Annotated in this window: 449 protein-coding genes, 9 tRNA genes, 5 pseudogenes, 1 riboswitch and 1 other annotated feature (1 of these 465 running past the window's edge); of the genes and pseudogenes, 169 read left to right on the forward strand and 294 right to left on the reverse strand. The window is 55.4% G+C overall.

The genetic code is table 11. From position 1 onward, the window contains the following. Positions 1-228: 228 nt before the first annotated feature. Positions 229-1425 (reverse strand): MFS transporter, encoded by a 1197-nt coding sequence (locus M8013_RS13935; protein WP_271268400.1) that lies wholly within the window; start codon positions 1423-1425, stop codon positions 229-231. A gap of 115 nt (positions 1426-1540) precedes the next feature. Here M8013_RS13935 and M8013_RS13940 point away from each other — a divergent pair, with 115 nt between their 5' ends. Continuing rightward, complete coding sequence (locus M8013_RS13940) at positions 1541-2497, forward strand: AraC family transcriptional regulator (RefSeq protein ID WP_271268401.1); 957 nt, start codon at positions 1541-1543, stop codon at positions 2495-2497. Between the two features lie 11 nt (positions 2498-2508). On the opposite strand, the gene M8013_RS13945 is transcribed toward M8013_RS13940, so the two are convergent. Both M8013_RS13945 and M8013_RS13950 read right to left on the reverse strand, forming a co-directional pair. After that, positions 2509-3873: a carbohydrate porin gene (locus M8013_RS13945; protein ID WP_271268402.1), complete on the reverse strand. Its 1365-nt coding sequence runs from the start codon at positions 3871-3873 to the stop codon at positions 2509-2511. A 40-nt stretch (positions 3874-3913) separates the two neighbouring features. Beyond that, positions 3914-5272 (reverse strand): glycoside-pentoside-hexuronide (GPH):cation symporter, encoded by a 1359-nt coding sequence (locus M8013_RS13950; protein ID WP_271268403.1) that lies wholly within the window; start codon positions 5270-5272, stop codon positions 3914-3916. A 335-nt stretch (positions 5273-5607) separates the two neighbouring features. Between M8013_RS13950 and M8013_RS13955 the strand changes: the two genes are divergently transcribed. After that, on the forward strand, positions 5608-7293 hold the full coding sequence (locus M8013_RS13955) for an alpha,alpha-trehalase (protein ID WP_271268404.1): 1686 nt from the start codon (positions 5608-5610) through the stop codon (positions 7291-7293). A 49-nt stretch (positions 7294-7342) separates the two neighbouring features. Here the strand turns inward: M8013_RS13955 and M8013_RS13960 are convergent, their stop codons facing one another. Further along, a complete protein-coding gene (locus tag M8013_RS13960) occupies positions 7343-7597 on the reverse strand; it encodes a GlsB/YeaQ/YmgE family stress response membrane protein (protein WP_271268405.1) in 255 nt (84 codons plus the stop codon). Positions 7598-7768: 171 nt separating this feature from the next. Here M8013_RS13960 and ycgR point away from each other — a divergent pair, with 171 nt between their 5' ends. Continuing rightward, entirely contained in the window at positions 7769-8500 is a 732-nt protein-coding gene (gene ycgR / locus M8013_RS13965; RefSeq protein WP_271268406.1) for a flagellar brake protein YcgR, read from the forward strand. Between the two features lie 36 nt (positions 8501-8536). On the opposite strand, the gene emtA is transcribed toward ycgR, so the two are convergent. After that, positions 8537-9148, reverse strand: a complete 612-nt coding sequence (gene emtA / locus M8013_RS13970) for a membrane-bound lytic murein transglycosylase EmtA (protein ID WP_271268407.1) — start codon at positions 9146-9148, stop codon at positions 8537-8539. A 113-nt stretch (positions 9149-9261) separates the two neighbouring features. Between emtA and ldcA the strand changes: the two genes are divergently transcribed. After that, positions 9262-10176 (forward strand): muramoyltetrapeptide carboxypeptidase, encoded by a 915-nt coding sequence (gene ldcA / locus M8013_RS13975; protein WP_271268408.1) that lies wholly within the window; start codon positions 9262-9264, stop codon positions 10174-10176. A gap of 97 nt (positions 10177-10273) precedes the next feature. After that, positions 10274-11938 (forward strand): annotated as a pseudogene (locus M8013_RS13980) (potassium/proton antiporter); the annotation flags it as partial. Between the two features lie 3 nt (positions 11939-11941). Here M8013_RS13980 and M8013_RS23615 read toward each other — a convergent pair. The 3 genes and pseudogenes from M8013_RS23615 to M8013_RS13990 form a co-directional block, all read right to left on the reverse strand. Then, positions 11942-12028: pseudogene (locus M8013_RS23615) on the reverse strand (hypothetical protein); the annotation flags it as partial. A gap of 67 nt (positions 12029-12095) precedes the next feature. After that, a complete protein-coding gene (dadX, locus tag M8013_RS13985; protein WP_271268410.1) occupies positions 12096-13166 on the reverse strand; it encodes a catabolic alanine racemase DadX in 1071 nt (356 codons plus the stop codon). A 12-nt stretch (positions 13167-13178) separates the two neighbouring features. Beyond that, positions 13179-14477 (reverse strand): D-amino acid dehydrogenase, encoded by a 1299-nt coding sequence (locus tag M8013_RS13990; RefSeq protein WP_271268411.1) that lies wholly within the window; start codon positions 14475-14477, stop codon positions 13179-13181. Between the two features lie 323 nt (positions 14478-14800). Between M8013_RS13990 and M8013_RS13995 the strand changes: the two genes are divergently transcribed. Beyond that, positions 14801-16333 carry a SpoVR family protein gene (locus tag M8013_RS13995; protein WP_271268412.1) on the forward strand — a complete coding sequence of 511 codons (1533 nt, stop codon included), beginning with the start codon at positions 14801-14803 and terminating at the stop codon, positions 16331-16333. Between the two features lie 56 nt (positions 16334-16389). Here M8013_RS13995 and fadR read toward each other — a convergent pair whose 3' ends face one another. Further along, on the reverse strand, positions 16390-17109 hold the full coding sequence (fadR, locus tag M8013_RS14000) for a fatty acid metabolism transcriptional regulator FadR (RefSeq protein ID WP_271268413.1): 720 nt from the start codon (positions 17107-17109) through the stop codon (positions 16390-16392). Between the two features lie 197 nt (positions 17110-17306). Between fadR and nhaB the strand changes: the two genes are divergently transcribed. After that, positions 17307-18845, forward strand: a complete 1539-nt coding sequence (nhaB, locus tag M8013_RS14005; RefSeq protein WP_271268414.1) for a sodium/proton antiporter NhaB — start codon at positions 17307-17309, stop codon at positions 18843-18845. A gap of 143 nt (positions 18846-18988) precedes the next feature. Further along, complete coding sequence (dsbB, locus tag M8013_RS14010) at positions 18989-19519, forward strand: disulfide bond formation protein DsbB (protein ID WP_271268415.1); 531 nt, start codon at positions 18989-18991, stop codon at positions 19517-19519. 125 nt (positions 19520-19644) lie between these two features. On the opposite strand, the gene M8013_RS14015 is transcribed toward dsbB, so the two are convergent. The 3 genes from M8013_RS14015 to M8013_RS14025 all read right to left on the reverse strand — a co-directional run bounded on the left by M8013_RS14015 (position 19645) and on the right by M8013_RS14025 (position 21165). After that, positions 19645-20088, reverse strand: coding sequence for a YcgN family cysteine cluster protein (locus tag M8013_RS14015; RefSeq protein ID WP_271268416.1), 444 nt, complete (start codon positions 20086-20088; stop codon positions 19645-19647). A gap of 93 nt (positions 20089-20181) precedes the next feature. Beyond that, positions 20182-20841 (reverse strand): fumarylacetoacetate hydrolase family protein, encoded by a 660-nt coding sequence (locus M8013_RS14020; RefSeq protein ID WP_271268417.1) that lies wholly within the window; start codon positions 20839-20841, stop codon positions 20182-20184. Positions 20842-20889: 48 nt separating this feature from the next. Further along, positions 20890-21165 carry a YcgL domain-containing protein gene (locus tag M8013_RS14025; protein ID WP_271268418.1) on the reverse strand — a complete coding sequence of 92 codons (276 nt, stop codon included), beginning with the start codon at positions 21163-21165 and terminating at the stop codon, positions 20890-20892. 126 nt (positions 21166-21291) lie between these two features. Here M8013_RS14025 and minC point away from each other — a divergent pair, with 126 nt between their 5' ends. The 3 genes from minC to minE are packed head-to-tail and all read left to right on the forward strand — an operon-like array spanning position 21292 to position 23105. Continuing rightward, on the forward strand, positions 21292-21999 hold the full coding sequence (minC, locus tag M8013_RS14030) for a septum site-determining protein MinC (RefSeq protein WP_271268419.1): 708 nt from the start codon (positions 21292-21294) through the stop codon (positions 21997-21999). A 23-nt stretch (positions 22000-22022) separates the two neighbouring features. Beyond that, on the forward strand, positions 22023-22835 hold the full coding sequence (gene minD, locus M8013_RS14035) for a septum site-determining protein MinD (RefSeq protein ID WP_271268420.1): 813 nt from the start codon (positions 22023-22025) through the stop codon (positions 22833-22835). A 3-nt stretch (positions 22836-22838) separates the two neighbouring features. Beyond that, positions 22839-23105 carry a cell division topological specificity factor MinE gene (gene minE / locus M8013_RS14040; RefSeq protein WP_003859937.1) on the forward strand — a complete coding sequence of 89 codons (267 nt, stop codon included), beginning with the start codon at positions 22839-22841 and terminating at the stop codon, positions 23103-23105. 61 nt (positions 23106-23166) lie between these two features. On the opposite strand, the gene rnd is transcribed toward minE, so the two are convergent. From rnd to M8013_RS14065, 5 genes are all read right to left on the reverse strand, one after another. Further along, positions 23167-24294 (reverse strand): ribonuclease D, encoded by a 1128-nt coding sequence (rnd, locus tag M8013_RS14045; RefSeq protein ID WP_271268421.1) that lies wholly within the window; start codon positions 24292-24294, stop codon positions 23167-23169. A 74-nt stretch (positions 24295-24368) separates the two neighbouring features. Beyond that, entirely contained in the window at positions 24369-26054 is a 1686-nt protein-coding gene (gene fadD / locus M8013_RS14050; protein ID WP_271268422.1) for a long-chain-fatty-acid--CoA ligase FadD, read from the reverse strand. 204 nt (positions 26055-26258) lie between these two features. Continuing rightward, on the reverse strand, positions 26259-26849 hold the full coding sequence (locus M8013_RS14055; protein ID WP_271268423.1) for a Slp family lipoprotein: 591 nt from the start codon (positions 26847-26849) through the stop codon (positions 26259-26261). Between the two features lie 35 nt (positions 26850-26884). Beyond that, positions 26885-27580 carry a tRNA (adenosine(37)-N6)-threonylcarbamoyltransferase complex dimerization subunit type 1 TsaB gene (tsaB, locus tag M8013_RS14060; protein ID WP_271268424.1) on the reverse strand — a complete coding sequence of 232 codons (696 nt, stop codon included), beginning with the start codon at positions 27578-27580 and terminating at the stop codon, positions 26885-26887. A gap of 66 nt (positions 27581-27646) precedes the next feature. Beyond that, positions 27647-29557 (reverse strand): DNA repair helicase YoaA, encoded by a 1911-nt coding sequence (locus tag M8013_RS14065; protein WP_271268425.1) that lies wholly within the window; start codon positions 29555-29557, stop codon positions 27647-27649. A gap of 127 nt (positions 29558-29684) precedes the next feature. On the opposite strand from M8013_RS14065, the gene M8013_RS14070 reads away from it, so the two are divergent. Next, entirely contained in the window at positions 29685-30029 is a 345-nt protein-coding gene (locus M8013_RS14070) for a RidA family protein (protein WP_271268426.1), read from the forward strand. Positions 30030-30035: 6 nt separating this feature from the next. Here M8013_RS14070 and M8013_RS14075 read toward each other — a convergent pair whose 3' ends face one another. Continuing rightward, positions 30036-30218 carry a YoaH family protein gene (locus M8013_RS14075; RefSeq protein ID WP_271268427.1) on the reverse strand — a complete coding sequence of 61 codons (183 nt, stop codon included), beginning with the start codon at positions 30216-30218 and terminating at the stop codon, positions 30036-30038. Between the two features lie 61 nt (positions 30219-30279). Here M8013_RS14075 and pabB point away from each other — a divergent pair, with 61 nt between their 5' ends. From pabB to M8013_RS14095, 4 genes are all read left to right on the forward strand, one after another. Next, positions 30280-31632 (forward strand): aminodeoxychorismate synthase component 1, encoded by a 1353-nt coding sequence (gene pabB / locus M8013_RS14080; RefSeq protein ID WP_271268428.1) that lies wholly within the window; start codon positions 30280-30282, stop codon positions 31630-31632. A gap of 3 nt (positions 31633-31635) precedes the next feature. After that, positions 31636-32214, forward strand: coding sequence for a CoA pyrophosphatase (locus M8013_RS14085; RefSeq protein ID WP_271268429.1), 579 nt, complete (start codon positions 31636-31638; stop codon positions 32212-32214). 183 nt (positions 32215-32397) lie between these two features. After that, on the forward strand, positions 32398-33762 hold the full coding sequence (gene sdaA / locus M8013_RS14090; RefSeq protein ID WP_271268430.1) for an L-serine ammonia-lyase: 1365 nt from the start codon (positions 32398-32400) through the stop codon (positions 33760-33762). A gap of 162 nt (positions 33763-33924) precedes the next feature. Continuing rightward, positions 33925-35517, forward strand: a complete 1593-nt coding sequence (locus tag M8013_RS14095; protein ID WP_271268431.1) for an EAL domain-containing protein — start codon at positions 33925-33927, stop codon at positions 35515-35517. Positions 35518-35528: 11 nt separating this feature from the next. Here M8013_RS14095 and yoaE read toward each other — a convergent pair whose 3' ends face one another. Both yoaE and M8013_RS23620 read right to left on the reverse strand, forming a co-directional pair. Further along, a complete protein-coding gene (gene yoaE, locus M8013_RS14100; protein ID WP_271268432.1) occupies positions 35529-37088 on the reverse strand; it encodes a CNNM family cation transport protein YoaE in 1560 nt (519 codons plus the stop codon). Then, positions 37076-37234: a protein YoaL gene (locus M8013_RS23620; protein WP_418939539.1), complete on the reverse strand. Its 159-nt coding sequence runs from the start codon at positions 37232-37234 to the stop codon at positions 37076-37078. Before M8013_RS23620 ends, yoaE begins: the two co-directional genes overlap by 13 nt. A 316-nt stretch (positions 37235-37550) precedes the next feature. Here M8013_RS23620 and manX point away from each other — a divergent pair, with 316 nt between their 5' ends. The 5 genes from manX (at position 37551) to mntP (ending at position 41705) form a co-directional block, all read left to right on the forward strand. Then, positions 37551-38519, forward strand: coding sequence for a PTS mannose transporter subunit IIAB (manX, locus tag M8013_RS14105; protein WP_271268433.1), 969 nt, complete (start codon positions 37551-37553; stop codon positions 38517-38519). 46 nt (positions 38520-38565) lie between these two features. Continuing rightward, complete coding sequence (locus M8013_RS14110; protein ID WP_271268434.1) at positions 38566-39366, forward strand: PTS mannose/fructose/sorbose transporter subunit IIC; 801 nt, start codon at positions 38566-38568, stop codon at positions 39364-39366. Positions 39367-39378: 12 nt separating this feature from the next. Then, complete coding sequence (locus M8013_RS14115; RefSeq protein ID WP_271268435.1) at positions 39379-40230, forward strand: PTS mannose transporter subunit IID; 852 nt, start codon at positions 39379-39381, stop codon at positions 40228-40230. 59 nt (positions 40231-40289) lie between these two features. Continuing rightward, positions 40290-40748: a DUF986 family protein gene (locus tag M8013_RS14120; RefSeq protein ID WP_271268436.1), complete on the forward strand. Its 459-nt coding sequence runs from the start codon at positions 40290-40292 to the stop codon at positions 40746-40748. 390 nt (positions 40749-41138) lie between these two features. Next, positions 41139-41705 carry a manganese efflux pump MntP gene (mntP, locus tag M8013_RS14125; RefSeq protein WP_271269088.1) on the forward strand — a complete coding sequence of 189 codons (567 nt, stop codon included), beginning with the start codon at positions 41139-41141 and terminating at the stop codon, positions 41703-41705. Here the strand turns inward: mntP and rlmA are convergent. The 7 genes and pseudogenes from rlmA to mgrB all read right to left on the reverse strand — a co-directional run bounded on the left by rlmA (position 41702) and on the right by mgrB (position 46926). After that, the gene (gene rlmA / locus M8013_RS14130; protein ID WP_271268437.1) at positions 41702-42517 is read right to left on the reverse strand and encodes a 23S rRNA (guanine(745)-N(1))-methyltransferase; all 816 of its coding nucleotides are present in this window, start codon (positions 42515-42517) and stop codon (positions 41702-41704) included. The two genes, mntP and rlmA, sit on opposite strands and share 4 nt — an antisense overlap. Before the next feature lie 63 nt (positions 42518-42580). Then, a complete protein-coding gene (gene ftsI / locus M8013_RS14135) occupies positions 42581-44299 on the reverse strand; it encodes a peptidoglycan glycosyltransferase FtsI (RefSeq protein WP_271268438.1) in 1719 nt (572 codons plus the stop codon). Between the two features lie 218 nt (positions 44300-44517). After that, the gene (gene cspE / locus M8013_RS14140) at positions 44518-44727 is read right to left on the reverse strand and encodes a transcription antiterminator/RNA stability regulator CspE (protein ID WP_001062678.1); all 210 of its coding nucleotides are present in this window, start codon (positions 44725-44727) and stop codon (positions 44518-44520) included. Between the two features lie 12 nt (positions 44728-44739). Further along, a pseudogene (locus M8013_RS14145) lies at positions 44740-44884 on the reverse strand (DUF2627 domain-containing protein). 525 nt (positions 44885-45409) lie between these two features. After that, positions 45410-46399, reverse strand: coding sequence for an MBL fold metallo-hydrolase (locus tag M8013_RS14150; protein WP_271268439.1), 990 nt, complete (start codon positions 46397-46399; stop codon positions 45410-45412). An 18-nt stretch (positions 46400-46417) separates the two neighbouring features. Next, positions 46418-46708 carry a YebO family protein gene (locus M8013_RS14155; RefSeq protein ID WP_271268440.1) on the reverse strand — a complete coding sequence of 97 codons (291 nt, stop codon included), beginning with the start codon at positions 46706-46708 and terminating at the stop codon, positions 46418-46420. 74 nt (positions 46709-46782) lie between these two features. Continuing rightward, on the reverse strand, positions 46783-46926 hold the full coding sequence (gene mgrB / locus M8013_RS14160) for a PhoP/PhoQ regulatory lipoprotein MgrB (RefSeq protein WP_271268441.1): 144 nt from the start codon (positions 46924-46926) through the stop codon (positions 46783-46785). Positions 46927-47087: 161 nt separating this feature from the next. On the opposite strand from mgrB, the gene M8013_RS14165 reads away from it, so the two are divergent. Then, complete coding sequence (locus tag M8013_RS14165) at positions 47088-47327, forward strand: YobH family protein (protein WP_271268442.1); 240 nt, start codon at positions 47088-47090, stop codon at positions 47325-47327. A gap of 55 nt (positions 47328-47382) precedes the next feature. On the opposite strand, the gene kdgR is transcribed toward M8013_RS14165, so the two are convergent. Beyond that, positions 47383-48174 carry a DNA-binding transcriptional regulator KdgR gene (kdgR, locus tag M8013_RS14170; RefSeq protein WP_271268443.1) on the reverse strand — a complete coding sequence of 264 codons (792 nt, stop codon included), beginning with the start codon at positions 48172-48174 and terminating at the stop codon, positions 47383-47385. A gap of 374 nt (positions 48175-48548) precedes the next feature. On the opposite strand from kdgR, the gene M8013_RS14175 reads away from it, so the two are divergent. Both M8013_RS14175 and M8013_RS14180 read left to right on the forward strand, forming a co-directional pair. Further along, positions 48549-50423, forward strand: a complete 1875-nt coding sequence (locus M8013_RS14175) for a coiled-coil domain-containing protein (protein WP_271268444.1) — start codon at positions 48549-48551, stop codon at positions 50421-50423. 247 nt (positions 50424-50670) lie between these two features. Continuing rightward, entirely contained in the window at positions 50671-52044 is a 1374-nt protein-coding gene (locus tag M8013_RS14180; protein ID WP_271268445.1) for an MFS transporter, read from the forward strand. Between the two features lie 46 nt (positions 52045-52090). On the opposite strand, the gene htpX is transcribed toward M8013_RS14180, so the two are convergent. From htpX to M8013_RS14200, 4 genes are all read right to left on the reverse strand, one after another. Next, the gene (gene htpX, locus M8013_RS14185) at positions 52091-52972 is read right to left on the reverse strand and encodes a protease HtpX (protein WP_271268446.1); all 882 of its coding nucleotides are present in this window, start codon (positions 52970-52972) and stop codon (positions 52091-52093) included. 193 nt (positions 52973-53165) lie between these two features. Beyond that, positions 53166-55214 (reverse strand): carboxy terminal-processing peptidase, encoded by a 2049-nt coding sequence (gene prc / locus M8013_RS14190; protein ID WP_271268447.1) that lies wholly within the window; start codon positions 55212-55214, stop codon positions 53166-53168. A gap of 19 nt (positions 55215-55233) precedes the next feature. Then, complete coding sequence (proQ, locus tag M8013_RS14195; protein ID WP_271268448.1) at positions 55234-55920, reverse strand: RNA chaperone ProQ; 687 nt, start codon at positions 55918-55920, stop codon at positions 55234-55236. 97 nt (positions 55921-56017) lie between these two features. After that, complete coding sequence (locus tag M8013_RS14200) at positions 56018-56515, reverse strand: GAF domain-containing protein (protein ID WP_271268449.1); 498 nt, start codon at positions 56513-56515, stop codon at positions 56018-56020. Between the two features lie 131 nt (positions 56516-56646). Here M8013_RS14200 and yebS point away from each other — a divergent pair, with 131 nt between their 5' ends. The 5 genes from yebS to M8013_RS14225 all read left to right on the forward strand — a co-directional run bounded on the left by yebS (position 56647) and on the right by M8013_RS14225 (position 62690). After that, complete coding sequence (yebS, locus tag M8013_RS14205; protein ID WP_271268450.1) at positions 56647-57930, forward strand: membrane integrity lipid transport subunit YebS; 1284 nt, start codon at positions 56647-56649, stop codon at positions 57928-57930. After that, positions 57899-60532: a PqiB family protein gene (locus M8013_RS14210; RefSeq protein WP_271268451.1), complete on the forward strand. Its 2634-nt coding sequence runs from the start codon at positions 57899-57901 to the stop codon at positions 60530-60532. The genes yebS and M8013_RS14210 overlap by 32 nt, the downstream gene beginning before the upstream one ends. 76 nt (positions 60533-60608) lie before the next feature. Then, the gene (gene rsmF / locus M8013_RS14215) at positions 60609-62051 is read left to right on the forward strand and encodes a 16S rRNA (cytosine(1407)-C(5))-methyltransferase RsmF (RefSeq protein WP_271268452.1); all 1443 of its coding nucleotides are present in this window, start codon (positions 60609-60611) and stop codon (positions 62049-62051) included. A 103-nt stretch (positions 62052-62154) separates the two neighbouring features. After that, on the forward strand, positions 62155-62394 hold the full coding sequence (locus M8013_RS14220; RefSeq protein ID WP_271268453.1) for a YebV family protein: 240 nt from the start codon (positions 62155-62157) through the stop codon (positions 62392-62394). Between the two features lie 104 nt (positions 62395-62498). After that, positions 62499-62690, forward strand: coding sequence for a YdfD/YebW family protein (locus tag M8013_RS14225; protein ID WP_271269089.1), 192 nt, complete (start codon positions 62499-62501; stop codon positions 62688-62690). Here the strand turns inward: M8013_RS14225 and pphA are convergent, their stop codons facing one another. The 35 genes from pphA to M8013_RS14400 form a co-directional block, all read right to left on the reverse strand. Further along, entirely contained in the window at positions 62691-63335 is a 645-nt protein-coding gene (gene pphA / locus M8013_RS14230; RefSeq protein ID WP_271268454.1) for a protein-serine/threonine phosphatase, read from the reverse strand. It abuts the gene before it with no gap. 556 nt (positions 63336-63891) lie between these two features. Further along, positions 63892-64185, reverse strand: a complete 294-nt coding sequence (locus tag M8013_RS14235) for a hypothetical protein (protein WP_271268455.1) — start codon at positions 64183-64185, stop codon at positions 63892-63894. Positions 64186-64202: 17 nt separating this feature from the next. Beyond that, complete coding sequence (locus tag M8013_RS14240) at positions 64203-66038, reverse strand: pectate lyase family protein (RefSeq protein ID WP_271268456.1); 1836 nt, start codon at positions 66036-66038, stop codon at positions 64203-64205. A gap of 57 nt (positions 66039-66095) precedes the next feature. Further along, on the reverse strand, positions 66096-69179 hold the full coding sequence (locus M8013_RS14245) for a host specificity factor TipJ family phage tail protein (RefSeq protein WP_271268457.1): 3084 nt from the start codon (positions 69177-69179) through the stop codon (positions 66096-66098). After that, positions 69176-69556, reverse strand: a complete 381-nt coding sequence (locus tag M8013_RS14250) for a nitrite transporter (RefSeq protein WP_271268458.1) — start codon at positions 69554-69556, stop codon at positions 69176-69178. The genes M8013_RS14245 and M8013_RS14250 overlap by 4 nt, the downstream gene beginning before the upstream one ends. A 9-nt stretch (positions 69557-69565) precedes the next feature. After that, on the reverse strand, positions 69566-70054 hold the full coding sequence (locus M8013_RS14255; RefSeq protein WP_271268459.1) for a DUF1833 family protein: 489 nt from the start codon (positions 70052-70054) through the stop codon (positions 69566-69568). Then, positions 70051-70521 (reverse strand): hypothetical protein, encoded by a 471-nt coding sequence (locus M8013_RS14260; protein ID WP_271268460.1) that lies wholly within the window; start codon positions 70519-70521, stop codon positions 70051-70053. Before M8013_RS14260 ends, M8013_RS14255 begins: the two co-directional genes overlap by 4 nt. Next, positions 70521-73733, reverse strand: coding sequence for a tape measure protein (locus M8013_RS14265; protein WP_271268461.1), 3213 nt, complete (start codon positions 73731-73733; stop codon positions 70521-70523). The genes M8013_RS14260 and M8013_RS14265 overlap by 1 nt, the downstream gene beginning before the upstream one ends. A 60-nt stretch (positions 73734-73793) precedes the next feature. Further along, complete coding sequence (locus M8013_RS14270; RefSeq protein ID WP_271268462.1) at positions 73794-74108, reverse strand: hypothetical protein; 315 nt, start codon at positions 74106-74108, stop codon at positions 73794-73796. Positions 74109-74122: 14 nt separating this feature from the next. After that, entirely contained in the window at positions 74123-74464 is a 342-nt protein-coding gene (locus M8013_RS14275) for a hypothetical protein (RefSeq protein ID WP_271268463.1), read from the reverse strand. A gap of 113 nt (positions 74465-74577) precedes the next feature. Further along, positions 74578-75252 (reverse strand): DUF6246 family protein, encoded by a 675-nt coding sequence (locus tag M8013_RS14280; RefSeq protein ID WP_271268464.1) that lies wholly within the window; start codon positions 75250-75252, stop codon positions 74578-74580. A gap of 58 nt (positions 75253-75310) precedes the next feature. Then, entirely contained in the window at positions 75311-76084 is a 774-nt protein-coding gene (locus M8013_RS14285) for a phage tail tube protein (RefSeq protein ID WP_271268465.1), read from the reverse strand. 54 nt (positions 76085-76138) lie between these two features. After that, positions 76139-76522 carry a phage tail termination protein gene (locus M8013_RS14290; protein ID WP_271268466.1) on the reverse strand — a complete coding sequence of 128 codons (384 nt, stop codon included), beginning with the start codon at positions 76520-76522 and terminating at the stop codon, positions 76139-76141. Next, on the reverse strand, positions 76519-76887 hold the full coding sequence (locus tag M8013_RS14295) for an HK97 gp10 family phage protein (RefSeq protein ID WP_271268467.1): 369 nt from the start codon (positions 76885-76887) through the stop codon (positions 76519-76521). The genes M8013_RS14290 and M8013_RS14295 overlap by 4 nt, the downstream gene beginning before the upstream one ends. A gap of 2 nt (positions 76888-76889) precedes the next feature. Beyond that, positions 76890-77237 carry a hypothetical protein gene (locus M8013_RS14300; protein ID WP_271268468.1) on the reverse strand — a complete coding sequence of 116 codons (348 nt, stop codon included), beginning with the start codon at positions 77235-77237 and terminating at the stop codon, positions 76890-76892. Further along, on the reverse strand, positions 77237-77410 hold the full coding sequence (locus M8013_RS14305) for a hypothetical protein (RefSeq protein WP_271268469.1): 174 nt from the start codon (positions 77408-77410) through the stop codon (positions 77237-77239). Before M8013_RS14305 ends, M8013_RS14300 begins: the two co-directional genes overlap by 1 nt. Continuing rightward, positions 77410-77790 (reverse strand): DUF7370 family protein, encoded by a 381-nt coding sequence (locus M8013_RS14310; protein WP_271268470.1) that lies wholly within the window; start codon positions 77788-77790, stop codon positions 77410-77412. Before M8013_RS14310 ends, M8013_RS14305 begins: the two co-directional genes overlap by 1 nt. Then, positions 77791-78054 (reverse strand): hypothetical protein, encoded by a 264-nt coding sequence (locus M8013_RS14315; RefSeq protein ID WP_271268471.1) that lies wholly within the window; start codon positions 78052-78054, stop codon positions 77791-77793. Positions 78055-78086: 32 nt separating this feature from the next. Continuing rightward, a complete protein-coding gene (locus M8013_RS14320; protein WP_271268472.1) occupies positions 78087-79136 on the reverse strand; it encodes a major capsid protein in 1050 nt (349 codons plus the stop codon). Then, entirely contained in the window at positions 79133-79594 is a 462-nt protein-coding gene (locus tag M8013_RS14325) for a hypothetical protein (RefSeq protein WP_271268473.1), read from the reverse strand. Before M8013_RS14325 ends, M8013_RS14320 begins: the two co-directional genes overlap by 4 nt. Next, complete coding sequence (locus M8013_RS14330) at positions 79594-80964, reverse strand: DUF2213 domain-containing protein (protein WP_271268474.1); 1371 nt, start codon at positions 80962-80964, stop codon at positions 79594-79596. The genes M8013_RS14325 and M8013_RS14330 overlap by 1 nt, the downstream gene beginning before the upstream one ends. A gap of 11 nt (positions 80965-80975) precedes the next feature. Beyond that, on the reverse strand, positions 80976-81149 hold the full coding sequence (locus M8013_RS14335; RefSeq protein ID WP_271268475.1) for a DUF7279 family protein: 174 nt from the start codon (positions 81147-81149) through the stop codon (positions 80976-80978). Positions 81150-81212: 63 nt separating this feature from the next. Continuing rightward, positions 81213-81337, reverse strand: a tRNA-OTHER gene (locus tag M8013_RS14340). Between the two features lie 6 nt (positions 81338-81343). Next, a complete protein-coding gene (locus tag M8013_RS14345) occupies positions 81344-82342 on the reverse strand; it encodes a phage minor head protein (protein ID WP_418939544.1) in 999 nt (332 codons plus the stop codon). Then, positions 82278-83729, reverse strand: a complete 1452-nt coding sequence (locus M8013_RS14350; RefSeq protein ID WP_271268476.1) for an anti-CBASS protein Acb1 family protein — start codon at positions 83727-83729, stop codon at positions 82278-82280. The genes M8013_RS14345 and M8013_RS14350 overlap by 65 nt, the downstream gene beginning before the upstream one ends. 11 nt (positions 83730-83740) lie before the next feature. Then, positions 83741-85213: a phage terminase large subunit family protein gene (locus M8013_RS14355; RefSeq protein ID WP_271268477.1), complete on the reverse strand. Its 1473-nt coding sequence runs from the start codon at positions 85211-85213 to the stop codon at positions 83741-83743. Further along, positions 85200-85679, reverse strand: coding sequence for a DUF2280 domain-containing protein (locus M8013_RS14360; RefSeq protein ID WP_271268478.1), 480 nt, complete (start codon positions 85677-85679; stop codon positions 85200-85202). Before M8013_RS14360 ends, M8013_RS14355 begins: the two co-directional genes overlap by 14 nt. Positions 85680-85711: 32 nt before the next feature. Beyond that, complete coding sequence (locus tag M8013_RS14365; protein ID WP_271268479.1) at positions 85712-86350, reverse strand: putative metallopeptidase; 639 nt, start codon at positions 86348-86350, stop codon at positions 85712-85714. 91 nt (positions 86351-86441) lie between these two features. Beyond that, the gene (locus M8013_RS14370; RefSeq protein WP_271268480.1) at positions 86442-86666 is read right to left on the reverse strand and encodes a hypothetical protein; all 225 of its coding nucleotides are present in this window, start codon (positions 86664-86666) and stop codon (positions 86442-86444) included. A gap of 60 nt (positions 86667-86726) precedes the next feature. Beyond that, positions 86727-86972, reverse strand: coding sequence for a DUF2560 family protein (locus tag M8013_RS14375; RefSeq protein WP_271268481.1), 246 nt, complete (start codon positions 86970-86972; stop codon positions 86727-86729). Positions 86973-86976: 4 nt separating this feature from the next. Next, a complete protein-coding gene (locus M8013_RS14380) occupies positions 86977-87165 on the reverse strand; it encodes a hypothetical protein (protein ID WP_271268482.1) in 189 nt (62 codons plus the stop codon). After that, the gene (locus M8013_RS14385; protein WP_271268483.1) at positions 87122-87394 is read right to left on the reverse strand and encodes a hypothetical protein; all 273 of its coding nucleotides are present in this window, start codon (positions 87392-87394) and stop codon (positions 87122-87124) included. Before M8013_RS14385 ends, M8013_RS14380 begins: the two co-directional genes overlap by 44 nt. Then, on the reverse strand, positions 87391-87933 hold the full coding sequence (locus M8013_RS14390) for a glycoside hydrolase family 108 protein (protein WP_271268484.1): 543 nt from the start codon (positions 87931-87933) through the stop codon (positions 87391-87393). Before M8013_RS14390 ends, M8013_RS14385 begins: the two co-directional genes overlap by 4 nt. Before the next feature lie 2 nt (positions 87934-87935). Further along, positions 87936-88208, reverse strand: coding sequence for a phage holin family protein (locus M8013_RS14395; protein WP_271268485.1), 273 nt, complete (start codon positions 88206-88208; stop codon positions 87936-87938). Then, on the reverse strand, positions 88205-88582 hold the full coding sequence (locus M8013_RS14400; RefSeq protein ID WP_271268486.1) for a putative holin: 378 nt from the start codon (positions 88580-88582) through the stop codon (positions 88205-88207). Before M8013_RS14400 ends, M8013_RS14395 begins: the two co-directional genes overlap by 4 nt. A 207-nt stretch (positions 88583-88789) precedes the next feature. Between M8013_RS14400 and M8013_RS14405 the strand changes: the two genes are divergently transcribed. Then, the gene (locus M8013_RS14405; protein WP_271268487.1) at positions 88790-89074 is read left to right on the forward strand and encodes a DUF2622 domain-containing protein; all 285 of its coding nucleotides are present in this window, start codon (positions 88790-88792) and stop codon (positions 89072-89074) included. Here M8013_RS14405 and M8013_RS14410 read toward each other — a convergent pair. The 6 genes from M8013_RS14410 to M8013_RS14435 form a co-directional block, all read right to left on the reverse strand. Continuing rightward, positions 89071-89265, reverse strand: a complete 195-nt coding sequence (locus M8013_RS14410; RefSeq protein WP_271268488.1) for a hypothetical protein — start codon at positions 89263-89265, stop codon at positions 89071-89073. The two genes, M8013_RS14405 and M8013_RS14410, sit on opposite strands and share 4 nt — an antisense overlap. A 145-nt stretch (positions 89266-89410) precedes the next feature. After that, the gene (locus M8013_RS14415; protein ID WP_271268489.1) at positions 89411-90241 is read right to left on the reverse strand and encodes an antitermination protein; all 831 of its coding nucleotides are present in this window, start codon (positions 90239-90241) and stop codon (positions 89411-89413) included. Further along, positions 90238-90378, reverse strand: a complete 141-nt coding sequence (locus M8013_RS14420) for a YlcG family protein (protein WP_271268490.1) — start codon at positions 90376-90378, stop codon at positions 90238-90240. The genes M8013_RS14415 and M8013_RS14420 overlap by 4 nt, the downstream gene beginning before the upstream one ends. Further along, entirely contained in the window at positions 90375-90980 is a 606-nt protein-coding gene (locus M8013_RS14425; protein WP_271268491.1) for a recombination protein NinG, read from the reverse strand. Before M8013_RS14425 ends, M8013_RS14420 begins: the two co-directional genes overlap by 4 nt. Before the next feature lie 2 nt (positions 90981-90982). Then, entirely contained in the window at positions 90983-91183 is a 201-nt protein-coding gene (locus M8013_RS14430) for a hypothetical protein (protein WP_271268492.1), read from the reverse strand. Between the two features lie 4 nt (positions 91184-91187). Continuing rightward, a complete protein-coding gene (locus M8013_RS14435) occupies positions 91188-91787 on the reverse strand; it encodes a DUF1367 family protein (protein ID WP_271268493.1) in 600 nt (199 codons plus the stop codon). A gap of 888 nt (positions 91788-92675) precedes the next feature. Here M8013_RS14435 and ymcF point away from each other — a divergent pair. Then, positions 92676-92891: a cold shock small protein YmcF gene (gene ymcF, locus M8013_RS23695; RefSeq protein ID WP_472925664.1), complete on the forward strand. Its 216-nt coding sequence runs from the start codon at positions 92676-92678 to the stop codon at positions 92889-92891. 28 nt (positions 92892-92919) lie between these two features. On the opposite strand, the gene M8013_RS14440 is transcribed toward ymcF, so the two are convergent. The 13 genes from M8013_RS14440 to M8013_RS14500 form a co-directional block, all read right to left on the reverse strand. Next, the gene (locus M8013_RS14440; protein WP_271268494.1) at positions 92920-95004 is read right to left on the reverse strand and encodes a DNA cytosine methyltransferase; all 2085 of its coding nucleotides are present in this window, start codon (positions 95002-95004) and stop codon (positions 92920-92922) included. After that, positions 95001-95258, reverse strand: a complete 258-nt coding sequence (locus tag M8013_RS14445; protein WP_271268495.1) for a hypothetical protein — start codon at positions 95256-95258, stop codon at positions 95001-95003. The genes M8013_RS14440 and M8013_RS14445 overlap by 4 nt, the downstream gene beginning before the upstream one ends. Continuing rightward, positions 95258-96103 carry a DUF551 domain-containing protein gene (locus tag M8013_RS14450; protein WP_271268496.1) on the reverse strand — a complete coding sequence of 282 codons (846 nt, stop codon included), beginning with the start codon at positions 96101-96103 and terminating at the stop codon, positions 95258-95260. Before M8013_RS14450 ends, M8013_RS14445 begins: the two co-directional genes overlap by 1 nt. Beyond that, positions 96100-96519: an HNH endonuclease gene (locus M8013_RS14455; RefSeq protein WP_271268497.1), complete on the reverse strand. Its 420-nt coding sequence runs from the start codon at positions 96517-96519 to the stop codon at positions 96100-96102. The genes M8013_RS14450 and M8013_RS14455 overlap by 4 nt, the downstream gene beginning before the upstream one ends. A gap of 4 nt (positions 96520-96523) precedes the next feature. Further along, the gene (locus M8013_RS14460) at positions 96524-96787 is read right to left on the reverse strand and encodes a hypothetical protein (protein WP_271268498.1); all 264 of its coding nucleotides are present in this window, start codon (positions 96785-96787) and stop codon (positions 96524-96526) included. Beyond that, positions 96784-97350, reverse strand: a complete 567-nt coding sequence (locus M8013_RS14465) for a hypothetical protein (protein WP_271268499.1) — start codon at positions 97348-97350, stop codon at positions 96784-96786. Before M8013_RS14465 ends, M8013_RS14460 begins: the two co-directional genes overlap by 4 nt. Further along, positions 97347-97892 carry a hypothetical protein gene (locus tag M8013_RS14470; RefSeq protein WP_271268500.1) on the reverse strand — a complete coding sequence of 182 codons (546 nt, stop codon included), beginning with the start codon at positions 97890-97892 and terminating at the stop codon, positions 97347-97349. The genes M8013_RS14465 and M8013_RS14470 overlap by 4 nt, the downstream gene beginning before the upstream one ends. Then, a complete protein-coding gene (locus M8013_RS14475) occupies positions 97889-98092 on the reverse strand; it encodes a hypothetical protein (RefSeq protein WP_271268501.1) in 204 nt (67 codons plus the stop codon). Before M8013_RS14475 ends, M8013_RS14470 begins: the two co-directional genes overlap by 4 nt. Continuing rightward, a complete protein-coding gene (locus M8013_RS14480) occupies positions 98089-98349 on the reverse strand; it encodes a DUF977 family protein (protein ID WP_271268502.1) in 261 nt (86 codons plus the stop codon). Before M8013_RS14480 ends, M8013_RS14475 begins: the two co-directional genes overlap by 4 nt. 12 nt (positions 98350-98361) lie before the next feature. After that, positions 98362-99051: a replication protein P gene (locus M8013_RS14485; RefSeq protein WP_271268503.1), complete on the reverse strand. Its 690-nt coding sequence runs from the start codon at positions 99049-99051 to the stop codon at positions 98362-98364. Then, positions 99035-99961, reverse strand: coding sequence for a replication protein (locus M8013_RS14490; RefSeq protein WP_336264264.1), 927 nt, complete (start codon positions 99959-99961; stop codon positions 99035-99037). Before M8013_RS14490 ends, M8013_RS14485 begins: the two co-directional genes overlap by 17 nt. 85 nt (positions 99962-100046) lie before the next feature. Continuing rightward, positions 100047-100613: a toxin YdaT domain-containing protein gene (locus M8013_RS14495; protein ID WP_271268505.1), complete on the reverse strand. Its 567-nt coding sequence runs from the start codon at positions 100611-100613 to the stop codon at positions 100047-100049. 2 nt (positions 100614-100615) lie between these two features. Beyond that, positions 100616-100843, reverse strand: a complete 228-nt coding sequence (locus M8013_RS14500) for a transcriptional regulator (RefSeq protein ID WP_271268506.1) — start codon at positions 100841-100843, stop codon at positions 100616-100618. A 115-nt stretch (positions 100844-100958) separates the two neighbouring features. Between M8013_RS14500 and M8013_RS14505 the strand changes: the two genes are divergently transcribed. The 10 genes from M8013_RS14505 (at position 100959) to M8013_RS14550 (ending at position 108867) form a co-directional block, all read left to right on the forward strand. After that, on the forward strand, positions 100959-101369 hold the full coding sequence (locus M8013_RS14505) for a helix-turn-helix domain-containing protein (RefSeq protein WP_271268507.1): 411 nt from the start codon (positions 100959-100961) through the stop codon (positions 101367-101369). A 154-nt stretch (positions 101370-101523) separates the two neighbouring features. Further along, a complete protein-coding gene (locus M8013_RS14510) occupies positions 101524-101772 on the forward strand; it encodes a cell division inhibitor protein (RefSeq protein ID WP_271268508.1) in 249 nt (82 codons plus the stop codon). A 10-nt stretch (positions 101773-101782) separates the two neighbouring features. Further along, positions 101783-101944, forward strand: a complete 162-nt coding sequence (locus tag M8013_RS14515; RefSeq protein ID WP_271268509.1) for a YdaE family protein — start codon at positions 101783-101785, stop codon at positions 101942-101944. A gap of 139 nt (positions 101945-102083) precedes the next feature. Further along, positions 102084-105047 carry a RecE family exodeoxyribonuclease gene (locus M8013_RS14520; protein ID WP_271268510.1) on the forward strand — a complete coding sequence of 988 codons (2964 nt, stop codon included), beginning with the start codon at positions 102084-102086 and terminating at the stop codon, positions 105045-105047. A gap of 11 nt (positions 105048-105058) precedes the next feature. Beyond that, the gene (locus M8013_RS14525; RefSeq protein ID WP_271268511.1) at positions 105059-106174 is read left to right on the forward strand and encodes a RecT family recombinase; all 1116 of its coding nucleotides are present in this window, start codon (positions 105059-105061) and stop codon (positions 106172-106174) included. A gap of 34 nt (positions 106175-106208) precedes the next feature. Continuing rightward, a complete protein-coding gene (locus M8013_RS14530; protein WP_271268512.1) occupies positions 106209-106547 on the forward strand; it encodes a hypothetical protein in 339 nt (112 codons plus the stop codon). Next, complete coding sequence (locus M8013_RS14535) at positions 106540-107250, forward strand: ASCH domain-containing protein (protein ID WP_271268513.1); 711 nt, start codon at positions 106540-106542, stop codon at positions 107248-107250. Before M8013_RS14530 ends, M8013_RS14535 begins: the two co-directional genes overlap by 8 nt. Beyond that, complete coding sequence (locus M8013_RS14540) at positions 107237-107476, forward strand: DUF4060 family protein (RefSeq protein WP_271268514.1); 240 nt, start codon at positions 107237-107239, stop codon at positions 107474-107476. Before M8013_RS14535 ends, M8013_RS14540 begins: the two co-directional genes overlap by 14 nt. A gap of 64 nt (positions 107477-107540) precedes the next feature. Next, the gene (locus M8013_RS14545; protein ID WP_271268515.1) at positions 107541-107813 is read left to right on the forward strand and encodes an excisionase; all 273 of its coding nucleotides are present in this window, start codon (positions 107541-107543) and stop codon (positions 107811-107813) included. Continuing rightward, positions 107782-108867 carry a tyrosine-type recombinase/integrase gene (locus M8013_RS14550; protein WP_271268516.1) on the forward strand — a complete coding sequence of 362 codons (1086 nt, stop codon included), beginning with the start codon at positions 107782-107784 and terminating at the stop codon, positions 108865-108867. Before M8013_RS14545 ends, M8013_RS14550 begins: the two co-directional genes overlap by 32 nt. A gap of 320 nt (positions 108868-109187) precedes the next feature. Here M8013_RS14550 and M8013_RS14555 read toward each other — a convergent pair whose 3' ends face one another. Beyond that, entirely contained in the window at positions 109188-109526 is a 339-nt protein-coding gene (locus M8013_RS14555; RefSeq protein ID WP_271268517.1) for a YebY family protein, read from the reverse strand. Between the two features lie 170 nt (positions 109527-109696). Between M8013_RS14555 and M8013_RS14560 the strand changes: the two genes are divergently transcribed. The 3 genes from M8013_RS14560 (at position 109697) to exoX (ending at position 111380) form a co-directional block, all read left to right on the forward strand. Continuing rightward, positions 109697-109927: a DNA polymerase III subunit theta gene (locus M8013_RS14560; RefSeq protein ID WP_271268518.1), complete on the forward strand. Its 231-nt coding sequence runs from the start codon at positions 109697-109699 to the stop codon at positions 109925-109927. A 109-nt stretch (positions 109928-110036) separates the two neighbouring features. After that, the gene (locus M8013_RS14565; protein WP_271268519.1) at positions 110037-110693 is read left to right on the forward strand and encodes a nitrilase-related carbon-nitrogen hydrolase; all 657 of its coding nucleotides are present in this window, start codon (positions 110037-110039) and stop codon (positions 110691-110693) included. A 24-nt stretch (positions 110694-110717) separates the two neighbouring features. Beyond that, positions 110718-111380, forward strand: coding sequence for an exodeoxyribonuclease X (gene exoX / locus M8013_RS14570; protein ID WP_271268520.1), 663 nt, complete (start codon positions 110718-110720; stop codon positions 111378-111380). Here exoX and ptrB read toward each other — a convergent pair. The 3 genes from ptrB to yebF form a co-directional block, all read right to left on the reverse strand. Beyond that, complete coding sequence (gene ptrB, locus M8013_RS14575) at positions 111377-113437, reverse strand: oligopeptidase B (protein ID WP_271268521.1); 2061 nt, start codon at positions 113435-113437, stop codon at positions 111377-111379. The genes exoX and ptrB overlap by 4 nt on opposite strands. A gap of 89 nt (positions 113438-113526) precedes the next feature. After that, the gene (locus tag M8013_RS14580; RefSeq protein ID WP_271268522.1) at positions 113527-114177 is read right to left on the reverse strand and encodes a tellurite resistance TerB family protein; all 651 of its coding nucleotides are present in this window, start codon (positions 114175-114177) and stop codon (positions 113527-113529) included. 87 nt (positions 114178-114264) lie between these two features. After that, positions 114265-114618 carry a protein YebF gene (gene yebF / locus M8013_RS14585; RefSeq protein WP_271268523.1) on the reverse strand — a complete coding sequence of 118 codons (354 nt, stop codon included), beginning with the start codon at positions 114616-114618 and terminating at the stop codon, positions 114265-114267. A gap of 151 nt (positions 114619-114769) precedes the next feature. Between yebF and purT the strand changes: the two genes are divergently transcribed. Continuing rightward, positions 114770-115948: a formate-dependent phosphoribosylglycinamide formyltransferase gene (gene purT / locus M8013_RS14590; protein WP_271268524.1), complete on the forward strand. Its 1179-nt coding sequence runs from the start codon at positions 114770-114772 to the stop codon at positions 115946-115948. Positions 115949-115991: 43 nt separating this feature from the next. Here purT and M8013_RS14595 read toward each other — a convergent pair whose 3' ends face one another. From M8013_RS14595 to zwf, 3 genes are all read right to left on the reverse strand, one after another. Beyond that, positions 115992-116633: a bifunctional 4-hydroxy-2-oxoglutarate aldolase/2-dehydro-3-deoxy-phosphogluconate aldolase gene (locus tag M8013_RS14595; protein WP_271268525.1), complete on the reverse strand. Its 642-nt coding sequence runs from the start codon at positions 116631-116633 to the stop codon at positions 115992-115994. 39 nt (positions 116634-116672) lie between these two features. Continuing rightward, positions 116673-118484 (reverse strand): phosphogluconate dehydratase, encoded by a 1812-nt coding sequence (edd, locus tag M8013_RS14600; protein WP_271268526.1) that lies wholly within the window; start codon positions 118482-118484, stop codon positions 116673-116675. A 234-nt stretch (positions 118485-118718) separates the two neighbouring features. After that, the gene (gene zwf, locus M8013_RS14605; protein WP_271268527.1) at positions 118719-120194 is read right to left on the reverse strand and encodes a glucose-6-phosphate dehydrogenase; all 1476 of its coding nucleotides are present in this window, start codon (positions 120192-120194) and stop codon (positions 118719-118721) included. Between the two features lie 323 nt (positions 120195-120517). Between zwf and M8013_RS14610 the strand changes: the two genes are divergently transcribed. Both M8013_RS14610 and pyk read left to right on the forward strand, forming a co-directional pair. Further along, positions 120518-121423, forward strand: a complete 906-nt coding sequence (locus M8013_RS14610) for a MurR/RpiR family transcriptional regulator (protein WP_271268528.1) — start codon at positions 120518-120520, stop codon at positions 121421-121423. Positions 121424-121545: 122 nt separating this feature from the next. Beyond that, positions 121546-122988, forward strand: a complete 1443-nt coding sequence (gene pyk / locus M8013_RS14615; protein ID WP_271268529.1) for a pyruvate kinase — start codon at positions 121546-121548, stop codon at positions 122986-122988. Between the two features lie 37 nt (positions 122989-123025). Here the strand turns inward: pyk and lpxM are convergent, their stop codons facing one another. The 3 genes from lpxM to znuA all read right to left on the reverse strand — a co-directional run bounded on the left by lpxM (position 123026) and on the right by znuA (position 126396). Further along, the gene (gene lpxM / locus M8013_RS14620; protein ID WP_271268530.1) at positions 123026-123997 is read right to left on the reverse strand and encodes a lauroyl-Kdo(2)-lipid IV(A) myristoyltransferase; all 972 of its coding nucleotides are present in this window, start codon (positions 123995-123997) and stop codon (positions 123026-123028) included. Between the two features lie 116 nt (positions 123998-124113). Beyond that, the gene (gene mepM, locus M8013_RS14625; protein ID WP_271268531.1) at positions 124114-125436 is read right to left on the reverse strand and encodes a murein DD-endopeptidase MepM; all 1323 of its coding nucleotides are present in this window, start codon (positions 125434-125436) and stop codon (positions 124114-124116) included. A 15-nt stretch (positions 125437-125451) separates the two neighbouring features. Next, positions 125452-126396 carry a zinc ABC transporter substrate-binding protein ZnuA gene (gene znuA / locus M8013_RS14630; RefSeq protein ID WP_271269091.1) on the reverse strand — a complete coding sequence of 315 codons (945 nt, stop codon included), beginning with the start codon at positions 126394-126396 and terminating at the stop codon, positions 125452-125454. A gap of 77 nt (positions 126397-126473) precedes the next feature. Between znuA and znuC the strand changes: the two genes are divergently transcribed. Together znuC and znuB are read left to right on the forward strand one after the other, a co-directional pair. Next, positions 126474-127229, forward strand: coding sequence for a zinc ABC transporter ATP-binding protein ZnuC (gene znuC, locus M8013_RS14635; protein WP_271268532.1), 756 nt, complete (start codon positions 126474-126476; stop codon positions 127227-127229). Beyond that, positions 127226-128011 (forward strand): zinc ABC transporter permease subunit ZnuB, encoded by a 786-nt coding sequence (znuB, locus tag M8013_RS14640; protein ID WP_271268533.1) that lies wholly within the window; start codon positions 127226-127228, stop codon positions 128009-128011. Before znuC ends, znuB begins: the two co-directional genes overlap by 4 nt. 41 nt (positions 128012-128052) lie before the next feature. On the opposite strand, the gene ruvB is transcribed toward znuB, so the two are convergent. From ruvB to aspS, 6 genes are all read right to left on the reverse strand, one after another. Next, positions 128053-129063 (reverse strand): Holliday junction branch migration DNA helicase RuvB, encoded by a 1011-nt coding sequence (gene ruvB, locus M8013_RS14645; protein ID WP_271268534.1) that lies wholly within the window; start codon positions 129061-129063, stop codon positions 128053-128055. Between the two features lie 8 nt (positions 129064-129071). Next, complete coding sequence (gene ruvA / locus M8013_RS14650; RefSeq protein ID WP_271268535.1) at positions 129072-129683, reverse strand: Holliday junction branch migration protein RuvA; 612 nt, start codon at positions 129681-129683, stop codon at positions 129072-129074. Positions 129684-129766: 83 nt separating this feature from the next. Beyond that, positions 129767-130288: a crossover junction endodeoxyribonuclease RuvC gene (ruvC, locus tag M8013_RS14655; RefSeq protein ID WP_271268536.1), complete on the reverse strand. Its 522-nt coding sequence runs from the start codon at positions 130286-130288 to the stop codon at positions 129767-129769. 34 nt (positions 130289-130322) lie between these two features. After that, entirely contained in the window at positions 130323-131063 is a 741-nt protein-coding gene (locus M8013_RS14660) for a YebC/PmpR family DNA-binding transcriptional regulator (protein WP_271268537.1), read from the reverse strand. A gap of 27 nt (positions 131064-131090) precedes the next feature. Next, positions 131091-131534, reverse strand: a complete 444-nt coding sequence (gene nudB, locus M8013_RS14665; RefSeq protein ID WP_271268538.1) for a dihydroneopterin triphosphate diphosphatase — start codon at positions 131532-131534, stop codon at positions 131091-131093. Between the two features lies 1 nt (position 131535). Beyond that, positions 131536-133308, reverse strand: a complete 1773-nt coding sequence (gene aspS / locus M8013_RS14670) for an aspartate--tRNA ligase (protein WP_271268539.1) — start codon at positions 133306-133308, stop codon at positions 131536-131538. 240 nt (positions 133309-133548) lie between these two features. Between aspS and M8013_RS14675 the strand changes: the two genes are divergently transcribed. From M8013_RS14675 to cmoB, 5 genes are read left to right on the forward strand one after another with little or no spacing between them, the layout of a single operon-like run. Beyond that, positions 133549-134115, forward strand: a complete 567-nt coding sequence (locus M8013_RS14675) for a hydrolase (RefSeq protein WP_271268540.1) — start codon at positions 133549-133551, stop codon at positions 134113-134115. Beyond that, positions 134112-134930: a DUF72 domain-containing protein gene (locus M8013_RS14680; protein WP_271268541.1), complete on the forward strand. Its 819-nt coding sequence runs from the start codon at positions 134112-134114 to the stop codon at positions 134928-134930. The genes M8013_RS14675 and M8013_RS14680 overlap by 4 nt, the downstream gene beginning before the upstream one ends. A 48-nt stretch (positions 134931-134978) precedes the next feature. Continuing rightward, positions 134979-135374: an MAPEG family protein gene (locus M8013_RS14685; protein ID WP_271268542.1), complete on the forward strand. Its 396-nt coding sequence runs from the start codon at positions 134979-134981 to the stop codon at positions 135372-135374. 40 nt (positions 135375-135414) lie between these two features. After that, positions 135415-136155: a carboxy-S-adenosyl-L-methionine synthase CmoA gene (gene cmoA / locus M8013_RS14690; RefSeq protein WP_271268543.1), complete on the forward strand. Its 741-nt coding sequence runs from the start codon at positions 135415-135417 to the stop codon at positions 136153-136155. Further along, positions 136152-137123, forward strand: coding sequence for a tRNA 5-methoxyuridine(34)/uridine 5-oxyacetic acid(34) synthase CmoB (cmoB, locus tag M8013_RS14695; protein ID WP_271268544.1), 972 nt, complete (start codon positions 136152-136154; stop codon positions 137121-137123). The genes cmoA and cmoB overlap by 4 nt, the downstream gene beginning before the upstream one ends. A 152-nt stretch (positions 137124-137275) precedes the next feature. Here the strand turns inward: cmoB and cutC are convergent, their stop codons facing one another. After that, positions 137276-138019, reverse strand: a complete 744-nt coding sequence (gene cutC, locus M8013_RS14700) for a copper homeostasis protein CutC (RefSeq protein ID WP_271268545.1) — start codon at positions 138017-138019, stop codon at positions 137276-137278. Positions 138020-138030: 11 nt separating this feature from the next. Then, positions 138031-138591, reverse strand: coding sequence for a VOC family protein (locus M8013_RS14705; RefSeq protein WP_271269092.1), 561 nt, complete (start codon positions 138589-138591; stop codon positions 138031-138033). A 174-nt stretch (positions 138592-138765) separates the two neighbouring features. Between M8013_RS14705 and argS the strand changes: the two genes are divergently transcribed. After that, on the forward strand, positions 138766-140499 hold the full coding sequence (argS, locus tag M8013_RS14710; RefSeq protein WP_271268546.1) for an arginine--tRNA ligase: 1734 nt from the start codon (positions 138766-138768) through the stop codon (positions 140497-140499). Positions 140500-140577: 78 nt separating this feature from the next. Here the strand turns inward: argS and bglB are convergent, their stop codons facing one another. The 18 genes from bglB to M8013_RS14800 all read right to left on the reverse strand — a co-directional run bounded on the left by bglB (position 140578) and on the right by M8013_RS14800 (position 160082). Further along, positions 140578-141717, reverse strand: coding sequence for a beta-galactosidase BglB (bglB, locus tag M8013_RS14715; protein WP_271268547.1), 1140 nt, complete (start codon positions 141715-141717; stop codon positions 140578-140580). Positions 141718-141721: 4 nt separating this feature from the next. Beyond that, positions 141722-143305, reverse strand: a complete 1584-nt coding sequence (locus M8013_RS14720; protein WP_271268548.1) for an MFS transporter — start codon at positions 143303-143305, stop codon at positions 141722-141724. A gap of 261 nt (positions 143306-143566) precedes the next feature. After that, a complete protein-coding gene (flhE, locus tag M8013_RS14725) occupies positions 143567-143959 on the reverse strand; it encodes a flagellar protein FlhE (RefSeq protein ID WP_271268549.1) in 393 nt (130 codons plus the stop codon). Then, positions 143959-146037, reverse strand: coding sequence for a flagellar biosynthesis protein FlhA (gene flhA / locus M8013_RS14730; protein WP_271268550.1), 2079 nt, complete (start codon positions 146035-146037; stop codon positions 143959-143961). Before flhA ends, flhE begins: the two co-directional genes overlap by 1 nt. Then, positions 146030-147178 (reverse strand): flagellar biosynthesis protein FlhB, encoded by a 1149-nt coding sequence (gene flhB / locus M8013_RS14735; RefSeq protein WP_271268551.1) that lies wholly within the window; start codon positions 147176-147178, stop codon positions 146030-146032. Before flhB ends, flhA begins: the two co-directional genes overlap by 8 nt. Before the next feature lie 152 nt (positions 147179-147330). After that, positions 147331-147894 (reverse strand): helix-turn-helix transcriptional regulator, encoded by a 564-nt coding sequence (locus tag M8013_RS14740; protein ID WP_271268552.1) that lies wholly within the window; start codon positions 147892-147894, stop codon positions 147331-147333. Positions 147895-147964: 70 nt separating this feature from the next. Further along, entirely contained in the window at positions 147965-148189 is a 225-nt protein-coding gene (locus M8013_RS14745; protein ID WP_271268553.1) for a hypothetical protein, read from the reverse strand. 293 nt (positions 148190-148482) lie between these two features. Then, positions 148483-149127: a protein phosphatase CheZ gene (gene cheZ / locus M8013_RS14750; protein WP_271268554.1), complete on the reverse strand. Its 645-nt coding sequence runs from the start codon at positions 149125-149127 to the stop codon at positions 148483-148485. 10 nt (positions 149128-149137) lie between these two features. Then, positions 149138-149527, reverse strand: a complete 390-nt coding sequence (gene cheY / locus M8013_RS14755; RefSeq protein ID WP_271268555.1) for a chemotaxis response regulator CheY — start codon at positions 149525-149527, stop codon at positions 149138-149140. 16 nt (positions 149528-149543) lie between these two features. After that, complete coding sequence (locus M8013_RS14760; protein ID WP_271268556.1) at positions 149544-150593, reverse strand: protein-glutamate methylesterase/protein-glutamine glutaminase; 1050 nt, start codon at positions 150591-150593, stop codon at positions 149544-149546. Further along, complete coding sequence (gene cheR, locus M8013_RS14765; RefSeq protein ID WP_271268557.1) at positions 150590-151456, reverse strand: protein-glutamate O-methyltransferase CheR; 867 nt, start codon at positions 151454-151456, stop codon at positions 150590-150592. Before cheR ends, M8013_RS14760 begins: the two co-directional genes overlap by 4 nt. Positions 151457-151475: 19 nt before the next feature. After that, positions 151476-153077: a methyl-accepting chemotaxis protein IV gene (gene tap, locus M8013_RS14770; RefSeq protein ID WP_271268558.1), complete on the reverse strand. Its 1602-nt coding sequence runs from the start codon at positions 153075-153077 to the stop codon at positions 151476-151478. Positions 153078-153121: 44 nt separating this feature from the next. Further along, positions 153122-154789: a methyl-accepting chemotaxis protein II gene (gene tar / locus M8013_RS14775; protein WP_271268559.1), complete on the reverse strand. Its 1668-nt coding sequence runs from the start codon at positions 154787-154789 to the stop codon at positions 153122-153124. Positions 154790-154872: 83 nt separating this feature from the next. Further along, a complete protein-coding gene (locus M8013_RS14780; RefSeq protein ID WP_271268560.1) occupies positions 154873-155838 on the reverse strand; it encodes a Csu type fimbrial protein in 966 nt (321 codons plus the stop codon). Then, positions 155835-158219 carry a fimbria/pilus outer membrane usher protein gene (locus M8013_RS14785; protein ID WP_271268561.1) on the reverse strand — a complete coding sequence of 795 codons (2385 nt, stop codon included), beginning with the start codon at positions 158217-158219 and terminating at the stop codon, positions 155835-155837. The genes M8013_RS14780 and M8013_RS14785 overlap by 4 nt, the downstream gene beginning before the upstream one ends. Continuing rightward, on the reverse strand, positions 158195-158953 hold the full coding sequence (locus tag M8013_RS14790; RefSeq protein ID WP_271269093.1) for a fimbrial biogenesis chaperone: 759 nt from the start codon (positions 158951-158953) through the stop codon (positions 158195-158197). The genes M8013_RS14785 and M8013_RS14790 overlap by 25 nt, the downstream gene beginning before the upstream one ends. 16 nt (positions 158954-158969) lie before the next feature. Continuing rightward, entirely contained in the window at positions 158970-159515 is a 546-nt protein-coding gene (locus tag M8013_RS14795) for a Csu type fimbrial protein (RefSeq protein WP_271268562.1), read from the reverse strand. 12 nt (positions 159516-159527) lie between these two features. Then, positions 159528-160082, reverse strand: coding sequence for a Csu type fimbrial protein (locus M8013_RS14800; RefSeq protein ID WP_271269094.1), 555 nt, complete (start codon positions 160080-160082; stop codon positions 159528-159530). A 446-nt stretch (positions 160083-160528) separates the two neighbouring features. Here M8013_RS14800 and M8013_RS14805 point away from each other — a divergent pair, with 446 nt between their 5' ends. After that, positions 160529-161788 carry a dicarboxylate/amino acid:cation symporter gene (locus M8013_RS14805; RefSeq protein ID WP_271268563.1) on the forward strand — a complete coding sequence of 420 codons (1260 nt, stop codon included), beginning with the start codon at positions 160529-160531 and terminating at the stop codon, positions 161786-161788. A 673-nt stretch (positions 161789-162461) separates the two neighbouring features. On the opposite strand, the gene cheW is transcribed toward M8013_RS14805, so the two are convergent. From cheW to flhD, 6 genes are all read right to left on the reverse strand, one after another. Beyond that, on the reverse strand, positions 162462-162965 hold the full coding sequence (gene cheW / locus M8013_RS14810; RefSeq protein ID WP_271268564.1) for a chemotaxis protein CheW: 504 nt from the start codon (positions 162963-162965) through the stop codon (positions 162462-162464). A 21-nt stretch (positions 162966-162986) separates the two neighbouring features. Continuing rightward, the gene (gene cheA, locus M8013_RS14815; RefSeq protein ID WP_271268565.1) at positions 162987-165005 is read right to left on the reverse strand and encodes a chemotaxis protein CheA; all 2019 of its coding nucleotides are present in this window, start codon (positions 165003-165005) and stop codon (positions 162987-162989) included. A gap of 4 nt (positions 165006-165009) precedes the next feature. Then, a complete protein-coding gene (gene motB / locus M8013_RS14820; protein ID WP_271268566.1) occupies positions 165010-165939 on the reverse strand; it encodes a flagellar motor protein MotB in 930 nt (309 codons plus the stop codon). Continuing rightward, positions 165936-166823: a flagellar motor stator protein MotA gene (motA, locus tag M8013_RS14825; RefSeq protein WP_271268567.1), complete on the reverse strand. Its 888-nt coding sequence runs from the start codon at positions 166821-166823 to the stop codon at positions 165936-165938. Before motA ends, motB begins: the two co-directional genes overlap by 4 nt. A 123-nt stretch (positions 166824-166946) precedes the next feature. Further along, positions 166947-167525: a flagellar transcriptional regulator FlhC gene (gene flhC, locus M8013_RS14830; protein WP_271268568.1), complete on the reverse strand. Its 579-nt coding sequence runs from the start codon at positions 167523-167525 to the stop codon at positions 166947-166949. 2 nt (positions 167526-167527) lie between these two features. After that, positions 167528-167878 (reverse strand): flagellar transcriptional regulator FlhD, encoded by a 351-nt coding sequence (gene flhD, locus M8013_RS14835; RefSeq protein ID WP_271268569.1) that lies wholly within the window; start codon positions 167876-167878, stop codon positions 167528-167530. 794 nt (positions 167879-168672) lie between these two features. Between flhD and uspC the strand changes: the two genes are divergently transcribed. Next, positions 168673-169101: a universal stress protein UspC gene (gene uspC / locus M8013_RS14840; RefSeq protein WP_271268570.1), complete on the forward strand. Its 429-nt coding sequence runs from the start codon at positions 168673-168675 to the stop codon at positions 169099-169101. Between the two features lie 18 nt (positions 169102-169119). Here uspC and otsA read toward each other — a convergent pair whose 3' ends face one another. The 6 genes from otsA to M8013_RS14870 form a co-directional block, all read right to left on the reverse strand. Further along, a complete protein-coding gene (gene otsA, locus M8013_RS14845; RefSeq protein WP_271268571.1) occupies positions 169120-170544 on the reverse strand; it encodes an alpha,alpha-trehalose-phosphate synthase in 1425 nt (474 codons plus the stop codon). Further along, on the reverse strand, positions 170519-171325 hold the full coding sequence (otsB, locus tag M8013_RS14850; protein ID WP_271268572.1) for a trehalose-phosphatase: 807 nt from the start codon (positions 171323-171325) through the stop codon (positions 170519-170521). The genes otsA and otsB overlap by 26 nt, the downstream gene beginning before the upstream one ends. A 163-nt stretch (positions 171326-171488) precedes the next feature. Then, positions 171489-172469 (reverse strand): L-arabinose ABC transporter permease AraH, encoded by a 981-nt coding sequence (gene araH / locus M8013_RS14855; protein ID WP_271268573.1) that lies wholly within the window; start codon positions 172467-172469, stop codon positions 171489-171491. 14 nt (positions 172470-172483) lie between these two features. Next, positions 172484-173998: an L-arabinose ABC transporter ATP-binding protein AraG gene (gene araG / locus M8013_RS14860; protein WP_271268574.1), complete on the reverse strand. Its 1515-nt coding sequence runs from the start codon at positions 173996-173998 to the stop codon at positions 172484-172486. A 66-nt stretch (positions 173999-174064) separates the two neighbouring features. Continuing rightward, positions 174065-175054 (reverse strand): arabinose ABC transporter substrate-binding protein AraF, encoded by a 990-nt coding sequence (gene araF / locus M8013_RS14865; protein ID WP_271268575.1) that lies wholly within the window; start codon positions 175052-175054, stop codon positions 174065-174067. 316 nt (positions 175055-175370) lie between these two features. Beyond that, positions 175371-175928 carry a DJ-1/PfpI family protein gene (locus M8013_RS14870; RefSeq protein WP_271268576.1) on the reverse strand — a complete coding sequence of 186 codons (558 nt, stop codon included), beginning with the start codon at positions 175926-175928 and terminating at the stop codon, positions 175371-175373. Between the two features lie 541 nt (positions 175929-176469). On the opposite strand from M8013_RS14870, the gene M8013_RS14875 reads away from it, so the two are divergent. Further along, the gene (locus M8013_RS14875; protein ID WP_271268577.1) at positions 176470-176973 is read left to right on the forward strand and encodes a non-heme ferritin-like protein; all 504 of its coding nucleotides are present in this window, start codon (positions 176470-176472) and stop codon (positions 176971-176973) included. A gap of 168 nt (positions 176974-177141) precedes the next feature. After that, positions 177142-178485 (forward strand): anaerobic C4-dicarboxylate transporter, encoded by a 1344-nt coding sequence (locus M8013_RS14880; protein WP_271268578.1) that lies wholly within the window; start codon positions 177142-177144, stop codon positions 178483-178485. 77 nt (positions 178486-178562) lie between these two features. Here the strand turns inward: M8013_RS14880 and M8013_RS14885 are convergent, their stop codons facing one another. Both M8013_RS14885 and azuC read right to left on the reverse strand, forming a co-directional pair. Continuing rightward, the gene (locus M8013_RS14885; RefSeq protein ID WP_271268579.1) at positions 178563-178814 is read right to left on the reverse strand and encodes a DUF2766 family protein; all 252 of its coding nucleotides are present in this window, start codon (positions 178812-178814) and stop codon (positions 178563-178565) included. Between the two features lie 96 nt (positions 178815-178910). Next, positions 178911-178994, reverse strand: a complete 84-nt coding sequence (azuC, locus tag M8013_RS14890) for a stress response protein AzuC (protein WP_098946254.1) — start codon at positions 178992-178994, stop codon at positions 178911-178913. 213 nt (positions 178995-179207) lie between these two features. On the opposite strand from azuC, the gene M8013_RS14895 reads away from it, so the two are divergent. Continuing rightward, a complete protein-coding gene (locus tag M8013_RS14895) occupies positions 179208-180629 on the forward strand; it encodes an MFS transporter (protein WP_271268580.1) in 1422 nt (473 codons plus the stop codon). Between the two features lie 41 nt (positions 180630-180670). Here the strand turns inward: M8013_RS14895 and M8013_RS14900 are convergent, their stop codons facing one another. Beyond that, positions 180671-181309, reverse strand: a complete 639-nt coding sequence (locus M8013_RS14900; RefSeq protein WP_271268581.1) for an RpiB/LacA/LacB family sugar-phosphate isomerase — start codon at positions 181307-181309, stop codon at positions 180671-180673. 294 nt (positions 181310-181603) lie between these two features. On the opposite strand from M8013_RS14900, the gene yecR reads away from it, so the two are divergent. Then, positions 181604-181945: a YecR family lipoprotein gene (yecR, locus tag M8013_RS14905; RefSeq protein WP_271268582.1), complete on the forward strand. Its 342-nt coding sequence runs from the start codon at positions 181604-181606 to the stop codon at positions 181943-181945. A 207-nt stretch (positions 181946-182152) separates the two neighbouring features. After that, the gene (ftnA, locus tag M8013_RS14910; RefSeq protein WP_271268583.1) at positions 182153-182650 is read left to right on the forward strand and encodes a non-heme ferritin; all 498 of its coding nucleotides are present in this window, start codon (positions 182153-182155) and stop codon (positions 182648-182650) included. Positions 182651-182685: 35 nt separating this feature from the next. Here the strand turns inward: ftnA and M8013_RS14915 are convergent, their stop codons facing one another. Both M8013_RS14915 and M8013_RS14920 read right to left on the reverse strand, forming a co-directional pair. Beyond that, the gene (locus M8013_RS14915) at positions 182686-182925 is read right to left on the reverse strand and encodes a YecH family metal-binding protein (RefSeq protein ID WP_271268584.1); all 240 of its coding nucleotides are present in this window, start codon (positions 182923-182925) and stop codon (positions 182686-182688) included. 67 nt (positions 182926-182992) lie between these two features. Further along, a complete protein-coding gene (locus M8013_RS14920) occupies positions 182993-183334 on the reverse strand; it encodes a hypothetical protein (RefSeq protein WP_271268585.1) in 342 nt (113 codons plus the stop codon). Positions 183335-183583: 249 nt separating this feature from the next. On the opposite strand from M8013_RS14920, the gene tyrP reads away from it, so the two are divergent. Further along, positions 183584-184795: a tyrosine transporter TyrP gene (gene tyrP / locus M8013_RS14925; RefSeq protein WP_418939540.1), complete on the forward strand. Its 1212-nt coding sequence runs from the start codon at positions 183584-183586 to the stop codon at positions 184793-184795. A gap of 34 nt (positions 184796-184829) precedes the next feature. Here the strand turns inward: tyrP and M8013_RS14930 are convergent, their stop codons facing one another. Next, complete coding sequence (locus tag M8013_RS14930; RefSeq protein ID WP_271268586.1) at positions 184830-185495, reverse strand: YecA/YgfB family protein; 666 nt, start codon at positions 185493-185495, stop codon at positions 184830-184832. 314 nt (positions 185496-185809) lie between these two features. On the opposite strand from M8013_RS14930, the gene M8013_RS14935 reads away from it, so the two are divergent. The 5 genes from M8013_RS14935 to M8013_RS14955 all read left to right on the forward strand — a co-directional run bounded on the left by M8013_RS14935 (position 185810) and on the right by M8013_RS14955 (position 190829). Further along, positions 185810-186931, forward strand: coding sequence for a branched-chain amino acid ABC transporter substrate-binding protein (locus tag M8013_RS14935; RefSeq protein ID WP_271268587.1), 1122 nt, complete (start codon positions 185810-185812; stop codon positions 186929-186931). A 97-nt stretch (positions 186932-187028) separates the two neighbouring features. Next, complete coding sequence (locus tag M8013_RS14940; protein ID WP_271268588.1) at positions 187029-187943, forward strand: ABC transporter permease subunit; 915 nt, start codon at positions 187029-187031, stop codon at positions 187941-187943. 11 nt (positions 187944-187954) lie between these two features. Then, positions 187955-189244 (forward strand): high-affinity branched-chain amino acid ABC transporter permease LivM, encoded by a 1290-nt coding sequence (gene livM / locus M8013_RS14945; protein WP_271268589.1) that lies wholly within the window; start codon positions 187955-187957, stop codon positions 189242-189244. Continuing rightward, a complete protein-coding gene (locus M8013_RS14950; protein WP_271268590.1) occupies positions 189241-190116 on the forward strand; it encodes an ABC transporter ATP-binding protein in 876 nt (291 codons plus the stop codon). The genes livM and M8013_RS14950 overlap by 4 nt, the downstream gene beginning before the upstream one ends. Further along, positions 190113-190829: an ABC transporter ATP-binding protein gene (locus M8013_RS14955; protein ID WP_271268591.1), complete on the forward strand. Its 717-nt coding sequence runs from the start codon at positions 190113-190115 to the stop codon at positions 190827-190829. Before M8013_RS14950 ends, M8013_RS14955 begins: the two co-directional genes overlap by 4 nt. A gap of 39 nt (positions 190830-190868) precedes the next feature. Here the strand turns inward: M8013_RS14955 and M8013_RS14960 are convergent, their stop codons facing one another. From M8013_RS14960 to M8013_RS14970, 3 genes are read right to left on the reverse strand one after another with little or no spacing between them, the layout of a single operon-like run. Beyond that, positions 190869-191153 (reverse strand): heavy-metal-associated domain-containing protein, encoded by a 285-nt coding sequence (locus M8013_RS14960; protein WP_271268592.1) that lies wholly within the window; start codon positions 191151-191153, stop codon positions 190869-190871. Next, positions 191150-191506 (reverse strand): mercuric transporter MerT family protein, encoded by a 357-nt coding sequence (locus M8013_RS14965; protein ID WP_271268593.1) that lies wholly within the window; start codon positions 191504-191506, stop codon positions 191150-191152. The genes M8013_RS14960 and M8013_RS14965 overlap by 4 nt, the downstream gene beginning before the upstream one ends. Beyond that, positions 191484-192635, reverse strand: a complete 1152-nt coding sequence (locus tag M8013_RS14970; protein ID WP_271268594.1) for a transglutaminase-like domain-containing protein — start codon at positions 192633-192635, stop codon at positions 191484-191486. The genes M8013_RS14965 and M8013_RS14970 overlap by 23 nt, the downstream gene beginning before the upstream one ends. Before the next feature lie 484 nt (positions 192636-193119). On the opposite strand from M8013_RS14970, the gene M8013_RS14975 reads away from it, so the two are divergent. The 5 genes from M8013_RS14975 (at position 193120) to M8013_RS14995 (ending at position 197934) form a co-directional block, all read left to right on the forward strand. Beyond that, positions 193120-194103 carry an autoinducer 2 ABC transporter substrate-binding protein gene (locus M8013_RS14975; protein ID WP_271268595.1) on the forward strand — a complete coding sequence of 328 codons (984 nt, stop codon included), beginning with the start codon at positions 193120-193122 and terminating at the stop codon, positions 194101-194103. Between the two features lie 61 nt (positions 194104-194164). Next, complete coding sequence (locus M8013_RS14980) at positions 194165-195646, forward strand: sugar ABC transporter ATP-binding protein (protein WP_271268596.1); 1482 nt, start codon at positions 194165-194167, stop codon at positions 195644-195646. Then, positions 195639-196619: an ABC transporter permease gene (locus tag M8013_RS14985; RefSeq protein WP_271268597.1), complete on the forward strand. Its 981-nt coding sequence runs from the start codon at positions 195639-195641 to the stop codon at positions 196617-196619. Before M8013_RS14980 ends, M8013_RS14985 begins: the two co-directional genes overlap by 8 nt. Then, on the forward strand, positions 196616-197581 hold the full coding sequence (locus M8013_RS14990) for an ABC transporter permease (RefSeq protein ID WP_271268598.1): 966 nt from the start codon (positions 196616-196618) through the stop codon (positions 197579-197581). Before M8013_RS14985 ends, M8013_RS14990 begins: the two co-directional genes overlap by 4 nt. Before the next feature lie 20 nt (positions 197582-197601). Next, positions 197602-197934 carry a cupin domain-containing protein gene (locus tag M8013_RS14995; protein WP_271268599.1) on the forward strand — a complete coding sequence of 111 codons (333 nt, stop codon included), beginning with the start codon at positions 197602-197604 and terminating at the stop codon, positions 197932-197934. A gap of 30 nt (positions 197935-197964) precedes the next feature. On the opposite strand, the gene M8013_RS15000 is transcribed toward M8013_RS14995, so the two are convergent. The 3 genes from M8013_RS15000 to M8013_RS15010 form a co-directional block, all read right to left on the reverse strand. Beyond that, the gene (locus M8013_RS15000) at positions 197965-199275 is read right to left on the reverse strand and encodes an MFS transporter (protein ID WP_271269096.1); all 1311 of its coding nucleotides are present in this window, start codon (positions 199273-199275) and stop codon (positions 197965-197967) included. Positions 199276-199328: 53 nt separating this feature from the next. After that, entirely contained in the window at positions 199329-200279 is a 951-nt protein-coding gene (locus M8013_RS15005; RefSeq protein WP_271268600.1) for a 2-hydroxyacid dehydrogenase, read from the reverse strand. A gap of 144 nt (positions 200280-200423) precedes the next feature. Continuing rightward, positions 200424-201416 carry a LacI family DNA-binding transcriptional regulator gene (locus M8013_RS15010; protein ID WP_271268601.1) on the reverse strand — a complete coding sequence of 331 codons (993 nt, stop codon included), beginning with the start codon at positions 201414-201416 and terminating at the stop codon, positions 200424-200426. A 253-nt stretch (positions 201417-201669) separates the two neighbouring features. Between M8013_RS15010 and idnO the strand changes: the two genes are divergently transcribed. Genes idnO through M8013_RS15025 form a run of 3 tightly spaced genes read left to right on the forward strand, consistent with a single transcriptional unit; the run spans position 201670 to position 203443 of the window. Further along, positions 201670-202434 carry a gluconate 5-dehydrogenase gene (gene idnO, locus M8013_RS15015; RefSeq protein WP_271268602.1) on the forward strand — a complete coding sequence of 255 codons (765 nt, stop codon included), beginning with the start codon at positions 201670-201672 and terminating at the stop codon, positions 202432-202434. 14 nt (positions 202435-202448) lie between these two features. Next, entirely contained in the window at positions 202449-202979 is a 531-nt protein-coding gene (locus tag M8013_RS15020) for a gluconokinase (protein WP_271268603.1), read from the forward strand. Further along, positions 202976-203443 carry a NanQ anomerase/TabA/YiaL family protein gene (locus M8013_RS15025; protein WP_271268604.1) on the forward strand — a complete coding sequence of 156 codons (468 nt, stop codon included), beginning with the start codon at positions 202976-202978 and terminating at the stop codon, positions 203441-203443. Before M8013_RS15020 ends, M8013_RS15025 begins: the two co-directional genes overlap by 4 nt. Positions 203444-203561: 118 nt before the next feature. On the opposite strand, the gene M8013_RS15030 is transcribed toward M8013_RS15025, so the two are convergent. From M8013_RS15030 to uvrY, 6 genes are all read right to left on the reverse strand, one after another. Next, positions 203562-203647 (reverse strand) — tRNA-Leu (locus M8013_RS15030). Positions 203648-203659: 12 nt separating this feature from the next. Next, positions 203660-203733: transfer RNA gene (locus tag M8013_RS15035), tRNA-Cys, on the reverse strand. 51 nt (positions 203734-203784) lie between these two features. Next, a tRNA-Gly gene (locus tag M8013_RS15040) sits at positions 203785-203860 on the reverse strand. Between the two features lie 143 nt (positions 203861-204003). After that, positions 204004-204552 carry a CDP-diacylglycerol--glycerol-3-phosphate 3-phosphatidyltransferase gene (gene pgsA / locus M8013_RS15045; RefSeq protein WP_271268605.1) on the reverse strand — a complete coding sequence of 183 codons (549 nt, stop codon included), beginning with the start codon at positions 204550-204552 and terminating at the stop codon, positions 204004-204006. Between the two features lie 56 nt (positions 204553-204608). Then, positions 204609-206444, reverse strand: coding sequence for an excinuclease ABC subunit UvrC (gene uvrC, locus M8013_RS15050; RefSeq protein WP_271268606.1), 1836 nt, complete (start codon positions 206442-206444; stop codon positions 204609-204611). After that, complete coding sequence (gene uvrY, locus M8013_RS15055) at positions 206441-207097, reverse strand: UvrY/SirA/GacA family response regulator transcription factor (protein WP_271268607.1); 657 nt, start codon at positions 207095-207097, stop codon at positions 206441-206443. Before uvrY ends, uvrC begins: the two co-directional genes overlap by 4 nt. Before the next feature lie 468 nt (positions 207098-207565). Here uvrY and M8013_RS15060 point away from each other — a divergent pair, with 468 nt between their 5' ends. Further along, positions 207566-207790, forward strand: a complete 225-nt coding sequence (locus M8013_RS15060; protein ID WP_271268608.1) for a DUF2594 family protein — start codon at positions 207566-207568, stop codon at positions 207788-207790. A 65-nt stretch (positions 207791-207855) separates the two neighbouring features. On the opposite strand, the gene sdiA is transcribed toward M8013_RS15060, so the two are convergent. From sdiA to M8013_RS15160, 20 genes are all read right to left on the reverse strand, one after another. Then, positions 207856-208578, reverse strand: coding sequence for a quorum-sensing transcriptional regulator SdiA (gene sdiA, locus M8013_RS15065; RefSeq protein ID WP_271268609.1), 723 nt, complete (start codon positions 208576-208578; stop codon positions 207856-207858). 221 nt (positions 208579-208799) lie between these two features. Continuing rightward, entirely contained in the window at positions 208800-209552 is a 753-nt protein-coding gene (gene tcyN, locus M8013_RS15070) for an L-cystine ABC transporter ATP-binding protein TcyN (RefSeq protein ID WP_271268610.1), read from the reverse strand. Further along, positions 209549-210217 (reverse strand): cystine ABC transporter permease, encoded by a 669-nt coding sequence (gene tcyL, locus M8013_RS15075; protein WP_271268611.1) that lies wholly within the window; start codon positions 210215-210217, stop codon positions 209549-209551. The genes tcyN and tcyL overlap by 4 nt, the downstream gene beginning before the upstream one ends. A 21-nt stretch (positions 210218-210238) precedes the next feature. After that, positions 210239-211225 (reverse strand): D-cysteine desulfhydrase, encoded by a 987-nt coding sequence (dcyD, locus tag M8013_RS15080; RefSeq protein ID WP_271268612.1) that lies wholly within the window; start codon positions 211223-211225, stop codon positions 210239-210241. A 107-nt stretch (positions 211226-211332) separates the two neighbouring features. Continuing rightward, positions 211333-212133, reverse strand: a complete 801-nt coding sequence (gene tcyJ, locus M8013_RS15085; protein ID WP_271268613.1) for a cystine ABC transporter substrate-binding protein — start codon at positions 212131-212133, stop codon at positions 211333-211335. Positions 212134-212413: 280 nt separating this feature from the next. After that, positions 212414-212965, reverse strand: a complete 552-nt coding sequence (gene fliZ, locus M8013_RS15090) for a flagella biosynthesis regulatory protein FliZ (RefSeq protein ID WP_271268614.1) — start codon at positions 212963-212965, stop codon at positions 212414-212416. 54 nt (positions 212966-213019) lie between these two features. Further along, a complete protein-coding gene (locus tag M8013_RS15095; protein WP_271268615.1) occupies positions 213020-213739 on the reverse strand; it encodes an RNA polymerase sigma factor FliA in 720 nt (239 codons plus the stop codon). A 139-nt stretch (positions 213740-213878) separates the two neighbouring features. Beyond that, positions 213879-215072, reverse strand: coding sequence for an acyl-CoA reductase (locus M8013_RS15100; protein ID WP_271268616.1), 1194 nt, complete (start codon positions 215070-215072; stop codon positions 213879-213881). Beyond that, positions 215056-216138 (reverse strand): LuxE/PaaK family acyltransferase, encoded by a 1083-nt coding sequence (locus M8013_RS15105; RefSeq protein WP_271268617.1) that lies wholly within the window; start codon positions 216136-216138, stop codon positions 215056-215058. The genes M8013_RS15100 and M8013_RS15105 overlap by 17 nt, the downstream gene beginning before the upstream one ends. Next, the gene (locus M8013_RS15110; protein ID WP_271268618.1) at positions 216125-217504 is read right to left on the reverse strand and encodes an AMP-binding protein; all 1380 of its coding nucleotides are present in this window, start codon (positions 217502-217504) and stop codon (positions 216125-216127) included. The genes M8013_RS15105 and M8013_RS15110 overlap by 14 nt, the downstream gene beginning before the upstream one ends. Further along, entirely contained in the window at positions 217501-218469 is a 969-nt protein-coding gene (locus tag M8013_RS15115) for a transketolase family protein (RefSeq protein WP_271268619.1), read from the reverse strand. Before M8013_RS15115 ends, M8013_RS15110 begins: the two co-directional genes overlap by 4 nt. Beyond that, positions 218466-219275, reverse strand: a complete 810-nt coding sequence (locus M8013_RS15120) for a transketolase (RefSeq protein WP_271268620.1) — start codon at positions 219273-219275, stop codon at positions 218466-218468. Before M8013_RS15120 ends, M8013_RS15115 begins: the two co-directional genes overlap by 4 nt. Continuing rightward, positions 219272-220012 carry an SDR family NAD(P)-dependent oxidoreductase gene (locus M8013_RS15125; RefSeq protein WP_271268621.1) on the reverse strand — a complete coding sequence of 247 codons (741 nt, stop codon included), beginning with the start codon at positions 220010-220012 and terminating at the stop codon, positions 219272-219274. Before M8013_RS15125 ends, M8013_RS15120 begins: the two co-directional genes overlap by 4 nt. Before the next feature lie 12 nt (positions 220013-220024). After that, the gene (locus M8013_RS15130; RefSeq protein ID WP_271269097.1) at positions 220025-220771 is read right to left on the reverse strand and encodes an SDR family NAD(P)-dependent oxidoreductase; all 747 of its coding nucleotides are present in this window, start codon (positions 220769-220771) and stop codon (positions 220025-220027) included. 17 nt (positions 220772-220788) lie between these two features. Then, entirely contained in the window at positions 220789-221028 is a 240-nt protein-coding gene (locus M8013_RS15135) for an acyl carrier protein (protein WP_271268622.1), read from the reverse strand. A gap of 25 nt (positions 221029-221053) precedes the next feature. Next, entirely contained in the window at positions 221054-221692 is a 639-nt protein-coding gene (locus tag M8013_RS15140; protein ID WP_271268623.1) for an acetyltransferase, read from the reverse strand. Then, the gene (locus M8013_RS15145; protein ID WP_271268624.1) at positions 221689-222849 is read right to left on the reverse strand and encodes a DegT/DnrJ/EryC1/StrS family aminotransferase; all 1161 of its coding nucleotides are present in this window, start codon (positions 222847-222849) and stop codon (positions 221689-221691) included. The genes M8013_RS15140 and M8013_RS15145 overlap by 4 nt, the downstream gene beginning before the upstream one ends. A 352-nt stretch (positions 222850-223201) precedes the next feature. Then, positions 223202-226543, reverse strand: a complete 3342-nt coding sequence (locus M8013_RS15150) for an O-linked N-acetylglucosamine transferase family protein (protein ID WP_271268625.1) — start codon at positions 226541-226543, stop codon at positions 223202-223204. Positions 226544-226588: 45 nt separating this feature from the next. Next, complete coding sequence (locus M8013_RS15155) at positions 226589-227983, reverse strand: hypothetical protein (protein ID WP_271268626.1); 1395 nt, start codon at positions 227981-227983, stop codon at positions 226589-226591. Positions 227984-228185: 202 nt separating this feature from the next. Then, the gene (locus tag M8013_RS15160) at positions 228186-229031 is read right to left on the reverse strand and encodes a flagellin N-terminal helical domain-containing protein (protein ID WP_271268627.1); all 846 of its coding nucleotides are present in this window, start codon (positions 229029-229031) and stop codon (positions 228186-228188) included. A gap of 380 nt (positions 229032-229411) precedes the next feature. On the opposite strand from M8013_RS15160, the gene fliD reads away from it, so the two are divergent. The 4 genes from fliD to amyA are packed head-to-tail and all read left to right on the forward strand — an operon-like array spanning position 229412 to position 233176. Next, positions 229412-230833: a flagellar filament capping protein FliD gene (fliD, locus tag M8013_RS15165; protein WP_271268628.1), complete on the forward strand. Its 1422-nt coding sequence runs from the start codon at positions 229412-229414 to the stop codon at positions 230831-230833. A gap of 16 nt (positions 230834-230849) precedes the next feature. Beyond that, positions 230850-231254, forward strand: a complete 405-nt coding sequence (gene fliS / locus M8013_RS15170) for a flagellar export chaperone FliS (RefSeq protein WP_271268629.1) — start codon at positions 230850-230852, stop codon at positions 231252-231254. Positions 231255-231259: 5 nt separating this feature from the next. Further along, entirely contained in the window at positions 231260-231634 is a 375-nt protein-coding gene (gene fliT / locus M8013_RS15175) for a flagella biosynthesis regulatory protein FliT (protein ID WP_271268630.1), read from the forward strand. 54 nt (positions 231635-231688) lie between these two features. Next, positions 231689-233176 carry an alpha-amylase gene (gene amyA, locus M8013_RS15180; protein ID WP_271268631.1) on the forward strand — a complete coding sequence of 496 codons (1488 nt, stop codon included), beginning with the start codon at positions 231689-231691 and terminating at the stop codon, positions 233174-233176. A 45-nt stretch (positions 233177-233221) separates the two neighbouring features. Here amyA and yedD read toward each other — a convergent pair whose 3' ends face one another. After that, entirely contained in the window at positions 233222-233635 is a 414-nt protein-coding gene (gene yedD / locus M8013_RS15185) for a lipoprotein YedD (protein WP_271268632.1), read from the reverse strand. 183 nt (positions 233636-233818) lie between these two features. Between yedD and M8013_RS15190 the strand changes: the two genes are divergently transcribed. After that, positions 233819-234547 carry an LbetaH domain-containing protein gene (locus tag M8013_RS15190; protein ID WP_271268633.1) on the forward strand — a complete coding sequence of 243 codons (729 nt, stop codon included), beginning with the start codon at positions 233819-233821 and terminating at the stop codon, positions 234545-234547. Positions 234548-234584: 37 nt separating this feature from the next. Here the strand turns inward: M8013_RS15190 and fliE are convergent, their stop codons facing one another. Further along, positions 234585-234899 (reverse strand): flagellar hook-basal body complex protein FliE, encoded by a 315-nt coding sequence (gene fliE, locus M8013_RS15195; RefSeq protein WP_271268634.1) that lies wholly within the window; start codon positions 234897-234899, stop codon positions 234585-234587. A 227-nt stretch (positions 234900-235126) separates the two neighbouring features. On the opposite strand from fliE, the gene fliF reads away from it, so the two are divergent. The 14 genes from fliF to rcsA all read left to right on the forward strand — a co-directional run bounded on the left by fliF (position 235127) and on the right by rcsA (position 246625). Further along, on the forward strand, positions 235127-236818 hold the full coding sequence (gene fliF / locus M8013_RS15200) for a flagellar basal-body MS-ring/collar protein FliF (RefSeq protein ID WP_271268635.1): 1692 nt from the start codon (positions 235127-235129) through the stop codon (positions 236816-236818). After that, positions 236811-237806 (forward strand): flagellar motor switch protein FliG, encoded by a 996-nt coding sequence (gene fliG, locus M8013_RS15205; protein ID WP_271268636.1) that lies wholly within the window; start codon positions 236811-236813, stop codon positions 237804-237806. Before fliF ends, fliG begins: the two co-directional genes overlap by 8 nt. Continuing rightward, complete coding sequence (gene fliH / locus M8013_RS15210) at positions 237799-238506, forward strand: flagellar assembly protein FliH (protein WP_271268637.1); 708 nt, start codon at positions 237799-237801, stop codon at positions 238504-238506. Before fliG ends, fliH begins: the two co-directional genes overlap by 8 nt. Then, the gene (gene fliI, locus M8013_RS15215) at positions 238506-239876 is read left to right on the forward strand and encodes a flagellar protein export ATPase FliI (protein WP_271268638.1); all 1371 of its coding nucleotides are present in this window, start codon (positions 238506-238508) and stop codon (positions 239874-239876) included. The genes fliH and fliI overlap by 1 nt, the downstream gene beginning before the upstream one ends. 21 nt (positions 239877-239897) lie before the next feature. Next, positions 239898-240341 (forward strand): flagellar export protein FliJ, encoded by a 444-nt coding sequence (gene fliJ / locus M8013_RS15220; RefSeq protein ID WP_271268639.1) that lies wholly within the window; start codon positions 239898-239900, stop codon positions 240339-240341. Then, on the forward strand, positions 240338-241531 hold the full coding sequence (fliK, locus tag M8013_RS15225; RefSeq protein WP_271268640.1) for a flagellar hook length control protein FliK: 1194 nt from the start codon (positions 240338-240340) through the stop codon (positions 241529-241531). Before fliJ ends, fliK begins: the two co-directional genes overlap by 4 nt. Positions 241532-241636: 105 nt before the next feature. Next, positions 241637-242104, forward strand: coding sequence for a flagellar basal body-associated protein FliL (gene fliL / locus M8013_RS15230; protein WP_271268641.1), 468 nt, complete (start codon positions 241637-241639; stop codon positions 242102-242104). Between the two features lie 4 nt (positions 242105-242108). Then, positions 242109-243113: a flagellar motor switch protein FliM gene (gene fliM, locus M8013_RS15235; RefSeq protein ID WP_271268642.1), complete on the forward strand. Its 1005-nt coding sequence runs from the start codon at positions 242109-242111 to the stop codon at positions 243111-243113. After that, positions 243110-243523, forward strand: coding sequence for a flagellar motor switch protein FliN (gene fliN, locus M8013_RS15240; protein WP_271268643.1), 414 nt, complete (start codon positions 243110-243112; stop codon positions 243521-243523). The genes fliM and fliN overlap by 4 nt, the downstream gene beginning before the upstream one ends. A gap of 2 nt (positions 243524-243525) precedes the next feature. Then, positions 243526-243900: a flagellar biosynthetic protein FliO gene (gene fliO, locus M8013_RS15245; RefSeq protein ID WP_271268644.1), complete on the forward strand. Its 375-nt coding sequence runs from the start codon at positions 243526-243528 to the stop codon at positions 243898-243900. Then, positions 243900-244637 carry a flagellar type III secretion system pore protein FliP gene (gene fliP / locus M8013_RS15250; protein WP_271268645.1) on the forward strand — a complete coding sequence of 246 codons (738 nt, stop codon included), beginning with the start codon at positions 243900-243902 and terminating at the stop codon, positions 244635-244637. Before fliO ends, fliP begins: the two co-directional genes overlap by 1 nt. Before the next feature lie 10 nt (positions 244638-244647). Further along, positions 244648-244917 (forward strand): flagellar biosynthesis protein FliQ, encoded by a 270-nt coding sequence (gene fliQ / locus M8013_RS15255; RefSeq protein ID WP_271268646.1) that lies wholly within the window; start codon positions 244648-244650, stop codon positions 244915-244917. 7 nt (positions 244918-244924) lie between these two features. Next, the gene (fliR, locus tag M8013_RS15260; RefSeq protein ID WP_271268647.1) at positions 244925-245710 is read left to right on the forward strand and encodes a flagellar biosynthetic protein FliR; all 786 of its coding nucleotides are present in this window, start codon (positions 244925-244927) and stop codon (positions 245708-245710) included. 294 nt (positions 245711-246004) lie between these two features. Further along, the gene (gene rcsA, locus M8013_RS15265) at positions 246005-246625 is read left to right on the forward strand and encodes a transcriptional regulator RcsA (protein WP_271268648.1); all 621 of its coding nucleotides are present in this window, start codon (positions 246005-246007) and stop codon (positions 246623-246625) included. A 102-nt stretch (positions 246626-246727) separates the two neighbouring features. Here rcsA and dsrB read toward each other — a convergent pair whose 3' ends face one another. Beyond that, positions 246728-246916, reverse strand: coding sequence for a protein DsrB (dsrB, locus tag M8013_RS15270; protein WP_271268649.1), 189 nt, complete (start codon positions 246914-246916; stop codon positions 246728-246730). A gap of 129 nt (positions 246917-247045) precedes the next feature. On the opposite strand from dsrB, the gene yodD reads away from it, so the two are divergent. Together yodD and M8013_RS15280 are read left to right on the forward strand one after the other, a co-directional pair. Then, entirely contained in the window at positions 247046-247273 is a 228-nt protein-coding gene (gene yodD / locus M8013_RS15275; protein ID WP_271268650.1) for a YodD family peroxide/acid resistance protein, read from the forward strand. 297 nt (positions 247274-247570) lie between these two features. After that, complete coding sequence (locus M8013_RS15280) at positions 247571-248383, forward strand: mannosyl-3-phosphoglycerate phosphatase-related protein (RefSeq protein WP_271268651.1); 813 nt, start codon at positions 247571-247573, stop codon at positions 248381-248383. On the opposite strand, the gene dgcQ is transcribed toward M8013_RS15280, so the two are convergent. The 3 genes from dgcQ to M8013_RS15295 form a co-directional block, all read right to left on the reverse strand. Continuing rightward, on the reverse strand, positions 248365-250053 hold the full coding sequence (gene dgcQ, locus M8013_RS15285; RefSeq protein WP_271268652.1) for a cellulose biosynthesis regulator diguanylate cyclase DgcQ: 1689 nt from the start codon (positions 250051-250053) through the stop codon (positions 248365-248367). The two genes, M8013_RS15280 and dgcQ, sit on opposite strands and share 19 nt — an antisense overlap. Positions 250054-250163: 110 nt before the next feature. Further along, positions 250164-250346: a YodC family protein gene (locus M8013_RS15290; protein WP_271268653.1), complete on the reverse strand. Its 183-nt coding sequence runs from the start codon at positions 250344-250346 to the stop codon at positions 250164-250166. A gap of 78 nt (positions 250347-250424) precedes the next feature. Continuing rightward, entirely contained in the window at positions 250425-251336 is a 912-nt protein-coding gene (locus M8013_RS15295) for a DUF808 family protein (protein WP_271268654.1), read from the reverse strand. A gap of 178 nt (positions 251337-251514) precedes the next feature. Here M8013_RS15295 and yedA point away from each other — a divergent pair, with 178 nt between their 5' ends. Continuing rightward, positions 251515-252429, forward strand: coding sequence for a drug/metabolite exporter YedA (yedA, locus tag M8013_RS15300; RefSeq protein WP_271268655.1), 915 nt, complete (start codon positions 251515-251517; stop codon positions 252427-252429). Here the strand turns inward: yedA and M8013_RS15305 are convergent. From M8013_RS15305 to drpB, 4 genes are read right to left on the reverse strand one after another with little or no spacing between them, the layout of a single operon-like run. Continuing rightward, positions 252389-252892: a very short patch repair endonuclease gene (locus M8013_RS15305; RefSeq protein WP_271268656.1), complete on the reverse strand. Its 504-nt coding sequence runs from the start codon at positions 252890-252892 to the stop codon at positions 252389-252391. The two genes, yedA and M8013_RS15305, sit on opposite strands and share 41 nt — an antisense overlap. Further along, entirely contained in the window at positions 252873-254306 is a 1434-nt protein-coding gene (locus M8013_RS15310) for a DNA cytosine methyltransferase (RefSeq protein ID WP_418939542.1), read from the reverse strand. The genes M8013_RS15305 and M8013_RS15310 overlap by 20 nt, the downstream gene beginning before the upstream one ends. A gap of 49 nt (positions 254307-254355) precedes the next feature. Further along, positions 254356-255051, reverse strand: a complete 696-nt coding sequence (locus M8013_RS15315) for a phosphohydrolase (protein ID WP_271268658.1) — start codon at positions 255049-255051, stop codon at positions 254356-254358. A gap of 41 nt (positions 255052-255092) precedes the next feature. Next, positions 255093-255365: a cell division protein DrpB gene (drpB, locus tag M8013_RS15320; protein ID WP_271268659.1), complete on the reverse strand. Its 273-nt coding sequence runs from the start codon at positions 255363-255365 to the stop codon at positions 255093-255095. 624 nt (positions 255366-255989) lie between these two features. Between drpB and M8013_RS15325 the strand changes: the two genes are divergently transcribed. The 3 genes from M8013_RS15325 (at position 255990) to dcuR (ending at position 259535) form a co-directional block, all read left to right on the forward strand. Continuing rightward, positions 255990-257066 carry a porin gene (locus M8013_RS15325; protein ID WP_271268660.1) on the forward strand — a complete coding sequence of 359 codons (1077 nt, stop codon included), beginning with the start codon at positions 255990-255992 and terminating at the stop codon, positions 257064-257066. Positions 257067-257211: 145 nt separating this feature from the next. Continuing rightward, positions 257212-258819, forward strand: a complete 1608-nt coding sequence (locus M8013_RS15330) for a sensor histidine kinase (protein ID WP_271268661.1) — start codon at positions 257212-257214, stop codon at positions 258817-258819. Further along, positions 258816-259535 carry a two-component system response regulator DcuR gene (dcuR, locus tag M8013_RS15335; protein ID WP_271268662.1) on the forward strand — a complete coding sequence of 240 codons (720 nt, stop codon included), beginning with the start codon at positions 258816-258818 and terminating at the stop codon, positions 259533-259535. The genes M8013_RS15330 and dcuR overlap by 4 nt, the downstream gene beginning before the upstream one ends. A 168-nt stretch (positions 259536-259703) precedes the next feature. On the opposite strand, the gene M8013_RS15340 is transcribed toward dcuR, so the two are convergent. Next, positions 259704-259793 (reverse strand) — tRNA-Ser (locus tag M8013_RS15340). Positions 259794-259886: 93 nt separating this feature from the next. Here M8013_RS15340 and mtfA point away from each other — a divergent pair. Both mtfA and M8013_RS15350 read left to right on the forward strand, forming a co-directional pair. Then, positions 259887-260684 (forward strand): DgsA anti-repressor MtfA, encoded by a 798-nt coding sequence (gene mtfA, locus M8013_RS15345; protein ID WP_271268663.1) that lies wholly within the window; start codon positions 259887-259889, stop codon positions 260682-260684. A 100-nt stretch (positions 260685-260784) separates the two neighbouring features. After that, positions 260785-260860, forward strand: a tRNA-Asn gene (locus M8013_RS15350). Between the two features lie 122 nt (positions 260861-260982). Here the strand turns inward: M8013_RS15350 and M8013_RS15355 are convergent. Next, on the reverse strand, positions 260983-261228 hold the full coding sequence (locus M8013_RS15355) for a YmjA family protein (RefSeq protein WP_271268664.1): 246 nt from the start codon (positions 261226-261228) through the stop codon (positions 260983-260985). Between the two features lie 547 nt (positions 261229-261775). On the opposite strand from M8013_RS15355, the gene M8013_RS15360 reads away from it, so the two are divergent. After that, complete coding sequence (locus M8013_RS15360; protein WP_271268665.1) at positions 261776-262123, forward strand: DUF4870 family protein; 348 nt, start codon at positions 261776-261778, stop codon at positions 262121-262123. A gap of 82 nt (positions 262124-262205) precedes the next feature. On the opposite strand, the gene cbl is transcribed toward M8013_RS15360, so the two are convergent. Both cbl and nac read right to left on the reverse strand, forming a co-directional pair. After that, the gene (gene cbl / locus M8013_RS15365) at positions 262206-263156 is read right to left on the reverse strand and encodes an HTH-type transcriptional regulator Cbl (RefSeq protein ID WP_271268666.1); all 951 of its coding nucleotides are present in this window, start codon (positions 263154-263156) and stop codon (positions 262206-262208) included. A 96-nt stretch (positions 263157-263252) separates the two neighbouring features. Next, positions 263253-264170 carry a nitrogen assimilation transcriptional regulator NAC gene (nac, locus tag M8013_RS15370; protein WP_271268667.1) on the reverse strand — a complete coding sequence of 306 codons (918 nt, stop codon included), beginning with the start codon at positions 264168-264170 and terminating at the stop codon, positions 263253-263255. 320 nt (positions 264171-264490) lie between these two features. Here nac and M8013_RS15375 point away from each other — a divergent pair. Further along, a tRNA-Asn gene (locus tag M8013_RS15375) sits at positions 264491-264566 on the forward strand. Positions 264567-264640: 74 nt separating this feature from the next. On the opposite strand, the gene M8013_RS15380 is transcribed toward M8013_RS15375, so the two are convergent. The 5 genes from M8013_RS15380 to ldtA form a co-directional block, all read right to left on the reverse strand. Then, positions 264641-265168, reverse strand: a complete 528-nt coding sequence (locus M8013_RS15380; protein ID WP_271268668.1) for a fimbrial protein — start codon at positions 265166-265168, stop codon at positions 264641-264643. Positions 265169-265208: 40 nt separating this feature from the next. Next, positions 265209-266165 (reverse strand): fimbrial protein, encoded by a 957-nt coding sequence (locus M8013_RS15385; RefSeq protein WP_271268669.1) that lies wholly within the window; start codon positions 266163-266165, stop codon positions 265209-265211. After that, a complete protein-coding gene (locus M8013_RS15390; RefSeq protein ID WP_271268670.1) occupies positions 266149-268677 on the reverse strand; it encodes a fimbria/pilus outer membrane usher protein in 2529 nt (842 codons plus the stop codon). The genes M8013_RS15385 and M8013_RS15390 overlap by 17 nt, the downstream gene beginning before the upstream one ends. 38 nt (positions 268678-268715) lie before the next feature. Continuing rightward, complete coding sequence (locus tag M8013_RS15395) at positions 268716-269393, reverse strand: fimbrial biogenesis chaperone (RefSeq protein ID WP_271268671.1); 678 nt, start codon at positions 269391-269393, stop codon at positions 268716-268718. A gap of 172 nt (positions 269394-269565) precedes the next feature. After that, positions 269566-270519 carry a L,D-transpeptidase gene (ldtA, locus tag M8013_RS15400; protein ID WP_271269098.1) on the reverse strand — a complete coding sequence of 318 codons (954 nt, stop codon included), beginning with the start codon at positions 270517-270519 and terminating at the stop codon, positions 269566-269568. Positions 270520-270660: 141 nt separating this feature from the next. On the opposite strand from ldtA, the gene M8013_RS15405 reads away from it, so the two are divergent. Continuing rightward, on the forward strand, positions 270661-272115 hold the full coding sequence (locus M8013_RS15405; RefSeq protein ID WP_271268672.1) for an AMP nucleosidase: 1455 nt from the start codon (positions 270661-270663) through the stop codon (positions 272113-272115). Between the two features lie 18 nt (positions 272116-272133). Next, positions 272134-273906, forward strand: a complete 1773-nt coding sequence (locus tag M8013_RS15410) for an aminopeptidase P family protein (protein WP_271268673.1) — start codon at positions 272134-272136, stop codon at positions 273904-273906. A gap of 89 nt (positions 273907-273995) precedes the next feature. Here the strand turns inward: M8013_RS15410 and M8013_RS15415 are convergent. Both M8013_RS15415 and M8013_RS15420 read right to left on the reverse strand, forming a co-directional pair. Further along, positions 273996-274071 (reverse strand) — tRNA-Asn (locus tag M8013_RS15415). Between the two features lie 80 nt (positions 274072-274151). Next, a complete protein-coding gene (locus tag M8013_RS15420; RefSeq protein ID WP_336264271.1) occupies positions 274152-275666 on the reverse strand; it encodes an EmmdR/YeeO family multidrug/toxin efflux MATE transporter in 1515 nt (504 codons plus the stop codon). 156 nt (positions 275667-275822) lie between these two features. On the opposite strand from M8013_RS15420, the gene M8013_RS15425 reads away from it, so the two are divergent. Next, a tRNA-Asn gene (locus tag M8013_RS15425) sits at positions 275823-275898 on the forward strand. A 121-nt stretch (positions 275899-276019) separates the two neighbouring features. On the opposite strand, the gene M8013_RS15430 is transcribed toward M8013_RS15425, so the two are convergent. From M8013_RS15430 to dacD, 4 genes are all read right to left on the reverse strand, one after another. Beyond that, the gene (locus M8013_RS15430; RefSeq protein ID WP_095282548.1) at positions 276020-276355 is read right to left on the reverse strand and encodes a DUF496 family protein; all 336 of its coding nucleotides are present in this window, start codon (positions 276353-276355) and stop codon (positions 276020-276022) included. Positions 276356-276522: 167 nt separating this feature from the next. Further along, positions 276523-277581: an FUSC family protein gene (locus M8013_RS15435; protein WP_271268674.1), complete on the reverse strand. Its 1059-nt coding sequence runs from the start codon at positions 277579-277581 to the stop codon at positions 276523-276525. Between the two features lie 104 nt (positions 277582-277685). Further along, the gene (gene sbmC / locus M8013_RS15440) at positions 277686-278159 is read right to left on the reverse strand and encodes a DNA gyrase inhibitor SbmC (protein WP_271268675.1); all 474 of its coding nucleotides are present in this window, start codon (positions 278157-278159) and stop codon (positions 277686-277688) included. A gap of 121 nt (positions 278160-278280) precedes the next feature. Continuing rightward, positions 278281-279447 (reverse strand): serine-type D-Ala-D-Ala carboxypeptidase DacD, encoded by a 1167-nt coding sequence (gene dacD / locus M8013_RS15445; RefSeq protein WP_271268676.1) that lies wholly within the window; start codon positions 279445-279447, stop codon positions 278281-278283. A gap of 198 nt (positions 279448-279645) precedes the next feature. On the opposite strand from dacD, the gene sbcB reads away from it, so the two are divergent. Further along, complete coding sequence (sbcB, locus tag M8013_RS15450) at positions 279646-281082, forward strand: exodeoxyribonuclease I (RefSeq protein ID WP_271268677.1); 1437 nt, start codon at positions 279646-279648, stop codon at positions 281080-281082. Positions 281083-281180: 98 nt separating this feature from the next. Here sbcB and M8013_RS15455 read toward each other — a convergent pair whose 3' ends face one another. The 4 genes from M8013_RS15455 to M8013_RS15465 form a co-directional block, all read right to left on the reverse strand. Continuing rightward, positions 281181-282539, reverse strand: coding sequence for an APC family permease (locus M8013_RS15455; RefSeq protein WP_271268678.1), 1359 nt, complete (start codon positions 282537-282539; stop codon positions 281181-281183). Continuing rightward, the gene (gene yoeI / locus M8013_RS23625; protein WP_418939545.1) at positions 282529-282591 is read right to left on the reverse strand and encodes a membrane protein YoeI; all 63 of its coding nucleotides are present in this window, start codon (positions 282589-282591) and stop codon (positions 282529-282531) included. Before yoeI ends, M8013_RS15455 begins: the two co-directional genes overlap by 11 nt. 220 nt (positions 282592-282811) lie before the next feature. Continuing rightward, positions 282812-283741 (reverse strand): LysR family transcriptional regulator, encoded by a 930-nt coding sequence (locus M8013_RS15460; RefSeq protein WP_271268679.1) that lies wholly within the window; start codon positions 283739-283741, stop codon positions 282812-282814. A 39-nt stretch (positions 283742-283780) separates the two neighbouring features. Next, entirely contained in the window at positions 283781-284605 is an 825-nt protein-coding gene (locus M8013_RS15465; protein ID WP_271268680.1) for an SDR family oxidoreductase, read from the reverse strand. Between the two features lie 174 nt (positions 284606-284779). Here M8013_RS15465 and hisL point away from each other — a divergent pair, with 174 nt between their 5' ends. From hisL to hisIE, 9 genes are all read left to right on the forward strand, one after another. After that, complete coding sequence (gene hisL / locus M8013_RS15470; protein ID WP_001364200.1) at positions 284780-284830, forward strand: his operon leader peptide; 51 nt, start codon at positions 284780-284782, stop codon at positions 284828-284830. Next, positions 284806-284929: a sequence feature (His leader region), on the forward strand. It overlaps the preceding gene by 25 nt. A gap of 45 nt (positions 284930-284974) precedes the next feature. Beyond that, positions 284975-285874, forward strand: a complete 900-nt coding sequence (hisG, locus tag M8013_RS15475; RefSeq protein WP_271268681.1) for an ATP phosphoribosyltransferase — start codon at positions 284975-284977, stop codon at positions 285872-285874. Positions 285875-285879: 5 nt separating this feature from the next. After that, complete coding sequence (hisD, locus tag M8013_RS15480; protein WP_271268682.1) at positions 285880-287184, forward strand: histidinol dehydrogenase; 1305 nt, start codon at positions 285880-285882, stop codon at positions 287182-287184. Further along, on the forward strand, positions 287181-288242 hold the full coding sequence (gene hisC / locus M8013_RS15485; protein ID WP_271268683.1) for a histidinol-phosphate transaminase: 1062 nt from the start codon (positions 287181-287183) through the stop codon (positions 288240-288242). The genes hisD and hisC overlap by 4 nt, the downstream gene beginning before the upstream one ends. Next, positions 288239-289306, forward strand: a complete 1068-nt coding sequence (hisB, locus tag M8013_RS15490; protein WP_271268684.1) for a bifunctional histidinol-phosphatase/imidazoleglycerol-phosphate dehydratase HisB — start codon at positions 288239-288241, stop codon at positions 289304-289306. The genes hisC and hisB overlap by 4 nt, the downstream gene beginning before the upstream one ends. Continuing rightward, positions 289306-289896, forward strand: coding sequence for an imidazole glycerol phosphate synthase subunit HisH (gene hisH, locus M8013_RS15495; RefSeq protein ID WP_271268685.1), 591 nt, complete (start codon positions 289306-289308; stop codon positions 289894-289896). The genes hisB and hisH overlap by 1 nt, the downstream gene beginning before the upstream one ends. Further along, a complete protein-coding gene (gene hisA, locus M8013_RS15500; RefSeq protein ID WP_271268686.1) occupies positions 289896-290633 on the forward strand; it encodes a 1-(5-phosphoribosyl)-5-[(5-phosphoribosylamino)methylideneamino]imidazole-4-carboxamide isomerase in 738 nt (245 codons plus the stop codon). The genes hisH and hisA overlap by 1 nt, the downstream gene beginning before the upstream one ends. Continuing rightward, on the forward strand, positions 290615-291391 hold the full coding sequence (gene hisF, locus M8013_RS15505) for an imidazole glycerol phosphate synthase subunit HisF (RefSeq protein ID WP_271268687.1): 777 nt from the start codon (positions 290615-290617) through the stop codon (positions 291389-291391). The genes hisA and hisF overlap by 19 nt, the downstream gene beginning before the upstream one ends. Then, entirely contained in the window at positions 291385-291996 is a 612-nt protein-coding gene (hisIE, locus tag M8013_RS15510; RefSeq protein WP_271268688.1) for a bifunctional phosphoribosyl-AMP cyclohydrolase/phosphoribosyl-ATP diphosphatase HisIE, read from the forward strand. Before hisF ends, hisIE begins: the two co-directional genes overlap by 7 nt. A gap of 45 nt (positions 291997-292041) precedes the next feature. Here the strand turns inward: hisIE and wzzB are convergent, their stop codons facing one another. From wzzB to M8013_RS15675, 33 genes are all read right to left on the reverse strand, one after another. Next, a complete protein-coding gene (gene wzzB, locus M8013_RS15515) occupies positions 292042-293022 on the reverse strand; it encodes an LPS O-antigen chain length determinant protein WzzB (protein WP_271268689.1) in 981 nt (326 codons plus the stop codon). Positions 293023-293247: 225 nt separating this feature from the next. After that, positions 293248-294414 (reverse strand): UDP-glucose 6-dehydrogenase, encoded by a 1167-nt coding sequence (ugd, locus tag M8013_RS15520; protein ID WP_271268690.1) that lies wholly within the window; start codon positions 294412-294414, stop codon positions 293248-293250. A gap of 253 nt (positions 294415-294667) precedes the next feature. After that, positions 294668-296074 carry an NADP-dependent phosphogluconate dehydrogenase gene (gene gndA / locus M8013_RS15525; protein ID WP_271268691.1) on the reverse strand — a complete coding sequence of 469 codons (1407 nt, stop codon included), beginning with the start codon at positions 296072-296074 and terminating at the stop codon, positions 294668-294670. A gap of 144 nt (positions 296075-296218) precedes the next feature. Further along, positions 296219-297841, reverse strand: a complete 1623-nt coding sequence (locus M8013_RS15530; protein WP_271268692.1) for an LTA synthase family protein — start codon at positions 297839-297841, stop codon at positions 296219-296221. A 49-nt stretch (positions 297842-297890) separates the two neighbouring features. Then, positions 297891-298970: a DUF1972 domain-containing protein gene (locus tag M8013_RS15535; protein ID WP_271268693.1), complete on the reverse strand. Its 1080-nt coding sequence runs from the start codon at positions 298968-298970 to the stop codon at positions 297891-297893. Positions 298971-298984: 14 nt separating this feature from the next. Then, a complete protein-coding gene (locus M8013_RS15540) occupies positions 298985-299884 on the reverse strand; it encodes a glycosyltransferase family 2 protein (RefSeq protein ID WP_271268694.1) in 900 nt (299 codons plus the stop codon). Then, the gene (locus tag M8013_RS15545; RefSeq protein WP_271268695.1) at positions 299877-300827 is read right to left on the reverse strand and encodes an EpsG family protein; all 951 of its coding nucleotides are present in this window, start codon (positions 300825-300827) and stop codon (positions 299877-299879) included. Before M8013_RS15545 ends, M8013_RS15540 begins: the two co-directional genes overlap by 8 nt. 45 nt (positions 300828-300872) lie before the next feature. Continuing rightward, a complete protein-coding gene (locus tag M8013_RS15550; RefSeq protein WP_271268696.1) occupies positions 300873-301802 on the reverse strand; it encodes a WavQ in 930 nt (309 codons plus the stop codon). Then, a complete protein-coding gene (locus M8013_RS15555) occupies positions 301802-303328 on the reverse strand; it encodes a lipopolysaccharide biosynthesis protein (protein ID WP_271268697.1) in 1527 nt (508 codons plus the stop codon). Before M8013_RS15555 ends, M8013_RS15550 begins: the two co-directional genes overlap by 1 nt. A gap of 37 nt (positions 303329-303365) precedes the next feature. After that, positions 303366-304490: a dTDP-4-amino-4,6-dideoxygalactose transaminase gene (gene rffA / locus M8013_RS15560; protein ID WP_271268698.1), complete on the reverse strand. Its 1125-nt coding sequence runs from the start codon at positions 304488-304490 to the stop codon at positions 303366-303368. 164 nt (positions 304491-304654) lie between these two features. Continuing rightward, entirely contained in the window at positions 304655-304804 is a 150-nt protein-coding gene (locus M8013_RS15565; protein WP_271268699.1) for a hypothetical protein, read from the reverse strand. Beyond that, positions 304804-305889, reverse strand: a complete 1086-nt coding sequence (gene rfbB / locus M8013_RS15570) for a dTDP-glucose 4,6-dehydratase (protein WP_271268700.1) — start codon at positions 305887-305889, stop codon at positions 304804-304806. The genes M8013_RS15565 and rfbB overlap by 1 nt, the downstream gene beginning before the upstream one ends. A 372-nt stretch (positions 305890-306261) precedes the next feature. Further along, positions 306262-307158: a GalU regulator GalF gene (gene galF / locus M8013_RS15575; protein ID WP_271268701.1), complete on the reverse strand. Its 897-nt coding sequence runs from the start codon at positions 307156-307158 to the stop codon at positions 306262-306264. A 179-nt stretch (positions 307159-307337) separates the two neighbouring features. Next, complete coding sequence (wcaM, locus tag M8013_RS15580) at positions 307338-308723, reverse strand: colanic acid biosynthesis protein WcaM (protein ID WP_271268702.1); 1386 nt, start codon at positions 308721-308723, stop codon at positions 307338-307340. 11 nt (positions 308724-308734) lie between these two features. Beyond that, a complete protein-coding gene (wcaL, locus tag M8013_RS15585) occupies positions 308735-309955 on the reverse strand; it encodes a colanic acid biosynthesis glycosyltransferase WcaL (protein ID WP_271268703.1) in 1221 nt (406 codons plus the stop codon). Next, positions 309952-311232, reverse strand: coding sequence for a colanic acid biosynthesis pyruvyl transferase WcaK (gene wcaK / locus M8013_RS15590; protein WP_271269099.1), 1281 nt, complete (start codon positions 311230-311232; stop codon positions 309952-309954). Before wcaK ends, wcaL begins: the two co-directional genes overlap by 4 nt. Positions 311233-311247: 15 nt before the next feature. Then, positions 311248-312726 (reverse strand): colanic acid undecaprenyl disphosphate flippase WzxC, encoded by a 1479-nt coding sequence (wzxC, locus tag M8013_RS15595; protein WP_271268704.1) that lies wholly within the window; start codon positions 312724-312726, stop codon positions 311248-311250. Position 312727: 1 nt separating this feature from the next. After that, positions 312728-314122 (reverse strand): undecaprenyl-phosphate glucose phosphotransferase, encoded by a 1395-nt coding sequence (gene wcaJ, locus M8013_RS15600; RefSeq protein WP_271268705.1) that lies wholly within the window; start codon positions 314120-314122, stop codon positions 312728-312730. A 49-nt stretch (positions 314123-314171) separates the two neighbouring features. Continuing rightward, positions 314172-315542: a colanic acid biosynthesis phosphomannomutase CpsG gene (cpsG, locus tag M8013_RS15605; protein ID WP_271269100.1), complete on the reverse strand. Its 1371-nt coding sequence runs from the start codon at positions 315540-315542 to the stop codon at positions 314172-314174. A 190-nt stretch (positions 315543-315732) separates the two neighbouring features. After that, positions 315733-317169 (reverse strand): mannose-1-phosphate guanyltransferase, encoded by a 1437-nt coding sequence (gene cpsB / locus M8013_RS15610; RefSeq protein WP_271268706.1) that lies wholly within the window; start codon positions 317167-317169, stop codon positions 315733-315735. 3 nt (positions 317170-317172) lie between these two features. After that, entirely contained in the window at positions 317173-318396 is a 1224-nt protein-coding gene (gene wcaI, locus M8013_RS15615) for a colanic acid biosynthesis fucosyltransferase WcaI (RefSeq protein ID WP_271268707.1), read from the reverse strand. Then, on the reverse strand, positions 318393-318866 hold the full coding sequence (locus M8013_RS15620; protein ID WP_271268708.1) for a GDP-mannose mannosyl hydrolase: 474 nt from the start codon (positions 318864-318866) through the stop codon (positions 318393-318395). Before M8013_RS15620 ends, wcaI begins: the two co-directional genes overlap by 4 nt. A 2-nt stretch (positions 318867-318868) precedes the next feature. Next, positions 318869-319834: a GDP-L-fucose synthase gene (fcl, locus tag M8013_RS15625; RefSeq protein ID WP_271268709.1), complete on the reverse strand. Its 966-nt coding sequence runs from the start codon at positions 319832-319834 to the stop codon at positions 318869-318871. 2 nt (positions 319835-319836) lie between these two features. Beyond that, positions 319837-320958, reverse strand: a complete 1122-nt coding sequence (gene gmd / locus M8013_RS15630) for a GDP-mannose 4,6-dehydratase (protein WP_271268710.1) — start codon at positions 320956-320958, stop codon at positions 319837-319839. A gap of 26 nt (positions 320959-320984) precedes the next feature. Further along, positions 320985-321533 (reverse strand): colanic acid biosynthesis acetyltransferase WcaF, encoded by a 549-nt coding sequence (gene wcaF, locus M8013_RS15635; protein ID WP_271268711.1) that lies wholly within the window; start codon positions 321531-321533, stop codon positions 320985-320987. Positions 321534-321548: 15 nt separating this feature from the next. Further along, complete coding sequence (gene wcaE, locus M8013_RS15640; RefSeq protein ID WP_271268712.1) at positions 321549-322295, reverse strand: colanic acid biosynthesis glycosyltransferase WcaE; 747 nt, start codon at positions 322293-322295, stop codon at positions 321549-321551. Positions 322296-322306: 11 nt separating this feature from the next. Beyond that, positions 322307-323527 (reverse strand): colanic acid polymerase WcaD, encoded by a 1221-nt coding sequence (gene wcaD / locus M8013_RS15645; protein WP_271268713.1) that lies wholly within the window; start codon positions 323525-323527, stop codon positions 322307-322309. Then, positions 323502-324719, reverse strand: coding sequence for a colanic acid biosynthesis glycosyltransferase WcaC (wcaC, locus tag M8013_RS15650; protein WP_271268714.1), 1218 nt, complete (start codon positions 324717-324719; stop codon positions 323502-323504). The genes wcaD and wcaC overlap by 26 nt, the downstream gene beginning before the upstream one ends. Further along, positions 324716-325204, reverse strand: a complete 489-nt coding sequence (wcaB, locus tag M8013_RS15655) for a colanic acid biosynthesis acetyltransferase WcaB (protein WP_271269101.1) — start codon at positions 325202-325204, stop codon at positions 324716-324718. The genes wcaC and wcaB overlap by 4 nt, the downstream gene beginning before the upstream one ends. A 2-nt stretch (positions 325205-325206) precedes the next feature. Next, complete coding sequence (gene wcaA, locus M8013_RS15660; RefSeq protein WP_271268715.1) at positions 325207-326046, reverse strand: colanic acid biosynthesis glycosyltransferase WcaA; 840 nt, start codon at positions 326044-326046, stop codon at positions 325207-325209. Between the two features lie 20 nt (positions 326047-326066). Next, positions 326067-328229, reverse strand: a complete 2163-nt coding sequence (gene wzc / locus M8013_RS15665; RefSeq protein ID WP_271268716.1) for a tyrosine-protein kinase Wzc — start codon at positions 328227-328229, stop codon at positions 326067-326069. 2 nt (positions 328230-328231) lie between these two features. Continuing rightward, positions 328232-328675, reverse strand: coding sequence for a low molecular weight protein-tyrosine-phosphatase Wzb (gene wzb / locus M8013_RS15670; protein ID WP_271268717.1), 444 nt, complete (start codon positions 328673-328675; stop codon positions 328232-328234). Between the two features lie 6 nt (positions 328676-328681). Then, complete coding sequence (locus M8013_RS15675) at positions 328682-329821, reverse strand: polysaccharide export protein (protein ID WP_271268718.1); 1140 nt, start codon at positions 329819-329821, stop codon at positions 328682-328684. Positions 329822-330513: 692 nt separating this feature from the next. Here M8013_RS15675 and M8013_RS15680 point away from each other — a divergent pair. After that, complete coding sequence (locus tag M8013_RS15680) at positions 330514-332097, forward strand: TerC family protein (protein WP_271268719.1); 1584 nt, start codon at positions 330514-330516, stop codon at positions 332095-332097. A gap of 381 nt (positions 332098-332478) precedes the next feature. Here M8013_RS15680 and asmA read toward each other — a convergent pair whose 3' ends face one another. The 3 genes from asmA to udk form a co-directional block, all read right to left on the reverse strand. Next, positions 332479-334332 (reverse strand): outer membrane assembly protein AsmA, encoded by a 1854-nt coding sequence (asmA, locus tag M8013_RS15685; protein ID WP_271268720.1) that lies wholly within the window; start codon positions 334330-334332, stop codon positions 332479-332481. A gap of 23 nt (positions 334333-334355) precedes the next feature. Further along, a complete protein-coding gene (dcd, locus tag M8013_RS15690) occupies positions 334356-334937 on the reverse strand; it encodes a dCTP deaminase (protein ID WP_271268721.1) in 582 nt (193 codons plus the stop codon). A 91-nt stretch (positions 334938-335028) separates the two neighbouring features. Further along, complete coding sequence (udk, locus tag M8013_RS15695) at positions 335029-335670, reverse strand: uridine kinase (protein ID WP_271268722.1); 642 nt, start codon at positions 335668-335670, stop codon at positions 335029-335031. 342 nt (positions 335671-336012) lie between these two features. Here udk and M8013_RS15700 point away from each other — a divergent pair, with 342 nt between their 5' ends. Further along, complete coding sequence (locus M8013_RS15700) at positions 336013-339342, forward strand: diguanylate cyclase (RefSeq protein ID WP_271268723.1); 3330 nt, start codon at positions 336013-336015, stop codon at positions 339340-339342. On the opposite strand, the gene alkA is transcribed toward M8013_RS15700, so the two are convergent. Continuing rightward, positions 339310-340176 (reverse strand): DNA-3-methyladenine glycosylase 2, encoded by an 867-nt coding sequence (gene alkA / locus M8013_RS15705; RefSeq protein WP_271268724.1) that lies wholly within the window; start codon positions 340174-340176, stop codon positions 339310-339312. The genes M8013_RS15700 and alkA overlap by 33 nt on opposite strands. 132 nt (positions 340177-340308) lie before the next feature. Between alkA and yegD the strand changes: the two genes are divergently transcribed. The 7 genes from yegD (at position 340309) to baeR (ending at position 352845) form a co-directional block, all read left to right on the forward strand. Further along, positions 340309-341661, forward strand: coding sequence for a molecular chaperone (gene yegD / locus M8013_RS15710; RefSeq protein ID WP_271268725.1), 1353 nt, complete (start codon positions 340309-340311; stop codon positions 341659-341661). Between the two features lie 213 nt (positions 341662-341874). Further along, complete coding sequence (locus M8013_RS15715; RefSeq protein WP_271268726.1) at positions 341875-343107, forward strand: MdtA/MuxA family multidrug efflux RND transporter periplasmic adaptor subunit; 1233 nt, start codon at positions 341875-341877, stop codon at positions 343105-343107. Then, positions 343107-346229, forward strand: a complete 3123-nt coding sequence (locus M8013_RS15720) for an MdtB/MuxB family multidrug efflux RND transporter permease subunit (protein WP_271268727.1) — start codon at positions 343107-343109, stop codon at positions 346227-346229. Before M8013_RS15715 ends, M8013_RS15720 begins: the two co-directional genes overlap by 1 nt. Continuing rightward, entirely contained in the window at positions 346230-349307 is a 3078-nt protein-coding gene (mdtC, locus tag M8013_RS15725; RefSeq protein ID WP_271268728.1) for a multidrug efflux RND transporter permease subunit MdtC, read from the forward strand. It abuts the gene before it with no gap. Then, the gene (gene mdtD, locus M8013_RS15730; protein ID WP_271268729.1) at positions 349308-350723 is read left to right on the forward strand and encodes an MFS transporter; all 1416 of its coding nucleotides are present in this window, start codon (positions 349308-349310) and stop codon (positions 350721-350723) included. Beyond that, the gene (gene baeS / locus M8013_RS15735) at positions 350720-352123 is read left to right on the forward strand and encodes an envelope stress sensor histidine kinase BaeS (protein ID WP_271268730.1); all 1404 of its coding nucleotides are present in this window, start codon (positions 350720-350722) and stop codon (positions 352121-352123) included. Before mdtD ends, baeS begins: the two co-directional genes overlap by 4 nt. After that, on the forward strand, positions 352120-352845 hold the full coding sequence (gene baeR / locus M8013_RS15740; RefSeq protein ID WP_271268731.1) for an envelope stress response regulator BaeR: 726 nt from the start codon (positions 352120-352122) through the stop codon (positions 352843-352845). The genes baeS and baeR overlap by 4 nt, the downstream gene beginning before the upstream one ends. Before the next feature lie 10 nt (positions 352846-352855). Here baeR and M8013_RS15745 read toward each other — a convergent pair whose 3' ends face one another. Both M8013_RS15745 and M8013_RS15750 read right to left on the reverse strand, forming a co-directional pair. Next, positions 352856-353599 carry a MerR family transcriptional regulator gene (locus tag M8013_RS15745; RefSeq protein ID WP_271268732.1) on the reverse strand — a complete coding sequence of 248 codons (744 nt, stop codon included), beginning with the start codon at positions 353597-353599 and terminating at the stop codon, positions 352856-352858. A 113-nt stretch (positions 353600-353712) separates the two neighbouring features. Beyond that, the gene (locus M8013_RS15750) at positions 353713-354927 is read right to left on the reverse strand and encodes a diguanylate phosphodiesterase (protein WP_271268733.1); all 1215 of its coding nucleotides are present in this window, start codon (positions 354925-354927) and stop codon (positions 353713-353715) included. A gap of 306 nt (positions 354928-355233) precedes the next feature. Here M8013_RS15750 and ycgZ point away from each other — a divergent pair, with 306 nt between their 5' ends. The 5 genes from ycgZ to yegS all read left to right on the forward strand — a co-directional run bounded on the left by ycgZ (position 355234) and on the right by yegS (position 358936). Next, positions 355234-355473, forward strand: a complete 240-nt coding sequence (ycgZ, locus tag M8013_RS15755; protein ID WP_271268734.1) for a regulatory protein YcgZ — start codon at positions 355234-355236, stop codon at positions 355471-355473. A gap of 137 nt (positions 355474-355610) precedes the next feature. Next, positions 355611-355928, forward strand: coding sequence for a hypothetical protein (locus M8013_RS15760; RefSeq protein ID WP_271268735.1), 318 nt, complete (start codon positions 355611-355613; stop codon positions 355926-355928). Between the two features lie 39 nt (positions 355929-355967). Then, positions 355968-356246, forward strand: coding sequence for a biofilm development regulator YmgB/AriR family protein (locus tag M8013_RS15765; RefSeq protein ID WP_271268736.1), 279 nt, complete (start codon positions 355968-355970; stop codon positions 356244-356246). Between the two features lie 178 nt (positions 356247-356424). Continuing rightward, the gene (gene trhP / locus M8013_RS15770; RefSeq protein WP_271268737.1) at positions 356425-357786 is read left to right on the forward strand and encodes a prephenate-dependent tRNA uridine(34) hydroxylase TrhP; all 1362 of its coding nucleotides are present in this window, start codon (positions 356425-356427) and stop codon (positions 357784-357786) included. A gap of 250 nt (positions 357787-358036) precedes the next feature. Next, the gene (gene yegS, locus M8013_RS15775; RefSeq protein ID WP_271268738.1) at positions 358037-358936 is read left to right on the forward strand and encodes a lipid kinase YegS; all 900 of its coding nucleotides are present in this window, start codon (positions 358037-358039) and stop codon (positions 358934-358936) included. Between the two features lie 119 nt (positions 358937-359055). Here yegS and M8013_RS15780 read toward each other — a convergent pair whose 3' ends face one another. From M8013_RS15780 to fbaB, 7 genes are all read right to left on the reverse strand, one after another. Next, positions 359056-359829 carry an ABC transporter ATP-binding protein gene (locus tag M8013_RS15780; RefSeq protein WP_271268739.1) on the reverse strand — a complete coding sequence of 258 codons (774 nt, stop codon included), beginning with the start codon at positions 359827-359829 and terminating at the stop codon, positions 359056-359058. Between the two features lie 9 nt (positions 359830-359838). Then, positions 359839-360702 carry an ABC transporter ATP-binding protein gene (locus M8013_RS15785; protein ID WP_271268740.1) on the reverse strand — a complete coding sequence of 288 codons (864 nt, stop codon included), beginning with the start codon at positions 360700-360702 and terminating at the stop codon, positions 359839-359841. Beyond that, positions 360674-361579 carry an ABC transporter permease gene (locus M8013_RS15790; RefSeq protein ID WP_271268741.1) on the reverse strand — a complete coding sequence of 302 codons (906 nt, stop codon included), beginning with the start codon at positions 361577-361579 and terminating at the stop codon, positions 360674-360676. The genes M8013_RS15785 and M8013_RS15790 overlap by 29 nt, the downstream gene beginning before the upstream one ends. Beyond that, on the reverse strand, positions 361576-362613 hold the full coding sequence (locus tag M8013_RS15795) for an ABC transporter permease (protein WP_271268742.1): 1038 nt from the start codon (positions 362611-362613) through the stop codon (positions 361576-361578). The genes M8013_RS15790 and M8013_RS15795 overlap by 4 nt, the downstream gene beginning before the upstream one ends. Next, a complete protein-coding gene (locus M8013_RS15800) occupies positions 362610-364226 on the reverse strand; it encodes an ABC transporter substrate-binding protein (RefSeq protein ID WP_271268743.1) in 1617 nt (538 codons plus the stop codon). The genes M8013_RS15795 and M8013_RS15800 overlap by 4 nt, the downstream gene beginning before the upstream one ends. Before the next feature lie 33 nt (positions 364227-364259). Then, positions 364260-365414, reverse strand: a complete 1155-nt coding sequence (locus M8013_RS15805; protein WP_271268744.1) for a mandelate racemase family protein — start codon at positions 365412-365414, stop codon at positions 364260-364262. Positions 365415-365743: 329 nt separating this feature from the next. Next, positions 365744-366796 carry a class I fructose-bisphosphate aldolase gene (gene fbaB / locus M8013_RS15810; protein ID WP_271268745.1) on the reverse strand — a complete coding sequence of 351 codons (1053 nt, stop codon included), beginning with the start codon at positions 366794-366796 and terminating at the stop codon, positions 365744-365746. A 252-nt stretch (positions 366797-367048) separates the two neighbouring features. Here fbaB and M8013_RS15815 point away from each other — a divergent pair, with 252 nt between their 5' ends. Genes M8013_RS15815 through M8013_RS15825 form a run of 3 tightly spaced genes read left to right on the forward strand, consistent with a single transcriptional unit; the run spans position 367049 to position 370277 of the window. Continuing rightward, the gene (locus tag M8013_RS15815) at positions 367049-368326 is read left to right on the forward strand and encodes a nucleoside permease (protein WP_271268746.1); all 1278 of its coding nucleotides are present in this window, start codon (positions 367049-367051) and stop codon (positions 368324-368326) included. Continuing rightward, positions 368323-369327: an ADP-ribosylglycohydrolase family protein gene (locus M8013_RS15820; protein ID WP_271268747.1), complete on the forward strand. Its 1005-nt coding sequence runs from the start codon at positions 368323-368325 to the stop codon at positions 369325-369327. The genes M8013_RS15815 and M8013_RS15820 overlap by 4 nt, the downstream gene beginning before the upstream one ends. Further along, positions 369324-370277 (forward strand): PfkB family carbohydrate kinase, encoded by a 954-nt coding sequence (locus M8013_RS15825; RefSeq protein WP_271268748.1) that lies wholly within the window; start codon positions 369324-369326, stop codon positions 370275-370277. The genes M8013_RS15820 and M8013_RS15825 overlap by 4 nt, the downstream gene beginning before the upstream one ends. Here the strand turns inward: M8013_RS15825 and M8013_RS15830 are convergent. From M8013_RS15830 to thiM, 3 genes are read right to left on the reverse strand one after another with little or no spacing between them, the layout of a single operon-like run. Continuing rightward, positions 370251-370997 (reverse strand): GntR family transcriptional regulator, encoded by a 747-nt coding sequence (locus M8013_RS15830; protein ID WP_271268749.1) that lies wholly within the window; start codon positions 370995-370997, stop codon positions 370251-370253. The two genes, M8013_RS15825 and M8013_RS15830, sit on opposite strands and share 27 nt — an antisense overlap. Positions 370998-371039: 42 nt before the next feature. Next, entirely contained in the window at positions 371040-371840 is an 801-nt protein-coding gene (thiD, locus tag M8013_RS15835; RefSeq protein WP_271268750.1) for a bifunctional hydroxymethylpyrimidine kinase/phosphomethylpyrimidine kinase, read from the reverse strand. Further along, positions 371837-372607 carry a hydroxyethylthiazole kinase gene (gene thiM / locus M8013_RS15840; protein WP_271268751.1) on the reverse strand — a complete coding sequence of 257 codons (771 nt, stop codon included), beginning with the start codon at positions 372605-372607 and terminating at the stop codon, positions 371837-371839. The genes thiD and thiM overlap by 4 nt, the downstream gene beginning before the upstream one ends. Positions 372608-372642: 35 nt before the next feature. Beyond that, a riboswitch (TPP riboswitch) is annotated at positions 372643-372739 on the reverse strand. Positions 372740-372961: 222 nt separating this feature from the next. Here thiM and M8013_RS15845 point away from each other — a divergent pair. From M8013_RS15845 to M8013_RS15870, 6 genes and pseudogenes are all read left to right on the forward strand, one after another. Next, positions 372962-373432, forward strand: coding sequence for a PAAR domain-containing protein (locus M8013_RS15845; RefSeq protein WP_271268752.1), 471 nt, complete (start codon positions 372962-372964; stop codon positions 373430-373432). After that, positions 373432-374817 (forward strand): PAAR domain-containing protein, encoded by a 1386-nt coding sequence (locus tag M8013_RS15850; RefSeq protein ID WP_271268753.1) that lies wholly within the window; start codon positions 373432-373434, stop codon positions 374815-374817. The genes M8013_RS15845 and M8013_RS15850 overlap by 1 nt, the downstream gene beginning before the upstream one ends. Further along, entirely contained in the window at positions 374814-375206 is a 393-nt protein-coding gene (locus tag M8013_RS15855) for a hypothetical protein (RefSeq protein ID WP_271268754.1), read from the forward strand. Before M8013_RS15850 ends, M8013_RS15855 begins: the two co-directional genes overlap by 4 nt. Positions 375207-375740: 534 nt before the next feature. Further along, positions 375741-375929, forward strand: a pseudogene (locus M8013_RS15860) (hypothetical protein); the annotation flags it as partial. A gap of 303 nt (positions 375930-376232) precedes the next feature. Beyond that, the gene (locus M8013_RS15865) at positions 376233-377615 is read left to right on the forward strand and encodes a diaminobutyrate--2-oxoglutarate transaminase (RefSeq protein ID WP_271268756.1); all 1383 of its coding nucleotides are present in this window, start codon (positions 376233-376235) and stop codon (positions 377613-377615) included. 23 nt (positions 377616-377638) lie between these two features. Continuing rightward, complete coding sequence (locus M8013_RS15870; protein WP_271268757.1) at positions 377639-379105, forward strand: pyridoxal phosphate-dependent decarboxylase family protein; 1467 nt, start codon at positions 377639-377641, stop codon at positions 379103-379105. Positions 379106-379141: 36 nt separating this feature from the next. Here the strand turns inward: M8013_RS15870 and M8013_RS15875 are convergent, their stop codons facing one another. The 3 genes from M8013_RS15875 to M8013_RS15885 are packed head-to-tail and all read right to left on the reverse strand — an operon-like array spanning position 379142 to position 382925. Then, positions 379142-381340 carry a polysaccharide biosynthesis tyrosine autokinase gene (locus M8013_RS15875; protein WP_271268758.1) on the reverse strand — a complete coding sequence of 733 codons (2199 nt, stop codon included), beginning with the start codon at positions 381338-381340 and terminating at the stop codon, positions 379142-379144. After that, complete coding sequence (locus M8013_RS15880) at positions 381322-381786, reverse strand: arsenate reductase/protein-tyrosine-phosphatase family protein (RefSeq protein ID WP_271268759.1); 465 nt, start codon at positions 381784-381786, stop codon at positions 381322-381324. Before M8013_RS15880 ends, M8013_RS15875 begins: the two co-directional genes overlap by 19 nt. Then, a complete protein-coding gene (locus M8013_RS15885) occupies positions 381786-382925 on the reverse strand; it encodes a polysaccharide export protein (protein ID WP_271268760.1) in 1140 nt (379 codons plus the stop codon). The genes M8013_RS15880 and M8013_RS15885 overlap by 1 nt, the downstream gene beginning before the upstream one ends. Positions 382926-383406: 481 nt before the next feature. Between M8013_RS15885 and M8013_RS15890 the strand changes: the two genes are divergently transcribed. Next, the gene (locus M8013_RS15890) at positions 383407-383739 is read left to right on the forward strand and encodes an RcnB family protein (protein WP_271268761.1); all 333 of its coding nucleotides are present in this window, start codon (positions 383407-383409) and stop codon (positions 383737-383739) included. Positions 383740-383790: 51 nt separating this feature from the next. On the opposite strand, the gene apbC is transcribed toward M8013_RS15890, so the two are convergent. Beyond that, positions 383791-384900, reverse strand: a complete 1110-nt coding sequence (gene apbC, locus M8013_RS15895) for an iron-sulfur cluster carrier protein ApbC (RefSeq protein ID WP_271268762.1) — start codon at positions 384898-384900, stop codon at positions 383791-383793. A 136-nt stretch (positions 384901-385036) separates the two neighbouring features. Between apbC and metG the strand changes: the two genes are divergently transcribed. Continuing rightward, positions 385037-387070, forward strand: coding sequence for a methionine--tRNA ligase (gene metG, locus M8013_RS15900; RefSeq protein ID WP_271268763.1), 2034 nt, complete (start codon positions 385037-385039; stop codon positions 387068-387070). A 99-nt stretch (positions 387071-387169) separates the two neighbouring features. On the opposite strand, the gene M8013_RS15905 is transcribed toward metG, so the two are convergent. Genes M8013_RS15905 through M8013_RS15915 form a run of 3 tightly spaced genes read right to left on the reverse strand, consistent with a single transcriptional unit; the run spans position 387170 to position 390087 of the window. Next, positions 387170-387640, reverse strand: coding sequence for a YehS family protein (locus M8013_RS15905; RefSeq protein ID WP_271268764.1), 471 nt, complete (start codon positions 387638-387640; stop codon positions 387170-387172). Positions 387641-387685: 45 nt separating this feature from the next. Then, positions 387686-388405 (reverse strand): two-component system response regulator BtsR, encoded by a 720-nt coding sequence (gene btsR / locus M8013_RS15910; protein ID WP_271268765.1) that lies wholly within the window; start codon positions 388403-388405, stop codon positions 387686-387688. After that, positions 388399-390087 carry a sensor histidine kinase gene (locus M8013_RS15915; protein WP_271268766.1) on the reverse strand — a complete coding sequence of 563 codons (1689 nt, stop codon included), beginning with the start codon at positions 390085-390087 and terminating at the stop codon, positions 388399-388401. Before M8013_RS15915 ends, btsR begins: the two co-directional genes overlap by 7 nt. Positions 390088-390304: 217 nt before the next feature. Between M8013_RS15915 and mlrA the strand changes: the two genes are divergently transcribed. After that, the gene (gene mlrA, locus M8013_RS15920; protein ID WP_271268767.1) at positions 390305-391039 is read left to right on the forward strand and encodes an HTH-type transcriptional regulator MlrA; all 735 of its coding nucleotides are present in this window, start codon (positions 390305-390307) and stop codon (positions 391037-391039) included. A 59-nt stretch (positions 391040-391098) separates the two neighbouring features. Continuing rightward, complete coding sequence (locus M8013_RS15925; protein ID WP_271268768.1) at positions 391099-391212, forward strand: protein YohO; 114 nt, start codon at positions 391099-391101, stop codon at positions 391210-391212. On the opposite strand, the gene M8013_RS15930 is transcribed toward M8013_RS15925, so the two are convergent. The 8 genes from M8013_RS15930 to bglX all read right to left on the reverse strand — a co-directional run bounded on the left by M8013_RS15930 (position 391187) and on the right by bglX (position 401878). Then, positions 391187-391924 carry an ABC transporter permease gene (locus tag M8013_RS15930; protein ID WP_271268769.1) on the reverse strand — a complete coding sequence of 246 codons (738 nt, stop codon included), beginning with the start codon at positions 391922-391924 and terminating at the stop codon, positions 391187-391189. The genes M8013_RS15925 and M8013_RS15930 overlap by 26 nt on opposite strands. Beyond that, complete coding sequence (locus tag M8013_RS15935; protein WP_271268770.1) at positions 391908-392858, reverse strand: ABC transporter ATP-binding protein; 951 nt, start codon at positions 392856-392858, stop codon at positions 391908-391910. Before M8013_RS15935 ends, M8013_RS15930 begins: the two co-directional genes overlap by 17 nt. Next, complete coding sequence (locus M8013_RS15940; protein ID WP_271268771.1) at positions 392851-394008, reverse strand: ABC transporter permease; 1158 nt, start codon at positions 394006-394008, stop codon at positions 392851-392853. The genes M8013_RS15935 and M8013_RS15940 overlap by 8 nt, the downstream gene beginning before the upstream one ends. A 15-nt stretch (positions 394009-394023) precedes the next feature. Continuing rightward, positions 394024-394941, reverse strand: a complete 918-nt coding sequence (osmF, locus tag M8013_RS15945) for a glycine betaine ABC transporter substrate-binding protein OsmF (RefSeq protein ID WP_271268772.1) — start codon at positions 394939-394941, stop codon at positions 394024-394026. A 70-nt stretch (positions 394942-395011) separates the two neighbouring features. Further along, complete coding sequence (locus M8013_RS15950; protein ID WP_271268773.1) at positions 395012-396247, reverse strand: MFS transporter; 1236 nt, start codon at positions 396245-396247, stop codon at positions 395012-395014. Positions 396248-396299: 52 nt separating this feature from the next. Further along, the gene (locus tag M8013_RS15955) at positions 396300-397859 is read right to left on the reverse strand and encodes an MFS transporter (RefSeq protein ID WP_271268774.1); all 1560 of its coding nucleotides are present in this window, start codon (positions 397857-397859) and stop codon (positions 396300-396302) included. After that, the gene (locus M8013_RS15960; RefSeq protein WP_271268775.1) at positions 397856-399208 is read right to left on the reverse strand and encodes a glycoside hydrolase family 28 protein; all 1353 of its coding nucleotides are present in this window, start codon (positions 399206-399208) and stop codon (positions 397856-397858) included. The genes M8013_RS15955 and M8013_RS15960 overlap by 4 nt, the downstream gene beginning before the upstream one ends. 372 nt (positions 399209-399580) lie before the next feature. Further along, positions 399581-401878 (reverse strand): beta-glucosidase BglX, encoded by a 2298-nt coding sequence (gene bglX / locus M8013_RS15965; RefSeq protein WP_271268776.1) that lies wholly within the window; start codon positions 401876-401878, stop codon positions 399581-399583. A 189-nt stretch (positions 401879-402067) separates the two neighbouring features. On the opposite strand from bglX, the gene dld reads away from it, so the two are divergent. Together dld and M8013_RS15975 are read left to right on the forward strand one after the other, a co-directional pair. After that, positions 402068-403825: a D-lactate dehydrogenase gene (dld, locus tag M8013_RS15970; RefSeq protein ID WP_271268777.1), complete on the forward strand. Its 1758-nt coding sequence runs from the start codon at positions 402068-402070 to the stop codon at positions 403823-403825. A 102-nt stretch (positions 403826-403927) separates the two neighbouring features. After that, positions 403928-404482 carry a GNAT family N-acetyltransferase gene (locus M8013_RS15975; protein ID WP_271268778.1) on the forward strand — a complete coding sequence of 185 codons (555 nt, stop codon included), beginning with the start codon at positions 403928-403930 and terminating at the stop codon, positions 404480-404482. Between the two features lie 48 nt (positions 404483-404530). Here M8013_RS15975 and pbpG read toward each other — a convergent pair whose 3' ends face one another. Continuing rightward, positions 404531-405451 (reverse strand): D-alanyl-D-alanine endopeptidase, encoded by a 921-nt coding sequence (gene pbpG / locus M8013_RS15980; RefSeq protein ID WP_271268779.1) that lies wholly within the window; start codon positions 405449-405451, stop codon positions 404531-404533. A 166-nt stretch (positions 405452-405617) separates the two neighbouring features. Beyond that, entirely contained in the window at positions 405618-406205 is a 588-nt protein-coding gene (locus tag M8013_RS15985; protein WP_271268780.1) for a Yip1 family protein, read from the reverse strand. A 118-nt stretch (positions 406206-406323) separates the two neighbouring features. Between M8013_RS15985 and M8013_RS15990 the strand changes: the two genes are divergently transcribed. Further along, complete coding sequence (locus M8013_RS15990) at positions 406324-406884, forward strand: DedA family protein (RefSeq protein WP_271268781.1); 561 nt, start codon at positions 406324-406326, stop codon at positions 406882-406884. 4 nt (positions 406885-406888) lie between these two features. Here M8013_RS15990 and M8013_RS15995 read toward each other — a convergent pair whose 3' ends face one another. Together M8013_RS15995 and mdtQ are read right to left on the reverse strand one after the other, a co-directional pair. Further along, a complete protein-coding gene (locus M8013_RS15995) occupies positions 406889-407662 on the reverse strand; it encodes an SDR family oxidoreductase (RefSeq protein WP_271268782.1) in 774 nt (257 codons plus the stop codon). A gap of 50 nt (positions 407663-407712) precedes the next feature. Then, on the reverse strand, positions 407713-409131 hold the full coding sequence (mdtQ, locus tag M8013_RS16000) for a multidrug resistance outer membrane protein MdtQ (protein WP_271268783.1): 1419 nt from the start codon (positions 409129-409131) through the stop codon (positions 407713-407715). Between the two features lie 189 nt (positions 409132-409320). Between mdtQ and M8013_RS23700 the strand changes: the two genes are divergently transcribed. After that, positions 409321-409404 (forward strand): small membrane protein YohP, encoded by an 84-nt coding sequence (locus M8013_RS23700; protein ID WP_472924513.1) that lies wholly within the window; start codon positions 409321-409323, stop codon positions 409402-409404. A gap of 39 nt (positions 409405-409443) precedes the next feature. On the opposite strand, the gene M8013_RS16005 is transcribed toward M8013_RS23700, so the two are convergent. From M8013_RS16005 to M8013_RS16035, 7 genes and pseudogenes are all read right to left on the reverse strand, one after another. Continuing rightward, positions 409444-410838 carry a glycoside hydrolase family 1 protein gene (locus M8013_RS16005; RefSeq protein ID WP_271268784.1) on the reverse strand — a complete coding sequence of 465 codons (1395 nt, stop codon included), beginning with the start codon at positions 410836-410838 and terminating at the stop codon, positions 409444-409446. A gap of 12 nt (positions 410839-410850) precedes the next feature. After that, positions 410851-412821, reverse strand: a pseudogene (gene bglF, locus M8013_RS16010) (PTS beta-glucoside transporter subunit IIABC). Positions 412822-412847: 26 nt separating this feature from the next. Then, a complete protein-coding gene (licT, locus tag M8013_RS16015; RefSeq protein WP_271268786.1) occupies positions 412848-413681 on the reverse strand; it encodes a BglG family transcription antiterminator LicT in 834 nt (277 codons plus the stop codon). Between the two features lie 159 nt (positions 413682-413840). Beyond that, the gene (locus M8013_RS16020; protein ID WP_271269102.1) at positions 413841-415130 is read right to left on the reverse strand and encodes a carbohydrate porin; all 1290 of its coding nucleotides are present in this window, start codon (positions 415128-415130) and stop codon (positions 413841-413843) included. 434 nt (positions 415131-415564) lie between these two features. Further along, positions 415565-416497 carry a tRNA dihydrouridine(16) synthase DusC gene (gene dusC / locus M8013_RS16025; RefSeq protein ID WP_271268787.1) on the reverse strand — a complete coding sequence of 311 codons (933 nt, stop codon included), beginning with the start codon at positions 416495-416497 and terminating at the stop codon, positions 415565-415567. A gap of 87 nt (positions 416498-416584) precedes the next feature. Beyond that, the gene (map, locus tag M8013_RS16030) at positions 416585-417364 is read right to left on the reverse strand and encodes a type I methionyl aminopeptidase (RefSeq protein WP_271268788.1); all 780 of its coding nucleotides are present in this window, start codon (positions 417362-417364) and stop codon (positions 416585-416587) included. Beyond that, positions 417345-417563, reverse strand: coding sequence for a ParD-like family protein (locus tag M8013_RS16035; protein ID WP_032612583.1), 219 nt, complete (start codon positions 417561-417563; stop codon positions 417345-417347). The genes map and M8013_RS16035 overlap by 20 nt, the downstream gene beginning before the upstream one ends. A 187-nt stretch (positions 417564-417750) precedes the next feature. Here M8013_RS16035 and M8013_RS16040 point away from each other — a divergent pair, with 187 nt between their 5' ends. The 4 genes from M8013_RS16040 to sanA all read left to right on the forward strand — a co-directional run bounded on the left by M8013_RS16040 (position 417751) and on the right by sanA (position 420689). Further along, complete coding sequence (locus M8013_RS16040; protein WP_271268789.1) at positions 417751-418149, forward strand: CidA/LrgA family protein; 399 nt, start codon at positions 417751-417753, stop codon at positions 418147-418149. After that, positions 418146-418841, forward strand: a complete 696-nt coding sequence (locus M8013_RS16045; protein ID WP_271268790.1) for a CidB/LrgB family autolysis modulator — start codon at positions 418146-418148, stop codon at positions 418839-418841. Before M8013_RS16040 ends, M8013_RS16045 begins: the two co-directional genes overlap by 4 nt. A gap of 128 nt (positions 418842-418969) precedes the next feature. Then, positions 418970-419854, forward strand: coding sequence for a cytidine deaminase (gene cdd / locus M8013_RS16050; protein ID WP_271268791.1), 885 nt, complete (start codon positions 418970-418972; stop codon positions 419852-419854). Between the two features lie 127 nt (positions 419855-419981). Further along, the gene (gene sanA / locus M8013_RS16055; protein WP_271268792.1) at positions 419982-420689 is read left to right on the forward strand and encodes an outer membrane permeability protein SanA; all 708 of its coding nucleotides are present in this window, start codon (positions 419982-419984) and stop codon (positions 420687-420689) included. A gap of 123 nt (positions 420690-420812) precedes the next feature. On the opposite strand, the gene mglC is transcribed toward sanA, so the two are convergent. From mglC to M8013_RS16090, 7 genes are all read right to left on the reverse strand, one after another. Beyond that, positions 420813-421823 carry a galactose/methyl galactoside ABC transporter permease MglC gene (mglC, locus tag M8013_RS16060; protein ID WP_271268793.1) on the reverse strand — a complete coding sequence of 337 codons (1011 nt, stop codon included), beginning with the start codon at positions 421821-421823 and terminating at the stop codon, positions 420813-420815. Between the two features lie 15 nt (positions 421824-421838). After that, the gene (mglA, locus tag M8013_RS16065) at positions 421839-423359 is read right to left on the reverse strand and encodes a galactose/methyl galactoside ABC transporter ATP-binding protein MglA (RefSeq protein ID WP_271268794.1); all 1521 of its coding nucleotides are present in this window, start codon (positions 423357-423359) and stop codon (positions 421839-421841) included. Between the two features lie 72 nt (positions 423360-423431). Next, on the reverse strand, positions 423432-424430 hold the full coding sequence (gene mglB, locus M8013_RS16070) for a galactose/glucose ABC transporter substrate-binding protein MglB (protein ID WP_271268795.1): 999 nt from the start codon (positions 424428-424430) through the stop codon (positions 423432-423434). A 292-nt stretch (positions 424431-424722) separates the two neighbouring features. After that, positions 424723-425745 (reverse strand): HTH-type transcriptional regulator GalS, encoded by a 1023-nt coding sequence (gene galS, locus M8013_RS16075; protein WP_271268796.1) that lies wholly within the window; start codon positions 425743-425745, stop codon positions 424723-424725. Between the two features lie 155 nt (positions 425746-425900). Beyond that, positions 425901-427058 carry a DUF418 domain-containing protein YeiB gene (yeiB, locus tag M8013_RS16080; protein WP_271268797.1) on the reverse strand — a complete coding sequence of 386 codons (1158 nt, stop codon included), beginning with the start codon at positions 427056-427058 and terminating at the stop codon, positions 425901-425903. Positions 427059-427075: 17 nt separating this feature from the next. Further along, on the reverse strand, positions 427076-427744 hold the full coding sequence (gene folE / locus M8013_RS16085) for a GTP cyclohydrolase I FolE (protein WP_271268798.1): 669 nt from the start codon (positions 427742-427744) through the stop codon (positions 427076-427078). A gap of 117 nt (positions 427745-427861) precedes the next feature. Further along, positions 427862-428995, reverse strand: coding sequence for a YbfB/YjiJ family MFS transporter (locus M8013_RS16090; RefSeq protein WP_271268799.1), 1134 nt, complete (start codon positions 428993-428995; stop codon positions 427862-427864). Positions 428996-429136: 141 nt separating this feature from the next. Between M8013_RS16090 and fghA the strand changes: the two genes are divergently transcribed. Continuing rightward, a complete protein-coding gene (gene fghA, locus M8013_RS16095; RefSeq protein ID WP_271268800.1) occupies positions 429137-429973 on the forward strand; it encodes an S-formylglutathione hydrolase in 837 nt (278 codons plus the stop codon). A gap of 94 nt (positions 429974-430067) precedes the next feature. Here fghA and cirA read toward each other — a convergent pair whose 3' ends face one another. The 3 genes from cirA to yieE all read right to left on the reverse strand — a co-directional run bounded on the left by cirA (position 430068) and on the right by yieE (position 434830). Further along, a complete protein-coding gene (gene cirA / locus M8013_RS16100) occupies positions 430068-432038 on the reverse strand; it encodes a catecholate siderophore receptor CirA (protein ID WP_271268801.1) in 1971 nt (656 codons plus the stop codon). Positions 432039-432328: 290 nt separating this feature from the next. Then, complete coding sequence (locus tag M8013_RS16105; protein WP_271268802.1) at positions 432329-433798, reverse strand: amino acid permease; 1470 nt, start codon at positions 433796-433798, stop codon at positions 432329-432331. A 165-nt stretch (positions 433799-433963) separates the two neighbouring features. Continuing rightward, the gene (gene yieE / locus M8013_RS16110) at positions 433964-434830 is read right to left on the reverse strand and encodes a DNA-binding transcriptional regulator YeiE (RefSeq protein ID WP_271268803.1); all 867 of its coding nucleotides are present in this window, start codon (positions 434828-434830) and stop codon (positions 433964-433966) included. Positions 434831-434951: 121 nt separating this feature from the next. Between yieE and M8013_RS16115 the strand changes: the two genes are divergently transcribed. Both M8013_RS16115 and nfo read left to right on the forward strand, forming a co-directional pair. Then, positions 434952-435998, forward strand: a complete 1047-nt coding sequence (locus M8013_RS16115) for a YeiH family protein (RefSeq protein WP_271268804.1) — start codon at positions 434952-434954, stop codon at positions 435996-435998. 64 nt (positions 435999-436062) lie between these two features. Further along, entirely contained in the window at positions 436063-436920 is an 858-nt protein-coding gene (gene nfo, locus M8013_RS16120) for a deoxyribonuclease IV (protein ID WP_271268805.1), read from the forward strand. A gap of 83 nt (positions 436921-437003) precedes the next feature. Here nfo and fruA read toward each other — a convergent pair whose 3' ends face one another. The 3 genes from fruA to fruB are packed head-to-tail and all read right to left on the reverse strand — an operon-like array spanning position 437004 to position 440780. After that, a complete protein-coding gene (gene fruA, locus M8013_RS16125; RefSeq protein ID WP_271268806.1) occupies positions 437004-438695 on the reverse strand; it encodes a PTS fructose transporter subunit IIBC in 1692 nt (563 codons plus the stop codon). A 16-nt stretch (positions 438696-438711) separates the two neighbouring features. Further along, positions 438712-439650 carry a 1-phosphofructokinase gene (fruK, locus tag M8013_RS16130; protein WP_271268807.1) on the reverse strand — a complete coding sequence of 313 codons (939 nt, stop codon included), beginning with the start codon at positions 439648-439650 and terminating at the stop codon, positions 438712-438714. Continuing rightward, the gene (gene fruB / locus M8013_RS16135; protein ID WP_271268808.1) at positions 439650-440780 is read right to left on the reverse strand and encodes a fused PTS fructose transporter subunit IIA/HPr protein; all 1131 of its coding nucleotides are present in this window, start codon (positions 440778-440780) and stop codon (positions 439650-439652) included. Before fruB ends, fruK begins: the two co-directional genes overlap by 1 nt. A gap of 370 nt (positions 440781-441150) precedes the next feature. Between fruB and setB the strand changes: the two genes are divergently transcribed. Continuing rightward, positions 441151-442332: a sugar efflux transporter SetB gene (setB, locus tag M8013_RS16140; protein WP_271268809.1), complete on the forward strand. Its 1182-nt coding sequence runs from the start codon at positions 441151-441153 to the stop codon at positions 442330-442332. On the opposite strand, the gene M8013_RS16145 is transcribed toward setB, so the two are convergent. Beyond that, positions 442329-442583 (reverse strand): YkgJ family cysteine cluster protein, encoded by a 255-nt coding sequence (locus M8013_RS16145; protein WP_271268810.1) that lies wholly within the window; start codon positions 442581-442583, stop codon positions 442329-442331. The two genes, setB and M8013_RS16145, sit on opposite strands and share 4 nt — an antisense overlap. Positions 442584-442747: 164 nt before the next feature. Here M8013_RS16145 and yeiP point away from each other — a divergent pair, with 164 nt between their 5' ends. Further along, positions 442748-443320, forward strand: a complete 573-nt coding sequence (yeiP, locus tag M8013_RS16150; protein ID WP_271268811.1) for an elongation factor P-like protein YeiP — start codon at positions 442748-442750, stop codon at positions 443318-443320. A 126-nt stretch (positions 443321-443446) separates the two neighbouring features. Here yeiP and uxuA read toward each other — a convergent pair whose 3' ends face one another. After that, a complete protein-coding gene (gene uxuA / locus M8013_RS16155; protein ID WP_271268812.1) occupies positions 443447-444637 on the reverse strand; it encodes a mannonate dehydratase in 1191 nt (396 codons plus the stop codon). Positions 444638-444842: 205 nt separating this feature from the next. On the opposite strand from uxuA, the gene M8013_RS16160 reads away from it, so the two are divergent. The 9 genes from M8013_RS16160 to yejF all read left to right on the forward strand — a co-directional run bounded on the left by M8013_RS16160 (position 444843) and on the right by yejF (position 456512). Then, positions 444843-446309: a mannitol dehydrogenase family protein gene (locus M8013_RS16160; protein ID WP_271268813.1), complete on the forward strand. Its 1467-nt coding sequence runs from the start codon at positions 444843-444845 to the stop codon at positions 446307-446309. A 124-nt stretch (positions 446310-446433) separates the two neighbouring features. Beyond that, complete coding sequence (locus M8013_RS16165; RefSeq protein WP_271268814.1) at positions 446434-447420, forward strand: CobW family GTP-binding protein; 987 nt, start codon at positions 446434-446436, stop codon at positions 447418-447420. 34 nt (positions 447421-447454) lie between these two features. After that, positions 447455-448144 carry a phosphatase PAP2 family protein gene (locus M8013_RS16170; RefSeq protein ID WP_418939546.1) on the forward strand — a complete coding sequence of 230 codons (690 nt, stop codon included), beginning with the start codon at positions 447455-447457 and terminating at the stop codon, positions 448142-448144. 441 nt (positions 448145-448585) lie between these two features. Next, on the forward strand, positions 448586-449152 hold the full coding sequence (gene mepS, locus M8013_RS16175; protein WP_271268816.1) for a bifunctional murein DD-endopeptidase/murein LD-carboxypeptidase: 567 nt from the start codon (positions 448586-448588) through the stop codon (positions 449150-449152). A 188-nt stretch (positions 449153-449340) separates the two neighbouring features. Further along, positions 449341-450897, forward strand: coding sequence for a cyclic di-GMP phosphodiesterase (locus M8013_RS16180; RefSeq protein ID WP_271268817.1), 1557 nt, complete (start codon positions 449341-449343; stop codon positions 450895-450897). Positions 450898-450986: 89 nt separating this feature from the next. Next, positions 450987-452792: an extracellular solute-binding protein gene (locus M8013_RS16185; protein ID WP_271268818.1), complete on the forward strand. Its 1806-nt coding sequence runs from the start codon at positions 450987-450989 to the stop codon at positions 452790-452792. A 9-nt stretch (positions 452793-452801) separates the two neighbouring features. Next, positions 452802-453896 (forward strand): microcin C ABC transporter permease YejB, encoded by a 1095-nt coding sequence (locus M8013_RS16190; RefSeq protein ID WP_271268819.1) that lies wholly within the window; start codon positions 452802-452804, stop codon positions 453894-453896. Beyond that, positions 453896-454921, forward strand: a complete 1026-nt coding sequence (locus tag M8013_RS16195) for an ABC transporter permease (RefSeq protein WP_271268820.1) — start codon at positions 453896-453898, stop codon at positions 454919-454921. The genes M8013_RS16190 and M8013_RS16195 overlap by 1 nt, the downstream gene beginning before the upstream one ends. 1 nt (position 454922) lies before the next feature. Further along, complete coding sequence (gene yejF / locus M8013_RS16200) at positions 454923-456512, forward strand: microcin C ABC transporter ATP-binding protein YejF (RefSeq protein ID WP_271268821.1); 1590 nt, start codon at positions 454923-454925, stop codon at positions 456510-456512. A gap of 3 nt (positions 456513-456515) precedes the next feature. Here the strand turns inward: yejF and M8013_RS16205 are convergent, their stop codons facing one another. The 3 genes from M8013_RS16205 to rsuA form a co-directional block, all read right to left on the reverse strand. Continuing rightward, positions 456516-456860 carry a YejG family protein gene (locus M8013_RS16205; protein WP_271268822.1) on the reverse strand — a complete coding sequence of 115 codons (345 nt, stop codon included), beginning with the start codon at positions 456858-456860 and terminating at the stop codon, positions 456516-456518. Positions 456861-457192: 332 nt separating this feature from the next. Then, complete coding sequence (locus M8013_RS16210; RefSeq protein ID WP_271268823.1) at positions 457193-458389, reverse strand: Bcr/CflA family multidrug efflux MFS transporter; 1197 nt, start codon at positions 458387-458389, stop codon at positions 457193-457195. A gap of 15 nt (positions 458390-458404) precedes the next feature. Then, positions 458405-459112 carry a 16S rRNA pseudouridine(516) synthase RsuA gene (gene rsuA, locus M8013_RS16215; protein ID WP_271268824.1) on the reverse strand — a complete coding sequence of 236 codons (708 nt, stop codon included), beginning with the start codon at positions 459110-459112 and terminating at the stop codon, positions 458405-458407. Between the two features lie 148 nt (positions 459113-459260). Between rsuA and radD the strand changes: the two genes are divergently transcribed. Beyond that, a protein-coding gene (gene radD / locus M8013_RS16220; protein ID WP_271268825.1) for a DNA repair helicase RadD crosses the window boundary here: on the forward strand, positions 459261-459701 show its 5' end (the start). Its footprint extends 1320 nt past the window's final position; the window shows 441 of its 1761 coding nt (coding positions 1-441); it begins with the start codon at positions 459261-459263; its stop codon lies off the right edge, out of view.

Genomic DNA, 459701 nt, shown 5'->3' on the forward strand with positions numbered 1-459701 from the left:
CAGGCTATGCCCTCTCGGCGCATCCCTGCGCCTCGCCCCGGCCTTGCGGAAACGCCTCGGCGATTTTCAGCCGGACCTGGGCGCCGCTGTAAGCCATGTATTTATCTTTGATAGATTTATCGCGGGATCTTTAGGGCTGCCGGGTGGCGGCTACGCCTTACCCGGCCTACAACACCGTAGGCCCGGCAAGCGTAGCGCCGCCGGGCAGTCAGACCGCAGAGGATAACCTTATTCCACTGCCTCGGGTTTAACCCGCACACCCGCAAATACCATCACCATCGCCGCCACCAGCAGTACGCCGCTGGCGGTGAATACCCCGCTGGCACCGTTAAGATCGAACACCGCCCCGCCGCCTGCCGCACCGGCACCGATCGCCAGTTGAATCGAAGCGACCATCAAGCCCCCTGCACTTTCGGCTTCGTCAGTGACGGTCGTTGCCAGCCACGTTGACCAGCCCACCGGCACCAGCCCAAAGGCAAAGCCCCACAAGGTGACCAGCAGACCATCGACCAGCGCCAGATGACCAAAGACCACCATCAAGAGCGCGAGGATCCCCATTACCAACGGCACCAGCGCCAGGGTCAGACGCAGATTGCGCGCCAGCAGATGTCCGGCAATCGAGGTACCCACAAAGTTTGCCACGCCAAAGCCCAGCAAAATCAGCGACACCGTCTCGACGTTGGCCTGCCCTACTGTCTCAAGGAACGGACGCAGGTAGGTAAAGAAGGCGAAGTGACCGCTGAAAATCAGGATTGTCGCCAGCAGACCGCCCATCATCCCCGGACGGCGCAACACCCGTACCAGCGTGCGCAGACTGCCGCTGTTCTCAGGGCGCATCGACGGTAAAACCCGCAGCTGCCACAGCAGCGCCAGCAGGCTGGGGATCACGCAGAGCAGAAACACGTTGCGCCAGCCGATCAGACTGCCGAGATAGCTCCCCAGCGGGGCCGCCACTACGGTAGCAATCGATACCCCGGAGAAGATGATCGCCAGCGCTTTTGGCACGTCGCTGGCGGGCACTAACCGCATGGCGGTGGCGGTGGACATCGCCCAGAAACCGCCAATCGCCACGCCCAACAGCAAACGGCCCATCAGCAGCACGTGCAGCGACGGCGCGAAGGCCACCATCAGGCTGGAGATGACCTGCAACACCGAGAAGAACATCAGTACCCAGCGGCGGTCGATACTTTTGGTGGCGGAGGTGATCAGCAGGCCGGTGACCAGCGCCACCAGCGCGGTCGCGGTGACCGATTGCCCGGCGACACCCTCACTGACGCCGAGGCTTTCGGCCATGGGCGTCAGCAGGCTGGCAGGTAAAAACTCGGCGATGATCAGGCCGAACACCCCCAACCCCAGCGACCAGACCGCGCGCCAGGCGGGGATTATTGGGGCGCTGGCCTCGTTTGCGCTGATGGATGAATTCATCTGTTACTCTCCGGTTATTAATATGTGACGTATGTCGCAAATCATAGGAAGTTCCCCGCAGACGATCTATGACATATAATCTTCAATTATTGATTAATCGTCCGGGAATCCAGAAATGTCTCTCCAGCCACCTGATATGATCAGCGAATTACTGCGCGGCATGCGCCTGTCGGGCGTCCGATACCGACGGATTGAAGCCAGCGCGCCGTTTGGCGTGGCCTTTGGTTTTGCCCCCGGTAAAGCGCAGTTTCACTTTGTCAGCCGCGGCCCGGCGGTTCTGCGCATGCGAAGCGGGGCACGCTTTGCGCTCAACAGCGGCGATGCGCTGTTTATCCCCAACGGCGATCCCCATGACCTGCTCTCGGACGACGATACGACGGTCATACCGGTAACCGAGTTTCCCAGCGAGCCGATCTGCAGCACGGTGTGCGATATTCACTGTGAGCCCTGCCCGGACAGCGACAACGTGGTGATATTCAGCGGATGTATGGATTTCGAGCTGGGCGGGATGCAGCCGCTGATCAAAGCGATGCCGGAAGTGATGATGGTCAGCCGACTGATGTCGACCTGGCCGGAGATCCACCCGCTGCTCGCCGCCATGGAGCGGGAGTCAATGGCGCGCCAGGTCGGTTTTGCCGGGATCCTCGCCCGACTTGCCGACGTGGTGGCGGCGCTGATCGTGCGCGGCTGGGTCGAGGCGGGCTGTGGCAAAGCCACCGGCTGGGTACAGGTACTGCGCGACCCGCGCCTGAGCCGGGCGATTTACGCCATGCATCAGCAACCGGGGGTCAACTGGAGCGTGGGGGAGCTGGCAAAAGAGGCCGGTACTTCGCGGTCGGTGTTTGCCGAGCGCTTTCTGTCGGCCACCGGCACCACTCCGGCGAAGTACCTCAGCGAGCTGCGGATGCGGCTGGCGATCCAGTACATCAATCAAGAGAATCAGCCAATCGAAACCGTGGCCCTGCGCCTCGGTTACGGCTCGCTGGCGGCCTTTAGCCGGGCATTTAAGCGGATTGTCGGCCAGTCGCCGGGCGCGCTGCGTGAAGCCAGTCAGATCCCGCAGGAGATCTGACCGGCATTCGGTCAGAAGTAATATTTAAAGCGGACGCGGCCCCCGTAGCGGGCATCGGTGTCGTTGCTGCCGTCCGTCGGATGCGCTTCAACCCAGGAAGCGTAAGCCCCGAGGTAGATATTGAAGTTTTTCATCTTCATGACGTTGGGGATCAGGTACGACGCATGCAGGGTGTGGATGTCGTACTCGCCCGGATCGGTTATCCAGCAGTCGCCGTCGCAGTCGTCATTCAGCCCGGCGGTATTGAATTTATCGACCTCGTTGTGCGCGTAGATATAGCCAAGCTCAAGGTTTTTCCACAGGCCGTTGAACCCGGCGCTGAAGTCGGTTTCGTCGCTGGCATCGAGATACGCCGTGTTGAGGTTCAGCACCATGCCGTTATCCGGATCGTTTTTTTGCCCGTTCCAGGTCATTGTCAGGCCGTAGCCGGTACGATCGGACTGATCGATCCACTGACCTGCGGCATCGCGGTAGCCGTAAGCGTTATTGACCAGGTTGCTCTCCATCGCCAGTGCGCTGGAGAAACGTCCGCTTGACCAGGCGATAACCGGGCGTACGTAGGCCACGTTTTTGTCGTTATCGAGCGTCATGCCGTGATACTGCTTATCGACGAACAGCGAACTGCCGTTTTCCAGCAGGGTGTTGACCTCGAAATACCAATTATCGAGGGTTTTACTCAGCAGGAAGTTGCCGCCGCTGTCGCTACGCCCGCGCCCTTCTTTCATCATGTAGATGTAGCCGTAACCGTCGCTGTAGAGATCGTTGGCGGTGTTGCCGGAGTATTCAACAAAGGTATCCTGGTTGAGCGGGAACATGTCGTAGGCTTCGAAACGCCCGACTTTGATTTTCCAGTCGTTCTCCTGGCCGAAGAAAAAGGCCGCATCATCGAGGTTCATTTTGCCGGTTAAATCCGCCAGCGGCTGTACCGAGAACCCGGCAAACTGCCCGTTGTCCATTCGCCGGTAGCCGTCAAAACCCAGCAGCAGACGGCCATTGATATCCCAGCGCTCGTTATTTGACGGGGCCCAGTCCTTGTTGGCGCTGGTTTTCATCGAGGTCAAACTGCCGCTGCGGCTGGCGGCGTCCATGTTGAATTCCACGTCGCCGTAGAAGCGGATATCGCCGTAGCCAGAGAGCGTCAGCTTTGGTGCCAGGGTGGTGGCCGGTTCGACCGACTCCACGCTCACCGCGTTTGGCCGCTGTATCTGCTGTAAATCGGCAATTTGCGCTTCGGCCTTTGCCGCCCGTGCCTCGGCGTTGGCCAACCGGGCTTCAAGCTGGGCAAATTTCTCATCCACACTGACCGTCGGCGTGGCGGCCAGTAGCGAGGCCGGAAAACAGGCGCTGACCAGCAGCGCAAGGGTATTCATTCGCATAGATTCCATCCCATTTATTATCATTGGTTTCAGTAAATACTTACGAGTTTGCAAATTTCCCGTTGTTTAAATCGCCCACCACGTTATTCATCGCCTGTTCATCCAGGTGGTAGAATTTAATCGCAATGGCGGTGAGCAGATAAAACAGCGACGGGATAAGGGTAAATAGCCAGACAACGCCCTGCACCGCCTGCGCGGATTGCTCGACCGCGCCAGATTGATATTCAAACCCGGCCAGCACCCAGCCGAGAATAGCGCCGCCCACTGCGACCCCTAATTTAATGACGAAGATATTAGCCGCGACGTTCATGCCGGTAATACGGCGCTGGGTTTTCCATTCGCCATAATTATTGGCATCGGTGATCATTGACCATTGCAGAGCACCATTTCCGCCTTGCACCAGCTGGATCAGGAAATGGGCCGCCAGCGGGATCAGCCAGTACTGCACCGGCAGCCAGAAGCAGACGATCCCCAGCCCGGCGTTCAGCAGGTTTATCCAGAACGAGACTTTGATTTTACAAAAGCGGGTGCCCAGCGGCTGGGCCAGCACCGAGCCGAACATCGAGGCGATCATCCCGCCGAGCATAAACAGCGAGATGATATCGGTTCCCTGCTTGAGGACGGTGTTGACGTAATAGACCACCGCCCCGCCGCGGATCACCACCGCCACCAGCATCGTAAAGTTGTAAATCGAGAGAATGCGCCACTGCTCGTTGCGAAACAGGATCTTAACGTCCCGCATGATGTTCAGGTTCTCCTCTTTGATCGGCTGAACGCGCTCTGTGGTGGTGAGGAAGCAGGCCACGAACATCAGGCAGCCAATCACGCCAAAAATCGCCATCGCCACCTGAATGCCGGTGGCGCGATCCTGCGGAAACAGGTAGTCCGCCAGCGGCAGAATGCAGGCGGTACCGAGCGCGCCGCCGAGCGGGGTGATGGCAAAACGCCAGGATTGCAGGGAGAGATTTTCACGCGGGTCGGAGGTAAGCGCCGCCCCCAGCGAGCAGTAAGGGATATTGATGGCGGTGTACATCAGGGTCATAAAGATATAGGCCGCGACGGCATACACCACTTTGCCGCTGTCGGAAAACGACGGGATTGAGTAGACCAGCACGCAACTGACGGCGAACGGCACGCAGATGGCCAGCAGCCACGGGCGGAAGCGTCCCCAGCGCGTGGCGGTGGCATCGGCAATTGCGCCCATAATCGGGTCGGTAATGGCATCCAGCAGTCTCACCAGCAAAAACATGGTGCCCATTACTGCCGGCGGCAGCCCGTAAATATCCGTATAAAAATAGGCGAGGATCGCCACTGAGGAGTCAAATACGATATGGCTGGCGGCATCGCCGAGGCTGTATCCTATTTTCTCTTTTACCGTTAATTTTGCTGTTGTCGACATCTACCTTCTCTCCCTGTTATTTTTCAGCCTGCTTTATTTGTGCAGCGACATAATTCCCACAGGCACAGACAATGAATCCATTATGTTTTCTCGCTAAGAAATTATGTTTTTTGCTTTATGTGATCCACGCAATTGATAGCTATTTATCACAGCAATGAGTTGTGGTTATTCATATATTTAACTGTGCTCGTCAGGGCCTAATAAGCGCAGCGGTAATTAATCTGGATTTACGCAAAATGTCGCATTCAACACGCGAACTGGCGGAGTTTCGTCTAAGGTTTTCAGGAGATTGATGTCAGCGGTCACGCTGATCATTGAATATAAGGAGAATAACCATGACGAATCCTCACCTGCACCCTACACTGCGGCTGGCGATTGGCGGTATGCTGCTTGGCGTTACTGCGTTCAGCTATGCGGATGACCCGGCCAACGGCCAGACGCAGCCGCCGGATATCCTGTTGGGTTCGCTGTTTAATGATGTGCAGCGCGCCAAACTGTTCCCCGATCAGAAGACCTTCGCCGATGCGGTGCCGAAAAACGATCCGCAGACAATCCTCGCCGATTACCAGATGCAGCGTAAACAGACCGGCTTTGACCTGAAGCACTTTGTTGACACCAACTTTACCCTGCCGGGCGAAGGCGATAAGTACGTTCCCCCTGCCGGACAGAGCCTGCGCGCGCACATCGACGGCCTGTGGCCGGTGTTGACCCGCACCACCTCCAGCGCCGGAAAGTGGGACTCACTGCTGCCGCTGCCTAAACCTTACGTGGTGCCGGGTGGGCGTTTTCGCGAGATCTATTACTGGGACAGCTACTTCACCATGCTGGGGCTGGCCGAGAGCGGGCACTGGGACAAAATCAGCGATATGGTGGACAACTTTGCCCACGAGCTGGACGCCTGGGGCCATATCCCTAACGGCAACCGCAGCTACTACCTGAGTCGCTCCCAGCCGCCGTTCTTCTCGTTGATGGTTGAACTGCTGGCAACCCACGACCGCGACGCGCTGAAAAAATACCGCCCGCAGATGGAAAAAGAGCACGCTTACTGGATGGAAGGCGTTGATGCGCTCCAGCCTGGCCAGGCGAACAAGCGGGTGGTGAAACTGGACGATGGGGCGATCCTCAACCGCTACTGGGACGATCGCGACACCCCGCGCCCGGAGTCGTGGATGGATGACATCACCACCGCCCAAAACAGCCCGGATCGCCCGGCTGCGGAGATCTACCGCGATCTGCGCTCCGCCGCAGCCTCTGGCTGGGACTTTAGCTCACGCTGGATGGACGATCCGAAAAAGCTGGGCACCATCCGCACCACCAGCATCGTGCCGGTGGATCTGAATGCCCTGATGTTCAAAATGGAAAAACTGCTGGCGAAGGCCAGTCAGGATGCAGGCGACAGCGCGGCGGCCAGCCGCTATGAGACGCAGGCCACCAAGCGTCAGCAAGCGATGGAAAGCCATCTGTGGAATGACAAGGAAGGCTGGTACGCCGATTACGATCTGAAAACCAAACAGGTGCGCAGTCAGCTGACTGCCGCGGCGCTGTTCCCGCTGTATGTGCATGCGGCAGCGCAGGATCGTGCCGATAAAGTGGCAACGGCCACCGCCGCACAACTGCTGAAACCGGGCGGGATCGCCACCACCAACGTTAACAGCGGGCAGCAGTGGGATGCGCCGAACGGCTGGGCACCGCTGCAGTGGGTCGCCGCAGAAGGGTTACAAAACTATGGCCATAAGAAAGTGGCGATGAACGTGACCTGGCGGTTCCTGACCAACGTGCAGCACACCTACGACCGCGAGCAGAAGCTGGTGGAGAAATATGATGTCTCCAGCACCGGCACGGGCGGCGGCGGAGGTGAATATCCGCTGCAGGATGGCTTTGGCTGGACCAACGGGGTGACGCTGAAGATGCTGGATATGATTTGTGCCAGGGAGAAGCCGTGCGACAAAGTACCGGCGACGCAGCCGGCGGCCAACGATGAACCCGCCGCCGCGCCAACACAGAAAAGCGTTGGGCAATAAGTTATAAAAGCGAAAAAAAACGGCTCTTTTACAAGAGCCGTTTTCACGTTTATGCGCGTCGCACCAGCCTGTAAATAGCAAGCACCACAATGGCACCGACCACGGCGACCAGAAAACTGTGCAGGTTAAATCCGGATACATTGCCGCCGACGCCAAACATCGTTGCCAGCCAACCGCCGACAACTGCGCCTACGACCCCAAGGATACAGGTCACAATAAAGCCGCCGCCGTCGCGTCCCGGCATGATGAATTTCGCGATAACACCAGCAATAAGACCAAATACAATCCAGGCGATGATACCCATAGCGATGCCCTCTTGCAGAGTTAAGCTTGCGCGGAACACCGGTCCGCACAGGTAATATCAGTATAGGCAATGGTTGGAAAATCATAAAAAAATCGCGGATTTGTATTAAGTTCTGCCGAAGGCTGCCGATAACTCAACCACAGTTTGTCCAACATCGAGGAGCCCTGGGGCGTGAGTAATTACAGTGAGCAGTTCCTGAAAACTAATCCGCTGGCTGTATTAGGTGTATTACGCGATCTGCAAAAACATGATGTGCCTGTCCGTATCAACTGGGCAGGGAACCAGTTCATCAGTAAGATCCTCGACGCCACCCCGGAACGGCTGGTGATGGATCTTGGCAGCCAGGAGTACGAAAACCGCGCCGTACTGCGCGCAGAGAATATTTCTGTGACCGCCGATACGCAGGGTGCCAAAGTGGAGTTCGAGCTGCCCCGACTGGAACAGGGAAATTATCAGTCGCTGCCCGCGTTTATTACCCCGCTACCGACAACGGTGTGGTGTATTCAACGACGTGAATATTTCCGCATCAGCGCCCCGCTGCATCCGGCCTACTTCTGTAAGGCTAAAATGCCCGATAAGAGCGTGATCCGTTTTCGCCTCCACGACCTGTCGCTGGGTGGGATGGGCGCGCTGATGGATACCGCGAAGCCAGAAGCGCTGGTGGAGGGGATGCGGTTCTCGCAAATTGAACTGGATATGGGCGGCTGGGGTCGCTTCTTCTTTGATGCCCAGCTAATGACGGTCAGCGAACGCAAGGTGGTGGACAGCAAAAACGAAACCATCACCACCCCGCGACTGAGCTTCCGTTTTCTGAATATCGGCCCGGGACCGGAGCGCGAACTGCAGCGCATTATCTACTCGCTGGAGCGCGAAGCGCGGGAACGTGCAAACAAAGTCCGTTAAATGCTGAGGGGCAGCGTTGCGCTGCCCCTCGGTCAGTTACATGGCGTCCATCGCCTTCTGCACTTTCCAGATATAGCGCGGTGCCTGCGGGGACGGATGGTTGTTCACCACATGGTCAAAGAACTCGTCTTTATCCATGTCGTTGATCTCGCCTATCGCCTTTTTGCGATCGGACGAGAAGGTCCTTAGCAGTGCCCCTGCCCCGTTCACGTACGACACCACCAGCGCATATTGCATCACCTCCGGGTCGTCGATCCCTTTCAGAATGCCATGCTCCAGAATGCTCAGGTAGGCGGTGCCCATCGAGATATTACGTTCCGGGTTTTTCAGCTCGCTGGTGGAGGGTTGCCCGCTCCAGCCCATATGGCGATACACTTCCAGCCCGGCGGTAGAAGCTTTTAACTGCATCAGGCCGACGGCGTTTGATTTGCTGACCAGAGTCGGGTTGCCACCGGACTCAACGGCAATTATGGCGGTAACCAGACGCGGACTGACGCCCCAGGCTTCTCCGGCTTTTTCGCTGATCGGCATCCACTGCATCGCCCGCTTAACGGGAACTTCCGGGTTCCATTCCGGTTTTTTATAATCCTGCTTTGAACTGCAGCCTGCCAGCAGCACAATCAAAAAAGCAAACCATCTCAATTTCACGTCATCTATCCTTATGGCCAATCATCGCTGTCACTCTATCCTCCGCTTGATGAAGGACGCGCTCAGGCGGCATGATATATACATTTGGTTTTATAAGTCAGCAAGGAAATGCCATGTCTCAGTTTCATCTCGTCGCACCATCAGGTTACTGCATTAATCAGGAAGCGGCCCAGCGGGGCGTACAGCGGTTACTGGCCGACGGGCATCAGGTACAAAATCAGACGATTATACCCCGCCGTCAGCAGCGTTTTGCCGGCAGCGAGGCGCAGCGGCTGATGGACATCAACGCCCTGACCCAGCTGGCTGGCGCAAACCAGATTGTGATGGCGGTGCGCGGCGGGTACGGTGCCAGCCGTTTGCTGGAGCAGATTGACTGGCAGGGACTGGCCCGGCGTCAGCGCGAGCAACCCCTGCTGATTTGCGGCCACAGCGACTTTACGGTGATCCAGCTTGGCCTGCTGGCTCTGCATAACGTCATTACCTTTAGCGGCCCGATGCTGGCGGGCAATTTTGGTGCCCCGGAAATGAATGCCTTTACCGTCGACCAATTCTGGCGCGCGCTGAACAACAGCACTTACTACGTCGAATGGCAGGGCGACGGCCCGGATACCGAATGCACGGGCCAGCTGTGGGGCGGCAACCTGGCGATGCTGGTGTCGCTGGTGGGCACCCGCTGGCTTCCGGCCATCGAAAACGGCATCCTGGTGCTCGAAGACATCAACGAGCACCCGTTCCGCGTGGAGCGGATGCTGTTGCAGCTGCATCATGCGGGCATTCTTGACCGGCAGAAAGCGATTGTGCTCGGCAGCTTTAGCGGATCGGCCGCCAACGATTACGACGCCGGGTACGACCTCGCGACCATGATCGATTATCTGCGCGCCAGGGTATCAGTGCCGATTATCAGCGGCCTCGATTTTGGTCATGAACAGCAGACGGTAACCCTGCCGCTCGGCGCACAGGCGACGCTTAAGCACAATGCAAATGGCTCACATTTGACTTTAAGCGGACATCCGGTAATAAACCGTTAAAAAAAGCGGCTTAACCCCCTCAATTACGCGCTGTGAGTGTCGTTAATATGTTAGGGTTTTAATAACAGTCACAGCGTCAGGCGGGAGTAAGCAAACATTGGATGCCGCAGCAATTATCAGTCTTTTTATCCTGGGTTCCGTACTTGTAACCTGTAGTATTTTATTAAGTTCATTTTCTTCTCGTCTTGGCATCCCCATTCTGGTCATTTTCCTCGCTATCGGCATGCTGGCGGGCATCGATGGCGTGGGCGGGATCCCGTTCGATAATTACCCGTTTGCCTATATGGTCAGTAACCTTGCGCTGGCGGTGATTCTGCTGGACGGCGGGATGCGCACCCAGGCCAGCTCCTTTCGCGTGGCGCTGGGTCCTGCCCTGTCGCTGGCGACGGTGGGGGTACTGATCACCTCCGGCCTGACCGGGATGATGGCGGCGTGGCTGTTCAACCTGAATATTATGGAAGGGCTGCTGATTGGCGCGATTGTCGGGTCTACCGATGCCGCTGCGGTGTTTTCGCTGCTGGGCGGCAAAGGGCTGAACGAACGCGTGGGCTCGACGCTGGAGATTGAATCCGGCAGTAACGACCCGATGGCGGTGTTTCTGACCATCACCCTGATTGAGATGATCCAGCAACACGAAACCAGCCTGAGCTGGATATTCGCCTGGCATATCATTCAGCAGTTTGGGCTGGGGATCCTGATTGGCCTCTCCGGCGGCTATCTGCTGCTGCAGATGATTAACCGCATCTCGCTGCCTGCGGGGCTGTACCCGCTGCTGGCCCTGAGCGGCGGGATTTTAATATTTGCCCTGACCACCGCCCTCGACGGCAGCGGCATTCTGGCAGTCTATTTGTGTGGCTTCCTGCTGGGGAATCGCCCGATCCGCAACCGCTTTGGCATTCTGCAAAACTTTGATGGTCTGGCCTGGCTGGCGCAGATTGGCATGTTCCTGGTGCTCGGCCTGCTGGTGACGCCGTCGGATCTGCTGCCGATTGCCGTGCCGGCGCTGCTGCTGTCGCTGTGGATGATCTTCTTTGCCCGTCCGCTGTCGGTGTTTGCCGGGCTGCTGCCGTTTAAAGGCTTTAACCTGCGCGAGCGGGTGTTTATCAGCTGGGTGGGCCTGCGCGGTGCGGTGCCGATCATCCTTGCGGTATTCCCGATGATGGCCGGGCTGGATAACTCGCGGCTGTTCTTCAACGTGGCGTTCTTTGTGGTGCTGGTGTCGCTGCTGTTCCAGGGCACGTCCCTGTCGTGGGCGGCGAAAAAGGCCAAAGTGGTGATCCCACCGGTAGGCTGGCCGGTCTCCCGCGTCGGGCTGGATATTCACCCGGATAATCCGTGGGAACAGTTTGTCTACCAGCTCAGCGCCGATAAATGGTGCGTGGGGGCATCGCTGCGCGATCTGCATATGCCCACTGAAACGCGCATTGCGGCGCTGTTCCGCGATAACGCCCTGCTGCACCCCACCGGGAGCACACGCCTGCGTGAAGGCGATATTCTGTGCGTGATTGGCCGCGAACGCGACCTGCCTGCGCTCGGCAAGCTGTTCAGCCAGTCGCCTCCGGTGGCGTTGGATCAGCGCTTCTTCGGTGACTTTATTCTGGAAGCCAGCGCTAAATTTGCTGACGTAGCCTTGATTTACGGCCTGGACGAAGGGCTGGAGTATCGCGATAAGCAGCAGACGCTGGGTGAGATTGTCCAGCAGCTGTTGGGTGCCGCGCCGGTGGTCGGTGACCAGGTTGAGTTTGCCGGGATGATCTGGACGGTGGCCGAGAAAGCGGACAATTCGGTGCTGAAAGTGGGCGTTCGCGTGGCGGAGGACGTCGAGGAATAGCGTGCGGTCTAATGCCCTCACCCCTTCCCTCTCCCACGGGAGAGGGAGCAAACACTAAAAAGGGCAACTGACGTTGCCCTTTTTGCATTTATACCGTGACCACCGGTACCCGTGGGGCCAGGGCGGTTAACAACTCATACCCAACGGTGCCCGCAGCGGCGGCAACATCATCCACTTTGACCTCGTTGCCCCACAGCTCAACCGGCGAGCCAATCCCGGCCTGCGGGCACGGCGTTAGATCGATCGCCATCATGTCCATGGATACCGTTCCCACGGTGCCGGTGCGCACGCCATCCACCCACACCGGGGTGCCGGACGGTGCCACGCGCGGATAACCGTCGGCATAGCCCCCGGCGACAATGCCGATCCGCTGTTCGCCCGACGCCTGGTAGCGGCTGCCATAGCCAACGGTATCCCCCGCTTTCAGGGTCTGGATGCCGATGATTTCGCTGCGCAGGGTCATCACCGGTTTCAGGCCGCTGTTGGCAACGTCCTGCCACTGCCCGGAAGGTGACGCACCGTACAAAATGATCCCCGGACGCACCCAGTCAAAATGCGCCTCGGGATGCCAGAGCGTGGCTGCCGAATTAGACAGCGAACGCGGGCAATCCAGCCCCTCTGCCGCCTGCTCGATGCGCTGCATCGGTGCGGCAATGCCATCCGGCTGCTCTGCATCGGCAAAATGGGCCATCAGGGTCATCTCACCCACGTTTTTGAGCGCCCGCAGCTGCTGCCAGACGCTGTGTACGCGGTCCGGCTGAAACCCGAGGCGATTCATGCCGCTGTTCACCTTCAGGTAAATATCGAGCGGGGCGTGCAGCTTCGCATTCTGCAGCGCCTTGATCTGCCAGTTGCTGTGCAAGCTGGTAGTCAGGCGGTACTTATCAAACAGCGGCAGCTCATCGCTGTGGAAGAAGCCTTCGAGCATCAGAACCGGGCCTTTCCAGCCACGCTCACGCAGCAGGATCGCCTCTTCCAGGTTGAGCAGCGCAAAACCATCGGTCGCACCCAACGCACTCCAGATACGGTCAAGACCGTGACCGTAGGCGTTGGCCTTGACCACCGACCAGATGCGGGACGCGGGCGCGGCGCGACGAACAATTTGCAGGTTATGTTTCAGGGCCTGCAGATCCAGCTGAGCCTGAACGGGACGGGACATGACGACTCCTTGTTAGTTATGCGCGCCGTGAAAATGTTGCGGTCGTGACGGCGTGAATCCCGGACGGTAGCGCGCGACGCTTAAATCATCGAACGGAATGGCGGGCGTGCGTCCGGAGATCAAATCACTGAGCAGCTGTCCTGAACCGCAGGCCATCGTCCAGCCCAGGGTACCGTGTCCGGTGTTGAGCCACAGGTTTTTGAACGGTGTGCGCCCAACCACCGGCGTACCGTCCGGGGTCATCGGACGAAGCCCGGTCCAGAAGGTCGCCTGTTCGATAAATCCCCCACGCGGGAACAGGTCGCCAACGACCATCTCCAGCGTTTCCCGCCGCGGTTGCAGCAGCTCGGTGTTAAAGCCGACGATTTCCGCCATTCCCCCCACGCGGATCCGATTGTTAAATCGGGTGATCGCGATTTTGTATGTTTCATCAAGGATAGTCGAAACCGGGGCACCGCTGTCCTCTTTCACCGGGATAGTCAACGAGTAACCTTTCAGCGGATAGACCGGGATATCAACAATGCCCTTCAGCATCGCCGTGGAATACGAGCCAAAGGCCATCACGTAGGCGTCGGCTTTCACCACTTCGTCGCCACACTGCACGCCGTAGATGTTATCCCCTTCGTACAGCAGCTTATCGACCGGGGTGTTGTAGCGGAATTTAACTCCGGCCTGGGCGCACATCTGGGCCAGATTCTGAGTAAACAGCTGGCAGTCGCCGGTTTCATCATTGGGCAGGCGCAGGCCACCGGTCAGCGTGTGCGCGACCTCGGCCAGCGCCGGTTCCACCTGCGCCAGCTGGCGGGCTTCCAGCAGTTGATAAGGCACGCCCGCGTCTTCGAGCACGGCGATGTCGCGGGTGGCGTTTTCATACTGCTGCGAGGTGCGGAACAGCTGTAAGGTCCCACCCTGACGGCCTTCATACTGGATGCCGGTCGAGCCACGCAGGGCTTTCAGGCAGTCGCGGCTGTATTCTGCCAGCCGCACCATCCGGCCTTTGTTTTCCATGTAGTGGCGGGTGTCGCAGTTGCGCAGCATCTGCCACATCCACTTCAGCTGGAATTGCGTGCCGTCGAGGCTTATCGCCAGCGGCGCGTGGCGCTGGAACATCCATTTAATCGCCTTCAGCGGCACGCCCGGCGCTGCCCAGGGCGCCGCGTAGCCCGGGGAAATTTGTCCGGCATTGGCAGCGCTGGTCTCCAGCGCCGATCCCGGCTCACGATCGATAACGGTCACCTCATGCCCGGCCTGACTTAAGTACCAGGCGCTGGTTACGCCAACGACGCCACTTCCCAGTATGACAACACGCATAGCCACTCCATATATAAGCAAAAGAACAATCTTCTGATTACATATTGATAACCCAGCTGAAAATATTATTCAACATAGGCCTTTTTTATGGTGACTTATCTCACACCTTCCCCTGCATACGGGGGTAGCGCGTATTTGGGATCTCCTGCTACGCGTCATTTTTAACCAGCAGATTATTCTGCCAGAGTGGCCTTTTTCGCTAACAGGAAAACGGGAAATCGCAAAGAAAAAAATAGCGCGCCAGCACGCTTTTGATTGGCGTGTTCTATGCTTGAAATGAGGTTCTCCAGACAGAGAGAGCTACCCACAAAGAGGGCGCGCTAATGGCTACATTTGACCCCATGGATAAGGACACCACCCGTCTGAGCGATGGACCCGACTGGACGTTTGAGCTGCTGGATACCTATCTGGCCGAAATTGACCGGGTAGCGAAACTCTACCGTCTGGACACCTACCCTCACCAAATCGAAGTCATTACTTCCGAGCAGATGATGGACGCTTACTCCAGCGTCGGGATGCCGATTAACTATCCGCACTGGTCGTTTGGTAAGAAATTCATTGAAACCGAGCGCCTGTACAAGCACGGACAGCAGGGGCTGGCGTATGAAATCGTCATTAACTCTAATCCGTGCATCGCCTACCTGATGGAAGAGAACACCATCACTATGCAGGCGCTGGTGATGGCGCACGCCTGCTACGGGCATAACTCGTTTTTCAAAAATAACTACCTGTTCCGCAGCTGGACCGATGCCAGCTCGATTGTCGATTACCTGATTTTCGCCCGCAACTACATCACCCAGTGCGAAGAGCGCTACGGGATGGATGAGGTCGAGAAGTTGCTCGATTCCTGTCATGCGCTGATGAACTATGGGGTGGATCGCTACAAACGCCCGCAGAAAATCTCGCTGCAGGAGGAGAAAGCCCGGCAGAAAAGCCGCGAAGAGTATTTGCAAAGCCAGGTAAACACCCTGTGGCGCACCCTGCCGAAACGCGAAGAAGAGAAAACGGTGGTCGAAGCACGGCGCTACCCTTCAGAGCCGCAGGAAAACCTGCTCTACTTTATGGAGAAGAACGCCCCGCTGCTGGAGCCGTGGCAGCGTGAAGTGCTGCGCATCGTGCGCAAGGTGAGCCAGTACTTTTATCCGCAAAAACAAACCCAGGTGATGAACGAAGGCTGGGCGACGTTCTGGCACTACACCATCCTCAACCATCTGTATGACGAGGGCAAAGTCAGCGAACGCTTTATGCTGGAGTTCCTGCACAGCCATACCAACGTGGTGTTCCAGCCGCCTTACAACAGCCCGTGGTACAGCGGCATCAACCCGTATGCGCTGGGCTTTGCCATGTTCCAGGACATCAAACGTATTTGCCAGACGCCAACGGAAGAGGATAAATACTGGTTCCCGGATATCGCCGGTTCCGACTGGCTTGAGACGCTGCATTTTGCGATGCGCGATTTCAAAGACGAGAGCTTTATCAGCCAGTTCCTGTCGCCGAAAGTGATGCGTGATTTCCGTCTGTTTACGGTGCTGGATAACGATCACAACAACTATCTGGAGATTTCGGCGATCCATAACGAAGAGGGTTACCGCGAGATCCGCTCCCGCCTCTCCTCCCAGTACAATCTGAGTAATCTGGAACCGAATATTCAGGTGTGGAATGTGGATCTGCGTGGCGATCGCTCGTTGACCCTGCGCTATATTCCGCACAACCGCGCTCCGCTGGATAAAGGGCGTAAAGAGGTGTTGAAGCATGTCCACAGGCTGTGGGGCTTTGACATTCTGCTGGAGCAGCAAAACGAAGACGGCAGCGTAGAGTTACTCGAGCGCTGCCCGACTAAGAGCAATATGTTGTAATCAGGTGCAGTCTGGTCAAGGCAAAAAAAACCTCTCGTTTGAGAGGTTTTTTTATTTTAGCGTCCCTGAATAACCAGGTCGCCCGGCAGATTTTTCTGCATCCGGTGCCAGATCTCGCCGCTGTCGTGGCCGTAGCGACGCACGGTTTCATACACCTGGTCGTGCATCCCTTCGGAACACAGTTCGCTCAGCTTATGGTAGAAACCCAGTGCCAGGCTGCGGGCTTCGGGGTTGGCGAAGTAGTGACGTCCAATGCGGGTGTACAGCCCTTTCATCCCGTTGAGGATCAGGCCGTAGATCGGGTTGCCGGAGGCAAACGCCAGCCCGCGGAAGACGTTGTAATCGAGCATCGCAAACGCATCAGCGTGATCTTCCACTGCCATGGCGCGCGCGAGCACTTCCAGTGCTTTATCCGGGTGCTGGCGAAACGCCGTGCGGATAAAGATGGTGGCGATATTGGTGCGCACGGAGAGCAGATTATCAATCAGCTGCGGCACGCTTTCATGATCGAGACGCGCCAGCGTTTCGAGAATATTCAGACCCGACGTTTCCCAGAAGTTATTCACTTTGGTCGGTTTGCCGTGTTGGATCGTCAACCAGCCATCACGCGCCAGACGCTGTAATACTTCGCGTAAGGTGGTGCGTGTGACGCCAATCAGTTCAGAGAGTTCGCGTTCTGCGGGAAGAATCGAGCCTGGAGCAAAACGGTTATTCCAGATGCTTTCGATAATATACTCTTCAGCGAAACCCGCCGGGCTTTGCGCCTTTATGACCATAGTGAGTTTTCCAGTCCACTGCTTTTTACAGAATTACTCATCATACCAGAGGCAAGCAGAGGCAGGTAGCGCAGCGAGGCGAGAAAAGGGGATCGCTGTTTCATTTTTATTATTTAAAAAATTCCGCTTCTGCCCCCTCGCCGACCTGCTTTGCGTATACTTAGCTCGTAATAAACTGACGGGGAAGGAAATCTGTTGTGGAAATGTCTTACAGTCGCGCCCTGTGGCGCAATTTTCTCGGCCAGTCGCCTGACTGGTACAAAATCACCCTTATTGTTTTTCTGATTGTTAACCCTCTGCTGTTTCTCGTTGATCCCTTTGCTGCGGGCTGGCTGCTGGTGGCGGAATTTATCTTCACCCTGGCGATGGCGCTGAAATGCTACCCACTGCTGCCGGGTGGTCTGCTGGCCTTTGAGGCGGTGGTGATCGGCATGACCCGCGCGGAACATGTAAAAGAAGAGCTGGCGGCTAACCTCGAAGTACTCCTGCTACTGATGTTTATGGTCGCCGGGATCTACTTTATGAAGCAGCTCCTGCTGTTCATCTTTACCCGCCTGCTGTTGAGCATTCCCTCTAAGGCTCTGCTGTCGCTGGCCTTCTGCCTGGCGGCGGCGTTTCTGTCGGCCTTTCTCGATGCCCTGACCGTGGTGGCGGTAGTGATCAGCGTGGCGGTTGGGTTTTACGGGATATATCATCGGGTGGCCTCCTCGCAGCCGGAAAACGCGCTGCAGGATGACAGCCATGTCGATGCCCAGCAGCGCGAGGTGCTGGACCAGTTCCGCGCCTTCTTACGCAGCCTGATGATGCATGCAGGCGTAGGCACCGCGCTGGGCGGGGTGATGACCATGGTTGGCGAGCCGCAAAACCTAATTATCGCCAAGGCCGCCGGATGGGGGTTCGGCGACTTTTTCCTGCGCGTTGCACCCGTGAGCGTGCCGGTGCTGATTTGCGGGTTGTTCACCTGCTGGCTGGTTGAGAAACGCCAGTGGTTTGGCTACGGCGCGCAGCTCCCCGCCCAGGTTCGTGCCGTGCTGCACGAGTATGACGAACAAAGCCGCAGCCAGCGCCCCCGTCAGCAGACACTGGCGCTCGTTTTTCAGGGTCTTATCGGCGCCTGGTTAATCTTCGCGCTGGCGTTTCATCTGGCGGAAGTGGGCTTGATCGGCCTGTCGGTGATTATCCTCGCCACCTCGTTTACCGGCGTGACGGAGGAGCATGCGATCGGTAAAGCCTTTACCGAAGCGCTGCCTTTTACCGCGCTGCTGGCGATCTTTTTCGCCATCGTGGCGGTGATTGTCGATCAACAGCTGTTTGCGCCGATCATCCGCTATGTTCTACAGGCTGAACCCGATGCCCAGCTGTCGCTGTTCTATCTGTTTAACGGCCTGCTGTCGGCAATTTCCGACAACGTGTTTGTCGGCTCGGTGTATATCAATGAAGCCAAAACCGCCCTGCAGAACGGAGCGATCAACCAGCAGCAGTTTGAACTGCTGGCGGTGGCGATCAACACCGGCACCAACCTGCCCTCCGTCGCCACGCCAAACGGCCAGGCGGCATTCCTGTTCCTGCTCACCTCTGCGCTGGCACCACTGATAAGGCTCTCTTATGGGCGGATGGTGTGGATGGCGCTGCCGTATACGGTTGTTTTAACCGGAGTCGGCTTGCTGTGCGTCAAATTTACCCTCATTCCTTTAACGCAATGGATGCTGCAGACGGGTATACTGACGGCGCTTTAAGTGCGTAAACCGGGCGTTTCGCTGCCCGGTGGCACTTTCCGAATGATAAATATGCTATTACGTTATATTTTGCGCGCCGCTGATGGCGCGCGAAATGTTTTCGTTTACACTGCGCTTTCTATGCATGTCCCAGGGAAATGATTATGTTGAGATTTTTGAACCAATGCTCGCGCGGTCGCGGAGCGTGGTTGCTGTTGGCCCTGACCGCTTTTGCCCTCGAAATGGTGGCATTGTGGTTCCAGCATGTAATGTTGCTGAAACCCTGCGTGCTCTGCATCTATGAACGCTGTGCGCTGTTCGGCGTGATGGGCGCAGGCCTGGTGGGTGCCATCGCCCCCAAATCCCCACTGCGCTATGCGGGTATCGCTATCTGGCTGTACAGCGCCTGGAAAGGGATTGAGCTGGCCTGGGAGCACACGATGATGCAGCTGCACCCGTCACCGTTTATGACCTGCGACTTTGCCGCCCGCTTCCCGAGCTGGCTGCCGCTGGACAAATGGCTGCCGCAGGTGTTTGTCGCCTCCGGTGACTGCTCTGTGCGCCAGTGGGAGTTCCTGACGCTCGAGATGCCACAGTGGCTGGTGGGTATTTTTGTTGCCTTCTTCGTGGTGGCCCTGCTGGTGCTGATTGCCCAGCCGTTCAAACCGAAAAGACGCGATCTGTTTGGTCGGTAAACGCAAAACGGCAACCTGGTTGCCGTTTTTTTTGTTTGCGCCCTCTCCCCGTGGGAGAGAGTTGGGGTGAGGACATCAGGCCGCACACTACGCGCATAAAAAAACCCGCCTCGGCGGGTTTTTTATTATGCGCGGGTAGGATGATTCAGTATATGGTCTTCCCAGTCGCGCACCTCGGATTCCTTCACCGCAATATGGCGCACGGAAATGCGCTCGCCGTGCATCGCTGCTTTCGACCCCGTCAGCAACGGGTGCCATTTCGGCAGATCCTTTCCTTCCGCCAACAGGCGATAGGCGCAGGTCGGCGGCAGCCATTCGAAGGTCGGCAGATTATCGCGGGTCAGCTTGATGCAGTCCGGTTCGAACTCGAAGCGGCGCTCGTAGTTACGACACTGGCAGGTTTTGATGTTCAGCTGCTTACAGGCGACGTTAGTGAAGTAGATTTCGTCTGAGTCTTCGTCCATCAGCTTATGCAGGCAGCACTGGCCGCAGCCATCGCACAGTGATTCCCACTCAGCGTCGGTCATGGTCTCAAGTGTCTTGCTTTGCCAGAAAGGGATTTCGCTCATAAGAATGTCCACGCATCAAAAGAAAGCGCACCTTATAACCAGTCTGGCACCTTGATGCAAGTTTTGCCGCCCGAAAGAGGCGGCAATAAGGGATTACAGTACGCGGGTAGTCAATGCCAGTCCGTTAAAGGCCACTTCCAGCTCGTCACCATCAGACAGCGGACCCACACCTTCCGGGGTACCGGTGAGGATCACGTCGCCCGGCTTGAGGGTAAAGAAGCGGCTCATGTAGGCAATCAGCGGCACAATCTTGTGGATCATGTCGGACGTTGAGCCCAGCTGGCGCACTTCACCGTTAATCTTCAGGCTCAGGGTGGTGTTCTGCGGATCGTCTTTAAATTCAGAAACCGGGACAAACCCGGAGATCGGGCAGGAATTATCAAAGCCTTTGGCTTTTTCCCACGGCTGACCGGCTTTTTTCATTTTGCCCTGCAGATCGCGCAGGGTCAGGTCCAGCGCAACCCCATAACCGGCAATCGCCTTCTGTACATGCTCTTCAGAGGCCTGGCGTAGCGTGCCACCAATCAGCACGGCCAGCTCCACCTCGTGGTGAACCGATCCCAGACCCTGTGGCAGTGCCAGCGGCTGGCGCAGATCGCACAGCGCCGTTTCAGGTTTGATGAACAATACCGGCTCATCCGGGACCGCACTTCCCATTTCCTGAATATGCTTAGCATAATTACTGCCTACACAGACGACTTTACTTACTGGAAAATCCAGTAAGGCTCCTTGCCAGTTATGATGTTGATACATGTTAATCCCCTAAAAAGGTTTATGTCATGCTAACAGATAATTCTTAAACTATTTCTTACCCTGCTCTTCAAGATGTTGTTTGAGTAAATTCTCTTGCGGAGGAGGGAGTTGTAAATAATAGCCTTGTTCGGTTAATGCGCTTTTTACTTTTTCCAGATCGGCGTTACGCAATTGTTTACGCCCGTCGAGCGGCATCAACATCACCAGCTGCGCCTTGCCAAAGGACTTCAGCAGGGCCTCAGGCACGCGGGAGAAATCGTCCTTTTTTTCGACATAAAGATAGGTTTGATCGCGCTGGGTACTTCTGTAGATCACACAAAACATATATTTCCTCTGAATAACCGCGGAGGGTGACTTGCCTCAATATAGTTGTGACTATAACATGCCTGGTACTCTTCGGAATATCGTCGCGCTCGCGCGGCGGTTAAAAGCAAATTGAGTAAGGCCAGGATGTCAAACACGCCCATCGAGCTTAAAGGCAGTAGCTTCACCTTATCAGTGGTTCATTTGCATGAAGCAAAACCCGAGGTTATTCGTCAGGCGTTAGAAGACAAAATTGCGCAGGCGCCCGCATTTCTGAAACATGCGCCGGTGGTGATCAACGTCAGTGCGCTCGAAGCGCCGGTTAACTGGCGGCATGTGCAACAGGCAGTCTCCGCTACGGGTCTGCGCATCGTGGGCATTAGCGGCTGTAAAGATGCCGAACTGAAAGCAGAAATTGACCGTGCAGGCCTTCCGCTGCTGAACGAAGGCAAAGAAAAAGCCCCACGGACCGCCCTCCCGGAGAGCGAGCCCTCTGCTCCACCTGAGCCAGCTGTTATCCCTGTCACAAAAACACGATTTATTGATCTGCCGGTTCGTTCCGGTCAGCGCATTTATGCGCCAAACTGCGATTTGGTTGTGACCAATCACGTCAGCGCAGGTGCGGAGCTGATTGCAGACGGCAATATTCATATTTATGGCGCAATGCGCGGCCGCGCGCTGGCAGGTGCCAACGGCGAGCGCGATGCACAAATATTTTGTACCCACCTGGAGGCGGAGCTGGTCTCCATCGCAGGGGTTTACTGGCTGAGCGATAAAATCCCGGCCGAATTTTATGGCAAAGCGGCGCGTCTGCGACTGGCAGATAACGCTTTGGCCGTTCAACCGTTGAATTGATCCCTTTTTCACAAGGAATTTCTATGGCACGCATTATTGTTGTTACTTCTGGTAAAGGAGGCGTTGGCAAGACCACCTCCAGCGCGGCCATCGCAACCGGTTTAGCCCAGAAGGGTAAGAAAACCGTCGTTATCGATTTTGATATCGGTCTGCGTAACCTCGACCTGATTATGGGCTGCGAGCGCCGCGTGGTGTACGATTTCGTTAACGTGATTCAGGGTGATGCCACGCTGAATCAGGCGCTGATTAAAGATAAACGTACGGAAAATCTCTTTGTTCTCCCGGCATCTCAGACGCGCGACAAAGATGCACTGACCCGCGAAGGCGTGGAAAAAGTGCTCGATGAGCTGAAAAAGATGGAGTTCGACTTCGTGGTCTGCGACTCCCCGGCAGGCATCGAAACCGGTGCGCTGATGGCGCTGTACTTCGCCGATGAAGCGATTATCACCACCAACCCAGAAGTGTCGTCCGTACGCGACTCAGACCGTATTTTAGGGATCCTCGCCTCAAAATCCCGCCGTGCGGAAAATGGCCAGGAACCGATCAAAGAGCACCTGCTGCTGACCCGTTACAATCCGGGTCGCGTGAATAAAGGTGATATGTTGAGCATGGAAGACGTGCTGGAGATCCTGCGCATCAAACTGGTTGGCGTCATCCCGGAAGATCAGTCCGTGTTGCGTGCTTCTAACCAGGGCGAGCCGGTTATCCTCGACGTTAACGCTGACGCGGGTAAAGCCTATGCCGATACCGTGGATCGTCTGCTTGGAGACGAACGTCCTTTCCGCTTCATAGAGGAAGAGAAGAAAGGTTTCCTCAAACGCCTGTTCGGAGGATAAGTTATGGCATTACTGGACTTTTTTCTCTCACGAAAGAAAAGCACCGCCAACATCGCGAAAGAGCGACTGCAAATCATTGTCGCGGAACGCCGCCGTAGCGATGCGGAACCGCACTACCTGCCGCAGCTGCGCAAGGACATTCTGGAAGTGATTTGTAAGTACGTGCAGATCGACCCGGAAATGGTCACCGTGCAGCTGGAGCAAAAGGACGGGGATATCTCGATTCTGGAGCTCAACGTGACCCTGCCGGAAGCGGAAGAATCACGTTAGGTTTGTGCGTCCTGTAGAACGCCGGGCGGCATTGCGCTTGCCCGGCCTACAACATCCACGCTTACTGCGGATACTCTTCCAGCAAGGCCTTCAGACGATCGGCCATCAATTCCCCACGCCAGCCTGAAATTAACTCCGGCTGTCCATTTGGCGTTTTGAGCTTCCAGTGTACGTTCAGCAACTGGTTGATCTGACGACGTGACGCCAGCAGTTCGGCGCTGATTTTGCTCTCGGTGGCCACTTCCTGTACCAGCGCTTTAATCGCCTTAAACGCTTTACGATAGCCCGGCATATCCATCAGATTCAGCAGCGGTTCTGGCAGTTCATCTTCCGGTAACGCCTGGGCTTTAGCCACCAGCGCCAGCAAGGTTTTGCCGTGGAAGCGGATCTCGGAGCCTGACAAACCGATGCTGTCCAGTTCACCCAGGCTTGAAGGCATGTAACGCGCCACGCCCCACAGATGCTCCTCACGGACCACGAAATTCACCGCCAGATCGCGCTCCCGCGCCTTACGCAGACGCCAGTCGGCAAGCAACTGCAGGCAGGCCAACTGACGGGTACGCAGCTGCCAGGCGTTGCTGATGTCGCGCCAGGCGTCTTTTGGGTCGGTAATCTCCTTACGACGCTGCTGGGTCATACGGCACTCATCCAGTGCCGCAGGTAACCAACCAGAGGCCTCGGCCTCCTGCATCAGCTGGCCGGCAATCGGCAGCAGATAGAACACATCCGCCGCCGCGTAGTCGAGCTGACGCACGGTCAGCGGGCGCGCCAGCCAGTCGGTGCGGGATTCGCTCTTGTCGATAACCAGTCCCGTATACTCTTCGACCATAGCGGCAAAGCCCCAGGACAGCGGACGACCGGCAAACGCCGCCAGGATCTGGGTGTCGATCAGCGGCTGCGGCATGATGCCGAAGGTATTAAGGAAAACTTCCAGATCTTCACTTCCGGCATGCAGGAATTTGGTGATAGCCGTATTCAGCAGCAGCGCACGCATCGGTTCCCAGTCGGTGATGCCCAGCGGATCGATCAGCGACACATGTTTGCCGTCGTACAGTTGGATCAGTCCCAGTTGCGGATAATAGGTGCGGGTACGAACAAATTCGGTATCCAGAGCGATGGCAGGTGCGTCGCGAGTGACATCGCACAGGGAAGCCAGCTCGTCATTGGTGGTGATCATCTGGTAGTTCAAATCATTTTCTCTTTAGTTTGCACCCATAAAAAAACGCCGGCGTAGCCAGCGTTCTGGAGTGACTAGCACGAAGCTCAGCCTTTATTGTCCACTTTGGCACGCGCTTCGTCACGTAATTCTCGTCGTAATATCTTCCCGACGTTGGATTTGGGCAGTTCATCGCGAAACTCCACCAGCTTCGGTACTTTATAGCCGGTCAGCTGGCGACGGCAGAAGGTGACCAGCGCCTCTTCGGTCAGTGCCGGATCTTTCTTCACGACAAAGATTTTCACCGTTTCGCCACTGCTGCCCGCAGGCACGCCCACTGCCGCCACTTCCTGCACGCCAGTATGCTGCATCACCACGTCTTCAATTTCATTAGGATAGACGTTAAATCCGGAGACCAGGATCATATCTTTCTTACGATCGACAATGCGCAGGAAACCTTCGTCATCCATCACCGCAATGTCGCCGGTATACAGCCAGCCGTCTTTGATGATTTCATCGGTGGCATCCGGGCGCTGCCAGTAGCCCAGCATCACCTGCGGCCCCTTCACACACAGCTCGCCGGGTTCGCCATGGGGCACTTCGTTACCCTCGTCATCCACCAGCTTCGCTTCGGTGGAAGGCACCGGCAGGCCGATGCTGCCACTGTGGTAGTCGATATCATGCGGGTTGACGCTCACCAGCGGAGCACATTCGGTCAGGCCGTAGCCTTCAAGCAGATACTGACCGGTCAGCTTCACCCAACGATCGGCGACCGCCTGCTGAACCGGCATTCCGCCGCCAGCGGAAAGGTGCAGCGTCGAGAAGTCCAACTGCTGAAACTCTTTGTTGTTAAGCAGGGCGTTAAACAGCGTGTTGACCCCGGTCATGGCGGTAAACGGATATTTTGCTAGCTCTTTCACCAGCCCCGGAATATCACGCGGGTTGGTGATCAGCACGTTTTGCCCGCCAAGCTCGATAAACAGCAGGCAGTTCATGGTCAGGGCAAAAATGTGATACAGCGGCAGCGCGGTGATCACCAACTCTTTGCCGCGATGCAGCAGCGGGCCGTAAGTGGCATTGACCTGCTCGAGGTTGGCCAGCATGTTACGGTGGGTCAGCATCGCCCCTTTCGCCACACCTGTCGTGCCGCCGGTATATTGCAGGAACGCCAGATCCTGCGGCACCACTTCCGGCTTCACGTACTGCATCCGGTAGCCATTGTGCAGCGCGCGGCGGAAGGAGATGGCATCCGGCAGGTGGTATTTTGGCACCAGCCGTTTAACGTACTTGACGACGAAGTTGACCAGCGTCCCTTTGGCGGTAGAAAGTTGGTCGCCCATGCGCGTCAGAATGACGTGTTTCACCTGGGTATTGTTAACCACTTTTTCCAGCGTGTGGGCAAAGTTCGAGACAATCACAATGGCCGCCGCACCGCTGTCGTTGAGCTGATGCTCCAGTTCGCGCGGGGTATACAGCGGGTTGACGTTAACCACGATCATGCCCGCACGCAGGATGCCGAACAGCGCGACCGGATACTGCAGCAGGTTAGGCATCATTAATGCCACCCGGTCACCTTTTTGCAGACCCAAACCTTGTTGCAGATAGGCCGCAAAAGCCCGACTACGCTCTTCCAGCTTGCGGAAGGTCATCACCTCGCCCATGTTCACAAAGGCGGGCTGATCGGCGTAACGCGCGACGGAGTGTTCAAACAGTTCAACCAGGGATTGATAACGGTCAGGGTTTATCTCAGCGGGGACATCCGCAGGATAACGGTTAAGCCAAACCTTCTTCACTACTTCACCTCTGAAATGCGTGTTCGTCGTCATCACAACCCCGGTTAATATACAAGTCGTTAACATAATATTAACTCAGCGTACCAGTTTAAAAATTGTCCGGATTTAAGGTTGCGAAGCGCGTCACTATTTATTTTTGTTATAACCGTCGAAAATGCGAAACAGCGGACGCGCCGCTGTTTCGTTTTCATTAATAACAACAGGTTATTCGGTGACTATGGTCCGAACCTCGGCGGGTCCGCCGTATCCTGCCCAGCCGCCATAACCACCGTAGCCGCCATAGCGCCATGGATGCGGTCCCCAATACCAGGGATCAATCGGCTGCGGCGGCATCATGACCTGCTGCGTCACGCGCCAGCGTTTGTAACCGTTGGCCTGCATGGTCATAAATTTATACGGCGTGTTGCCAATTTTGCCCTGCACTGCGCCGGTGATCGGGCCGACAACGGTAACCAAATGCCCGCGGAAATCCACCGGGTCGAGGAAACCGTTCAGATCGGCATAGATCCGCCCGCGTGAGGCTTCACCCAGTACCGGTCGCGCACCGCTATCCAGCGGGACGGTGGCAATTTCCAGACGCGTTTTACCCTGCTGGTTTTCCACCCCAACCACTTTACCGCCGAAGCGCGCTTCCTGGCCGACGTACAGCTCCGGTGCGTTCATCACCCGAACCAGATCCTGCTGCGGCGTTGGGCTGCTGCCCTGGATCGCATCAGGAACCGAAACACACCCGCTCAGGGCCAGGGTTAATGCCCCCACCGCCAGCAGGCGAACTACGCTTTGTTGAACCGCCATATGCGACTCCTTTTCTCAGATTCTATTACTGAGATTCACGCCCGGCCCGGAAGTTTCTTCCACGCTACGGTGTTTCGCAAATAAACCGGCTCGGCGTTCTCGACCGCGACGGTTTGCCCGGCTGCCAGCAGCTGACAGGCAATCGGCAGCATATCTTCTGCGGCAGGCAGTAACATCTTGCCATCGACCAGCGTCAAACCGCTGTCGTTGGCCATCTCTGGCCATGCCACCCAGCCGGTTCCCACCGTCGCCCATTCGCCTGAAAGGTGCTTCATGCGCTCGCCAGCCGCGTCAGGTGTCAGCACTGCTTCGCTCGCTTCGCCGTGCCAGACGCCCTGCTCATCGCGGGTGTACTCAGCCCAGTAGACTTCGCCCATTCGCGCGTCAATGGCTGCCAGCACGCGGGTTGCCCCGGTGCTGCGCCACGCGCCCTGCGCCATGGTAACCAGCGTCGAAACGCCAATCATCGGCAGTTCAGCGCCCAGCGCCAGCCCCTGCGCAATGCCAATACCAATGCGCACGCCGGTAAAGCTACCGGGGCCACGGCCATAGGCCAGAGCATCAAGGTTTTGCAGGGAGGAGTTGCCTTCGGTGAGGATCATCTTCACCAAAGGCAGGATACGTTGGGTATGTTCCCGGGCGCACTCTTCGAAATGAGCACAAATAGCACCGTCGTTCCACAGGGCAACAGAGCAGGCCTCTGTGGCGGTATCAATAGCCAGAATTCGCATTCGTTGTCGCGCTCTCGCAAGGGTCAGTCACAAAATGGCGCATATTTTAGCACACCCCAGGGCAAATTACTCCGTCCGGGTCGCCGCAAGGAAGCGCACGGCGCGATCGATGTCGCGGGTACGTGGCGCAGGCGGCAGGCTGGCGATAAAAGTCGCACCGTAAGGGCGCATCACCAGCCGGTTGTCGCAGATCACCAGCACCCCGCGATCGTCCACGTCACGAATCAGACGTCCAACACCCTGCTTGAGGGTGATGACGGCATCCGGGAGTTGCACTTCGTCGAACGGATCGCCCCCGCGCAGACGGCAATCTTCCATTCGCGCCTTCAGCAGCGGATCATCCGGCGAGGTGAAGGGCAGTTTATCGATGATCACCAGCGACAGCGCATCGCCGCGCACGTCCACCCCTTCCCAGAAGCTGCTGGTCGCCACCAGCAGAGCATTGCCCGCGCTGACAAACTGCTGGAGCAGCTGGCCTTTGCTGGTTTCACCCTGCAGCAGCACTGGCAGGGTCATGGTCGCACGAAATTGTTCGGCCAGATCGCGCATCATGGCGTGCGAGGTGCACAACATAAAGCAGCGGCCATTGTTGGCTTCGATAAGCGGTTTTAGCATTGCGGCCAGGTGACGGGCCGCCCCCGGCTGATTGGGCAGCGGCAGGTTGCGCGGTACGCACAGCAGCGCCTGGGTGGCGTAATCAAACGGGCTGGGCAGCAGCAACGATTCCGCCTGCTCGATACCCAGCCGCTCCGTAAAGTGATGCAGATCGTCGTTTACCGACAGCGTCGCCGAGGTAAAAATCCAGCTACCCGGTTTTTGTGCCATCACCTCTTTGAACTTATCGGCCACGGTCAGCGGCGTCAGGGCGAGGGTGAAATGGCGGGAGTTGCATTCGTACCAATAGCTGTAGCCCGGCTGGTTAAACTCTTTTAAGCGTTTCAGGCGCGTGCGATATAGCGTGGCGCGTTCAAAGGCAGCGTCCAGCAAGGCCGAGCGGCCCAGCGACAGCCTGGCCACGTCGTAACAGAGCTCCAGCGCGTCGTCGAGTAACAGCAGCGCACGCTGGATATGCTTGTCGGCCAGCAGCTCACGCAGATTGCCGCGATAGCCCGGGTCGCCGAGCTGCATGCGAAAATCCTGCGTACTTTGCGCCAGACGGTCGGCGCACTTTTGCAGTTGCTGGGTATCTTTCAGTTCGGTGCGATACGCAATAGTGAAATCTTTGGCCAGGTCCAGCAGCTGGCGGCTGGAGAGCGACTGACCGAAATACTGGCTGGCGATATCGGGGAGCTGATGGGCTTCATCGAAGATTAAGACGTCGGCCTCGGGAATTAACTCACCAAAACCGCTCTCTTTGACCACCATATCGGCCAGAAACAGGTGATGGTTGACCACCACCACGTCGGCGTCCATCGCCGTTTTACGCGCTTTGACCACGAAACAGTCTTTGTACAGCGGGCAGTCGCTGCCCAGACAGTTGTCGTTGGTGCTGGTGACCAGCGGCCAGACGGGGGCATCTTCGGCCACGCTGGCGCAGGTGCTGATATCGCCGTCGAGGGTCTGGTTGGCCCAGCTGCGCAGAATAATGACGTCGCTGAGGGTTTGTACCGGCAGGTCGCCGCCCGCCAGCGCCTGCTGATCAAGGCGTTCGAGACACAGGTAGTTGGAGCGCCCTTTCAGCAGCGCCAGACGGCCTTTGTACTTGAGGGCCTTTGCCACCGTCGGCAGGTCGCGACTGTAGAGCTGATCCTGCAGGGCTTTCGATCCCGTGGAGATGATCACTTTCTTTTTAGCGCGCAGCGCAGGCGCCAGATAGGCGTAGGTTTTACCGGTACCGGTACCCGCTTCCACCACCAGCGGTTGGCCGCTGTTGATGGCTTTGGCGACCGCGTGCGCCATCTGACGCTGCGGCTCGCGCGGCTTAAAACCGGGAATTGCCTGCGCTAATTGCCCATCTGCTAAGAAATCGTCTGCCACTCTGCCCCCTGTATTTTTGCACAGGGGATTATGTCAGGCCACTCGCCCTGGCGCCAGTCGAGAGTGACGCGGGCAAAACAATATGGCAGTCTTGGCCGCTGAAATTTACAAAAACGAGGAATCGTAAATGACAATTGTGCGCATTGATGCTGAAGCCCGCTGGTCCGATGTGGTTATCCACAATCAGACCCTGTACTACACCGGCGTACCGGCGAATCTGGACGCTGACGCGTGTGAGCAGACCGCCAACACCCTGGCACAGATTGACGCAGTGCTGGAGAAACAGGGCAGCGACAAATCCCGCATTCTGGATGCGACGATATTTCTGGCGAATAAAGACGATTTCGCGGCGATGAACAAAGCGTGGGATGCGTGGGTGGTGGCAGGTCACGCGCCTGTACGCTGCACGGTACAGGCGACGCTGATGAAACCGCAGTATAAGGTTGAGATTAAGATTATCGCCGCGGTATAAGGCGCGTTACTCTTCTTCTTCATCCTCAAAACGCGCCACAATCCGTTCACCGGTGTGGGTGGCGCGTAACTCAGCTGCGACCTTAGTAATGGCCTCCCCGCTGCTCATCCCATTGGACATCAGCTCCTGAATGCGCTCGACGGCCTTTTGTTGCTGCTCATGGCTCAGTGAAGGTAAACCTGCAAACATCGTCAACTCCTGCTAAATTATCAACGCTAATTATTTCACGCTGCCCGGTAGTATGCCACCGATGAACCCGTTATCCCCCACTGTTTTGACATTACCGTGGCGCCCCGACGCCGCAGAATTCTGGTTTGCGCCGATAAGCCATCTGCCGTGGGCGATGCTGCTGCATTCTGGCCATGCAGATCACCCCTACAGCCGCTTTGATATCCTGGTGGCTGAGCCGCGCACCACGCTGGTGACGCACGGTGCGCAGACGCTCATCAATGACGTCGCCTCCGACGCCTGTCCGCTGACGTTACTGCAGCAGGCTATTGACGCGATAGGCCAGCCCGTCACACCTAATCCCGATCTGCCCTTCCAGGGTGGGGCACTCGGTTTATTCGGTTACGATCTCGGACGCCGCTTCGAACAGCTGCCGGAACAGGCTGCGCACGATATCACCCTGGCCGATATGGCCGTGGGCTTGTACGACTGGGCGCTGATCGTCGATCACCACAAACAGCAGGTGTCGCTGGTCTGTCATGGCGATGCGGCGGCCCGGCTGGCGTGGTTGGAATCCCGCCGCTCGCCTGAGAATGTCCCCGCATTCCGGCTGACCTCCGGCTGGCAGGCCAATATGACCGAGGCCGAGTACCGGCAGAAATTCGATCAGGTGCAGGCTTTTCTGCACAGCGGCGACTGTTACCAGGTTAACCTCGCTCAGCGTTTTCAGGCCCGCTACGAAGGCGATGAGTGGCAGGCGTTTACCCTTCTGAATGCCAATAATCGTGCGCCGTTCAGCGCCTTTTTGCGCCTTGATGAAGGGGCGATCCTGAGCCTGTCGCCGGAACGCTTTATTCATCTGGCGGAAGGCACTATCCAGACTCGCCCCATTAAAGGCACCCTGCCGCGGCTGGCGGATGCTGAGGCCGACCGCCAGCAGGCACAAAAACTGGCCGCCTCGCCAAAAGATCGCGCCGAAAATCTGATGATTGTCGATCTGATGCGTAACGATATTGGCCGGGTGGCGGAACCCGGCAGCGTGCGGGTGCCGGAACTGTTCGTCGTGGAGCCCTTCCCCGCCGTGCACCATCTGGTGAGCACCATCACCGCCCGATTGCCGCCCACGCGTACCGCCTGCGATCTGCTGCGCGCCGCCTTTCCCGGCGGATCGATTACCGGCGCGCCTAAAGTGCGGGCGATGGCGATCATTGACGAACTGGAACCGCACCGGCGGAATGCCTGGTGCGGCAGCATCGGCTACCTCAGCCTGTGCGGCGGCATGGATACCAGCATTACCATTCGCACGCTGACCGCGTTTAACGGAGAGCTTTACTGCTCAGCGGGTGGTGGGATTGTCGCCGACAGCCAGGCCGCGGCGGAGTACCAGGAAACGTTTGATAAAGTGAACCGCATTTTGCAGCAACTGGAGTCTTAACCAATGGATACCCGCAACCTGACCCTCGACGATTTTTTATCGCGTTTTCAGCTGTTACGCCCGCAGGTTAATAAATCCTCGCTGAACCAGCGCCAGGCCGCGGTGTTGATCCCAGTCGTGCGTCGGGAGCAGCCAGGACTGCTGCTTACCCGCCGCTCGTCGCAGATGCGTAAACACGCTGGTCAGGTGGCGTTTCCCGGCGGAGCGGTGGACAGCACCGATGCCTCGTTAATTGCCGCCGCACTGCGCGAGGCGCAGGAGGAAGTCGCGATCCCACCGGAGAAAGTCGAGGTGATTGGCGTGCTGCCCCCGGTGGACAGCGTCACCGGCTTTCAGGTGACGCCGGTGGTCGGCATTATCCCCCCGGATTTGCACTACCACGCCAGCGTGGACGAAGTGGAATCGGTGTTTGAAATGCCGCTGATCGAAGCCCTGCGTTTGAGCCGTTATCATCCGCTGGATATTCAACGTCGTGGGCACGAACATCGGGTCTGGCTTTCGTGGTATCAGCATTATTTTGTCTGGGGCATGACGGCCGGAATTATTCGTGAGCTGGCGCTACAGATCGGCCTGAAACCTTGACTATACTTTACATTCGTACTTTTTTTACGCCTTTGCGATCGCCCTCTCGCTATTAGTTATTCCGGCCTTAGCCATTAGTTAAATTCATGTGAATAGTTGAGCTGACGGCCGGTATCCCTCATACACTATGCGCAGTTATTACATCGTTACTGGAAACCCGGTAACCCTGTCAGGAGTGTTAAAGTGATTAGTATATTCGACATGTTCAAAGTGGGTATTGGCCCCTCTTCTTCCCACACTGTAGGGCCGATGAAGGCCGGTAAACAGTTCGTCGATGACCTGGTCGAAAAAGGATTACTGGATAGCGTTACCCGCGTGGCCGTGGATGTGTACGGCTCGCTCTCTTTAACGGGTAAAGGCCACCACACCGATATCGCCATTATTATGGGTCTGGCTGGCAATATGCCGGCCACCGTAGATATTGACGCCATTCCGGCGTTTATTCGCGACGTGGAAACACGTGGCCGTCTGCTGCTGGCGAACGGCCAGCATGAAGTCGATTTCCCGCACGATGACGGGATGCGTTTTCGCAGCGACAACCTCTCGCTGCACGAAAACGGTATGCAGATCCATGCCTTCAACGGCGAGAAAGTGGTCTATAGCAAAACCTATTACTCTATCGGCGGTGGTTTTATCGTCGACGAGGAGCATTTCGGCAACGATGCTGCCAGCGATGTCAACGTGCCGTATCCGTTCAAATCAGCGAAAGAGATGCTCGATTACTGCAACGAGACCGGCATGTCGCTCTCCGGCATGGTGATGCAGAACGAACTGGCGCTGCACAGCAAGCAAGAGATTGAAGACTATTTCGCCGATATCTGGAAAACCATGCGGGCCTGTATCGATCGCGGCATGAATACCGAAGGCGTGTTGCCGGGTCCATTGCGCGTACCGCGTCGTGCCTCGGCGCTGCGTCGCATGCTGGTGACCACCGATAAATACTCCAACGATCCAATGAACGTGGTGGACTGGGTCAACATGTTTGCCCTGGCAGTGAACGAAGAGAACGCCGCCGGCGGACGTGTCGTCACCGCCCCAACTAACGGTGCTTGCGGGATCGTGCCAGCCGTGCTGGCCTATTACGACCACTTTATCGAACCGGTTACCCCGGAAAGTTACATTCGTTACTTCCTCGCCTCCGGTGCAGTGGGTGTGCTGTACAAGATGAACGCTTCGATTTCCGGTGCGGAAGTGGGTTGTCAGGGTGAAGTTGGCGTGGCCTGTTCGATGGCGGCTGCAGGCCTGGCAGAACTGCTGGGCGCAAGCCCTGAGCAGGTGTGCGTGGCGGCAGAGATCGGCATGGAACATAACCTCGGTCTGACCTGCGACCCGGTTGCCGGTCAGGTGCAGGTGCCCTGCATCGAACGTAACGCCATCGCCTCGGTAAAAGCGATTAACGCCACCCGCATGGCGATGCGCCGTACCAGCGAGCCGCGCGTATCGCTGGATAAGGTTATCGAAACCATGTACGAAACCGGCAAGGACATGAACGCCAAATACCGCGAAACCTCCCGCGGCGGCCTGGCTATTAAGGTGCAGTGCGACTAACCCTCACGCTTTCGCGGTGGGTTTCGTTTCTCATACTCCCTACGCCCATCTGATACAGATGGGCGAAATTGCCCCCCTTTTCTCGTTAGCCGAAAAATTGCCCACTACACTACCTCTGTTGCCATGGGCATATGCACCCGTGGCTTTTGGGATGGCCGTGGCATGCAAACAGCGCAGACGATCATTAAAAATTATCGCCGCAAGCGTATCATCGTCTGTGCGTCGCTTTCACTTCTCACCCTGCTCACCACGCTGGGTTGCAGTTTTATTTCACAGCGCAATTTAAATCAGCAAACCACCGCCACCTTCGTCAATCACGCCGTCGAAACGCTGGAAAAAATCCTCTTGCCGATTCAGGCCGGGCGGGCCATCGTCGAGCCGTTGCTCGGCAGGCCCTGCCTGGAGGTCAATTTTCTCCTGCGCAAGCAGGCCGCATCCCTGCAATCCGTTCGCTCTATTGGCCTGATCCAGAAGGGTATTCTTTATTGCTCCAGCACCTTTGGCCGCCGTGATATTCCCATTCGCCAGTTTCTGCCCCAGTTGCCCTCCGCCGAGCCGCTGCTGCTGCTGACCACCGACCAGGCGCTGCTGACCGGTAGCCCGGTTCTGATCCAGTGGTATCCGGCACCCGGTAAAAGTGATGACGGCATCATACAGATTGTGAATATCGATTTGATTGCCCGGATGCTGCTGGAGCCGCTGCTACCGATAATCAGTGACGTCAGGCTAAGCGTAGGCGGTAAGCATCTCAGCTATTTCAGCCAGCTCTCAGATACGCTGGAGTTTGACAATCATGACCGTATCTTTCAGCAAACCTCGAAAAAATTCCCTTTCACGATAACCGTCAGCGGCCCTGGCTCAAGCGCGCTGGCGCTGGAATACCTGCCGAAGCAACTTCCGCTGGCCGTGATCTTTAGCATGCTGGTTGGCTATATCGCCTGGCTTGCGACCGCCAGCCGCATGAGCTTTACCTGGGAAATCAACATGGGGCTGGCCGCGGGGGAATTTGAGCTGTTTTGCCAGCCGCTGGTGAATGCGCAAACCCAGCGCTGCGTGGGGGTGGAGATCCTGCTGCGCTGGAACAATCCGCGCCAGGGATGGATTTCGCCAGAAATTTTTATTCCGCTGGCCGAAGAGCATAACCTGATCGTCCCGCTAACCCGCTTTGTGCTGATTGAAACCGTGCGCCACCTTGCCATGTTCCCCACCGCACGGGATTTTCATATCGGCATCAACGTGGCAGCCAGCCATTTTCGCGACGGCGTGCTGTTGCAGGATCTGAATCGTGTCTGGTTCAGCGCGAAACCCACCCAGCAGTTGATGGTTGAACTGACAGAACGCGACTCGCTGCTGGAGGTGGATTATCTCATCGTCGACGAGTTGCACCGCAAGGGTGTGAAGCTGGCAATTGATGATTTTGGCACGGGCACCAACTCGCTCTCCTGGCTGGAAAAACTCAACCCGGAAGTGCTGAAAATCGACAAGTCGTTTACCGCTGCTATCGGGACTGATGCGGTGAACTCAACGGTGACGGACATTATTATTGCGCTGGGTCAGCGGCTGAATATCGAACTGGTGGCTGAGGGGGTTGAGACAAAGGATCAGGCGAGTCATCTTCGCCGTCACGGGGTCAATATTTTGCAGGGGTTCTTGTATGCAGAGCCGATGCCACTGCGCCATTTCCCGAAGTGGCTGGCGGAGAACACGCCTCCGCCAGCCTCACATCATCAGCCGATAATGCAGTTTATACCGTAGTGCCGGCCTGATTACTCTTCATCGTCATGGGCGGATTGCTCTTTAACAATGCGCACCAGATCAACACGGTAATCATTGGCAGTGACGATGGTGATCTTCAGCGGCGGTAATTCAAGCACATCGCCGCTGCGCGGGATCTGGCCGTTGATGGCAATCACTAGCCCTGCAACCGTGGCGATATCGTCATCGTGGTTGGTCAGGTGCTCCAGGCCCAGCGTCTGCTGCAACGCGTGAATATCGGTTGAACCTTTAACTAACCAGCCGCCATCGTCATTGATAATTTCCGGCGTTTCGTCAGCATCCGGGAACTCACCGGCAATGGCTTCCAGCACGTCCAGCGGCGTAACGAGGCCTTGTACCACACCAAACTCGTTGGTCACGATAACAAAGCTGCCTCGGGCACGGCGCAGCACGCCAAGCAGATTGATCGGGTCGAGCGTTTCCGGCACCACGATTGCCGGCGTTGCGGCAGCAATGGATTCGACGTCGCCGCCCTCTTCCAGCGCCACCAGCATCTCTTTCGCACGCACCACACCGATCACTTCGTCCAGCTCACCGCGACATACCGGGAACAGGCTGTGCGGTGACGAGAGCAACTGCTGGCGAATTTCTGCCACGCTGAGGCTGGCATCGACCCAACTGATTTCACCGCGCGGTGTCATGATGCCGCGCAGGGAGCGCGAGGCCAGCGACAGTACGCCGTTAATCATATAACGCTCTTCTTCGACAAACGCGCCTTCCGGCACCGGCACAGGGATATGGTTTTCGCTATCCTGCTGCACCTGAGCCTGACGGCGACCGCCCATCAGACGCAAAATCGCATCGGCGGTACGGGCACGCAGCGGCTGATTCGACTGCTGGCGAATAAAGTTGCGGCTGGCAATCTGGTTAAACATCTCAATAAGGATGGAGAAACCAATAGCAGCGTACAGATAGCCTTTAGGAATATGGAAACCGAAACCTTCTGCGACCAGGCTCAGACCGATCATCAGCAGGAAGCTCAGACAGAGCACAACCACCGTCGGGTGCTGGTTAACGAATCGCGTCAGCGGTTTCGAGGCCAGCAGCATCACCGCCATCGCAATAATGACCGCAGCCATCATCACCGGCAGGTGGCTCACCATCCCCACCGCAGTGATCACCGCGTCGAGGGAGAACACCGCATCCAGCACCACAATCTGCATCACTACTACCCAGAAGCTGGCGTAGCCTTTACCGTGTCCACCGTCATGCTGACGGTTTTCGAGTCGCTCATGGAGTTCTGTTGTGGCCTTGAACAGCAGGAATAGCCCCCCCACCAGCATAATCAGGTCGCGCCCTGAGAAGGTAAAGTTGAAGGCGGTAAACAGCGGCTGCGTGAGCGTGACCATCCACGAGATCACCGACAGCAGCGCAAGACGCATGATCAGTGCCAGCGACAGGCCGATCAGTCGGGCTTTATCACGCTGTTTTGGCGGCAGTTTGTCCGCAAGGATAGCGATAAAGACGAGGTTATCGATGCCGAGTACGATCTCCAGCACGACCAGCGTGAGTAGCCCCACCCAGATCTGCGGGTCCATTAATAATTCCATGACAAGCTCCTGCTAAAGGAATGACTAAACGGCGCCGCTGAAAATTCGGGCGAAGCGTTAAAAGACGTAGAAAGTGAGTGGCGTGAATCGCCGATAAGGCTGGCCAGAGCTGGCCGGATTAATGACTGGCGTCGGTGACGGTCCATACAGTGGGCTACTGCCCTATACTCCTGACAATGAAATGGAGGGTAAACATATCAGAGACATGTGCTTATTGGCAAAGATTTACTTTCCTTTGCAAACAGATGTTTCAGCATTTTTTTGCGCACAGAATTATCTTATAGGCTTAGGCTAAATTACGGATCTTCATCACATAAATTATTTTTTCACTGTCTAAAATAAATCGCGTACGTCTTAGTTAATTAGACTCTAACCCTTATCTGAATCGATTCGCTGTTTCGAAGATGAATTCTGATGCCCTCGTCACACAGGTGCATAAACGATAATAAAAGGAGGTAGCAAGTGACCATTGCTATTGTAATAGGCACACATGGCTGGGCCGCAGAGCAGTTACTTAAAACCGCAGAAATGTTGTTAGGCGAGCAGGAAAACGTCGGCTGGATCGATTTCGTTCCCGGTGAAAACGCCGAGACGCTGATTGAGAAATATACGGCCCAACTCGAAAAACTGGATACCGGCAGTGGCGTGCTGTTCCTCGTCGATACCTGGGGTGGCAGTCCGTTCAACGCCGCCAGCCGTATTGTTGTCGATAAAGAACAGCACGAAGTCGTGGCTGGGGTAAATATCCCGATGTTGGTTGAAACGCTGATGGCGCGTGATGACAACCCGAGCTTTGACGAACTGGTGGCATTAGCCGTCGAAACCGGTCGCGAAGGCGTGAAAGCGCTAAAAGCAAAACCGGTCGAGAAAGCCGCACCGGTTGCCGCCCCTGTGGCCGCTAAAGCTGCAGCGCCCCTCAAGCCCATGGGCCCGAACGATTACATGCAGATTGGCCTTGCACGAATCGATGACCGCCTGATCCATGGCCAGGTAGCAACACGCTGGACCAAAGAGACCAACGTACAGCGCATTATTGTTGTCAGCGACGAAGTTGCCGCCGATACGGTGCGTAAAACCCTTCTGACTCAGGTCGCTCCTCCAGGCGTAACCGCGCACGTGGTGGATGTCGCCAAAATGATCCGCGTCTATAACAACCCGAAATATGCAGGCGAGCGCATCATGCTCCTGTTTACCAACCCAACGGACGTCGAACGCGTTGTCGAAGGCGGCGTTAACATTACTTCCGTCAACATTGGGGGTATGGCGTTCCGGCAGGGCAAAACCCAGGTGAACAACGCGATTTCAGTCGATCAGAATGATATCGAAGCATTTAAAAAACTGAATGCCCGCGGTATTGAACTGGAAGCCCGTAAGGTTTCCACCGATCAGAAACTGAAAATGATGGATTTAATCAGCAAAGTTGGGAACTAACCCTGCGCTGATTTTCACATAAAGCTTAAGTTATAGGAGAAGTACAATGGAGATTACCACTCTTCAGATTGTGCTGGTGTTCGTCGTAGCGTGTATTGCCGGTATGGAATCCGTACTTGATGAATTTCAGTTTCACCGTCCGCTGGTCGCCTGTACGTTAATTGGCGCCGTTCTCGGCGATATGAAAACCGGTATCATCATCGGTGGTACGCTGGAAATGATCGCCCTCGGCTGGATGAACATCGGTGCGGCGGTTGCGCCGGACGCCGCGCTGGCATCCATCATCTCGACCGTTCTGGTTATCGCCGGTCATCAGAACATCGGCGCTGGTATCGCGCTGGCAATCCCACTGGCTGCAGCCGGTCAGGTACTGACCATTATCGTTCGTACCATCACCGTTGCCTTCCAGCATGCGGCGGATAAGGCGGCCGACAACGGAAACCTGACGGCATTGTCCTGGATCCACGTCTCCTCCCTGTTCCTGCAAGCAATGCGTATCGCAATCCCTGCGGTTATCGTAGCAGTGTCCGTTGGCACCAGCGAAGTCCAGGGTCTCCTGAATGCCATTCCTGAAGTGGTCACCAGCGGTCTGAACATTGCCGGTGGCATGATCGTGGTTGTCGGTTACGCAATGGTCATCAACATGATGCGTGCGGGCTACCTGATGCCGTTCTTCTATCTCGGTTTTGTTACCGCGGCGTTTACTAACTTTAACCTCGTGGCGTTGGGTGTGATTGGTGCAGTTATGGCCATCCTCTATATCCAACTGAGCCCGAAATATAACCGCGTCGCGGGTGCACCAGCGCAGGCTGCTGGCAACAACGATCTCGATAACGAACTGGACTAGCAGGTGAGCGAAATGGTTGATATGACAAAAACTACCCCGGAGAAGAAACTCACTCCGAGTGATATTCGTGGCGTATTCATTCGTTCTAACCTGTTCCAGGGTTCATGGAACTTCGAACGTATGCAGGCGCTGGGCTTTTGCTTCTCCATGGTACCGGCGATCAAACGCCTGTATCCGGAAAATAACGAAGCGCGTCGCCAGGCGATTAAACGTCACCTGGAATTCTTTAACACCCATCCGTACGTTGCGGCCCCGGTTCTCGGTGTGACGCTGGCGATGGAAGAGCAGCGTGCCAATGGCGCAGAGATTGACGATGGTGCCATCAACGGGATCAAAGTTGGTTTGATGGGGCCGCTGGCAGGCGTGGGTGACCCGATCTTCTGGGGTACCGTGCGTCCGGTCTTTGCAGCACTGGGAGCGGGTATTGCGATGAGCGGGAGCCTGCTGGGTCCCCTGCTGTTCTTTATCCTGTTTAACGCCGTCCGTCTGGCAACCCGTTACTACGGCGTGGCATACGGCTACCGTAAAGGCATCGACATCGTTAAAGATATGGGCGGCGGCTTCCTGCAGAAACTGACTGAGGGGGCGTCGATTCTGGGCCTGTTTGTCATGGGGGCACTGGTTAACAAGTGGACCCACGTCAACATACCGCTGGTGGTCTCGACGATCACCGGTCAGGATGGTCAGACCCGCGTCACCACCGTACAGACGATCCTCGATCAGCTGATGCCGGGCCTGGTTCCGCTGCTGCTGACCTTCGCCTGTATGTGGCTGCTGCGTAAGAAAGTTAACGCCCTTTGGATTATCGTTGGCTTCTTCGTCATCGGTATTGTTGGCTACGCTATCGGCCTGCTGGGCCTGTAAGTTTTGACCTGATAAACCGGGGGCTTGTCTGCCCCCGGTTTTTTTTATCTGGAGGATGAATGACGATCACGGACATCGTACTGGTACTGTTTATTGTTGCTCTTCTGGCGTATGCCATTTACGACGAATTGATCATGCCCCGCCGCAACGGCAAGACGTTGCTCACTGTCCCTCTTCTGCGCCGTGGCCGCGTTGATGCGGTGATTTTCGCCGGTCTGCTGATGATCCTGATTTATAACAACGTGATGAGCCAGGGTGCTTTATTAACCACATGGTTATTATGTGTGCTGGCATTAATGGCCTTTTATCTGTTCTGGCTTCGCGCGCCGAAAATAATCTTTAAAAGCGCTGGATTCTTTTTCGCCAACGTCTGGATAGAATATAACCGTATTAAAGAGATGAATTTATCTGAAGATGGCGTACTGGTGATGCAATTAGAGCAACGACGCCTGCTTGTTCGGGTACGAAATATAGACGACCTGGAAAGAATATACAAATTACTTGTTAAAGTTCAATGAGTTAAAGAAATAGCAATGGCTATATTATGGTGTGCTTTTCGCAATCGATTATAGCCAAAGCTATATTATTTAACCTTAATGACGATATGTTTTTAACGATATCTTTACCAATTAATCTTAATGAAAATCGTTATCATTTAGTTAATTTAATAATACATCTCTGTTGTTGTTTTACATTCTCATAATATGTTAAGGTTGCGCCCGTCGTTGGGGAGTAACCGATTTCCGCTGTGTCGGAAATGTACGTGTCAACATACTCGTTGAAAAACGTGGTACGTACGGATGGTTTCTGCGTCATGCAGAACGATCAGGTGAGACCATAGATGCATTTACTGCTGTTTACTGGGGGCAGTGATGTGTCATATGGATATTCCCGGTCTGGACACGCTGATGAACCTCTCCGCAACAATTCTTCTGGCCTTTGGTATGTCGATGGACGCATTCGCAGCTTCCATTGGTAAAGGCGCGACGCTCCACAAACCTAGATTCTCTGAAGCCCTGCGTACCGGTCTAATCTTTGGCGCTATCGAAACCCTGACCCCGCTGATCGGCTGGGCGCTGGGCATGCTCGCCAGCCAGTTCGTGCTCGAATGGAACCACTGGATCGCCTTTACTCTGCTGGTCTTCCTCGGGGGCCGTATGGTAATTGAAGGCGTTCGTAACGATATCGACGAGGACGAAACACCGGTCCGCCGTCACGGTTTCTGGCTGCTGGTGACCACCGCCATCGCCACCAGTCTGGATGCGATGGCCGTCGGCGTAGGGCTGGCTTTCCTGCAGGTCAACATCCTGACCACCGCGCTGGCGATTGGCTGCGCGACCTTCATTATGTCGACGCTGGGGATCATGGTTGGCCGCTACATCGGCCCACTGTTAGGCAAGCGCGCCGAGATCCTCGGCGGCGTGGTGCTGATTGGGATTGGCGCTCAAATCATGTGGAATCATTTCGCCGGTTAATTGACTCGCTGCCAGCAATGGATGCTGAAATCCGTCTGGCAGTTGAACGTTTCCTGCGCCGCCAGCGTTTCCCATACCTCAGGCTTCGCCCGCCAGGCAAACGGCGTCATCTGTAGCAGCGCAACCGCCTCTTTCCCCGTCAATGACATTTCGTAGCCCAGGGACAGCTCTTGCCGGAGCTCAAAGCCCGGCAATTGCTCGGAATGCGCAGCATGCAGCATAACCTCACTGTAAATCAGCCCTTTTAGCTCCATTAAGTGACGTGGACCCGGTGTAACGGTGATCACCCAGCACCCCTCTTTCACCACGCGGGCCAGCTCTTCGCCTTTGCAGGGGGCGTAAATACGGATCACCGCGTCCATACTGCTCTGCTCAAACGGCAGACGGTGGCTGGATGCCACGCAGAATGTCACCCCGGAATAGCGTTTGGCTGCCGCACGGATGGCGGATTTAGAGACATCCAGGCCAAACGTGATGGCACCCTGTTCTTCGGCGATGCGCGCAAACGCGGCGGTGTAGTACCCTTCCCCACAGCCAATGTCCAGAATCGACGATGCGCCGACAGGCAGGATCTCTGCCAGCTTGCTGGCCACCGCATCGCGCAGCGGCTGATAGTGCCCGGCATCCAGGAACGCTCTGCGCGCCTGCATCATCTCGGCGCTATCGCCCGGATCGCGGGATCGCTTATGCTGCACCGGCAGCAGATTGACATACCCCTCTTTCGCCATATCGTAGCGATGCCCCTGCGGGCAGGCGTAGCTTTTATCCATGTGCGCCAGCGGCGCGTGGCAAAGAGGACAACAGAATGTCATGGGAACTCCGGGCAATCATAAAGGGCGAAAGTGTACCGCTAATCGCCCCACGATAAAACGGCCTTAGCGCATGACAATGAGATGGCTGGAATCAGCCGGTAAACCATCCGGTTTAATGTTTTCAATGCGCAACACATCGCCCATGATTTGGCTGAACACCGGCGCAGAGACCGCGCCGCCATAATAAGCCCCGTTTTGCGGATCGTTGATTACCACCGCGAGCGCAAACACCGGGCGACTGGCCGGGGCTACGCCTGCGGTATAGGCCACATATTTGTCGACATACTGGCCGCTGTCGTCAATTTTCTTGGCGGTACCGGTTTTGACTGCCACCCGATAATCGCGCACCGCGGCTTTGGTCCCGCCACCGCCAGGTAATGCCACACTTTCCATCATATGTTCGACTTCATGCGCAATCTCCTCCGGCATCACTCGGGTTCCGATGACGGGCGGATCGATTCGGGTTATCGACAATGGCCGTTCGATCCCGTAGCTGCCGATGGTGGCATAGACATGAGCTAGCTGCAGCGGCGTGACCATCAGGCCATAGCCAAACGCGAAGGTCGCGCGATCCAACTGGCTCCAGAATTTTCGCGTCGGCAGCAGGCCGCTGCTTTCGCCGGTTAACCCCAGCCCGGTGCTGCGGCCAAAACCAAACGCCTTATAGGTATCCAGCAGACGCTGGATCGGCATCGCCAGCGACAGTCGAGAGACGCCAGTGTCACTCGATTTTTGCAGGATGCCAGTGAGAGTCAGCTCCGGATAATAGCCCACATCGCGGATGCGGTGCCCGGCCAGGGTATAGGGATGGGTGTCGATCACGCTGTCCGGCTGCACCAGATTTTGCTGCAGGGCCGTCATCAGCACCAGCGGTTTAACGGTGGAACCTGGCTCGAAGGTGTCGCTGATGGCGCGGTTGCGGAAATCATTCAACGTTGCGCCTTCGCGATTGTTGGGGTTGAAGTCCGGGAAGCTCGCCATTGCGAGGATCTCACCGGTCTGGATACTGATCAGCACCGCCGCACCCGATTCTGCTTTATTCCATGCGACAGCGTTATCCAGTGCATCTTCGGTGAGCGTCTGCAGCCGTTTATCAATGCTGAGCTGAATGTCGTGCGCCGGTACCGGCGGGACTTCGGTGATATTCTCCACCACATGACCATAGCGATCCTCACGCACCCGCCGTACACCCGACTTGCCGGTGAGCTGGGAATTGAAGCTTTTTTCGATCCCCTCGATGCCTTGTCCGTCAATGTTGGTAAAGCCAATCAGGTTTGCCGCCACGTGCCCGGCCGGGTAAAAGCGTCGGGATTCATCGCGCAGGCTGATGCCCGGCAAATGCAGCTTTTCGATCCAGTGGGCCTGGGTGGGATCCACCTGACGCGCCAGATAGATAAAGCGGCCATTAGGATTGGCGTTAATGCGTGCGGCCAGGTCCGAAAGCGACAAGTGCAGCGCACTGGCTAAGGCCTGCCAGCGATCGTCGAAACCCACGCCGCCTTTTCCCAGCACCGTTTTCGGATCAGCCCACACTGCCTGCACCGGTACGCTGACGGCCAGGGCTTTCCCCTCCCGGTCGACAATCATCCCCCTGGGAGCATCGATCGCCACTTCACGCAATGAGCGCATATCTTCCTGTTTGACCAGTGGGTCTGGTTTAATGATTTGCAGCCAGGCAACACGCCCCAGCAGAAATACCAGACTGACTAAAATAGCCAGACAGAGAAGTGCAAAACGTAACGGGGTGAAGTTTGCGGCGGGATCGGCAGGTTTCTTTTTCACCAGTGCTCCAGGGCTAGTTAATAACGCACTGATTTAACGGGAAAACGGACCGGCGGGGGCAAAAACAATGCTAATAACCTCGTAGCTTTGCAACAAATTGCTAACGGAGGCAGATGTGGTAACACTTTGAAAAAAAACGCATTAAAAAGCCCCGCATTCGCGAGGCTTTATCTCTGCAACTGAAGCGTCGGAACGATTCAGATTTGGCAGGTGTTCGATCAGATAGCGGTTACGTTAACAGCAGCCGGACCTTTCTGGCCGTCCTGAATTTCGAACTCAACGTTCTGGCCTTCAGCCAGAGTTTTGAAGCCGTTACCCTGGATTGCAGAGAAATGTACGAATACATCTTTGCTGCCGTCAGCAGGAGTAATGAAGCCAAAACCTTTAGACTCGTTGAACCACTTAACTTGACCTTTAATCTTTGCCATTTGCAAAATTCCTTAGAATGTTTTCTTAGCCCGCAGGCATTCACTGAGATAAAACTGAGACATTACTGCATGAGGCACTAATATAAGGTTCGGCAGAGAAGCGGTATTCAACGACAACGTGTTTACTCAGGACTTCTTTACTGAAAATGCCACACATAAACAGAACTGTACCTCGTTTGACCTAAACCGTGTTATCACATACTACTTAAATAATGGCAAGCCATTTTTAAACATGTCTCGATCAGTCGCACAAATTCTGAGACTGATTTGCCACAATCTGCACAAATACACGCTGACGGCGTATTCCATGCTGACAGGCTGCTTGCACCATCCCTGACAGCGTAGGCGCTGTAATCAAAGACTTTTTTACTCTAGCGCACGACATCTAACACGTCCAGCAAGATGAAAATGTTTATCCCTGGGGCTATTTCAGTTAGTCCTTTTCATGACAAGTTATGCTGAATTGATTGCAAGGCTAAGCAATGGTTGTAATGAAAAAACATTGTATATCGTTTCGCTTGTTCAACTTATATACACCGCTGTACTCTTTATCGCCATGCACCAAAATAATGATATTTTTATGAATCTGCATCAAAAAAAGGCAAGCAAAACGTTTCGATTAAAATAATGTATGACTCGCGTCGACTTAATACAGAATATTCAGTAACCCGGTGCAGAATTGTTATAAGGATAAATATTGACCGATCCGCAAAATGTGAAAGCGATCGTTATCCGGTGCGACATCCTTTAACACCTGGCTTAACTCGAAAACCGGCTCGTCGAGTGACTCATCTGCCAGCTCAAATACTCCCCAGTGAACAGGAATGGCCTTTGGCATGCCGAGTTGCTGCCAGAGAGTAACAGCCGACTGCGGATCCATATGGTTAATCGACATGAACCACCGTGGTGCATAAGCGCCCACCGGTAAGGCAACCGTATCGAGCGGCCCAAGACGCTGCGCAATGGTCAGGAGCTCCGGGGAGTAGCCGGTATCGCCGCTAAACCAAAAACGCTGGTGCTTTCCTTCCATCACCCAGCCACACCACAGGGTGCGATTACGATCCCACGGGCGGCGCATACTCCAGTGCTGGGCCGGCACGGCGGTGAACGTCAGACCTTCGAAAACGTAGCTTTGCCACCAGTCCAGTTCAATAACATGCTTAGCGCCACGACGACGACACCACTCCCCGAGCCCCAACGGCACAAAAATGGTCAACTGCGGGAACCGCTTTAATAGCTGACGCACCGTGGCGTTATCCAGATGATCGTAATGATTATGGGAAATAACCAGCGCATCCAGCGTGGGAAGCGTGTCCACCGACATCACTGAAGGGGTTTTGCGTTGTGGACCAGCAAAAGGTAAAGGCGACACGCGAGGGGAAAAAACAGGATCCGTCAGAATATAGCGGCCATTCAGGCGCAACAGCAGACTGGCATGTCCCAGCCACCAGACACCGTCTTCCTCTTCGCTGTTCAGCGCAACAGGTTGCCACCACTGGCGAATAAAATGGTCATAACCTTGAGAAGGCGGTTTGGGCAATCCGGCGGCTTTACGTTCTTTACGCCAGCGTTCGACATCGCCAGGTTGATGAGCAGGAGCATCAACATTGCGAAAACCCTGCGGAGTATGGTGTGCAAGGGAGGAATTATACCAGGGATTACGCCAGGCCATATGTTCCTCCCGGTCTACTTAACGTTCTGCTACCAGACGGATAAAATCATCGTTTTCATTGCTGGACGTTTCTTCTACCGCTTTCGGCGTGTCTTTGACTTCCGGCTCGTTGGCATCACACAGGCGACGCAGCAGCGCATTCTGCCGCTTCTGCAGATCAACCAGCGTTTCCAGCAGTTCAATCTGCTCGCTGGTACGAGAACTGGCACGGTTGACGAAAAACCACGCGACCAGCCCGACCACCAGCAGCACTAACGAGACAACCAGCGATGCAACACTCAACATCCCAGTATTCAGTAACTCACCCATTTAACCCCCTCAATAAAAGCGCTCATCTTACCACTCGCGCCAAGGAAGGAAATCATTTGCGATAAAAATGACGATTACCAGGGGATAAACTTATTGATAGAACAAATACCACTAAAAAACTGTACATCCTGGTCACACATCACGTTAAGGGTCTGTGTCCAGAGCACCACGCAGGCAATCAACACCGCAGCCAGAATTATCCAGCGTATTTTTTTCACTCCACTCTCCGTCCTCTAACATCATGTTCCCAGGTTATCATGGGCAACTTAAACCACGGCTAACCGTAATGTGAACACGTTGCTTTCGGAATCATACACTTGTTTAAGTGCCTGTATCGATTACGCTACGCAGCAGTCATAAAAAAAAAACTGAGGCCATAATGCGCTTTTTTATTCGCACACTGATTGTTATAGCACTCGTCTGGACGGGTTTGCTGCTCGCAGGCTACGGCGTGCTGATTGGCAGTAAAGAGAATGCCGCCGGGCTGGGTATCCAGTGCCAGTATCTCACCGCGCGCGGGATCAGCACGGCGCAGTATATTCATAGTGATAGCGGCATTATCGGACTTTCCCGCTGCCCGCTGCTGCGTAAGAGCGAGATGGTGGTCGATAACGGCTAACCGAATGGATAAAAAACGCCGCCATCAAGGCGGCGTTTTTCATTTCCGGTCGCAATCAGAACGGATAGTCGTTGTAACCCATCTGTTCTGAAATCTTCCGTGCCGCCGTGTGCAGCATTTCCACGTACTCGTGCAGATGCTCTTCAGAGAAGCGCAGCGTCGGGAAGGAGATACTCAGACCGGCGATCACCACGCCAAAGCGGTCGAATACCGGTACGCCAATGCAGCGCAAGCCTTCTTCCTGCTCCTGATTATCTTCGCCATAACCCTGCGTGCGCACCAGATCCAGAACCTCCAGCAGCTCTTCCGTGCTGGTGATGGTACGGTCAGTGCTGCGCTTGTACTCAACGCCTTCGAGGATTTGTTTCACCTCTTCACGGTCACGCCACGCCAGCAATACTTTACCGATAGCGGTACTGTACAGCGGGTTACGACGACCAATGCGGGAGTACATACGCAGGTTATACATGGAGTCGATTTTATGGATGTAGACAATGCTGTCTTCATCCAGCGCGCCCAGGTGAACGGTCTCTTTCGTCAAACGAGAGAGCTCACGCATCTGAATATCCGCGCTACGAATAAGATCGACGTTCTGCAGCGCACGTGCGCCCAGTTCGAACAATTTCAGGGTCAGCGAGTATTTTTCTGACTCACCTTCCTGTGCGACATAGCCCAGTGACTTCATGGTCTGCAAAAAGCGATAAACAGTGCTTTTCGACATCATCACACGCTGTGACAGCTCAGTAATACCAATTTCGCGCTCTTCTCCAAGCGCCTGCAGGATGCCAAACACCTTCAACACAGAAGAAACAGAATCTGGTTGCTTATCCAAATCTGCGATTGCCATTCATCACCTCAACCCAAGTGTTTTATAAAATTCAGAACCGGTTTTTATTATAAATTCGACGCCGCCTTGCTGCAAACAATCCTGGCTAACCTGGTTACAAATCTGCGACATACAACCAAAATAAATGCGGTAATAGCCCAATTATCAAAAATAATGCCCCCAGGGCTTATTAATTGACCTGAAATAACCCTTCGGGGTCCTGCAATTGCCATGGCGCAGGTTTGTTGCAAATCGGATTCCGCCCCCCACTAAAATCAAATTTGCGATGGATATCACACTTTTATTGTCGTAGCGCAAAGTTAGCAATGTCAATTTACGTCAAGTTAGTTCTCTACGAAAAATAATTAACTTAACTACTTTTGATGGCAAAAATAATGAAACTCTCGACAATCGCTGTTCTCGTATTGACTGCTGTGACAACCTCCAGTGCGTATGCAACCGTTGACCACACTCACGGTCAAATCGTCGCACATGCCGCCGACGGCACCTACTCTGTCCTGCAGAACGGATCGGTTTGGTTTGGTGTCAGCGCAGGTGAGTTGACCCAGAATCAGGTGGACACCTTCAACAATCCTAAGACTGCCTCAGCCCTGACTGACGCAAACCAGCACCGCACAAATGATCAGGCCGTCGCACTGGCTGATGCTAAGCAGGCTGCGAAAGACCAGTCTGACAAACAGGGTGCAGCGTTGGTTCTGGCCAACCAGCAGCGCACATCATCACAGGTTACCGCCCAGAATAACGCGGAAGGTACAGCATTGGTTCAAGCTAATCAGCAGCGTACCGCATCACAGGTTACTGCCCTGAACGACGCGCAAGGTGCAGCATTGGCTCAGGCCAACCAGCAGCGTACGTCATCACAGGCTACCGCCCTGAAGGACGCGCAGGGTGCGGCATTGGCTCAGGCCAACCAGCAGCGCACCACATCACAGGTTACTGCCCTGAACAACGCGCAAAAAGGCGCGGCGTTGGTGCAGGCTAACCAACAGCGCACTGCATCGCAGGTTGCGGCCCAGAACGACGCCGAAAAGGGTGCGGCGTTAACCGCCGCTAACCAACATCGTGGTCACGATCAAGCCGTCGCACTGGCTGATGCTAAGCAGGAAGCAAAAGATCGCGCTGATAAGCAGATTGCCAACATGGGCACCAAAAACGATCCGACTGGCACCCCGATGAACAGTAATGCTGATGGCGCTGCATTAACTGCCGCTAATCAGCATCGCGCTAATGATCAAGCGGTCGCACTGGCTGATGCCCAACAGGCTGCAAAAGACCTGGCTGATAAACAAGGAGCAGCATTGGCTCAGGCTAACCAGCAGCGTACCGCATCCGAGGTTACTGCCCTGAACGACGCGCAAGGTGCAGCATTGGCTCAGGCTAATCAGCAGCGTACCGCATCAGAAGTTACTGCCCTGAACGATGCGCAAGGTGCAGCATTGGCTCAGGCTAATCAGCAGCGTACCGCATCACAGGTTGCCGCCCTGAATGACGCGCAAGGTGCAGCGTTGGCTCAAGCTAATCAGCAGCGTACCGCATCAGAGGTTACTGCCCTGAACGACGCGCAAGGTGCAGCATTGGCTCAGGCTAACCAACTGCGCACCGCATCACAGGTTGCCGCCCTGAACGATGCGCAAGGTGCGGCGTTGGCTCAGGCTAACCAGCTGCGCACCGCATCACAGGTTGCCGCCTTGAATGACGCGCAAGGTGCGGCGTTGGCTCAAGCTAACCAGCTGCGCACCGCATCACAGGTTGCCGCCTTGACCACAGCAGAAACGGCGGCGCAGGTCGCTAACCCAACGCCTCACCTTGATACACCTGATATGAGCGCTGAACGCGCAGCCGCGATGAAACAGGCTATTTTAGAACACCAGGAAGTGATTGCTCATGATGCACGCTTCGTGGGTATGGACAGCCAACCCATGGCGACGATCAATGTTGCAGCAACGACCCTGAATCCGAACACACCTGTCAGCGTTACGGTGAATGGTACGGAGCAGACAACGACGGCAGGAGCGGTGGCTCAGTTCGATCCACAGGTTCAGGTTTCTGTTCCAATGCCATCGAGTTATTTCCAGAAAACGCTGGTAAGAAGTGGGCAAAATCACGATCAGCGTTCTACCTCAACGCATGGTGGCACCGGTAACGGCAGTAATAATGCGGCGAATAGCGCGAGCGCACATGGGCTGGGCGGTGGATCCCATATTGGTGGTGGTTCTGCGCAGAGCGGCGGTTTCCACGGTAACTGGTGATCCGCACGTTAATGGGTGATAACGCTAGCCGCCGCTACGTAGTGTGACATAGCGGCGATCGCAAGCATCTATAAAGCGCGTCAAAAGACGCGCTTTATGTAATCCTGAATCGTTTTTTTATCAATTCCACATCGCGTCACGGGCCTGATTACTGGCTAACCTGGTTACAAATCTGCGACATACAACCAAAATAACGGTGCTAAACTCACTATCCTCATAATAATCACCATAATGCTAATTAATCCCCATGACTCTAGCTCCCTCAGATGGCCTGCCGTTGCCGCAGCGGTATGGCGCAATTTTTACGATTATTATCGGTATTTCGATGGCCGTGCTGGATGGCGCGATCGCCAACGTCGCCCTGCCGACCATCGCCAGCGACCTGAACGCCTCCCCTGCCAGTTCGATCTGGGTTGTTAACGCCTACCAGATAGCGATTGTTATCTCGCTGCTCTCGTTTTCGTTTCTCGGTGATATGTTTGGCTATCGTCGGGTCTACCAGTGCGGGTTGGTGGTGTTTACGATCACCTCCTTGTTTTGCGCCCTTTCGGATACGCTACACCTGCTGACGCTGGCGCGTATTGCTCAAGGGTTCGGCGGCGCAGCGCTAATGAGCGTCAACACGGCCTTGATTCGGCTTATCTATCCGCAGCGCCAGCTGGGGCGAGGGATGGGTATTAACTCGTTTATTGTTGCCGTGTCGTCTGCGGCGGGCCCAACGATTGCGGCGGCGATCCTCTCCGTCGCCTCCTGGCAGTGGCTATTTTTGATCAACGTCCCACTGGGTATCATCGCCCTGCTGTTCGCCCTGCGCTATCTCCCGGCTAACGGGACCAAAAGCACTATGCCGAAGTTCGATCTGCCAAGCGCGGTAATGAACGCCCTGACGTTTGGCCTGCTGATCACCGCCCTGAGCGGCTTTGCACAAGGTCAGTCGCTGACGCTGATCGGCGCCGAAATTATCGCTCTGCTGATCGTCGGTTTCTTTTTCGTTCGTCGCCAGCTGGCGCTTCCGGTGCCGCTGCTACCGGTGGATCTGTTGCGCATTCCGCTCTTTTCCCTCTCCATCGGCACCTCGATTTGTTCGTTTTGCGCGCAGATGCTGGCTTTGGTCTCGCTGCCCTTTTTCCTGCAAGGCGTGATTGGCCGATCGGAAGTGGAAACCGGCCTGCTGTTGACTCCCTGGCCGCTGGCGACCATGGTAATGGCACCGCTGGCGGGCTACCTGATTGGTCGGGTGCATGCGGGACTATTGGGGACGCTAGGTATGGGCGTGATGGCCGTGGGTCTGTTTGCACTGGCCCTGCTGCCGGCAGCCCCTCACGATTTGGATATTATCTGGCGGATGGTTCTGTGTGGTGCCGGGTTTGGCCTGTTCCAGTCGCCCAATAACCATACGATTATTACCGCAGCGCCCCGCCATCGCAGCGGGGGTGCCAGCGGGATGCTGGGCACTGCCAGACTGCTGGGTCAAAGCACCGGTGCGGCACTGGTGGCGTTAATGTTCAACCTGTTTGGCCAGGGCGGCACCCACGTGGCGCTGTTTACAGCCGGTGCACTGGCGACCGTCGCGGCGATCATCAGCGGCCTGCGGGTGACACAGCCGCAGACATCGGAGTAAAAAAAAGCGCGTCTTAAGACGCGCTTTCAGTTTTTCACCTGCCGGATTACTTCAGGTATTCCCCGTTTCGCAGCGCTTCAATGCGCTTATCCAACGGCGGGTGAGACATAAACAGCTCGCTCAACGACTTCGATTTACCGTTGATACAGAACGCCATCATCGTGGACGCTTCCTGCGGCTCGTAGCTGGTTTTCAGACGCTGCAGCGCGGCAATCATCTTCTCGCGGCCCACCAGTTTTGCGGAACCTGCATCCGCGTGAAACTCCCGGTGACGAGAGAACCACATGGTGATGATGCTTGCCAGAATACCAAACAGCAGCTCCAGTACCATTGAGACAGCAAAGTAGATCAGCGGATTGCCGTTGTTTGATTCGCCCTCTTCACGGTTACCCCCCATAAATCCGGCCGCGATCTGCGCCAGAATACGCGAGATAAAGATCACAAAGGTGTTCACAACACCCTGAATCAGGGTCATGGTGACCATGTCGCCGTTGGCAATGTGGCTGATCTCATGGGCAATAACGGCTTCGGCTTCGTCACGGCTCATGTTCTGTAACAGCCCGGTGCTGACCGCCACCAGAGAGGCGTCGCGGCGTGCGCCGGTCGCAAACGCGTTAATATCCGGTGCGTGATAAATAGCGACCTGCGGCATCGCAATCCCTGCCTGGCGGGACTGATTCGCCACGGTGGTCATCAGCCAGCGTTCCATGTCGTTACGCGGTTGCTCGATAACCTCGCCACCCACAGATTTTAGCGCCATCCACTTTGACATCAGCAGCGAGATAATGGAGCCGCCAAAACCAAACAGCAGCGCCATAATTAACAGGCCCGTCATGCTGCTTGACTGGATTCCTGTCAGGCTGAGTACCAGCCCGAAAACCACCATAACCGCAAGGTTAGTGAGCAGGAAAAGCCCAATTCGCATCATAATATTCTTTTAACCTCTGTTTAACAAAACGCACTTAACGATTACCCACATCGTAGGGTTATTCCGCGCATTTTCAAGGGTTGTCGGGGCGTAAGTCACCAGAAAGACACAACTTTACACATTCAAATCACTGGCTGACGACGTGATGCGGTTAACAAAAAAACAGGCACAATTTCTTGTGCCTGTTGGGAGACTATTTTGCCGGAGCGGGGTCGCTGGCAGGATGGTCTTTTTCGAGCTTCGCCAGGTCAATGGCGATTTTGACCGTCTCATCAAGATACGGATCGGGCTCCTGGTAATCCTTAGGCAGATCGTCCAGTTTTTTCAGTTCCGGTTTGCCTTCGCGTTTGAAGCGGTCATTGATGCGCGCCAGACGCGTCGCATCATCTTCGTCATTCTCTTTCTGACGCTGAGCGTAGTTCAGAGAGACGATATTGCGCTTCGCTTTCAGGGCATTGAAACGGGCAATGTCCTTCGCGATGTACTGGAACTCAGGATCTTTGGCGATGCGTTCATCGTGCTGCTTGAGTAACGCAGGTCCGAACTGGCTGATATCACCCGACTTAACGTAGGTGGCAGCGTTGACGCTGTCCCACGGCAGGGCGTTATCTTCGAACTTCTCGCCGGTTTCCGTCTCTTCGTTGCCAGTTGGCATGATGATATCCGGGGTCACACCTTTACGTTGGGTACTGCCGCCATTTACGCGATAGAACTTCTGAATGGTGTACTGTACGGAGCCCAGCGCAGGCCATTCCGGGCGCAGCATCTGGTCATAAATACGGTTCAGGGAGCGGTACTGCTGCACCGTGCCTTTACCGAAGGTCGGCTCACCGACCACCAGCGCGCGGCTGTAGTCCTGCATTGCTGCGGCAAAGATCTCAGACGCCGAGGCGCTGAAACGATCGACCAACACCACCAGTGGACCTTTGTAGTACACAACGCCATCGGTATCGGCATCTTCACGCACTTTACCGTTGTTGTCGCGCACCTGCACCACCGGACCGGACGGGATAAACAGACCGGAAAGCGATACCGCTTCGGTCAGTGCGCCGCCGCCGTTAGTGCGCAGATCGATGATCACGCTCTTCACGTTCTGTTTTTCGAGCTTCTGCAGCTGGACTTTGACGTCGTCCGTCAGTCCCACGTAGAAGCCAGGGATATCCAGCACGCCGACCTTATCTTTACCGACGGTTTTCACCGACATTTTCACCGCGCGATCTTCCAGACGGATACGCTCGCGGGTCAGGGTAACGATACGGGTCTTGGTGCCTTTACCGGCAGGCAGCACTTCGAGGCGGACTTTGCTGCCTTTCGGCCCTTTGATCAGCGCCACCACGTCATCCAGTCGCCAACCGATAACATCCACCATGCCCTGCCCGGTCTGACCCACACCGACAATGCGATCGCCTACGCTAATCGCCTTGCTTTTGGCTGCCGGGCCACCGGCGACCATGGAGTTGATCACGGTGTAGTCGTCGTCCATCTGCAACACAGCGCCAATCCCTTCAAGAGACAGACTCATCTCCGTGTTGAATTGTTCGGTGTTGCGTGGGGACAGATAGTTGGTGTGCGGATCGATTTCGTGCGCGAAGGCCGTCATCGCCAGCGAGAACACGTCTTCACTGTTGGTCTGCGCCAGGCGACGAATGGCAAATTTGTAGCGGCGGGTCAGCGTTTCGCGGATCTCTTTCTCATCTTTACCAGTGAGTTTGAGGCTCAGCTCGTCATATTTAACTTTGCTGTCCCACAGCATGTTGAGCTCGGCTTCATCTTTCGGCCACGGCGATTTACTGCGGTCAAGATTAAAGGTGTCGGTACCCGTGAAATTCATCGGGCGCTCGAGCACCTTGAGCGCGTATTGATAGCGCTCAAAACGGCGTTTCTGCGACAGGTTGTACAGGTCGTAGAACAGGTCCAGTTTGCCGCTGCGTAACTCATCGCCGACGACAGATTGTCTTTTGGTAAATTGTTCGACATCGCTCGCCAGCAGGACGTTATGACTGTAGTCCAGCAGGTTCAGATAGCGGTCGAAAATTTTAGCCGAGAAAGCCTGATCGAGGTCGAACTGACGATAGTGCGAACGGGTGAAGCGCGACGAAACGCGCTCACTGACCGTTGCGTGTTGAGTCTCTTCCTTCAAAACAGGAATTTGATCAACACGCGTAATCTCGTCCACAGCGAAGGCGTGACCTGTTATGGCAAACAGGCCCGCCAGCGCGGTGAGCTTAAAAAATGTGTTCATGCCGGGCCTGGCCTCCGTTTCAGAACAACAAGTGTTCTGCGCGTACAATCATTGACATACCAGAAGTCAGCTGTACACGAACGCCATCTTTGGTGATTTCCAGTACGGTGGCGTCCATCGCATTGTTACCCGCTTTTACTTTCAGATTCTGACCGACGCTCAGGGCGTTGATGTCAGAAACCGGAGTATGACGCGGCTCTTCACGAGGCGCGCGCGGGGCTTTAGCCGCTGGTTGATCAGCACGTGGCTTACGCTCGGTATTCTCTTTGCGGCGCGGCGCTGGGCGCGGTTTGCGTTCGCGACGAGGCGCTTCTTCCTCACCATTGGCCGCTGCAGCTTCGCGTTTTTTCGCTTGCTGTTCGGCACGCTGGGTCTGGACGCGCGCTTTGGCTTCTTCAAGCTGTTTGCGAGCATGTTCAACGTGCTGCTCATCCAGCACACCACAAGGGTTGCCGTCGAGATCAACACGCGTCGCACCGGCTTTGATACCGTAAAGGTAACGCCAGCTTGAAGTATAAAGACGCAGGGCAGAACGCAGTTGGGTTTTGCTGAGACTCATCTCACCTTCAACACGTGCTACCAGATCCTGAAAAATACCAATTTTCAGGGGACGAGCTTCGCCTTCGGCACTAAAACACTGTGGAAAACGTTCGGCCAAAAACGCGATCACTTCTTTACTGCTATTCAACTTAGGTTGATTTTCCATGAAATTTCCTGATTACAACGGACGTTGCCGACAAGCCGCAGGCATGAACAGGCGACATTATAATGACGCCATCCGTAAATGCTACGTTATCCGTTGATTATCCTGCGACGTACGCAAAGAATTTTTGATAATCGGTCGCGGCGAGGACGTTTTCAAGATTCGCCACCAGCTCGCGCAGGCCCTGTTCGTCGTCGGCTGTAAAGCGACTGAAGACAGTGCTGTCGATATCCAGTACACCAATAATCTGATTATTAACCACCAGCGGCAGAACGATTTCCGCGTTGCTGGCGCTGTCGCAGGCAATGTGCCCGTCGAATGCGTGGACATCCTCAACACGCTGCACCTGATTGTGTGCCACCGCGGTACCGCACACGCCGCGTCCGACAGGAATACGTACGCAGGCCAGTTTGCCCTGGAAAGGCCCCAGCACTAACGTCTCGCCTTCCAGCAGGTAAAAACCGGCCCAGTTGACATCGGACAGGCGCTCAAAGAGGAGCGCGCTGGTATTGGCCAGTGTCGCCAAAAAACTGGTTTCTCCCGCCATCAATGCCTGAAAGTCGCGATTTAGGTCCGCGTAGAATTCTGTTTTGTTCATTATTCAATCACTTGGTTGTCTTACAGAGTTACAGCATAGCTTATTAAAATACGCATTATTTACGTTCATGCTCAAGATGAATCAATTCATGAGTTAAGATAACTAGTAACTATTCATTTAATGCGCGACTCATGGCTCTTAAAACACCAAAAATAACGCCGGTTAAAAAGATAACCGTCTATACGGTCGGCGATGCGCTTCCTCGTGCACATTATCAGCGTTGCCCCCAATGCGATACGCTTTTTACGTTGCCAAAGATGAAATCACACCAAAGTGCTTTTTGTCCGCGCTGCAACGCGAAAATCCGCGATGGACGTGACTGGTCATTGACCCGACTGGCGGCGATGGCCGTCACCATGATGCTGCTGATGCCGTTTGCCTGGAATGAACCGCTGCTGCGTTTGTACCTGCTGGGCGTACACATCGACGCCAATCTGTTTCAGGGGATCTGGCAGATGACCCGTCAGGGCGATCCCCTTACCGCATCGATGGTGCTGTTTTGTACCGTGGGTGCCCCAGTGGTGCTGGTGGCGGCCATCGCTTACCTGTGGTTTGGCAATATTCTGGGGATGAACTTGCGCCCGGTGCTCCTGATGCTCGAGAAGCTGAAGGAGTGGGTGATGCTGGATATCTATCTGGTGGGGATTGTTGTTGCTTCGATAAAAGTTCAGGATTATGCCTTCTTACAGCCAGGAGGCGGCCTGTTTGCGTTTATTGCACTGGTGATCTTAAGCATCCTGACCCTGATCCATTTGAACGTCGAACAGCTGTGGGAGCGCTTCTACCCTCAGCGCCCCGCGACCCGCTACAACCCAGCGCTGCGGGTCTGTCTGGGCTGCCATTACACCGGGCTGCCCGACGCGCGCGGTCGCTGCCCTCGCTGCCACATTCCTCTGCGGCTGCGGCGCAACAACAGCCTGCAAAAATGCTGGGCGGCACTGATCGCCTCGATGGTGCTACTGTTACCGGCTAACCTGCTGCCTATCTCGGTAATTTACGTCAACGGTGGGCGGCAGGAAGATACGATTATGTCGGGGATTATCTCGCTGGCGGACAGTAATATCGCGGTGGCCGCCGTGGTGTTTATCGCCAGTATCCTGGTTCCCTTTACCAAAGTGGTGGTGATGTTTACCCTGCTGATCAGTATTCACTTCAAATGTGAACAAGGGCTAAAAACCCGCATACAGCTGTTGCGTTTTGTCACCTGGATTGGCCGCTGGTCAATGCTGGATCTGTTTGTTATTTCGTTGATGATGTCGCTGATTAACCGCGATCAGCTGCTTGCTTTTACTATGGGACCCGCCGCGTTGTACTTCGGTACTGCGGTGATATTGACTATTCTTGCAGTGGAATGGCTGGATAGCCGCTTACTTTGGGATGCACATGAGTCAGGAAACGCCCGCTTCGCCGACTGAAGCGCGAATTAAAACAAAACGCCGTATTTCGCCATTCTGGTTGCTGCCGGTCATCGCGTTGATGATCGCCGGCTGGCTGATCTGGACCAGCTACGAGGATCGCGGCAATACCATTACTATCGCCTTCCAGACTGCTGACGGCATCGTACCTGGCCGCACCCCCGTGCGTTTTCAGGGGGTTGAGGTTGGCACCGTTCAGGATATTTCGCTGGATAAAGGCCTGAACAAAATCAACGTCCGCGCCAGCATCAAATCCGATATGGCGGATGCACTGCGTGAAGAGACGCAGTTCTGGCTGGTGACGCCCAAAGCCTCGCTGGCGGGAGTCTCTGGGCTGGATGCGCTGGTGGGGGGCAACTACATCGGCATGATGCCTGGCAAGGGTGAACCGCAGGATCACTTTACCGCCCTTGATACCCAGCCTCGCTACCGGCTCAATAACGGCGATCTGATGATCCATCTGCACGCCCCGGATCTCGGCTCGTTGAACAGTGGCTCGCTGGTCTATTTCCGCAAGATCCCGGTCGGGCGGGTATACGACTACGCCATCACCCCGAACAAGCAGGGGGTGACAATCGACGTGCTGATCGAGCGGCGCTTTACTTCGCTGGTGAAAAAAGGCAGCCGTTTCTGGAATGTCTCCGGCGTCGATGCCGACCTGAGCCTGAGCGGAGCGAAAGTCAAACTCGAAAGCCTGGCGGCGCTGGTCAACGGTGCCATTGCCTTTGATTCACCGGAAAACTCAACGGCCGCCACCCCGGACGATGATTTCGGCCTGTACGAAGATCTGGCCCACAGCCAGCGCGGCGTGATTGTGAAGTTGGCCCTGCCCTCGGCCGATGGTCTGAAAGCGGACACCACGCCGCTGATGTACCAGGGTTTACAGGTTGGACAGCTCACCCGCCTGACGCTCAATCCCGGCGGTTCAGTGACCGGCGAAATGACCGTCGATCCCAGCGTGGTCGATCTGCTGCGGGAAAAAACCCGCATCGAGTTGCGTAACCCTAAACTGTCCCTCAGCGACGCCAACCTCAGCAGCCTGCTCACCGGCAGTACCTTCGAGCTGCTTCCTGGCGGTGGGGAACCGAGCAGCAGCTTTGTGATCGCCCCGGCAGATAAAGCCCTGCTGCAAAAGCCGGGCGTGTTAACCGTGACGCTTAACGCGCCGGAAAGCTACGGCATCGATGCCGGTCAGCCGCTGACCTTACACGGCGTGCAGATTGGGCAAGTGCTGGAACGGACCCTGACCGGCAAGGGCGTAAGCTTTTCCGTCGCCATCGATCCGCAGTACCGCGAGCTGGTGCATGGCGACAGTAAATTCGTGGTCAACAGTCGGGTGGATGTCAAAGTCGGTCTCGACGGCGTTGAGTTTCTGGCGGCCAGTGCCAGCGAATGGATTAGCGGCGGGATCCGTATTTTACCGGGTGAAAAAGGGGCGATGCGCGACAGCTACCCGCTGTTCGCCAATCTCGATAAGGCAATCGAAAACAGCCTGAGCGATCTCCCTACCACCACCCTGACGCTGGTGGCCGAAACTCTGCCGGACGTTCAGGCGGGTTCGGTGGTGCTGTACCGTAAATTCCAGGTGGGAGAAGTGATCACCGTCCGACCGCGCGCCAATGCGTTCGATATCGAACTCCACGTGAAGCCGGAATACCGCAAGCTGCTGACGAGTAACAGCGTCTTCTGGGCCGAAGGCGGCGCGAAAGTGCAGCTCAACGGTAGCGGGCTGACGGTGCAGGCCTCCCCGCTTTCCCGCGCGCTGCGCGGCGCAATCAGCTTCGATAACCTGAGCGGAGCGAGCGCCAGCCAGCGCAAAGGCGATAAGCGGATCCTCTATGCATCAGAAACTGCCGCCCGTGCGGTGGGTGGACAGATCACTCTGCACGCCTTTGACGCGGGTAAACTCGCCGAAGGGATGCCGGTGCGCTATCTGGGAATTGATATCGGGCAAATTCAGACCCTGAAGCTGATCACCTCCCGCAACGAAGTGCAGGCTACGGCGGTGCTGTACCCGGAATATGTCGATAACTTCGCCCGCGCCGGGACGCGTTTTTCGGTGGTGACACCGCAAATCTCTGCCGCTGGCGTGGAGCATCTGGATACCATCTTGCAGCCTTATATCAACGTCGAGCCAGGCCGGGGCAATCCGCGCCGCGACTTTGAGCTGCAGGAGGCCACCATTACCGATTCACGTTATCTCGACGGTCTGAGCATCGTGGTGGAAGTGCCGGAGGCCTCCTCGCTTGCCATTGGTACGCCGGTGCTGTTCCGCGGAATGGAAGTGGGTACGGTAACGGGCCTGACGCTGGGCACGCTTTCCGACCGGGTGATGGTTGGCCTGCGCATCAGCGATCGCTATCAGCACCTGGTGCGCAACAACTCGGTCTTCTGGCTGGCATCCGGCTATACGCTTGATTTTGGTCTGACCGGCGGCGTGGTGAAAACCGGTACCTTTAATCAGTTTATTCGCGGCGGCATTGCATTTGCCACGCCGCCAGGCACACCGCTGGCACCGAAGTCGCAGCCCGGTAAGCACTTCCTGCTGCAGGAAAGCGAGCCGAAAGAGTGGCGCAACTGGGGAACTGCCCTGCCGCGTTAACCCTGACGCTCCGGTGGCAACCCACCGGAGCGTTTATGGTACACTGCGCGCCTCTTTGACTCCCTGTGGTGCGCCCGTGGCTCAACGTTCCGTCTATCTCCCTGAAGAATTTCTGGCGCAAATGCGCCAGGCCTTGCCTGAACATCTCTCCTTTGATGCGTTTATCGACGCCTGTCAGCGCCCGCTGCGCCGCAGCCTGCGCGTTAACACGCTGAAAATTAGCGTCACCGATTTTCTGACCCTGGTGGCACCGTACGACTGGCAGCTGACCCCCATTCCATGGTGTGAAGAGGGATTCTGGATCGAGCGTGACGACGAAGAAGCGCTGCCGCTGGGTAGTACGGCTGAACATCTGAGCGGGCTGTTCTATATCCAGGAAGCCAGTTCCATGCTGCCGGTTGCTGCCCTGTTCGCTGACGGACAGATGCCTGCCAGAGTGATGGATGTTGCCGCCGCGCCAGGTTCTAAAACCACGCAAATCGCCGCCCGCATGGGCAACCAGGGCGCTATCCTGGCGAATGAGTTTTCTGCCAGCCGCGTGAAGGTCCTGCACGCCAACATCAGTCGCTGCGGGATCAGTAACGTGGCGTTGACCCATTTCGATGGTCGCGTCTTTGGTGCCGCACTGCCGGAAGCCTTTGATGCGATCCTGCTTGACGCCCCCTGCTCCGGCGAAGGGGTGGTGCGCAAAGATCCCGATGCCCTGAAAAACTGGTCCGTCGACAGCAATCTGGCGATCGCGGCCACTCAGCGCGAGCTTATCGACAGCGCATTTCACGCCCTGCGCCCCGGCGGCACGCTGGTCTACTCCACCTGCACCCTGAACCGCGATGAGAACGAAGCCGTGTGCCTGTGGCTACAAGCCCAGTATCCCGACGCCGTTGAGATTCTGCCGCTGGACGGGCTGTTTGCCAGCGCCGGTGAAGCCGTCACGCCAGAGGGATTCCTGCACGTATTCCCGCAAATCTTCGACTGCGAAGGCTTCTTCGTGGCCCGTCTACGCAAAACCGCGGCCATCACCCCCCTACCTGCACCTAAATACAAGGTGGGCAATTTCCCCTTTGTGCCGATGAAAACGCGCGAAAGCGCGCAGATCGCCGCAGCCGCCAGTCAGGCTGGGATTGTGTGGGGCGATAATCTGCGCCTGTGGCAGCGTGATAAAGAAGTGTGGTTATTCCCGACGGAGATCGAGCCACTGATCGGTAAAGTACGCTTTTCGCGCATTGGCATCCGGCTGGCCGAGACACACAACAAAGGCTTTCGCTGGCAGCATGAGGCGGTGATCGCACTGGCCGGTGAGGACAACACCTTTGCCTTAACTCAGCAGGAAGCCGAAGAGTGGTATCGCGGGCGCGACGTCTATCCGCATGAAACGCCGTCAGGCGATGATGCGGTTGTAACGTATCAAGGTTTTCCGATTGGTCATGCCAAAAAAGTGGGTTCGCGCCTGAAAAATAGCTATCCGCGCGAGCTGGTGCGCGACGGACGACTGTTTACCGGTAACCGCAACGACAGCTAAAAAAAGCATTTTTTTACTGGCGGATTTGCTCTCCATTGACCAGGCTGAAAAGTGGGCGACTATACTGGTCGTACCAGAATACAGCACCCTACCGGAGAGCATTATGACGAAAACCAATGTGCGCATTGGCGCATTCGAAATCGATGATGCCGAGTTGAACGGCGATAATCAGGGCGAACGAACGTTAACGATCCCCTGTAAATCTGACCCTGACCTGTGCATGCAGCTTGACGCCTGGGATGCAGACACCAGCGTTCCGGCAATCCTCGATGGCGAACATTCCGTTCTGTACCGTGAGCATTACGATCAACGTTCTGATGCCTGGATCATGCGCCTTGCCTGATCCAGAGAGAACCCGCCCGCAGGCGGGTTATTTGTTGCCTTAATTTCCCCTACCTCGCAATCTTCCCCTACAATATCAACTGAGTAGTTTATGTTGAGGGAATGATGTTCGCACTGGTACTGTTTATCTGTTATTTGGACGCTGGCTGCGAGGACATCGTGGTGGATGTGTACAACACCGAACCACAGTGCGTGGCATCGATGGACGCTCAGCGTATTCGCCACGGCGGTTGCTTCCCGGTTGAAGATTTTATCGACGGCTTCTGGCGACCGGCGCAAGAGTACGCGGACATGTAGTTACTGCAGCTGCACCAGGGTTAGCGTGCCGCCAAACACCGCCCCGGTATCGATATAATGCAGGTTGTGGCTGTCGAAACGCTGATTAAGCGGCGTGTGGCCGAACCAGAAGTGATCCGCCCCGGTTATGCCTTCCCCTTCCCCGGCCATTAATCCACGCAAACGATCCCTGTCCCATAAAACACGCTGCTTATCGACAGGTTGGTTCAGCGCGTAGTGCGCGGCAGGATAGTCCGCATGCGCAATGACGTTAACACCATTGGCACAGGTAATTTCGATAATCCACGGCAGGGCTTCACAGCGGGTAAACAGATCCACCGCCTGCTGCTTTTGCGTCCCTTGTAATTCAGCAAACCAGACGCCGCCGTTCATCATCCACAGAGCAAACGTATGGGTGTGCAGCGCATCCAGGGCCATCTGCTCATGGTTTCCGCGCACGGCGCAGAACCACTTTTCGTTGAGAAGCTGCAGGCATTTCACGCTCTGCGGTCCACGATCGATCAGATCGCCGACGCAAATCAGCAGATCCTGATACGGATCGAGACGGTGCTGCTTGATCGCCTCAATCAGCATCGGATAACAACCGTGCAGATCGCTGACCACCCAGACGTGTCGCCAGTTGTGACCATCAAGTTTGAGATACATAGCGCCTCCTCTGTTCAGTATAGTCGCTGCATAGCCCCGACTGATGCCTGCTGGCACGCGGTTTTATCGCTAATGCCTGCTTTCGCCGGTAATAAGCAATAATTTAACAAAACGGCTAAAAAGCGCTGGACTTCCTCATGCGGGAGTGTGGTATGGTTTAACGAAGAACAGAGGATGTTGCCCGCCTGTGAAAGTGCGTAACGGAAAAATACGTTTACTTTCAACAGATAAAAAGAGACCGAATACGATTCCTGTTTACGGTGTAGCCTGAGTTATCCGCTTTAAATCAATAAGTTACGTTACAAAACCCACATAAATAAACGTTACAAAACTTACCATTACCTCCTTTGAAGATCAAACCCTTGCCACGCTATTCGAGTGCGCGACGAGTAAACTTCGTGGTGAGACTACACCTCGGAAAAGCTTCCTCATCAAATCGCTGACGCACTCTACAGACTCTTATCAAAACTATTCGCAGCACCTTCCAAAAGCAAACCCTTACGCTTTACCCGGCACACCTCCCTGTGCAAACTCACCACCGATCCGTTGTAAGGCGCTAAGCGGTTACAGCAAAGTAAACTGCAGAGCATGCCAGCACGGGAACCACCCAGTCGAGCAGGCTGGGCGGATTCCATGCGCGCCAGTCAAACCCACCCCACCACGGCATGTTGGCCCGCTTGCCGTTGCCGAATTGCGCTATCCATCGATACTCAGTCTGGGCGTGCTCGCGGGAAATAAACCAGATGCATCCCAACAAGCCTCCAGTTATCCAATCCCCAGAGATAAAGCCATATGCAGCCTGAGCTGCGACAGCGGCCACAGCATGAAGCAGAGGTGAAATATCACGCATTTATCTCTCCTGTATGCTCATGCTGTGGTGATGCCAAATCTAAAGGTTCCGCCAGTAGTTACTCCATAAACCCTGAAAGTCAGTTTGCTCGCAGTTGACGCTGCGTAGTCATAAACCACCCTTATAGCCTGACCAGGATTATTTACCGGCCGGGCGTCTGCGTAATTCGGCGCGCTTTTGAACCTGTTCGGCGGTAAATCCACTGTGAATGAACTGTCACCTACGGTCAGAGCAACCGTCGGACTAAGGCTGGCAATTGGCGTGTGTAAATTAAAGCTACTGTCGAGATTTGCGTCGAAGGTAATTGCATCAGCGATCTGGTTATAAGCATTAGGGCCGATAACGATATTGGCTGCGCTATTGGTTTGGCCGAGCACATTCTGGAATTTGGTGAAGGTATTACCCAGTATGGACATCAGGAATGTATACGATCCGTTGTAGGCATTCGTGAAGCTAAACGCAACATTACTTGCGTCTGCAAGATTCAGGTTTATCCCTGAGAACGTAGATCCAGAGAAAGTAATCTGTTCGCCGTAATCCAGTGTCACCATTGGGCCAGCCACATACCCCAGCGCGCCGTTATTCCCCTTCCTTAAATCACAATCGGCAAAGCGGGCGTTGGTCAGTGCAGCGCCCTGGAAATTCAGGCATTGTTCGGTTGAATCGATGTGTCCGGTAACGTGCCATGCCGCACACCAGTTTTTAGCCTTGATGCCGTTCTTAACACCGACGATTTCGAAGTCTGAAAGATAATAACTGGTAATGCCACCTGCGGCATTGCTGAACGGCGCGGTTTCAAGCCCGTAATATGCCCGGAGAATATAGAAATTGCTGGCTGTGATAGCTCTGATAACGCTGACTTTGGGATCAGTTGTCTTAAGTCTGAAGCCCGCTGTCGCTGAATTTGTTTGCGCAGCAGTCGTTTTGTTATTGAGCGTAAAGCCATTAATATTCAGGCCACCACAGTCAATAGCTTCAATACCACAATTCCAGTAGTTCCCAGTAGCAATATCACCATACGCATCGACATTACCAATAATCAGCTTGTCGATATCACCCACTACAACCTGCGCGGCAGCCTGACTTGCAGCATCGGTGGATATTGACACCAGCGGTCCGCAGTTAGGGATTGTTGAGTTAAATGTCACATCGCGCAAACAGACCATTGCCTGAGAAGCGTAACCCAGCGATATCTTGAGCAATGGTGTTGATGCATCTCCAGAGAATTTAACTTTTGAAATTCCCCTTCCCGCTCCAAATATTACTGCTGACTTTGCAATGATTAAGCTGCGGTCAATTAAATACTCACCAGGCTGAATGTTGATATAGCCAACTTGATCTAAAGAAGCCTGGAAAGCTGCGGTCGATAACTTCACGCCGGTCGGGTCGGCTCCTCCCGCAAATCCATACCATGTAATCGGTTTTAGAAGTCCGCCAACAAGACCCGCGCCACCTGGAGCGGCTAATTCTTGCCGTAATGCAGCATCTCCAACACTAACAAAATGGACAGAATCAATAATCCAGGATGCAGAGTTATTGCCGGAAGTAGTGAATGGTAAGCTGGTTGCTGCGGTAAGTTTCCAGAACTCATCCTGGTAGCGGATTAGCTGATTATATTCTGTAATTACCAGTGGTCCGGAAGTGTAATCCCCAATAACCTTATAACCTGAATTTTGAATAAACAGGTTAAACCGCTCTTCCATTCCCCAGAAGGTTTGCCTGCCTCTACCAAACCTGTCCTTCCAAATCGCTTGGGTGATATCGTTTGCCGCGAAGTCCAGATTCTGGGAGTTATCAAAAAGATCCTTGGGGTCAGTAGATCCCAGCGGATTATTAGTGGCGTATTTAGTCATGCTCGCTCCGGGCATAAAAAAACCCGCCGAAGCGGGTTAGATAATTTGAAAATGCTGTTAAGAGACGTCACCGGGGTAATTCGCGTCATCGTACTGGTATTTCCCCGGGTGATACTGAATCGCCGTTACCTGACTGATACCGTCACTCCCTGGGGATATTTCACCCACCAGCGCGTCATACGGCACACGCACCGACGAACAGAAAAGCAGGCGCGGCGGCTCAATGTACGCGTCGTTCATCGCCCACAACTCAGGCTCCAGTGCTGCGCTGTACGGCACCGAAACAGTGAAGTCATCGATACGTGTTGGCACCAGCATTTCCGCCGCCCGACCGTCCTGGTGGCGGATGATCACGCGCGGGTTTTCGAAGGACCAGTCAGGCGGCTCGCTAAGCACCATGGTGATTTTGCTGCTGTCATAGGTCATATCAGCAATCAGGCAGCTCAGCGTCTGACCGCCCGGGATGTCGTCGGCCAGCACAATGCGATCCATGAACTGATAACAGAGCGCGTCCATTTCAGTAGAGGTGGTGTGCTGCAGGCGCTGCAGTTGGTAGCCCAGCAACCGGCGCATACCGATACGATAAGCGCGATCGGCGTTCAGCACGCCGTCCAGTTTGAAGTCTTCCACCTTCTGCGGCGTTGCGCTCCCCGGCAGCCGGCATTGCACCGTCTCTTCCGCCCAGGTTGTGCTGCTGATGTACGTAACGTCCACGGCGTCGTAATCGTCCTGACTCGGTGCCTTGAACGCCGTCTGCAGCTCCTCGGTAGTTTCCTGTGGGGTGATCATGCCGACCCAGGGCTTTACCCCTTCCCGTCCAGCAGAAATCAGCCCGTCAGAAAGCAGGAAGTAACCCATGCCGGCAGAGACTATTGTCTGCAGCACCTCGAGTGCTGACTTGCTGTCGCTTGTCGCCCAGTCGAAGGTTTCCCCGCGCGGTGTCCAGTAAGTTGACTCGAGTGCGTCGATCGCCGCGGTGTCAATCTGGCTGGAAGTGAACCCCAGCGATTCCAGAACGTGATAGAGCGCGCCGCTAATGCTGCGTGAAGCGTGACCGTTATACAGCCGGGTTGGCGTGACACTGATGCGGCGGTCAGACATGGCCGCCAGCCGGTTCCCGGTGCGCACCGTCAGCGCCATGGTGGTGACGCCTTCGTATTTTGCCGGGCGCTTGCTAAGCCGTGAACGCAGTGCCTGCCAGAATACCTGGTCGCGCGTGCTGCCACCCTTAACCGGTTCGGTGCGGCGCATCCGGATCTCATATTGCCCCGGCGATACGTTATAGCGATGCGTAAACCCGATCTGATTTTCGGTGCTGCGTGAGTAGAACGGGGACTGCTGCTGCCAGGCGGTGGCGCCAACCTTGCGATACTGGATCACCAGCCGCACCGGCATCGACCGCTTATTGCCCGCGTCCGTGTAACGAACCAGACCGCTCTGGAAGTTAATATTCACCTCGAAAGCGTCCAGCGTTTCGCCATCCGGACAGGCAAGGAACGGCCCCAGCCATTCGTAATCGTCGCTAACTCCCGTTACCGTTGCATCCAGCAGCGTGCGTTCAGTGAATCCTGGCCAGGATGGATCCGCTGTGGTGACTGGCTCACCGCCAGGCCCAATGGTTACCGTAAGGCGCTCAACGGTGACCGTCTGACTGTCGACGTCGGTGATCCGGAACTGATTGCCGAAAAGGCCCAGTGAGAAGCGCTGATTACCCTCCGGCAAGCCGGTGAACGGCGTACCGGCGGCGCTGTTATACGCCAGGGTAATGTGCGCCCTGACCGCTGCCGTTCCGCCGGTTGATTTCACGCCCGGCGTGTTGACGGGCGCTGCGCCAAATACTGCATCGGGCAGCACGCTGTTGGTGATCGCGCCACCCGCAAATGGGCTGCTTTCCTCACCAATTTGCAGCCGCCCGCTGTTATCGCGGGCAACCAGACCGGAGCCGGAGAGTTGGGAGGTGATCGAGGAAACCAGCCCCGACATGGTGACGTAGTTTGTCACCAGCGAAACCGGGTAAGTCGTACCCTGCCAGCTCAGGCTGAATGTCACCGGTGCGCTGCTGAAATCGTAGGTCGTCGGCGCTGCACTCGCGGTAATTGTCGCAGAGCTGCCGCCCACCCCTGGTACCGCCGGTACGCCAGGGGCGTAAGTGGCGACCACCAGATCGTAATCATTGCCGTTGTAGTTCAGCGTCACAGGCAGTCCTACGACTGGAGCCAGCTCTTCAATGCCGCCGTAAATAACGCTGTAGCCGCCGGAAGACACCACCGTGAATGAATCAGGTGCCAGTACGGTGATTACCGTTCCGGCCGTCCATGATGGCGGGATCTCTGCATCACCGCCAGAGGATGACACATCTACCAGCGTGATTGCGTTACCGGACACTACCAGCGCGTCAGCGATGATGCTGACTGTCTCCGGCCCGCTCGACCCGAGGTCTAACCCGGCGGTGCCGGAACCTGTGTTGCCTACTTCCGGACTGTTGAACCAGTTCTCAGTGCGTGCATCACCGGACACCACCGCACCTGGCGGATAAAGGGTGTAACGGATGTCGGTACCGAACGCAGAGATGGGCGTATTGCCGATCCGGATATCAGACTGGTTGATGACCATATTGCCGACGCCGACGCACAGTAACATGCTCGTTTCCATGCTGGTCTCATTCACAAAGCGGCTCACCGGCTGCAATGCGTAATCGGGCCAGACACGGTATCTGCCAAAAATCTCCCTGATTGCCCCTCCCAGCTTTGCCGCATTCGCCTTCGCCGGGTTCAGGTCAATCTGGTCTCCGTTGCCGGGCTGAGCAGCGCTGCCCGGCTGCGACATGGTGCTCATCATGTAGATAGAGTACGCCGCCGACGCGACGGCGATCGCAACGGCAGTCCAGACCAGCCAGGCAGGCGCTGCCGGTCCGAACGGCACGGGATACAGTCGCACGTCATCATCCGGGGTGATAATTTGCGAGCCCCACTCACCAGGAGGGATCGAAACACCATTCAAATCGAGCGCTACCGGGTGGACCATATCAGGCCGCCAGCCCTGCACGTTTCTGGCAAACCAGCCCGCAATGGTGGTGCTGGCGTGCTGATGTGTCTCCAGCGGTTCGCCTTCGAGCCGGGATGGGTAAATTCGGATCGTCACTTATAGAACTCCACTTTGACGTACTGCCGGAGAAAGCGAGCCAGCGGCAAGATGGTCACGTTGCGTTTGGGGTTAGCCTCGAGGACGTGTAACGCCCCATTCACGGTGACTGCAATCCCCAGGTGCGTAACCAGACCCGCGGTGTAACAGGCCGCCACTGCGCCATCTTCGGGCTCGCATTTCTGGACCCTGCTGCGGAAACTGTTGTAGGTGTCATTCATCTGACAGCCTTCGTTGATCACTCCCTCAAACACAGGCCACTGCGGCAGGCCGAGATCGCGCCGCACTTCGTGAATTACGCCATAACAGTCCAGAATCGGGTAAGCGCGGCCGCCCATCCGCCAGATGACGGAGAGGTATTTGTCAGGATTGAACATGGTGATTTCCTACTGCAGGTAGCGAAGGCCCGGGAAGCCAGGCAGCGTGTAGCGGTAGCGCGGCCACGCAGTTTTGAGAATGTTCAGAAAGCCCGCAGTGATCTGGACTTCGGTCGCTTTCCAGTAACCATCTTTAATCTGAAGAACTATCGGTGGTGAAGCCGGTGCGTTCAGCTGTGTTGATATGTACTGCCGCATGATCAGCTTAGCGTCGTTCAGGTTGCTCAGCGCTTTACGGATAGCGGTGGAAACCACCCCGTCGATATTGCTGACCGCAAACTTCAGGTCCTGCGTACCGTCACTATTTCTTGCTGGTAGCGCAACGGCCATGGCAGCCGCCTGGAACGTCACTGACGCACCGCTTTCCGTGACAGCGGTGATATCCTCGAAGTTCTCAACCAGCCAATATTCCTGTCCGCCGACGGTAATCTGGAGTGTGTTGAAGAGGATCTCGCTGCCGCCGCTGGCGTAAAGCCTGTTGAGCGTTGGGATTGTCATGCTTCCGGCCACTCCTTATTGAGCGCGTAATCAATAATGCTCTGCCCGACGATGAACTCAGGGAAATTACCCCAGCCAGGCGGCAGAATTGGACGTTCCCACAGTTCCAGTGTTGCCGTGAATTTCCAGAACCCTAACCCGAACAGCACTGGCCCATCGTAGATATCCTTGAACCGGCAGACGTAGTCCCCGACACCCATCGGCGTACGCATGCGCATGTTGAACCACGCTGCGCCGTCGGTGATTACATCCCGGAACCACACCTCGAACAGTTGAGACTGTGCATCATTAAACACCCATGAAACGCCCGCCTCAGTCGGAACCGAAGTGTATTTGCGTCGCTGGCGCGTGCGGCCGGATGTCATGGTTGAGCGCTGAAGAGGGCTTACCGGAGTGAATCCATGCCCGGAGCGCTGGGGCATTGGCAGGTACTCATGGGGGTAGTTGATGTCGGATTGCTTACCCATTAACCGATCCTCCTTTTAGCGGTCCAGCCGCTTTGCAAGCCTTTAGAAACGTTTCCTTTACCTGAGGCCAGGTCACCACTGATTTGCTGGTAGACCTGCTTGCCACCACGGGCAACGGCTGCCTCCACCAGTGCAATGGTTTTATCGTCGGGGTTACCGTTGATCTGGATAGTCGGGCTGTAATTGAACCCACCGCCACCGCCGCCCATATCGCGGTTACTGATGACGCGACCATTATCGCCCGGGATCATGTACTGGCTGCCATTGCTGGCTTTGAAAATCTCAGGCTTGCCGCCCTCACCAACGCGGTACATGGAGCTGGCTGATACAGGGCCGCCGCGCTCTCGACCGCCGCCATATGAGATGCTCGCAACGTTCGACAGCAGTGACGCCCCGGCAGAGGCGATGGCTGCATAGTTCGCAAGCTTTTGCGCTGGCGTAAGCGCTGTTGGATCGGCCATAGCCTGCATGATTGCGGTATTCAGGCTGAGGGTGGACTGGGCAATGGCAAACGCTTTGCTGGCCGCGAACATGACTTGGTACGCGGCGTTACTCTTGCCAGCAGAGTTTGCGATTATCGATGCCAAGCCATCTAACCCTTGGGACGCAGACCCCAGAATTGAAAGAATGGAGGCTCTTTGTTGTTCCGCCTCTGCTTTTACGATCTGCATGCGGGCATTTGATGCCTGCAATTGAATAGCTGTTTTTGCATCCTCATAAAGCTGGGTGTTTTGCTTATCAATCTCTTGATAATTGGCCAGAGCCTCAAGCTTCTGAGTTTCTTGAAGATTTATCTGCGCAAGCGGGTCATCAGCAAACCCTGTCATGGGATTAACAGAGGTACCTCCAGCAGCTATCTCCTGCTTCGCATACTTCTGGCCCTGCTCAGCCTCCTTTCGTTTCTGAATGGAAATAGCGGCCCGCTCGTTTGCCTCCCCTAGCGCCTTTGCTTCGGACAGTTGTTGCTGTGTTGCTGAACTTCCCAGCGACTGCTCCGCGCGGAGCCCTGCCTCCTGGATGCGGCGTTTTTCAACCGACTCGGTGGTTAAGTCTGATTGAGCGCGAAGTTTGGCAATTTTCTGCGCAATGGATTCAGCAGCAGCGGCGGATTTTTTTGCCTGGCTTTCGCCTTCTTTCTGTTCCTTTTTGTTTTGCTTTTGAGCCTCAAGAGCATCGTATTCAGCCCCAGCCCTTTCCCTAGCCATACGGATATCTGCATCGCTACCGCCAAGGGCGCGAATCTCCTGCTCAGCCTTTAATTGCTCTCTCTTTCTCGCATTTAGCTCACTTTGCAGATCAATTTGCTGCAGCTGCTTATCCAGAAAATCCTGAACCTTTGCTGGCCGATCGACCCGCAGGGACTGGGAGTTAAACCTTTCTTTTGCCGATGAGGCAAAGTTAATGGACTTGCCAAGTTGGTTCATTAAACCTGAAACTACGCCAACCTCTTGGCCATTACGCTGCAGGAGCTCAAGACCCTGCTTTAACTGGCCGTTAAGTTCAGCTTGAGCAATGCCAACGGTGCTATTAACTCGTGATAATCGGTTCTGTGCATTCTGCAGCTCCGCAGCAGCAATGGCCTGATTATCGAGCGCATCGCGCATGGCGTCCTGAGCCTGCTTTCCACGCTTTGTTGAGGTTCCCCAGTTAGCAATCTCTTTCTGGTAGTCTTTTACTTTGTTTGTCGCTTTGTCATACGCGTTCTGCGCGTCGTTTACGGCATCGGTAAGTTCAGGAATAGTTGCGCGCAGTTTAGATATTTCAGCAGAGAGCTGAACCTGCGACATTTCTCGCATTTTCCCAGTGAGAGTGTCTACAGTGTCAGCAAGCTTTATCGCTTCTTCCCTGGCCTCCTTAGCCTGTTGCCAAAAATAGTAAATGGCAGCGCCAGCAATCATGGCCGCACCTACCGGGCCGCCGATTAAGCCAAGAGCGCCACGCAGAAGACCGCCGGCAACAGACGCTCTTGATGCAGCTGCAGCTGCCGCATCCTGAGCAGCGACGTTTGTGGCCAATGCGCGATTATAGTTGTCCGTTAGCGCAGCAGCCTCGACGCGGGCAGCTGAAAGCCTGGTTTCTGCTGCTGCAAGATTCGCGGCGTCAAATGCAGTTGCTTTCATCATCTGCGCCAGCCTGATTTCTTCGATACCTCTTATTTTTGCAGCTTCTGCGCCTCTTAATGTCGCTGCAGCTTGCAATGCTGCCGATTGTGCAGCTTGATTTTCCGCAATGATGAGCTGCCTTGCAGCCGCAATGGCTTTAACCTTTTCAGACGTTGCCATCGCCAGCGCTCCGGCAAACCTTGAACCCATAATCAGGCCAAGACCGGCGAACACAGCACCAAGCGTGTCAAGATTTTCGCTGAGAGTGACTATGGTGCTATTAAACCCAGCGTAAGCCGATTTGATGGTTGTTGATTCGCCGACGAACCTGGTTACATTATTTGATGCAACTTCGAAAGCCTGCCCAAGAGTCATGGCCGTATTGGCAAATTCCTTGGCAATCTGATCGCCCTGAGTTAGCAACCCATTAACCACAACATCCGTAGTAAGCTTGCCCTCCGCAGCCATGCTGCGAAGTTGGCCAACGGTTACACCCAAAGAATCGGCAAGCGCCACAGCTAGACGCGAGCCGTTTTCTGAAATGGCGTTAAATTCCTCACCGCGCAGCACGCCAGACGCCAGTGCCTGAGAAAGCTGAATCATCGTGGAACTCGCCTCTTGCGCGGTAGCACCAGAGACAGCAAGACCTTGGTTGATCGTGGTAACGATGCGCGACAGATCTTCCGTGCTTGTACCGGCGCTGCGCGTGGCACGTTCCAGTCGGCCATAGAGCGCCGCCGTAGCGTCAAGGCTCGACATTGTCTTCTGTGAAATATCGAAGATCCGCTGCGTAACATCAGCCAGTTGCTCATTAGGCCGGACGGCATTAGCGAGTTTGTTGTTCACCGTCACCCAGGCATCCGCATATTGCGCCACCTGCTGCACGGATAGCGCGGCCATCAAGCCCTTGGCGACTCCGCTCAAGCTGGACATTGTCCGCTCCATCGATCCGATTGAACGTTCTGTTCGGTTAACGCTGGCTTCAAGGCGACCCATGCTGCCATTTAATCCGTTCAGTGCTGCATCGATATCCCGACGCCCTTGGAGCAGGCGGGCAGTGTCCATATCCACTTCGTAAACGATTGTTCCTGCGCTAACAGTGCCAGACATTATTTATCTCCGGGCATAAAAAAACCCCGCCGTGACGAGGTTTCGGGAATTGACGGTAATTTAAAAGCCTTGTATTGCGTTTATTGTTTGAGTCTGATTTGACTGCTGAATGATATTATCGGTTGTTTTCATTCTCACCTTGGCATCTTGTTGACCGGTTTGGATGTAGAGATCACAATCAGCCTGGCTAATTGATAAACTACCTCTTCGAGCAAACTCCGCCTGAATTTTTGGCATTATCTCAGTGTTTCCGTACCCCATAGCTTGCCCTTTAAGCGTGCATAACCCCACATCATCATAAGATGTCAATGGGCGATCCTGGGCGCAGCCAGCAAGCGTTAACGCCATACAGCCAACCATAATTAAAGTCTTCATTTTCCCTACTCCCATTATTCTGCCCACCCTTCAGATATTCTCTTCAATTCTAATTTACTAAGTGCCTCAAAATCCTTTTCACGACGAAGTATAATTATGTATTGCCTATATCCGTGATGAGCTGGCGCATAGAACTCCCCTCCGTGGCACATGGTTTGTTTATTTTTTAGGGCAGACATGGACAGTGGGCCAAGAGCTATTTGTTGCTGGCAGAAATGAATGGCTTTTTGGAGATTCCCCCCTACGCTGCGCAGCTTGTAGTGTTTCTTGATTTTATCTTGCAGTTCAAAGTGAATTTTAAGAATTGCTGCATCAGGCAACCCACGCATACCATTTAGCCATTCCTCTTCAGTCATATCCCTATCCCCATTGGTAAAAGTGGAATCATCCTACCCAGGAATAGCACAGGCGCAACGGCAAACGCTGATTTATTGATCTCAGACTGTTGCCGAAGGGAATATACAGGCCGTCAACTGGCTTTCGCCCTTCTCGCCGCCTGCTTGGCCAGGTAATCATCGGCAACCGCGTCGTACTCGTCTTTTGTGAAGCCTTTCTGGTCGGGATATTTGGCGGCGATCAGTAGCGTAAATTCAGTCATCGAAAGCTGCTCAGCCTCTCCCCGACTCATGCCGAAATGATTACGCGCTGCGCTGATATACTCGAAGGCCTTAAAATCTGTTGTCGCCTCCCCGCCCTCATGGCGTTGAAGCTTGCGAACCTTCGCTTTGCCGATGATGCCGTGGGTTATTAACGACTGCGCAATCACCAGCATGTCGAAGTCGTCCATCGAGCCCCGGCGGATTTTAAACGACTTTCCTGATGCTTTTGCCGGTCGAATCTCTCCGATTAACGGCGTCAGGTCATCATCGCAGCAGGCATCCAGCACCGTCATAGCAGCCAGGAACGCCTTGCGCCCGTAACTGGTCGACTTGATGTGTTGGATCAGCCAGCCGGGAATAAGTCCGTACGACGCCAGCGCCGATTGCAGCAGGCCTGACACTTCATCGTGATGCAGATCGTAGAAGGTCTGGACAATCTCTTTCGGCTCGCCGATGCGTGTCATGTTGATAAACGACGGGCGGAAGAAGTACTCCTCATTTCCACAGGTGATCAGGCACTCACCGATCTCTTTGAGTGGGGTCATGGTTAATTCCGTATAGCGGTTATTATCAAGGGCCGCACGCGACCCTTTGGAATAGCCGTTAGTTGACTGTCAGTACCGACGTTACCGAGGTAATCGTCGCGCCGGTTTTGTCGGTCACCACGCAGTGATAACTGCCTGCAGAGGCCGAGGTTACTGCGCGGTTAACCAGCGTCGCCGTGGCGGCTGTTGGGTTAATTGCTGGGTTGATCAGTACGCTGCCGTAGTACCACGCGAATGAGTACGGCACGCGGCCGCCAGTGACTTCAACATCCCAGACGACGTCGTTATCTTCGTCAGCTGTTTTGGTTGCTGGCAGGTTTTTAGTGAACGCCAGCGGCACGGTAACAGGCGCGTCAGTTTCGTTGACTTCGATAGTGCTCGCATCACCCACTTTGAATTCAGTGGAGAACGTGACGATATCGTTGGTGCCGCCATCAGAACTGAGCGCGGTAACGGTCATGTATCCAACAAATTCAACCGGGCCGTAGTCCATGCGGACCCAGATCCCAGGCTGACGCTTGGCCTTCAGCTCATCGGCAAAATACTTGATGAACTTACCGATGCCATACTGGTCCAGCTTGTCCTTTTTGCGCACCTCACCCTCAAAACTGATAGTGAAATCGCTGTTGGTGATGATGGTTTCGACGTAGCCACCACCATCATCAGCATCCGAAGTGACAGAGTTCGGGTTGAAGTCGAAACCTTTAGACGTACCGGCTGCCAGCGACAGCCACTCGTCCTCAAGTGGTTTGACGTCCGGGCAGCCATCGGCTACTTCCAGGACGACCGCGCCACCAAATAGACGCTCATTGCTATTCGGGCAATTAGCCATAGCAAAACTCCTTTAATAAAAAGAAACCCGCCGGAGCGGGATTGGGTGATATGGCTAATTGCCAAAATTGCAGGAAAATTGAAGTCGGAATACTAGCCTCCCTTCTTCAGTGAGCACCGGCGGCGGAATCGCGCCCATGTTTTCGATATAGCCAACGCACTCGTCAGCCATAGGATTGGCCTGAACGTAGTCGACAATGCGCTGCACTGCTGATAAAGCATTCCCCCGCTTGTCCTTCGCTGCGATCACATCGACCAGGACGTAATACTCAGACCCGAGTTCGGTGCGGATATTGGTACCGCCGTTCGGCCTGAAAACCATCACCGCCTCTGTGAGCCTGCCAGGGTCGTCATACATCAGCTGCTGCACGGTGAACCCGGCGGTAAGGCCAGCGCCGACGAACAGGTTACGCACCCGCTCGTGCATCATTGGCGTCATAGCGAAAGCTCCTTAGCAACAACAGCATCAATGGCGCTGCGCTCCTCTTCGAAGCCAAGAGTAAGGAACTCTTTCTTGGCCGTGGAGCGCCGGAATCTCTGGGGGTTTGCAGGGTCGTGGACAAATACTGCGTAATTGGTTGAGTAACCCACCCTCCCGGTCACGACGGCGCCGTTAGTGATGATTTCCCTGAATTGACTGTTCAGCAGAGCTGACGTGTCGATCGGGGTGTACAGTGCCGCCCTCGCGCCGCCAATCAGCATTGCCGACTGCAGCGCCCTGACTACCTTCCGCCCCTGAATGTTGTTAATGATGCGATTCATGTTGCGGGCGGCGCTCTGAATACCTCGAACTTTAACACCCATGATCAGACTCCCGTCAGGATGGCGAAATCGTCCGCCACTCGCTCGAACGTGTCGGCGTAGCGGATAACCTGCCGCACCTCGTCAGCGCCAGCAGCAACCGGATCTGCGTCGGTAGATTCGCCAATCAGCAAGTAATCACCGGAGTTGGCCAGTGAGAACTCCGTCCACACGGTATTCTTCACGACGATTTCAGCGCCCAGGCTGCCGATACGCTTCGAGAGCCCGCCCTCGTAGTCACACATGATGACTTCGGGCGCGGAGTACCCTAGCGGATCTCCATACTCATCTTTGCCAAGATTCCGCCAGATGATGGCCTTAGCGGTATAGGACCAGTTCGCGATAGATGACATCAGCCCTCCTTCCAGCGCAGCACCACCGCGCCGGTAGCCCGGATGCGTGGGCAGTTGATGAACCACTCGCCGTCCGACTTCACGTAGCCGGTGGTCTCTCGCCCGGTATCGGTAAGCACCCAGACGCGGGTGAATGCCCTGGGCAGGCCATGTTTAACGGATTTCCACGTCATCAACAGCCACCAACGACCATGAACAGGCCAACGCTGTTACCGGCGCTGATGGGCAGCTCACCGGTGCAGCCGCTGGCATCCAGTTTGGTCAGCGACTCGCGCAGCCAGGTGATGCTGTCTTCGCCGTAATCAAACGAGCGTGACGCACCAGACGGCGCACCCTGCGATTTGATGCGGCGCGCGCCGGACGACGTCGCCATCAGCGCGGCGGCGTACAGCAGGATCAGCTTAGCGGTGCATTCGTCATATCCCGCACCATCAAGGCACGGGGTGATTTTGTTCACCACGCAAAGGATCGGCGTCAGCAAAGCGTCGGGAATGGTGTACCCCAGCTCGGAGAGGAAGCCTTTCACATCGTCAGCCGTTATTGGGGTCGCCATTTACTTTGCCTTCTTCGATTTAGATGGGGCGTCTGCCTGCTCTGCCTGCTCTGCCTGCTCTGCCTGCTCTGCCTGCTCTGCAGTAGTGCTATCCGGTGTAGCGACTTCAAGCGTTATTTCATCAACTTCTGAAATAACGGTAACGCGGCCAGAAAACGCTGGCGGAACCTTTTCGGCTGCAAATTCATGGCCGACAGGTAGTTCCTGGAAGGAACCATCAATCACGCCATAGCAGCCGCGCTTATCAACTCGTAACTGTTTCATGCTCTCTCCAATTGAAAAGGGGCCTAAGCCCCTTAGCCCTGTGCGTTGAACACTTTTGAGCGACCTTTGAAATCGCGCTTAATCTGCAGACCGACCGCACTCCAGACCAAGGAGTTGTAGTTGTCGAACGGATTCGTGCGCGGGATCATGAAGGTGCCCACCGGCGCGGCGATGCGGGTCTTGATGTACTGGGCATTGCGCACATACGCAATGAAGTGATTACCGGTCAGCTTAAAGGTCTGGTTGAACGACTCAACACGCCCGTAGCGAAGGATGTATTCGAGCACAGTACCTTCTTTAAAACCGGCTGCGTCGGAATATGGTCTGTTCAGGTTACGCATGATGTCCGGACTAGCCCACAGCTTCACTTTTTCCTGGACAAAGTTATCGTCCAGCAGTTTGGCGAACGGGCCAGTGAAGAACGCCACGCTCTGATCTGGGGTGGAGGTGGTCAGGTCAATGTTCAGCCCGGATGCGCCCAAATCAACCTGATTGGTATTGGCGTGGTTGGTGATGCCCGCGCCAACATAGCCCTTCACCTTCACTTTCGCGTCGCCTGACAGCATGTAGTCCGCCATGTCAGCACGAATAGCCGCAACGTGCGCTTCCTGGTCATCGGCCATTGCGTCGAGGTTCTCGGACTGCATACCGTTCCACTCACGCCATTCACGGCCGTAGCCGGTGTTGAAGATCGGAATCGGGTCACCGGTCTCATCGTAGATGACCTTATCCAGTTCTTCCGGCACGTGGCCCGTCAGGGAGCGATGGACCTTGCCAGCGTCACTGGAAACACGGTACAGCGCGGCTGTCTTGCCGATGGAGATCGGCGTACCGAGGCCAAGCAGGTCATCCAGCAACGCGTTGCCTTCATCGTTGCGGAAGACACGGGTGGTGATGTTATCCACTTCACGCCAGTAGTCTTTGGAGATCAGCGCGGCCTGGTTAACTTCCAGCGCGCCATTGTACTGGGCCGTGATGGTGTTCTGGTTGACGTTGAAGGCCTCACGCTGCATCAGCAGTTGATTCCATGCCTTCTTAATCTGGTTATGCTCAGTAACCAGCTTGTTAGTGAAAATAATCATGCGGTAGCTTTCCCTGATTTGCGGACTTTCACCAGTTGGGCTTCGGCACCAACAGTGATTTTCTCGCGTGAGAAGAAGAGGACTTTGTCAGTGGTCGGTGCTGCTGATTTCGCCAGCGTTCCGTCACCATTTGAAATCAGTCCTTCGTTTTCCAGCAGGACATCGCCAGCCTTAACCAGCATGTGGTAGTCAACATCGTCTTCGCACATGATGGCTGCGCCGATATCGCCAGCAGGAACGGAATCGCGGATATCACCGCCGCCGATATAGTTGTGCTGGAGCACCAGCGCGACGCCAGAACCGCCAGCGGTGGAATGCACAGCAATCTTCCCGGTGCTGTCGAGTATGACCAGCGAACCCGGTTTAATTGCAGCCGCCATGATGGCTTCAATGACCTGCGGGTCATTTTTGCGGGCCGGGCCCGCAATTACGGTATGAAAACGAGGTGCAAGAGCCATTATTCAGGTGCCTCCATCGTGAGAATATCGCTTTGACCGCTGTTACCCTGGAATGACGGATTCAGCCCGGTGCTTGTCTGACACTGCGAGAACATGTCGTTCAGCGCATCGCCAGAGAGAGAGTTAATCGCCGCTTCGGTCATGAACGAAAATTTCGCTTTGACTGCCTGGCGTTTAGTAGCGAGGTCTTTTTCGGCATTGGCCTGCAACTGAGTTTTCAGCGTGCCGATCTCGTCAGTCAGCGGCTTGATTGCCAGATTCACAGCTGCGGCAATCGCCTCGGCATTGAACTGAACGCCGCCCGGGTCGCCGCCGCCCTCTTTCTTCTTCATCTGCTGGTTATAGGCATCCCAGACCTGATCGTCGGTCAGCCCCTCGGTTTTAACGCCAGCGGCATTGAGCGCGGCGATCATCTTCTGTTTCATCGGGTTTTGTTCTCCGTTGGTTTTGACTTCGTACTCAGTGGGCTTTCGCACGACTTCGATTGGGTCACCGACAAGCGTTACGACCTTGTCAGAGATGAGGTACTTCTGGTCGAAGAGCTTCGGCTTGGCGTTCTCTCCGTCTTCTTCGTAGACGAAATGGTCAGGCCACACGCTGACGACATAGCGCCACTTTTTGTCGTCCTGTTTGATGGACATGCGCAGCGCCTGGTAAATGTCGTCGAATGACATCTCAGAGGCATTGCTGATGAAAAACTTCACCTTATTCCACCAACCGTCCTTCATGCTGTTGGCGGCATCGATGATGCTGGCGGTTTCGACTTCACCCTCCTGCCCGTCAGCGTTCACGAACATGCCGACGCCCTCTTCCGGCGTCCCAGCGCCTGGCTCGTCGAGCAGGATGGCGACATGGTCGAATTGCATGTTATGTGCGACCCAGGAGTGCTTTTTCCCCTTCGACTCACCAGCCTTTTGCTCTTTGTTCAGCAGCAGCCCAGTGGAGACGTGGATCGGCTCGGCATTGTTGCCGGTGATCATGTCGTCGAGGCGCTGAATCAGTCGCTTGCCGTCAGGCTTGGCATCTGCCACCGCCTTGTTGACGTAAACGTCCATCACCACCTTGTCACTGGACTTGCTGACGTTCTGGGCCCACGCCCCGGCGTAATAATCGTTCACCGCCTGCGGGTCGTTGGCGCTGACGTACTTGCCGTTCACCATCGGATGCCCGAGCGGCATTAACTTGCGCTCCATCGTCTGGTAGCTGTTGTTAATCTCCTCCGCCGGGTAAAGGCCGCCATTCATCACGATGTCATCGACGATCGGAACCGCACCACGAATGACGTAGTGTTCCTGACCGTTGATGGTTGTCGTTGAGATGTTAGAGGCGTTGATGGCGAGGGATTTAACGTGGATGCTGGATAGCTTCACGCTGCGTCCTCTTAATGAAGTTTGTTTTTTCGCGCCTGGCGGAGTTGTTTCTTGGTGGGCTTAACCGGGAACCACCAACAGGTTTCGAATTTAATCATCTCGCCGGATGGGCTGATCTGCTCGATCGGCTTTGAATAAATCCAGCCATGTCCATACAGCGTCGGGTCATGCTTAAGTGTCCACATACGGGCCTCATTGGTGGATTTCAGGCAATAAAAAAGGCCGCCGAAGCGACCTTGTTAAGTGGGTTGAGGTGGCTGGACTCGAACCAGCACTCAGGTTCAGCATTAGCATCATGCCTGCCCTGCCGGGTTACCGGTTAATGCATTACTCTACCCATCTAACCCGCACGCGGGAATTGAGTTACACCTCATTTTCTTTAAGCAGCCTCAGCTTTCGTCCACTGCTTCCGCTCTTTAGCCAGCTTATTCGCCAGTCCCTCATTGAAAATGCTGCCGTCGTCATTCAGCAGCACCGGTATCTGACTGCAGTAGCAGTGGTACCGGTTGCCATTCTCGGCGTAGAAGTCGCGCACCTCTTCGGTGGTGTAGACCTTGCCGTGACGGCTGGCGTGCCAGCTGCGAGTTGTCGGTTTGAGTGCTGACAGCCACATCAGGCCGGTATTTAGCCCCAGCCTTTCGCGCGACCAGTCCGTTTCGTTCCACTGCGCCTGCCGCAGCGCGCCTACCTGTTCGGTCTGGGCCATGTTCTTGGCCCGCGCCATGCTGACATCGAGGCGTTTACTGATGACGTTGGCCGTCTCGCGCGGGTTAACGCCCCGGCCGATAGCATCGGAAATGATGTTCGCCAGATCCCCACGCGCCCGATCGCTCTCCAGAATCCAGTCGCTGTAAGTGCTGATGTAGGCGCTGGCGATCTGGTTCTGGTAAGCAGGGCTACTCAGCAGCTGCTGTAACGTCGTCTGGCTGGCGTACACCTGCGACTGCTGCGAGAGGTTATTGAACGCCTCCAGCGTACCGCGCTGCGCCTGGGCGGCTACATAATCAAACGCCCAGTGCTTCTGTTCGCCCCCCTCCAGCAAGTGATCGTCCAGTATGGTCTGAACTATTACCAACAGGTCCGCCAGCTCCTGCGGCGACATGTCGTATATGAATTTCCCGGCGTTGACCTGATAGAGCGTCAGGTCCTCACCGTTGACGTGGCTCAGGAAGTGCCAGTTACTGCCATTGACCTCACGGTCACGCCCGGTCAGGCGCTGGTCGAACAGGGCTTTCAGCGCGACCTTAATCGCGTAATAGCGGTCCTCAATGTCGTGATCCATCATGCTGACTGGCTTGCGCGACATTGTGGGGTCAACTTTCGACCGTGGTATCACCGGACTTTTCGGTTTCTGATTCTGGGTCGGCCAGTGGATCAGGCTTTGGCTTATTGCCATCTGGCGGCACCTCGTCATCAAGTTCTGGCAGGGCCTGCATCTCGCCTACCGCGCGTATCTCGTTCTCGGTTATAGATGAGCGGCCAAAGGCATTCGTCGACTTAACGGCAACGTCAGCCAGCTTATCCATATTGGCAATCTTCTCCGCCTGGCCGGGTGCCAGCAGATCAGACCATCCGACAGTGATTTCCTCACCCTTCGCCGGAGGAATAAACCCAAGCGTCCAGAAACGGGTGATGATGTCGGTGATGAGATCAGCCAGGAAACCTTTGCGGCGGCTCATACGGGTTTTAGCCCAATCCTTTGCATCTTCGGTGCTGGCTCTCTCTCCGGTCTGCATGCCCACCAGCACTTTCACAGGGATCGGTACAGTCGCACAGAACTCATTGAGCGCCGTTCTCCAGGTGGGTTCGGGATCTGAGGCTGTCACACTTAACACCTCAGCTGTTCCCTCCTGCATAAAGCTGGCGCTGTCGGTGCTGTCGTTCAGGCGTCGCACCTGCTGGTCGAGTGCCTCAGCGAGCTGGTTATCTGCCACGCCAAGCGCTTTAGCAAGTGCGGAGAAGTTCGTTTTCTCCCCGAAGGAGAAGTTTAGCTGGCGGCTCGCGTTCTTAAGAAAGCCCTCTGACGCGCCGCCGGACACTTTCTCGATGTCCATCAGTTTGTTGAAGCCTTCCTCCAGCAGCGACTCGCCGGAATCAAGCCGGCCATCATCTGAGCCCTCAGCCAGGATAATGACGCGATCGGGGTGAACGTTGATGATTCGCCCGGGCTGGCCGCTGCGCTGCTGCTGCACCGGTATCTCGGTAAATGAGTACATGCTGACAGCGCCATAGTTCTCGCTGTTCTCGTCTTGGTCATAACTGATCGGGTCGAGTTGCGCCTCCCAGACCGGAATGAGCCGGACAAGCGCCTTCTCTTGTAGCCTACCGACCGTAACTTTATCGACGGGCGCAGACCATGGCTGGCTATCTTTGACCTGGATCAGCAGCGCAGAGTAGCGGCCCACGAGATTTCGTTTGTCAGCACCTTTAATCTGCTTCCAGCAGCGCTTAAGCAGCTTGTTGACGCGCTTATCCCACACTGACTGCTGCGTGGAATCCTTCGTCTGGTCGCCTTCGTAGATGTCCGGGTAATCCTCCCAGCAGCCATCAACGACACGCGTCACCGCGGCGCCTGCGATGGCATTACGACGATACGCCCGATAGAAGTCATCAAAGCAGAGTTCCTGCGGGTACCCGAATTCCTGATACAGGCGCTGGCGCTTTGTGTTACTGGTTCCGTTAAACAGTGTGCTCAGGTTGCGAATCCGATCGCGTTCGACGCTGGCATTGGTGGCACGTTGTTCTTTCATCTGGCTTTCGTTCACGGTTTCCTCCGTCAGCGCGAGCGCACCAACATGCCGGTTGATTGTGGTTCTGATAATTCGGTGAGCGCGTATACCGCGGCATCAAGCCGGTCAGGTGATTTCTTCGCAGTGGATGGCACGTACTCCATAAACTGATTCTCGACCTCGTAGAGGCTGCCACGGTGAGCGACCCGGCCCTGCGCATACAGCGCGGAGATGGGTTCTGCACGCGCGTACTTACCCTTACTGGCGTGAACACGAATGATGCGTCCGCCGAACCCGGCATTGCGTAGCGTATCCTCCGCCATATCGCCGCCCTGGTTGGTTTCGATGACAATCGCATCAGCTTCGTGCTGCTCATAGGCTTCAATGGCCTTGGTAGCCCAGCCGTTGGGTGAATATTTCCCGCTGTAATCCGCATCGAGGCTGTATTGCCGCTCATCACCGGTACCGTAAACGCTGGCGACGGCAATGCCTGATTCGTCACTCTCTTCGCTGTTGGTGGCCTGCGGGTCGATTGCCACCACCGTTCGGGCAAGCTCCTGGGTGATCCGCATCTCGTGCGCCGCACCGATCATGTTCTCAGTCCACAAAGCCCCCTCCGCATTGAAGCGTTTCGGGTTCTGCATGTACTGGGCCTCGGCGGTGCGCCGGTGAGAGAAAAGCGAAACCCGATGCGATTCGTTGTGCTTAAACGGCCATAGCCAGCCATCAGGCAGGCCGTGGTCAATCGGAATCGCGTGGGTGTTTTCCGGGTACTGGTCGGCGTATGCCTGGCTGTTGTTGATGAGCACCGGCAGATTCAGGTGATGCCATTTCTCACCGCTGCCGCCCCGCAGCAGATAGCCGCTCAGGTCGTGGTAGTGAATGCGCTGCATGATGACAATCATCGGCGTCGTCTCGATCGCCAGTCGTGATTTGATTGTCTCGTTAAAGCGGTTGTTGACGCCGTCGCGGACGATCTCCGAATAAGCATCATCCGGCTTTACCGGGTCATCGATAATCAGCGCGCCCTGCCAGCCTGGTTCCATGTGTCCGGCACGAAAGCCAGTAACCTGCCCCGCAGCTGACGACGCATAAACACCGCCGCCGTGCTCAGTCCACCACATCGCCTTACTGTCAGCGTCATCGCGCAGAGACATCGGCCACATCGACTGATAAGCCTGTGACTTAATCATGCCGCGCGCTGTCGAGGAGTTCAGCAGCGCCAGGTTGTGCGAATAGGACAGGTGCATGAAGCGGGCCCGGCAGTTCAGCGCCAGCCCGCGCCCCATCATGTTGATGGTAGCCAGTTCCGTTTTCGTGTAGCCAGGCGGGACGTTGATGATCAGGCGCTGTATCTCACCATCGATTACGCGGTCCAGCGTCTGCTGAATCACCTTGTGATGAGGCGCGATAATCATCTTGCCGCTTGTTCGCTGCTTGAAGAAGTAGCGCGCGTAATACAGGCCATCCTCTTCACACTCTACCCGGCGGGCAAATGTCTTTTGCTCAGCAGTCGTCATCCTCCATCATCTCCTGCCTTGCTGACCTGTATTCGTCCTTGCTCATGGTGATCGTCTGGATGGCGCCACCATTGGGGCCGGAATGTTCAAACTTATGCTTATTGGTGTACGCGTCGCCGCACTCTTTGGCGGCCTGCTCGATAATCTCGGCGGTTAACGCGAGGTTTTTCATTCCCTCGGCCCGCGTAGCCATGCGGTCGAGAACGCGCAGCCGGTACGCTTTGTTGGCGATCGGGATGTCGGAGATTTCACTCTGGAAGCGCTTACGGGTATCGTTGAAAAGCTCAACCCATTTCTGGGCCAGCCCCCTGCCGTTTGCTTTCGTCGGGTCGTGGGATTCGACCTGCTGACGAGTGATGCTCAGGCCAAATTCTTTTTTGACCAGCTCAACCACCTGGGATGGAGTATCGAAGCAGGCAAGGGACTGAACGATGAAGGCTTTGACCTCACCTTTCAGTGCTGCCATAAATCACCTGCCTGTCATAATCAGTCATAAAGTTAAGCCAGTTTCAGCATGCACGTTCCGCACGATCTGGCGATATCGAGGTGAGCCACTTCCGCTGGCGCATTAGCCGCGTCAACTAGCTCCTGCACATCTTTGCTGGCACCGTAACGGCGCACGACACCAACAAACTCTTCGACGTCGTGGCCACGCAGTGTAAGCACTGGTTGCCCGGTCTCTTTGTTGAACTTCGGCGCACCAAAATCATCGGTGACCTGGCCGATGTGGTAAAGCTCATGCTCCACCAGCGCGCAGAACTCGAGGTCACTGCACTGTGAGCAGTAATCGGCAGCCAGCGTGATGATGTACTTCGGAATGCGCCCGAACCATTCATGCATCTGCTGTTCCATCCGGGCCTTCTGCCATCCACCAGCGCGCAGCATTACCTGCTCAGCCTGACCGAGGACTGACCGCCCCTTTTTCGCGAAGCAGTCAGATGCCCACATGAAGCAGAGATCCGCACCAATCAGGTGGGCATGGTCAGGGTTATGGATATTGCCGTCTTCGCTGAGGACCTGCAGGTTAACCCAGTCGTGAATCTCATTGGCTGGTATCAGGCGGGTGTATGGCTGCCAGTTATCGCCGCTGGTGAAGTTAACCGGCGGATATGGCCTGCGGTCATCGTATTCAGCCATGGTTAACTCCACTTATCCCCTATAGGGTATATTTACGATTTATCCGCTATAGACATTATCAAGCCCACCAGCAGATGAGCTTTGGAATGGCTTATTCAGCTGGCTGAATATCGATGTAATACTCTTTGCCCTGTTCGAACTGGCCATATGCCGCCGGGTTAGAGATGTGCATTTGCAGGAGGCCGCCTGGCGTATAGTGAGACCACATTTTGTTTTCGGAGGTGTCTGCGGTTACAGGGCTCATGTGGATTGTGCGGTGTGAATCGTCTTCGGCTTTCTGAATGAAGTGGCAGCGGAATTTAGCGCGTACGGACATGTTGGATCCTCAGTTAGTAAAGGCCCCGCTATTGCTAGGCCAGTCAGATATCGATAATGATCAACTTCCAGATTCAGCATCAAACAGCAGAAGCGCTTCTTCCGACTCTTTGATGGCCTTCATGGTTCTGGCCACCGTTCCATTTTCAGTTGTTACTCTGGGAAGTTGGTTAGTGAAAATTTGATACTTCAGGGGATCGTCACCAACAAACTTAATAGCCTCTGCGGCTGCAGCAGTGTCATAATTCAAGATTGCAAGCAGGTCTAAGCGGATTTGCTGGGCAGGTGTAACTGTGTTTTCGCTCATTGCATTACCTTCTCGTTTTGTTCTGGCAGTTCGCCTGCCACGATTTGTTATGCGCCAGCACGTCTTTCTTCGTCTGCCGATCCATCACTTCGATATCGTGCTCAGTGAGGCGAATCGCTTTCACCCAGTCACAGCTGGCATCGATGACCTCAACCCTTGCGGGTCCAGTTTCCGCGCAACTCGCGATCAACATCGTCATCAGGCATATGGCTAACCGTCTGCTGTACATTGCTGGCCTCCTTGGTTACTTCTACGCGACGTTCGGCAGCTGCTTTGGTGGCTGCGGCGTTATCATCGGTTCGTTGCTTATCCGCTTTGGCTTCGGCCTTTTCGCGTCCACGCATACTGCCCAGACCGAAGGCACCGAGCACCATCAGGATTGCGAATCCGATTGCAGCCAGAATGGCTTTCAGCTTCGTCATAGGCTCACCCGTTCGCGTACCCAACCGTAGATGAATGCCTCGTTAGCCTGGCGCTGCTCTGCCAGCTCGAGATAACGCTGACCCTGACTGCAGTTCAGTCCGCGGAGCAATACGGCTTCCCCTTCACTGCCGCGTTTCGCCAGGTAGGACTTCAACGCGCTGATGCTACGAGGGCCAATCTGGCCGTCGGCAATCAGGTCGGGATAGAGCTGCTGCTGATTGTTGAACGCGTTCAACCAGCGCTGGAACCATTTCACCTGTACCGATGGCCCCATGTTCACGCCGGTATCGCAGAGCTCGGCGGCGATGGACGGTGATACAGCCGCCACCTGGTCGAAGCGTGGGCCATACCAGTAATCGGCTTCGAGGATGTCGAGAGCCTGCTGGCGGGTCAGGTCGCGCATATCACCGGAATAACCGTGGGCGCGTGCCGTCGCCTGGGTGATGCCCCAGTTAGTCGGGCCGCCTTTGTCGTTCGGGTGATTAACGTAGCCGCCCTCTTTGCCGAGGATGGTGTTGAAGATGTCGTCTCTAGTCACGCCTAACTCCTTTTGCCGGTAATGTTCCCCCGGGAGAGGATCATCACAATCAGAAAACCGATGTTGACCACCAGCTCTGAGCGGTCGATGTAGAGGTAATCGCCAACCCAGATACGAATGGGGATGGAGAAGAACGCCAGCGCCAGCAGGTAGGCCAGCGCTGAATAATGCCTTTTATGCTTGCGACCACCGCGACTGAAGCCAGCAATCAGCAGCCCCGTGCACAGGGCAATTACCGCATGCAGTTGAAGCAGTACGAATGGAGTCAGGATCATTGCTCCTCCTCAGCCGCCTTCTTCTCAGCGCGTTTCTTGAGAGCGAGAACGATGGTGATGGCCGATGCAGCCGAAACCATGGCGCCGAGAGATTCAGGGATTCCCGCACCGTCGATGCCGGGGATAAGGTTGCCGATGACCTTGTTGATTACCCGCGTGGCCGTTGCTGCACCGAGAATGCCGGAGATAAAGGCTGCAATGCCGTACAGGCAGCGCTCAAGAATGCTCAGGTTGTGGGACGTGAGAACGTAGATAAGCGCCCCGGCCAGCGCCCCAAGGATTACGCCAGCCTCAGTATTTGCCCAGAATCCGGCAAAAGTGACAGTCGTAACCGCAGCATGCGCCGTGGCGCTGCCGGATAGTGGTTCGGACATAGGTTTTCCATTTTGAAAGATTCAGGCTCACCGGACGCTTAACGACAAAGCACCTGATGGGGGGGGGGGGCCGGGAGCCTGAAATAGAAAAGCCCCGGCGAATGCCAGGGCTAAAAAAAGTGCCAGATCGTGCTTCTGGCAGAACAACCTTACGTTTGATATTGTTAAATCGCCAAAAGTAACCATATCAAACACAAGGAGTATTACATGGCTAGTTTTACAGTTCGTGTAGAAATGCAAAATGCTGACTGGGATGATTATGAGAGCCTTCATAAAAAGATGGCAGCAAAACAATACCACAGACAAATCGAGGCAACCTCAGGAACAAACTATCAACTTCCTGATGCCGAATATACACACTCAAGCACAACAAAAGATGAGAACGAAGTGGCGAACGAAGTTAAATCGATTGCAGATTCTGTTAAAAAAAGTTCTCGAGTCCTTGTTACAAAATCAGCAGGACGTGCAATTCGAGGCCTGAAAGTAGTTTAAGACCCCGTGCCGTAGTCACATTTTTCTGGGGCGCCATCATAGCGCTCCATGCTGACAAACGCAGCAGCAACAGCCTCGCCCAGCCTTTCATATGCAGCAATTCCTGCGTCGCCATCCATAGAAGCAGCAGCATTTGATAACGCCTCGCGGGCAAGATATTTCGAATCTTCAGGCAATTCAGAAAATTTCATTAGCATCCTCCAGAAACGACAAAGCCCCACGGTGTTAACCGCAGGGCTTGTAACGAAGGCAGTAACCCATCGTTGGGATAAAATTAACACAGATTCCGGAAAAGTAAATAGCTCACGCTTGAAACGTAAGCCATTTTCGTGAGCGTTATCGTGTTATCTGTTTCAGCTGAGCCTCAGCCCATGCTTCCTCGATATCGAATTTGGTGATCAGCTGGTCGTAGAAGTGTTTAACTGATTTTTCCCAGGTAGCGACAGTGATGGCACCAGTAATCTGGCAAACAGCTGCATACGCCTCAGTCGAAGGGATACGCTCATGTCCGCGCCCGCTGCAGCGTTTACAGTTGGCGAATACCGGTACGCCCTGCTTCTTTGTTTCTTCCTGGTCTACGGCTTTCCCGCGCCCCCGGCAGTCATTGCAGGCGCAGCTCACAACCTTCTTCCCCTTACAGGTCGAGCAAAGAACACGGGCAACCTCTTTCACCTGACGCCGATCCTGGTGCTGCGAGGGGATAACCTTCAGCCCCCATTTTTTTGATTTTTGGATGATGTCCTTTGCGCACCCAGACATGCTGGTTTTCATACTAAACACGTCAGCCTCAATGAACCCCTGCCCGGCGCAGCAATCGCATTGCTTCACGCTGGCGGCGCTGCGCGAGTAATCCTCAAAGGCGAACGTAGCCAGCTGACGCATCACCTGGGCCTTAACCTCGTCCCCTAACTTGCGCAGTGCGGCAACCTTGTCGCATTTTGTCAGGGCATACTCCGACAACAGTGCGATCGCTCTTTCCCGGTCGTTCCGGCTGATGCCCATCTTCCCGAGGAAGGCGCTATATCCCATCGCAGCACGCTCCTGCGTCATACCCATTGCCGCCATGATATCGGTGCCAGTCAGTGAATCAGATGCGGTGGCGCGCGGGGAATCGCTAATCAGCGTCGATTTCGCGAAGTGGTATTTCACCGTGTTTTCGAGGTTCATGCAGCAGCTCCTGCTATCTGTTCAATGCGAAGAAAGTTCCGAAGAATGCGGTAGTCCACCAGCACCGTTCCCGGGCGGCGGTAAATGCGAAGGCGCTGCCAGCGCAGGCGAAGCGATTCAATCAGTTCGGGTTTCATGCGTCCACCTGCTGTTTCAGTTCTTTGAGTTTTGTGCGGTACTCATCCCGGACCCGGATGTAGTCGTCGCGTTTCCATTTCGGTAATTCGTGCGGGCCCATTAACACGTCAAAGCGCGCCTGGCCGATTTTGGCGATGAGCGCCGGGCGGTATGCAGTCAGGTTGCCGGAGAGATGGTTATTGCAGGGGGCACACTGGCGATGGCAGTTGTCCTCATTGAAGCGCAACTCAGGGTTAGCGCCGGTGGTGCGGTAATGTCCTGCGTGGTATTGCCCGTCATGGTGGCGAGCGCAGCTGATGCATGGCAGATGTCGATCCCGGTACCGGATAAATTCGTTGAATGCCATCTGGGCCAGCTTGACGAAGTGGCTGAGCGGTTTCACTGCCTGGCGACGTTCGGCCTGCTGCGCCCGCTGCTCTTTCTCCTCTTCGCGCTGACGCTTCACCTTCGCGCGCTGTGCTTCTGCGCGGGTCTTGGCGGTCTGTTCTTTGGCAACTGCGCTGGCGCACTCGTAGCAGCAGACCACCTGGCCGTCACGAGCCGGGTGAAACCATTCACGGCAACTCTGGTTTGCGCACTTACGGCGGGGTTTCTTAGCCATGATCAACCCCAGACCTTTTGGCGGAACGTCCGTGGCGTGGGCACGAGGTGTTTAACCTCCTGCCGCTCTACGCTGACGGTCCAGGTAACGTAATCAGGGTTGAGGCTGCGTGTGACGACTACACCGCGGCGCTGGTACTGGCGTTCAAGCTCGTCGGCCTGCGCCGTGGTGCATTCGGTGTAGTGGAACCATGATTTAGCCATCTGGTTATCCCCCGAAGCTCATCAGCTGCGCAGCGGCGTTCTCCGCCTCGCTCTGGTCCTTGAATGACCGTGACAATATCCAGCGCCACAGAACATCGAGCGCGGCCTTGTAGAGCTGCTGAAACTCGGTCTCGTCCATGTTCGCGAAGGCGATGCTTCGGGGGTGTTTTCGGAGGGTGCCGTCAGGCAGCTGGATGGTGTCGTAGTGGCCGGATTCTATGGTCACCCAAGCGCGGTAGGCGTCGAAGGATTTGCACAGGCTGATGCCATTGGTGATGCGGCGGCTGCCAACCTGCTCGAGGTACTGCTCAGCAGCATCCAGCAGCGTGCCTTCGCTGCCGCCAAACGAGGCGAGGAATTTCGCATAGCCGGTGATCAGCTTGCGTTCGTTCGAGGAGATAGCGCCGCCGGTTGGCTCCCAGTATTCGAAACCGAGATTCAGCAGTGCGAAGAAACGACGGTGAAAGGCCGGGTTACGGACCTGTTTGAAGTCGGCCACCAGCACGGCACCGAGCTTGAATTTTGATTGCAGTAACTCGCTGGTCTCCGGCGTCGCGGGGATCAGGATTCCTGAGGACTGCTTGATGAGTTGTAACTGCGCCATGGACGTTCTCCGTGGCGCATCGTGGTCAGGTTACCGGTTGTTCAGGCCGATACAAACATTATGCTATTCAGATACTAAAAAGGTCAATTGTGGGCTGATAACTCCTTCACAATTTCGACAAGGGTGTCACGGGCAACGATGCGTTCGTCCGCCTGGAGATGTTTATGCCCTATCTCTACGCCGTCGCGGCTTAAAAGCACTCGGTCACCGGGCCGGAGCTTGAACGAACCCGCCGCCCCTCCATCTGAACGCCTCACGAGATCGTAAAACTCCCCTCCATCAGAACACACCTCAGCCACATCAACCCCCTCTCTGGTATCAACAAAATCTATCCAATCGGCCGGAGCATCGCCCCTCTATGAAGCCAAAATAGCAAATGGCTTAAATTTCCAAATAGGTTAGCCGCAGGAAAAATGAAACTTTTTTGAATCAGTGTTTAAACCATACATCAAATTACTGTATGGATAAACAGTGTTTAGTAATTTTGATAAAGTATGCACCTGAACGGCATGTTTAGGCAAGTTCATTTATCTATTTGATTTGAATAATTATTTTCGCTACTTTTGCGTAAAAAATGATCGTTAATTTTAACAGGAGAGGTGCGCTGCATTGGGGTTTGTAAATATATGATTCGGAAACTTTAGGCGCTCTGTCAGGTGGTAGCCGCCTACAACAACTGATATTTCGCAGCCGGGCCCGCGCCTGTCAGGTTGGTAATTTGTTACCAGGCGGTGTCTATTTCATAATCGATTTAGCAGATCAATTTCACTATATCGATCGGTTATATCGATCATGCTTCAGAAGGGGTTCCTTAGGAGGGCATACTGCGAATGCCGGGTGCCCTCTTATAGTAAAAAAGTGTGATTTTTATAAATCCACATACCTGCTATGGTGAATTCCCCATTCAACTTGCAGGAGGGGCCTATCCCCAATCTCACATTTAAGTGTCCGGTTTGTGGCTGCAAGAGGTTCAGATTTACCACTTTTTGCCCCACCGAAAACCGCCCTCATGGTGCAGTCTGTACCGTATGTGGTTCAAGGCTCACCCCTAATGCATGCATTCCCACGCCACGAAAAAGACGATGGCCCAAGCGGGTGATTTAAAATGAGGCCTCACGTGAGGCCTCATTCGTTATGCTGCAATTTCTTTAGGCTGACACATATCAGGTAAATTCGCCCTCACCAGCGCTTCAGCGAACGGCGGTGGGACGGCATTGCCGCAGCGTGCTACCTGCTTGTCCTTCGCGTACTTCACCCCGCGAAAGTCCTGGTCGATGATGTACCACTCCGGGAAGCCCTGGGCGCGGTACAACTCTGCTGGCTGAAGCATGCGCATGCTGATATCGACGATGCGATACACCACACCTTCGACCGTCACCAGCCCGTCGGACTCTTCGCCGCAATACTCTCGCAGGAACGCAAGCGCCTGCGCCGCGCGCTGCTCGTTATACCCATCGGTTGCCAGACTGGTTTCAACATTGCCCACATGCAGGCCACCAGCGGTTAATCCCGGCGCTGGCGCGTCAATCACCCGGCCATCCCGGCAAGTACCGCGCAGCATCACCAGATGCGATGTGACTGCAGCGTGGTGATTGCCCGTTGTGACAGTGTGCGCGGGTTGGTCAACAGCACCACCTGGGTGCCCGGTGTTATTGACCATCAGGTGCGTAGCGACAACCGCATGATGATCCGTAGTAGTGACCGTATGGACCGGTTCATCCAGCGCTACGCCAGCGCCCTGATAGTTCCCGCCGAAGTGCTTGACCAGATTCGCTGCCACCAGCCCGAACTTACCACCGCCAGCGACCACAGTGCCCAGCGGCTTATGCAGGCCAGGCACACGCGGTTCCTGCCCCGGTCGTTCGCCGTACCCCATCTGAATCAGGGTTGTCGATACCAGCTGAGATTTACCCCCACCACCAGCGGTGATTGTGGCGCTCGGCTCGTCAGCGCGGTGACCAATGCTGGCACCGAACTGCCGGGCAATCACCGGCGCAACAACACATGCCCGGGACTCTTTCAGGATGGTATGCATCGGTTTTGTCAGTGGGCGTGGCTTCGCCTGGTACTCGCTACCACCATTGCCTGCCAGGAACGGAGCCAACGCCGCCTCAACGACACCCAGGGCGTGCCCATTCCCGCCCGGGCGCGCCGAAGTGCCAGCGGTAACCGTCGGCACCGGTTCAGTAACAGGCTGTCCGATCGCCCCGGTGCGGAACTTCGTCAGGTGCGGTACCGCGATCGCAGAGCCATGCGTTTTGGTGATGGTCTGCAGCGGTTCTGCCAGCGCCTGCCCCCGGAAGCAGTCGTATTTCCCCTTCGTCGTGGTGTGGTTGCACTTCACGATAAACGGCGAGGCGCTATCAATTACGAAGCGCTGGATGCCGCGGGCTATACGCTTTAGGGTGTTCTCCGCCAGCGGCTTTTTGCGGTCGAAGATGGACGCTGCAGGGATAGACCAGTCGATGCAATCGGCGGCGGTGCGCCACGCTTTCAGCTTACCGCCCTGCACTGCTGGCGTTTTCGGATCGCCGCGGGTCGGCTCCGGCCAGGTCACCGGCACTCCGTCACAGCGCATCACCATGAAGAACCGCTTCCGGATGGTCGGCGCACCAAAGTCGCAGGCGCGCAGCTCGCGGTGATCAACGGCATAACCCAGCCCGGCAACCAGCTGCTGCGCCTGCTCGCCATCGGCGGCAATGCCCAGGAACTCGCAGCACTCCGCCAGCGCCGGATGCCCGGCAGGGATGCCGCCGGACAGCATGCCGCAGAACGCTTCGAAGGTTTCGCCAGCGCGCTGGGTGTCAGGCCGCAGCCCTCCATCCTCGGCAGCGATAAGCGGACCCCACGTTTTGAACTCCTCCACATTCTCCAGCATCATCACGCGAGGTCGCACCGCCAGCGCCCAGCGGATGACGATCCACGCCAGACCGCGAATCTCTTTCTCCACCGGCTTCGAGCCTTTGGCCTTCGAGAAGTGACGGCAATCCGGGGAGAACCACGCCAGCCCCACCGGGCGGCCAGCGGTCGCCACAAGGGGATTAACATCAAACACACTCTCGCAATAGTGCAGCGTATCCGGGTGGTTCGTGGTGTGCATCGCCACGGCGTTCGGGTCATGGTTAATCGCAATATCCACGCTGCGGCCAATCGCCAGCTCAATGCCCGTACTCGCCCCGCCACCGCCGGCAAAGTTATCAACGATAATTTCTCTCACGCGTATTCTCCCATTGCGCTGGCCAGCGACTTAGCCGCCGTGACGATGGCCGGTACCGGCATTTTTTCCAGCCACATGCGGTTGATGTGATGCTTCAGGCGGCGCTGGTGATGCGCCGGGAGATCCCCGGCGTTTTCAATCTGTCCGTAGACCATGCCGACTTCGGCAGGCCAGACGGTTTCTGCCACGTCCACCAGCAGCAGGCTTTCCAGTTCGACGATCCGTTTTGTTGCGTATTGCAGCTGCGGTTCCATCAGTTCGCCTCCTGCTGCGGTGCTGCTGGCATCGGCATCCAGTGGGTCACCTGTTTGAGGTATAGGTCATTTCCATCTCCTTCATCCCAGGATGGATTACCATCTTCGAACCAGTCAGCATAAATACCGACCTGCGTATTTGGCAGGCTTGGCAGGTAATACGCTCCACTGAAATCGGCTGCTAAGACGTAGTCGCGTTCCGGCATCCGCTCACTGCACGGAATCCACCCTTGCTCAGGCTCGTTCAGAGCATCGCGCTCTGCCTGAATCCTCTCAGCGTCGATTGCTATGCCGGAGTTGCGAATGGCTGCCAGCCCATCGCGCAGCGTCGGAATATTTTCAGGAATATTTTGTTGTCGATTTTGTTGTTCGGCACCCTGAAGCATGGCGGCGCGGCAGGCGTATTCATGCAAAGCTTTTCGAATCCGCTCTCTGTCGTGGTGCAAATGCCATTCGATTGGGTATTTTTCTTCATCCAACCCATCAGGGCTTATAGGAATAACGATGCTATCAATTCCCTCATTGGTGATTACCACAGCTGGCCGCGGTAACTGTGGTGCTGCGTAGAGCATCTGCTCCGTATAGCACTCCCCAGCCGGGCCGTCTTCGCCAATTTGCTTGTATAGCCACGGGCCGTCTTTGTAGCGCAGGCGTTTCGCCACCGGCTCCTGCTCCTGCTGCATTCCAGCCGTCAGCACTGCCAGCGCGATTTCATCCACAGCGAGATTCATTGCCACTTCTTTTGCCGTTGCCAGCTCCGGCGGCAGCCGCGCCAGTAGCCACTGGTTAGCTTCCATTCGTGTTTTTGCCTGCTCGATCAACTGCTCTTTGGTGAATTTGGTCATGCTGACACTCCTTCCTGATATTGCTCGAACCAGAACACCACTGGCTTTTTGACTACCTCAACCAGCCCGAAACGCTCCGCTGTGCGAAAATTAACACTGTAAGAGCGGGCGCGATCTGCCTGCGCCGTTATCTCCTGGCGGAACAACTCAATGGTGAATGTCGCTTTAAACAGGTTGCACGGGGCGCAGGCCGGGAACATGTTTTCGATAGCATCATTCTCAGGCCTGAAATGCTCTCCGGTCGCCACGGTTCGGCGGGTGCCATCGCTTCGGCGTTCGCCAAATTCCCATTTACGGAAAACCGCCTCAACGTGGTCAGCATGCCAGCCCTTTTCTGGCAACTCACGGCCGCAGTACGCGCAGCGACCGTCGAATTTCATGCGCAGTTCTGCGCGCTGTTTTTTCGTCAGAGCCATACCCCTACTCCCCCTTGATGCTTATGCCAGCTTCTGCCAGCGCCTCAACCGTATCTTCGTAATCCAGCGCGCTACCGGCATTGCTCGGTACCAGATATCCTTCGCCATAATGGCCGCTTGATGTTGGTTCCTGCCGCTGAGGAAGTGTTACTGTCCGGGTTTCCATTAGCGCCAGCGCAAACTTAGCCAAATCCGAAGCATCGCCAGGCCGAACGATTCCTGTTGAGGCGATCATGGTTAACTCGCCCTTTGTGAAGGTGATGGTCATTGGGAAACCTCCTGGCTATCCGCGAGAACTAAGCGACCATCACACAACGCCGCGATGATTTCCTGGTATTCCCAGCCGTAGCACATGCTTTCGACATAGACGCGAAGTGGCGGGTAGTCATGCTGCTTGCGACGAATGAACGCCTCTGCGGCTTCACGGGTAAGGTGAGCGTTGACGTGCTGCCATTCTTTGCGGGTTCCACTTACGGTGTGATTGTCGAGGTCAGCAAGGAGTAGCCACTGCTCATCCTCTTCGCATTCCAGAAAATCGCTTTCCCACATATCCTGGGCCAGGCTGTTCAATTCATCCCGTTCATCTTCGTCAGCGTCGTCCCAATACTCCTGAGGAGACCCCCACTCGCAATCATCACAATGTACAATCCTGGCTTCGCAGTATTCGTCAGCCAGGCCGTAAATCGTCGCGTTCTTCTGAACCATGAAAATTGGATCAGCGGTGATATGCCGGCTAACACCATCACCGCGATGGTGATATTTCAGGCGCTCAATAAAATCTGCGAATGTTTCCGGCGTTAGCTTCGCGCCATCTGCGATTGAATTGCTCACTCTGCACCTCCCTGGCGAAGTTGGGCGGCGAAAGCTGTTGCACGATACACCATTGATTTAAGAGCTTTGGCTTGTGCGCTTGACGGGCTAAAGGTTTGGTACAACCGTCCGGTATCCGCAGCAAAATCATCCACACCCTGAGCCCGCACTTCAGCCAGGAAGACGTCGGTGGCCGGGGTTTCAGTTTCAGGCTTGGCAAATACCGGCCAGCAATCAGTACCGTCGGAATTTTTGTGTCCTGCCTCATCATGAACATCAAGATATTCACCGCACGGCAGAGGGTCTTCCCATGTTGGTGGAATAGCGTGCCAGGATAGATAGGCTTGAGGCTTATCAAACGCTGCCTTCAGCGCTGCATTCTCCGCAGCCAGTTGATCGCGTTGTGCTTGCGTGCCGCCCAGCGCCGCGGTGGTGCAGTCCAGCCGTTCGGCGAGGCGCGTCACAATCTTCGCCATATCGATGATCGGCGTGTCGCTGCCCATTGTGCGGGCGAACTCATGCCCTACTGCGATCAGCTCTTTGTTATTCAGTGAATCGCTCATTGGGCACCGCCTTCGCTCGGCTTAACGGTCGCCAGCTTCAGGCGGCGAGCTGTCAGCGGCGCGCCACAGCGGCGGCCATCTTCTTTGCGATAGGTTTCGCGTTGACCTACACACCAGGTCGTCGGGGTTTCATGCAGTTTCACGGTCTTCTCACCGTCTTTGGTGATGATGGTGCCGGTATGGGTTTTAACTTTGCTCATGCTGCCGCCTTGCTATGTGTGTAGCGCTTAAGGTCGAAATCGATAATTGCCCGCTGGTCGCGGAATACGCCGCAGCGTCCGTGCCGGATGATCCCGCCCTGCTCCACAGCTGCCCGGATGTACCTCTCAGCGGTGTTGCGATGCAGGCCGAACATGGCGACGACCTCGTTGGTGGTTGCGTGACCATGCTTTTTCACCAGCTCAATAATCCAGGCGATGAACAGGGTGCGCTCGCTATGCGTTTTTGGGCTTGGCATGGGGGTCTCCTGTTAAACCAAACCAGCGGCTTTGCGCTGCGTGTATTGAGCTTTCAGCATTTCTGCTGGCGTGGGGCCGCTGTCTTTCGCTGGCGCGGACAAGGCGCGGCGAACTGGCGGGATGGGCTTGCCCTCGGCGACACGTCGCTCCCACCCGGCCAGAGTGCTGCTGGCGGCCTGGCGCATTTCCTTCTCGGTCATCTGGCGATCTGTACTCTGCCGGCGCAGCTCTATGCAGATGTGATACAGGACTGGTGCTGGCCATGGGTATTGCTCACTGGTCGGGAACCGGAAGACCAGACGGCGCCATTTCCAGTATTCAGTCATGACGTCGTCGACGCTGAACCCCAGCAGGTTATGCCCCTCTTTGCACCAGGCGACGAACTGCCCGGGTGAAGGCAGAAACGGCTTTTCCTGGCGGCGAGCGATGCGCATACCGGCTGATACCTGTGCCATGGTGGTTATCCCGTTCTCCTGGAAGGCCATGGCCCACTGGCGGCGGAGTTCGTTGAAATCGCTCTGCTCACGAAAGCCAGCCATTGCCGCCGGGAACGCAGCGCGCAGCGCACTGAACAGGGCGTTGAAGATTTCAGCCGTCTGCTCTGCCTGTGGGCGTTCTGCTGGAGCCTCAGGCATGCCCTGGGCAATACGGCGGAAGTTATCGCGATCACAGTTCATCAGCTGCTCAGATAGTCTTTCCATCGAACACCTCGTTAATCCAGTCTGTGTTGTTGAAGTCGATGCCGTGGGCGTTTCCGGCGGCTGCACGGCATCCGCCAGCGTCGCGTCGAAGGCTCAGGGTGTCCCACTTTGCGCGGAGCTTTGCGGGCGAGAGGATATTGGCGTGCCAGAACGCGTCTTTGCTGGCCCACTGGAACAGCTCGCAAATATCACGATGGCTATGGCCGTCCAGCTCGCGCATCAGGCGAACGTCATTGGCCCAGGCTGTCAGGTTGGGTTTCTTCGGGAAGGGTTTAACTTTCTCGAGCAGGAGAATGATCCATTCTGCACATTGCTGGTCAGCAACCGTTCCCCACTTGGTGAAGTTGGGGGTGTAAATCACGGCTTCAGGATGAGCTGATAAAAACTTCTTCAGGCGGTCGTCGGAGGATTCGACAGAATTCTCTGACGAAGATCTTTTAATATTGTTTTTGTTATAGTCTTGGGTGTCTACCGTTTCCGGGAAGGTTTTTCCCGATTTCGGGAAGACTTTTCCCGTTTCCGGGAAGACTTTTCCCGTTTTCGGTTTGTCCAAAATCCAGGCAGAAAGGTCAGTATTTATACCGACAATTTTCATCACGCCCTGCTTGTGACTGAAAATAATTCCACGCTCAGCCAGTGCGCTGATCGCATCAGAAACGTGCGAATCTGCCAGGCCAGTGAGCCCCGAAATTACAGTGTTCGTAACCCGGTCCTGTTTTTTGTTCCATCCGTAGGTCAGCCAGATCACCGCTTCCAGGCACTGCCATTCACGCCCTGACATGCGCAGGCGCGGCTTCAGCTTCTGAATTTCGTTTGCGATCCTGGTGTACCCGTTGGACAGGTCGGCCATGGGACCTCCTGTTTGCTCGGTTTTGGTAGGAAATTTGATAACTTCAGCGGTATTTGACATACTCATCTCCGCAATTGACTGACGTTTGTTGCAACTGAAGGCCACTTCTGTTCGTGCAGAGTGGCTTTCGCCTTTTTAGAACCCGTCATGCAGCCCCCAGCATCATCGTGACCTGAGCCATAATCATCGAGAATGACTCGATCCCTACCAGGTGAATCTTGGCAACGATGGACTCACTGATTTCTTTGCAAAGCACCGGTACTGGAGCGCCCAGCGCCGCAGCCTGATGTACATCACTCGACTCTTTGATAGAGTCTGCAATCCTCTGCCCATGCGTCTTACCCGTCACCAGTCCGAACTCGCGCGCAACTCGCTCGTTATCACGCGTCATAACCGCCACGATCACTGGCGTCAGCATTTCCAGGTACTTGTCGTACTTCGGACCCGGCGTGTTGATCATCCGGAAGAAGTTCACCTTGGTACCGTGCACCGAACCGGCCAGCAGCAGGCCACGCCCGCCGGTGGCCATCCACTCTTTCGCAACCAGCTGCGAGATGTAGTTCTGTGCATCACCAGGCGTCGCCCTGTTCCAGGCTTTAACCGCCTCCCGAATATTCGACAGCTTGGCAGATTGGCGGCTAAGCTCCTGATATTTCGATATCACCTGAACTGTTAAAGGGCTGCTAACATTGCTGAAATTGTGTGTTTGCATGGTTATGGCTCCTGCTGAGGTAAACCATCGGTAGGGTTGGGATAGATGTCACTGCGAATCTCGTGAGGAGTAATTTTCCATTCCAGCAATTTGCAGACAGGCAGCACACGGTGAGGAGGCACCCCGTGATTCAACCAGAGGCTCACCACCTGTGATGAGGTGCCTAAATTCTTCGCTATCTCCGTCTGCGTCATGACAGCGCAAACGCGTTGTTTGATTGATTTTGTCATACCAAGCCCTCAGTGAATGAAAATCAAGATTACAATATGAAAATATTTTTTTCAATGAGGAATGAAAATAATCTTTGCAATGCGGAATGAAAGGCTACCTTGTAGAATGGAAGTCATGAAAAAAGCACCTCACGAAGCGTTTGCCCATCGACTTCAGCTCGTTAGAGATGAGTTTGGTTGGAATATGTCCGATATAGCTCGGAGGGCGATGGTGACCCCCCAAGCGGTCCAGCAATGGGCGAAAGGTGAGTCAGCTCCTCGCGGGGAAAGGCTTAAGCGCCTTGCTGCGGCTGCAGGCAAACCTGAGCATTGGTTTTTCATTCCTCCGGGCGCAGAAGATGGCGACGTTCTCGCTCCATCAGCCCCCCGACAACTTGATGAAAAAGAAACAACACTTCTCGCTTTGTTCAACCAAATGCCGGAAGCAGAAAAGTTACGCCTGATAGTCCACGCAAAAACCACCCTCAAAGAGCTCGACCTTCTTAAGGATGATGTTTTGAACATAATTCAAAGCATTCAGAAGTAGCCCTCTCACAGAATTATTTTCAATGCAGCCGTTTAGATGGTTGCATCTTGCCGCCCTTAATTGAAAATATTTTTTTCATTTAGCTTGTCAATTGCAAATCTTATTTGTATTGTTAGCCCATCGACAACAAGCGCACCGTTGTCAGGTTAAAGCAATGTTCCGCCAGCCTGGCGACAAGGGCAAAGAGGGAATCATCATGGTTCATCAGCACTACGGCACCCAAACAGTAAACCGCGGCGCAGTTCTGCCCGGAATGCTCGTAAAGCACAAAGACAGCACCTGGACGGCATCAGCCAATAAGCGTGGAAAGCTCTATCTGCATCGCGGAATTGAGCGCACTTACACCACAGAGTTGCTGGTCGAAGTTTTTCTAAATGGCGTGGGGAATGGCCTGAGCCATTAACGGGGGAGTCATGCAAGAGAAGAAATGCGCGTACTGCCGCAAACCGATCGAGCAAGGGAAAGAAGTTAAAAACGAATTGCTCTTCATCCGCGGAGCCCAGCTGGCGCGCGAACAACACGAATATTGCTCTGTGCGTTGCGCTTCTTACGACCAGATGGCCCACGAAGCATAACGTAAACCCGCGCAAGGCGGGATCTACGTCCGGTGGTACCGACCAAAGTTACACCGGAATTTATACCTAAACCAAAAACACACCCAATGGGCGCTATCAATGGTCCGGGGATTCTAACATCCAAAAATGAGGATCTGACATGGAATTCTTTTATGTGGTCAAGGCCACTCAGAAATCCGGTAAGCAAGATGCAGTGATTTGGTTCACTGCTAAAAGCGAAGCGCGTGCCGCTCTGACGCTCGATGTTGAGCTGGAAGAGGCTGGCATCGAAACTGGCCGCGGCAAAGACTACGCCAAACCTGTCCGTACCGATTACCCGATATTCAATGACCTGCCGGAAGAAAGCACCATCGATTTAACCTGGTGCGATCGCTACGAACTAGCCGACGACCAGCGCACCTGGAACCTGAAAGCCCAGGCAGATGATGCACAAGGTGATGATACCGATGATGAAGGTACTGCTGGTGACGAAGGCTACGTGAGCCACATCGTTGACTCCGCCTACACCATCGCGCCAATGCCATTCCGCACGCAGCTGCTGGCGCAATTCAACGCCGAAGATATTCACGTTTACCACATCAACAAAGAAACTCAGGCCAAGCTGTCCGCGCTGGAAATGGACACGGATAACGCCTATGTCCAGAACCTGCTGCTGGCTGCCGGCAATGTTCCTGACCTCAAAAAATACGACATGAACGGCCTGTGGAAACTGACGAAGGCCATTAAAGAAGTCTTCCCGCAGGACCGTCGCCCTGAGCTGGGCCTGCTCATTCAGTTCATGAACGCATGGATGGTAACTGGCCATGTTGACCGGGGAATCCTCACGTCCGAATGGGCTGCTGGCAATCGCATCTCAGGTGTTGGGATTCCAATAGACCAGAAATCCGAAGAGCCGCAACCTTCCGAACCCTATAAGCGCGCCGTCGCACAGAACATGGCGAACCTGAGCATCGAGATCGCGATTGCCCTGCTGTACCCGGATGCGCAGCCAGGCAAGATTATCCGCCCTCAACTTGTTGCCGCTAAAGAGCTTGCAGACAAAAAGGATCCTGCCCACGTCAAAGCACTGAAAGTTCTGGGCAAGACCACGGACATTCTTGATTACGACGCCAACAGTATTTTCGGCGTTACCCGCGCTATTTCGTGGACTGGCGAAGAAACCTCTTCTGAACTGCGTGGATTGGTTCGCGAGTGGTTCACAGCGAACGGATTTTATGAAAACGGCGACCGGTCAAAAGGATACCCGGAGTGGGATGAAGATTCACGCAATGCCCCCCAGGAAAAAGAGGTACATCCAGCCTCTACCAGTCAGCCACAGGTCGCCAGCCTTGGCGGCGGCGTGTTCTCTATCGAAGGCCTGATGAACGAAAAACAACCACAAACAGATGACCGTTCATCGGTTAATGAGGAGACAACCGGCAATGTGCAGATGGAAACGACTAACCCGCAGGAAGGAGAAGTTGTTGATGCGATTCCACCAGGCGAAGGCTCTGATGCAGCTGCTGCGCAAACAGTTACCCTGAACCCGGCTGATGTGCTGGCCGCCGCCGCGCCGGAACTGGCTAAAGCCACTGCGCCGGAAGATACCATCGAAGCGCCGGAGGAAACCGCCAGCGCGCTTGAAGGCGAGCTGATGCCGCAGGAACCGGCCCCGGAATACCCGGCGTACTTCGAACCGGGCCGCTATGAGGGCCTGCCGAATAACGTGTATCACGCAGCGAACGGGATCAGCAGCACCCAGGTGAAGGATGCCCGCGTCAGCCTGATGTACTTCAACGCGCGCCACGTCGCTAAAACCATCCCGCGCGAAGGCTCGAAAGTGCTGGATATGGGCAACCTGGTACACGGCCTTGCGCTGCAGCCTGAAAACCTCGATGAAGAGTTCAGCGTTGAACCGGTAATCCCGGAAGGGGCCTTCACTACGGCGGCGACTATCCGCGCCTTTATCGACGAGCATAACGCCAGCCTGCCAGCCCTGCTGAGCGCTGACGATATCAAAGTGCTGCTCGAGCAGCACAACGCTACCCTGCCCGCGCCGCTCAGTGCCGATGACATTAAAGCACTGCTGGACGAACATAACGCCACTCTGCCTGCTCAGGTATCACTCGGTGCCGCCCTGGATGAAACAGCGCAAAGCTATATGGCGCTGCCAGCGGAATACCAGCGTATCGAAGCAGACCAGAAACAAACTGCTGCAGCGATGAAGGCTTGCATCAAGGAATACAACGCCACCCTGCCTACTCCCCTTAAAACCAGTGGCAGCCGTGACGCGTTGCTCGAGCAATTGGCGATCGTCAATCCTGACCTGGTCGCGCAGGAAGCTAACAAAGCCGCGCCTGTTAAAACCAGCGGCAGCCGTGACGCTCTGCTCGAGCAGCTGGCAATCATCAACCCTGACCTGGTCGCACAGGAAGCGCAGAAGCCTGCGCCGCTGAAAGTGTCCGGTACCAAAGCGGATCTGATTCAGGCTGTGAAATCCGTTAACCCGAATGCCGTATTCGCTGACGAACTGCTGGATGCGTGGCGTGAGAACCCAGACGACAAAATTCTGGTTACCCACCAGCAGATGGAAACGGCGCTGGCCATTCAGAAGGCACTGCACTCGCACCCGACCGCCGGCAAGCTGCTCCTGCACCCTGATCGCGCTGTTGAAACGAGCTATTTCGGTATCGACGAAGAGACCGGGCTGGAAATCCGCGTTCGCCCGGATCTGGAGATCGACATCGAGGCTGTGCGTATCGGCGCCGACCTGAAAACCATCAGCATGTGGAACGTGAAGCAGACCGGCCTGCGCGCCCGCCTGCACCGCGAAATCATCGACCGCGATTATCACCTCAGCGCGGCCATGTACATGAACACCGCAGCGCTGGACCAGTTCTTCTGGATTTTCGTCAACAAAGACGAGGGCTACCACTGGATCGCCATCGTCGAGGCCAGCGAAGAACTTATTGAGCTGGGCATGCTCGAGTATCGCCAGACGATGAACCGTATCGGCAACGCATTCGACACTGGCGAGTGGCCAGCGCCAATCACCGACGACTACACCGACGAACTGAACGACTACGACCTGCGCCGCCTTGAAGTGCTGCGTACTCAGGCATAAGGGGAATGACGATGGAAAACATGAATATCGTAACCGCGGAGCAGCAGGCTCCAAACACTATCTCTGCCAGCAACGCCATCTTCAACATCCAGGCACTGGGGCAGCTCCAGGCGTTCGCAGGGTTAATGGCGCAGTCTGCCGTCACTGTTCCTGAGCACCTTCGCGGCAACCCCGCCGACTGCATGGCGATCGTCATGCAGGCAATGCAGTGGGGTATGAACCCTTATGCGGTCGCGCAGAAAACGCACCTGGTCAACGGCGTGCTGGGCTACGAAGCGCAGCTGGTTAACGCGGTGATCTCCAGCTCCAACGCCATCGTGGGCCGCTTCCACTATGAGTACGAGGGCGACTGGTCGAAGTGCGCCAGCAGCCGCGAGGAGATCGTTAAGAAGCCGGCCAAAGGTGGCGGGACGTACGACAAGAAAGAAATGGTACGCGGCTGGACCAGCGCTGATGAGCAAGGCCTCTCTGTACGGGTTGGCGCGGTCATTCGCGGCGAAAGTGAAATCACCTGGGGCGAGCCGGTTTATCTCTCAAGCGTCATCACACGCAACTCACCACTCTGGATTTCAAACCCTAAGCAGCAGATCGCGTATCTGGCTCTCAAGTATTGGGCACGCCTGTACTGCCCGGCGGTAATTCTGGGCGTGTATACCCAGGATGAAGTCGAGCAGCGCACCGAGAAGGAAATCAACCCAGCCCCCGCGCAGCGCGTGAGCCTGGCGGATATTGCTGGTGACACTGTAACAACCACCCACAGCGCGCAGGAATCGGCCGCCAATATAAATGCCCTGGCCGATGATTTCCGGGATCGCATTGAAGCGGCTCAGGGCGTGGATAAAGCCAAAGCAGTACGGGCCGACATCGAAAGCGCCAAGAACACGCTGGGTTCATCCCTGTACACCGAACTGAAGAACAAGGCAGTGAAGCGTTATCACCTGGTGGATGCGCGTAACAAGGTAGAGGCGGCGATCAACTCCCTGCCTTCACCGGATGAACCGGGCGCAGCTGAGCAGTTTGCTGAAGCTGAGCGGGTGCTGACGGCGGCAAAACGTCACATGGGCGACGAGCTGCACGATAAGTTCAGCATCACCCTGGCAGATATGAAACCGGAATACGTGGCCTAAGGGAGGCGGGAGGGTTCGCCCTCCCGGTAACGACATGAGCAAATCATTAAAAGCACGCTGCATCCGCCGCTGGGAAGTTGAGTTCAAGGGCCGTTGCGATTCGAAATTCAGTCTTTGTTGGCGCAAGCACCATCTGCGCGGATACATCCGCGAGTGCGCCCTGATAACTGCCGACTGCATGGTTGAGCGCATGGCCGAAGATAATGCCCGCACCGATTTTGGTATTAAGGGTTGGTCGCCTGAGTTCTCCAGCTGGTACGACGAACGCCGGGAGCAATATCGCAAAGAGGCAAAGACCATCCTTGATGCGTTTGCCAGCAATGAAGCTATCGACGAAGAGATTCAGAACGAGCTGGAGGCCTGGAATGATTGAGCGCGGAATGATTTTCAACGGTGAGATGGTGCGGGCCATTCTCGACGGGCGCAAAACCCAGACGCGCCGGGTGATCAAACTGTCGCATGAGCGCGGCATGCTGAATCCGGTAGTTCGCGGGCGCAATGGCGAAATTTCATCCGTCTCTTGCAGGCTTGCCCCGATGCTGTGTCCGTTCGGCCAGCCGGGCGACCGCCTCTGGGTGCGCGAGACGTGGGCGCTTCTGGGTAATGAGGATGGTTGTTGCGTGGACTGGCGCGACAACCTGTGTAAAGGCGATGAAAAGTCAGCAGCACGAATTTATCGCGCCAGCTGTGAGCAGCGCGCTGGAGACTATAGCCTATGGTCGATACCTGACGATGCTGACTGGAAGCCTCACACCGAAAATCAAAAGTTTGAAGGTGCATGGCGTCCGTCCATTCATATGCCGCGTTGGGCATGCCGCATTTTGCTGGAAATCACTAACGTGCGCGTTGAGCGCCTGAACGACATCAGCCGGGCAGATGCCATCGCGGAAGGTATGCCGCCTAGCCACCCGTCAATTGACGCTGTATCGCAGGGTCTGGGGTATCCAGATTTCTCTCGCTCGGCATTCGCTCAGCTATGGCAATCACTCTACGGAGAAGAGTCATGGCAGGCGAACCCCTGGGTGTGGGTGATCGAGTTTAAGCGTATCGAAGGAGATGATCATGCGACTGATTAACCGCAGCAAGCAATCCCCTCTGGCGCGCCAGGCATGCGAGCTCGCGCTGGCTGCCCACCAGGAACGTTACGGCGATTACGGTCGCAGCAAGATGCGGGAAACGTACACAGTGAGAGTTGAAGGGGTGAAGGTCTGGGTTGAGGTGGTCAACCGTAAGGCAAGCTACGTGGCCACGGCGATGACCGGCATGCGCCGCCTGCGATCCCTTCCAGGTCAGGTCGCCTGATATCGAAATATCACATACATAAATCCGGCAACTTTATAATGAGTTGTCGGAAGCAGGAGGTTATATGGCCAAGCTTCTCAATTTACAGGAATGGGCAGAAGAGACTTACTCAAAGCCGCCTTCCCTTTCAACGCTTCGCCGCTGGGCACGACAGGGTCGCATTTACCCTGCACCGGAGCTGCACGGCAAAGAATACAAGGTTCAGCCTGATGCCACTTACGTGGATCCAAGCAAAAAGAACCTGCGTCCTAAACCAAAGCACTTGAAGCTGCCAACGGGTGGCACCTTACTGGAGAGACTGACTCATGGCGAAAAGGCCAGTTCGTTACGACGCTAACCTGCCCCGTAACCTGACCTATCGTAAAAGAGACAGGCTTTATAGCTGGCGTAATCCGACAACCGGTCAAGAGCTCTCTCTTGGCCGGATCGACAGGAAAGACGCTGTCGCCCAGGCACTCGAAGCCAACAACTATATCGACCAGAATTATCTTCCCTCCTCCCTGCTAGACCGCATAAAGGAAGTGCCTACGTTTACGGTGTCGGCATGGCTTGAGCGATACGAGGTAATTCTGGAACGTAGAGAGCTTAAGCCCAATACGATGAAGGTCAGGCGAAACCAGATCGCCACTATAAAGGATGAGTTTGGCCGTACGCCGCTCTCCTCGGTTACAACCAAAGAGATTTCATCTTTTCTTGAGGCATACATTGTCTGCGACAAGAAAAGCATGGCATCCGGCCTGAGGTCTGTGCTGCTGGATATTTTCAGGGAGGCAATTGTTGAGGGGCATATAGAGAGGAACCCTGCGGAACCGACACGAACGCCGACACCAAAGGTTAAACGTGAACGCCTGTTGCTCGAGCACTTTGTGGCGATCAGGGCTGCTGCTGTTGTTCATTCCGAATGGCTGCCCAATGCATGCGATCTCGCGTTGGTTACAGGGCAGCGCCGCGAAGATATTTCACTATTCCGGTTCAGTGATGTGAAAGATGGGCGATTGTTTGTTGCGCAGGAGAAGACGGGTCACAAACTGGCGCTTCCACTCGATCTGAGATTGGAGGTAGTCGGCCTGCAATTGGGGGAAGTGATAGAACGGTGCAGAATGAATAACCCGTCAGATTTTATGCTTTACTCCCCGGTGCGTCGTGGGGGGAGAAAGCCGGGGCCATTAACCCCAGATGGATTAACTCAGGCATTTGCCGACGTTCGGGATGCGACCGCGTTAAAATTTGGGCCTAACCCGCCTCCGTACCATGAGATCAGGAGCTTGGCGAGCAGACTATATGAAAAGGAGCGGGGAGAGGATTTTGCGCAGCGATTACTGGGCCACAAAAATTTAACAATGACGAAAAAATACCTGGACGCACGCGGTGCAGAGTATGTTATGGTTTAGACAGGATATGGATATTTCGAGTAATTTTAGTGGGATTTCGTGATGACACCGAAAAAACCCATATAAAACAAAGACATAAAAAGAGACCGAATACGATTCCTGTATTCGGTCCAGGGAAATGGCTCTTGGGAGAGAGCCGTGCGCTAAAAGTTGGCATTAATGCAGGCTAAGTCGCCTTGCCCTTTAAGAATAGATGACGATGCCAGGTTTTCCAGTCCGCAGTAAAAGTGGCCTGAAAAAAAGCCTCAGTCTGTCCTTAAATACAAAAACCGCAACGCTTCCGAAGAGAAGCCTGCGGTTTTTTTATTGGAACCCAAGTGCTAGCAGAGCGTTTCGGCGCGCGTAATAAACGGTGCCAGGCTCTTCTTCTGTCCTGGGTTTGCCGGGTCGTCAATCTGGATAATACTAATTGGCTTACCGATGCTTTTGCCGCTGTCGACCTGCTGCTGCGCCGCGTCGTTCAGCGGATACTGCACCAGCGTGCTGGGATTGATGGCATACAGCGCATGGCCCGGACGGCAGGTCAACATCACTTCTTCGCGGTTAAACGCCCAATTATCCTTACCCACTTCGAACCGGCTAACCGTAATCACCTGAGGCGCAGCCAGCGCCGCGCCAGAACAGGCCAGCAATAAGAGAGAAAGTACTGCTTTTTTCATCGTTTTTACCTCGTCAAAACGCAATTGCGGCACCAGAACAAACCGATTCACCCGCACAATGAGTGCCAGAGGATAACGCCGTATCATGATCGCGTCGAGGATCATCCTCCCCGGGCTTGTCATCACGCCGCAGTTTGGGTAACGTTGGCCCGCAAATGAAGGAGACGGTAATGAAAACTAATCTCGCCATCCTCCCCCAGGAGGAGATGGACAAAGTGAATGTCGACCTGGCGGCCGCCGGGGTCGCATTTAAAGAGCGCTACAACATGCCGGTGATCGCCGAAGTGGTAGAACGCGAACAACCCACGCACCTGCGCGACTGGTTTCGTCAGCGATTAATTGCGCATCGTTTAGCCTCCGTCAATCTCTCCCGCCTGCCGTGGGAACCCAAAGTTAAGTAAACTTAAAAAGAAGTTACAATTCCTTACACTGTTTATGTCAGGATAATAAAGCCCCAACCTATTCAGGGGCTTTATAAATCACTGCGACTCGGTGCATAAGGAAATCACGATGTCACACTGGAATATTGCGGCGGCTCAATACCGCCCAAAGCATCATTGCGTAGACGCTCATGTTGCGCATCACCTGCGCTTTATCTACGCCGCTGCCCGCCATCACTGCAATCTGCTGCTATTCCCGGAACTGTCTTTAACCGGCCCTGCACAGCCTAATGCCGCGCTACCTGCCCCGCCCGACACCCGCCTGCTCACCCCTTTGCTTGAGGCCGCGCACAGCTGTAATCTGTCGGTTATTGCCGGGATCACCGTAGAAGATAAAGGGCTGCGCCGCCGTGGACTGGCGTACTTTACCCCTGACAACCCGCAGGTGATGATTTACCCGCACGGCACTGGGGCCTGCGTGGAGAGCGGCAAAAGCAGCCTGACCATTGTCGATTTACACGCTGACCAGCCCAACATTACGCCGGATGCTGCGCTGTTTACCCATAACATGGCGGTCAACGAATGCGACTGGTTCTGCTCGCTTGACCAGTTTCAGCAGTTTGCCCATCGTTACGCCATTCCGGTACTGGTCGCGAATGGCGATGGCGGCAGCGCTCTGTGGGACGCTGGCGGACAATTAATTGTGCGGGCTGATGGCGGTGAGCTACTGTTGACAGGACGCTTTGCCGACCAAGGTTGGCAAGGTGAGATCATTCCATTACGCTAGACGTTTTACGGCCAGGAGAGAGCCATGCTGCGCGTCATCGACACTGAAACCTGCGATCTGCAGGGAGGGATTGTGGAAGTGGCATCTGTTGACGTTGTGAACGGACAGATCGTCAATCCACTCAGCCATCTGGTGCGCCCGGATCGTCCGATCAGCCCTCAGGCAATGGAAATCCATCGGATCACCGAAGCCATGGTCGCCGATAAACCCTGGATCGACGAGGTCATCCCGCACTATCACGGGAGCGCCTGGTATGTGGCGCACAACGCCAGTTTCGATCGCCGCGTTCTGCCTGAGATGCCAGGGGAGTGGATCTGTACCATGAAGCTGGCACGTCGCTTATGGCCGGGGATTAAGTACAGCAATATGGCGCTGTATAAATCGCGTAAGCTCAGCGTCAGGACGCCGGAAGGATTACATCATCACCGCGCCCTGTACGATTGCTACATCACCGCCGCGCTACTGATCGATATTATGAATGCCACCGGATGGACCCCGGACGAAATGGCGACCATCACCGGTCGTCCGGCGCTGCTGACCACCTTTACCTTCGGTAAATATCGCGGCAAAGCAGTGTCGGAAGTGGCGGACAACGATCCGGGCTATCTGCGCTGGCTGTACAATAACCTCGACAGAATGAGCCCGGAACTGCGCCTGACCTTGAAGCACTATCTCGGTGAGGCTTAATCTGCCGCCTGGCCTGTGAGCGACTCCTGCGCCAGGCCAACGATAAACGCATACTCCAGCGCCACCCCTTCATACGACTTAAAACGCCCGGACTTACCCCCGTGTCCGGCGTCCATGTCGGTACAGAGCAGCAGCAGATTTTTATCGGTTTTCATTTCGCGTAGTTTCGCGACCCATTTTGCCGGTTCCCAGTACTGCACCTGAGAATCATGCAGCCCGGTGGTGACCAGCATATGCGGATAAGCCTTCGCTTCGATGTTGTCGTACGGACTATAGGCTTTCATATAGCGGTAGTAGGTTTCGTCCTGCGGGTTGCCCCACTCCTCATATTCTCCGACGGTCAGCGGGATGGTCTCATCCAGCATGGTGGTCAGCACGTCGACAAACGGTACCTGCGCCACCACGCCTTTAAACAATCCCGGACGCTGGTTGATCACGGTGCCCATCAGCATACCACCCGCGCTGCCGCCCATCGCGAAGCAGCGGGAGCGATCGCCATAGCCCTGACTGAGCAAGCCGTCGCAAACATCCAGATAGTCGTTGAAGGTGTTTTTTTTCTTCAGAAATTTACCGTTTTCATACCAGTGCTGGCCCAGTTCACCGCCGCCGCGAATGTGCGCGATGGCGTAGACGAACCCCCGGTCCAGCAGGCTTAACCGGCTGCTGCTAAAGTCTGCGTCAATGCTGGAACCATACGAACCGTAGCCGTAGATAAGGATCGGGTTTTTCCCTTTCTGGAAATGATTGATGTGATACACCAGCGAAACCGGTACTTCAGTACCGTCGCGGGCGACAATCCACAGGTGCTCACTGCGATACATCGCGGCATCAAATCCTTTCACCTCAGCCTGCTTCAACACCTTGCGCTGCCCGGTATCCATATCCAGCTCGAACAAAGTGTCCGGGGTGGTCATCGATGAATAGCCGTAACGCAGGCGCGATGATTCCGGTTCAGGGTTGTAGCCAATCCAGGTGACGTAAGCGGGATCGTCGAAGGCGATACCGATCACCTCCCGGGTCTTACGGTTGATCCGACGGATGCTGGTCAGCCCGCGCTGGCGCTCTTCCACCACCAGCCAGTCGGTAAACAGGGTAAAGCCCTCGAGCATCACCTGTTCGCGCGGCGGGATCAGCACTTCCCATTTACGTTCATCGCGCACTTTGGTTTTGTAGAGGCCAAAGTTTTTGCCCTCGCGGTTGGATCGCAAGTAAAAGCTGTGCTGAAAGTGATCGAGGCTGTACTCATGATCTTTGCGACGTGGCAGAAAGCACAGCGGCTGCGCGTCCGGTAGCTCAGCATCCAGCAGCAGCACTTCGCTGGTAGTGGCACTGGCGAGATGAATAATGACGTAGTGCTTCGAGGTGGTTTTATGCAGGCTCACGTAGAACGTTTCGTCTTTCTCTTCATACACCCGTTCATCGCTGGCCCCAGGCGTCCCTACCGTATGCCGCCACACCTGATAAGGGTGCAGCGTGGTGGGGTGTTTTTTGACGTAATAGACCGTTTCGGAATCATTGGCCCAGATAAAGCCGGGCGAGACGTTATCAAGCATTTCCGGATACCAGTTTCCGGTCTCCAGATTGCGAAAGCGTAAACCGTACTGGCGTCGGGAGAGGTAATCCTCAGCCAGCGCCATGACGGCGTTATCCGGTGATACTCCCATTCCCCCAAGGGTATAAAACTCGCTGTGCGCTGCCCGCTGGTTGGCATCCAGCAGGATCTCCCACTCTTCCCACTCGGCACAAAGCACTGACTGGCGCTGATAGATGGCATATTCGTTACCGGGTTCATAAATGTGTCGGTAGCGATAGCCGTTCCTGCTCCAGGGTGCCGAGACGTCGCGCTGCGGCACCCGCTCCACCATTTCGCTGAGCAGGCGATCCTGCAACGCCTGCTGGGTCGCCATGACCTTACGGCCGTAGTCGTTCTCTGCATGCAGATAATCCAGCACTTCTGGCTGCGAGCGGCTGTCGTCCCGCAACCAGTAATAGTTGTCGGTACGTGTATCACCGTGGACGGTGATGGCGTGCGGTATACGTCGGGCTTTAGGTGGCATGTCGGTATGATTCTTTTGCGTTTTACACCCTATAAGGTTGGCAAAACATACGCATGATGCAAGCGAAACGTGACAGCCGCAGGTAAAAACTAGCCTGACAGCGTCTGTTTTTGCTGCTGAATATCCTGCTCAATGCCGTCGCGAACATCCTGCGGAATGTTCAACGCATCGCCCAATGCACTGAGATAGCTGCGCTCCATAAAATGGTCGATATCGATCGCAGCACAGCTCAGAAAATAGAGTTCCAGCGCCTCTTCTTCATTCTGGATCCCCTGCGCCAGACGCGCAGGATCGAGCGGTTGTTCGATAGCCCGCGCGACCAGCGCCCGGCCCTGCTCTTCAATGCCGGCTTCGCGCAGCTGCTGTTCAATGGCGGCACGCTCCTGGTCATCAATGTGGCCATCACTTTTGGCAGCAAATACCAGCGCCAGGATCAGACGCTCGCTGCGCACATCCAGCGCCGAGGCCTGCTGGCCAAACTGCGGATCATCCTGATGGGCGTTGCGCACTTTTTCCTTGTACTTGTTCCACAGCACCGAGCCCGCAATCGCGCCGCCGCCTGCGAGTAACGCACCGGTGCCATATTTGCTCAACAGTTTACGCGATGATTTATTCGCGACCAGCAGTGCGGCGAGGCCGCCAAGTGCGCCCGGTGCCAGTAGCTTGCTCAGCCCTTCGCCGGACCCGGACGATGATTTCTGCCCCAGCAACGACTGCAATTGATTCAACCAGTTTGACATGATTCCCCTCACGTTTCGGTGCATGAATTTCTCAGCGTAGGCGAGGGGATGTCAGGAAATGTCTGCAGTTACAAAAGAAGCGAAAAATCACTTCCCGGGCGTCTGATACTCCGCACTGCCCGCTTTGCAGTCAATTTTCACCTGATAATGGATATCGCTGCTCTTTCCGCGCACCGTCAACGGCACCGTCCAGCGATCGTTCTCACCCTTTACCTGCTGAGGATTGATCCAGGCGACCGGATCGGCCTGTCCCAGCGTCTTTTGATCGTCGGCCCAGCGCACAATCCGGTTTTGCAGATAATCCCGCTTCACGCTGGCGGCGATCCCTTCGGCATTTTGCCCTTCGCAGGCGGGAAATTTAACCGTTTTGGTCTGCGCGGCCTGCGCCGTCAGGCTGCCAGCCAGCAGCACCATCGCTATCACGACCCCTGTTTTCTTCATCACGTGCTCCTTTGGTTTTGGTTCCCCAAAAGCATGGTAGAAAAATGCAGCTATGCAAATAACGACCTGTCTGGCGGGGATATTTTCGCGAGGCAAGACAGACGCAAACGTTTTCGTTTATACTGCGCACAACTTTTTCAGGGGGATTATTATGGCTCGTTTAGGAACTGCGCTGCGACCGGCAGCGACGCGCGTGATGCTGCTGGGATCAGGTGAGCTCGGTAAAGAGGTGGCCATCGAGTGCCAGCGGTTAGGCATTGAAGTCATCGCCGTCGATCGCTATGCAGACGCACCAGCGATGCACGTCGCGCATCGCGCGCACGTCATTAATATGCTGGACGGCGACGCCCTGCGCGCGCTAATCGCGTTGGAGAAACCGGACTTCGTCGTCCCGGAGATCGAAGCCATCGCCACCGACACCCTGCTGGCGCTGGAGGCCGAAGGCCAGCGCGTGGTGCCCTGCGCCCGTGCGGCAAAACTGACCATGAACCGGGAAGGTATTCGCCGGTTGGCCGCAGAAGAGCTGGCGCTGCCGACCTCCCGCTACCAGTTTGCCGACAGTCAGGCCGATTTTTTACAGGCCGTAGCGCAAATTGGCTACCCGTGCATCATTAAGCCGGTGATGAGCTCCTCCGGCAAGGGTCAGAGCTTTGTGCGCAGCGCCGACCAGCTGGATAAAGCGTGGGACTACGCCCAACAAGGCGGTCGTGCAGGTGCCGGACGGGTGATCGTAGAAGGCGTGGTGCAGTTTGATTTCGAAATCACCTTGCTGACCGTCAGCGCCGTTGATGGCGTGCATTTCTGCGATCCGATTGGCCATCGTCAGGAAGATGGCGACTACCGTGAATCCTGGCAGCCGCAGCAGATGAGCCCGCTGGCGCTGGAACGCGCCCAGGCGATTTCTCGCGAAGTGGTGCTGGCGCTGGGGGGTTACGGGCTGTTTGGCGTCGAGCTGTTCGTCTGTGGGGACGAGGTGATTTTCAGTGAGGTCTCCCCTCGCCCGCACGATACCGGCATGGTGACCTTAATTTCGCAGGATCTTTCTGAGTTCGCGCTGCACGTGCGCGCCTTCCTCGGCCTGCCGATTGGCGGCATTCGTCAGTATGGCCCGGCGGCGTCGGCGGTGATCCTGCCGCAGTTGAACAGCCAAAACGTCACCTTTGATAACATCGAGGCGGCGGTCGGCGCAGGACTGCAGCTGCGTCTGTTTGGTAAACCGGAGATTGAAGGATCGCGTCGTTTAGGCGTGGCGCTGGCAGTGGGCGGAACCCCCGACGAGGCGGTTGAGCGGGCCAAAAAGGCCGCCGCGAGCGTCCAGGTCGCAGGATAAAAAAAACGGGCCATTCGGCCCGTTTTTACTGAGTTCGATAACCTTACTGCTGCGCACCTTCAACGGCTTCGCGCGCCAGTTTGGTGATGCGATCCCAGTCGCCTGCTTCCAGCGCATCCGCTGGCACCAGCCAGGATCCGCCGATACACAGCACGCTTTTCAGCGCCAGGTAGTCACGGTAGTTAGCCGGAGTGATACCGCCAGTCGGGCAGAAACGGGCCTGCGCGAACGGACCTGCAATCGCCTGCAGCGCTTTGGTGCCGCCGTTGGCTTCAGCCGGGAAGAATTTGAACTCTTTCAGACCGTAGTCCAGACCCAGCATCAGTTCAGACACAGTGCTGATGCCCGGGATCAGCGGAATAGAGCCTTCGGTCGCGGCTTTCAACAGCGGCTCGGTCAGGCCTGGGCTAATCGCGAACTGCGCGCCAGCTTCAGTCACTTCAGCTAGCTGCTGCGGGTTCAGCACGGTGCCCGCGCCAATGATCGCTTCCGGTACTTCTTTAGCGATGGCGCGAATCGCATCCATTGCACAGGCGGTACGCAGGGTAACTTCCAGCACGCGGACGCCACCGGCAACCAGCGCTTTCGCCATTGGTACAGCATGTTCCAGCTTATTCACCACGATAACAGGCACTACCGGGCCAGTTTTCAGGATTGCTTCTGCACTTGTATTCCAGTTTTTCATCAGAGTTTTTCTCTCACCAGATCGATTATTCTTGTCGTCTTAAAACGTAATACAGGTCGCGCCCTGCTCTGCGCCCGAGAGTTTCTCGCGCAGCGCGCTGAACATTTCGCGCCCCGTCCCCACGCGCGATGCGCTCAGGTCAGGAATATGTGGCTTACGCGCGGCAAGTACCGCTTCGTCGACCAGTAAGGTTAACTCACCGGTCTGGCCGTTAACACGGATCATGTCACCGTCATACACTTTTGCCAGCAATCCCCCGTCGTAGGCTTCCGGGGTAACATGGATTGCCGAAGGCACTTTACCTGATGCGCCGGAGAGGCGTCCATCGGTAACTAACGCAATTTTGAAACGGCGGTCCAATAATACACCAAGCGGCGGCATTAGTTTATGTAATTCTGGCATCCCGTTCGCTTTTGGTCCCTGATGACGGACCACAACCACGCAATCTTTGTCCAGCAGACCCGCTTCAAACGCTGGCAGAACGTCATGCTGGCTTTCAAAAACAATCGCCGGCGCTTCGATGACCTGGTTTTCGACAGGCACTGCAGAGGTCTTCATGACTGCGCGACCCAGGTTGCCGTTCAGCACTTTAGTGCCGCCGTGGTGCGAGAATGGCTTATCGAAGGTGGCGATCACGGCGTCGTCCAGCGACACCGTGGCTCCTTCACGCCAGTCCAGTACACCGTCGTTCAGCCATGGCTCCTGGAGATAACGCGTCAGGCCGAACCCGGCCACGGTGTTGACGTCTTCATGCAGCAGACCCCCTTTCAGCAGCTCGCGCATCAGGACCGGTACGCCGCCCGCCGCCTGGAAGTGATTAATATCCGCCGGGCCGTTCGGGTACAGACGGGTCATTAACGGAACGATCTCCGAGAGATCGGAGAAATCATCCCAGTTAATCTGGATCCCTGCCGCCCGCGCCATCGCCACCATGTGCATGGTGTGGTTGGTAGAACCGCCGGTCGCCAACAGCGCCACGATACCGTTCACCACCACTTTTTCGTCAACCATTTTACCGATCGGCATCCATTCGTTGCCGTTCCCGGTCAGGCGCGTGACCTGCCGCGCGGCGGCTGCCGTCAGCGCTTCACGCAGCGGAGCGTCCGGATGAACAAACGATGACCCCGGCAGCTGCATTCCCATAAATTCCACCACCATCTGGTTGGTGTTGGCTGTGCCATAAAACGTACAAGTGCCTGGGGCGTGATAAGAGGCCGCTTCTGACTCCAGTAGCGCCATACGATCAACCTTGCCTTCAGCATACAGCTGACGAATGCGCACTTTCTCTTTGTTCGCCAGACCGCTGGCCATTGGTCCTGATGGCACGAACAGCGCAGGCAGATGACCAAACGACAGGGCTGCCATCGCCAGGCCCGGGACGATTTTGTCGCACACGCCGAGATACAGCGCGCCGTCAAACATGTTATGCGACAGGCCGACCGCCGCCGACATGGCGATCACTTCACGGCTCAGCAAAGAAAGCTCCATGCCGTCCTGACCCTGGGTGACGCCGTCGCACATCGCCGGCACGCCGCCTGCTACCTGCCCGACCGCATTGGCCTGGTGCAGCGCTTTACGAATGATATCCGGGTAGGTCTCGTACGGCTGATGCGCCGAGAGCATGTCGTTGTAGGAGGTAATGATCGCGATATTGTTACGCAGCATGCTTTTCAGCGAGGCTTTATCTTCAGGCTGGCAAGCGGCAAAGCCGTGCGCCAGATTACCGCAGGCCAGCTGCGAGCGATGTACCGTGTCTGACTTCGCTTGCTGGATGCGCGCGAGGTAGGCTGAACGGGTGTCTTTTGAGCGCTCAACAATGCGTTGTGTTACGCGTAACAATTTCGGATTCATAGAAGCTCCTGTAATTTATCTGTCCTCGCTCTGGAGTTAACAAGTCGTTTGGCGGGCTTTAACATCCCTGAAACGCTTGATGGCCGGAGCTCTGGGGCAAAATCGCTTCAGCCAGTGTAATAAAAAAAGCTCCGGGTGGAAATCCACTCGGAGCTTGAATGATTAATTATTGTGCGCCAGCCTGAGCCAGATCATGTTACCGGTAAAATACCCCGTAGGGATTAGCGATAAACTTTACTCAAACTCATTCCAGGAACGACCATCGCGGGTGATCATGGCCACTGAGGCAACCGGGCCCCAGGTGCCTGCCTGATACGGCTTCGGCGCATCCTGATCGGCCGCCCAGGCTTCGGTGATGGAGTCGACCCACTTCCAGGCTTCTTCCACTTCATCACGTCGCACGAACAGCGCCTGAATGCCGCGCATGGTTTCCAGCAGCAGACGTTCGTACGCATCGGCCAGATGAGTCTGGTTGAAGGTTTCGGAGTAGCTCAGATCCAGCTTGGTGGTCTGCAGGTTATGCTTATGGTCGAGGCCCGGCACTTTGTTCAGAACCTGAATATCCACGCCTTCGTCCGGCTGCAGACGGATAGTCAGTTTGTTCTGCGGTAACTCCTGCCAGGACTCTTTGAACAGATTCAGTTCCGGGTTTTTGAAGTAAACCACCACTTCAGAACACTTGGCCGGCAGACGTTTACCGGTGCGCAGGTAGAACGGCACACTCGCCCAGCGCCAGTTATCAATATCCACACGGATCGCCACGAAGGTTTCGGTGCTGCTGGATTTATTAGCACCTTCTTCTTCCAGATAGCCCGGCACTTTCTGGCCCTGAGCAAAACCGGCGGTGTACTGGCCGCGGACGGTTTTTTCACGCACGTTCGAGCGATCGATGCGGCGCAGGGACTTCAGTACTTTTACTTTCTCATCGCGAATACTGTCCGCAGAGAGATCGGACGGAGGCGCCATGGCGATCATGCACAGAATCTGCAGCAGGTGGTTCTGGATCATGTCACGCATCTGGCCGGCCTGGTCAAAGTAACCCCAGCGCCCTTCGATACCCACCTCTTCCGCCACGGTGATCTCAACGTGGTCGATGGTGCGGTTATCCCAGTTATTCACAAACAGGGAGTTGGCAAAGCGCAGCGCCAGCAGGTTCAGCACCGTCTCTTTACCGAGGTAATGGTCAATACGGTAAACCTGGCACTCTTCGAAATATTCGCCAACCTGGTCATTGATTTCGCGAGAGGTCGCCAGCGACGTTCCCAGCGGTTTCTCCATCACCACGCGAGCCGGCTTAGCGTTCAGTTTCGCTATGCCCAGCCCTTTGCAGATGGCGCCGAAGGTGCTTGGCGGCATGGCGAAATAGTTGATGGTGACGCGATTTTTCTGGTCAAGCATTTTACCCAGTTGGGTAAATGCCTTCGTATCGTTAACGTCCAGGTTACAGAAATCGAGACGTCCGCTAAGCGTATCCCACAAACTTTCATCGATTTTCTCTTTCATGAAAGTTTCCAGCGCTTCGCGCACGATTTTGGTATACGCGTCTTTATCCCAGTCCGCACGGCCCACGCCCAGAATGCGCGTATCCGGGTGGATTTGACCCGCTTTTTCCAGTTGATACAGGGAAGGCAGCAATTTACGGCGTGCAAGATCGCCTTTCGCGCCGAAAATGACCAGGTCACATGCCTGGGCTGTTTGCGTTACCGCCATGTCATTCTCCTCAGTTGGATATCCTGGTGCTTTTGCCAGATTACCGTTGTAATTTTATTACAATGCACTGTACTGCTTTTACGTCATTCCCGAAACCATTAGCACTTATCCTGTCGTGCGAAACGGCGATTTTTGCCCCGCGGATCGCTTCATGCCCGGTAATGACGAAAGAGCTGTTTAAATTCTGTGCTGTCCGAAGGTTGCTAAAATCCGACAGCGATCAAGTAATGAAAAAAAACAACAACATTTTTTTCAGGGCTTGCCCCTTTCGGGCGATCACAGGCGTATATTCTTGCTAATTCGAATCGCGATTTCACCCATTAATGAAATCGTTTCCACCGATGAGTGTCGTGTTAATAATGAACATGCTGGAAAAAATCCAGTTTCAACTGGAACACCTTAGCAAATCCGAACGGAAAGTGGCTGAAGTAATTCTCGCCACTCCCGCTCAGGCCATTCATTCCAGCATCGCCACCCTGGCTCAGGAGTCGGGGGTCAGTGAACCGACCGTCAACCGGTTCTGCCGCAGTATGGAGACGCGTGGCTTTCCTGATTTTAAACTGCATCTGGCGCAAAGTCTGGCTAACGGAACGCCTTACGTAAATCGCAACGTCGATGAAAACGACAGCGTGGAGGCTTACACCGGCAAGATCTTCGAATCGGCGATGGCGACGTTAGATCAGGTTCGCCAGTCGCTGGATATGGCGTCGGTGAATCGTGCCGTCGACCTGCTAACCCAGGCCAAGAAGATTGCTTTTTTTGGGCTGGGTTCATCGGCGGCGGTTGCCCACGATGCAATGAACAAATTTTTCCGCTTTAATGTGCCGGTTATCTATTCCGACGACATCGTCCTGCAACGCATGAGCTGTATGAATTGTAACGATGATGACGTGGTGGTGCTGATTTCGCATACCGGACGCACCAAAAGTCTGGTCGAGCTGGCTCAGCTGGCGCGTGAAAACGATGCCATTGTGATTGCCCTCACCACCACCGGTACGCCGCTGGCGCGTGAAGCGACGCTGGCGATCACCTTAGATGTGCCAGAAGACACCGACATGTACATGCCAATGGTGTCACGCCTGGCGCAGCTGACGGTGATTGACGTGCTGGCAACCGGTTTTACCCTGCGCCGTGGCGCTAAATTCAGAGATAACTTGAAGCGGGTCAAAGAAGCGCTCAAGGAATCGCGTTTTGATAAAGAATTGTTCATCAAGGGTGATGTTCCCTGAGAGTCCATTACACGCTTGTTACCTTTTTCAGGATTCGGTAAGTTTCTTGTTCGCATAGGGTGAACAGAGTGCCGAATTATCGTTCACGCAACACCAGGTTGTTTCAGTCAATGGAGTATTAAATGACCAGAAGGCTTCGCAGAACCAAGATCGTTACCACCTTAGGCCCGGCAACTGACCGCGATAATAACCTCGAGAAAATCATCGCCGCAGGTGCCAACGTGGTACGTATGAACTTCTCTCATGGTTCACCGGAAGATCATAAATTACGAGCGGATAAAGTCCGTGAGATCGCGGCAAAACTGGGACGCCACATCGCCATTCTTGGGGACCTTCAGGGGCCTAAGATCCGCGTCTCAACCTTCAAAGAAGGCAAAGTCTTCCTCAATATCGGGGATAAATTCCTGCTCGACGCCAACATGAGCAAAGGCGAAGGCGATAAAGAGAAAGTGGGGATCGACTACAAAGGCCTGCCGGCTGACGTGGTTCCGGGCGATATCCTGCTGCTCGACGACGGTCGCGTACAGCTTAAAGTGCTCAGCGTCCAGGGCATGAAAGTGTTTACCGAAGTGACCGTTGGCGGCCCGCTCTCCAACAACAAAGGCATTAACAAGCTGGGCGGCGGTCTCTCTGCTGAAGCCCTGACTGAGAAAGATAAAGCCGATATCCTCACTGCCGCCGAAATCGGCGTGGATTATCTGGCGGTTTCTTTCCCGCGCTGTGGCGAAGATCTGAACTACGCCCGCCGTCTGGCGCGTGACGCAGGTTGCGACGCTAAAATCGTGGCCAAAGTAGAACGTGCAGAAGCCGTCTGCAGCCAGGATGCCATGGATGACATCATCCTCGCCTCTGACGTGGTGATGGTTGCCCGTGGCGACCTCGGCGTTGAGATTGGCGACCCGGAACTGGTCGGGATCCAGAAAGCGCTGATCCGTCGCGCCCGTCAGCTGAACCGTTCGGTTATCACCGCCACCCAGATGATGGAGTCGATGATCACCAACCCGATGCCGACCCGTGCAGAAGTGATGGACGTGGCAAACGCCGTGCTCGATGGCACCGATGCCGTGATGCTGTCAGCCGAAACCGCGGCCGGTCAATACCCGGCAGAAACCGTGGCCGCAATGGCACGTGTTTGTCTGGGCGCAGAGAAAATCCCAAGCATTAACGTCTCCAAGCACCGTCTGGACATTCAGTTCGACAACGTGGAAGAAGCGATTGCGATGTCTGCGATGTATGCGGCTAACCACCTGAAAGGCGTCACCGCCATCATCACCATGACCGAATCGGGTCGTACCGCCCTGATGACCTCACGTATCAGCTCCGGTCTGCCGATTTTTGCCATGTCCCGTCATGAGCGCACCCTGAACCTGACCGCTCTGTACCGTGGCGTCACCCCGGTTTACTTCGACAGCACCAGCGACGGTGTTTCGGCGGCAAACGATGCGGTGAACCTGCTGCGCGACAAAGGCTACCTGGTCTCCGGCGATATCGTCATCGTGACTCAGGGTGATGTGATGAGCACCATCGGCTCAACCAACACCACCCGCGTAATGACCGTCGAATAACAGGTCTCTTCCCTCTCCCGTTCGGGAGAGGGTTATTTTACTTCCTCGGATATAACTCTTTGCGCTGATACGGCTCAGTTTCGCCGGGCTTGCGCGTCTTCAGCAGTTTCAGGATCCAGGTGTACTGCTCCAGATGCGGTCCCACCAGATTCTCGACCTCTTCGTTCATCCGGCGCGCGATAGTCACATCGTCAGCAGTCAGCAGATCGTCCATTGGCGGGCGCACTTCAATCGTCAGGCGGTGGGTTTTACCGTCATAAACCGGGAACAGCGGGACCACGCGCGCCCGGCACAGTTTCATCAGGCGGCCAATCGCAGGCAGTGTTGCCTTATAAGTGGAGAAGAAATCGACGAATTCGCTATGCTCTGCGCCGTGATCCTGATCGGGCAGATAATAGCCCCAGTAGCCCTGACGCACCGAATGGATAAACGGCTTAATGCCGTCGTTACGGGCATGCAGACGCCCGCCAAAGCGACGACGTACGGTATTCCACATGTAATCGAAAACTTTATTGCCCTGGTTGTGGAACATCGCTGCCATTTTCTGGCCCTGCGACGCCATCAACATGGCAGGAATATCCACGCCCCAGCCGTGTGGCACGAGGAAAATCACCTTTTCGTCGTTGCGGCGCATCTCCTCGATGATCTCCAGCCCTTTCCAGTCGACGCGGCGGGCAATTTTGTCCGGGCCGCGTAACGCCAGCTCGCCCATCATCGCCATCGCCTGCGGCGCGGTGGTGAACATCTCGTCGATGATCGCTTCACGTTCCGCCTCGCTCTTTTCCGGGAAGCAGTAGAGAAGATTTATCTGTGCGCGACGACGGGCGCTTTTGCCGAATTTACCCGCGAGACGTCCGACCTTTCCCAGTACCGGATCGCGCACGGCGGCAGGCAGCAGAGCAATACCGGCAAAGGCAAAGACCCCGAGCCAGGCACCCCAGAAGCGCGGATGGCGAAACGATTTTTCAAATTCAGGAATGTATTCAATGTTATTTTTTTTAGTTTCCATGCTTTTTCCAGGGCGGGTGATGCGAAAAGAGTCAGGCATTAGTTTAGCGAGGCCATGCGCCAGGCACAAAAGAAAAAGCCGGCGCATTGTCTGCACCGGCTTTGATTGCCCGGAGATTAATCCAGGCCGAGTTGCGGAATGACTTCTTTGACCTGCGCCAGATAATCGCTGCGGTCTTTGCCAGTCAGCCCTTCGGTACGCGGCAGCTTCGCCGTGAGCGGGTTGACGGCCTGCTGGTTAATCCACACTTCATAGTGCAGATGCGGACCGGTAGAGCGTCCGGTATTGCCCGACAGCGCAACGCGATCGCCACGTTTCACCTTCTGCCCAGGCTTCACCAGCAGCTTACGCAGGTGCATATAGCGGGTGGTGTAGGTCCGCCCGTGACGCACGGCAACGTAATAGCCTGCGGCACCGCTGCGTTTCGCCATCACCACCTCGCCATCACCAACGGCCAGCACAGGCGTACCCTGAGGCATCGCAAAATCGACGCCACGGTGTGGCGCAATGCGACCGGTCACCGGGTTCAGACGACGCGGGTTAAAGTTAGAGGAGACGCGGAACTGTTTCGCCGTCGGGAAGCGCAGGAAACCTTTCGCCAGCCCGGTACCGTTACGGTCATAGAACTTACCGTCTTCGGCGCGGATCGCGTAATAGTCTTTGCCGTCCGAGCGCAAACGCACCCCGACCAGCTGACTCTGCTCGCGCTTGCCGTCAAGCATTTCACGGGACATCAGTACCGACCAGGCATCGCCTTTTTTCAGCTTCCGGAAATCCATCTGCCACTGCATAGCTTTGATCACCGAACTGATCTCGCCGCTGGTCAAGCCTGCGTCACGCGCGCTGGCAACAAAGCTGCCGCCGCCAAGCGTGCCTTTCATCGCACTGTTGACCCAATCGCCCTGCTGCAGTTCGCTGGTCATCTTGAAACCGTTTTCAGCACGATCGTAAGTACGGGTTTCACGACGCGACATTTCCCAGGTCAGGCGCTGTAAATCACCGCCATCGGTCAGCGTCCAGGAGAGCTGTTGGCCGATTTTCAGGTTACGCAGCTCTTTATCCGAGGCGGCAAGCTGGCTGATTTCGCCCATTTCAATGCCGTACTGGTTCAGGACGCTGCTGAGCGTATCGCCGGTTGAAACCACATATTCATGGACGCCGACTTCCGCTTCGGTCTTGTCATCAAGCTCATCCTGCGGGATCGCTTCCTCTTCCTGAGGGGCCTGATCGATAGGCTCACTGGCTTCTGGCAATAACGAGCGAACGTCACTTTTCTCAAGCTCTATAGTCTTGACGATAGGCGTGGATATTGGATGGTAAACAAAGGGCCGCCAGACAGCGACCGCTAAGGTAAGGACTGTAAGCGACCCCAGCATGACGCGGTGGGGCCTGGGCAGATTATTAAATGCCAGAGCGACAGAGCGGGCTATCTGTTGCACGTATTCACTTCCTCGTTAATCTCCTTTCAGGCAGCTCGCATACTGGTTCGCCAGTTGGCTGAGAAACTGCGAATAACTCGCTTTGCTCAACTGGATAGAGGTTCCAAGCGGGTCAAGGGTGCCCATACGCACGGACGTTCCCCTTGCCACGGCTTCAACGACGGCTGGCCTGAACTGTGGCTCAGCAAAAACGCAGGTCGCTTTTTGCTCAACCAACTGTGTTCTGATTTCATGTAAACGCTGCGCACCAGGTTGAAGTTCGGGGTTTACGGTGAAGTGGCCAAGCGGCGTCAGACCGTAGTGTCTTTCGTAGTAGCCATAGGCATCATGAAAAACGAAATATCCTTTACCTTTCAATGGTGCGAGCTCGGTACCTACCTGCTTGTCGGTTGCGGCAAGTTGTGCCTCAAAATCCTTCAGGTTGGCGTCTAATTTGGCTCGACTTTGCGGCATAAGTTCCACTAATTTTTGGTGGATTGCAATCGCTGACAGCCGGGCGATCTCTGGCGAAAGCCAAAGATGCATATTGTACTCGCCATGATGGTGATGCTCGTCACCTTTTGCCTCAGCGCCGTGATCGTGGTCGTGCTCATCCCCGTCATCATCGTCGCCTTTCATCAGCAACGGTTTAACACCCGAAAGATTAGCTATGGTAACCTGTTTGGCCTCTGGTAGCTGACCCGCTGACTTTTGCATGAAGGCTTCCATGTCCGGGCCAATCCACACAACTAAGTCCGCGTTTTTTAAACGTTTTACATCTGAAGGGCGCAGCGAATAATCATGTTCTGAAGCCCCGTCCGGCAGCAAAACTTCGGTTTCTGTGACGCCATCAGCAATGGCTGAAGCGATAAACCCGAGCGGCTTAAGCGAAGCGACAACGGCGGCGTTAACATCTTGTGCTGCTGAACCCCAAAGGGCAGCGGATAATGCTGCGAAAAGAAGCGTATTTTTCTGTAACATAATGCGACTATTCATCGTAATGAGTGTGTGGAATGTGATATTATAACATTCGATAACTTCTGCAAGCATAAATTGACATGACGACTTTAGTATCTCTCGAAAACATTTCGGTTTCATATGGTCAGCGCCGCGTCCTCTCTGACGTGTCGCTGGATTTGAAAGCCGGTAGAATTCTGACCCTGCTCGGCCCGAACGGTGCGGGCAAATCAACGCTGGTGCGCGTGGTGCTGGGTCTGGTAGCGCCGGACACCGGTATTATCAAGCGTGACGGTAAGTTACGGATTGGCTATGTCCCGCAGAAGCTGCATTTGGACGCCACGCTGCCGCTGACCGTGAGCCGCTTTCTGCGCCTGCGCCCCGATACCCGTAAGGACGATATCCTCCCTGCCCTCAAGCGGGTTCAGGCCGGGCATTTGATCGACGCGCCGCTGCAAAAGCTCTCCGGCGGTGAAACCCAGCGCGTGTTGCTGGCCCGGGCGCTGCTCAATAAACCGCAGCTGCTGGTACTCGACGAACCGACTCAGGGCGTGGATGTCAATGGCCAGGTCGCACTGTACGACCTGATCGATCAGCTGCGCAAAGAGCTGAATTGCGCCGTACTGATGGTATCGCACGACCTGCATCTGGTGATGGCGAAGACCGACGACGTGCTGTGTCTCAACCAACACATTTGCTGCTCCGGCACGCCGGAAGTGGTCTCCATGCATCCGGAATTTATCTCGATGTTTGGCCCACGCGGTGCGGAACAGCTGGGCATTTATCGCCACCATCACAACCACCGCCATGATTTGCAGGGCCGCATTGTCCTGCGCCGGGGAAACGGTAACTCATGATTGAATTATTACTGCCCGGCTGGCTGGCCGGGATGATGCTCGCCTGTGCGGCGGGTCCGCTGGGCTCGTTCGTCGTCTGGCGCAGAATGTCTTACTTTGGCGATACACTGGCACATGCTTCACTGCTGGGCGTGGCCTTTGGTTTACTGCTGGATGTAAATCCGTTTTACGCGGTGATTGCGGTCACGCTGATGCTGGCGGCAGGTCTGGTCTGGCTGGAAAAGCGCCCGCACCTGGCGGTGGATACGCTGCTCGGGATCATGGCCCATAGCGCCCTGTCGCTGGGGCTGGTCGTGGTCAGCCTGATGCACAATATCCGTGTGGATCTGATGGCCTATCTGTTTGGCGACCTGCTGGCAGTGACGCCGGACGATTTGATTGCTATTGCCATTGGCGTGGTGGTGGTGCTGGCTATCCTGCTGTGGCAGTGGAACAACCTGCTGGCGATGACCATCAGCCCGGATCTGGCCTTTGTTGACGGCGTAAAGCTGCAGCGGGTTAAGCTGCTGCTGATGCTGGTGACTGCGCTGACGATTGGTGTGGCGATGAAGTTTGTCGGGGCGTTAATTATTACCTCACTGCTGATTATCCCCGCTGCCACCGCGCGACGTTTTGCCCGTACGCCGGAGCAAATGGCCAGTGTGGCCGTCGGCGTGGGAATGCTGGCGGTGACCGGTGGATTAACGTTCTCAGCGTTTTACGACACCCCTGCCGGGCCGTCCGTCGTTCTGTGCGCCGCGCTGATGTTTATCTTCAGCATGATGAAAAAGCCTGCCAGCTGAGGTATTGCCCGGTGGCGTTTCGCTGACCGGGCTTACAGTGGCTAAGGCATTGCGGGTGGGGTAATACCGAAATGGTTCCACGCCCGCACGGTTGCCATACGGCCGCGCGGAGTGCGCTGGAGAAAGCCTTGTTGGATCAGATAAGGCTCCAGCACGTCTTCAATGGTGTCACGCTCTTCGCCAATCGCGGCGGCCAGGTTATCCAGCCCCACCGGTCCGCCAAAGAATTTGTCCAGCACCGCCAGCAGCAGCTTGCGGTCCATATAGTCAAAGCCTTCAGCATCAACGTTCAGCATATCCAGCGCCTGAGAAGCAATATCCAGCGAAATGGTGCCATCGTGCTTCACTTCCGCAAAGTCACGAACCCGGCGCAGCAGACGGTTGGCGATACGCGGTGTGCCGCGGGATCGCTTCGCCACCTCAAAGGCCCCCTCGTCGCTCAGCTCCAGTCCCATATAACGCGCGCTGCGACTGACAATGTGCTGCAGATCGGCCACCTGATAAAACTCCAGACGTTGCACAATGCCAAAACGATCGCGCAGCGGCGAGGTTAGCGAGCCCGCACGGGTCGTGGCACCAATCAGGGTAAACGGCGGCAGATCGATTTTAATCGAACGCGCCGCCGGACCTTCGCCAATCATGATATCCAGCTGGTAGTCTTCCATCGCCGGATAGAGCACCTCTTCCACTACCGGTGAAAGACGGTGGATCTCATCGATGAACAGCACGTCATGGGGTTCAAGGTTGGTCAGCATCGCCGCCAGATCGCCGGCTTTTTCCAGCACCGGGCCGGAAGTGGTGCGTAAATTCACCCCCATCTCATTGGCGACAATATTGGCGAGAGTGGTTTTGCCAAGCCCTGGCGGGCCGAAGATCAACAGGTGGTCGAGCGCATCGCCGCGCAGTTTCGCCGCCTGGATAAAGATCTCCATCTGCGAACGCACCTGCGGCTGGCCGATATACTCATCCAGCAGCTTTGGGCGGATCGCCCTGTCGACCAGATCTTCTGTCTGAACACTGCCTGCCGACACCAGACGGTCTGCTTCAATCATCCTTTACCTCACAATGCGGCGCGCAGCGCTTCACGAATCAGGGTTTCACTGGAGGCGTCCGGTTTGGCAATCTTACTGACCATACGGCTCGCTTCCTGTGGTTTATAGCCCAGCGCCACCAGCGCAGCAACCGCTTCCTGTTCCGCATCATCGTCCACCGGACCGGCAGGCGATGTCAGCACCAGATCCGCGGCCGGGGTAAACAGATCGCCATGCAGGCCTTTGAAGCGATCTTTCATTTCGACAATCAGGCGTTCTGCGGTTTTCTTGCCGATACCCGGCAGTTTGATCAGTAGCGCCAGCTCTTCACGCTCGACGGCGTTAACGAACTGCTGGGCTGACATACCGGACAGGATCGCCAGCGCCAGCTTCGGGCCGACGCCGTTGGTTTTAATAAGCTCTTTAAACAGCGTCCGCTCTTGCTTATTGTTGAAGCCAAACAGCAGCTGAGCATCTTCACGCACGATAAAATGGGTAAAGACAATCGCTTCCTTGCCCGCATCCGGGAGTTCATAAAAACAGGTCATCGGCATATGCACTTCATAGCCCACGCCTCCCGCCTCAAGCAGCACTATCGGGGGTTGTTTTTCAAGGATGATGCCTCTGAGTCTGCCTATCACGTGACGCTCCTGCGTTAAGGGCTAAAAGTTACCGCTGCCATCATAAAAAAAGGCTGGATAAACATCCAGCCTGATTTTGATATTTAGCGCAATCGACCTCGCGCCAGATTGAGCCGCGTGTCGCTTATTTGCATCGCGTTCTGGCTGATGTGGCAGTGGGTTATCGCAATGGCCAGCGCATCGGCGGCATCCGCCTGGGGATTGGCTGGCAGCTTTAACAAAGTGCGCACCATGTGCTGCACCTGGCTTTTGTCTGCACCGCCATTTCCCACCACGGTCTGCTTCACCTGTCGCGCGGCGTATTCGAACACCGGCAAATCCTGGTTCGTCGCCGCAACAATCGCCACACCACGCGCCTGACCGAGCTTCAGCGCCGAGTCGGCATTCTTCGCCATGAACACCTGTTCGATAGCGAAATAGTCCGGCTGGAACTGAGTGATGATCTCCGTCACGCCTGCATAGATGAGCTTCAGACGTGACGGCAGATCCTCAACCTTGGTGCGGATACAACCGCTACCAAGGTAGGTCAACTGACGCCCGACCTGGCGGATAACGCCATAACCGGTGATGCGTGAACCCGGGTCAATGCCGAGAATAATGGCCATCACGCCTCTCCGGCTGTCGGTTTACGATGGGCCATTACAGCGTAGCCGCAACCTCGTCGGAGATTTCGCCGTTGTGATAGACTTCCTGCACGTCGTCGCAATCTTCAAGCATGTCGATCAGACGCAGCAGTTTTGGTGCAGTTTCTGCATCCATATCCGCTTTGGTGGACGGGATCATCGACACTTCGGCCGCGTCGGCTTTAAAGCCAGCCGCTTCCAGCGCATCGCGCACTGCGCCCATCTCTTCCCATGCGGTATAGACATCAACTGCGCCGTCGTCATAGGCCACTACGTCTTCAGCACCGGCTTCCAGCGCGGCATCCATGATGGCATCTTCATCGCCCGCTTCGAAAGAGATCACCCCTTTCTTGCTGAACAGATACGCCACAGAGCCGTCGGTACCGAGGTTGCCGCCGGTTTTGGTGAACGCATGACGCACTTCCGCCACCGTACGGTTGCGGTTGTCGGACAGGCACTCAATCATCACCGCCGTGCCGCCAGGACCGTAACCTTCATAGATGATGGTTTCCATGTTCGCGTCGTCATCGCCGCCAACGCCACGGGCGATGGCACGGTTCAGGGTGTCACGCGTCATGTTGTTAGACAGTGCTTTATCGATCGCCGCACGCAGTCGCGGGTTGGACGCAGCATCGCCGCCGCCCAGACGCGCTGCGGTCACCAGCTCACGAATGATTTTGGTAAAGATCTTACCGCGTTTGGCATCCTGTGCCGCTTTGCGGTGTTTGGTGTTGGCCCACTTACTATGACCTGCCATATAAATTTCCTCGAAGATCGCACCTTTTCAGGCAACGTTAATTACAAATTCTTCAATCGCCTGCCGGTTGCTCCACGACTTAGTGAGCGCGGCGGCATCCGTCGCATTCACCCAGCGGTAGGTCAAGTGTTCGGTGAACACGATCTCCCGCTCGTGGGGAAGTGCAAGGCAAAACCAGGATTCGGTATTGCGTGCAATTCCCGGCGCATAGCGATGACGTAAATGGCTAAAAATTTCAAACTCCACCGTGCGCTGACAGTCCGTTAGGGTCAGTTGCTCGTCGGCAACATCAATCAAGACCTCTTCCTTTACTTCACGCGCGGCGGCCTGCGACGCGGTTTCACCCTCTTCCAGGCTGCCGGTTACCGACTGCCAGAAATCAGGATCGTCGCGACGCTGCAACATCAGCACCCGCTTCGTATCGGTTGCAAAAATGATCACGAGCACCGAAACGGGACGCTTAAATGCCATATCAGTTCTTCTCTTCCTTTTTCACCACTTCGATACCCAGCTCGCTTAAGGAGGCAGGGTTAGCGAAGCTTGGCGCTTCGGTCATCAGACACGCAGCAGCGGTGGTTTTCGGGAAGGCGATAACGTCACGAATGTTGTCGGTACCGGTCAGCAGCATGGTCAGACGATCCAGACCAAATGCCAGGCCCGCGTGCGGCGGGGTGCCATATTTCAGGGCATCCAGCAGGAAGCCGAACTTCTCGCGCTGCTCTTGCTCGTTAATGCCCAGAATGCCAAACACGGTCTGCTGCATTTCACTGCTGTGAATACGCACCGAACCGCCACCCACTTCGTAACCGTTGATCACCATATCGTAAGCGTTGGCGATAGCCGTTTCCGGCGCAGCCTGCAGCTCTGTCGCCGTCATCTCTTTTGCAGAGGTGAACGGGTGGTGCATGGCGGTCAGACCACCCTCACCGTTGTCTTCAAACATCGGGAAGTCGATAACCCACAGCGGCGCCCATTTGGTGTCGTCGGTCAGGTTCAGATCTTTACCCACTTTCAGACGCAGGGCGCCCAGCGCATCGGCAACCACTTTCTTGTTGTCAGCGCCGAAGAAGATCATGTCGCCATCCTGCGCGCCAGTGCGCTCAAGAATGGACTCTACAATCTCAGCATTCAGGAATTTTGCCACCGGGCTGGTGATCCCTTCGATGCCTTTCGCACGTTCGGTGACTTTGATGTAAGCCAGGCCTTTCGCGCCGTAAATTTTAATAAAGTTGCCGTAGTCGTCGATCTGCTTACGGCTCAGGCTCGCACCGCCTGGCACGCGCAGGGCAGCCACGCGACCTTTGGCATCGTTAGCCGGGCCGGAGAAGACCGCGAACTCAACCGCCTTCAGCAGGTCCGCCACGTCCACCAGCTCCATCGGGTTACGGAGATCCGGCTTATCGGAGCCGTAACGGCGTTCCGCTTCGGCGAAGGTCATGATCGGGAAATCGCCCAGATCCACACCCTTCACGTCCAGCCACAGACTGCGCACCAGCGCTTCCATCACTTCACGCACCTGTTCGGCGGTCATGAAGGAGGTTTCGACGTCGATCTGGGTAAATTCTGGCTGGCGATCGGCACGCAGGTCTTCGTCACGGAAGCATTTAACGATCTGATAGTAACGGTCGAAGCCGGACATCATCAGCAGCTGTTTGAACAGCTGAGGAGACTGCGGCAGCGCGTAGAATTTGCCTTTATGCACGCGAGAAGGCACGAGGTAATCGCGCGCGCCTTCCGGGGTGGCTTTGGTCAGCATCGGGGTTTCGATATCGAGGAAACCGTGATCGTCCATAAAGCGACGCACCAGGCTGGTCACTTTGGCGCGGGTTTTCAGGCGGTCGGCCATTTCCGGGCGACGCAGATCCAGATAGCGGAATTTCAGACGCGCTTCTTCGGTATTGACGTGGTTGAAGTCAAGCGGCAGCGATTCTGAACGGTTGATGATGGTCAGATCGGAGGCCAGCACTTCGACCGCGCCGGTGGGCATGTCGCTGTTGACGTTTTTTTCGTCACGCGCACGCACGGTGCCGGTGACCTGAATGCAGAACTCATTACGCAGTTCAGAGGCCAGTTTTAACGCATCGGCGCGATCCGGATCGAAAAATACCTGCACGATGCCTTCACGGTCGCGCATGTCGATAAAGATAAGGCTGCCGAGATCACGACGACGGTTGACCCAACCACACAGGGTCACCTGCTGCCCAACGTGGGACTGACGCAGCTGCCCGCAATATTCTGTACGCATGAGATATCCCTTAACTTAGCCGCAGGCTATTAGGTCGCAGCTTTATGAATGTCAAACTGGATGAAAAAAGGGGGCTATTATACTGGAAATTCCGCCAGACGATAAGAGAGAAGCGCGCCAGACGCGCGATTGCTGCGCGCATCTGGCATATTCTCACAAAATTTAACAAAATTATCCGACCCACACCCAGCCTCTGCAGCGTAAGGTGTCACCGACGCTCACTCTTTAACAGGAAAAAACATGTTTACACTCGACGCCGCCAGAACCGCCCTTGTGGTCATTGATTTACAGGAAGGGATCCTGCCGTTCGCCGGGGGACCGCACAGCGCGTCCGACGTTGTCAGCCGCAGCGCGCGTCTGGCAGACAAATGCCGCGCCAGTGGAACGCCTGTGGTGATGGTGCGCGTCGGCTGGTCGGCTGACTTCGCCGAAGCGCTGAAGCAGCCGGTGGATGCCCAAACACCTGCCCATGCCCTGCCGGACAACTGGTGGACTTATCCGGTCTCACTCGGCAAACGTGACAGCGATATCGAAGTCACCAAACGCCAGTGGGGCGCATTTTACGGCACCGATCTCGAGCTTCAGCTGCGCCGTCGTGGAATCGACACCATTATCCTGTGCGGGATTTCCACCAACATTGGCGTCGAGTCCACCGCGCGTAACGCCTGGGAGTTAGGCTTTAACCTGGTGATTGCCGAAGATGCCTGCAGCGCGGCCAGTGCCGATCAGCATCAGGGCAGCATGACGAATATCTTCCCGCGGATTGGCCGGGTGCGCAGCACGGAAGAGATTATCAACGCCCTATGATCTATCTGGGTCTCCCCCAATGGTCGCACCCGAAATGGGTGCGTCTCGGCATTACCAGCCTTGAACAGTATGCCCGCCACTTTAACTGCGTGGAGGGCAATACCACGCTGTACGCCCTGCCAAAGGCCGAGGTGGTGGCGCGCTGGCGGGAGCAGACCCACGATGACTTTCGCTTCTGTTTTAAATTCCCGTCCACCATTTCCCACCAGGCGAAGCTGCGCGACTGTGGCGACCTGACCGCGGAGTTTTTCAGCCGGATGTCGCCGCTCGCCAACCGGATGGGTCAATACTGGTTACAGCTGCCCGCCACCTTTGGCCCGCGCGACCTGCCCGCGCTGTGGACGTTTCTCGATGCCCTGCCCCGTGAGTTTACCTACGGCGTCGAAATCCGGCATCCGGAGTTTTTTGCCAAAGGCGATGCGGAGAAAGCGCTTAACCGTGGGCTCCACCAGCGCGGCGTCAACCGGGTGATCCTCGACAGCCGTCCGGTCCATGCGGCCGTGCCGCACAGCGAGGCCATTATCGATGCCCAGCGCAAAAAGCCGAAGGTGCCGGTGCATGCCGTGCTGACCGCCGACAACCCGATGGTTCGCTTTATCGGCAGCGACAACATGCCGCAAAACCAGGCGCTGTTTGCCGTCTGGCTACAGACCCTGGCGAAGTGGGAACAGACCACCACCCCGTATCTCTTTCTGCATACGCCCGATATTGCCCAAGCCCCGGAACTGGTCGAAGCTCTCTGGCAAGCCTTGCAGGCTGCGGTGCCGTCGGTTGGCGACGCCCCTGCCATCCCTCAGCAATCTTCTCTTTTCTGAATGCAGCCCCTATCATAGAAGTGCCATCTGCAAAAAAAGGGAGTTTGTATGGTCTGCGCGCTGTATGCGGTACTGGGTGCATTACTGTTAATTAAGTTTTCGTTCGACGTTGTGCGCCTGCGGATGCTGTATCGCGTTTCCTACGGAGACGGCGGGTTTTCTGAACTGCAATCTGCGATCCGCGTGCATGGCAATGCGGTGGAATACATCCCCATCGCGCTTATTTTGATGCTGTTTATGGAGATGAACGGTGCCGAGACGTGGATGGTGCATGTCTGTGGCCTGCTGCTGATCGCCGGTCGTCTGATGCACTATTATGGATTTCACCATCGCCTGATCCGCTGGCGACGTTCCGGCATGAGCGCCACCTGGAGTTCGCTTGTGCTGATGGTGCTGGCTAACCTGTGGTATATGCCTTGGGAGTTGGTTTTCTCCCTGCATTAGCGCACAATACGCCACTTTATTTTTCCCGGATTTTTACGTTATGTCAGATCGCGACACGCTTTTTTCTGCGCCTATCGCCAGTCTGGGCGACTGGACCTTTGATGAACGGGTGGCTGAAGTCTTCCCGGATATGATCCAGCGCTCGGTACCCGGCTACTCGAATATCATCTCTATGATTGGCATGCTGGCGGAACGTTTTGTCCAGCCCGGCACGCAGGTTTACGATCTGGGATGTTCGCTGGGCGCAGCCACGCTGTCGGTTCGTCGTAACATTCGTCAGGATGGCTGCAAAATTATCGCTATCGATAACTCCCCGGCGATGGTCGAGCGCTGCCGTCGCCATATCGACGCCTGGAAAGCCCCAACGCCGGTAGAGGTGGTCGAAGGCGATATCCGCCATGTCGAGATCAAAAACGCCTCGCTGGTGGTGCTGAACTTTACCCTGCAGTTCCTTGAACCAGACGATCGGCAACTGCTGCTGAACAACATTTATCAGGGGCTCAATCCCGGCGGCGCACTGGTGTTGTCCGAGAAGTTTAGCTTTGAAGATGCCGCCGTTGGCGAGCTGCTGTTCAACATGCACCACGATTTTAAACGGGCAAACGGCTATAGCGAGCTGGAGATCAGCCAGAAGCGCAGCATGCTGGAGAACGTCATGTTGACCGATTCGGTCGAAGCTCATAAAGCGCGCCTGCAAAAGGCCGGCTTTGAGCACAGCGAGCTGTGGTTCCAGTGCTTTAACTTTGGTTCGCTGGTGGCACTGAAAGGCGGTACAGCATGATTGAATTCGGTAACTTTTATCAGCTGATTGCCAAAAACCATCTGTCACACTGGCTCGAAACCCTGCCCGCCCAGATTGCGACCTGGCAGCGCGATGCCCTGCACGGTCAGTTTAAGCAGTGGAGCAATGCGGTCGAATTTCTACCAGAAATGACCCCGTATAAGCTGGATCTGCTGCACAGCGTCACCGCCGAAAGTGAAACGCCGCTGAGCGAAGGCCAGTTAATTCGTCTCGAAAAACTGCTGCGTAACCTGATGCCGTGGCGCAAGGGGCCGTTTTCCCTGTACGGCATGGATATCGACACTGAATGGCATTCCGACTGGAAATGGGATCGCGTGCTGCCGCACCTGTCCGATTTAACCGGGCGCACCATTCTGGATGTCGGCTGCGGCAGCGGCTATCACCTGTGGCGGATGATCGGTGCCGGAGCACATCTGGCGGTCGGCATCGACCCGATGCAGCTGTTCCTGTGCCAGTTTGAGGCCGTGCGCAAGCTGCTGGGCAACGATCAGCGCGCGCATCTGCTGCCGCTGGGCATTGAGCAGCTTCCGGCGCTGGCCGCGTTTGATACGGTGTTCTCGATGGGCGTGCTCTATCACCGCCGCTCGCCGCTGGAACACCTGTGGCAGCTGAAAGACCAGCTGGTCAGCGGGGGCGAACTGGTCCTGGAGACGCTGGTGATTGAAGGCGACGAAAATGCAGTGCTGGTGCCAGGCGATCGCTACGCCCAGATGCGCAACGTCTACTTTATTCCGTCAGCGCTGGCGCTGAAAAACTGGCTGGCGAAATGCGGGTTTGTCGATATTCGTATCGCCGACGTTTGCGTCACCACCACCGAAGAGCAGCGCCGCACCGAGTGGATGACCACCGAGTCGCTGGCCGAGTTCCTCGATCCACAAGACCCGACGAAAACGATCGAAGGTTATCCGGCACCAGTACGTGCGGTGTTGATTGCCACCAAGCCTTAATATTCTTTATCTACACTATTTCGCGAGGCAGCCAACGTCGCTGCAGCGTGAAATATGACGGATAAAAGGATAAAAAAAGGCCCCTGTTGAAATTGCAGGGGCCTGGTACAAACAAGCATCATATTGGGCGACATGATGCGCGGTAAAAACGGTTAGCGGCGAAACCTTTCGATCATCGCCTTCATCACTGCAACCGACTCGCCGTCAACACCGTAGCGGGAATATTCATCCGCTTCACTCTCCGTCGACATCGACAAGCCTGCATTGCGATAGCGCATGGGTGACGGCAACCATCTGCCTGCCGAGCTGTGTAGCTCTTCTACCCCTGCCTGTAGAAACAATTCCAGGTTGGCGGCGCGAACGCCAGCACCTGCCATTATTATTGGAACACCTGATTGCGCTTTTAGTTCCTTAATTAATGAAATACCTTTTTCGGCGGACGATTGCTGACCGGATGTAAGCACCCGCGCCACCCCCAGTTCTGTCAGATTTTCAAAGGCTTGCTGCGGATTGACGCACATATCGAAGGCGCGATGAAAAGTCACCGCCATCCCCTGTGCGGCGGCCATAATCTGGCGCATCCGCGGCATATCGACATCACCGTCTTCATTCAGCAGGCCAATCACCAGCCCCGGGAAGCCCAGATCGCGCACGACGGCAATATCCTCCAGCATGGCGTTAAACTCATCCCCGCTGTAGCAAAAATCCCCGCCGCGCGGCCGAATGATCGGGTGCACGGGGATCGTCACCGCCTGACGCACCGATTTCAGTACGCCCCAGGACGGGGTCAGCCCGCCCTCTTTCGGTGCCGCGCACAGTTCAACGCGATCGGCGCCCTGCTGCTGTGCGGTCACGGCGCATGCCGCGCTGTAACAACAAATCTCCAGTAATGCCATTGAAACCTCCTTTATTCTTCGCTGGCGACAATCTGTTCGATTGTCCACGGATGGAATTTGATCGTGACGCTGCCGTCGGTCACCGCCAGCGTCGGGTTCGGCAGACGTTCGCGCTCACCCTTTGGCGAACTGGTTTTGACGAAGATCCCCGGCTGGCTGAGTCCGTCGTCGGACAGCAGCGCCAGCGCGCGCGCATTCAGGCTTTCCGGCTCGCCGGGAAGAACGATTTCAATATGCTCCCAGCCTTCGTGGGGATAGCGTTTTTCGCCCGGCCACGGCAGCTCAACCACCTCAAAACGCCAGTGCGCCACGCAAACCGGTTCATGCAGCTTAAACAGACAGATCGGGCGGCCATTGATGATGTTTTCCGACAGCAGTTCGCCGCACTGTTCAAACCCGCGCCGCCAGCGTTCTGCCGTGGCATTCTGGTGACAGCGCAGGGAGATGTGATCTGCTGCGAGAGGGGCGATATCCAGACCGAGGCGAGAAGCCAGGGTGGTGAACGCCTCGGTGAAGCGCGGTAAATCGGCTGTAATGTCCTGCAGGTCGTCAATAGAGAGCCAGTTTGCCATCATCAATACTCTTGTCATGGTGCAAAAGCGTTAATTTACTCTGTTGCTGGCCGCCGACCAACCGCTGATTTGAGCCAGTGCTGACGGCAAGAGGCAATTGCAGTATACTCCTGGCCTAATTTCTTTAACTGGCGCGGCAGCCTCAAAGCCGCGACAAAAATGTAAGGTATCCCGGTGAATATTCAGGCTCTTCTCTCAGAAAAAGTCAGTCAGGCTCTGATTGCTGCAGGTGCACCTGCGGATTGCGAACCGCAGGTTCGTCAGTCAGCAAAAGTACAGTTTGGCGACTATCAGGCTAACGGCGTGATGGCAGTGGCGAAAAAACTGGGCATGGCGCCGCGACAGCTCGCAGAGCAGGTTCTGATGCACCTGGATCTCAAGGGTATCGCCAGCAAAACCGAAATCGCCGGGCCGGGCTTTATCAACATTTTCCTTGAGCCCGCCTTCCTGGCGGAACACGTGGATGCCGCGCTGAAATCCGATCGTCTGGGCGTCGCTCAGCCGCAAGCGCAAACCATCGTGGTCGACTACTCTGCGCCAAACGTAGCGAAAGAGATGCACGTGGGTCACCTGCGTTCCACCATCATCGGTGATGCCGCGGTGCGTACCCTCGAGTTCCTCGGACACAAGGTGATCCGCGCGAACCACGTTGGCGACTGGGGCACCCAGTTCGGGATGCTGATTGCATATCTCGAAAAACAGCAGCAGGAAAATGCCGGTGAAATGGCGCTGGCGGACCTCGAAGGTTTCTACCGCGAAGCGAAAAAACACTACGACGAAGACGACGTCTTTGCCGAGCGCGCACGTAGCTACGTGGTTAAACTGCAGGGCGGCGACGAGTACTTCCGTCAGATGTGGCGCCAGCTGGTTGACATCACTATGTCCCAGAACCAGCTGACCTACGATCGCCTGAACGTCACCCTGACCCGTAAAGACGTGATGGGTGAAAGCCTGTACAACCCGATGCTGGCCGGTATCGTCGCCGATCTGAAAGCCAAAGGTCTGGCGGTTGAGAGCGAAGGCGCTACCGTGGTATTCCTTGATGAGTACAAAAACAAGGAAGGCGAACCGATGGGCGTGATCATCCAGAAGAAGGATGGCGGCTATCTGTACACCACCACCGACATCGCCTGTGCCAAGTATCGTTATGAGACGCTGCATGCGGATCGCGTGCTTTATTACATCGATTCCCGTCAGCACCAGCATCTGATGCAGGCGTGGACTATCGTGCGTAAAGCGGGCTACGTGCCAGACTCCGTACCGCTGGAACACCACATGTTCGGCATGATGCTGGGTAAAGATGGCAAGCCGTTTAAAACCCGTGCAGGCGGTACCGTGAAGCTGGCGGACCTGCTGGACGAGGCGCTGGAACGTGCCCGTCGCCTGGTGGCCGAGAAAAACCCGGACATGCCTGCCGACGAGCTGGAAAAACTGGCCAACGCTGTGGGTATTGGCGCGGTGAAATACGCCGATCTCTCCAAAAACCGTACTACCGACTACGTGTTCGACTGGGACAACATGCTGGCGTTTGAAGGCAACACTGCGCCGTATATGCAGTATGCCTACACCCGCGTGCTGTCCGTGTTCCGTAAAGCGGCGATCGACGAGAGCGTGCTGGTGAATACCAACGTCGTGATTACCGAAGATCGTGAAGCACAGCTGGCGGCACGTCTACTGCAGTTCGAAGAGACGCTGACCGTGGTGGCCCGCGACGGTACACCGCACGTGATGTGTGCTTACCTGTACGATCTGGCTGGCCTGTTCTCGGGCTTCTACGAACACTGCCCTATTCTCTCGGCAGAAAGCGAAGCCGTTCGCAATAGCCGTCTGAAGCTGGCGCAGCTGACCGCGAAGACCCTGAAACAGGGTCTGGATACGCTGGGTATCGACACCGTAGAACGTATGTAAAAAGAAACCCGGCGCAAGCCGGGTTTTTTGTTTTGTCGCCCTGGTAAGCGCTGCGCCACCGGGGAATGCTCACCGTCCTCAGAAGTACTTGCGCAGATACTCCGTCAGACACAATATCGCCATCGCCTGACCGTACGGCATCGAGGTCAGCGGGATCTGGCGATAAAATTCCAGATCGCTGCCCATCCCGGTGCCGAATGAGGTTTGCAGCAGCTCGCCTTCCGGGGAGATGTTTTTCACAATCCCGCGAATGGCTTTTTCGGCCACCTCCGCATACTCCAGCCCCACATAGCGCTTGCGCACCGCTTTGAGTATCCCGTAGCTGAACCCGGCAGTAGCCGAGGCCTCCAGATAAGAGTCGGGATCGTCGAGTAGCGTGTGCCACAGACCGCTATCATCCTGACACTTGGCCAGCGCCGCGATTTGCGCGTTCAGCACCTGCACCAGATAACGGCGCACGGCGTTGTTTTCCGGCAGATCCACCAGTTCGAGGAAGTCCGGGATGACGATGGTCAGCCAGCTGTTGCCGCGTGCCCAACGGGCGTGAGCAAAGTTATGCTGACCGTCGTAGTTCCAGCCGTGGAACCACAGGCCGGTCTCCCGGTCCATCAGGTTTTGCACATGCAGCAGGAACTGATAGACCGCCTCTTCCACGTAGTCCGGGCGATTGAGCAGTTTGCCAATTTTCGCCAACGGCAGCACGGTCATCATCAGGGTGTCATCCCACATCTGCTGATGGTTCTCTTCCGCCAGGGTGATGTGCTGCATCCCGCCGTGATCGGTGCGCGGCATCTCATTCATCGCCCACTCGGCCCAGCTCTCAAGCCACGGCAGCCAGGCTGGGTTGCGCGTCTCTTCATAACGATACGCCAGGGTCAAAAATGGCGACATGGTGTTGACGTTTTTGGTGGTCGCGCCTTCCGCGAAACGTTCAGTAAACCAGTTGTCGATAATATCGCGCATCGCCACGTCACCAGTCTGGCAGTAATACTGCCAGATACCGTAGAGGCCAACGCCGTGCGTCCACTCCCAGCCCGCCCAGCCTTTGGTGTCGATCACGCGACCGTCGTCGAGGCGCAGTAAAAACTCACCGGTTTTATCGTGAATGTTGACCAGGTTATGCGTCACTTTTTGAATCAGTGATTTCAGCTCATCCCGGGCGATAAAACGCTCCGGCTGACGCAGTAACGGACTATGTTTGACAGGCCAAACCTTCATAATATTAACCTCTGTTATATGTCGAATTCAGTGAAGCACGCTCATTCAGGGACGGTGCCGCAGGTTTATTGCGGTTCAGGTAGCCGATGTTGTTATTGCCCCACAGGCACTCGTACGGCAAGCCGGCCAGCATTTCCACGGTAGCACGCGCCTGCGGCGTCGCCGCTTCCGGCATCGCACGACCGGACTCGCGCATTTTGGCCGTCTCTTCACGCAGCGTGCTGTGAGTTTGCAGGTTCAGTTTGAAGCGCAGCGAGACCAGGAAACCGCAGATCAGCACCAGCACCGTGCCCACGCTCAGGATCATCAGAATGGTATGGCTCACTTCTTCAGGCTGCACTTTCTGGCCGCTGACAAAGCCGGACAGCTGCATCACAATCCCCACCAGCATAATGGCACCCGCCTGAGACGCTTTACGGGTCAGGGTCATGATGCCGGCGAAGATACCTTCGCGACGCTGACCGGTGATGACTTCATCCACGTCCGCAATGTAGGTGTAAACGTTCCACGGTACGTAGTTGATACCGCCGCGACCCAGGCCTGCGAGGGCAGACACCAGCAGCAGCAGAGAGTAGACGTCGCTCAGTCCTGCGTAATAGAGCATCGCATACGAAATGGACGCCAGACCAAACAGCACCACCACCATCCGGTAAGACGGCGCCGGGCCAAAGCGGATGCACAGCGGGATCATCGCGATAACGGCGATAAACTGGAAGATAGCCATCGTACCCAGCAGATTCGAGGCCATCGACGCCTCCTGCATCAGCACGAACACCACGTAGTAGGTAAACACAGCGTTGAACACGTCCTGGGCGATGTAGCCGCCAAGGTACATCCCGAGATGCTGGCGGAAAATCTTCACCCGCAGCGTGGAGCTCAGTTCAACAAACAGGCGGTTAAGACTCTGTCTCAGATTAAGTTGTTTCTTCTCTTCTTCGGCACGCAGCGCGGCTTCGGACCACTCTTCGCGCGGACGCTCCCAGGTAAAGAACCAGACGAAGGTCAGCATCAGGGCGCACAGCACCGAGAACACCAGGCTGGCGTAGAAGAAGGAGACGGCGTTGTCTTTACCGAAGTGAGTTAACAGAATGCCTGGCAAGAAAGAGGCGAGGATCGCCGACATCTGCGCCATGGAGATACGCGCGCCGGAGAATTTGGTTTTCTGTTTGAAATCGTCGGTCATTTCCGGCACCAGCGTTTCGTACGGCACCAGAATCATGGTGTAGACGATATCAAACACCAGATAGGTGAGCAGGTAGTACCAGAACCCCATGTCGCCGACCCACATCAGTGAGTAGCTGAAGACGCACGGGATACCGAGCAGGATAAAGAATTTGCGGCGGCCAAAGCGTTTGCCCAACCAGGTAGTACCAAAGTTATCGGTCAGGAACCCCATCAGCGGGCTGACCACGGCATCCAGGACCCTTGCCGCCGCGAAGATAAAGGTGGCTTCAATCGGCGTAAGGCCGCAGAAGGTCGTGTAGAAATATAACAGCCAGGCAGCGGTCAGCGCTGTCGTTCCCGCCCCGAGAAAATCGCCCGAACCGTAGGCCAGATAATTCGCGAGTCCAATTTTACGTGTTTTCATTACCGTCGACCCTGTAAGTTTTAGAAGACTCCCTGTGAACACAGACGTGAACGGGAGTGACTACACGGTTACAGTAAGAGTATCGCTACGGGGATACCTTTCTGTTGCTGCCATCACCTGGCGGCAACTGGCAATAATGCAAAGAGATTTACTACGCGTGTCACTGTTTTATAAAACAGCGTTTCTCTTGCATCAAAAGGAGGTGTCAGATTTGCGAGCCAGCCGCCAGAATATCCTGACGGCTGGTGAAAAAGCGGGCAATTAACGGTAGTTTACAATGACTTCGTTGCGCTGGACCTTAAGCGCGGGGATCAACCGGCCACCGCCGGGGACTTCCCAGATAAAGCGTAACGGCTCGACAGCCGGTACGTTTTCAAACGCCCGCGTGCTGCCGCTGGCACCGTCCAGCTCCGTGCAGCGCGACTGGGAACATAACCGCACCCGCAGCCCGGCCGGGATCGGGCCATTGAGTTCATAGCGCCAGACCACCAGCGTCATCAACCCCGACACCGGCTGCTGCGCCGAAAGCGGGCGCGATGACGCCGCCACGCCGCGATTGTTTAAGGTCAGGCCGATACTGCTGGCCTGCCATGCCCCTTCCCCTGCGGCCTGGGCCATCAGTGGGAGCGCCAACAGCCAGAGCCATTTACGCATTAATGACCTCCGATGCTGGCGGTCATGCGGATGTGACGATTGTCCGACAGTTCCATATTCGACAGCACCACCAGTTGGGTCAGGCTACGACGCAGGAAGCGGGACAGAAGTGGACGCAGAGCATGATTCACCAGTAACACTGGCGGTGCGCCAAGCATCTCCTGGCGCTGCAACGCTTCCTGGGTTTGCGCCAGCAGGCGATCGGCCAGCCCCGGCTCCAGCCCGCCGCCGCCCTGCAACGCTTGCAGCAGCAGACGCTCAAGCGGCGTATCCAGACCAATCACCTGCACTTCACCGGTACCCGGGAACCACTGCTGGGTAATTGCACGTCCCAGCGCCACGCGCACCACGGCGGTAAGCTCGTGCGGATCGCTTTGCAACGGCGCATGCTCGGCCAGGGTTTCCAGAATGGTACGCATATCGCGGATTGGCACTTTCTCGTCGAGCAGGTTTTGCAGCACCTTGTGCAGGGTGGTCAATGTCACCACGCCCGGGACCAGATCTTCGGTCAGCTTCGGCATTTCCTGGGTGACGCGATCCAGCAACTGCTGCGCTTCCTGGCGGCCAAACAGTTCGGCTGAGAACTGGCCAATCAGGTGGTTAAGGTGTGTCGCCACCACGGTACTGGCCTCGACAACGGTATATCCCTGGATTTGCGCCTGCTCTTTCAGGGCGCTTTCGATCCAGATTGCCGCCAGGCCAAACGCCGGGTCGATCGTCTGTTCACCTGGCAGCGTGCCCGCCGCCGTGCCAGGGTTGATGGCCAGCCAGCGTCCTGGATACGCTTCACCACTGCCGATTTCGACCCCTTTCATCAGGATACGGTAGCGCGCAGGCGGCAGATCCATGTTGTCGCGGATATGCACCACCGGCGGCAGGAAGCCCATGTCCTGGGCGAATTTCTTACGGATACTGCGGATACGCCCCAACAGTTCCCCGTCCTGCTGGAAATCAACCATCGGGATCAGGCGATAGCCCACCTCCATCCCCAGCGAGTCTTCCAGCTGCACGTCGTTCCAGGTGGCTTCCACCGCCTGGGTGTTTTCCGGCATTTTGATGGGCGCGGCTTCGGCCTGAGGTTTGTTTTCTCGTCCACGCAGCCACCAGGCCAGCCCCAGCAGCATGCCGGTAAACAGCAGGAAGACAAAGTTAGGCATCCCCGGCACCAGGCCCAGCAGGCCGAGCACCGCCGCTGACAGCAGCATCACATTCGGGTTGCTGAACAGCTGAGTGACCATCTGCTGGCCGACATCCTCATCGGTGGCAACACGGGTTACGATCACGCCCGCCGCCGTGGAGATCACCAGTGCCGGGATCTGAGCGACCAGGCCGTCACCGATGGTCAGCAGCGTATAGGTTTCTGCCGCATGGCCCATGTCCATGCCGTGCTGTAATACGCCGACCAGCAGGCCACCAATCACGTTGATCACCATGATCAAAATGCCCGCGATGGCATCCCCGCGCACGAATTTACTCGCACCGTCCATCGAACCGTAGAAGTCCGCTTCCTGGGTCACATCTGAACGGCGCTTTTTGGCTTCATCTTCGCCAATCAGTCCGGCGTTAAGATCGGCGTCAATCGCCATCTGTTTGCCCGGCATCCCGTCGAGTACGAAACGCGCGCCAACCTCGGCGATACGTCCCGCACCCTTGGTGATAACCATAAAGTTGATGATGACCAGAATCACGAACACCACGATGCCGATGGCAAAGTTGCCGCCGACCAGGAAGTGGCCGAAGGCTTCAACCACCTTACCTGCCGCCGCGCCACCGGTATGGCCATCCATCAGAATAATACGCGTTGAGGCGACGTTCAGCGCCAGCCGCAACAGCGTGGTGAACAGCAGGATGGTCGGGAACGCGGCGAACTCCAGCGTGCGCCGGGTGAACATCGCCACCAGCAGCACCATAATGGAGAGCGCAATGTTGAAGGTGAAAAGCAGGTCAAGGATGAAGGCCGGGAGCGGCAACACCATCATCGACAGGATTAACAGGATGAGGATCGGCCCGGCAAGGATCTGCCATTGAGCCGATTTCAGGTTGCTGGGCAAGCGCAACATTGCCACCAGATTAGCCATCAGTGTCCTTCTCGTTCATAAAATCCAGCGCTGCAGGCACCGGGAGATTCTCAGGTTTGACAGGTCGTTGACCTCCCGCCAGACGCCAGCGTTTCAACTGCCATACCCACGCCAGTACTTCCGCCACAGCGGCATACAACTGGCCCGGGATTTGTTGTCCAATTTCCGCATGCCGGTACAGGGCACGTGCCAGCGGCGGAGCCTCAAGCATCGGAATACGATTTTCATTACCAATTTCGCGGATCCGCAGAGCGATAAGCCCCGCCCCTTTCGCCACCACTTTTGGCGCGCTCATTTTATTTTCGTCGTACTGAAGTGCAACGGAGTAGTGGGTCGGGTTGGTGACGATCACGTCCGCCTTCGGTACATCTTCCATCATGCGCCGCCGCGCCGCGGCGCGCTGCATCTGGCGGATACGCCCCTTCACGTGCGGGTCGCCTTCCATCTGCTTGTATTCATCGCGGATGTCCTGCTGGGACATGCGCAGCTTTTTGATGTGGGTGTAAATCTGGAAGAAGACGTCAAACCCCACCATCGGGATAATACTCAGCGCCACCAGCAGGGAGCACAGCCCGACAAGGTTAAGCGCATTGCGCATCGCACTCATCGGCGGTTCGCTGACTAAGCGCATCATCTCCGGCCAGTGATGCCAGACGAAAAACCCGGCGGCACTGCCCATCAGGGTGGCTTTCATCAACGCTTTCAGCAGTTCTGCCCCGGTCTGGGCCGAGAACATCTTCGCGATACCGGGCAGCGGGTTGAGTTTGGAAAATTTAGGCTGCAGCGACTTGCCGCTAAACACCAGACCGCCCAACATCACCGGCGACACCAGTGCCACCAGCACCACGCCGACAATCAGCGGCAGGAGCGCTATCATTGCGCCTTTGATCAGCAGAATTATCTGGCTGAGGATCAAATTGGGGTCGTTCACCATGCTGTGATCGAAGCGCAGCCCGGCCGAGAGCATGCCTGCCAGTCTGTGGGCAAGGGACTCCCCGCCAAGCCAGATAATGCACACGCCGACCAACATAATGAGCAGCGAGGTGAGTTCTCTGGATCGGGGTATCTGCCCATCCTCACGCGCCTTTTCTAGTCGGTGGGGTGTGGGGGCTTCTGTTTTGTCGTCGCTGTCGTCTGCCACGGCAAGCATCTCGCAGGTAGAGGTTTGGACGCTATGATGCCAAAGCAGGGCGTGAACAATGGGCGAAATAGGCGGGTTAAAAGGGCTGATTTAACCCTTTCGGTATGAGCAGACGCGCGGGTGAACGGGATTTCATCTTCTGAGCCGTTAATTTATGCACATTGAACCTGTTTACGGCGACGTTCCAGAAGTGATGTGGCGATGGACTCAATTTCTGCAAAGTCTCTCGAAGCGCTGTTTCGCAGGATCAGGTTCCACTTGCTCACTATCCGGGCGTTAACGACCCGCTCGCTGCCCTCTTTTAATCTGCCATTTTTGAGCAGCCAGTTAGCCACTTCAGCCCAATCCCAAAGTGGAGACTGACCTTTAATACGCTGGATGGGGCATGGGAAATCGCCGCTTCCGCGCGTGCCATCTTTCAGCATGGCGATGGCCTGACGAGACATCGCCGTCAGGTCAGCAATGTCGCTCAATCCCACCAGAGCAGAATCAACAGATTCTACAATCGCGCCGATCCCGGCGGATTCGATATTGTCGACTGCTGAGGAGATGGCGTCATCCAGGGTTTGTGCTTCACGATCGAACTCAACATACACTGAGTTACCGTATGCGCAGATCAGCGCATCATCACAACCGCTGGCGTGCAGCGCATCTTCCAGGCCTTCCTTGTCATATGTCACGCCTGAGAGCGTCAGCGTAAAGCTAAACAGCGTCATAAAACCTCCTGGTTTAGTCGTTAATATTATCCGGCCAGGCGTGGCGGGAACCACGCCTGGCCGGGCGAAATCATAGGCAGTGTTTGACGTTGCGGATGATTTGCATAGCATGGTGTTGCGCGTTTTTCGGCGTCGACCATACACTCATTTGGTGGTCCCGATGTTCACCTTCTGGATGACCACAACGCAACCTGCAAAAGCAGTGTGCGGAATGGCCTGCAGGAACCCAAACCCAGCCTTTACTCAATGCATAGCCAATGGCTTGCTGGATATGCTTGTCTGGATGTTTCTTCATCAGCCTCCGTTGCTCAAACCTTACGCATTTCGTTGACATCCGTCAACACAATACTCTCTTTGCTTCGTCATTCGCTGCTGTCTACGGCCAGCAACAGACGCCAGGCAGATTATCAGAATGCTCAGTCTCGTAAGAGGGGGATGTCGAAGCAGGGAATGATTCTGGAAGGGGTGCTGCAGATAAAGCAAAAAAAACGCCACCTTCTCAGATGGCGTTTCGGCCGGGTGGCGCTGCGTTTACCCGGCCTACAAAACGATAGCTGTAGGCCCGTGCAAGCGCAGCGCCGCCGGGCATCAGAAGCCGAGGCTGTCCAGCAGGTCGTCCACCTGGTCCTGGCTTGCCACGACGCCGGCTTTGCTGGCATCGAGCTGTGGGCCATTCAGCAGGCTATCGTTTTCGCGCTGAGGGCGCGACGACGGTTCCGGGATGTTCTCCAGCAGCACCATCAACAGCTGACGCTCAATTTCCTGAATAACATCCATCATGCGCTTGATCACCTGACCGGTGAGGTCCTGGAAATCCTGCGCCATCATGATGTCCAGCAACTGGGCATTGGTGAAGCTGGTATGGCCCGGTACGTCGCCAAGATACTGACGGGTATCGGTGACCAGCTCACGCGCGTCGGTCAGTTCGATAGGGTTTTCGAACCATTCGTCCCAGCGTTTGGTCAGCGCTTTCGCGCCCTTTTCCATTTCGTCCTGATGCGGCTGAGACGCTTCTACGCTGTTCAGCGCGCGCTCTGCCGCCTGGGCGGTCATCTGCACTACGTAATCGAGGCGATCGCGGGCATCGGGAATCGCTTCCGCCGCTTCGGCAATCGCCTGATCCAGACCCAGTTCACGCAGGCTGTCGCGCAACATACGCGTCAGGCTACCGATCCGGGCAATTATATCGCCGGCTGAATGATCATCCGTAGGTTTAATCAAAGGCTGCATCATCACCCGTACCTCACATGCCGAGTTTCTCGAAGATCTTCCCGAGCTTCTCTTCCAGTGTTGCTGCAGTGAATGGCTTCACTACATACCCGCTTGCGCCCGCCTGTGCCGCCGCAATAATGTTCTCTTTCTTCGCTTCTGCGGTCACCATCAGCACCGGCAGTGAAGACATGGCACCATTCGCGCGAATGGTTTTCAGCAGTTCCAGACCGTCCATGTTCGGCATGTTCCAGTCGGAAATCACAAAACCAAAACCGCCGCCGTTCAGTTTGTTCAGCGCATCGACACCGTCTTCCGCTTCTTCAACATTATTAAAACCCAGCTCTTTTAGCAGGTTGCGTACGATGCGACGCATGGTGGAAAAGTCATCCACAACCAAAAACTTGAGCTCTTTGTCCGCCATAAAACTACACTCCTCGTTAAATACGTATTGCCTGTCCGGCACTGATTTTTGCCAGCATCTGCTGACTAACCTGACTGAGATCGACCACTTCGCTCACGCCACCCGTATTGATGGCCTCGCGCGGCATGCCGAACACCACACAACTTGCTTCATTCTGCGCGATGGTCCAGGCGCCAGCCTGGTGCATCGCAAGCATTCCGGCAGCGCCGTCGTTGCCCATCCCCGTCAGGATCACCCCAACGGCGTTGCGCCCCGCGTATTTCGCTACCGAATGAAACAGCACATCCACCGACGGCCGGTGCCGGTTAACCGCCGGACCGTCATGAATTCGAATCTGATAGTTAGCCCCGCTGCGCGCCAGCTCCATATGCCTGTCGCCAGGGGCGATATAGGCATGACCCGGCAGGACGCGTTCGCCGTCTTCCGCCTCTTTCACGCTGATCTGACACAGCTTGTTCAGGCGTTCGGCAAACGAACGGGTAAAGCCCGGCGGCATATGCTGGGTAATAAGAATACCGGGGCTCGAGAGCGGCAATGGCTGGAGTACATGGCGAATTGCCTCTGTTCCCCCGGTTGACGCGCCAATCGCCAGCAGCTTTTCCGAGCTCAGCAGCGGGCCGGATTTCAGCAGTACAGGCGCCGCCATCGGCTTGTGCATCGCGATCTGCGCCCGGGACGCAGTGCGAATTTTCTCGGCGATCATCTCGCTGTAGGCCAGCATGCCTTCACGAATGCCCAGCTGCGGTTTGGTGACAAAATCCACCGCCCCCAGCTCCAGCGCCCGCAGGGTGATCTCCGATCCTTTGCCGGTCAGCGATGAGACCATCACCACCGGCATTGGACGCAGGCGCATCAGCTTCTCAAGAAAATCGATACCGTCCATGCGCGGCATTTCAACATCCAGCGTCAGCACGTCGGGGTTAAATTTTTTAATCAAATCCCGGGCAACCAACGGATCGGGGGCGGTTGCCACCATCTCCATGTCACTGTGACTGTTGATAATCTCCGTCATGATCTGGCGCATCAGCGCCGAGTCATCGACTGCCAGGACCCTGATTTTACTCATGCTTTATCCTTACTCAGCGCATAGACCGTCTGGCCACGAAGGCTAAACTCGCGCGCGAGATTGCTGAAATTCTCCGAGTGTCCGGCAAACAGCAAACCGTCCGGTTTGAGCAGCGGCACGAAGCGGCGCAGGATCTCCTGCTGCGTCGTTTTATCAAAATAGATCATCACGTTACGGCAGAAAATGGCGTCAAACGGCCCCGCCACGTTGTACTGCTTTTCGAGCAGGTTCAACGCCGAAAACTCTACCCCGTTCGACAGTTCGCTGCGCACCCGCACCAGCCCGTCGTGCGGGCCTGTGCCGCGCATGAAGTATCGCTGAAGCTGCTGCGGCGACAGGGTTTTCAGCTCTTCCTGACGGTAGATGCCGTTCTGCGCTTTTTGCAGCACTTCGGTGTCAATGTCGCTGGCAATCACTTTCCAGCGACCCGGCGCGGTACCCAACGTATCGGCAAGGGTGATGGCGAGGGAGTACGGCTCCTCGCCGGTCGACGCTGCCGCACTCCAGACGCGATACTCTCCGTTGCGACGGCGCGCGTGATCCGCCAGCACCGGGAAGTGGTGCGCTTCGCGGAAAAAGGCGGTCAGGTTGGTGGTCAGCGAGTTGATAAACGCCTGCCATTCCGCGCTGTTTGGATTCGCTTCCAGCATCCCCAGATAGCGGCCAAAATCATCCAGCTCGAGGGTGCGCAAGCGCCGCACGAGGCGGTTGTAGACCATGTCGCGCTTGTGATCGGCTAAGACGATCCCCGCGCGCTGGTAGATTAACTGACATATCCGACGGAAATGCGTATCGGACAGCGCGAGGCGCTGTGTCATCTGTAACAGTAATGACGATTGCCCTGAGGGCAGAGATGATGTCATAGCGCCTTCTTAATCACTTTCAGGAACCCACTGGAACGGTCTGCGACCGCCCGACTTCTGTTACCGTTTCAACACGCTCATTGACATTAAAAACTGACACCAGCGAGGTCAGATGATCTGCCTGACTGGCCAACTGGTCGGTGGCTGCGGCCGCCTCTTCTACAAGGGAGGCGTTCTGCTGTGTCACCTGATCCATCTGGCTTACCGCCTGGGCAACCTGCTCAATACCGCGACGCTGCTCATCAGAAGCCGACGCGATTTCGCCCATAATGTCGTTCACTCGGGTCACGGAACCGACGATTTCGGTCATGGTTTTCGCTGCGGTATCCACCAGCGCTGAACCTTGCTGCACGCGTGACACCGATTCTTCAATCAGTACTTTGATCTCTTTTGCTGCGTTGGCGCTGCGGCTGGCGAGGTTACGGACTTCCCCGGCCACGACGGCAAATCCGCGCCCTTGCTCACCCGCGCGGGCCGCTTCGACCGCGGCGTTCAGCGCCAGAATGTTAGTCTGGAAGGCAATGCCGTCGATCACGCTGATGATGTCGCCAATCTTTTGCGAGCTGGCGGCAATATCATTCATGGTGCGCGCGACGCGGGTGGTTTGTTCCCCGCCCTGCTTCGCCGTTTGCGCGGCATTTTTCGCCAGACCCGAGGCCTGACGGGCGTTGTCGGCATTCTGCCCAACGGTGGCCGTCAGTTGCTCCATGCTGGCCGCCGTTTGCGCCAGCGAGGCCGCCTGCTGCTCGGTACGCGACGAGAGATCGTTATTGCCTTCGGCGATCTCGGAGATCCCGGTGTGCATCGCGTAGCTACCTTGACGCACCTGGGTCACTGTTTCGCGCAGCGAGCTTTGCATCGTTTTCAGGCTGGCGAAAATGGCCGAAATTTCGTTTTTGCCATACACCGCCACCGGACGCGCGAGGTCACCTTTGGCAATGCTGTCGAAATGGCTGCTAATGATCGCCAGCGGCTGGACAATCATTCTGCGTGACCAGAACAGCGCCGCACTGGTCAGCAGCGCCGCGACTATCACCATGGTGGCGAAGATCACCCCCGACATGTGGTAGCTGTTGCGACTGCTGGCCCCGGCTGCGTCGACAAAGTGGTTAATTTCCTGCTGCCAGTTTTGCGCGCTGGCGTCAAACGCCGCCTGCGATTCCTGCACCGGCGCGGTGAGGAAGTCCGACAGCTGGTTGTTCTCCAGCCACGTCGCCTGATGCTCTAAATCGCCATGCCACTGGGTGTAACCCGCCTGCACGGTTTTTTTCAGTTCATCGCCTTTAGCACTTATCGCCTTATGCTCGATAAAGGCCTTGAACATACCGTCAGCCTGCTTCAGGCTGTCGCGCGCCGTAGTCATCAGCGCCTTGATATCATCCGGCGGATAGCTCAGGGCGGTTAAGGTCCCGGCCTTGTTCAGCGCGGTACTGGCCTGCAGCAGTACGCCACGGGTCTGATCGAGCAACGCGCGTTGCTGATTGCCGACCTCCACTTCCTGCAAATTCTGATAGCCGTCGCGAAACGCCCAAAACGACAAGCCGTTACTGCCAACCTGCAATACCCCACACAGAATCAAAATCAAAAACAGTGTGGTCGAGATACGAATACGATTTAACATCCACGCTCCCATTCAGCGGCCAGCAGCCGCGGGTTAAAGTTCAGTCAAAATATTTCCCAGTTTTCATCCTGTCCGGTTGCCTGCGCGCGCGGTTTAGTCGATGCAGCGGCAGGCGCCGTCATCGAATGTCCAGCGTGCGTTGCCACCGTTTTTGCGGGCGTAGAGGTAAGACGGAATGCCGAAACGGCCATCTTCAGTAAGCTCGCCTGTTCTTCCAGCGCAGCTGCCGCCGTAGCGGACTCCTGCACCAGCGCGGCGTTTTGTTGTGTCACACGATCCATTTCCGAAACCGCCAGCGCCACCTGATCAATGCCGCGGCTTTGCTCGTCGGAGGCTGAGGCGATCTCACCCATGATGTCCGTCACCCGGGTCACGGCGTTAACGATGTCAGCCATGGTTTCGCCTGCGCTTTCTACCAGCACCGAGCCGGTATCCACGCGCGAGACGGAGTCCTGAATCAGGGTTTTGATCTCTTTGGCGGCATTGGCGCTGCGGCTGGCGAGGTTGCGCACTTCCCCGGCGACCACCGCAAATCCACGCCCCTGTTCACCGGCACGGGCGGCTTCAACCGCCGCGTTCAGCGCCAGGATGTTGGTCTGGAAGGCGATACCATCGATCACGCTGATGATGTCGGCGATTTTCTTCGAGCTGTCGGCAATGTCGTGCATGGTTTTCACCACCCCATCCACCACTTTGCCGCCGCGCAGGGCGGTTTCGGAGGCGCTCTCTGCCAGCTGCGAAGCCTGACGCGCATTGTCGGCGTTCTGCTTCACGGTGGCGGTCAACTGCTCCATGCTGGCCGCCGTTTCTTCCAGCGCCGACGCCTGCTGCTCGGTGCGGGATGAGAGGTCATTGTTACCCATCGCGATTTCACTGGTGCCGGTGTAGATGGCATCGGATCCCTGACGCACGTTGGTGACCGTTTCAATCAGCGAGCGCTGCATGTGGTCGACGCTGCTGGCCAGTTCGGTGATTTCATTGCGACCCGAAATCGCCAGGGTATGCATCAGGTTGCCGCTGGCAATCTCGCGGATGTGGGTAATGACACGGCCCAGCGGGTTAAGCAGGATATGGCGAATGCCGTACCAGACGGCGATCAGCACAATCGCCAGCGCCAGAGCGAGGATCGCCATCTGCCACTTGGCAAAACGGTAATCATCCACGCTGGCGGTAAAGGCGGTGCGGTACTGCGCGTCGCTGGCTTTGGCGTATTCACCCAGCGCGGCGGCCAGGGCGTTCTGCATTCCCTGGGTCGGCTGGGCAAAGTAGGCGTCGGTATTGCCGCTCTCGAGGAACTGGATCAGTTCCGCCAGACCGGCGGCGTAGTTATGAAACTTTTCGTCGATGTTCTGACTCGCCTGTTCCATCGACGGCAGCGGGGCAATCTGTTTGAAGGCGGCAAAGTGTTTCCCGGCTTCATCGAGGGTAGTCCGCGCGTTTTTCAGCAGCTCCGTTTTGGCGCTGCTCTGCTGGTTGGCGGCATCCATCATCATCCGCGCCGACGAGCGGCTGAGGTTGATACGGGTTTGCAGCATTAAATCCCAGGTGGTGGTGAGTTCACTTTGTTGAAGGCGTAAATCGTTGGAGGCCGCGAAGCTGGCCTGATTATGTTTGAGAGACGAGAAAAACAGGCTGCCGGAAATAAGTTGCAGAAGTGCGAAGACAACCAGCACCAACATCAGCAATGTGACAACGCGCATACGGTTCAACATACAACACCTTCTAACTGGATTTGTTCCCGGAGTTATCGGCACAACTGGCGGGAACTTTACGCTCCCGAAGGGAAAAGCGTGGTTCAGAAGGCGATGTCGACCACCAGGGTATCGCTGTAGCTGCCTGCGGGCGGGGTGGTCTGGGTGGTCAACACTTTCGCGGTGTAGTTATAGCGGCGCAGCAGGCCATCGGCGCTGACCTGAGATGATACCCCGCTGGACCAGCGTTCTGTGCCGCTGCTGCCCCAGCGATTGCTGGTCGCTTCTTTATAAATTTCGTAGCTCATGCGGTTGGTGCCGCTCGCCATGCGGCGCACGTTGTTGCTGGCATTGGCACCGTTATTGATGCCGATGGTGTAGACACTGCCTTTGGTACAGGTGACCGAAATGGCCTGCGATACGGTGGGGAAATTTTGCACCAGCGGCGCGGTGTTGAAATTGACGGTCGGGGTGCTCATCGCGCTGCAGTCGTTGGTGACGGTCATATTCAGCACGATGCTGGTCGTGGCGGTGCCGATTTGCGGCGTGCCGCACAGACCCAGTATACCCACCGCGCAGACGTTGTAGTTGATGCTGAAATTAAGCGTCACCTGATAGGGCCCGGCGCTGACGTTCTGCCCGGGGACGGTGCGGAAATAGAGCGGGATATTGTACTGTTTGGCACCGAGCAGGCTCAGCAGCGTTGGGCCGCTCCAGGTGTAGCCTTTGCCGATCTGCACTTCGCTGTTGCTCCCGCACCCGGCCAGCCCGCACAGGCGGGTGGGGATCACGTCGGTTATCGCCGCATTATCGGTGCGCTTCAGGGTGGCACGGCTGTTGGCATTGACGGTCGCGCCAATGTAATTGAGGGTAATGGAGTCGTTGGTCAGCAGGTTGAGCGTCGCATCGCAGGTCACCACCAGCGTGCCGGTAGTTGGCACTTCCCCGCTGCCGCTGAGGGCAAACGAGGTGACGCTGCCAAAGTTGGCATTAACGGTGCCGACGGTACAGGCTCCCCAACTCATCGTGGAGACCAGCAGCAACACCAGTATCAGCAGCAGGCGTTTCATTGCCCCTCCCGACAGGTCAGCGGCCCGTAAGTTTGCAGCTTATGCCCAGGATTGGCGTCCAGGGTGAGCGTCACCTGACAGCGTTTACCGTCCGGGGTGCGCACCGTCAGGGCATTGACGTCCGTCAGATCTTCCAGCCACGCGATCCCGTCGTAGCCCACCACCGCCGGGGTTCTGCCCGGACGCGACACCTGGCTGCCGAGCGGGATGTCCAGCCCCTTACCGTCGTGGAGGATCACGCTCGCCACCCGCTCCTGCTCCATCGGAAAATCAACCAGATAGCCGCTGTTGCGCCGCAGCGCCACCCGCCGCTCGGTCTCCTTGAGCCGGGTGTCGGCGGGAAGGTTAAGGGTGTTGATGCTGTAGCTGGCCGGATAGTAAGCCGACACGCCACTGATCAGCAGATAGCCGTTGCGGTTAGTTTTGCCGACCGGCTGGTTCTCGTAGCTGACCGGCACCTCCGGCTGCCCGTCGGTGCTGACCACCACAAAGGCGTCGTTGATTTTATTGGCGGCAAACAGCTCCCCGTCCATCAGCACCAGCGAGCCCAGCGCTTCGCCCCACCAGGTCATCATGTCGCGCTCGCCGTAGCCGCCGCCCTGAAGTTCGATATTACTGTTACGCCAGCCCAGTGAACCCTGCTGATAGTTACTGGAACGCGACTGGCGCGCGAGAGCCATGTTCCAGCTAAAACCGCCGTCGCTGGGCATCGAGTGGTTGTAGTTAAGCCTCTGAGTGCTGCCGGAAGTTGGGGTGTTTTCCACGGTGAGGGCGGCGCTGTCGCGTTCGCCGAGGGGGATCTGCAGCGACATCGCCACCGTCCAGTCGCCCTGCTGCTGATCCCGGCTGGCGGCAAGATAAATACTGCTGCTGCCCCACAAATTGCGGCTCCATGAGAGGTTTAGCAACTCGGTTTTCTGGTTATCAAAGCTCTGGACGCCGATCCACGCCGCGCCAATGTTGCCGTATTCACCCATGTTGAAGGTCAGAGAATACTGGTCGGTATTGCGGCTCAGGCTGGCAATGGGCTGATCATATTCGTCATAGACCGTTGGCTGATCGTACAGCGCCAGGTTGCCGAACCCGCGATCGCGGCGGCTGTGCTGGGTAGCAAGGCTGAAGGTGCTGGTGCTGTACTGATAGCCCCAGTTCAGCTGCCCACCGGTATCGCCGCGCATCTGGCTCTGGCTCCAGGCGGTATTGACCACCCCGAACTGCCCCAGTTTAACCACCGTCCCGGCCCCGCCAAGCGCCAGCTGCTCCGCGCCTTCCACGTGGCTCTCCAGCGTCAGCCAGTCGGTCAAGCCGTAACGATATGAGCCGCTGCCCGCTGCCGGACCGTAGTCAAAACTGTCGATGCCGTAATTGCGCCGCAGGCTGCCCAGCGTGACGGCTCCGTCGCTGAGTCCTTGCTTAAGCAGTTCGCTGGTCACGTAGAACGGCAGCGTGGTGCTGACCTGGCGTCCCAGCGCATCGGTGGTGACCAGCACCGCATCCCCCGCCCCATTGATGTACGGCAGATTGGTGAGGGTGAACGGCCCCGGCTGCAGATTGGTCGAGCCCGCGCGGTAGCCGTTAACGAACAGATCCACGGCAGTGGGCACCGCCGCTTCGCCAGAGAATTCGGGCAGCGGCCAGGTGACCAGATCCGGGCGCAGAGAGAAGTCGCGACCATAGCTTATCCCGCCCATGCGCACGCTGCTGCTCCAGCTCAGGGCATCGCTGATCACATCCCCGGCGGTCCAGGTGGTGGCGTCCTCTTCGTCGGTGACCAACAGGGTGGTGTCGTAGCGCACGTATCCCTCCTGCTGCCCGCTGCCGCCGGTGAAGTTTTGCCGCACATAGCCGGTGGAGGATAACGATCCCCGTTCGTCAAAATAGCGAAACTCATGCCACAGAGAAGCCTGGCCGCCGCTGTGTTCGGTGTGGTTGGTGTAGAAATCGTAGTTGAGCAGCGCCCCTTTGCCGAAGTGCGGCGTGCTTTGCACCATCTGACCGCTGAACGGCGTCGTGCGCGCGCCGACCCACTCCCGTGGGACGCTGAGCAGCAGGCGCTGCCCGCTGCTATCGTACTCGGCGCGCACTTCGTTCAGGCGCGAGACGTTTACCTCTCCCGGCGCAACCTGGTCGGCGGGCAGCCCGGCGCGCAGCAGATCGGCACTGCCCACCCAGTAATCACCCTTTCGCCGGGTGACAGGCACCACCAGCCCGGTGTCGTAATGATTGAGGACCAGCGCCAGCTGAAACAGCGCCTCGTCGTTGACCGGCTGTGGCGCGGGCGGTGGGGGCAACATATCGTCACCGGATTCGGCCCAGCTTGCTGTAGTGACGCAGAGCAGGATACCCATCAACGACTTCAGTTGGCGGGTGCCGACTGCCATTGCGTATCCCTGGCATTAATTTGCGCACGCATCTGGCCCGGCTGACCGACACCTGACGGCAGTGGCCAGCTGCGCGCACTGCCCGGCAGCACATACCCCAGCAGGCCATCCGCCAGGGTACGCGTCTGACCGCCCTGCTGTAAGGTGACCTGGCTGAGCCGGACATGTACATCGCCCTGATTACGGACCTGCAGCGCAGGTTGCCCGTTCTCACGCACCACCCGCCAGCTCAGTTCACGCGGCTCGACCAATGCGTGATGCGCCCCCTCTTTGATGGTTTCAATCCCCTGTCCGTAAACAAACAGCGGAATGGAGTAGCGCATCTGCAGCTTTAACCCCATCTGCGGGGTCTCTTTATCCTGAGGCTGAGGGATTTCATCCACAATGATGCGATAGGCTTGCTCGACCCCCACCGGAACATCCCCCTGCTTGATCAGGCGGATCAACTGCTTGCTGCCCTTGCCGATAGTGACGATCGGCGGGCTGGCGACCACCTCCTGCTGCGCGGTATAGCGCTCAAGACCATTTTCCTGCTTCCAGCGCACAATGCGCACCTGCATGGTGGTGGCGTTGTTGCCCTGATTCTGCACCCACAGTTCAGTGGCTTTGGTATCGGCTGCCAGCCAGGGATCAATCGGCCACAGCAGAATGGTTGCCGCGCCCTGCGCCTGGCCCACCGTACCGCCCAGCGCCAGCATCAGGCCCAACAGGCAACGCCGCGAGAATACCTTCATCATCCTTCTCCCTTTTTCACCACGTTAAGGTCACGGTGAGTTGATCTGCGTAATTTCCGGCCGGGCTAAACCCGGTCAGAAGCGCCACGCCAAATAGCGGCAGCGCAATGTTATTGCTGTTGGTGTAGGTCACGGACACCGACTGGTTGACGCCGATTTCACTGTTGGCCGCCAGTGAACTGCTGCTGTAAAGGCGGTAAGGCACCTGACTGGTGCCCCCTGCCCGCTGCATGTTGCGCACCGAGCTGTAGTGCTGACCGCCGTCGATGCTCATGCTCAGCGCCACCCCTGGCGTACAGGCGATCGACAGCGATCCGTTCGGCACAAAGCTGGTATTCACCGATCCACGTTCCACCCCGGTATGGGTGCCAAAATTAAGCGTACCCAGCAGCCCGCCGCTGCCCGCCACCACCGAACAACCGGGGGTGATGGTGGCATTGACCTGAAAAGACTGGGTCGTTACTGCCCGAACGTTGCCCGTCGCCAGCAGCAGACTCAGGATAAAAAAAGCGCGCAGCTTGCCCTCTCCCTGGCGTTGGAGCGATGGCGAATGGCCGATCATCGGGAGCTGGCGCTAATAGGTGACGCTGACGTTAATGGTGTCGGTGTAAGTGCCTGGCACCACGGTGACGCTGTTGCCGCCGCCGGTTATCCGTCCGTACAGCGTATAGCTGTTTACCCCGCCTGCGGTGGAGGCCACCGGCAGCGGTGCGTTGTTGGCGATGATATTGCTAAATCCACCATCGCTGTACAGGCTGTAGGCCACGCCCTGACTGGCGTCGGCATTGTTCACCAGATAGCGGTTAGGCGTTCCCGGCGTCCCGACCACCGTGCCAGGCGCGGTGGAGTTGGTGTTGCCGGTGATCGCCACCGTATAGCTATCGGTGGTGCACTGAATGGTAAAGGTGTTGCCACCGCTGGCACCGGATAACTGCGTGGTCAGCGTCGAGAACGTAGCGGGATGCGTGCCAAAATCGAGGGTACCGAAGTTGATCCCATTCTGGGTCGGCGAGCCGTTAATCAGGCAGCCGTTGGTCAACGTCAGGGTTGCGCCAATGGTGCCACTACTGGTCACCGCCTGCGCCGGGCCGGATGCAACAATCGCGAGCATCCCGCCGGTAAATAGCATCAGATGTGTTTTATTCATTTTCCACCCTCCAGAAAATGTCGTATCGGGTTACCGCCGTTTTCTGATAACGCTCAATCTGTTAGCACCCATTACGTTTCTGTCGGGTGATTAATCTGAAATTTAGTTTATGGATCACGACTCAACCACTTTTCGCGCGGTGCCTCATACCTTTGCCGTATTGACGTAAATTTACGAACTAAAACAATTAGATAAGAAATGTCTTACGTGGATTCACAAGCAAGATTGGAAAATATATTGGTTAAAACGTGATTTACTTCACAATATATCCACGCGAATTTAGCAACAAAATTAATAATTATTAAAAAAATATTGAAATAGCAATCGATTTACTTCAGTTTAGGTAATGGATTCATTGATGCGCTGAATAATAAAACCAATACAAATCAGCCAATTGAATAATTCATACCTTCAACGAGGATTTTTTGGTGGCAAGTGCAAACAAACTCACGATCTTTATCGTGATTTTTATGCTGGCGGGCATTCTGTCCGGCGCAGTTATTCATCAGTATGCGTCAGCCGACGCGATAGCAACCTGGTCAGACAACATCACGATATTTACCGACATGTTCCTGCGGCTCATCAAGATGGTGATCGCGCCGTTGGTCTTTAGCACTCTGACGGTCGGGATCATGCGCCTTGGCGAAACCGCCACCATTGGCCGCGTGGGCGGCAAAGCGATGGTCTGGTTTATCAGCTCATCGGTGCTCTCTATTCTGGTTGGCCTGTTTATCGTCAGCCTGCTGCACCCGGGTAGCGGCCTGAATCTGGCGGTGCCGACCGGCGCTGTCGAGACTGGGCTGGCCACCGGCGGCATGACCCTGAAGGGTTTTCTGTCCCACACCATTCCGACCAGCATTGCCGGGGCGATGGCCAATAACGAGATCCTGCAGATTGTCGTGTTCTCGATGTTCTTTGGCATTGCCGGCGCGTCGCTGGGTGAGAAATTTAACGCCCCGCTGGTGGCGGCACTGGACGTGGTGTCCCATATCATGCTGAAGGTCACGGGCTATGTGATGTACGTTGCGCCGCTGGCGATCTTCGCGGCCATCTCCTCGGTGATCGCCACCCAGGGGCTGGGCATTTTGCTGAACTACGCCTCGTTTATCGGCGGTTACTATCTGGCGATCGTCCTCACCTGTCTGGTGCTGTTGGCGGTGGGTTACATGGTGCTAAAAAAAGAGGTCTTCCGGCTGGTCAGCATGCTGAAAGATCCGGTGCTGGTGGCGTTCACCACCAGCAGCTCGGAAGCCGCCTACCCGAAAACGCTGGAGCAGCTCACCCGCTTTGGCTGTTCACGCAATATCGTCTCGTTCGTGCTGCCGATTGGGTATTCGTTTAACCTGGTGGGATCGATGGTCTATTGCTCGTTTGCGTCGATGTTTATTGCCCAGGCGTACAATATTCAGCTGAGTTTTTCCGAGATTGTGGTGTTGATGTTAACCCTGATGCTGGCCTCGAAAGGCATCGCCGGGGTACCGCGCTCTGCGTTGGTGGTGCTGGCAGCGACCATTCCGAGCTTTAACATTCCGGTGGCGGGTATTTTGCTGCTGATGGGGATTGATCATTTCCTCGACATGGGGCGTTCGGCGATTAACGTGCTGGGGAATGGCGTGGCGACGGCGATGCTGGCGCAGAATGAGGGGTTACTGGAGGAGGAGGCTGGGCTGGCTCGCCAGGAAGCGTAAGCTCTTATGTATACGTAGTGGAAAGGTTCCGTTCACTTTACGTCCAACAGAATATGACGTTCCAGAATCGGTGAACGTGACAAGGGGGCCACCGCGGCCCCCTTGTCAATCCCGGCTCCCGGCCATGAAAATCGCCGCTTCGCGGTTCCTTCGGCTTATGTCCTTCGGCTATCGGGTCGGGCGTGATCCTACATCCATGTAGGTCACGCCCTCTCGGCGCATCCATGCGCCTCGCCCCGGCCTACGGTCAACGCCTCAGCGATTTTCTGCCGGACTTGCGCTCCCTCCACCTTCTTCATTTTCTTCATTGCCTGAATACGGCACGGTGTTGAGTCCCCGCTGAAATCGGCGAACCGGAGACCGAATGACAAGGGCTGGACGCCAGGGATGGCGGACAGAGGCGAAGCGAGACAGGATGTCGAGTTGAGCCGACCGCAGGCAGTAGGTCGGGAGGTGAGCGTAGTGCGAAGCACCGATTTCATTGCGGGGCCGCGGGGATTGATAAGGGGGCCGCGGTGGCCCCCTTATCACGTTCACGTGCTGTGCAAGTTTCATGGACTCCCGTTCTTAAGGTGAACGGAACAGCCCACTAAAGCTCACAATTGGCGTTCATTTCGCTTCTGCGGCCTGATGCCCTCACCCCGACCCTCTCCCACGGGAGAGGGAGAAAACATCACGCTACGTGATTCGCCGCCACATCCAGCAACGCCATTTCATCGCTGTTCAGCAGTTTCTCAATGTTCACCAGAATCAACATCCGATCCCCAAGCGCACCCAGACCCGTCAGGTATTCGGTGGACAACGTCACGGCAAACTCCGGTGCCGGGCGGATCTGATCGGTGGTCAGGGACAGCACATCTGATACCCCGTCAACCACAATCCCCACCACGCGCTGGCCCAGATTGAGAACAATCACCACGGTGTTCTCGTTGTACTCAACGTCGCCCTGATTGAACTTCACGCGCAGATCAACGATAGGCACGATCACGCCGCGCAGGTTGGTCACGCCTTTGATAAATTCAGGCGTGTTGGCGATACGGGTCACCTGATCATAGCCACGGATTTCCTGCACTTTCAGAATATCGATACCGTATTCTTCATCACCTAAAGTGAAAACCAGGAATTCCTGCCCTGATGGCTCGCCGGCCAGCTTCGTTACATTACTCATACCGGTCATGTTTTTACCTTCTTAACTGAATCAGGCGGCTGTGTGCGCCATACGTTGTTCACGATTTAATCCCTGAAGCGCCGACACGTCGACGATCAGCGCCACGCTGCCATCCCCGAGGATGGTGGCGGCAGAAATTCCCGGCACTTTGCGGTAGTTGCTCTCAAGGTTTTTCACCACCACCTGATGCTGACCAATCAGCTGATCGACCAGCAGCGCATAGCGGCGGCCTGCGCTTTGCAGGATCACCACAATCCCCTGAGTGGCTTCGGTTTTGGCCCCGTCCACGTCGAACACTTTCCACAGCTCCAGCAGCGGCAGGTATTCGCCACGCACTTCCAGCACGCGCTCACCGCCCGCCAGTGGATGCAGATCTTCATCACGCGGCTGCAGTGATTCCATCACCGCATTAAGCGGCAGGATAAACACTTCGTTCGCCACTTTTACCGACATGCCGTCGAGGATGGCCAGCGTCAGCGGCAGCAGGATGCGAATGGTCGTGCCGGTCCCCTGCTTCGACTTGATCTCAACGTGACCCCCCATCTCCTGGATGTTACGTTTCACCACGTCCATGCCTACGCCACGCCCGGAGACGTCAGTCACCTGCTCGGCGGTGGAGAAGCCCGGTGCGAAAATCAGCATCCCGACCTCTTCGTCGGTCATGTTTTCGTTGACCGCCATCCCCTGCGACAGGGCTTTTGCCAGGATGCGCTCGCGGTTCAGGCCTGCACCATCGTCGATCACTTCGATACAGATATTGCCGCCCTGATGCTCGGCGGAGAGGATCAGGTTGCCGACCGGGGATTTCCCTGCCGCCACGCGGTTCTCAGGCAGTTCGATCCCGTGATCGAGACTGTTACGCACCAGGTGCGTTAACGGATCGATAATGCGCTCGATCAAGCTCTTATCCAGCTCGGTTGAGCTGCCCATCAGCGTCAGTTCAATCTGCTTGTTGAGCTTGCTCGCCAGATCGCGCACCAGACGCGGGAAGCGGCTGAAGACGTATTCCATCGGCATCATACGAATCGACATCACCGATTCCTGCAGGTCACGGGCGTTGCGCTGCAGCTGGCTCATGCTGGTGATCAGTTCCCCGTGGTTCACCGGATCCAGCTCGTTAGAGCGCTGGGCCAGCATCGACTGGGTAATCACCAGTTCGCCTACCAGGTTGATCAGCTGATCGACTTTTTCTACCGCCACACGAATGGAGGTCGATTCGCTGGCGCGTGCGGCCGGTTTTTCACGTTCGACACGGCCTGGCGCAGCGGTTTCTGCCGGAACCGCCTTCAGCGCAGGGGCAGCAGCGACAACCGCCGGGGCGGCTGGCGCTTCTGCTTCTACTGCGGCTTCGGCCACCGGTTCATCGATCACCGCTTCAAAATCAATCTGTTCTGGCTCGATCACGAAGCACAGCACCGCAATCACGTCGTCTTTGCCGATCCCACCGCCGAGTGTGGCCGCAAGGGTGTCTTTGCCCTTCACCACGTTACTCAGGGTGGCCAGATTGCTCAGTTCCTCTTCCAGCAGGTTGACTTCGCTCTCTTTCAGGCCGGACAGCACAATTCGCAGACGGTCGTCTGCAACGGGCGCCGCGACGGGAGCGGCATCCACCACGCTCAGTTTTGCCGGGGCGACAGCGGGCGCAGCCGCTTCACCTTTGGCTTCAAGGGCTAACTGACGCAGCGCGTTGCAGATGTATTCAAAGCTGGCAGCATCCTGCTCCTGCGAGCTTTTATAGGCATTGAGCTGTTCCTGCATAATGTCTTTCGTTTCCAAAAACAGGTTAATAATGTCGGTATTGAGCTGCATCTCACCGCGTCTGGCTTCATCAAGCAGGTTTTCCATCAGATGCGTGGTTTCCTGCAGGATGGTAAAGCCAAACGTGCCGGCGCCCCCTTTGATGGAGTGGGCTGCACGAAAAATGGCGTTGAGCTGCTCTGAATCCGGCGCTTCGGGCACCAGATCCAGCAGATGTTGCTCCATATCAGCCAACAACTCGTCGGCTTCATCAAAAAACGTCTGGTAAAAATCGGTAATATCCATGCTCACGCTATCACCTCGGATTGGCTGGTGGCGATGTTGTAACGGCAACCGAAGGCACGGCGCCTGGCTGTTTTAAATCATCCAGTGACTCATTTTGACTTTCGGCGTTTTCGTGCAGGATGGCCTGCTCCGCCTGTTTATTGAGCACTAAAATACTGATACGACGGTTGATGGCATCGTCCGGCCCGCGGTCGGACATGCGCATGGTGGCGGCCATGCCGATAACCCGCAGCACTTTGCCATCATCAAGGCCTCCGCCCACCAGCTCACGGCGGGAGGCGTTGGCGCGATCCGCAGAGAGTTCCCAGTTGCTGTAGCCTTTTTCGCCGCTGGCATAAGGGAAGTCATCGGTGTGACCGGAAAGACTGATTCGGTTAGGGATCCCATTCAACACCGGTGCAATAGCACGCAGGATGTCGTGCATGTAGGGTTCCACATCGGCGCTGCCGGTTTTAAACATCGGGCGGTTCTGACTGTCGATAATCTGAATGCGCAGCCCCTCCTGCACCAGGTCGATCTTCAGGTGCGGACGCAGCGCGCGCAGCTTTGGATCGGCCTCAATCAGCTGATCCAGATCGCCGCGCAGTTTTTGCAGACGGCTCTGCTCCATACGTCTTTTGAGCTCATCAATGTTTGGCTCGCGCTTCACTTCGCCCTGCTTCTGCGTGTAATCATCGCCACCGCCGGGGATCAGGCTGTCGCTGTTAGCCATTCGCGGCCCGCTCGACACCGCCGTCGCCAGCGGGGTACGGAAATATTCGGCGATCTGAATCAGCTCTTTCGGGCTAGAGATTGAGATCAACCACATCACCAGGAAGAAGGCCATCATGGCGGTCATAAAGTCGGCATAGGCAATTTTCCACGAGCCGCCATGATGGCCCCCATGGCCTTTGTGCTTACGCTTTTTGACTATGACGATAGGATGGGCCTGGTTTTTCATGCGTCTTCAGTGCTCGTCTGCTGGTTTGGGTTCTTCACCGCGCGCACGTGCTCTTCGAGCTCGTTAAACGATGGACGCTCGCTGGAGTACAGGGTTTTACGCCCAAACTCGACCGCAATCGGCGGGGCATACCCGTTCAGGTTGGAAAGCAGGGTAATCTTGACGCACTGCATCATTTTGCTGGTTTCAGCGCTTTTCTGGCGCAGTACGGTCGCCAGCGGGGAGATAAAGCCATACGCCAGCAAGATGCCGAGGAAGGTCCCCACCATCGCGTGGGCAATCAGCGCGCCCAACTCTGCCGCCGGGCGATCCGCCGAGGCCAGGGCGTGAACCACCCCCATTACCGCCGCAACGATCCCGAAGGCAGGCAAGGAGTCCCCCACCATCGCCAGGCTGTTGGCCGGAACTTCGGTTTCGCTTTCGTGGGTTTCGATCTCTTCGTCCATCAGGGCTTCGATTTCGAAGGTGTTCATGTTGCCGCTGATGATCAGGCGCAGATAATCGACGATGAATTCCAGCATCGCCTTATCGGCGAGGATGCGCGGATAGCTGGCAAAAATCTCGCTCTCCTGTGGATTCTCGATATCACGCTCCAGCGAGAACATCCCCTGCTGGCGCGATTTGGCCATCAGGCGATACAGCAGCGCCAGCAGATCCATGTACATGCTTTTGGTGTACTTCGAACGACGGAACAGTAACGGCAACGCCTTTAAAGTTGCCTTGATCGCCTTGCCGTTGTTACCAACGATAAAAGCACCCACCCCTGCACCGCCGATGATGACCAACTCAGCGGGTTGATAGAGTGCCCCAAGGTGCCCGCCGGTCATCATATAACCGCCGAAAACTGTACCGATAACTACCAGGTAACCTAATAAGATAAGCACGACATCATCCTTCCGCTAGTGACTTTAGCTGGATGCGCAGTTCGGGGTTTTACCCGCCCTTTGGGCATAAAAAAAGCAGCGGTAATGGCTTACCGCTGCTGGAATCTTGCCCCTGGGATCGGGTTAAACAGCTTGTACGATCTGTTCATCCAGCAGTTGTGGATTACTATCGGCAGGATCCCGGGAAAGTTTACGTCTTTTTACCGCGCGAGACGGCGGTTGGCACAAACTGCAGGCAAAGCTGCCAGCAGGCTGATGCGCATGGGTAATAAAGTTACCGCTACAGCTGTTGCAGCGAGAAAGTTGGAGCAGTCCGCTCTCAACAAAACGCACCAGCGTCCATGCGCGAGTCAACGCCAGCAGCGGTCCTTCTTCAGGCTGCGGGCACTGCTCCAGGTACAGTTTGTAGGCTTTAATGACCGCATCGACGCCGCTGCATAAGCCGGTCTTGAGGAGATACTGCCAGGCATTGCAGAACATAGAAGCATGAATATTTTGCTCCCATGTCATAAACCAGTCGGTGGAAAACGGCAGCATGCCTTTTGGCGGCGGGCTTCCGCGTAATTCTTTATACAATTTGATAAGACGACCACGGCTCAGCTGCGTCTCGCTTTCCAGCATTTGCAAACGAGCACCCAGGGTAATCAATTCCATCGCTAGCTGAATGTCACGCGCTTCCTGAACAATGCTCTTCTCGCTCATGGTTATGCCCTTTTCTTACGGGCTGCGTCATCAGGCTGGCTGATTTCGTTGAGCAGACGGGTAGAAAGTAAAATGCCGGTGTGAACCTGCTGCAGATCATCCACACGGGAATCCTGCGTCAGCTGAGTGATGGTCTGGTGACTATCGAAACGGAACTGACAAACCAGTTGATTGGTTTCGGCCAGTTTCACCATTTGCGGCAGCGTTAACGCACCCAGCGTGGTAGCCATCTCTTCATGGATACCCAGACGGAACATCGCCGAAGCTTTGTCCTGGCTAATTAAGCGTTGCGCAAGCAGTAAATATGACAGGTTGATGTCATAAATGTGTTTTAGCAATTCGGATGTATGCATCGGTTCCTTCCCGAATAACCTACAATCATTTTTTGTGCGGTCATCCCGCACCCCGTGATGTCGCCGGGAAAACCCCGGTAAAAAAAATAAGCAAAGGCTAAAACACATAGTCGAATTAAGTTGTGTAGAGATGAATCACGTAAAGAAGAATAGTCGTCCTCTCTTACACATTTATCATTTCTTACAATTAACTAAGATTTTTCCTAATTCGCCGCAACTCTACCCGTCCGGTTTACCACATACAATGCAGCCCCGCGTGAAATTTGGAATAAATGTGATCTACATCACATAATTTGCCTGAATCTGATCCAAAAATCCATCAGTACCGCTTCTAAATTGTCTTTTTATTGAGCGATTAACCGTTGGATATATTCTCTGCATGCGAATATTCATGCAGAAGCATGAACTGAGGCGGCATGTTACTTGCCGAGGGTTGACAGCGAGCGAATGCCCGTCCGGCCTCGCTATATCTATGATAGAAACGCTGAATCGAACCTGTTCTAAAACAGCCAGTTAACCCTACAAAATGCGTAACCAATTCCCTTCCGTTACTTCTTTTTAGAGGTTGATGCAAGGTTAAAAAGTATGTATTACAGGTAATTAAAATTGTATGGTTTACGTTAAGTGTTGGTTTGCTGCCGACTTGTGCATGGCCATGCTATTCATTGCATAAGAATTATTAATGAATAATTATGATGAGCATCACACTAATGTCATTTTCGCCTCTTGCGCAAAGAAACGAAGCTCGTTAATGCTGATGGATAGACGGTTTACTGAACCCGCAGGAGGACGCCATGAGTTACTCCCATCTACTTGTTTGTGTTGCTCTTTCCCCTGAAAGCGAACAATTACTGTGCAAAGCGGTTGCCATCGCCCGCCCGTCGCAGGCGCGCATCACGCTGGTTACGTTGTCAACAGAACCTGAAATGTACAACCAACTGGCCGCCCCCATGCTGGAAGATATTCGCGGCGTACTGCTCGAGGAAACACAGCAATTTCTGGATACGCTGATTGCGCACGCGGAATATCCGATTGCGCAAACCGTTATTGCGACCGGCGAAATAAGTCAGTGTATTTTTGATATATGTCAAAAGCAGCAGGTGGATTTGGTGATATGCGGCAATCACAACCGCAGCTTTTTTTCACGCGCGGCGTGCAGTGCAAAAACCATTGTCGGCAGCAGCAAAGTCGATGTGCTGTTAATTGCACTCAGCGCTGTCTGAGCCGCTGAGTGGCAAACATCAGGCCAGTTTAGGGAAGGTTGCGACCTTTTTTTGCAGATTGCTCTCCGCACTGTGGGGAGCAATGTCATTCAGATCCTTGATAAAGCGCGCCTGCCAGCGATCGATATCGTTATCACGGATCACTTTCATCATCTCAGCATGACGCGATATGCGCTCCGTTAGCGGCATGTTCAACGCACGATGCAGCGCATTAGCCACATCATCCCGGTCGTAAGGATTGACAATCAGTGCCGAGGTCAACTCATTGGCGGCACCGGCAAATTGCGAAAGCACCAGCACGCCGGGGTCCTTCGGGTCCTGCGCCGCAACATACTCTTTCGCCACCAGGTTCATCCCGTCACGCAGCGGTGTGACCAGCCCAACGTCAGCGTAACGGAACACCTTCATCAGGATTTTGCGTTCAAAATGCTGGTTGAGATAGAACAGGGGCGTCCAGCCGAGCTGCCCGTAACGGCCATTGATGCGTCCCGCTTCGGTTTCCAGCTGATGACGAATGTCCTGATAGGCCTGCACCTCCCCGCGCGAAGTGGGTGCAATCTGCGTGTAGCGAATTTTGCCGTGGTGTTCAGGGAATCTTTCCAGCAGGGTTTCATAGGCCTGGAAACGTTCCGGCAGCCCTTTGGAGTAATCCAGTCGCTCGACGGAGAAGATGTTTTTAACGTGTTTCAACTCGTTTTTGAGCTGCGCCAGCTTAGGCGGCAACGGCCCGGAGGCCTGCTCGGCAATATCGTCAGGCTCAATGCCAATCGGGTAGACTTCGGTGTAAAAGCGCTTGCCCCAGGCAGTATGCGACCGGTCATCGTGGGCAATCAGCCGCGTTTTGCTGGCGACGCAGTCCAGAAAGGCCAGCCGGTCGTTATCCGTCTGGAAGCCCAGCAGATCGTAATCACACAGCTGCTCGAGCAGTTCCTCGCCAGGCGGCAGTGCGTTAAAGATCTCCGGCGTCGGGAACGGGATATGCAGGAAGAAGCCGATGCGGTTATTGATCTCACGCTTGCGCAACTCGCTGGCAAACGGCAGCAAATGGTAGTCATGAACCCACAGCACATCATCCTGTTTGACCAGCGGCTGCAGTTTATCGGCCAGCAGGCGGTTAACCCGCATGTACCCTTCCCAGGCTTCACGTTTAAACTTCACCAGATCCAGGCGATAGTGAAAGGCTGGCCACAGCACCGCATTGGAAAACTGGCTGTAATATTCATCGTAATCCTGCTCGTTGAGGTTAAACGAGGCCCAGGTGATGTTCCCGCGCGTCACCTTTTTTAGCGGTTTGTCATCCTGACCAATGTCCCCGCTCCAGCCAAACCAGAGTCCCCCGGTGCTTTTTAAGGCACCCAGCACCCCTACCGCCAGGCCACCCGCGCTGGATTTTTTGTCATCCGGGGGAGCGATTCGGTTAGAGACTACGATCAAGCGACCCATAAGGTGTTCTCCTGTTAGTTTGCGCTATTTTTTTTTGTTGTTGATGGTTAGCGGCTTTTATTATCCATTCCCAGACATCAGGCACCGTTGCCAGCCGCCAGCGGGCTTTGGTATCGCCTGTGCCGACTTTCACTGACACACCCTTGAGCTGGTTAACCACCTCAAAGCCATGTTCATCCGTCAGGTCATCGCCAAAAAACACCGGCGTTCTGCCCGCAAAAGGCGCTTCATGCATAAAGGCCGAGATAGCCTCGCCTTTGTGGATCCCGCGCGGTTTGATTTCGACCACGCATTTGCCCGGCTGTAGCGACAGCTGGGGATTGTCATGCACCACTTGTTCCGCCAGCGCCTGAACGTCCTGCTGATACTGGGGAGCCTGACGATAGTGCAGCGCAAAGGCCATGCCTTTGGCTTCCAGTTCAGTGCCCGGCAGCCACGCAAGCGCCGTCGCCAGCTGTGCATGCAGCGTCTGAACCAGTTCCTGGGGAAGAGTGACGATTTGCGCATGGCCATGGATGTCGCGGCGCTCCGCTCCGTGTACACCGGCAAGCGGGAAACGGTAAGGTTCGGCAAGCTTGTCCAGCTCAGCCATTGAACGCCCTGATATCAATGCCAACGCTCCCTGATTCAGCAGCGACAGCTGATTCAGTGCATGCAACACATCGTCGGGTACAGCCACCTCATCGGGATGAGGCCTGATGGTGGCAAGGGTCCCGTCGAGGTCAAAAAACCAGGCAAAATCTTCAGATAATAAAGGCGGTGAAGTTAACGTATCGGCCACCCTGATCCTCCTTACGGTTGGCGAGATGAAAACAGTTAACATCTCAGTAGCCATGTAAGTATAGACAGTGTGACGCTGCTCGCCATTTGACGCCCCCCTTCCGCTACGTCTGGAAAGGGGGGCTACACTTAAAAGTTGGGGTCGAGAAAGGGAGGGAAAGCGGTTAAACGGTGCGCCTGGATTTTTGTTTGTAACGGTCGAAGATCACCGCCGCCAGTAGGATGAGGCCACGAACCACATACTGCGAGAACGGCGAGATGTTCAGCAGGTTCATCGCGTTCTCCACGGTGCCCAGGATCAGGATACCGGCGATCACATATGAGATTTTTCCGATGCCGCCTTTCAGTGAAACCCCGCCCAGCACGCAGGCAGAAATCACGATCAGTTCATAACCGATAGAGGTCATTGGCTGGCCGCTGGTCATGCGTGAGGCAAGGATAATCCCTGCCGCCGCCGACACCAGACCGGAGAGCATAAAGATGATGATCTTGGTGCGCACCACCGGCACCCCGGCCAGACGAGACGCCTCTTCATTACCGCCAATCGCCAGCGTGTTGCGGCCAAAGGTGGTTCGGTTAAGCAGAAAACCAAACAGGATCAGGCAGGCGACCGTCAGCCAGATAGGTGCTGGCAGACCTAACCAGTTGGCGTAGCCAAGGGCGAAGAAGCGCTCGTCTTCAATCCCCACCGCTTTACCGTCGGAGATGATATAGGCCAGGCCGCGCACAATCTGCATGGTCGCGAGCGTCGTGATCAGGGCGTTAATCTTCAAGCGGGCGATGACGAAACCGTTCACCAGCCCGCAGAGCGCACCGAGCAGCAGACCGGCCGCGACGCCAATCCACAGGCTTTCGGTCATATTGATGACTACCGCAGTGGTGACCCCGGCGCAGGCAATCACCGACGCTACTGACAGGTCGAAGTCGCCCGAGGCCAGACAGAACAGCATCCCGCAGGCGACCATCCCGGACATCGAAATCGCCAGTCCCAGTCCCTTCATATTAATGAAGGTGGCAAAGTTAGGGACAAAGATCGCACAGCCCAGGAATAGCACGGCGAAAACCACCAGCATGCCGTATTGATCCCAGATGCGCCCAAGGCTGAAGGCCGATTTCGGCGCTCCGGATGTAGTAACAGAAGACATCTTATTCTCCTTACTCAGGCGACGGCCTGGCTGACTTTAGGCATCGCGAGGCTTAACGCCTGCTTTTCATTCGCCTGTTCATGTAGCAATTCACCGGCGATCTCACCTTCCCGCATCACCACGATCCGGTCGGCCACGCCCAGCACTTCCGGCAGGTCGCTGGAGGCGAACAGCACCGCCACCCCGCGTTTGGCCAGTGCGTAAATCACGTTATAGATTTCGTGCTTGGCACCCACGTCAATGCCGCGGGTCGGTTCATCCAGCAGGATTACCTTCATCTCTTCCGACAGCCAGCGGCCCAGAATCGCCTTTTGCTGGTTACCGCCGGAAAGATTCATAATCAGCTGCTCGGCCCCTGGCGTTTTAATATTCAGAGAACGAATGTGGTGATCGGCATTGCTGGTCTCCCACGCGTCGTTGATCAGGCATCCGGCATGAATAGACTTCCGTCGCGCCGAGATATTGATGTTGTCCCGCACGGAGTGCACCGGAATAATCCCCTCGGCTTTACGGTCTTCCGGGCACAGCATCATCCCCGCACGAATGGCGTGCGCGGGCTTCTGGATATCGACAGGCTGACCGTCAATAAACACCTGCCCGTCCGTAATCCGGGTACCGCCAAACAGCCCTTTCATCAGTTCGCTGCGCCCGGCACCCACCAGCCCAAACAGGCCGACAATCTCACCGCTGCGCACCGTCAGGCTGACAGGCTTGCGCACGCCTGGGGCTTTGACCTGCTCAAGACGCAGCAGCTCGCCGCCATACTGGCGTGATTCCCAGTGATAGATATCGCCCAGCTCGCGGCCCACCATCGCCTGCACCAGCAGATCGTGATTGACCTGCTGCATATCGGCGAAGGTGCGTACGTAACGCCCATCTTTAAAGACGGTAATGGCATCGCTCAGGGCGAAAATTTCTTCCATACGGTGCGATACGTACAGAATGATGCGCCCTTCTTTGCGCAGCTCGCGGATCACGCGGAACAGATTGTCTATTTCACGCGCCGACAGCGAACTGGTCGGTTCATCGAAGGCAATGACTTTGGCATTGCGCGCCAGCGCTTTGGCGATTTCGACCATCTGCCACTGGCCGATGGAGAGATACTTGAGCGGAGTCTGCGGGTCGATATCCAGCCCGAGGTGCTTGAGCTGTAACCCGGCTTCATAGTTGAGCAACGAACGGTTAACGAAACCGCCCTTATGCGGAAGCTGCCCGAGGTAAATGTTTTCCGCGACGGTCATCTCAGGAACCAGATGCAGCTCCTGATAAATAATGGCCACACCGGCGTTCAGCGCGGCAGTGGTGTCGGCAAAGGCGACCTCTTTGCCCTGCAGGGCAAGCGTACCGGTCGTGGGGGCGTAGTTACCGCTGAGGATTTTCAACAGCGTGGATTTTCCGGCGCCGTTCTCCCCCATCAGGGCATGGACCTGGCCGGCATAGCAGTCAAAGCTGATATCGGTCAGCGCATTGACGCCAGGGAAGGTTTTGCCGATACCGCGAAAAGAGAGATACGGTTCTGACTGGTGCATAACGTCTCCGAGGATCGAGTAGTGAACGTCTGGCCCCCCAGAGCAGGGGGGCGCAATCACAGTAAATTACTTACCGCCCAGTCCTTTTTTCTCAAGCTCGGCTTTGAAGTTGTCGCGGGTGATCAGCACCACGTCGGTCACTTCGGTAAATTTCGCGGGCTCTGCCCCTTTGGTCACCCAGTTGTAGAGCATTTCGCTGGATTTATAGCCGTGGACGTCCGGGCTTGGCAGCAGGGAGCCGTAGAAGCCGGTGCCCTGTGCTTTGGACAGTTCGCTGACCGCATCCACACCGTTGATACCGATCCCGATGACGTCAGCCGCTTTAAAGCCCTGCCCTTCAGTGGCACGTACGCCGCCGAGCACGGTGTTATCGTTCATGCCGACCACCAGCCAGTGTTTCACTTCGGAATGCTGAACCAGCATCGAGTTGGCCGCATCAAAGGCACCCGGGATGTCGTTCGATTTGGTTGGCACTTTGTAGATCTGTTTTTCCGGGAAGCCGGCTGCTTTCAGCGCGTCCATCGAACCGCTGGTGCGACGACGCGCGGTATCCAGTTCATCGGCAGTAATGGCCATCACGGCGGTGTCTTTCACATCCCAGCCGCGTTTTTGCATCTCTTTATACAGCTCCTGACCCTGGCGCTCGCCGATTTTGGTCGCCGCCATCATCACCAAAGGGACGGTATCCATCGGCACGCCTTTGGCGTTGACGAACTGGTCATCCACGGCGATCACTTTCATGTCGTAGCCGCGGGCTTTGGCAACAATTGCCGCGCCCAGCTTCGGATCCGGAGTACAGATGACAAAGCCTTTCGCGCCGCTGGCTGCCAGGCTGTCGATGGCGTTCAGCGTTTTTTCACCGTCGGGCACGGCGATTTTGATCACTTCAAAGCCTAAATCTTTCCCGGCTTTGTCGGCGAATTTCCACTCGGTCTGGAACCAGGGCTCTTCCGGTTGTTTCACCAGAAAGCCAAGCTTTAAGTTCTCCGCCATAGCGGATTGTGACATAACGGCAGCCAGACCAATGGCCGCCAGCGCTTTAGTAAATTTGTGCATGGTAAACTCCAGCTTTAGCGTTCTAATATGTAGGGGGAAAACATCTCAAATTTATTTTATTGGACTTAAAACAAGGCATTAGCGCAACAAACGGTTAAAGCGCATTTGCTTAAGATAGTTTTAGCGGGAAATTGATCATCCATAAGAGAGCGCCATCACACCGCAGAATTACAGTAATTGCGTACATACATTCAGCGATAAATGACATAAAAAAGCGGTTATTTGTCAGACAAATAGAAATGAATAAAGCAGATTAGTCCATAAGACCAGCTAAGTCATCCTTGTCATCCGGGCGCCTTCACGCCCGGACTACGACTTACCAGGGGTAGTAGATGTGATCGGCGTGGTCACGCACTGGGGCTTCATCACCCAGCAGGCGGGCAGAAATGGTCAGGGCAAAATCAAACGCATGGCCCAGGCCTTTACCGCTGATCAGATTGCCGTCCTCCACCACTGGCGCATCAACGTAGACACCGTCCTGCACGTCCTGCCAGAGATCGCCGGAACACACGTAACGACGACCTTTCAACAAGCCATTACCGCCCAGCACGCGCGCTGCCGCCGAGCAGATGGGGCAGATATACCTGCCCGCTTCGTCGTGTGCCGCGACAAAGCGCAGCACCTCGGCACTGGCCGCCAGGTTCACGCTGCCCTGTGGGCCGCCCGGCAGAACGACAGCATCGTAGTAAGTGTCGATTTTCTCGGTCAGGGTGCTGTCGGCAACCATCGGGATGTTGTGGTAACTCACTACCGCGCGCGACTCGGCGCAGGCCAGTGTCTCGACTTCAATATTCAAACGACGCAGGATATCAATGGTGATGATCGCTTCCGCCTCTTCAAACCCGGGTGCCAGCAGCACCGCCACTTTTGCCATGATGAACTCCGTTAGCTATAAACATAAAACAATGTTTCATTTTACAGAGGGCGGGACGGTAAACTTTCTGTTGGATCACATCTCGCACTATTTCCCACAAAAATGATCCTGCGCAATTTTCATCTGCTGTAAAAATCTATTAATTGCAGGAATTATCTCTATCCCGGCTGGTGAATATATTGATGAATTAACTTGCTAAGGGCATATTTTATATGTTACCCAGTAAAACATTACAGTCTGTAATCAATTCAACTGTATTAAATTCGTACGAACCCTTAAAATACAGAACCTTACGAATTTACAACTCCGATTTAATCTCTCTAAATCCTACTCTATTTTTAATTCCTGCTGGAAAGTAAGGTTTCGTAAGAATATATTTATAAGCATTTTCTTATAATCCATCCGCTGTTATTATGATTTTAAGAGATTCCTGAAATGAATAAGGGATCACAAACAGGGAAAACAGAATGCAATTATTCTGTCGTGAACTATCGTTAATGATGATTTTTTTAGGTTACATAAACGAAGAAAGGGAATGGATATGGCTGTCTCGGATATGATTAACAAACTCAATACGCAGATGAACCTTGAGTTTCACGCTTCAAATCTCTCTTTGCACCTCAGTGAATGGTGTTCTGAACATCAACTCAATGGCTCCGCGACATTTTTGCGCATTCAGGCACAGAGCAACGTCACGCAGATGATGCGCGTTTTCGATTATCTGAAAAAGTCAGGCGCCATGCCGGTTCTGAAGCCCCTGGACATATTTGATGAAGACTGTAGTTGCCTGGAAGCCGTTTTCCAGCGCACGCTGGAAGAGTATGAGCAACGTTGCCTGACGCTCAATCAATTAACCGATGAAGCACGAGAAGCGAAAGATATTTCCACGCTCAACTTCCTGCATGATATTGAAAAAGAACAGCAGCAGGACGGAATATTATTGAAAACGGTCCTTGATGAAGTCCGTCAGGCTCGTCAGGCTGGCATATGTCCTGAACAGACCGATCGTCACCTACTTAACGTCGTCAACTGTCAGCATCATTAATCCTGCCTTCTGAGCAAATACCCGGCCTGCGCCGGGTAACTTGTTGCAATAAAGTTACCAACCCTTTGCTTTTATTAACTTTTAACAAATCCGATCTGGCTCCCACCACATACCCTTACAACGTGTAATGATTTGACGAATTTTCGCTATCGTTGACAAGGGAGTCTCATGATCACTGTTGAATTTATTGTCATTATCCTCTGCTTACTAATCGGAACCCGGTTCGGCGGCATGGGGCTGGGCCTGATAAGCGGTATTGGCCTGTTTATTCTGACCTTTGTTTTTGGCCTCCAGCCCGGCAAGCCGCCTGTCGATGTGATGCTGACCATCCTCGCGGTGATAGGCTGCGCCGCCACCCTGCAAACCGCCGGCGGTCTGAACGTGATGATGCAGTTTGCCGAGCGCCTGCTGAGACGGCATCCGCAACATATCACCCTGCTCGCCCCCTTCACCACCTGGACGCTGACCTTCCTGTGCGGCACCGGACACGTGGTCTATACCATGTTCCCAATCATTGCCGACATCGCCCTGAAAAAAGGGATCCGCCCGGAGCGCCCGATGGCGGTGGCATCTATCGCTTCGCAGATGGCGATCACCGCCTCGCCGGTGTCGGTGGCCGTGGTGTCGCTGGTGTCGATCCTCGCCGCCCGGCACGGAATTGGCCACGCGTTTGGCATTCTGGAGATCCTGGCAGTCTCGGTTCCCGCTTCGCTGACCGGGGTAGCCATTGCCGCACTCTGGAGCTTACGTCGCGGTAAAGACCTGGCCGATGATGAGGAATTTCAGGCCCGGCTTCAGGATCCCGAGCAGCGTAAATTCATCTACGGCAGCACCGAGACCTTGATGGATCAGCGCTTCCCGAAACAGGCCTACTGGTCAACGTGGATCTTCTTCGCCGGTATTGCGGTTGTGGTTCTGTTAGGTGCCCTGCCCGACCTGCGTCCGGCGTTCGAGGTGAAAGGCAAAATGACGGCGCTGTCGATGAATCTGGTGATCCAGATGATGATGCTGATTGCCGGAGCCGTGATGCTGATGGTCTGCAAAGTCAATGCGGCGGCGATTTCAAACGGAGCGGTGTTTAAGGCCGGGATGGTGGCGATTTTCTCGGTCTTTGGCGTGGCGTGGATGAGCGACACCTTTTTCCAGGCCCATCTGGACGAGCTGAAGATGGCCCTTGAAGGCGTGGTGAAAAGCCATCCCTGGACCTATGCGATTGTGCTGTTTCTGGTGTCGAAGCTGGTGAACAGCCAGGCCGCCGCGCTGACGGCAGTGGCACCGATGGGGCTGATGCTGGGGATCGATCCGAAAATGCTGATTGCCTTTTTCCCGGCGTCGTATGGCTACTTTGTCCTGCCGACCTACCCCAGCGATCTGGCCTGCATTGGCTTTGACCGTTCGGGCACCACGCGCATCGGCAAATTCATCATCAACCACAGCTTTATTATACCGGGGCTGATCGGCGTCAGCTGCGCCTGCGCCATGAGCTATCTGCTGGTGCAAACCTTTATGTAGTTAATCCGGGCGGCCGTCGGCCGCCCGTTCACATTTTTTTCACAAACCCATTTCTAAACTCGAAACATCGGTTTATTTTAGTGAGATTCGCCCTGTGGGGTGAACTTAAGCTCGATCAGCGCAATGGCTTTTTGCACCGCGCGCAGCGTGACCGGGTCAGCCGAGGCAGGATTGCTGGCGAAATCGATGCTTTTCAACTGGCTGGACATCTTCTCACGCACTTCGGCTGGCGCAATAATTTCGATCACATCAAGGATCTGTTTGATAACCAACTGGCAGGCAACGACGTCAGAGACCAGTTCCTGATCGGCACTCAGGTTTTGAGACATAAGCTTCTCCTGTATTGAAAGGCCGCCATAGTAGCAAAACGCTCGCACCGATGCCGTTTACAGGCATAAAAAAACCTGCCGAAGCAGGTTTTTTTATCAGAACATCGCGCCAGGCGGTACGTCCTTAAAGGTTTTGCAGTAGCTTTCAAACATGCTTTTCAGGATTTTGCGCAATTTCATCGGTGTACTCCAGATTATGTGTTATGCAGGTGTTTTCTTTTGATACGCACATAATATGACCTTCATCACAAATTTCAATCATTTTGTGACATTCATCACGCAGGTTTATTTATAATAAAACCACGTTCCGATTAAAAAATATTATAAATCAGATAATTGAATAACACCGTGTTCCAGTAAAAATTTCAAATATTTTTTAGGTGGCAGAGGAAAATGGCAGACAATATCTCCCAAAAAGCGTCCAGCGGGATGTCCCCCGCCGCGTTGCTGGTGGCAGGTGCGTTCTTTATGGAGTTTCTCGACGGCACCGTGATCGCCACGGCACTGCCCGATATGGCGAGAAGCTTTGGCGTGCAGGCCGTCGATCTGAATATCGGCATCAGTGCGTATCTGATCACCCTGGCGGTGCTGATCCCCGCCAGCGGCTGGATCGCCGATCGCTTTGGCGCACGCAAAGTCTTCACCCTCGCGCTGGCGATCTTTACCCTCGCCTCGGTGCTGTGCGGCCTGGCAAACACCGTCGATCAGTTTGTCGCCATGCGTGTGCTGCAGGGCATGGGAGGCGCGCTGATGGTGCCGGTCGGTCGGCTGGCGGTATTACGCACCACGCCAAAACATCAGTTAATCACCGCCATCGCCACCCTGACCTGGCCTGCGCTGGTGGCACCAATAATCGGCCCGCCGCTGGGCGGGTTTATTACCAGCTACGCCGACTGGCGCTGGATCTTCTTTATTAACGTGCCGCTGGGGCTGATTGCCATTGTGCTGGCGCTGCGTATTATTCCCGACATCTATGAAGAGACGCGCCGTCCCTTTGATATACCGGGCTTTATTGCTACCTCGGTGGCGATGGTCAGCCTGGTTTACGCCATGGAATCGATGGGCGCGCAGCAGGTTAATACCGGCCTGACCGTGGCGCTGCTGGCACTCGGGGGCGTGACGCTGACCTATGCACTGCGCCATTTCCGCCGCGCGCCGTGGCCGATGATCCGCCTCGATGCCCTGCAGGTACCGACGTTTCGGGTGACCATGTACGGCGGCTCGCTGTTTCGGGCCTCGATCAGCGCCGTGCCTTTCCTGCTGCCGCTTATGTTTCAGGTGGGATTCGGGATGGACGCGTTTCATTCCGGGCTGCTGGTGCTGGCGGTATTTGTCGGCAACCTGACCATTAAGCCCGCCACCACGCCGCTGATCCGCACCCTCGGCTTTAAAAAATTGCTGCTGATTAACGGCGCGCTGAACGTGCTGGCCCTGTTGGCCTGTGCGTTCCTGACGCCGAGCACGCCGGTATGGGTGATTATGCTGGTGCTGTATCTCGGCGGGGTGTTCCGCTCAATTCAGTTTACCGCCATCAGCACCCTCGCCTTCTCCGACGTGCCTTCCCCGCAGATGAGCTATGCGAATACCCTGTTCTCAACGGCCACGCAGCTGGCGGTGGGACTCGGGATCACGCTCGGTGCTATCGGGATCCGCATTGGAGAAGTGTTCAGCGAGATGCTGGGGATGGCTGCGCTGCCGGGGATCAGCTTCCGGCTGGCGTTTGTGGCCATCGCGCTGGTCTGTCTGCTGGGAATGTTTGATACCCTGCGGCTGGTCAAAAACGCCGGCAGTGCGGTGTCGAAAAAGCAGGCATAAAAAAAGCCAGCAAATGCTGGCTTTAACCGGGTGTTGGCTACTTAGCCAGTAATGCCGCGGACAAAAGCTTCGATCTCTTTATCCTGGCAGTTCTCATAGAAGCACTGCTGGAAACGTTGACCGGAAACCGCGGTTTTGATCAGTTCCGGGTCAATAGCGCGCAGGGTATCGAGATAGTTCTCTTTCACCACCGCCGCTTTAACCTGGTTCAGGATGCCGGCGTTACGAACCTGTGGCTCTTTACGCTCTGGCGGATAGCCTTCGCCTTTACGGCCGGTGAAGGCTTTTTCAAAGATAAAGCGCACGTTCAGCTCTGCACCCCAGCCGAAGCCTTTGGCAAATGGCAGTGAAAGCGCGTTACCGTTGTTAATCTGGGCAAACAGGAACGCATCAGCAGGATCGATGCAGTAGCCGCACACCACACCCGGATGGATGTTCAGGGACATCAGTGCGCCCTGACCGGTGCCGCAGCCAGTGACCACGAAATCGACCGCTTTTGAATTCAGCAGAATGCTCGCCATGATCCCCAGGTGGATGTAGGTCAGGTGATGATCGTTTTCATCGCTCATCCCTACGTTATAAACCGGGAAGCCTTTGTCATCGGCAACAGCTTTTAACTCATTGAGGATGGTGGCGTTTTTGTTCGCCTGACTGTTTTCCATCATCAGTGCAATTTTCATTCTTCGTCTCCTGAATACGATGCGGACGTCCCGCTGTGAAGTGCTAACCAGACCAACCTTACTACTAAGCAAACGCACTTTCAAATTAAGTGAAAAATAGTTTCAAAAAACAAAGATGCGCTCACAATTTTGCAATCAGAGGGGATTTGACGCCAATACCTGAACGGATGACATATCATTGAAGGAGTCCGTCGCTCGTCGCGACGTGTAGGGATAAAAAACGTGGTTAATCCTGGCATTGCGACGCGCGCGTGGCAGTAGTATAGGTTATTTCAACTCTATCCAGAGCGTTCTATGAAGAGATTATGCACGGTTGGACTGGTCCTGCTGCTGGCGGGTTGCGGGATTACCCGCAAGGCAGAAGTCAGCAGCGTCGATGTAACGTCGGGTATCGTCCGGCTCGATTATGGTCAGCCCATCTTTCAGACTTCACACGATGACGCCTATATCACAAATGCCACCGCGACCCGCGAATGTCAGGCAATAGGCTACAGCGCCGCCACAGCTTACGGCCAGCCGGTGGAAACCTGCAGCGTCATCAGCGGCTCGCTGTGTCTGAATTCTACCCTCACCGTCCAGTATCAGTGTCATGGCTATGCGCCGCGCCCAGCCGTGACGACATCAGCATATTATTAAGTATATTGCCAGCGAGCCTGCTGGCAATAATAACCTGAAACACGAAACAGAATAATTCTCATTAATAATATTTAATTCAGCGCAATGCGTGTTATTCCCATTCCTGTTATCATCATTTAAATAATTATTTTACCTTTTGCAAATAATTAAATAACAAATTATAGTGGCGCTCACGTTGACCTGTTAATAATAAAACGGAGCTACACCATGCTTAAACCCGAAATGATCGAAAAGCTCAATGAGCAAATGAATCTGGAACTGTTCTCCTCCCTGCTGTATCAGCAGATGAGTGCCTGGTGTAGCTATCACAGCTTTGAAGGTGCGGCGGCATTCTTGCGTCGTCACGCGCAGGAAGAGATGACCCACATGCAGCGTCTCTTTGATTATCTTACCGATACCGGTAGCCTGCCGCGCATTAACCCAGTGGCGTCTCCGGTTGCAGAATATGCCTCCCTCGACGAATTGTTCCGCGCCACCTACGAGCATGAGCAGCTGATCACCCAGCAGATTAATGCCCTGACCCATGCCGCGATGACCAACCAGGATTATCCAACCTTTAATTTCCTGCAGTGGTATGTGGCTGAGCAGCACGAAGAAGAGAAGCTGTTTAAATCCGTTCTCGATAAACTGTCGCTGGCGGGTAAATCGGGTGAAGGTCTGTACTTTATTGATAAAGAGCTGTCGACACTCGACGCTCAGAAATAATCAATGCACGGCGCCGAAAGGGCGCCGTCTTATTATTAATGGCGGCAGATTTTACTTTCGTGCGTTGAAAATCCCGCTTCCAGCGGAATAAACTTACCGCGTGCCGCCAGAAACGCCACCAGCTCGGCTGCCGTCAGCTCCGACGCCGAACAGGTGTGAAACCGCGCCTCCTCCCCGAAGCGGGCGATAATCGCCGCCACTAACCGCTGTTCCGTATACTGCTCGCCAGAATCAATCATCATTGTTAGCACGTCGTGCCCATGAACAGATGCCATAACCCCTCCATAAAGAAAGGCGCAGCGTAAACCCTTCCCTTCCTGTCCGCCTTGCGCTGGCTCAGGTTTACATGCAGCCCGCACAGCTGGTGCAGCGCCAGTCGTCGCGGTTGACCGCGTGGTAAAACTGGCGATAGTTGTCTGTTTCGAGCGGGATGCCGTGATCATAAAAGAGATCGGTTAGCCATTCTACGTTCTCAATAATCCACTCATCCTCCGGCAACCCCTGAGCGAAGGTGTCATCTTCGGGATCGATAATCGAGTAGATGGCCCAGGTCCCCATATCCTTCTCCTGCCGGGATTCGGGCAGTGTCAGCGGTTGTCCCTGCCAGTGCAGGATCCAGTGCCCATGACACAATAAATTGCCTGACCGACTCCATTTTGCGCTGAAGGGATTACTCTGGGGCATCGATGCCTCACTTTTTTTGATTATTTATTAGAATTGTTTACGTTACGCCTGATTATCAGCCGAAAACATTCTCCTTATGAACCAGGCACCTACCCACAATTTGCCGGGCATACGCCCAGCTCAGGACTTAACCCAAATCATGTAAACTTTCAGTTACACCCTTTGTAACGCCGGTTTGACGAATCTGCGCTTTTCCCTTACGCTGCGCGGCAGATTTGGTCGCGATGACGTGTGGTTTTAGAGGAAAGCGTGAAAAACAGAACTCTCGGTAGTATTTTTATCGTCGCCGGAACGACGATTGGTGCAGGGATGCTGGCGATGCCGCTGGCGGCGGCAGGCGTCGGGTTTGGCGTTACGCTGGTGTTATTGGGTACGTTATGGGCGCTAATGTGTTACACCGCCCTGCTGCTGCTCGAGGTGTATCAGCACGTTCCCGCCGATACCGGGTTGGGGTCGCTGGCCGGTCGCTATCTGGGCCGTTTTGGTCAGTGGGTAACCGGCTTTAGCATGATGTTCCTGATGTACGCCCTGACTGCAGCGTATATGAGCGGCGCAGGGGAGCTGATCGCTTCCAGCATCAACGACTGGTTCAATGCCGATATCTCCCCATCAACCGGGGTGATCTTCTTTACGCTGATTGGCGGCGGCGTGGTTTGCGTGGGAACGTCGCTGGTCGATCTGTTCAACCGCTTCCTGTTCTCGGCGAAAATCGTGTTCCTGGTGGTGATGCTGGCGCTGCTGGCACCGCATATCCATAAGGTCAACCTGCTGACGCTGCCGCTGGAAAAAGGGCTGGCGCTGTCGGCGATCCCGGTGATTTTCACCTCGTTTGGCTTCCACGGCAGCGTGCCGAGCATTGTCAGCTATATGAACGGCAACGTGCGCAAGCTGCGCTGGATCTTTATTACCGGCAGCGCCATTCCGCTGGTAGCGTATATTTTCTGGCAGTTAGTCACGCTCGGCAGCATCGATTCATCCACCTTTATGGGGATGCTGGCCAGCCATTCCGGGCTCAATGGATTACTGCAGGCGCTGCGTGAAGTGGTGGCATCACCGCACGTGGAGCTGGCGGTGCATCTGTTTGCCGATCTGGCGCTGGCAACCTCGTTCCTCGGGGTGGCGCTGGGGCTGTTTGATTATCTTGCTGACCTGTTCCAGCGCCGTCGGACTGTCGCTGGGCGTCTGCAGACCGGGGCGATCACCTTCCTGCCGCCGCTGGCGTTTGCCCTGTTCTATCCGCGCGGGTTTGTGATGGCACTGGGCTATGCTGGCGTTGCGCTGGCGGTGCTGGCCCTGCTGATACCGTCGCTGCTGGTGTGGCAAAGCCGTAAGCAGCATCCGAACGGCGAGTACCGCGTACCGGGTGGGAAACCGGCCCTGTGCCTGGTGTTTGCCTGCGGGGTGATGATTATTCTGGTGCAGTTTGGCATTGCGGCGGGGATATTGCCGGCAGTGGGATAAAAAAAAGGGCTCATTTCGATGAGCCCTTCTTCTATTAATGCAAGCAGCAGTTCTTGAACTTTTTGCCGCTGCCGCACGGACAAGGATCGTTGCGGCCGACTTTGGTACCGTTGATCACCGGCTGCAGCGTGGTTGGCTGCTGAGGATTGGCGCTCCAGTAGTTATACAGACGCAACGCCGCCGGGCGAATATTCTCGATGTTCGCCTCGAACTCCTCTTCACTTAAGGTATCCAGACGCTCAAAGTTCTCTTCAGAACCGTGCAGGGCGATAAGGTCCAGATCGCCACGCAGCGACTCCGGCAGGAATGACCAGTCGGTCAACGCCGCGCCGCGCATATAGCCGAAGCACCACTCTTCCACCACGGTATAGCTCTTGCCGTCGATGTCATTCTCGCCAAACACCGGCTCAAACTGATCCGGGTAGTCGCTCAGGCGCTCGGCGATATCGTTCATATGCTTAAAGCACAGGTTGAGGAAACGGTTCATCTCGCGATCGTTCTTCCAGCGCGGAATGTGTTTCTCGCCGCCCCAGACCGCCACCAGCCAGCGATCGGGCTCAACCACCACCGGGCCCGAGAGGATCGCCGTCAGCATGCCGTCGAGCTCTGACACGTCCATCACAGACTCGTCATGGCCGTACGTCATCAGCGTCTCTTCCAGCCACTCCAGCTCACTTTCATTTAACGGACCTTCGCTCATGGTCATTCTCCAGCAGAATAGAAATTTGGCTGCAGGGTAGCACAGAACGCCCCTGAACACGCGCTGTTGCACCCAACGGTCAGTGATGGTGCAACAGCGTCCGAATCGTGACCCTCGCACCACTTATGTGCCTTGTTGTTAATGAGATGTGATCCCCGCTGTAATTTCACTTCACCGCGCCAGGGGCCGTAAAACGGCGCTCTATACTGAAAATTGTCGAAACCCAGCGGCGCGCAGTCAATTCTGGCAACCCTTTTGCTTAATGTTGCAGGCTTAGAACGCCGTTATATAAACCTCCTGAAAGGTACGTACACATGTCGCTGAAATTTATCAGAAGTCCGCTTTCTCTTATGTTGGCAGGTTGCCTGGTGACGGCATTTTCCGCCCAGGCTGATATCGTCATTGGCGTTGCCGGGCCGTTTACCGGACCCAACGCCACCTACGGGGATCAATACTGGCACGGTGCGACGCAGGCCGCAGAAGACATCAACGCCGCCGGGGGGATCAACGGCGAAAAAATCAAGCTGGTGCAGGGGGATGATGCCTGTGAACCCAAACAGGCGGTGTCGGTCGCCAACCGGCTGGTAGACCAGGATAAAGTCAAAGCCGTGGTCGGCCATTTCTGTTCGTCTTCAACGATGCCCGCCTCGGAGGTCTATAACGACGCAGGCGTACTGGCGATCACCCCGGGCTCAACTAACCCGCTGATCACCGAACGCGGCATGAGCGATATGTTCCGCATGTGCGGGCGCGATGACCAACAGGGCAAGGTCGCCAGTGACTTTATTATCGATAAGCTGAAAGCCAAACGGGTGGTTATCATTCACGACAAGGACACCTACGGCCAGGGGCTGGCGGATGCCACCCGGGCGGCGCTGGCCAAACGCGGCGTCAAGGATGTGATGTACGAAGGCCTGTCGCGCGGTGAAAAAGACTTTAACGCGCTGGTGACCAAAATTGGTGCCCAGAAGCCGGACGTGGTGTTCTTCGGCGGCTGCCACCCTGAAGCCGGGCCGCTGGTACGCCAGATGCGTGAGCAAGGGGTGCAGGCCAAATTCTTCTCCGGCGACTGCATCGTTAACGAAGAGATGGTCACCGCCGCCGGGGGCGCGAAATACACCAACGGTATCTACATGACCTTCGGTAAAGATCCGCGCCTGATCCCGGAAGGTAAAGCCGTTATCGATAAATTCCGCGCCAGTAAATTTGAGCCGGAAGGCTATACCCTCTACTCCTACGCCTCTGTGCAGGCCATTGCTGCGGCGTTCAAAGCCACCGGCGGATCCGATCCGGCCAAGGCCAGCGCCTGGCTGAAAGCCAACCCGGTGGAGACGGTAATGGGCAAAAAATCCTGGGACAGCAAAGGCGACCTGAAAGTCTCCGACTACGTGGTGTATGAGTGGGACGACCAGGGAAAATATAAGGAAGTGCAGTAACGGGACGGAGTCACGCTCAACGTCGGCATGTGCGCATGCCGACGCACGATAATCCTCAGGCCGTTCGCAAGGCGGCCTATTACACGAGCGCGCGACGATGGAAACATTCTTTCTGCAGCAGTTGATAAATGGCTTAACGCTGGGGTCCGTGTACGGGTTGATTGCCATCGGCTACACCATGGTATACGGCATTATTGGCATGATTAACTTCGCGCACGGCGAAGTGTATATGATTTCCGCCTATCTCTGCGCCATCGGCCTGGCGCTGCTGTCGTTCTTCGGGCTGGAGTCGTTTCCGCTGCTGATCCTCGGCACACTGGTGTTCACCATCGTGGTGACCGGGGTTTACGGCTGGACCATCGAACGCATCGCCTACAAACCGCTGCGCAACTCCACGCGCCTGGCACCGCTGATCTCCGCGATTGGCATGTCGTTGATCCTGCAAAACTACGCCCAGATTAGCCAGGGCCCGCGCCAGCAAGGGGTTCCGACCCTGCTCGACGGCGTGCTGCGTTTTCATATTGGCGAGGGTTTTGTCCAGATCACCTACACCAAAGTGTTCATTCTGATCGCCTCGTTTGCCGGGATGTTGCTGTTAACCTGGATAATCAGCCACACCCGTTTAGGACGGATGTGCCGCGCCGTGCAGCAGGATCGCAAGATGGCGTCGATTCTGGGCATCAATACCGACCGGATTATTTCGCTGGTGTTCGTGATTGGCGCCGCGATGGCCGGGCTGGCCGGGGTGCTGATCACCATGAACTACGGCACCTTTGATTTTTATGCCGGTTTTATTATCGGCATTAAAGCTTTTACCGCCGCCGTCCTCGGTGGGATCGGCTCGCTGCCCGGCGCGATGCTGGGGGGCTTAATCCTCGGGATTGCCGAAGCGCAGTTCTCAGGGATGGTGAACTCCGATTATAAAGACGTGTTCTCCTTTGGATTGCTGGTGGTGATCCTTATTTTCCGTCCTCAGGGACTGCTTGGCCGCCCTGTCGTGGCCAAGGTGTGAGGGAATAAACAATGACTTCGCAGACCGTTTCTCACGACAGTTTTTCGCTTAAACGCTGCGTCCTTGATGCCATTTTTGCGGGCATGGTCGCGTTAATCATTTTTGGCCCGGTCGTGGGCGTAGTGCTGGACGGCTACAGCTTTAACTTTGAAGGCCAGCGGCTGGTGTGGATCATTGCCACGGTGATGATCGGACGCTTTATCCTCAGCGCCTTTCTGATGACCGCGCCAGGCAGACGGGTGGCCTCGCGCTTTGATAATGATAATTCGGGGGTATACGTGCGCCCGCCGGAATACAAAAGCCGGATGCGTTGGATTATTCCGCTGATTGTCGCCCTGGCGATCTGCTTTCCGTTTGTCGCCACCAAATACGTACTGACGGTGGCGATCCTCGGGCTGATTTACGTCCTGCTAGGCCTCGGGCTGAATATCGTGGTCGGACTCGCGGGGTTGCTGGACCTCGGCTATGTCGCTTTCTATGCAATTGGCGCTTACGGTCTGGCGCTCGGCTATCAGTATCTGGGGCTCGGGTTCTGGAGCATGCTGCCGCTGGCGGCGCTAATGGCCGCCGCCGCGGGAGCCCTGCTCGGCTTCCCGGTGCTGCGTATGCACGGGGATTATCTGGCGATCGTGACTCTCGGATTCGGGGAGATTATCCGCCTGGTGCTGAACAACTGGCTGACCTTCACCGGCGGTCCGAACGGCATTTCTGCCCCGCCCCCGACCCTGTTCGGCCTTGAGTTTGGCCGACGGGCCAAGGACGGCGGCGTGCCGTTCCATGAGTTTTTCAATACCACGTTCAACCCCAACCTGAAGTTCATCTTTATCTACGCCATTCTGCTGGTGGTGGTGCTGCTGGTGCTGTACATCAAGCACCGCCTGACCCGGATGCCGATTGGCCGGGCCTGGGAAGCACTGCGCGAAGACGAAATCGCCTGCCGCTCAATGGGGCTTAACCACGTGCTGGTCAAACTGTCGGCCTTTACGCTGGGGGCCTCCACCGCAGGCATTGCCGGGGTGTTCTTCGCCACCTATCAGGGGTTCGTCAACCCGACCTCGTTCACCTTCTTTGAATCAGCCCTGATCCTCGCCATTGTGGTGCTCGGTGGGATGGGCTCCACCCTCGGGGTGGTACTGGCAGCCTTTGTGCTCACCGTCACCCCGGAACTGCTGCGTACCTTTGCAGAGTACCGCGTGCTGCTATTTGGCGTGCTGATGGTGGTGATGATGATATGGCGGCCGCGCGGCCTGATCCGCATCAACCGCAGCGGCTTTGCGGTGCGTAAGGGAGTGGCACCATGAGCGATATGATCCTGAGCGTGGAGCATCTGATGATGCACTTTGGCGGCATCAAGGCGCTGAACGACGTGAATCTGGCGGTGCGGCGCGGGTCTATCACCGCGCTTATCGGCCCGAACGGCGCGGGTAAAACCACGGTGTTTAACTGCCTGACCGGGTTTTATAAAGCCTCCGGGGGCAACATTCTGTTCAATACCCGCAGCAAAACCACCAACGTGATTCAGATCCTCGGGCAGAAATTCCAGCCCGGCGACTGGGTCAACCCGGCGCAGCTGGGGCAGCGCCTGTTCTACAAAATGTTCGGCGGCACCCATCTGGTGAACCGGGCCGGGCTGGCGCGCACCTTCCAGAACATCCGCCTGTTCCGTGAAATGTCGGTAGTGGAAAACCTGCTGGTGGCCCAGCACATGCAGGTTAACCGCAATCTGCTGGCCGGGGTGCTGAACACCCCCGCCTATCGACGGGCAGAAAGCGACGCCCTCGACCGGGCCTTTTACTGGCTGGAGGTGGTGGATTTGGTGGACTGCGCCAACCGGCTGGCGGGGGAGATGTCTTACGGCCAGCAGCGGCGACTGGAGATCGCCCGCGCCATGTGTACCCGACCCGAGATGATCTGCCTGGATGAACCGGCCGCCGGGCTGAACCCGGTGGAAACGCGCACGTTGAGTAAAATTATCCGTTTTCTGCGCGATCATCACGACATCACGGTGCTGCTGATTGAACATGACATGGGGATGGTGATGGAGATATCGGATCACATTATTGTTCTCGACCACGGAGACGTGATTGCCGAGGGCAAACCGGAGCAGATCCAGCACGACGACAAAGTGATTGCCGCGTACCTCGGCACCGATGAGAGCGAGGTCAGCCTATGAGTGAGCCGATGCTGGAATTCCGGCAGGTGGATGTGTTTTACGGGGTGATCCAGGCGCTCAAACAGGTTTCCCTGCAGGTCAACCCGGGAGAGACGGTGGCGCTGATCGGTGCCAACGGCGCGGGAAAATCGACCCTGCTGATGTCGATATTCGGCCAGCCGCGGGCGCGCAGCGGGGAGATCCTGTTTTGCGGCGAGGACATCAGCCATAAATCCACGCACTACGTGGCCTCGGGCGGGATTGCTCAGGCCCCGGAAGGCCGACGCATTTTCCCGGATATGACCGTCGAAGAGAATCTGCTGATGGGCACTATCCCCATCGGCAACACCTATGCGGCGCAGGATCTACAAAGCATGTTCGATCTGTTCCCGCGCTTAAAAGAGCGGCGCAAACAGCGGGCCATGACCATGTCCGGCGGCGAGCAGCAGATGCTGGCGATCGCCCGGGCGTTAATGAGCCGGCCTAAATTGTTATTGCTGGATGAGCCAAGCCTGGGGTTAGCGCCGATTGTGGTGAAGCAGATTTTCCAGACGCTGCGCGAGCTGGCCCGCAACGGGATGACGATTTTCCTTGTCGAACAGAATGCGCACCACGCGCTGAAGCTTTCGGATCGCGGTTACGTGATGGTCAATGGCCAAATCCGCCTGAGCGGCAGCGGCGAGGAGCTGCTGGGCAATCAGGACGTGCGCAAAGCCTATCTCGGCGGCGTGTAAACCCCGACTGCGCCCGGCGCTGCCGGGCGCGGCAGGGAGTTAAGGCAATTTATCAATACGGTTGACTGACGCCGTGTACCCCGTTTTCGCCACCGCCTTTAGCAAAGTGTCGGTGGGGAATCCCTCCGCCACGATCACTTCGGTCTGCCGGGTCTTTAAAGACGCTTTTGCTTTGATCACCCCCTGCGTTTCTCGCAGCACCTGATTCACCGAAATCACACACAGCGAGCAGGTCATGCCCTGCACATCAAGCACCACTTTTTGATTCGCCGCCTGGGCGAACAGCGGAAGGAATACGCACGCGATCAGCGCCAGTCGTTTCATTCAAATACCTCGTAAAACCAGGCGACCGCTGTCGGGTAGAACAGGATCAGCAGCATGAAAGGCAGTATCAGCCAAAAAAGAAAACGCGTCTGCCCAAGCGTTAATCGCCCGGTACACCACAGCCGTTTTGAAAAATAGAGCCGCCAGAATACCCGCAGCATCAGCCCCAGCGACAGGACGATCATCGGCACACGCAGAAACTCCAGCTGGCTGAGCCCGGCGAAACCGGCCGCCGAAATGCCAAACAGCAGATACAGCAGCGGCCCGACGCAGCACAGGCCGGCAGTGACGGCCGCCACCGCCGCCGTCAGCAGAGTGACGCCCGCGCTTTTAGCGTTGTTCTGTCGAGACATAGTGATAGGTGAACACTTTCGGATCGTAAAAATTAAGCGGGTCGCCGTCCACTTCGGCATACGGGTAGCCAAAGTTGTTCATCGCCCCCTGCTCCGTCGCCGGATACAGTTCAAAATCGCGCCCGTAGTTGAAACCCACCCAGTTCATCTCCCAGTTGCCAAACAGGTAGGTATTCACCGCCTGCACGTCAGGATCCTGATGGGATTTTTTCTCCGCCAGCCGCATTTTGGTGACATCCGCCGGATCGCACGGCAGCCAGCCGTAACCCGCCAGATAAAACTCTGCCCGGCAGTGCTGACCGCCGCTGACGTCGGCCACTCCGGCGCTGTCGGCTTTACCGAAGGCGCTGGCAGAGTAACGCTCGAGCTTGTTGGCTTTGCCGAGGCGAATACCAAACAGCTCGCGCGCCGGGATCCCGCTGGCCCGCGCCAGTGCCACAAATACCGAGCTCATGTCGGTGCATTTACCGCTGAGCTTGCCGCTTTGCAGAATGGTCGCCACGTCCCCGGTCCCGCAGCCGATCACGTCATTATCACGTTCCATATGGCTGCTGACCCATTCATAAATCAGACGCGCTTTTTTAAGCGGATCCTGCTCGTCGCCGGTAATTTTTTGCGCCGTTTCACGCACCACGCCATCAACCGGGGTATGGGTGGTCGGCAGCAGATACGGTTTGACGTCCAGCGGATAGACGAGGGTCTCCGGAGCACGCCAGTTTTTCAGCGCATCGTGTTTTAGCGGCTCCCAGTCGGCGGTTTCGATCTCCAGATCGAGCTGAAGCAGCAATTCGCCCGCGGACTCCGGCCAGCTGGCAAACAGCGTTTTGGCACCGTAGGCGTTATTGGTGGTGATGTACGCCTGCTGATAGTTACCGCTGAACGACAGCCCGAGCAACTGCTGAAACGCGGTATCCACCGGCAGCGGGATCCACAGTTTGACCACCCCGCTGGAGCCCTGCGGGGCCGCCAGTTTATAGGTTTGGGAAAGCACAAAACGGCGACGCATCACCGGTGCGGCGGACGCGGCGAGCGACTTCAGGCTCATTGCCGTTGGGCTTGCAACGGCCGGGCCGACGATACCTGCGGCAGAAAGAAGAACGCTATTTTTAAGAAATTGTCGACGCAGCATGGTGTCCTGTCCTTTGAAGGTGAAGGTTCATCACAGCGGACAGCGTCGGGCGCAACAAGGCGAAGAGATGGGGTTTATTCATCAATAACAGACCTGTTAACTGTGAATGAAAAATCGAAGCGCGGTTATTAGGCGGGATCCCGGCCCCGAAGTACAGGCGCGAAGTCAAAAAACAGGGGAATAACCGCAATTAAAGCAGGGGCTGTCGCTCAGATGGTTAAGATGTGACCTGACGCGCAAACCTGCGCATTCGCATAATCGTCCATGGCATAAGCTAATAGTTCCATAACATTATAAATATGAAAACCCTACTGTTTATTCTTATCCAGTGAGATTGACCTTATTATTACCCACTGAATAAACGGGGATATTGAATGGGAGGGAATCACGTTCATCGCCTAATATTTAAATGCGCATCGCAATATCAAACAGCCAAACAACGTTATCACTCTTTTTTATTTTCACCACCATTCAGAGGTATGAAATGAGTAAAATGTGCGTAACAAAATTATTGTCCGCTGGCTTGCTGGGACTGATGGTTTTTTCCACCGCTGCAATGGCGAAAGAAATTGAAGTGGTTAATATTTCCAAAATTGACGGTATGCCCTGGTTTAATCGCATGGGCGAAGGCGTGACGAAAGCGGGCAGCGACCTCGGCATTAAAGCCACGCAGGTCGGGCCTTCCAGTACCGATGCTCCGCAGCAGGTCAAAATTATTGAAGACCTGATTGCGAAAAAGGTATCCGCAATTTCTATTGTGCCCAATGATGCCGACGTGCTGGAACCGGTATTCAAAAAAGCCCGTGCAGCGGGCATTGTGGTATTAACCAATGAATCGCCGGGGCAACCCAGCGCCAACTGGGATGTCGAAATTATCGATAACCAAAAATTTGCCGCCGATAACGTCGAAGAGATGGCGAAAGCGATGGGCGGGAAAGGCGGGTATGTCATTTATGTCGGCAGCCTGACCGTACCTCAACATAATTTGTGGGCCGATTTATTCGTTAAATATCAGAAAGAGCACTACCCGGAGATGTTTGAAGTCACCAACCGAATGCCGGTGGCCGAGAATATCGACGATGCTCGCCGCACCACCATTGACCTGATGAAAGCTCACCCGGATATGAAAGGGATAGTGTCGTTTGGTTCCCAGGGACCAATTGGTGCAGGCCGTGCGGTGAAAGAGAAACGCGCTAAAGGGAAAGTGTTTGTCTACGGCATGATGATCCCCTCCCAGGCCGCCTCGCTGATTAAAAGCGGCGATATTACTATGGGGATCACCTACGACCCGGCCTCTGCAGGCTATGCCTTAACCGCCGTGGCGGACAAAATCCTCAAAGGGGAAGAGATCGGTAAAGAGCTGGATATCCCGAACCTCGGCAAAGCCGAAGTGGATACCGAAAAACGCATCATCAAATTCCACAAAGTGCTCCGCGTAACTAAAGAGAATATCGACAGCCTGTATTAATCAGCCGCATCAGCACGCCCTTCTGACAAGGGCGTGTTTTCTGAACCCCTGCGAGGTAGGAATGAAGCCGTTTATTTCACTGGGTAACATCAGCAAAACCTTCTACGGTGTGAAAGCGCTGGATAACATCGCCCTGACGCTATTTCCCGGCGAGGTTCACTGTCTGGCCGGGCAGAATGGCTGCGGCAAATCCACGTTGATTAAAATCATCTCTGGCGTCTATAAACCCGACCCCGGTTTTGAAATTACGATCGAAGGAAAACGCTATTCCCACCTCTCCCCCATCGACTCGGTCAAAGCCGGGATCCAGGTTATCTATCAGGATCTCTCTTTATTCCCCAACTTAACCGTCGCTGAAAATATCGGTATCCACCAGCATCACCATAATTTGCTGGTAAATAAGCGCGAAATTCGTCGGATTGCGGCCCTGACCATTAATAGCATTGAAGCAGAATTAGACCTCGACGCCAGCGTGGAGTCCCTGCCGATTGCCCAGCGTCAGATTGTGGCTATTTGTCGGGCGCTGGCCCAGGAAGCCAGGCTGATTATTATGGATGAGCCCACCGCCTCGCTCACTATGCAGGAGGTTAAGGGGCTGCTGCGGGTGATCGGCGACCTGAAGAAGCGCAATATTTGCGTGGTGTTCGTCAGCCACCGGCTGGATGAGGTCATGGAAATCTCCGACCGCATCAGCGTGCTCAAAAATGGCACCCTGATCGGCACGTACCCTGCCCGCGACATCGACAATAAAAAACTCGCCTTCCTGATGACCGGAAAAGAGTTTTCATATGCGCTACTGCCGCCGGTAGAAAAAATCGGCGAGGTGGCATTACGCGTAAAAAACCTGACTAAACAGGGCCAGTATCGCGACATCTCGTTTCAGATCCATCAGGGCGAGATCCTGGCCATCACCGGCTTATTGGGTGCCGGACGCACGGAGCTTTGCCTGAGTTTATTCGGGCTTACCCGACCCGATTCTGGTGAGATCCTGTTGGAAAACAGAGTGGTGCATTTCACCAGCAACCGGGATGCGGTAAACGCCGGGATTGGCTATGTCTCGGAAGATCGGATGAGCACCGGCCTGGTGATGGATCAGTCAATCAATGACAATATTATATCGACGGTCCTGCAGCGGCTGAAAACCCCTTTCCGCTTATTAGACACCGCAAAATCCGACCGTATTGTCGCCGACCTTATTGCCCAACTGAGTATTAAAATTGGCAGCGTTAATCTGCCGGTGAATACCCTTTCAGGGGGCAACGCCCAACGAGTGGCAATTGCCAAATGGCTGGCCATTAATCCCAGGGTGTTGATTCTTGATTCGCCCACCGTCGGCGTCGACATCGCCAATAAAGCGGGGATTTATCAGATTATCTCCGCCCTGTCGCGCGAGGGGATCGCCGTGTTGATGATCACCGATGAAATCGATGAAGCGTTCTTTAACAGCCATCGGATTTTAGTGATGCGTAAAGGCGAAATCATCGCCGACATTCTCCCCGAACAAACCACGGAAGCCGCGCTGGCAGAGGTCGTCAATGGGTAAGCACCTCGGGGTTAAAACCCACGAACTTTTCTTAGGGCTGACGATCCTGGTGATTGGCGGCTATCTGTCGTTTGCCAGCAACGAGTTTATGACGTTGGGCAATATCTATGACCTGATCAACAACTACGCCATGCTGACCATTCTCGCCTGCGGCCTGTTTATCGTGCTGATTTCCGGCGGGATCGACATTTCGTTTCCGGCGATGACCATCATTGCGCAATACGTGATGATCACCTTGATTCAGGGAACCAGCGGCAACTTTGCGCTGGCCTTTGCCCTGTCTGGCGGGCTGGGATTGCTGCTGGGGCTGGTCAACGCCGTGCTGGTTAACCGCCTCAACGTGCCGTCGATCATCATTACTATTTCCACCCTCAATATCTTTTACGGCCTGCTGCTGTACCTGACCAAAGGGGTCTGGCTGTACAGTTATCCGGAGTGGTTTGAACAGGGGGTGATGCTGTTTAAATTCACCGCCGCCGATGGTTACGACTATGGCCTGAGCCTGCCGATCCTGACCCTGATCGCGGTCGTGGCGTTGACCGGTTTTATCATGAATAAGACCAGCGTGGGGCGCATGATTTACGCCATGGGTGGCAACCGCGAGGCGGCGTCGCGAATGGGCTTTGGCATCTTAAAACTGCAGCTGTTTGTGTACGGCTATATGGGGCTGATGTCCGGCGTTGCGGGGGTGGTGCAGTCGGCAACCGTGTTAACCGTCGCCCCGGATTCCTTGCTGGGCTATGAGCTGACGGTTCTCGCCGCGGTGGTGTTAGGCGGCACCAGCATTGTCGGCGGGCGCGGCACGCTGCTGGGCACCTTGCTGGGGGTCATTTTACTGGCGGTGTTACAAAACGGTCTTAACCTGTTAGGGATTTCCTCTTACTGGCATACGGTGGTCACCGGGGTGGTTATCGTCACCAGCATCAGCATGACCGCGTGGAGCCAGCGCAAAGGCCAGGGAGTACGAGTATGAGCAGCAGAAAACCGCACGATCGCGTTGAGATTTACCTCAGCCTGCTGATCGCCGCTGTCGTTATCGCGTTTAGTTTCCTGATCCCGTCCGTGTTCTGGTCTTCCGCCAACTTCCAGTCTATCGCCTCCCAGATGCCGATCCTCGGCGTGCTGGCCTTAGCAATGGCGGTGACGATCCTCACCGGCGGGATCAACCTGTCCATCATTGCCACCATGAACGCCTGCGGGCTGGTAATGGCCTGGGTCGCCACCCACTATCCCCCTTCCCCCGCCAGTATGCTGCTGGTGATTGCGGCGGGTCTGGCGATGGCCGTGGTGATTGGGTCAATCAATGGCTTTCTGATTGCCGTGGTGCGCGTCTCGCCTATTCTGGCGACGCTTGGGATCATGACCCTGCTGAAAGGCATTAATATTCTGATCTCCAAAGGTTCGGCGATCTCCAACTTCCCGGACTATATCCTGGTGATTAACAGCGCCAGTATTTTCGGCATCCCACTGCCGCTGCTGGTGTTTCTGGCGGTGGTCGGCGTGCTGTGGGTGATCCTCGAAAAAACGGCCTTTGGCCGTAGCCTGTATCTGATTGGCTCCAACGAACAGGCGACCCATTATTCCGGGATCAATACCCGCAAAACCCTTATCTGGGTCTATATTCTCTCTTCGGTACTGTGCGTGATTGCCGCGCTGCTGATGATGTCGAAGCTCAACTCGGCCAAAGCCTCTTACGGTGAGTCTTACCTGCTGGTGTCAATTCTGGCGGCAGTGCTCGGCGGCGTGAATCCCGACGGCGGTTTTGGCAAAGTTTTCGGCATGGTGATGGCGCTGGTTCTGCTGCAAATGCTGGAAAGCGGGCTCAACATTCTGGGCGTAAGTAGCTACATCACCATGGCGCTGTGGGGCGGCCTGCTGCTGGCGTTTATTTTCCTGAAAGGCGCTCATCTCTCACAGCTATTTCGCCGGTCGTAAACATCAGTGGAGGTATTCGGATGGGGTTAAATCTGTTCTCTAATCTTCCCGATAACGGGTTACGCAGCGAGGCGGAAATCTTTGACGTCCTGCTGTCTGCGCCTGGGATTATAATTGAGCGCATCCTCTCCACCGGCCAGGCCAGCCCGCCAGGCTTCTGGTATTGCCAGAGCCAAAGCGAATGGGTGGTGGTGATCCGAGGCTCGGCGGGAGTGAAGTTCGAACAGGACGATACGGTGCGAGTCCTGCGCGCGGGGGATTCACTGCATATTCCCGCCCAGTGTCGCCATCGAGTGGAATGGACCGATCCGCAGGAGCCGACGTTATGGCTGGCGGTGCATTACACACCCTAAGCAAGGGCGCGCAGCGCGCGCCCTTAGCCATTACTGCGCCTGACGCAGCCCGCTGTCCGCGGCTGGCGGCACGTCGGGGGTCGGGCTCAGGTCACATTGTTTCGGCAGGAAGAAGGTAATCGAACCGGCAATGATCAACGAGCCGGCCAGCGCGCAAACCGCCACGTTTTGCCCGTAGAAGTAGATCATCACCCCCACCAGATACGGCCCGCAGAACCCGCCTAAATTCCCCAGACCGTTGATCACCCCACGCGCGCTCCCTGCCACCTCCGGCATGGCGATGCGCCCCGGAATCGACCAGAACGGGCTGGTCGCCGATTTGAGGAAGAAGCCGCATACCACCAGCGCGATGTACGCCGCCACCACATGATCGCGCAGGATCACCGATGCCAACAGCGCGGCCGCGAAGCTGTAGAGTGAAAAACGCACCCACAGTCGACGTTTACCGCTGCGGTCGCTGAACAGCGAGATGACGTAAATCCCGGCGAGGGTGGCGATAAACGGCAGGACTGCCAGCACGCCGACGCTGGCCATACTGGCGCCGGTCAGGTTTTTGAGGATCGTCGGCAGCCACAAGGTGTAGCCGTAATCCCCGGTCTGGTAGAAGAAGTTCAGCGCCACCAGCTTCATCAGGCCAGGGTTGCGAAAGACATCTTTCAGCGGTGCATTGCTGACCGGCGCTTCCGTGCGGCGCGCTTCCCGTTCGGCACGCAGCGTGGTCAGCAAGTAGTCACGCTCACGTTCGGGTAGCCAGCGAGCCTCTTCCGGACGGTCGCTGATCATCAGCCACCACACCAGCAGCACCCCCAGCGAGAGCAAACCTTCGATGATAAACAGCCAGCGCCAGTCATAAGCGGCGATAATCGCCCCAGACAGCGGAGCCGTTAACATGCCGCCCAACGGGGCAAACATCATCACGAAGGCATTGGCCCGACCGATCTCTTTTTCCGGGAACCAGTTACTGACCATTGTCAGCACCACCGGCAGCATCCCGCCCTCCGAGACACCCAGAATAAAGCGCAGCGCCAGCAGTTGGTATTCATGGGTCACAAAGCCGGTGGCCACCGACACAATCGCCCAGGCCAGCAGCGACCAGGCGATAAAGCGTTTGCCGCTGCCATTAACGGCAATGCGCCCGCCCGGTATTTGCAAAAATAAATAACCGATAAAAAATATACCGCTGGCGACCCCAGCCATCTGGCTGGTAATACCTAAATCGGCCTCCATGCCGCCCGGTAGGGCAAAACTAATATTAACCCTGTCCATAAAAGAAATAATGCAGGCGATCAGAACCGGCGCAATGATGCGCAACCAGCGAGTGCCAGGTATTTTCTCATTCATCATTCATACTCTCTCGAGGGAAATAACGTTATCGTGAGGGCAATACTGTCCTGTTAATCAATCGCATTCGGCAGTGGCGCAGCCGCAAAATACGCGGTGACATTGTTAAACACCACCTCACTCATGCGTTGCCGGGTTTCATGCGTGGCGCTGGCCACATGCGGCTGCAGCACCACGTTGTCCAGCGCGATCAGCGCAGCAGGCACGTGCGGCTCGTCTTCATACACGTCTAGCCCCGCCCCGGCAATCACGCCGTTTTGTAACGCGCGAATTAAGGCCGGTTCATCCACCAGGCTGCCGCGCGCAACATTAATCAGCCAGGCATGTTTTGGCATGGTATTAAACACACTGGCATCAATGAGCCCCCGGTTCGCCGCCCCACCCGAAGCCGCAATCACCAGGAAATCGCTTTCGTGCGCCAGGGTATGCAGGTCTGCGCACCACTGATAATCGACGTGCTGGAGTTTTTTACGATCGGTATAGAGGATTTCCATATCGAAGCCCGTCGCGCGACGGGCGATGGCCTGGCCGATATTCCCCATGCCAAAAATCCCGATCCGCTTGCCGCTGACCTGGGTTGCCAGCGCAGGCCCCTGTGTGAGCCAGCGCCCTTCGCGGACGAACTTATCGCCCTGGCAGAGCTGACGGGCACCGGTCAGCAGTAAGCCCATCGCCAGATCCGCCACATCGTTGGTCAGCACACCAGAAGTAATGGTGACGGCAATGTGATGGGCACGGGTATAGTCGAGATCGACGGCATCGGTGCCCACACCAAAGATCGCCACCAGCCCGACGTTCGGCAGCTGCGCCAGCACGTCACCGGTGACGCCCACATCGCCGCGCGTCACTACAGCCTGGACCTGCGCCCCCACCTGCTGAAGAAACGCGTGGGGATCGGGCTGATCATAGAGGCGAAAAACCTCGAAGGCGGAGGAGAGTTTATCCAGCAAGTCGTTCACTACCGGAGCAATCAACAATACAGTTTTTGGGTTTGCAATCGTCATTGGCGTACCTGTTTGAGAGTTTCAACATTTGCGTTGTCCTATCAAACGGCTTTTCCGGGTAGCGTTTTGCGATCTGCATCACGCTGAATCGTGTTAGAAATCCGTGTTACGGATGACGTGATCTGGAGACTAAAAACCGGCGGCTCAGATTGTTTCGCCCAGAGACAGACGATAGTGGAGGTCCACTTTTTCGATGGTCGGTAAGCCTTTTATCTTTTTGATCAGGATCTCAGTCGCCACTTTGCCCATTTCCAGACGCGGGGTCAGTACGCTCGCCAGCCGCGGCGTGATGATCTGCCCGATTTCCAGACCGTGAAAACCGGCAATCGCCATCTCTTGTGGCACATTGATACCGGAGGCAATGCACTCCTGTAACACGCCGACGGCGAGGTCATCGTTGGTACAGAGAATGCCATCCATTTGTTTATACATCTGACGCGCGAGGGTCATCATCCCGGTGCCAATCATTACCGACGAGACTTTATTCGGCGCAATCCGCCCCACTTCCCGCCCGGCCTCGCTCATCGCCTGGCAATATCCGGCATAGCGCTGTTCATCGCGGATATCAGACATCGACCCAAAATAGATAATCTGCTTTTTGCCGCTCGCCAGCAGCATATTGGTCATATCAAATCCGGCGCGGTAATTATCAAAGCCGACGTTAATGCGGTCAGGGTTAGTGGATAACCCCATCACTTCCGCTACCGGTATTTTTGCCGCTTTAAGGTATTTCTCAGCCCGCAGGGTATGCACCGATTCGGTTAATAGCAGCGCCTTGACGTTCAGCGCCAGCACCGTTGCAATCTGCTCCTCTTCACGCTGGCTATCATAATCATAATTAACCACCAGCGTCTGGTATCCGTGGGCGGTTGTTACTGACTCAATGCCCGCCAGAACATCGGCAAAGATCTGGTTATTAAAGGAGGGAATTAACACGCCTATGCGTGGCGTCGCCTGGCTGCTGACGGCCGGATTATCAGGATCGGGCTGATAGCCGACTTCGGCAATAACGCTGGCAATACGTTCTGCAGTTTCGGGTTTTACTTTTTCTGGGGTGCGTAAATAGCGGCTGACGGTCATTTTGGTCACCCCAGCCAGGGTGGCGACATCATCTAAAGTGATACGTTGTACTTTCATTGCTGTTGCCCGTCATAACCGAAACCGTATCCCGCCATTATGCCTGCTGACGGCGCAAAAGAGAATTGCCTCTCCCTCGCCAGAGCCCGTGTGGCGCGGATTATCCGGCAAATGCCCACCCCGGATCACAGATGCTGTAACCCCTTTTCGTAACATAATGGCCAGTGATCTTCATCACAGTTTATCCGGCATAAAAACCGTGAGATAGACAGCGTCTGCTAGATGCAATTCCGTCGTAATACAGGAAACAGTGATGAAAAATTTATTCAGTTTACAAGGCAAGCGTATTTTAATTACCGGTTCCGGACAGGGTATCGGTTTTGTCATGGCGCAGGGTCTGGCGCAATATGGCGCAGAAATTATCATCAATGATATTTCCCCCGAACGCGCCGAACAGGCGGCAATGACATTACGTGATGAAGGCGCAACGGCCCATACCGCGGTATTTAATGTCACCGACCCGGATTCCGTTGAAACGGCCATTCACCAGATAGAACAGAATATCGGGCCGATTGATGTCTTATTTAATAATGCCGGTATTCAGCGGCGTCATCCTTTTACCGAATTCCCGGTTCAGGAGTGGAATGACGTTATTGCGGTCAACCAGACTGCCGTATTCCTGGTCTCCCAGGCGGTTGCTAAACGGATGGTAACGCGCAACGCGGGGAAAATCGTCAATATCTGCTCAATGCAGAGCGAACTGGGGCGCGACACGATTACGCCGTATGCCGCCGCCAAAGGTGCGGTCAAAATGCTGACCCGCGGCATGTGCGTGGAGCTGGCCCGACATAACATCCAGGTGAATGGCATTGCTCCCGGCTATTTCAAAACCGCGATGACCCAGACGCTGGTCGACGATCGCGACTTTACCGACTGGCTATGCAAACGCACGCCTGCTGCGCGCTGGGGCGACCCACAAGAGCTGGTTGGCGCGGCGGTATTCCTGTCATCCGGTGCATCTAACTTCGTTAACGGGCATCTGCTGTTTGTCGACGGCGGGATGCTGGTTGCCGTCTGATGAAGGAGCGCACCATGGCAGAACATTGCATTATTTTAATGGGTGTCTCCGGCACCGGAAAAACCACCGTCGGGCTGGCACTCTCGCAGGCCATCGGCGCTAAATTCATTGACGGCGACGATCTTCATCCCCGACAGAATATCGTCAAAATGGCCTCCGGCCAGCCGCTGGAAGACAGCGACCGGCTACCGTGGCTGGATCGCATCGGCGATGTGATTTTCAGCCTCGGGCAAAAAAACGAGTCGGGTATTCTGGTCTGTTCAGCGTTGAAAAAGCGCTATCGCGACCAGCTTCGTCAGGGGAATCCGGCCCTGCGCTTTGTGTGGCTCACCGGAGATTACGACTGCATTTTGCAGCGGATGCAGCAGCGTAAAGGTCACTTTATGCCAGAAGCGCTGCTGCGCAGCCAGTTTGCCGCCCTGGAAGCCCCGGACGAAAGCGAGTCGGATATTCTGGCTGTCGATATTGCCCCAGACGTCGCCCATATTGTCGACCACGCGTTAGCCTTACTTAACCATCACTCCCTCCAGAGGATCCCGGCATGATCATTGATACCCTGACTGGCGCCGAGCCAAACCCGTTTTACCCTGCCGCCATCCGCAAAGCGCTGCGCGCCATTATCCATCAGGAGCCGCATACGCTGCCAGCCGGTAAATATACGGTCGATGGCGATACTATTTTCTTTAACGTCGTCGAAGGTGAAACCCGTCTCCTCGCCGGACTGCGCCCGGAATATCATCGGCAGTATATTGATATTCACATTGTGCTGGCGGGCGAAGAGATTATCGGTGCCGGAAACCGGGGGCTGGAGATCGTTGAGGACGGGGCATTTAACACCGCGCAGGACATTGGATTCTGCACACAGATCAGCAGCGAAACGCTGATCCATTTGCACCCTGGCGAGCTGGCGGTACTGTTCCCCGGCGAGCTGCACCGCCCGATGGGCAGCCTGGGAGCAGGCGCGCCACTGCGCAAGATTATTGTTAAGGTTGATGTGGGGTTGGTGTAGGGTTGTCGCCCCGCGGCGCGCGTTGCGGGGCCTGTAGACAAATTTCAGGCACAAAAAAACCACCTTTCGGTGGTTTCACGACACTGCTTATTGCTTTGATTATTCTGCTTATTTCCCATGGTACCCGGAACGAGACTTGAACTCGTACAGCCTAAGGCCGAGGGATTTTAAATCCCTTGTGTCTACCGATTCCACCATCCGGGCTCGGGAAGAAATTGGAGGCGCGTTCCGGAGTCGAACCGGACTAGACGGATTTGCAATCCGCTACATAACCGCTTTGCTAACGCGCCTTAAATCTTCTGTCTTACGACTCGCATCCGCAATTGCCGATGCTTTAAATTTGGAGCGGGAAACGAGACTCGAACTCGCGACCCCGACCTTGGCAAGGTCGTGCTCTACCAACTGAGCTATTCCCGCATTATCAAGCTAATCACTTGATTTTGCTATCGACTGGCGAAACGTGCCGCCGTTCGATGCGTTGCATTCTACTTACCTGACGTTTTGAGTCAACGTTATTTTTCGCAACCACAGATCGTTTGCTGAAAATTACGGCGAAACGATCACTGATCAAGCAAATCCCCGCGCGCGGCATTCAAATATTGCAGCATCGACCACAACGTCAGCACCGCTGAGACCATAAACAGGCAGATACCGGCCAACTCAACCCACTCGTTTGGACGCCACAGCATCCACACCAGCGCGGCCATCTGCGAGGTGGTTTTGACCTTCCCTATCCAGGAAACTGCCACGCTGCTGCGTTTGCCCAACTCAGCCATCCACTCGCGCAGCGCCGAGATAATGATTTCGCGGGCAATCATGGTGGCGGCAGGCAGCGTCACCCACCAGGTGTGATAATGCTCAACCACCAGCACCATCGCGATGGCGACCATCACCTTGTCCGCTACCGGGTCGAGGAACGCACCAAAACGGGTGCTCTGGTTCCAGCGACGCGCCAGGTATCCATCAAACCAGTCTGTCACTGCCGCGACAAAAAAGATCAGTGCACATGCGAAGGGAGCCCAGACGAACGGCAGATAAAAAGCCAGTACAAAGAACGGGATAAGGACAACGCGAAAAAGCGTTAACAACGTAGGGATATTTAATCGCATAGTGACGGTAACTGTTTGTTGTCAGTAATTATTAGCCCTATGTTGCTACAGAGCCCTCAATGTTTCAACGAGTAGTAGATCTTTTCTGCCAGTGCTTGCGAAATACCCGGCACTTTTGCAATTTCCTCGACGCTGGCGTTGAGTAATCCTTGCAAACCGCCCATGTATTTTAACAGCATCTGGCGACGTTTTGGTCCAACGCCTTCGATCGTCTCCAGCGTGCTGGTGTTTTTAACTTTTGCCCGTTTTTTACGGTGACCACCAATCGCATGATCGTGTGACTCATCGCGAATATGCTGAATCACATGCAGCGCAGGCGAGTCCGGTGGCAGGTTAAAGCCCTCCCCTTCGGGTTCAAGGAACAGCGTTTCCAGTCCGGCTTTACGGTCAGTACCTTTTGCCACGCCCAGTAACAGCGGGTGATGCTTATCCCAGGGCACCTCCAGTTCGGCAAATACCGCTTTGGCCTGACCAAGCTGGCCTTTACCGCCGTCGATGACAATCACGTCCGGGATCTTACTTTCTTCAATTGCTTTACCGTAGCGACGGCGCAGAACCTGATTCATGGCTGCATAATCATCACCGGGCGTGATGCCAGTAATATTATAGCGGCGATATTCAGCCCGCAGAGGGCCGTTGGCATCGAACACCACGCAGGAGGCAACCGTCTGTTCCCCCATAGTGTGGCTGATATCGAAACATTCCATCCGCTTTACTTCCGGCATTTTCAGCACCACAGCCAGCGCATTCAGGCGCTGATGGACGGTTGACTGCTGGGACAGCTTCGTCGTTAACGCCGTAGCCGCGTTGGTGCGTGCCAGCTTCAGATAGCGGGCGCGATCGCCACGGGGTTTGGTCTGAACATTCACCCGTCGCCCGGCCAGCTCCGATAACGAGTCCGACAACAACGTTTTATCGCTGAGGTTAAAGTCGAGCAGGATTTCTGACGGCAGGGTACGCATCTGGCTGCCCTGCAAATAGAACTGGCCAACAAAGGTTTCGACCACTTCACCAAGCTCCGTGCCGCCTGGCACTTTCGGGAAGTAGCTGCGGCTACCCAGCACTTTACCCTGACGAATAAACAGCACGTGCACGCAGGCCATACCCGCGTCAAACGACACGCCAATTACGTCAAGATCGTCGCCGGTGTTGGAGACAAACTGTTTTTCGGTAACCCGACGCACCGCCTGGATCTGATCGCGAATGCGCGCGGCCTCTTCAAAGGCCAGCGCCTGGCTGGCCTTTTCCATGCGCGCAATCAGCTGCGTCAGCACCTGATCGTCTTTTCCGGCGAGGAACAGGCGGACATAGTCTACCTGCTGGGCATACTCCTCTTCGCTAACCAACCCTTCCACGCATGGCCCCAGACAGCGGCCAATCTGATACTGCAGGCAGGGGCGGGAGCGGTTGCGATAGACGCTGTTTTCGCACTGACGGATCGGGAAGATTTTTTGCAGCAGGGCCAGCGTTTCCCGCACGGCATAGCCATTAGGAAACGGGCCGAAATATTCACCTTTCGCATGCTTCGCACCGCGATGCATCGCCAGTCGCGGATGAGTATCGCCGCTGAGAAAGATAAAGGGATAGGATTTGTCATCACGCAGCAGCACGTTGTAACGCGGCTGGTACAGCTTGATGTAGTTATGCTCCAGCAGCAGCGCCTCGGTCTCCGTATGGGTGACGGTCACATCGATTTGCTGGATTTGCGCGACCAGCGCCTCCGTCTTGCGGGAGGCGAGATTGCTGCGGAAATAGCTGGCAAGGCGTTTTTTCAGGTCTTTTGCTTTTCCGACATAGATAACCGTGCCGCCCGCGTCGTACATCCGGTAGACGCCTGGCTGGCTGGTTACAGTTTTAAGAAAAGCACTGGATTCAAACACGTTACTACTCACGGGCTGATTAGAGTCTCGGCATTGCAAAGACCGTGGCGAATGGCCAGGTGAGTCAGTTCGACATCGCCATGTATGTTCAGTTTACTGAACATACGGTAGCGATAACTATTCACCGTTTTCGGGCTGAGATTCAGCTGCTCAGAAATCTCGTTCACCTTCTGACCTTTGGTGATCATCAGCATAATCTGCAATTCGCGCTCAGACAAACTGGCAAACGGCGTTTCAGTTTTTTCTGGCTCAATCTGGCTCAACGCCATCTGCTGGGCGATATCAGAGGCGATGTAGCGCTGCCCGGAAAACACGGAACGAATGGCGTTGACCATCTCCTGCGGGGCGGCACCTTTACTTAAATAGCCCGCCGCGCCCGCCTGCATTACTTTTGCAGGCAGCGGATTTTCAGTGTGAACCGTCAGCATGATGACTTTAGTATCCACAAAGGATCGGGCGATCTTGCGGGTCGCTTCCAGCCCGCCAATACCGGGCATATTCATGTCCATCAGAACAACATCTGCGGTATTTGAGCGGCACCATTTTACGGCATCTTCACCGCAGCAGGCCTCACCGGCAACTTTAATACCTTTTATATCTTCAAGAATGCGTCGTATCCCTGCGCGCACCAGTTCGTGGTCATCAACAAGAAGGACGTTGATCAAAGGACATTCTCCAGAATAGGGATAACGCTATGGACAGCTAAATTCTGCATATATTAACGGTTTTTAACTCAACTTAAAAACGTTAAAACGGGACGCCCGCGCGGGTGTTCTCATTTCTGGAAATTAACTTGTACATCAACTGGAAACGAAAGGCTTGCGTAAGGCGCGGCATGCAGGTTTGCAGCCTGTTGTTTTCGGAAACAACATCTTTTGATCGCTATTTTAGCATTGTTAAAATATCTAATATCTTTTTGTAACAATAATTAACGCTGCACAAACCTTAGCCAAACAATTAATTACGGCTAAACACGCAGAAAGCGTAAACTTATTGACTGTTCAGTTAAATAAACAAAATACGGAAAAGTACAAAAAACAACCACTGCGTTTTTCCAGACAGCTTGTGGTATACTCCGCCGCCATAACTTTGATCTAAGCGCTCAAGCGCCGTTTTTATAATGAGGAAAATAAATGAGCACACCTGATTTCGCCACCGCTGAGAATAATCAAGAACTGGCACAGGAAGTCTCTTGTCTGAAATCACTGCTGACTCTGATGCTGCAGGCGATGGGCCAGGCAGACGCGGGTCGGGTGATCATTAAGATGGAACGCCAAATCGCGCAGATGGAAGACCAGGCACAGGCCGAGGTATTTTCCGGCACCGTTAAGCAAATCAAACAAGCTTACCGTCAATAAAATAAAAACGGCTGAAAGCATCGCATTCAGCCGTTTACTCGCCTGCCACGCAGAACAAAGTATTGTCAGATAATCCCCGTCGCGGCCGCATAACACGCGATCTGCGTCTTATTGGGCGCATTGAATTTCTTCTGCATATTCTTCTGGTGGAAGTTCACCGTGTTTTCAGAAATAGACAGAATGATGGCTATTTCTGCTGAAGTTTTACCTTCCGCCGTCCATTTCAAAATTTCCTTTTCGCGCTTGCTGAATTTCATCTCCGGCGGCATCACCATTTCATGCTCTAAACGCAGCAGCGTGGTCATTGCCATCTGCACCAGCATTTGCAGTCGCAATTCAACCACTTCGCCGGCTATTACCTGCCCTGACAGACTGGTACTGGAAACAGATAGAAAACCGAGCGCATGATTCGGCAACATCAGACATTGGGTTATTCCCTTGCGCAGACCATGGTCACGCGCACCGTCCCACAGGGGTTGTGCCTCCGCGAATAATTCATCATTCCACGGCAAATGGCCGTGCACGAAATTCTCGGGTTTGAGCACCGGATCGATCGCAAAGTAGTTTTCTGCCTGATACTGAGACATCCACTGCTGCGGGTAGGTCGAATGCAGCGAGAGTTTAGGCCGGGTGAAAGGCACCGGATGACGCACGCAGAGGGCATAAAAATCGTAACCCAGCTTCTGGGTTTGTCGTTGTAGTTCGGAATATAGCTCGTCGGCAGAAGTCATCTCCTGAAACCGCACAAAGCATTCCCGTCGCCATGTGAAAAAGTCTAAATCCTTCATACTTACGGAATAAAACCCCTGTAAAAGATAATCATTATTATGTATTCATAAACTAACACATAAATCTTATTTATATATATAAAATATCGGCCAGCAGAGAAATATCTACAGAATTTATGGAGTTAGCACCATACTGACAGGATTTAATCACGCTCAGATGCATTCATGGGAACAATAATTTGCTCCGGAGATTAATTCCGGAGCAAAAGAGGGCAAACATGCTACTGCATCAGAAATTTTTCAAGAAATTGCCTGGTACGCGGCTGCTGCGGGTGGGTAAACAGTTCTTTTGCCGGGCCCTGCTCAACAATACGCCCCTGATCCATAAAGATGGCCCGGTCCGCCACGTCGCGGGCAAAGCTCATTTCGTGGGTCACAATGACCAGGGTACGTTTCTCCTGCGCCAGCTGACGAATGGTGTTTAACACCTCCCCCACCAGCTCGGGATCCAGCGCCGAGGTCGGTTCATCAAACAGAATCACGTCAGGGCGCATCGCCAGCGCGCGGGCAATGGCCACGCGCTGCTGCTGACCGCCAGAGAGGCGACGCGGGTAGCTGGTCTCTTTACCCGACAACCCCACCTTCGCCAGCAGCTCGCGGGCGCGGGCGATGGCGTCCTCTTTCGGCTCGCCTTTGACGATCACCGGCCCCTCAATAATGTTTTCCAGCACCGTGCGATGCGGAAACAGATTAAAGCTCTGGAACACAAACCCCACCTGCTGACGCAGGCGGCGGATCAGCCCTTTCTGCTGGTTAAGCGATTTCCCCGTATCAATGGTGATATCGCCCACGCGGATAGTGCCGCCTTCAGGGTGTTCCAGCAGATTGATGCTGCGCAACAGCGTGGTTTTGCCCGAGCCGCTCGGCCCGATGATCGCCACCACCTCCCCTTCCTGCACGTCGAGGTCGATCCCGTGCAGAACGGTCTGTCCGTGAAATTTCTTCACCAGGTTTTTGACGTCGATAGCACTCATTTCGGATCACGCTCCTGGCGATTAAGCTGGTTTTCAAAATGGTTCTGCAGCGCCGAAAGCACCGTTGCCATCACCCAGTAGATCAGCGAGGCCGCGAGGTACATGGTAAAGACCTCCAGCGTGCGCGAGGTGATGAGCTGCGCCTGACGGAACAGCTCCGGCACCTGAATGGTGGCCGCCAGCGAGGTGTCTTTCACCAGGCTGATAAAGCTGTTGCTGAGCGGCGGCAGAGCCACGCGCGCCGCCTGCGGCAGGATAGCGCGACGCAGGGTTTGCCACGGCGTCATGCCGATACTGGCCGCCGCTTCCCACTGCCCTTTTTCGATGGAGGAGATCGCCGCGCGCAGGGTTTCCGAAGTATAGGCTGCGGTATTCAGCGACAGGCCAATCATCGCCGCCGGGATCGGATCGAGCTCGATACCAAACTGCGGCAGGCCGTAATAGATCATAAACAGCTGGGCAATCAGCGGCGTACCGCGAAATACCGAGATGTAAAACCGCGCCAGCCAGCGGACGGGCAGGATGGGCGACATGCGCATCAACGCCAGCACAAAGCCCAGCACCAGTCCAAAGAACATCCCGCCGAGACTCAGCTGCAGCGTAAACACCGCACCTTTCAGCAGGAAGGGCAATGAATCAATCACCAGTTGGATACTTTCTTGCATTATGATTTTTCTGCCTGTGCTTTAGACATGAGGATGATAGGCAAACAGCGCCGGTGCGCCGCCCGTATGAATAAACAGAATCGGCCCTTCATCCTTAAAGCGCTTCTGGCTAATACCGTCGATCAGGCCCGCCATCGCTTTACCGGTATACACCGGATCCAGCAGGATCCCTTCCAGACGCGCCAGCAGTTTTACCGCCTCCGTCCCCTCTTCATTCGGGGTGCCGTAGCCTGGCGCGAAGTAGTCATCCCATAGAATAATATCGTGACTGGCGCTCACCTCCAGCTGCTGTGCCACCTCCTGCTGCAGGGTGACGACTTTCGGCTTTTGCATCGCGATACTGCGCGAGACGGTAATGCCAATCAGCTCAACTTCCGGCATCAGCTGCTCCAGCCCAACCGCCAGTCCGGCGTGGGTGCCCGCACTGCCAGAGGCCACCACCACCGAGGAGATCCCTACTGCGCCTTCACACTGCTGGGCAATTTCCAGTGCGCTTTCGACATAGCCCAGCGCACCCAGCGCGTTCGAGCCGCCCACAGGAATAACGTACGGACGAAAACCCTGCGCTTCGACGCGGGTCGCCAGCTCATGAAGCTGCGCCTGCGGATCGGTCAGTGCATCGCACATTTCGATTTGCACATTAAACAGATCCAGCAGCAGGCGGTTGCCGTTGCTGAGGTAGTTTTCCGCCCGGGTACCCATTGGGTTTTCCAGCAGCGCGACGCAGTTCAGGCCCAGTTTGGCCGCCACGGCGGCGGTCTGACGAACATGGTTGGACTGAATGGCACCGGCGGTAATCAACGTATCGGCCCCTTCGCGCAGGGCATCCGCCGCCAGAAACTCCAGTTTGCGCAGCTTATTGCCGCCCATTGCCATCGGCGTCACGTCATCACGCTTGATCAGAATGTCGCGCCCGAGGTAGTCCGATAAGCGGGGTAAATACTCCAGCGGCGTCGGTGCGCCGATAAATTCCAGGCGTGGAAAACGCGTTAAGTTCTGTAGTGACATGAAAACCTCCGTAACCCTGTCTAAGTCTGATGCTTTTTATTATGCACGCTGATCGCGAGGAAATAAAAAAGGCGCTTTGATAAGCGCCTTTTTTGTTAGCTAATAGCTTACTTTGTGATATCTGCCCCGAACCACTTCTCGGAGAGCGCCTTCAGGCTACCGTCTTTTTGCATCTCAGCGATGGCAGCATCGACAGCTTTGACCAGGTCTTCATTATCCTTACGGATCGCCACACCGGCTTCCTGACGGGAGAACGCGTCACCGGCAACGGCCAGCGTGTCTTTGGTTTTCTTCACCAGATCCAACGCCGCCAGACGGTCAACCAGAATGGCGTCGATACGGCCTACGCGCAGATCCTGGTATTTAGTCGGGTCATCATCATAGGTACGAATGTCCACGCCCTGTACGTTCTGGCGCAGCCACTCTTCGTAGTTGGTCCCCAGACCGACTCCGACTTTTTTCCCTTTCAGGTCTGCAGCCGATTTAATGGTGCCTTCGTTGCCTTTTTTCACCAGTGCCTGGATACCAGAGACAGTATACGGCGTGGAGAAATCGTACTTTTTCTTACGTTCGTCAGAAATAGTGACCTGGTTAATCACCACATCAATACGTTTTGAGTCCAGCGAGGCCAGCATGCCGTCCCATTTGGTCGGTTTCAACGACGCTTTCACGCCGAGGTGCTTCGCCAGCTCTTCCGCGAACTCGACTTCAAAACCGGTCAGTTTGCCGTCATCGCCCTGGAAGCTGAACGGAGGATAGGTCCCTTCCAGCCCCACCAGCAGCGTGCCGCGCTCTTTAACTTTGTTTAACAGACCTTCTGCCGCGAATGTTTTGACGCTCATACCGGCAACCAGCGCAACGGCCATAACACCCATCAGCGCCTGACGACCCAGAAGTGCTAATTTCATACTTACCCCGATATCATTGAAAATTTTGAGTGTAGTGTAGGGTGTTCAACCGCAAGGTCAAACACGACTGCGCTATATGTTATACCCAAAATAATTCGAGTTGCAGGACAAAGCGCATGCGCTTTGAACAACGCAAAGCGTTGGCCCTGAAAGGGCGAGGCCTTGCGCCGAGTAACGCGGCGACGCAGTGAGTCCCCAAGAGCTTACTCCAGTAAGTGACTGGGGTGAACGAGGAAAGCCAACGCGCATGCAACGTGAAGTATGACGGGTATATTCATTTTTAATATATATCAGATGTTGTCTCGAGGCTGACTTTCTGCCTGGTCGCCATCGGCATTTGCGTTTTAAATTGCGCGTATTTGCGCAGTGCAATCCGATAGTTATTGGTGCTGGTAGCAGGCAGCCAGGGTTCCAGATTTTCATCCAGATAGCCGGAGGTCAGCAGATCGCGGGAGATACGCTGCGTGGTCAGATGCTGGCCAAGGCGACGCAGACGCACGACATACTCGCGCACCGTGCCGTGGCTCATCTCTGTTTGTTCAAACAAGAACTGCTTAAAGCCGATGATGTCGAAGTAGTCGCTCTGCTCTTTGCAATGCAGATCGCCACAGAAACGACATAATGCCACCCACTCCTGCTGCTCTTCCTGCCAGCCAGCTTCATCGAGCAAGGTATCGAGGCGTGAAATCGCAATTTTATTGACGATTTCGCCGCGACGAACCAGCGTGATGCGGTCAAGTAACTTCTGGCAGTGGGCGCAATGCGTCTGGCTGTGTTTAAAGTCTTTAAGGTAGCGGCTTAATGGCCGTCTTTTAGATTGCTGCACCGTCATGATAACTCCTGGTTTCAATACGTTGTGCGGCACTTATCGGGTGATATACATCACCTATAACTTACCCAGTTTGGTACGTAAGCGTTTAATGGCCTGGCTGTGCAGCTGGCTAACCCGTGACTCCCCCACTTCCAGCACCGCACCAATCTCCTTGAGATTGAGCTCTTCCTGGTAATAGAGCGTCAGCACCAGCTGTTCACGTTCTGGTAAAGCTTCAATCGCTTCCATTACGCGCTGGCGCACGTTGCCTTCCATTAACTGGTGCAACGGGTTTTCCTGCTTGTGATCGTCAGTCACCAGTTCGATGCTATCGCCATGCTCTTCGCGCCACTCGTCATAGGAGAAGAGTTGGCTGTTATTGGTATCGAGCAACATCTGACGATATTCGACAATCGCGATACCCAGACGCTCCGCCACTTCGGTTTCGGTTGCGTTACGTCCAAGTTCCTGTTCCAGCTGTCCCATCGCCTGCGCCACTTCGCGTGCATTGCGGCGGACGCTGCGCGGCACCCAGTCACGGCTGCGCAGTTCATCCAGCATCGCACCACGAATACGCTGTACTGCATAAGTCGTAAATGCCGTTCCTTGCAGGGCGTCATACCGGTCTACTGCATTCAATAACCCGATCCCGCCCGCCTGTAGCAGATCGTCCAGTTCCACACTCGCCGGCAGTCGCACCTGCAGGCGCAATGCTTCGTGACGCACCAGCGGGACATAACGCTGCCACAGCGAGTGTTTATCCATTACACCATCAGCGGTATAGAGTGAATTCACGATAAACAGCCCTGCGTTAATTGAGTTATCGGCATGATTATCCGTTTCTGGAGGGGTTTTAATCGTGTGAATAGTGGGTGAAATGGGGGGTTATTTGGGGGTTATCCTGCTAATGCAGCCAACCCCATAATTAGTTAGTCTACAAACTCAATGTTCTGGTTAATGTTTTTAGCAGATCGTAACCATCCCAATGCAGGGAGAAATTCATCGTTTGACCAACAGCAACCACGCGGTCTATGCCCTTCGGGGCATGTCTGAGAATAAACTGCTCGACGACATTATTTGATACACCCAGGGTAGCAAATGTTTGACATTTCTCACCACAAACAGGAAGAATTTCATCAATCTTATCCACTGACCATTCATAAAAAAGACCATCGCCTTGATGATTTCCCAACATCTCCTGGGTAACATTTTTTACCTCAACACGGAAGATATGCCTGGTCGCAGAAGGTACATATTTCAACATCGGATCTTCGGCCACTCGCTGACAATATGCCACAAGCGCGTTGATGACCGAGGTAGCCTCCGGTGCAGGTTTGCGCCTCAACCACTCTTCAAAATGCTGCCAGAATACTTTCCTCGCAAGTTCCTTATTTTCACCAAGCCACACGACTAACTTAGGAGAGGTACATGCTTTTTGATTAGTTAAGAGTGTGTCATTAAAGAAATCTTCAGCAATACGTTGTTTATTAACGGCTGTCAGATAAAAATCCGCATCAATAATTGCAAGCGAATAGCGGTCAGCAAATGCAATATCAATCGCACCAGGGGTAAGCGGAATCTGGCGCATTAATGAAATCGTCTGATCTCCGCCCCAAATTAAACGAGACTGGCACATTGCAGACAAGGCATTGTTAATCTCTCGTTCGTGACCATACTCAACCAGACAAATAAAATCACGTATTACGTCATGCTCATCCAACGCCAAATTTATCAACTGACAAATAATATCAACCTGGGCAAAGGATCTGGAAGGTAAACGTACAATGTTTGCATTTCCTGTGAGTAACCCCGCAATCAAAGAGTAAGCGAAATTGACTGCAACATTTGATGGCGCAATATGAAATGCAACGCCCCGACCAAGCAGAAAGTCATTCGTACTATGCGTTTTCTTTAATTGCTCCAGAGAGGCTTTACGACACCAGAAACCCAGGGAAATGATATCGCTATAGGCACGTGCAGCCGGGAACGCTAGCAGTTTTTTGGACAATGTTTGAAGAAAACCCATCACCTCAGGATCGAAAGGTACACGTGGTTTTACAACATGCATCTTTTGCATGACGCCTGCATCACCCACACGATAACGCAATTGCTCAATATTCTGACGCATAGGTATCACTGCATCCTCTGATTTCAGCATTTTTCAGGCGCCCTAAAATATGGAAATACTTACCTGATCTACCGCACAAACAATCATCTTCACCCAACAGCACACCCTCGTCTTCAGTGAGCAGCGAATGACCCGGATAGGATTCCGGAATGGTAGACAATACCTGAATAATACCCGGCGTCCCCTGTGGGCAGACGGACAACGTCAGCGGGTCGCGAATAATTACATCGGAGAAAATACTGGCATGTAAATGACCATGCTCACACTGCATATAGATGCAACCGGTCTGTTCCACCATGCCATAGTAATCATATATTTTTGTCAGCCCGCTGACGCTATATAGCGCTTCGGCAAAAGCATTGGCGGATACTGCCTGTGCATGTAATTTTTTCCAGCCGCCACCATGAATCAGAATGCCATTTGAGAGATTAACTCTGCGGCCGCTTGTTTTTAGGGCCTGGTAAAAATGCTGCCAAACCATAAATGTAAAACCAAAAAGCAAGACAGGTTTACCTTCATGTCGCATCAGGAATGCGTCGACAGCTTCAATGTCCAACTCCATTGATTCTGTCAATGCCCAGCAGCGTTCAGAACCAAACATGGAAAACCCGAGAATCCCCGCCCCGCGCGCTGAAAACATATTTCGATCTTTCATCACCGCGGGAGTGTCAATAATCAGCATAGGCAAACGCCCTGCACCGGTAAAATGGCTGACAATCCGCACGAGTATTTTTTGCTGGTGAGTTGCAGTCGTTTTATCCAAAAATATACGCGACACTGCCTGCCCAGTGGTACCTGATGAAGTCATGGTTTTTACCACTGATTCCTCAGGAACACTTTTTAGCTTTAAGGTTTTAAAAAGCGCAACAGGTAGAAAAGGGACATCTTCAGGTTGTGCCATTTCTGAACTGTCGTAACCGAGTCCTTGTAAAATGTTACGGTAGGGTTCGCAATTCTCTCTATGCAGTTCGGTGAGCGCATTCAGACGTTTAATTAGATGCTGACGCTTCACTTCACGAGTAAAAGCGTAAGGCGGATGTGCCAACCAGGCTTCAAATTCCTTCACTTTGTACCTCTAACTGATGATAAAGCGTTTTACCCGCAGCATTTTTTTGAATTGCATCAATACTGTTCACTGTGAAAGCTGAATGATGAAGATGGCAGGTTTGCGCCAGATATTGTTTGACAGCAGAGGTTGCCGAAGCGTCGGTAATAAAGATTCTAATATTGTCGTCACTGCCAATAGCGGCACACTCCAGCGACGGAAACTCATTCAATACCAGATGTTCAAGTTCATCCAGTCCTACACGATTACCGAATACTTTCAGGAATCGCGCTTTACGGCCCACAATAGTATAAAACCCATCGCTGTCCCTTACAGCCAGATCCCCGGTTGCCAGCCTTCCTTGTCGCTCATCACCTTTTGCCAGATCGCTGCGACGAATCGCATAACCCAGAGAGACATTTGGACCATAATAAACAAGTTCACCACATTTACCTGAATCGGAAATTTCATTTCCTTCATCATCTTCAAGCGCAAAAGATCCACCCGGGATCGCTATTCCCATCGCTCCGGGTTTTTCTACTGTATTTTCGACGGGCAGATACCCCATGCGCGACGTTGCTTCTGCAGCACCATACATTATGAAGAAGCGCAGCCCTTTGTCTGACGCCCACTTCGCCATCTGGCTGTGCAATTCCGGACGCAACTTACCTCCAGCCTGAGTAAGCGTTGTTAGCGAAGGGAGTTCCATGCGGGTAAACCGTAATTTATGCAGTATTTCCCAGCTGTAAGGCACACCTGAAAGTGATGTCGCCTTATTCTCCTTGAGAAAGCGCCAGAATGTCGGTTGTACAGGACTGCTATTGGTAAGCAGCAAGGTTGCACCTTGCGCCAGGTGAGTATTGATGATCGATAAACCATAGACATAATTCATCGGTAGCCAAGCGAGGGGACGCTCACAACTGTCAATGTCGAGATAATCGACAATGCTGCGCGTATTGGCCATCAAATTTTGATAGCTCTGACGCACCACTTTTGGGCTACCGGTAGAACCCGAAGTCGCGATCAGCAATGCGAGCTGATTGTCCATTTCGGGAGCGTTTTGATTCAAATCTTGCAGCGCATAGCCTGTCTCTGTTTGCCGCCAAAGATACCCCGGCTGGTAACATCCAATGAGTTGCTTGAGCAACTCAGGGGCAATATCGTTATCCAGCAACAGTGTAACTGCGCGCGCATTCAAGCAGGCGAGATATCCAACAAGGGAATCGACGCTGTTATTGCATAGACAAAATACCAGCGAACGAGCCGGGATCCGTGCCGCTAATGACGTGACCAAATCTGCCAACTGGCGGTAACTTAGTTCAACATTTTGATCGTCGATAATCGCGATGTTATCGCCGTAGCGCTCAAGCTGCCAGAATGCGGTCATAATTCCTGTTCCAAAATTGCTCCCGCAATTTGCGGCGCGGTGAGACCGTTTTGTTCAAGCATCCACTGATATTCTCCCGCGTGGCCGTATCCCTGCGGGATCCCCAGCGTTAACAAACGCGGTGCATTCTGCTGCGTAACAAGAAACTCCGCGATAGCGCTACCCAGACCCCCAATCACGCTGTGCTCTTCCACGCTTACGATGAGTTTGCAACCAAGTTGATTCTTCAGCGTCTCGATATCAAGCGGCTTGATGGAATACATATCGACCACGCTGCATTGGATCCCACGTTCACTGAGTAGTTCTGCGGCCTTAAGCGAAGCCGATACCATGCTGCCGGTCGCGATAAGCGACACATCGGCACCTTCACGTAGCAGGTTTGATTTGCCAGGAATAAATTCGCAGAACTCACGATAAACAATCGGTGTTCGCATCCCCCCCGTCAGACGAAGATACACAGGCCCGTCATATTTGGCGGCAGTCAACGTCATTAACGCTGTAGCGGTGGCATCTGCTGGGGAAAGGATCGTCAAATTCGCGATGGCACGTAATGCGGCAATATCTTCGATACCGTAATGCGTCGTACCAAACATCCCCATCGCAAAGCCGGAAGCTAACCCGACGACCTTAATGTTACCCTGCAGATAGCCCAGATAATGTCGCATCTGTTCGCAGGCTCGCAGTGCCGCAAAGTTGGCAAACGTCGTTGCAAATGGAATGCTTCCCTGGGAAGCAATTCCTGCGGCGACGCCAATCAGGTTTTGCTCGGCTATACCAACATTAAGATAACGCTCAGGAAATGCGAGACTAAAACGCTCCATACCTGAAGTGATCCCAAGATCGGCGGTCAATCCTACGATATTCGGGTTTTGTTGAGCCAGGTTCAACAGCGTGATACCAAATGCTCCACGCGTTCCCATCATCGACCAGGCACGGACGTCAGCTGGCGAGACGGAAATCTTCATTTCAGTTCCTCCAGCGCTGCCTGGTACTGTTCTTTCGAGAGTTTTGCTCGGTGAAAAGCATTGTTATTTTCCATAAAGGAGATCCCCTTTCCTTTAATTGTGCTGGCAATAATGGCTTTAGGCTTGCCATTCGACATTGCTGCAAACGCGTGTTGCAATGCATCGATATCATGTCCGTCGCATGTTTCTACGTGCCAGCCACAAGCCTGCCAGAGCGCAGGGAAATTCATCTTTAGTGTTTGCTCACAGGAAATATCCGACTGAAAGCCATTCAAATCCACGATCGCCGTGAGATTGTTTAATCCATGATGTGCGGCAAACAGTGCACTTTCCCAGATAGATCCTTCGTTACACTCACCATCACCAATCACGACATAGCTGTGCCAGGGTTGCTGCTTGAGGTGCTGATGCCAGGCAATGCCACTGGCATAGCCAATCCCATGTCCGAGTGAACCACCAGCAAAATCAATACCCAGCGCTGGATTCATCGGTGTTAACGCGGGGAATAAGGATCCATTGTGATCAAATGTCATCAACTGTTCGCTGCTTATTACGCCGTAGTGATGCAACGTCGTGTATAGCGCCAAAGCCGCATGCCCTTTGCTTAGTAGAAAGCGGTCACGTTCCAGCGACGCCATGTCATTCGGCTGAAAGTGCATGACTGATCCATACAGCACCGTCGCGATATCGACCATCGACAATGCCGATCCCAGATGCACGCCATCCACAGGGGCATGAAAAGCCACATCAATAATGGAGCGACGAATTTGACGCGCCGCCTGTTGCAACGGGCTGTATGAAGTCATCGTAATCCACCATCCACACGGAGGGTTTGCCCGGTGACATAACTTGAAAGTTCGGAAACTAAAAATACCGCAGCATCCGCGATGTTTGTCGGGTTGCCAAGACGGCGTAAATCAGTTTGGTTACGGGTCAATTCGATCACAGCCGCTGGCATTGTTTCCAACATATCCGTATCCGTGATTCCCGGTGCAATGCAGTTCGCACGAATCCCTGAATCACCCAATTCTGCAGCAATTGATTGAGTCAAAGCGATAACAGCTGCTTTCGACGCTCCATAAGCGGATTTGCCCGCATTACCATCCTGAGCGGCGGTTGAGGCTATATTCACAATACTGCCCTGTCTCTGCCGAACCATCAGTTTGGATACCGCTTGTGTAAAATTGAATAATGCAAAAAAATTCACTTCGAATTGCTGGCGCAAAGCTTGTTCTGTGGTCATCTGAAACAACGCATTGAGCGTGATTCCCGCGTTATTTACCAGCCCATGCAGCGGACGTTTCTCGCTCATCAATTTCTTCACCGCGAGCTTCATTGCTATTGTGTCCGTGAGCTCAAAACAGAGCGGCCAAATTTCCACACCATGACGCATGGCAGTTGATGCCATATCGGTTAAAAAATCATCGTCAGCGCTGCGGGCGTGCGCATAAATATTTGCACCGTTTGCCGCGAAGACCTCAATCATTGCGCGCCCAATTCCGCGTTTACAGCCGGTGATAATGACATTTTTATCTTTTAGCATCTTAAAAGCTCCTTAATGACCCATCCCACCATCAACGCGAATGACCTGACCCGTAACGTAATTTGCTGCATCGGAAGCGAGCCAACATAAGGTATTAGCCACCTCTTCCGCTAACCCAAGGCGCGGAATCGCCGCAGTCGATAGTTTTCCTGACAATACCGATTCCGGCAGGTTTTCTGTCATCGCTGTCTGGATAACACCAGGTGCAACTGCATTAACGCGAATACCCTGCGGCGCAAGCTCGGCAGAGAGTGTTTTGGTGGCGGCTATCATTGCCGCTTTCGATGCGGAATAGGCCAATTGCCCAACATTACCGTCAAGCCCTGAAATACTCGCGATGTTGAGAACACAGCCACTTTTATTACGCAGCATCAAACGTGTGATGTATTGAGTGAAGATCATCTGCGAAAAGAAATTGATGCTAAACGTTTTTTGCAATTGATCCATCGTCATCATGGGGAATAGCGCATCCATTGCCACACCTGCCACGTTCACTAAGATATCGACAGGCTGTTTGGCTTTTTGAATCGTTATAGCCGCCTGTTTAATAGAAGCATCATCCAGCATATCGAAGCAGACAGGGGTTATCGTCACATTATGCTCTTCGCCTAATTTTTCGATAAATGTTAAAAAATCGGCATCTTCATGCTGGATGCAGGCAAACAGGTTGGCCCCCTGGCGGGCAAAGGTAGTCAACGTCGATTTACCTATCCCCTGCAAGCATCCTGTAATAACCGCAGTTTTCCCAGCCAGCAACATATTTGCCTCTCTTTTCATCAGGCTACTTCAACATCATATTTTTTAAGGATCTCTTTACCTTTTTCCCAGGAAGAAAAATCGATAATGTCTTCGGTATCCATCATAATATCGAAGGTTTCTTCCAACGCAGCAATCATGCTCATATGGCCGACAGAATCCCATGACGGTGTATCCTGATATTTATATCCGGACAAAACATCCTCAGAAACCTCAAAGGTTTCAACGAAAATCGTGTTGTATTTTACTAAATTAGTCATTGCATTTAACTCCATATAAAACAAATTATTTAAAAACTTTTCGCTGCTCATTTTTACGCATCGCACGAGCAGGATTCCCCAAAGCAATCGTTGCTTCAGGAATATCGTTAAAGACCGCGCTTCCCAGCCCAATAATGGCATCAGAGCCAATGGTGGTATTCTCTTTTACTGCGCAGTTCATGCCAATAAATACACGATCCCCTACCTGACAATGTCCGGCCAACGTAACATTACTGGAGACAACACTGTGCGCCCCCAGGCGGGTGTCATGACCAAGACAACAATGCGGTTGAACCAGCGTGTTATCCCCAACAGAGACATCACAGGAGATAAATGCGCGATCGCAAATAATTGCACCAACGCCAATATCACTTCCCGGCGGAATGAATACTGAAGGATGGATAAGCGTGGCAAGGCATGTTTTGCTGAGAATCTTTTCTGCTAATTTCTGCCGCGCGACAGGTTCACCCACCGCGATACTTATTTCGGTAATGCCATAATCAATCTGTGCAAAACGATAGACTGGGACACCAGAAACCTCAGCATCGTCAATGACGTCATCGATAAAAAAAATCTCATCCCACCGGGAGGAACGATTAATTTGTTGGGCGAGCATGAGTATTTCGCGGCCTAATCCACCTGCGCCAAAAATACCAAGTTTCATGCCAGTTCCTCGACAATCAACGAAGATGGCGATTGGTTTTCCGATATCGCCCCATACTGACGAATCAATCGCACAATGCGATCCTGATCCTCATGCGTTAAGTCAGGGAAAATGGGCAGGCACAGGATTTTTTGGGAAGTCGTTTCCGCCACTGGCAGTTTATCTGGACTGGCAGAAGGCAAATGTCGGTACATAGAAAATGAACTGATCAACGGATAGAAATAGCGACGAGTGTAAATATTATCTTCTTTCAGCTTCTCATAAAGCGCGTCGCGGCTAACAGGATAAGACTCATCCACAATGACTGGAAAATAAGCGTGATTCCATTCTACATTCTCCGGTGCATTGAAGTATGAAATACCCTCAACATCATTCAGCAATTCACAATAGCGTTCGTAAATGGCTTTACGCGCTGCCAGAGCCGCATCAATATGCTTCATTTGTACCAGCCCAAAAGCAGCCTGGACTTCGTTCATTTTTGCATTAATGCCCGGTGCGACTACCGTTGTTTCCCCGGCAAAACCAAAGTTTTTCAAGTAATCAATGCGCTGTTTCATTTTGATGTCAGGGCAGATAATAGCCCCCCCTTCAATAGTATTAAAAACTTTGGTCGCATGGAAACTGAGAATAGAAAGGTCGCCGCAGTTAAGTATACTCTGCCCGCTTTTTTTGACCCCAAAGGCATGAGCCGCATCGTAAATGACTTTCAAACCATAAATATCAGCAATTTTCTGAATCTTATCAACGTCGCAGGGAATGCCGTAGCAATGAACGGGCATAATTGCCGTTGTCTGTGGAGTAATGAGCTCCTCAATGCGCTGAGGATCGATATTAAAGGTGTGCGGATCGATATCGGCAAACACCGGCGTTAAGCCATTCCACAACAACGTATGTGATGTCGCAACAAATGAATACGGTGTGGTGATCACTTCACCTGTTACGCGTAGTGCCTGCAACGCGGTCAACAGCGCAAGCGTCCCATTTGCAAACAGACATACGTGCTTCACGCCAAGGTAACGCGCCAGAGCTTCTTCCAGTTCCTGGTGGAATTCACCGCCATTAGTGAGGATCCGGTTCTGCCAGATTTTCTCAAGATACGGCATGAACTCCTCAAGAGGAGGCAGTAAGGGACTGGTGACAAAAATATTATCGCCCATGGGCAAACCTGCGAGTAATGAGAAATTGTCTCATCATAGCGAAAGGCAGCATCTGTTCATCGGCAAAATAACCTACATTTTACAGCCTATTTGAACTGACCAGATGCACCGTTTCTCAGGCCCCGCCATCACCGAGTTAAGCGATGAAAAAGGCATCTGTTTTGCACCTTCGGCGGAGAATTTCCCACAAAGTTTGCTGCCAGTTCAATATTACCCGTCCCCGCCCTACGCCCAACAGGCATTGATATTACTTCAAATAGAGACTGACAGGTATTCAGGCAAACAGATAGCATTGATGCGCTGCCTGCCTTATTTCCGGGCGAGTCGTCAGGCGATGCCAGTCCGGCAGTCTCTAATTCGCAATGACCAACTCACGTGGCGCTTCTCCAGAACAATATATTTGCCATGCCTCACGAAGCGCTTTTTCAAAAGTGGCGGCAACATTAAAGCCTGCTTCATTTTCAACAGGAATTTTGGCGCGCATTCCCCGACGAATCGCCGCAAGTTCAGGGATCTTATCTCCCCAGCTAACAGCATTATTGATGTAATCCTGTTCGTCAGTGGCGATAAACTGCTCAAGTTTGTAAGCGCTCATAATATCGACTCCCTGCAGGCAAGGAAGGGTTGGGCCACTCAACGTAAGGGTCGGCACCCCCATCCAGGCGCCGTGATGCGTCGTGGTCCCACCGGTGTAGGGGAACGTATCCAATAAAATATCGATTTCATGATGATAGGAAAGGTATTCATCCAGTCCAACCCGTTCTCTGAATATCAACCTGTCTTCAGTAATACCCAGACTCTGCATGCGTTTTGACATGGCAGCGACCATGTTTGCATCTGCCATAAACCCCATGAGCAGTTTTGACTGCGGATACGCCCGCATAATTTTTGCCCATACGCCAAGCACATGGTCATTGAGCTTTTTGGCCCGGTTAAAGCTCCCAAACGTAATATATCCATTGCGCAGTGCAGGTAGCTCATAAATTTCCGGGCAGCGTGGATGCGGTTCAAAGCACTTACGCGTTTCGACAAACATGATGTTCTCAGATAACTGTTCTCTGAGAACCCGGGAGTGCATCAGGGTCGTCGGCAGTAAAAAATAATCCATTTGATCAAGACCCGTCGTGCCGGGATAACCTATCCAGGTTATTTGTATCGGAGCCGGGCGCAGAGCGAAAACGGGCAAGCGGTTATAAGCGGTATGTCCTGACAGGTCGAATAGGATATCTATTTCATCTTCCGCGATGAGATTTGCCAGTTCAATATCGCTGAGAGCATCGACCTGACGCCATAAAGTCGATGTATCGCGGAAATGCTGATACATACTGTCATTACTTATGAAAAACGTACTATAAGCGATCAGTTCAAACTTATCGCGATCCACCGCATTCCAGCAAGGAAGTAAAAAATTAGCCACCGGATGATGGCGCAAATCTCCTGAGACAAACCCTATCCGCAGTTTACGACCGGGTTCTTTGGTATTTTTTAAAGTAGGTTTTAACTCGCACCCTTTAGCCCACTCATTAGCACGGCGACCAAATTCTCGATGTTTCTCCAGGAGATTCTGAGGATCTACCGTCGCATCGTGGCTCATGATAAATAATAAATTACTGAAATGACCGAAATTAAACTCACTCATTTCAACGGCTTTTTCCATGAAGTAACGCGCTTCAGCCATTTTATGGATGTCGCTCAACACAATCCCCGTCCATCCGAGAGAACTGGCCGTTGGATGTTGGAACCGCATAATTTCACGACAGCATTTTTCCGCCAGGGTCATATCCCCGTAGGCATGATGCAGTGACGCAAGAATTAGCCAGTAATCGATATTTTTCTTATTCAGGCGAAGCAATGCGCGAGCAATTTGTCTCGCCGCATAAAACTCACGCTTTCGCTGAAGAGTCATAGCGAGATCATAGAAAATATCCATGCTGGAGAAATAGTGGCTCATTAATCGGCAGAGAGAAGTGAGAGCATCATCCCAGGCAAAGGTTAAAACGCAAGCCCTGGAATGACAGCGGAGCACATGAATATTTTCAGGGTCTTTATCCATTAATTCGCGCGCATAATCCCTGGCGCCTTTAAAATTCCCTTTATTAATGAAAGCATTAACATGGTCATAAGTATCATTAACACCGGTATCGGCCATGACCGTTCCCAACATGTCATCGCCGATCAGTCCACCTTGTTTGTCGCTGACACTTAATAACAGTAAGAACATTATCTGAGGTTTTAGGACATCGAGCATTCCTGCACGAAGATAACATTGCACCTGTTTTTTCCACGCTTCTGGCGAACCAATCAGTAAGCCTTTCATTTTCAACGTTGAAAAATGGGTCCAGCCGTCTTGATTCGGAGTATGCATTTCGTGGCGAAGATAATTCCATTCTTCAGGCGTTAATGAAACCGACTCTCCCCAGAGATTCATCATCGATATATCTGCAACGGGACGAGCGTCGGGTAACCCCCCTATAGGTTCCAGAGAAACATTCTGCGCAGCATTGTATGGACCCGGAGAAACACTCCAGAATAGCCCCTCTGTACTGGTCATAAAGAGCGTCTTCAATGTTTCCAGCACGCTCTCCTGAATATCATCCTGTGTTTCAGGTGCACGACAATTAAACACTAACTGCTCGAAACTTAACGACATCGGCCAGGCACTGCCCAGCAATTCCATAATTCGGATGATTAATCCATTATCGCTGCGGATAAGCTTGCCGTTGCTGGTCCTGAAGAGATGAGGGGCTTTTTCTGCATGGTACTCTGCAGGGATAAAACATCCAGCCCAATGCAATTTTTTCAGATGACTAAAGTTCGGCGCTACCGGCGTCGTGATGATGTGTTGCTGACAAAGCAGGGTAAAACGCTCACGCCGTTGAACAGCGTAATCGAGATACTGTTGCGCCATCGCGCGGCTGGCACCGGTGCTCACTGCACTGAGCATTTGTTCAATATCAGGCCCGTAATAGCTCCCCGCCTCATACTGCGGCAGGAGATCCCCTAAATACTGCAAACCAGCTGCTTCAGCCTGTGTAGTGAAGTCATCCAGCGTGCAGACGCCATCCGCAGGAGTCAGGTAAGCCAACGTCAGCGTGGTATCATCCATTTTCTCAGCGGCAAGTGCTTCGTCTTTCAACGCCCCTTCTTCCAGCGTAATCAGCATAAAACTCAGCATGGCCCGGGCCGTCTCGAGCGGATCGCTCTCCTCACCGGCACGCGCAAGATGGAAGCGTAACGCCTCACCTAACGACACGCAGGGCGCGCTTCCTGGCAGTAACATCCACCTGATCGCAATCACGCCATGGGAGGATAAATGCGCTTTACTCCATTGAAGCAGCGCTTCCCGTTCGATTTTTCCAAGGAATGAAAATTTCTGATGAATGATGATGTAATCAAATTCACCGGGATCCGCGGCGATCAGGTCGCCCAATCCGGCGGCAAACAACTCTACGTTAGTGCAACCGGCCTCTGCTACATGCTGTTGTCCCTGCAAAATATCCTGCTCATCAATATCGATACCGATGGCAATGCTCTGAGGGTAGGCATGGGCCTGCATAATAAGCCGGGACGCCGAACCACAGCCGATCTCCAGGATGCGGGCGGTTGCAGGGAGTGGCGTCGCAAGCTCATTAAGCGCGGCAGCGGCATGAATGGCTTCGGGGCTAACCCGGTAGCTCGGATAGAGAGTCGTCACGGTTGGTTCCAGGTCCTGGTTGTTCTGATAGCGGTATATGAATAATTAGCGTTTAAACTTTTGTATCAGCGACGCTTTATAATCTTTTGCCGGTCCGTCGAGCGTCTCAGCGAGCCAACAGAAGGCTTCCACCGTGTATTCGCTATCAAGTATTGATGTTCGTTCAGGTCGGGAGACAGCCAGTTGATCCATCGCGGCGAGGGTGTCCAGACTTGCAGAGAGAGCAACTTGTTCGAGACCCGCTGCAGAGTTCCCGCCGCTCAGGTTGGCGTCGATAAAACGCGCAACCCGCTCAAAGTAGCGTTGGGCAACCCCACCAGGTGCTGCATAGATAAAGCCAGCAAAAACGTCTTCCCAGAACGGGGAGGATTCGCTGTGTAGTAACATCAGCGGGCTCTCTGAAGGTGACCAGCGCTGACGAATAAGCACGTTACAATTGACTGCAATAACAGGCGTGCCGAATGTCTGCAGCGCATGACGCAGGAAAATGAGACGGCGCGATGCGGCGTAAATGGCCATGTCATCATTCACGGCTATTTTTTCAAGGCTGGCAGAAATATGGAGTTCAGGCAGTCGATCACGAAGCGACGTGATGCTCTGTTTAACTTCATCATCACAATTGTAGAGATGCAGGTGGACGTCAAGAACATCACGGTTGGTTTCATAAGCCGAGTAGATCAGCGGTAGTGCGTGTTCGAAATATTCTTCTTTATTACAGGTCACCAGCACCGTTGTTTTGTCGCTTGAGGTTTTTTCAAACCACGCGTCGTAGCCAGCGTCAGCAATCACATACTTGTCATCATTCAGCGATCTGAAATCAATGTAGGAATCCGGTACACCACCGAGCTTATAGATGCCGCAGGTGATCATTAACAGCGCGATAGGATCTTCGCCGATCAGCGCGGCATCTTCGGTCAATGCTTGAATCACGACCATCGCCTGATTGTAGTCATCCTCCATTAAGCAGATAAGCAGGAGGATTTTCAGCACCGGCGCTGAATGACTGACTAACGACAGGTTGTTGTTGATTAAAAACAGTGCAGACGCGATCTCATTGACGCGGAACAGAATCTGAATCGCGGCGACAAGATAGTTAACGTTATTATCATCTTTTAAGGCTGCGACAACGTACTCGATGATTTGGGTGGCTGTTTCTGCAGAAATCCGTAACTGCTCTTCTGATTTGGCCTCGTCAAGCGCATGGTTTGCCAGAATGATTGCACAAAGGAGATTTTTTAAGGCCTCGTCTTTTTCGGGTGCCAGACCGGTTTTTACGTCACGTATCTGCGGTCCAAGAATATCGAGTTTGGCGCTCTTAAACGTAAAGATCTCAGCGACAAGATGCACAGGCATAACATCGGCTTCAATGAGCTCAATATGCCTGGTAAATACATTGCGATAAAACTGACGCATAGCCCGGCTACGTGCAAATTCACTCATCGTAATTACTCATCGGTAATATGTCGTCAGACGACCTGAAAGGGGATTTTACGCAGATTAGCATTGCACGATGAGGGGCTATGGAAGGAAAACACCGCTAATTGCTAGCTTAATTTGAACATTACGAAATGGGATATTCCGACTTAATGCAATAAAAAAAGGCTGCTGTTTCCAGCAACCTTTTTTGAAATCATAGCGTCTATTAACGCAGCAGGGACAGCATCGCCTGTGGAACCTGGTTTGCCTGAGACAGTACAGAAGTACCAGCCTGCTGCAGGATCTGCGCGCGAGACATGTTGGAAACTTCGGTCGCGTAGTCAGCATCCTGGATACGGGACTGTGCAGCAGACAGGTTAGAGATAGAGTTGTTCAGGTTGTTGATGGTAGATTCGAAACGGTTCTGAATCGCACCCATGTTTGAACGCGCGGTATCAATTTTGGTGATAGCGTTGTCAGCAGCGGTGATGAATGCTTTAGCGGTGGAGTTGTTGGTGATAGTACCGGTCAGGCCAGTATCCAGGCTCGTCGCTTTAGCATCGATCAGTGCACCAGTTGAACCAGTGGTGATAGAGATGGTATCAGTTGTACCAGTACCTGCGCCAACCTGGATGCTCAGGGATGCAGTCAGGCTACCGTCCAGCAGTTTTTTGCCGTTGAAGTTAGCTGCGCCAGCGATACGGTCGATCTCACTCAGACGCTGAGTAATTTCAGTGCTGACTGAAGCGTAGTCGGTAGTACCGTTAGTGTCGTTCGCAGCCTGAACAGCCAGCTCACGGATACGCTGTAAGTTGGTGTTGATTTCGTTCAGGTTACCTTCAGCGGTCTGAACCAGGGAGATACCGTCGTTGGCGTTACGCGCCGCCTGGGTCATACCTTTAACCTGAGCGGTCATACGGTTAGCAATTGCCTGACCAGCAGCATCGTCTTTAGAGCTGTTGATACGCAGACCGGAGGACAGACGCTCGATAGCAGTGCCCAGGGAAGACTGAGATTTGTTCAGGTTGTTCTGAGTGGTCAGGGACAACAGGTTAGTATTGATAACAGCCATAATTTTAATTCCTTCAAAATGGGTTCTAGGTCGGTGCCTAACACTCACGGCGTCTCTCACCGTCTTCAAGGTTATCGACGCTCAGGCAATAGACTTTAGAAAATATCTCATAAAAAATTTATCTTTATGTTTTTTAAGGTGTTTTTATGAGTTTGGTTCTCAATGTATTTTGTCACTATCTAAAATTGCCGTGGAATATCAACGCGGTTCTCACCTTAAGAGGGTGCGAGCAGGAGACAGACTGCAAAGAAAACCTCAACCGATGTATAAGCACCCAATCAAAGGACGTTTATTGCGCGATTTATTTTTTCGGCATGGCGTAAACTTTTCAGCGTTTTGGCCGATATAGGACTGAAACAACCCTTGGAAAGGAATTATTTATGGCGACTATCAGCAACCTCGGAGTGGGGATGCCAGGCTTGTCAGATCTGTACGATAAGTTACAGGCTGCAGAAGAGATAAAGCTCACGGCTATCGCCACGCAAAAAACCAAGTATGACGCGCAGATCACCGGTTATGGCAAATTACAGAGCGCCCTCACCACTCTGCAAACCGCTGCGGCTAAACTGGGGAATGCCGATACCTGGAACTCAACCTCAGTTACCAGTACCAATACTGCTTTCTCGGCGACCACCACCACAGGGGCAAACGTCGGCGAATTCACGATTAATGTCAGCAAAATTGCCAAAGGTCAGGTTCTGACGACCAAACCTGGCACCATTGACAGCAACACCAAACAGCTGGGCGGAACCACAGGTACTGACAGCCGTACTATCACCATCACCCAGGCCGGTGCCGACAGCAAACCGATGACGGTCACGCTCGCCGACGGTGACACCTCCCTGAACGGGATTGCTAAAGCCATCAACGCAGCCAATGGCGGCGTATCAGCCAGTATTGTGAGAGCAGATAACGGTGATTACCGTCTGATGCTGTCTTCAAAAACTACCGGTACGGACTCGGATATGACCGTGACGGTAACCGGCGATGATACGCTGAAAGCGGTGATCGGCAGCGATGCGCTTGATAAACAGGTTCCTTCGCAAAACGCCGTCATTAATGTTAACGGCATTGATATCATCCGCCAGAGCAATACTGTGACGGACGCGTTGCCTGGGGTCACATTAACCCTGAAAGCGAAAAGCACAGCGGATGAAACCCTGTCAGTTACGCGTTCAACTGCTGATAACAAAAAAGCCGTTACCGACTGGGTTACTGCTTATAACTCCCTGCAATCGACCATTGCTTCTCTGACCAAATACGAACCGCCTGCTGTGGGTGCGACCGCCCAGAATTCAAGCAACGGCGTATTGATGGGCGACAGCACTATCAGGGGAGTACAGTCAGATCTGCGTGCTTTATTGACCAATGTGCAGGAAGGCTCCTATGCCATTATGGCGCAACTGGGTATTACTCAGGATCCGTTAAAAGGCGCTGACGGCGCGTTAGGCAATCTGAAAATCGACGACAAGAAGTTGACTCAGGTGTTAACGGATGACCCGGCAGGCGTACAGGCTTACTTTACCGGCGACGGTAAAACCACCGGTTTCGCCACCCAAATGAATAACAAGCTGACCGATATGCTGAGCACTTCTACAGGTAAAGAAGGCGTTATTCAGAGTGCGAAAGACGGTATTAACATTACGCTGAAATCCATCGGCAAGCGCTATGAAGCGATGGAACTGACCATTGAAGCCACCATGGCGCGTTATAAAAAGCAATTTAGTGACTTAGATTCACTGGTCACCAAATTCAATGGAACGGCCAACTACCTGACGCAACAGTTTAAAACAAGCAGCTGATAATAAAGGAATTAATATGTATAACAATTCTGGTGTTCAGGCCTATCAGAAGGTAGGTCTTGAATCTGCCGTCTTGAGTGCCAGCCCACACCAGTTGGTTGTCATGCTGTTTGACGGTGCTTACAGCGCGCTCGTGCGAGCGCGCCTTTTTCTTGAACAGGGTGATATTCCTGCGAAAGGCGAGGCCCTGTCTAAAGCCATCAACATCATCGACAACGGTTTAAAAGCTGGCCTGAACATGGATGTCGAAAGCGACTTACCCGGTAATCTCGCGGCACTTTATGACTATATGGTTCGCCGTCTGTTGCATGCGAATTTACGTAATGATGTTGAGGCGATCGTTGAGGTTGAGGGCTTATTGAATAACATTGCGGATGCGTGGAAACAAATCGGTCCCAATGCTTCCTCTATTTCAGGATAATTTTGATGAACAATCCCGGTACTGTTCTCAATAACTGGCATGCTTTGCATGCCCTTAGTATCGCCATGCTGAAACTCGCGCATTCCGGTCAATGGGATGAGCTGATCGAAAAAGAGATGGAGTATGTTCAGCTCGTCGAGGGCATCGCACAAAATCCCATCTCGGCCTGCCCGCCCGCGCAGATTGAACAGGCGCGCTTTATCCTGGAAAAAGTCCTGCAGAATGAGACTGAGTTGAAAGGGTTGTTGAAGACAAGGATGGATGATCTGCGTAATTTAATTACCCAGACCGGCAAACAACAGTCAGTCACCTCAACCTACGGCAAGCTGTCAGGCAATATTCTTTATCCGGAAAATTTAACTCGCGACCCACAGTTATGATTTTGATGATCCATACTCCAGAAGTCCGCCTAAATGGCTTCTGGAGCAAGGAAGATGAAAAACCCCACCCTCTTACAGTTTTTCCATTGGTATTACCCTGACGGCAGCCAGCTCTGGCCGGAAGTGGCCGATCGCGCTGACGGTTTAAACGATATCGGCATTAACATGGTCTGGCTTCCCCCGGCATATAAAGGGGCTTCTGGCGGTTACTCGGTTGGCTACGACTCCTACGATCTGTTCGATCTCGGCGAGTTCGATCAAAAAGGCTCCACCCCTACCAAATACGGCGACAAAACCCAGCTGCTCACCGCCATCGAGGCGCTCAAGCGCAACGACATCGCGGTGCTAATGGACGTGGTGGTAAACCACAAAATGGGCGCTGACGAGAAAGAGCATATCCGCGTCCAGCGGGTCAATGCCGACGATCGGACCCAGATCGACGAAGAGGTTATCGAGTGCGAAGCCTGGACCCGCTACACCTTCCCGGTGCGGGCCGGTCAGTACTCGCAGTTTATCTGGGATTACAAATGCTTCAGCGGCATCGACCACATCGAAAATCCCGATGAAGACAGCATCTTCAAGATCGTCAACGACTACACCGGCGACGGCTGGAACGATCAGGTCGATACCGAGATGGGTAACTTTGACTATCTGATGGGCGAGAATATCGACTTTCGCAATCATGCGGTCACCGAAGAGCTCAAATACTGGGCGCGCTGGGTGATGGAGCAAACCCAGTGCGACGGTTTTCGTCTCGATGCGGTAAAACATATCCCGGCATGGTTCTATAAAGAGTGGATAGAGCATGTGCAGGAAGTGGCACCGAAGCCGCTGTTTATCGTGGCGGAATACTGGTCGCCGGATGTCGATAAATTGCAGCACTATATCGACCAGGTGGACGGCAAGACGATGCTGTTTGACGCCCCGCTGCACATGAAATTCCACGAAGCCTCTCTCCAGGGCCGCGATTATGACATGAGCCAGATTTTTACCGGCACGCTGGTAGAAGCCGATCCGTTCCACGCGGTGACGCTGGTCGCTAACCACGACACCCAGCCACTCCAGGCGCTGGAGGCCCCGGTCGAACCCTGGTTTAAACCGCTGGCCTATGCGCTGATCCTGCTGCGCGAAAACGGCGTACCGAGCGTCTTCTATCCGGATCTGTACGGCGCCAGCTATGACGATACCGGCGGTGACGGCGAGACGTACCACATCGATATGCCGGTGATTGAGCACCTCGACCAGCTGATCCTTGCCCGCCAGCGCTTTGCCCACGGCATCCAGACCCTGTGGTTCGATCACCCCAACTGCATTGCTTTCAGCCGCAGCGGTACCGACGAGGATCCCGGCTGCGTGGTGGTGCTCTCCAACGGTGACGAGGGTGAAAAGACCATCGCGCTGGGCGAGAACTACGGCAACCGGAGCTGGAAAGACTTTCTCGGCAACCGGGAAGAAGTGGTCACCACCGACGAAAACGGTGAAGGCGTGTTTACCTGCAATGGCGGTAGCGTCAGCGTGTGGGTGATGGAGGCGGTGTTGTAATGAAGGGATAGCCGGGCGGCGATGCCTGCCCGGCTTTCACAAATCTTATGGCAGCTTGCTGAGCAGCGGATTTTTGCTCAGATACGCCGCACACTCTACGGTCGGACGATCAACGCGCTGCAGGGTCATGCCGTCATACTCGATAGCACTGCCGTCACGTTCCAGCGGGTAGACATCCCGCTTGATGGTCACGTTGTAAAAATCATCTGAACGCAGCATGATTTTACCCGGCACGGCAACCACTCGCACCCATTGACGACAATCGAGGGTATCGCCCTCTTGCGTCACCACCAGCGTCGCGATCGCTTCCGGGCTGACCATCGCGCTTTGCGGCCCTTTCGACTGCCAGTAGCCCGCCATCTCTGCCGGGACGGGATGTTTAATCACATCCTCATATTTTTCGACCTGCACACAGCCCGTTAGCGCCAGCAGCCCTGCCATCATTGCTATTTTTTTCATCATTTATCCGTCTACGGAGAAAAAAAAGAGTGTGGCATTAAAGGCATCTCGTCGCCAGCGTCATAAACACTAAAGTGTTCAATCAGGCTCACACAGGCAATAAATATTAAACCCCTGAAAATCTGTGCCGATATATAGATAAAAATTGCAGAACCTCTTTCGCTTTAATAAAAAGGACATTCAGTGAACATTGAAACAGATAGCGATTGCACGGGCATCGATCCCAACCATCACCTGGCCTCCTTTTTTGACGTTATTAGCTACAGCGATGGTTTACATAGCTTTATACCAAAGCAGTTTTTTCAGAACTGGTTAGGCGAGCCTTCTGACACAGGTTCAATGCATCTTGGGAAATGTTCGGGATTTGGTATTGGTTCAATCGTTAAATATGATGCGGGTCGGCAAAATCTCAAGGTGGGAAGATTTGTCTCTGGGGGGTTGAGGGTAAAACTCTTACTCAATGGCCAACACGAGATGAGGACCATGTCCACGTCCATGCTGATGTTTCATCATCCTGACCTGCAACACCCTGCACAGCCGCAGTATGGCGATTCAGTCATTAAAAATGATGTCTGGATAGGCGATGAGGTGATGATGCTTGGCGGTGGTGTCATTGAAAATGGCTGCGTGATTGGCGCGCGCTCACTGCTTCCACCCAATTTCAAATCAGAGCCGTTCGGGATTTATGCCGGGACGCCAGCACGTTTAATTCGTTTCCGTTTTTCTGACAACATCATTGAATCACTGCTGGAGCTGGAGTGGTGGGCACAGCCAGACTTGCTGAATTGGCTGAAGGTCATTAATCCCTACTTCCTGACTGATTTTACTGTCGATGAGGCGAAGACAATTGCGTTGCTTGAAGAACTGAAAGCCATTAAAGCGAGCTGGTTACACGTTCACCAGCCCCAATAAAATGTTGGCGCGTTGCCAGTATCAGGGCGCGCCAGACCTAAACCTGCATGCTCATTACGTCCTGATACGCCTGCATCAGTTTATTACGCACCTGAATGCCCATCTGCATCGATACCGACGCTTTTTGCATATCGGCCATCACATCGTTCAGCGCGATACCCGGCTCGCCGAGCGTGAATTTCTCAGCCTGCGTGCGGGCAGCGCCCTGGGTCTCACTGATCCGGTCCAGCGCAGCGTGCAGCTGGCCGGCGAAACTGACGGTAGGCTGCACGTCAGCAACGCTCTGATTGCGGGCGGTCATTGCCGTCGCCTGCAACTGGCTGATGACGCTTTCAATACCCTGTATTGCCATGACTTTCCCCTGATGGATTTTTACGCGCTCAAGAGTACCAGTCTGTCAATGAGATAAAGGCGTTAAATAGCGTGAAAAAACCAGGTTATTTGGCCCATAGAATTTCCTGATTCAACAAATAATGGCACGGCCATGATTATGGAATTTTTGTTGTGTTTGCCGACCCGGGAGTCTGTTTTGTTTCTCAACACGATTAATGTCATTCACGAAGAGCTACGAGGTGCGCGATGAGTGCGACAGCAACGACCGGCCCTCAAACTAAATCTCTCGAATGGATGAGCCGCCTGCGCGCGAACCCTAAAGTACCGTTGATCGTGGCAGGTGCTGCCGCTATCGCCATTCTTGTCGCCATGGTCTTATGGGCAAAACAGCCCGACTATCGCACGCTGTTCAGCAATCTCTCCGATCAGGATGGCGGCGCCATCGTCACCCAGCTCACCCAGATGAATGTCCCCTACCGCTTCGCGGATAACGGCGGCGCACTGGAAGTCCCTGCCGATAAAGTTCACGAACTCCGCCTGCGCCTTGCGCAACAAGGTCTGCCAAAAGGCGGCGCGGTCGGCTTTGAATTACTGGATCAGGAAAAATTCGGCATCAGCCAGTTCAGCGAGCAGGTTAACTACCAGCGCGCGCTGGAAGGCGAATTGGCCCGCACCATCGAAACGCTGGGGCCGTTGAAAAGCGCCCGCGTTCACCTGGCGATGCCAAAACCGTCACTGTTCGTTCGCGAACAAAAAGCCCCTTCCGCTTCCGTCACCGTCAATCTGCAGCCTGGTCGTGCGCTGGATGAAGGACAAATCAGCGCCGTCGTACATCTGGTTTCCAGCGCCGTAGCAGGTTTGCCACCGGGTAACGTGACGCTGGTGGACCAGGGCGGGCACCTGCTCACCCAGTCCAACACCGCCGGGCGCGATCTGAATGACGCGCAGCTGAAATACGCCACCGACGTGGAAGGCCGCGTGCAGCGCCGCATCGAAGCCATTCTTGGCCCGATTGTCGGCAACAGTAACGTCCACGCCCAGGTCAACGCGCAGATTGATTTTGCCAATAAAGAGCAGACCGAAGAGCAGTACAGCCCGAATGGCGATGCCTCCCGGGCGGTGATGCGTTCGCGTCAGCTGAACGAAAATGAACAGGTTGGCGGCAATAATCCTGGCGGCGTGCCGGGTGCGCTCTCTAACCAGCCTGCCCCGGCCAACGCGGGCCCGATTACTACGCCGCCGCAAAACCCGCAGAACGGCCAACAGGCAAATGCGCAGCAACAGCAGCAAACCACTACCACGGCGGCCAACAGCGGGCCACGTACCAGCAGCCGCAACGAAACCACCAACTACGAAGTCGACCGCACCATCCGTCACACCAAAATGAACGTCGGCGATGTTGAGCGTCTCTCGGTAGCCGTAGTGGTCAACTATAAAACCCTGCCGGACGGTAAACCGCTGCCGCTGACCACCGAGCAGATGAAGCAGATTGAAGACCTGACCCGTGAAGCAATGGGTTACTCAGAAAAACGCGGCGACACCCTTAACGTGGTGAACTCACCGTTCAGCGCGGTTGACGATGCCAGCGGTGAGCTGCCGTTCTGGCAACAGCAGGCGTTTATCGATCAGCTGATCGAAGCCGGTCGCTGGCTGCTGGTGCTGATTGTCGCCTGGATCCTGTGGCGTAAAGCGGTGCGTCCGCAGCTGGTTCGCCGTGCAGAAGAAGTTAAGGCTCTTAAAGAGCAATCCCTGCAACGTCAGGAAACCCACGAAGCCGTGGAAGTTCGCCTCAGCAAAGACGAACAGGTGCAACAGCGTCGGGCAAATCAGCGCCTGGGCGCTGAAGTGATGAGCCAGCGTATTCGCGAAATGTCAGATAACGATCCGCGCGTCGTGGCGCTGGTCATTCGCCAGTGGATGAGCAACGAAAATGAGTAACCTTTCCGGAATAGATAAAAGCGCCATTCTGCTGATGACCATTGGCGAGGATCGGGCGGCAGAGGTGTTCAAACACCTCTCCCAGCGCGAAGTACAGATGCTCAGTGCGGCGATGGCCAACGTGCGGCAGATCTCCAACAAACAGCTCACCGACGTGCTGGCCGAGTTTGAGCAGGAAGCGGAACAGTTCACCGCGCTCAACGTCAACGCCAACGAATACCTGCGTACCGTGCTGGTCAAGGCGCTCGGCGAAGAGCGTGCCGCCAGCCTGCTGGAAGATATTCTCGAAACCCGCGACACCGCCAGCGGCATCGAAACGCTCAACTTTATGGAGCCGCAGAGCGCTGCCGACCTGATTCGCGACGAACACCCGCAGATCATCGCCACCATCCTGGTTCACCTCAAGCGGGGCCAGGCGGCGGATATTCTGGCGCTGTTCGACGAACGTCTGCGTCACGATGTGATGCTGCGTATCGCCACCTTCGGCGGCGTGCAGCCAGCGGCGTTGGCGGAACTGACCGAAGTGCTGAATGGCCTGCTCGACGGCCAGAACCTCAAGCGCAGCAAAATGGGCGGCGTGAGAACCGCGGCCGAGATCATCAACCTGATGAAAACGCAGCAGGAAGAGGCGGTTATTACCGCTGTGCGCGAATTCGACGGCGAGCTGGCGCAGAAAATTATCGACGAGATGTTCCTGTTCGAAAACCTGGTCGACGTGGACGATCGCAGTGTCCAGCGCCTGCTTCAGGAAGTGGACTCCGAATCGCTGCTTATCGCCCTCAAAGGTGCCGAACAACCGCTGCGCGAGAAGTTCCTGCGCAACATGTCCCAGCGTGCGGCAGATATCCTGCGCGACGATCTGGCTAACCGTGGCCCGGTACGTCTGTCTCAGGTAGAGAACGAACAGAAAGCCATCCTGCTTATTGTGCGTCGTCTGGCCGAAACCGGCGAAATGGTAGTTGGCAGCGGCGAGGATACCTATGTCTGATGAACTGCCGTGGAAAATCTGGAAGCCGGATGACCTCGCCCCTCCTCTCGCCGAATTTGTTCCCGCCACCGTCGCTCCGGTGCTGGCCGGGGACGAAGAAGGCGAGCCTGAACTCAGTGAAGAGGAGCAGCGCGCCCAACAGCTGGCGCAGATCCAACTTCAGGCCCACGAGCAGGGTTACACCGCCGGCATGAACGAAGGCCGACAAAAAGGTCAGGAGCAGGGTTATCAGGAAGGGCTGGCCCAGGGGCTTGAGCAAGGGCTGGCGCAGGCGCGTTCCCAGCAGGCACCGATCCACGCCCGCATGCAGCAGCTGGTCAGCGAATTCCAGAATACGCTTGATGCACTGGACAGCGTGATCGCCTCGCGTCTGATGCAGATGGCGCTGGAGGCTGCTCGTCAGGTGATCGGCCACACGCCGCCGGTCGATAACTCGTCATTGATCAAACAGATTCAGGGCCTGCTGCAGCAGGAGCCGCTGTTCAGCGGCAAACCGCAGCTGCGCGTCCACCCGGACGATCTGCAGCGGGTGGAAGAGATGCTCGGCGCGACCCTCAGCCTGCACGGCTGGCGTCTGCGCGGCGATCCGACCCTGCATCACGGCGGCTGCAAAGTGTCTGCCGATGAAGGGGATCTGGATGCCAGCGTGGCGACGCGCTGGCAGGAACTGTGCCGCCTGGCGGCACCGGGAGTCATCTGATGACCGCGCGCCTCACCCGCTGGCTGAACAGCCTCGACAACTTTGAAAACAAGATGACGCAACTGCCGTCCGTGCGTCGCTACGGCCGTCTGACCCGCGCCACCGGTCTGGTACTGGAAGCCACCGGCCTGCAGCTGCCGCTGGGTGCGACCTGCATTATCGAGCGCCAGGACGGAAACGAGATCCGCGAAGTCGAGAGCGAAGTGGTCGGCTTTAACGGCCAACGGCTGTTCCTGATGCCGCTGGAAGAGGTCGAAGGGGTACTGCCGGGTGCCCGCGTGTATGCCAAAAATTTCTCCGCCGACGGACTGCACAGCGGCAAACAACTGCCGCTCGGTCCGGCGCTGCTCGGCCGGGTGCTGGACGGTGGCGGCAAACCGCTGGATGGCCTGCCCTCCCCGGATACCACCGAAACCGGGGCGCTGATCACTCAGCCTTTTAACCCCCTGCAACGTACCGCAATTGAACATGTCCTGGATACCGGCGTACGCCCAATCAACGCCCTGCTGACCGTCGGTCGCGGCCAGCGTATGGGCCTGTTTGCCGGTTCCGGCGTCGGTAAATCGGTGCTGCTCGGGATGATGGCGCGCTACACCCAGGCCGACGTGATCGTGGTGGGGCTGATTGGCGAACGTGGCCGTGAAGTCAAAGATTTTATCGAGAACATTCTCGGCACCGAGGGGCGCGCCCGTTCGGTGGTGATTGCCGCACCAGCGGATGTCTCTCCCCTGCTGCGTATGCAGGGTGCCGCGTATGCCACGCGCATCGCGGAAGATTTTCGTGACCGCGGTCAGCACGTGCTGCTGATCATGGACTCCCTCACCCGCTATGCGATGGCGCAGCGTGAAATTGCGCTGGCGATCGGCGAGCCACCGGCCACCAAAGGCTATCCGCCGTCGGTGTTTGCCAAACTCCCGGCGCTGGTTGAACGCGCGGGCAACGGCATTTCCGGTGGTGGCTCGATCACCGCCTTTTACACGGTGCTGACCGAGGGCGATGACCAGCAGGATCCGATTGCCGACTCGGCGCGTGCGATCCTCGACGGACACATCGTCCTGTCGCGTCGTCTGGCCGAAGCCGGCCACTATCCGGCGATTGATATCGAAGCGTCGATCAGCCGTGCGATGACCTCACTTATCAGCGAGAAGCACTACGCCCGGGTGCGTAACTTCAAACAACTGCTCTCCAGCTTCCAGCGCAACCGCGATCTGGTCAGCGTCGGCGCCTATGCAAAAGGCAGCGACCCGATGCTCGACAAAGCCATCACGCTGTGGCCGCAGCTGGAAGCCTATCTGCAACAGGGTATTTTTGAAAAAGCCGACTGGGAAAGTTCGATCCAGATGCTGGAGTATATTTTCCCGCAGGCGTAATCAGGATAGAGGGCGAACGTTATGGCGCAACACGGCGCATTAGCCACGCTAAAAGATCTGGCCGAGAAGGAAGTGGATACTGCCGCCCAGCAGCTTGGCGCCATGCGCCGCGGGCATCAGCAGGCTGAAGAGCAGCTGAAGATGTTGATTGACTATCAGCATGAGTATCGCACTAACCTCAACAGCGATATGACCCAGGGCATCGGCAGCCAGCGCTGGATCAACTATCAGCAGTTTATCCAGACCCTGGAGAAAGCGATCGATCAGCATCGTCATCAGCTGGATCAGTGGCACAACAAAGTCGACAAGGCGCTGAATTTCTGGCGCGAAAAGAAGCAGCGTTTACAGGCCTGGCAGACGTTACAGGATCGCCAGCTTACCGCCGCCGCCCTTGCCGAAAACCGTCTCGATCAGAAAAAAATGGATGAGTTCGCCCAGCGCGCATCAATGAGGAAACCGGAATGATCACAGTGCAACAACTGCTTTCGAGCGATACCGAGCTTGCTGGCAGCGCCCGCGGCGGGAAAGCCGCCGATGGCGCGCAGGACTTTCTTGCCCTGCTGACGGGGGCATTAACCGATGCGCCGGGGCTGGGCAAAGAAGCAGGACTGACGCTCAATGATTTGCACGCCGCAGGCGCTAAGCTGCCGAAAGTGGGCCTGACCGCGGACGCAGAAGGCAAAGAAACCGGCAAACTGGCAGAGCTGCTGGCGCGGTCTGAGATCGTCACCGGCGACGACAGCGCACCACTGGCCGCCCTGCCAGGGCTAACCAGCGGTCTGCTGCCTACCTCCAAAGGCGAGGTGCTGAAAACGCTGGTTCAGGCCGTCAAAGAAGCCGACAGCAAAACCGACCTCAGCGACGAAGAGCTGGCCGGATTAAGCGCCTTAATGGCGATGCTGCCGCACCAGCAGACGGCAACCACCGCCGCGCCTAAACCGGTGAAGGCTGATGCGCTCGGGATCCAGACCACGCCTGCGAGCAACAGCCGCCAGCCGGCACTGGATACCGATGCATTGCGCAGTGCAAAAACCGTCGCCCAGGATAAAGATGCAGCGTTAGTCTCGAATACGCAGCTGAACCCAGCGATGGCGGCCACCGTCAACAAACAGGACGCAGAGAGCACGCCATCACCGAGCGGCCCAACCGCCACGATGGCCCCGATCCTCAGCAGCCAGTCGTCTGCCGCGCCAGCGCCTGCCGCAGTCCCGGTGGTGAGCGCGCCGCTCGGCAGCGGTGAGTGGCAGCAGACTGTCAGCCAGCACATCACTTTGTTTACCCGTCAGGGCCAGCAGAGCGCCGAACTGCGCCTGCACCCGGAAGATCTGGGTCAGATCCAAATTTCGCTTAAACTGGATGATAACCAGGCGCAGCTGCAGATGGTGTCAGGTCATAGCCATGTGCGTGCTGCACTGGAGGCGGCTCTGCCGATGCTGCGTACCCAGCTGGCGGAAAACGGTATCCAGCTGACGCAAAGCAACATCAGCAGCGAAAACTTCAGCGGCCAGCAGCACGCTGCGTCTCAGCAACAGCAGCATGCGTCCCGCTCCGGTAATCAGGGCGGATTTGACGAAGAGAGCGATGAACTGCTGGCCACCCCGGCCTCGCTGCAGTCCGTGGCGCGTGGAAACGGCGCCGTGGATATCTTCGCGTAAACGCCAGAGGTAGCGTGATTATCCCCGTCTTTTCCACCCTTTGACGGTGACAGGACACGGGATAATCATCTTATTAGCAGTCCCGAAACAGGAAGCACGCATCAGATGACTGACTCCGTTATCACCAAAAAAAGTAAGCGTTCCATCTGGATCCCGCTGCTGGTGTTAATTACGCTCGCCGCCTGCGCTACTGCGGGCTACAGCTACTGGCGTATGAACAAAGCGCCTTCTGCCGAAGCCAAAGTCGAGCCGCTACCACCTGCCGCACCGGTCTTTTTCGCGCTGGATACGTTTACCGTTAACCTGGGTGACGCGGAACGCGTGCTGTACGTGGGGATTACGCTGCGTCTGAAAGACGACGCGACCCGTGCGCGCCTGAGTGAGTACCTGCCGGAAGTGCGCAGCCGTCTGCTGCTGCTGTTCGCACGCCAGGATGCTTCCCAGCTCTCGACCGATGAAGGTAAGCAGAAGCTGGTAGACGCCATTAAGCAAACGCTGGCCGCCCCTCTGGTGAGTGGTCAACCTAAGCAGGAAGTCACTGACGTTCTGTATACAGCCTTTATTTTGCGGTAACGACATGGGCGACAGTATTCTTTCACAGGCGGAAATCGATGCGCTGCTCAACGGCGACAGCGATAAGAGCGATGAACCCGCACCGGGTTCGGCGGGCGAAAGCAATATTCGCCCCTACGATCCTAATACGCAGCGCCGCGTGGTACGCGAACGGCTTCAGGCGCTGGAGATCATCAACGAACGTTTTGCCCGTCAGTTCCGTATGGGGCTGTTTAACCTGCTGCGCCGTAGCCCGGATATCACCGTCGGGGCGATCCGCATTCAGCCGTATCATGAGTTTGCCCGCAACCTGCCGGTGCCAACTAACCTGAACTTGATCCACCTGAAACCGCTGCGCGGCACCGGCCTGTTCGTGTTTTCGCCGAGCCTGGTGTTTATCGCGGTGGATAACCTGTTCGGCGGCGACGGACGTTTCCCGACCAAAGTTGAAGGCCGCGAGTTCACCCATACCGAACAGCGGGTCATCAACCGGATGCTGAAGCTGGCACTGGAATCCTACAGCGACGCGTGGAAAGCCATTAACCCGCTGGAAGTGGAGTATGTCCGTTCCGAGATGCAGGTGAAGTTCACGAACATCACCACCTCGCCAAACGACATCGTGGTCAACACCCCGTTCCACGTGGAGATCGGCAACCTGACCGGCGAGTTCAACATCTGCCTGCCGTTCAGCATGATTGAGCCGCTGCGCGAAGTGCTGGTGAACCCGCCGCTGGAAAACTCCCGTAATGAAGACCAGAACTGGCGTGAGAACCTGGTCCGCCAGGTACAGCACTCTCAGCTGGAGCTGGTGGCGAATTTTGCCGATGTGCCGCTGCGCCTGTCACAGATCTTAAAATTAAAACCCGGCGACGTGCTGCCGATCGATAAACCCGATCGCATCATTGCCCATGTGGATGGCGTGCCTGTCCTGACCAGCCAGTACGGCACCGTGAACAATCAATACGCGCTACGCGTTGAGCACTTGATCAACCCGATTTTGAATTCTCTGAATGAGGAACAGCCCAAATGAGTGATATGAACAATCCGTCCGATGACAATAACGGAGCAATGGACGATCTGTGGGCTGAGGCATTAAACGAGCAAAAAGCACCGGCCAGCAAAAGCGTGGCCGATGCGGTGTTCCAGCAGCTGGGCGGCGGCGACGTCAGCGGCACGCTGCAGGATATCGATCTGATTATGGATATCCCGGTCAAGCTGACCGTGGAGCTGGGCCGCACCCGGATGACCATTAAAGAGCTGCTGCGCCTGACCCAAGGTTCGGTGGTGGCGCTCGATGGCCTCGCCGGTGAGCCGCTGGACATCCTGATCAACGGCTACCTGATTGCCCAGGGTGAAGTGGTGGTGGTTGCCGATAAATACGGCGTGCGTATCACCGACATCATCACCCCATCCGAACGTATGCGTCGTCTGAGCCGTTAAGCATGAACACCCAGGCCACCGTCTCTCAACCCTCTGCGGTACCCGGTTCGCCGCTGCTGCAGGTCAGCGGTGCGCTGCTGGGGATTATTGCCTTTATTTTGATTGCTGCGTGGCTGGCAAAACGCGTCGGGCTGGCGGGAAAAACCGCCGGAGCACGCGGTCTGAAACTGTGCGCCAGCACTTCGTTAGGTCCACGCGAGCGGGTGGTGATTGTTGAAGTTGACGACGCCCGGCTGGTGTTGGGTGTGACGGCCTCTCAGATTAACCTGCTACACACCTTGCCCCCTGCGCCCGTCGTTGACGACAGCCGCACCGATGTTGCACCGGATTTTCAGTCGGTGATGAAGAGTTTGCTTAAGCGTTCCGGGAGATCGTGATGCGCCCTGTGTTGTCCCTTACGCTTGCAGGTCTTGCCCTGTTTGCCCCTGCCGTGTCTGCCCAACTGCCGGGCCTGATTTCTACGCCGATGGCCGGTGGCGGCCAAAGCTGGTCTCTGCCGATCCAGACGCTGGTGTTCATCACCTCGTTGACCTTTATCCCGGCCATCCTGCTGATGATGACCAGCTTCACCCGCATCATTATCGTGTTTGGCTTGCTGCGTAACGCGCTGGGTACGCCCTCCGCGCCGCCGAATCAGGTGCTGCTGGGTCTGGCGCTGTTTTTGACCTTTTTCATTATGTCCCCGGTGATCGACAAGATTTATGTCGATGCCTACCAGCCGTTCAGCGAAGAGAAGATCTCGATGCAGGAAGCGATGGAGAAAGGGGCGCAACCGCTGCGTGAATTTATGCTGCGTCAGACCCGTGAAGCGGATCTGGCCCTGTTTGCCCGCCTCGCCAATGCCGGGCCGATGCAAGGACCGGAAGCAGTGCCGCTGCGCATCCTGCTGCCGGCTTACGTCACCAGCGAGCTTAAAACCGCTTTCCAGATCGGCTTTACCATTTTTATTCCGTTTTTGATTATCGACCTGGTGATCGCCAGCGTCCTGATGGCGCTGGGGATGATGATGGTGCCCCCGGCAACCATTGCCCTGCCCTTTAAGCTGATGCTGTTTGTACTGGTGGATGGCTGGCAGTTGCTGGTCGGTTCGCTGGCGCAAAGTTTCTACAGTTAAGGAGCGCGCAATGACCCCTGAATCGGTAATGATGATGGGCACGGAAGCGATGAAAGTTGCGATTGCCGTTGCCGCTCCTCTGTTGATGGTGGCGCTGGTCACCGGCCTGATTATCAGTATTTTGCAGGCCGCCACGCAGATAAACGAAATGACCCTTTCGTTTATCCCGAAAATTATCGCCGTGTTTGTGGCGATCATTATCGCCGGGCCGTGGATGCTGAACCTGCTGCTGGATTACATGCGTAATCTGTTCACCAACCTGCCTTACATCATCGGCTGACTGACGGATGCTGCACTTTACCAGCGACCAATGGATGCACTGGCTGAGCCTCTATTTCTGGCCTTTGCTGCGCGTGCTGGCATTGATCTCTACTGCGCCTATCTTCAGCGAACGCATGGTGCCAAAGCGGGTGAAAATCGCCCTCGGGATCGTCATCACCATTCTCATCGCCCCGACGCTGCCGCCGGTTAACGTGCCAATATTTTCCCCTGCCGCCCTGTGGCTGGGGCTGCAGCAGATCCTGATTGGCGTGGCGCTCGGTTTTACCATGCAGTTCGCCTTTGCGGCTATCCGTACGGCGGGGGAACTGATCGGGTTACAGATGGGCCTGTCGTTTGCGACCTTCTTTGATCCTGCCAGCCATCTCAACATGCCGGTGCTGGCGCGTATCATCGATATGCTGGCTCTGCTGCTGTTCCTGACGTTCGACGGGCATCTGTGGTTGCTGTCGATGCTGGCGGACACCTTCCATACGCTGCCCATTGGCGGCGACCCGGTGAACAGTAACGCATTTATGTCCCTGACCCGCGCGGCGGGGCTGATCTTCCTCAACGGCCTGATGCTGGCGCTGCCGGTCATCACCCTGCTGCTGACCATCAACCTGGCGCTCGGTTTGCTGAACCGTATGGCGCCGCAGCTCTCAGTGTTTGTGATTGGCTTCCCTGTCACGCTGACCGTCGGCATGCTGCTTATTTCTCTGCTGATGCCGATGATTGCCCCATTCTGTGAGCGACTATTCAGTGAATTATTTAATTTGCTGGCCGATATTATTAAAGAGCTCCCGGCGAAATAAATACCCCTGCACTTTATCCTGCTTCTCTGAGGATATTCCTAAAATAAATTATGAGAATCATCCGGCAGGATATATCTGGCGCGGGTTAATTGTTTCCACGCGCCTCACAATACTCAACATTTACTTTACTTTAAGATGATTCCTGGCAAATTATACGTAACTTTACGGGATAGTGAGTTCGCCTGAAAGTCCTTGTTATGCGCGCAGGTAATTTAATTATTTTATCCCGTTTGGTTGTTTAAGAATTATCGGGCAGTGGGTGAATTATCGTTATACATTGAGTGAGGGTATGCCATGTCAACGATCATTATGGATTTATGCAGTTACACCCGGTTAGGGTTAACCGGGTATCTGAACAGCAGGGGGGTAAAAAAACGAGACATCAACGATGTACACACCGTTGACGAACTCGCCGCCGCATGCGACCAGTTCACGCCTGGTGTGGTGTTTATTAATGAGGACTGTTTCATTCACGACCCCGCCAACAGTCAGCAAATAAAGCAGATCATTAATCAACATCCCGCAACCTTGTTTATTGTGTTTATGGCTATTGCCAATCTCCATTTCGATGAATATTTACGGGTACGTCAGAATCTTCTTATTAGTTCGAAGTCCATTACGCCCGAGTCACTGGATGATTTGTTGGGCGATTATTTAAGTAAAGAAATAAACAATCACGCTGAGAAATTTCCGACATTATCATTGAGCCGTACCGAATCGAGTATGCTGCGGATGTGGATGGCGGGTCAGGGTACGATCCAGATTTCCGACCAGATGAATATCAAGGCGAAGACCGTTTCGTCACATAAGGGAAATATTAAAAGGAAAATAAAAACGCATAATAAGCAGGTGATCTACCATGTGGTGCGCCTGACCGACAATGTGACCAACGGTATTTTTGTTAATCTGCGCTGATTCGCGCCCTGAGGTTGTTCCCTAATCTCTGGCTACGCCAGAGATTCTTCTATTACGGCCGTACGCGTCGGGTCAGCCAGATGCCGCCCGACACGCCAGCGACTACTCGACGCTTTCGACAAAAATACCGTCAGGATGGCCAACCTCGTTAAAGAACCAGATACCGAGCGGATAGTCTTCCAGCGAGACCAGGTACATAACCCCTTCACTAAACTGCTCAATAGCCAGCACAACACCCGAACGGCGTGGCCCGCCGTCTGTTTTAACGGTAACCCGATCGTTGACCTTCATAGATTCCTCCTGTGGTTTTGAGCCAGTGTAGAACAAAACGCGAAAACTGGCAGCGCCTTCTCCGCGCGACTGACGCTTTAATCAGCGGTCTATACTTATAGCTGAATTCGGTGAAGAGAGGAATGCACGATGAAGACTGCTAAAGAGTACAGCGAAACGGCAAAACGTGAGGTCAATGTGGATGTCGATGCCCTGCTCGCGGCCATTAATGAGATTAGCGAAAGCGAGGTGCGCCGCGTTGAGGATGACCCTTATCACGTGCGGGTCAACGACCGAGATTACCACACCTGGCGGGAGCTGGCAGAGGCGTTTGAACTTGATATCCACGATTTTAGCGTGTCAGAAGTGAATCGCTGAGGCGAAAAAAATCCCGGTCATGGGGTGACCGGGATGAAACTTGCTTAAGCAAGAAGCACTTGTAAATTCGTTACATCAGGAAATCTGATGTCGGACAAACCTTATCCGCAAAAAATTTGTAAGACAAGGATATATTTACAATATGAATAGGAAAAACTCAGATATGCGATTTAGGTTATGGTTACGGATAGGGGCCGGGCCGGTAGCTGAGCGGTAACGGTCCCAGTTTGTATACTTAGCCGCCTCTCTTTTTTTAAGAATATTCCTAATCAACCCTCATCATACACGGGAGATAACATGCCATCACTTCAGGATCCCCTGCTTGTTTACAGCGATCTGGACGGCACCCTGCTGGATATTCATACCTACAGCTGGGAACCCGCTGCCGGCTGGCTGGAAACCCTGCAGGATAATCAAATCCCGGTCATTTTATGCAGCAGTAAAACGGCGGCAGAGATGCTGGCGATCCAGAGCGACCTCGGGCTCGACGGTCTGCCCTTTATTGCCGAAAACGGCGCGGTGATCCAGCTTGACGTCCGCTGGGACGATCATCCCGACGCGCCCCGGTTAATCAACGGCACTCCGCACACAGAGATTGTTAACATCATCAATCAGCTGCGCAGCCGCGACGGCTACAAGTTCACCAGCTTTGACGATGTGGACGTGCGGGTGATTGGCGAGTGGACCGGGCTGAATAATGAAAGAGCGGCGCTGGCGCAGCTGCACGAAGCCTCAGCCACGCTCATCTGGCGCGACAGCGACGAAAAAATGGCGGAGTTTGAGGCGGCGCTGGTGCAGCTGGGTCTGAAGTTTGTGCAGGGGGCCCGCTTCTGGCACATCCTCGACGCGCGCGGCGGTAAGGATCAGGCGATTAACTGGCTCAACGCCCAGTACCTTCAGCGCGAGGGCACACTGCCTACAACCCTCGGGCTGGGGGACGGGCCAAACGACGCGCCGCTGCTGGACAGCGTAGACTTTGCCGTGGTGGTCAAAGGCATTAACCGCCACGGCATCCAGCTAAAAAAAGAGAGCCCGGAACGGGTTTACCATACCCAACAACCCGGCCCGGCGGGCTGGCGTGAAGGCCTGGATCACTTTATCGGCTCCTGAGACACCACCTGATTACGTCCACGCTGTTTCGCCTGGTACAGACGGGCGTCAGCGATGGACTGCAGTTGTTCAAAATCGTAATTCCCGCTTTCCTGCGCGCTGCTGACGCCAATCGAGACGCTAATGCGCGTTGTCCGGCTCTTTTTTACCAGAATTTCGCGACGGTAGATGCGCGCGCGAATGCGCTCCGCAATCTGTGCGGCCTCTTCCAGAGAGGTGTCCGGGAGCACAATGCAAAACTCTTCGCCCCCCACGCGCCCGGCGACATCGCCCTCGCGGATGGTGCTGGTAATTAGCCCGGCCGCGTGGGTCAGCACTTTATCCCCCGCCTGGTGGCCAAACTTGTCATTCACATTTTTGAAATAGTCCAGATCCAGCTGCATTACCGAATAGGGTTGCTTCAACTGCTGGCATTTGAGCGCCAGCGCCTGCGCACGCTCAAACAGTGCGCCGCGGTTATTCATGCGCGTCAGGGGATCGTGCCACGCCTGCCACTGCAGCGACTGCTGCATCGTCGACATATTGCCGACCGTACGACGGATCACCAGCCACGAGCCGATCAGCATGCTGGTAAACAGCAGCCACAGCAGGGCCAACGCAATACTGATGCTGCCAAAATCACCCCGAGCCCCTTCGCTGAGCGTATGCATGCGCAGCAGCACCCCCTCAAAGTGGTCGAGATTCTGCCAGTTGACGTAGCGGCTGCCCACGCGCATGACGCCGTGAGTATTTTCCTCACGCGCATGGGCAATTTGCGCCATTTCACGCGCGTCGAAGCGGTAGACGTTGCTGGCATCACTCACCGACGTCGCAAGCAGGTTAAAACGGTTATCGTAAAGCTGATACTCCCCTTCCCCGCGCCCGTTCACCGCATCCTGTAATAGATGCTTGAGGGTGGAGAAGGAAAAATCGATCGCCAGCACGCCGTACCAGTAGCGCTTAAAATCGACCGGCACGCTGACGGTGACGGTCTGCCCGTTTTCGGCTTCGGCCTGCGCGGGTTGCGTAAACCAGCGCACGCTGCGCGACGGGTTGTCACGTTCCGTCTGCCCGACATACCACGGGCGGGTCACCAGTTGATAGTAGCGGGCGGTAATGTCATCCCGCCAGTCGGTGGGATCGGTGGAAACGTAAAAACCGGCACGCGAGACGTAGGTGACTTTCTTCACCAGCCGTTCCGGGGACGAGATCCGCAGCAGATAGCCCACTTCGAAGGCCGCGCTCAACTCATTAACAATCTGCGTGTCGTCGCGCTGCAAGGCCGTGGATTGTTCAACAAAGGCATCGGACACGCCATTGACCGGCAGGGTGCGCCGCTCATCGAACGTGAGTTGCCAGAAGGGTTTATCGCGCAGGCTGTTGAAGCGGGATACGGTGTCGCGCAGCACGGTAGAAGCCAGCGGCGCCTCAAGCGCGTCATACATACCGTTGCGAAAAAAAAGCAGTTTTTCGACGCTGAATTCCAGTTGACGATCCAGCGAGTTGACCACGTTCTCCAGATGATTGCGCTGGCTGGCGGCGTAGGCATCTTCCAGCACCACTACCTCACGCCAGGTCAGCAACGTGGAGAAAATGAGGACAGAGATGAAGCAAATATTAACAATCCGGCCCGGCTGAATACGGTGACGCGCCAGAAAAGATTCTTTTCTCACAACGTTGTCGTGCTGCACAAACACTCCATGAAAGCCACCAGCGCCATCCGCGCGACATGAACAAGATATTACACTCTGTAGCGATTATAGCGCACAAAAACGCCCGGCAATGCCGGGCGTAGCGTGACTTAAGCCTGATCGTGGCGTCGGGAATGGTCACCAGGCTGAAGCTCATCTTCATGAAACGCTTCGCGCTTGATACCGTAACCCTCATACCAGCGACACTCCACCATTCCACTGGCAAAGCCGGTCACCACCATATTTGGGCCGCCGTTTTTTGGCTTAACTTCATCGCTGACCAGAAAGACCATAACCGCCTCCTTTATCAGTGTGAAACTGTATCAATTTAGACGAGGATTAACCGTTATGCCTGGTATCAGCGCTGTTTTTTAATGTGACTTACCCCGCATTTTTGCCACGAGTTTCACCGCCGCAACGACAACGGCCCCGACGATGAAACCGATCACCAGGTGCAATAGGGTCGGCAGGATTGCGCCGACAAACGCGCCCTGCTGCGCAGCCATCTGCTCGATCGCATGGTGCAGCGAGGCAATACCGTGAACGATAATCCCGCCGCCGACCAGGAACATGGCCACCGTGCCAATCACCGACAGCGATTTCATCAGCCAGGGGGCCACCACCAGTAGCCCTTTACCGATCATCTTCGCCAGCGTGCTGGTTTTTTCGCTGAGCCAGTAGCCAACATCATCCAGCTTGACGATGATCCCCACCAGGCCGTAAACCCCCACGGTGACCACGAGCGCGATGCCAGAAAGCACCAGCACCTGATTCAGCAGCGGTGCATCCGCCACAATCCCCAGCGTAATGGCGACAATTTCTGCCGAGAGGATAAAATCGGTGCGGATTGCGCCCTTAATTTTATCGCGCTCAAAGCTCACGGGATCCTGGGAGGCCAACGCTTCCAGACGCTGCTGGCGTGCGGCCGGGCTCTCTTTTTCTTTACGCGATTCGAAGGTGTGCAGCACTTTCTCCACCCCTTCAAAACAGAGAAACGCGCCGCCAATCATCAACAGCGGCGTAATGGCCCACGGGATAAAGGCGCTGATTAACAGCGCCAGCGGCACGAGGATCACTTTATTGATCATCGACCCTTTGGCTACCGCCCATACCACGGGCAGCTCACGGTTGGCGCGCACGCCAGAAACCTGCTGCGCATTCAGGGACAGGTCATCCCCCAGCACCCCAGCGGTCTTCTTGGCCGCCAGTTTCCCCATGACCGAAATATCGTCCAGCAGCGTGGCGATATCATCCAGCAATGTTAATAAACTACTTCCCGCCAAAATGAGATTCCTTCTTTTTTGTTAGTAACCTGAACAGTATGGAGTAAAAGCTGGCGACCCGAAACCACCCAGCTTAAGTCAACAATTAATTCACATCATCGATACAATTAAAGGACTCGCCAGCGTGATAGTTTTCACGTTAACTATATGCGACCTTTTTAATTCGCCGTGAGGGAGTATGCGTTTCAGGCACTTATTACCATTAATGAGCGCGCTATTTGCGCTGTATATCATCTGGGGTTCCACCTACTTTGTGATTCGTATTGGCGTGCAGAGCTGGCCACCGCTGATGATGGCCGGGGTGCGATTTCTCTCGGCGGGCGTGCTGCTACTGGCGTTCCTGTTGCTGCGCGGGCATAAGCTGCCGCCACTGCGGCCGCTGCTCAACGCCGCTCTGATTGGCGTTCTGCTGCTGGCTGTCGGTAACGGCTTTGTCACCGTCGCTGAACATCAGGACGTGCCGTCCGGCATCGCCGCGGTGGTTGTGGCTACGGTGCCGCTGTTTACACTGTGCTTCAGCCGCCTGTTTGGCATCAAAACGCGCAAACTGGAGTGGCTCGGGATCGCCATCGGGATGGTGGGCATTATTTTGCTCAACAGCGGCGGCAACCTCAGCGGCAATCCGTGGGGCGCCCTGCTGATCCTGATTGGCTCCATGAGCTGGGCGTTTGGCTCGGTGTACGGTTCACGTATTGAGTTGCCGACCGGCATGATGGCCGGGGCCATTGAGATGGTGACCGCCGGGATTGTCCTGCTGGCGGCCTCGCTGCTGGCGGGCGAGAAACTGACGGCGATGCCTGACCTGTCGGGCTTCCTGGCAGTGGGTTATCTGGCGATTTTCGGCTCGGTGATAGCGATTAACGCCTATATGTTCCTGATCCGCAACGTCTCTCCGGCGGTCGCCACCAGCTATGCCTATGTCAACCCGGTGGTGGCAGTGCTGCTCGGAACCGGACTCGGCGGGGAATCGCTCTCATCCGTGGAGTGGATGGCGCTGGGGATTATTATTATGGCGGTGGTGCTGGTAACGTTAGGCAAGTATCTGCTCCCGGCTAAACCGGTGGTGACGCCGTGCCAGGCGGAGAAACCCTAAGCGGGCGAATGCCCAGCGTGTCGATCTGCGCGGTGGCACCGCCGCTGCAGATCCACTCTTCCAGCCGCTCCATTAGCGCCGTGTCATCCAGCTTCAGCCTGCCGCGCAGCGCGCACTCCCACACCACCAGCACCCGCCAGCCTTGCTGATGCAGCAAGTCGATATCGCGCCGATCGCGGAGCACATTTTTGCCAATCTTCTCGAGCCAGAAATCGGTACGGGTTGCCGGGACTTTAAACAGATAGCAGTCGTGGTGATGCCAGAAGCAGCCGTGGGTGAAGATCACACCCTGGCCGCTATCGATGACGAAATCAGGACGCCCGGGCAGGCTGGCATCCTGCACCCGAAACGCAATACCGAGCTGGGTTAACAGCGCCGCCAGCCGTTTCTCAATGGCGGTATCACGCGTGCCAATGGCGCGCATGTTCTTGCTGCGGGTAGCTTTACTGTGCACATCCGTCATTGACGGCCTCGTCCTGGCGCTGCTGCACGGCCTGCAGGATCCGCGACTCCAGCAGTCGGGCCACCGCCGCAAAGGCCGGAACCACAACCGAGTTACCAAACTGGCGATAGGCCTGGGTGTCCGACACCGGGATGCGGAACTGATAGCCCTGCGGCGTTTCAAAGCCCATCAGGCGCGCGCACTCCCGGGGCGTCAGGCGACGCGGACGGTGACGCTGGTTGTGCGGATCGTCAAAATCACGCTCGCCGAGCGCTTTATCCCAGCCTCTGTCGACCAGGATCTCGGCGCCATCTTTGTAGTAGCGTGCCGACAGTGTGCGGGCGACGCTATTGGGATTGGTGGGGTCCACCATCCCGAAGCCAAAGCCGTTGCCTTTCGCCTGATGCTTTTTCGCATAGCGATACAGGTACTTCCACAGCACCGGCGTGAGAATAAATTTGGCGTCCACCGCCGGCTCGAGTAGATCGGCGATGGTGGGTCGGCGGACGGGCCACAGCGCCGGAAGATCGCGCAGGCTGAAACCGTTGCTCAGTTCGAGATCGCGGCGGAAACCCACCAGGATAATGCGCTCGCGGTGCTGAGGCAGAAAATGTTTGCCGTCGACAATTTTCGGATCGTCGGGTCCGCTCTCCCCGGCATCGGCCACGTCATAGCCCAAATCGTCCAGCGTCTGCATGATGATACGGAATGTTTTCCCACCGTCATGGCTCTTCAAATTTTTAACGTTTTCGAGAACAAAGACAGCCGGACGGCGGGCATCGATGATGCGCGCTACGTCGAAGAACAGCGTGCCCTGGGTGTCGCAAGCAAAGCCGTGCGCGCGGCCCAGCGCGTTCTTTTTCGACACGCCCGCCAGCGAAAAGGGCTGACACGGAAAGCCCGCCAGCAGCACATCGTGCGCCGGAATGGCGCTGCGGATGTGCCCTGCCGCCTCGGCATCGGTCACGCCGCTCTGATGACTGAGCGTCACCTCACGAATATCTTCGTTGAACTGATGGGCCTGCGGATCGCAGTACCAGTTGGCTTTGTAAGTCCGCACCGCATGTTTGTTCCACTCGCTGGTAAACACGCACTGGCCGCCAATCGCCTCAAAGCCATGACGGATCCCGCCAATCCCGGCGAACAGATCGACAAAGCGAAAGGCATACTGCGGATGATGGGCCGGAGGACGGGGCAGCAGGTTTTGCAAGAAGCTAAACTCGCCGTCACTGAGGCGCTGGCCTGCGCGATCGCTGGTGACCAGCCGCTTAATAATCGCCGGGCTCCAGTGGCTCTCGCCCTGCGCATTGAGTTGATTTGCCAGCGACCTGGCATCGTAAATTTCCAGCAGTTGACACAACAACGCCTGAACCGACGCCGTTGATTTCTCTGCCAGCGCAAGCGTGGACTCCGTCACTGATACATTTTCCTGCATACATTTAACCGGCCAAAAGGGACTCAAAACAGAGTAACACAGAAAGGCACTACAGACTGCCGCCGAAACGCCGCAACACCGCGCTGTCGATACCCTGACAATCACCGCCCAGCTCGGCGCTGAGCTTGGCCATAAACTGGATCAGAAAGTCGGCATTATGCTGCGCAAGCGCCTTTCCGGCAGCGGTTTGCATGGTATCGGGCAGGCGTAACAACTTGGTCTGGAAATGGTCGAGCGCAAATGCCCGATCATCCAGCTCGCGCCTGTCAGCAAAGGGATCGTTCGCATCGAATAGCGCAACGCCCAGCGCACCGGACACGGCAAATACGCGCGCCAGGCCAATCGCCCCGAGCGCTTCAAGCCTGTCGGCATCCTGCACAATTTTGGCTTCCAGCGTTTGCGGAGCAATCCCGGCACTGAAGCTGTGCGCTTCGATGGCGTGCAGAGTGGCGGCATAATGCTGGTCCGGGAAGTCAGGGAAATGCTCACGGAGGATAGCGCGCGTCTTTTCTGCCGCCAGCTGCGAGGAACGACCGCGCTGAGGGTGGTTTTTTGGCAGGCTGACGATATCGTGAAAATAACAGGCCGCCAAAATTGCCAGCCCGTCGACCGGCTGGTTCACCATTAACTGCTGTGACGTCTGCCAGACGCGGCGGAAATGCGAAACATCATGAGCCGCATCCTCCGCGGGATGATGCGCCGCCAGCCAGGTTTCAAAGCGTTGCTGCCACTGAACGAGGTCCATAGTACTTTCCACAAAAAGGAAAACCGTACAATAGCAATTATTTAGTTTTCTGCCACATCGCGGGGTCGGGTATACCAGGCAATCGCCCCGAGGATCAGCCCCACCGCCCCCAGCAGCAGAAATCCGAGCAGCGCCCCCAGCCATTTGCCCGCTGTCGATCCCACCTCACCGTCTATAATTGGGCCCGATACCGCGTTAACTTTACTGATCACCCAAAAATAATGGCCCATCGCCCAGATGAAATACCCGCAAAAAGCGTAGAACACCCACAGGGCAAGTTTGCCCCCCAGGCTGCGATTGTGCTTTTTTTCCATGATGTTCGTCCTTGCCACTCTCACATCGCTATTTTAAACCGTGAAATAAATCACATTTTTCAATCTTGCGCACCTTTTGCTGACGATCCCCACCGGTCAGTTTGCGTTAAGTTGATCTTCGGCAAGTTTTGATTGATGGTGATTATTGTTTCGCCACATTTATTCATCTGAACAGAATTCCTGATAAGAAAAGGATAAAGAGGATTATTTCGCTCTCGTTTAACGGCTAAAGCGTTTTAATTCACCGGGTCGCTGTGTAATGATAAATCGGTTACGTGCTTTTTTAACTTCGCTCATTTAATGCTGTTTTATGCGCTATTATCCTTCGCCCGATTTTAATCGGGATTTTTTTCGCCCGTCTGACGACGAAAATACATAATCAATGAAAATGCTTTTAAGGTATTGATAAATATTCAATATAAATATCAATACACATGAAATACGCCTGAAATTAATCTATCAAAAAAACATATAAAGACATCATTGTTCATATTTAGAAATAATCTAAATGATATCGTTACATTTATTATTGAACGATCAAAACCCCGACTGAAATAGTATCTACCCGTAACCCGGAGGGGGTTATTTATATTCATAAAGTTAATATATAAAAGGGAATATATAATGAAAAGAAAAGTTTTGGCCGTCCTCGTACCTGTTTTATTAAGCGCTGGCGCAGCAAATGCTGCTGAGATCTACAACAAAAACAGCAACAAGTTAGACCTCTATGGGAAAATGGTCGGTAAGCATATCTGGAACAGCAGCGGTGATAACAACAGCGATAACGTTGATGACTCCTATGCCCGTTTCGGCATCAAAGGCGAAACACAGATTAGCAACGAACTGACCGGTTTTGGTCAGTTTGAGCACAACCTGAACGCCAGCGCCCCGGAAGGCCAACAGGATGAAAGCACCCGTCTGTCTTTCGCTGGCCTGAAGTTTGGTGATTTTGGCTCCTTCGATTACGGTCGCAACTACGGCGTGGCCTATGACGCCGGCGTATACACCGATATGTTCGTGGAATGGGGTGCAGATTCTTGGGTCACCACCGACAACTTTATGACCGGCCGTACCACGGGCGTGGCAACCTACCGTAATTCTGACTTCTTCGGCGAAGTTGAAGGTCTGGACTTTGCGCTGCAATACCAGGGCAAAAACCACGACGATCAGGTGAAGAAAGCCAACGGCGATGGCTACAGCACTTCCCTGAGCTACACCTTCGACGGCTTCAGCGTGGTCGGCGTATACGGCAAATCTGACCGTACTGATATGCAGTCCGCAGATGGCTACGGCGATACGGCAGAAATCTGGTCACTGGCGGCAAAATACGATGCCAATGACATCTATGCCGCCGTGCTGTACGGTGAATCCCGCAATATGACATGGACTGGCAACACGATTGGTTTTGCCAACAAAACCCAGAACGTTGAAGCGGTTGTCCAGTATCAGTTTGATTTCGGCCTGCGCCCTTCCCTCGGCTATGTCTATTCCAAAGGCAAAGATCTGGGTGCCAAAAATGGCGTCGGCGGCGTGGATGCCGATCGTGTCAACTATATCGAAGCGGGTGCCTGGTACTACTTCAACAAAAACATGAACGTCTACAGTGCGTATAAGTTCAACCTGCTGGACGACGAAGACGCGGCGATCACCGGTTCCGACACCGACGACCAGTTCGTGATGGGTATTGTCTACCAGTTCTGATTGGCTAAAATCCCCTTCAAGCCCGCTGCAACGCGGGCTTTTTTCGTTATTCCTCTGCCCCATCCCCTTGTACAACCTTTACATAGCTTTAACAAATTCCCTGCATCAGCGATAATGCCCCCTTTCCGCCCTGCCTGGAGTTTCAATGCGCGATTTGCCGCCCGTCACCACCCCGCACAAGCGCCCAATGAAACTGAACACCCTGGTCACCCTGATGGTGTACGGTGTGACCGGCTGTATATTGCTGGTGATCTTCGCGCTCTATTTTGCGCAAATCACCAAAGCCACCCGCGATGGGGTACGGGATACCGCGCTGGCCGTCGCCAGAACTCTGGCCGACAGCCCGGCAGTGATCCACGGCTTGTCCCTCCCTCCGCAGAGCAACGTTATCCAGCCTGTCGCCCTCGCGGTTATGCAGCGTAATAACCTGCTGTTTGCCGTGGTCACCGATATGCAGGGGATCCGCTATTCCCATCCTGACAGCACACTGCTCGGCAAAGCCTTTATTGGTGAGGATCTGCGGCCCGCGCTCGAGGATAAAGAGAATGTCGCCATTAACCACGGGGTACTCGGCGAGGCACTGCGTGTCTTTACGCCGGTGTATAACGCTCAACGTCAGCAGATTGGGGTTGTTGCCGTGGGCATCTCCCTGCAAAAGGTGGAGCAACAAATCGCCCGCAACCGATGGGACGCCATCTGGCTGGTCCTGTTCAGCGCACTGCTTGGGGCGCTGGGCGCGTGGGGGCTGGTGCGGATGTTAAAGCGGGTGTTGTTTGGCCTCGAGCCATATCAAATTTCAGCCCTGTTTGAACAGCGGCAGGCGATGCTGCAGTCGCTGCGGGAGGGCGTCATCGCGGTCGATCGGCAGGGACATGTAACGATGGTAAACCACGCAGCCCGTCAGATCCTGAATATCAGCGGCGACGCATTCCACGATGCGCCACTGCTGGCAAACTTGCGCGAGGTGTTACGCTCTGGCCAGCCGCGCCAGGATCAGGAGCTCAACTGCCACGGCCGACTCCTGCTTTGTAACACCCTGCCGGTGCGAAGTGATCAGCAGTTGATCGGTGCCATCACCACCTTTCGCGACAAAACGGAAATCAGCCAGCTGATGCAGCGTATGGATGGAATGGTGAATTACCTCGATGCGCTGCGAACCCATTCCCATGAATTTATGAATAAGCTGCATGTGATCCTCGGTCTGCTGAACATGAAGCACTATGAGCAACTGGAGCGGTACGTCCTGCTCACCGCCAACAGTTGGCAGAACGATATCGGTGCCATCCAGCGTACTGTCAAATCGCCGGTGGTCGCCGGGTTCCTGCTCGCTAAAATCAACCGCGCCAGAGAGTCCGGTTGCCGCCTGACGCTGGCCACAGAGAGTGACGTTCCGGATAACCCGAATGAAAAGCAGGTTGCCGGGCTGGTCACCATTGTGGGGAATATAATAGAAAACGCGTTGGATGCGATGGCCGCGCAGCCCGAAGGCGAAATTAACCTGCTACTGCATTATCAGAGCGGCTGGCTCAGCGTCGAGGTGAGCGATGACGGGCCCGGCATCGACCCGCAGCAACTGAGTGTTATTTTTAATAAAGGCTTCTCCACCAAGGGAGAAAACCGCGGGGTTGGCCTGTTCCTCGCCCGTCAGCAAACCGTAAACCTGGGCGGCGAGATAGCCGTCGAATCCGAACCGGGCATGTTTACCCAATTTTTTGTGCAGATCCCGTGGGAATGTGAAAGGAAGATCGCGTGATAGATGTTTTGATTGTCGATGATGATGCCATGGTAGCCGACCTCAACCGCCAGTACGTGAGCCGGATGGAGGGTTTTCGCTGTTGTGGAATGGCAGCAACGCTCGCTGAAGCCGCCGCGGTGATTAACGATCCTGCCCGGTCGCTGGATCTGATCCTGCTCGACGTCTACATGCAAAAAGACAATGGCCTGCAGCTGCTGCCAATTGTCCGCGCCTCAGGGCGCAAAATAGATGTGATTATGATCTCGTCGGCATCCGATGCGGCAACCATTCAGACAGCCATGCACTACGGGGTGGTGGATTACTTGATCAAACCGTTTCAGTTTCCGCGTTTTGAAGAAGCGCTGATCGGCTGGTGCGAGAAGAAAAACCTGATGGATTCGCACCAGTATTATGAACAGGCTGACGTTGATCGGCTGCTGCGCGGCGGTGCGCCGGGACTGGCGGACAGTAGACGCCTGCCGAAGGGACTTACGCCGCAGACGTTGCGCACCCTGTGCCTGTGGATCGACGCGCATCAGGGGATCGAGTTTTCCACTGACGATCTGGCGAATGCGGTCAATATTTCCCGGGTCTCTTGCCGCAAATACCTGATTTGGCTGGCGCAGGTCAATATCCTGTTTACCAGCATTCACTATGGCGCAACCGGACGCCCGGTGTATCGCTATCGTCTGCAGCCCGCACAGGTAGCATTGCTCAGACAGTACTGTCACTAAGCTGATGAAAGCAATGCAACTCATTCAGGCAAACACCCTGAGTCAGTTCACATATATTGTTACGAAGCGGTAAAGCGCTGTGCCTTCTCATAATCAGAATGATAAGGTACACCACGTCCGGGAGGTCTGAGAAAAACGCGTTCGGGAAGCGTGACTGGCGAGGAAAAGTGGCGGAGAGAGGGGGATTTGAACCCCCGGTAGAGTTGCCCCTACTCTAGTTTTCGAGACTAGTCCGTTCAGCCGCTCCGGCATCTCTCCGTATTGATGGTTGCCATCATGCCAGGTAATTTGGCATTTTAACAGACCAAACCCTTTCAATTTTGTTCATGTGACGAGTTTGCGAGCAAAGCGATGATTAAATGGCCCTGGAAATCGAATGAATCCGCCCGAAGTACGGCGCTGCCGTGGGATGAGGCTCTGGCAATCCCCGTGCTCTCTACACTGTCGGATGAGGACAAGCTTCGCCTGGTCCATCTGGCCCAGCGTTTCTTACAGCAAAAACGGCTCGTTCCACTACAGGGTTTTGAACTCGACGATCGCCGAAGCACGCGCATCGCCCTGCTCTTTTGCCTGCCGGTGCTGGAACTGGGTATCGAGTGGCTGGACGGTTTCCATGAAGTGTTGATCTACCCGGCACCCTTCGTGGTGGATGACGAATGGGAAGACGACTTCGGGCTGGTTCACAATCAGCGGGTGGTCCAGTCCGGACAAAGCTGGCAGCAAGGGCCCATTATCCTCAACTGGCTGGATATTCAGGACTCGTTCGACGCCTCGGGCTTTAACCTGATCGTGCATGAAGTGGCGCACAAGCTGGATACCCGTAACGGCGATCGCGCCAGCGGTGTGCCGTTTATCGCGCTACGGGAAGTGGCAGGCTGGGAGCATGATTTACACGCGGCGATGAACAACATCCAGGATGAAATCGACCTGGTGGGGGAAAGCGCAGCCAGCATCGATGCCTACGCGGCCACCGATCCGGCCGAGTGTTTTGCCGTGCTGTCGGAATATTTCTTTAGCGCACCGGAGCTTTTCGCCCCGCGCTTCCCGGCACTGTGGCAACGTTTTTGCTATTTTTACCAGCAGGATCCGATGCAGCGTTTACGTGACAATAGCGAAGATGGCGACGATCCCGCCAATCAAGTACATTAAACCCGCATTTTGCACCTTAATTAATCAACTGAATCAGTGCGTTGAAATTAGGGTTGACACAAAATAGCGAGGCCATTAACATGCGCCTCGTTCAAACGATTCCTCTGTAGTTCAGTCGGTAGAACGGCGGACTGTTAATCCGTATGTCACTGGTTCGAGTCCAGTCAGAGGAGCCATATTAGAGAAGCCCGCTTAAGGAAACTTAAGCGGGCTTTTTGCTTTCGGGCGATACATAAAAAAATCCGGAAACGCAGCGCATTTCCGGATCCTTCACCAGGCGGCATAACATCGAGAGAAGCTACTCATTGCCCCATTGATTGAGGAACGTCGCTATCTCATCTATACGCTGCGCATTGATACCCGCTTCAGTGGCCATCTCCTGCTGCGCTTCTTCACTGATTTCTTCATTGTTCATTAAGCGGGTGAGCAGCAGCTGGAAGTAGCATGCCAGGGAATCACGCTCTGACTCGCTCACTGGCGTTGCGGATTCCGTCGCGTACTCGTCCGCGATGTCATAATATTTAATCGGTACTTCATTATTCATAAGTCGCCCCCAAGGGTTAATGTCTGTATCAGTGCTGCTTGCAGCATCCAGGGCAACAGCAGTCTGACCATGGGAGTGTACTGCGTAATGGCCTCAGATCTGACACCTTTTTGCATTTTAGCCGCTCGATGCTCGCTAAAATCGCAATGGGCAAGATTTGAGCTTTGACCATTCTGAACACGTTCTGCTTACATCAAATATCATCATCGCGCGTCTTGCCGTCCATTTAACCCGGTTATTGTTCCTTATTTTAAATTATCCTTTTGCCTGGATGAATTGAATATAACCTTCAATTTAAAAGGTTTATCTTGCCAGAAACTACCAGAATTGGATATTGACTGCACGGGCTCACGTGCTAGATTCTTCAGGCTTTTTTGGGGCTAGCCCTTTACCTGCGCGTGACAGTGAATAACGATAATAATTTTTTTCATCACCCTGTCACAACAATCCATTCCAATGGGGTAATTCAAGTCACGATCGTCAGAATAATGCAAAAAATGTATTCCCAGCACTACTTTCACCTTAACTAAAATCACGAGAATATTCTATGTCTGAACAATTGCAGAACCCAGCGATCGCCGCACAATCGAAAGTCACTACCATCAGAATTATTTATATTCTGTTCATCGTCAGCTATTTTACCGGCGGGTTGGCCGCGCTTGTTGGCGTAATTATGGCCTACGTCAATCGCTCCAGCGCAACAGAGTTTGAAAAAGAGCACCTTAACTATCTTATCAAACTGTTCTGGATAAGCCTGGTGTGGGTTATTGCTGCCTTACTGACCTGGGTATTTATCATTGGTATGATTGCCGGGATTGCCTGGTTTATCTGGTCATTAATCAAAGTGATTAAAGGTATGACCCGTCTTGGCGAAGGCAAACTGCCTAAAGCATAACGCACACGTAGGTCTGTCCCGCAAAAGTTATCGTTGGCGACATCGATAACTTTTGCGTTAATAAGGACATTAATCAAAACGACTAAATCTGATAATCCAGCACCACTTCTTCTGACTCCATCACCTGACGTTTAATCTCATCCACCGACAGCCCGGCGTTGCACAGTTCGATAAAGCGCCAGACATAGTTGCGCTGAAGCTGTCCACGCTTGAGGCCAAGCCACACGGTATTGGCATCAAACAGATGGCGGGTATCGAGTCGCACCAGGCTGCCCTGCTCGCTCTCGCCACCGGACTGTTCTGCCACCAGCCCAATGCCCAGCCCCAGCTCGACGTAAGTGCGGATCACGTCGGAATCCTGCGCACTCAGCACAATATCCGGCGTCAGCCCTTTGCGATTAAACGCTTCATCGATGCGCGAACGTCCAGTGATCCCCTGTCGATAGGTGATCAGCGGCCATCTGGCGATATCGTCCAGCGTCAAAGGGGAAATCTGTGTCAGCGGGTGGTCAACCGGCAGCAGCAGGTTGTGATGCCAGCGAAACCACGGGAAGGCCGCCAGTAGCGGGTCATTGCTCAAGCGCTCACTGGCGATCCCGATATCCGCCCCACCGTTTTGCAGCAGGACTTCGATCTCTTGCGGCGTACCCTGGATAAGCTCCAGGCGTACTTCGGGGAACAATTCCCGGAAGGCCTTGATCACCGGCGGCAGGCTGTAGCGCGCCTGAGTGTGGGTGGTCGCGATGGTCAACACGCCGGAGGCATCATTGGTGAAAAGATCCGCCAGACGACGGACATTGCTGGCTTCGTTGAGAATTCGCTCGGCAATGGTCAACAGCGCTTTACCGGGTTCGGTCATCCCGAGCAGACGCTTGCCACGCCGAATGAAAATCTCAATGCCCAACTCTTCTTCCAGCTCGCGGATATGGCGGCTGACGCCCGATTGAGAGGTATAAAGCATATTGGCGACCTCGGTCAGGTTGTAATCCCGACGGGCCGCCTCACGGATAATTTTAAGTTGCTGGAAATTCACGGTTCACTCCGGCGTATCTGACATAACGCTATTGTTAGAGTGTGCCCGCCGTGAGAACAAATAATAAAAACCAGCATCTTATGCTTTTATGGAATATCAGCTCACCAACTGCAGCTCGCGATTTTCCAGCGACGGTCGGCTAACCAGTGACATTAAGATCTCTTTTACCGCCTGCGCCTGCGGCGACAGTGAGCCGCGTGCCGACACGTTCAGGGAGAGCGGCAGGCTCATGGACGGGGTGGTGATCCGCGCCATCCAGCCGTTAGCGGCGCTTGAGAGCGACCTGGCCGCAGATTCCGGCAGTACCGTCACGCCCATTCCGCTGGCAATTGCGGCGGTCAGCGTCGAGATAGAGTCGATTTCACCGATGATTTTCGCCGTCAGGCGACGCAACGAGAAGGCCTCGTCCACGCGTAAACGCACGGCGCTGTAATCACGCGGTAAGAACAGATTCATCTCAGCGACGGCGGTTAAATCCACGCTCTGCCCCGGGCAGTCGCGCGTTCCAACCAGGAAAAGATCTTCTTTCAACACCGGCTGGCTGGTGATCCCCGCCACGGGTGAACGATCGTACAGCACCGCCATATCCAACTGCCCACTGAGCAGTTTATCGTTCAATGCTGAGCCACTGTTCTCGTGCAGATAGACCAGCACCTCGGGTAATTCACTGCGCACCGCCTGCAGTAGCGGCATGGTAATCGACGACGCCGCCGTGCCCGGTGCCAGCCCAATCGAAACCTGGCCGCTGAGAGTCTGCCCGACGTTGCAAACGGCCAGCTGCGCCTGTTCGCACTGACGCAGAATGGTACGCGCATGGGTATAGAGGATCTTGCCCGCTTCGGTAGGTGTGACGCCGCGCTTGGTGCGAATCAACAGCTGCTGATCCAGTTCACCTTCCAGAGTGGCCACCTGCTGGCTCAGTGCCGGCTGTGCGATATGCAACACTTCAGCAGCCTGGGTCAGGCTACCGATATCGACGATTTTTACGAAGTATTTCAGTCGTCTTAAGTTCATTTTGCCCCCTGTACGAAATGCGTTGCCGGTTCCGGCGCGAATGTACAAGGGGTTTTGCAAGATGCTTGCCAGTTTTTAAAAGAGGTCCGATATGTTCGCTAAACGGCTGAAAATAAGAGAATCTAATCAATGAGGCCGCTTTTGAAAGTGAAACAACGGTTTATGATCTGCCCCATAAGGGGTATACCTGCACCAAAAGTGTGCGGATTCGTTGGCGAAACAGCCACTTTGCTGGTTTTGTCAGCAAACGATCCAAACATGGAGGAACACCCTTTGACAACCGCCAGCGGCATCGCTAATATTCGCCCCGTTCACACGATTCCTCTGTAGTTCAGTCGGTAGAACGGCGGACTGTTAATCCGTATGTCACTGGTTCGAGTCCAGTCAGAGGAGCCATATTAGAGAAGCCCGCTTAAGGAAACTTAAGCGGGCTTTTTGTTTGGGTGTCGGCTCAGCCGACACCACAAGGGTTATTGATATTCGAAAGCGGCAACGATAGCGGAAGAAACGTCGCCAGGCAGGACTTTGCCTGCCTTAGAATAGACGCGGGCCTGGAGCTTAAAGGTGGTAGCCCCCCCTTCCACCTTACCGGTTAATGAGCTGTTGTTGCTCAGAATGGTTCCTGAGGTTTGTTGGGATAACTCAACGGCCGTGTTGGCTGCAGCTTGCGCGGCTTCGTTTTTCCACTTATCAGTATCTGTTTCGTCCGGGTTGCCAGTAAACGTCACTTTGACATTCGTGGTACTGGCCGGGCAGCCGGTCACCGGTAAATCAAAGGTCGTCATTGGCGTACCCGATCCGGCTACCGATAAAGTATCCGCCTGAATGCTTTGCCCTAAGTCCACGTTTAACGCATCGGAACCTCCGTTAAGCGTGGTACACGGAGAAGCAATTACTTTGCCGGTGACATTGAGATTAACAGTGTCCGCCGCGTAAATATTGCCAGCAAACAGAACAGCAGAAATGGATGCGGTCAAATAACATAAACATTTTTTCATTTTAGCCCACCTTGGCATGATATTAAGACATTACATAATGTCATTGATATGTCAGCGTTAGCGTCGCGGTTGTATTCGCTTCACCAACGGTTACTGAATTTCGTGTTTGGTAATAACGCGCGGTCACAGGAAAAGCCTCTTTTCCCCCGCTGGACGTTTTTAACGCCAGGCTGCTGTTAATAACCAATGGGTTACCCCCGTATAATAATTGCACCCCAACGCCCTGCGCGGTATTCGCCCCGCCCGGGTTATTTAATGCCAGTACGCTGGGATCGCTGACGTCGGGATTTTGCTGTCCGTTTAAGGTCACATTAATATTGGTCCATCGATCACAGTCTAATAACAAATTCTGGGTGCTGGTTTTTTCAGGTGTAAACCCGATGCTGCTACCAAAATCGGCTTTCGATACATCGCCTATCGGGAAGGTTAAATTGGGCGTGCTAACTGAACAGGCTACCTGCGTCACCCCGCCGCCCGACATGTTAACCGTTAATGGCGTAATCCCGGTGACCGTCCAGGTGCCAATTTGCCCGACACTGAATTGCCCGGACTGAATTTCACCCGTTTTATACAATTTATAGCTAACCGGCGGCAACGGTACCGAGCCCGCTCTGGTATTATCCGTTGACGGCGGGTTGTCCAGATATCCCCACACAACATTCACCTCAATCGCTACGCCGGGAATATTCGTCGCATAAGCATGGGGAATGGATGTCGCCACCCCACCCAGATAACTCATTTTATAATAGTTAGTGTTCGTATCAGTTTCACAAGCGACGGGAGTCTGATTTAACTGGGTGGTACTTGAATATATCACTGCGCCAACGGGCACATCTTTTTGCACGGTAATAATGTTAGGGCTAAAGTTCAACGTTACCGGACCATAACCGTCAATGAATTTACAATCTGCAAATACATAAAAACTGGTACACCAACCTATCACCAGCAATAGCGCACCGATAACTTTTTTAGGCGTAATTTTATTTGCATATTTCATTGTTTAACACCACTCCGGCATCCGCTTCAGGAAGCCTGTAATTAATCCGGCACTGTTCATCATTATCCATGCCCCATCTCGCAATAAGCACGCCACTGTTTTCCAGTCCGGTGAGGTACACTTGCCCCTGATCCCCGACAATAAACCCGGCAGAGTTTCTATCCGTGGCAATCGTCACGGTGGCGCCGAAGGGCACCGGCTTTCCGTTTATCCGTGACAGGGTCATTAATACGCGGGCGCCCACGCTGGTAATATATTCAGTGCGTACCACCGCCCCACGCGTAGGGATCGCCGTCTGAGTGGTTAATTGCAGTTCAACATCATCAGGTAGCGTTTCAGTGTCCAGGCTCAGGCTATTTTTGCGATATGGCGATACATTGCTGGCAACGGTGTAACCCCGGAAATCGGTTCTCACGCCGGTCTGGCCTTTAACGCCGACACCCGCTGCGCCAGGGGCTTTAATCAAGGCGATGGTTTCACCAAAAGGTTGCCCCAGCGTCACCCCGTTGGCATGAACCAAAATCCCCCCGTTCAGGCCGTAGTTCATGCGCTGCATATTTTTGTCGGTGCTATAGCCGCCGGTGACTTCGCCATAGGTTCCGTGATAATCCGCGCTGAGGTTACTGCTATGACCGACGCCGTCATTGCCATACCCTTGCTGCACACTCCAGTTGAGGGCATTTTCCTGCAGCGCCATGCCGCTCAGGCTCACCGTATGGGTGGTGTCGCCTTTCTTGCTGGTATTCAGGCTGTAGCTGGCCCAGGTATTACTCAGGAAACGATCTAACGGAATGCTGATATTTAACGCCAGGATTTGATCCTTATTGTAGGTTTTATCCCCGTCGCTGCCGCCTGCACCCGTATTATTGTTGTAGGTATAACTTAATCCCCAGGTGATACCGTTCCACGCGTTGTTATAGCTGACGCTATACGAACTCATCGTCTTGTCAGCATTCCAGTAATCTTCCCGAACTGCGCTGCCGGTAAGGGAGCCAAAGGCGGGTCCCAGGTTCTGACTCAGGGTCAATTCAGCACGGTTACGCCGACGATCCTGTAATGCATTGCTGTCACCGTCGCTGTCCATCACCTCCTGCATACCGTAATAGCCAGCGGTAGAGTAGCGATAGCTGGTCGCCGAGAAATTGGTTCCGGTATCGGTAAAGTTTTTGCTGTAGCGTAAGCGCAAGGCTTGCCCGCTCGTTTTGCTCATCTTTTCGGGACTCGACCACGCCTGGGTGACATCCGCCGATATCGCGCCGAGATCCCCCATATTTTTACCCACGCCGAGCGCGTATGACTGATACGGACGGGATTGCTGTACACCGCCATACAGCGTAAAGCCCTGCGGCAGACCATAAATAGCCGTTCCCTGCATCAGCGGACGATTTTCAACATTGCTGTCACTGGGACGATACTGACCCGCCGTCAGGCTGTACTTCAGGCGACCCTCTCGCTGCAGAACAGGCACAGAGGCATAGGGCACGACAAAATCCTGCTCGCTGCCGTCCGCTTCTTTAACGGAAACACTTAAATCCCCGGCGCCACCGGTGGGGTACATGTCGGTGATTTCAAATGCGCCTGGCGCAACATAACTCTGATAGATGATGTAGCCGTTCTGACGGATAACCACCTGGGCGTTGGTGCGCGCAATACCGCGCACCACAGGGGCATAACCTTTCTGGCTGTCCGGCAGCATCTCATCGTCGGACGCCAACTGCCCCCCACGAAAGGGAATGCTGTCAAAAACGTCTGAAGGTGATGAACTGTCGCCGAGCGTCATCTGGCTTTTTAAGGGCACAATGTTGCGCTGAGCATAGGTATAAACCGAATCCCACTGCGCTTTGCCGTCGGTATCGCGACGCCAGGTGGAATAGTTACGCAGACGCCAGGGTCCAATATTGATACCCGGACGCAGGTTAGCGTATTGGCTTTGACTGTTATTGGTGGCGCTATTTCGGCCCCAGGTGTTATCCCCGCTGATACTGTAATTCAGCAGCAAGGCGTTGATCCCTTCATCCCACATTTCCGGCGCGACATAGCCGCGAGCCTGGGCATTGAGCGATGCCTGCGGAAAACTTAACAACAGTTTTTGCGCGCCAAAGATAAAATCGGCCGACGCATCCGGGATCGCGGCAAAATTGACGCATTCGCCTTCTTGACCGAGATCGGGAAACTGTTCGGTTTTTACACCGTAACTTTGCAATAAACCTGTCGACAGGCAAGGCTGGAGGAGAGGCTCGCCCTGCGGTGAGGCAACCGATTTAAATTCGATCTCTCGGGTATACATCGACTGATCGTTAACAACGACCTCCACGCGATATTTACCCGGCTTCTGCGTGCCACGCGCAAAAGAAGAGAGATCAACCCCCTTCATGGCAGGGTTATCCACTTCCAGCAGTGCCGGATTGAAATACTCCTCTGCGCTGGCGCTCTGCATGACACCGGCCAATGCCAGGGCGATCAACCAGGCCAGACGAGCCGGTGGAAACCAGGGATCTACACTCTTGCACATAATCAGTTTTTATTTCCTTTCCCTGGAGAATAAACCCGTTAAATTGCGACGTGATGGGTCACTCCGACGCCACCAAAATCATTGATAAGTTTGAACGTTACCGGACCGGAACTGACGCCCGCAGGCAGGGAAAATGTCGCCAACGCCCCTGGTGCCACATAGGTAGGTTCAGGGACATTTTTTCCCGCGACGGTAATCTCATTAAAATTCATATAAAGATTGCCAGGATTACGCACAGATATATGATTTCCCGAGATTGTCCAGACCAGTTTCTCAGCAAAATCTTCTGGAGATTCTCTTTTTAAGGAGGCCGGGCGGTAAATTAATTTAATACGCGTCTTTACTGCAATTTGCAGTGAATTTGCTTTTTTCTCAGCCGCAGGAATGGCTTTAATATTTAACCAGTACATCGACTCTTTATTATCAGGCACATTTCCCGCCCGGACGATGCGCATGACGTTCTCCTGACCGCGATCCAGTCGGTACAAGGGAGGCGTAATGATAAAGGGGATTTTCCCGGCACTGTTGTCCAGGTTGTCAAACCATGACTGAATAAGATAAGGCACGCTATCCGGATTTGAAACGCCGATCGCCGCTTCCTTTTTTCCACCGTCGTAAATCACGCGCGTTCCGCCGATATTCACGCCCGCGTGGACTGACGACGCGCATAATAGCGCCAGCAAACCTGGCAAGAGGTTATTCAGGAAACGTTTCATAACAAACCTGTGGCTTTAATACGCTTAAAAAGGCCTGTTCAACCGCAGCAGGCTTATAAATAATCTGCAGAGAGTATTTATCTTTCGAGCACAGCCAACAATAAAAACGCCGCGTAATATTACGCGCAAAAAAATTTCCCCTGCTGTGGCAGGGGGTTACTCTGTTTCCTGCTTATTGAGCTGGGGTTGCCACCAGCGGGGTATCGAGGGCCCCATAGCCAATATTCACCGGCATCCCGGACCGCCGCTCCAGCGCCCCGTCAACCCGCACGCTATCCATCCCCGCCCCTTTCAGATGGGTACGTAGCGCTGGGGTGATCGGCAACGGTACTTTATTACTGGACTCAAATTCCGTTCGGTTGCGTGACAGCGGCTCGTGAACTTCCACCCAACGGCTGCCATCGGGTTCGGTGGTCACTTTCACCGGCTGATCGATTAGCTGAACGCGGGTGCCAACCGGAACATTATCGAACAGGTATTTGATGTCGTCGTCACGCAGACGAATGCACCCCTGGCTCACGCGCAGGCCGATACCAAAATTCGCATTGGTGCCGTGAATAGCATACAGCCTGCCGATGTAAATGGCGTACAGCCCCATTGGGTTATCCGGGCCGGCAGGGACAAAGGCGGGCAGGGTTTTCCCTTCTTTAGCATAGGCGCGACGCGTGTTCGCCGTCGGTGACCAGGTCGGCCCTTCCTGCTTGCGCTGAACCGTTGTCACCCAGTTGCGCGGCGTTTCGCGTCCGGCCTCACCAATGCCGATCGGCAGGATCTCAACGGTGTTGCTGCCTTGTGGATAATAGTAGAGGCGCATTTCCGCCACATTCACCACAATGCCCTCGCGCACCGTGTCAGGCAGAATGACCTGCTGCGGGACGATCAGCTGCGAGCCGGATTGCGGTAAAAACAGATCGACCCCAGGATTGGCCTCCAGCATGTTGCTCAGGCCCTGGCTGTACTGCGCCGCAAAGGCCTCGAGCGGCAGGGTATTGCCCTGCGGAACGGTGATAACCAGCGGGTTCCCCACCAGGCGACTCCCTTCAGGCGGCAAGGGGTAACTTACCGCCAGCGCACTCTGACTGATCAATAAAGCAGCTAAATAACCCAACAAGTTTATACGACGCATCATTCCCTTCCTCTGTCGCTCCGCGCGTTCGATAAGCATAGCCCCGATGAAAGAGGCCGCGCCCCGATCTCCTGACTTTTGTTTCACATACAGGTGACATACTATCGGATAACGCCGCACACCTGTATTAAGGAGACAGAGATGAATAATAAGGGCTCCAGCCTGACCCCAACTCAGGCACTGGACACGCTGAATACGATGTATGAGCAGGCGGTTACCGCGCTGCGCGGCGCAATCAGTCATTATATTGAAGACGGGACGCTTCCCGATGCAGAGGCCCGACTGAAAGGCCTCTTTGTCTATCCCTCGCTCTCCGTGACCTGGGATGGTAACGCCACTAATCTGCCGAAGACCCGCGCCTATGCGCGCTTTACCCATCCCGGCTGCTACTCCACCACCATCACCCGCCCGCAGCTGTTTCGCCCGTATCTCGAAGAACAGCTGACGCTGCTGTATCAGGATTACAATGCCCATATTACCGTGGAGCCGTCGCGCCACGAGATCCCCTATCCGTACGTTATCGACGGATCGGAGCTGACGCTCGACCGCTCCATGAGCGCCGGGCTGACGCGTCACTTCCCGACCACCGAGCTGTCGCAAATTGGCGATGAAACTGCCGACGGGATCTATCATCCGGCAGAGTTTTCCCCTCTGTCGCACTTCGACGCCCGCCGTGTTGATTTTTCGCTGGCGCGCCTGCGTCACTACACCGGCACCCCAGCGGAACATTTCCAGCCGTTTGTGCTGTTCACTAACTACACCCGCTACGTGGATGAGTTTGTCCGCTGGGGCTGCAGCCAGATCCTCGATCCCGACAGCCCTTACATCGCGCTGTCCTGCGCGGGCGGGGTCTGGATCACCGCAGAAACCGAGGCGCCGGAGCAGGCGGTTTCCGATCTGGCATGGAAAAAACACCAGATGCCGGCCTGGCACCTGATCACCGCCGATGGCCAGGGCATTACGCTGATTAACATTGGTGTCGGCCCGTCGAACGCCAAAACCATTTGCGATCACCTCGCGGTGCTGCGCCCGGATGTCTGGCTGATGATTGGCCACTGCGGCGGCCTGCGTGAAAGCCAGCTGATTGGCGATTACGTGCTGGCGCATGCCTATCTGCGCGACGACCACGTGCTGGATGCGGTGCTGCCGCCAGACATTCCGATCCCGAGCATTGCCGAAGTCCAACGCGCGCTGTACGACGCCACCAAAGAGGTGAGCGGGATGCCGGGTGAAGAGGTCAAACAGCGTCTGCGTACCGGTACGGTGGTCACCACCGACGACCGCAACTGGGAGCTGCGTTACTCGGCCTCGGCGCTGCGCTTTAACCTGAGCCGCGCAGTGGCGATCGATATGGAGAGCGCCACTATTGCCGCCCAGGGCTATCGCTTCCGTGTGCCTTACGGCACCCTGCTGTGCGTCTCGGATAAGCCACTGCACGGTGAGATTAAGCTCCCCGGCCAGGCGAACCGTTTTTACGAAGGGGCGATCTCCGAGCACCTGCAAATTGGCATTCGTGCCATCGACCTGCTGCGGGCCGAGGGCGATAAATTACACTCGCGTAAACTGCGCACCTTTAACGAGCCGCCGTTCCGCTAATCATAAAAAAGGAAAGTTATGCACACCACAACCCCGCTCGCGGCACTGCGCCAGTGGCTGGCGTCACAGGGACTGGACGGTATTATCGTCCCGCGTGCCGATGCCTTTCAGAGCGAATATTGTCACCCCCATGCCGATATTCTGGCCTGGCTGACCGGTTTTGACGGTTCGGCAGGCCACGCGCTGATCCTGCGCGATCGCGCCGTGCTGTTTGTTGACGGTCGTTATCAGGTTCAGGCCCGCCAGCAGGTTGATCTGGCAGACGTTGAGATCCAGCATCTGCACAACGATCCCCTGCCGGCATGGCTGACGCAGCACGTCGCAGCAGGCGCCCGTATCGCTTTCGAAGCCCTACTGATGACCAACACCCAGTACGAGGCGCTGAATGCCAGCCATTGCGACCTTGTCCCGCTCAACGAATCACCGTTTGATGTCCTCTGGCAGGATCGTCCCGCGCCCCCGACCGGTGCGATCCGTGAAATGCCCGTTGAGGTCAGCGGAGAAAGCAGTACGGATAAACGCCAGCGCGTAGCCGCCCTGCTTGCCGAACAGCACGTTGATTATCTGGCCATTACCCAGCCGGACAATATTGCATGGCTGCTTAACGTGCGCGGCAGCGATATCCCGACGAGCCCGGTCCCGAATTCGTTTGCCCTGCTGGGCGGCGATGGTGCAGTGGAGTGGTTTGTCACGCCCGAGAAAACGCAGGCGCTTTCAGCCACGCTGCTGGAGAGCCTGACCCTGTCGCCAGAGTCGGCATTTCTGGCACGTAGCCAGCAGCTGTGCGCCGGGAAGCGGGTGATGGTGGATGCCGATTGCGCCCCCGTCGCCCTGCGCTTTGCCGTCGAGCCACAGGGCGAGATCGTCTGGCAGGTCGAGCCCATTACCCTGCTGAAAGCGCACAAAAACCCGACCGAACTGGCGGGCTATCGCGACAGTCATCACCAGGACGGCGCGGCGTGGGTTAACTTCCTCGCTTGGCTGGCGCACGAAGTGCCCCGTCGCGAAGCCGCGGGCAATCCGCTGACGGAGCTGGAAGCACAGGCTAAGCAACTGACGTTTCGTCAGCAGCAACCGGGTTTTATCGAGCAGAGCTTTGCCACCATTTCGGCATCTGCCAGCAATGCAGCGATGTGCCATTACCACTCCAGCGAGCAAAGCAATAAAGCGATTACCCGTCACCATTTTTACCTGAATGATTCCGGCGGCCAGTACCACAATGGCACCACCGACGCCACGCGCACGCTGGCGTTTGGCACGCTGAGCGCGCAGTGTCGCCTGCATTACACCGCAGTCCTGAAAGGCTTTTTATCACTGATTACTCTGCAGTTCCCATCCGGGACCTGCGGGCATCACATTGATGCTTTCGCGCGGCGTGGGCTGTGGGAACTGGGACTGGATTTTGACCACGGCACCGGGCACGGCGTGGGCCATCAGCTGCTTATCCATGAGAATCCGCAGCGGATCGCGAAGAAGGTCAATCCGTGGCCACTGGTGGCGGGGAATATCATGACGATCGAGCCGGGCTATTATCTGGCGGATCAGTACGGGATCCGTATTGAAAATCAGGTGGAGATTGTCGAAAGCGTTGCGGGGTTCTGCCGCTTTGCCTCGCTGACGCTCGCGCCGATCGACCTGAGCCAGGTGGAGCTGCATCTGCTGAGCGACAAAGAGAAGCAGTGGCTGGACGACTATCACCAACAGGTTCGCGAGGCACTCTCCTCACGTATCGACAGCGCGGCACGTCCGTGGCTGATTGCGGCAACGGCGCCGATTCGCGTTAGTCGATAACGACAGGACGGTAACCTTCGGGTTATCGTCTTGCTTTTACCCGGCGCAGAAAAGCAAAAAGCCTGCTTTAAAAGCAGGCTTTTCTAATTTGGCTCCTCTGACTGGACTCGAACCAGTGACATACGGATTAACAGTCCGCCGTTCTACCGACTGAACTACAGAGGAATCGTGTGAACGGGGCGAATATTAGCGACGCCACCTGGTGTTGTCAAAGGCAGAATGCACATTTTGCATCGTTTGCCGATTTATTCTCCACTTTGTCCATCTGGTAACCGTTCTGCGGGAATCGTCGGGGGTAATTCACGCGTCGGGCGGGGGTATTTCCATAACCAGCGCCCGCTGACCATTCTCCAGTAGAACAGCACGCCGCGTACCGCCCAGTCGAGGAACATCCCCAGCCAGACGCCAACCACGCCCATTCCGAGCATGATCCCCAGCGTATAACCCGCCACCACGCGACAGCCCCACATCCCCAGCATCGAAACCCACATGGCAAAACGGGCATCACGTGCCCCTTTCAGCCCGGCAGGTAGCACCCACGAGGCGGCCCAGATCGGCATAAAGGCGGCGTTCAGCCAGACGAGGATCACCACCACGTCTTTAACGTCCTGCTCCTGGGTATAGAACGACGCCAGCAGACTCGCGAACGGCGCGGTTCCCCATGCAATGGCGGTCAGGCCAATGGTCGAGAGCCAGAATACATGACGCAGCTGGCGCTCGGCCTGCCCTATCTGTCCTTTCCCCAGCCGTTTGCCGGTAATAATGGTAGATGCTGAACCGAGGGCGTTACCCGGCAGGTTGATCAGCGCGGCGATGGAGAAGGCGATAAAGTTGCCAGCGATAACATCGGTACCCATTCCGGCGACAAACATCTGGGTTAGCAGCTTGCCGCTGTTAAACAGGACCGACTCAATGCTGGCGGGTACGCCGATGCCCATCACTTCCCAAATAATGGCGAAGTTAAGCGGTTTGAAATAGCTCTTTAAGCTGATCCGCAGCGCCGGATTAAAGCCCACCGCCAGCACCGCAATGATGGCGACGGCACCCACATAGCGAGAGATGGTCAGCCCCAGGCCAGCACCGATAAAGCCAAGCCCTTCCCAGGAAAAGATGCCATAAATCAGCACGCTGCTGATCATGATATTCAGGATGTTCATCCCGCCGTTAATCAGCAGCGGAATTTTAGTATTCCCTGCCCCACGCAGCGCCCCGCTGCCAATCAGCGCAATTGCCGCAGCCGGATAGCTGAGAACCGTCATTTCGAGATACGACAGGGCCATCGCTTTGACTTCTGCGTTGGCCTCTCCGGCGACGATGTTAATGATCTCTTCGCCAAAGTAGTGGATCACCGCCGCCAGCACGATGGAAAACAGAGTCATAATCACCAGCGACTGCCTGGCCGCCGCCCTTGCGCGCCGTGGATCGCGTTTGCCCAGGCTAAAGGCCACCACCACCGTCGTGCCGAGATCGATAGCAGCGAAAAACGAAATGATCACCATGTTGAAGCTGTCGGCCAGTCCCACGCCCGCCATCGCCTCTTTACCGAGCCAGCTCACCAGGAAGGTACTGAGCACCCCCATCATCAGGACGCAGGTATTTTCCAGAAAGATAGGCACGGCAAGGGGGGTGATTTCACGCCAGAAAAGAACTTTGTAACTCTTACGTTTGGCATACCAGGGCGTGCGTTTCACAGCCCGGTGTAAAGCGGAGGTGACGTTCAAAATGGACCTTAGCGAGAGAAAGTTGAAACTCCTTTTCAAATAATGAGGGAGAATAGACGATCCTGCAAAGTATTTCCCACAAAAATATGTTGGGATTGACGTCAAACTGTCGACAGAATCAGCACTTGATACAGATTAGGTAAGATCAGGTTTGACAAAACTTTTTTCGCCGATAAGATAGCACTCCACACCGATTCCTCTGTAGTTCAGTCGGTAGAACGGCGGACTGTTAATCCGTATGTCACTGGTTCGAGTCCAGTCAGAGGAGCCAAATTTAAGAAGCCTGCTCACGAGCAGGCTTTTTGCTTTTCTGCGTAAGCTAAACGCCGCGAACCAGGCAACAAAAAAGGCTCTGTGCCTGAGCAGAGAGCCTTTTGTCCAGCCAGCAGCGATTACTCGCTTTTGGCTTCGCCGTTTTTGATTTCGCCAATCACTTTCAGCTTTTTGGAGATGTCGCGACGTTCTTTCGACAGCTCTGCATTCTTGATGATGTAGTCGTCTACGCGGTCTTCGTAGTCGGTTTTCATGCTGGCAATGATGCCCTGAATCGCTTCTACGCTCATGCCTGGCTTGATGTAGTCGCTCAGGTTGTCCAGCAGCAGCACGCGCTTCTGGTTGTCACGGATCTTTTTCTCAACGTCCTGAATTTCACGTTGCAGTTTGTTCTTGCGGCGGAACAGACGGACAAATTCCAGAACGTCCTGGAACGAAGGCTTAGTAGTTTCCATTTTTACACCCCTGATAATGTGAGATTCGGATTCGTTTAAACAACCGCGATGGCGTTAACCTTACTGACAGCGATTGCTGATGACAATAATTTTTCCTTTGTCCCTATCATAACCTCAATTTCTGCTGAATCGAAGCAGCAGGCATCATAACTGCGCATGTCCGCTTTTTATTTGCGCAATGCCCGGCAGATAAGATGCGACAGCAGCTCAAGCTGGCGAGCCAGCTCCATGCTCAACCATACATAGCCGTGAATGGGCGTTTCCGCCACGTTTTCACCGCGCTGATCGTTAATCAACTGACGCAGCTCGGCAACGATTTCGTTCAGCCGCTCGGTATTGGCCAGAATCGGCTGTGGATTGCCTTCGTACAGCGCATGCGCGATGGTGAGCAGCGTTTGCTGTGTCATCTGCTGCGTCTCTTTCAGCGTCCGGGCGTTCAGCATCACAAAATGGCTGGCTCGGGAGGCCCAATGGGCATTAATTTGCAGTTCCAGAATGCAGACCAGGTTACGGCTGACGGTCTGGATCGCTTCGAAGATGGACTTCTGAATATGGGTCTCTTTGCTGGCCGGGGTGATCAGGCTGCGCATTTTGACCACGTCGTTGAGGATGGATTGCAGGTGCTTCTCAAGCCGCGGGCGCTCGACCAGATTCGGGGAAAAACCGGCCTGATAAACCCGGTTAAAGGCGGTGACGTAGTTCGCCATCTGAATCCGCCAGTGCAAAAACGCCCGCTGCGGCCAGATACCGGTAAACAGCATCGCCAGCAGGGAACCCAGAATGACGTCGCCGCTGCGCCACAGGGCGGTATGCATATCCCCTGTCGGTGCACCGATCACTACCGCAAGAGTAATGCCAATCAGCAGCGCCTGATAGGGCCGTTTGCCCAGCGCCAGCCAGCCGCACAGGAACATGGCAACCGCGCACCACAGCAACATCAGCGGCAGAGAGAACAGCTCCAGCTTCAGGGCTATCAGCCCCAGTACCGAGCCAAAAATCGTGCCGCCAATACGCTCAAACGCGCGCGGGACGACATTACCCCAAAAGGAGATCGGCCCCATGATCACCACCAGCGTGATCAGCGGCCACGTTCCTTCCGGCACGTGCAGCAAACGCACCAGCAAAAAGGTGAGGATAAAGGCCAGCGCAATACGGCATCCATGAACCGTGCGGTAATGGCGATACAGGCGAATTTCAAAAGGGGTTAATGATTTGTCGGGGCGCACTCACGCTCTCCAGCATTACGGCAAACCCTGATTATACTGTGTTTTCTGCCGAAGGCGCGGCCCCCGGCAGAAAAGCCCGACAAAGTGTGGGTATTGGCAACCGCTTAGCTCATCTTGCTTTGGACAGGAATATACATCTCGATATCCCAGTAGCCGTCGGCATTGCCGTCATTCAGGTAACGTTCGAAGCAGGGTTTCGCTGCAATCTGGTATTTGCCGTCTTCAAGCAGGCTGTCGAAGAAATGATTCCAGGGGGTGGCGAAGTCATGATTTTCGACCCGGGCAGTCGCTGCGGCGTAGTCGCCTTCTGCCACTTCGGTGAGGATCACCCCTTCACTGTTGGCGGGGATCGTAAAATCGTCCGGCACGGTGATGACCGTGTCACAGCGTAGCTTTTCAGCCGGTACTTCATCAGGGTTGTCGTAATAGACCGCGATCCACTCCAGCGGCTGGATCTGCTGACCCTTCACCCACATCATCAGTTGCTCAAAACCCTGTTGAACGGTCTGCTCCCAGGGGCCAACCAGGTGAAAACCGGCGATTTTGCGTTTGTTCTGGTGCGTGATGCTGTAGTCCATGCTGCCTCCGTTTGATTACTGTATATGCATACACTATAAAGCAGAGAAAACCTGTTTAACAATTACGCTGTGTTTATTATGTGAGCAGACTCGCAGCGTCGCCAGCCTGCTCACTGCCGGATCAGGCTTTGTGATGCAGATAGTCGCTCAGACGGGAGAACATTCCCCCTTTGCCAACGCTTTCGAGCGTCACCAGCGGCCAGTGAGCCACCACTTTATCGCGATCGTAAAGCTCAATCTCCCCAACCCGCTGGTGCGCCGCGATGGGCGCTTCGAGCTCTTTTTTATCCAGTACGTATTTGGCTTTGATATTCGGCACTTCTGACTTAGGCAGCGCCAGCCAGAAGTCCTGGTCGGTACCCAGCGAGATCTTCTCTTTGTCGCCGTACCAGATGCGCTCACTGCCCACCTGCTTGCCGTTATTCAGGATCTGCACGGTATCGAAATTCTGCTGCCCCCAGTGCAGTAGCTTGCGCGCCTGATCCTCACGGCCTTTCGGGCTCTCCGCCCCCATAATTACGGCAATCAGGCGGCGCTGGCCGTCCACAGCTGAGGCAATCAGGTTGAAACCGGCCCCGGAAGTATGCCCGGTTTTCAGACCGTCGACGCTGAGTGATTTGTCCCACAGCAGGCCGTTGCGGTTCTGCTGGGTAATCCCGTTCCAGGTCAGGCTTTTCTCGCTGTACATATGATAGAAGTCAGGCTCACCGTGAATAATCGCGCGGGAGAGCACCGCCAGGTCGAAGGCAGAACTGTGCTGGCCCGGGGCATCCAGACCGTGAACCGTTTCAAAATGGGTATCGCGTAAATTCAGCTTTTGCACGTAGTCGTTCATCATCTTAACGAACTGCGGCTGCCCGCCCGCCACATAGTCTGCCAGCGCCACGCAAGCGTCGTTGCCGGAGTCGACAATCAGGCCACGGCTGAGATCATGCACCGATACCCGCTCGCCGGCTTTCAAAAACATCAGCGAGGAACCGTCAAACACCGGATTGCCCTTCGCCCAGGCATCCTGACCGACGGTGACCATATCGTCCGGGGTGATGCGATGGCTGTCGATCGCGCGATCGACAACATAGCCCGTCATCAGCTTGGTCAGGCTGGCCGGATTACGCTGCTGATGTTCATTGTCCGCCGTTAAAATCTGCCCCGTCGTGTAATCCATTAGCACCCACGACCCCGCCTGGATAGCAGGCGGCTGCGGCGCATAGTTAATGGGATCGGCAGCCAGCGCGGATGAGATGCTCAAAGTGAGTAAAGAAACAGCAATAAACAGACGGCGTTTCAACGGTGTATCCTCAGGTCATTTAAAATCGTTGCCCTTTTTACGGAACTTCTGTTGTCGATACCTGGAATAATTGCAAAAAAATGTGACAGCACTCAGGTTTTTCCCGGAAATAAGGTCGCAAATTTCACGGTTGAAGGCGCTTTTTCTTCGGCGTGCCTGGCCGGATGGTTTACCATAGCGCCGTCACTCATAAACAGGATGGTATTACTGGTGTCTGACTCCGCCGCGCTGCCCACATTTTTATTCCACGACTACGAAACCTTTGGCACCAGCCCCTCGTTGGATCGCCCTTCTCAGTTTGCCGCGATCCGCACCGATGCCGATTTCAACATCATCGGCGAGCCCGAGGTGTTCTACTGCAAACCTGCTGATGACTATTTACCGCAGCCCGGAGCGGTGATGGTTACCGGCATCACGCCGCAGGAAGCCCGCGAGAAAGGCGTTAACGAAGCCGAGTTTGCCCGCCGCATCCACGACCTGTTTACGGTCCCGAATACCTGCGTGGTGGGCTACAACAACGTGCGATTCGATGACGAGGTGACTCGCCACATTTTTTACCGTAACTTCTACGATCCTTACGCCTGGAGCTGGCAAAATCGCAATTCCCGCTGGGATCTGCTGGATGTCATGCGCGCCTGCTATGCGCTGCGCCCCGAGGGAATTAACTGGCCAGAAAATGACGAAGGGCTGACCAGCTTCCGTCTCGAGCACCTGACCCGTGCCAACGGTATTGAACATAGCAATGCTCATGACGCGATGGCAGATGTCTACGCGACTATCGCGATGGCGAAGTTGGTAAAGACCCATCAGCCCAAACTGTTTGAATACCTGCTCAGCCATCGCAGCAAGCAAAAATTAACCACCCTGATTGACGTGCCGCAGATGAAACCGCTGGTGCATATCTCCGGCATGTTCGGTGCCTGGCGCGGTAATACCAGCTGGGTTGCCCCGCTGGCCTGGCACCCGGAAAACCGCAATGCGGTGATTATGGTGGATCTGGCGGGCGATATGTCTCCCCTGCTGACGCTTGACAGCGACACGCTGCGTGAACGGCTCTATACCCCGAAAGAGGCGCTTGGTGATAATGCTGCCGTCCCGGTGAAGCTGGTGCACATTAATAAGTGCCCGGTGTTGGCGCCCGCCAGCACCCTGCGCCCGGAAGACGCTGAACGGTTAGGTATCGACAGACTACGCTGTCTGGACAACCTGAAGCTGCTGCGCGACAACCCGCAGGTCCGTGAGAAACTGGTGGCGATCTTTGCCGAAGCGGAGCCGTTTACGCCGTCGGAAAACGTCGATGCCCAGCTCTACAACGGCTTTTTCAGCGATGCCGACCGTGCGGCCATGAATATCGTTTTACGCACCGAGCCGCGCAACCTGCCCGCGCTGGATATCACTTTTGTAGATAAGCGTATTGAGAAGCTGCTCTTTAACTACCGCGCGCGCAATTTCCCCGGCACGCTGGATGAAGTGGAGCAAGAGCGCTGGCTGCAGCATCGCCGCAACGTATTTACTCCGGAGATCCTGCAGGCCTACGCGCAGGAGCTTTCGATGCTGTATAGCCAGTATGAAGGGAACAGTGAGAAGCAGGCGCTGTTAAAAGCGCTGTATCAGTATGTGCAGGAAATTGTCTGACGGGATGCAGACATAAAAAAACCGGAGATTAATCTCCGGTTTTTTTTTGCCCGCCGGCGCTACGCGTGCGCGGGCCGACGGGGAATGAGGTCAATCAATTACGCGATATCTTCGTGCTGAGGAACCGGGTTGCGGAAGCTTTTGGTCACGCAGGCCAGGTAAATCAGGCCGATACCACCCCAGATCAGACCCAGAATCATCGAGCTCTCTTCCAGGTTGATCCACAGCGCACCGACAGTCAGCGCACCACACACTGGCATTAGCAGGTAGTTGAAGTGGTCTTTCAGGGTTTTGTTGCGCTTCTCACGGATCCAGAACTGGGAGATCACCGAGAGGTTAACAAAGGTAAACGCCACCAGCGCACCAAAGTTAATCAGGGCGGTCGCCGTCACCAGGTCGAATTTAATCGCCATCAGGGCAATCACGCCAACCAGCAGTACGTTCCATGCCGGGGTACGCCATTTCGGGTGAATGTAACCGAAGAAGCGGCTCGGGAAGACGCCATCGCGACCCATTACGTACATCAGACGAGAAACGCCTGCGTGCGCGGCCATGCCGGAGGCCAGAACGGTGACGCTGGAGAAGACCAGTACGCCCCACTGGAAGGTTTGACCGGCAACGTACAGCATGATTTCTGGCTGCGACGCATCCGGCTCTTTAAAGCGAGAGATATCCGGGAAGTACAGCTGCAGGAAGTAAGAGGCACCGATAAAGATTACGCCGCCAATCAGTGCAGTCAGGAAGATCGCTTTCGGGATCACGCGCTCAGCGTCTTTAGTCTCTTCCGACAGAGAAGAGATGCCGTCGAAGCCCAGGAACGAGAAGCACAGGATGGTTGCACCGGTAATCATCGGCACCACGTTAGCATTCTCAGACCAGAACGGACGGGAGCTCATCAGCGTGCCTGCCCCTTCACCGTGGGCAACACCGTAGATGATAAGACCGACAATAACCGACACAATACCCATCTGCAGTACCACAATCAGGGTGTTGAAGTTAGCCACGGTCTTGATGCTGCGCAGATTCGAGATGGTCATAAAGGCCACCAGCGCGACAACGAAAATCCACGAAGGTACGGATGGCACCAGCGCTTCGAAATAAATTTTCGCCAGCAGAATGTTGATCATCGGCATGAACAGGTAGTCCAGCAGCGATGACCAGCCCACCATAAAGCCGACAGCCGGGCTGATGGATTTCTGAGCGTAGGTATACGCAGAGCCTGCAGAAGGGAAACGACGAACCAGTTTACCGTAGCTCAACGCAGTAAAGAGAATAGCGACCAGCGCAAAGGCGTAAGCCGTTGCAACGTGACCGTCAGTGAGGCCTGAAACGATACCAAACGTATCGAACAGCGTCATCGGTTGCATATAGGCAAGGCCCATCATTACAACCGGAATCAACGTAAGCGTTTTACGTAATTCCACGCGAGAGGTTTTTGGAGTAGCGTTATGCGACATGGTGATTCTCCATTACGGTAAATACCGCCGCGTAAGCAAAAGATTGCCCCATTTTCTGTATTCCTCAGCGACAACAACTGTCGGATTTTAGTAAGTATCTATCCGGTACGAAGCCCGGCCTCTTGATTTAAATGATTTTCGTACATGCAAAAAAAAATAATCGACGCCTTTTATATCGTCGATTATTCCAATGCTTTTGCAGCGGCGGCATTTTCCTTAATTTGGTGCAAAAAGGCAAGCCTTCGGCACGCCCATCAGGTGTAAATTTTTTACTAATCGCCTGTTTTATCGGCCTCATGCTGCGCGTACACCGCAGCAATAGCACTATTTGCTAAAATCTCTTGTCGCCACCATGCGCTTGCAAGCCCGGCAGTCTGTTCATTCCAGCCTATCCATACTGAATCATAACTGGATTGTGCCATCACTTCCTTCTCGATAAGCGCCCCGCTTTCGATAAACCGTTGCGCTAAATATCGCGGCAAAAATCCGCATCCTAAGCCGCTAATTTGCAGCTCGAGCTTGGTTTTGAAATCGAAAACGGTGATCGCTTCCTGATCGTCCAGCAGTTGCGAAGAGGCGATACAACCGGGTAATGCGCTGTCACCCACCACAATGGCGCGATGATTTTTGATCGTCCGCCGGTTCACAGGCTCCGGCTCCTGGGCCAAAGGATGATGCGGTGCGATAACGAAGACCTGTTCCAGTTTCCCCAGTGGGGCAAAACCAAAATCGCTTAACTGGGGCGGCTCATGCAGCGCACCGACCACAATATCTGCCCGCCCCTGTACCAGCGCCTCCCATGAACCTGCCAGTACCCCGTTGATAAACTTCAGACGGGTCACGCTGTGGCGCTCATAAAACGCCTCAATCAGCGGCGCAAGCAGGGAAAAGGGAAACGTATCGTCCACGCCAATCACCAGTTCGTTTTCCCAGCCCTGATGCAGCTTGACGGCCTGCTTTTCCAGCTCCCTGACGGAATGCAGCACTTCCCGTCCTTTTTCCAGCAGCATTTGCCCGGTGCGGGTAAATCGCGCCCGGTGGCCGGTACGGTCGAGGATTTGGATATTGAGATCGCTTTCAAGCTTGTGGACGGTGTAGCTGAGGGCGGAGGGCGTCTTGAAGAGCTTTGCCGACGCAGCAGCAAAGCTCCCCTCTTTTTCGAGCGCATCAAGGATTATCAGGACATCCAGCAGCGGTTTCATGCTCACCCCCTTGTGGTGCGCGACGCTCCGCCAGCGGCATTACTCCATCGGCATAACCAGCGGATCGGGAAAGAGATACTCAAATCCCAGTTCGTGACAGATGCGATTCCCGTCAATCAATTTACCCGTCCCCTCACCCGGGGTATCGTGAAATTGCGGCGGGGCCAGATCAAGCTGGCGTGACATCACCGGATAGAACGTACTGCGTGTAGGATGAGAGGGTGCACATATATTATAGATGTGACCGCCCTTCGGAGCCTGTAAAAGCAAGGTAATTGCGCCGATCACGTCTTCAAGATGCACGAGATTGACGACATGTTGCCCGTCAGGCGCTGATTTTCCGGCAAAAAACCGGCCGGGATGACGCCCGGGCCCCACCAGCCCCGCCAGACGCAAAATATCCACCTGCGTGCCGGGTAAATTATGCAGCCAGTCTTCCAGCTCTTTCAGCACCCGTCCGCTGGCGGTCACCGGTTGGCGTGGCATATTTTCTTTAACCGTACCTTCCACAGCGCCATACACCGAGGTGGAGCTGGTAAAAATAATCCGCGGAATGTGGTGCGCCAGCGCGCTATCGACGATTTCCTGCATCGCCTGCAGATAATAGTTCTCACCGGCACCGGTACGCCGTGCCGGAAGAGTAATCACCAGCGCGTCCACGTTCATCAGCGCGTCCAGATCCTCAGCGTCGCAGATAAGCTCTGGCTCAAGGCGCAGTTCAACGCTCTCGATACCGCACATGCGCGCCGCTTCGACGCCGTCAGGGGTAGTTTTGCTGCCCGTGACCTGCCAGCCCTGTGCCGTAAGCGACATCGCCAGCGGCATTCCGAGCCATCCTAAACCGACAATTGCGACCTTTTTCATCCGTTTTCTCCTGACATGTATGCCTCTGCTTTAAGGCTACGCCAGCCATATGGAACTGACAATTGATAGCGCCAATATGAAATCATTTAATGATAAAAAAAAGCCCTTGCTTTCGGTAGCGTAAGTGGTTTAGGTTAAACGACATCACATGAATAAGCATTCATCGAGAATTTTATGACACGCGTTCAATTTAAACACCACCATCATCACCATCATCCTGACTAGTCTTTCAGGCGATGTGTGCTGGAAGACAGTTAGATCTTCCAGTGGTGCATGAACGCAAGCGAGAGCCCCCGGAAGAACACCTTCCGGGGGCTTTTTTTTGGACCGTATTCAGGCAAGTTACAACAGGATCACAAGGAAACCATCATGTTAGATAATTCACGTTTGCGCATAGCTATGCAGAAATCCGGACGACTGAGCGATGATTCACGCGAACTGCTGGCGCGCTGTGGCATTAAAATCAACCTGCACACCCAGCGCCTGATTGCGCTGGCCGAGAATATGCCGATTGATATTCTGCGCGTACGTGATGACGACATCCCGGGTCTGGTGATGGACGGCGTGGTGGATCTGGGCATTATTGGCGAAAACGTGCTGGAAGAAGAGCTGCTGACCCGCCGTGCTCAGGGAGAAGATCCGCGCTATTTCACGCTGCGTCGTCTGGACTTTGGCGGCTGCCGCCTGTCGCTGGCAACCCCGGCTGACGAAGCCTGGGACGGCCCGGCTTCCCTGAACGGCAAGCGCATTGCCACCTCCTACCCGCACCTGCTGAAGCGTTATCTCGACCAGAAAGGCGTGCAGTTCAAATCCTGCCTGCTGAACGGTTCCGTTGAAGTGGCCCCACGTGCCGGACTGGCTGATGCCATCTGTGACCTGGTGTCCACCGGTGCGACCCTCGAGGCTAACGGCCTGCGTGAAGTGGAAGTGATGTTCCGCTCAAAAGCCTGTCTGATTCAGCGCGACGGCGAGATGCCTGCCGCCAAACAGCAGTTGATTGACCGTCTGCTGACCCGTATTCAGGGTGTGATTCAGGCGCGCGAATCGAAATACATCATGATGCATGCCCCGACCGAACGTCTGGATGAAGTGATCGCCCTGCTGCCAGGCGCGGAACGTCCTACCATTCTGCCGCTGGCTGGCGATCAGCAGCGCGTGGCGATGCATATGGTCAGCAGCGAAACCCTGTTCTGGGAAACCATGGAAAAACTGAAAGCGCTGGGCGCCAGCTCAATCCTGGTATTACCGATTGAGAAGATGATGGAGTAACCACCATGACCTTTAACACCGTTATCGACTGGAACACCTGTAACGCAGAACAGCAGCGCGCGCTGCTGATGCGCCCGGCGATCTCTGCCTCAGACAGCATTACCCGCACCGTGGCGGAGATTCTGGACAACGTAAAAGCCCGCGGCGACGATGCCCTGCGGGAATACAGCGCGAAGTTTGATAAGACAGAGGTCGGCGCGCTGAAAGTCAGCGAGCAGGAAATTGCCGACGCCTGTAGCCGACTGGGCGACGACATTAAGCAGGCGATGGCGGTGGCGGTCAAAAACATCGACACCTTCCACCAGGCTCAAGCCCTGCCGATCATCGACGTGGAGACCCTGCCTGGCGTGCGTTGCCAGCAGGTGACCCGCCCGGTCGACTCCGTCGGGCTGTATATTCCCGGCGGCTCGGCACCGCTGTTCTCGACGGTATTAATGCTGGCCACCCCGGCGCGCATCGCCGGATGCCGCAAAGTGGTGCTCTGCTCCCCGCCGCCGATTGCCGACGAAATTCTGTATGCTGCGCAGCTGTGCGGCGTGCAGGCCATCTTCAAAGTGGGCGGCGCGCAGGCCATCGCCGCGCTGGCGCTGGGCACCGAGTCGATTGCCAAAGTGGATAAAATCTTTGGTCCGGGCAATGCCTTCGTCACCGAAGCTAAACGCCAGGTCAGCCAGCGTCTGGACGGTGCCGCCATCGACATGCCGGCCGGGCCGTCGGAAGTGCTGGTGATTGCCGACAGCGGCGCAACCCCGGATTTCGTTGCCTCCGATCTGCTGTCGCAGGCCGAGCACGGCCCGGATTCGCAGGTGATCCTGCTGACCCCGGATGCCGATATGGCAAAACGGGTGGGTGCCGCGGTTGAGCGTCAGCTGGCGGATCTTCCGCGCGCCGATACGGCTCGCCAGGCGCTCGCGGCCAGCCGCCTGATTGTGGCAACAGACCTTGAGCAGTGCATCGCTATCTCCAACCAGTACGGCCCTGAGCACCTGATCATTCAGACCCGAAACGCCCGTGAGCTGGTAGACAGCATCACCAGCGCCGGCTCGGTGTTTCTCGGTGACTGGTCACCGGAATCTGCGGGTGATTACGCCTCCGGTACTAACCACGTGCTGCCGACCTACGGTTATACCTCCACCTGCTCAAGCCTGGGGCTGGCGGACTTCCAGAAACGGATGACCGTGCAGGAGCTCTCCCGCGAGGGCTTTGCCGCCCTTGCCAGCACCATCGAAATTCTGGCTGCCGCCGAACGCCTGACGGCCCACAAAAATGCCGTGACGCTGCGCGTTGCCGCCCTGAAGGAGCAAGCATGAGTATTGAAGAGTTAGCCCGCGCAAACGTTCGCGCCCTGACCCCGTATCAATCTGCCCGTCGTCTGGGCGGAAATGGCGACGTGTGGCTGAATGCCAATGAATTCCCGACCGCCGTGCCTTTTGGCCTGACCCAGCAGACGCTGAACCGCTACCCGGAGTGCCAGCCAAAAGCGGTTATCGACAACTATGCAGCCTATGCCGGAGTTAAACCCGAGCAGGTGCTGGTCAGCCGTGGCGCGGATGAAGGCATCGAACTGCTGATCCGCGCCTTCTGCGAGCCTGGCCAGGACGCGGTGCTGTACTGCCCGCCGACTTACGGAATGTATACCGTCAGCGCCGAGACCTTCGGCGTGGAACTGCGCAAAGTGCCGGTGCGCGATGACTGGCAGCTCGATCTGCAGGGCATTGCTGATAATCTCGATGGCGTGAAGGTGGTCTTCGTCTGCAGCCCGAACAACCCAACCGGGCAGTTGATCAATCCGCAGGATCTCCGCGCGCTGCTGGAGATGACCCAGGGCAAAGCGCTGGTAGTTGCCGATGAAGCCTACATTGAGTTTTGCCCGCAGGCGTCGCTGGCCGGTTGGTTAACCGATTACCCGCACCTGGTGGTGCTGCGCACGCTGTCGAAAGCCTTCGCCCTCGCCGGGCTGCGCTGCGGCTTTACGCTGGCGAATAAAGAGGTGATCGACCTGCTGATGAAAGTGATTGCCCCGTACCCACTCTCGACGCCGGTTGCCGATATCGCGGCGCAGGCGCTGAGCCCGCAGGGTATCACCGCCATGCGTGAGCGGGTGGCGCAAATTCTTGATGAGCGTCAGTATCTTGTCAGCCAGTTGCGGAACATCGCCTGCGTTGAGCAGGTTTTCGACTCAGAAACCAATTACATTCTGGCGCGCTTCACCGCCTCAAGTGCAGTATTTAAATCTTTGTGGGATCAGGGCATTATCTTACGAGACCAGAACAAACAACCCTCTTTAAGTGGCTGCTTACGCATTACCGTAGGTACCCGTGAAGAGAGCCAGCGCGTTATCGACGCCCTGAATGCGGAGAAAGTATGAGCCAGAAGTACCTCTTTATCGATCGTGACGGCACCATCATTTCAGAACCACCCAGTGATTATCAGGTCGATCGCTTCGACAAACTGGCGTTTGAAGCCGACGTCATTCCGGTGCTGCTTAAACTGCAGAAAGCCGGTTTTAAACTGGTGATGATCACCAATCAGGACGGTCTGGGGACGGACAGCTTCCCGCAGGTCGATTTTGACGGCCCGCACAATCTGATGATGCAGATCCTGACCTCACAAGGCGTGGCCTTTGATGACGTGTTGATTTGCCCGCACTTACCGGCGGACAACTGCGACTGCCGCAAACCGAAAGTGAAGCTGGTTGAGCAGTATCTGGCCGAAGACGCGCTGGATAAAGCCAACAGCTACGTGATTGGCGATCGCGCCACCGATCTTGAGCTGGCCAGCAATATGGGTATCGTGGGTCTTCGCTATCACAGCGACACCCTGAACTGGGCGATGATCGGCGAACAGCTGACCAAACGGGATCGTTATTCGCACGTTGAGCGCAATACCAAAGAGACGCAGATCGACGTGAAGGTCTGGCTGGATCGCGAAGGCAGCAGCAAGATCCACACCGGCGTCGGCTTTTTCGATCACATGCTGGATCAGATCGCGACCCACGGCGGCTTCCGCATGGAGATTGGCGTGAAAGGCGATCTTTACATCGACGATCACCATACGGTGGAAGATACCGGCCTGGCGCTGGGCGAAGCCCTGAAGCTGGCGTTGGGTGACAAGCGCGGCATTAACCGCTTTGGCTTTGTGCTGCCGATGGACGAGTGCCTGGCGCGCTGCGCGCTGGATATTTCCGGCCGCCCGCACCTGGAATATAAAGCCGATTTTGCTTATCAGCGCGTGGGCGACCTGAGCACCGAGATGGTTGAGCACTTCTTCCGCTCCCTCTCCTACACCATGGGCCTGACGCTGCACCTGAAAACCAAAGGCAAGAACGATCACCACCGCGTTGAGAGCCTGTTCAAGGCCTTTGGCCGCACCCTGCGCCAGGCCATTCGCGTGGAAGGCGATACGCTGCCGTCGTCGAAAGGAGTGCTGTGATGAACGTGGTGATCCTCGATACCGGCTGCGCCAACCTTAATTCGGTGAAGTCAGCCATTGCCCGCCACGGCTATGAGCCGCTGGTAAGCCGTGACCCGGATGTGGTGCTGCGCGCCAGTAAGCTCTTTTTGCCGGGCGTCGGTACCGCGCAAGCCGCGATGGATCAGATCCAGCAGCGCGAACTGGTCGAACTGATTAAAGCCTGTACCCAGCCGGTGCTGGGTATTTGTCTGGGAATGCAGCTGCTGGGCCGCCGCAGTGAAGAGTCCAACGGTGTGGATCTGCTGGGTATCATCGATGAGGACGTGCCAAAGATGACCGACCACGGCCTGCCGCTACCGCACATGGGCTGGAACCGCGTCTACCCGAAAGCGGGCAACTGCTTGTTTCAGGGGATTGAAGACGGGGCATATTTCTATTTTGTCCACAGCTACGCGATGCCGGTAAATGCCAGTACCATCGCCCAGTGCCATTATGGTGAACCCTTCACCGCCGCCGTGCAGAAAGACAATTTCTACGGCGTGCAGTTTCACCCGGAGCGTTCCGGCGCTGCGGGCGCGCAGCTGCTGAAAAACTTCCTGGAGATGTGATGATTATTCCTGCTTTAGATTTAATTGACGGTACGGTTGTCCGTCTGCACCAGGGCGATTACGGCCAGCAGCGCGACTACGGTAACGATCCGCTGCCCCGGCTGCAGGATTATGCCGCCCAGGGTGCCGAAGTGCTGCACCTGGTGGACCTGACTGGCGCGAAAGATCCGGCCAAACGCCAGATCCCGCTGCTGAAAACGCTGGTTGCGGGTGTGAATGTTCCGGTGCAGGTCGGCGGCGGCGTGCGCACCGAAGATGACGTGGCGGCTCTGCTGGACGCGGGTGTGGCGCGCGTGGTGGTGGGATCGACGGCGGTGAAAGAGCCCGAGACGGTGAAAGGCTGGTTCCGTCGCTTTGGCGCCGACGCGCTGGTGCTGGCGCTGGACGTACGCATCGATGAGCAGGGGCAGAAGCAGGTCGCGGTCAGCGGCTGGCAGGAGAACTCAGGCGTAACGCTGGAAGCGCTGGTGGAGACCTATCTGCCGGTCGGCCTTAAGCACGTGTTGTGCACCGATATTTCCCGCGATGGGACCCTGGCGGGCTCCAACGTGTCATTGTATGAAGAAGTCTGCGCCCGCTATCCGCAGGTGGCGTTTCAGTCCTCCGGCGGCATTGGCGATCTGAATGACATCGCCGCCCTGCGCGGGACCGGCGTACGGGGTGTGATCGTTGGACGCGCCCTGCTGGAAGACAAATTTACGGTAACGGAGGCGATTCAATGCTGGCAAAACGGATAATTCCTTGTCTCGACGTGCGTGATGGCCAGGTCGTTAAAGGCGTGCAGTTCCGCAATCACGAGATCATTGGCGATATCGTCCCGTTGGCAAAACGCTACGCGGAAGAAGGCGCCGATGAGCTGGTCTTTTACGATATCACCGCCTCCAGCGACGGACGCGTGGTGGATAAAAGCTGGGTCGCACGCGTCGCGGAAGTGATTGATATCCCCTTTTGCGTGGCGGGCGGCATTAAGTCTGCTGACGATGCGGCAAAAATCCTCACGTTTGGCGCGGATAAAATCTCCATTAACTCCCCGGCGCTGGCCGACCCGTCGCTGATCACCCGTCTGGCCGATCGTTTTGGCGTGCAGTGCATTGTGGTGGGGATTGATACCTGGTTTGATGAGGCCACCGGCAAATATCACGTGAATCAATATACCGGCGATGAGAGCCGCACCCGCGTCACCCAATGGGAAACGCAGGACTGGGTGCAGGAAGTGCAGAAGCGTGGCGCTGGCGAGATCGTCCTGAACATGATGAACCAGGACGGCGTGCGTAACGGCTATGACCTGGTGCAGCTACAAAAAGTACGCGACGTATGTCATGTACCGCTGATTGCCTCTGGCGGAGCGGGGACAATGGAACATTTCCTCGAAGCCTTCCGCGACAGCGACGTCGACGGCGCGCTGGCGGCATCGGTGTTCCACAAGCAGATCATTAATATTGGTGAGTTAAAAACGTTCCTGAAGAATCAGGGCGTGGAGATCAGGGTATGTTAACAGAGCAACAACGCGCGCAGCTGGACTGGGAAAAAACCGACGGATTAATGCCGGTGGTGGTGCAGCACGCGGTATCCGGCGAAATGCTGATGCTGGGGTATATGAATCAGGATGCGCTGGCGAAGACTCTCGACAGCGGTAAAGTGACCTTTTTCTCCCGCACCAAACAGCGTCTGTGGACCAAAGGCGAGACCTCCGGTCACTTTTTGAATGTCGTCAGCATCACCCCGGATTGCGATAACGATACCTTGCTGGTGCTGGTTAACCCTGTCGGTCCAACCTGCCATCTGGGCACCAGCAGCTGCTTTGGTGACGCCAGCCACCAGTGGCTGTTCCTGTATCAGCTGGAGCAACTGCTGGCTGAACGTAAGAACGCCGACCCGGAAAGCTCCTACACAGCAAAACTGTACGCCAGCGGCACCAAGCGTATCGCGCAGAAAGTGGGGGAAGAAGGCGTAGAGACGGCACTGGCGGCGACAGTCAACGACCGTCATGAGCTGACCAATGAAGCCTCGGATCTGATGTATCACCTGCTGGTGTTGCTGCAGGATCAGGAGCTGGACTTAACGGCGGTTATAGAAAATCTCCGCCAGCGCCACAAATAAAAAAAACCGGGGAAACCCGGTTTTTTTTCAGCTTGTAGACCGGTATCAGGCCTTGCTGTGGTAGTTACGCAGTGCGCTACGACCTAACACCACGCCGGAGCCAATAATGCCTCCCAGCAGTACCGCCAGAATAAGCACCAGCGAACGCTTAGGACTATCGCGATATACAGGAAGATCCGGTTTCATCACATAACGATAAGCATGGATGGTGGCCGGGTCGATTTTCAGCTTCTCGATATCCAGCAATTTCTGTTTATTCTGGTAATAGCTTTCTGAAAAGGTCAGCGGACGCGATGACTCACGCGCGATCATCGATTGCAACGCTTCGGTACCTAACAGGAACATTGTTTCCTGGGTAACGTCCTGAGTCTGCTGAATTTTCGGCGTGGTGATATTTGCCGCCTCGGCATACTTCAGGGCTTCGGCAACCTGCTTGATACGCAGATCTTTCTGCTCCTGCGCGATCGTCTGCTGGTTAGTCAGCGCATCATTCAGGGTGACGACCTGCTGCTTAATGTTGTCGTTAAGATCAACTTCAAGTTCTTTCTGAATCTGCTCGTCAACCTGCTGGATATACTGTGCAACCTGCTTCTGCGCCGCTTCGGCTGAACCATTCACATAGCTCACGCTTAGTGGCAAAGGCTGGCCTTTCACGGCAGGTTCAATGGTCAGTTTTTCCGGTTCTGCCTTGTTTGCCAGCGTTTGCGACAATGCCGAGAAAGAGGCGTTATAACGGGTAATGACACTCTCCTGAACATCATTTAACTTCGGTGCCGCGCTACCATAAAGAATGTTCAGCGCATTGCTATAGCTACCGATTTGCGCCGCATCAGGCTGGGTAATAATCGCTGTGGAGGTCCACTTTTCTTTAGCGAATGCGAGATAGGCTACGGCAATGACAATAGCAACGGCGACAAATGCAGCAATTAGCCATTTTCCGCGCCAAAGTTGCAGCAATAGATCAATCAAATCAATCTGCTCAGGGTCATTGCTTCGCGTGACCGCGTTATTGTTGTTGTGCGTCATATAATCCTTACAAATGCAAAAAGCATAAAAAGCGCAAAAAGTTACGACATAGTGTATCGATTGTTGCCAGATTATCTATAGGAAATCGATAAACTATAATCTTAAGGTAATATAAATGAATTCCCTGTGCTGTGGAGCCGCATTGTCGACAACCAGTACCGCTGTTAACAAGCGCAAAAAATGCCCGACAACCTTGCCGGACATTTTCTAAACAGATAAAGATATTCAGTCGCTGCCAAAAAGATCGCGGGTATACACTTTATCCGCCACATCTGACAACTCTTCCGCCATACGATTAGACATAATCACGTCAGCTTCTTTCTTAAAAGCATCCAAATCGCGAACCACCCGTGAATGGAAGAAGTGATCTTCTTGCATAACCGGTTCATAAACAATGACCTGGATCCCTTTCGCTTTGATTCTCTTCATAATCCCCTGAATGGACGAGGCGCGGAAGTTATCGGAACCACTCTTCATAATCAGACGATAGACACCGACCACTTTAGGGTGGCGCGCCAGAATGGAATCTGCAATAAAGTCTTTACGCGTGCGGTTGGCATCCACAATCGCTGAGATAATATTGTTTGGTACGGATTGATAGTTAGCCAGTAGCTGCTTGGTATCTTTCGGCAGGCAATACCCCCCGTAACCAAAGGAAGGATTGTTGTAGTGGTTACCGATACGCGGATCCAGGCATACGCCTTCGATAATCTGTCGGGAGTTCAACCCCAGACTCTCAGCATAGCTGTCCAGCTCGTTAAAATAGGCCACACGCATTGCCAGATAGGTATTGGCAAAGAGCTTGATCGCCTCAGCTTCTGTTGCATCGGTGAACAGCACATCGATATCTTTCTTGATCGCACCTTCCTGTAACAGAGCCGCAAAGCGTTCTGCACGTTCCGAGCGCTCGCCAATGACAATCCGCGATGGATGCAGGTTATCGTACAAGGCCCTCCCCTCACGCAGGAACTCTGGTGAGAAAATGACATTATCGATACCCAGCTCTGCTTTGATCGATTGGGTGAAGCCGACTGGAATGGTTGATTTGATGATCATCACGGCGTTTGGGTTAATTGCCGTCACATCCTTAATCACCGCCTCTACGCTTGAGGTATTAAAATAGTTCGTTTTTGGATCGTAATCCGTCGGAGTGGCAATGATCACGAAATCGGCATCGCGATAGGCATCCGCTTTATCGGTGGTTGCACGGAAATTCAGCGGCTTGTGGGTAAGGTATTCCTGGATCTCTTTATCAACAATCGGAGAGATTTTCTGGTTTAGCATATCTACTTTAGCCTTTACGATATCCAGTGCCACCACCTCATGGTGTTGCGCAATCAGGATCCCGTTTGAGAGACCAACATAACCCGTTCCGGAGATTGTTATTTTCATTCATTCAACTTCTATATGAGTGAGTATCAGGAAGCGACTACCGCTCCACCGTAATAAGCAACTGATGAGGTTTTTAGCGCGTATGCTAAGTTGATGTCAAGCAGCTGAAATGACTGTGTAAAAGCAGGAATGCGGTATTTTGTACCGGCGAACATTGCAGTGTGTTGGTTAACCGAGAAAACATGGGGATCGGAGACGTAAAAAAACCCGGCTAATATCACCGGGTTTCGCTATATGACTGAGTTAAATCAGATTAATCCAGCCACTCGGTGTGGAACACACCTTCTTTATCAGTACGCTTATAAGTGTGCGCACCAAAGTAGTCACGCTGCGCCTGAATCAGGTTTGCAGGCAGAACGGCAGCACGATAGCTGTCGTAGTAGGCCACTGCTGCAGAGAAGGTTGGAACCGGAATACCGTTCTGCACTGCATAGGCAACCACGTCACGCAGCGCTTGCTGATAATCGTCAGCAATTTGCTTGAAGTATGGCGCCAGCATCAGGTTCGCAATGCCCGCGTTTTCTGCGTAAGCATCGGTGATTTTCTGCAGGAACTGGGCGCGAATGATGCAACCTGCGCGGAAGATCTTCGCGATTTCACCGTAGTTCAGATCCCAGTTGTTCTCGTCAGATGCGGCACGCAGCTGAGAGAAGCCCTGAGCATAAGAAACAAGTTTGCCCAGGTACAGTGCACGACGCACTTTCTCGATAAATTCGGCTTTGTCGCCTGCAGGCTTGGCCTGCGGACCGCTCAGCACTTTAGAGGCCGCGACACGCTGCTCTTTCAGAGAAGAGATGTAACGCGCAAAGACAGACTCGGTAATCAGAGACAGCGGCTCGCCCAGATCCAGAGAGCTCTGGCTGGTCCATTTGCCGGTACCTTTGTTGGCTGCTTCATCCAAAATCACGTCGACCAGGTATTTACCGTCTTCATCTTTTTTGGTGAAGATGTCTTTAGTGATGTCGATCAGGTAGCTGCTCAGCTCGCCATTGTTCCAGTCGGTGAAGGTCTGCGCCAGCTCTTCATTAGACAGGTTCAAACCGCCTTTCAACAGGGAATAGGCTTCTGCGATAAGCTGCATGTCACCGTATTCAATACCGTTGTGGACCATCTTCACATAGTGACCCGCGCCGTCTGGACCGACGTAGGTTACACACGGCTCACCGTCTTCTGCAACGGCAGCAATCTTGGTCAGGATCGGCGCAACCAGCTCGTAGGCATCTTTCTGACCACCAGGCATGATGGATGGGCCTTTCAGAGCACCTTCTTCGCCACCGGAAACACCGGTACCAATGAAGTTGAAGCCTTCAGCAGACAGCTCACGGTTACGACGAATGGTGTCATGGTAGAAAGTATTGCCGCCATCAATGATGATGTCGCCTTTTTCCAGATATGGCTTCAGGGAGTCGATGGCAGCATCTGTACCAGCACCGGCTTTCACCATTAACAGGATACGACGAGGCGTTTCCAGGGATTCAACAAACTCCTGAACCGTATAGAAAGGAACCAGTTTCTTGCCCGGGTTCTCTGCAACCACTTCTTCGGTTTTATCACGAGAGCGGTTGAACACGGAGACGGTATAACCACGGCTTTCGATATTGAGCGCCAGGTTGCGCCCCATCACTGCCATACCGACGACGCCGATCTGTTGCTTGGACATTACATACTCCTGTCAGGTGTGGTCACCGCGACGTGTGCGCGGTTTGAAAAGTGACTTAGATGTTAACTCAGTTTAAGGTCTGGCAGATAGCTAAAGGTGCACTAAAGCGCATAGCTCAACCCAGCACATCCATTATTTCAGGCGTTAACCGCTGATGTTATAAAATTGTCTGATAAGGCGTTTTGTCTCACTGCTGTCGTTATATGGTAACAACGTGACCGTTCCGTCTTCATTGGTAATAAAAAAGTCATCGCCAATAGCGGTCGAATGAGAAAATGGCGACTTGCAGCTCACATCAAATAATGAACATCCCAGAAAATAGTTCATTGAATATTGAATACCTAACATATGAAGTAATGTAGGCGCCAGACTTAATGAGTTTTGAGCATGAGCATTAATAACTTGCGGCTTCACATCCTTGCCAATAATAATCAATGGCATGTCATTCACAAAAAACTGTGCATTGCTGTTAAAACTTTTTTTGTAATCAGTTGATGGGAATGTCGCATGATCTGCAGTAATAATCAGTAAGGTATTATCATAAAGAGCACTGTTTTTAAAGGACTCAACAAACTTGCCTAGTTGAAAATCAAAATTATAAAATTTATTGTATAGCGCATTCGTTCCATCAGCGAATTTTTCATTGGGGCTATCCTGCCCGTGATGCGTACCTGATGGATAAACACCTACAAAAAAACGCTCGTTATTTTTTTCTTTGCCGCGCAGGAAATCACGTAATGCGTTAAATGTTTGTTTATCCGTCATCCTGTCATGTTGATAACCAACAAAATTACCCATCCCCAAAACCTGATCAAACTTTAATGTTTTGAGCATAGTGTTAAGCGCACTGTTCTTTTCGGTAGAGGCAATAAAGTAATTGTGATAACCAGATTTAGTTAAAATTTCAGGCAGGGTTATCTGGCGTTGAAGATAAATATTATTTATCTCATTAGTTGATAATTGATTGATACCAGTGCCTTCATTCGTCACGCCATCGCGATACTGGTATCCGGATGTTAACTGTCCGCGTAATCCGCGAAAAGTAGCAGCAGTATGGTTATAGTAATTTGTTACATTGATCCCTTCGTGCGTCAGGCGATCCAGATTCGGTGTAATTGAAAATGTTCTTCCATTTGTTTTACCGATAACTTCTGATGAAATACCTTCCGTAAAGATCACAATGACATTGTAATCCTTAAAACTCATTTTCCTGTCAATTGGATCATTGTAGAAATGAGTTTTCAGGAATAATTTACCCTCATCACCGACTTTTGCATTTGGAGTAAAAGTAACTTGTAAGTAGTAAAATTTGAAGGTGTTATACAATGACTGTATGGGGCCCTGAACAACGCAAGAGAGAGCCAGGGCGGAAATAACAACAACAATATTTACATATCTACTTTTCGTTGGCCTGCCGCGGCAGACCATCACTTGTGAAAACAAAACAAATAATACAAACACACCTATAATTTTAATAAAAGCTGAAATGCCCAGCGAACCAAACTCTGCGCTGTTGGACAGCGCCAGTGGCATGAGATACTGTCCAGAAGAAAACAAAGAGGCAGCCTGAACACCTAAAATGATGAAATAAGCACCCCAGAGAATTCTACGAACAATATCGCTTCTGATAAAATTGTTGGCGAAGCAAAGAAACACAAACTCGATGACAAAAGAAGAAAGGAGGTCTAATCGGCCAACATAGGCAAGCATGGCTGCAAAGGGTAGCGCAAAACAAAAAGAAAAAAATAATGGGTTTTTTAATTTCATTGCAGCTCAATATTATTCAATTTAAACATAGTAAGCCCGATCACATACGCTAAAATAAACTTTCATATGCCGAAGCGATACTTTCCCAGCAATATTTATCATTAGCAACATTCTTTAACTCTTGTCCCATGTTCGGAACAGATCCACTTATAACCTCATGCACCGCAAGTTGAAGGGCATCACAATCAGAAAAAAACAGCGCCACGTTGTTTGTAGAGTAACGGTTAAATGTACAGTCAAACGCAATTACAGGAACGCTGAAATGCATAGCTTCAACCAACGATGGATTGGTACCACCTGCTGAATGCCCGTGAATGTATGCAATGCAATTTTTGCGCAGGCGATACAAATTATCGATATTGTAATCAGGGTCAAGGATCTCAATATTCGAGTAAGCACTGTATTTTCTCTTCAGGGCTTGACCATATTCGCTGTTATTCCAGTTACCCATAAATTTGAGCTTTTCATTTGATGCTACGAATGATTCAAGGATCATATCCACGTTATTTTCAGGCTCAATTCGACACAGCGAGAGAAAATAACCTTTCACTACCGCCTCGGTAGGCTCTCCTGTGGCAGTAACCGCGACAGCATGATCACCACCATAAGCGATGACTTCACTCTTACGTCCATACTCGCTTTCGACATATTCTGCGATTGCCTGATTATCCGAGATGACAATGTCCGAGTATTTCACCGCCAACTTTTCTGATTTTTTCAGGAACCACTTTACTTTAGGGCTCCATTTGTTCCGACGCCATTCCAGACCATCAATATTCGTTATCACTCGTGATTTAGATAATAATCGATACACAGGTAAGAAAATACATCCAGACACACCCAGAATCAATACAACATCCGGCCTTTTAATCAAACAAACTAACAGGCATAAAATATCGTATAAAATACTGGATGGCCCATTAGCGCTTACCGGCAAATAAATGAGTTCCGCATCACGATATTTTTTTATTTTATCTTTGTATTTTTTTGACGAACAAAAAACTTGATAAGTGATATTCCCTGATTGATAGTCAACCAGGTTTTGGACTAAAGACTCAAATCCGCCATAGCATGCTGGAACCCCAACAGTTCCAACCACAGCTATTTTTTTTCGAGAAGAACTACACATGTTGCACCTTTGAATTAATTGCCTTTATTCATTTTCTTTTGAAATGCATCTGCGATAGCCTTCCACACAACACCCACTGACTTCAGTTTATGTTTAGAATAAATGATTTCAAATACGATATTTTTGGCTGAGTGGAAGAAAAGATGATATCTGTATTTAAATGAATAATTAGAGTACACCATCAAGTATAAGGCATTTCTAATTTTATAATAATTTCTGAACGAATTATGTATAGTGACATTTCTACCAGCAAAATTCTTCTGACCATAACCTAATTCATGAGAAATCATTACCGACGGCGTTTGCACAACGAGATATCCTTTAGAATGCGCTCGCCAGCACCACTCGGTATCGACCCAATCGATGAACAGGTCTTCACGAAATGGACCTACAGCTTCCCAGGCATGTTTAGAAATTAGCATCCCGGAGGCGATGACATGTGAAGGAAACAGATCATCTGAGTCGCTGGTAGCAATCACTTTGCGGCTTGTGAAAGTGTCCAGTGTAACCGAAGGGTGAATATGGCCTGTACGATGGTCTTTAAAAAATGGTGAGCAGCAACCAATTTTATTTCCAGACTCAAGATTATGCTTTTCATAGTGCGTAATCAAAGTACCTACAGAATTTTCAGGGAAAATCGTATCCTGATCTGAGAAAAAGAGATAATTAAGCTGTGGATTTTGAAGCGCTATTTCAGCACCATGGTTTTGTGCAAAAGCAATACCTTTGTTGTCATTCAACAACACAATGTCTACGTTCGGTTCTGCTATCTCATTTAAAACATCACAGTCGGTTGAACCATTATCTATAACAAGGACATTATCGACCTGTTTGATTAAGGACATAATGCAATTTAGAATTTTATTTTTATCAGGATTGTATGTAATTACAATTGCTGTGACGCCATTACTCATTCAAAACTCCAAACATTACATGATAATAAAATGCCATATAAGATATTATAACTATTTTCATCAAAAATATTAGAATAGTTCTTTTTTCTCTAGCAGAAATTACGCTGGCCGTAACCATTAAGAAGAAATAGGCTTCAAGCACTCTAAATGCGGTTACCGGTAAAGAATACATAACAAAAATCATATATTGCAAAAATGCGAACGCGAAAAAATTAATGAAATATTTTCTCGTCGGAACTTTAAATTCCGGAATAGAAATCAAAAACCATGTGATAAACGTTAGTGATAATGAATTCAGAAGGTTTACATCACCATCATTACCAATTTTTTGACCAATCCCGTAATTACGAATTATTGAAATAAGCGTATCTGCATTACCCGATAGATAAATGAGAACAAAAACACCCGCAATCGCATTCCCTATAATCCGTGCTTTCCTCCAATGAACATAAGGGTACAATAAGAGAAAAGGTAGTGCTGACCAGTGCGCTGTTATTGCAATAAAGACAGAGATATAGAATGGTGTTAATCTTTTATTAAAAAGATAATAAATTGAAAACATCAGAATAGAAATACACAATCCATTTCTGATTTGTGTGTAATCTAAGATCCAACATGATACAAAGGCATAATACAGTAAAAATATTATTAGCCCTTGCTTACTTTTTGTATTCTTTACAAAGAACGAAGTCTTGATAACCAGTGAAATAAGTAAAACGGTGAAAATAATCAATTGATAACTGTTCGTCAGTGCTAGTAGAATACGATAGAACAATTCAAGTTGAACTTCATCAGCCGCGCTACCAGAAAAAATAGCTTTATAGTTTTCATAATCTCGACTCAAGCCAAAAAATTGAGTGTTAGACATGAAGAAACTCAAAACTAACGTTCCAAGCACTGCGAAAAAAACCAGATTAACAATGTTTTCTTTATTTTCTTTCATGAATTCGCATCAGTTGTGATAACTCATTGATACAATAATCCAGAGTTATAGAGTCTTATTGTTATCGAGTGTTTTACTGAAGAATAATTTCATTTCTTCAAGACACCTTCTAACACGCTCAACGCTTAACTCATGCTCTTTGATCAGATGTTGTTCTACCCTATCCTTAGTGCTATTTGCCCACAGTTGCTGGGCATCACTAAATCCATAAGAAAGCCCATATCGATCTTCAACATTTGGGTACCACTGCTCGATCGTTACATCGTCACCCGGGACAACGTAGGATGCACAGCCGCTTAATACTGCAAATAGTGAATAGGCAGTATAATCATCATAGCAAATGAACTTTTGAGATCGCTTAAATATATCAGCTGTTTCTTTATGATTAAGCCCATCTACACAAACTGAATTTTCTGGATGAACTTTCTTCTTATAACCACCTTTTCGAATCATGTGACAACACTCAATATCTCTAATGACTTCATCATCTTTCTTATAAATATCTAGCGGATAAAAGATAATTTTCATTTCATTAGTAGAAAGAGTGGAGCCTTCATTTTCGAAATCATCGATTGCCGTATTGAATTTAAAGTACAGTTCATTACGTCCGTAATCAAATTTACCAGTATGGAAACCTGGCTGATGAAGGAACCATCGCACGACATTATTTGCACCTAAAGGATTACCCAATACAATTTCTGGATAAATGACAATATAATCGTCTGCAATCTGCTGCCTGGTGATTATTGGTGTATTCCAGCTACTATTAACACGATACTCACGCTGTAGTTTTAACAACCACTTCGCCTGGCTAAATAACTTCCTCAGGCCTCCAGCAACAAGATACTCCGGTAATAAAGGCGTGATAAAAGCTGAGCCCAATTTATTCTCATTAATAATATCACAGAGCCGATGTAACACTATAGCTCCACCGCTATTTTCATCGAAAGTGGGAGCGCAGATAACAATTTTCATTAATTTACTCGTAAAACACCAGGTTTAATTATCTTATTGATAAGCATTAAATAACAGAAAGATATAATCACTGCTGCCATACCAATGCCTAATAAAGAAAAGAAAAGCAAAACAGGTTCATTCATCATTGGGCTCACATCAACCCGGTCAAAACACATAAAGTACAGTGTATTTATCACTATCAACGGAGCCATTTTAAATGCAATCGGGTAAAGTCCTTTATGGAAGAACTTATTAAAGACATACCCTCCCCACATCACGAATAGAAAAATGGAGTTTACTAAGTAGAATCGGGAGGTACCTTCTCCCAAATAATATTTGGCCATATAGAAATTTACAGGGACGATAACAATACTAAAAGCCGCATAGACAATGGTATGTAACTTTAACTTCCCTATACTGTATAGGATTAAGAATATAAAGTTAGAATAGACCGCAAACACCCCTCCCATGAATAACCACGGAAGATAATTTGATATGCTTACAGCCAAATCATTGTCACGCGTCCACAAGTAGACTAATTCTCTGGAATGGAAAAACAAAAATATCGCTAAAGGCAGCGTTAATAACAATATAAAGTCAAAGCTCTTATTAAACATATTGCTATAAGATTGATAGTTCTTTCTATAAAATAGCCCAGTCAATCTTGGTTGTAGGAACTGGTTTAGCGGATCACTCAGTACCGCCAACATACTCACAAATGATATAGCCACGGTGTAATGAGCATATTCAGCAAGAGGTAAATATTTAGCTAACGCAAGTTTATCTGACTGATTGACTAAAACCCACAGAATAGAAAGAACTGAAAGTTGAAGAGCAAACAACAGAATCGTTCTAAAACTATCAGAGACTATTTCACCATCATTCAAGTTAGACTCTTTACTTTGCGCTTTAATAGTCGTTAAGGTTCTTAAGCCAAAATAAATAATCATAATGCTATTAACAACTGCAAATAAAAGTTGCAACTTGAAATAAAGCACTATCCCATCATTACTAATGATTAAGAAGTAATATACCGCGACTTGTGACAATGTCATATAAATGACATTAATCGTTGTTAACAACACCTGTCTTTCATTAGCCAGCAATATACTTCGAAACGGGCCCTGTATATATTTAACAGAGAATATCATCAGCATTAATGCTATTGATTGTGAAATTGTTGAAGTCGGTAGTTTCGAGTTTAACATTCCGACCAACGAGTCTGAAAAGAAATGTCCGTATAACCAGATCACCGCCGAGATACATAAAAAAAACAATATTGCTTTATAAAAAATCTTGACGAAATTCTCGAATTCTTTTTTATTGTTTTTGCTTAGTATGGCTTGTCTTGTTAGGACACCACCGATTCCAGCATCAAAGATGCTCAGGCAGGCCTGCACCACAACGAAATAACCAATGAGACCATATGACTCGTTGCCTAAAAAATTGATAAGGAACGGAATCATCACAACTGCTATTACTGCGGTGTATATCCGAGCGATGTAGATATAACTAAGTACCCATATATCTTTATTTATTTTCATTTTATATCTTTAAATGGAGGGCAACCCTCCATTTTTGTTATGCAAAACAGGCAGCAATACTTTCGCAAATATAATCCACTTGCTCCAGAGTTAACTCGTAGAACATAGGCAAACGAAGTAATGTATCCTGGAATTTATCACTATTAGGCAGATCGATCAGATCATTGTTTTGCAAGAAATAATCGCTTTTATGAAGAGATAAATAATGGAAAACAGAGTATATACCGCGTTTTTTAAGTTCTTCGATTAAACCTGAGCGATCTTCAACGCTGTTGCAAATAATGTAAAACATATGTGCATTATTCGTTGCGTAATCGAAGAGGACTGGAAGTTCTATTTTCCCCTGTTGCTGGAGAGTTTTAAGATTCGATTCATAACGCTGCCAGATTTCTTTTCTTCGGGCTTGAATATCATCCAGATTCTCAAGTTGTCCATACAAATAAGCAGCATTCAACTCAGATGGAAGAAATGACGAGCCAATATCCACCCATCCGTATTTATTCACTTCGCCGCGGAAAAATGATGCCCGGTTAGTGCCTTTTTCACGAATAACTTCCGCTCTGGCGATAAGATTTTCATCATTAATCACCAGCATCCCGCCTTCTCCTGAAATGATATTTTTGGTTTCATGGAAGGAAAAAGCTGATAGTGCACCAAAGGATCCAAGCGGCTTTCCTTTATAGAAGGAATCAACCGCCTGCGCAGCATCCTCAACCAAAGGAATATTATGCTTTTTGGAAATTGCTGTGATCTTGTCCATGTCACATGCTACACCCGCATAGTGCACGACGATGATCGCCTTGGTTTTACTGGTGATATTGTTTTCAATTTCTTGATAATCAATATTAGGATGTTCTTCAGCGCTATCCACAAAACGAATATTAGCCCCGCGTAATACAAACGCATTGACTGTGGATACGAATGTATATGAAGGAGAGATAACCTCATCGCCAGGCTTGATATCTAACAGAATTGCTGCCATTTCCAGGGCATCTGTACATGATGTGGTCAGTAAAACTTTTTTAAAACCATATCGTTGTTCAAAATACTCACTACACTTTTTGGTGTAGTATCCATCCCCAGACAATTTTCCTTTTTTGATAGCATCGGCAATATAATCTAACTCAACGCCTGCAAGGTAGGGTTTATTAAACGGGATCATTGTATTTCCTTAACATAATTTTCAAACGTTCAGTTGTATTATTTTTGCCAATAACAAATTAACGAACTTAGAAGAGTGACTTATTTGTTCCTGTACACGCTTTCATTTCATCATCTCTTTAATGTGAAAATGCCCGCAAACGGGCATTTAAATGCGTTTCACACTCAGCCTTGTCGTGCCGCAGCAATCCCTTCGAAATCACCGCACTTTTCTGTTGAGTGAATACCAACAGCAACATAATTACGCGAGGTGCCCAGTGAACAGAGGAGTTCCCGCTCTGCCTGTTCTGTTTCACCAGACAGGAAGATACTCATTACTGACGTTCCCCGTAATTCTGCTCAATCCACGACTGATAATTGCCGCTTTTCACATTCTCAACCCACTGGGAGTTAGCCAGATACCATTCCACCGTTTTACGAATCCCGCTTTCAAATGTCTCCTGCGGTTTCCAGCCCAGCGCCTGGTTAATCTTCTCAGCATCAATGGCGTAACGGCGGTCATGCCCCGGGCGGTCAGTCACATAGGTGATCTGATCGCGATAAGAACCCTCTTTCGGCACAATTTCATCAAGCAGATCGCAAATGGTATGCACCACTTCAAGGTTTTGCTTCTCATTATGGCCGCCAATGTTGTAGGTCTCACCCACAACGCCAGTCGTCACCACGGTATATAACGCACGCGCATGATCCTCAACGTACAGCCAGTCGCGAATCTGATCGCCCTTACCGTAAATCGGCAACGCTTTGCCGTCCAGCGCGTTCAGGATCACCAGCGGGATCAATTTTTCCGGGAAGTGATAAGGGCCGTAGTTATTGGAGCAATTAGTGACAATGGTCGGGAATCCGTAGGTACGTAACCATGCCCGCACCAGGTGGTCGCTCGATGCTTTAGACGCTGAATACGGGCTGCTCGGCGCATAAGCCGTTTCTTCAGTAAACAGCGGCAGTACCGTACCGGCAGAATGCTCATCAGGATGCGGCAGATCGCCATACACTTCGTCAGTGGATATGTGATGGAAGCGAAACGCCTGTTTCACCTCTGCAGTCAACGTAGACCAATAGGCTCTGGCGGCTTCGAGCAGCACATAGGTTCCGACAATATTGGTCTCGATAAACGCAGCCGGCCCGGTAATAGAGCGGTCAACGTGGCTTTCTGCTGCCAGGTGCATAACCGCATCCGGTTTGTGCGTCGCAAAAATACGTTCCATCGCCGCTTTATCGCAGATATCAGCATGTTCGAAAACGTAACGCTGGCTGCTGTTCACTTCTGCCAGTGATTCCAGATTACCGGCGTAGGTCAATTTATCGACATTAACCACTTCATCCTGAGTGTTTTGAATAATATGTCGTACAACCGCAGAGCCAATAAAACCAGCACCACCCGTAACAAGAATTTTCACGCGTTAATTTCCGTTAAATAAAGAGATCGGATAATGAATTCAGGAACGGTATTTGAGCACCATGCCAGAAAACAACCACGCTACCGCCCCTGGCTTAACAGCTACCAGAGCACTGAGCAGGGTCAGAATGTGGACTTTTTGCAGTAAAATGCCAGCAAAGAGCCGGCAGGTACATCTGCAAGTCAGCCAATAATTGTCGTATTAAATGCCTGTAGAAACAAGGGAAAAAAGCAGGCTTACAATACAAAAAAGTAGCAGTTAACTGGCTGAAATTTAAGAATATATTTAGAAACAAAAAACGGCAGTGGCATTCACGCAGACTATCAAAGTCTCTGAATGCCCCCTGCCGTTTCGTATACAACCAAGCGGATATTACTCGCTGGTTAATAATTTCTTCATACTTTCCCGGAACTTCTGCCCTTCTTTCAGGTTACGCAGGCCGTACTGCACAAAAGCTTGCATATAGCCGATTTTCTTACCGCAGTCGTAGCTGTCGCCGGTCATCAGCATCGCATCTACAGACTGCTTCTTCGCCATTTCCGCGATAGCATCTGTCAACTGAATACGATCCCAGGCGCCTGGCTCGGTTTTTTCCAGTTCTGCCCAGATCTCAGCATTCAGGACGTAACGGCCCACGGCCATCAGATCGGAATCGAGGGTCTGCGGCTGATCCGGTTTCTCGATAAACTCAACGATGCGGCTGACTTTACCTTCGGAATCGAGCGGCTCTTTGGTCTGAATAACGGAGTATTCGGACAGATCGCCGTGCATGCGCTTCGCGAGTACCTGGCTGCGGCCAGTTTCGTTGAAACGCGCTACCATTGCCGCAAGGTTATAACGCAGCGGATCGGCTGTGGCGTTATCCAGAATAATGTCCGGCAGCACAACCACAAACGGGTTATCACCCACAACCGGACGTGCACACAGAATAGAGTGACCCAGACCCAGCGGTTGCGCCTGGCGTACGTTCATAATAGTGACGCCTGGCGGGCAGATCGATTGCACTTCCGCCAGCAGCTGACGCTTAACGCGCTGCTCCAGAAGGGCTTCAAGTTCGTAGGAGGTGTCGAAGTGGTTTTCTACCGCATTCTTTGAGGAATGGGTGACCAGAACGATTTCTTTGATCCCTGCAGCAACAATCTCGTCGACGATGTACTGAATCATCGGCTTGTCAACGATCGGCAGCATCTCTTTAGGAATGGCTTTTGTGGCCGGGAGCAAATGCATGCCCAGACCCGCTACCGGAATGACCGCTTTCAAATTAATCATGTTTCTTCCACCTTAAAAATGGTTGCCGAATTATAGCTCTTAAAGCTGTTTTCGCCAGCACGATTTGCTACAACGCTTAAATGGATAGTACGCAGCTATTGCGCATATTACAGTAGTAGCAATCCGAATCGCCCGGCATTAATTCCAGGAATCTTCGCAAAGTGCCGTTGGCAAGATATTCAGCGCTTCGGTAGCGCAAAATTCAACCGTTCCGCCTTCACCGTATGCTGATCAATGCGGTCAATATCGACCGAACTTTGACCGTTCTCATTAACCGCTTTAATGTTCGCCAGTGACAGCAGCGTCTCGTCCTTGGCCATAAACTTACCGCGTACATCTTTGCGCAGATCAAAATTCAGCGCCAGCGCGGGCCCGAGGCTCGCATCCTGCATCACCTTGATATTGCGCATAAAAAGATGCTGAGGCTTATTATGCAGTTCCAGAGAGGCGCGCTTCAATTCCAGATTGGTAATCGACACAAACGAGGTCGCATTGCCGGAGGAGATCTGGATCCCGCGTAATTTCCGCGTGAGATTTTGGTTATCCAGATGCATATCGTTGAGGCGGAAATTCTGCGGTATCGACAGGTAATTCCCTTTGATCACGCCGTAGCCAATTAACATCCCCGCGCTGTCGGTCATCTCCACATTATCGATAACAAAGTTATCACAGCCATATATCGCTACCGTTGCGTTATCGATCCCCGCTTTTTTGCTGAAATCCGGGGTGATATTTCGCGCTTTCACATTACGAATAATGAAGTGTTTACCGTTCTCGACATGCACCAGCTGGCGGCAATTGCTGCCGGTGATATTGGCCACCACAAAGTTCTTTACCGCCTGGTCTTCCGGGTAAGTGTTGTCATAGGTACTCCCCGCCAGACCGATGCCGATTCCCCAGTTAATTTTGCCGTTGGTGCAGTCGATATGATCGATAACATGGTCTGAGATCAGGATATTGCGGTCGTTAATCGCCACGTTCCACTCAATGGCGTCGCCCTGTAGATAGCTAAAATTGCAGTTAGTGATGGTGACGCCATCCATCTGGGTATGAAATCCCTGGCGCAAAATCGCATAGTTGGCTTTCGTGACGGTGAGCCTGTCGATCAGCAGGTTACGCATGACTTTCGGTTTTTTGCCGCCGATGTAGATCTGGGTCACCGGACCATAGCCGCTCATCGCCAGGCCCTGGATCACGCAGTCGGAGCCGCGTACGTCCAGCGTGATATTTTCACTGCGCCCCCCTCCTTCACCGATAACCTTGCAGCCATCCTGCAGCACCAGCCGCCCTCTTCCGTTACCGGTCAGCGCGCCACGAATGCGCAGCGTTTTGCCTTCGGGGATGAAAATGGCGGTATTAATGTTGTCGCAGGTCAACCCGGCCGGTACCACCACCGTGTCGCCTTCGCTAAAAGCCTGCTTAAAGGCCGCGATCCAGTCACGACGGTTATACTGGCGAATGTCCACCGTACCGCCCGCCGTCGCGGCCCGCACGCCCACCATAGGGGCTGCCGCCAGCACGCTGCAGGTGGTGACAAATGCGCGGCGTGTCATTTCTTTCGGCATACAGCCTCCGTTTAAAGCGTTTGCAGCAGAGTGGCTAACTGCCGGTTGATCAGCTGTTGATTGAAATCGGTCTCCACCTTGCGGCGCGCGTTGTGCACCACTGGCGAGAGCGCTTCGTGCGCGATGTCGCCAAAGGCCGCCAGCCGATCGGCCAGCGCCTCAGCGTTATTCTCGGCCACCAGCCAGCCGGAACGATCGGTTTCAATCAGCTCCGGGATACCGCTGTGCAGCGTGGAGACCACCGGGATCCCCACCGCCATCGCCTCCATCAGCGCCACCGGAATGCCTTCCATATCGCCATCCGCGCCGGTAATCGACGGCAGCAAAAACACGTCCGCTTCATCGAGCATGGCCTTCACTTCGTGGCTGGGCTTAAACCCCGGCATCTCAACGCAGGATTCTAACTGGTACTGTTCGATCAGGGTGCGCAGCCGGCGCTCCCAGGGGCCAATCCCGAGAATGCGATAGTGGAAATCCACCCCGCGCGCTTTCAGCTGACGGCAGGCTTCAATCGCCACGTGCAACCCCTTTTTCTCGGTCAGACGCGCCACAGAAATGATCTGTAGCGGCTTGCCCGGCACTTTAACTGCGCGCGGGGAAAAACGCTGCATGTCCACGCCCATCCGCGATACGGCGATCTTCTCCGGCGGGCAGCCCATCGTTTGCAGGCGTCCGGCCCACAGGTCGCTGATCGGCAGCATCATGTCGCCGCGCTGGAACAGCTGCTGATATTCAGGGGTGTAATGGTTCAGCACTTCACGGCTGGAGATATCGATCCCGTGAAACACCGTCGCGATTTTGCCCTCGATAACGCCCAACTCGCGCAGCTTGGCTGCGGTGACCCCTGCCGGGCCAAAGTGGGCGATAAACACGTCCGCCCGCCAGGTCTGCGCCGTTTGGCCGCAGATAGAAGAGAGGATCAGGTTGCGCGACTCGGCGCCATAGCGGGAGACATTCAGTGCCCGCCAGGTACCCGGCCGGTGCAGCCCGCGCAAGGTCTGGCGGGCACGATAGCGCAGCTTTGCCAACTTGCCCTGGGGTTCATCCTGAAGCCAGCGGGTTTTACTGGCCAGATCGTACTGGGTCCAGGCCGCGTGGGTATTTTGGGTATCGCCCTTTTGCAGGGCAATAATCTCCACGTCATAACCCATATCAATAAATGCGGTGATCTGGTTCAGAACAAAGGTTTCGGAAGAGAGCGGAAATTTCAGTAAGAAGAAACCAACCTTCATTTATCCCCCCCGACCCGATCCAGCACCGATTTCACCATCCGGATACCGTTCTCACGCTCGGCTTTCACCGCCACCGCCAGCCGTTCGTTAATGGCAGGCAGTTGTCCCAGGGTATCGGCCACCGTGGCGCTCAGCGAGCCATCCAGCAGATGACGGATATCCACCGCCATTTCCGGCATGCCCAACTGCTGCATGATCCCGGCAGATTTGTGCTCGTAGTTGATGGCGATCGCCGGGGTGCCAAAGTTCATTGAGATAATCGCTGAATGCAGTCGCGTGCCCACCGTCAGCTCGCAAGCGCCCAGCAGTTTGCCCATCTCCAGATCGTTAAGTTCATCCATCACCACGTGGTAGCGAGAGGGATCGCTGACGTGCTCGCGCAGGTTCAGCGCCACCATCCGGTCATCTTTGTTGTAGCTGTCGATCCCGGTACAGGTTGAGAGCGCCAGCACCTGATAGCCGCTCGCCAGCACCCGGTTGACCACCTCGGCAAAGGCTTTTTCATACGCGGCCTGGGTGGTGCCCAGCCGCTTATCAAACGGTGCCAGTTCGCGCAGGGTGATGGCGACGGTTTTCTGCTGCGCCGCGACGTTCAGCCAGTGCTGCACCGCATAGCTCGGGGTAAAACTGGCATCCTGATGATCGACCAGCCAGGCGGTGTCGACCCCCTGCTCCACTTTACGGGTGTCGATTTCGCTGCGCTGCATCAGGTTCAGGCTCACCGATTCACGCAGGATCAGCGCATCACAGTGGCCAAAAACATGGTTCGCCAGCTGGTTAAACTGCGGATCCTGGAACGGCCCGACGCTGTGCCCGACCATAAACAGCGGTTTCTTCGCCATAAAGGTGCATAGCGCGTGCTCAAACTGCGGCACGCCGTACAGGTCGACAAAGAACGACCCGCCGACCTGAATAATGGCGTCATAGCCGGAGAGCAAACGGACAAAATCGGTAAAGCCCTGGGCGATGGCGATATTGCGCAGCTTGCCGGTGTCGGTCACCCTGGAGAGCAGAACCTGGTGCTGATAGCGACGGCGCAGCACTTTTTTGACCCGCCCCACCACGCCCGCAGCGCTATTGTGCTGTTTCATCTGGCTGTACAGCGGATCGCCCATCACCGGACGGTTCAGCAGCCAGGAGGAGCTCACCGGGTAGCGGCTCATCACATCGACCTCGGTCTCAGGCGCAAGGGTGTGGATCGCATCCAGTAAGCCGCGCAGGATCGCACTGTCACCGCGGTTGCCGCAGGTATGGTTGCCCAGAATCAATAATTTCATCATGACCTCTTAAAATTAGCCTGCGCGAAGCAGTGTTTTCATCTTCTCGCCGCGACAAAACTGGCGCTTCATCTCCACCACCAGCGCATTGCGTGACAGCACAATCATCACCGCAAAAGCCAGCACCCCGGCCGCTACCTGCACGGCAAGCAGCGCCGCCAGCGGCAAATGGCCGTTAAGCACCACGCCCAGGGCGTAGCTCAGCACAAGCGTGGGTAAGGAGAGGTAAAACGGCAGCCACAGGCTCAAAATGTACTGGCGATAGCTGGAACCCAGCACCGGTTTAATCATCACGAAGTAGCTCAACACGGTGTTGATCACCTGCACCAGCAGGAAGCCCAGCGTCACCCCCATCGCGCCCGCCATCAGGCCGCCGATGACGATCGCCGGAATAAACAGAAAGGTTTTAAAGACGTTGAATTTGAAGCTGATATCAACCCGGGCTTTCGCCATCAGCAGCGAGCCAATCGGGTTGCCGACCGAGCGCAGCAGCCCCACCACACACAGCAGCTGCAGGACCGGGACAATACTGACCCACTTCTCACCAAACACCAGCGGCACCAGGTTGCCGGAAACCACCATCAGCCCCAGCAGCGTCGGGAAGTTAATAATCCCCACCACCGACAGCAGCTTGTAGAAGTTGACCCGCAGCTTTTCGGTATCGTCCTGAATTTTGGCGAACGCCGGGAACAGCACCCGGGTAATAATCGGGTTAAGTTTCATCGGCGGCACCACCGCCACGTTCCAGGCCAGGTTAAAGCCACCGGCCACGCTGGCGCCGAGCATACGCGCCAGCACCAGCGTCGAGAGGTTGGTATTCACATAATTGATGATACTGTCGGCGGTCAGCCACGCGCCAAAGCGCAGGTTGGAGGCCACCGACGCCAGCGAGAAGTGCAAGCCTGGACGGTAAATCTTGCGGCCAAAGTAGCCGAACAGCAGGGTGCGCACCGCGCTGTTGACCAGATAGCCCAGGATTGCGGTCATTGCCAGCGGCCAGAAGTGGGCGCTCACCACGGTAAACGTAAATCCAGCCAGCACCGAGGTGGTTTCAATTATGCCGATTTTGCTGAACTCCAGCTCCTTCTGCATCAGGGCGCGGAACTGCTGTCCGTGGGGGATCACGATAAAGGCAAATGACAGGGCCCGCATCAGCGGTGCCAGTTCCGGATTATTCAGCGCATCAGCAATTGCATCGCTCAGCAGGTACAGCGCCACACACACCACCACCCCGAGGCCGACGTTCAGCCAGTAGAGGGTGGTCAGTTCCAGCTGGCTGATCTCTTTGCGCTGAATAATCGAGTTGGCAATGCCAAAGTCCGACAGGGTATCGGCGAGGGCGATAATCACCAGCGAAATGGTCAGGAGACCAAACTGGTGGCTGTCGATAATCCGCGCCAGCACGGTCATCTGCGCCAGGCCAAGACCGATGATGATCACCGTGGCAATCGCCGACCACTTGGCACCGCTGAGGGTTTTTTCACGTAAGCTCATGTTAGTACGCCGCTTTGTTGACAAAGCCCTTAAAGACGGTCAGAAAAACGATTTTGATATCGAACCAGACGCTCCACTCGCGGATGTACTCCAGGTCGAACTCAACGCGTTTTTCCATTTTTTCGAGGGTGTCGGTCTCGCCGCGCCAGCCGTTGATCTGCGCCCAGCCGGTAATGCCCGGTTTCACTTTGTGGCGCAGCATGTAGCCTTCAATCAGGGCTCGGTACTGCTCGTTATGCGCCACCGCGTGCGGACGCGGGCCAACAATCGACATTCCCCCGGTCAGTACGTTGATAAACTGCGGCAGTTCGTCGAGAGAGGTGCGGCGCAGGAAGTTACCCACTCGGGTAACGCGGGGATCGTTTTGCGTCGCCTGAGTCACCACCTGGGCATTTTCCATTACCTTCATCGAGCGGAATTTCCACACCATGATCGGCTTACCGTCCATGCCGTAGCGGGTCTGGCGAAAAATCACCGGCCCTTTAGAGGTGAGCTTCACCGCCAGCGCAATGGCGCACAGCACCGGCGAAATCAGCAGCAGGATCAGAGACGACAGGATGATGTCCTCGACGCGCTTCAGTACCCGGTTGATACCGGACAGCGGCGTGTCGTACAGCGGCACCACCGGAACGCCATTCACCTCTTCAATACGCGAGTGCAGAATGTTAAAAGTGAAGACATCAGGAATGAGGATCACCGAGCAGGTGGTATCCGCCAGTTTGCGCATCAGGGTTCTGATGCGGGCTTCGTCACTCATCGGCATGGCGATATAGACGTTGTGGATCTTTCCGGCTTTCGCGTCATCAACCAGCTGCGAATAGTTACCGGCCCACTCAGCAGGCACACCGCCGGGTTGCGCGTCGTGATACACCCCGACCACATCAAACCCCAGCCACGGCTCTTTGCGAAAGCTGTCCAGTAGCGTCAGCCCCACCGGCAAACTGCCCGCCACCGCCACCCGGCGAGTATTGTAACCCCGGTTACGCAGCCAGCCCGCGCCGTAGCGGATCAGCGACCGGCACACCACCATCCCGACGCTGGTCAGCAGATACCAGGCAAAATAGGTGGCAAAGCGGTTATCAAAGTCGTTATTAAAGGCCACCAGCCCGAAGCTAAACACCAGGCTTAAGGTCCAGTTTTGCAGCAGCAGCTGCAGCTCGGTGGCAATCTTGACGCCACGCCACGAACGGTAGAAATCGGTCATGCCGCCGATCATCTGGAAGACCACCAGCGCAATCAGCCCCATCAGCAGATGCATATAGAGGAAGGGCAGCCCGCTGAGTTTACACACCATCCACAATCCGCCGAACATGATGGTGATATCAGAAAAACGCTGCACCATAGAGATTAACGATGCATTCGTTTTGGCTCGCTCGCGCTTTTTTAGATTTGTCATCGTTGTTCCTGTTTCAGGGTCTCCCCTCCCGTCGGGAGAGGAGAAAGGATTACTGATTCAACAGCGCCATAATGTCCTGCGTTCGCGCCTGCATTAGCGCGGTATCCGCACGGGATTCCACGTTCAGGCGCACCACCGGCTCGGTGTTGGATGAGCGCAGATTGAAGCGCCACTGTGGGAACGCCATGCTGATACCGTCGGTGCGATCGATTTCCAGCGCGTGCAGGGCAAAGTGGTGCTCGACGCGGGCAATCGCCTCGGCGGGCGCGGCCAGCGTGCTGTTGATCTCCCCGCTGGCCGGGAAGGCCGCCATCCGGTCACGCACCAGTTCACCCAATGACTGGCCCTTCTGGCACAGCAGCTCGGTGACCAGCAGCCACGGGATCATCCCGCTGTCGCAGTAGGCAAAATCACGGAAATAGTGATGGGCGCTCATCTCGCCGCCGTAGATGGCGTCTTCAGCGCGCATCCGCTCTTTGATAAACGCATGCCCGGTTTTCGACATCACCGGCGTACCACCCGCAGCAGCGACCACATCCACCGTGTTCCAGGCCAGGCGTGGGTCGTGGATGATCCGTGAGCCAGGGTGTTTTTCGAGGAACGCTTCTGCCAGCAGGCCGACAATGTAGTAACCCTCGATAAACTGCCCTTTCTCGTCGAACAGGAAGCAGCGGTCGAAATCACCGTCAAAGGCAATGCCCATATCGGCACCGTGTTCGATCACCGCATTACGCGTATCGGCACGACACTCCGGCAGCAGCGGATTCGGAATACCGTTCGGGAAGGTGCCATCGGGGGTGTTGTGTACCTTGATAAAGGTCACTGGCAGGTTGAGCGCCTTAAAGCGGGCCTCCAGCGCATCCACCACCGGGCCTGCCGCGCCATTACCGGAGTTAATCACCAGTTTGAGCGGCGTGAGGTTGGCTGGATTGATGTAGCCCAGCAGGTGGTCAATGTACGCCTGCTGCAGGTTGATCTGTTGATAGCTGCCGCGTTTCGCTGCGTCGACCGGCGGGAAGTCGTTCGCTTCCGCCAGACGCTGCACGTCGCGCAGGCCGGTATCGCCGCTGATCGGCCGCGCGCCTTCGCGCACCAGCTTCATGCCGTTGTAATCCATTGGATTATGGCTGGCCGTCACTTCGATTCCGCCGTCCACGCCAAGGTGGAAAGTGGCGAAGTAGATCTCTTCGGTGCCGGAAAGACCGATGTCCAGCACGTCGACGCCGGCATCCTGCAGCCCTTTCGCCAGCGCCAGCTTTAAGGCTTCACTTGTCAGGCGCACGTCGCCACCCAGCACGATGGTTTTCGGCTTTAGATATTCGCCGTACGCGCGGCCAATGCGCCACGCGATATCTTCATTCAGCTCTTCGCCCAGCTTGCCGCGAATGTCATAGGCTTTAAAACAGGTTAATTTTTGCATCATTACCCCTTTTTCAGGCAACAGTTGGCCCTCTCCCGGCAGGAGATATTTTTTATAAATTCAAGAACCATTAGATTTCGCGTTGCAGGAAGGCGGCGACGTTGTGTATCCCCGGTCGCTTAGTTAACTAAGTGACCGGGGCGCGCAACGGAAGCCAACGCATCTGCAACGTGAAAGATGATGGTTAGCGCTATACCCGGCCGTAGCGGTCTTCGAAGCGGACTATATCGTCCTCTTCCAGATACGAGCCGGAGCGCACTTCAATCAGATCGAGAGGGATTTTCCCCGGGTTTTCCAGGCAGTGAGTGGCACCCAGCGGGATGTAGATCGATTCGTTTTCACCCAGCAGCGTCACCACGTCGTCGATGGTGACTTTGGCGGTACCCGCCACTACCACCCAGTGTTCGGCCCGGTGATGGTGCATCTGCACCGACAGTCCCTCGCCCGGCTTCACGGTAATGCGCTTCACCTGGTAGCGTTCGCCTTCGTCGATAGAGTCATATTTGCCCCACGGACGGTAAACTTCCCGGTGAATGTGGTGCTCATGGCGGCCTTCGGCCTTGATTTGCTCAACGATTTTTTTGACGTCCTGCACCGCGTTGCGATCGGCGATCAGCACCGCGTCTTTGGTCTGCACCACCACCAGATCCTTTACCCCAACGGTGGTCACCAGCCCCGATTCGGCGTACACGTAGCTGTTTTCCGTTTTATGGCTGATCACATCCCCGTGATGGACGTTGCCTTCCGGCGTCTGGGCGCTGATTTCCCACAGGGAAGACCAGGAGCCGACGTCGCTCCAGCCCGCGTCCATCGGTACCACCACCGCATCGGCAGTGCGCTCCATTACCGCGTAATCCACCGACTCTTCCGGGCAGGCGAGGAAGGACTGTTCATCAACGCGGATAAAGTCCAGATCCGGGTCGACGGTCGCCATCGCCTTTTCGCAGGCGGTCAGAATGTCCGGGCGATACTTTTGCAGCTCTTCCAGATAGCGTCCGGCGCGGAACAGGAACATACCGCTGTTCCAGTAATACTCCCCGCTGCCAACGTAGGCCTGCGCGGTTTCAAGATTCGGTTTTTCGACAAACTGCGCCACGTCAAAGGCGATGTTGTCGCCCTCGCCCGGGGTCACTTCACCGCGACGAATGTAGCCGTAGCCGGTTTCCGGCATATCCGGCACGATGCCAAAGGTCACCAGTTTGCCGCTTTCGGCATACGGGATCGCTGCACGTACCGCCTCGCGGAAGGTATCTTCCTGCTGAATAACGTGGTCAGCGGCCAGCACCAGCATCAGCGGATCGCAATCCGGGCTGCTGCGTTGGGCCGCCAGCGCCGCGAGGGCAATCGCCGGGGCGGTGTTGCGCCCGGCAGGCTCCAGAATGATGTTTTCGGTCAGTTTGTTCAGCTGACGCAGCTGCTCGGCGACGATAAAGCGGTGCTGCTCATTGCAGATCACCACCGGGCTTTCGCACAGCACACCGTTCAGGCGAGAGACCGTGGTCTGCAGCATCGTGAGTTCCCCTTTCAGGCAGAGGAACTGTTTTGGATAAAGCACGCGGGACAGCGGCCATAAACGGCTACCGGAGCCACCCGCCATCACTACCGGGTACAACGTATTTTGACTCATGACTTATTCCCGTATATCTGCAATAAACTGGCTCAGCACGTTCTCTTTCTCGAGCGTGCGTTCGGCGTACTCACGCGCCACGGCGTTTTGCGCGGGCATCGTGAGGGCATGTTCTATACCGGCGACCAGCGCGGGTACCGATTCCGGCTCCACGCATACCGCGATCCCCGGCAGGTCGCTACACAGCTGGCCCAGCTCGGTGTGGGCTTCAGCAGTGATCACCGCATTACCGCCCACCGCCAGAATGTTGGTCAGCTTGGAGGGCAATACCGCATCCGCCGCGCCGCGCTTTTGCACCACCAGATGGCAGTCGGCCATCTTCAGCAGCGCCGGTAAGGCGTCGTAAGACTGCAGCGGGAAAAACTGAATGTTGTGCAGGCCGCACTCGCGGGCCATTTTTTCCAGCCGCGCTTTGCCGCCGCCCTGGCCGACAATCACAAACTGCCAGGGCTTATCACGGAGCTGTGCGGCGGCTTCAATCACGTTCTCCAGGCCCTGCTTCTCGCCGATGTTGCCGGAGTAGAGAATGATTTTTTGCGCGTCGGTAAGCCCCAACTGCGCGCGCAGCACTGCCGCATCGGCAGGCGTGACGTCGCGAAAACGCGCCACTTCGGACCAGTTGGGGAAGAAGATCACTTTTTCCGCCGCCACGCCCTTCTCCTGCGCTTTGTTCATCATCGAGCGCGAGATGGTCGAAACGTAGTCGACGTTGTGCAGGCCGCTGCGCTCAAAGGCGCTGGCCAGTTTCGCCACCTTGCCGCCCTTGCCTTTGCCCGCCATCCCCAGTCCGAGCATGGCGTCCACTTCATAATCCTGAATATGCAGCAGGGTGCGCGCGCCGGTGAGCTTGCCCAGCAGGCGCATGCCTGGGGTGCAAAACAGCGTCGGCACCACGCCGATAATGCGATCGGGCTTCCAGCGGCGCTGGGCCATCAGCGGGAAGAAGCTGCTCAGGGCAAAGCTGCCCAGGTGGATCAGCCGTTTCAGCGTTGAAGGTTGCTTTGGCACGTACAGCGGGCAGCGCCAGACGGTGGCGGCCCCCTGCTCACGGCGATAGCGCCAGCTGGAGTAACGCTCACCCACTTTCCACTCGGGGTAGTAAGGTGGGGCGGTAATGACCCGCACCTCATGACCCTGGCTCGCCATCCACTCCACCATTTCGCCGGTGTACTTACCGATCCCGGTTAACTCCGGCGAGTAGTTGATGCCGTAAATTAGGATTTTCATAATCCCGGCACCCCAGTCTGATCCAGGAAATAGGCCCGGCTGTTATCGTGAACGTGGTCGCTGGCAAGCAACGCCTCAGGCGTCAGCCAGCGGTACGCGTCGTGCTGGGCATCGGGCAGGTGCAGGTCTGCCTGATTGACCCGCAGGCGATACCCGAGCACCACGTAGTGGGTGGAGAAATCGCTGCCGGAGAAGTTGTCGTCATAGAAGTGCTGCCAGACGCCGTAAAACTGGCCCGCAGCCATTGGCAAGCGCAGCCCCAGCTCCGCCAGCGTCAGGCGTTCAAACGCCGCTTCCAGCGTCTCGTCTTTCTGCACCCGTCCGCCGGGGACGAACCAGTAGCCCTGCGCCGGACGGTTGGTGCGCTGCCCGAACAGGCACTCGCCGCGTTCATTCTCCACAATCAAATCGATGGAGATAAGCGGCGTGGCGCGTACTACCGTGGCAAAATCTTCCTGACTTAAAAACATGTCTACCCCCGGTAGCGGTGCTGATTTTCGAGGAACCACTGCCAGGTGCTGGCCAGACCCTGTTCAAGGGAGACCTCGTGGAACCAGCCCAGCTGATGCAGACGGGTTACGTCCAGCAGCTTGCGCGGCGTGCCGTCGGGCTTGCTGGCATCGAACACCACCCGGCCGCGATACCCCACTACCTTGGCGATAGTCTGGGCCAGCTCGCGGATCGTGCAGTCCACCCCGGTGCCGACGTTGATGTGCGACAGCATCGGCTGGGTGTTCTCCTGCCACACCTCGCGGGCCAGCTCCATCACGTGAATGCTGGCGGCAGCCATATCGTCGACGTGCAGGAACTCGCGCATCGGCGTGCCGCTGCCCCACACCACCACATCCGGCGCGTTGTTGAGGGTCGCTTCATGGAACCGGCGCAGCAGCGCCGGGATCACATGGGAGTTGCTTGGGTGGAAATTATCAAACGGCCCGTACAGGTTAGTCGGCATCACCGAGCGATAATCCCGGCCATACTGGCGGTTATAGGATTCGCACAGTTTGATGCCGGCGATTTTGGCAATCGCATACGGCTCGTTGGTCTCTTCCAGCGTGCCCTGCAGCAGTTCGCTCTCAGCGATTGGCTGTTTCGCCAGCTTCGGGTAGATGCAGGAGGATCCGAGGAACAACAGCTTATTCACGTTGTGCAGATGCGCGGCGTGAATGATGTTGCTCTCGATCATCATGTTTTCGTAGATGAAATCTGCCGGGTAGGTATTGTTGGCGACAATACCGCCCACTTTTGCCGCCGCCAGATACACCTGATCGATGCGCTGTTCAGCGAAAAAAGCCTGTACCGCGCTGGCATCCAGCAGGTTCAGTTCGTCGCGGGTGCACAGCACCAGCTCGGCGTCACCGCGGGCCTGGAGCTGGCGAACAATCGCCGACCCCACCATCCCGCGATGCCCGGCGACAAAAATACGTTGTTTGCTCATTCTCAGGACTCCAGCGCGATGGCAACCTCGTAGCCGTGGGACTTGAGCAGGGAATGCTTTTTGGCTGCTTCAAGATCGTTGGCAACCATCTCGGATACCATCTGCTGCAGGGTGATCTCCGGTTTCCAGCCCAGCTTTTCGTGCGCTTTGGTCGGATCGCCGAGCAGGGTTTCTACTTCTGCAGGACGGAAGTAGCGCGGGTCGACTTCGATAATCACATCACCCGGCTTCACGCCCGGTGCATCGTGACCGGTGACCGACACCACAATGCCTTTTTCGTCCACGCCGGTGCCTTCAAAACGCAGTTTGATGCCCAGCTGCGCGGCGGCCATCTCGACAAACTGACGCACGGAGTACTGCACGCCGGTGGCGATAACGAAGTCGTCCGGGGTCTCCTGCTGCAGCATCATCCACTGCATCTTCACGTAGTCTTTGGCATGGCCCCAGTCGCGCAGGGAATCCATGTTGCCGAGGTGCAGTTTCTTCTCCAGACCCTGGGCGATGTTGGCGATCGCACGGGTGATTTTGCGGGTCACGAAGGTTTCGCCACGGCGCGGGGATTCGTGGTTAAACAGAATGCCGTTGCAAGCGTACATACCGTAGGATTCACGGTAGTTAACGGTGATCCAGTAGGCGTACAGTTTGGCGACCGCATACGGCGAGCGCGGGTAGAATGGGGTGGTCTCTTTCTGCGGCGTTTCCTGCACCAGACCGTACAGCTCTGACGTCGATGCCTGATAGAAACGGGTTTTCTTCTCCAGACCGAGGAAGCGGATTGCCTCCAGCAGACGCAGGGTACCCATCGCATCCACATCGGCGGTGTATTCCGGCGATTCGAAGGAGACCGCAACGTGGCTCATGGCGCCCAGGTTGTAGACCTCATCCGGCTGCACTTCCTGCAGAATACGGGTCAGGTTGGAGCTGTCGGTCAGATCGCCATAGTGCAGGTGGAATTTCGGGTTTGCTGCGTGTGGATCCTGATAGATATGATCCACGCGCTCGGTATTGAAGGAAGAGGCACGACGTTTGATTCCGTGCACTTCATAGCCTTTTTCCAGCAGGAGTTCCGCCAGGTAAGAACCATCCTGTCCGGTTACGCCGGTGATGAGAGCGACTTTAGACATGTTTATTTTCTCCAGACTTATCGAAGTTATTCAGTTTCAACGCGTTCGCGTATCACCACTGCGGGATTGCCACGGCAAAGCGTATTTGCCGGTAGCGATTTAAAAACACTGCTGCGCGCACCGATAACGGTACCCTCGCCAATTGCGACGCCGGGGGCAACAAATACATCCGTTGCCAGCCAGCATTTTTCGCCAATTACGATCGGCTGCGCATTAATATCAAAATGTTGACTCATATAATCGTGGCTGCCGGTGCAGAGGTAGCATTTCTGCGACACCACCGCATTGGCACCAATCGTAATCTCACCCAGCGTATACAGCACCGCGTCATCGCCCACCCAGGCGTAATCACCAAGGGTTAATTTCCACGGATAGGTAATTTTGACTGACGGTCGTATTACTGCGTTTTTTCCTATTTTTGCGCCAAACAGACGTAATAAAAAAGCGCGCCAGCGATAGGCTATTTGCGGCGACCAGGCGAATAACGTTGCCTGCACCGCCCACCAGATTTGAACTTTAATCCCACCTGCCCCGCGAAATCCTTTCGGTACCGCGAAGCCGTTTAATTCCTGCATCGTCTTTCCTTATATTCAGACTTTGTTATATAAGGTTTTCGTTTTGCCTGTCGTTCTCAGACGTAATAAATAAGACAATTCCGCCCAGAAGCCCGGCACGCGTAATATTTCACGCTGCACTTTTTTTGCATCCTGGCACAATTCAAGATTATTCGAGGTTGACACCCCGCCCATTGAGAATTCGGACACCAGTCCGTCAATGCGCTTAAACGGATAACCGGCTTTATACAGCCTGGCCGCCAGGGCGTAATCCGATGACACTTTATATTGCAGGTCGTACGGCCACGCTTTTAAACCGCTAACCGGGAAGAAAATCGCCTGATGGCTGGCCGGCAGGCTGTGATAAATATACCAACCGGGTTTGGCGGCGCGGCGGACTTTATTCCCGTCGCCAAAATCGAGCAGCGCATCGCCAATGTACATGGCGTTATCCGGCTTTCTGGCGAGCTGGCGAACCGTCTGTGCCACGTCGTCGTGAAAGATATCACCGGAGTTAAGGAAGATGGCGTAGCGCCCCTGCGCCATCGCCACCCCTTTGTTCATTGCATCGTAAATGCCGCGGTCTTTCTCGCTGACGTAGCGTAAGTTGAACTCACCGTTCAGTTTTTCGAGAAACTCAGCGGTGCCGTCGTCAGAGCCGCCATCGACCACAATCCATTCAAAACGGAGGCTGGGATCGCGTGCCAGATTGCGCAGTGACCGCCAGGTATTGACCACTCCTTCGTAGTTACGAAAGGCAACCGTAATGACGCTAAGTAACATAAACCACCTCGTTATGAATGCGTAATATTCAGCGCCTTGCGCAAAATAAACGGGCATACGATTAAAAATGCATATTCCGGGCTAAATATTGAGCCGGTAAAAAACAGTGACACCGGCGTAAAAAGATAAAGCTGCACGCGAAAATTCTGATTATCGCCAAAGGCACTAATGGTCATTTTAAATACTTTCGTCAGATACCAGCCGGTTAATAACACCGCAAACCACGAGAAATAAATAATCAGCAGATACAGGCCATTGTCTATTGTTTTCCCGACGTCCGCACCGTTAAAGATTCCGAATGATGCAACATATTCATAAAGTGAGCCGAATCTGACTACGCCATCAATATGGGTCAAGGAATAACCGACCATCACTAACGGACCAATTATACGATAATACGATGACGATCCTTCCGTACCCAAATCACCCAGACGTTCGGATATATACGGGAACGCAAACACTATCCCTACCAAAAATACGGATAATGAAATAATTGCCAGCGGTAACTTTTTCTTGATGGCCTCTTTATTGAGATACTGAAACGCCCACTCCAGAAGGTAAAACAGAATAAAGGTCATTACCCCGGAGAACGAACCTGACAGCACTATGCCTGCGAGAATCATACCATCGGTTTTGGGGGTTTTGATACCAAACTGTTTGATGCTGAGCCAAATTGAGATTAACGCCAGAGCGAAGAACGCCGGTTCAAAATAGAGCGCCGTGGTACGCTTGCCACCAAACTTAATAAAGTTCAGAACATAGCTATTACTGTAAATAAGATATTTCGAAATTATTTCCATCAGGCTACTGCCGCCGGTCAAAATAATTTGCGCCATCTCCAGTGCGGCCAGGGTGACAATTATTCCGACGACAAGATAAAAGAACCTGAGGATCTTCCGATAATTGTGCGGCGAGATGGTTTTAAAGCGAATACTCCACACCATGCCAATAATGATCACGATATAGACAAACAGCATCGTCGAGGTGACGTACTTGCTGGCATCCAGCGACTGACCAAAGATGTAGTTAAAGGCGGTCAGCCCAACGCCGAGCCCCAGCGCAATCATCAGCTTCTTGACGCTTATCTTGTCGACAAACAGCAGCAATAACAGCGGCAGGAAGGTGACGATGGTGATGGGGAAGCTTTCGCCGAGCTGGGCGATTTTGACGTTGACCAGCAGATAGATGAGCGGCAGCAGCAGATAGCTACAGACTCTGATAGAACGAGACATACTCCTCCAGCATCTGTTGTCCACTGTAGGCCTGGCGGCTGCGGGCGCAGAAGGCTTCAAGCGTCGTGCCAAAAACCGCCTGCGCGATGTCGGCTTTCGCCTGCTGCACCAGCGGCAGCACCTCGCTTTCCGCAAAGGTTTTTCCGCCCGACTTTTCCAGCACTTCCCGCGCGGCATCGCTGTGGGTGGCGATCACCGGCACACCAATCGACAGCGCTTCGCATAAAATCAGCGGATAGTTATCCACCCTCGAGCTGAACACCAGCGCGTCCATCCCGTTGAGGGCGCTCATCAGTTTGCGCTTATCGGTTTCGAAGCCGTGATTGACCACGTTCGCCCCCTCAAACGGCGAGAACTTGCCGAAGGTATGCAGCTCAATCTTGTCGCCGAGCGCCATCATCTGGCGCACCAGCTGCTGATTGGTTTTGCCGTCGTAGCGCAGGTCGTGCGCCACCACTGCAATTTTCGGTTTACCCGGCGTGACGGCAACCGGGGTCAGTTCTGCCAGAATTTCTTCCGTCGCCACGTCGATGCCGTTGTTGATAATTCGACAGCGCCCTGCCCCGTACAGGCTGTTAAACGCGTCGGCCACGTGCTGGCTGGGGGAGATAAACTGACACCCGAGCGCCAGCATCTGGCGAAACAGCGCCCGCTTACCGGCCACCAGCTGGTGGGCGCGGTCCACTTTCACCGGCGGATAGTTGCCGAGCGTCGGGCATTTCTGGCAATTGTTTTTCCAGCCTTCGCAGCCGTCGGTAAAGGCGCAGCGCCCGGTGACGCTCCAGTGATCGTGCAGGGTCCAGACGAACGTGGTGTCCGGCTTATGGGCGTTCACCTTTTCGCAAAACGCCACCACCTCTTCAAGCCGCAGCCAGTAGCTGTGCAGGACATGAAAGTGCAGCACCACCGGGCCCGACGTGCGGGTGACGGTGCGGTACAGACCGTTAAGGTTGCCGAACAGATCGCGGTTAAACAGGCGAAACAAGGCAATGTTGGCCACCGAGGTCAGGCGCGGCGTGTGTTTCTCCACCTGCGGGTAACGATCGTGGCTGACGCTTTTTTTGCCGCCCTTGCCGTAGCCGTAGACAAAGCGCGACGCCAGCCCCTGCTGCAGCGCACGCTGGTGCAGATCCAGCGCCACGCCTGCTGCCCCGCCTTCCGCGAGGCGCACGTTAAATTGCAGAATGTTCATTTGATCACCTTCACCCGGGCCTTTTCCCCCACCACCAGCGCATTGTCCGGTACGCTGTCGAGCACCACGCTGCCTGCGCCAATCGTGACGTTATTGCCAATGGTGATATCGCCCAGCATCACCACGTTAGCGCCCAGCTCGACGTTATTGCCGATCTGCGGGCAGGCCAGGCTGTTGGCGCCGCGATTGCCGAGGGTCACCGCATGGCGGATGACAAAATCATCCCCGGCGACCACGAATTTGTTGATCACCACGGCATAGCCGTGGTGAATGGTGAAGCGCCGTCCAATGGTAGCGGCGGCCTGGATTTCGTAGCCGAAAAAGCACTCGGTGATGATGCGGTACAGCACCAGTACCGGGGCCGCCCACAGATTGTTGAGCACGTTTTTTTTGCGCCACACCGAGCAGAAGTGGGCGATGCGGTAGCTCAGAACCATGCAACACGGGCGCAGGCTCCAGCTGTTGGCACGACAATCTTCCAGCAGCATTATTTCCCCCGCAGTCCGTCAGCCAGACGTTTACCGTTTCGCACTGAAAGCAGCGTTAACAAGGTGCGCCAGTTCATCCGCTTGTTGCGGATTTGATACAGCGTAAACAGCTGATACTTGCGGCTGGCACGGTCAAACTTGTCTTTATGTTTGCGATAAAAATGGAAGTAGCCGGAAAACTTCTTCGGCGAAGAGGTGATCTGCATCTCGCCGTGGTTGATGTGCAGGATCTGCGTTGCCTCGTCCACTTTCCACGGCTCGCCGTTCTCCATCACCATCCGCAGGAAAATGTCGTAATCCTGGGCGGCCTTCAGTTCGGTATCGAACAGGCTCTCTTTAAAGCGCCATGCCCAGCTGAACACCTGGTTGCCAATGATGTTGCGCTTGTAGAACAGACGGCGCGAGTAAGGCGACTTGGGGTACAGCGGCAGGCTGGCGGGCTGGGAATAGACTTCGCCCTCGCAGACATAGTCGTTGGCATACAGGAACGCGTGGGTCACCAGCTGGTGCTGATTCGCGAGGAAAATCGACAGTCGGTTCGGCGTCCACTCGTCGTCGTCGTCAATGCCGGTCAGATACTGGCCGCTGGCCTGCATGATGGCCTGATTGCGCACCGCACAGGCCCCGGAATTGATCGGGTTGTGGGTGTATTTAACGCGCGGATCGTTCAGCCCCTCGACGAACTGCTGCAGTTGCTCATACGAGGCCGAGCAGTCGTCAACGATGATCAATTCCCAGTGGTCGTAGTCCTGGCGCAAAACCGATTTTATCGCGCGGATCGCCAGCTGCTGACGGTTCCATGTCGGCATATAAATAGAAATCAAAGGACGTGTTGTCATGGTGTTCCCCGAATGGCTCATTACTTGCTGTCCGATTTGTATTCGTACTCGTAATACCCGTAGTCCTGATACCCGCTGGCGCGGCGGAAGATGGAGTTGAGGATCACCCCTTTCACCGCGATGCCGTTTTGTTCAAAGCGGCTCAGGCTGGTTTCCACCTCTTTCAGGGTGTTGACCGCATAGCGCGCCACCATCAGGGTGGTGCCGGCGTGGCGACCGACAATCGCCGCGTCGGTAACGGCCAGAATTGGCGGGGTATCGATCAGCACCAGGTCGTAGTGTTTACTCGCCCACTCCACCAGCTGGCTGAAACGCTCGCTCATCAGCAGCTCCGACGGGTTCGGCGGCACCTGGCCACGCGACACGAGGTCGAAATTGGTGATCGAGGTCGGTTTGGCGCACTGGCTGATGTCACCTTTACCGAGCAGGATGTCCGACAGACCGTTAACGTTATTGGTGCCGAGCAGTTCGTGGGTATAGCCCTTACGCATATCGCAGTCGATCAGCAGCACCCGCTTTTGGGTCTGGCTGACCACCGCCGCCAGGTTGGCGCAGACAAAGGTCTTACCAATTGACGGGCTGACCCCGGTCAGCATCAGGACGTTGTTGTTGGCCTGCATCATCGCGAAGTGCAGGCTGGTGCGCAGGCTACGAATGGCTTCGATGGCCAGATCCGTCGGGTTACCCACCGCCAGCAGCTGGCTCTGCTTGTAGCGCTTCACGCCATGGACGGTTTTGACGCTATCGCGCGACTTCTGCCATTCGGATAACGGGATGCTGGCGTAGACGTTGATCCCGTGCTCTTCCAGCACCTGCGGGCTTTCGATTCCCCGGTTAAACAGCGAACGCAGCAGCACGCCGACGATGGAGAGCATCAGGCCAAGAATAATGCTGCCCAGGATAATCAGCGCTTTCTTCGGCTTCAGCACGCCGGGCTGGGTGATGGCCGGGTCGACGATACGCACGTCGCCCACGGTGCTGGCTTCGGTGATCTTCAGCTCCTGCTGTTTGTTCAGCAGCTGCATATAGACCTGCTGACCGGACTCCACGTCGCGGGTCAGACGCACAATTTCCTGCTGGGTTTTTGGCATCGCGGTGACGCGGCCATTGAGCTTCGACTTCTCGTCTTCGAGGGTCTGGCGTTTTTCCAGCAGGGTGCGGTACGCCGGGTGACGTTTGGTGTAAAGCTTGGAGATCTCGGCTTCTTTAAAGGTCAGCTCGTTCAGCTGGGCGTCGATATTAACCATCGAATCCAGCACTGACTTGGCTTCCAGCGGCAGGTCGACAGAGTCTTTGTCCTGGCGATAGGCGTTAAGCTTGTTCTCTGCTTCATCCAGGTGGGCACGGACTTCCGGAAGCTGCTTCGCGAGGAAGGCGAGGCTTTTTGACGCCTCTTCCGACTTGCGCTGCACGTTCTGCTCGAGGTAGTTGCGGGTAATGCTGTTGAGGATGGCGCGGATCCGGTCTTTATCCTCCCCGGTGAAGTTCATGCTCAGCACCCCGGTGTCCTTGCCGTTTTCGGTGACCGTCAGGTTGCCTTGCAGATTGTTGATCATCCCCAGCATCGAGAATTTACTGACCGTAAACTCGCTGCCCGTCCCGGCCTGAATAGCGCTGACCATCATGCTGACGCCGTCTTTCTCCAGCATCGTCCCGACCTCGCCTTTGGCGCTAAAGCCGGCATCGCTGGTGAGTTGATACTGCTTAGGCCCCAGCACCTCGAGGGTGAAGATCTGCCCCCCTGCCCCAGCGGGTAGGGTGAAGGTGGTCACTTTCACCGTGTCGTTCGCCCGGCCCATCAGTCGATCCCAGCCAGCACCAAACACCGGGAAGCTGTTTTTGCTGACGCCGATATCCAGATCCAGCTCGTCCACCGTTTTACCCAGCACCAGACGGGACTGGATCAGCTGAATTTCTGCCTGTGAAGCCGGTGGCTTGTTCGACAGCGCGGAACCAATGTCCTGCACCAATGAATTACCGCTGTTTTGTTCAATCTGTACCAGCGCATCGGCGCTGTAGATCGGGGTAGCAAAGAGGGTGTAAATCACTGCCGCGGCGGCAAATACCGCGGTGATCCCCAGTACCCACCAGCGCGCCTCTACGACGGTCCCGACCAGGCGACCAATATCAATTTCATCGCTGCCCGTAGAGGAGGCGGCAGAAGGTTTTACGTTTGCTGTCATTGTTATCCCTGCTGAACGTTCAGTGCCTGCGCCCACTGGCGAGCAGACTGGTCGAGTAAGGTGTAAACCGCCTCAAACGCTTCACGGCTTTTGCGATACGGATCGGGGATCTCGCGCTCATTGTCCCAGTGACCAAACAGCATCACCTTGCCGCGCATTTCCGGTGCGATGTCGCACAGGGCATGAATGTGGCGTTTTTCCATCGTGAGGATCAGGTCATAGTCCCGACACAGGCGGGCAGAAACCTGACGAGCACAGTGCCCGTCCAGCGAAAGCTGATTGTCTGCCGCCACGCGGCTGGCCTGGGCATCAGCCCCTTTGCCGACCAACGCCCCGAGCCCGGCCGACGCCACGGTCAGCCTCGGTTGATACTGCTGCAACAGCCGCTCAGCCGTAGGGGAACGGCAGATGTTCCCCACGCATACCACCAGAATTTTGTTAAACATCGCGGATCACCAGGTATGGACGTCGCGTGCCGTGTCCGTCATGTAGCGGACGCCATTGATGGTTGGCAGCAACTGGTTAATCAGGCGGTTCCAGCGAGAAACCGGTGCGGTGGTGACATACACCACGTCATACGGCTGGAGGCGGAATTCGGTCGCCATCACCAGCGAAGTGGCATCGGACATATCCAGCTGGTAGATGTTGGCAATCTTGCCTTTCGCACTGCCCTCGCCTTTCAGCGGACGGATCACGAAGATACCGCTGGCGTTGGAGGTGTTCATATCCAGCCCTTCCGCCGTGCCCAGCGCTTCGGTCAGCGTCATGCCGCTGAAGTCCATCTTGAGGGTGCTCTGTTTTTTCACTTCACCCATCACGAACACTTTCAGATCGTCATTGCGTGGGACAAACAGGATGTCGCCCGGATAGAGCAGTCGGTTCTGGCTCAGATCGCCGTTCTGCATCAGCGCCTGCAGCGAGATGCGCTGCTCTTTGCCTTCATGGGTCAGCACCACGTTGCGCCAGTCCGCCGTATCGGTCAGACCGCCCGCGGCGTTGACGGCGTCAAGCACGGTCAGCGGCACGTTGGTGATAGGTTGCTGGCCGGATTTATTCACCTGGCCGGAAACGTAGGCTTTTTGCGAGCGGAAGGCGGCGATGTTCACGTCCACCTGCGGATCGGCGATGTACTGCGCCAGACGCCCGGTGATATCACTGCGGATTTCGGAGAGGCTTTTGCCGACGACGCGCACTTTGCCGACGTAGGGATAGAACATGGTGCCGTCCGGCTGCACCCAGTTACCGGCATCGCTGGAGCTACGATATTGACCGGCGGGGGTGGTCAACTCGGGGTGATCCCAGACGGTGACGTTAATCACATCACCCGGCCCGACGCGGTACTGATAGGCAGCAATCTCCTGGTCGAGGCTGACGTTTGGCTGCGCCACATTCGGGCGCGGGCGTAATTGTTCGACCAGTCGAGGGGTCAGGGGATAAACATTCACCATGCGGTCAATATCGAAATCAGCGTCCTGCTGTTTAATCACATCCTTGCCCATCGTCGACATATTGCTGCCGGGTAAGATCGTGCAACCACTCATCAAGGTCACAGACACCAATAATGGCATCAATTTCAGTTTGGATTTCATCATTGATTATTTATCACTTTGGCAGAGTAATTACCCTGTACAATTAAATAAGCGAGGTGCGGGATTACTTTTAGCATGCAGTTAATAAAACAGAAATATAACTGGTATCAGTCCTAAAAGCGTTTAATGCACCACCAGGCTATTGACAGAATAATCGAGGCTGATTAACACGCCTTCAGGCACGCTACCGCCCTTGGCTTTCAGTTACCAATCCACTGCATAAACAGTAAGTTATGGATAAACACCCTCATTGGCATGGCTTAATGAAAAAATATGTCAGGCAGGATAAATCCGAACCTAATATTATTTTTCAGGCGATTAAACCGACACAAAAAATAGCAGCAAGATACAGAGGTATGTGATGCTGGAAGAATTGTTGCAGCTAACGGAATAGCAGGCAAGGAAACATCCGCAAGGAAATGCCTTTTAAGATTAATATTAACGGTATCATTCCCATGCTTTTAGGAATTACTTTATATTGACATTATTAAAGGGATAAATTCAGCATGCGATATTTCTTATTTTAACGTATTCCAGACAATTTACGCTATTAACGCACAGAGTGCAGGGAGAATAACTGTCGTTTTTTCCGCCAGACAGTCGCGAGAAATTGCCGACCGGGTTGCATTTTCTCGCCCTGGTATCCATGATCGGAATGTGACAATTGTCATCTCACATGAGGTATTACTCCCACTATGGAATGGATAGCAGATCCATCAATATGGGCCGGTCTGGTGACCCTGGTGTTGCTGGAACTTGTGCTCGGTATCGATAACCTGGTCTTTATTGCCATTCTCGCCGAAAAACTGCCTCCCGCGCAGCGCGACCGCGCCCGTATCACCGGCCTGCTGCTGGCGATGGTGATGCGCCTGCTGCTGCTGGCCTCTATCTCCTGGCTGGTGACGCTCACCCGCCCGCTGTTTACGGTGTACCACCACGGCTTTAGCGCCCGGGATCTGATCATGCTCTTCGGCGGGCTGTTCCTTATTTTCAAGGCCACGGTCGAACTCAACGAAAGGCTGGAAGGGAAAGACAGCGACAATCCCACCCAGCGGCGCGGTGCCAGATTCTGGCCAGTGGTGGCGCAGATCGTGGTGCTGGATGCCGTCTTCTCACTGGATTCGGTGATCACCGCTGTAGGGATGGTCGACCATCTGCCGGTAATGATGGCCGCGGTGATTATCGCCATTATCCTGATGCTGATGGCCAGCAAGGCGTTGACGCGCTTTGTGAATAACCACCCGACGATTGTGATCCTCTGTCTGAGCTTCCTGCTGATGATTGGCTTCAGCCTGGTGGCCGACGGGTTTGGCTTCCATATTCCGAAAGGGTATCTGTACGCCGCAATTGGCTTCTCGGTCATTATTGAGGCGCTGAACCAGCTGGCGATCTTCAACCGCCGTCGGTTCCTGTGGGCTAACCAGACGCTGCGCCAGCGTACGGCAGAAACAGTCGTACGCCTGCTGAGCGGCCGAAAAGAGGATGCTGAACTGGACGCGCAGTCGTCCTCGCTGCTGGCGGATCACGATAACAACCCGATCTTTGATCCGCAGGAGCGGCGGATGATTGAGCGAGTATTGAACCTCAATCAGCGTTCCGTTAGCAGCATCATGACCTCGCGCCATGATATCGAGCATATCGACCTGAATGCGCCGGAGATGAGTATTCGCGCCCTGCTGGAGAAGAACCAGCACACCCGCATCGTGGTGACTGGCGGCGAACAGGAAGAGGAGCTGTTGGGGGTGGTGCATGTTATCGACCTGCTCAATCAACAGCTGCACGGCGAGGCGCTGAACCTGCGCGCGCTGATACGCCAGCCGCTGGTCTTCCCGGAAGGATTGCCGTTGCTGCAGGCGCTGGAACAGTTCCGCAATGCCCGTACCCACTTCGCCTTTGTGGTGGATGAGTTTGGTTCTGTGGAAGGGCTGGTGACACTCAGCGACGTGATGGAGACCATCGCCGGGAATCTGCCTAACGAAGTGGAAGAGCTCGACGCCCGGCATGATATTCAGAAGAACGCCGACGGCAGCTGGACCGCCAACGGCCATATGCCGCTGGAGGATCTGGTGCAGTACGTGCCGCTGCCGCTGGACGAGAAGCGCGAATACCACACGATAGCCGGTCTGCTGATGGAGAATCTACAGCGTATTCCGCAGCCAGGAGAAGAAGTTCAGGTGGGGGATTATGCGTTGAAAACGCTGGAGGTGGAGAACCACCGGGTGCAGAAGGTGCAGCTGATCCCGCTAAGCATCGATGAGGATGGGGATTACGAGCTGTAAGTTATAGTTTTCTAACGCCATAACACTCTGACAAGAGAATAAACAGGTTACAGCGGCACCCTGGTCCGGCTGAAAATCGCCGAAGCGTTTCCGTAAGGCCGGGGCGAGGCGCAGGGACGCGCCGAGAGGGCATAGCCTGCATGGATGCAGGCTGGTGCCCGACCCGAAAGCCTGGAGGAATAAGCTGAGGGAACCGCGCAGCGACGATTTTCTTGCCGGTAGCCCGGGTTGCCAGGGCGGCGGCGATTGAGCCGCCATGGCACGTTCACCGGTTCGGTGATTTCAGAGTAGCAAGGAACGTAAAGTGAACGGAACCTCCACCAGAGCATCATGTTCCCCTCATCCTAACCTTCACACCACAAGCATGAGCGTTATTCACGGCTAAAGCTTATCCAGCAACTTCTTCACATCTTTGCTGTTTTTCGAATCTTTGTTTTTCTCGGCCCAGTCTCCCAGCCGCCGCTTCGCTTCATCCTGCAGATGTTTACGCAGCAGCTGATCCACTTGGAGGCTGTAGTTCAGCGCCTGCCAGTTGCCGTAGACGTTCAGCGGGATTGGCGTCTCTTTCAGGAAATCGATCAGCTTCCCTTCGCCCAGCCAACCTTCCAGCACCCGGATTTTAAAGCGAGTGTTGGCCGTCTCTTTCACCAGGTCGAGCTTACCGTCGCCTTCGAGGGTCAGCATCGGTGAGTTGCCCTGCATGTTATCCAGCGCCAGCTGACCGTTGTTGAGCGACAGGTCGGTCACGAAACTGTCCAGACGGGTAGCGTTGTCAAAGTTATCCTGCACTTTGACGTTACTGCTGCGCTCGACCGCCTGCTGGACTAACTGCTGGAAGTTAAGGCCTTCCATCCGGGTGTTGCGCATGTCGATGTGCGCATCGCCCTGCCAGCTGCGACGGAACGCTTCGGCATCGATCTTGCTGCCCGCAAAATCCCCCGCCATCGTCAGGCTGCCGGTCAGCGAGATCGGATAGTCGAACGCCTTCAGAATGGTACCGATCTCAATATTGTCGAGACGCGGCTGGAAGGCCGCCTGGGCGTTGGCTTTACGCACGTCCAGCGTACCGGGCAGCGACAGATGCCCCTGCCCCATCTTACCGCTCAGTTCAGTGATAGTCAGAAGCCCGTTGGCGTTGCTCATCTGGCTGCTTACCTGGGTGAAATCCATTCCCCGCCAGCGCACGCTGTTCGCCTTCAGCAGAATGTCAGCATCAAAGCCGCGCAGACCGTTGTAGTCCGGCTGGTCGAGGTTAGAGGAGATCACCGGGCGCGTCTGCTTCGGTTGCTTTTGCCCCTGCTGGGTCGCCTCGCGATCGGCCGCTGAGACCGCCGCCTGCGCCGGGAGCAAGGTTTCCAGATTGAGCTTGTCGAACTGCAGGTCAATGTTCCACTGCGGTTCGTTGCTCAGGATCACGCTGGCCTGGCCGGTCAGTGCACTGTCATTGGCCTGCAGATTGAGCTTATTGAGTTCGAGCTTTTTATGCTCCTCCTGCCACTGCGCCTGCAGATCGCCCTTGCCGGTGATGCCCTGGGTCGGCAGATCGGCACCGGTCAACTGCCAGCTAAGCTGCTGGATATCTGTGCTCAGCAGATGCGGGTAATCAGAGGCATCGACGTTGGCATGGAACGCGATCGTCAGATCGCGCTGATTGCGGTTCACGCGGGCGCTGAATTCGAGCGTGCCCTTGTGGTGTTCGTCCTGCTCCATTTGCAGGTTGAGATTGCGCACCGTGACCTGCTCGTCGTCTTCATGCTGGAACACCAGCACGCTGTCCGCCACTTTCAGGCGGCCAATATCAAACGACCAGCCGGTATCTTCGGCTTTGTCAGGCAAGGTGTTTTCGCGCGGTGCTACCGGCGCATCAACATTGCGCACCGCCTCGGTTTGCGGGGTGAGCTGGATCACCGCCCCTTTCAGCATCACCTGGTTGACCTGCAACTGGTGCGACAACAGCGGGAGCAGCGCCACATCCAGACGCATATTATCTGCGGCAATCACCGCCGCAGAAGCGCCCGGCGCAGTCAACGACATGCGCCCGGAAAGAATGCTGAGCTGCGGCCAGACGTGCCAGCGCAGCGGCCCGTCCAGTTTCAGCGTGTAGCCACTACGCGCCTCAACCTGACGCACCATGTAGGCACGAAAGTCGTTGGGATTAACCAGCAGAACCAACGCTGACAGGCCAGCAACCAGCACAACCAGCAAGATCATCAGCGTGGTCAGAACTCTTCTCATGGCTTCCTCTGTGCGCCGGGGGGTCAGTCTTTATCGATACGACTGGCGACTGCACCTTGCTGGTCGCGGTATTTGGCATCCTGACGGCGGTTGTACGGACGCACCGCCGGATTGCTTAATGGCTCGAAACTCAATGCGCCAATCATCATGCCGGGACGCAGGGCCAGAGGCAGTTTACCGGCGTTGAAAAATTCCAGCACGATGCGGCCGGACCAGCCGGGATCGATACGGTGTGCGGTGACGTGGACCATCAGTCCAAGACGCGCCAGCGACGAGCGCCCGTCAAGCCAGCCCACCAGATCCGCAGGCAGGGTGATCGACTCAAAGGTCACTGCTAAGGCCAGTTCACCCGGATGCAGGTAAAAAGCCTCGCCATCAGCCAGCACAATTTCGTCGCTCATCACGCGTTCAAGCGCAGCGCTAACTTCGTCTTTTGGCCCGCTCAAGTCAATAAAGGGGGCGGTATGGCCGCTAAAGGTACGAAACTTATTGCCCAGACGCACATCGACGGTCACGCCGTTAATCCGCTCTACCGGCGGGCGCGGGGTGATTACCAGACGGCCTTCGTCCAGCCAGGCTTCAATATCTTGGTCACAAAGACGCATGCCACTTTCTCCTTTCGTGCACTGCGCCCTCGGGCAAACCCTGCCAGAGGGCGAACGCGGTTATCGTTGAACGGTACACAATTTGCGCGTGTTATTCAAAAAACTGGCTGATTTTCGCTTTCAGAATATCAATCGCGATGCGGTTTTTACCCCCGCGCGGCACGATAATGTCGGCATACTGTTTGGATGGATCAATAAACTGCAGGAACATTGGACGGACGGTTTTCTGATACTGCGCCATCACCGAATCCATTGAGCGGCCGCGCTCGTTGACGTCGCGCTTGATGCGGCGCATCAGGCAGATATCCAGCGGGGTGTCGACAAAAATCGAGAAATTCATGGATTCGCGCAGGCGAGCGTCGGTCAGCAGCAGGATCCCTTCGAGGATAATGACCTTTTTCGGCTCAATGCGGACGGTGTCCTGAAGACGGGTGTGTTCCACATAGCTATACACCGGCAGCTCAATGGCGATGCCGTTCTTCAGAGCCTGAAGATGCTGGAACAGCAGACTGTGATCCATCGCACTTGGATGGTCGTAGTTGGTTTTAACACGCTCTTCCATCGACAGATGGCTTTGATCTTTGTAATAGCTGTCTTCTGGAATGACGCCGATGTGCTCATCACCGACCTGTTCACGTAATTCACGGTAAAGCGTACTGGCAATGAGACTTTTACCTGAAGCCGATGCGCCGGCGATGCCTATAATGACGCACTGATGAGACTTATCAGTCATAAATTTTGCGACCTGAGTAACCTGGATGTAAGGAAGGACGACGCCTGAGCGTCAAACCCGTCAATTATAGGGATTTCGCGGGCCCGATACCAGTCGAATAGGCAGGTATTGCGAGACGCGTTCAAAGTGCGCGCGAATTCCCCCTGACGCAAATTTAAACGTTCAGTTTTAACGCGTTAAAGATGAATTTTTTGCAGGATAAGTATTTAATAACCCTGCGATGTCAAATTATGAGCGGTCGCCATATTAATTGTAAATTGTTTGTACTAGCATGATCGAAATTAAAAAATGAACGCGTCCGGAGTTGACTCCTGGCGGCACGGCGTCTTCGGATAAGCGGTAATGAATAAAAAATACCAGCGCGTTTTGGTCACTACGCCCCATCCTTTACTACGGCTTGTCAGTCTTGGTTTACTTACCTTTATCTTTGCCCTTTTCTCACTCGAATTAACGCGTTTCGGAACATTTCTCGCACCTTTGTGGTTCCCGACCGCCATTATGATGGTGGCGTTTTATCGCCACGCCGGGAAAATGTGGCCGGGCATTGCCCTGGCGTGCACCTTAGGTAATCTGGCGGCCTCATGGATGCTCTTCTCCTGGGAGATGATCAATCTGTGGTATGGGTTGATCAACGTTCTCGAAGCCTGCGCTGGCGCCCTGTTACTGCGCAAACTGCTGCCCTGGTATAATCCGCTGCAAAATCTCGGGGACTGGATCCGCCTGGCAATCGGTAGCGCCCTGATCCCGCCGGTATTGGGTGGCGTGCTGGTTTATTTACTGGCGCCGGGCGATGCGCCGCTGCGCAACTTTTTTGTGTGGGTGCTTTCAGAGTCCGTCGGTTCGCTGGCGCTGGTGCCGCTGGGCCTGCTGTTCAAACCGCACTATCTGCTGCGTCATCGCAACCCCAAATTGCTGTTAGAAACGCTGGTCACTATGGTCATCACTATGGTGCTGAGCTGGATCTCGCTGCGTTTTCTGCCGTGGCCTTTTACCGCCATTATCGTGCTGCTAATGTGGAGTGCGGTGCGCCTGCCGCGCCTTGAAGCGTTTCTGGTGTTCCTGGTGACGGTGATGATGGTCTCGCTGATGATCGCCACCAACCCGATCCCGCTGGTGACGCAAAATGCCAGCGCGATGGTCAATGCCCCGTGGCTGCCGTTCCTGATGATGCTGCTCCCCGCCAACGTGATGACCATGGTGATGTATGCCTTCCGCGCCGAGCGCAAGCACATCACCGAGAGCGAAGAACGCTTCCGCAATGCGATGGAGTATTCCGTTATCGGCATGGCGCTGGTCGGTATCGAAGGCCAGTGGCTACAAGCCAACAAAGCCTTGTGCCAGTTCCTCGGCTACAGCCAGTCCGAACTCCAGTCACTCTCCTTCCAGCAGATGACCTGGCCGGAAGATCTGCATAACGACATGACGCAGCTGGACCGGCTGCTCAGAGGCGAGATAAACAGCTATTCACTGGAGAAACGCTACTACACCCGCAACGGCGAAGTGGTCTGGGCGCTGCTGGCCGTGTCGCTGGTGCGCCACGCCGACGGCACGCCGCTCTACTTTATCGCCCAGATCGAAGACATTAACGATCTTAAGCATACCGAGTGGGTCAACAAACGTCTGATGGAGCGGATTACGCTGGCCAACGAAGCCGGTGGCATTGGCATCTGGGAGTGGGATGTTAAGCCGGACGTGATCAGCTGGGATAAGCGCATGTTCGAGTTGTACGAGGTGCCTGCGCACATCAAACCGACCTGGCAACTGTGGCACGAATGCATGTTGCCTGAAGATCGCGCCCAGGCCGAACAGGTGGTACGCGACTCGCTGGCGGCCCGCACTCCGTTCAAGATTGAGTTCCGCATCCGGGTGAAAGACGGCGTGCGCCACATCCGTGCGCTGGCAAACCGGGTACTGAATAAGCAGGGTGAAGTGGAGCGCCTGCTCGGCATCAACATGGACATGACCGAGGTCAAAGAGCTGAACGAGGCGCTGTTCCAGGAAAAAGAGCGTCTGCACATTACCCTCGACTCCATCGGCGAAGCGGTGCTCTGTACCGATATCAATATGAACGTCACCTTTATGAACCCGGTGGCAGAAAAAATGAGCGGCTGGCTGCAGCATGAAGCGCTGTCCCAGCCGATCCTCTCGGTGCTGCACATCACCTTCGGCGATAACGGCCCGCTGATGGAGAATATTCACAGCGGCGATATGTCGCGTACTGACATGGAACAGGACGTGGTGCTGCACAGCCGCAGCGGCGGCAGCTACGACATCCACTACAGCATTACGCCACTGAGCACCCTCGACGGGCAGAATATCGGCTCGGTGCTGGTGATCCAGGACGTCACCGAATCGCGCAAGATGCTGCGCGAGCTGAGCTACAACGCCTCTCATGACGCCCTCACCCACCTGGCAAACCGCGTCAGTTTCGAAAGCTATCTCAAGCGAATGCTGCAGACCGTGCAGGAGACGCGTCAGCGCCATGCGCTGGTGTTTATCGATCTGGATCGCTTTAAAGCCGTCAACGATACCGCAGGTCACGCGGCGGGCGATGCCCTGCTGCGGGAGCTCTCCTCGCTGATGCTGAGCATGTTGCGCTCCAGCGACATGCTGGCGCGTCTGGGCGGAGATGAATTTGGCCTGCTGCTGCCGGACTGCAACACCGAAAGCGCACGCTATATCGTCGGTCGCCTGATTACGGCGATCAACGAGTATCACTTTATGTGGGAAGGCCGGCTGCACCGGATTGGTGCCAGCGCCGGGATCACTCAGATAGACGATCGTAACCACCAGGCGGCCGAAGTGATGTCGCAGGCCGATATTGCCTGTTACTCCTCCAAAAATAGCGGTCGCGGAGTGGTGACGGTCTATGAGCCGCAGCAGGAACGGATGCAGAACGCGCAGGACGCGATTTCGCTCGATGAGCAGTGGCACATGATCAAAGACAACCATTTGTTGATGATCGCCCGCAGCGTCGCCTCCCCGCGGATTCCGGAAAGCAGCAACTTCTGGATACTGTCCCTGCGTCTGTGGACCAGTGAAGGAAAGATGCTTGAAGAGCAGGCCTTCCGCGCCGGGCTGGCCGAACCTGAACTGATCCACGCTCTCGACAGACGTATTTTGCAGGAATTTTTCCGTAATTTTGCCGCGCCGCTGACCCATAAAGGCATGGGCGTGGCCCTGCCGCTGTCGATGGCCGGACTGGCCAGCATCACGCTGGTGGATGAGCTGCTGGAGATGCTCGACAAAAGTCTGCTCCCGTCGCGTCTGCTGCACCTGGTGGTGCACGTCAGCGTGCTGACTCAGGCGGATGACAAACTCCGCATGAATCTGCAGAAGCTGCGCCATGCCGGGTGCCGGATTGTGCTCAGCCACGTCGGGCGCGATATGGAGGTGTTTAACCACCTGAATAGCCACATGGCCGACTACCTGCTGATCGACCCGGAACTGGTGATCAACGTCCACGGCAATTTGATGGATGAGATGCTGGTGACCATTATTCAAGGCCACGCCGTGCGGCTGGGGATGAAAACCATCGCCGGGCCAAGCAATCAGCCCATCATGATGGATACCCTCTCCGGGATTGGCATCGACTATATCTTTGGCGACACCATTGGCGAACCGCAGCCGCTGGAACTGCTACTCAATACCAGCTATTTCGCCATCAACTGACGGCGTCCAGCCCTCGGTGTACCAGATGTGCAGCAGGGCATAAGAGCGCCACGGCTGCCAGCGCGTAGCATAGCGGCGGATTTGCGCGGGGGTCATCCCGGCAAAGCGCTGTTTAATCAGATAATCGTCCGGTAAGAAGACATCTTTCGCCTGCCAGCCGCGCAGAGCAAAATAGTTTGCCGTCCAGCGACCAATCCCCGGCCGGGTTTGCAGGGCTTTCATTGCGCTTTCAATATCACTCGGCGTCTGCGCCGGAAACTGCCCCGCTACCGCCGACTGTGCCAGATGGATCAGCGATTCCGCCCGCTTGACCGGCATTCCCAGCGCTTTCAGCGCCATAGGGTCGGCCTGCGCCAGTGCCGCCGGGGTCGGAAAACAGACGTAGTCGGTCTGCGCAAGGGGTTCGTCATACTGCGCCGCCACCCGACCCGCCAGCTTCGCCGCCATCGACACGCTGACCAGTTGTCCAAGAATGGCGCGCACGCCCTGTTCGAACGCATCCATTGAGCCCGGCAGGCGCAGACCGGGCCGCGCCTCACCGAGATCCCCGAGGGTCTCTAACACCTGCTGTGGATCGCAATCCAGATCGAACAGGCGGCTAATACGCTCCAGACACAAATCGGCGACCGGCAGCAGGCCTTCGCTCAACGTCACCTGTAACGCGCAGGCCTGCAAATCCGGCGTCACGCGGATCAGCCCGCGGTGCCCTTCGCAGGCAAAACTGCGCGTGTAGTCCGTGGCGGTGACGGTTTCCACACCGGCAACAGCACGGGCGGCGAGAAAATCTAACATCCATTGCCAGTCATAGGGTGGCTGCCAGCTGAGGGTAAACATGGTTGCTCCTTTTAGGTGTTATCACAGCATAAACGGACTTAGGCGGTTGTGCCTTGCTTTCATATTCCTGTTGTCGCCAGCCTGACATTTCGCTAAAGTCTCGCCCCTTCTCAATGGCATGGGGATCCTGCAGTGTTTATTGGATTTGACTATGGCACCGCCAACTGTTCCGTTGCGGTGATGCAAAACGGGCAGCCACAGCTGCTCAAAATGGAAAACAACAGCACGCTGCTGCCGTCGATGATCTGTGCGCCGACCCGCGAAGCGGTGAGCGAGTGGCTGTTCCGCCATCATCAGGTTCCGGCCACCGGCGCGGAAACCCAGGCGTTGCTGCGCCGCGCGGTGAATTTCAACCGCGACGAAGATATCGACGTGACGCCGGCCAGCGTGCAGTTTGGCCTGTCGTCGCTGGGTCACTATATTGAGGATCCGGAAGAGGTGTACTTCGTTAAGTCACCGAAATCGTTCCTCGGTGCCAGCGGTCTGAAGCCGCAGCAGGTGGCGCTGTTTGAAGATCTGGTCTGCGCCATGATGCTGCATATTCGCCAGCAGGCGCAGTCGCAGCTGACGGAAGAGATAACCCAGGCCGTGATTGGTCGCCCGATCAACTTCCAGGGGCTGGGTGGCGATGAGGCCAACCAGCAGGCGCAGGGTATTCTTGAACGCGCCGCCCAGCGGGCCGGTTTCCGCGATGTGGTGTTCCAGTACGAACCTGTTGCCGCCGGTCTGGATTTTGAAGCCACCCTCAGCGAAGAGAAGCGCGTGCTGGTTGTCGATATCGGCGGCGGGACCACCGACTGTTCATTACTGCTGATGGGCCCGCAGTGGCGTCAGCGTCGCGATCGCGAAACCAGCCTGCTGGGACACAGCGGCTGCCGTATCGGCGGTAACGACCTGGATATCGCGCTGGCCTTTAAGAGCCTGATGCCGCTGCTGGGTATGGGCGGACAGACTGAAAAAGGCACCGCGCTGCCGATCCTGCCGTGGTGGAACGCCGTCGCAATCAACGACGTCCCTGCGCAAAGCGATTTTTACAGCGTTGCCAATGGCCGTTTCCTCAACGATCTGGTGCGCGATGCGCAGGACGGCGACAAAGTGGCGCTGCTGCATAAAGTGTGGCGTCAGCGCCTGAGCTACCGCATGGTGCGCAGCGCCGAAGAGAGCAAAATCGCGCTGTCAGACGCCACGGAACACGCGGTCACTCTGCCGTTTATAAGCGATGAACTGGCCACCGCCATCAGCCAGCAAGGGCTGGAGGCAGCGCTTGCACAGCCGCTGCAGCGCATTCTGGAGCAGGTTCAGCTGGCGCTGGATAACGGCAACCAAAAGCCGGATGTGATCTACCTGACCGGCGGTAGCGCTCGTTCACCGCTGATCAAGAAAGCGCTGGCGCAACAACTGCCGGGCATTCCGATTGCCGGGGGCGATGACTTCGGCTCCGTCACCGCCGGACTGGCCCGTTGGGCGCAGGTGGTTTTTAGCTAGTGTGCACATGCCGGGCGGCGCTGCGCTTGCCCGGCCTACAAAACCCGCATCGTAGGCCGGGTAAGGCGCAGCCGCCACCCGGCACACAAACTGCACTATCCCCCTAATCAGACAATTCCAGACAGTCTTCCATATTTCCTCCATTTTTCTGCTCCCCTGCCTGACTAAACTAGTATCATTTCCCGCATTGATTCAGGAAGAGTACGTATAACGATGAAAGGCCGACAAAAATCCCGCTGGGCAATCGCCGCTGGCATCATTGTGGTGGTCGTTGCCGCCGCCTGGTACTGGCATCAACACACCTCGGCCCCGGCCGGTGCTACCAGCCAGCCGTCGCGCGCTGCGGGCGGTGGACGCCACGGGATGCGTGGCGCTGCGCTGGCACCGGTGCAGGCCGCGACGGCGGTCAGCAAGTCCGTGCCGCGCTATCTCTCCGGCCTTGGCACCATTACTGCCGCCAATACCGCCACCGTCCGCAGCCGCGTCGACGGTCAACTGCTGGCCCTGCACTTCCAGGAAGGACAGCAGGTGAAAGCCGGCGATTTGCTGGCCGAAGTCGACCCCAGCCAGTTCAAAGTGGCGCTGGCCCAGGCCCAGGGACAACTGGCGAAAGATAACGCTACCCTTGCCAATGCCCGCCGCGATCTGGCGCGCTACCAGCAGCTGGTGAAGACCAACCTCGTCTCCCGCCAGGAGCTTGACGCCCAGCAGGCGCTGGTCAGTGAAAGCCTCGGTACGATTAAAGCCGACCAGGCCGCCGTCGCCAGCGCCCAGCTGCAGCTGGACTGGAGCCGCATCACCGCCCCCATCGACGGGCGCGTGGGCTTAAAACAGGTGGATATCGGCAATCAAATCTCCAGCGGCGATACCACCGGGATCGTGGTGATCACCCAGACTCATCCTATCGACCTGATCTTCACCCTGCCGGAAAGCGATATCGCCACCGTGATGCAGGCGCAGAAAGCGGGCCAGTCGCTGACGGTAGAAGCCTGGGATCGGGCCAACAAGCAGAAGCTGAGCGACGGCACCCTGCTGAGCCTCGACAACCAGATCGACACCACCACCGGCACCATCAAGCTGAAAGCGCGCTTTAGCAATCAGGATGACGCCCTGTTCCCCAACCAGTTTGTTAACGCCCGCATGCTGGTCGCCACCGAAGAGAACGCGGTGGTGATCCCTACCGCCGCGCTGCAGATGGGTAACGAAGGTAACTTCGTCTGGGTACTGAACAGCGAAAACAAGGTCAGTAAGCATCTGGTGAAACCGGGCATTCAGGACAGCCTGACCGTGGTGATCGCCGCCGGGCTGTCAGCGGGCGATCGCGTGGTCACCGACGGCATCGACCGTCTGACCGAAGGCGCGACCGTCGAAGTGGTGGACGCCCACAGCGCCACCCCGGCCCAACCGGCTAAGCGTGAACATAAAACCCAGGGAGCACACTCCTGATGCAGGTGTTACCACCCAGCTCCACGGGCGGGCCGTCACGCCTGTTTATCCTGCGTCCGGTTGCCACCACCTTGATGATGGTCGCGATCCTGCTGGCGGGGATCATCGGCTACCGCTTCCTGCCGGTCTCTGCCCTGCCTGAAGTAGATTACCCCACCATCCAGGTGGTGACGCTCTACCCTGGCGCCAGCCCGGATGTGGTGACCTCGGCCATTACCGCCCCGCTGGAACGTCAGTTCGGCCAGATGTCGGGCTTGAAACAGATGTCCTCGCAAAGCTCCGGCGGTGCCTCGGTGGTGACGCTGCAGTTCCAGCTGACCCTGCCGCTGGACGTGGCCGAGCAGGAGGTACAGGCCGCGATTAATGCCGCCACTAACCTGCTGCCGTCTGACCTGCCCAACCCGCCGGTGTACAGCAAAGTTAACCCGGCGGATCCGCCGATCATGACCCTCGCCGTCACCTCATCCGCCATGCCGATGACCCAGGTCGAAGACATGGTCGAAACCCGCGTCGCGCAGAAGATCTCTCAGGTCTCCGGCGTCGGGCTGGTAACACTCTCCGGCGGCCAGCGCCCGGCGGTGCGCGTTAAGCTGAACGCCCAGGCGATTGCCGCCCTGGGGCTGACCAGCGAAACCATCCGCACCGCTATCAGCAGCGCCAACGTCAACTCGGCGAAAGGCTCGCTCGATGGCCCGACTCGCGCAGTCACCCTCTCCGCCAACGACCAGATGCAGTCTGCCGACGAGTATCGCCAGCTGATTGTCGCTTACCAGAACGGGGCGGCGATCCGATTGGGCGATGTGGCAACCGTGGAACAAGGGGCTGAAAACAGCTGGCTCGGGGCATGGGCGAACCAGCAGCAGGCGATTGTGATGAACGTCCAGCGCCAGCCAGGGGCCAATATTATTGATACCGCCGACAGCATTCGCACCATGCTTCCTGCACTGATTGATAGCCTGCCGAAGTCGGTCAGCGTTAAGGTGCTGTCGGACCGCACCACCAACATTCGCGCCTCGGTCAACGATACCCAGTTTGAGTTGATGCTGGCGATGGCGCTGGTGGTGATGATCATCTACCTGTTTCTGCGTAACGTACCGGCGACCCTTATTCCCGCCGTGGCGGTGCCGCTGTCGCTGGTGGGCACCTTTGCGGTGATGGTGTTTCTCGATTTTTCGATCAACAACCTGACGCTGATGGCCCTGACCATCGCCACCGGCTTTGTGGTGGATGATGCCATCGTGGTCATCGAGAACATCTCGCGCTATATCGAGAAGGGTGAAAAGCCGCTGGCGGCGGCGCTGAAAGGCGCGGGCGAAATCGGCTTTACCATTATCTCGCTGACCTTCTCGCTGATTGCGGTGCTGATCCCGCTGCTGTTTATGGGGGATATCGTCGGGCGTCTGTTCCGCGAGTTTGCGGTCACGCTGGCGGTGGCGATCCTGATCTCCGCCGTGGTGTCGCTGACGCTCACCCCGATGATGTGCGCCCGCATGCTCAGCGCCGAATCCCTGCGCAAGCAGAACCGTTTCTCCCGCGCCTCGGAGCGGATGTTCGAGCGCATTATTGCTGCCTATGGCCGGATGCTGACCAAAGTGCTTAACCATCCGTGGGCGACCCTCGGCGTGGCGCTGGGCACCCTGGCCCTGAGCGTGCTGCTGTGGGTGATGATCCCGAAAGGCTTCTTCCCAATCCAGGATAACGGCATTATTCAGGGCACATTGCAGGCACCGCAGTCGGTGTCGTTTGCCAGCATGGCCCAGCGCCAGCAGCAGGTGGCGCAGGTGCTGATGAAAGATCCGGCGGTCGAAAGCCTGACCTCGTTTGTCGGCGTTGACGGCACGAATCCGTCGCTGAACAGCGCCCGTCTGCAAATTAACCTCAAACCGCTGAGCGATCGTGACGACCGGGTGAACACGGTGATCGACCGTCTGCAAAGCGCCGTGGACCGGATCCCGGGCGTGGAACTGTATCTGCAGCCGACCCAGGATCTGACCATCGATACCACCGTGAGCCGGACGCAGTACCAGTTCACCCTGCAGGCCACCAGCCTCGACGCCCTCAGCACCTGGGTACCGCAGCTGGTGACGCGTCTGCAGCAGTTGCCGCAGCTTTCGGACGTCAGCAGCGACTGGCAGGACAAAGGGCTGGCGGCGTACATTAACGTCGATCGCGACAGCGCCAGCCGGCTGGGCATTACCATGGCCGATGTCGATAACGCCCTGTACAACGCCTTCGGGCAGCGGCTGATCTCCACTATCTATACCCAGGCCAACCAGTATCGGGTGGTGCTGGAGCACGATACCCGGCAGACACCGGGCCTGGCGGGGCTCGACTCGGTGCGCATGACCAGCAGCAGCGGCGGCATTGTGCCATTGAGCGCGATTGCAAAAGTGGAAGAGCGCTATACGCCGCTGGCGATTAACCATCTGGATCAGTTCCCGTCCACCACCATCTCGTTTAACGTCCCGGACGACTATTCGCTGGGCGAGGCGGTCGAAGCCATTCTCGCCGCCGAGAAAGAACTGAGCTTCCCGTCCGACATCCAGACCCAGTTCCAGGGCAGCACCCTCGCCTTCCAGGCGGCGCTCGGCAATACCATCTGGCTGATTGTCGCGGCGGTTGTGGCGATGTATATCGTCCTCGGCGTGCTGTACGAGAGCTTTATCCACCCGATCACCATTCTCTCGACCCTGCCCACTGCGGGCGTCGGGGCGCTGCTGGCGCTGATGCTGGCGGGCAGCGAGCTGGATGTGATTGCCATCATCGGCATCATCCTGCTGATCGGGATCGTCAAGAAAAACGCCATCATGATGATCGACTTTGCCCTCGCCGCCGAGCGCGAACAGGGAATGGCACCGCGTGAGGCCATCTACCAGGCCTGCCTGCTGCGTTTTCGTCCGATCCTGATGACGACTTTGGCGGCGCTGTTAGGCGCATTGCCACTCATGCTCAGTACCGGCGTCGGTGCAGAGCTGCGGCGTCCGTTGGGGATTGGCATGGTCGGCGGTCTGCTGGTCAGCCAGGTGCTGACGCTGTTCACCACGCCGGTTATCTATCTGCTGTTTGATAGCCTGGCGCTGAAGATCAAGGCGCGTTTCCCGACGCGTGAAGAGGAGGCATAAGTGAGGTTTTTCGCCCTCTTCATTCACCGCCCGGTGGCGACGATTTTGCTCTCGCTGGCTATTACCCTGTGCGGCGTGCTGGGCTTTCGTTTACTGCCGGTTGCCCCGCTGCCGCAGGTGGATTTCCCGGTGATCATGGTCAGCGCTTCGCTGCCGGGTGCCTCGCCAGAGACGATGGCGTCGTCGGTTGCCACCCCGCTGGAGCGCTCGCTCGGGCGCATTGCCGGGGTCAACGAAATGACCTCCAGCAGCTCGCTGGGCAGCACGCGCATCATTCTGGAATTTAACTTTAACCGCGATATCAACGGCGCGGCGCGCGACGTGCAGGCGGCGATCAACGCCGCCCAAAGCCTGCTGCCAAGCGGGATGCCGAGCCGCCCGACCTACCGGAAAGCTAACCCGTCCGATTCGCCGATCATGATCCTGACCCTGACCTCGGATACATACTCCCAGGGTCAGCTGTACGATTTTGCCTCCACCCAGCTGGCGCAAACCATCGCCCAGATCGACGGCGTGGGCGATGTCGACGTCGGCGGCAGCTCTTTGCCTGCGGTGCGCGTGGGGCTGAACCCGCAGGCGCTGTTTAACCAGGGCGTCTCGCTCGACGACGTGCGCAGCGCCATCAGCAACGCCAACGTGCGCCGACCGCAGGGGGCGGTCGAGGACGGTTCGCGCCGCTGGCAGCTCCAGACCAACGATGAGCTAAAAACCGCCGCCGAATATCAGCCGCTGATCATTCATTACAACAACGGCGCGGCGGTGCGCTTAAGCGACGTGGCGAGCGTCACCGACTCGGTGCAGGACGTACGCAACGCCGGGATGACCAACGCCAAACCGGCCATTCTACTGATGATCCGCAAGCTGCCGGAAGCCAATATTATTCAGACGGTGAACAGCATCCGCGCGCGACTGCCGGAGCTGCAGGAGACCATTCCGGCGGCTATCGACCTGCAGATTGCCCAGGACCGCTCCCCGACCATCCGCGCCTCGCTGGAGGAAGTCGAGCAAACGCTGATTATCTCGGTGGCGCTGGTGATTCTGGTGGTGTTCCTGTTCCTGCGATCCGGTCGCGCGACGCTGATCCCCGCCGTGGCGGTGCCGGTGTCGCTGATTGGCACTTTCGCCGCCATGTACCTGTGCGGCTTTAGCCTCAACAACCTGTCGCTGATGGCCCTGACCATCGCCACCGGCTTTGTGGTGGATGACGCCATCGTGGTGCTGGAGAACATCTCCCGCCACCTTGAGGCGGGCATGAAGCCGCTGCAGGCGGCGTTACAGGGCACCCGCGAAGTGGGCTTTACGGTGCTGTCGATGAGCCTGTCGCTGGTGGCGGTATTCCTGCCGCTGCTGCTGATGGACGGCCTGCCGGGGCGTCTGCTGCGTGAGTTTGCGGTCACGCTGTCGGTGGCGATCGGCATTTCGCTGGTGGTGTCGCTGACCCTGACCCCGATGATGTGCGGCTGGATGCTTAAGCGCAGCCCGCCCCATTCTCAGCCGCGTAAACAGGGCTTTGGCCGGATGCTGATCGCCCTGCAGGAAGGCTACGGCAAATCACTAAAATGGGTGCTGAATCATACCCGGGTCGTCGGGCTGGTACTGATTGGCACCATCGCACTCAACGTCTGGATGTACATCACCATCCCGAAAACCTTCTTCCCGGAGCAGGACACCGGGGTGCTGATGGGCGGTATTCAGGCCGACCAGAGCATCTCGTTCCAGGCGATGCGCGGCAAGCTGCAGGATTTCATGAAGATCATCCGTGAAGATCAGGCCGTGGATAACGTCACCGGCTTTACCGGCGGATCGCGGGTGAACAGCGGGATGATGTTCATCACCCTCAAACCGCGCGACGTGCGTAACGAAAGTGCCCAGCAGGTGATCGACCGCCTGCGCGTCAAACTGGCAAAAGAGCCGGGGGCGAATATGTTCCTGGTGGCGGTGCAGGATATTCGCGTCGGCGGGCGTCAGTCTAACGCCAGCTATCAGTACACCCTGCTGTCGGACGATCTCGCCGCGCTGCGCGAGTGGGAACCCAAAATCCGCAAAGCGCTGGCGGCACTGCCGGAGCTGGCGGACGTTAACTCCGACCAGCAGGACAACGGTGCCGAGATGGCATTGACCTACGACCGCGAAACCATGTCGCGGCTGGGGATCAACGTTGAGGCCGCCAACAGCCTGCTGAACAACGCCTTTGGCCAGCGGCAAATCTCGACCATCTATCAGCCGATGAATCAGTACAAGGTGGTGATGGAGGTCGATCCGCGCTATACCCAGGATATCAGCGCGCTGGATAAGATGTTTGTGATCAATAACGAGGGTAAGGCGATTCCGCTCGCCTATTTCGCCAGTTGGCGGCCGTCTAATGCGCCGCTGTCGGTCAACCACCAGGGACTGTCGGCGGCGTCGACCGTGTCGTTCAACCTGCCGACCGGCTCGTCGCTCTCTGAGGCCAGCGAGGCGATCACCCGCACCATGACCCAGCTTGGGGTGCCGTCCACGGTGCGCGGCAGTTTTGCCGGAACTGCGCAGGTCTTCCAGCAGACCATGAACTCGCAGGTCATTTTGATTCTGGCGGCGATCGCCACGGTCTATATCGTGCTCGGCATCCTGTATGAAAGCTATGTCCACCCGCTGACCATCCTCTCGACGCTGCCTTCGGCGGGCGTCGGGGCGCTGCTGGCGCTGGAGCTGTTTGGCGCGCCGTTCAGCCTGATTGCGCTGATCGGCATTATGCTGCTGATCGGCATCGTCAAGAAGAACGCCATCATGATGGTCGACTTTGCGCTGGAGGCGCAGCGCAACGGTAATATGACCCCACAGGAAGCCATCTTCCAGGCCTGCCTGCTGCGTTTTCGTCCGATCATGATGACCACCCTGGCGGCGCTGTTTGGCGCGCTGCCGCTGGTGATTTCCGCAGGCGACGGCGCAGAACTGCGCCAGCCGCTGGGGATCACCATTGTGGGTGGGCTGGTGATGAGCCAGCTGCTGACGCTGTACACTACGCCGGTGGTCTATCTGTTCTTTGACCGCCTGCGGGTGCGTTTTTCATCTAAAAACAAAGAGACGGTAAGGGGATAAATGACTGACCTTCCGCGCAACGTTCGCTGGCAGCTATGGATAGTCGCCTTTGGCTTTTTTATGCAGGCGCTGGATACCACCATCGTCAACACGGCCCTCCCCTCGATGGCCAAAAGCCTGGGCGAGAGCCCGCTGCATATGCATATGGTGATTGTCGCCTACGTGCTGACGGTGGCAGTGATGCTGCCCGCCAGCGGCTGGCTGGCGGACAAGGTCGGGGTGCGTAATATCTTCTTTACCGCCATTGTGCTGTTTACCGCCGGCTCGCTGTTTTGTGCCCAGGCTGACACCCTCAATGAGCTGATCATGGCCCGGGTACTGCAGGGCGTCGGCGGGGCGATGATGGTACCGGTGGGCAGGCTGACGGTGATGAAGATCGTGCCGCGCGCGCAGTACATGGCAGCCATGACCTTTGTCACCCTGCCCGGACAGGTCGGGCCGCTGCTCGGCCCGGCGCTCGGCGGAATGTTAGTGGAGTACGCCTCCTGGCACTGGATCTTCCTGATCAACCTGCCGGTGGGCATTATCGGGGCAATTGCCACCTTAATGCTGATGCCGAACTACACCATGCAAACCCGCCGCTTCGATCTGGTGGGCTTTTTCCTGCTGGCGGCGGGGATGGCGACGCTGACCCTCGCGCTCGATGGCCAGAAAGGGCTTGGGATCTCCACCCTGTCGCTGGCCGGACTGGTGGCGATTGGGGCGATCTCGATTCTGTGGTATCTGTGGCATGCCAGAGACAACGACCGCGCCCTGTTCAGCCTGACGCTGTTTCGCAATCCCACCTACCGGCTCGGGCTGCTCGGCAGCTTTGCCGGGCGCATCGGCAGCGGCATGCTGCCGTTTATGACTCCGGTGTTTCTGCAGATTGGACTCGGCTTTTCGCCGTTCCATGCCGGGCTGATGATGATCCCGATGGTGCTGGGTAGCATGGGGATGAAGCGCATCGTGGTGCAGGTGGTGAACTACTTCGGATATCGCCGGGTGCTGGTGGCCTCCACGCTGGGGCTGGCGCTGGTCAGCCTGCTGTTTATGGGCGTCGCCCTGCTGGGCTGGTACTACGTCCTGCCGCTGGTGCTGTTCTTCCAGGGAATAATCAACTCTATCCGCTTCTCGTCGATGAATACCCTGACGCTGAAAGATCTGCCCGATGAACTGGCGAGCAGCGGCAACAGCCTGCTGTCGATGGTTATGCAGCTCTCAATGAGTATCGGCGTGACCGTCGCCGGGCTGCTGCTGGGGATGTACGGCCAGCAGCATCTGGCGGCTGACAGCCCGGTGGTCCATCAGGTGTTCCTGTACACCTACCTGAGCATGGCGCTGATTATCGCCCTGCCCGCTGCCGTCTTCGCCCGGGTTCCCGATGACACCAGCAAGAATGACGTCATCCGTCGGCGCAAAAGGAGTGAACCATGAAATTATGGCGTCCCGGCATTACCGGCAAGCTGTTTCTGGCGATATTCACCACTTGTATTGTCCTGCTGGTCACCATGCACTGGGCGGTAAGAGTCAGCTTTGAGCGCGGCTTTATCGACTACATTAAGCACGGCAACGAGCAGCGGCTGCAGGGGCTGAGCGACGCGCTGGCCGAGCAGTATGCCCTGCACGGCAACTGGCGCTTTTTACGCAACAATGATCGCTTTGTCTTCCAGATCCTGCGCTCGCTGGAGCACGACACCGACGACGATCGCCCCGGCGCGGGCATGCCGCCGCACGGCTGGCGCACCCAGTTCTGGGTTGTCGATCAGCAGAAGCGCGTGCTGGTTGGCCCGCGCGCGCCGGTACCGAAAGACGGCTCAAAGCGGGCAATCCAGGTGAACGGCGAGGCGGTCGGCTGGGTGATTGCCTCGCCGGTCGAGCGGCTGACGCGCAATACCGATATCAACTTTGACCGCCAGCAGCGCCAGACCAGCTGGCTGATTGTCGCCCTCTCCACCCTGCTGGCGGCGCTGGCCACCTTCCCGGTGGCGCGCGGTCTGCTGGCCCCGGTGAAACGGCTGGTGGACGGCACCCACCAGCTGGCGGCGGGCAACTTTTCCACCCGGGTAGATACCCGCAGCCAGGACGAACTGGGCAAACTGGCGCAGGACTTTAATCAGCTCGCCAGCACGCTGGAAAAGAACCAGCAGATGCGCCGGGATTTTATGGCGGATATCTCTCACGAGCTGCGCACCCCGCTCGCGGTGCTGCGCGGCGAGCTGGAGGCGATCCAGGACGGGGTACGCAAGTTCACCCCGGAATCGGTCACCTCTTTGCAGGCCGAGGTCGGCACCCTGACCAAGCTGGTCAACGATCTGCACCAGCTGTCGATGTCCGACGAAGGAGCCCTGGCGTATCAAAAAGCGCCGGTCGACGTGATTAATATTCTGGAAGTGGCCAGCGGTGCCTTCCGCGATCGCTTTGCCAGCCGGGATTTGCGCATTGAGCTGTCGCTGCCGGAGAACGCCGTGGTGTTTGGCGATCGCGACCGGCTAATGCAGCTGTTCAACAATCTGCTGGAAAACTGCCTGCGCTATACCGATCCGGGCGGCGCGCTGCGCATCTCCGGCATCTGTGAAGATCAGCGTTTTGCGCTCACCTTCGCCGACACCGCGCCGGGCGTGACCGATGAACAGTTAACAAAGTTATTTGAGCGCTTTTACCGCACCGAAGGTTCCCGTAACCGCGCCAGCGGCGGCTCCGGGCTGGGGCTGGCGATTTGTGTCAACATTGTCGAAGCTCACGGCGGAACCCTCCGTGCCGCCCATTCGCCTTTTGGTGGGGTTAGCATTACAGTAGAGCTACCGCTGGAACGCGATTTATCGAGAGAAGCATGACTGAGTTACCGATTGACGAAAACACCCCCCGGATCCTGATCGTCGAAGACGAACCGAAGCTGGGACAGCTCCTGATCGACTATCTGCGTGCGGCAAGTTATGCCCCTTCGCTTATCAGCCACGGCGATAAAGTGCTGGCGTATGTGCGCCAGACGCCGCCGGATCTGATCCTGTTGGATCTGATGCTGCCCGGCACCGACGGCCTGACCCTGTGCCGCGAGATCCGCCGCTTCTCGGAAGTGCCGATTGTGATGGTGACGGCCAAAATCGAAGAGATCGACCGCCTGCTGGGGCTGGAGATCGGCGCTGACGACTACATCTGCAAACCGTACAGTCCGCGCGAAGTGGTGGCCCGGGTGAAGACCATTTTGCGCCGCTGCAAGCCAAGGCGTGAACTGCAAGAAATGGATGCCGAAAGCCCACTGATCATTGACGAAGGGCGCTTCCAGGCGAGCTGGCGCGGCAAGATGCTGGATTTAACGCCTGCGGAATTTCGTCTGCTGAAAACCCTGTCGCACGAGCCGGGAAAAGTGTTCTCCCGCGAGCAGCTGTTGAACCAGCTTTACGACGACTACCGGGTGGTGACCGACCGCACTATCGACAGCCACATTAAAAACCTGCGCCGCAAGCTGGAAGCGCTCGACGCCGAACAGTCGTTTATTCGCGCGGTGTACGGGGTGGGGTATCGCTGGGAAGCGGATGCGTGCCGGATGGGTCAGTGAGGTAACACAATCAGGCGGCGTTTGCCGCCCCGTATGCCCTGATGGCATAACCCTGCTTTTGCCAGTGCTCCAGCTGCTGGCGCTGTTCCGCCGAAATCGCATGCCCCGCCCAGACCAGAATTTGCTGCCCGGGGAAGAACTCCGGGTGCGGTAATTCAAGCGGTTCGGCAAAGACATCAATTCGCCAGCCGCGCTGCGATAAACGCCACGCCTCCAGCCACAGGCCTGTACGATCCTCAATTCCCCAACCAATCAGCAACGCATCCCTGCCCGCTTTAACGCGCGAGGCCGTCAGGCTCGACACCGCATGCTCAATCAGAATGCCGTCCAGCAGGCTGCGCATGGCGCGCGCGGTATCGCGATCGAGACTCAGGGTATTCCTCAGGGGCTCAAAGACGTTGTCGATCAGGATATCCACGGGATGGTGCGCACTAAAGGCCGCAATTTTAGCGCGCAGTTTCGCCGGGCTCACCTGGCGCAACGTCGCGATCAACTCTTCCTGCAGCGCAGACCAGTCTCCCGGCTCAGGCGCTTTTCCCTGGTCAAGCAGGGCTTTAACCTTACCGACCGGGACGCCGCGTTCGATCCAGCGTTTGATCTCCTGAATCCGCAGCAGGTCTTCGTCGTCAAACTGACGGTGCCCCCCTTCGCTGCGCTGTGGCTTAAGCAGGCCATACCGGCGCTGCCATGCACGCAACGTGACGGGGTTTATGCCACATCGTTCTGCTACATCGCCAATACTGTAATAGGCCATCGATTCTCCCTGCTAATCGATATATTTTGTGTCCAAAGTAACGAATCTCACCAGGCTGTACAACCTGTAATAGTGTACAACAATTTTGTATCACTACCCGGTGAGACTTAGTCTTAAATATCCTCCGTCCGCTCAGGCCACGCGATTGCGGGGATCCCGGCCAGTTGCGGGCGGGCAAACAGATGCCCCTGAAACTGCGAAACCCCGGCGGATTCGAGCCACATCCACTCTTCCGCTTTCTCAATGCCGACCGCAGAGATCAGTATTTCCAGCGTTGTACAACATTTGATAATAGCCAGCACGATGGCCTGACGCGGGCCACTTTTATGGATATCGCGGATCAGGTCACGGTTAATCTTAATTCGGTCCGGCTGAAACTGCGCCAGCAGCAGCAGTCCGCCAAAACCGCCGCCGAAGTGGTCGATAGCCACCCCAATCCCGGCCGCTTTTAACTCGCGCACGCTGCAGGTGAAATCATCGAGACGGGAGATGACTTCATTTTCAGTAAACTCCACCACGATCTGCTCGGGCACCAGTCCGTGAGCGGCAATTTCCTCCAGCAGGTAGCTGACCGCATTGGGCACTTTGACCAACGTCATCGGCAGCAGGTTCACCGACAGGCTCTGCCCGGCCAGCCCCAGGGCGCTGGCCATCGCAAAGGCCACGCTTTTGCTTTTGAGATCGGCTTCGTAAATCTCATCGCCCTGCAGCCCGTCAAACCAGCGCTGGGCCGGCTCCCCGCTCGGGGTGCGGATCAACGCTTCCAGCGTGACCCGCTCACGGGCCAGTGGGTCGATAATCGGCTGGAAGGCGAAGCTGCAGGTCTCACTGTAGCGCCCTGGCAACGTCCGCACGCTGGTGCTATCGGGGATAAACTCCCAGTAGTCTGCCGGCGGGATTTCGAAGTAGTTCTCGATTTCACTCTCTGCTACGAAGGTTCTGAAAAACTGCAGCGCCCGGTCGTTATAGATAAGCTGGAACCGGGTGGTCCCTTTATCCATCACCGTTTGCAGCACTTCGTGCCGATCGTACGTACGTAAATCAAACAGCTCCATGCCGCTCTTACCGAAGCGCCGTGAAGGTGAGTAGTCGCACATCAGCTCAACCACGTTGTGGTGACGCTCATCTTCGCAAATCGTCTGATAGATGGCCCTCACGTTCTCATCGGGTCCCTCAAGCAGCTGAAAAAACAGCTTGCCGTTGAACAGTAAAATGCCGCTGACGCCGGCTTTGCTGTTCTTCTCATTAGCTGCAACAACCATGTCTTCCAGCACGGTAACCGGTACGTAGTCACGAAAGTGACTACGGTAAATAATGGTAGTGAGCATAGGATTTCCAATAGAGGAAGTGAATGAAAAGCCACATTATCAAATGGTTGGATATATCGCTCTTTATCCCTTTGGGCGGGATTTTGTGCGGTGTTATTTAACATCGTAACGGCTGAAAACCGTACAGAATGTACAATATTTCCTGTCTTTACCGTATCAAATAACAACATTAACTTATTGAATATAATTCAATAGCACTTAATGATCAAAATTAAACTGTCAACCTGTACAGCCAGTGTGTACAGTATTTATAAATTTACAACGCGTTAACACATTAACAAAAACGCAGATTCCCAGGAGTGACATATGCGCGAGAACGGGTTCGCACCGAATACAGCCAATGCCATAACTCAGTATTTTACGAAAGCTAACCAGCCTACTCAGCAGGAGATGCTGGGCCAGATCGTGGTGGAGATCCTGCGGGAGGGAAAAATCCTCAACCGAAAGTCGCTCTGCACCAAACTGCTTTCCCGCATGGATCTGGCGTCGGATAAGGAAGAGGAGAGCCGCTACCAAACGCTGATTGGCCTGCTGTTTGAACGTTAAGAGAAGTCCATCTACAGCCGCTAATTACCTTGCTTTTCGTCAGTTTTTTCTTGTGCGCAGTTTTCTTATACTGCTGCTAAAACTGACATCATGCCGCGTTTCCCCTTGCAGGAAAATGTGGCAACAGAGACGTAGTTATGAATCGAAGTGAACATGAAAGACTGACTGACGAACTTATCGGCGAAGCGACTCTTTCTTTGCTCCAGGAGCATGGCCCGATCAGCATCAAGGCGTTGCTGGAAAGGCTAAGCGCTATGCTGGCGGCAGAGGGAGACGGAGAAAGACGCAGCGTACTGGCACAAATTATTCTGGAAATTTCCAGTGACAGTAACGGTGCGCCTTCGCGCAACGCCGAAAGTGAGCAGCAAGCATGGGACAAGGACGGCCTGAACAGCAGTAATGTGTATCCACTGTTTGGCACAAGCCAGCAATCACGCAGCAGTAAAAAACACTGACTGCAATTATTCAGCCATCAACTAAATCGGTGTGATCCTATGAGCCAGGCTATGCTCCAGAACAATGATTTTTATCAACCACTGCCTAACCCTGTGCTGTCCAACTATTTTCGTAACGCTGCAGGGTTACTGGCTGATGAATCAGCGCTGTATCATTCCGTTGTTGCCGCTATTGCCGATGCGAATGAGCCACTGACCAATAAAGCCATCATCCTGCGCCTCATTCATGAAATTGAGGCCACCCGCGACGTTGTCAGAGCCGATATTATCCGTAAGACGCTGGAAATTATTGTCGATCACACCCTGGACGACCTTTGAATGCCCTTCATAGTATTAAACGCTGACGGCACTGTCCTGCCGTCGGCGTTTCGTTAACAGCTAATGGTTTACCTCCCTGCCCCACAGCGCTACAATGCCCGCCCTTAAAGTATGGGATCTCCTCCCGGCGCACACTCTGGTGTCGCGCATCTGACCTGTCATCAGAACGAGAACAAACATGTTTAAACCAGAACTCCTTTCCCCGGCGGGAACGCTGCAGAATATGCGTTACGCTTTCGCCTATGGTGCCGATGCCGTGTATGCGGGCCAACCGCGCTACTCCCTGCGCGTGCGTAACAACGAATTCAACCACGAAAACCTGCAGCTCGGCATCAATGAAGCCCACGCGCTGGGGAAAAAATTCTACGTGGTCGTTAACATTGCGCCGCACAACGCCAAGCTCAAAACCTTTATCCGCGACCTGAAACCGGTGGTCGAAATGGGGCCGGATGCGCTGATTATGTCCGACCCGGGTTTGATCATGCTGGTGCGGGAAAACTTCCCGGAGATGGATGTTCACCTCTCCGTGCAGGCGAATGCGGTTAACTGGGCGACGGTGAAGTTCTGGAAGCAGATGGGCCTGACCCGCGTGATCCTGTCCCGTGAGCTGTCGCTGGAAGAGATCGAAGAGATCCGCACCCAGGTGCCGGAAATGGAGCTGGAGATTTTTGTTCACGGTGCGCTGTGCATGGCCTATTCCGGCCGCTGCCTGCTGTCCGGCTACATTAACAAACGCGATCCCAACCAGGGCACCTGCACCAACGCCTGCCGCTGGGAATACAAAGTTCAGGAAGGGAAAGAGGACGATGTGGGCAACATCGTCCATAAGCACGAGCCGATCCCGGTGAAAACCGTCGAGCCAACGCTGGGCGAAGGGGCCCCGACCGACAGCGTGTTTATGATTGAAGAAGCCAAACGGCCTGGCGAGTACATGACCGCATTCGAAGATGAGCACGGCACCTACATCATGAACTCCAAGGATCTGCGCGCCATCGCCCACGTTGAGCGCCTGACCCAGATGGGCGTGCACTCGCTGAAGATCGAAGGCCGTACCAAATCCTATTACTACTGCGCGCGTACCGCTCAGGTGTATCGCAAAGCGATCGACGATGCCGCAGCAGGCAAACCTTTTGACGAAAACCTGCTCACCACGCTGGAAGGGCTGGCCCATCGCGGTTATACCGAGGGCTTCCTGCGTCGTCACACCCACGACGATTACCAGAACTACGAATACGGCCACTCGATTTCCGAGCGTCAGCAGTTTGTCGGTGACTTCACCGGCGAGCGTAAAGGCGACCTCGCGGAAGTGGCGGTAAAAAACAAGTTCCTCGTCGGCAATAGCCTGGAGCTGATGACCCCACAGGGCAATATCAACTTTACGCTGGAACATATGCAGAACGGCAAAGGTGAAGCGGTGTCGGTTGCACCGGGAGACGGTCATAAAGTGTGGCTGCCGGTTCCGGCAGATATCGCGCTGGACTATGCGCTGCTGATGCGTAATTTCGACGGCGAAAATACCCGCAACCCGCACGCTAAATAATTGCCGGGGGTATTTTTTCAGGCATGAGATAATTCTTAGAATCCGATCACATACCGCTGCGTTCAATACGGTTATTATTGATAACGCTGAAAAACATAACCCATAAATGCTAGTTGTACCAGGAACCACCTCCTTAGCCTGAGTAATCTCCCTTACTCAGGCTAATTTTTTTTTTGCCTTTCATCTTCTTCCTGGCTTCCTTTTCCCGCTCTGCTCTACACTTCTTCTTAATTGAAAAGGAGTAATGTGAATGGCGAAATATCCGGCAAGTTTATTAATTCTCAACGGTAAAAGCGCCGGTGACGATCTGCTCCGTCAGGCCGTCTCTTTGTTGCGCGAGGAAGGCGTGGCCATTCACGTGCGGGTGACCTGGGAAAAAGGCGACGCGGCGCGCTATATCGATGAAGCTCACGCCCTGGGGGTTGAGACGGTGATTGCGGGCGGCGGCGATGGCACCATTAACGAGGTGGCCACCGCGCTGATCGCCCTGCCCGACGCGCAGCGTCCGGCGCTGGGCATTCTGCCGCTCGGCACCGCCAACGATTTTGCCACCAGCGCCGGGATCCCCGAAGCCCTGGATAAAGCGCTCCAGCTGGCAATTGTCGGCAAAGCGACGGCGATCGACATTGCCCGGGTCAACGACAAAACCTGTTTTATAAATATGGCGACCGGCGGGTTCGGTACGCGGATCACCAGCGAAACCCCGGAAAAACTCAAAGCCGCGCTCGGGGGCGTTTCGTATCTGATCCACGGCCTGGTGCGCCTGGATACCCTGAAACCGGATCAGTGCGAAATCACCGGGGAAGACTTTCACTGGCAGGGCAATGCGCTGGTGATTGGCATCGGCAATGGCCGTCAGGCGGGAGGCGGACAACAGCTGTGCCCGGATGCGCTGATCAACGACGGTCAGTTGCAGGTGAGGATTATTACCGGCGATGAGCTGCTACCTGCCCTGCTGACCACGTTGACCAAACCGGAAGAGAGCCCGCACATTGTTGACGGTCAGTCAGCGTGGTTTGACATCACGGCCCCGCACGGGATGACCTTCAACCTTGATGGCGAGCCGTTGAGCGGGGAACATTTCCGCATTGCACTATTGCCAGGGGCGATCCAGTGCCGGTTGCCGCCGGATTGTCCTTTGCTCCGCTAGGGTTGCCGGGTGGCGAGGTAAAAGCAAAACGGTAACCTGAAGGTTACCGTTTTTTGTGTTTGCGCCCTCTCCCTGTGGGAGAGGGTTGGGGAGAGGGCGTCAGGCCGCACTTAAACCCACTAATACACCGCCACCTCGCGCGCCATCTCGCGTGAATACTGCTGGCTGGCAGTCACTAACATCCGCGTATAGTCGGTTTTGGCATTCCCGGCCACCAGCTCATCGACGCTCAGCGTTTCGAGGATCTTGCCATATTGCATCACTGCTACCTTCTGGCACAGGTGGGCAATCACCCCCAGATCGTGGGTCACCATCAGATAGGTCAGTTTCGACTCGCGCTGCAGCTCCGCCAGCAGGTTTAAGATCTCCGCCTGTACCGACACGTCGAGCGCCGAGGTCGGTTCATCGAGCAGCAGCACCTGCGGCTCCAGAATCAACGCCCGAGCGATCGCCACACGCTGGCGCTGCCCGCCGGAAAGCTGATGCGGATAGCGGTCGCGAAAGGCGCGGTTCAGGCCCACTTTATCCAGCAGGGCATGAATGCGCCGATCCCGGTCGTTGATTCCATGAATCTGCAGTGGTTCTTCCAGAATATCGCCGATGGTGTGGCGCGGATGCAGTGAACCGTACGGATCCTGAAACACCATCTGCACCAGTCGGCAGCGCTGGGGGCTAATGCGCCGTTCCAGCGCCTGCCCATTTATCGCCAGCGCCCCGTCCCAGTGGGTGAACAATCCGGCCAGGCACTTCAGCACCGTGGTCTTGCCAGAACCCGACTCCCCCACCAGACCGTAAATCTCGCCCGGCTGGACGTTAATATTGACGTCATACAGCACCTGGCTGCGCTTCTCGCCTTCGCCGAAGGCCAGATTCAGGTTTTTTACCTCGATCATCTTCGCTCCTTATTCGGTCAGCCAGCTGGCCTGGCGCTGCAGTACCGGCAGCACCGGACGGCGGTGGTTCATTTCCGGCAGGGCATTGATCAGCCCCTGCGTGTAGGGATGTTTCGCATTGTGCAGATCGCAGGCGGCAATCGATTCCACCACCCGCCCGGCGTACATCACCAGCACCCGGTCGCAGAAGCTGCGCACCAGATTGATATCGTGACTGATAAAGATTAAGCCCAGCCCGCGCGACTTAACCAAGTCATCCAGCAGTCCCAGCACCTGCAGGCGCACCGAGACGTCCAGCGCCGAGGTGGGTTCATCGGCAATCACCAGCTCCGGGTCGGTTATTAACATCATGGCGATCATGATGCGTTGCCCCTGCCCGCCGGAAATCTCGTGCGAATAAAGCTGATACACGCGTGCCGGCTCGCGAATGCGCACCACGTCCAGCATCTCCAGCACTTTGGCTTTGGCCTCGGCTTTGCGTCCCGGATGGTGGGTTAGCCAGGCTTCGGCAATCTGATCTCCGACGCACACCACCGGATTAAGTGAGTATTTCGGGTCCTGCATGATCATCGAGATGCGCTTGCCGCGAATGCCGCGCATCTGCGCCTCGCTGACGGTACGTAAATCGACATCGCCAAACTGCATCCGCGTGGCGGTGATCTGCGCCTTGGCCGGATGCAGGCGCAGCAGCGCCCGTCCGACGGTGGATTTACCGGAACCCGATTCACCGACAATCGCCAGCTTTTCGCGTCCGAGCTGGAAGGAGACGCCGCGCACTGCGTTGGTGACCGCGCGTCCGTTGATAAAGTCGACGTGCAGATCGCGCACGTCGAGCAGCGGCTCATTAGTTGCTGCGAGGATCGAGGATGTCACGTAGGCCATCTCCTAAGAAGTTGAACGCCAGGCTGTTAATCAGGATTGCCAGCCCCGGAATAGTCACCACCCACCAGCACTCCATCATGTAGGTACGACCGCTGGAGATCATCGCCCCCCACTCCGGCTCTGGCGGCTGTGCGCCAAGACCGAGGAAGCCGAGCCCGGCGGCGGTCAGGATGATCCCGGCCATGTTCATGGTGATACGGATAATCACCGACGGCAGGCACAGCGGGACAACGTGACGCCACAGGACGCGCACCGGGGAGGCCCCTTGCAAACGCACGGCAGAGATAAAATCCGCCTGGCGTAACGAGAGGGTTTCGGCACGCGCCAGACGGGCAATCGGCGGCCAGGCGGTGATGGTAATCGCAATCACCACGTGCTCCAGCCCTGGACCGAGGGCGGCGACAAACGCCAGCGCCAGCACCAGGCTCGGGAAGGAGATAAAGATGTCGGTTACGCGCATCAGCACCGCGTCGACCTTACCACCAAAGTATCCGGCGGTGACGCCAAGCAGAAGCCCCAGCGGGCCAACGGTGACCGACACCAGCAGCACGATATACAGCGTGATGCGCGAGCCGTACACCAGGCGACTGAAAATATCCCGGCCAAACTCATCGGTACCGAACCAGTGCTGGGCGTTCGGTGCCACCAGCGCATTATTCAGATCCTGCACCAGCGGGTTATACGGGGCGATCCACGGCGCGAAGGCGGCAACAATCAACAGCAGCAGGATGATGCCGCCGCCAATCGCCGTCAGCGGATTACGCGCCATCTGTCCGACAAACCCCGCCGCACGGCGGGCGGTACGCGCCAGGCGCTGGCGTCCTTCGCTGCGTCCAGCCTGCAGCGGTGTATCCAGAGAAACGGTCATGATTTCGTCCTCGGGTCAAAGAGTTGATACAGCATGTCGGAGAGCAGGTTGAGCATCACGAAGATCGTCCCCACCAGCAGCACGCAGCCCATTACCGCATTCATGTCGCCCAGCAGCAGGCTGCCGGTCAGATACGAGCCAAACCCAGGCCAGGAGAAGACGGTTTCAATCAGTACCGCCCCTTCCAGCAGCGAGCCGTAGGCCAGCGCCACGACCGTCAGCAGTTGCACCAGGATGTTACGAAACGCGTGGTTCCAGATTACCTGACGCTCGGTTAAGCCTTTTACCCGGGCGGTGATGATGAATTCCTGCGACAGCTGGGCCAGCATAAAGCTGCGGGTCATACGGCTGATGTACGCCAGCGAGTGGAAACCGAGCAGCGATGCCGGCAGCACCAGGTGGTTAACCGCATTCCAGAACACCGCGCTGTTACCTGCCAGTAAGGCATCGACGGTCATCAGTCCGGTACGGCGCGGCACCACGCCTTCGAGGCCCAAATCCAGCCGTCCGGCGCCGCCTACCCAGCCGAGCCAGGCGTAGAACAGCAGCAACCCCATCATCCCCACCCAGAAGATCGGCGTGGAGTAACCGGCCAGGCTGATGATGCGCACCACGTAATCGGAAATGCTGTTACGACGCGCCGCAGCCAGTACTCCCAGCGGGATCCCCAGCCCGGCACCCACGATAATCGCCATCGTCGCCAGCTCCAGCGTCGCCGGGAAGACGCGCAGGATGTCATCCAGTACCGGTTTGCCGGTCAGCAGCGCGTTGCCTAAATCGCCGTGCAGCAGGTTGTTAAAGTAAATGCCAAACTGAGTCAGCAGCGACTGATCAAAGCCCAGTTGGTGATACACCTGCTGATAGGTGCTGTGGTCAGCATCCGGGCCGACAATCGCCAGTACCGGATCCACCGGCATGACGCGGCCGATGAAAAAGGTCAGTACCAGCAGGCCGAACAGCGTCACCAGCACCTGGGTTAACCGTTTTGAGAAACGCCGGGTGCGGGAGCCAGGCGAAAGGATCGCAATACTCATTTTTCACCTCCGGTTTTATACACTTCCCGCAGGAAGGTGGTGGCGGACGGATGCGACTGGAAGTTTTTCACCTCATTACGCACCACCACCGAATCGACCATCTGCGACAGCGGGATCAGCGCCGGGATCAGCTGGTCATAACGCACCTGAATCTGCTGATAATCGACAATCTGCTGCTTCGGGTCGCGCTCGAGCAGCGCTTTGTCGATCATCTCGTTCAGCGGTTTGTCGTAAAAACTGGTACGCCAGCCCTGGAAGTTGGTCAGGCGGGCTTCGTCGCTGTTATCCGGGTTGTAGACCAGCGCGCGCAGGCTGGAGTGTGGATGCGGCTCAACGCCGCTGCCGCCGCGCCCGACCAGCATGTCGAACTTACGTTCGCGCATTGCGCCGTAAATCTGGTTGCCGGTGCCGGTGATGATTTTGGCGTTAATCCCCGCCTGCATCAGGGTGGACTGCACCGCAATGGCAATATTAAGGAATGGCTGATCCGCCAGCACCCGCAGGGTAGTGTCGAAACCATCTGGATAGCCCGCTTCGGCCAGCAGTTTTTTGGCGCGAGGAATATCCAACGCGTAGCCTGGATCCGGCAGCGTTGACGGCATCCCGGCCTTGATTGGGCGCTGGTGCAGCACGCCGTAGCCCGGCATCAGCGCTTTGTTGATGCCCTGATAGTCAATCAGGTAGCGCACCGCTTCGCGCACTTTCGGGTTGGCGAAGTGATCTTCTTTCATGCTCATCGCCACGTAGTAGACCGTGCCCTTCTGCACGGCTTCCACGGTCAGCTGCGGATCCTTACGCAGGGCATTGATGTCGGCTACCGCCATATTGCTGGCAATATCCAGATCGCCCTTCTCCACCATCAGGCGCAGGGTTTGCGATTCCTGGAAGTGGCGCAACACCACCCGGTTCATCTTCGGCTCTTCGCGCCAGTAACTCGGGTTGCGCTGCATGCGTAGCACGTCTTTCGCCTGCCAGGTTTCCAGCATAAACGGCCCGGAACCGGCTTCGTTGGTGGTCAGCCAGCGGTTGCCCCAGTCGTTATTGACCTCGTGGCTCTGCACCGTTTTGCGATCCAGTACGCCGAGGTTGCCCAGCGCGCCAAGGGAGTAGATCACCAGCTGCGGGTCGTTGGCCTTCGGCAGGGTAAGCTGCACGGTGTAGTCATCAACGGCTTTGACCTGCTGATCGATGTTCTTCTTGCTAAAACCGTAGGATTTCCACACCGAAGCCTGAGCCAGGTTGAGATGCAGCAGGCGGCGCATCGACCACACCACGTCCTCGGCGGTGAGCGGGTTGCCGGAGTGGAAGGTCACGTTGTCGCGCAGGTGGAAGGTCAGGGTTTTGCCATCCGGGGCAATATCCCAGGACTTCGCCAGCGCCGGTTTGACGTTGGTGAGGGTATTAGGATCCAGCTCCACCAGCGAATCGTAGAGATTGACCACAATGCCGACCACTTCGTTACCGGTCATCGCGGCCGGATCGAGGGTCAGCAGGTTGTTCATGTTCATGCCGATGATGAGCTGATCGGACGGCGTTTTTGCGTTCGCCGCCCCGCTCCCCATCATCAGCGAGAGCGCGAGTAAACACGCCCCGGCTAAGGGAGATCGTTTCATGTATATATCGCCTGTAGGGTACGTTTTTATTTGTCAGTCGTGGCTGACGGTATTGGCTTCGATATATGCAAAATTAATGTCTTCGCCCAATCCTGGGCGATCCGGCAGGGTGACAATGCCGTTCTCGTCCATCGGGTCGACGATGCTGTGGAGATACGCGGCCGGGACATCGTAGTCGAGGAACGGGTGCAGCAGGCCACGCTCGTACCAGCGACAGTTCTTGATGGCACCAATCACCGCCAGGCTTGCCGCGCCGTTGCCGTGCACTTCGCAGTCCATGCCGAATGCTTCGGCGAGATTTGCCACCTTCAGGGTTGGTGAAATGCCGCCGACGCCGTTGGAACCGGCACGCAGAATGTCGCAGGCCCCGGCTTTGATCCAGTCGGCACGGCTGTGATGTTTACCGCCGAGGCTTTCTGGCCCAATGATCGGAATCGACAGGTTTTCGGCAAGCCAGGCGTATGAGGACATGCTCTCCTCTTCCATGGGTTCTTCGAACCACGCGAAGTTGAGCTTTTCCAGCTCCTTACCGATGTACAGCGCTTCGGTGCGGCTGTACCAGTGGTAGCCGTCGATCATCAGGTCGATATCCGGACCGACCGCCTCACGCACTGCGGCACAGGCTTTGACATCCATCTTTGGGTTAGGGGCAAACGAGACCGGCGGCATCCAGGTGTGCAGCTTGATCGCTTTATAGCCGCGCGCGACCAGGGTTTCAGCAAAGCTGGCGTATTCGTCCGGGGTTGAGAGGCCGCCCGGCAGGTCATCCCCGCACATGGTGCTGCCGTAAGCCGGGACTTTATCGCGATAGCCGCCGAGCAGTTTCCACACCGGCACGTTGAGCTTGCGGCCAATCAGATCCCACAGCGCCTGCTCGACAAATCCCAGCGCGCGCTCGGTCAGCTGATGGGCGCTACCGCGCTGCCAGTGCGCCAGCTCCTGCCAGATTTTCTCGCGGTTGAACGCATCCTGGCCGATCATCACTTTACGAAAGAAGGTATTGACTACAAAAGGGCGCACCACTTCCGGCGGTGCAAATGAATACCCTTTGGTGCCATCGTCTGCGGTAATGGTCAGCATCGCCATTTTAGCCAGACTTTCCGGCCCCGGATGAGAGTGCCCGGCAGTGTCGGAAACCCGACGCGTGGGATACTGAAAGACGGTGACATTTACAGATTCGATTTTCATTATCAGTCCTTAAAACAACGTTGGTTCTGCGCGGCTTCGCAATATGAAAAGCTGTTTCGAAACTAACTTTAAGCGCAAATTTCATCCACAGCCTTAGACAAATTCCGCTAAGCGTCGACCATTTTCTGTGCATCTGCACGGCAAGAAGTGACACTTTTCACAAAAGGCGGGGGAAGTGTGATGTGGATCGGGCTAGTGAGTGGGGTGAAATGAAATGGAGTTTCGAATAAGGTTGGGGGCGATAATACCCCTCACCCCGGCCCTTTCCCGAGGGGAAAGGGCGAAAACAGGACAGCAGATTTCCCCCACACCAGAGGGAAATTTGAGCGTCAGGCAATTGTCACTTTGCTGTCCAGGTAGACATCCTGCACCGCGTTGATCAACTTCACGCCGTCGGCCATCGATTTTTTAAACGCCTTGCGACCCAGGATCAGCCCCATCCCGCCCGCGCGTTTGTTAATCACCGCCGTGCGCACCGCATCAGCGAGATCGTTTTCACCGCCCGCCGCACCGCCGGAGTTAATCAGCCCGGCGCGGCCCATGTAGCAATTTGCCAGCTGGTAGCGCACCAGATCGATAGGGTTGTCACTGGTCAGCTTGCTGTACACCCGATCGTCGGTATAGCCGAATTTGACCGCCTGGTAACCGCCGTTATTTTCGGCCATTTTCTGCTTCACGATATCCGCCCCAATGGTGGCCGCCAGGTGGTTAGCCTGCCCGGTCAGGTCGGCGGAGACGTGATAATCGGTACCGTCTTTGTTAAACGCCGGGTTGCGCAGATAGGCCCACAGCACCGTCACCAGGCCCAGCTCGTGCGCGCGCTCAAAGGCCGCTGAAATCTCTTCTATCTGACGGCGCGACTGCTCTGAGCCAAAGTAAATGGTCGCCCCCACCGCAACAGCGCCCATATTGAATGCCTGCTCGACGCTGGCATACAGGGTCTGGTCATATTCGGTGGGATAACTCAGGGTTTCGTTATGGTTCAGTTTCACCAGGAACGGAATGCGGTGGGCATAGCGCCGCGACACTGAGGCCAGCACGCCGTAAGTAGAAGCCACGCAGTTACAGCCCGCCTCAATCGCCAGCTCCACAATGTTCTTCGGATCAAAATAGAGCGGATTGGCGGCAAACGACGCCCCCGCTGAGTGCTCCACGCCCTGGTCAACCGGCAGAATCGACAGATAGCCCGTTCCGCCCAGCCGCCCGGTGTTATACAGCGTCTGCATATTGCGCAGCACGGCAGGTGGGCGGTTATTGTCGACCATCACCCGGTCAACGTAGTCGTGACCAGGCAGATAAAGATGGTCGGCTGGAATGGTTATACAACGATGCTGTAACAGGCTGTCGGCGTCTTTGCCAAGCAGCTGCGCAATATCAGTCATAGCTTTGCTCCCGTCAGGGCCGACGTGATGTCGGCGCGTAGTATCCAGGCTCACATTTTTGTGAGCAGACTAAGCCTGGTACCGCCTGAACAGATTTTCCACCACCTGCCGCGCATTTCCGTGCCGGTTGCTGGCGCGTTTGGTGTACAACATTTTTGTTACATTGATCAAACATTCTCCACAAAGGTATTTCAAAGGTATTATTGAGTGGTATGTTAAAGGCGTACCCTCTCTGACATGCAGGATTAAACAATGAAAACGAAAGTCCAACTGTCATTCATGATGTTTGTTGAATGGTTTATCTGGGGCGCATGGTTTGTGCCGCTGTGGCTGTGGCTGAGTAAAAGCGGCTTTAGCGCAGGAGAAATCGGCTGGTCGTATGCCTGTACCGCGATTGCGGCGATCCTTTCACCAATCCTGGTTGGCTCGCTGACCGACCGCTTCTTTGCCGCCCAGAAAGTGCTGGCAGTGCTGATGTTTGCCGGCGCGGTGCTGATGTACTTTGCCGCACAACAAACCGAGTTCAGTTCCTTCTTCCCGCTGCTGCTGGCCTATTCCCTGACCTATATGCCGACCATCGCGCTGACCAACAGTATCGCTTTTGCCAACGTTGACGATGTGGAGGCGGATTTCCCGCGCATTCGCGTCATGGGCACTATCGGCTGGATCGCCTCCGGCCTGGCCTGCGGGTTCCTGCCGCAGATGCTGGGCTTTAGCGACATCTCGGATACCAATATTCCGCTGCTGATGACTGCCGCCAGCTCTGCCCTGCTCGGCGTATTCGCGCTGTTTCTGCCAAACACGCCACCGAAGAGTACCGGCAAGCTGGATCTGAAAGTGATGCTGGGGCTGGATGCCCTGATCCTGCTGCGCGACAGGAACTTCCTGGTGTTCTTCTTCTGCTCGTTCCTGTTCGCGATGCCGCTGGCGTTCTACTACATCTTCGCCACCGGCTACCTGACGGAAGTGGGCATGAAAAACGCCACGGGCTGGATGACGCTCGGTCAGTTCTCAGAAATTTTCTTTATGCTGGCCCTGCCGTTCTTCACCAAACGCTTTGGTATTAAAAAGGTCCTGCTGCTGGGTCTGATTACCGCCGCCATCCGCTACGCCTTTTTTGTCTTCGGCGGCGCGGAAGAGTACTTCACCTACGGCCTGCTGTTCCTCGGTATTTTGCTGCACGGCGTGAGCTATGACTTCTACTACGTGACCGCGTACATCTACGTGGACAAAAAGGCGCCGGTGCACATGCGTACCGCCGCGCAGGGCTTGATTACGCTGTGCTGTCAGGGCTTTGGTAGCCTGTTGGGCTACCGTCTGGGCGGCGTGATGATGGAAAAAATGTTCGCTTACAAAGAGCCGGTGAATGGGCTGACCTTCAACTGGGCCGGGATGTGGACATTTGGTGCAATCATGATTGCGGTGATTGCCGTGCTGTTTATGCTGTTTTTCCGCGAATCGGATAAAGAGATCACCGCAATTGAGGTGGTTGATGGCGATACCGCGCTGACACGAGGGGAAGTTAAATGAAACAAGAACGTGTTCTCGGTGCCCTTTACGGGCAGGCGTTAGGGGATGCGATGGGCATGCCATCGGAGCTGTGGCCGAGAAAGCGCGTCAAAGCGCACTTCGGCTGGATCGACCGGTTTTTACCCGGTCCGGCGGAAAACAATGCGGCCTGTTATTTCAACCGCGCGGAGTTTACCGATGATACCTCGATGGCGCTGTGTCTCGCAGATGCGATTATCGAGTGCGACGGGCAGATAAACGCTGACGCGATCGGTAAACATATCCTGCGCTGGGCGCTTGATTTCGACGCCTTTAATAAAAACGTGCTCGGTCCGACATCGAAAATCGCCCTCAACGCCATTCGCGACGGTAAACCGGTCAGCGAGCTGGAAAATAACGGCGTCACCAACGGGGCGGCGATGCGTGCCTCCCCGCTGGGCTGCCTGCTCCCAACAGTCCCTCTGGAGCAGTTTGTTGAGCAGGTCGCGCTGGCCTCCAGCCCGACCCATAAATCGGATCTCGCCATCGCCGGTGCGGTGGTGATTGCCTGGGCGATTTCGCGCGCCATCGACGGGGAGAGCTGGCAGAACATCGTTGACGCCCTGCCGGGCATCGCTCGCTATGCGCAGGAAGCCAAACCCACAACCTTCAGTGCATCGCTTGCCGCGCGCATTGAACTGGCGCTCAAAACCGTGCGAGAGGCCAATGGCACAGAGTCCGCCAGCGAGCAGGTTTATCACCTGGTTGGGGCGGGAACCAGCACCATTGAGTCGGTTCCGGCGGCGATCGCGATGGTCGAGCTGGCAGCGACTGACCCGAACCGCTGCGCCATTTTATGCGCCAACCTGGGCGGTGATACCGACACCATTGGCGCGATGGCAACGGCTATCTGCGGGGCACTGCACGGCGTGCAGGCGATTGACCCGGCGCTTAAGGGCGAGCTCGATGCCGTTAACCAGCTCGATTTTGGCGCTTATTGCGACAAACTCCTGCACTATCGGGAGCAAAGGGAGGGCCTATGAGTTCTTTTTCCCAACGGCTTGCAGCGTTACACACTACCCGCCCGGTCACGGTGCTGGGTGCCGCAGTGATTGACGTGATCGCCGATGCCTATGCCCTGCCCTGGCGCGGGTGTGACATCGAGCTTAAACAGCAGGGCGTCAACATTGGCGGCTGTGCGCTGAATATCGCCATCGCCCTGAAACGGCTGGGGATCAGCGCACAAAACGCGCTGCCTGTCGGTCATGGCGTGTGGGCGGAGATTATTCGTCACGCGATGGCAAAACAGGATCTGCACAGCGTTGTGGAAGCCGACACCGGCGACAACGGCTGGTGCCTGGCGCTGGTGGAGCCCGACGGCGAACGCACGTTTATGTCGTTCAGCGGCGTGGAGAATCAGTGGCAGCAATCCTGGCTTGATGCGCTTAATGTGCCGAATAACAGCCTGGTCTATCTGTCCGGTTATCAGTTGGCCTCACCGTGCGGGGCGTTACTGACAGACTGGCTGGAAGGCCTGCAGAACGTGACGGCGTTTATCGATTTTGGCCCACGGATTGCGGATATTCCTGACGCGCTGATGACGCGGATTATGGCCTGCAAGCCGATCGTGTCGCTCAATCGTCAGGAGTCGCAACTGGCTGCTGAAAGATGGGGGGTCGAAGATGACAGGTTGGGCGCTTACTGGCAGCAACGGTTCGGCTCCGTGCTGATTGTACGTCACGACAAGGACGGTGCAGCCTGGTACGATGCTGAGAGTTCGGGCTACGTTCCTGCGTTTGCGGCCAGCGTGGTCGACACCATTGGCGCAGGTGACAGCCACGCGGGCGGCACGCTCGCCGGGCTGGCGGCGGGATGGAGCCTGGCGGACGCCGTGATGCTGGGCAATGCGGTGGCCGCCTGGGTGGTCAGCCATCGCGGGGGAGACTGTGCGCCCACGCGCGCAGAATTACTCCTCGCACACAAAGACGTATAGGTCGCTGCGACAGTAGCTGATGCTGTACTCAATAGGCCGGTGTTGCTGGTCAAGCGCAACCTGCTTGATCACCAGCACCGGTATTTTGTCATCCATTTTGATGTGAGTCTGAAACTCGCTGTCCGGCATGCGGGCGCTGACGCGAGAGCGGGTCCGCTGCGGGAAGATATTCTGGCTGCGGAAGTAGTCGTACAGCGAAATGCCAATCGCATCCGGGTCAGGGATCAGCGCAACCGGCACCCAGGACTCTTCAATCGAGACGGCGTCATCATCCACATAACGAATACGCTTCAGCAAAAAGACGTCGCTTTCCGGGGCAAGCAACAGCTGGCTGGCGACCTCTTCCGGACACTTCACCACCCGCTTGTTGACCCACAGCGTATTGGGCTTTTTACCGCGCAGCACCACCTGCTGAGAAAACCCGCGCGCTTCTTTCAGAGAATATTCAAAGATATTATTAATTTGCGTCCCGTAGCCACGGGCACGCGTCACCACACCCTCTTCTTCCAGCGCCTGCATCGCTTTACGCACGGTGATACGTGACACCCCGGTCAACTGGCTCAGATCGCGTTCGCCCGGCAGGATATTGCCGTGCGCCAGCACCCCGCTGCGCACCGCATTTTTTACCGTTTCGGCAAACTTCAGGTACAGCGGCGTGTTGTCCGCTGCCGCGATCCGTTCAGTGAGTTGAGCAATTAACCGGGTATGCGCTTGTTCCATCTCTGTTTTTCTCAGGCCTGATGTATCCCGTCAGTATACGGCTTACCACCACGCGTGGAAATGGTGTACCGGCCCAATACCGTGACCCACTTCCAGACTATCGGCTTTGGCCAGCGCGGCCGAGAGCCAGCCCTTGGCCTCCTGTACCGTATCCGCCCAGTTGTCATGGCGTGGACGCAGCGCCGCCAACGCGGCAGAGAGTGTACAGCCGGTACCGTGGGTGTTTTTGGTCTGCACGCGCGGGGCGGTGAAGCGCAGTTCGCCGTCACGAGTGAACAGCCAGTCCGGGCTTTCGGCATCATCCAGATGACCGCCTTTCATCAGTACCGCCCCGCAGCCCATGGCGAGCAGCGCCATGCCCTGCTCTTTCATTTCGCGCTCGTTTTGCGCGTGTGGGGCATCCAGCAGGGCAGCCGCTTCGGGCAGGTTGGGAGTGATCAACTCCACCTGCGGCAGCAGCTTTTTGCGCAGCGTATCGACAGCGGAAACAGACAACAGCGGGTCGCCGCTCTTTGCCAGCATCACGGTATCGAGCACCACGTTCTGCACCTGATAACGTTTAAGCTGCTCTGCCACCGCCTCAACAATATCCGTCTCTGCCAGCATACCGATCTTGGTGGTATCAATACGCACATCGCTGAATACCGAGTCCAGCTGCGCGGCCACAAAATCCGGTTCGATGCGGTACACCGACTGCACCCCACGGGTATTTTGCGCCACCAGGGCGGTGATCACCGAGCAGCCGTAGGCCCCGAGCGCGGAGAAGGTTTTCAGATCGGCCTGGATCCCTGCGCCGCCGCTGGGATCGGTACCGGCAATAGTCAACGCGTTAATACGCTTCATGCCTGTTCCCCCAGATTCCACAGAGCATCCACAAACGCCGTTGCAAAACTGCCTGGCCCCCGGCTTTGCGCGGCCGCAAGGATGCCCGCCCGCTTCATCCAGCCGCAAGCGGCGGCGATATTATCGAGCCGATCGCCCGGCAGCGAACAGCTGGCTGCCGCCACCGCCGACAGCGCGCAACCGGTGCCCACCACGCGGGTCATCATCGGATCGCCGCCGTGAATGGCCTGGATGCGCTGCCCGTCGGTGACGTAATCCACCTCGCCGGTCACCGCGACGATCGCGTTAGTCTGGCGCGCCAGCGCCTGCGCGGCCGGCAAGGCACTGGCCGCCGTATCGGTGGTGTCCACCCCGCGCCCGCCCGCACTCATCCCGGCCAGGGCCATAATTTCCGAGGCATTACCGCGAATGGCGGCGGGTTTCAGGATGAGGATTTGCTGGCAGAAACGCGTGCGGTACGCCAGCGCCCCAACGGCTACCGGATCGAGCAGCCAGGGCTTGCCAGCGGCGACGGCGCTTTCGATTGCCCGACGCATCGACTGGGCGCGAGACGCGGTCAAGGTGCCGACATTAATCAGCAGCGCATCGGCCACGCTGGCAAATTGTTCGGCCTCTTCGGCTTCAATCACCATCGCCGGTGACGCCCCGAGAGCCAGCAACACGTTAGCGGTAAAGGTCTGCACCACATCATTGGTCATGCAGTGGGTCAGCGGGGAACGGGTTCGGAAGTGGTGTAAGGCGTGTAGATTAAGCAGGTCAGGCTGCATGGTATCGCTCCTGCCTTGCGCGAAGAAGCGATAGCCCGGAGGGCATCTGACTTCCCTACGCTGGCATTATCCAGATCAGGTGGTACGGGTATTTCTCAGCCTTCACAAAGAAGGGCACCCCGAGTCATTGACATCAATACTGGCGATTAATGCTCTGCACTAATCCCGGTCAGGATCATGCCAGCAGGCAAACCGAGACACAACCCCCTCTCATTAAAGCAATGCAGAATGTGCTTTTGTGGAAGTGCTTCTTTTCCAAAATGGAGTTTCACTTAAGTCTAATACTTGTTGCGCATGTAGTGATTGTTTGTAAAATGACCACCAGGATTATTTCTATAACAAGTAGAGGGACTTATGCAGCAATACACCAATGAGATCACGTCTGAACTCCGTGAATCCTCCTCACAACCACCCTACAACGAAGATTTCTTAGCGTGCTGTGACATTCAGACACGCGAACAGTTTGAAGATTTAAACAAACACGTTACCCGCCCGATAACTCACATTTTTCGATTCGCTGTAATTGGAAGCGTTACCCGTAACGGCGGAGTGATAGTCAATGCTTCGGGAGGTAGTACGACTGGCGGGTATAAGATTGCACGCGTTGGAGATAACGTTGTTTATGCTGACGGCAGTGAAGCCACTATTATTTCCGGTGCAGGTGAAGCGCGTATTATGCAGGGCGCATCTGCGACATTGGTTGGCAGTATGCTCGATAACGGAGACGAAATAATCTCAACACCACAATCCTGCAGCAGACTGGAATTTCGTGAAGGTGACGCATTCCCTAAAGGATTCCTGACCATGTCAGGGAGGAAACATTAATGGCAGCCAAAGGTTACTTTCTGTTCAGGGGTGATAAGACGGTCTGCGGCGGTCGGATTATCGAAGGATGGAGTGATCATCAGTTTTTCGGTAAAGACATGGCCTGCGAAGGCCATCAAGTAACCTGTGGTAATCATCCAGGTCGTTACCGTATCTGTGGCGGTCTTGATACCGACGACATACATGGTAAAAGGATTGCCGGAACGCTGCACAGCTATAGCTCCTGCCCCTGCAAATCGAAATTCGTCCCTTCAAACATCGATGATGATTACGAATTTAGTCGAGAAAAAACAGTAGCGCACACCGATCTATCTCACCTCATCGAGATGCCTTTACTCCCTGGGCCGATTGAGCCAGAGCCAGAACAGCACGCGCAGACAGCGAAGAAGAAAACAGGCCTGGATGCAGGTTTTGCCGTTATCCCCTATGGCGGCACGACAGAAGCCTGGCAACGCCTGCTGTTCACTGAGAATCCACCAGCAGGAGCCAAAGAGCTATTCGTGACACTGAATGGTGCAAACGAAAAATATAAAGCTGGTTCTATTATGCTTCTGGTTGATCCTGAGAAACAGGACAACGAGCAGATCGCCCACATGCAGCAAGCAAAAGCACGGATTGATGCAGCCCTTGAGCCGCTGACACATAAAGAAGCTAATTTCCTGCATAAGCATTACGCTACAATAGCTAATTTCACCAGCTATGCTGATATGGGAATTGGACTTGCAGCCGATCCGGTTGGTAAATATTTTGAAAACATCGAGAAAATTCTTAAAGAGATCCAGGAAACGTATAAAAACACCTACAGAACTCGTGGCGCTTTAATTGGTGAACAATTTTACGTCAGACGTTCGAAGTTATTTAATGAGCTTGACCGCGTGCTAAAAGTTGCCTTCTTAAATAAGGCGATGAAGTTTGGCGAGTATACAAAGATAAAAAATGCGCTTGGTTTATCTACCAGTTCAATCACTCATAAATGGAATGAAACTGGAGTCAGCGACATAGAAGGTTATGCAACGCACATCGAACGAGCAGCAAAATACTTTAAAGCTATGAAATATATTGGCTACGTAGGCATAGGCTTCAGTGCGGTTCACTCAACAAATGAAATAAATGAGGCTTGCTCGATTGGTCGCGAAGCTGAATGCACAAAGAAGAAATACATTGAAATAGGCAGTTTTTCTGGAGGAGTTGGTGGTGGTATTTTAACTGGCTCTCTTGCTGTCCCCCTGTGCATCGCTATTGGCATTGGAACAGCCGGAACAGGCGGCTTAGTTTGTACCATAATAGCTGGCGGGACTTTAGGTTACGCTGGTGGTGAAGCTGGTAGCTGGGGAGGAGAGAAAGTAGGTAACTCGCTCTATAATGTGATCCAGGAGGCTAAGTGAAACCCTTGAATTTAATTATAATCATTTTAACGTCATTATTTTTTCTATCTTTATTATTCTATCTAATTTATGGTAAGTTTACAGAAAGAAAATTTGATATTATTGCAGAAAAATTTAACAAAAAATTTGGATACATGCCATTTTCAATGACGGCTGGACGAAATGGTGGCTTCTTCTTTTGGGGTTATAAAGAGTCCTATTTGATTTGTGCATTATTTTTCACGAATTTTCCTGCAACAAAAAAGACATTAACGCAAGAGGAAGTTGATTTTTTTAAGGGCCTGGATAGAATTGAAATTTCATGGTTCTATAAAAAACATCTTGCAATGTTAATTGGGTTATTATGTTTTATTGGGTTATTAGTTATTTTTAAACTCAAAACATTATGATTTCCAGACGAACCAAGGGGCTCAGATGCCCCTTGAATTTATTATTAAGAATTACCCCCATGATTAGGCAGGATAACGTGCTTAGGGAGGTTTTTAACAACTTCCATGTAACGCTCATTTGCCATCGAGAAAGATTTTGTCCAGTTACGCCCTTCTCATCTTTATACAATCAGCAAGGCTTAACACTTTGCGTTCTGACGCAATCAGATTCGACAACAATGATTCGAGCACAGGGCTCGGCGTAACTAATGTTTGAATTATTGACATCAATACGTTGCGATTAACCTAAGGTTAACGGCTGGTCAGGATTCAAATCCCCGCTGATAATCATGTAAACGGCAGAAGGATCACGCCCGTCAACATTGACACATCCTGGGATAAGTCTTAGCTTTTTAGCTATTCGTGCTAAGTGTGATCTGCATCAAACTGTTTTATGCCCCATTCCGAGATAGTCATCTCGCGTCTGTAAGCCGTTACTTCTATAGAAACAAAGCAATCACACCGACGCGTTCTCCGCTCAATTAAGGTTAATGTATGAATAAGATTGTTTTAGCAGGTATTGTTGCGATTCTTCTCTCCGGCTGCGTCTCAGAAGAGCAACGTTTAGCAAATTGTGAAGCGAAGGGCGTTAGCCGCGATGCGTGCTATGTCGCCGATCAGAACCGCCAGGCCACGATTAATGCGGCCGCTGAAAAGCAGGCGCTGGAGAATGCCCAGGCGGCAACCCACGTTAAAAAGTAAATTTATCGTTTTTTTACCCTCGTCAGTCATGCGCTGGCGAGGGTATTTTTACCCCCCTGATTCCCCCTCTTTTTTTGCCTGAGCGCCCGCGGGCCAACCCTAGCCGCCATGCGGGTTTACGCCCTGAACGCCTCAACGAAGCGGGCGTAACAAAACGATAAACAATTAACCATTGAGCCCCGCGCAAAAAGGCTCTATATTGGCCGCGATTTTTGAAGCCCTTCTCATTTTTCTAATTAATTATTCAATCGTGGCCACACGCTGAGCTGCGGTTGTAGGAGTGATATGATGACGGATAAAGTCCGTATTGATACTTTGAATGCCTCTTCTTTCAAAACCAACGAAACCTATCTGGCCCGTCAGGCCGAAATGGAATCCAACGTCAGAAGTTACCCACGCAAACTGCCTTTAGCGATTACAAAGGCGGACGGCGTGTGGATCACTGATGCGGATAACAAAGAATATCTTGATTGCCTTGCCGGAGCGGGAACGCTGGCATTGGGTCATAACCATCCTGATGTGCTGAAAAGCATCCAAAGTGTCATTACCAGCGGCTTGCCGTTACATACCCTGGATCTGACAACGCCGTTGAAAGACGCGTTTTCAGAATTCCTGCTCTCTGTTTTGCCTGGTCAGGGCAAAGAGTACTGCCTGCAATTTACCGGCCCGTCCGGCGCGGATGCAGTTGAAGCCGCACTGAAGCTGGCGAAAAAAGTCACCGGCCGCAGCGGCATTATCAGCTTCTCTGGCGCGTATCACGGGATGACGCATGGCGCACTGTCCGTGACCGGCAACCTGTCTCCAAAAGAAGCCGTCGACGGCATGATGCCAGAAGTGCAGTTCATGCCTTACCCGCACCAGTACCGCTGCCCGCTGGGTATCGGCGGTGAAGCAGGTGAAAAAGCGCTGAGCTACTACTTCGAAAACCTGATCAACGACGTTGAAAGCGGCGTGCGTAAACCAGCTGCCGTGATTCTGGAAGCGGTTCAGGGCGAAGGCGGCGTGAACCCGGCTCCGGTCGAGTGGCTGCAGCGCATCCGTAAAGTGACCGAAGAGAACGGCATTCTGCTGATCCTCGACGAAGTGCAGGCGGGCTTTGCCCGTACCGGTAAGTTCTTCGCCTTCGAACACGCGGGCATCCAGCCTGACATCATCGTGATGTCCAAAGCTGTCGGTGGCGGTCTGCCGCTGGCCGTTCTCGGCATCAAAAAGCAGTTCGATGCCTGGTCTCCGGGGCACCATACCGGTACCTTCCGTGGCAACCAGCTGGCGATGGCCACTGGCCTGACTACGCTGCAGATCCTCAAAGAGCAGAACATTGCTGATAAAGTTGCCGCCCAGGGCGAGTGGCTGAAAGCAAAACTGGTTGAGCTGCAGAAACGCTATCCGGTTATCGGTCACGTGCGCGGTCTGGGCATGATGATTGGTATTGAGATCGTGAAACCGCACGAAGCGGCAGACCACATGGGCTGCTTCCCGGGCGATGGCGATCTGTCTGCGCTGATCCAGAAGAAATGCTTCGAAGCAGGTCTGATTCTGGAACGTGGTGGTCGTAACGGCAACGTTGTTCGCCTGCTGCCTTCCCTGCTGATCAGCGATCAGGAACTGAACGTGTTCCTCGACAAATTTGAGCAGGCCCTGCTTGCTGCGGGCGTACGCCCAGCCTAACCGAACCGGAGACGAAGCATAAGATGTCAGATTTAAACCCGATTTTGTCGTCATCGGCGCAAAGCATTGAAGCCTATCAGCAGGCTATCGAGCAGAGCACCCAGGCGGTCATGCAGTGGCTGAAGCAGCCGGAAATGTACCAGGGCAAAACGGTCGCCGAACTGCGCGAAAGTATCAACCTGGATTTCAGCCCGCAAGGGCTGGGCAACGAAACCGCCATCGCGCGTGCCGTTGAATATTTCCTGAAAGACAGCCTGGCGGTGCATCATCCGCAGTGCGTGGCGCATCTTCATTGCCCAAGCCTGGTGGTTAGCCAGGCGGCGGAAGTGATGATCAACGCCACCAACCAGAGCATGGACTCCTGGGATCAGAGCCCGTCGGCGACCATTATCGAGATCAAACTGATTGAATGGCTTCGTACCCGCCTGGGCTATCAGGCTGGCGATGCGGGCGTGTTCACCAGCGGTGGAACCCAGAGCAACATGATGGGTCTGATGCTGGCGCGCGATGCGTTCTTTGCGCGTCTTGGCCACTCTGTCCAGCAGGATGGGCTGGTGGGCGATCTGCGTAAAATTCGCGTTCTGTGTTCTGACAGCGCGCATTTCTCCGTGCAGAAGAACATGGCGCTGATGGGCCTTGGCTACCAGTCCGTTATCCAGGTGAAAACGGACGAATGTTCGCGAATGGATCTTAACGATCTGGCCGCGAAGATTGACCAGTGCAGCGCCAACGGCGAGCAGATTCTGGCGATTGTTGCCACGGCAGGCACCACCGACGCGGGTGCAATCGACCCGCTGCGTGCGATTGCCGGGCTGGCAGCGAAGCACGATATCTGGGTTCACGTGGATGCGGCCTGGGGCGGCGCACTGCTGATGTCCGAGAAATATCGCGATTACCTGGACGGCATTGAGCTGGTGGATTCCGTTACCCTGGACTTCCACAAGCAGTTCTTCCAGACCATCAGCTGCGGCGCGTTCCTGCTGAAAGAAGCGCGTCACTATGAGCTGATGCGTTATCAGGCGGCGTACCTGAACTCTGAGTTTGACGAAGAGGCGGGCGTGCCGAACCTGGTATCCAAATCCCTGCAGACGACCCGTCGTTTCGACGCGCTGAAGCTGTGGATGAGCCTGGAAGCGCTGGGTGAGAAGAAGTACGCTGAGATCATCGATCATGGCGTAACCATGGCCCAGCAGGTTGCCGCTTACGTGACGGAACAATCTCTGCTGGAACTGGTAATGCCACCGCAGCTGGCGAGCGTGCTGTTCCGCTTCCGCCCTGAGCAGCATCTGGACGATGCGGCTATTGCGCTGCTCAACCAGAAGATTGGCGATGCGCTGCTGGATTCGGGTCGTGCCAACGTTGGTGTGACCGAGCACAACGGTGTCACCTGCCTGAAGCTGACCCTGCTGAACCCAATCGTGACGCTGGAGGATGTCAAAGTCCTGCTGTCGCTGGTGGAACGCACGGCGCTCGAACTGCTGAACAAGTAAGTCGTTATACCCGGCCGCCGCTCGGCTGCCGGGTCTTTAAATCCCCTTCTGGCGCCGTGTTGTCTGTGTACCCTCATTTTGCGCAGCAGCGTAACCGTAGGCATCGTAACCCGAGCTGTAATAGCTGGCGGCCGATTTCATGACATCGTTCAGAATGGCACCTTTAATGTTGACCCCCATCTGCTGCAAACGTCGGTAGCTGACCTGCATCTCCCTGACGCTGGTGACATTAAAGCGGGCAACCAGCAAGGTCGTGGCTGCAATTTCGCCCACCAGGGCGGCATCCGTGACGGCGAGAATCGGCGGGGTATCGACAATGACCATATCGTAATGCTCACTGGCCCAGCGCATAAACTCACGAAAACGACTGTGCATCAGCAGCTCGGCAGGATTAGGCGGGTTTTGCCCGCAGGTCACCACATCGAACTTGCCGCTGGCATAGGTCTGAACCGCCTGCTGGAACTCCACCTTTCCGGACAGCACACCGGATAAACCTACGTCATTTTTTAGTTTAAGAATATTGTGCACATAGCCTTTACGCATATCGGCATCGATAAACAGTACGCGCTGTTCCACCTGCGCCACCAGCGCCGCCAGCGAGGTGCTGACCAGCGTTTTGCCGCAGTCCTGCGTCGGCCCGCTGAACATCAGGATGTTATTCGGTGCGTCCATCATGGCAAAGTGCAGGCTAGTGCGTAATCCGCGAATGGCCTCGACAAAAATATCCAGCGGTCGGTCTACCGGTAAAAACGGCACATCGGTGGTTCTGTGCTTGAAGCACCAGGAGAAGTATTTGCCGCTTAAGCGGGTTTTTTTGCTCAACCATTCTGAGCGCGGCAGAGTAGCGTAGACATTGACGCCCTCGCTCTCCAGCTGCTCCGGGCTACTAATACCGCGTCGCAGCGCTGATTTTGCCAGCACCAGCCCCATCGATATGAACAACCCGCACAGCGTCATCATTATTACGATCAGCGCTCTACGCGGTTTTACAGGCGCAGGTTGCGTCACGGCGGGGTCAATAATCCGCACGTTGCCGATGGTGCTGGAGCGGGAGATATTCAGCTCCTGCTGGCGGGTCAGAAGCTGCAGATACACCGCGCGGCCCGAATCCACATCGCGGCTCAGACGGACAATCGCCTGCTGCGTCGAGGGCATCGCAGTGACGCGTTTGTTCAGTCGATCGCGATCGCTTTCTAAAGTTTGACGTTTTTCACGCAGCGCACGATAGGTTGGGTGATCTTTCTTAAAGTGCTGGGAGATTTCCGCTTCGCGAAAGGTCAGCTCATTCAGCTGATTGTCGACGTTAACGATTTGCTCCAGCACCGACTTCGCTTCCAGCGTTAAATCTACCGAGTCGCTTTTCTTACGATAGGCATTCAGGCGCTCTTCTGCATCCTCCAGATCGCTACGCACCAGCGGCATCTGACGCTGAAGGAAGTCCAGACTTTGTGAATCCTGCGCCGCCTGGCGGGCAATGTTTTGCTGCAGATAGCTTTGGGCAATGTGGTTCAGCGTGCGGGCAAGGCGCCCGGGATCGACCCCGGTCAGGCTTAACCCGAGGATCCCGCTCTCTTTGCCCTGCTCCGTCACGTTAAACTGGCGGCTCAGGGCATTGATGGCTTCCAGCTGCGAGCGCTGCTTAACCGTGAAACGCATGCCCGGCGGCGCTGACAGCTCGCGCACCGTGATGCTCACTTCCGCGGTTTGCAAGGGCTTGCCTACGGTACCCTGAGCGCTGACGCCCTCGCCTTCCAGCCGGTAGTTGTCTTGGCTCTCTGCCGTTACGGTGAGCGAGCCTGATGCAGGCAGCGTCAACGCATCGAGCGTCAGGATAGCGGGCGTTTGACCGGTAAGTCTGGCCCAGCCCTTACCCACCAACGGTAAATAGACCGGGGTTATCTCATCGCGTAAGCGCAGCGCTTCGACCGTTTCACCGAGGATCATGCGGGATTTCAGGAGCTGAATTTCGGCTGACGAATCCGGTGCCATATCCGATGACAGCTGGTTTAAGGTTTTAAGCAGATTGTTTTGCTGCTTCTCTTCTATTTGCACCATCGCATCAGCGATATAGACCGGCGGCGTAAATAACGCATACGCGCCGCCGCAAAGGGCGCAAAATAACGTGAAGCTAAATATACACAGGCGATGATCAATGAACTCTCCCAGAAGACGCGCCAGATCCAACTCTTGATTTTCTGCAGAATAACCCTGTGCGGTTATGTTTTTTGGCGACATGTACGTAATCCCTTAACTGTAAGCCGTTTGGCCCATTCCTGACTCGCCTCGCCCAGCAGGCGAAAGACATACTCAAAAGCATCCATGCTTTTACCGTAAGGATCGGGGATCTCCTGCCTCCCTATCCATTGCCCAAACAGCAGCGCCTTGCCTCGCACCTCCGGTGCAATAAGCGAGATACGATTGATCTGCTCTGACTCCATGGCGAGGATCAGATCGCTTTGTCGCATCATTGGCACCGTCAGGAGACGGGCGATGTGATCCTTGAGCACGACGCCGTGCAACTCCGCCACACTCTGCGCAAGGACGTCCGCAGGCTGGCCGACCAGGCCGCAGATGCCTGCAGAAGAGACCTGTAGCGCGGGAAGTTGCTGCTGTAAAAGGCGCTCGCCCATGGGAGAGCGACAAATATTGCCGGTGCACACCACCAGAATGGAATGAATCATTATTCAGGCCAGGACTTAATAAAACGCACGGTTTCCGTCAGGTCATGCACGCCGCTGATAGTCGGTACAAGCTGCATCAGTACCCGGTTCCAGCGTGACAGCGGTGCCGTCGTGACGTAGACAATGTCGTAAGGCTGTAGCTGAAACTCCGTCCCCAGCACCATGGCGGAGGCATCACGGGCGTTGAGCTGATAGATTTGGGCGATCTTGCCGTCGCGGCTTTTACCCGCAGTGGAGCGGATGACGAAGATACCGGTGGCATCGGCCATGTCCTGATTCAGGCCTCCGGCGTTAGCCAGTGCTTCGGCCAGCGTCATGCCACTGCGGTCCATCTTCAGGGTGCTCTGTTTGACGACCTCACCCATCACAAACACTTTCAGGGCATCATTGCGTGGAATAAACAGAATATCGCCCGGCCACAGCAACCGGTTTTGCGTCAGATCGCCATGCTGCATCAGGGAATACAACGAAATCCGCGAGTCTTTGCCGTCGTGCGTGAGTACAACGTTGCGCCAGTCCGCGTCAGCCGAGAGGCCGCCCGCCGCGTTGATGGCATCCATCACGGTCAGCGGAATATTGGTGATGGGCTGCTGGCCCGACTTATTCACCTCGCCGGTGATATAGGCTTTTTGCGAACGGAATGCGGCGATACTGACATCGACCTGCGGGCTTTCAATCACCCGATCCAGCCGGGCGGTGATCTCTTCTCGCACCTGCGCCAGCGTTTTGCCAGCAACATGGAGTTTACCCACGTACGGATAAAACAGCGTGCCGTCGGCTCCGACCCAGTTTCCGGTATCGCTGGCGCTGCGGTATTGCCCGGCTGGCGTGGTAAGTTCAGGGTGATCCCAGACGGTGATCATCAGAACATCCCCCGGCCCGATACGGTATTCCCAGCGCGTTAACTCTTCATCAAGATTCGGATTTACCTGAGATTTAGCACTGGCAGGACGAAGCTTTTCAATAACAGAGGGGGTCAGCGGCCAGACATCCACGGCTTTATTAAGATCCACCGGGTGATCGGCTACGGTAACGTTATTTTTCCCGGACGTATTAAGATGTTGACCGGGAATAATTGTGCAGCCGGTTAATAAGAATGCTGCAAAAAAACCGGCACCTGCGCGGAGTGTCGTTTTCATTAATAATAAAACTCTGGTGATTGCGTTAATATTCCATTAATCCCGACGCAGAAAGCGTAGCGAGCGCCATTAAAAAATGCACTTATAATTATAGAGTTACAAAAAACCGAATATAAAAAACAAGACTTACCGAACTGATAAATACCTGATTATGGATTCAAGAAGAGGAAAAAAAAGCAGGATCAATAATTCAGGACGCATCATAAACATTACGCTATGAAAAAAATACAGGCTAACACTCACTATTCTATAAGTAGCCGTTACTTTAGGATTCCATTAACGTAATTATTAATTATATAGTGGTTAATAATTGATAACATTCACACCAACAATAATCGTTACTGCGCCAGCCCCCATGCGAATGTACAGATTTGTTACATTTTTTTGCAAACGGGCTGTCTGGCAAAACCCTAAACTAGCGCGTCTGTTGCTCAATGAGGGAACAGCAGCGTAAAACAGCCATGGTAAATCTGGAGAAAAAATGACTAAAGGTAAATTACTGCTTCTGGGCGTATTGATGTCCGTTGCGAGCGCGGCAATTGCTGTACCGAAAGCCGCAGCAGCACCCTCGGGTATCCAGGCCTATGAGGAACAGGAGTTTATTGCCGATTTTACGAAATTTAAGATTGGTGATTTTGCCCCGGCACAGTACCTCACCCCGGAATACACCATCAAACAGTGGAATCTGCGTAACCTGCCAGCTCCGACGGAAGGCGCCCACTGGACCTACATGGGTGAAAACTACGTCCTGATTGGCAATACGGACGGCAAAATCATGAAGATCTATAACGGCGATATCTTCTACCACCGTTAATCGACGCTTGCTGCACAATTCAGGCTGCCCGCAATGAGCAGCCTGAATGTTTTATACCGCGCGGAAAGCGATTTCGCCCGGGATAATCTCACCTTGCCAGTAAAGCTGCGCGGCAACACGATCCGCCAGCTGGCGATACATCTCGGTGAAATCACTCTCCGGACGGCTCACCACCGTCGGCTTACCGCTGTCCAGATCTTCACGCAGGGTGATATGCAGTGGCATCTGGCCGAGCAGTTGAGTGTGATACTGTTCCGCCAGCTTCTCGGCACCGCCGGAGCCAAAGATAGCTTCGTGGTGGCCGCAGTTGCTGCAGATGTGCATGCTCATGTTTTCGACCACGCCCAGCACTGGCACCTCCACTTTTTCGAACATCACAATGCCTTTTTTGGCGTCGATCAGGGCGATGTCCTGCGGCGTAGTGACGACTACAGCCCCGGTGACCGGGATGTTCTGCGCCAGCGTCAGCTGAATATCACCGGTACCCGGCGGCATATCCAGCACCAGATAATCGAGATCCGGCCACATTGTCTCCTGCAGCATCTGCATCAGCGCTTTACTGGCCATCGGCCCGCGCCAGACCATAGCGTTATCGTCAGTCACCAGATAGCCAATTGAGTTGGTCGCCAGGCCGTAGGCCATGATGGGCGCCATGTGGGTGCCATCAGGTGAGGTCGGACGTTGGTTTTCTGCCCCCAGCATGTTGGGGATCGACGGGCCATAGATATCGGCATCCAGGATCCCGACCTTTGCCCCTTCGGCGGCCAGCGCCAGCGCCAGATTCACGGCGGTGGATGACTTACCCACACCGCCCTTGCCGGAACTGATGGCAATGATGTTTTTCACGCCGTTCACGCCTGGATGGTTTTTCACTCGCTTCAGGGTGGCGATAGCGTGAGTCAGCTTCCAGTCAATGGCTTTTGCGCCAGTGATGCGCAGCAGTTCAGCGCTCGACTGCTCTTTCAGCGTCTCAAACGCATTGCTCCAGACAAACGGCATCTGCAGTTCGATATGCAGGGTGTCATCCAGCCACGCGACGTGGTGCAGCGCTTTCAGCGTCGTCAGATTATGCTTGAGGGTTGGATGCTGAAAATTAGCCAGTGTTCCAGCGACCATTGCGCGTAAGGCTTCCGGTGATTTGGCCTGGGATTGAGAACTCATCCCGACTCCTTTGTTCTTGTGAATAAGACCTTTGTCAGACAAGTTTACCTGAAAGGCCATGGTTTGTGCTTACTTAATAATGACCCTTTTGGTACTATCAAAAACCCTTTTTACTGTAAAAGAAGTAATGCTCACTATGACTCAAGTCGCGAAAAAAATTCTGGTAACGTGCGCCCTGCCGTACGCAAACGGTTCAATCCACCTCGGCCACATGCTGGAGCATATCCAGGCTGATGTCTGGGTCCGTTACCAGCGAATGCGCGGCCATCAGGTTAACTTTATCTGCGCGGACGACGCCCACGGCACGCCGATCATGCTGAAAGCACAGCAGTTGGGAATTTCTCCTGAGCAGATGATCACCGAAATGAGTCAGGAGCATCAGACCGATTTTGCTGGCTTCGACATCAGCTACGATAACTATCACTCGACGCACAGCGACGAGAACCGCGAGCTGTCTGAGCTGATTTACACGCGCCTGAAAGAGAACGGTTTCATCAAAAACCGCACCATCTCTCAGCTCTACGATCCGGAAAAAGGCATGTTCCTTCCGGACCGCTTTGTGAAAGGCACCTGCCCGAAATGTAAGTCTGCGGATCAGTATGGCGATAACTGCGAAGTCTGTGGCGCGACCTACAGCCCGACCGAGCTGATTGAGCCAAAATCCGTGGTCTCCGGCGCCACGCCTGAGCTGCGTGATTCCGAGCACTTCTTCTTCGACCTGCCGTCATTCAGCGCCATGCTGCAGGCGTGGACCCGCAGCGGCGCGCTGCAGGAGCAGGTGGCGAACAAAATGCAGGAGTGGTTTGAATCCGGCCTGCAGCAGTGGGACATCTCCCGCGATGCGCCGTACTTCGGCTTCGAAATTCCGGATGCGCCAGGCAAGTATTTCTACGTCTGGTTGGATGCGCCAATTGGCTACATGGGTTCCTTCAAGAACCTGTGCGACAAGCGCGGCGACACCACCAGCTTCGATGAATACTGGAAAAAAGATTCTGACGCCGAGCTATACCACTTTATCGGCAAAGACATTGTTTACTTCCACAGCCTGTTCTGGCCTGCCATGCTCGAAGGCAGCAACTTCCGCAAGCCGACCAACCTGTTCGTTCACGGCTACGTGACGGTCAACGGCGCGAAGATGTCCAAGTCGCGCGGCACGTTCATTAAGGCCAGCACCTGGCTGAACCATTTTGACGCCGACAGCCTGCGCTACTACTACACGGCGAAGCTCTCTTCCCGTATCGACGATATCGACCTGAATCTGGAAGATTTCGTGCAGCGCGTGAACGCCGATATCGTCAACAAGGTGGTCAACCTGGCGTCGCGTAATGCCGGCTTTATCGCCAAACGTTTCGACGGTGTGATGGCGGATGAGCTGGCCGATCCGGCCCTGTACCAGACCTTTATCGACGCAGCGGCGACCATCGGCGATGCGTGGGAAAGCCGCGAGTTCGGCAAAGCGGTACGCGAAATCATGGCGCTGGCGGATGTCGCCAACCGCTATGTTGACGAGCAGGCGCCTTGGGTGGTGGCGAAACAGGAAGGCCGCGACGCTGACCTGCAGGCTATCTGCTCAATGGGCATCAACCTGTTCCGCGTGCTGATGTCTTATCTGAAGCCGGTTCTTCCGCAGCTGTCAGAACGTACTGAAGCGTTCCTGAACACCGAACTGAGCTGGGACAGCATCAATCAGCCTCTGCTCGGCCATAAGCTGAACGCCTTCAAAGCCCTGTATAATCGCATTGAGATGAAGCAGGTTGAAGCGCTGGTCGAGGCGTCGAAGGAAGAGGTGAAAGCCGCCGCCGCACCGGTCACCGGTCCGCTGGCAGACGAGCCGATTCAGGAGACCATCAGCTTTGACGATTTCGCCAAAGTCGATCTGCGCGTGGCGCTGATTGAAAACGCGGAATTTGTCGAGGGTTCTGACAAACTGCTGCGCCTGACGCTGGACCTGGGCGGTGAGAAGCGCAACGTCTTCTCCGGCATTCGCTCCGCGTACCCGGACCCGCAGACGCTGATTGGTCGTCACACGGTGATGGTCGCGAACCTCGCGCCACGTAAAATGCGCTTCGGCATCTCGGAAGGGATGGTGATGGCTGCAGGCCCAGGCGGGAAAGATATCTTCCTGTTGAGCCCGGACAGCGGTGCACAGCCTGGTCATCAGGTGAAATAAACGAAAAAGCCGGATTATTATCCGGCTTTTTTATGCAATTTTCTCCCTCACCCGTGAGAGAGGGTTGGGGTGAGGGCATCAGGCCGCACCCGTGCGCATTTACGCTTTCGGGTGGTGCACCCGATGGGTCAACCCGCGCAGGAAATTACGTAAAAACTGATCGCCGCATTCGCGGTAGTTTTTATGTTCCGCCGCACGCATCATGGCAGTGATCTCCGGGACAGACACACGGAATTTTTGCTCGGTCATGATCGCCAGAATATCGTCGGACTTCAGAGAAAAGGCGATGCGCAGTTTTTTCAGCACCGTGTTGTTATTAACACGACGCTCCAGCGCCAGCTCAGGGGCGGATTCATCTTTGCCGCGCTTCTCGTAGATCAAACCGTTCAGAAAGCCAGACAGGATGATATCCGGGCAGCGGATAAATCCCTCTTCCTCTTCTTTGGTCATCCAGGTATCAAAACTGGCGGACGTGGCTTCCATGTCGGCAAGCGCAAGAATGCGCACCATATCGTTATTATTTGCTTTCAGGGTGTAGCGCAGGCTACGAAGAATGTCATTACTAAGCATGAGTGCCTTTAACTGTCGGTGAAGCGATGGCGCAGTGTACCAGTTTTACAGCCCTATCGCCTCTTTCAGGCTCTTCAGATAGCGACGGCTGACCGGCACCGTCTGACCCGCCTTCAGCACCAGCTCGGCCTGACCGTTCTCCTCCAGGCGGATCTCTTTCAGATGCGCCAGATTGACCAGAAACTGGCGATGGCAGCGCAGCAGCGGCGTACGGCTTTCCAGCGTGCGCAGCGTCAGCTCGGTAAAGCCCTCCTGGCCTTCGTGGCTGGTGACAAACACCCCGCTCATCCGGCTGCTGACAAAGGCCACGTCATCCATCTGTAGCAGATAGATCCGGCTGTGGCCGGAGCACGGGATAAACTTCAGCGGCTGCTGGTTTTCCGCCAGCAGCGACACATCCTGCACGTTACGCTCCTGACGCAGGCGGTTCAGGGTCTTTTCCAGCCGCGGCTCTTCAATCGGTTTCAGCAGATAGTCGAAGGCATGCTCTTCGAACGCTTTGACCGCGTACTCATCAAACGCGGTGAGAAATACAATATAGGGCCGGTGCTCCGGGTCGAGCATCCCCACCAGCTCCAGGCCGCTGATGCGCGGCATCTGGATATCCAGAAACAGTACGTCCGGCCGCAGCTTATGCACCGCGCCGATCGCTTCGATAGCGTTGGCGCATTCGCCGACGATCTCAATATCGCTCTGCCCCTGCAGCAGGAAGCGCAGGTTTTCCCGCGCGAAAGGCTCATCATCAACAATCAGCACATTCAACATGCGTGTTCCTCCAGTGGCAGTCGTAGGGTTATGCGGGTAAAGCAGTCCGGCTCGCAGGCCACGGCAATCCCGCAATTCTCACCGAAATGGGCGCGCAGGCGTTTATCCACCAGCCCCATCCCCAGGCCACCCCCCTCCTGAGCAGAGGTATACAGCCCGGCGTTGTCTTCGATATCCAGCACCAGATAGCCGTTGTTACTGCTGGCGGTAATGGCAATTTCACCGGTACCCAGCAGCTGCGAGGTGCCGTGCTTGATCGCGTTTTCCACAATCGGCTGTAAGGTGAACGCGGGCAACTGCTGCCAGGCCAGCTCATCCGGCACAGAAAGCTGCACCTGCAGGCGGGACTGAAAGCGCGCCTTCTCGATTTGCAGATAGGCGTTCACGTGCTCGATCTCATCGGCGAGGGTGACAATTTCGGAGGGTCGCTTCAGGTTTTTACGGAAAAAGGTCGACAGAAACTGCACCAGCTGCGTGGCTTGCTCGCTGTCCCGGCGGATCACCGCCTTCAGGGTGTTGAGCGCATTAAACAGGAAATGCGGATTGACCTGGGCGTGCAGCAGCTTGATTTCCGACTGCGTTAATAGCGCTTTCTGCCGCTCGTACTGCCCGGCGAGGATCTGCGCCGACAGCAGCTGGGCAATCCCCTCCCCGAGGGTGCGGTTGATGGAGCTAAACAGCCGATTTTTGGCTTCATACAGTTTGATGGTGCCCATCACCCGCTGATTTTCACCGCGCAGGGGGATCACCAGCGTCGAGCCCAGCTTGCACTGCGGATGCAGCGAACAACGATACGGCACTTCATTGCCGTCGGCGTAAACCACTTCCCCGGTTTCAATGGCGCGCAGCGTATAGGTCGAGGAGATCGGTCTGCCGGGCAGATGGTGATCGTCACCAGTGCCGGTAAACGCCAGCAGCTTCTCGCGATCGGTGATGGCGACGGCGCTGATATCCAGCTCCTGATGCAGCACCTGCGCCACCTTCATACTGTTCTCTTCGTTAAAGCCCTGGCGCAGGATCCCTTCCGTCGAGGCCGCAACTTTCAGCGCGGTAGCGGAAAACGCCGAGGTATACTTTTCAAACATCGCCCGCTTGTCGAGCAGGATGCGCATAAACAACGCTGCGCCGACGGTGTTGGTGACCATCATCGGTGCCGCAATATTGCTTACCAGATGCAGGGCATTGTCGAACGGACGGGCGATCAGCAGGATGATCAACATCTGCACCAGTTCTGCCACCAGGGTGACGACACCGGCAGTCAGCGGGCTGAAGACTTTATCCGGGCGACCGCGCCTGACCATGATGCTGTGCACCAGCCCGCCGAGCAGGCCTTCGACAATGGTCGAGATCATACAGCTCAGGGCAGTCATCCCGCCCATCGAATAGCGGTGCAGCCCGCCAGTGAGTCCCACCAGGCCACCGACAACCGGGCCGCCGAGCAGCCCGCCCATCACCGCACCAATGGCACGGGTGTTGGCGATGGAATCCTCGATATGCAGACCCAGATAGGTACCCAGAATGCAGAAAATCGAAAACGTGACATAGCAAAGCAGCTTGTGGGGCAAGCGCACGGTGACCTGCATCAGAGGAATAAACAGACGCGTTTTACTCATCAGCCAGGCAATTACCAGAAACACGCACATCTGCTGTAGCAGCAGCAACACCAGATTAAATTCGTACATACTGGAAACCGAAAATTCTAAAAGCGCGTAACATACACTGATGCGCTGTAACTTTCTTTGAAGCAGTTCTGGAAAGATGCTTTTTCGTGTTCATCGTCACATCTTTTTCTGAACATAATCCGATTATCGCATTTTTTGTGCAAAAAAAGATCAACCCTTCCTGGTTCGACAATCTGCGACTACAGTTAATCTGGGTAAGCGCAAGCCGGGGGATAACATGGCGCTGTATACGATAGGGGAAGTGGCACTCCTGTGTGATATCAATCCTGTAACGTTACGGGCATGGCAGCGGCGTTACGGATTGCTCAAACCGCAGCGAACCGACGGTGGGCACCGCCTGTTTAATGATGCCGATATCGACCGGATCCGTGAGATCAAAAGCTGGATCGATAACGGCGTACAGGTTGGCAAAGTCAAATCGTTGCTGAGCCCGGAAAACAGCGACGAGCAGGATATCTGGCGCGAACAGCAGGAGGTCTTGCTGCGTTATCTGCAGTCCGGTCATCTTCATCGCCTGCGCGTGTGGCTCAAGGAACGAGGCAGCGAATATCCCGCCCAGACTCTTATTACCTCCCTGTTCATTCCGCTGCGTCGACGCCTGCAGTCGCAACAACCCACTCTCCAGGCGCTGCTGAGCGCACTGGATGGCGTCCTGATTAATTACATCTGCATCTGCCTGTCGACAGCGCGCAAAAAGAACAGCAAAGATGCGCTGGTGGTCGGCTGGAATGTTCACGATACCACCCGCCTGTGGCTGGAAGCGTGGATTGCCGCCCAGCAGGGCTGGCGCGTCGATGTGCTGGCGCACTCGCTGGCGCAGCTACGCCCTGAACTGTTCGATGGCCAGACGCTGCTGGTGTGGTGCGGTGAGTCCCCCACCGCCGCCCAGCAGCTGCAGTTGACCCAGTGGCAGGAGAATGGCTACCCGGTGTTCCCGCTAAACGGCAATTAATGGTTCATTAACACCTGCGCTTCACCGTATAATCGTGCCGATAACATAAGGAGCACATTATGAACGCAGCCAAAGTGGCCGTTATTACCCTGTTCGTACTCATGGCTGTCAGCGGTATCGGCGGCGTGATGCTGGCAGGCTATTCGTTTATTGTTCGCGGCGGTGTCGGCTGAGTCTGCGCGCCAGCCTTTCAAACGCGCGATCCACCACAATCGCTGCCAGTGCCACCAGCACTGCCCCCTGAATAATATAGGCGGTATTAAAACCGCTTAAGCCGATGATGATCGGCGTTCCCAGCGTGTTCGCACCCACCGTTGAGGCAATCGCCGCCGTCCCGATGTTAATAATGACCGAGGTGCGGATCCCGGCCAGCATCACCGGTGCCGCCAGCGGCAGCTCGACGTTACGCAGGCGCTGCCAGCCGCTCATTCCCATTCCTTCGGCCACGCTAATGGCCGCCGCAGGTACCGCCGCCAGCCCGGCCAGCGTCGCCTGTAAAATCGGCAGCACCCCGTAGAGGATCAGCGCGACAATCGCCGGCTGCTGACCAAATCCCATCACCGGTACCGCAATCGCCAATACCGCCACCGGTGGAAATGTCTGCCCGACCGCCGCAATGGTCTCGACCAGCGGGCGAAACTCGCGCCCGGCCTCGCGGGTGACCGCAATCCCCGCGCCAATCCCCAGCACCATCGCAAAAATACTGGAAACCCCCACCAGCCAGAAGTGGGAAAGCGTCAGGCTGAGAAAGCTCTCCTGCTGATACACCGGACGCGGCAGCGCGGGAAACAGCGTGCTGAACAGCGGTGCGCTGTGGGGCATCACCAACAGCAGAGCGATAAACAGCGCTACCAGCCACAAGAGCGGATCACGGAGCCACGTCATGCGCTGTCTCCGTATGCAGCAGATCGCGAAAATAAAGGGTGCCGCACGGCTGATTGTGCGCGTTGATCACCGGCAGCGCTTCGCAGCGGCAGGTGACGAACGCCGAGAGCGCATCCCGCAGGCTCATAACGTCACGCAGCGGGGTGGCATCGCTCGGGGCGATCTCCTCGCGCATGGATTCGCCCACCGTGCGCAGCGACAGCAGGCGCACGCCCAGCTCGCTGCGGCCAAAAAATTCGCGCACGAAGGCATTCGCAGGCTGGGTCAGCAGGGTCAGCGGCGTGCCCTGCTGCACCACTTCTCCGTGGTCCATCAACACCAGATGATCGGCCAGCCTTAGGGCTTCGTCGATATCGTGGGTCACCAGAATAATGGTGCGCCCGAGCATACGGTGGATGCGGGTCATCTCCAGCTGCAGCGCTCCGCGGGTGACCGGATCGAGCGCGCCGAAGGGTTCGTCCATCAGCAGCACCTCCGGGTTAGCCGCCAGCGCACGCGCCACGCCGACCCGCTGCTGCTGGCCGCCGGAAAGCTGGTGCGGGTAGCGCTCGCGCAGCACCGGCTCCAGCCCGAGCAGGGCCATCAGTTCATCCACCCGATCGTTGATTTTTTGCCGGGACCATTTTTGCAGCTGCGGGACGGTGGCAATGTTGCGCGCCACCGTCCAGTGTGGAAACAGGCCAATCGACTGAATGGCGTAGCCCATCCGCCGACGCAACTCCAGCACCGGCAGGCTGCGGATCTCCTCCCCGGCAAAGCGGATCAGGCCGCTGTCATGCTCCACCAGCCGGTTGATCATCTTCAGGGTGGTGGATTTACCCGAGCCTGAGGTGCCGATCAGCACCGAAAAAGCCCCTTCAGCAAAGGTCAGGTTCAGGTTGCTGACCGCAGGCTGCCCGGCAAAGGTTTTGTTGACGTCATGAAACTCAATCATCGGAACTCCTTTTTAGCAGGGCAATCCACAGCGCAAACAGGGCGTCGATCACCACCGCCAGCGCAATGGTCGGTATCACCCCCAGCAGCACCAGATCCAGGGCGCTACTCAGCAACCCCTGGAACACCAGCGCGCCAAATCCCCCTGCCCCAATCAGCGCCGCAATCACCGCCATCCCTACCGTTTGCACTGCCACCACTCGCAGGCCGCGCAGCAGTACCGGCAGTGCCAGCGGCAGTTGGATCTGCCAGAAGCGCTGGCGGGTATTCATCCCCATCGCGTCGGCGCTCTCCAGCACCTCGGCAGGCACCTGGCTGAGCCCGGCCAGCACACCCCGCGCCAGCGGCAACAGGGCATACAGTACCAGCGCAATCAGTGCCGGTGTCATCCCGGTCCCGGCAATCCCCAGCGACGATAGCCATGGCCAGGCGTGGGTCAGCCCGGCCAGCGGTGCAATCAGCAGGCCAAATAATGCCACCGAGGGAATGGTCTGAATGACGTTCAGCACCGCGAACACCGGCCCCTGATAGCGCGGTTGGCGATAGCAGAAAATCCCCAGAAACACGCCAATGAGTAATGCCGGACACAGCGTTCCCAGCAGCAGGATCAGATGCTGCGACAGCGCGTCATTAAAGACATCCTGGCGATTGGCATACTCCTTAAGTAGCGACAAGGCGTTGAGTTCGCCGTGAAACAGTATCAGCAGCGGCAGGATCCAGATTTGCGCCTGCAGCAGCCAGCGCCAGAGCGGCTGCGGGCTGAGTCGGCGGATAACATCGCTGCAGGCCAGCAGGCACAGCGCCAGCCACAGCCACAGTCCGCTACCCACGCCAGTACGCGCCAGCGGGCTTTCGCTGCTGGCGAGATGTGAGGCGGCAAGCCCGGCGCTCCAGACCAGCAGCGTAAAAAGCAGCTGGCAGACCACCAGCGTCGCGACCAATGCCCAGCGCCCGCGCGCCAGGGATAACCCCAGCAGCAGGCATAACGGCATCAGCAGCAGCGCAGGCGAAAACGACCACACCTGCCAGGCGGCACGCCCTTCCCCGGACATCAGCCGGTTGGGGGCGAAATTCACAAACGGCAGCGCGCCTGCGACCACGGCAATCAACGCCAGCAGCAGCAGGACGCGGTTATGACAGCGTATTGGCACGCATCCGTCCTGGGGCTACTTCACCAGCCCTTTTTGCTTCAGGTAATCTGCCGCCACTTTTTTGGCATCCAGCCCTTCAACGGCAATGCTGGCATTCAGATGCTGCAGCGTTTTCTCGTCCAGGCTGGCAAATACCGGCTTCAGCCACGCGTCCAGTTCGGGATAGGCTTTCAGCACCGCTTCGCGCACCACCGGGGTCGGGGCATAGATCGGCTGGACGCCTTTCGGGTCGGTCAGCGTTTGCAGGCCGAGCGCCGCCACCGGGCCATCGGTGCCGTAGGCCATCGCCGCATTCACGCCGGAGGTTTGCTGGGCCGCCGCTTTAATGGTGACCGCCGTATCGCCGCCCGCCAGCGACAGCAGCTGGCTCTGATCGAGCTTGAAGTCGTAGGCTTTTTCAAACGCTGGCAGCGCATCCGGGCGCTCGATAAACTCGGCCGAGGCGGCCAGCTTAAAATCGCCTTTGTCTTTCAGGTAGCGGCTGAGATCTTCAAGTGAGGTGAGTTTGCCCTTTTCCGCCAGGTCTTTGCGTACCGCGATGGTCCAGGTGTTGTTGGCCGGGGCCGGAGTCAGCCAGATCAGGTGGTTCTTTTCGGCATCGAGTTTTTTGACTTTCTCATAGCCATTTTTGGCATTTTTCCACGCCGGATCGTTTTCATCTTTGAAGAAGAAGGCCCCGTTGCCGGTGTATTCCGGGTAGATATCCAGCTCGCCGGAGGTGATCGCTCCGCGCACCACCGGGGTGGTGCCGAGCTGGACTTTATTGACTGTTTTCACGCCATGGCTTTCCAGCACCTGCAAAATGATATTGCCGAGCAGCGCGCCTTCGGTATCGATTTTTGACCCGACTTTAATCGGCTCCGCCGCCTGTAAAGGCAGGCTCAACGCCGCCAGCAGCGCCGCCGAACCCATGATCCCCTTTGAGAGTGTCATTCTGCTTTCCTCGTTATTTTGCCGCCTTTTTCAGAGGCTTGAGAGAAAAGCGTAGTCGATATCGCAGGTTTTAGCGCGAGTCGGGCAGTTTTAACGGCAGGGTCAGCACGCTGGCAGCAAAGTACAGAATGGCGATCGTCCACAGCGTCCCCTCGATGCCAAACGGCGCCACGCACAGGGTGACGATCAGCGGCCCGACAAAGTTGCTCAGGCCCGATCCCAGGTTGAGGCAGGAGATGGCCGCGCCTTTGTTATCCGGGAGCAGCGACGGGATCAGCGCGCTGAGCGGCCCAAAGGCACCCAGTCCGATGGCGTACAACGCCAGGGCACAGAACAACGCGGTTTCGCTGTTGCCAAACAGCACCGGGGCATAGCAAACCGCCAGCATCGCCAGCCCGCAGAGGGTGCCGGAGAACCAGACCACCGTATTGCGCCAGCCAATGGTGTCGCCCAGCCAGCCGAAGAAGTAGTTAGCGAAGATGTTGACCACGTTCACCAGCCCCCAGATAGTCAGCCACTGGGCGATGCTGAAGCCAAAGTGCGGCAGGTAAACCGGCATCAGGATCACCAGCGAAAACTTGCCGATGTCGTTGATGGTTTTGACGATCACTGCGAGGCGCATTTTCGGTTCGCGTACCAGCACCCTGATCCCTTCGCTCAGCGCCGCGCCCATGCTACCGCCCTGCGCCACCTCGGGGCGATCGCGGTTCAACACCAGCGCGCAGAATGCCCCCAGCACCACAAAGACAAAGCCGCTCAGCAGGGTCACGGTTTCACCGATCGCCGGCAGCATCACCCCGGAGTACCACGGCCCGACAATGGTCATCCCCACGCCAAAGGCAATCCAGAACCAGGAGACCGCACGCCCGAGAATGCGCGGCTCGCAGCGCTGGGTAATCCACACCAGAAACGAGTAGGCAAACAGCGGGTAGGCCACGCCGCGCAGGGCATAGCTCGCCACCATCAGCGGGTAGTTCCCCTGCGGCAGAGCATAGCCGATAAACGGAATCGATCCGACAAAGTAGACCACCGTTGCTGCCCACATCAGGCGGCGCAGGCCCAGCACGCCTGCGCCAATCCCGGAGAACCACGACACCACTGCCACGCACAGGCCAAACACCGACGACAGCAGGCTGATGTGGAAGGCGTCGAAGCCGCGGTGTTGCAACATCGCGGCCAGCCAGCTCTGCTCGATGGTGGCTCCGGTAATGAAGAGAAAAATCCCGATAAAGCCCCAGCTCAGTTCGCGGGGGAGTCCCAGCCTGGCCCAGAGCCCGTGCTGAATGTAAACGCTGTGTTCTGTCATTTTGCTTCGTCTTGAGCAGACCGGGCCCACAAGCCCGGTCCGGGTTGGAGGGTCAGGCGTTGGTCAGTTGCGCCGAACTCTGGCGCGCCAGCATCCGCTTGCGGTTGAGATAGCCGACGCTGTTGTCACCCCAGCAGTGTTCGTACGGCATCCCGGTCAGGCTTTCGATAACCAGGCGGTTTTGGGCGCTGACGCTGGCTTTGCTGCCACCCTGCTTCAGGCGCGCCACCTCTTCGTTAAGAATGGCGTGCGTGCGGCTGTTCACGCGGAACTGGAAAGCCGACCAGATCCCCCACAGGGTGAGGATCACCGGCAAGACAATCATGATCACCATGATCATGTTGATGGCCGACTGCGGCTGGGCACTCTGGCCGGAGACAAAGCCGGACATCTGCAGCGCCACCCCGACGAGGAAAATCGACAGCGCTTGCGAGGCTTTACGCAGCAGGCTCATGAAGCCGGCGAAAATCCCCTCCCGACGCTGGCAGGTGAGGATCTCATCCACGTCCGCCACAAAGGTGTAGTTGTTCCACGGAATGGCATAGATCCCGCCGCGTGCCAGACCGGCAACCGCCGCGCCAACATACAACAACATCATGCCGCGGGTTTCACTGAAGTACGCCGACACCAGCAGCGCAAACGCCACCAGCGCCATCGACGCCTGAGTAGCAAAGGCGCGGGACGGGGAGTAGCGCAGAGTCAGCCAGGTGGCAATGCCTACGCCAAAGAACTGCAGCGCGTTGATGACGCCAAGCAGGTTCGAGGCCATCACCGACGAGGTCATCAGGGCGAAGACCACAAAATAGGTAAACACCGAGTTGAAAATATCCTGTGCCACCGAGCCGCCGAGGTACATCCCCAGATGAGAACGGAAGGTTTTGATTTTCAGGGTCGAGACGAAATCGTAATAGATAGGGTAGACGCGGGTCGCCAGCGGCATTTTCTGTTCCTCTTCATCGTGGACTTCGCTCTGCTGGATCTCCTCGAGCGAGCGTTCCCAGGTCCCGAAATAGACAAAGAACAGAACGATCATAAACGAGACGGTGAAGATGGCCCCGGTATAGAAGAACGAGTCGGACGACTCCGGGCCGAAGTAGGAAACCAGACGCCCCGGCAGGAACGCGGCGGCAAAACCGGCCAGCTGGGCAATGTACATCCGGGCGCTGGTGAGCTTAGAGCGCTTGTTGAAATCAGAAGTCATCTCTGCCGACAGGGTGTCGTAAGGGATGATGATCATGGTGTAGACGATCTCAAACAAAATGTAGAACAGCAGGTACATCCAGTAGTTAAAGCCCTCGACCCACAGCAGACTGTAGACCGACACCAGCGGAATACTGGCCAGCAGGAAGAAGCGGCGACGGCCAAAGCGACGGCCCAACGCGGTTTTGTGGAAGTTATCGGAAACGTAACCGATGACCGGACACATGATCACATCGACAATTCGCGCCACCGCAAACAGCGAACCCGCCTCGATCGGCGACAGACCGCAGAAGGTGGTTAAGAAAAACAGCAGCCAGGCGCTGACCAGCGTAAACGCGCCGGAGCCAATCACGTCGGCCAGTCCGTAGCAGACGTAGTTACGCAGTTTTATTTCACGCACGTTTTTAATCATTTTCGGTTCCCTGAATGTGGCGGATAAACCCGGACGGCCTCGTCATCCCAGCCTGCGGGAAGCGGCTGCGGCCGGGTAATGGTGAGAGCGTTAAGCTGCAACCCCTGCACGCCGGTGGCATACAGCGCGGGCAGGCCGTGTGGATAGGGCTCAACCCCGTGCGCCCGCCCGGTTTGCGGGTTGACGAGGTACGCGTTATCCAGCCCCATGCCGGTCGGGCGTGCGGGATTGCACGGCGGGCGCACGTCGTAGCTGCCCTGCTCGTCGCTCTCGCTCAGCCGCTGGGAGAAGGTCAGGCCGTTGAAGGTGATGTCGCTAATCGCGCCCGGCATGTCGCTGTGCAGGTTAATCGCCCCTTCGCCGCTGCCGCTGAGGTTGGAGAAAGTGACCTGGCGTATCGGTCCCGGCGTGATGTGCGGGGCGCGGTGACGCACCGAAACAAACACCGGATCGGCTTTGCCCCAGTGGCACGGATCGCCGTGGCGGCAGTCGAAGAGGATGTTGCTGAACAGCATCTGGCTGAACTGGCCGCCGTCGCGAGAGACCAGCCCGATGGCGCGGTTGGAGTCAACAATGACGCAGTTGCTCACCACGATGTTGCGGATATCGGCGAAGGTCTCGGTCCCAACTTTGATCGCACAGCTCTTCGAGCGGATGATGCAGTTATTGACCGTGACGTTCTCTGTCGCCTGCTGAAGTTCCGCCGCTTTGGCGGTGGTTTTCAGGCAGATGCCGTCATCGGCGGCACTGAAATAGCTGTTGCTGAGGTGCACGTGCTGGCAGCTGTCGAGATCCAGCGCATCGGTATTGGAGAGCGTCAGATCGTTATCGATGGTGAGGTTGTTGATAAACACATGGCGACAGCTGACCAGATGCGCAGTCCACATCGGCGCATCGCAGATCGTAATATCACCGATGCGTACCTGTTGGCAGCCCTCCAGCACCAGCATCCGCGGGCGATGGGTTTTCGGCTGGCGATAGCCCTGGACATCCGGCTGTGGCGCAAACCAGGCGCTGGCGTTACCGTCGATGCAGCCAGCGCCGCTGAGGGTGAGATGCTGCGCATCGCGGGCGTACAGCAGCGCCATCCGCGACAGCTCCGCCATACTCTGCGTTTCGGCGGCCTGGTAGTCGGCCTCCTGCGGGCTGGCCAGCAGACGTGCACCCGCCTCCAGGTGCAGGGTGAAGTTTGACGGCAACACCAGCGTGCCGATCAAGTAAGTTCCGGGTGTCACCACCAGCGTACCGCCGCCCGCCTGCCCCAGGGTATCGATTAACCCCTGTAGGGTGTGGGTGACGAGGGACAGACCGCTGCGGTCGAGGTCGATGTCGTCTAACGAGAGCTTCATGTGGGTACCTGTCAGCTGTTAAGTGACGGGCATTTAACGCCGTTTCAAGGCACGGCTCGTGCGCGGTTTCCGGGGATTTTTAACGAACAGTGAAGAGCATCACGGCGGGATGAGGTGCTGCGAAGTGCTTTTGATGGGGTTCACGTTTTGCCGGCTGAGGCAAAAATGAAATGTGAAGCTATTCACAATTCACGGTTGGCAAAGCGTGATAAACGCGAAGATTAAGCGCCTTTGAGGGCGAAGGAAAGTCAATCTGCGGGGCCGGTCACGAATCAGGGAGTAAGGCGTCGTCTGGCGATTGCCGGGTGGCGCTGCGCTTACCCGGCCTACGCATTTCGTAGGCCCGTGCAAGCGCAGCGCCGCCGGGCGGTGTTACTGGAGCTCGAACTCGCCCTGCTTCACGCGGGCAGAATCGACACCGATAAAGACGTTGAATTTGCCTGGCTCGGCGTCATATTTCATCTGCTGGTTCCAGAACTTAAGCGCGTCGACGTCAATCGGGAAGCTGACGGTTTTGGTTTCGCCCGGTTTCAGGTTCACCTTCTCAAAACCGCGCAGCTGTTTCACCGGACGGCTCATCGAGGCAGTGACATCCTGCAGGTACAGCTGCATCACCGTCGCCCCTTCACGTTTGCCGGTGTTGGTCACCTCCACGCTGGCGGTCACGCTGCCGTCACGGGCCATCGTCGGTGAAGACATTTTCACGTCAGACATGCTGAAGCTGGTGTAGCTCAGACCGTACCCGAACGGATACAGCGGGCCGTTGGCTTCGTCAAAATAGCGCGAGGTGTATTTATTCGGCTTATCCGCGTTGTACGGACGGCCGGTGTTCAGGTGGCTGTAGTACACCGGGATTTGTCCCACGGAGCGCGGGAAGGACATCGGCAGTTTACCCGACGGGTTGTAATCGCCGAACAGCACGTCGGCAATCGCGTTGCCGCCTTCGGTCCCGGCGAACCAGGTTTCCAGAATCGCGTCAGCCTGCTGATTCTCTTCCACCAGCGCCAGCGGACGACCGTTCATCAGCACCAGCACCAGCGGTTTACCGGTGGCTTTCAGCGCGGCAATCAGCGCCTTCTGGCTCTGCGGGATAGTGATATCGGTACGGCTCGAGGCTTCGTGCGCCATTCCCTGGGCTTCGCCCACCACCGCAACGACTACGTCAGACTGCTTCGCGGCGTTAACCGCTTCGTCGATCATCGCCTGCGCCGGACGCGGATCAACCTTCACCGCCTCTTCATACTGGTTGAGGAAGGTGACGATGTCCTGGTCGCCGGTAACGTTAGCGCCTTTGGCGTAAATCACCTTGCCGTTGTCACCGAGCGCATTCTTGATGCCCGTCAGCACGGTGACGGACTGGTCTGCCACGCCTGCGGCAGACCAACTGCCCATCACGTCGCGTTTGCTGTCAGCCAGCGGACCGACCACCGCCACGGTACCGGATTTGCTCAGCGGCAGGGTCTCGAGACGGTTTTTCAGCAGTACCAGGCTTTCACGCGCGACGTCGCGCGCTTCTTTGCGATGCAGGCGGCTTTCCGCGTTGGTGTCTTCCGGGTCGGACTCTTTTGGCCCCAGGTGGCTGTACGGATCGTTAAAGAGACCCATGTCATATTTCACGTTCAGCACGTGACGGGCGGCATCATCCAGCTCGGCCATCGTCACTTTGCCGCTTTTAATCAGTCCTGGCAGGTATTTGCTGTAGTACTCGTCGCTCATACTCATGTTGATGCCGGACTTCAGTGCCACGCGCACCGCATCTTCCGGATCGGACGCCGCGCCGTGTTTGATCAGTTCTTTGATCGCCCCGTGGTCGGACACGGTGATGCCCTTAAAGCCCCACTGGTCGCGCAGCACGTCTTTCAGCAGCCAGGCGTCGGAGGTTGCCGGCGTGCCGTTCAGGGAGTTCAAGGCCACCATCACCGCGCCGCTGCCCGCATCCAGCCCCGCTTTGTACGGCGGCATATAGTCGTTGAACAGGCGCTGCGGGCTCATATCAACGGTGTTGTACTCTTTACCACCTTCGACCGCGCCATAGGCGGCGAAGTGTTTCACGCTGGTCATCACCGCATAGCGATCTGCCGGGCTTTTGCCCTGCATCGCTTCCACCATGGTTTTGCCCATTGTCGCGGTCAGGTAAGTGTCTTCGCCAAAGCCTTCCGAGGCGCGGCCCCAGCGCGGATCGCGCGAGACGTCGACCATCGGCGCCCAGGTCATATTCAGGCCGTCGTCCGCCGCTTCATAGGCCGAAACGCGACCGACGGTTTTCACCGCATCGAGATTAAACGAGGAGGCCAGCCCGAGGCTGATAGGGAAAACGGTGCGCTGACCGTGGACCACATCATAGGCGAAGAACAGCGGGATTTTCAGGTGACTGAGTTCCATCACCTGATCCTGCATTTTGCGGATATCCTCACGGGTGACGGTGTTAAAAATCGCCCCCACCTGCCCGGCTTTGATCATCTCGCGGATCGCCTCTTTCGGGTTATCCGGGCCGACGCTTATCAAACGCAGCTGGCCGATCTTCTCATCAACCGACATTTTGGTGAGCAGGTCAGTAACAAATGCGTCCCGGGCTTCCGGCGTCAGCGGATGATTGCCAAACAGGTCATCTGCCAGCGCAGGTTGCAACGCCAGACTCACAGCGATACCTACAGAACAAAGCCATTTCATCTCGTTTACTCTCTCATCAAAAACCGCCGGATAGTCGCGGCCAGACCGTGCGAAGAGCGCAGTGTGCCATAAACCCTGAGCCGGGTGCAGGGTTTATTATCTGATTTTGCAGGTGAATAGGTGTTCGCTTAAACATTAATCGCGCTATGCTTTATGGCGATCATTTTGACTTACCACAAGGGGTGGAAGATGTCCTCTGTTCGAAATCACGATAACGAGACTTTTATTAACGACCTGGCGCGCCTGGTGGGCCACGCGCATCTGCTGACCGATGCGGCGAAGACCGCCCGCTACCGCAAGGGCTTTCGCTCAGGCCAGGGCAATGCGCTCGCCGTGGTCTTCCCGGGAACCTTGCTGGAGCTGTGGCGCGTACTCAGCGCCTGCGTCGCGGCCGATAAAATCATTCTGATGCAGGCAGCGAATACCGGTCTGACCGAGGGCTCCACGCCTAACGGCAACGATTATGACCGCGACATTGTGATCATCAGCACCCTGCGCCTCGACAAGCTGCACCTGCTGGATAAAGGCGAGCAGGTGCTGGCCTTCCCCGGCACCACCCTGTACGCGCTGGAAAAAGCGCTGAAGCCGCTGGGTCGGGAACCGCATTCGGTGATTGGTTCCTCGTGCATCGGTGCCTCGGTGATTGGCGGGATCTGCAATAACTCCGGCGGTTCGCTGGTGCAGCGCGGCCCGGCCTATACCGAAATGTCCCTGTTCGCCCGCATTGATGAGCGCGGCAAGCTGCAGCTGGTGAACCATCTGGGCATTGACCTTGGCGTCACCCCGGAACAGATTCTCAGCAAGCTTGACGATGAGCGGGTCAAAGACGGCGATGTGCTGCACGACGGCCGCCACGCCCACGATCATGACTATATTACCCGGGTGCGCGAAATCGACGCCGACACCCCGGCGCGCTATAACGCTGACCCGGATCGGCTGTTTGAATCCTCCGGCTGCGCGGGCAAGCTGGCGGTGTTTGCCGTACGTCTGGATACCTTCCCGGCCCAAAAGCAGCAGCAGGTGTTTTACATCGGCACCAACCAGCCCGAGGTGCTGACCACCATTCGTCGCCATATTCTTGGTGAGTTCACCCATCTGCCGGTGGCGGGTGAGTATATGCACCGGGACATCTACGACATCGCCGAACGCTACGGCAAAGATACCTTCCTGATGATCGACAAGCTCGGCACCGACAAGATGCCGCTCTTCTTCACCATGAAGGGGCGCACCGATGCGATGCTGGAAAAAGTGTCGCTGTTTAAGCCGCACTTCAGCGACCGCTTTATGCAAAAGCTGGGCAGCGCCTTCCCCGCCCATCTGCCGCCGCGCATGAAAAGCTGGCGCGATAAGTATGAACATCACCTGCTTCTGAAAATGTCAGGCGACGGGATTGCAGAAGCGCAGGCGTGGTTGGCTGAGTTCTTTAAAACGGCCGAGGGCGACTTCTTTGCCTGTACCCCGGAAGAGGGCAGCAAGGCGTTCTTACACCGCTTTGCCGCGGCGGGTGCGGCGATCCGCTATCAGGCTGTACATGCCGACGACGTGGAAGACATTCTGGCGCTCGACATCGCCCTGCGTCGCAACGATACCGACTGGTTTGAAACCCTGCCGCCGGAGATCGACAGCCAACTGGTGCATAAGCTCTATTACGGCCACTTTATGTGCTATGTCTTCCATCAGGATTACATCGTCAAAAAAGGGGTCGATGCCCATGCGCTGAAGGCGCAAATGCTGACCCTGCTGCAGGCGCGCGGCGCGCAATATCCTGCAGAACATAATGTCGGTCATGTCTATGAAGCACCGGAGGCATTAAAGCAGTTTTATCGCGAGAATGATCCAACCAACAGCATGAATCCCGGCATCGGCAAAACAACCAAGCATAAAAACTGGCAGGAAACGCCGCCAACAGCGACTATCAATATGCAAGCCACTGATCAAACCAGTTAGCCACCGTTAACCACTGTTAAGCCCTGAAAAATAGGTCTAGAGTAGCGACAGGTCGCCAGAGATACGTTTCTCTGGCTTTTTTCGCTGAGGAGCGGGCATACCATGTCGGCTATTGAAATTTCAATCGGGACTGACCTTAAAATACGCGATGCCCAGGCAGAAGACGCGCCGGCGATTACCGCCATCTATGCCTGGCACGTCCTCAACGGACGTGCATCGTTTGAAGATGTTCCCCCTACCGTCGAAGAGATGCGCCAGCGCATGAGTACGGTGGTGAGCACAGGCTTACCCTGGCTGGTGGCCATTTATCAGGGCATCGTAGTGGGTTACTGCTACGCCACCCCCTACCGCCCTCGCCCGGCCTACCGTTACACCATCGAAGAATCCATTTACGTTGAAGCCAGCACCCCCGGGCGCGGCTTTGGCAGCGCCCTGCTCAGCGCGTTAATTGCCCGCAGCGAACAAGGCCCTTGGCGGCAGATGATCGCCATCGTTGGCGACGGCCCGAATAACACCGGCTCGCTACGCCTGCACAAGAAACACGGATTTGAAGTGGCGGGACAGCTCAGAAGTGTGGGATTCAAGAAAGGTGACTGGCGCGATACGCTGATTATGCAGCGCCCGCTCAACGACGGTGACTGGACCCCGCCTGAATAATGCGGTTTTGCCGGGTAAGCGCAGCGCCACCCGGCAATAAAAGACAACTTAATCGTTTTGCGCGGTCGCCATCTGCGCGGCTTTCTGCTTTTTATAGCTCAGGGCCGCCGCCGGAACCGGCTGGGCTTTTCCGGTTTCAATCCAGGTCCGCAGGCGGCTGGCATCGGCAAAGTGGGTATATTTGCCAAACGCATCCATCACCACCAGCGCCACCGGTTTACCGTTAATGACCGTGCGCATCACCAGACAGTGGCCCGCGGCATTAGTAAAGCCGGTTTTGGTCAGCTGGATATTCCAGTTATCCCGGTAAACCAGATGGTTAGTGTTGCGGAACGGCAGCGTATAGGCCGGGTTCGAGAAGGTCGCCATCTCTTCACGGGTGGTACTGAGCTGGCCGATCAGCGGATACTGCTTGCTGGCGATCAGCATCTTAGTCAGATCCTGGGCGGTCGAGACGTTTTGAATCGACAGGCCGGTAGGCTCGACAAAGCGTGTATGGGTCATCCCCAGCGATTTGGCTTTCGCATTCATCGCCTGGATAAAGGCGTTATAGCCGCCCGGATAGTGGTGCGCCAGGCTAGCTGCCGCGCGGTTTTCCGAGGACATCAGCGCCAGCAGCAGCATGTTTTTGCGGCTGATTTCGCTGTTCAGGCGCACGCGGGAGTAGATCCCTTTCATTTCAGGCGTCTGGCTAATGTCGACGCGCAGCTTTTCATCCAGCGGCAGCCGTGCATCCAGCACCACCATCGCAGTCATTAATTTGGTGATAGACGCAATCGGGCGCACCAGATTCGGGTGGCTGGCGTAGATCACTTTGTTGGTTTCCAGATCGACAATCATTGCGCTACCGGAGGCAATTTCCGGTTGCGCCGCAGCAGTTACGGCGGCGGTTTTGGCGAGCGCGGGGGTCGCCACTGGCACAGCCAGCAACAGTGCAAGACTCAGTATAGAAATGCGGAATTTGAGCATGGTGAGATTTCTGCTAATTATTCATGCACGTAATACGTGCACCGCCCGTGCAAAGCCGTGCGCAGGGGCTGGCACAGGCATAATAGCCGCCCGAATGCCTTGCTGCCAGTAGTTAATCGTGAACAGATGCTGCATTGCTGGCTATTACACCAGCAATGCAGAGAGGTCAGAAGAGACGGTATCCATAACCCCAGAGAATAACCGTCAGCGCCAGCAGGGCTTCGAGTACCAGCACGCCAATGGCCAGGGTCGAACCCGAGAAGCTCAGGCCCTCTTCTTTGTTAATATTCAGGAAGGTCGGAATGCCGACATACAGCAGATAGCCGGTATAAAACAGCGCCAGGGTTCCTACCAGCGCACACAGCCAGACGATGGGATACAGCGCCACGATGCCGCTCAAAAACAGCGGCGTCGCCACGTAACCGGCGAACACCATGCAGTGGGCCAGCGACGGCCGCTGCGGATATTTGCGCGCCATCCAGTAAATCACGCGTCCCATCACCGCCACGCCCGCCAGCATCAAACCGTAGAACACCACGGCCAGCGCCAGTCCGGTCATCCATGAGAGTTTGACAATGGTACCGTCGTCAAAGTCCCAGCCAATTTGCGTCGTACCGATAAAGGCGCAGATCACCGGCACCGCGGCCATCATCAATACGTGGTGGGTATAATGATGACTGACCGTTTCGTTCTCGCTTCTGATAACCTGCATTTCACGATCGGGATGGGAAAAGAGTCCCCAGACATGGTTCATAACGCCCCCTTGTTGTCGGCCCGCCAGCGATATCTCAAGTATAATGCAGGCCTGCGATTATTTTCTGTACAGGCAGAAAATAGCTGATCCTGGGGGGTTACTGCGCTACGCTTATTCGATGGATATCAATGCACTGATTACACAATATGGCTATGCCGCGTTAGTGGTCGGCAGTCTGGCAGAAGGCGAAACCATCACCCTGTTAGGGGGCGTGGCGGCGCATCAGGGGCTGCTGCGTTTTCCGCTGGTAGTGGCGGCAGTAGCGCTGGGGGGCATGATCGGCGATCAACTGCTCTACTTAATTGGCATGCGCTTTGGCCCGACGATCCTGCGCCGTTTTTCCCGTCATCAGAAGAAAATCGACCGCGCCCAGCAGCTGATCCAGCGCCACCCTTATCTGTTTGTTATTGGCACCCGCTTTATGTACGGCTTTCGCATTATCGGCCCGCTGTTGATCGGTGCCAGCCGCCTGCCGCCGAAAATCTTCCTGCCGCTGAACATTGCCGGTGCCATTGCCTGGGCGCTGATCTTCACCACCTTAGGCTACGTGGGCGGCGAGGTGCTGGAGCCGTGGCTGCACTCGCTTAACCAGCACCTGCGCCACTGGATCTGGCTGGCTGTGGTGCTGGTGCTGGTTATCGCAGTCCGCCTGTGGTTCAAGCGCCGGAGTTCCCGCTAGCCGCCTACTCGGCAGGCTTAAACTGCGGGTTGGCCTGCATAAACCCACCGTCGACGATAAACGACTGTCCGGTGGTATAGCTGGCGTCGCTGTCGCACAGCCAGGCCACCAGGCTGGCTATCTCCTTGGTATATCCCGGCCGGGCCAGCGGAATATTGGGCATCGAGCCGGGCTCGATTTCACTGTCGTCCATGCCATTCATCGGCGTGGCGATGGCCCCCGGTGCGACGGCATTAACCAGTATGTTGTGCTGCACCAGCTCAATCGCCATCGATTTGGTCAGACCGCCGAGCGCATGTTTGGCGGCGGTGTAGGCGCTGGCTTCAGGCAACGGGGTGTGTTCATGCACCGAGGTAATATTCACGATCCGCCCGCCCTTCCCCTGCTTCACCATTTGCCGGGCGGCAATCTGCGAACAGAGAAACGCCCCGTCCACGTCGACGGTAAAAATCGTTCGCCACTCGTCGTAGGCCATCTCCAGAAACGGCGCTTTGGTCATCGCCCCGGCGTTGTTGACCAGCACGTCTATGCGGCCAAATCGGGCGATCAGGGTGTTGATGGCCTCGGCACCGTCCGGCAGATGACTGAGATCCAGATGGATGGCCTCTGCCCGCTGCCCCCGGGCCTCGACCTCGCGACAGGTTTTCATCGCCCCCTCTTCGTCAGAATGCCAGGTGATACCAATATCAAACCCGCGCTCCGCCAGCATCAGCGCGGTGGTTTTGCCGATCCCGGAATCGGATGCGGTAACAATTGCGACACGATGGGTTGACGCCATACTCACCTCCAGAAAACTGCAAAGAGGTAAGTATAGATAATCCTCCTGTTTTACCCGTGGTGATAGCCGCCGCCCAGTGCGGAGGTGAGCTGGAGGGTGGCATCGACATACTGCCCCTGCAGCATCAGTCCGGCGAGTTGTTCCTGCAGGGCGGGGATTTTGGCCTCGCTGACGCGCGACCCGGCAATGATCCCGGCGTTAAAGCGCGCCTGGGCCAGCGCCACGACGCGTGCGGCATCGGCTTCGACCCGCTGCTGGTGCTGGTTTTTCGCCATCAGCGTTTCCACTTCGCTGGCGCTGCGCGCCACCTGATTGACCGCCTCCACCACCGCTTTGTTGTAATTTGCCACCGACAGATTACTTTGCGCCTCGGCAATATCGAGATTGGCGTTTAACCGTCCGCTGTCAAAAATCGGCAGGGTCAGCCCAGCCGTTACGCCCATCTGCTGCGCCGAGGAGCGGAACAGATCGCTTAAGTGCAGCGCATCCTGCTGAATAAACGCCATCAGGTTCACGTCCGGATAAAACGCCGCTTTTGCTGCTTCCACCTCATTCAGGGAGGCATCGATAAACCAGTGCGCTTCCTGCAAATCCGGGCGACGGGCCAGCAGTTCGTACCCCAGCGAGGCGGGTAATTTGGTCTCTACGGCGGGCAACGCGTGCGGGGTCAGCCTCATCGACGAGCGGTGAGTGAGGGCTTCAAGACGGGCCTCAATGGCTTTCTTTTTGCCGTTGACTTCGGCCAGCCGTTCATCGGTTTTGCTGGCGTCAATATCGGTTTCAGCGCCTTCAACGGAAGAGGTGATCCCGTGCTGATACAGCTCCTGGTCGCTGCCAATAATCGCCCTCTGCTGCTGTTTGATGGTGGTTAACACCTGCCCGACGGCATCCTCGGTCTGCCACTCCCAGTACAGACGCGCTACGCTGCTGGCGAGCAGCTGCCGGGTTTGCTGCATCTCGGCATTTTGCGCATTGACCTTTCCAATGCGCGCCTCGACCTGCGCACGGTTTTTACCCCATAAATCCAGATCCCAGCCGGCGGTTAAGCCAAAGGTCCCGTTGGTGTACCACGGTCCGGTGGTGCCTGCCGCCGGATCGGTCAGCGCGAACGGCCCCATCAGCCCTTCTGCGGACATTTTTTGCCGTTCTGCATCAGCAGAAAAATCCACTTCCGGGCCATCTGCAGCCATCGCCATTTTTGCCTGCGCTTCGGCAAGGGCGATACGCTGACGGGCGATTTGCATATCCGGGGCATCGGCCTGTGCGTTGGCAACCAGCGCATTCAGCTGTGGATCGTGGAAATCCTTCCACCATTCATTTTTTGGCCATTGCCCAGCGGCCAGCCCGGTCTCTATTTTGGCGGCAGGGATCTGTGGATTAAGGGATGCGGTTGTATCGTGGCGGGGCGCACAGGCAGCCAGCAAAAGAGAGAGAGGCAAGCAAAGAGAATAAAGACTTGAACGGTTCATCACGTTATTCACACAAAAAAGAAAGATGCAAATTACGCCTGCTGCGTTGTGTTTTTTTAGGTATCGGTGGCAATCCACACTTTGTCATACCTTTACATATCCAGCAAAGGGCGGGGCCGGGGCGATTGATCAAGCAACTGACCGGCGGCTGCTACACTTAATAGCGACACAAATGCGCAGGAGAAACGAATGAAAATATTACTGTGGGTGATTCTGATTATATTTCTGATTGGGTTACTGGTAGTGACGGGCGTATTTAAGGCGATCTTTTAATATAAGGGGCCCGGTATGCTGCCGGGCCCTCTCCGGCGATTATGCTTTCAGCGATGCACCGTTTGTCGCAATCACTTCCTGATACCAGTAAAAGCTTTTCTTACGACTGCGCGCCAGGGTACCTGCGCCGCTGTCGTCACGATCGACATAGATAAAACCGTAGCGTTTAGACAGCTCTGCTTTGGATGCGCTGACCAGGTCGATCGGCCCCCAGCTGGTGTATCCCATCACCTCAACACCGTCGTCAATCGCCTCGCGCACCTGCACCAGATGGTCATTAAGGTAGCTAATACGATAATCATCCTGCACCACGCCCTCGGTGTCCGGCTTGTCTTTCGCGCCCAGACCGTTTTCGACAATAAACAGCGGCTTCTGATAGCGATCCCAGAGCACGTTGAGCAGGTTACGCAGGCCAACCGGGTCAATCTGCCAGCCCCACTCGGAGCTCGCCAGATGCGGGTTCGGCACCATGTTCAGGATATTGGCGCGGGCCTGCTGGTTCAGAGCTTCGTCAGTGGTGACGCAGCCGGTCATGTAGTAGCTGAAAGAGATAAAGTCGATGGTCGATTTCAGCGCCTCGCGATCTGCGTCGGTGACCTCCAGTTGAATGCCGTTATCACGGAAGAAGCGCAGCATGTAGCCCGGATAGGCCCCGCGGCACTGCACGTCGCCAAAGAATTGCCAGGCACGGTTTTCCTGCAGGGCTTCCAGCACATCGTCCGGCTTGCAGGTCAGCGGATAGACCAGCCCGCCCAGCAGCATGTTGCCGATTTTGCCGTCGGCGACGATCTCGTGGCAGGCTTTTACCGCCAGCGCACTGGCCACCAGCTGATGGTGGATAGCCTGATACACTTGGGCCTTGCTGCTGGTTTCCGGCAGGCCGACGCCGGTCATCGGCGCGTGCAGGGACATGTTGATCTCGTTAAAGGTCAGCCACAGCTTCACTTTGTGCTGATAGCGGGTAAAAACGGTGCGGGCATAGCGCTCGAAGAAGCCAATCACCTGACGGCTGCCCCAGCCGCCGTACTGCTGGACAAGGCCCCACGGCATTTCGTAGTGCGACAGCGTCACCAGCGGGGTGATGTTGTGCGCCGCCAGCTCGTCAAACAGCGTGTCGTAGAATGCCAGTCCGGCTTCGTTCGGCTGCTGCTCGTCGCCGTTAGGGAAGATACGCGTCCAGGCAATGGACACGCGCAGGCAGCTAAAGCCCATTTCGGCGAACAGTTTGATGTCCTCCGGGTAGCGATGGTAGAAATCGATCGCCACGTCTTTGATGCCGCTGTCGCCCGCGACGCGCTCAACCACCTGACCAAACACGCCCTGCGGCTGGACGTCCGAGGTGGACAGGCCTTTGCCATCTTCCAGATACGCGCCTTCTACCTGATTCGCGGCAACTGCCCCGCCCCACAAGAAATCATTTGGGAAAGTTTTCATTACGTTCTCCTGTTATTGATGGCTGACGCAGAGTAACGGCGTACCGGCCTGGACGGCCGTTGCCGCCACGGTCACCACATCGCGATACTCGTCGCTGTTACTGATAATAATCGGGGTCGCCAGGGAGTATCCGGCATCGATAATGGCCTGGCGATCGAACTCCAGCAGCAGATCTCCTGGCTGAACTTTGTCACCCACCTTCACGTGGGCGGTAAACGGTTTGCCCTCGAGCTTGACGGTGTCGATCCCGACGTGGATCAGCACTTCGATACCGCTGTCGCTCAGCAGGCCGATGGCATGTTTAGTGGCGAACAGCGAGGCCACTTCTCCGGCAAAGGGCGCAATCACCTTGTTGTCCGAGGGAATAATCGCCGCGCCGCTGCCGAGCAGGCCGCTGGCAAAAGTGGCATCCGGGACCTGATCCAGTGCCAGTACGGTACCGGTCATCGGTGACAGAACATCGTTTTCACCCGCGGTGACGGCGACCGGCGTGGCCTCTGCCGCGCGGCCCGGCATCCCGGCCACCAGCGTCATTACGCAGCTCAGTACCAGCGCCACCAGGGTGCCGATAATGCCGCCCCACAGGGTGGCGTCCACCCCGCCCGGCGGGATCATCTGCGCCACGGTAAAGATATTGGCAAAACCGAACGAGTAAACGTGGGTATCGCTAAAGCCGACAATCGCGCCGCCAATGGCACCCGCCACGCAGCCAAAGATAAACGGACGACGCAGCGGCAGGTTTACGCCATACACTGCCGGTTCGGTGATGCCGAAGATCCCCGCCGTCACCGAGGAGCCCGCCAGCATCTTCTGCCGCGCATCGCGGCTGCGCAGGAACACGCCCAGTGCGGCCCCCACCTGGCCAAACACCGCCGGTAACAGCATCGGCAGCATGGAGTCATGACCCAGTACCGCAAGGTTGTTGATCATTAGCGGCACCAGCCCCCAGTGCAGGCCGAAGATCACGCACACCTGCCACAGCGCACCCATCGCCGCACCCGCCAGCCACGGGGCCAGCACGTAAATCCACTGGTAGCCGTTGGCCAGCAGCTGGCTCAGCCAGGTGGCGATCGGGCCAATCACCAGGAAGGTGAGCGGCACGGTGACGGCTAAGCAGATTAGCGGGGTAAAGAAGTTTTTCATCGACGACGGCAGGCGCTTCGCGCTCTGCTTTTCAAGCCAGCAGCTGACCCATGCGGCAAGGATTATCGGGATCACCGATGAGCTGTAGTTAAACCAGGTCACCGGTATGCCGAGGAAGGCTTCCCCCACCGCGCCCGCCTGCTGGCTGGCCTCGAAGGCCTTAATCATCACCGGATGGATCAGCGCCCCACCAATCATCATGGTGATAAACGGATTGCCGCCAAACTTCTTACCGGCGGTGTAGCCCAGCACCATCGGGAAGAAGAAGAACAGTGCATCGCTGGCGGCAAACCAGATTTTGTAGGTGCCGCTGTCGGTGCTTAACCAGCCGCAGACCACCGCCAGTGCCAGCAGCCCTTTCAGGATCCCCGAGGCGGCCAGGATACCGATAAACGGCGTAAAAATGCCGGAAACAATGTCGATTAAGCGCCCGAAGAGGCTGCCTTTATCGCCGCTGTCATCGGCAACGGGGGTGTCATCGCTGAGACCCGCTTCACCGCGCACCGCCTGCCAGACGTCGTGCACGTGGTTACCAATGACCACCTGGAACTGGCCACCGCTTTCGACCACCATGATCACGCCAGGATTTTTCTTTAGCCCTTCGGCGTCCGCTTTTTGGTTCTCTTTCAATTTAAAGCGCAGCCGGGTGGCGCAATGAACCAGACTGACGATGTTCTCTTTGCCGCCCACATGGCCGAGAATATCTTTCGCCAATGCTTGATATTCCATCTCGATTTCCTTCTTCACTGCCCGCAGGCAGGGTTTGACTGAGTCGTAAAAATAAAAAAACCCGAGAACAGCGCCCTTTCGGGTGCCGCGCTCAGGTTTTGCCTGCGTTATGCAGTAACAATCCAGATTATTGGAGCTTAACGCCCCTCTTTTCTCACCCGTTCGATATGAATGGCGAGGAACATAATTTCTTCGGTTGTCAGCTCACGCTGATAACTTTTTTGCAGATGCTGCGCGATTTTCTCTGCGCATTTCCACGCTTTCGCGTAGTTGTCTTTTACCGCCGTGTGCAGCGAGACGTCGTCGTCTTGCACCACCGTGCGGGTCAGCATCCGCTGGGCAAAGAACTTCAAATGGGTGACAAAGCGCTGATAGCTCAGGGACTCTTCGTCATACTCCAGCTGGAGCTGATACTTCACCAGCTGCAGGATCTCCTGCATCACGCGGGTGACGTGCATCACTTCCGGCATTTCGCTGTTTAACTGGGCGGTGACCAGATGCAGCGCGATAAACCCGGCTTCATCTTCGGCTAACTCCACCTCCAGCCGTTTGGCGATAATGGCCCGCGCTTCCTGGCCCAGCTCAAACTCTTTCGGGTACAGGCGTTTGATATCCCACAGCAGTACGTTCTTGATCGCCAGCCCCTTTTTCTGCCGCTCAATCGCAAAGTAGCAGTGGTCGGTTAAGGTGATGTACAGACTCTCCTGCAATTTCCCCAGTCGCTGCGCCGCCAGCCCGATAATGCGGTCGCAGGTGGTCATCACTTCAAGGGGAATTTGACTGAGTAACTCCCCCAGGCGATGTACCAGTTCGTTGCTTTTCAGCGCGAACACTTTTTCTACTTTCTCTTTATCCAGACGCTCACCGACGCGCTTCTGAAAGGCCAGCCCACGGCCCATCACTACCTGCTCGCACCCGTGCTCATCCTGAACAACCACCACGTTATTATTAAGAATTTTGGCGATTATCATCGGAACCCCAGAAACAAAAAAACCTGACCCCCGGTGTTAGCCAGAAATCAGGTTTTGCCTGCCGCAGCAGTAACAATCCAGTTCTGGCACTCTATCACTTTCATTCGCAGCCTCAACGTATCACCGATAAAAACGTGATACAGATCGCTGTTCAGCCGGTCAAAAGGTCACAACGGTCTTCAGTTCGGTCACCCACGCATCCTGCGTTTTTGCCACCCCGCCTGGATGGTGCCAGTACTGGATGCCAGGCTGCAGCTCAAGCCACTTCACCGGGCGGAAGCGGTAATAGAATTCGCCGTTCAGCGAGTGGCCCGGCACCGGATGGTACGCCGGATTGTTGTAGTCAGTGACGCCGCTCAGGGTGTTCATTTCGCGCTGGTTGCGGGCGTACTGGTTGCTCATGTCAATCCACGTCAGACCAAAGCCAATCCAGTCTTCCGGGCGGGCGTCGAACAGGCCGCGATAGCGCAGCGAGCCCGCGTACACGGAGTGCATGTAGTTGCTGCGCTGATCCGAGAGGCTCATGCTGAAGGAGCTGCTCAGGCCACGGTTCGGATCGTCCTGATGGCGGGTCAGCTGCTGGTTAAACCCGGCGTACATAAACCAGGTGTCATCGTGTTCGGCATAGCCGTTCGGATCGCTGGCCCCTGCCCCACCGGATTTGCCTGTGTACAGATCGCGCTGCGGGGCGTTGGTGTACAGCACGCCAAGGTTGTACGCTCCCGGCAGACCGAAAATCTGCGGACGCGCTTCAATTTCCAGCGGCAGCAGCACCCCTTTGCTGCCCTTCGTCGACCAGCTCCATGCGTGATTACGGCTGGAGGCATCCGGATTCTGCTCCATCACCCCGCCCTTCAGGGTGACGGTCGGCGTGATTTTGTATGCCAGGGTGGTGCCCCAGGTGTGGACATTCCAGTTGTTCCAGGTCAGCGAGTTCGCCGATTTACCGCCACACTGGGACAGCATCTGGAAATCGCAGGGGATAATCTGATCGAAGGTTTGCACCTTGTTCATCATCCCGATACGCCAGGTCAGACGGCGATCGTCAAAGCTGCGCGCAAAGGTCAACCAGCCCAGCCGGGTGATGGACTGGCCACCCCAACTCTCCTGGGTCAGATCGTTGAAGTTGACCCGCGGATCCTGCACCCGCCGAGTGGTGAGATCGTCGTTGTGGTTTCGGTTGACGATGTTGCCTTCGATACGCGCATCCGCAATGCCGGTCCAGCGCTCCAGATCCTGGTTGAAGGTCAACGCGAACTGGTCGATGTAGGCGACGCGCGGATCGTGGTTATAGCCTCCGCCGCCATTCCATGCGATTTCGTTCAGATAGCCGAGGTTATAGGTAAAACCGTTGTCACTGAGGATGTTGCGGATGCCGAGCATCTCGCCCAGAATTGGGTCCGGCGGCGCTTCGAAGCCGAGCACCGTGCCATTCCACTCCTGCGCCATTGCCAGCGGTGATGAGACGAGGAAAGCCAGCGCGCAGGCTGTTAAGCGGGTGTATTTTTGTGCCATCATTTAAACCTGTGATTGAGTATTTAGGGCGTAATCGGTCGCAGGCAATTTATATATTGCCCGTCGGATTTTCTTTATTTCAGGTAATAGCTATCCCTGCGGCATTGAATAACCACAAAAAGGGATCGAAATGTCAGTCTGTATTTAGCGTTACGGCAATTTTTTATCCTGCGTATTCTGTTGAGTAAATAACAGGCAAAAAAAAACCTAAGCGCTCCACAGCGGATGAGGCCGTGGAACGCTTAGGTTTTGCCTGGTAACCAGTAACAACCCTGCGTAATAAAACCCGGGCACCTTAACACCATCGCGCCCGGTTGCAAACCGTGAATGCTTTATTATCTAAAAAAGTGTGAGCGGTTTAACGCTTATTATTTTGACTGGATCACCCGCGCAATATCTGCCGAGGTCTGCAGGGTGCGGATCTCCTGGAATAACCCCAACGCCTCGTCGTACTCTTTACGCAAATAACTGAGCCACTGCTTAATGCGGGCAACGTGATATAACCCGGTATCGCCCTGTTTTTCGAGGCGGGAATACTTCTTCAGCAGGGTCACCACTTCTGGCCAGGGCATGCGCGGTTCGTTGTATTTAATCACCCGACTGAGGTTGGGCACATTCAGCGCCCCGCGACCAATCATCACCGCATCGCAGCCGGTTTGTTGCATACAGGCTAGCGCGCTCTCGCGATCCCAGATTTCGCCGTTCGCCACCACCGGAATGGTCAGCCGCTGGCGGATTTGGGCAATGGCCTGCCAGTTAATGCGCTCAGCTTTATAGCCATCTTCTTTGGTGCGCCCGTGGACCACCAGCTCGCTGGCCCCCGCCTGCTGCACCGCGTCGGCAATTTCAAACTGCCGGTCGCCGCTGTCCCAGCCCAGACGAATTTTAACCGTCACCGGCAGATGGCCAGGCACCGCCTCGCGCATCGCTTTGGCACCGCGATAGATAAGCTCCGGATCTTTTAACAGCGTGGCCCCGCCGCCGCTGCCGTTAACCATTTTCGACGGGCAGCCGCAGTTGAGATCCACCCCCCAGGAGCCGAGTTCAACCGCACGGGCGGCGTTTTCCGCCAGCCACTCGGGATATTGCCCCAGCAGTTGAATGCGCACCAGCGTGCCGGAGGAGGTCCGGCTCTGGCGATGCAGCTCCGGGCAGAGCCTGTAAAACGATTTTACCGGCAACAACATATCCACCACCCGTAAGAACTCGGTGATGCAGTGGTCATAATCGTTAACGTCGGTTAGCAGCTCACGCACCAGCGAATCGAGCACGCCTTCCATCGGTGCCAGTAATACACGCATATCAGTACCCGTAAAAAAAGACGCGCTATAGTAGCCGCAACCGCGAAAGGTGGAAAGCCTCAGGATCAGAGGAAAATGCGCGACAGCTTAGTCGGGGATCGTCTCTTCGGGGCGCAGCGTCAGCACTTCAAATCCTTCCTCAGTGACGGCGATGGTGTGTTCCCATTGCGCAGAGAGCTTTTTGTCACGGGTGACGACCGTCCAGCCGTCTTTTTTGGTTTTGATGCGGCTGTCGCCCTGGTTGATCATCGGTTCGATGGTGAACACCATTCCCGCCTGCAGCACCGTGCCCTCGCCTGCTTTCCCGTAGTGCATCACCGGTGGCTCTTCGTGCATCTCTTTGCCAATACCGTGCCCGCAATATTCCCTCACCACGCTGTAGCCCTGGCTTTCAACGAACGACTGGATGGCGTGGCCGATGTCGCCAAGCGTCGCGCCCGGTTTAACGACCTTGATCCCTCTCCACATCCCTTCATAGGTTGTCTTCACCAGCCTGCGGGCCAGCGGCGAAACGTCGCCAATAAGGTACATTTTACTGGAGTCAGCAATCATGCCCGCATTCTCGAGGGTAATGTCGACGTTAACGATGGCACCCGATTTAAGGTGTTCAGAGGCCTTCGGGATCCCGTGGCACACCACCTCATTCACCGAGGTGTTCAGCACATACGGAAAGTCATACTGCCCTTTGCTGGCGGGGCGAGACTGAAGTTGATCAACGATGAATGCCTCTGCGCGATCGTTGATCTCCATGGTAGTTACGCCAGGTTTAATCACGTCGTCCAGCATAGTGAACACCGACGCCAGCAGTTCGCCAGCATGGCGCTGACGCGCCAGTTCATCCGCCGTTTTAATGAGAATTGATGGCATTGATCACCTCCAGTAAACGGTCGGAACCGGATTTCAGCATCATCATCTTTATTTGTTGATGGTTAAGGTCCGGGTAGAGTTCGCTCATCATGCCAAGACGGATCCAGTATTCCGCCTGCGCGTTGACCGAACGCGACATGGCTTTGCTGGCATCACGAATGTCGTCGTGCAGCAGATCGGAGATTTTTACGATGCCCATATATATGTTCCATTACGATTCATATATGAATCGTATAATGATAGTGCAGCATTGTCACCCCCCTGTTTGGGGAAATGCCCGACGTTCCAGAAAGTAATGTCTGGTATGCTCAAAAGTCATGATGTGATCCGTAGCACGGTTTCAATTTTAATTGTATGATGAATGCGTTTCATCAAGGGCTTTCACAATGAAAAAATCACTGATGGTCGTCTGGCAATATTTGCGCGCGTTCGTCCTTATTTATGCCTGCCTGTATGCAGGTATTTTTCTCGCCTCGCTGCTGCCCATTACTATTCCCGGCAGCATTATCGGGATGCTGATCCTGTTTGTGCTGCTGGCGCTGCAAATCCTGCCGGCAAACTGGGTTAAGCCCGGCTGCTCTGTGCTTATCCGCTATATGGCGCTGCTGTTCGTGCCCATCGGCGTGGGCGTGATGCAGTATTACGATCTGCTGAGCGCACAGTTTGGCCCGATCTTTGTTTCCTGCACTATCAGTACGCTGGTGGTGTTTTTAGTGGTGAGCTGGAGCACGCATCTGGCGCACGGGGAGCGTAACGTGGTGGGTCAGAAAGGACAGAAAAAATGATGGCCAATATCTGGTGGTCGCTGCCCCTCACCCTGGCAGTGTTCTTTGCCGCCCGCAAACTGGCGGTGCGCCTGAAGTTCCCGCTGCTTAACCCGCTGCTGGTGGCGATGGTGGTGATTATCCCGTTCCTGCTGCTGACCGGCATTTCTTACGCGAAATACTTCCAGGGCAGCAAGGTGCTTAACGATCTGCTGCAGCCTGCGGTCGTGGCGCTGGCATTTCCGCTGTATGAGCAACTGCATCAGATTCGCGCCCGCTGGAAATCGATCATTACCATCTGCCTGGTCGGCAGCGTGGTGGCGATGATCACCGGCACCTCGGTAGCGCTGCTGATGGGTGCAACGCCAGAAATCGCGGCCTCTATTTTACCTAAATCGGTCACCACGCCTATCGCCATGGCGGTGGGCGGCAGTCTCGGCGGCATCCCGGCAATCAGCGCCGTGTGCGTGATTTACGTCGGTATTCTTGGCGCAGTGCTGGGCCACACATTGCTGAATGCGATGCGCATCCGCACCAAATCGGCCCGTGGTCTGGCGATGGGGACCGCCTCGCACGCCCTCGGCACCGCTCGCTGCGCAGAGCTGGATTATCAGGAAGGTGCTTTTAGCTCGCTGGCGCTGGTGATCTGCGGGATCATGACCTCACTGATTGCCCCGTTCCTGTTCCCGATTATTCTGGCGGTCGTGGGCTAAAATTTGCGACGTGTCGCGCAATTTTCATTTGAGTTTCATAAGTTGCACACATAATGAGATCAGGATCACATATAAAGCCTTAACGGCTCCGTACACTACTGATCCATTAACCCTTATGAGGCAACGCCATGCATCCCCGTTTTCAATCAGCTTTCGCTCAGCTTGCAGAGAATTTGCAATCAGCCCTGGCCCCGGTTCTGGCGGATGCACACTTTCCTGCCCTGCTCACCGCTGTTCAGGTTGCCGGACTGAAACAAGCCACGGATCTGGATGATGACGCGCTGTCCTTCGCGCTGCTGCCGCTGGCGGCTGCCTGCGCCCGCGCCGATCTGTCCCATTTTAACGTTGGCGCAATTGCGCGCGGCGTCAGTGGCACCTGGTACTTCGGCGGTAATATGGAGTTCCTCGGGGCGACCATGCAGCAGACCGTGCACGCCGAGCAAAGCGCGATCAGTCATGCCTGGCTGCGCGGCGAAAAAGCCCTGCAGGCCGTGACCGTCAATTACACCCCTTGCGGCCACTGCCGTCAGTTTATGAACGAGCTGAACAGTGGTTTGCAGTTGCGTATCAACCTGCCCGGTCGCGACCCGCACACACTGGCCGATTATCTGCCGGACGCATTCGGTCCCAAAGATCTGGAGATTAAAACCCTGCTGATGGACGAGCAGGATCATGGCTATGCACTGACCGGCGATGAGCTGGCGCAGGCAGCAATCCAGGCCGCCAACATGTGTCATGCGCCGTACAGCAACTCGCCAAGCGGTGTGGCACTGGAGTGCCGCGATGGCCGCATCTTTACCGGCAGCTATGCCGAGAATGCCGCCTTTAACCCGACCCTGCCGCCATTGCAGGGGGCACTGAACCTGCTCAGCCTCAACGGCTACGACTATCCGGACATCCAGCGCGCCATTCTGGCAGAAAAAGCCGATGCGCCGCTGATCCAGTGGGATGCCACCGCCGCCACGCTGCGTGCGCTGGGTTGCACCAGCGTTGACCGCGTTTTATTGGCGTAATATTTGCCGCGGGCAGAAATGCCCGCAGATCTGATGAAAATCCCTCCAGTTGAACCGCCGTTTCTTGCGCTTACCAGGCGGGTAAAGTAGCCTGATTGAAATTTCATCTTTGGTACGAGTCATCTGTATGTTAAAGCGCATGTTTTACAGCCTGTTTGTCCTGATCGGCATCGTGCTGTTGACTGCGTTGGCGCTTGACCGCTGGATGAGCTGGAAAACGGCCCCTTATATCTTTGATGACCTTCAGGATTTACCCTACCGCCAGGTGGGCGTGGTGCTCGGCACCGCCAAGTATTACCGCACCGGGGTTATCAATCAGTATTATCGCTATCGCATTCAGGGCGCACTCAACGCGTACAACAGCGGCAAAGTGAATTATCTGCTACTGAGCGGCGACAACGCGCTGCAAAGCTACAATGAGCCGGTCACGATGCGAAAAGATTTGATTGCCGCGGGCGTCGATCCAGAAGATATCGTGCTCGACTATGCCGGATTCAGAACCCTCGATTCTATCGTGCGCACGCGTAAGGTATTTGATACCAACGATTTCATCATCATCACCCAACGCTTTCACTGCGAGCGCGCGTTGTTCATCGCCCTGCACCGGGGGATTCAGGCCCAGTGTTATGCCGTCCCATCGCCAAAAGATATGCTTACCGTCCGGGTGCGTGAATTTGGCGCGCGTCTGGGCGCGCTGGCCGACCTGTATATCTTTAAACGCGAACCGCGCTTCTTAGGGCCGCTGGTGTCAATCCCGCCGGTCACTGAAGTGCCGGAAGATGCCCAGGGGTATCCCGCGGTCACGCCAGAGCAGTTGCTGGAGCAGCAGAAATAGACATCCACATCAAATCATAATGAGTGATATTTCACGCATCAGACAAAATGTTCATCGCCGTGCTGCGCTCTTAACATAAAAAAACCCGCTCGATATGAGCGGGTTTTGTCAGCTACAGGATGATTACTTCTTACGCGCGTACTTCAGGGAATCCAGTGCCACGGCGAAGATGATGATTCCGCCTTTAATAATGTACTGCCAGTACGGGTTGACGCCGATATAGGTCAGACCGTAGTTGATAACGGTGAAGATGATAACACCGGTCACCACGCCCAGAACGGTACCCACGCCGCCGCTGAAGGACACACCACCCACGACGCACGCGGCAATCGCATCCAGTTCATACATAAAGCCGAGGTTATTCGTCGCTGAGCCGATACGACCCGCTTCCAGCAAACCACCGAACGCGTAGAACACACCTGACAGGGCATAGATCACCAGCAGGTTCAGCGCAACGTTAACACCTGATACTTTCGCCGCTTCCGGGTTACCGCCGATAGCGAAGATATTTTTACCGAAGCGGGTTTTGTTCCACAGCACCCAAACAAAGGCTACCGCAATCAACGCGTAGAAAGTGATGTACGACAGGCGGAAGCTGCCCAGCGCGATAAAGCCCTGCGCAAAGGTCGAGAAGCCGCTGTCAAAGCCGGAAATCGGGGATGCACCCACGAAGTCGTAGTACAGGGAGTTGATACCGTAAACGATGATCATCGTACCCAGGGTGGTAATGAACGGGGTCACGTTCAGATAGGCGATGATGATGCCGTTTACCAGACCGATGATGGCACCAATGGCGCAAACAATCAGGACCACCACGATAATCGGCATGGTCGCCATTTCCGGGAACACCTTGTTGGCGTTTTCCATCGACTGCAGCAGCGTTGCCGCAACCACCGCGGCCAGGCCGACCTGACGACCGGCTGACAGGTCAGTACCTTGGGTGACAATCAAACCGGCCACGCCGAGGGCGATAATAATACGTACAGAAGACTGCGTCAGAATGTTACTGAGGTTCAGCAGACTTAAGAATGTAGGGTCCTGGAAAATAATAATGGCCAGCAGCACCAAAAGAACAACGTAAAGACCGCCTTCTTTCAGGTAAGTGAGAAAACTTTTTTGATTCAACGCACTCATGAGGAGCCCCTAATCTTAAAGGTGCAAAGACGCAAGACGCAAAATTTCGTTTTGCGTAGTCGTTTTGGTGTCAACAATTCCGGCAACGAGACCATTGCTCATTACCAGAATACGGTCTGTGATCCCTAACAATTCCGGCATTTCGGAAGAAATAATAATGATCCCTTTATCTTTCTTGGCCAGCTCTGCAATCAGCTGATAAATCTCAAACTTTGCCCCCACGTCAATACCACGAGTAGGTTCATCCAGCATTAAAATTTCCGGCTGGGTTAACAGCCAGCGCCCGATAATAACCTTTTGTTGGTTACCTCCGGACAGCGAGCCAATTTGCGTACGGTGCCCTGGGGTTTTTACGCGCATAGAATCGATTACCCACTGGGTATCGCTCTTCATACGGGAATTATCCAGCAGACCGATTTTATTTTTATAATTGTGAATATTAGAAATTAAGGAGTTAAAGTTAATATCCAGATAAGCATAAATACCGGTTGAGCGACGCTCTTCGGTTACCAGCGCAAAGCCGTGGTTAATGGCTTCGTTGGCGTTATGGTTATTAATCTTTTTACCGTGCAGGGTAATTGTCCCGCCCGATTTCTCGCGAATACCGAACAAGGTTTCGACGATATCAGTACGTTTGGCCCCCACCAGACCGGCAATCCCGAGGATTTCGCCTTTGTGCAGGTCGAACGAAATATCGCGAATTGAAGGCTGGCGCAACGAGGTCAGGTTGCGAACTTCCAGAATGACTTCACCCGGTTTGTTCTCTTTTGTCGGGAAGCGCTGGTTCAGGGAACGGCCGACCATCATGGCGATGATCTTGTCCATGTCCAGCCCTTCCAGTGGCTGCGTGGCAATCCACTGGCCATCACGCAGAACCGTGATTTCATCACACAGCTGGAAGATCTCTTCCATCTTGTGCGAAATATAAACGATGCCGCAACCGCGCTCTTTCAGCTTACGAATAATGGTGAACAGGTGGTTCACCTCTTTCTCCGTCAGAGAAGATGTTGGCTCGTCCATAATAACGATTTTGGCGTTATAGGAGAAAGCCTTGGCGATTTCGATCATCTGCATCTGTGAAACGGATAACGTACCGACGCGGGCCCGCGGATCGATATCAATATCCAGTTCATCGAAAATAGCTTTCGTGTCTTGATACATTTTGTCCTGATCGACAAACAGGCCTTTGGTCGGATAACGACCCAGCCACATATTGTCCATAACAGAACGCTGCAGCACCAGGTTAAGTTCCTGGTGAACCATCGACACCCCATTTTCCAGTGCTTCTTTGGCGGAATGGAAATCGATCTCTTTCCCCTGAAAAACAATGCTGCCAGAATCTTTTTGATAGATCCCAAATAAGCATTTCAATAATGTTGATTTACCCGCGCCGTTCTCCCCCATTAATGCATGAATGGAGTGAGGCCGTACTTTTAAATTAACATTATCCAGTGCTTTAACCCCGGGAAAGGACTTGTTGATGTTGCTCATTTCCAACAAGAATTCACCGGACGACTGAGTAGTTGTGCTGACCATAATTATACCTTATCGGCCTCGCAGATCGCGTAATAAAAGGGCGCAGAATCTGCGCCCAGGGAGTGCTAAAACTTATTTGCTGGTGAACTGCGCCAGGTTTTCTTTATCTACGCCAACGTACGGTACGCGAACAATTTTGTTCTCGATTTTCCAGTTAGTACCGTCAGCAGCGCCTTTGCCATCTGCCAGGTTTTTCGCCAGATCGAAGGTCGCTTTCGCCTGGTTGTTGGCATCGTTCAGCACGGTACCGGCCATTGCACCAGATTTAACCAGTGACAGCGCTTCAGGCAGGGCATCCACACCAAAGACCGGAATAGAGGATTTGTTGTGTGCTTTCAGTGCTTCGATTGCGCCCATTGCCATTGCATCGTTGTTAGCGATAATCACTTCGATTTTGTTAGCATTTGGGCCGGACAGCCAGGCGTCCATCTTGTCTTTCGCCATCGCGGTGTCCCACATTGCGGTATCTAAAGCCAGCTGCTGGGTTTTGAGACCCTTGTCGTTCAGCTCTTTGATAACGTAAGTGGTACGGGCTTCAGCATCCGGGTGGCCCGGCTCGCCTTTCAGCAGTACGAACTGAATCTGACCGTCTTTGTTCAGGTCCCAGTTCGGGTTTGCCGCCCAGTGTTTAGCAATCAGGTCGCCCTGAATAATGCCGGATTCTTTAGAGTCGGTACCCACGTAGAAGGCTTTATCGTAGCTATCCAGCGCTTTACGGGAAGGCTCTTTGTTGAAGAACACGATTGGCACATTCTGGCCACGCGCTTTATCGATAACGGTGCCTGCAGCAGCCGGGTCAACCAGGTTGATGGCCAGTGCTTTCACGCCTTTAGCCAGCAGAACGTCGATCTGGTCGTTCTGTTTGGACTGGTCGTTCTGGGAGTCATTCATCAGCAGCTGAATGTCTGGTGATGCTTTACCTTCTTTCTCAATTGCTTTACGTACAACAGACATGAAGTTGTCGTCGTATTTATAGATAGTCACACCAATACGGGTATCTGCAGCGTGCGCAGCCGCCCCAAAAAGCATACTTGCCATCACAGCAGACAGAGCCAACACCTTCTTATTCATGATATCTCCGGTTTTTATGCAGGGTAGTTTGTGTGAATAACGATCGGCAGGCAGCATGTTAATGAAACGTTAATGCCGGCCGAAGTCCACTTATAAAATTTCTATCTTCCTTGGTCGGTAACGCTCCAGAATGCGTTTTTTTGGTTGTTTCACGTACCTTGGCTATAGTGAAAGTGATTAATCACCGTTACATAGCGTTTCAGTCTCTAAAACGCTGACATCATAGACAGCGCCTTGTTAAGATACTGTGAATTTACTCACAGATTGAAAACGGTTACATCACCTCGCATTATCAGTTAGTGATCGGAGCCACAATTTGCCGAATGGCAACCGAGTGGCGACGCACTAAAGTCGGCATGAAACAGTGTGTTGCGTTGATATCCAGCATCCCTGCCGCGCCCTGTAACGCCAGTTCAGTGGCCAGCCGCGCCATAGAGGCGATCGGGTAACGCACGGTCGTTAGCTGCGGGTCGGTGTAACGGGCAATCGGGATATCATCGAAACCAATCAATGACAAATGCTGTGGCACCGCAATGCCGTTGTCTTTTAACGCAGTCAATGCCCCTGCGGCCATGCTGTCGTTGTAGGCAAAGACCGCCGTTAGCTGCAGATTACGTCCGAGCAGCTCCACCATCGCGGCTTCCCCGCCCTGCATATCCGGCGCACCGGTGCCAATCCAGCTTTCGGAGGCGGTGATCCCCTGCTCCAGCAGCGCTTTCTGCCAGCCTTCACGGCGCATGTCGTCATCCTCAACCCGGTGGCTGGACGCCAGATATCCGATGCGCTGATGGCCGTTATTGACCAGCATCCGCGTCGCCATCATCGCGCCGCTGACGTTATCAAGGCAGACGCAGCGATGGGCGAAGCCGGGCACAATGCGGTTAATCAGCACCATGCCGGGGATCTGCCCCATCAGCACCGACAGCTCTTCGTCGCTTAAGGCTTTGGAGTGGACAATCAGTGCGTTACAGCGCTGGCGGATCAGCACCTCAATAGCATTGCGCTCTTTTTCCGCCTCGTGATAGCTATTGCCAATCAGCACATATTTATTGTGCTCCTGGGCAACCATATCGACGGCTTTCACCAGCGCGCCAAAGAAGGCGTCCGATACATCCATCACCACCACACCGATGGTATCGCTCATCTGGGTCGCCAGCGCCTGCGCGTTGGCATTAGGGCGATAGCCCAGCGCCGTGACTGCTTTCATCACGGACTCGCGCGTTTCCGGGCTGACCAGCGCACTATTGTTCAATACTCTGGAGACCGTGGCGACAGAGACGCCCGCCTGACGGGCGACGTCACGAATGGTGATCATATTCACCACACTTATTTAATTTGCAGCAGCTCACAGACACCCCCTGTGTTTAGCAAGGTGACTATTCTGGCAGCGAGAAGGCAGCGACTACGTGAAGAAGCTCACAACGATGAAAACGGTTACATCCGTTTTGTTAATGATTGTGATCTGGATCGTTATCCGGATGTATTGTTTGATGATACCCCTGAAGCACGTGCGGTTAATTGCCGCCAGCACCATTCGAGGGGGCCCTGGCGGAAGTAGCGTAGCCAGAGAACAGAGAAGAGGATGTTCGCCAGCCAGACCAGCGGGACAAAGGCCAGCAGCTGCAGACGGTCAAAATGCATAAACAGGCCGAGATGGTAAAACAGCGTCGTGCAGATAAGCGTTTGTAAAATGTAGTTACTCAGCGCCATTCGTCCGACGCAGGCAATCGCCATCACCAGCCTGAAGCGACTGAGCTGTGGCCAGAAGCCGTAAATTAACGCAGCATAGCCGATGGTCTGGAACGGCGCGCTCAGTTCGCGCGGGGCCTGCAGTAAAAAGGCGCACCAGCGGTAATCCCAGTTGAGCTGCCACTGCGCAATCACCGCTGGCAGGTTAATCACCAGCCCAATCAACACCAGCCAGAGGCCGGTGCGTCGATAGTGGCGCAGGCTGAATTCGCCCCTCAGCCAGCCGGTACGCATCAACGACGCGCCGATCAGCATCATCCCCGCCAGCTGCCAGCCATACTGTGCCCCAAGGGCCAGCAGATTGCTGCCCAGCATATCGATGCGGTTGCTGGCCGCTTCCATGCCGCCACCCAACTTCCAGAACTGTTCGTACTGCAGGTTTGCTGCATCCGGCACCCACGAACGGTTGGTGGAGCCGCCAGAGATCATCCCCAGCAGCAGTAAAATAGCGACGCCGATGACAAACAGCACCACGCCGGTGTTGAACAGATTTTTGACATCATGAGCATCGCGAATGATGCGCCAGCAGATCAGACCCACCAGCCCGTAGGCCAGCAGAATATCGCCATCCCAGAAGAAGATCCCATGGATGAAACCGAGCAGCACCAGCAGCGAAAGCCGGGCCTGGATCCAGCGTTTGCCGCGTTTGAGTAACAGCTGGAGCCCTGCGCCAAACAACAGGGCAAACAGGGTCAGGAATTTGACCTGGGCGAACAGATCCAGCACAGCCCATGTCCAGGCATCGCGCAGAGTGATGTCGCCATACCAGGCGGGGTTTAGATAGGCGGCCTTCGGCAAACCGAAGGCGCTAATATTGAGTAGCAGAATACCCAGAATCGCGACGCCACGGACGAAATCCAGCGTGACATTTCTTTCCATGTACTCTGCCCTGACGATCAGTTGTGGTGACGCACGGCGCGCAGGAACTCCTGGCGGGTGTTCTGGCTGGATTTAAACAGGCCGCCCAGCGAGGTGGTGGTGGTGGCGCTGGTCGCATCACGAATGCCGCGCGCTTTCACGCAGTAATGCACTGCATCAATCGATACCGCCACGTTGTTGGTGCCGAGCAGCGTTTGCAGCGCGATCAGGATCTGCTGAGTTAAACGCTCCTGAACCTGCGGACGCTGGGCAAAGAACTGCACGATACGGTTAATTTTCGACAAACCAATGACCGCCTCTTTGGGGATATAGGCCACCGTCGCTTTGCCGTCGATAGTCACAAAGTGATGCTCGCAGGTGCTGGTCAGGGTGATATCGCGCACGGTCACCATCTCATCAACCTTCATTTTATTTTCAATGACGGTGATTTTTGGGAAATTAGCGTAATCCAGCCCGGAGAAGATCTCATCGACGTACATTTTGGCGATGCGACGCGGGGTCTCCATCAGACTGTCATCGCTCAAATCGAGATTCAGCAGCTGCATGATTTCGGTCATATGCCCGGAAATAAGACGTTTACGTGTTTCGTTGTCCAGATCCTGAACCGGTGGACGCAACGGGGTTTCAAGGCCGTGCGCAACCAGCGCTTCGTGGACAAGGGCTGCTTCTTTACTCATTGATGACATTCTGTTCTCCTGCAGGTGTGGCGCTCTTCTGCCCTCCGTGGGGCAAAATGTGCACTTATTGTGCGTGAGGCGGCGAGCATAATCCAGTATTCACCGCGATAATTAATACGATTGCCGTTACCTTTCAACGTGACGCCGCCAGACCAGCCCGCCCGCGATAAAAAGGGCAATGCCGGCGAGGCCCAGCGCGGGCTCAAGCCTGTGCATCAGCCAGCTCGACAACGCCGAGGTCATCGGGCCAATCAGTTGCCCGACGGCATAGCCGGTGGTGAGCAATCCGGCCATATAGCGCGTGTGGTTCGGGGCCAGTTCGCGACCGTACAACAACGATAGCTGCACCGCGCATAAAAATCCTCCGCCCACCAGCAATGCACCGGTCACCAGACCGGCCATCCCCGGCAGCAGCCAGGCAGCAATTACCCCCACCGCCTGCAGCCACAATACCAGCGCCAGTCTGCGATGGGTGGTGGAAACATGACGCAGGGCGATGCTCAGGGCGATGCCTAATACGGCGGCAACGCCAAATACCGGCCAGACAAACTGGGCAAACACGCTGCCGGGAAAACGCAGCGCCGCCATCTGCGACAGAAATGTCGCCGGGAGGATGTAGCCAAACCCGGCGAGACTGTAACTCCAGACCAGGCGACGCAGGTCGCGGGTCAGCGTCAGTGGCTCAGGGGTGGAGCCCGGACGGTGCAGCTGCCCGGCGCGCGGCAGGTAGCGAGCAATCAGCGCCACCAGCACCAGCGCCAGCACACCATAAATTTGCCAGGCGGCCCCGGCAGTGAGCCCCTGCGCCTGGATCCACACCGCCAGCAACCCGCTGATGGCGATCCCGGCACCCGGCCCGGCAAACACCGCCGCGCTTAAGCCCGGCCTGGCAAAATGGGCCAGCCGTTCGTTGGTCCAGGCGGCAATCAGCACCATCGACCAGCCGCTCATGCAGCCAATCACAAAGCGCAGCAATCCGTGAATAACCGCGTTATCGGCCACCGCCGAAAGCAAGGTCAGTGCCACAGCGCCAATGATACCCAGCCACAGGCGGCCTTCGACAAAGCGATGCGCGCGCATGGCATCCCACGCCCCCACCAGATAGCCGAGGTAGTTCATGGCGGCCACCAGCCCGGCACTGGTCAGGGTGAGTTGCCCGGCAGCAATCATCAGCGGCACCTGCGGGGTAAAGGCAAAACGCCCTATTCCCATCGCCACGACCAGAACCACAAATCCGCTAAGCGCGATACGCAGCGCCATGACCACTCCAGTTGTTAAAGTTTCGTAAATTCATGATGCAGGATATGAAGAAAATGCGGAAGTGAAAGTTGCTCACACGTAATTGAATAATCTGTATTATGGCTTTCAACCCTCGATATTCCCTTCCTGAAGGAGCCCTGCATGGAACTGCTCGAAGAGCACTACTGTTTTGAAGGTCGACAGCAGCGCTGGCGGCATGACTCCGCCGTGCTGAACTGCGCAATGACGTTCAGCATTTTTCTGCCGCCTGCCAACGGCGCGGCAAAACCGCCGGTGCTGTACTGGCTCTCCGGCCTGACCTGCAATGATGAAAACTTCACCACCAAAGCGGGCGCCCAGCGCGTGGCGGCTGAACTGGGGATCGCCCTTGTGATGCCGGACACCAGCCCGCGCGGCGATGACGTGGCGGACGACGCCGGTTACGACCTGGGCAAAGGCGCCGGGTTCTATCTCAACGCCACCCAGCAACCCTGGGCACGTCACTACCGGATGTACGATTACCTGCGTGATGAGCTGCCTGCACTGATTCAGGCACAATTCGCGGTGAGCGATCGCTGTGCCATCAGCGGGCATTCCATGGGCGGACACGGCGCGCTGATCATGGCGCTGAAAAACCCAGGCAAATACGTCAGCGTCTCGGCCTTTGCGCCGATTGTGAATCCGACTCAGGTGCCATGGGGACAGAAAGCGTTCTCGAACTATCTGGGTGAAGATACGGCGACCTGGCAGGAGTGGGACAGCTGCGCGCTGATGCTTAACAGCCAGCCAGAACAGGCAATCCCGACGCTTATCGATCAGGGCGACGGCGATCAGTTCCTTGCCAGCCAGTTACAGCCCGCGGTGCTGGCCGAAGCCGCACGCCAGACGTCGTGGCCGCTGACGCTGCGCATCCAGCCCGGCTACGATCACAGCTACTATTTCATGGCGTCATTTATCGACGATCATCTGCGCTTCCATGCGCAGCATTTATTCAAGTAAGTGCCCGCCTCGTGCCCGGTGGCGCTTCGCTTACCGTGCCTACGGGTGCCATTTGTAGGCCGGGCAAGCAACGCGCCGCCCGGCGTTTTCAGCATCAGAACTGGTAATCCACCGCCATAAAGTAACGGCGGCCATCTTCATTGTAGCTGTAGTCGTCACGGCTGAGGTCTTTATCCAGCAGGTTCATGACGCCCGCGCGCAGCTTGACGCTTTTGCTCGCCTGCCATGCGCCACCGGTGTTCCATACCACGTAGCCACCCGGCGTGGTGCCGCCGCTGGTGATGGTGCGTTTCTCACCGGTATAGTTACCCTGCACATAGAAGGACCACGCCTGCGTAGCCTGCCAGTCAACCGTACCGTTTGCGGTATGGAACGGCAGATCGGACAGCGGCTTGTTGTCGCCGTTGCTGACATCACGCCCGTCGTTGTAGGTGTAGTTCAGGCTCACGCGCCAGTCTTCGGCCAGCGGGAACTTCAGCTCCGTTTCCAGGCCACGAATACGCGCCTTGTTAACGTTGTAATAACGGAAAATCGGCTCGCCATCGGCGTTCAGACCGACATAGTTCGGGTAGCTCTGTGCCTGATTGGCGTTCGCGGTACGCAGAATGCTGATGCGATCGTCAACATCGTTCTGGAAGGCGGTGACGCTGGCCTGCACGCCCTCTAACCAACCCTCTTCACCGGTATAGTACAGACCCAGTTCAAAGCTTTCGCTGGTTTCCGGTTTCAGATCCGGGCTACCGACAATCTCACAGGCGCCGCGACAGGAACCGGTGGTCCAGTCCGGGCTGAGCTGCAGCAGAGATGGCGCTTTGAAGGCCGTTGCCCAACCCCCTTTCACCGTCACGGTATCGGTCGCGTTATAGACCAGATACGCACGCGGGCTCCAGTGGTCGCCGTAGGTTTCGTGGTCATCCATACGCACGCCAGTGGTCAACGCCAGCGGCTCGAAAATCCGCCATTCGTCTTCGATAAACAGCGCGTACTGGCTGGCCGAGGTGTTACTGCTGCTGCCGCCCGTCAGGTTAATCGGATCTTTCAGCTTGTCGTGACGCCATTCCCCGCCGAGGGTGATCAGCTGGTTGATGTCACTCAGCGGCAGAACATATTTACCGTCAAGGGAGGTGTTTTCAGAGGTGATCGGGTTGCTGTTGCTCGGGTTCTTGTTCTCGACTTTTTCACCGTAGAATTTCAGTTCGCTGTTACCTAATCCCCAGCGGCCATTGTGGCTCAGGGAGTAGTTCTGGCGCTCAAGGCGGTTCTGATCCAGCGAGTCGGAGTCGCGATCCTGACGGTCAAAGCCGTAGCCGGCGGTGAAGTCATGATTTTCGTTCGGCGTCCAGGCAAATTCCACGTTGGCGTCGCGGCTGGTAAAGCCTTCGATACGCGGGGTTTCACCGGTGGCGCTGGTGGTGGACTCCTGCGGTTTGTCTTTGTCGCGCTGCTGCACGCTGCCGAAGGCTTTCATGCCGAGAACGCCGTCCACCAGTGGGCCGCTGGTATAGAACTGGCCGCCGTAGGTATCGCCGCGATCGCGGTGTTCCTGGATAGTGGTATCTGCGGTGAGGGTGCCGGTCCAGCTCTGGCCGATTTTTTTGGTGATGATGTTCACCACGCCGCCCAGCGCATCTGAGCCGTACAGGGAAGACATCGGGCCACGCACGACTTCGATACGCTCGATGGCGTCAACCGGGATCCAGTTAAGATCGAAGTCATTATGACGGAAGACCGCATTGCGCGAGCTGACGCGCTTACCGTCAATCAGGATCAGCGTATAGCTGCTGTCGAGGCCACGAATGCTGACGCCCTGGCGGTTGTCCCCTTCGTTAGTGAGTTGCACACCTGGAACTTCCTGTAACACATCTTTCAGGTTCTGTACCGGCTTACGCTGTAGATCCTGCTGGGTAATGACGCTGATACTGGCAGGGGCATCTTTCAGGTTTTGCTCATTGGCCGATGCAGTAACAACCATCGTCTCGCCAGGTTCAGCGGCAACAACTGGCAGGGCGAAGGACAGAGCAGACGCGCACAGCCCTCCCCGTACGAAGGGATTCAACCTAAACATTCCAAAATCTCCATGAGGTAAACACAGCAAAATCAAATGATTCATGCTCACTATGCATCGCAAACCGCCCGCTTCTCTGGCGAGTCGGTTGAGTGCTTTTTTGAAGGTGTGGCAGTCACGTCCTCCCCTGACCAGGGCGATGACATGAACGCCTTCATCCTTTTTATTGCGATGCTAACGATAAAGCAAACGATAACTATTATCAATTCAATTGTTAAAAGTTATGTCAATTGTTCATATTATGGCGATAAAAAAACCCGCTCGAATGAGCGGGTTGAAGAGAGGGGCAATTACTTTTTAACGCTGTCCGGGAATTCCATTTCGCTGTAGCGCACGAATTTCGATCCCTTAGTCAGTTTGAAGCCAAACCAGATGACCAGGAACAGCGGGATACCAATATAGGTTGCTGCCACGCCGCCCCAGTCGATGGTGTCGGCCAGGAAGGCTTCGTAGTTCTGACCCAGCGTAATGATCAGACACAGCACAAAGGCGAAGATCGGTCCCAGCGGGAAGAACCCGGAGCGGTACGGCAGGTTGTTAATATCAAACCCTTGCTTCACATAACCGCGACGGAAACGGTAGTGGCTGATGGCGATACCGAGCCAGGCGATAAAGCCCGTCATCCCGGAGGTATTCAGTAGCCACAGGTACACGGTCTGGTTACCGAACATCGAGGTCAGGAAACACAGGCAGGCAATCACGGTGGTTGCATACAGTGCGTTACGCGGCACGCCGCCACGGGACAGTTTCGCGAAGATACGCGGCGCTTTGCCGTCGCAGGCCAGGGAATAGAGCATACGGGTTGAAGCATACATGCCGGAGTTGCCCGCAGACAGCACCGCCGTCAGGATCACCGCATTCATTACTGCCGCCGCCGAGAGCAGACCCGCGTGCTGGAAGACCAGCGTGAACGGGCTGACGCTGATGTCTTTAACATCGTTACGCAGCAGGCTCGGATCGGTGTAAGGAATAATCAGGCTGATAATCAGGATCGCGAACACATAGAACAGCAGGATACGCCAGAACACCTGACGCACCGCGCGCGGAATGTTCTTCTGCGGATCTTCAGATTCTGCGGCCGCAATCCCGATGAGCTCGGTGCCCTGGAAAGAGAAGCCGACGATCATCGCCACGCCAATCATCGCCGCGAAGCCCCCGGCAAACGGCGCATCGCCAATTTCCCAGTTGCTCCAGCCCGCCGGTTTGGCGCCCTGGAAGATACCGAAGATCATCGCCACGCCCACGGCGATAAAGATGACGATGGTGGCCACTTTGATCAGCGAGAACCAGTATTCTGCTTCACCGAAACCGCGCACAGAGATGTAGTTCAGCAGGAAAATCACCGCCATGAACACGGCGCTCCAGATCCAGCCCGGCGTATCCGGGAACCACCAGGACATCACCAGCTGCGCGGCCACGAGGTCAACGGCGATGGTTACCGCCCAGTTGTACCAGTAGTTCCAGCCCAGCGCGAAGCCAAAGCCTTCTTCGACATATTTCTGGCCGTAGGTGGCAAAGGAACCGGACACAGGCATGTACGCCGCCAGTTCACCCAGGCTGGTCATCAGGAAATAGACCATCAAACCGATCAGAATATAAGAAAAGAGCGCGCCGCCAGGGCCCGCTGCAGAAATGGTCGCACCCGAGGCGACAAATAACCCTGTACCGATAGAACCACCAATGGCGATCATCGTCAGGTGACGCGCCTTGAGTTCGCGACGTAGCGCGGGCGCTTCTGTGGTTTTAGTTTCGGAAACCATATGAAAATGCTGTCCATTCAAAAAATGAGGCGAGATTGTAGCAGACGATCGCCGTACCTTCTGGCACAAATGCCCTGTTATAAGAGAGCTTCATGACGGGCCGAGGATTATAAGTAAGACTGAGATCGGGACAGTTGCGCCCTCTTCTGAAAAGAGGGCGAGAGGTTATTGCCCGCAGTAGCGCAGGAAGCGCTGCAGCGAGTTGGAGAGGTGCTTCTGGCGGTGATGAATGCGCCACAGAGTGCGCACCAGCCGGGGCAGCGGCACGGGGATTTCCACAAGCGTACCGGATTCCAGCTGCTCGGCAATTACCCGGCGCGACAGGCAACTGATGCCCAGGCCGTGACGCACCGCGTGTTTGATGGCCTCGGAGTTGCCCAGCTCCATCCCCATCTGAAACTGCGGCAGATGCGAGAGCAGCAAATAGTCGACGATCTCGCGGGTGCCGGAACCGCGCTCACGCAAAATCCACGGTGCCTGCGCCAGCTGGTCGAGGGTCACGTCCTGCTGCAATAACGGCGACGCGGGCGAGGCAAAGACCACCAGCTCGTCGTCAAGCCAGGGCTCGGCAATCACGTCGGCGTTATGGCATGGTCCTTCGATAAGCCCGATGTCGACCCGAAAATCGATCACCGCATTGATCACATCCTGGCTGTTGCCGACGCTCATCTCCAGCGGCAGCGCAGGGAAGTCCCGGCGGTAGCGGGCAATCACTTCCGGCAGGATGTAGTTGCCGATGGTGCTGCTGGCAAAAACGCGGATCGCGCCGTTATCCTCGCGAAACAGCTGTTCTATTTCGACGGTCTGCTCCAGCAGCGCCAGCGCCCGTGGGTAAAGCAAGCGCCCATGTTCGTTGACCACCAGCCGCTTCCCTACCCTGTCAAACAGCTGAACCCCAAGCTGACCTTCGAGGTCAGTCAGGGCAGCACTGACGGCGGACTGCGACAGCGCCAGCATTTGTGAAGCCTGGGTCGTCGAGCCGCTCTTCAGCACCTCAGCGAACACTTCGAGCTGACGTAACGTAATGTGCATAGGGTCACCCGGTCCGGCAAGCGCGCTGCTTACCACTTATAGAGATTAATTATAAATATATAATCAATTTTATTTTTAAGCCAGAGCACCGTAACCTTTTAGCCAGATAAAGGAGAAGGTTATGACAACACTCACCCTACAGCATCAACATTCAGTGTGGCGTTACATTCCCGGCCTGGCGCTGAGCGCGCTGGTCACCGGGTTCGCATTATGGGGCGGCAGCATCCCAGCGGTCGCGGAGGCAGGATTCAGCGCCCTGACGCTGGCCATCCTGCTGGGGATGGTGGTCGGTAATACGGTCTATCCCCACATTTATAAGCCGTGCGATGGCGGCGTAATTTTTGCTAAACAGCACCTGCTGCGCCTCGGAATTATCCTGTACGGTTTTCGCCTGACCTTTGCGCAAATTGCCGACGTCGGGGTTAGCGGGATTGCCATCGACGTATTAACCCTGACCAGCACCTTTTTACTGGCCTGTTTTGTCGGACAAAAGGTGTTCGGGCTGGATAAACAGACCAGTTGGCTGATTGGTGCGGGCAGCAGCATCTGCGGCGCGGCGGCGGTGCTGGCAACGGAACCGGTGGTGAAAGCCGAATCCAGCAAAGTCACCGTGGCGGTGGCGACCGTGGTGATCTTCGGGACACTGGCGATCTTCCTCTACCCGGCGATGTACCCGCTGGTGGCACACTGGTTTAGCCCGGAAACCTACGGGATTTACATTGGCTCGACGATGCATGAAGTGGCGCAGGTGGTTGCCGCCGGTCACGCCATCAGCCCGGAAGCGGAAAATGCAGCGGTGATCGCCAAAATGCTGCGGGTCATGATGCTGGCACCGTTCCTGCTGATTCTGGCCGCGCGGGTAAAACAGCTGGCACCGGCGGGCAACGGTGAGAAAAGCAAAATCACCATCCCGTGGTTTGCGCTCCTGTTTATCGTGGTGGCGGTGTTCAACTCGTTCCACCTGCTGCCAAAAGCCGTCGTGGATATGCTGGTGACGCTGGATACCGTCCTGCTGGCAATGGCGATGGCGGCGCTGGGCTTAACCACCCACGTCAGCGCGCTGAAAAAAGCCGGTGCTAAACCGCTGCTGATGGCCCTGCTACTGTTTGTCTGGCTGATTGTCGGCGGCGGCGCCATTAATCTGGCGGTTCATAGCCTGATGGCATAAATCCTTTCAACCTTCTCCCGTTAACCCGCTATCATAAGCGTTTGCCGGTTAACGGGAGTTTTCTATGAAATACGTTGGAGCGCACGTTAGCGCTGCAGGCGGTCTGGCCAATGCCGCCATTCGTGCCGCCGAAATCGAGGCGACCGCTTTCGCCCTGTTCACCAAAAATCAGCGCCAGTGGCGCGCCGCGCCGTTAACCACCCAGGTGATTGATGAGTTCAAAGCGGCTTGCGAAAAATACCATTTCGGTCCTGGCCAGATCCTTCCCCATGACAGCTACCTAATTAACCTGGGCCACCCGGTTCAGGAAGCGCTGGATAAATCCCGCGAGGCGTTTCTCGATGAGATGCAGCGCTGCGAGCAGCTCGGCCTGACGCTGCTGAACTTCCACCCCGGTAGCCATCTGAGCCAGATCGACGAAGACGCCTGTCTGGCGCGGATCGCTGAGTCGATCAATATCGTGCTGGCGCAAACTGAAGGCGTGACGGCGGTTATCGAAAACACCGCCGGCCAGGGCAGCAACCTCGGTTTTCGCTTTGAGCATCTGGCGGCGATCATCGATGGCGTGGAAGACAAAACCCGCGTCGGGGTCTGCATTGATACCTGCCACGCCTTTGCCGCAGGCTACGATCTGCGTAGCGTTGAGGAATGTGAAAAAACCTTCGCCGAATTCGAGCGAGTAGTCGGCTTTAACTACCTGCGCGGCATGCACCTCAACGATGCGAAAAGCGCCTTTGGCAGCCGCGTCGACCGTCACCACAGCCTGGGCGAAGGCAATATCGGCCATGATGCGTTCCGCTTTATCATGCAGGACCCGCGCTTTGACGGCATCCCGATGGTTCTCGAAACCATTAATCCGGATATCTGGGCCGAAGAGATTGCATGGCTGAAGGCGCAACAGCACGCTGAGGCGACCGCATAATGATGAATGAAACGGTAGAATGGGTTTCGCTTTAAGTAAAAAAAAGGGCAGAGTCGCCTCTGCCCTTTTCAGTTGAAATGTACTTATGCGGTTTTAGCGACAGCCTCGGCTTCCGGGCGCTTCAGCACCGCGTAAGAGAGTCCGGCTACCAGCGTACCGGCGATAATCGCGAACAGGTAACCCAGCACCGGGGTGATAGCGCCTGGGATCAACAGCACGAACAGTCCGCCGTGCGGCGCCATCAGTTTTGCGCCAATCGCCATCGAGATAGCACCGGTCACCGCGCCACCAGCGATACAGCATGGCAGCACGCGCATCGGGTCACGGGCAGCGAACGGGATTGCCCCTTCGGTGATAAAGCACAGGCCCAGAACCAGCGCCGCTTTACCGCCTTCCTGCTGCGCTTTGTCGAACTTACGACGAGCAATGATGGTCGCCATACCGAGAGCCAGCGGTGGCACCATACCGGCTGCCATGATGGCCGCCATCGGGGCGTAGGTCTGGGTACTCAGCAGGCCAACACCAAAGGCGTAAGCCGCTTTGTTCACCGGACCACCCATGTCGGTACACATCATGCCGCCAAGGATTGCACCCAGCAGAACCGCGTTAGCCGTGCCCATGGTTTGCAGCCAGTGGGTCAGGCCTTCGAGGATGCCCGCAACCGGTTTGCCGATCAGGTAGATCATGCCCAGACCGACCACCAGACTGGAGAACAGCGGAATGATCAGAATCGGTTTCAGCGCTTCCATACTCTGCGGCAGCTTCAGCTTCGAGCTGATGAACTTCGCCACATAACCGGCAAGGAAGCCCGCAATGATACCGCCGATAAAGCCCGAACCGGTGCTTACCGCCAGCATCCCGCCAATCAGACCCGGCGTCAGGCCCGGACGATCCGCGATGGAGAACGCAATATAACCAGCCAACACCGGCACCATCAGCGCGAATGCTGAACCGCCGCCAATCTGCATCAGTGCCGCAGCAAGCGTGCCCTGCTCTTTAAAGGCTTCGATACCAAAGGCGAACGACAGCGCGATACACAGACCACCAGCAACCACCATCGGCAGCATGTAGGAGACGCCCGTCAGCAGGTGACGATAGGCGCCCGCCGACTCTTTTTTGCCTTCGCTGGCAGAAGATGCCGTGTTGCCCGCAGGCTGATACAGCTTTGCTTCTGCCTGAGCTTTATCCAGCTCCTGGGCCGTTTTCTTCAGCGCCAGGCCGGTAGAGGTGCGGTACATCGGCTTACCGGCGAACTTCGCCAGATCCACTTCAATGTCTGCCGCGACGATCACCAGATCGGCTGCAGCCACTTCTTCCGGGGTGATGGCATTGCCTGCCCCCACCGAACCGCGCGTCTCGACTTTTACCCACCAGCCGCGTTTTTTGGCTTCGGTTTCAATGGCTTCAGCCGCCATAAAGGTATGCGCTACGCCCGTTGGGCACGCGGTGATCGCCACCACGCGTTTTGGACCACTGGCCACTGCCGGAGCCGTTGCTGCAACTGGTGCGCTGTACACCGCTGCATGGCCTTTGGCTTCGCTCAGGAACAGTTCCGGGTGTGCCACGGCGCGATTGATATCGCCCAGCCACACTTTTTTGCCGTTCAGCGCGCTGTCAGCCGGGATCTTATCCGCCAGAACGATAACCAGTTCGGCATCGCCCGGGTTGTCGATGAAATCAAGATGTGCTTTATGTCCTGCCGAACTCAGCAACGTTTTCGCCATATAGGCGCGAGCCTGTCCGAGGGCAGAGTCAATAATCAGCAGCGTTTTCATTATGCCTCTCCTGCTGTTAGTTAAAGGGTTTCAAGTCAACGCGCGCCATCATCGCGGCTAACTGGGTACGATCGGTAATCCCGACATTGCTCTGGCTAACGGCCAGGGCAGCAACGGCGGTGGCAAGACGTAAAGTATGTTCACTGGATTCGCGCATCAGCAGACCATAAATCAGCCCGCCAACCATCGAATCCCCTGCGCCAACGGTGCTAACCACTTCCACCGACGGCGGCTTGGCGATCCATTCGCCAGACGCGTTAACCCACAACGCACCTTCTGCACCCAGCGAAATCACCACGTGAGCGATACCCTGCTCGCGCAACGCATGGGCTGCTTCAATCACATCCTTTAATTCTGGCAGCTTACGGCCAGCCCAGATCTCAAGTTCGCGACGATTCGGTTTCACCAGCCACGGCGCGGCTTTCAGACCGGCCACCAGCGCATCGCGGCTGCTGTCAAAAATGATGCAAGGACACTGGCTGCGCAGGCGCGTCATCCAGTCGGTAAAGGCTTCAGGACTAACGCCGGACGGCAGGCTGCCGCTGACGCATACCATGTCGAACTGACCCAGCCAGCTCAGGGAGTCAGTCACAAAACGCTCCCAGTCGGACGGGGTGACTTCAAAGCCGGAGAAGTTCAGGTCGGTCACTTCGCCGTCTTTTTCGGTCATTTTCACGTTGATGCGGGTACGGCCCTGCACAACCTGAAAACGGTTGGCGATCCCCAGCTCGCTAAACAGCTGCTGGAAACCATCCTGATTATCTTTACCGAGGAAGCCGCCTACCGTGACGTCGATACCGAGATCTTTGAGCACTTTCGCGACGTTAATCCCTTTACCTGCAGCATGCAGGCCGGTGGTCCGCACGAGGTTGACTTCGCCGCGCTCAATTTCCGGGCAAAAGCCCACCAGATCGTAAGCCGGGTTTAGCGTAATAGTCGCAACACGTCTGCTCATTATGCGCCCTCCCCCAGACCTGCCGCGATGGCATCGCCAATCGCTTGCAGCGCCTGTTCAGCATCGGCACCTTGCGCGGTGAAGCGCAGGCGATGGCCTTTTTTAACGCCCAGCGCGACGACTTTCATCAGGCTGCGGCCGTTAGCCGGTTTCCCGCTGCCGTCGAGGTTGGTGACGGTCACGTCGCTGCTAAATTGCTTGATGGTATTCACCAGCATGGTGCCCGGACGGGCGTGCAGGCCGTGCTCGTTACGCACCACAAACTCAGCGCTCAGCACATCGTCTAACGAAACATCGTCGCTGGTCAGCAGCGCCAGCAGGGTAGCGGCATCAGCGTTCAGCAGTTTTTCAGCTTTATTGTTCAGCAGCAGGTCGCTCAGGCGCTTGAGCACCTCAACCGGCTGTTCATCGGCCATGGCGACAGTGACCAGCAGCGCGGTTTTTTCGCCTGCGGTGTCAAAAGCGGTGGCCGCGCGGCTGACCGCGATGGCGCTCTGCAGGTTGCCCTGCGCGCAGTCGTTCAGCCAGATGCCCTGACCGAGGTTCAGCGGCATGTCGTTAATGGCGTGAGCCACGAAGGCGGTATCTACCGCACCCGCTTCTTTCAGGCGACCGGCGTTGAGCGCCTGCAGGGTCACCAGATCGGAGGCGGCCACGTCCAGCGTCAGCGTCGCGTTATCCAGCTTCAGCGCCTCGCTCTGCTTTTCGCCCATCAGCAACGCACGCAGCTCTTCAGCGGTGGTGGCGGATTTAAGCTGTTCAGCCACCGCGTCGTCGCTCAGGACGTGCGTCAGCTGACGCAGCAGGCCCAGGTGTTCGTCGCTGCTGGCGGCAATGCCGATCGCGACATAGGCGACCTGGCCTTCACCCCACAGGACACCCTGCGGAAACTGATAGACCTGAACGCCGGTTTTCAGCACCTGATCGCGGGTATCGGTGGTGCCATGCGGAATGGCGATGCCATTGCCGAGAAATGTTGAGGTTTGCAGCTCGCGCGCCAGCATGCCGTCAACGTAACCGTCGGCGACGTTGCCTGCCTGCACCAGCGCGGCGGCCACCTGACGGATGGCCTCTTCTTTCGTTCCGGCCTGTTCGCCCGGATGGATGTCCTGCACGGATAACTGGAACATGGTTCTCCACTCCTGCTGAAATTGAATCGTTTCAGCTCACATGAAAAAAAATACGCTATTCCGGTGTGGCTGATTGATACCCGATAGCGCTGAAACGTTTCAAGAAGTCTTGCTCTTTCTACAAAACCTTGCAAGTAAAGTTACAATTCAGCATGCAGAAGTTAGATATGCAGCACATTTTCGTTGCAGGCCATTCACTTTCGCGTAGCGAATTTGCTTTTTACCGCTGCGTTTCAGCAACTTCAGCAACAGTAATTTTTAATCTGAAATGGGATTTTGATTTATTGTGGGGGAATTGATCCGGGCACCTGTTCATTTTCTGACAAGCGGCGTAAACTCCGCGTCTCTTCACTATCACTGATACAGAAACATGCACACAACCCCCGCGGCTGCCTCTCCCAAATCATTTGATTTGACCTCATCGGCGTTTTTGATTGTTGCCTTTCTCACCGGTATCGCCGGTGCGTTACAGACCCCAACGCTGAGCCTGTTCCTGACTAACGAGGTCCATGCCCGTCCGGCAATGGTTGGCTTCTTTTTTACCGGCAGCGCGATTATCGGCATTCTCGTCAGCCAGTTTCTGGCGGGGCGTTCGGACAGAAAAGGCGATCGTAAATCGCTGATTGTCTTTTGCTGCCTGCTGGGCGTGTTTGCCTGCCTGCTGTTCGCCTGGAACCGTAACTATTTTGTGCTGCTGTTTGTCGGGGTGTTTCTCAGCAGCTTTGGTTCGACCGCCAACCCGCAGATGTTTGCCCTGGCCCGGGAACATGCCGACCACACCGGTCGCGAGGCGGTGATGTTCAGCTCGATCCTGCGTGCGCAGGTGTCGCTGGCGTGGGTCATCGGCCCGCCGCTGGCCTATGCGCTGGCGATGGGGTTTGGCTTTGCGGTGATGTACATCAGCGCAGCGGTGGCGTTTGTGGTTTGCGGGGTGATGGTGTGGTTCTTCCTGCCGTCGATGCGCAAAGAGCCGAAGCTGGCGACCGGCGTGCTCGAGTCTCCGCGCCGCAACCGACGCGATGCGCTGCTGCTGTTTACGGTTTGCACCTTAATGTGGGGCACCAACAGCCTGTACATCATTAATATGCCGCTGTTCATTATTAATGAACTGCACCTGTCAGAAAAACTGGCGGGGGTGATGATGGGTACCGCAGCCGGGCTGGAGATCCCGACCATGCTGATTGCGGGCTATTATGCTAAACGCTTCGGCAAGCGCTTCCTGATGCGCATCGCTGCCGTCGCGGGCCTGCTGTTCTACGCAGGAATGCTGACCGCCCACTCGCCGGTAGTGCTGCTGGGGTTACAACTGCTGAATGCCATCTATATTGGGATTCTCGCCGGGATCGGCATGCTCTACTTCCAGGATTTGATGCCAGGCCAGGCGGGTGCGGCCACCACCTTGTACACTAATACCACCCGCGTGGGCTGGATTATCGCCGGATCGGTGGCCGGAGTAGTGGCTGAGTTCTGGAGCTATCACGCCGTGTTCTGGATTGCGCTGGGGATGTGCATCCTTACTACGCTCTGCCTGACGCGTATTAAGGATATTTAAGGCGCGGTGAGCGCTTCGAGATCCAGCAGCCAGGTCATGGCCTGAGTACGCGAGGTGCCGCACATTTCCCACGCTGGCTGTAGCCCTGCGCAGACTTTCGGGCGCGAGCTCGAGCCGAATATTTTGCAGCGCTGCTGCGCATCGAGTTGCACGCAGGGGGTATTGGCAGGCTTGCCATCAGGCATCCCGGGAATGGGGCTCGAAATGGACGGTGCGGTGCAGCAGGCTCCGCAGTCTGGACGACAATCCATATACGCTCTCCGGGTTAACTGAAACCCGCATCAGCGGGGGTGTCGCGCACAGTAACACCTTTTATATATTGATAGCAAAAGCCGCGAATTCCGCTTGCCTGAAATGCTGCGCGCGAGTACTTTGACGCGATATTTTTGACCTTCCCGTTAACAGGATTAAAGCAATGCCAAGAGCGAACGAAATTAAGAAAGGTATGGTGCTGAACTACAACAACAAGCTGCTGATTGTGAAAGACATCGACATTCAGGCACCCAGCGCCCGTGGTGCCGCAACGCTGTACAAAATGCGTTTTGCCGATGTCCGCACCGGCCTGAAAGTTGAAGAACGTTTTAAAGGCGACGATATCGTGGATACCGTTACCCTGACCCGTCGCTATGTTGATTTCTCCTATGTTGACGGCAACGAATACGTCTTTATGGATAAAGAAGACTACACCCCGTTCATCTTCACCAAAGATCAGATTGAAGAAGAGCTGCTGTTCATCCCAGAAGGCGGGATGCCGGATATGCAGGTTCTGACGTGGGACGGCGTGCTGCTGGCGCTGGAACTGCCGCAGACGGTTGATCTGGAAATCGTGGATACAGCACCGGGCATCAAAGGCGCGTCTGCCAGTGCACGTAACAAACCTGCGACCCTGACCACCGGTCTGGTTGTGCAGGTACCGGAATATCTCTCCGCTGGCGAGAAAATCCGCATCCATATCGAAGAAAAACGCTATATGGGTCGTGCTGACTGATCGTGCGCTGTTTGTGCCGGGTGGCGGCTTCGCCTTACCCGGCCTACAAAAACAGGCATAAAAAAACCGGCTCATTGGCCGGTTTTTTTGTAGGCCCGGTAAGCGCAGCGCCACCGGGCAAGGTCATTACAGAAGCTCAGGATATTTTGTCATCTTCAGCGCCAGCTCTACGCCGCGCACTTCCGCCATCCCTTTCAACCGCCCAATCGCCGAGTAGCCCGGATTGGTTTTCTTACGCAGGTCGTCAAGCATCTGATGGCCGTGATCCGGACGGAACGGGATCGGACGCAGATCGCCCGCCTGTTTACGGCGCTGCTCTTCACGCAGGATCGCATCCACCACCGCCACCATATTGACGTCACCGCCCAGGTGCGCGGCTTCATGGAAGGTCTTCGGATTCTCTTCCCGGCAGGTAGCACGCAGATGGGTGAAGTGAATACGGTCGCCGAAGGTGTCGATCATCTGCACCAGGTCGTTATCGGCGCGCACGCCATAAGAGCCCGTACACATGGTAAAGCCGTTGTGAATGCTATCGACGGCCTCTTTTAGCCACTGCATATCTTCAATGGTCGAGACAATGCGCGGCAGACCGAGGATCGGGCGCGGTGGATCGTCCGGGTGAACCGCCAGGCGCACGCCGGCTTCTTCAGCCACCGGCACGATAGCGCGCAGGAAATGGGCCATATTTTGCTGCAGCTGCGCTTTGTCTATCTTGCCGTATTCGGCCAGACGCGCGCGGAACTGATCGAGGGTATAGCCCTCTTCCGCACCCGGCAGACCGGCAATAATATTGCGGGTCAGTTTTTCGATATCAGCGTCACTGGCGGCGTTAAACCACGCCTGCGCCTGCTGCTGCTCTTCTGCGCTGTAATCCGCCGTAGCGCCTTCGCGCTTGAGGATGTGCAGCTCAAAGGCGGCAAAGGCAATCTGGTCGAAACGCAGCGCTTTGGAGCCATCCGGCAGTTCGTACTCCAGATCGGTACGCGTCCAGTCGAGGATTGGCATAAAGTTGTAGCACACGGTATCAATGCCGCAGGCCGCCAGGTTGCGAATGCTCTGCTGATAGTTGGCAATCCAGGTGGCGTAGTCGCCCGAGTGCGTTTTGATCTCTTCGTGAACCGGGATACTTTCGACCACGGACCAGGTCAGCCCTTTCTCTGCCAGCAGTGCCTGACGCTGCTTGATATCCTCTACCGGCCACACTTGCCCGTTAGGTATGTGGTGCAGCGCCGTCACGACGCCCGTTGCGCCTGCCTGACGCACATCATCAAGAGAAACCGGATCTTTTGGCCCGTACCAACGCCATGTTTGTTCCATTGCTTCGCCCTCTAAAGTTGTTATACCAATATGAATGACCACGATGACGACTACCATACAGGCTTGCGAATAAGGGTCAACGCGCCTCGCCAGATTGATTGATCTATCTCACAGTTCCCGGATAATTCCGGCTTACCAATTCAATTTGCTGTCATATAACTTTACACTGAGATTGTTAATTAACGGTTAATCAGGTGTTTATTTCATGAAGACAATTGCCTCCGCCACGCTACCCGCTCATGTACTGCAGCCGCAGTACGATCGCCAGAAGCTGCGCTCCCGCATCGTGCATTTCGGCTTTGGCGCCTTCCATCGCGCCCATCAGGCGTTACTGACTGACCGGGTGCTGAACGCCAAAGGCGGCGACTGGGGGATATGTGAGATTAGCCTGTTTAGCGGCGATACGCTGATGAGCCAGCTGCGTGCCCAGGACCATCTGTTTACGGTGCTGGAGAAAGGTGCCGACGGAAATCAGCCGATTATCGTCGGGGCGGTGCATGAGTGCCTGAACGCGAAGCTGGATTCACTGGCGGCGATCATTGAAAAGTTTTGCGAGCCGCAGGTGGCGATTGTCTCCCTGACGATCACCGAAAAAGGCTATTGCATTGATCCGGCCACCGGCGCGCTGGATATCCATAATGAACGCATTATTCACGATCTGGAAAACCCGGATCAGCCGCACTCCGCGCCGGGGATCCTGGTCGAAGCCTTACATCGCCGCCGCACGCGGGGCCTGTCGGCGTTCAGCGTCCTCTCGTGCGATAACATTCCTGATAACGGCCACGTGGTGAAAAACGCGGTACTGGGGATGGCCCACAAGCGCTCGCCGGAGCTGGCAACGTGGATTGCGGATCACGTGAGCTTCCCTGGTACCATGGTTGACCGCATCGTTCCCGCCGCCACCGACGCGACGCTGGCAGAAATTGCCCGTGAAGTGGGCGTTGAGGATCCGTGCGCCATCAGTTGCGAACCCTTTATCCAGTGGGTTATCGAAGACAATTTCGTCGCCGGTCGCCCTGAGTGGGAAGCCGCCGGCGTGCAAATGGTGCAGGACGTCCTGCCGTGGGAACAGATGAAGCTGCGCATGCTTAACGGCAGCCACTCTTTCCTGGCCTACCTGGGCTATCTGGCCGGGTACGCTCATATCAACGACTGCATGGCCGATGCCAGCCTGCGCGAAGCCGCTCGCCGCCTGATGCTGAACGAACAGGCCCCGACCCTGCGCATCACCGGAGTGGATCTCACTGCCTATGCCGACAGCCTGATCGACCGTTTTGCGAATCCGGCGTTGCAGCACCGTACCTGGCAGATTGCGATGGACGGCAGCCAGAAGCTCCCGCAGCGAATGCTCGAGAGCGTGCGAATTCATCGCCAGCACAATACCGCCTGGCCGCTGCTGGCGCTCGGTGTAGCCGGTTGGATGCGCTACGTCAGCGGCGTGGATGATGCAGGCAACGCCATCGACGTGCGCGATCCGCTCAGCGATAAAATCCGCGCCCTTGTCGCCAACAGCAGCGAGCAGGAACGTGTCACGGCCTTGCTGACGCTCAGTGAAATCTTCGGCAACGACCTGCCGCAGGATCCGCTGTTTGTCGAGGCCGTCACTCAGGCTTGGCAGCGCATCAGCCAGTCGGGCGCCCGGCAGGCTGTTATTGATACGCTGAATCTTTAACGATCGGTACCTGATACGCGAACGGGCGTCTTCCCGTTCGCTTCTTCCCTTCTCAACGCTGTTCTTTTGCGCCAGGATTACTGATAATTGTTATAGCATTACATTTATCACTCCTGGAGCACATGTGACTAAAACCAACCTGATCACCGGTTTCCTCGGTAGCGGAAAAACCACGTCGATTTTGCACCTGCTGGCCAACAAAGATCCTGACGAAAAATGGGCCGTACTGGTCAATGAGTTTGGCGAGGTCGGTATCGACGGCGCGCTGCTGGCCGAAAGCGGGGCTCTGATTAAGGAGATCCCAGGCGGGTGCATGTGCTGCGTGAATGGTTTACCGATGCAGGTAGGGCTGAATACCCTGCTGCGTCAGGGCAAACCAGACCGTTTACTGATTGAGCCCACGGGCCTCGGTCATCCAAAACAGATCCTCGACCTGCTGACCGCCCCGGTGTATGAGCCGTGGATAGACCTGCGCGCCACCCTGTGCCTGCTCGACACGCGCCAGCTGCTGGATGAGAAAAGCGTCCAGAACGATAACTTCCGCGATCAGCTTGCCGCCGCCGACATCATCATTGCCAATAAAGATGACCGCGCCACCGCCGACAGCCGTGCCGCGCTGGAACTCTGGTGGCAGCATTTTGGCGGCGACCGCCAACTGCTGCACACCACGCAGGGCAATATTGATAATGCCCTCCTCGACCTGCCGCGGCGTAACGTCGCCGAATTACCTGCCAGCGCGGAGCATTCACACGGTGGTGGCGATAAACAGGGTCTGGCAGCATTGAGCCTGCCCGCGCACCAGCGCTGGCGTCGCAGCCTGAACAGCGGCCAGGGGCATCAGGCCTGCGGCTGGGTATTTGATGCCGACACCTGCTTCGATACCATCGGCCTGCTGGAGTGGGCGCGCCTTGCGCCGGTCGAACGGGTAAAAGGGGTGATGCGCATTCCCGAAGGGCTGGTGCGCGTCAACCGTCAGGGGACTGATTTCCATATCGAAACGCAGAATGTCGCGCCACCGGATAGCCGTATAGAGTTAATTAGTGCGGTTAACACCGACTGGAATGTGCTTCAGTCCAGCCTGTTGAAGCTTCGTTTAACCTCGGGCGACTAACGTTGCCCCCGTTTTAACTGCTGACGACATGATGATGACAACCCGATTACCGCTTATTTTACTGCTCAATATCGCCGGTCTGGCGCTCTTTTTATCCTGGTACCTGCCAGTGAACCACGGTTTCTGGTTCCCGCTGGACAGTGGGATTTTCCACTTCTTTAACCAGGAGCTGGTGAAAAGCCGTGCCTTCTTATGGTTGGTGGCGATCACCAACAACCGCGCGTTTGATGCCTGTTCGCTGCTGGCAATGGGCTATCTGATGCTGAGCTTCTGGCGTCAGGAGAATGCGGTCGGACGCCGTCGCATTGTGATGATGGGTTTGACGATGCTGCTGGCTGCGGTGGTGATCAATCAACTGGCACAGGCCCTGATCCCGGTTAAGCGCTCAAGTCCGACGCTGTTCTTCCCGGATATCTACCGCGTCAGCGAGCTGCTGAATATCTCGACAAAAGACGCTTCAAAGGACAGTTTCCCTGGCGATCACGGCATGATGCTGCTTATTTTCTCCGCTTTTATGTGGCGATATTTTGGCCGTAAGACTTTCGTATTAGCCCTGATTATTTTTATAGTTTTTGCTTTCCCGCGTGTAATGATCGGTGCGCACTGGTTCAGTGATATTGCCGTTGGCTCACTTTCGGTCGCCCTGATTGGTCTTCCCTGGTGTCTGATGACCCCCTTAAGCGATCGCGTTATTGCTTTATTCGATCGTTATTTACCTGGTTAATACAACAAACTTAAAACAAATTTCGCACCGTTATTAACAACAACCATTACCGAATATTTAATGACCGAGGGTGATTCTTCACCCTCTCATTTCCGAAATATCCGATTGCGACGAAAACAATCCCTCGAAAAATGAACGAGTTGCACAATTATTAACCAGCGTAATGGTTGTGTTTCGCTTTCCCGCCCGGTGACTTTAGGTATCACTTTTTCTTATAAAAAATGGATATTATTGCTCGCAATGCCCCGTCCGATGGGGTAATCTCAAACTCGTTTTACCCCAGCGCGGTTATTATTTTTTAATGTAAATAAATTTGTGCGTTTCGCCACAGATTTGACCATAAAGAATTGTCTCATTGTGCGCAGGTATTTAGTCTCGTCTCGCTTGGCATTTTTTTATAACGATAAAGGTCGTTAAGGACTTCAAGGGATAATAAACAACATGGTCAAATCTCAACCGATTTTGAGATACATCTCACGGGTAATCCCGGCGATAGCAGTAGCGGTTCTGCTTTCGGCTTGTACCACCAATACCGCAAAGAATATGCATCCTGAGACGCGTGTTGTGGGTTCGGAAGATAACTCTTCACTGCAAGCCTCTCAGGATGAATTTGAAAAGATGGTCAGTAATTTGGATATCAAATCCAAACTTATGGACCAGTACGCCAGCTGGAAAGGCGTGCGTTACCGCCTTGGCGGTGAAACCAGAAAAGGTATTGATTGTTCCGGCTTCGTACAGCGTACGTTCCGCGAGCAGTTTGGTTTAGAACTTCCGCGTTCAACGTATGAACAACAGGAAATGGGCAAATCTATCTCGCGTGGCAGCTTACGCACCGGTGATTTAGTGCTCTTCCGTGCGGGTTCAACCGGCCGCCATGTCGGCATCTATATTGGTAACGACCAGTTTGTTCACGCGTCCACCAGCAGCGGTGTGACGATCTCCAGTATGAACGAGCCATACTGGAAGAAGCGCTACAATGAAGCGCGTCGTGTTCTGACCCGTACCTAACTCTGTGCTGTCCGTTTCCCTTGGCTGACAGCCCAGCATAAAAGCACTGCTACGGCAGTGCTTTTTTTGTATTACGATCTGCGATATGTCTCCATCTGACGCGGGTCTGGCCGTTCCAGGCTATAGTCGTGTAGTTACGTGAGTTTAGCCGTCAAGATGACGCGAGCGGCATATCAGGATTAACGTTTATGTTCACCCGCTATTTATCCTCCCGTCGAAAAGCGCTGTTCCTCAGCCTGATTATCGGTCTGCTTGTCGCCCTGCTCAGCGGGGGATCGCAGTTTTTAATGAGCCACCATAAACAGGAAGTCAGATACGATAGCCTGATCAGCGGTCTTGGCGGCTATATGAACAACTATTTTGCCGAGCTGCGCCGCTCCATTGATATGTTGCAGCCCCTGACGCTAAGTCAGTGCGCCGATATTCGATCTGAACTCACTTCCCGCGCCTCATTCAGCCTCAACGTCCGTGCCTTTCTGCTGGTTAAAGATAAAGTCGCCTTTTGCTCCTCAGCCACGGGATCGATGCTAATGCCGCTCGCGGAGCTGGTGCCGTCTATCGACATGAGTAAAGAGGTGGACATGGCCCTGCTGCCCGGTACGCCGATGATGCCGGCAAAACCGGCCATTTTGCTGTGGGTCAGTAATCCGCTGCTGGCAAACGGCGGCGTCTTTACCTCTATTAACGTCAACCTGATGCCCTATATTCTGGATACCACCCGCCAGAATGAATTTACCGGGGTGGCGCTGGTTATCGGCAATATGGCGTTTACCAGCTATTCGGACCAGCCACTGCTGGCTACTGATTTACATGGCCAGCCCGTGCGCTCGGTGCAGCTGCAAGGGCTGCCGCTTAAAATCTATCTGTACGCCGACACCTGGATGCTGGAAGAGCTGCAGTTTGCCCTGCTGTTTGGCCTGATCTGCGGCATTTTCGCCAGTGCGCTCGCCTACTTCGTCATCATCACTCGCGCCAATCCGCGCAAAGAGATCCTCACTGCCATCAAGCAGAATCAGTTTTACGTGGTTTATCAGCCGGTGGTGGATGCGCAAGATTTAGAGATGCGCGGCGTAGAAGTGCTGATGCGCTGGAACCATCCCGGTGCCGGAGAAATCCCGCCGGATGCGTTTATTAATTTTGCCGAAGCCCAGAAGCTGATCGTGCCGTTGACGCTGCACCTTTTCGACCTGATCAAGCGTGATGCGCCAATGTTGAAGAAACGGCTGCCGCCGGGTGCCAAGCTGGGGATCAACATCGCGCCTGGCCACCTGCACGCCGACAGTTTTAAAGAGGATATGCGCCAGTTCGCCGCCTCATTGCCGCCGGATCATTTCCAGCTGGTGCTCGAAATTACCGAGCGCGACATGCTCAACCAGATGGAAGCGACCAAGCTGTTTGAGTGGCTGCATCTGGAAGGATTTGAAGTAGCGATAGATGATTTTGGTACCGGGCACAGCGCGCTGATTTATCTGGAGCGCTTTACCATGGACTATCTCAAAATCGATCGGGGTTTCATTAACGCTATTGGTACCGAAACCGTCACCTCGCCGGTACTGGATACGGTGCTGACCCTGGCCCGCCGTCTGAATATGGTGACGGTAGCAGAAGGGGTCGAGACGCCCGAACAGGCAAAATGGCTGCGTGAGCACGGTGTCAGCCTGCTGCAGGGGTACTGGATCAGCCGCCCGATGCGCCTGGATCAGCTGATGGTCTGGGAGCCCGATGTTCAACTGGACGGGGAATAATTTCACAACCCCCGCGACCTCACTTATTATTCAGATAATCAACCGGTCCGCTGCCTGCGGGTCACAACAAAAAAGGAATACGTAGCGGAATGATTGTGCGCGCGGTGGTGCTGCTGATTGCGATGATAAGTGGACTTTGTCAGGCGCAAACTATTAAAGAGAGCTTCGCCTTTGCGGTTATTGGCGAGCCAAAATACGCCATTAACTTCGACCATTTCGATTACGTTAACCCGGCCGCACCAAAGGGCGGCGGTGTGACCCTGTCGGCTAACGGTACCTTCGACAACTTCAACCGCTACGCTCTACGCGGCGTGGCGGCCGAGCGCACGGACGCGCTCTACGATACCCTCTTCACCACCTCTGACGACGAGCCGGGCAGCTATTATCCGCTGGTAGCAGAGATGGCGCGCTATGCCGATGACTTTTCGTGGATGGAGCTGACCCTCAATCCGCAGGCGCGCTTTCATGACGGCACCCCGGTAAAGGCCAGCGATGTCGCCTTTACCTTTCACAAATTTATGACCGAAGGCGTGCCGCAGTTTCGTCTGGTTTATAAAGGTGCCACGGTCAGCGCTATCGCCCCGCTGACCGTACGCATTACCCTCACTCATCCAAATAAAGAAGACATGCTGAGCCTGCTGACGCTGCCGGTGATGCCGGAAAAGTTCTGGAAGGATCATAAGCTCAGCGATCCCCTGTCCACCCCGCCTTTGGCAGGCGGGCCATATCGCATCACCCACTGGCGGATGGGCCAGTATCTGATTTACTCCCGGGTGAAAGATTACTGGGCAGCCAACCTGCCGGTTAACCGCGGACGCTGGAACTTTGACACCCTGCGCTATGACTATTATCTCGACGACAATGTGGCATTCGAGGCGTTTAAAGCGGGCGCATTTGATATGCGGGTAGAGAGCAGCGCCAAAAACTGGGCGACGCGCTACAACGGCAAAAACTTCAGTCGCGGCTACATCGTCAAAGAGGCGTTAAAGAATGACTCCGCCCAGGATACACGCTGGCTGGCGTTTAATATTCAGCGCCCGGTATTCAGCGATAGCCGCGTGCGTCAGGCGATCACCCTCGCCTTCGATTTTGAGTGGATGAACAAAGCGCTGTTTTACAGCGCCTATAGCCGGGTGAACAGCTATTTCCAGAATACCGAATATGCCGCACACGGCTACCCGGATGCCGCCGAGCTGACGCTGCTTGCTCCGCTGAAAGAGGCGGTTCCCCCTGAGGTGTTCACCACAATCTACCAGCCGCCGCGCTCAAAAGGTGACGGCTTCGACCGCGATAACCTGCTGCAGGCCAGCAAGTTGCTGGATGAGGCCGGGTGGGAGATTGAAAATAAGAAGCGGATTAACACGAAAACCGGCAAGCCGCTGAGTTTTGAACTGTTGCTCTCCTCCGGGGGCAACAACCAGTGGGTGCTGCCGTTCCAGCACAATCTTGAACGGCTGGGCATTACCCTGAACATCCGTCAGGTGGATAATTCGCAAATCACCAACCGAATGCGTAACCGTGATTACGACATGATGCCGCGCCTGTGGCGGGCCATGCCGTGGCCGAGTACCGATCTGCAGATCTCCTGGGCTTCGCAATATATTGATTCAACCTACAACGCGCCGGGGGTGAAAAACCCGGCGGTCGATGCTCTGATCGCCCAAATCGTCGCCGCACAGGGCAATAAAGAAAAACTGCTGCCGCTGGGACGGGCGCTCGACCGGGTGCTGACCTGGAACCATTACATGCTGCCAATGTGGTTTATGGGGCAGGACCGAGTCGCCCACTGGGATAAGTTCTCGCTTCCCGCCCAGCGCCCGGTGTACGCACTGGGGTTTGAAAACTGGTGGTATGACGTTAACAAAGCGGCGAAATTACCCGCCGAACGGCGTTAAGGAATAACAATGGGCGCTTATTTATTTCGTCGCTTGCTGCTGGTGATCCCCACTCTGTGGGCCATTATCACCATCAACTTTTTTATTGTGCAAATTGCCCCTGGCGGCCCGGTCGACCAGGCTATCGCCGCCATTGAATTCGGTAACAGCGGCACGCTGCCCGGCGGGGGTGGCGAAGGGTTACGCGCCAGCCATGCCCGCACCGGGGTCGGCAATATCAATGAAAGCCAGTATCGCGGCGGGCGCGGACTCGATCCCGAGGTGATCGCCGAGATCACCCAGCGTTACGGTTTTGATAAGCCGCTGCATGAGCGCTATTTCAAAATGCTGTGGGACTACGTGCGTTTCGATTTTGGCGACAGCCTGTTCCGCAGCGCCTCGGTGCTGCATCTGATCAAAGAGAGCCTGCCGGTATCCATTACGCTGGGGCTGTGGGGTACGTTGATTATCTACCTTGTCTCGATCCCGCTCGGCATCCGTAAAGCGGTGGATAACGGAAGCCGGTTCGATATCTGGAGCAGCACGTTTATTATTGTCGGCTATGCGATCCCGGCGTTTTTGTTCGCGGTGCTGCTGATCGTCTTTTTTGCCGGCGGCAGCTACCTGGATCTCTTCCCGCTGCGCGGACTGGTGTCGACCGACTTCAGCAGCCTGCCGTGGTACAAAAAGATCACCGATTATCTCTGGCACATCACCCTGCCGGTGCTGGCGACGGTGATCGGCGGCTTTGCGGCGCTGACCATGTTGACCAAAAACGCCTTTCTCGACGAGATCCGCAAGCAGTATGTGGTGACCGCCCGCGCCAAAGGGGTGAGCGAGCGGCGCATTCTGTGGACGCATATTTTCCGCAACGCGATGCTGCTGGTGATTGCCGGTTTTCCCGCCACCTTTATCAGCATGTTCTTTACCGGCTCGCTGCTCATCGAGGTGATGTTCTCCCTTAACGGCCTCGGCCTGCTCGGCTACGAGGCGACCGTCTCGCGTGACTATCCGGTGATGTTTGGCACGCTCTATATTTTCACGCTGATTGGCCTGCTGCTGAATATCCTCAGTGATATTTGCTACACGCTGGTCGATCCGCGTATCGACTTTGAGGGCCGCTGATGCTGCGTTTAAGCCCTGTTAACCAGGCCCGCTGGGCACGTTTTCGCCATAACCGTCGTGGCTACTGGTCGCTGTGGATTTTCGCCCTGTTTTTCATCCTCAGCCTGTGTTCTGAGATCGTGGCCAACGATAAGCCGCTGCTGGTGCATTTTGACGATCGCTGGTACGTGCCGGTGGTGAAAGATTACAGCGAGCGAGATTTCGGCGGCCCGTTTGCCACCGCGGCAGATTATCAGGACCCGTGGCTGCGTGCGCAGCTGGACGCGCGTGGCTGGGTGTTGTGGGCGCCGGTGCGCTTTGGTGCCAACAGCATCAACTTTGCCACTGAGACCCCCTTCCCGTCCCCACCTTCGGCGCAAAACTGGCTGGGCACCGATGCCAACGGCGGCGATGTACTGGCGCGCATTCTGTACGGCACGCGGATTTCAATCCTCTTCGGCCTGATGCTGACCCTTTTTTCCAGCGTGATGGGGGTGCTGGCCGGGGCGGTCCAGGGTTACTACGGCGGTAAAATCGACCTCTGGGGTCAGCGCTTCATAGAAGTCTGGTCCGGGATGCCGACGCTGTTTTTAATCATTTTGCTCTCAAGCGTGGTGCAGCCTAACTTCTGGTGGCTGCTGGGTATTACGGTGTTGTTTGGCTGGATGGCGCTGGTGGGCGTGGTCCGGGCGGAGTTTTTACGCACCCGTAACTTCGACTATATTCGCGCGGCGCAGGCGCTGGGGGTCAGCGATCGCGGGATTATTTTCCGCCACATGCTGCCCAATGCGATGGTGGCGACGCTGACCTTCCTGCCGTTTATTTTGTGCAGCTCGATAACCACCCTCACCTCCCTCGATTTTCTCGGCTTTGGTCTGCCGCTGGGTTCCCCTTCGCTGGGCGAGCTACTGCTGCAGGGCAAGAATAATTTGCAGGCGCCGTGGCTCGGGATCACCGCCTTCCTGTCGGTGGCCGTGCTGCTGTCGCTGCTGATTTTTATTGGCGAAGCGGTACGCGATGCCTTTGACCCTAACAAGGCGGTATAAGATGACGCAGCCCCTTCTTCACATTGACGCGCTCTCCATCGCCTTTCGTCAGCAGGATGAAACCCGCCCCGTGGTAAGCGATATCTCCCTGCAGATTGCCGAAGGCGAAACGCTGGCGCTGGTGGGCGAATCAGGCTCGGGTAAGAGCGTGACGGCGCTGTCGATACTGCGCCTGCTCCCCACTCCCCCCGTGGTTTATCCGCAGGGCGATATTCTGTTTCGCGGCCAGTCGCTGCTGCATGCTGACGAGCGTACGCTACGCGGCGTGCGCGGCAACAAGATCGCGATGATTTTCCAGGAGCCGATGGTATCGCTTAACCCGCTGCACACCCTGGAAAAGCAGCTCTATGAAGTGCTGTCCCTGCACCGCGGCATGCGCAAAGAGGCGGCGCGCGGCGAGATGCTCGACTGCCTGGAACGCACCGGGATCCGCAATGCGGCGAAACGGCTCGGCGATTTTCCGCATCAGCTTTCCGGCGGTGAACGCCAGCGGGTGATGATCGCCATGGCATTACTCACCCGTCCGGAACTGCTGATTGCCGATGAACCGACTACCGCGCTGGACGTGACGGTGCAGGCGCAGATCCTGCAGCTGCTGCGTGAACTGCGCGACGAGCTGAACATGAGCCTGCTGTTTATCACCCACAACCTCAGCATTGTGAAAAAACTTGCCGACCGGGTCGCGGTGATGCAGAACGGGCGCTGCGTGGAGCAGAACACCACCTCGTCACTGTTTGCGGCCCCGCAGCACCCCTACACCCAGCGGCTGCTCGACAGCGAGCCGTCAGGCGATCCGGTGCCGCTGGCGCAGGATGCCCAGCCGCTGCTGCGGGTCGAGGATCTGTCGGTGGCGTTTCCGGTCCGCAAGGGCCTGCTGCGTCGGGTAGTAGAGAATAAACAGGTGCTGAACAACGTCAGCTTTACATTGCGTCCCGGGGAAACGCTGGGGCTGGTGGGCGAATCCGGCTCCGGTAAGAGCACGACCGGGCTGGCGCTGCTGCGTCTGATTGCCTCCCAGGGGACGATTTTGTTTGACGATCAGCCGCTGCACAACTGGGATCGTCGGCAAATGCTGCCCGTCCGTCACCGGATGCAGGTGGTTTTTCAGGATCCTAACTCCTCGCTCAACCCGCGCCTTAACGTGCAGCAAATTATCGAAGAGGGTCTACGCGTCCATCAGCCAGGTCTGAGCCTGCAGGCGCGTGAAGAGGAAGTGATTACCGTGATGCGTGAAGTGGGGCTCGATCCTGAGACTCGCCATCGCTATCCGGCGGCTTTCTCCGGTGGGCAGCGTCAACGCATCGCCATCGCCCGCGCGCTGATCCTACGCCCGGAGCTGATTATCCTCGACGAACCCACGTCGTCGCTCGACAAGACCGTACAGGCGCAAATTCTGGCATTGCTGAAGGATTTACAGGAAAAGCACCGACTGGCCTATATTTTTATCAGCCATGACCTGCAGGTCGTACGCGCACTTTGCCATCAGGTGATTGTGTTGCGTGAGGGAGAGGTGGTCGAGCAGGGGGAATGCCAGCGCGTGTTTGCCGCGCCGACGCAGGCGTATACGCGTCAGCTGTTAGCGTTGCGCTGACGCTCAGGCAGAGTTCTGACTGGAAAACGTCTCGGCAATCGCCACGCCAAAGTTCTTCAGTCGGCAGGTCGCTGCAAACTCATCCTGGCTTTTTACGAACAGGCACGGCTCGCCTTCGCACTCCAGCACCGAGCTGTAGAGTTCAATGTCGGTCAGAGCCTGGCTCAGTCTTTCCATTACCGGCCACGCGTTGCCCTCTTCAGGACTCAGCAGTCTGAGCGCCACCAGACAGTTCTCACCGTTCGGGGTGCTTTGCGGAATCGGTTCAACCTTCGAACCTGCAAAACCCGCCGACCAGCGATAGCTCTGCGGCAAGCGGTGGACAATGGAGTGCTGTAATGTATTCACGTTCGTTCCCCGGAAGCAAATATACTTCACAATTCATTTACATTTATAGTAACACATCGTAACTGAGCTGCTCTGTTTTTAGTAAGAAAACGCTTACAGCCAGAATCCATCGGCGTTGGCGTCTTTTTTGTCAGGGCTCTTTGTAAGCGTTTCAGGTCGCTGTCGGCGCTATATTTACCCGTTTTTGCGATCCAACTCAACCTTTTTAACTACAAGGTTGTGACTATTTACATAAATAGATTTTACATAAAAGAAACAAAACAGGCGGGAATGAACGGCATCCTGGTTGATATGCATCAAAAAAGGGCCCCATCGGGACCCTTTTTTGTGATTTAGCTCACCGATTTTTTGGGTCGACTCGCGTAAAGGCAGAACAGAATCGAACCGGTGGCGCACAGGGCGATTGACCACAGCATCGGCCAGGCACTGCTAAAGGTTGCTAACGACAACAACGCGCCGACGATGGCGCCGATACCAAAGCGGAAAGTGCCCGCCAGCGACGAAGCCGTGCCGGCCATGTGCGGGAATTCGTCGAGGATCACCGCCATCGCGTTGGATGAGACCATCGAGATACAGCCCACAAACGCCGCAACGCCGAATACCAGCGCCCAGAACCCAACGTCGAAGTAAGCGGTCACCACCATCCACACCGCCATCACGAACTGGATCCACAGCCCGATGCGGAACATGTTCAGCGCCCCCACCCGACGGACAAAGCGGCTGTTAATCATCGTCAGCACAAAGATGAACACCACGTTCAGCGCAAAGTAGTAACCAAAATGCTGCGGCGAGACGTGGTTAAGCTCTATGTAGACAAACGGCCCGGCGCTGAGGAAAGAGAACATTCCGGCAAAGCTGAAACCGCTGGCCAGCATATAGCTCAGCACGCGCTTATGGCGAAACAGCGAGGCAAAGTTGCCGAGAGTGGTGCGAATGTGGAACTTCTGCCGACGTTCAACCGGCAGCGTTTCCTTAATAAAGAAGAAAATCATGGCCGAGGCCAGCAGAGCTGCCAGCGCCAGGATCCAGAAAATCGCGTGCCAGCTAAACCACACCAGTACCGCGCCCCCTACCATCGGCGCCACCAGCGGCGCAACGGTGGTGACCAGCATGACAAAGGACATCATGCGCGAGAACTCTTCCTTCGGGTAGATATCACGCATCAGGGCATTGATGACCACGCTTGCCGCCGCAGCCGCCAGACCGTGGAAGAAACGCATCACAATCAGCTGATCGATGGTCTGCGACAGTGCACAGGCCATCGCCGCACCGGCGAACACCAGCGTGCCACCGAGGATCACCGGCTTACGCCCGATGCTGTCCGCCATTGGACCGTACAGCAACTGCCCGACAGCAAACCCCAGAATATAGGTACTGAGGGTCATCTGCGTGCTGCCCGCCGGCACGCCGAACTGCTCGGAAATCACCGGTAGCGCGGGCAGATACATATCGATGGACAACGGCATCAGCATGGCCAGCAAGCCAAGGATAAAGACGATGCTGTACGACGAGTGTGGCCTGGTGGTCACAATATGCTCCTGAGATTAACGTGAAAGCAGACCAACGCTGGCAATTTCTTCTTCCGTCAACGGACGGTATTCGCCTGGCTCAAGTTCTGGATCGAGCGCAATCGCCCCGATACGTTCGCGATGCAGACCGACGACGTGATTACCCACGGCGGCAAACATACGCTTCACCTGATGGTAACGCCCTTCGCTGATGGTCAGACGCACCTCCGTTGGGGTGATCACTTCCAGCACGGCAGGCTTAGTCAGATCTTTCTCATTATGCAACTGGACACCGTGAGCAAATTGCTCTGCGGTGCTGTCACTGACCGGCGAATCCAGCATCACCCGATAGGTCTTCTCACAGTCGTTGCGCGGGGAGGTGATGCGATGCGACCATTGGCCATCGTCGGTCATCAGCACCAGACCGGTGGTGTCGATATCCAGACGTCCGGCAGCGTGCAGCTTGTAGGCCACCGGCACATCGAGGAAATAGAGCACCGTCGGGTGATCCGGATCGTCGGTTGAGCAGACGTATCCTTCGGGTTTGTTGAGCATGAAATAGCGCGGGCCATTTTGCTGCGTCAGCGAGTTGCCTTCATATTCCACCTGATGGTCAGGCTGGAGTTTAAAAGCGCTGTCTCGCACAATGTCACCGTCCACAGTCACATGGCTGCCGCGGATCAGACGCCCGGCAATAGCGCGGCTTACGCCGAGTTGCTGAGCGATAAACTTATCAAGTCGCATGAAATATTTTAAGCCTTAAGGGTGCCAGGAGCCGGACCACAGGTCCGAAAGAAGCAGTAATAACAGCCCAGTATAGCGGGGTATCTGCGCCACTCAAGGGAAAAAGTTTCGTGGCATACTATGTGCGAGATAACCAAACCGAGAAACCATGACTTTTACACTTCGCCCCTATCAGCAGGAAGCTGTCGACGCTACCCTCGCCCACTTTCGCCAGCATAAAGAACCGGCGGCCATTGTGCTGCCCACCGGCGCGGGCAAGAGCCTGGTGATCGCCGAACTGGCACGGCTGGCGCGCGGGCGCGTGCTGGTGCTGGCGCACGTCAAAGAGCTGGTGGCGCAAAACCATGCCAAGTATCTGGCGCTGGGTCTCGACGCCGACATTTTTGCCGCCGGGCTCCAGCGTAAAGAGAGTCACGGCAAAGTGGTATTTGGCAGCGTGCAGTCGGTAGCGCGTAATCTGGAACTGTTTCGCAGCGAATTCTCACTGCTGATTGTGGATGAGTGCCACCGCATCAGCGATGACGACGACAGCCAGTATCAGCAGATCCTCACGCACCTGAAAACCGTCAATCCGCATATCCGGCTGCTG

It is taken from the genome of Silvania confinis (assembly GCF_025564085.1).
Classification (GTDB): Bacteria; Pseudomonadota; Gammaproteobacteria; order Enterobacterales; family Enterobacteriaceae; genus Enterobacter; species Enterobacter confinis.

Coding starts and splice junctions, on each gene's coding strand:
- M8013_RS15010 (WP_271268601.1), bottom strand. CDS start 201,416: ATGAAAGTACAACGTATCACTTTAGATGATGTCGCCACCCTGGCTGGG.
- M8013_RS14155 (WP_271268440.1), bottom strand. CDS start 46,708: ATGGGTGAGTTACTGAATACTGGGATGTTGAGTGTTGCATCGCTGGTT.
- tap (WP_271268558.1), bottom strand. CDS start 153,077: ATGTTAAATCGTATTCGTATCTCGACCACACTGTTTTTGATTTTGATT.
- map (WP_271268788.1), bottom strand. CDS start 417,364: ATGCCATCAATTCTCATTAAAACGGCGGATGAACTGGCGCGTCAGCGC.
- ugd (WP_271268690.1), bottom strand. CDS start 294,414: ATGAAAATAACAATCTCCGGAACGGGTTATGTTGGTCTCTCAAACGGG.
- yodD (WP_271268650.1), top strand. CDS start 247,046: ATGAAGACTGCTAAAGAGTACAGCGAAACGGCAAAACGTGAGGTCAAT.
- htpX (WP_271268446.1), bottom strand. CDS start 52,972: ATGATGCGAATTGGGCTTTTCCTGCTCACTAACCTTGCGGTTATGGTG.
- M8013_RS15135 (WP_271268622.1), bottom strand. CDS start 221,028: ATGACTAATTTAGTAAAATACAACACGATTTTCGTTGAAACCTTTGAG.
- M8013_RS15930 (WP_271268769.1), bottom strand. CDS start 391,924: ATGACGTGGCTCCGTGATCCGCTCTTGTGGCTGGTAGCGCTGTTTATC.
- M8013_RS15750 (WP_271268733.1), bottom strand. CDS start 354,927: ATGCTCACTACCATTATTTACCGTAGTCACTTTCGTGACTACGTACCG.
- M8013_RS14485 (WP_271268503.1), bottom strand. CDS start 99,051: ATGGAAAGACTATCTGAGCAGCTGATGAACTGTGATCGCGATAACTTC.
- M8013_RS14930 (WP_271268586.1), bottom strand. CDS start 185,495: ATGAGCGAAGGTCCGTTAAATGAAAGTGAGCTGGAGTGGCTGGAAGAG.
- amyA (WP_271268631.1), top strand. CDS start 231,689: ATGAAAAACCCCACCCTCTTACAGTTTTTCCATTGGTATTACCCTGAC.
- M8013_RS15905 (WP_271268764.1), bottom strand. CDS start 387,640: ATGCTTAGTAATGACATTCTTCGTAGCCTGCGCTACACCCTGAAAGCA.
- ldcA (WP_271268408.1), top strand. CDS start 9,262: ATGTCTCAGTTTCATCTCGTCGCACCATCAGGTTACTGCATTAATCAG.
- wzxC (WP_271268704.1), bottom strand. CDS start 312,726: ATGAGCTTACGTGAAAAAACCCTCAGCGGTGCCAAGTGGTCGGCGATT.
- M8013_RS14490 (WP_336264264.1), bottom strand. CDS start 99,961: ATGTCAAATACCGCTGAAGTTATCAAATTTCCTACCAAAACCGAGCAA.
- wcaC (WP_271268714.1), bottom strand. CDS start 324,719: ATGAACATTCTGCAATTTAACGTGCGCCTCGCGGAAGGCGGGGCAGCA.
- fliM (WP_271268642.1), top strand. CDS start 242,109: ATGGGCGACAGTATTCTTTCACAGGCGGAAATCGATGCGCTGCTCAAC.
- M8013_RS15410 (WP_271268673.1), top strand. CDS start 272,134: ATGCACACCACAACCCCGCTCGCGGCACTGCGCCAGTGGCTGGCGTCA.
- M8013_RS14760 (WP_271268556.1), bottom strand. CDS start 150,593: ATGAGTAAAATCAGGGTCCTGGCAGTCGATGACTCGGCGCTGATGCGC.
- M8013_RS14790 (WP_271269093.1), bottom strand. CDS start 158,953: ATGAAGGTATTCTCGCGGCGTTGCCTGTTGGGCCTGATGCTGGCGCTG.
- fliI (WP_271268638.1), top strand. CDS start 238,506: ATGACCGCGCGCCTCACCCGCTGGCTGAACAGCCTCGACAACTTTGAA.
- wcaF (WP_271268711.1), bottom strand. CDS start 321,533: ATGCAGGAATTAAACGGCTTCGCGGTACCGAAAGGATTTCGCGGGGCA.
- flhC (WP_271268568.1), bottom strand. CDS start 167,525: ATGAGCGAGAAGAGCATTGTTCAGGAAGCGCGTGACATTCAGCTAGCG.
- wzb (WP_271268717.1), bottom strand. CDS start 328,675: ATGTTTAACAAAATTCTGGTGGTATGCGTGGGGAACATCTGCCGTTCC.
- M8013_RS14470 (WP_271268500.1), bottom strand. CDS start 97,892: ATGAGCGATTCACTGAATAACAAAGAGCTGATCGCAGTAGGGCATGAG.
- M8013_RS14970 (WP_271268594.1), bottom strand. CDS start 192,635: ATGCTGCGTCGACAATTTCTTAAAAATAGCGTTCTTCTTTCTGCCGCA.
- M8013_RS15875 (WP_271268758.1), bottom strand. CDS start 381,340: ATGTCGCCAAAAAACATAACCGCACAGGGTTATTCTGCAGAAAATCAA.
- M8013_RS14180 (WP_271268445.1), top strand. CDS start 50,671: ATGACTCTAGCTCCCTCAGATGGCCTGCCGTTGCCGCAGCGGTATGGC.
- M8013_RS14960 (WP_271268592.1), bottom strand. CDS start 191,153: ATGAAACGACTGGCGCTGATCGCGTGCGTATTCCTTCCGCTGTTCGCC.
- M8013_RS15880 (WP_271268759.1), bottom strand. CDS start 381,786: ATGATTCATTCCATTCTGGTGGTGTGCACCGGCAATATTTGTCGCTCT.
- M8013_RS13950 (WP_271268403.1), bottom strand. CDS start 5,272: ATGTCGACAACAGCAAAATTAACGGTAAAAGAGAAAATAGGATACAGC.
- znuC (WP_271268532.1), top strand. CDS start 126,474: ATGACGACTTTAGTATCTCTCGAAAACATTTCGGTTTCATATGGTCAG.
- otsA (WP_271268571.1), bottom strand. CDS start 170,544: ATGGGTCGCTTGATCGTAGTCTCTAACCGAATCGCTCCCCCGGATGAC.
- M8013_RS16195 (WP_271268820.1), top strand. CDS start 453,896: ATGCTGCGTTTAAGCCCTGTTAACCAGGCCCGCTGGGCACGTTTTCGC.
- fbaB (WP_271268745.1), bottom strand. CDS start 366,796: ATGACTGATATTGCGCAGCTGCTTGGCAAAGACGCCGACAGCCTGTTA.
- M8013_RS15990 (WP_271268781.1), top strand. CDS start 406,324: ATGGATATCAATGCACTGATTACACAATATGGCTATGCCGCGTTAGTG.
- fliO (WP_271268644.1), top strand. CDS start 243,526: ATGAACACCCAGGCCACCGTCTCTCAACCCTCTGCGGTACCCGGTTCG.
- M8013_RS14265 (WP_271268461.1), bottom strand. CDS start 73,733: ATGTCTGGCACTGTTAGCGCAGGAACAATCGTTTACGAAGTGGATATG.
- pgsA (WP_271268605.1), bottom strand. CDS start 204,552: ATGCGATTAAATATCCCTACGTTGTTAACGCTTTTTCGCGTTGTCCTT.
- bglB (WP_271268547.1), bottom strand. CDS start 141,717: ATGAAGGTTTGGCCTGTCAAACATAGTCCGTTACTGCGTCAGCCGGAG.
- fliS (WP_271268629.1), top strand. CDS start 230,850: ATGTATAACAATTCTGGTGTTCAGGCCTATCAGAAGGTAGGTCTTGAA.
- M8013_RS14405 (WP_271268487.1), top strand. CDS start 88,790: ATGGCTAGTTTTACAGTTCGTGTAGAAATGCAAAATGCTGACTGGGAT.
- M8013_RS14580 (WP_271268522.1), bottom strand. CDS start 114,177: ATGTCAAACTGGTTGAATCAATTGCAGTCGTTGCTGGGGCAGAAATCA.
- dld (WP_271268777.1), top strand. CDS start 402,068: ATGTCCTCTGTTCGAAATCACGATAACGAGACTTTTATTAACGACCTG.
- wcaM (WP_271268702.1), bottom strand. CDS start 308,723: ATGCCGAAAGAAATGACACGCCGCGCATTTGTCACCACCTGCAGCGTG.
- M8013_RS13955 (WP_271268404.1), top strand. CDS start 5,608: ATGACGAATCCTCACCTGCACCCTACACTGCGGCTGGCGATTGGCGGT.
- M8013_RS14530 (WP_271268512.1), top strand. CDS start 106,209: ATGAGCAAATCATTAAAAGCACGCTGCATCCGCCGCTGGGAAGTTGAG.
- fliT (WP_271268630.1), top strand. CDS start 231,260: ATGAACAATCCCGGTACTGTTCTCAATAACTGGCATGCTTTGCATGCC.
- M8013_RS14880 (WP_271268578.1), top strand. CDS start 177,142: ATGATCACTGTTGAATTTATTGTCATTATCCTCTGCTTACTAATCGGA.
- M8013_RS15380 (WP_271268668.1), bottom strand. CDS start 265,168: ATGAAAAAATGTTTATGTTATTTGACCGCATCCATTTCTGCTGTTCTG.
- M8013_RS14965 (WP_271268593.1), bottom strand. CDS start 191,506: ATGTCTCGACAGAACAACGCTAAAAGCGCGGGCGTCACTCTGCTGACG.
- udk (WP_271268722.1), bottom strand. CDS start 335,670: ATGACTGATAAGTCTCATCAGTGCGTCATTATAGGCATCGCCGGCGCA.
- M8013_RS15715 (WP_271268726.1), top strand. CDS start 341,875: ATGAAAGGCCGACAAAAATCCCGCTGGGCAATCGCCGCTGGCATCATT.
- cpsG (WP_271269100.1), bottom strand. CDS start 315,542: ATGCAAAAATTAACCTGTTTTAAAGCCTATGACATTCGCGGCAAGCTG.
- fcl (WP_271268709.1), bottom strand. CDS start 319,834: ATGAGCAAACAACGTATTTTTGTCGCCGGGCATCGCGGGATGGTGGGG.
- M8013_RS14235 (WP_271268455.1), bottom strand. CDS start 64,185: ATGCGTGATATTTCACCTCTGCTTCATGCTGTGGCCGCTGTCGCAGCT.
- rffA (WP_271268698.1), bottom strand. CDS start 304,490: ATGATCCCGTTTAATAAACCCTACCTTGCAGGCGTTGAGTTAGATTAT.
- trhP (WP_271268737.1), top strand. CDS start 356,425: ATGTTTAAACCAGAACTCCTTTCCCCGGCGGGAACGCTGCAGAATATG.
- M8013_RS14270 (WP_271268462.1), bottom strand. CDS start 74,108: ATGAAGACTTTAATTATGGTTGGCTGTATGGCGTTAACGCTTGCTGGC.
- M8013_RS14555 (WP_271268517.1), bottom strand. CDS start 109,526: ATGAAAAAAGCAGTACTTTCTCTCTTATTGCTGGCCTGTTCTGGCGCG.
- M8013_RS15765 (WP_271268736.1), top strand. CDS start 355,968: ATGAGCCAGGCTATGCTCCAGAACAATGATTTTTATCAACCACTGCCT.
- flhE (WP_271268549.1), bottom strand. CDS start 143,959: ATGCGTAAATGGCTCTGGCTGTTGGCGCTCCCACTGATGGCCCAGGCC.
- hisG (WP_271268681.1), top strand. CDS start 284,975: ATGTTAGATAATTCACGTTTGCGCATAGCTATGCAGAAATCCGGACGA.
- M8013_RS14020 (WP_271268417.1), bottom strand. CDS start 20,841: ATGTATCAACATCATAACTGGCAAGGAGCCTTACTGGATTTTCCAGTA.
- proQ (WP_271268448.1), bottom strand. CDS start 55,920: ATGGAAAATCAACCTAAGTTGAATAGCAGTAAAGAAGTGATCGCGTTT.
- motB (WP_271268566.1), bottom strand. CDS start 165,939: ATGAAAAACCAGGCCCATCCTATCGTCATAGTCAAAAAGCGTAAGCAC.
- M8013_RS14900 (WP_271268581.1), bottom strand. CDS start 181,309: ATGAAAATTGCACTGATGATGGAAAACAGTCAGGCGAACAAAAACGCC.
- M8013_RS15020 (WP_271268603.1), top strand. CDS start 202,449: ATGGCAGAACATTGCATTATTTTAATGGGTGTCTCCGGCACCGGAAAA.
- aspS (WP_271268539.1), bottom strand. CDS start 133,308: ATGCGTACAGAATATTGCGGGCAGCTGCGTCAGTCCCACGTTGGGCAG.
- M8013_RS16020 (WP_271269102.1), bottom strand. CDS start 415,130: ATGGCGCAGGAGTGGAATGGCACGGTGCTCGGCTTCGAAGCGCCGCCG.
- edd (WP_271268526.1), bottom strand. CDS start 118,484: ATGAATCCGAAATTGTTACGCGTAACACAACGCATTGTTGAGCGCTCA.
- yedA (WP_271268655.1), top strand. CDS start 251,515: ATGCGTTTCAGGCACTTATTACCATTAATGAGCGCGCTATTTGCGCTG.
- bglX (WP_271268776.1), bottom strand. CDS start 401,878: ATGAAATGGCTTTGTTCTGTAGGTATCGCTGTGAGTCTGGCGTTGCAA.
- M8013_RS14255 (WP_271268459.1), bottom strand. CDS start 70,054: ATGACAATCCCAACGCTCAACAGGCTTTACGCCAGCGGCGGCAGCGAG.
- cutC (WP_271268545.1), bottom strand. CDS start 138,019: ATGGCATTACTGGAGATTTGTTGTTACAGCGCGGCATGCGCCGTGACC.
- fliE (WP_271268634.1), bottom strand. CDS start 234,899: ATGGCAATACAGGGTATTGAAAGCGTCATCAGCCAGTTGCAGGCGACG.
- osmF (WP_271268772.1), bottom strand. CDS start 394,941: ATGACACTCTCAAAGGGGATCATGGGTTCGGCGGCGCTGCTGGCGGCG.
- M8013_RS14110 (WP_271268434.1), top strand. CDS start 38,566: ATGGAGATTACCACTCTTCAGATTGTGCTGGTGTTCGTCGTAGCGTGT.
- cheZ (WP_271268554.1), bottom strand. CDS start 149,127: ATGATGCAGCCTTTGATTAAACCTACGGATGATCATTCAGCCGGCGAT.
- M8013_RS15310 (WP_418939542.1), bottom strand. CDS start 254,306: ATGCAGGAAAATGTATCAGTGACGGAGTCCACGCTTGCGCTGGCAGAG.
- thiD (WP_271268750.1), bottom strand. CDS start 371,840: ATGAAGCGTATTAACGCGTTGACTATTGCCGGTACCGATCCCAGCGGC.
- M8013_RS15820 (WP_271268747.1), top strand. CDS start 368,323: ATGAAACAAGAACGTGTTCTCGGTGCCCTTTACGGGCAGGCGTTAGGG.
- M8013_RS16115 (WP_271268804.1), top strand. CDS start 434,952: ATGACAACACTCACCCTACAGCATCAACATTCAGTGTGGCGTTACATT.
- M8013_RS14120 (WP_271268436.1), top strand. CDS start 40,290: ATGACGATCACGGACATCGTACTGGTACTGTTTATTGTTGCTCTTCTG.
- M8013_RS14070 (WP_271268426.1), top strand. CDS start 29,685: ATGACAATTGTGCGCATTGATGCTGAAGCCCGCTGGTCCGATGTGGTT.
- gndA (WP_271268691.1), bottom strand. CDS start 296,074: ATGTCCAAGCAACAGATCGGCGTCGTCGGTATGGCAGTGATGGGGCGC.
- M8013_RS14955 (WP_271268591.1), top strand. CDS start 190,113: ATGAGTGAGCCGATGCTGGAATTCCGGCAGGTGGATGTGTTTTACGGG.
- M8013_RS14455 (WP_271268497.1), bottom strand. CDS start 96,519: ATGGCTCTGACGAAAAAACAGCGCGCAGAACTGCGCATGAAATTCGAC.
- M8013_RS15865 (WP_271268756.1), top strand. CDS start 376,233: ATGATGACGGATAAAGTCCGTATTGATACTTTGAATGCCTCTTCTTTC.
- M8013_RS15790 (WP_271268741.1), bottom strand. CDS start 361,579: ATGACCGTTTCTCTGGATACACCGCTGCAGGCTGGACGCAGCGAAGGA.
- M8013_RS15975 (WP_271268778.1), top strand. CDS start 403,928: ATGTCGGCTATTGAAATTTCAATCGGGACTGACCTTAAAATACGCGAT.
- hisF (WP_271268687.1), top strand. CDS start 290,615: ATGCTGGCAAAACGGATAATTCCTTGTCTCGACGTGCGTGATGGCCAG.
- pyk (WP_271268529.1), top strand. CDS start 121,546: ATGACCAGAAGGCTTCGCAGAACCAAGATCGTTACCACCTTAGGCCCG.
- M8013_RS14935 (WP_271268587.1), top strand. CDS start 185,810: ATGTCGCTGAAATTTATCAGAAGTCCGCTTTCTCTTATGTTGGCAGGT.
- M8013_RS14795 (WP_271268562.1), bottom strand. CDS start 159,515: ATGATCGGCCATTCGCCATCGCTCCAACGCCAGGGAGAGGGCAAGCTG.
- rsuA (WP_271268824.1), bottom strand. CDS start 459,112: ATGCGACTTGATAAGTTTATCGCTCAGCAACTCGGCGTAAGCCGCGCT.
- fliK (WP_271268640.1), top strand. CDS start 240,338: ATGATCACAGTGCAACAACTGCTTTCGAGCGATACCGAGCTTGCTGGC.
- idnO (WP_271268602.1), top strand. CDS start 201,670: ATGAAAAATTTATTCAGTTTACAAGGCAAGCGTATTTTAATTACCGGT.
- nfo (WP_271268805.1), top strand. CDS start 436,063: ATGAAATACGTTGGAGCGCACGTTAGCGCTGCAGGCGGTCTGGCCAAT.
- M8013_RS14985 (WP_271268597.1), top strand. CDS start 195,639: ATGGGTAAGCACCTCGGGGTTAAAACCCACGAACTTTTCTTAGGGCTG.
- M8013_RS16090 (WP_271268799.1), bottom strand. CDS start 428,995: ATGGCGCTGCGTATCGCGCTTAGCGGATTTGTGGTTCTGGTCGTGGCG.
- hisA (WP_271268686.1), top strand. CDS start 289,896: ATGATTATTCCTGCTTTAGATTTAATTGACGGTACGGTTGTCCGTCTG.
- M8013_RS14550 (WP_271268516.1), top strand. CDS start 107,782: ATGGCGAAAAGGCCAGTTCGTTACGACGCTAACCTGCCCCGTAACCTG.
- mtfA (WP_271268663.1), top strand. CDS start 259,887: ATGATTAAATGGCCCTGGAAATCGAATGAATCCGCCCGAAGTACGGCG.
- M8013_RS14445 (WP_271268495.1), bottom strand. CDS start 95,258: ATGGAACCGCAGCTGCAATACGCAACAAAACGGATCGTCGAACTGGAA.
- fliF (WP_271268635.1), top strand. CDS start 235,127: ATGAGTGCGACAGCAACGACCGGCCCTCAAACTAAATCTCTCGAATGG.
- uspC (WP_271268570.1), top strand. CDS start 168,673: ATGAGTTACTCCCATCTACTTGTTTGTGTTGCTCTTTCCCCTGAAAGC.
- M8013_RS15935 (WP_271268770.1), bottom strand. CDS start 392,858: ATGATTGAGTTTCATGACGTCAACAAAACCTTTGCCGGGCAGCCTGCG.
- M8013_RS15960 (WP_271268775.1), bottom strand. CDS start 399,208: ATGAAGCTCTCGTTAGACGACATCGACCTCGACCGCAGCGGTCTGTCC.
- mglC (WP_271268793.1), bottom strand. CDS start 421,823: ATGAGTGCGTTGAATCAAAAAAGTTTTCTCACTTACCTGAAAGAAGGC.
- M8013_RS15555 (WP_271268697.1), bottom strand. CDS start 303,328: ATGAAAATAAATAAAGATATATGGGTACTTAGTTATATCTACATCGCT.
- M8013_RS16005 (WP_271268784.1), bottom strand. CDS start 410,838: ATGAAAACTTTCCCAAATGATTTCTTGTGGGGCGGGGCAGTTGCCGCG.
- M8013_RS14025 (WP_271268418.1), bottom strand. CDS start 21,165: ATGTTTTGTGTGATCTACAGAAGTACCCAGCGCGATCAAACCTATCTT.
- M8013_RS15540 (WP_271268694.1), bottom strand. CDS start 299,884: ATGAGTAATGGCGTCACAGCAATTGTAATTACATACAATCCTGATAAA.
- M8013_RS14095 (WP_271268431.1), top strand. CDS start 33,925: ATGCAAACAGCGCAGACGATCATTAAAAATTATCGCCGCAAGCGTATC.
- M8013_RS16190 (WP_271268819.1), top strand. CDS start 452,802: ATGGGCGCTTATTTATTTCGTCGCTTGCTGCTGGTGATCCCCACTCTG.
- tsaB (WP_271268424.1), bottom strand. CDS start 27,580: ATGCGAATTCTGGCTATTGATACCGCCACAGAGGCCTGCTCTGTTGCC.
- lpxM (WP_271268530.1), bottom strand. CDS start 123,997: ATGGAAACTAAAAAAAATAACATTGAATACATTCCTGAATTTGAAAAA.
- dusC (WP_271268787.1), bottom strand. CDS start 416,497: ATGCGTGTATTACTGGCACCGATGGAAGGCGTGCTCGATTCGCTGGTG.
- mglB (WP_271268795.1), bottom strand. CDS start 424,430: ATGAATAAGAAGGTGTTGGCTCTGTCTGCTGTGATGGCAAGTATGCTT.
- M8013_RS15395 (WP_271268671.1), bottom strand. CDS start 269,393: ATGAAACGTTTCCTGAATAACCTCTTGCCAGGTTTGCTGGCGCTATTA.
- M8013_RS14150 (WP_271268439.1), bottom strand. CDS start 46,399: ATGGCCTGGCGTAATCCCTGGTATAATTCCTCCCTTGCACACCATACT.
- asmA (WP_271268720.1), bottom strand. CDS start 334,332: ATGAGAAGAGTTCTGACCACGCTGATGATCTTGCTGGTTGTGCTGGTT.
- wzc (WP_271268716.1), bottom strand. CDS start 328,229: ATGACAGCAAACGTAAAACCTTCTGCCGCCTCCTCTACGGGCAGCGAT.
- dadX (WP_271268410.1), bottom strand. CDS start 13,166: ATGTCCCGTCCCGTTCAGGCTCAGCTGGATCTGCAGGCCCTGAAACAT.
- M8013_RS14500 (WP_271268506.1), bottom strand. CDS start 100,843: ATGACAAAATCAATCAAACAACGCGTTTGCGCTGTCATGACGCAGACG.
- dcd (WP_271268721.1), bottom strand. CDS start 334,937: ATGCGTCTTTGTGACCAAGATATTGAAGCCTGGCTGGACGAAGGCCGT.
- M8013_RS14320 (WP_271268472.1), bottom strand. CDS start 79,136: ATGATTATTTTCACTAACAAGCTGGTTACTGAGCATAACCAGATTAAG.
- mdtD (WP_271268729.1), top strand. CDS start 349,308: ATGACTGACCTTCCGCGCAACGTTCGCTGGCAGCTATGGATAGTCGCC.
- M8013_RS14520 (WP_271268510.1), top strand. CDS start 102,084: ATGGAATTCTTTTATGTGGTCAAGGCCACTCAGAAATCCGGTAAGCAA.
- apbC (WP_271268762.1), bottom strand. CDS start 384,900: ATGAGTTCTCAATCCCAGGCCAAATCACCGGAAGCCTTACGCGCAATG.
- btsR (WP_271268765.1), bottom strand. CDS start 388,405: ATGTTGAATGTGCTGATTGTTGATGATGAGCCTTTCGCGCGGGAAAAC.
- M8013_RS14990 (WP_271268598.1), top strand. CDS start 196,616: ATGAGCAGCAGAAAACCGCACGATCGCGTTGAGATTTACCTCAGCCTG.
- M8013_RS14525 (WP_271268511.1), top strand. CDS start 105,059: ATGGAAAACATGAATATCGTAACCGCGGAGCAGCAGGCTCCAAACACT.
- hisD (WP_271268682.1), top strand. CDS start 285,880: ATGACCTTTAACACCGTTATCGACTGGAACACCTGTAACGCAGAACAG.
- fliL (WP_271268641.1), top strand. CDS start 241,637: ATGACTGACTCCGTTATCACCAAAAAAAGTAAGCGTTCCATCTGGATC.
- M8013_RS14375 (WP_271268481.1), bottom strand. CDS start 86,972: ATGAGCGAAAACACAGTTACACCTGCCCAGCAAATCCGCTTAGACCTG.
- M8013_RS14460 (WP_271268498.1), bottom strand. CDS start 96,787: ATGACCATCACCTTCACAAAGGGCGAGTTAACCATGATCGCCTCAACA.
- M8013_RS15005 (WP_271268600.1), bottom strand. CDS start 200,279: ATGACGATTGCAAACCCAAAAACTGTATTGTTGATTGCTCCGGTAGTG.
- M8013_RS14895 (WP_271268580.1), top strand. CDS start 179,208: ATGGCAGACAATATCTCCCAAAAAGCGTCCAGCGGGATGTCCCCCGCC.
- yeiP (WP_271268811.1), top strand. CDS start 442,748: ATGCCAAGAGCGAACGAAATTAAGAAAGGTATGGTGCTGAACTACAAC.
- M8013_RS15620 (WP_271268708.1), bottom strand. CDS start 318,866: ATGTTTTTAAGTCAGGAAGATTTTGCCACGGTAGTACGCGCCACGCCG.
- M8013_RS15830 (WP_271268749.1), bottom strand. CDS start 370,997: ATGGAACAAGCGCATACCCGGTTAATTGCTCAACTCACTGAACGGATC.
- cmoA (WP_271268543.1), top strand. CDS start 135,415: ATGTCAGATCGCGACACGCTTTTTTCTGCGCCTATCGCCAGTCTGGGC.
- mglA (WP_271268794.1), bottom strand. CDS start 423,359: ATGGTCAGCACAACTACTCAGTCGTCCGGTGAATTCTTGTTGGAAATG.
- M8013_RS15000 (WP_271269096.1), bottom strand. CDS start 199,275: ATGAATGAGAAAATACCTGGCACTCGCTGGTTGCGCATCATTGCGCCG.
- M8013_RS14315 (WP_271268471.1), bottom strand. CDS start 78,054: ATGAAACAGTTACGAGTTGATAAGCGCGGCTGCTATGGCGTGATTGAT.
- M8013_RS15315 (WP_271268658.1), bottom strand. CDS start 255,051: ATGGACCTCGTTCAGTGGCAGCAACGCTTTGAAACCTGGCTGGCGGCG.
- livM (WP_271268589.1), top strand. CDS start 187,955: ATGACTTCGCAGACCGTTTCTCACGACAGTTTTTCGCTTAAACGCTGC.
- flhD (WP_271268569.1), bottom strand. CDS start 167,878: ATGCATACATCCGAATTGCTAAAACACATTTATGACATCAACCTGTCA.
- ycgZ (WP_271268734.1), top strand. CDS start 355,234: ATGCGCGAGAACGGGTTCGCACCGAATACAGCCAATGCCATAACTCAG.
- wcaE (WP_271268712.1), bottom strand. CDS start 322,295: ATGTTACTTAGCGTCATTACGGTTGCCTTTCGTAACTACGAAGGAGTG.
- M8013_RS14565 (WP_271268519.1), top strand. CDS start 110,037: ATGTCACACTGGAATATTGCGGCGGCTCAATACCGCCCAAAGCATCAT.
- tar (WP_271268559.1), bottom strand. CDS start 154,789: ATGTTGAACCGTATGCGCGTTGTCACATTGCTGATGTTGGTGCTGGTT.
- yeiB (WP_271268797.1), bottom strand. CDS start 427,058: ATGGAAAGAAATGTCACGCTGGATTTCGTCCGTGGCGTCGCGATTCTG.
- M8013_RS14940 (WP_271268588.1), top strand. CDS start 187,029: ATGGAAACATTCTTTCTGCAGCAGTTGATAAATGGCTTAACGCTGGGG.
- M8013_RS14595 (WP_271268525.1), bottom strand. CDS start 116,633: ATGAAAAACTGGAATACAAGTGCAGAAGCAATCCTGAAAACTGGCCCG.
- wcaJ (WP_271268705.1), bottom strand. CDS start 314,122: ATGACAAATCTAAAAAAGCGCGAGCGAGCCAAAACGAATGCATCGTTA.
- hisC (WP_271268683.1), top strand. CDS start 287,181: ATGAGTATTGAAGAGTTAGCCCGCGCAAACGTTCGCGCCCTGACCCCG.
- M8013_RS16170 (WP_418939546.1), top strand. CDS start 447,455: ATGACAACCCGATTACCGCTTATTTTACTGCTCAATATCGCCGGTCTG.
- ldtA (WP_271269098.1), bottom strand. CDS start 270,519: ATGCGTCGTATAAACTTGTTGGGTTATTTAGCTGCTTTATTGATCAGT.
- M8013_RS14295 (WP_271268467.1), bottom strand. CDS start 76,887: ATGGGTGTTAAAGTTCGAGGTATTCAGAGCGCCGCCCGCAACATGAAT.
- M8013_RS13935 (WP_271268400.1), bottom strand. CDS start 1,425: ATGAATTCATCCATCAGCGCAAACGAGGCCAGCGCCCCAATAATCCCC.
- M8013_RS14875 (WP_271268577.1), top strand. CDS start 176,470: ATGGCTGTCTCGGATATGATTAACAAACTCAATACGCAGATGAACCTT.
- cheY (WP_271268555.1), bottom strand. CDS start 149,527: ATGGCGGACAAAGAGCTCAAGTTTTTGGTTGTGGATGACTTTTCCACC.
- ptrB (WP_271268521.1), bottom strand. CDS start 113,437: ATGCCACCTAAAGCCCGACGTATACCGCACGCCATCACCGTCCACGGT.
- M8013_RS15825 (WP_271268748.1), top strand. CDS start 369,324: ATGAGTTCTTTTTCCCAACGGCTTGCAGCGTTACACACTACCCGCCCG.
- fliZ (WP_271268614.1), bottom strand. CDS start 212,965: ATGACGGTGCAGCAATCTAAAAGACGGCCATTAAGCCGCTACCTTAAA.
- cheW (WP_271268564.1), bottom strand. CDS start 162,965: ATGACCGGTATGAGTAATGTAACGAAGCTGGCCGGCGAGCCATCAGGG.
- fliR (WP_271268647.1), top strand. CDS start 244,925: ATGCTGCACTTTACCAGCGACCAATGGATGCACTGGCTGAGCCTCTAT.
- purT (WP_271268524.1), top strand. CDS start 114,770: ATGGCTCGTTTAGGAACTGCGCTGCGACCGGCAGCGACGCGCGTGATG.
- M8013_RS14975 (WP_271268595.1), top strand. CDS start 193,120: ATGAGTAAAATGTGCGTAACAAAATTATTGTCCGCTGGCTTGCTGGGA.
- folE (WP_271268798.1), bottom strand. CDS start 427,744: ATGTCATCAATGAGTAAAGAAGCAGCCCTTGTCCACGAAGCGCTGGTT.
- M8013_RS14290 (WP_271268466.1), bottom strand. CDS start 76,522: ATGACGCCAATGATGCACGAGCGGGTGCGTAACCTGTTCGTCGGCGCT.
- M8013_RS15290 (WP_271268653.1), bottom strand. CDS start 250,346: ATGGTCTTTCTGGTCAGCGATGAAGTTAAGCCAAAAAACGGCGGCCCA.
- yebS (WP_271268450.1), top strand. CDS start 56,647: ATGGCTCTTAAAACACCAAAAATAACGCCGGTTAAAAAGATAACCGTC.
- fruK (WP_271268807.1), bottom strand. CDS start 439,650: ATGAGCAGACGTGTTGCGACTATTACGCTAAACCCGGCTTACGATCTG.
- M8013_RS14220 (WP_271268453.1), top strand. CDS start 62,155: ATGACGAAAACCAATGTGCGCATTGGCGCATTCGAAATCGATGATGCC.
- M8013_RS15760 (WP_271268735.1), top strand. CDS start 355,611: ATGAATCGAAGTGAACATGAAAGACTGACTGACGAACTTATCGGCGAA.
- nudB (WP_271268538.1), bottom strand. CDS start 131,534: ATGGCATTTAAGCGTCCCGTTTCGGTGCTCGTGATCATTTTTGCAACC.
- M8013_RS14415 (WP_271268489.1), bottom strand. CDS start 90,241: ATGAACCTCGAAAACACGGTGAAATACCACTTCGCGAAATCGACGCTG.
- mlrA (WP_271268767.1), top strand. CDS start 390,305: ATGGCGCTGTATACGATAGGGGAAGTGGCACTCCTGTGTGATATCAAT.
- cspE (WP_001062678.1), bottom strand. CDS start 44,727: ATGGCAAAGATTAAAGGTCAAGTTAAGTGGTTCAACGAGTCTAAAGGT.
- M8013_RS15845 (WP_271268752.1), top strand. CDS start 372,962: ATGCAGCAATACACCAATGAGATCACGTCTGAACTCCGTGAATCCTCC.
- M8013_RS14335 (WP_271268475.1), bottom strand. CDS start 81,149: ATGTGGACACTTAAGCATGACCCGACGCTGTATGGACATGGCTGGATT.
- M8013_RS15305 (WP_271268656.1), bottom strand. CDS start 252,892: ATGACGGATGTGCACAGTAAAGCTACCCGCAGCAAGAACATGCGCGCC.
- M8013_RS14870 (WP_271268576.1), bottom strand. CDS start 175,928: ATGGCAAAAGTGGCGGTGCTGCTGGCACCCGGGTTTGAAGAGGCGGAA.
- M8013_RS14250 (WP_271268458.1), bottom strand. CDS start 69,556: ATGTTCAATCCTGACAAATACCTCTCCGTCATCTGGCGGATGGGCGGC.
- pbpG (WP_271268779.1), bottom strand. CDS start 405,451: ATGCTCAAATTCCGCATTTCTATACTGAGTCTTGCACTGTTGCTGGCT.
- M8013_RS15110 (WP_271268618.1), bottom strand. CDS start 217,504: ATGACCGCATTCTGGCAGCTTGAGCGCTACGGCGATAACATCGCGATT.
- uxuA (WP_271268812.1), bottom strand. CDS start 444,637: ATGGAACAAACATGGCGTTGGTACGGGCCAAAAGATCCGGTTTCTCTT.
- M8013_RS13960 (WP_271268405.1), bottom strand. CDS start 7,597: ATGGGTATCATCGCCTGGATTGTATTTGGTCTTATTGCTGGTGTTATC.
- M8013_RS15870 (WP_271268757.1), top strand. CDS start 377,639: ATGTCAGATTTAAACCCGATTTTGTCGTCATCGGCGCAAAGCATTGAA.
- M8013_RS16045 (WP_271268790.1), top strand. CDS start 418,146: ATGATGGCCAATATCTGGTGGTCGCTGCCCCTCACCCTGGCAGTGTTC.
- M8013_RS15915 (WP_271268766.1), bottom strand. CDS start 390,087: ATGTACGAATTTAATCTGGTGTTGCTGCTGCTACAGCAGATGTGCGTG.
- wcaA (WP_271268715.1), bottom strand. CDS start 326,046: ATGACAACACGTCCTTTGATTTCTATTTATATGCCGACATGGAACCGT.
- fghA (WP_271268800.1), top strand. CDS start 429,137: ATGGAACTGCTCGAAGAGCACTACTGTTTTGAAGGTCGACAGCAGCGC.
- M8013_RS15780 (WP_271268739.1), bottom strand. CDS start 359,829: ATGATCGAGGTAAAAAACCTGAATCTGGCCTTCGGCGAAGGCGAGAAG.
- rcsA (WP_271268648.1), top strand. CDS start 246,005: ATGTCAACGATCATTATGGATTTATGCAGTTACACCCGGTTAGGGTTA.
- mntP (WP_271269088.1), top strand. CDS start 41,139: ATGAACCTCTCCGCAACAATTCTTCTGGCCTTTGGTATGTCGATGGAC.
- fliD (WP_271268628.1), top strand. CDS start 229,412: ATGGCGACTATCAGCAACCTCGGAGTGGGGATGCCAGGCTTGTCAGAT.
- fliQ (WP_271268646.1), top strand. CDS start 244,648: ATGACCCCTGAATCGGTAATGATGATGGGCACGGAAGCGATGAAAGTT.
- dsrB (WP_271268649.1), bottom strand. CDS start 246,916: ATGAAGGTCAACGATCGGGTTACCGTTAAAACAGACGGCGGGCCACGC.
- M8013_RS15950 (WP_271268773.1), bottom strand. CDS start 396,247: ATGACAGAACACAGCGTTTACATTCAGCACGGGCTCTGGGCCAGGCTG.
- M8013_RS14915 (WP_271268584.1), bottom strand. CDS start 182,925: ATGGCATCTGTTCATGGGCACGACGTGCTAACAATGATGATTGATTCT.
- M8013_RS15565 (WP_271268699.1), bottom strand. CDS start 304,804: ATGAGTATCTTCCTGTCTGGTGAAACAGAACAGGCAGAGCGGGAACTC.
- M8013_RS15280 (WP_271268651.1), top strand. CDS start 247,571: ATGCCATCACTTCAGGATCCCCTGCTTGTTTACAGCGATCTGGACGGC.
- M8013_RS14310 (WP_271268470.1), bottom strand. CDS start 77,790: ATGGCGACCCCAATAACGGCTGACGATGTGAAAGGCTTCCTCTCCGAG.
- wcaK (WP_271269099.1), bottom strand. CDS start 311,232: ATGAAATTATTGATTCTGGGCAACCATACCTGCGGCAACCGCGGTGAC.
- pabB (WP_271268428.1), top strand. CDS start 30,280: ATGAACCCGTTATCCCCCACTGTTTTGACATTACCGTGGCGCCCCGAC.
- M8013_RS15405 (WP_271268672.1), top strand. CDS start 270,661: ATGAATAATAAGGGCTCCAGCCTGACCCCAACTCAGGCACTGGACACG.
- M8013_RS14280 (WP_271268464.1), bottom strand. CDS start 75,252: ATGACCCCACTCAAAGAGATCGGTGAGTGCCTGATCACCTGTGGAAAT.
- hisB (WP_271268684.1), top strand. CDS start 288,239: ATGAGCCAGAAGTACCTCTTTATCGATCGTGACGGCACCATCATTTCA.
- M8013_RS15985 (WP_271268780.1), bottom strand. CDS start 406,205: ATGAACCATGTCTGGGGACTCTTTTCCCATCCCGATCGTGAAATGCAG.
- M8013_RS15330 (WP_271268661.1), top strand. CDS start 257,212: ATGCGCGATTTGCCGCCCGTCACCACCCCGCACAAGCGCCCAATGAAA.
- M8013_RS16185 (WP_271268818.1), top strand. CDS start 450,987: ATGATTGTGCGCGCGGTGGTGCTGCTGATTGCGATGATAAGTGGACTT.
- M8013_RS15885 (WP_271268760.1), bottom strand. CDS start 382,925: ATGAAAACGACACTCCGCGCAGGTGCCGGTTTTTTTGCAGCATTCTTA.
- sdiA (WP_271268609.1), bottom strand. CDS start 208,578: ATGAAGGATTTAGACTTTTTCACATGGCGACGGGAATGCTTTGTGCGG.
- fliG (WP_271268636.1), top strand. CDS start 236,811: ATGAGTAACCTTTCCGGAATAGATAAAAGCGCCATTCTGCTGATGACC.
- M8013_RS15535 (WP_271268693.1), bottom strand. CDS start 298,970: ATGTGTAGTTCTTCTCGAAAAAAAATAGCTGTGGTTGGAACTGTTGGG.
- M8013_RS16035 (WP_032612583.1), bottom strand. CDS start 417,563: ATGGGCATCGTAAAAATCTCCGATCTGCTGCACGACGACATTCGTGAT.
- M8013_RS15850 (WP_271268753.1), top strand. CDS start 373,432: ATGGCAGCCAAAGGTTACTTTCTGTTCAGGGGTGATAAGACGGTCTGC.
- M8013_RS15460 (WP_271268679.1), bottom strand. CDS start 283,741: ATGAAACCGCTGCTGGATGTCCTGATAATCCTTGATGCGCTCGAAAAA.
- ftnA (WP_271268583.1), top strand. CDS start 182,153: ATGCTTAAACCCGAAATGATCGAAAAGCTCAATGAGCAAATGAATCTG.
- M8013_RS14450 (WP_271268496.1), bottom strand. CDS start 96,103: ATGACCAAATTCACCAAAGAGCAGTTGATCGAGCAGGCAAAAACACGA.
- M8013_RS14685 (WP_271268542.1), top strand. CDS start 134,979: ATGGTCTGCGCGCTGTATGCGGTACTGGGTGCATTACTGTTAATTAAG.
- M8013_RS15115 (WP_271268619.1), bottom strand. CDS start 218,469: ATGAAGATTTCCGTCTCGCCAGCTGACGTCCGTGCCTGGTCGATGATG.
- M8013_RS14165 (WP_271268442.1), top strand. CDS start 47,088: ATGCGCTTTTTTATTCGCACACTGATTGTTATAGCACTCGTCTGGACG.
- M8013_RS15550 (WP_271268696.1), bottom strand. CDS start 301,802: ATGAAAATTGTTATCTGCGCTCCCACTTTCGATGAAAATAGCGGTGGA.
- M8013_RS14785 (WP_271268561.1), bottom strand. CDS start 158,219: ATGGCAGTCGGCACCCGCCAACTGAAGTCGTTGATGGGTATCCTGCTC.
- M8013_RS15325 (WP_271268660.1), top strand. CDS start 255,990: ATGAAAAGAAAAGTTTTGGCCGTCCTCGTACCTGTTTTATTAAGCGCT.
- M8013_RS15060 (WP_271268608.1), top strand. CDS start 207,566: ATGAGCACACCTGATTTCGCCACCGCTGAGAATAATCAAGAACTGGCA.
- tcyN (WP_271268610.1), bottom strand. CDS start 209,552: ATGAGTGCTATCGACGTCAAAAACCTGGTGAAGAAATTTCACGGACAG.
- M8013_RS16180 (WP_271268817.1), top strand. CDS start 449,341: ATGTTCACCCGCTATTTATCCTCCCGTCGAAAAGCGCTGTTCCTCAGC.
- M8013_RS14740 (WP_271268552.1), bottom strand. CDS start 147,894: ATGACGCTGTTTAGCTTTACGCTGACGCTCTCAGGCGTGACATATGAC.
- prc (WP_271268447.1), bottom strand. CDS start 55,214: ATGAACACATTTTTTAAGCTCACCGCGCTGGCGGGCCTGTTTGCCATA.
- M8013_RS14425 (WP_271268491.1), bottom strand. CDS start 90,980: ATGGCTAAGAAACCCCGCCGTAAGTGCGCAAACCAGAGTTGCCGTGAA.
- araF (WP_271268575.1), bottom strand. CDS start 175,054: ATGCACAAATTTACTAAAGCGCTGGCGGCCATTGGTCTGGCTGCCGTT.
- yecR (WP_271268582.1), top strand. CDS start 181,604: ATGAAGAGATTATGCACGGTTGGACTGGTCCTGCTGCTGGCGGGTTGC.
- M8013_RS14680 (WP_271268541.1), top strand. CDS start 134,112: ATGATCTATCTGGGTCTCCCCCAATGGTCGCACCCGAAATGGGTGCGT.
- M8013_RS14540 (WP_271268514.1), top strand. CDS start 107,237: ATGCGACTGATTAACCGCAGCAAGCAATCCCCTCTGGCGCGCCAGGCA.
- M8013_RS14355 (WP_271268477.1), bottom strand. CDS start 85,213: ATGACGACTGCTGAGCAAAAGACATTTGCCCGCCGGGTAGAGTGTGAA.
- fliJ (WP_271268639.1), top strand. CDS start 239,898: ATGGCGCAACACGGCGCATTAGCCACGCTAAAAGATCTGGCCGAGAAG.
- M8013_RS15390 (WP_271268670.1), bottom strand. CDS start 268,677: ATGTGCAAGAGTGTAGATCCCTGGTTTCCACCGGCTCGTCTGGCCTGG.
- M8013_RS15680 (WP_271268719.1), top strand. CDS start 330,514: ATGGAATGGATAGCAGATCCATCAATATGGGCCGGTCTGGTGACCCTG.
- fliH (WP_271268637.1), top strand. CDS start 237,799: ATGTCTGATGAACTGCCGTGGAAAATCTGGAAGCCGGATGACCTCGCC.
- M8013_RS14115 (WP_271268435.1), top strand. CDS start 39,379: ATGGTTGATATGACAAAAACTACCCCGGAGAAGAAACTCACTCCGAGT.
- M8013_RS15145 (WP_271268624.1), bottom strand. CDS start 222,849: ATGGGCGATAATATTTTTGTCACCAGTCCCTTACTGCCTCCTCTTGAG.
- M8013_RS14505 (WP_271268507.1), top strand. CDS start 100,959: ATGAAAAAAGCACCTCACGAAGCGTTTGCCCATCGACTTCAGCTCGTT.
- fliP (WP_271268645.1), top strand. CDS start 243,900: ATGCGCCCTGTGTTGTCCCTTACGCTTGCAGGTCTTGCCCTGTTTGCC.
- setB (WP_271268809.1), top strand. CDS start 441,151: ATGCACACAACCCCCGCGGCTGCCTCTCCCAAATCATTTGATTTGACC.
- M8013_RS15120 (WP_271268620.1), bottom strand. CDS start 219,275: ATGACTTCATACAGCCCGTTGCAACAGGCGGCGCGTCAAATTCGTCGC.
- M8013_RS23700 (WP_472924513.1), top strand. CDS start 409,321: ATGAAAATATTACTGTGGGTGATTCTGATTATATTTCTGATTGGGTTA.
- M8013_RS14545 (WP_271268515.1), top strand. CDS start 107,541: ATGGCCAAGCTTCTCAATTTACAGGAATGGGCAGAAGAGACTTACTCA.
- M8013_RS14325 (WP_271268473.1), bottom strand. CDS start 79,594: ATGGCTCTTGCACCTCGTTTTCATACCGTAATTGCGGGCCCGGCCCGC.
- yegS (WP_271268738.1), top strand. CDS start 358,037: ATGGCGAAATATCCGGCAAGTTTATTAATTCTCAACGGTAAAAGCGCC.
- cmoB (WP_271268544.1), top strand. CDS start 136,152: ATGATTGAATTCGGTAACTTTTATCAGCTGATTGCCAAAAACCATCTG.
- M8013_RS16160 (WP_271268813.1), top strand. CDS start 444,843: ATGAAGACAATTGCCTCCGCCACGCTACCCGCTCATGTACTGCAGCCG.
- fadR (WP_271268413.1), bottom strand. CDS start 17,109: ATGGTCATAAAGGCGCAAAGCCCGGCGGGTTTCGCTGAAGAGTATATT.
- cheR (WP_271268557.1), bottom strand. CDS start 151,456: ATGACATCATCTCTGCCCTCAGGGCAATCGTCATTACTGTTACAGATG.
- yoaE (WP_271268432.1), bottom strand. CDS start 37,088: ATGGAATTATTAATGGACCCGCAGATCTGGGTGGGGCTACTCACGCTG.
- minC (WP_271268419.1), top strand. CDS start 21,292: ATGTCAAACACGCCCATCGAGCTTAAAGGCAGTAGCTTCACCTTATCA.
- M8013_RS14885 (WP_271268579.1), bottom strand. CDS start 178,814: ATGTCTCAAAACCTGAGTGCCGATCAGGAACTGGTCTCTGACGTCGTT.
- M8013_RS15700 (WP_271268723.1), top strand. CDS start 336,013: ATGAATAAAAAATACCAGCGCGTTTTGGTCACTACGCCCCATCCTTTA.
- tcyJ (WP_271268613.1), bottom strand. CDS start 212,133: ATGAAATTAGCACTTCTGGGTCGTCAGGCGCTGATGGGTGTTATGGCC.
- M8013_RS14420 (WP_271268490.1), bottom strand. CDS start 90,378: ATGAAACCCGAACTGATTGAATCGCTTCGCCTGCGCTGGCAGCGCCTT.
- cdd (WP_271268791.1), top strand. CDS start 418,970: ATGCATCCCCGTTTTCAATCAGCTTTCGCTCAGCTTGCAGAGAATTTG.
- M8013_RS15100 (WP_271268616.1), bottom strand. CDS start 215,072: ATGCGTCAGAATATTGAGCAATTGCGTTATCGTGTGGGTGATGCAGGC.
- M8013_RS14275 (WP_271268463.1), bottom strand. CDS start 74,464: ATGACTGAAGAGGAATGGCTAAATGGTATGCGTGGGTTGCCTGATGCA.
- M8013_RS14260 (WP_271268460.1), bottom strand. CDS start 70,521: ATGGGTAAGCAATCCGACATCAACTACCCCCATGAGTACCTGCCAATG.
- M8013_RS14745 (WP_271268553.1), bottom strand. CDS start 148,189: ATGAAGAAACATCCAGACAAGCATATCCAGCAAGCCATTGGCTATGCA.
- ruvC (WP_271268536.1), bottom strand. CDS start 130,288: ATGGCCATTATTCTCGGCATTGACCCGGGTTCACGCATCACCGGTTAT.
- mdtQ (WP_271268783.1), bottom strand. CDS start 409,131: ATGAACCGTTCAAGTCTTTATTCTCTTTGCTTGCCTCTCTCTCTTTTG.
- thiM (WP_271268751.1), bottom strand. CDS start 372,607: ATGCAGCCTGACCTGCTTAATCTACACGCCTTACACCACTTCCGAACC.
- M8013_RS14495 (WP_271268505.1), bottom strand. CDS start 100,613: ATGCAAACACACAATTTCAGCAATGTTAGCAGCCCTTTAACAGTTCAG.
- M8013_RS14510 (WP_271268508.1), top strand. CDS start 101,524: ATGTTCCGCCAGCCTGGCGACAAGGGCAAAGAGGGAATCATCATGGTT.
- M8013_RS14240 (WP_271268456.1), bottom strand. CDS start 66,038: ATGACTAAATACGCCACTAATAATCCGCTGGGATCTACTGACCCCAAG.
- sbmC (WP_271268675.1), bottom strand. CDS start 278,159: ATGGACTACAGCATCACGCACCAGAACAAACGCAAAATCGCCGGTTTT.
- ymcF (WP_472925664.1), top strand. CDS start 92,676: ATGGTGAATTCCCCATTCAACTTGCAGGAGGGGCCTATCCCCAATCTC.
- mepS (WP_271268816.1), top strand. CDS start 448,586: ATGGTCAAATCTCAACCGATTTTGAGATACATCTCACGGGTAATCCCG.
- M8013_RS15530 (WP_271268692.1), bottom strand. CDS start 297,841: ATGAAATTAAAAAACCCATTATTTTTTTCTTTTTGTTTTGCGCTACCC.
- M8013_RS14360 (WP_271268478.1), bottom strand. CDS start 85,679: ATGGCAGCACTGAAAGGTGAGGTCAAAGCCTTCATCGTTCAGTCCCTT.
- M8013_RS14175 (WP_271268444.1), top strand. CDS start 48,549: ATGAAACTCTCGACAATCGCTGTTCTCGTATTGACTGCTGTGACAACC.
- M8013_RS14430 (WP_271268492.1), bottom strand. CDS start 91,183: ATGGCTAAATCATGGTTCCACTACACCGAATGCACCACGGCGCAGGCC.
- hisH (WP_271268685.1), top strand. CDS start 289,306: ATGAACGTGGTGATCCTCGATACCGGCTGCGCCAACCTTAATTCGGTG.
- M8013_RS14015 (WP_271268416.1), bottom strand. CDS start 20,088: ATGAGCGAAATCCCTTTCTGGCAAAGCAAGACACTTGAGACCATGACC.
- M8013_RS14475 (WP_271268501.1), bottom strand. CDS start 98,092: ATGAGCAAAGTTAAAACCCATACCGGCACCATCATCACCAAAGACGGT.
- wzzB (WP_271268689.1), bottom strand. CDS start 293,022: ATGACGCACAACAACAATAACGCGGTCACGCGAAGCAATGACCCTGAG.
- dcyD (WP_271268612.1), bottom strand. CDS start 211,225: ATGTCACTACAGAACTTAACGCGTTTTCCACGCCTGGAATTTATCGGC.
- sbcB (WP_271268677.1), top strand. CDS start 279,646: ATGGTATTACTGGTGTCTGACTCCGCCGCGCTGCCCACATTTTTATTC.
- galF (WP_271268701.1), bottom strand. CDS start 307,158: ATGATTAATTTGAAAGCGGTCATTCCGGTAGCGGGTCTGGGCATGCAT.
- zwf (WP_271268527.1), bottom strand. CDS start 120,194: ATGGCGGTAACGCAAACAGCCCAGGCATGTGACCTGGTCATTTTCGGC.
- rlmA (WP_271268437.1), bottom strand. CDS start 42,517: ATGACATTCTGTTGTCCTCTTTGCCACGCGCCGCTGGCGCACATGGAT.
- M8013_RS14055 (WP_271268423.1), bottom strand. CDS start 26,849: ATGGCGGTTCAACAAAGCGTAGTTCGCCTGCTGGCGGTGGGGGCATTA.
- M8013_RS13940 (WP_271268401.1), top strand. CDS start 1,541: ATGTCTCTCCAGCCACCTGATATGATCAGCGAATTACTGCGCGGCATG.
- M8013_RS14285 (WP_271268465.1), bottom strand. CDS start 76,084: ATGGCTAATTGCCCGAATAGCAATGAGCGTCTATTTGGTGGCGCGGTC.
- znuB (WP_271268533.1), top strand. CDS start 127,226: ATGATTGAATTATTACTGCCCGGCTGGCTGGCCGGGATGATGCTCGCC.
- M8013_RS15815 (WP_271268746.1), top strand. CDS start 367,049: ATGAAAACGAAAGTCCAACTGTCATTCATGATGTTTGTTGAATGGTTT.
- yejF (WP_271268821.1), top strand. CDS start 454,923: ATGACGCAGCCCCTTCTTCACATTGACGCGCTCTCCATCGCCTTTCGT.
- M8013_RS15025 (WP_271268604.1), top strand. CDS start 202,976: ATGATCATTGATACCCTGACTGGCGCCGAGCCAAACCCGTTTTACCCT.
- kdgR (WP_271268443.1), bottom strand. CDS start 48,174: ATGGCAATCGCAGATTTGGATAAGCAACCAGATTCTGTTTCTTCTGTG.
- M8013_RS14210 (WP_271268451.1), top strand. CDS start 57,899: ATGAGTCAGGAAACGCCCGCTTCGCCGACTGAAGCGCGAATTAAAACA.
- yedD (WP_271268632.1), bottom strand. CDS start 233,635: ATGAAAAAAATAGCAATGATGGCAGGGCTGCTGGCGCTAACGGGCTGT.
- M8013_RS15720 (WP_271268727.1), top strand. CDS start 343,107: ATGCAGGTGTTACCACCCAGCTCCACGGGCGGGCCGTCACGCCTGTTT.
- exoX (WP_271268520.1), top strand. CDS start 110,718: ATGCTGCGCGTCATCGACACTGAAACCTGCGATCTGCAGGGAGGGATT.
- M8013_RS15160 (WP_271268627.1), bottom strand. CDS start 229,031: ATGGCTGTTATCAATACTAACCTGTTGTCCCTGACCACTCAGAACAAC.
- M8013_RS13945 (WP_271268402.1), bottom strand. CDS start 3,873: ATGCGAATGAATACCCTTGCGCTGCTGGTCAGCGCCTGTTTTCCGGCC.
- M8013_RS14660 (WP_271268537.1), bottom strand. CDS start 131,063: ATGGCAGGTCATAGTAAGTGGGCCAACACCAAACACCGCAAAGCGGCA.
- M8013_RS14075 (WP_271268427.1), bottom strand. CDS start 30,218: ATGTTTGCAGGTTTACCTTCACTGAGCCATGAGCAGCAACAAAAGGCC.
- M8013_RS15155 (WP_271268626.1), bottom strand. CDS start 227,983: ATGAGTGAATTTGCACGTAGCCGGGCTATGCGTCAGTTTTATCGCAAT.
- M8013_RS14920 (WP_271268585.1), bottom strand. CDS start 183,334: ATGCCCCAGAGTAATCCCTTCAGCGCAAAATGGAGTCGGTCAGGCAAT.
- cirA (WP_271268801.1), bottom strand. CDS start 432,038: ATGTTTAGGTTGAATCCCTTCGTACGGGGAGGGCTGTGCGCGTCTGCT.
- M8013_RS14675 (WP_271268540.1), top strand. CDS start 133,549: ATGTTTACACTCGACGCCGCCAGAACCGCCCTTGTGGTCATTGATTTA.
- M8013_RS14560 (WP_271268518.1), top strand. CDS start 109,697: ATGAAAACTAATCTCGCCATCCTCCCCCAGGAGGAGATGGACAAAGTG.
- M8013_RS14300 (WP_271268468.1), bottom strand. CDS start 77,237: ATGTCATCTATCGCGAACTGGTCCTATACCGCTAAGGCCATCATCTGG.
- M8013_RS14305 (WP_271268469.1), bottom strand. CDS start 77,410: ATGACGTGGAAATCCGTTAAACATGGCCTGCCCAGGGCATTCACCCGC.
- M8013_RS14085 (WP_271268429.1), top strand. CDS start 31,636: ATGGATACCCGCAACCTGACCCTCGACGATTTTTTATCGCGTTTTCAG.
- M8013_RS15805 (WP_271268744.1), bottom strand. CDS start 365,414: ATGAAAATCGAATCTGTAAATGTCACCGTCTTTCAGTATCCCACGCGT.
- M8013_RS16105 (WP_271268802.1), bottom strand. CDS start 433,798: ATGGTTTCCGAAACTAAAACCACAGAAGCGCCCGCGCTACGTCGCGAA.
- minD (WP_271268420.1), top strand. CDS start 22,023: ATGGCACGCATTATTGTTGTTACTTCTGGTAAAGGAGGCGTTGGCAAG.
- M8013_RS15925 (WP_271268768.1), top strand. CDS start 391,099: ATGAACGCAGCCAAAGTGGCCGTTATTACCCTGTTCGTACTCATGGCT.
- M8013_RS14705 (WP_271269092.1), bottom strand. CDS start 138,591: ATGGCAAACTGGCTCTCTATTGACGACCTGCAGGACATTACAGCCGAT.
- wcaI (WP_271268707.1), bottom strand. CDS start 318,396: ATGAAAATCCTAATTTACGGCATCAACTACTCGCCGGAGTTAACCGGG.
- M8013_RS14800 (WP_271269094.1), bottom strand. CDS start 160,082: ATGCTATTTACCGGCGGGATGCTCGCGATTGTTGCATCCGGCCCGGCG.
- fliN (WP_271268643.1), top strand. CDS start 243,110: ATGAGTGATATGAACAATCCGTCCGATGACAATAACGGAGCAATGGAC.
- cpsB (WP_271268706.1), bottom strand. CDS start 317,169: ATGAGTCAAAATACGTTGTACCCGGTAGTGATGGCGGGTGGCTCCGGT.
- M8013_RS15800 (WP_271268743.1), bottom strand. CDS start 364,226: ATGAAACGATCTCCCTTAGCCGGGGCGTGTTTACTCGCGCTCTCGCTG.
- flhA (WP_271268550.1), bottom strand. CDS start 146,037: ATGGCTAATCTGGTGGCAATGTTGCGCTTGCCCAGCAACCTGAAATCG.
- M8013_RS14410 (WP_271268488.1), bottom strand. CDS start 89,265: ATGAAATTTTCTGAATTGCCTGAAGATTCGAAATATCTTGCCCGCGAG.
- M8013_RS16040 (WP_271268789.1), top strand. CDS start 417,751: ATGAAAAAATCACTGATGGTCGTCTGGCAATATTTGCGCGCGTTCGTC.
- znuA (WP_271269091.1), bottom strand. CDS start 126,396: ATGTTACAGAAAAATACGCTTCTTTTCGCAGCATTATCCGCTGCCCTT.
- M8013_RS15430 (WP_095282548.1), bottom strand. CDS start 276,355: ATGGAAACTACTAAGCCTTCGTTCCAGGACGTTCTGGAATTTGTCCGT.
- M8013_RS15385 (WP_271268669.1), bottom strand. CDS start 266,165: ATGAAATATGCAAATAAAATTACGCCTAAAAAAGTTATCGGTGCGCTA.
- M8013_RS16145 (WP_271268810.1), bottom strand. CDS start 442,583: ATGGATTGTCGTCCAGACTGCGGAGCCTGCTGCACCGCACCGTCCATT.
- M8013_RS14365 (WP_271268479.1), bottom strand. CDS start 86,350: ATGGCTGAATACGATGACCGCAGGCCATATCCGCCGGTTAACTTCACC.
- M8013_RS15130 (WP_271269097.1), bottom strand. CDS start 220,771: ATGTTGCTGGCTGGGAAAACTGCGGTTATTACAGGATGCTTGCAGGGG.
- M8013_RS15355 (WP_271268664.1), bottom strand. CDS start 261,228: ATGAATAATGAAGTACCGATTAAATATTATGACATCGCGGACGAGTAC.
- M8013_RS15795 (WP_271268742.1), bottom strand. CDS start 362,613: ATGAGTATTGCGATCCTTTCGCCTGGCTCCCGCACCCGGCGTTTCTCA.
- M8013_RS14225 (WP_271269089.1), top strand. CDS start 62,499: ATGTTCGCACTGGTACTGTTTATCTGTTATTTGGACGCTGGCTGCGAG.
- baeR (WP_271268731.1), top strand. CDS start 352,120: ATGACTGAGTTACCGATTGACGAAAACACCCCCCGGATCCTGATCGTC.
- drpB (WP_271268659.1), bottom strand. CDS start 255,365: ATGGAAAAAAAGCACAATCGCAGCCTGGGGGGCAAACTTGCCCTGTGG.
- sanA (WP_271268792.1), top strand. CDS start 419,982: ATGTTAAAGCGCATGTTTTACAGCCTGTTTGTCCTGATCGGCATCGTG.
- metG (WP_271268763.1), top strand. CDS start 385,037: ATGACTCAAGTCGCGAAAAAAATTCTGGTAACGTGCGCCCTGCCGTAC.
- wcaD (WP_271268713.1), bottom strand. CDS start 323,527: ATGTCTCGTTCTATCAGAGTCTGTAGCTATCTGCTGCTGCCGCTCATC.
- M8013_RS14995 (WP_271268599.1), top strand. CDS start 197,602: ATGGGGTTAAATCTGTTCTCTAATCTTCCCGATAACGGGTTACGCAGC.
- M8013_RS15455 (WP_271268678.1), bottom strand. CDS start 282,539: ATGTCGCATAACGCTACTCCAAAAACCTCTCGCGTGGAATTACGTAAA.
- fruA (WP_271268806.1), bottom strand. CDS start 438,695: ATGAAAACGCTGCTGATTATTGACTCTGCCCTCGGACAGGCTCGCGCC.
- M8013_RS14720 (WP_271268548.1), bottom strand. CDS start 143,305: ATGAAAACACGTAAAATTGGACTCGCGAATTATCTGGCCTACGGTTCG.
- M8013_RS15360 (WP_271268665.1), top strand. CDS start 261,776: ATGTCTGAACAATTGCAGAACCCAGCGATCGCCGCACAATCGAAAGTC.
- galS (WP_271268796.1), bottom strand. CDS start 425,745: ATGATCACCATTCGTGACGTCGCCCGTCAGGCGGGCGTCTCTGTCGCC.
- M8013_RS15745 (WP_271268732.1), bottom strand. CDS start 353,599: ATGGCCTATTACAGTATTGGCGATGTAGCAGAACGATGTGGCATAAAC.
- M8013_RS15125 (WP_271268621.1), bottom strand. CDS start 220,012: ATGCTAAAAGATAAAAATGTCATTATCACCGGCTGTAAACGCGGAATT.
- licT (WP_271268786.1), bottom strand. CDS start 413,681: ATGATAATCGCCAAAATTCTTAATAATAACGTGGTGGTTGTTCAGGAT.
- gmd (WP_271268710.1), bottom strand. CDS start 320,958: ATGTCTAAAGTCGCTCTCATCACCGGCGTAACCGGACAGGATGGTTCT.
- ruvB (WP_271268534.1), bottom strand. CDS start 129,063: ATGATTGAAGCAGACCGTCTGGTGTCGGCAGGCAGTGTTCAGACAGAA.
- M8013_RS14380 (WP_271268482.1), bottom strand. CDS start 87,165: ATGTTGATCGCGAGTTGCGCGGAAACTGGACCCGCAAGGGTTGAGGTC.
- azuC (WP_098946254.1), bottom strand. CDS start 178,994: ATGAAATTGCGCAAAATCCTGAAAAGCATGTTTGAAAGCTACTGCAAA.
- araG (WP_271268574.1), bottom strand. CDS start 173,998: ATGCACCAGTCAGAACCGTATCTCTCTTTTCGCGGTATCGGCAAAACC.
- yieE (WP_271268803.1), bottom strand. CDS start 434,830: ATGCACATTACGTTACGTCAGCTCGAAGTGTTCGCTGAGGTGCTGAAG.
- nac (WP_271268667.1), bottom strand. CDS start 264,170: ATGAACTTAAGACGACTGAAATACTTCGTAAAAATCGTCGATATCGGT.
- alkA (WP_271268724.1), bottom strand. CDS start 340,176: ATGTTTACCCTCAGCTGGCAGCCACCCTATGACTGGCAATGGATGTTA.
- baeS (WP_271268730.1), top strand. CDS start 350,720: ATGAAATTATGGCGTCCCGGCATTACCGGCAAGCTGTTTCTGGCGATA.
- fruB (WP_271268808.1), bottom strand. CDS start 440,780: ATGTTCCAGTTATCCGTGCAGGACATCCATCCGGGCGAACAGGCCGGA.
- M8013_RS15675 (WP_271268718.1), bottom strand. CDS start 329,821: ATGATGAAATCCAAACTGAAATTGATGCCATTATTGGTGTCTGTGACC.
- M8013_RS14515 (WP_271268509.1), top strand. CDS start 101,783: ATGCAAGAGAAGAAATGCGCGTACTGCCGCAAACCGATCGAGCAAGGG.
- M8013_RS14385 (WP_271268483.1), bottom strand. CDS start 87,394: ATGACGAAGCTGAAAGCCATTCTGGCTGCAATCGGATTCGCAATCCTG.
- pphA (WP_271268454.1), bottom strand. CDS start 63,335: ATGTATCTCAAACTTGATGGTCACAACTGGCGACACGTCTGGGTGGTC.
- minE (WP_003859937.1), top strand. CDS start 22,839: ATGGCATTACTGGACTTTTTTCTCTCACGAAAGAAAAGCACCGCCAAC.
- dsbB (WP_271268415.1), top strand. CDS start 18,989: ATGTTGAGATTTTTGAACCAATGCTCGCGCGGTCGCGGAGCGTGGTTG.
- M8013_RS13995 (WP_271268412.1), top strand. CDS start 14,801: ATGGCTACATTTGACCCCATGGATAAGGACACCACCCGTCTGAGCGAT.
- M8013_RS15545 (WP_271268695.1), bottom strand. CDS start 300,827: ATGAAAGAAAATAAAGAAAACATTGTTAATCTGGTTTTTTTCGCAGTG.
- M8013_RS14980 (WP_271268596.1), top strand. CDS start 194,165: ATGAAGCCGTTTATTTCACTGGGTAACATCAGCAAAACCTTCTACGGT.
- M8013_RS13990 (WP_271268411.1), bottom strand. CDS start 14,477: ATGCGTGTTGTCATACTGGGAAGTGGCGTCGTTGGCGTAACCAGCGCC.
- M8013_RS15995 (WP_271268782.1), bottom strand. CDS start 407,662: ATGGCGTCAACCCATCGTGTCGCAATTGTTACCGCATCCGATTCCGGG.
- M8013_RS15465 (WP_271268680.1), bottom strand. CDS start 284,605: ATGAAAAAGGTCGCAATTGTCGGTTTAGGATGGCTCGGAATGCCGCTG.
- M8013_RS14950 (WP_271268590.1), top strand. CDS start 189,241: ATGAGCGATATGATCCTGAGCGTGGAGCATCTGATGATGCACTTTGGC.
- wcaL (WP_271268703.1), bottom strand. CDS start 309,955: ATGAAGGTTGGTTTCTTCTTACTGAAATTTCCGCTCTCTTCCGAAACC.
- tcyL (WP_271268611.1), bottom strand. CDS start 210,217: ATGCAAGAAAGTATCCAACTGGTGATTGATTCATTGCCCTTCCTGCTG.
- M8013_RS14780 (WP_271268560.1), bottom strand. CDS start 155,838: ATGAAACGCCTGCTGCTGATACTGGTGTTGCTGCTGGTCTCCACGATG.
- M8013_RS14400 (WP_271268486.1), bottom strand. CDS start 88,582: ATGTCCGAACCACTATCCGGCAGCGCCACGGCGCATGCTGCGGTTACG.
- araH (WP_271268573.1), bottom strand. CDS start 172,469: ATGTCTTCTGTTACTACATCCGGAGCGCCGAAATCGGCCTTCAGCCTT.
- M8013_RS15955 (WP_271268774.1), bottom strand. CDS start 397,859: ATGATTAAAAACGTGCGTGAAATAAAACTGCGTAACTACGTCTGCTAC.
- M8013_RS14200 (WP_271268449.1), bottom strand. CDS start 56,515: ATGAACAAAACAGAATTCTACGCGGACCTAAATCGCGACTTTCAGGCA.
- M8013_RS14370 (WP_271268480.1), bottom strand. CDS start 86,666: ATGTCCGTACGCGCTAAATTCCGCTGCCACTTCATTCAGAAAGCCGAA.
- M8013_RS14610 (WP_271268528.1), top strand. CDS start 120,518: ATGAAATCGTTTCCACCGATGAGTGTCGTGTTAATAATGAACATGCTG.
- M8013_RS23620 (WP_418939539.1), bottom strand. CDS start 37,234: ATGGACCGTCACCGACGCCAGTCATTAATCCGGCCAGCTCTGGCCAGC.
- hisIE (WP_271268688.1), top strand. CDS start 291,385: ATGTTAACAGAGCAACAACGCGCGCAGCTGGACTGGGAAAAAACCGAC.
- M8013_RS14395 (WP_271268485.1), bottom strand. CDS start 88,208: ATGATCCTGACTCCATTCGTACTGCTTCAACTGCATGCGGTAATTGCC.
- M8013_RS14435 (WP_271268493.1), bottom strand. CDS start 91,787: ATGGCGCAGTTACAACTCATCAAGCAGTCCTCAGGAATCCTGATCCCC.
- M8013_RS15140 (WP_271268623.1), bottom strand. CDS start 221,692: ATGAAACTTGGTATTTTTGGCGCAGGTGGATTAGGCCGCGAAATACTC.
- M8013_RS14535 (WP_271268513.1), top strand. CDS start 106,540: ATGATTGAGCGCGGAATGATTTTCAACGGTGAGATGGTGCGGGCCATT.
- M8013_RS14480 (WP_271268502.1), bottom strand. CDS start 98,349: ATGCCAAGCCCAAAAACGCATAGCGAGCGCACCCTGTTCATCGCCTGG.
- M8013_RS15890 (WP_271268761.1), top strand. CDS start 383,407: ATGACTAAAGGTAAATTACTGCTTCTGGGCGTATTGATGTCCGTTGCG.
- yebF (WP_271268523.1), bottom strand. CDS start 114,618: ATGAAGAAAACAGGGGTCGTGATAGCGATGGTGCTGCTGGCTGGCAGC.